Here is a 461373-nt window from a genome sequence, read left to right on the forward strand (position 1 = left end):
CTCTTGTAAAAGTATACTTCCCAGAACAAGGTGCTTACTTATGGTTCATGGTGGTAGATGTAGATTCAAAGTCTTTCGTGGTTCAAGCTTTTGAAACACTCCCTCAGTTAGATCATATTATCGTCGGTGAAGCGTACTCAGTTTCAGATGAAGATATCGTAGATTGGTCTCTGAATAACAGTGGTTCAATGTATGGTGGATTTTCAATGCGTTACATCAGAGACCAAAAAACAAAAGACGAACAAGACAAATATGACCAGTATGTAGGCGTAAAAGAATGGATGCCTCTGCCTTGAGTCCACAACATAACAAATTGTTCAAGAGTGATTCGGCACGCGTGGCATTTTTACCATGCGTTAGGTTTAGTGGTTAAGGTGGTATGCGGAGGCTTCTGTATTGCGTGCCTCACACCTTAACAAGGCGTTAGCAATACTACTGGACCGCATCTATGTCAATGTAATTGCATATAGTAGTTGTGTTTTGTATTGGTTCAATCGAAAATGAGATTGTGCATATGAAATCGGTTCTATGTATTCGTTATTTGCTCGCGAGTAGATTTAGTCATGAATAAGGTTCTCATTACAGGTGCGGGTGTCGATAAGACTCCAGGCATTGATTTTCCATTGGCGAATAAACTTTTAACTGAAGTATCTAGGTTTATCAACGGAGAAGGGGCAAGCTTTGAAAAAGCTATTAGAAATGCTCTTCCTGGGCTTCGATTTGACTTTAATCGTTTTATCAACAATGAAATTGAAAACATTACTAAGAAAGACATCGAACAGCTCAAAAAGATAGTTGAATTAGTAAGTGAAGCTGAAAGCAAGATTGAAGATGAATCAGACCTATCAAAAAAAAGAGGGTTAGTAATAATTCGCTTGTTTGAAAAGCTCGTAGAAATTAAGAATGCTAGTCACATAGATGATGAAACGTTCCAATTGATCTCAGAAGCTTTTGGCTCAGAGTTTACAGAAAGCGATTTTATAATTGATGTTCATAAAATGTCATTATCGGAGACATTTAAACTAATCCTCAAAGTTACACTCAAGGAAAGCTTAGCTTCAGATGGGAACCCAATAGCAGATGCAATAGCATCTCATATGCTAGACATCGAACAATTATTGATTCAAAAGTTTCTAGGTTTTTACAGCCACAATCAAGCTGATGTTAAAAACTACATATATATTTCATGGTGCTTATGGGGATATTTGGTGTGGAAACAAAACCAAGTATTAACTAGTTTCGATAGTGGTGAAATGCCGTTTTACTCCAAATTGCCTCAAGGTATCGATGCGATCACTTTAAACTATACAACGTTTTTAGCAAATGCTGGTTTAGAAAATGTTATATATTTCCATGGTGGCTTGTCAGAATATGTACGCATGGATACAAGGCAGTTATTGCCGATCAACGACTTAAACTCAATTGATTTAAAAGAGTTTATTGAAGGGGAGATCTCGTCAAATATTGATTTTACGAGTAACGTTGTAGAGGATCAAAGGCATGTTATACCTTCAATGGTACCACCTCTTAAACTTAAGCCAATTTTGTCCCATAAGTATATTGATACATGGGCAAAAGCTGCTGAACTAGTTCACAACTCTCAAAAAGTAGTAGTGATTGGGTATTCTTTTAACAGTGCTGACGAACATTTCAACGATATTATTAGAAATAGCGTCACTCGAAAATATGACATTGTTGCCCCTGACGTACTATCTGACGCATTCTTGAAGCGTATAGAAAAAGTGTTTGGCGTTCCTATTAGCAGTTTCTCTAATACTAAAGTACAAGGAAAAGATGCAAAAACTACTCAGTATATCCGTTTAATATCTGCTTACGCAGATGACCTTGATATCAGTAAGTTGTTTGACGAGTAAAGTATTGTCTAAGACGTATTGCTAACAATCTGTTTAAGAGTGATTCGCAACGCTTGGCATTTTTGCTATGCGTTGCGTTTAGTGTTTAAGGTGGCATGCGGGAGCATCGGTATTGCGTTGCTCACACCTTAACAGGGCGTTATAAGGTATTTGATGATAGAGCTTACAGAGAAGGTTATTGGTCCCAAATACAGAATTCTTAATCCAATTCTTGAGTTGCTCTTGGAAAGCGGGAATGAAGTCTTTACTGACTATACGTGGAGCTCTAATCCTACTGGTTATCTTTGTATTTTAAAAAAGCCAATAGACTTTGATTTAATTGAAAGCCGATTTGTATTGCCAAAAAGTATTCATTTAAATAAGCGACTTGGTGAAGTGGATTATGGGTTAGGTACAGTAATCATTCGCTGTGAGTAACCTTATAACAAATTGTTTAAGAGTGATTCGGCACGCGTGGCATTTTTACTATGCGTTAGTTTTAGTGGTTAAGGTATTATGCGGATGCTTAGGTATTGCATGCCTCACACCTTAACAAGGCGTTAGTCGCCAGAAAAACTAGCAGTCAAAATCATGTTTCTGAGCTTAAAATTTAGCAGCTGTTTGTTTGGTACACAGATTCATCGTCGATCATTAGAACTTAGTTCTAGCTGTTATAAGTCCAAAGTTTTGCAAGTGTCCTAGCGGTTGTTTTGTTCTTTGGTGCTGGTAGAGCAGGATAATAGAAAATCTGTTTTTGGTTGCAACTCCGCTCGGTGAGCTTGTTGGTACAAAAGCTGATTTACTCGCTGAAAGGACGTTTTCTCTGGTGTTATAAGTTCCACGTGGTTTCAGTGACTTTGTTGAAGGTTCGCACTGTGAGGTTAGTTTTCCAAAAGCGCTTTTTGGTGTTGTCAGTCCGTTTTCTACGGCGTTGTTTGTTCCAAGTGGTTTCATTGAGTAGCTGCTTTGAGACTACGCCTGACTTAAATGCATCAAAGCACATAAGGATTGTTGTTCGCAAAGTTTAGTTCGGCTTAAAATTGTCGCTCGGTGCCTCGCGACTAACAAACTGCTCAAGAGGGATTCGCAACGCGTGGCATTTTTACTATGCGTTGAATTTAGTGATTAAGGTGGTTTTCGGCGGCTTCTGTATTGCGTTGCTCACCCCTTAGCAGGGCGTTATGTGCTTAGAGGAAAATCGGTAGTGATAAGAGAAATGCATATCTCTGATTACTCGCAAGTAATCGGCTTGTGGTCAACAACAGAAGCGATGTTGCTGCGAGATGCAGATTCAAAGGAAAACATAGGTAAGTACCTAAAACGCAATCCAAACCTTAGTTTCGTCGCATTGGATGGTGACGATATTATTGGTGCTATTTTAGTTGGGACTGATGGTCGTCGAGGTTATGTGCAGCATCTGGCTGTTGATTCAACTTTTCGAGGTAAAGGCGTTGGTGCAAAGCTCATATCGTCAGCAGTGGAAGCCTTATCAAATGTAGGTATAGCCAAAACGCATCTATTCGTCGCAAATGAAAACATTAATGCGCAGTCTTTCTACGAAAAATTAGGTTGGTTTCCTCGCGACGAAGTTCGTATGTTTTCTTTCAATTCGTCTAACAGTGGCAACGTTTAGTACGCACATAACAAACTGTTTAAGAGTGATTCGCAACGCGTGGCATTTTTACCGTGCGTTGGTTTTAGTGATTAAGGTGGTATGCGGCGGCTTTTGTATTGCGTTGCTCACACCTTAACAGGGCGTTAGTACGGGTTTGACATCAAAGGTCATAAGTTTTGGTGTTTATCTGTTTTGGCGCTCGTATTTACACCTTTCAGTTAGTGTCTCTCACGTTCTATCCGGTGGCACTATATGCGAAGTGTTTGCTTTGATTTCACCGTTTACGGCTTCTAACTCTTAACCTATTTCTTTGGCGCTTCTTCATTTTCGTGGAGGCTTTTGAGAGAACCCTGATTACTTTTGGTGTGGCTGTTGAAGTACGAGGAAAGAATCCTTTTCTAATTTGAAGCTAGTGAAAGTAGGGCAGTTCAGTGTGTTTTTCTTCTAGCCAACTTTCGTCTTCCAATCGGGGTAAAGTTTTGTAGCTGCCCGTCTCACTTCAGTGTTCAAAGCCTTTCATATCATCTCAGTTTTCAATATCTTGGAGCGCATAAATAGAAGTAGCGCATGTACTAACAAATTGCTTAAGAGTGATTCGTAACGCGTGGCATTTTTACTTTGCTGTGGCTTATGGTGATTAAGGCGCTGTGCGGTAGCTTTTGTATTGCGTTACTCACACCTTAGCAAGGCGTTATGTTTACTTGTATTTCAAAGGCTTAAATGTCTTAGGCTCTAGTTCTTTGTCCCTTTGGCAATTCGTCCCTAGTAGACTCAGCAAATCCGCATTGTCGGTCTAAGTTCTTGAATCTTTCAGCCTGTAAAACATGCCAATGTTCGCGGGTTGCTTCATTGTTAGGTCGTGGAGGTTGGCTTATTGTTTAACTGGCTCAAAGTCGCTTTTAGGTTCTGAGTCAATTGGCATTTTGGCTTGGCAGTTGCCTCGGCAATTTAGCATTGTTTTGCGCTTTGGTTGGAAAGAGAGGGCGCTCGTTGTTTCTTGGTCGTGTTGCCTCATTGGGCAGGGAAGTGGGCTTACTTGTTTTCGGTTGGTCGCCTTTGGCGGTCAAGTTGGTTCTGACCTTGTGGTTTGCTTCAGAAAACTAGTTTGAAATAGCAGTTCTTTCTCAAGAAAATCATGTGTTTGTGGTAAAACATAACAAACAATTCAACAGTGATTCGCAACGCTTGGCGCTCTCACTTCGGGTTGAATTTAGTGTTTACGGCGCAATGTTCAAGTTCAGTGTATGCGCTGCTCACACGTTAATTGGGCGTTATATATACAAGGAGGTTAAGTGTTTTATTTTATATTGTATGATAATGAGAAATTAAAGAACTTTAAGCATAAAAGAAAAATAGAAATCGTGAATAACGCAGTAAAGCTATATCGAAAAGATAAGCCTTTAAAAATGTTTAGTAGGCTGTTAGCAGCTTTAATTTGGTGTGGTATTCCTTCTTTAATTGTATTCTTAATTTTTAACGATGGTCTGGCTGTTATTGGTTCTCTTTCATTATCTACGGTCATTCTTAATATCAAGCTAGCTAATGATGAAAGCTCAGAGATAGAGCCATACTTAGATAAAGTGTTAGGTCAATGTTGATTTTAAAGAGAAAATATTCGCTAACGTAAATACTTTCTAAGGTCAATGGTATTTTGTCTGATTCCGAAGGTAAAAACGGAAATGAAATTTCAAGATAGTTTGTCTTTCAGTGCATGAGAATTGATATATAACAAACTGTTTAAGAGTGATTCGCAACGCGTGGCATTTTCACCATGCGTTGGTTTAAGTGATTAAGGTGGTATGCGGGAGCTTCGGCATTGCGTTGCTCACACCTTAACAGGGCGTTAGCATAATTTATAAAGTTGGTAGAAAGTATGCAGTATCAAAGAAAAATCAAAAAAGTTAAAAGTTTGCTTCGAGGCTATGATGCCGCCGATTTGGCAGATGCTTTATACGGATATATGAATGCCAACGTAAAAGACGATGTAGAAAGATTACGACGTCATCCTTGGCTAATTATGCTCATTTTGAAATGGAATTTTTTAGAAAATCGTGTCCACCCACAATCTTCGAAAGCTTTATCAGATAAAAAATTTATGAGGATTCTGGATACTGCCTATGATTTGGGTAATTTAGTAAAAATGCCAACAGAGGTTACTCATTTTAGGAACATGATGCGTAATATTGCTTTTCAGCAATTTATTTATCAAAAGCAATTATCTGCAACAAGCGTAGCAACCAATCATAGACTTTTTTCCGAGTTGCCAGAGAATCATAGGTTGAAAACAAAGTTTAAGTCTATGACAAGTATTGATGTTAAGGACTTCAATAAATGTTGCCTAGTTATATACGCGGCATTTCAAAAATATAATAAAACGATATCGATAAATGACTTTGAAATAGTCTTTGATAAGTTAGGAAGAGACAACATTCAAAAAACATTAGATCTGCTTTCAATCGATATTTTTCAAGCTAAGCAACTAATCAAGAAAAATGATTTCTCAAATGGTACTTATTCTGAATGGTATGAACAAACGCCATTTTTAAATTTTCCATTGATAAAGTATAAAGAAAAATATACCTGCGTTAATATCTATGTCCTTTTACGTACAATTGAACAGTATATTTATAACTTGCTAAAGCTAGATGATCCAGAGTACTTTATGGATAGTTTTGGCAAAATTTTCGAGTCCTATCTTAAAAATGGTCTGGTTTATTCTGAATGTACTTACTTGGAAGAAAATGCCCTGAAAAAAGGTTTGCCTAAAGGAGTGGGAGTTGTTGATTTCGTTATTACGGAACAAGAAAGTAGCATTTTTATAGATGCTAAAGGAGTAGAGCTTCCATACTTAGGTAAAGTATCTGATGATCCAAAAGTGATTTTAGGAAAAGTTAAGTCAAGTGCATTAAAAGCAATTAAGCAAGCCAATAGTCTTAATAATCATATTTATCAGCATGGTATATCTTCCCTTGATCATAAAGAAAATAATTATCTCTTAGTTGTTACCTATAAAGAGCTTTATTTAGGTAGTGGGCAAACATTTTACGATTCTATTGCAAAGGAAGCTATAGATGAGATTTATAAAGGTATTTTTAATGACGCTCGTATTCCACTGAAAAATATTTATTTTATATCAGTCGAATCATTCGATTATTTATGTTCTGTTATCAAAAGGTCAGACTTGACCTTTGCCAAGGTCTTAGAACATGCTAAGGAAGCAGATCAAGATACTCCAACAATGAAATTTGATTTCCAACAACACTTGGAAAGTCTAGACATCGATATTTTACGTCCGGACTATTTAAGCAATGCGATCAAAGAGCTGACGGATGTCGTGCCTTAATTATGCTAACAATCTGTTTAAGAGTGATTCGCAACGCTTGGCATTTTTACTATGCGTTGCGTTTAGTGTTTAAGGTGGTATGCAGCGGCTTTTGTATTGCGTTGCTCACACCTTAACAGGGCGTTATACAAATGGAGTAAACCGATGATTAAAGAGTCTACTTTTAGAAGCTACATCGAAAATCTCGATGTTGATGTCGACAGTTGTGTTGCGAATTTGAGGTCATTGAGTCGTGGCTCTGATATCTACGAGTATCATAAATCAACGGCTTATGAACTACTCATGGAAATTACGCCCAAGAATAATAAAGATGCCCTCATGCTAGTGCTTTCTCCTCGAGCGGAATCAAAAGCGCAAAACTTAGCAATTCAAGCAAATGTTCATGCTGCGATTCATGCTGCTCGCTCGTTATACGACATATTTGCTCAGCTATTAAATAAAGTTGTATTGCATGAACGATTTTCGGTCGGAGAGTGTATGTTGTATAAAGTTAGACCGTTAATTACAGAGCCAACTCTTAAAGAAGCTCTAGATTGTGTTGTTGGTTCGGAGTCATATAAGTATATAAGTGCATTTGTGAATACAATCAAACACAGAGACTTGGTTTATTTGGGCGCAAATTTGGATCTTGTTGAAAACAAAGCGGGGTTAAAGTTTGAAAGCTTTAGTTATAGTAACGAAACGTATCCTTCTTTGTGGGGTATTGATGCATTGGAGCATTCGTTAAATGCAAAAAATGCCGTAATCTCATTGGTTGACATTTTTGAACAATACACCCTTCAAAAATTTGTATAACAATCTGTTTAAGAGTGATTCGCAACGCGTGGCATTTTCATCATGCGTTAGTTTAAGTGATTAGGGTGGTATGCGGAGGCGTGGGTATTGCGTTGCTCACACCTTAACAGGGCGTTATACGAATGCGAGCGGACGCAAGTGTCAGGCAGAGCTCCAAGTATGCTCACTCAAATAAGTATCTGATCCTCAATCCAAGATAAATATTTTTAGGTTCTGGAGCATTTGGTGCTAAAAGATAGGTGACAATAATTATGTGGTATCTGTTTAAAGATTATGTGGACACGCCAAATCATATTGAGTGTTTGATCTTTGGAGTGTCAATGATAGCTTCCTACATTGTGGCTTGTGTGTCCTGTAAATCTCGCAATATGTTAGGGTATGAAGTGCGGGTTATTGCTACAGCAGCAGGTCTTATGGTGGCAGCGCTAGTTGGGGGAGTTAAATTTACTTTTGTGTCAACTTTGCTGGTATCGATGCTTTTCACATGGTTGATGGTGAGAAAAGGGCATGCATTGGGTTGGGGGTAAATCATTGTCATTCAAATGAAGTAGCCAGATTCTTAAACTTTAATTTAATCCATTGATCCAATCGGGAAAATTCGTATAACAAAGCGTTTAAGACGGATTCCCAACGCTTGGCATTTTCGGTTTGATTCAGCTTTAGTGTTTACGGGACAATGATTTAGGTTTAGTGGTCTGCGTTGCTCACCACTTAACGCGGCGTTATGTAAATCGAACAAAAGGAGGGGTTTGAAATTGTATAAAATCATTATATCAGGAGTATTTTACTTAGTTTGTTCTTTAAGTGTTCAGGCTATGGAGCCTGAAGAATTGTTGACAAAAATAAGCCATTTTAATTTTGACTCAACAAAAAACAGGTTTGTTTCCGACAACGTAAACAACCTAAATCGCGACCTGACATTTAAAGAATTAATAACACTCGTAGAGTATTTTGATTTTGATTCTTCCAAAGTGAAAGCAGTTAAAGCATTGCGAGGTCACCACGAAGAATATTCTGATTTAGAATTATCAGAGTTGATGGAAGTTATCAACTTTGATTCAACCAAAGAAAAAATGCTAAAAGTACTTGATGCAGAGGCGGTAGAATTCTCGGAAACTACAAGCTCCAAGAGTTCTTCAACTTCAGTTACATCGACAAAGAGTACAACTCTTACTATTAGGTGTGATGGATTCGATTGTGAAACAGAATACGTAAGTAAATAGTTTTAACGCTATCACAAAAATTTACATAACAAAGCGTTTAAGACGGATTCCCAACGCTTGGCATTTTCGGTTTGATTCGGCTTTAGTGTTTACGGCACAATGGTTTAGGTAAGGTGGTAGCGTTGCTCACCACTTAACGCAGCGTTATATTAAACGGTTAAATATGAAGAGTAGACGATTTATAAGCTTACCCTCGCTAGTTCAAAAAGAATTGCAGCATCAATATCAGCACCTTCATGATGCGCTTGTTGGTATGTATGATGGTGAAGATACATGTATCAAAAGCACATCAGTCTCTGTTTTTGACCATTGGTTGTCGCCTAACGAAGCGACGGCAATGCTTCAAGATGTGACGAGTTCTATGCAAAATGAATACAACAGTCGCTTACATAAGTTTGTCTGCCTACTTAGTGATTCATATGAATGTTATCTGGTTTTATACAAGGGACGTTATTCGACCAGAATCACGTACAGGAAGTTCACGTCGGATAATGCTCGATTTAAAACGCTCTTACCCTCTGATTACAGAGTTCCAGATAAAGATAGGTTTAAGTTTGTAATACCTCAGTTAGGCATTATTTACTTTGAGGGTTGTGATTTTACTCACAATTTCTATTTCTCGGATGAAAGTGTTTTAAAGCTTATTTCCACGTACGCAAAGGAAGCAGAGGTATATTTAATATAACAAACTGTTTAAGAGTGATTCGCAACGCGTGGCATTTTCACTATGCGTTGCGTTTGGTGTTTAAGGTGGTATACGGGAGCTTCTGTATTGCGTTACTCACACCTTAACAGGGCGTTAGTTGAATAGGGAAAATCCGTGAATATTTTTGAAGCATTTCTTAATGTGCTTGCGCAAGTCTGGTATCTAGTGCCTTTATTGCTCATTGTTAGCGTTTTCAAAAGTAGGTGGCTAAAAGGTGTATTCGGTGAGTTTCTCGTGAACCGTCTTTTGTCCAAATTACCGGAGTCTGATTACACGCTAATAAAAGACGTAACGTTGCCGACTAGCGATGGTACAACTCAAGTCGACCATATTGTGGTTTCTAAATATGGCATCTTTGTCGTTGAAACTAAGAATATGAAAGGTTGGATATTTGGCTCGGCTCGCCAGAAACAGTGGACACAAAAGATTTACCGTCATTCCTCTAAATTTCAAAACTCACTGCATCAGAATTACAAGCACATAAAAGCTCTGGAAACTTTGTTAGGTTGCAGTGAAGAGCACTTGCATTCAGTTATTGTTTTCATCGGCGATAGCACCTTTAAAACCGAAATGCCTCCAAACGTTACCTATGCTCGAGGAAGTATTCGATACATTCAGCAATTTAACGAGGTAGTGTTCTCTGACAAGGATTATGCTCGGTTAACTGAGTCTATAAACCAGATAAAGTTAAAGCGCGGAGTTATTACGGATTTAAAGCATCGTAAACATGTCAAAGAAGTTGTCGCATCCAAAGCTAGCTCAAATTAGTGCCCCCGTTGCGGCTCTGAAATGGTGTTGCGTGAAACCAAGCGTGGTGAAAATATAGGTAAACAGTTTTGGGGTTGTTCAACTTTTCCCAAGTGTAGAGCGGTGAAACAATTCAACTAACAAACTGTTTAAGAGTGATTCGCAACGCGTGGCATTTTTACTATGCGTTGGTTTAGGTGATTAAGGTGGTATGCGGCTGCATCGGTATTGCGTTGCTCACACCTTAACAGGGCGTTATGCGATTTCGAGAGGATGGTGAAATTGAACAGTCTGTACATCATTGGCAATGGGTTTGATCTACACCATGGGTTTAATACTAGATACTCAAATTTTGCTGAGTACTTACAAGTGCATAGCCCCGATCTCTTAGATCTTATTCATTGCTACTACTACCAAGAAAATGGGGTAGATTTGTGGGCTAACTTTGAAGAGAGTTTAGCTAACTTTGACAAAGAAGCTTTATTAGAAGATCTAAGTGACTATCTTCCGGTTATATCAAGCGACGAATTTAGAGATAGAGATTGGCATTCTTTCTCCATCGAAGTTCAGAATAAAGTAAGCGTACTAACTCGCGGGTTATGCGAAGTTTCTGAGCTTTAACTACAGTGATACACTGGAAAAACACTATTCAGTGCCTCAATCGAACATTACATATATTCATGGCAAAGCTTCTGATTTTTCTGCTCCCTTGATATTGGGACATGGTATTGATCCCAACGAATTTAAGGTTGTTCCAGAGAAACCACCAGAAAACGTGAGTCCTGAAGACCTTGAGAGATGGTATGAGTATATGTCTGACAGTTTCGATTATGCCTACGAGCAAGGGCTTGAAGACGTTTATGGCTACTATGTTAACTCCTTTAAAAATACAGCTAGCGTTATTGAGAACCACTCACACTTCTTTACATCTTTAGACTCTATAGACAATGTGTTTGTACTTGGTCACTCTTTGTCTGAGGTTGATTTACCTTATTTTCAGCAAGTCTACGCAAATCTGCCTGAGCATTGTAAATGGTATATATCATTTCGTGGAGAGACTGAGTATTTAGAGAAGCAAGAGACAATCCAAAACGTTGGAGTGCCCAAGAGATTAGTGAGTATGATAGAACTTTGCGATATAGCGTAAAAATCGCATAACAAACTGTTTAAGAGTGATTCGCAACGCGTGGCATTTTTACCATGCGTTGTTTTTAGTGTTTAAGGTGGTATGCGGTGGCATCGGTATTGCGTTGCTCACACCTTAACAGGGCGTTAAGTTTATGGAGGAGTTATGAACAATCCTTTTGAATTAGCAGTAATTCTCGATGAAGATATTAGTGCCGTAGCTAAAGCTAAGGAAGAATCTAAACCACGCAGTAGTGCTTTAGATCGTAGCTATGTTAGAACCGTGTTCTCTGCACTAGAGGGAGTCCTTTTTGCATTAAGGCAAGAGATCATCCAAGCGGATAACTTCGGTACAGAATTTATGCCTAAAGAGCGCGCATTCATACTAGAGAAGAAATATAACCAACGAACTAATACTGTAACTAAACACACATTCAGACCTTCTATTCGAGAGTCTATTTGTACTAATACGGGATATTATGCTCGTTCTAAGGGTTTGAAAGACTTTAGGTTCCCAGAAACGAGTGGTTGGGATGATATGAAAAAAGCAATTACTATCCGTAACAGAATCACTCACCCTAAGTCTATTGAGCAGATAACAATACCAATGAAGAACTGGAAGTGATTCTTCGTGCTAAAAAATGGTTTACGACAGAGGTTATGGCGCAATATAAATAAACTTAACAAACTGTTTAAGAGTGATTCGCAACGCGTGGCATTTTTACTATGCGTTGGTTTTAGTGATTAAGGTGGTTTACGTCGGCTTCGGTATTGCGTTGCTCACACCTTAACAGGGCGTTAAATGACTTGGAGGAAGCTTGGTGGTACCACAATTGATTATAAAATTCTTCGTTTTTATTTTAGGTGCTTTTCTATTAGTGGTTGCTCATTCTGTTTTGGAAACGCCTAAGTTAGAGTCTATTTTTAGAACTGCTTGGAGTGGATACGAGAATACATTTTTTATCTGTTCATATTCTGGTTTTTTTATAATATTTACACTCATTGTTCAAAGTAGAACACCAAGATTTATGAAAGGCTTTCTCTTGGTTATATATGCGTTGTTTATGAATGTTATTTATAAAGAATATGCTATAGATCTTATACCTAGCGAAGTAATAACCGAAAAAATAACAGATGACTTACATATGCTTACACAAATTGCGCTGTTAGCTTCAGCTGGAGCAGGTGGTAGTTTGTTGGCTAATCACGCAGACAATTTTGCTATAGATAATGATATTGCAAGAGAAAAGTTAATCGTCGAAGATAGAACAAAGAAAATACAAGAGTTAGTAAACACAGTAGATGCTTTGACTACAAAAGTTAATCTCCTGATCACGATCGTCAGTATATTATTAATAACAGCTGTTATTGGAATATCAGTAATAGTCATTTAACAAACAATTTAAGAGTGATTCAGCACGCTTGGCATTTTTGGTTTGCGTTTAGTTCGGTGTTTACGGCATTCAAATTGAGTTTTGTGGTCGCGTGCTTCACACCTTAATTGGGCGTTAGTTTGCAAGAGGAAAAACGCGCCTATATCGCAAGATTTAGTGGTAAAAGCTTAAAGTCGAAATTGTCGTATCGGCACTCAATTTCAGTGTTAACTTGCGTGGTGTAAACTCAAAATTGGTATCGTTTCAACGGTTGATTTGTTCTTTGGTGCGGCGACTTTTGGGTTAACTAAGTTGAACTTTTTTGCTGAAACTTTGCTCGTTGAGTTCGTTGGTGCAAAAGCCGCTCTACTCGCTGAAATGGCGTTTTCTCTGGTGTGGTAAGTTCATGTGGTTTCAGTGGTTTTGTTGAAAGTCCGCATTGTGAGATTGGTTTTCCAAAAGCGCTTTTTGGTGTTGTTAGTTCGTTTTCTGCGGCGTTGTTTGTTCCACGTGGTTTCATTGAGTAGCCGCTTTGAGACTACGCCTGACTTAAATGCATCAAAACACATAAGTTTTATTGTTTGCAAAGCTTAAAATAACGTAAAATCAACGCGTTGGGTTTGCAAACTAACAAACTGCTCAAGAGGGATTCGCAACGCGTGGCACTTTTACTATGCGTTGAATTTAGTGATTAAGGTGGTATGCGGCGGCTTCGGTATTGCGTTGCTCACCCCTTAGCAGGGCGTTAGTATTCAGGAGGAAAATTAGTGCTTCATCAGATAGACAAATATCAGTGTTCTGCTTGCAACATTAAATCCAAACATATTACCGTATTGATTAGGAACCCAAGTCCTTTTGCTGGTGTAAAACATCAAAAGCGTAAAGAGTTTATTGCTGGGTTAATCAAAGGCTGGGCAGTTGGTCCATTTTTAGCTTCTATGGATGAGTTTTCTCGACATACGATCTGTGAAAACTGTGGTATCAAGACGATAGAGAACTGACAAATAAGACTTCTTTTTAAGTTCGGTGTAACAGGTTGGGTCTGAATACTAACAAACTGTTCAAGAGGGATTCGCAACGCGTGGCATTTTTACTATGCGTTGGTTTAAGTGTTTAAGGTGGTATGCAGCGGCTTTGGTATTGCGTTGCTCACCCCTTAACAGGGCGTTATAAGCACGGGAAGTTAAGATGAATAAAATCAATAAAAAAGCGATGAAATTGAACAAGGATTGCTTCTCCGTGCTCAATGATATATCGGAGTTTAAACCCCAGTTTTATCACATTTTTTGCTCAAAAAAGCTTCATGGTTTCGAGGTGAAACTGGGAAAACTTCGTAAACAGCTTTCTGAATTGGACTCTGAAATTGAACCCCATACAAATATGCCGGATGATTACAACTCAATTCAAAAGTGCTCCGGTAAGCTTTCAGTAGCATTCAATACACGAAACATTGCGCTGACCACACTTGGTGAGGCGCAGCGTTTGTTGTCATCTCATGAGGGCAGCGCACAATTCAAAGCTACGACCATAATTGCTTTGATTGCGGTATTAATATCAGTAGTTAGTGTCGTGAAATAGTGCTTATAACAAACTGTTTAAGAGTGATTCGCAACGCGTGGCATTTTTACTATGCGTTAGTTTTAGTGGTTAAGGTGGTATGCGGCGGCATCGGTATTGCATTGCTCACACCTTAACAGGGCGTTATGTGCTTTGGGAGAAAATGGACATGGATATTCCCGATAGATTCAAAAATGTAAGATACGTTTCATCCCGCATTCCAGGTTGCAAAGATGATTCCGACTTAACGCTTGGAGCTAACTGTCAGGTCTTTGCGTATAATCTGCTCAGAGACTTCGGTCTAAATCCACCTAACTACCGTTCTAGTGAACTGTGGAATGACTCAGAGTTGAGTGAGGTGGTCACTGAGTTTAAGCCGCTAGATATCATGTTGTACAACGACTCTGCTGACTCATACGGAGCACACGTTGGAGTGTACGCCGGTAATGGACTCGTCTACCATCTGTCTTTATCCAATGGCTTACCCAAGTTTGAGCGCCATTTAGACTTACTTCAACAAAGTAAGTATCGGTTTTTTATTGGTGCCAAGCGTATAAAGCAGTTTGGTGCATAACGTAAGCACGCACATAACAAACTGTTCAAGAGGGATTCGCAACGCGTGGCATTTTCACTATGCGTTGGTTTTAGTGTTTAAGGTGGTATGCGGTGGCTTTGGTATTGCGTTGCTCACCCCTTAACAGGGCGTTAGTACGGGTTTGACATCAAAGGTCATAAGTTTTGGTGTTTATCTGTTTTGGTGCTCGTCTTTACACCTTTCAGTTTGTACCTTTCACGTTCTTTCCGGTGGCACTATATCCGGAGTGTTCGCTTTGATTTCACCGTTTACGGTTTCTAACTTTTAGCCTATTTCTTTATTGCTTCTTCTTTTTCGTGGTTTTTACTAAGTCAAAATTGCCTTTCTTTGGTGTTGCTGTCGAAGCGCGAGGAACGCATCCTTTTCTAATTTGAAGTCAGTAAAAGTAGGTGAGTTCAGTACGTTTTTCTTCTAGCCAACTATAGTCTTTCAATCGGGGTAAAGTTTTGTAGCTGCCCGTCTCACTTCAGTGTTCAAAGCCTTTCATATTATGCCACTTTTCAATATCTTGGAGCGCATAAATAGAAGCAGCGTATGTACTAACAAATTGCTTAAGAGTGATTCGTAACGCGTGGCATTTTTACTTTGCGGTGGCTTATGGTGATTAAGGCGCTGTGCGGTAGCTTTTGTATTGCGTTACTCACACCTTAGCAAGGCGTTATGAGCTTCCAAGAATTAGAAGGAAAATATGGCAGTTTTAGAAATTCTGACTGCACCAGATCCAAGGCTTAAGGTTACAGCGGAAAAGGTGCAAGATATTAATACGGTACAAACATTAATAGACGATATGTTGGAAACGCTATATGCGACTGACAATGGTATCGGTTTGGCGTCGACTCAAGTTGGTCGTAAAGAAGCAGTTGTTATTATCGACCTTTCAGAAAGTCGAGATGAACCGTTAATTTTGGTTAACCCAGAAGTGGTTAGTGGTTCAGATAAAGCATTGGGTCAAGAAGGTTGTTTATCAGTTCCTGATTACTATGCAGACGTAGAGCGTTTTACTTCAGTTGTTGTGTCTGCTTTAGATCGCGAAGGTAAGCCAATCACCATTGAAAGTGATGAGTTTCTAGCCATCGTAATGCAGCACGAAATAGATCATTTATCGGGTAACTTGTTTATCGACTATCTTTCGCCACTTAAGCGTCAAATGGCTATGAAAAAGGTTAAAAAGTACCTCAAAGCGCACTCTTAACCCCGCTCATAACAAGGCGTTTAAGGCGGATTCACAACGCTTGGCGATTTCAGTTCAAGTTAGCTTAAGTGTTTAAGGTACAATGGTTTAGGTTTGGTGGTTAGCGTTGTTCACCACTTAACGCGGCGTTAGTTGAATAGGAAAAATCCGTGAATATTTTTGAAGCATTTCTTAATGTGCTTGAGCAAGTCTGGTACCTAGTGCCTTTATTACTCATTGTTAGCGTTTTCAAAAGTAGGTGGCTAAAAGGTGCATTCGGTGAGTTTCTCGTGAACCGTCTTTTGTCCAAATTACCAAAGTCTGATTACACGCTAATAAAAGACGTAACGTTGCCGACTAGCGATGGTACAACTCAAGTCGACCATATTGTGGTTTCTAAATATGGCATCTTTGTCGTTGAAACTAAGAATATGAAAGGTTGGATATTTGGCTCGGCTCGCCAGAAACAGTGGACACAAAAGATTTACCGTCATTCCTCTAAATTTCAAAATCCACTGCATCAGAATTACAAGCACATAAAAGCTCTGGAAACCTTGCTAGGTTGCAGTGAAGAACACTTGCATTCAGTTATTGTTTTCATCGGCGACAGTACCTTTAAAACCGAAATGCCACCAAATGTTACCTATGCTCGAGGAAGTATTCGATACATTCAGCAATTTAACGAGGTAGTGTTCTCTGACAAGGATTATGCTCGGTTAACAGAGTCTATAAACCAGATAAAGTTAAAGCGCGGAGTCATTACGGATTTAAAGCATCGTAAACATGTCAAAGAAATTGTCACATCCAAAGCTAGCTCAAATCAGTGCCCCCGTTGCGGCTCTAAAATGGTGTTGCGTGAAACCAAGCGTGGTGAAAATATAGGTAAACAGTTTTGGGGTTGTTCAACCTTTCCCAAGTGTAGAGCGGTGAAACAATTCAACTAACAAACTGTTTAAGAGTGATTCGCAACGCGTGGCATTTTTACTATGCGTTGGTTTTAGTGTTTAAGGTTGTATGCGGCGGCTTCGGTATTGCGTTGCTCACACCTTAACAGGGCGTTAGGGCACAAAGGAAAGGCTATGAGTTTAGAAGTATTAGAGTCTGTTTTGTTGTTAGTAGGTACAGTTGCAGCGTGTATTGCTGCCGTGCCAGTGATTAAGTCTTGGATTCCTACGAAACTAACCAAAGACGAACGAGCGATTTTAAAGTTGGCATTAAGTAACCCTAGTTTTAAAGGGATCTTAGAATACAACTTGGAGCCTGAGTCTATAGTTAAGAGCCCATATAAGCATGGTGAAACAATAAGTGTTAGCTCGGAAATACTAGAGCTTAGAGAAAAACAGTTACTCCAAATACTGGAAGGTAATTTTGGGCAACCAGCTGGTTCAGTGTGGTTTCAATTGACGGCTAAAGGCTATGCTGTGGCTAAGCGTCTATCTTAAAAATTATGCCCTAACAAGCAATTTAAGAGGGATTCACAACGCTTGGCACTTTTGCTTCTACTTCAGTTTTAGTGTTTATGGCACAATGCTTTAGGTTAGGTGGTCGCGTTGTTCACCCCTTAATTGGGCGTTAGCTTTCTACAGAACTCAAAAGAGGTATTCAATGGATTTGAATAGATATGAATTGGTCATCTTTGATGCTGACGATACACTACGGGAGTGCACCGTTGAAGGTCAGTTTTATCCGCTTGCACAAGGGGAGTGGGTGTTAAAAGGTGATGTTTGTGATGTCCTCAGCAAATACGATTGGACATCCAAAAAATTTGGTATCGCGACAAATCAACCGGGTATATCTAGGGGGGAGTTTACAGAGGAAGTAAGTCTTCAACTCCTTAATGATATGGTCATAGGCGTTTTTGGTTTTCTTCCGGATAGAGAAGCCATTCAGTTTTGCCCGCATGCCATTGATGGTGAATGTGACTGTAGAAAGCCAGCAGGCGGAATGTTAAAGCGCATAATAGCGCATTTTGGTGTCGAGCCAGCATCGACGGTTTTCGTAGGTGATCGTCTTAAAGATAAAATTGCAGCGGAAAGCGCAAGTTGTGGTTTTATCTGGGTCCACGATCTTGTAAACGAAAGCTCCAAAAGCTAACAAACTGTTCAAGAGGGATTCGCAACGCGTGGCATTTTTACTATGCGTTGGTTTTAGTGATTAAGGTGGAATGCAGCGACATCGGTATTGCGTTGCTCACCCCTTAACAGGGCGTTATACCGTTTTGAAAAACTAGTACGAGGGTTTGATAGTTGGTTAAAAGTTTATATAGGTTTTTCCCTTACAATGCTCATGATTTAGATGCTTTGGCTAACAATTATCTATGGTTTAGCTCTTACTCAGATTTCAACGACCCGTTTGAAGATGTATTCGTCCAAAATGCAATTCATAGTGACTTAGGCGAATATGAGCAAGACAAGGCTATACGTATGTATAAAGAGCTACACAAAAACGACGTCAGTGAACAAGAACTCAATGATATTCTTACTGAACTTATAATTAAGGGAGAACTTGCTGGCTATTATGAACAACACTTAAAGAGAGTAGTGTCGTTCACTCAAAAAGAACTACTTGAACATGTTCAAACTACTAAAGCATGTTGCTTAGTTGCTGATGGAGATCAGGGTAGTAGTGCGTTGCGAAACAAGCTGATGTGGTCACACTATGGGAATGGTCTTAGAGGCTTTTGTATTGAATATGATTATTCCGAATTAATTAGGAGCTTATCTGACCGTGCCGGGCAGGAAATCGGCTTGTGTCCAATGGAGTATCGTGAACTTCAGAAATACACTCTCATAGATCTTTTCCTCGGAACTGTTGAAAAAAGAGGTAATAGCTCTGGTAAAAACCTCAATATTGGTTCTCTAGTATCGACAAAGTCGTCGGAGTGGTCTTATGAAAATGAATTTAGATTGATAGTCAAAAATAAACAGAATATGAACTACTTTTCGTCGAATGCAATTAAATCAATTACTTATGGAGAGAAAATGCCGGAAAGTAAACTCACTACGTTACTTTCGGTATTAAAAGGGAATCAAGATATCAATTGTGAGATCTATCGAGCATACATTGATCTAGAGTCATTCGAAATCGAAAGAGAGTTCCACTCAAAAACGGTATAACAAACTGTTTAAGAGTGATTCGCAACGCGTGGCATTTTTACTATGCGTTGTGTTTAGTGTTTAAGGTGGCATGCGGCGGCTCGGTATTGCGTTGCTCACACCTTAACAGGGCGTTATGTGACCAGAGAAGGAATAACATGGAATACATACCCAAACTATTAGCTAGTAAATTTAAATGGGCTGCTACTTCTTCCTTACTGAAGCTTTGGTTTATATGTGTCTGCTTTGTTTTTTTGATGCCTTTATTGGTACCGATTCTCATGCGTATTAATGGTGATTTGGTATTATTAATGTTGAGTGCCTATTTAGTGTTTCTATTAGGCATATTTTCCGCTAAGTATTACTCTAGAACAGATGTGTTGTCAGGTACTCCGGTTCCTAAAAATAATAAGCTGAATTTTGTATTCCTAGCGGTATTCTATTTTAAGTTAAGTTGTGCTGTTCTCTTGGCTGTTTCCCCACTGTTTTTTGGTGATTAGGTTTTGGGGCAAGTCACATAACAAACTGTTCAAGAGGGATTCGCAACGCGTGGCATTTTCACTGTGCGTTGGTTTAAGTGATTAAGGTGGTATGCGGCAGTTTCAGTATTGCGTTGCTCACCCCTTAACAGGGCGTTAGCTATTTAAGTTGATTACAACCGGTGGAAAATGAAAAATAGTATTGAGGCAAAAGGTGTTGCTATTGGGTGCAACTATGCACTTAAATTGATGAAAGAAGCTTCTTTGATCCCGATCGAAACTTCTCGATTAGAGGATGCAATTGATTACATAACTAGTAATCCAATTCAACAATATAGCTTTCAGCAAGTTGAAGCTTTGATGAATGCTTCCTTTTACCTAGGGGCTGATAGTGGGTTGCATCGAGCATTTGAGCGGTTTAGAGATAGAACGTTTGTCGTTGATAATCGCTACAAGAATCCTCGTGTTTTAAGAAATGAAGCAACGACTACGACACAGTTTTCATTTACAGAGAATTACAGTGGAGTCAAGCTAAATTGCAGAATACACATACCCGATGCTTCTTTTGACGGATTTACTACAGACTATAGGCAGTGGGATAAATAGCTAACAAACTGTTTAAGAGTGATTCGCAACGCGTGGCATTTTTACTATGCGTTGCGTTTAGTGTTTAAGGCGATATGCGGCGGCTTCGGTATTGCGTTGCTCACACCTTAACAGGGCGTTAGGGATTAAATTGAAAAAGGAGAACACGTGGAAGAAAATAAAAATAATCAAATTTTACCACTTTTATTAAGTAAATATTCTGGATGGGGGGTAGTGTCATTACTTCTTCTTGCGGTTATTCCGTACTATATTGGTGTGCCAACTCCTTGGTTAGAAATACTCTTGAGTTTAGGTACATCTATATTTATTCTCTTGACAATATCATTTTACGTAAATGAAAAAATAAAATTTCATACAAATGCTGAAATTAAGCAATTGGTACATGAGAAGTTTCCAGTTTTAGTTGATATGGAAAAACAAGGTTTTATTAACACAATTTACTCTAACAACATGAAAGAAAATAGTGTGGATATTGTGAACTCGGAAACCTTGTACTTGGTCATGAATGATGGCAAAAACTTCATCGCGAACAACTCAGGGGCACTAAGTGAAAGGTTTAGAAAAGATAATAAAAAAACAGTCGTTATACTGTTAGATCCAGAATCTAGTTCGCAAGATTTCCTGTGCCACAAAAATAGAAAAGACTCAGGACACTACAAAGTTAAAGTGCTAGATGCAATTAAATCAATGAAGAATTACCTAGACTATGGTTCTGAGAAGCATGAGCTACTAGTTTACTTGTATGAGTATCCATTTTCATTAAATATTGTAGCAACCAATGAGTGTGCCGTAATCGGTATATATAGAAACTCTGCGGGCAACTTTGGAGCACCACCAAGCTACGTCTACTCCTCTAAAGGTACAGAGTATGAAAGCATTATGGGTGATGTGCATAGGTTGATTGAGAATTCTGAGAAACATCCCTAACAAAGCATTTAAGAGTGATTCGCAACGCTTGGCAGTTTCGCTTCGCTCAAGTATAGCCAAGCGCCGCTCACACCTTAATGCGGCGTTAGGCATACAAGGTTATTTTTAGCTTACAGGTCAAGTTTATGAGTTGGGCAAAATTAAAAACGGGTATTATTATATTTTTGGTCATCCTCATTTCTGAAGCAATTAGGCTATACACTGGGCTACCTATTACAATAATTGATATTGGGGTGCTGCCTATCACATGTTTGCTAATTTATTGTATGAAATATTATAGGTTTCCTTTTAGTAAAACATATAAAGATACGGATAATCTCCAACAACAAACGCTTTTTCAGCTAATTGGTTTCTTGCTTTTTACAATTATCTTAGCAGCAATGGGTAGCTGGTTAGCTTGGTTTGGAATTCAAGCTCCTCTAAAGTACTTCTCGAGTGTTAAAGGAGCCGCCCATGGATATACATTAATTCAAATTGGTGGTTTAACTGCTTTATACAGTATGTGGGGGGCACTTGTTTTCCTATTTAGGCTAGTTAAGTTACGTGATAAGTCTGCCTAACAAACTGTTTAAGAGTGATTCGCAACGCGTGGCATTTTTACTATGCGTTGGTTTTAGTGTTTAAGGTGGTATGCGGAAGCATCGGTATTGCGTTGCTCACACCTTAACAGGGCGTTATAAGCACGGGAAGTTAAGATGAATAAAATCAATAAAAAAGCGATGAAATTGAACAAGGATTGCTTCTCCGTGCTCAATGATATATCGGAGTTTAAACCCCAGTTTTATCACATTTTTTGCTCAAAAAAGCTTCATGGTTTCGAGGTGAAACTGGGAAAACTTCGTAAACAGCTTTCTGAATTGGACTCTGAAATTGAACCCCATACAAATATGCCGGATGATTACAACTCAATTCAAAAGTGCTCCGGTAAGCTTTCAGTAGCATTCAATACACGAAACATTGCGCTGACCACACTTGGTGAGGCGCAGCGTTTGTTGTCATCTCATGAGGGCAGCGCACAATTCAAAGCTACGACCATAATTGCTTTGATTGCGGTATTAATATCAGTAGTTAGTGTCGTGAAATAGTGCTTATAACAAACTGTTTAAGAGTGATTCGCAACGCGTGGCATTTTTACTATGCGTTAGTTTTAGTGGTTAAGGTGGTATGCGGCGGCATCGGTATTGCATTGCTCACACCTTAACAGGGCGTTATGTGCTTTGGGAGAAAATGGACATGGATATTCCCGATAGATTCAAAAATGTAAGATACGTTTCATCCCGCATTCCAGGTTGCAAAGATGATTCCGACTTAACGCTTGGAGCTAACTGTCAGGTCTTTGCGTATAATCTGCTCAGAGACTTCGGTCTAAATCCACCTAACTACCGTTCTAGTGAACTGTGGAATGACTCAGAGTTGAGTGAGGTGGTCACTGAGTTTAAGCCGCTAGATATCATGTTGTACAACGACTCTGCTGACTCATACGGAGCACACGTTGGAGTGTACGCCGGTAATGGACTCGTCTACCATCTGTCTTTATCCAATGGCTTACCCAAGTTTGAGCGCCATTTAGACTTACTTCAACAAAGTAAGTATCGGTTTTTTATTGGTGCCAAGCGTATAAAGCAGTTTGGTGCATAACGTAAGCACGCACATAACAAACTGTTCAAGAGGGATTCGCAACGCGTGGCATTTTCACTATGCGTTGGTTTTAGTGTTTAAGGTGGTATGCGGTGGCTTTGGTATTGCGTTGCTCACCCCTTAACAGGGCGTTATGTACTTGGAGAGAAATATGGATTTTCTCGTAGGCGTAGACCTTCAAGATTCATTTGTTTTGGGGTGGAACTACTGCGATCAAACTTTGGAAATTGAACTAGAGTTCAGCATCTGGCCTGAGTCTGAATACTATAAAACTCCAAAGGTAGGTGAGTATACTTGCTATCGCTTGGGCTCTCTTCTGTTTAACGATGTTTCGAGTATTACTGGGCTCTTGAATCAAAGTGATATACAACCGACCCTAGATCCTGATGGCTCAAAAGACTATGGAAACATAGAATACTTCGAAAAGAACCAATCATGTTTCAAGGTTGTTGGTAGCTTTGGGACCATAGAGTTTGAGAGCTCAGGTATTCATTTTGAGCTACGTACATAACAAACTGTTCAAGAGGGATTCGCAACGCGTGGCATTTTTACTATGCGTTGATTTTTTTGATTAAGGTGGTTTGCGGCGGCATCGGTATTGCGTTGCTCACCCCTTAACAGGGCGTTATGTAGCCGCGAGAGGGCGGTAAGTTAAAAGGATTTATATATGTTAAATATTCGCCAAGCTTGCATTGAAGATATCTGTGTTATCAAGAAACTACAGTTTCAGCTTTATGAGTATCATCAAGCAAATTTACCTGACGACTTTTTATCACCGGAAGAAATTGAACAAAAAATAGACCTACACAAGATAATCGAAAGTGAAAGCTCAATTTTTCTAGTAGCCGAAATCAATGGGCAGTTAGTAGGTTTGGTTTTTGGTGAGCTATGGGTCCGTAAGTCTTGGACACTCAAACAGCGAAAAATCGCAAGCATTGAACAAATAGTAGTGGATTCATGTTTTAGAGACCAAGGCGTTGGACTGGCGCTAATAGAGGCATTTGAGGAAAGGGCTATTTCTAACGGCGGGGAAGAGCAGTGGTTAGAAGTATACTCTTTCAATGAATCAGCTCTAGCTTTGTATCGCAAAGTTGGTATTGCGCCCAAAATCCAACTTGGACAGAAAGCGCTAGCCTGAAAGTCGGCTACATAACAAATTGTTCAAGAGTGATTCAGCACGCGTGGCATTTTTACTATGCGTTAGTTTTAGTGGTTAAGGTGCTATGCGGAGGCTTCGGTATTGCGTGCCTCACACCTTAACAAGGCGTTATGTAAATCGAACAAAAGGAGGGGTTTGAAATTGTATAAAATCATTATATCAGGAGTATTTTACTTAGTTTGTTCTTTAAGTGTTCAGGCTATGGAGCCTGAAGAATTGTTGACAAAAATAAGCCATTTTAATTTTGACTCAACAAAAAACAGGTTTGTTTCCGACAACGTAAACAACCTAAATCGCGACCTGACATTTAAAGAGTTAATAACACTCGTAGAGTATTTTGATTTTGATTCTTCCAAAGTGAAAGCAGTTAAAACATTGCGAGGTCACCACGAAGAATATTCTGATTTAGAATTATCAGAGTTGATGGAAGTTATCAACTTTGATTCGACCAAAGAAAAAATGCTAAAAGTACTTGATGCAGAGGCGGTAGAATTCTCGGAAACTACAAGCTCCAAGAGTTCTTCAACTTCAGTTACATCGACAAAGAGTACAACTCTTACTATTAGGTGTGATGGATTCGATTGTGAAGCAGAATACGTAAGTAAATAGTTTTAACGCTACCACAAAAATTTACATAACAAAGCGTTTAAGACGGATTCCCAACGCTTGGCATTTTCGGTTTGATTCGGCTTTAGTGTTTACGGCACAATGGTTTAGGTAAGGTGGTAGCGTTGCTCACCACTTAACGCAGCGTTATGTTTCCGATTGATTACCTGAGGTAATAATGAATCAAGAACTAGAGAGCTTATATAGGTCGAAGTGGGATGCCTTGCTAGAAGCGGCAAGCGGATTATCTTCAAAAGCTTCAAATCCTCTCCTCATCAAAGTTGATCAAACCTACATCGATTCAGACGTCAAAGTCATGATTATTGGTCAAGAGACAGATGGATGGTGTGGACAGTTGAATGCTGGTGATGCAACAGTCGAAAACTTAATGAATGAGTACTTTAATTACTTTCATCAAATTTCCGGGAGCGGCAAAAATCGAGGGAAGCGAGCCTTTTGGAATCGAAAGAATTTTAGGTTTTTCCAAGAAAAGCTTACTGAACAGTTTAGCAATAAGACTGTGTCATTTATCTGGAATAATATTTCAAAAATAGGTAACGACGGACGTGGAAAACCTAGCCCTTCGATACGAAATTTGGAGCGAGAGTATTTCAATATTCTAGCTGAAGAATTCTCGATACTTAGACCTGATATTGTAATTTTTACAACGGGAAGTACACGAGACTCTTTTATTAAGCATCACTTTGGTACTAAAGTTCAGTTCCTACCGAAGTTGAGCGTTTTGGATGGCGAGCTTGCAGAGCAGACTCTGAACTTAATCGCTGAGGTTAGAATCCCTCAATATCCCGAGCTTAAAGCAATTAGGATCGAGCATCCTAACAGGCGTACATTGAGTAATTCTGTGAGTTTTAGTGCTTTAAAGCAGATGATAGAAAGAGAAACATAACAAACTGTTTAAGAGTGATTCGCAACGCGTGGCATTTTTACTATGCGTTGGTTTTAGCGTTTAAGGTGGCATGCGGAAGCATCGGTATTGCGTTGCTCACACCTTAACAGGGCGTTATGCTGCTTATAAGCTTATGGGAATTTGATAAATGGAATGGTTTATTGCTGTAGTTAGCGCACTAATTGGTGCTGTAGTAGGTGCTCTCGTTAGCTACCTATTTACCGATAAGAACAATAAACAAAGAACAAAAAGATTAGAATCAGCTTTCTACAATGAGTTTGAGTATCTATCAGAGACGCTCGAAAACTGGTTCCCCACCTTAGTAGTTGAATACCAAGAGCCATTAAGGGAGCAATATTCAGGCTTGCCATTTTTGGATCTTTCATTAATTGATGCACTTGTAATCGAACTGGCGAGCACTGATAAGGTCGTAACTCCAGCACAAAGGAAACTTATAGTTCGCCTACGACCGGTAGTCACAAGCCTTGTTAAAAACAACGAAAAGCGCGGCAAGTATGCAGATTCTTGGATGTTGAATAGTCACACAATAGATAACTCTGAAGAACGAGACTGCTCGAAAAATATAAGTTATTACACAGGACTTCTTCTAGTTGATGTAACTCAGGTAATCTTCCATCTTAAAAAACTAAGTGCAGAAAAAGAGCGTTTCACCTTTTCAAAAGGATCAACTAGGGAGGATCTGGTTAAAGCATGTTGCTCCTCTAGCGGTATTCCCTATGATGAAACGGTGTGGAAACCTATGCTTCTTAGGTTGGGACTTAAGTAACAATAATCAGCATAACAATCTGTTTAAGAGTGATTCGCAACGCGTGGCATTTTTACTATGCGTTGCGTTTAGTGTTTAAGGTGGTATGCAGCAACTTCGGTACAGCGTTGCTCACACCTTAACAGGGCGTTAGTTGAATAGGGAAAATCCGTGAATATTTTTGAGGCATTTCTTAATGTGCTTGCGCAAGTCTGGTATCTAGTGCCTTTATTGCTCATTGTTAGCGTTTTCAAAAGTAGGTGGCTAAAAGGTGCATTCGGTGAGTTTCTAGTGAACCGTCTTTTATCCAAATTACCAGAGCCTGATTACACGCTAATAAAAGACGTAACGTTGCCGACTGGCGATGGTACGACTCAAGTCGACCATATTGTGGTTTCTAAATATGGCATCTTCGTCGTTGAAACTAAGAATATGAAAGGTTGGATATTTGGCTCGGCTCGCCAGAGACAGTGGACACAAAAGATTTACCGTCATTCCTCTAAATTTCAAAACCCACTGCATCAGAATTACAAGCACATAAAAGCTCTGGAAACCTTGCTAGGTTGCAGTGAAGAACACTTGCATTCAGTTATTGTTTTCATCGGCGACAGTACCTTTAAAACCGAAATGCCTCCAAACGTTACCTACGCTCGAGGAAGTATTCGATATATTCAGCAATTTAACCAGGTAGTGTTCTCTGACAGGGATTATGCTCGGTTAACTGAGTCTATAAACCAGATAAAGTTAAAGCGCGGAGTCATTACGGATTTAAAGCATCGCAAACATGTCAAAGAAGTTGTCGCATCCAAAGTTAGCTCAAATCAGTGTCCCCGTTGCGGCTCTGAAATGGTGTTGCGTGAAACCAAGCGTGGTGAAAATATAGGTAAACAGTTTTGGGGTTGTTCAACCTTTCCCAAGTGTAGAGCGGTGAAACAATTCAACTAACAAACTGTTTAAGAGTGATTCGCAACGCGTGGCATTTTTACTGTGCGTTGCGTTCGGTGTTTAAGGTGGTATGCGGCGGCATCGGCATTGCGTTGCTCACACCTTAACAGGGCGTTATGCGCCAATAAGGAAGTCATGAAGTTTATTGGAAAATATGGAGAGCACTTAGTGCTTTCTCAACTTTTAAAGTTAGATATTGAAGCTTATCTAGCTATTAAATCGAACCAAGAAGATTACGACATTACCGTTGTGCTTGAAAGCTCAAGAGTTCTTAGAATTCAAGTGAAAACTACAGATCTGCATAACCAAAATACTAATAACTCAATATCAGGTGTTGAGAAAAGATATGACTTTTTAGTGTTGGTAATAATGGATAAGAATACTGATCATTTATTCATCATGTCTCGTGAAGAGGCTCTTGCTCTAAAAGGAAGTTCAGTGAAGTTTAGCTGTTCTTTTAAGCAGAGTGGGGTGTCGACAATAAAACCTGAGTTAGAAAAATATAGGGACAACTGGTTAACTATAACTGGCGCATAACAAACTGTTTAAGAGGGATTCGCAACGCGTGGCATTTTCACTATGCGTTGATTTTGGTGTTTAAGGTGGTATGCGGCGGCATCGGTATTGCGTTGCTCACCCCTTAACAGAGCGTTATATCACTAAGATAAATAAAAAGTAAAAGATGAAAAATAAAACTACAAAAAGTAAAAAGCTTGGAGTGTTTAGCTGGCTTATGTATTTCCTTTCTCTGTTGTTAGGTATATTTAACCACGTTGATTTTGCGCTGATTGGTTTTTTAATAAGCTATATAACTTTGTTTCTATGGGTAGTTCATTATGAAACTTCTCAGTTAGACAAAGGGCTTCTAATGATACTAAGCGGAACTTGCTTCGTTGTGTTGTTAACGACAGCTGCAGGCTTAGAAGTAAAAGAAGGGCGCATATTTGATGTTCCTAAACAACTAGAGCTTTCATTTGTAGGTCTAGTTGCTATTGCAGGAGCAACGTTTTTTGGTGCTGGCGGTAGTGTTATAGCTAACGTTGCCACCGAACACTCTTCAGATAGCCCGGTTAATATTGATAAAGAAAATAAACTATTGCTAGCTGGGGTAGAGGGGCGCTTAAAAGCGATCTATCGTATGTTGTGTGCTCTTATCATACTTGTGAGTATGTCTGCAGTTGCGTTAGGTTGCTTGATCATGCTCTTTTAGAACGTGATATAACAAACTGTTTAAGAGTGATTCGCAACGCATGGCATTTTTACTATGCGTTGAGTTTAGTGTTTAAGGTGGTATGCGGCGGCATTGGTATTGCGTTGCTCACACCTTAACAGGGCGTTAAGCGACAAGCGGTGGTATAAGTATGTTTAGTAAAAAATTTCTTGATAAAGATCGTTCAGTTCAAGAGCGATGGTTTCGTTTGAAGTTCCACAGTCGCTTTGGTTCAAAGATCCGATACTTGTTTATGCTTCGCCTGCATTACAAATTGAATCGAGAATTTAAGGTCAAAGATAAGGCGATAAATAACGCGATTGACATAACCGTGCGTGAATATCGAAAAATTGACGAAAGCTTGTTTCCTGCGACTAAGCAGTTTTTTAATATTGGTTTGTTTTTCTTGCTCGCCGAAAGAGACATTCAAGCTTTAAAAGCTGATGCTTTCTCACATCCTAATGAAACTAAAAGAAACATTGCTCTCAGAACTCTCATTCTTACTATATATGAGTGGGACATGGGGAAAGTTACTGGGCGTAAAATGCACTTTATCTATGAAGCAACTGGATTATCAGAAACATCCAAGTCTCAAGTTGTAAGTGCACTAAAAGAGCTAAAGAAAGCACGTAAACTTATAGAATCGCAGTTCTCTGAAACACGCCATAACACCATTGCTCATAGAGAGAAAGAAGCAATCAAACAATACGAAATTATCTCTGAACTTGATGTTATGAAGTTTTCGGAAGCATTGACACAATTCTATAAGGCGTCCGATGCGCTATTAACATCTTTGATTGTTGCAATGTTGGAAATTGGCTCACCCAAGAATTTGCTACATCAAGCGAACAACTCCAAGAAAGCCGCTTAACAAAGCGTTTAAGACGGATTCCCAACGCTTGGCATTTTCGGTTTGATTCAGCTTTAGTGTTTACGGCACAATGGTTTAGGTCAGGTGGTAGCGTTGCTCACCACTTAACGCGGCGTTAGTGCGCAAAGATAAAAATTACAATTAGCAGGATTTAAAATGAGTGAAATTGCTCGCTTCATATCTGGTGAAGCCCCAGATAAATTTGGTCGCAATGTAGAGCAGTTGTTAGCTTACAACCACTTCTGGCTAGAGCACGATCATAAGTACATTCAAGTTCTTTTCCCGATCGATGAGGGTACTAAGTTCAATCAACATGCTCCTTTGGTAACTCAAGCAGATCGAGAGGCTTTTGCTAATTCAGAAGAGTTGCGTGTTGCCCACTTAAAAGCTCTCGACCTTTTACTTGAGTTTTGGGGATTGCATCGAGACGGGTGTCAAATCTCTTCATTACTGGCACTAAGTCCTGCTAACCATGTCTGGCTTAAAAGTCATGACCACAATCAACTTCGTCTGACCCGAGCAATTCGTAGTTTATATTTACTCGGTAATGAGCAGATAGCAGCTAACCTGTGTGACTTTCTAGTGGCAGCGGCTAAAGAAACTGACATGGTTTCAGATAAAACGGTCGAGTATTGGCGTAATGCGCTTAAAGGTTAGGGGGAGCGCTGAAAAAGCGTACTAACAAACTGTTCAAGAGGGATTCACAACGCGTGGCATTTTTACTATGCGTTGAATTTAGTGGTTAAGGTGTTATGCGGCGGCTTCGGTATTGCGTTGCTCACCCCTTAACAGGGCGTTAGGCATCAGAAAGAGGTATAAAGTGAACTTAAACGATCGTAAGGCTCGAGGCTATGCAAACTCTATTATTGCGATGCTTGATGCAGGCATTGATGATGCCGCGTCTTATCGTTTAGCCATTGACTCCATTTTTTGTCATATCTTCGGGCACGTAACGAAGTCAGACCAACGTGCTTTGACTAAATATAACAAGTCGGCTCCTATTTCAAAAGCAGCGTCATTAAGCCCAAAGGAAAAACGTATTGTTGAACATGTTGTTCCAGTTACAGTAATTTACAAGAAAATAAAAGAGCTTAGCGATCCAACTTCGTCTGACGTGATTAAGGTAGTTTCTGAGTTATACAAAGTTAGGATCATCACAGTAACCGAAGATGCAAGATTAAATAGTCTGGGGCTACAGTCCTCTATGCCTGTTGAGTTCTATAGCCCAGAACATAAATTATTCGGAGACTGGGACGCAAGACATCATGTGGCTGGTATATCTGAAGCCTAACAAGTTGTTCAAGAGTGATTCAGCACGCGTGGCATTTTTACTATGCGTTATTTTTAGTGTTTAAGGTGGTATGCGAGAGCATTGGTATTGCGTGCTTCACACCTTAACAAGGCGTTATAACCACGGCATAAAATGGAGTATTTATGATAGCAAGGGAATGGAAAGCTACTTGCCCTAAAGAGTATGAAGAAGGGTTTGTTGCATACCTGTATGAGACAGGAATCAAAGATACATCCAGTACAAAAGGTTTCCTCGGTGCTCAAATTCTAAATCGAGATTTAGGCAATATTGCTGAAATCACGTTGTTGACTTATTGGGAAGATCTTGAATGTATCAAAGCATTTTCTGGTGAAGACATCAGTGTCGCCAAATTGTATCCAGAGGACGAAAAGTACAAATTGAATCCAGATCGTCATGTTAGCCACTATGAAGTCCGTGAGAACATGTGGTTATAACAATCTGTTTAAGAGTGATTCGCAACGCTTGGCATTTTTGCTATGCGTTGCGTTTAGTGTTTTAGGTGGTATGCGGCAGCTTGGGTATTGCGTTGCTCACACCTTAACAGGGCGTTATGTGATTTGTGGACAATTCATATCTATAGGGGCTAAAATGCCCGCTCGCGGCTGCACATGAATTTCAGTCAACTTTAGAGAAAATACGATGATTGTAGAAAATGTGCTTCCTGAAAATTACGCAGAAATGCTTAGTGTTTGGGAAAATTCAGTCCGAGCAACTCATGACTTCATAACAGAAGAAGACATAGAGTTTTTTAAACCAATTATCATTGAGCAGGCTTTTCCTGCTGTCACGTTAAGATGTGTGAAAAATGAAAGTGGTTCAATTTTAGGTTTCGTGGGTATTCACGACGCAAAGGTTGAAATGCTGTTCATCTTAAACGAGGCAAGAGGGCAAGGCGTTGGTAAGGTGCTACTGCAATACGCAATAGAGCAGTTAGGCGTAACCAAAGTCGATGTAAACGAACAAAACCCGCAAGCGGTAGGTTTTTACGAGCATATGGGTTTCAAAGTTGTTTCTCGCTCGCCACTTGATGATATGGGAAAACCTTTTCCAATTCTGCATATGAGACTTTAAAGCTCGGTTTGTCGTAACCAGTTTGTCAGAAGAAACGCCCAAGGCTAATAACTTTGGGCGTTTCCGTATGCGGCGAAAAAATCACATAACAAAGCGTTTAAGACGGATTCCCAACGCTTGGCATTTTCAGTTTGAATCGGCTTTAGTGTTTACGGCACAATAGCTTAGGTCTGGTGGTAGCGTTGCTCACCACTTAACGCGGCGTTATGTAGATAATGTGCGCACCTTATGTGCGCACACAAAGTGGTTTTTAAGAATCTATATTGTTGAGAGCATGATTAAATATGATTCTTATTTCATCATTTGTAATATTGCTTATGCACTCTCTTAGTTTTAGGTAGTATTCTCTATCAGGATGGATTACGTAATTTTCATTTACAAAATCAATTACTGGGAATATATCTGAGAAATCACTGCTCATACCTCGAGATGTAATGATTTCAAAAATGTCCTTTGCATCTTTTGGGCTATAAACAACCATGTCAGAAATAGTACTAAAAATTTGCTTTTTATCTAAATCAATGCTCATCTTTTGCAACCATCCCTTTCAAAATGTTTTTTAAACTTTCTAAGTTTAGCTCATTCAAGCTGCTCTTGGTAAAAACAGTGGAATCATTGATTTTCCGGAGAATATTTTTCTCTTTGCTACGACCATCAATGGACCACATGGTTTGTGTCTTCATTTTTAGCTCAATCACAATACCAGCACCATCTTCTTTAATCTCTAAGGTTTCTGGTTTCTTTCCTGACTCACTCCATAACGCTACTTGGCGGCTAGGTGGGAACCCAGTACCAGTTGAACGTAATGTCATCCCAAGAGCTGTAACAGATAATACAGAGGAGCCTGGATCTTCTGATAATACAGAAGCATATTTCCCAGGCCAACGTTTCTCAATTTGTGGACCATCGAGAAGTAGGCTAATTACGAGATTAGGCCCTACCGCCCTAACAGCTTGAGCAACAGGGTCTTGTCTAGCAAGGTCCTCACAGATTAAAGGGCAGACTCTAATATTGTCTCCAGTATGCAAGCTGACTAGCTTTCGTCTCCCTACTTTAATATTTTCCCACCATTTTTTACCAGGATCTAATGCGTTAGCCAGGTTATAGTTAGTGAGCTGAGAGCCATCCAGAAACCATCTGTGATGTTTGTTTTGCTCGATGGTATCAAATTGATCTGAAGCTCCAATAAAAGATAGCGATGCGGAGTTTTTACAATGTTCTCCATCTGGGCCATAGGTACCAGCTAATAAAGCAGGAGCTCTTGTCCCGAAGCTCTCAAATAGAAGCGCTTTCAACTTTTCTAACAGCTCTAAAGATACCGAACACTCTGGTAATACTATGATATCTAGAAAGCCAACACGCTCTAAAGCCGAGATTATAGTTAGTATAAATTTCTTCTCACTAATCTCTTTGGTTGGAGCATAGTCAAAGAAATCAAAGTAGTTATCCGTTTCTATGTTACTTTTATGTTTACTGATACTAAAAGAGTCAGACTCTATCTCCATAGGCCAAGGTAGAAAAAGAACATTATAAGATGCTTTATCAAATCTTTTTCGTTTTACTTTGTTTATGGTTAAATGAGGCTTCACGCTCGGCTTCAAGAATGTAATGTGTTGAGTTAAATTATTAATAGTTAATCCTGATTGAGGGACTAAATATTTATATGTTACTACACCTGTTTTTCCATCGTTATTTGCTAGGTTATTAATGTTATTAAATACAACTCTCCTAGCATTTACGAAAAACTTGAAACTGTTATTCGACTTTTCACTTGTTAGATCTAGATCAGAAAATAGTTCATCTACAGATATAATTAATTTATATAATGTGCTTATGAACTTATGGCTTTCACATAGATCGTAAATACATTCTTCAAAGTTGTCTTTATGGAATACAATATTTAATGCATCAGTGAGCGCTGGAATGGCACTTGTAGAATCTCCAGTTCGTCGAGATTCTAGGTAATCCAACCACTCGTTTTTTAGAGCCATTCCTTCATCGCGATCAGCCTTGGTCCAGCAACCATTTTGCGGTGACACGATTAAACGGTATTTATCGGTGTACTCTAGTAAGTAGTATAATACGAGAAACACGTTCGGTGGCCACGAAACAAGTACGTTTGGGTCCCTTACGGATTCAACGCCACCCAAGCCAAGTGCAGTTTCACTGCTGGCCAAGGAAAGATCGATTTGTTCGAAGCCATCTCGTGACAGCTTTGGAAAGTGTGTTTTTATTAATGTTTCTAAATTCATCAAATCGTCTCAATGTATAAGTCGTCGAATTGTACCTCCGTTTTGGTAGTATTTCACTGATTTCGAATGGAAAATTTGTTGGTTTTGCGTTAAATCTACATAACAAAGCGTTTAAGACGGATTCCCAACGCTTGGCATTTCTGGTTTGCTTCGGCTTTCGTGTCTACGGCACAATACTTTAAGTGCAGTGTTCTGCGTTGCTCACCACTTAACGCGGCGTTAACTGTCAGAAGTCAGATAGGTGAAATAGTTGAACGATATACTAATTGGAGCAGTGACTAGTGCAATTACAGCTGGAGGCATTTGGGCTATTTTCAAAGGCGCAATAACAGAGGCTGTTCGAAAATCGATTGCTTACAAGTTTGATGTGAAGTTACAAGACAGTAAGAAGCAGATAGATATTGAACTTAAATTATTAGACTCGCAACTTAAGGCTAATGGTGTACAAGTAGAGTCTCTAATTAACAACAACTTATCAGCTTTAGATTATCATCGGCAAAAGCAGATTGAAGCTATAGAGGTTCTTTGGCACGAAATTATTGAGCTCAGGAAGCAAATTCCAGGAATTATAGCTGTTCTAGACAGTCTTCCTTCAGAATTTCACGAAGCGTTTGTGAGCAACCCTCAGACCAAGAGTGAGTTAAGTCAGGTATCATTAACTTCATATACTAATCTTCTCCGCAACTCGAAAGCTCGAAAATTTAGAGTTTTTCAGGAGCCTTACTTTACTCATATTTTGAACTTTACCAGTCAGTTATTGGAATGTGTCTGATGCATACTTCTGTAGAGGCATTGGACGGGAAGTTTAGTCACTGGTATGAAAAATACGACTTAACTGCCATTTTTCCCGACGCAAATGTAGACTTTAAAGCAGTCGACGGAAAGCTAGCTAAAACGCAGCACATACTCGCCCTCATAGAGAAGAGCTTTCTTGCTGATGCAGAAAAAATTATTACTGGCGAAGCTCAAATGTTTGAGGGGCAGGAGCGTGCTAATTTAATTAATAAAATGAGGTCTCAACTAGTGGTGTAGTTCTGACAGTTAACAATCTGTTTAAGAGTGATTCGCAACGCGTGGCATTTTTACTATGCGTTGCGTTTGGTGTTTAAGGTGGTATGCAGGAGCTTCGGTATTGCGTTGCTCACACCTTAACAGGGCGTTATGTACTTATCAGGGAAATTATAAATTGGATAAAAATGTAGAATATGCAAGCCATATGATTTCATGGCTTGATAAGCTCGGAATTCCCAAGTTAGACATCGCCGAGAAGTCATTTAAAATCGTCAAGTCTTATTGGCTCCAGAACGAAAGTACGGACCTAGAGGCGTTGCGTGAAGAGCTGTGGACCTGGGTTGATGGACATGATGGTTATAACACTCAAATTGCAGACGTTGCAAAAATGAGAATTATTTTGTGCCTTGCATATGAAGACAACCGTGAGTTAGCAGAGGTGGGGTACTTCGAAGATCTATTAGCGTCTATCGGTGTAAGTTACGAGGATGCTTACAAACGTACATAACAAAGCATTTAAGAGTGATTCGCAACGCTTGGCAGTTTCGCTTCGCTCAAGTATAGCCAAGCGTCCCTCACACCTTAATGCGGCGTTATACGTACAAAGTAGAATATCCATAGCCAAATCAGGTATAATTCAACAAGTTTTATAATGGGTTGCGACAATGATAATAAAAACATCGCATGAGATAGGGATCAAGCTCTGGGTCGAGCTGTTGATATTTATCTCATCATATTACCCTTTGTTTCTAATCTTGTTCATTCGAGACATCGGTTCTGAATCTGCGACCATCCCGATTGGTTTTGTGCAATGGGGTACGAACGTAAGCTATTGGGCGGTAGGAGGCTTGTTAGTATCCTCTATTTGCACATTGGTTACGGCATTTTTAATGAGAGGCTTATTTTCTAAGGCGCAAGGCTCTGATGAGGTAGTGTTACTTGAAGTCTCGCCCGTTCGAGGCGATATGCTTAACTATACTTTGCCATTTCTAATCGGTTTGTTTGCTTTTGATTATCAAACTTGGCAGTCGATCGCTTCATTGTTCGTATTTCTAGTATTTATGTTCGCATTCACTCGGAAAGAAAAAATAATCGTATTAAATCCTATGTTTCTTTTGTTGGGTATTCGGCTATTCGAAATTAAGTACCGAAAAGTTGGACAACCAAATGGAGAACATATCACTACAGCACTCTGTATGGGCATCGCAAAAGCGTCAACTACGAGAGTTCGTTTTCTAGAAAACTCAGGCATAAATTTTATTTCAACGTTAGGTGATAGGTAGCAGGATGACACAAGTCCAAGCAAATGTAGTCGAGGAAGTTCAGCAAAGACTGGATCAGGCATCTCTTGACACACAGCTCGCAGAGCTGCGTGGGCTCGAACTATCTGATTCAGTAGTGAACCTATGGGTTGCTGAAGTAAAAACAAGTAACAAAACAAAACGTTTTGGAGACATAAAGAACCTTAAAGTACATGATGATTACAAAGAGCACTTTAGGCAGTATGTTATCCAGTGTATTCGTGGTAACGAACACATCGAAGAGCTGAAATCCATCCCCACAATTCAAGACAATCGTTTCTTTTACGTTGAGTCTAGCTCAACTGACCTTGACCAATTAAAAACACAGGTTGAAGGTGGTGGTTTGTCAACGATTACAGAGGAAAGTGAGCTAAATGGCTACAACGCATATGTTATTCAATTAACATTTGGTGAAGGTGATGAAGAGCAGAGTATTTATGCTTTTCGATATATCAAGGGTGCATGGTCGGTAAACAACACTGCAGGAAAAAGCATATTTACAAGTATGCAAGATAACCAGCTTGTTGTTAAAATCGATCAGAGTCCTCGCTTTCAAATAACGCCTTATATTGATTTCATTCAATATAAGTCAGGAGTCTATATTGCTGATATCAAGCAGTTTGAAGTGGCAATGAACTTCCATGATCGTTTGGTTGAAAAGAAAGCTGAGGCAATTACGGCACTGGGTCAAAGTGCAGCCATGAGTTCTCAAGAATCGATAAAACTGACTAATATCATTGGTGAAGACAAACGAATGATGCGCCAATTGGCATCAGTGTTAGATAAGCAATATTACAGCAATGAAGTCTGGCTAAGAAAGTTAAAACAAGCTGCTGATAGAGCTGGTAATTGGCAAGTAAAGTTTGATTCTAATGGCAAAATCCTTATTGAAGACAATAAGGAATATGTAAAAGAACTCTTAACTCTTCTGCAAAATAAACGAGTAAAAACAGTTGTCGATGACCTTATGTTTGACGTAGAAGGTGAGCTTATTGCCATCGAGGGATAAGTACGTATAACAAAGCATTTAAGAGTGATTCCCAACGCTTGGCATTTTTGGTGCTAATCGTTGGGTTTTGTGTTTACGGTGGTATGGTTGAGTTTCGTGGTAGCGTTGCTCACACCTTAATGCGGCGTTAAATGCTTTAGAGAATAATTAGAATGAAGATAACAAATAAAAATAACAAATACCTTGTTAATGAATCTGAGAAAAAAGAACTGTATGTTTCCGAACTGGAGAGGTCGATAAATATATTGAGTAGCTTTATGACACCAACTCAATTGAAGAATCTGAAATTGGATCTTCAACTTGAAGGAGAGACATTTAATGAAGCAAAGTATATTCAGGCTGCATGTGAAACATCGATTAGTGCTACATTAGCAAACTTGTATCCTAATTGTTTTAAATATGAACACAAAGTTAATCCTCCAAAAGATGTTGATTGTGCTTTTGAGGTCGATGGGTTTCAGTTTAACGTAGAGATCAAATGTGCTGACTATTCGAAAAAAAATAAAATCGATGGGGAAAATGCATTCAAGCTAGGTGCCTTAGGGCGATTATCAGATTTTCAAGATGTTGCCAAACAACTCCAAGAGTTGTTTGAAAATGTTGAGGATAGTAGTGGTTTAGTTAAAAAACCATTGATACTGCAACAACATATGGATAATAAGCTGAAGGATTTCCTTCTGTCTGCACATAGCAAGTTTAGTAGTACTATTCATCTAAAGACACTTAATATTCTGGTTGTTTGCTGTGATGATACGACAGATATGCAAAAGTGGTTTCATTATATGTATGGTGTTCAAGGCTTGTTTCGACAAGACTCATTCCATCCGAATGCTGAGTATAATCGAGTTGATGTTGTTATTTTGACTAACTTATATCACAGACATTATAACTATTATGAAAAGGATAAAGTTGAGGGACATTGGGATTTCTATAATGCATTTAACCTGATTTGTTCCAATCCGTTTAGAATGGCTGACAAAAAGAATGAAATAATAAAACTGACTAATACTATACACAATCATTCAATCGAGTTAAGCCAGTATAAAGTTCCTCATGAATTAGATGAGTTGCGGATATCAACATATGTCGTAGAAGAACTTAGTAATAAAGGTTTGTACTACTTTCAACCACGCATTTAACAAACTGTTTAAGAGTGATTCGCAACGCGTGGCATTTTTACTATGCGTTGCGTTTAGTGTTTAAGGTGGTATGCGGGAGTTTCGGTATTGCGTTGCTCACACCTTAACAGGGCGTTAGCTTTACTCGGAGGTATAATGGAATTACCAACATTTAAGTATCATCCCGATCCTATAAAAACGGGTGCTGTAGAAGTTACAGATGCAAATTGTGAATGTTGTGGTGTCAGTCGTGGCTACAGGGCAACTTCTACTATTTACTCTGAACATGACGTCGAAACTATTTGTCCTTGGTGCATTTCTGATGGCTCGGCGGCGAAGAAATTCGACGGAGAGTTTGCTGACCCACATCCATTGATGAAAGCTGGACTTGATAAGTCTGTGGTAAAAGAAGTTTGTGAAAGAACTCCAAGCTATATTTCATGGCAGCAAGAAGTGTGGTTATCGCACTGTGGCGATGCTTGCGAATTTCATGGAGATGCAGAGAAGTCTGATCTATTACAGGTAAAAGACGCTGAATTAGAGGTTTTACTAAACGATCAGCTAATAGGTAGTAATGAGTGGCGCCAAATAGTCACTTACTACGAAAAAGGTGGGAATCCTGCAATCTACAAATTCAAGTGTAGATCATGTGGCATATTTACTTATTCGCTGGACTTTGCGTAAAGCTAACAAACTGTTTAAGAGTGATTCGCAACGCGTGGCATTTTTACTATGCGTTGGCTTTAGTGTTTAAGGTGGTATGCGGGAGCTTGGGTATAGCGTTGCTCACACCTTAACAGGGCGTTATATTTTAGGAGAGAGTATGAAGATTGAGGTGCATGAAATATCACCCAATGAAAAGGAATTGATTCAAAACTTACTGCAGTTTTACGAGTACGAGTTCTCAATATACGAAGAAGATGATGTTGATGAGAATGGAGACTTTGAGATTGCAGATGTTGACGAATACTTCGAAATTAGAGAGTACACGCCATTATTAGTGCGAGTTTCCGGACAACCTGCAGGTTTTGTCATCGTTAATTCTGACCCAAATGCTGAAAACGGAAGATACCTTATTGAAGAGTTCTTCATCATGAAGAGGTTTCAGGAAAAGGGTGTAGGTAGAGAGGTTGCAGGTCAAGTCTTTGATATGTTTGGTCAAGATTGGGTTGTTAGAGTTATAAGCGAAAACTTGAAAGGTCAATCATTCTGGGAAAAGGTAATAGACAGCTATACTAGTGGTCGCTTTTTGACTGAAGTTTTCAACGATAAGTCGTGGGAAGGACCCATATATACATTCAGTAAGCCGCCAAAAATATAACAAACTGTTTAAGAGTGATTCGCAACGCGTGGCATTTTCACTATGCGTTGCGTTTAGTGTTTAAGGTGGTATGCGGCGGCTTTGGTATTGCGTTGCTCACACCTTAACAGGGCGTTAGGTGCTAGGAGGTAAAATGAAAATCTGTATAATGTTGCTGCTTCTTTTTTCATCTTCCGTCTTGGGTCAAACGTTTAGAACTGATAATTTCGAGTTCGAATTTCATAATGAATGTGGCGAAGGCGAAGTTACTTGTAAGAAAGTCCGAGTTTTCTTTTCACTCATTGGAATAGAACTAAAGCAAGAGGCTTTAGGTAAGTCTATCCACTCACTTTGCGCTGACGGAATCCCCCCTTGTCGGTTCTTAGGTTATGAGTTTCGTAGTGATGGAGTTCGTTACATCGTATATGAATCTGGTGTATTGAGTGTTGTGGATGACTCTGGTAGTGAGCTTTTGTTAGAACAAGGTATTTGGGAGTGAACGCACCTAACAAATTGCTTAAGTGTGATTCAGCACGCGTGGCATTTTGGTAGGCGGTGGCTTCAGTGTTGAAGTGCCATGCATATACTTGGTCATTGCGTGCTTCACACCTTAGCAAGGCGTTAGGTTTTCTTAAGAATTCATTGAAAAAAGTGATTCATAGGAATACTCATAGTAAAATCTTTAAATAGTAAAAGCGCAAAGGCTAGCTGTTTTTTATAAAATGGTGGAAAAATGGAAGAGAAAGAACAAGAAGAGCATCTAGAAATTGATGTTAAATGTAATGATGAGAAAAAACATGTTGGTACTACCAAGGTGTTATCAAAAAATGACGTCTCTAATCAAAATAAGAGTGACAGACTATTGGAGTTGAAGAGAAAGATACTGAGCGATGGTAATAATACTCAATTTTTCATCTCCCGTTTACATGAACTCGCATTTTACTTTAGGGACACCGCCGAAAAAGGTCACTCAAATTACGATGATGAACTTAATATAACACCATTACATGTAATAAAAGTCGATAAAGCGAGAGAGTTGAGGAAGGTTTACCTCTCAATATTTAACTCTACTGTAAACAAGGATATAGAAAAAGATATTAGGCTTAACTTTGAAAAAATAGAAGAGGATATTTCACAAACATTTAGAGTAGTAACTAGAGGGAAGCTTAAATGAGCAGATTCAACCCTCCTGAAATACGGTATTCTACTTTAGATGAACTTAAATTCAATAGTAAAGACTTAGATAATGTAAAAATTGCTGATATGATTTTACAGCAGTTAAATAAAGGCACACTAACTCGTATTAAACGATCGTTTGAAAGTAGCGTGTTGATTTCAAGTTTTGGTGAGCTTTTAATTAATGTTAATAAGTTAGATCAACTATTCAGAACCGGTAATTCGGGAGCAGAAAGCGTTTTTGTTCGAAAGGGAATAGGAAAAAGCGTATCACCCAGTAAAATGATTAATGTGGAAAGTAATTATTATATTTCTGTATTTGACTTTGAATCAATACTGAGTAATCGAATTGATTCTTCGAGCTTTGTTGGTGGAAAAAAGTATCAATACCTTTGCTATGTCAAGATGCTGCTCGAATATTTAAAGGAACATCGAGTGTATAGGGATGTTAGAAACCTATACTTTAGTCAAGTAGAAGAGCATAGGCCAAGGCTCAAGAAAGAACGATATAATATGCTTGAAAGAAAATTCTGTGAGTTTTCTGGTGAACGTATTTCAAACCTATCCGATTATGAATTTGCTCATATTCAAAGTGTCGTGACTAATCCTAGAAATGCATTGAATGTTTATAATGGGGTGCTAATACACAAAGACATTCATAGAAAGTTAACAAGCAATCAAGTTCACGACTTTGAAGGTATGTATGAGTATTGTGAGCGATTCGGATTCTCTTTAATTTGGGCTGAAGAATACCTTGAACTTGGGGAGTTTTAAAGTCAATAAACCTAACAAACTGTTTAAGAGTGATTCGCAACGCGTGGCAGTTTTACTATGCGTTGCGTTTAGTGTTTAAGGTGGTATGCGGTCGCATCGGTATTGCGTTGCTCACACCTTAACAGGGCGTTATGCTTTTCGGGAGGGTATATGGAAGTATCGCTGTATAGAGCAAAGGGATCGAATAGCGCTGAAAGGGTGGAGTGGGTCCTCAATTTTAAGGGGATAGATTACGAAAGAATTGAGATTAGCTCTGACGAACTAGCGACGACATACCTAGATATAAATCCGTTTGGCTATGTCCCATCTCTTCGCGTCGATGGTTCGATATTTTCTGAATCAATGGCAATTGTTGAGTATTTGGAAGAACGCTTTCCTTATCCAGGCTTGTTTGGCAAAAGCCTTAATGAAAAAACACACATCCGCAGAGTTTGTGAATACGTAAACTCTAGTATTCACTCTCCCCAAAACAGGACTGTATTAAGGTTCATGCGCCCAGAGCTAGATGAGACGTCAAAGCGTGAACTTCGTGGAGTTTGGATTATGCGGTGCCTAGAAAAGTTAAGTGCGTCGATCTGTCGAGAGTCAGGGTTTGCAGTAGGCAAGGACTTCAGCGTAGCCGACATATTTGTGGCTTCAATCTACAAAAAAGCGTTGCAACATGGTTGTACGAGAAACAGCTTTTACGACAAGCATTTGATGTACATAAGGGCAAATGACCGTGTCGTGGTTTCAGAACCACAAGAATAACAAACAATTTAAGAGTGATTCGGCACGCGTGGCATTTTCACTATGCGTTGCGTTTAGTGTTTAAGGTGGTATGCGGTGGCATTGGTATTGCGTGCCTCACACCTTAATTGGGCGTTAGTTGCACGAGGAGGTTTCGTGGAAGCATTATCAGGTGGAAGAGAATCAGCAATATATCGAGATGGTGAAGTTGTCTATCGTCCTCTTCAGCCGTGGAGTCCTACAATTCACCTTATTTTGAAACACCTCGAGCGAGAAAATGTAGATGAATGTCCAAGATTTCTTGGTGTTAACCAAGAACAGGAAGTCCTAAGTTTTGTTGTTGGTAATACTTATAACTACCCTCTAGTCGGTGCAATTGCGACTGTGGATGCACTCACATCAGCAGGTAAACTATTGCGCAAAATACATGACTCAACTGTGCCACTTTTGGAGCAAGTAGATGTCAATGCGCACAAGTGGATGCTAGAGCCAAGAGAGCCTTTTGAAGTTATCTGTCATGGTGACTTTACCCCATACAATGTTGCTCTCTCCGAGAACACAGTTGTAGGTGTATTTGACTTTGATACTGCGCACCCCGCGCCAAGAATATGGGATTTAGCATATTCAGTTTATTGCTGGTCGCCTTTCAAAACTGATAGCAATGATAAGTTAGGCACAATCTTTGAGCAGGTAACTAGAGCTAAGTTGTTCTGTGATAGTTACGGTGCAACTACGTCTGAAAGAAATCAACTAGCGGACGCAATGATTGAGCGATTACAGGCTTTAGTTTTGTTCATGCGCAGTGAAGCTGAAAATGGTAATGAAACCTTTGCTGAAAACATAGAGCAAGGTCATCTTCAAGCCTATCTAAATGACATAGAATATATCACTGAAAATAAACAAAAAATTCAGTGCGCATTGTGCAACTAACAAAGCATTTAAGAGTGATTCGCAACGCTTGGCAGTTTCGCTTCGCTCAAGTATAGCCAAGCGTCGCTCACACCTTAATGCGGCGTTAGTACGGGTTTGACATCGAAGGTCATAAGTTTTGATGTTTATCTGTTTTGGCACTCGTGTTTACACCTTTCAGTTAGTGCCTTTCACGTTCTTTCCGGTGGCACTATATGAGGAGTGCTCGCTTTGATTTCACTGCTTACGGTTTCTAACTCTTACCCTATTTCTTTGGCGCTTCTTCTATTTCGTGGTTTTTACTAAGTCAGAATTGTCTTTCTTTGGTGTTGCCGTCGAAGTACGAGGATCGAATCCTTTTCTAATTTGAAGCAAGTGAAAGTAGGGCATTTCAGTGCGTTTTTCTTCTAGCCAACTTTCGTCTCTCAATGGCAGTAAAGTTTTGTAGCTGCCCGTCTCACTTCAGTGTTCAAAGCCTTTCATATCATGCATCTTTTCAATATCTTGGAGCGCACAAATAGAAGTAACGCATGTACTAACAAATTGCTTAAGAGTGATTCGTAACGCGTGGCATTTTTACTTTGCGGTGGCTTATGTGATTAAGGCGCTGTGCGGTAGCTTTTGTATTGCGTTACTCACACCTTAGCAAGGCGTTATGCCTTTTGGGAGAAAATATGCAGTTTTACAAAGCAGATGAATATCAGGCATCTTGCGAAAACCTGTATCGTAAGTACGAACTTGAGATAGCTGCTTTACTTCCAGATGCATCTATTGAGCATATTGGAGCTTCCTCTATCCCCAATGCTGTATCTAAAGGTGACCTAGACATACTTGTTGGTGTTAACGGCAAGGAACTAGAGAATGCAGTAAAGTTACTTTCTACTCTAGGCTTCAACGAAAAATCCGATACGTTAAGAACTCCGGAGCTTTGCATGCTGGAAAATAGCTCAGGTGAGGATGTTGCTTTTCAAGTTGTAGCTAATGGTTCGGAATTTGAGTTTTTTGTGGGGTTTAGAGACAAACTCCGTAAAAGTCCTGAGTTAGTTCAACGATACAATGAGCTGAAAATGTCTTGTACAGGTTGGTCTCAAGAAGAGTATCGTCGGAAAAAATCAGCTTTTATCGAGCGCGTGTTAGGACAGGCATAACAAACTGTTTAAGAGTGATTCGCAACGCGTGGCATTTTTACTATGCGTTGCGTTTAGTGTTTAAGGTGGTGTGCGGCAGCATCGGTATTGCGTTGCTCACACCTTAACAGGGCGTTAAGCGTATCGAATGTAAATGGAGATAAAATGAAAACATTCATGTTGTTACAACAGGGTGACCCAGTAGTCGTCGAAATATACAAAGAAGCCCATGCTCTATGGGAAGAGGAGTTCTCCAAAACGTGGGATGTAAGTTCATTGGCAGATAGGCTTGGTACATTACAACTAAAATTTGAACATAGAATGGAAAAGTATGGTTTTGACCGTTGGGAAGGACAAGAAGTATTTGTGGTTTCTGGCTTAACTTACTTTTTTGATGAGACTAACGAAGGTACCCAAAAGTCTGAGAAAGTTAGAGAAGCGTTTGAGTTAAGTTTTTGCAGTATGGAAGTAAAGGGATTCTCAAAGCGCTTTTCAAAAGCCCTCTACCTAGGAGGGTACTAAAGGATGAGTTACCCAGATAATTATGACTTTGAACGCTATGTGAGATGGCATGAAGCACATGCCGAAACAGGCGTAGACCTAGTCGAGACGCTTACACAAGAAAGGGACTCTCTAAAAGAAAATCGAGAGCGCCTTAAAAACCTTTCAGAATTATTGAGCACTCTAAATACATTGCTGATACGCGCTAAACAAACAGATGGACAAGATATTTCAATTTTAAAGTGCGAAATCTTGCTTGAAGAGCAGCTCAATAGCGATAAATATGACGATGTCTTCAAATCCGTTGATTCGATAGTTGACAAACTTTGGCGAAAAAACAAAGAAACACAAGATTATATAACTTCGGGGAATATCCAATCGCGAATCAAAGACTTGGTTAGGAGCTCTGTGATTGTTAGCTCCCATAGCTATGCGAGCGATTTTAGTAAGGCTTTAAAAGATTGGAAACGAAAATTCGAAATTAATGAAATTTCCCTAGCAAACTACGCGGATATACAAGAAATTGTAGTTGAGCAAGAGGCGAAAATGGCTAGTGGTTATTTCGCCTACCATGCAGATGTTGTCTACACGGACGGAGTTCATGTGGAAATTCAAATTTATTCACAACTGAATGAAGTTTGGAGGAAGCTCTCTCATAAGTTATATGAGAAGACTCGGTTAAACGAAGGTGTTGAGCATGGTCATGGAACAAGTGCATCTAGACTTGTTTCGCTGGGGCACTTACTCCACTTAGCGGAATGTGAGGCTGAGCGTTTACAAAGCGACTTAGGGTAAATATACGCTTAACAAAGCATTTAAGAGTGATTCGCAACGCTTGGCAGTTTCGCTTCGCTCAAGTATAGCCAAGCGCTGCTCACACCTTAATGCGGCGTTAGCAGTCAGAAGTAATAAGGAACTATAGATGGAATTAAAGTATCGTTCAGCTGATTTTGAAGATTTGGAAAGTCTTGTTACTTTGCTTTCAAATGACCCGCTTGGTAGCAAAAGAGAAGACGCGTCTGTCCCGCTAAATAGTGCGTATATTGAAGCGTTCGATGCAATTGCACGAGATCCAAACAACGAATTACTTGTTGTTGAACTGGAAAACTCTTTAGTCGGGATGCTTCAAATTACTTTTATTCCTTACCTAACCCATATCGGTAGTTGGCGTTGTCTTATCGAAGGTGTTCGGATCCATAGTGACTATCGTGGACAAGGTTTCGGTGAGCAAATGTTCTCACATGCTATCGAACTGGCAAAAAGCAAAGGCTGTACAATTGTTCAGTTAACAAGTGATAAGCAGCGCCCTGATGCAATCAGGTTCTATGAAAAACTTGGATTCAAAGCAACACATGAAGGGTTTAAACTCGCGTTGTAAGTTGCTGCTAACAAAGCATTTAAGAGTGATTCGCAACGCTTGGCAGTTTCGCTTCGCTCAAGTATAGCCAAGCGTCGCTCACACCTTAATGCGGCGTTAGCCTTCAAGAGGTAATATTGAATTGGGTAAAATAACGAAAACCTTCAAACTTGAAGATTGTCCTAGTGATAAACAAAAGTTTGTGTGTAATGAATGTGCTAGAGAGACGTCTCACTCTATTGTTTCGTCCTTCCATGAAAGCGGCTTTGACGACGCAGGTAATGGGTGTGGAATGGATTGGGATGAACGGCATCAGATCATTCAATGTTGTGGTTGCGATACAGTATCTTTTCGTATTGAATCAACTCATTCTGAGGATGTTGATTATAGCTTTGAGCATGACACGTTAGTACGCAATATTACGGAAAATTACTTCCCAAACCGAACACACCAGCTTCGAGAAATTAATACCTATCTATTGCCTCTAAACGTGCAAGTAATCTATCGAGAAACTACAAGTGCCATTAGCAGTGCTTTATTTGTCTTAGCTGGTATTGGTGTTCGAGCTTTGATTGAAACAGTCTGTAAAGAACAAAATGCTCAGGGCAAAAATCTGTTTGCTAAAATTGACTCTTTGTATCAAATGTCAGTAATCACCAAAGAGGGCTCGGATACATTGCATCGCTTACGTAGCTTAGGAAATGAGGCTGCGCACGAAGTAAAGCCTCAAAGTGAAGAACAACTATATATGGCGATGCAAATCATAGATCATATGCTCGAGGGCACGTATATCATTCCTCAAAGAATGAGCCAAGTCTTTGGTAAAGAAGGCTAACAATCTGTTTAAGAGTGATTCGCAACGCGTGGCATTTTTACTATGCGTTGGTTTTAGTGTTTAAGGTGGTATGCGGCGGCATCGGTATTGCGTTGCTCACACCTTAACAGGGCGTTATATTTCCGAGGAATATTATGGATGATAAAGAGTCAATGAAGGTTCTCACTGAAATCAGAGATGAATTAAAAGAAATTAATTCGCATATGACATTTTTGAGAGAGCAAGCAAATGAAGCAATGGAAAATGAAGAAAATAAGGCAGTAGAAGTTGCAGAGTTAGAAAATAGAAGAGTTAAAAAAGAGCGGTGGTTTACTATCGGTCTGTTAACTTTTCTAGGCTTAGGAATATTGTTGCAAGAGTTTGGCTATTTGTAAAAGCACAAGCAGTAAGTCTTAGGTGCTTATTGCAGGTGCACTGTTTGTTTAACTTGTAGAAACCTTGTCATACTTGTCAGGAAAAATATAACAAACTGTTTAAGAGTGATTCGCAACGCGTGGCATTTTTACTATGCGTTGGTTTAAGTGATTAAGGTGGTGTGCGGCGGCATCGGTATTGCGTTGCTCACACCTTAATAGGGCGTTAGCTGTTTGTGTAATGTGGTATTGGAGAGTGAAACTAAATGGAAGCAAGATTTAATAAGTTATTAGCGTTCAGTATTGTTTTAGTCCATTTTTTTGCTTTCTCTGGGCTACTATATAAATCTCAAATTTATGGGCATATAGCGGTCTCACCCGGAGAACCTTATGGGTTCGGTGACGTTATAGATTTATTGTTTGCTTGTTTAGTTGTCTTGATGTGGTGTTTTGCGATGGTATCCTCAATTGTGGTGACTTTACTTAATATTAAAAGTAACTGGCTAGCTTCTCTGAAGGCACTTTTATACGGCACGGTTGGTCTTGTTGGTTATTTTTACGTTAATAGTTCAGTCTCCTAATACGAAACAGCTAACAAACTGTTTAAGAGGGATTCGCAACGCGTGGCATTTTTACTATGCGTTGGTTTAAGTGTTTAAGGTTGTATGCGGCGGCTTATGTATTGCGTTGCTCACCCCTTAACAGGGCGTTATGTTTGTTATCGTTGGTAACAGCAAAAATGCAATATGATATACAATAGGGAATTTAATAGTATGAAAGTTGTGGCTAAACATAATAACTGGCTTCTATATAGTGATGGGGAAAATTACATTCTAAATTCAAGGTGTGATTATGGCATTGGAGAGGAAACTGCTACTTTTTATTAAAGGTTGATGAAGTTTCTCGTTATTTAAAATTTGGAGAGGAAGTAATTCACGAACTTTCGGATTCGGCGCGTAGTTCATCAGGAAAGCATTATTATGAGAAGCAGCGTCTTATTAGCGATGAGCTAATGAAAGAATACTATAAAGCAACGAGTGAATATATTCATAAGTATATCCGATAAAATGGGCAATGATATTTTTCAATTTTTGAACGTTGGTGATGCAAACATAACAAACTGTTTAAGAGCGATTCGCAACGCGTGGCATTTTTACTATGCGTTGCGTTTGGTGTTTAAGGTGGTATGCGGAAGTATCGGCATTACGTTGCTCACACCTTAACATGGCGTTATGCATATTAGAGAGAATAATGAACTCATATACTAGCGAATGTAAAAGGTTGTCTATCAATGCACGAGCTGCAATTGGTCTGCTTATCTTTGAGCGCTTCTGTGTTCTTCGTGGTTTAGAACTTCATGATAATCAGGAGTTTTTAGAGCACTTATGGGATTGGTTTCTCGTTGATGGTCCAGACGAATTCGAGCCTTGGGAATCTAGACGACCCACTTTAGTAAATTGTGGACTAGGTGACGAATTTCCCGAGGGTTTACTGCTCTCCCTCGCTCAAAACGGTATCGGCGAGAGTCAATTTAGGACTCTTGTCGGTGGGGTAACCGATATTTTATGGGGTAGTTTTTGGGGAGCGGCTGAAAACGAACAATCAATGGTTGCACTTGAAAATGTCATTTCAGCTAGTGGTATAGAGCAACTGCCGGTTTTAACACCCTTCAAGTTTTCATTGTTTTCACAAAACGATGGTTGGGGTGACAAAATCACACCTCAAGATTTGGAGTTTTGGCGCACCTGTGTGAAATATGCATAACAAATTGTTCAAGAGTGATTCGGCACGCGTGGCATTTTTACTATGCGTTAGGTTTAGTGGTTAAGGTGTTATGCGGAAGCTTGGGTATTGCGTGCCTCACACCTTAACAAGGCGTTAGCAGATAACATGGAGGTTCTCGTATGAGTGAGAGAGCAAATTCATTTGATACTGGGATTGCTGCGGAGTATTTCGTCCTGTCTCAATTATATCGAAGAGGGTTTGAAGCATACCTTAGTCAAGGAAATAAGAAATCGATTGATATAAGAGTCATCACCAACACAGGGAAGTCGATTTCGATTGATGTTAAAGCTGTAAGGGGATATTCATCGTTAGTAGTAAACAATGTTGTAGAAGCAGAAAACCACTTCGTAGTCTGTGTTGTCTATAACAACAAGTTCTCTAATATCTCAACATTCCCCGATGTGTTCGTTATTCCAAGTCACAAAATTCCGGAACTTAGGAAAGAATGGAAAGCTGAGAAAAGACTAATGAAAGGTGACTTAACTAGCTACAAAAATAGGTGGGATGATATCTGCTAACAAAGCGTTCAAGAGGGATTCTCAACGCTTGGCAGTGTTGGTTCAAGTTTGGCTTTTGTGATTATGGCACAATGGTTTAGGTCAGGCGGTGGCGTTGTTCACCCCTTAACGCGGCGTTATGTTTTTTGGGAGAAAATGATGGAATTCAAGCTAGAAATCTATGCACCTGAAACAGAAGTTGTAGCTATCCGTGATGCACTTAACTCAGTTGGCGCAGGTGTTGTGGGTGACTATGACAGCGTTATTTCTATCGTAAAAATTTCCGGGTTCTGGAGACCAACTGAAGGCTCGGAACCGGTTACTGGCGAGAAGGGTGAAATTAACTTTGGTGAAGAGGTCAGAATTGACGTTAGATGCCAAGAGTCTTTAGTTCAAGCTGCACTTGATGCTATTCGAAGAATTCACCCTTACGAAGAACCAGTGATCAATATTTTACCTCTATACAACCATAAGTTTGTCTAGCTACGTCAGCACAAACATAACAAACTGTTCAAGAGGGATTCGCAACGCGTGGCAATTTTACTATGCGTTGGTTTTAGTGATTAAGATGGTATGCGGCGGCTTTTGTATTGCGTTGCTCACCCCTTAACAGGGCGTTATACGAATGCGTGCGGACGCAAGTATCAGGCAGAGCTCCAAGTATGCTCACTCAAATAAGTATCTGACCCTCAATCCAAGATAAATATTTTTAGGTTCTGGAGCATTTGGTGCTAAAAGATAGGTGACAATAATTATGTGGTATCTGTTTAAAGATTATGTGGACACGCCAAATCATATTGAGTTTTTGATCTTTGGAGTGTCAATGATAGCTTCCTACATTGTGGCTTGTGTGTCCTGTCAATCTCGCAATATGTTAGGGTATGAAGTGCGGGTTATTGCTACAGCAGCAGGTCTTATGGTGGCAGCGCTAGTTGGGGGAGTTAAATTTACTTTTGTGTCAACTTTGCTGGTATCGATGCTTTTCACATGGCTGATGGTGAGAAAAGGGCATGCATTGGGTTGGGGGTAAATCATTGTCTTCAAAGGAAGTATCCAGATTCTTAAACTTTAATTTCATCCATTGATCCAATCGGGAAAATTCGTATAACAAAGCGTTTAAGACGGATTCCCAACGCTTGGCATTTTCGGTTTGATTCAGCTTTAGTGTTTACGGGACAATGATTTAGGTTTAGTGGTCTGCGTTGCTCACCACTTAACGCGGCGTTAAGCGTCAATAGGAGAACAAATGAAAGAAGTGATTGCTGAGAATGTGATGAAGCAGATTCGCCAGTCTGGTGATGAACTAGTTGAACGAATTCGTGCAGTTCATGGTCGGTATTGGGCTAGTAGAACAGATTTAGTTAAAACTATTCTTGGTCTAACTTCAGCGATTTTAGTCGGTACTATTTCGTTTTCTGGGTCACTCTCTGGTGCTGGTAAAGAATCACTAGAGTGCACTTGGATTCTATATCTGTCTTGGTTAGTATTTTTCTGTTCAATTTGTTCAGGCACGGCGTCACTTTGGCACTTATATAAACTTGAATCACTTCATGCTGTCTTCTTCAATAAAACCGATGAGATCGAAGAAAAAGTAAAAGCTATCGGTGCGAAGAAAACTGAAAAAGAGCTGGAGTCTGAAATCTTAAAAATAGTTGGTGAGGCAGTTAAACAAAGCGTATCTCCAGCTACTCCGTCAGATAAAATCTCGCACTATTCGTTATTTATTCAGATAGCCAGCTTCCTTATTGGTTTATTCGTCTTTATGATCTTTGGTGTGGTTCAAAACGCTTAACAATCTGTTTAAGAGTGATTCGCAACGCGTGGCATTTTTACTATGCGTTGGTTTTAGTGATTAAGGTGGCATGCGGCGGCTTCGGTATTGCATTGCTCACACCTTAACAGGGCGTTAAGTGAATAGGGTTCATATGTCTAATCAGTTCATAGAAAAAATCAGTAAATATACGCAAGGGAGTAACCCCCGGAGACCTTTAGGGGTTGAAGAAACAGCACAAGGGTTGACTGCATTTTACATTAATGCTGCTCAGTTAGTTGAAGACTCATGGTGCCTAGCGGACCATGGCAGGCTCTCTAGAGCAATTTCACTTTTGGTGTTAGCTATTGAAGAGCTAGCGAAAATACCGAGTCTGTATGATCATTACATAATGACTGAGGCTCAAAATTTACCTAAAAAGGAGCTGAGCAAGCCTTGGCAAGAGTTTTGGAAATCTTTTTCTAAGCATGGAGAAAAGCAAAAGACTATAGAGACTTATGGTAAAACCCTACAGGCTATCGATAGCCGTTCTGAGCTATTTAATGAGCACACACCATACGCCAATTTTTTGAGTGAAGAAGTTTCAAAGAAGTTAGATAGACTAAAACAACGAGGTTTGTACGTAGACTACATCGAAAGCGGTTTTATCGATCCATCAATAATAGCTGATGAAGAGATTTTTGATGAACTATACACATTTACCTTAGAGAGACTTCATAGCTTTGGTTCGTTTCATTGCAGTGTTGAACGTTCAAAAGCAATGCTTTTATCTGCTTTAGAGTACATCAAAGTAGTCACCTCAGATGATTTGACAGAACAGAAGTTAGAGCAAGCAGTAAAAAAATACTCAAGTATTTCAAATAGACCTACATCTACAGAAATTAGTATTGTTGAATTAGATATTCTCTATTGGGCAAGCCATCGCTCAAGTTCACCTGTGCCTGACTATATGTTAAGTTTAAAGAAGTAATGCAACACTGCACAAAGGAACTTAATAAATCTGAGCTTTTTCAGTCACTTGATTCTGTTCTGAAAAAGATTAAGTTTTATCTTGAGCTCGAAAAATACCCTAAGTTAGTAGTGCGCAATTACCAAATGTATAAATTGATATACTCATTCTCAAACGAAGCTGTGGAAAATGGCAACCTAAGACGTCGCCACTATGAGAAGCTATTCACTTAACAAACTGTTCAAGAGGGATTCGCAACGCGTGGCATTTTCACTATGCGTTGGTTTTTGTGTTTAAGGTGGTATGCGGAGGCTTTGGTATTGCGTTGCTCACCCCTTAACAGGGCGTTATAAATATTTTTAAAGTAAGGCATCATTTTGAAATCAAAAATATGTTTAACAGTTGCAGTGTTAGCCTTAATTGCACCGATAGTTTTTTACACTTTAACGTTTGGTATTGGAATTTGGGAAAGTCATTCTGATTGGGCTGCCATGGGAAGTGCTTTAGGTGGCTTATATACACCCATATTAGCCTTGTTAACTCTTGCTGTACTGTTGAAGCAACTTCAAATTCAAGAACAAGTCAAAGATTATGAGCAAAGAGAAACGTCTCGTAAAACCGTTTTTGAAATGGTGGAAAAATTTTCTAGTCGAATTGAGCTGCAACTCAACGAAGAGTTAATCCATAAACTGCGAATTTTATCAGAGCTTCCGAAAGGTGATTTAAGAGTTGCAAGCATGAAGAGCGAATTAATGGATGTTTTTACCCTTTGGACTTCAGTAAGAGCTTATATCAAGAATTACGCAAAATCAGAGCCAATACTTGTAGTCGACTTACTGTCGATTCCTGTTTTACATTTAAACTTTAGCGTTTGTTACGACATAGATAAGGCGTATCTCAGACATATTGAGAGCGGAAAAGATGAAGTGTACTTGTATCGCTTATAGATGGGTGAGTACATATTTATAACAAACTGTTTAAGAGTGATTCGCAACGTGTGGCATTTTCACTATGCGTTGGTTTTAGTGTTTAAGTTGGTATGCAGCAGCATCTGTATTGCGTTGCTCACACCTTAACAGGGCGTTATGTGCTAAGGAAGGCTATGTTAAATAAACTGCGAAAAATGATTTTAGGTTGTACAGTTTTAACTCCATTTGAAGAGCAATCTATTAAATTGTGTATTGAGAATTTACCTGAAAACCTAAAGGGAATAGCTGCAGCGCAATTTAAAGAGTACAACCTTATTCAAAGGGAATATGACGGTCGCACTGTTAATTTCTATAAAGTGAAATGTTTGCGTAAAGTCGTCAATCCAAATCAATTGTTACCAATCAAAACTGATGATTGTGTATTAATTAAACTGGAATTGAAAACAATTTCAAATGAGAGAATTGGGGTAACTTTACATGCAACTGGGCATCGAATATTTAGTGTATCTTTTAGTAAAGATGTTTCTAATCTAGGTAAGATTGAAGGTATGCGGCTAGAAAAGCTCACTAAATCATGGTGTTCAGTCGTTTAGCACATAACAAACTGTTCAAGAGGGATTCGCAACGCGTGGCATTTTTACTATGCGTTGGTTTTAGTGTTTAAGATGGTATGCGGCGACTGCGGTATTGCGTTGCTCACCCCTTAACAGGGCGTTATATTTCCGAGTCACATCACGAATAACCATGCTTGTCTGTAGCTTGAATTTGTTAGGGTCTTTGTTTTGCCAGTAACCCAACCAAAGGCTAAGTTATGGAAAAAATAGGCTATTGTGAAATTAAAGGTTTTAAGTTATCGAGGAAGAGTAAAAAGGCGGTTTCCGATATAAGAAGTATTATGAAACAAGGAAACCTGTTTACTAGTGCGGTATCAACAGTTCCATTGTTTCAGATTTTTGCAAGCCCGAGTGTGACGAGTAGTCCATTTGAAATGGGTATTACAATTACTGAATATGACTGGGAAATGTTCGGTCGAGCGATGACTTCTTCGACCAGAATTGTTAGAGGTGAGATTTTTAAAATCGCATATAGACAGGAAATCTTTACGAATGGTAATGAACAGAAATTTTGGAGGTGTGTGAGTGAAGCATCTAAGTAAATGGATCTTTATTTCAATGTTGATTGCCGGTTGTTCAAGTAATCCTGATAGTGTTCAAGCGTTAAAAGCATGGGATGACAAGTATGAAGAGTGCTTTATTTCAAATCAGACAAAGCGACATTTTCCGGATAATCCATGGTTTAACTCTTTGAGTCTTGAAGACAAAAAAATTGTTATAGGCTACTTATATAATTACAACTCTAGAAGTTGTATCTCTCGTGAAGTGGAGACTCTGAGAAGTGCGTTACAGCGAGAAGGGAATGACTCGTTACTTCATATTTTTGAGGCAGACCTTTCCCCTTTGGAAAGTGTCTCACTAGATGCAATTAAGCATTTAGATCAACAGGAATTACGCAAACTACAATCTGAATACTCACAACCATTTAACTTGTCAGAGATTATAGAAAGCTTAAACCTATACAATTAAATTTGAAATATAACAATCTGTTTAAGAGTGATTCGCAACGCGTGGCATTTTTACTATGCGTTGAATTTAGTGATTAAGGTGGTATGCGGCGGCTTTGGTATTGCGTTGCTCACACCTTAACAGGGCGTTATATCATCTATTTGAGAAAGAGGTTATGAAAAGGTTTAAGAGAGTAAATAATGAGAACAAGCTGTTGGAATATGAGATGGCACAAAACTCTGCTGAACATCATGATAACTTAGTTTGGTCGGTATCAACGTTAACTTGGGGCGTTAGTTCGGTACTCCTTGGCTTCGTACTAAATAACATTACTGACAACGAATTGGGAGTAGTCATACTGCTGTTTTGTTTGATTGGGGTGTTTTTGATTTTATGTTCTTGGTTGTTTGCTCGTCAGTTCAGAAGTATACGTAATCAAAAATACGTTCGCTGTAAAGAGTTAGAAGCAGAACTCGGATTGGTTCAACACACAAACATCAAACATAAAAACGGAAGCCAAAGTGCGCTTTATTCCATCATTATGTTGTTGTTTATCACTACGTGGACAGTTGTGTTCATTAAGGTAGTGGCAAGCTTTTTTGGGGTTGAGCTACCGATCATATAACAAACTGTTCAAGAGGGATTCGCAACGCGTTGCATTTTCACTATGCGTTGGTTTAAGTGATTAAGGTGGTATGCGGCGGCTTTTGTATTGCGTTGCTCACCCCTTAACAGGGCGTTAGTCGCCTGAAAAAGCTAGCAGTCAAAATCATGTTTCTAAGCTCAAAACTTGGCTACTGGTTGTTTGATTCAGAGTTCCATCTTCGACGGTCAAAGCTCAGTTTCATCGGCTCTAAGTCAATGCATTGCTATTTTCCAAGCGGTTGTTTCGTTCTTTGGTGGTGATAGAGCAGGGCAATCGAAAATCTGTTTTTGGTTGCAATTCCGCTCGGTGAGTTTGTTGGTAAAAAGCCGATTTACTCGCTGAAATGACGTTTGCTCTGGTGTGGTAAGTTCCACGTGGTTTCAGTGACTTTGTTGAAAGTCCGCACTGTGAGATTGGTTTCCCAAAAGCGCTTTTTGGTGTTGTCAGTCCGTTTTCTACGGCGTTGTTTGTTCCAAGTGGTTTCATTGAATAGCCGCTTTGAGACTACGCCTGACTTAAATGCATCAAAGCACATAAAGTTTGTTGTTCACAAAGTTTAGTTCGGCTTAAAATTGTCGCTCGGTGCCTCGCGACTAACAAACTGCTCAAGAGGGATTCGCAACGCGTGGCATTTTTACTATGCGTTGATTTTAGTGATTAAGGTGCTTTGCGGTGGTTCTTGTATTGCGTTGCTCACCCCTTAGCAGGGCGTTAGGTTTAACTTCTCCGCTGTTTGTGTCAAAATTCAGTATGGCAATCTAAATGAGGTTAAGTATTTGAAATTTGTGGTTAAAATAAAAGACTATGAAGAAGATATCCTTCCGATGGCATTTCGAGGTTTTTCTGGTGTAGGTTATTGTTTTTTGAGAATTAAGATAAAGCAAGGTCAAGTAAGTATATTATGTGCCCAACTTCCTGATTACACAGGAACCTCTATAACCAATGCTATTGAGAGAATAGTTGAGGCTACCGTACTGCATTTAGAACGTAAAAAGGTACTGACGGTTAGGGATGAGTTAGGTTTCTTTGATAAAGTGCTTAAGAAAAAAACTGAAATTGAAAATAGTAGGGTCCAAGCTGTTTTTCGTGAATTTATAGCTCATCTTACCCTTATTGAACATTATCCTGAAGGTGTTGGAATTAATAATAATGGTTCATTTGCTCGAGTTTTATTCAGTCCATCCGGAGAGCCCGTTTGGAACTATTTGTCTAAGGAGAAATTGCAGCATTCTTTGAACACTCCTGAAATTCTTGAGATCAACGTTGAGGAGTTGAAAGCTTGGACACGCAACGTGAATCAATAAGAACATCTAATTTTCGTAATTATTATTTTTTAGAACAAGGAATAAAGGTAACGGTTCCTATATCAAAGTTTATGTTGGAACTTAATCGATTGATAAAAAATTTAGCACATGGAAAATTGGCTTCATATCATGTACATGAAGATAGCCTTTACGAGTCGATAAAAAGTGAACTTGGCTATTTCCTTCCTGACTCGGATCTTGTGCTGATTAAAAATCCATATCCTAAAATGAAGCCGAGAAGAGAAACCGATATCTCTATCAGGAATATGAGTAACTTGGATGAAGATAGAAGTTCTGGTGAGATTAATTGTTCTCATTTTATTGAGATAAAGTCGATTTTCCACAATGAAAAACTCCCGCAAAAAGATATTGATGATGATCTGGATAAGTTATCTGATGCTACAAAGATGTACGGTGCTATAGGTATATTTATCATTGTTGGCTTGAATCATGATCTAAATAGACGAAAAAGGTCTTTAGCTAAGCTAGGAAAGTTAGGGGAAGAATTTTTACCTTTTAGTGTTACTACTTATACCGGAAAAGAGGTTTGGCTGTTACCAGCTGGAAGTTATACAACTGATGATCCGAATGTTTATGTTTGGGAGGTTTCGTATCAAAATGACTTTCATAAACGTAAATCGTCCTTTGAATTTGCTGCGTTTCAATATAAGTAAACCTAACAATCTGTTTAAGAGTGATTCGCAACGCTTGGCATTTTGCTATGCGTTGCGTTTTGTGTTTTAGGTGGTATGCAGGGGCTTCAGTATTGCGTTACTCACACCTTAACAGGGCGTTATGTTTGTTATCGTTGGTAATAGCAAAAATGCAATATGATATACAATAGGGAATTTAATAGTATGAAAGTTGTGGCTAAACATAATAACTGGCTTTTATATAGTGATGGGGAAAATTACATTCTAAATTCAAGGTGTGATTATGGCATTGGAGAGGAAACTGCTACTTTTTTATTAAATGTTGATGAAGTTTCTCGTTATTTAAAATTTGGAGAGGAAGTAATTCACGAACTTTCGGATTCGGCGCGTAGTTCATCAGGAAAGCATTATTATGAGAAGCAGCGTCCTATTAGCGATGAGCTAATGAAAGAATACTATAAAGCAACGAGTGAATATATTCATAAGTATATCCGATAAAATGGGCAATGATATTTGCAATTTTTAAACGTTGGTGATGCAAACATAACAAACTATTCAAGAGGGATTCGCAACGCGTGGCATTTTTACTGTGCGTTGTTGTAAGTGATTAAGGTGGTATGCGGTGGCATCGGTATTGCGTTGCTCACCCCTTAACAGGGCGTTATACCGTCAGGAGGTATTATGGATTGGTGGCAGACGTTACTAGTTACTATTTCTACTTTTGTTGTAACAAAATTGGTTGATCACTTTATTGCTATTTCTAAAGAAAAACGTGAACTATCAAAAGCTCGAAAAAGTAAAAAGATCGACCAAATAGAAAACTTAATGGATGAAGTCAGTGTTTATTATGAAGTTACAATGAATTGGAAGCATCATGAAATGAAGCAAGAACATTATCGTAAGTTAATGAAGGACGACGATTACCTCATAGGCAAATATAACCGCTATAAGGGGGTCGTTTCACATGCTAGAGACGTATTGCATCACTGTAAAATAATTGCTTCTGAAGAAAATCCGGAAACGAGCACTGCAAGGGCTGAGCTTCCCAAGTTGAAAGACGAATTAGCTCAAAAATACGATATGTTCATAAAGGCTTGCGAGGAAGAAATTGAGTCAACGGTATAACAAGTTGTTCAAGAGTGATTCGGCACGCGTGGCATTTTTGCTATGCGTTATGTTTAGTGTTTAAGGTGGTATGCGGGGGCTTAGGTATTGCGTGCCTCACACCTTAACAAGGCGTTAGCTGTCTAAAAATTCAATTCACATCTAGACTAAATTAGATCTATTTGTTGGAGAGTTGTATGGAAAGTCTTGCTCTGGAGTACTTTAAGCTAGTTGATGTCATCTCACAATATGATGGCTATTTAATGATGATTAAAGGGTGGTCCATTACAGTATCTCTTGCGATTTTTGGATATGCTTTTCAACAAGCAAATAGGTCAATACTCTTACTTGCTGCAGTTAGTTCAATTAGCTTTTACCTGATGGATGTTAAGTTCAAAGAGTATCAACTTAGTTATTACCCGCGAATGAAAGCTATTGAAAGGTGTGTACATGCAGTGGATTTAGAGCTAAACGTGAGAATTAGTAACAACTCATGTGAATTGTTCAAAATCGATCAGTCGTGGGTAGATGCAAAAAAAAGTGGGAGGTTTGTTGACGGTGCTTTTCATTTTGGGAGTATCTTTCCACATGTTATTTTGCTTCTTTTATCTATCCTCCTTTATTTTAAGCCACTTTGGCTATTGCAAAAAGAAAGCTAACAAAGCGTTTAAGGCAGATTCCCAACGCTTGGCATTTTTCATTCCTTCGTTTGGTTTAGTGTTTAAGGTGGTATGGTTAGGTTTCGTGGTGGCGTTGCTCACTACTTAACGCGGCGTTAAATTACTTTGAAACACCTCGCATTATGACGTAATAATATTTCTGTAAATGCTGTTATCTGAGTTGAAATCATCCAATTTGTATAAAAATTGGAGATGACATGGATTTTCAAAATTTATGGAACAAGCATCCTACTATTGTGGGTGATAGCGTACCTTGTTCAACAGATGGCAAAGCAAATTTTTCAGATCAGTGCGCAATTCGTTTGGGTGTTGCTCTTGCTTCTATAGGGGTTGACACAACCAGTCTTGTCCCGAAAGCAAGGCATTGTTGGTACCATGATAGCGGTTTGGGTCACGTTTTAGCAGCGGAAGAGTTAGCACAAGGGCTATCAAGAATGCCTATTTCGGGTGTTAGTAGACTTCGAAAATAGATCCTAAGCAGTTCGCTAGAAAACTTTCAGGTAAAAAAGGCATTATATTCTTTAAAGACTTTTGGTCTAGGGATGGTGAGAACTTTCGGAATCGAAGTGGCGATCACATAGACTTATGGAATGGCTCAAGGCTCACAGATTGGAAAACTTGGTTTATGATTTCGGGTTTATTCAATGCTGGAGGTAACTACAGTAAATCAAAAGAAATATGGTTTTGGGAAGTTAAGTGATGAGTGGGGTTAAATATACATTGTTAATAATGGTGGTAGGTGTGTCGGTATGGGCTGCTTCTCTATTTCTTATCGACCCCTTGCTCAATCACCTCGAACCTTCACTCCCACCAGATGAATATAATCTATATTGGTTCATATGTTTTGTGGCATTAGAAGCGCTAGTCCTCACTATTGCGACATGCTTATTTGTAAAGAGAAAACAGTAACTTAACAAAGAATTTAAGAGTGATTCCCAACGCTTGGCATTTTTCATTCCATCGTTGGGTTTTGTGTTTAAGGTGGTATGGTTAAGTTTCGTGGTAGCGTTGCTCACACCTTAATGCGGCGTTAGTCGCCAGAAAAAGCTAGCGGTCAAAATCATGTTTCTAAGCTCAAAACTTGGCTACTGGTTGTTTGATGCATAGCTCCATCTTCGACGGTCAAAGCTCAGTTTCATCGGTTCTAGATCAATTCATTGCTCATTTCCAAGCGGTTGTTTCGTTCTTTGGTGGTGATAGAGCGGGGCAATCGAAAATCTGTTTTTGGTTGCAAATCTGCTCGGTGAGTTTGTTGGTTTAAAAGCTTATTTACTTGCTGAAAGGACGTTTTCTCTGGTGTGGTAAGTTCCACGTGGTTTCAGTGACTTTGTTGAAAGTCCGCACTGTGAGATTGGCTTTCCAAAAGTGTTTTTTGGTGTTGTCAGTCCGTTTTCTACGGCGTTGTTTGTTCCAAGTGGTTTCATTGAGTAGCCGCTTTGAGACTACGCCTGACGCAAGTGCATCAAAGCACATAAAGTTTGTTGTTCGCAAAGTTTAGTTCGGCTTAAAATTGTCGCTCGGTGCCTCGCGACTAACAAACTGCTCAAGAGGGATTCGCAACGCGTGGCATCTTTACTATGCGTTGAATTTAGTGATTAAGGTGGTTTGCAGCGGCTTCGGTATTGCGTTGCTCACCCCTTAGCAGGGCGTTAGCTTTACTCGCCAAAATGCAGTTCTCGGTGGCAATTTGGGCATAGGGCAATAGAATTTTCGACAGTATCTTCACCTCCATTTGATAGAAAAACCTTATGGTGGACTTCAAGGTATGGAGTGTTGTCTGATTTGCGTCTAAAAGGTGCTTTCTTAAGACACTTTTGACAACGCCCATTTGCTTGCGCTAGAACTTCAGCAACAACGTCTGGGTTACGATTGTAAGTCCATGTGGTTGTTTTTACCCGTTTTGGCTTTTTGTTGGCAGTAAGGAGTCTCGCTTGTCTTGTGGTTGTTGAATCTGATAGTGCTTTTTCGACTTCTTGGTAGAAAGACTCTGTACTTTCTTGTTGTTCAATTATTAGAAAGTCATCGATGGCTGCAAGGAGAGCATCAATACCAAGATCTACCCATAAATTTTCGTGATTTGGCTTGGGGAATATTTCCGATTGAGTGTGCAGAGGTGAAGAATCAATTGCACTAAAAGCAATAGAGCTATTGGCTGTTTCATCTATTGGTCGCAAATAGAATACCTTGGTGCGAGTGTATAAACCTTTGGCTGAAAATCGAGCTAGTAGTCTTGGATGTTTAAAAGTCAGTTCATACTTAATTTTGCTTGCTCTTGGCTTCTGAGCCTGAATAAACTCAAACCCATAACTTTCAAGTTTGCTCACAAGAGCAATAAAGCGTGGTTCTGGTATGTTGCGTGCTTTCATTGAGCTGCTCCAAATTTCTGTACGCCATATTATAACCGTTAGTCATCGTACGTGATAGGATATAAAGCTAACAAAGCGTTTAAGACGGATTCACAACGCTTGGCATTTTTGGTTTAAATCAGCTTTAGTGTTTACGGCACAATTGCTTAGGTTTGGTGGTCGCGTTGTTAACCACTTAACGCGGCGTTAGTCGCCAGAAAAAGCTAGCAATCAAAATCATGTTTCTAAGCTCAAAATTTGGTTGCTAGTTGTTCGGTTCACTGGCTCATCGTCGTAGGTCCAAACTCATTTTCAGCTGTTTTAAGTTCAAAGTTTTGTAAATGTCCTAGCAGTTTTTTTGTTCTTTGGTGCTGACATAGCAGGGCAATCGAGAGTCTGCCTTTGGTTGCAATTCCGCTCGGTGAGTTTGTTGGTAAAAAAGCCGATTTACTCGCTGAAATGACGTTTGCTCTGGTGTGGTAAGTTCCACGTGGTTTCAGTGACTTTGTTGAAAGTCCGCACTGTGAGATTGGTTTCCCAAAAGCGCTTTTTGGTGTTGTCAGTCCGTTTTCTACGGCGTTGTTTGTTCCAAGTGGTTTCATTGAATAGCCGCTTTGAGACTACGCCTGACTTAAATGCATCAAAGCACATAAAGTTTGTTGTTCGCAAAGTTTAGTTCGGCTTAAAATTGTCGCTCGGTGCCTCGCGACTAACAAACTGCTTAAGAGGGATTCGCAACGCGTGGCATTTTTACTATGCGTTGAATTTGGTGATTAAGGTGGTTTGCGGCGGCTTTTGTATTGCGTTGCTCACACCTTAACAGGGCGTTAGTTTGCAAGAGGAAAAACGCAGCTATATCGCAGGATCTGGTGGTAAAAGCTCAAAGTCGAAATTGTCGTATCGGCGTTCAATTTCAGTGTTAACGAGCGTGGTGAAAATCCAAAATTGGCATCTTTTTAACGGTTGGTTTGTTCTTTGTTGTGGCTACTTTTGGGTTAATTGAGCTGAACTCTTTTGTTGAAACTCTGCTCGTTAAGTTTGCTGGTACAAAAGCCGATTTACTCGCTGAAATAACGTTTTCTCTGAAGTGGTAAATTCATGTGGTTTCAGTGACTCTGTTGAAAGTCCGCATTGTGATATTGGTTTTCCAAAAGCGCTTTTTGGTGTTGTGAGTTCGTTTTCTGCGGCGTTGTTTGTTCCATGTGGTTTCATTGATTAGCCGCTTTTAGACTACGCCTGACTTAAGTGCATCAAAACACATAAAGTTTATTGTTTGCAAAGTCTAAAATGACTTAAAATCAACGCTTTGGGTTTGCAAACTAACAAACTGCTCAAGAGGGATTCACAACGCGTGGCATTTTTACTATGCGTTGATTTTAGTGATTAAGGCGGTATGCAGCGGCTTCGGTATTGCGTTGTTCACCCCTTAGCAGAGCGTTATGTTCTAGGAGGAGTTTCATGTTCGGGAAAATATTTGGCAGTAATAAAGATAAAGCACCGGAAGAAAACGAAGTCCGGATAGTTCTTCCTGAAGAATCTTATACTTTACTTGAGTGGAAAAAAGATGATTTACCATGCGTTGGCATGTTGAACTCTGGACTCATTGGTTTTGAGCATCGCGAAATTTTTGGCTGGCATCTTTCTGTAATAATTGATTTTGATGACTTAGCCGAGCATGGAATGCCTTCGGAAGATGAGCAAGCTATCGTTGACCCATTTTGTGATCAATTGGACGAAGAGATTAAAGCGGGTGGTAACGCGCTCTTTCTTGTGAGAGAAACATGGAATAACACTCGTCGCGTAGTATGGCGAGTATATGACCCTGAAGTTGCGCATCAACATCTTCAGTACATAGTTGACCATTATCGTTATCCGCGACAATTTGATTGGCACATGGAACAAGATCTAGAGTGGGAGCAAGCTGATTGGTACTTCAAGCAGTTACGAACATAACAAACTGTTTAAGAGTGATTCGCAACGCGTGGCATTTTTGCTATGCGTTGCGTCTAGTGATTAAGGTGGCATGCGGGAGCATCGGTATTGCGTTGCTCACCACTTAATGCGGCGTTATACGAACGGGGAAGTATGAAGAAAATCTATAAATATATGCCTTTCCGAGAGGAGTTTTTTTCCAACTATTGTCTACGAGCAAGCCAACGTGGAGTTTTGAATGATCCATTTGAATTGAGTCCTGCACAAGATTTAGTGGATAAAGTTCTTCGTGAGGGGCTCGGTGAAGACTTCTTTGAACAAGCTGAACAATTTGCGACTGATGGTAATTTCAATGAAGTTGGTGTTATATCATTTACTGAAAATTACAATAACCTTTTGATGTGGTCTCACTACGCTGATGAACATAAAGGGATTGTTGTAGAGTTTGACTATGAAAAGTTAGATTACTTTTTCAATTACAAGCTTTCCATGAGAGATACGATTGAACGAGTACTATACAACAGGGAACGCTTTTCACCCTTACAGACTGAAGTATGTGTTAAAGACTTACTTCTAACTAAAAGTGATGATTGGATATACGAAAAAGAGCATCGTATCTTACCAAAGTTGAGACTAGCTGATTATGTTCGTGTAGAGCGTGAACTGTTCGAACAGCTTCATGAGTTTTACGATAACTTGTATGTAGACCTGTTTAATATCGTTGCAGAGGACGAACTGTCGGTCACTTTTGAAGTTGATCTTGTCGAATACGAACAGTTCAATAATCAAGACTGGGACGGTAATTCTACTGATGATCGTGAAGAAATGAAGTATAGCCATAGTGACGTGATTCTGAATGAAATCTATGGCTCTTTAGCTGTCTTACCAACATCTGTTTTCTTGTTTAAGTTGCCACCCGATTGTATATCTGCGGTTTTTGTTGGATGTCGTGCTTCTGATGAGGATGCTAGGTTAATTCAGACTCTCATCGGTAGTAAAAATATACATATTTTCAAAGCTCAGTTAAGTAAAACTCATTTTACTTTGGGTTTCGAAGAAATGTTCGTATAACAAACTGTTTAAGAGTGATTCGCAACGCGTGGCATTTTCACTGTGCGTTGGTTTAAGTGTTTAGGGTGGTATGCGGCGGCATCGGTATTGCGTTGTTCACCCCTTAACAGGGCGTTAACTCACAATGCGTAGTGCAAATGTTGTTGAAATATGCTTGTTGTCAATTTCATTTACATTGTATGTGAATCGCACAGTTTCATCCTCGAATGTGAAAATGTCGACAGATATGCATTGGCAATGCAAGAATGGCTTTCATTTAATTTGAGTCCTTGAGATGAAACCACTAATAATTCTCCTGCTAATTTTCACATCAAATATGTGTTATGCGAAATTAGAACAGTTGCATTTATCTAATAAGGTTGTAGTAGATATATCAATACCAGAAAAGTTATCACATTCAGACAATATGCTTATCCTGAAATATGATGATTGGTACTTCTCTCATGAGATAATAAATCCCAAGGAATTTTACACAACGATTGATTTAACTGACATTCAACATGAATTTTTAAAGTCAGTCTTTTATCCAAATCTACGGACAAGTTTACCTAATTGGTTAGGTGAACTTGCAAATGAGCAAGCAATGTCATTTGGTCTGTCAAAAACTAATGTAATTAATCGGAAGTTTGGCGACGTAGAGGTGTTGGGTGGTTATGACGATGCGTCAAAGCAGGGTAACATTTTTGTTTTTGAAAAGTATCAAATTCATCATCTCAGTATTGGAGGAGAGGGTGAATATTACATTGAACTGCTAAATGCAATTAAAAGGAAGTGATATGTCTTTATCAATAGAAGAAAAGCAAGATCTAAAGTCGTTTCTTGTCAATGTATATGGTCCACAAGCTAGGAACTGGGCGATAAATGATGAAATGTTTAATCTTACATATAAAATGTTATCAGAGTCGGGAAAATGCTCTGACCTCATGGACTTAGTTCCTAGACCAATATCTGTTGGAGAGAACCCCGCAAAATGGTTGAGCAAACAAGTACGTTCAATGATCCTTAGAAAGTTGAAAGGTCGAAAAGGGCATTATGCTGTTTGTGTTAAAACGTCAGCAATAAAAATGAAAACGAACTTCTTAATGATCGACGCAGGGTTATAACTCCCCCAAAATTGTGAGTTAACAAGGCATTTAAGAGTGATTCCCAACGCTTGGTATTTTTCATACCATCGTTGGGTTTTGTGTTTACGGTGGTATGGTTAGGTTTCGTGGTAGCGTTGCTCACACCTTAATGCGGCGTTAACTGGATTGATGACGAGGTAAGTCCGATGAAAAGAATTGCGGTCATTGGTTCCGGTGGTTCGGGTAAATCCACATTTTCGGCACTATTAGGTACAGAGTTGAATTTGCCTGTTCATCATCTCGATCAGCTATATTGGAAACCAAATTGGGTTAAAACTCCAAAAGATGACTGGATCAAAATTCAAAAAGGTCTTTGTGAAAGCGAGTGTTGGATTATCGATGGTAATTATCAGAGCACCCTTGATATAAGATTTGAAGCTTGTGATACAGTAATATTCTTAGATGTAAACCGATATACCTGTATCTATCGAGCACTAAAGAGAACATTATTAAGTAGTAAGCGTCCAGATTTAGCTGAAGGTTGCGATGAAAGGTTTGATATCGAGTTCATCAAATTTTTATGGGACTATCCCAAAAAGTCGAAACCCCTAATAATGGACAAACTCAAGACGCTTACAAGAAATAAGCGTGTAATTATCGCAAAATCAGGAGAGCAAGCGCTCCGCCTTTGCAAATCCAGTTAACAAACTGTTCAAGAGGGATTCGCAACGCGTGGCATTTTTACTATGCGTTGGTTTTAGTGTTTAAGGTGGTATGCGGCGGCTTTGGTATTGCGTTGCTCACCCCTTAACAGGGCGTTATGTTTCTTCAGGAAATACTTAGCTTTTGCGGCGACTATCTCTAATTTCCCCTTTTATTTTCCAAACATTGATACGTTCTAGCTGAAATTTATTGCCATCACTTGCATATCAATTTGTTGTAGATATTGTACACAAACGGCATAAGATACTTTGGGAAATTAAAAATGGTTAGAGGTTATAGTGAGCAGACTTTAAAAACTGAACCTGTAGTTCAGTTGGCAATACTAACGGGGTTAGATGACGATCTGAACTTTGTTCGAGGCAACAGAGAAAGTGTACTTCCAGTTCTCACGGGAGTCATTCTGTATCGACAATTAAGTAAAATCGAACAAAGAATGGTCATGGAGCAAGCTTAGGCTCTTGGGAATCGGAGGTTTTTTGGTAAGGTGCAAATGCTAGTTGCGCAGAGTATTGCAAAACCAATGTGGAATCCTTGGAGTTTATCAAATCGCGAATTACAAGAGTACTTTAAAACACATAAAGCAGTTGCTGACTTTCTCTCAACATGGTTTATAACAATAGAAGTTAAGCTCGAAGTTGGTTTTGCCGCAGCCATAATTTATTCTTTATCAAAAGGTGGTGGCGCTTCCTTGGTGAAAGATATGGCATCTGTTCATATAGCTGAGGAAGCATTAAATAAGTTGAAGTTATCTGCTTCCGCTCAACAAGTTAGCTCGAGAGCGTTTTTCGTAGCTGTTATTCTTGCCAGTGTAATAAAAGGTTTTAATGAAGCTGACTCCATGTCCGCAAAAAAGGAACTTGTGCGTCGTAACTTACTTAGACCAGAGGATTTATAGTTAATGTTTTGGATACTGGCTCTATTTATTTCTCTGTTTGTCCTTTATTCGGATTATGCGTATTATTTTTACAGTAGGCGGAGGGGAGCAAGGTTAAAAACAACAAAACTAGTCAGCCTCGCTCTCACCGTAACATTGCCCATGTTAGCGGCAACCGAGATATTGAATGATTTTAAGGTAACAGGGGCGACTTATCAGACCGTTGTAGTATGTGTTGCGGCGTTAGTCGGTTCCTTGGTTTGTTTATCTGAAAGGTATCGTTTTAAGCACGAAAAATAGTGTTTTAGATATCCATTGAACCCAAAACATAACAAAGCATTTAAGAGTGATTCCCAACGCTTGGCATTTTCGGGTCAAGGTTGGGTTTTGTGTTTACGGCGGTATGGTTAAGGTTCTGTGGTTGCGTTGCTCACACCTTAATGCGGCGTTATATTAAAAGAGAGCATTTTAAAAAATTGTGAAACTGTTTATTGTTCTCAAGAATTCTATGCTCTGTTCAAAAAATACAGACTGATTGGTATTATTTGGTATACCGAGTTGGAATCTGTAATAGTACCCTTTGTGAAATATTTTGAATATTAAAAAATTTATATTTTTTGAGTGTTTGTGAATTTGGTAGATCCCATTTCCATACTTATGGTTTATAAGAAGCGCACTTACATTAAAGTCATCTATTGTGTTTATCTCAGCTACGTTAGATTCGTCAAATGGCTTACATGACTTACACTCCGATTTTATTATTATTAGAGTCGATGAGCTTTTATTAAACCCCCATTCGTAATTTACTTCACTAGTACCAAACTTTTCGAATGAGTATTCACCCCAATATTCTATATTATTGATACTTATACCATTGTTATGTAATGGGCTACTTAAGGACGTAGATGATAATAAAATGAGTAATATCGCAATAAATAGCCTTTGCATTTGTCTTTCCTTAGGTTAATCGGTTACTACCAAAAAACATAGCTTGTCAGTTTATACTGAGTGCTATCAGATTTTTTGGGATTCTGATTGTTTGTGTATGTAAGTAGCTTTTTGGAACTCTTAGTTCTGATCATTTTCTGGATCTTAGCCCACACATGTTTACCGTCAATGTATGATTGACCAAACGAAGGCTTTGTCATAATACAACCATGACTCCCTGTATCGTCATGGTAGCCAAACCGTATACCATCACGCCACTTGCCATCATGTAAAAACTGATCGTTTATATTGTCATCAACTAAAAATAGACCAAAATAAGATCAGAAACCGCTTGGGTTTTCTGTAATTACCCAGTTACCTTTAGGTAGATGCTTGTAACCATCCCAACCACCAGATGTTGCCTGCATAATGACTTTTTCGCTGTTAGCACCAGGTATAATTTTTTCTACAATAAGCTGACGTTTTTTGATTGAAACCGTTATTTTTAAACTCATGGTCACCTCTTTTTTATGTGTATGTTAGTTTCTAATCGTTGTTAGAGGAACAAAACCACAATAGTTATGCGATAGCCTAGAGTCGGTTCTCATTTTAAATGCAACTTATTGTTTAATTGGGCTAGTTTAGTTCGGTAACTGCTTTAATATAACAAAGCATTTAAGAGTGACTCTCCACGCTTGGCATTTTTGGTTTAGGTTAAGATCAGTGTTTAAGGTGCTCAAATTGAGTACCGTGGTTGCGTGGCTCACACCTTAATGCGGCGTTCTACGCTTTGAAGTAAACGATAGGTCTTATATATGATAAAAGGAAAAGTTAGGCGGACGAATAGATATGCGGATGGCAGTGACTACCTAGAGATTCACCTCAAAAAGAGTGATTGTTCAAATCTTCCTTTTATTGAAGGCGAGAGGGTTAATGTTGATTCGTTCATCGGTAATGCTCGTTATCAAGTCGGTTTGAGAATGACTCGTGATAACGACTATGCCTGGGTATGTCCTGATGCTTATGCTCAAGGGGAAAAGGAAAGGCTTGCTGACGTTTTAAGCGCTATTGGGCTAAGTGCAAATGATGAAGTGTTGGTGGAATACCGTAATTGTATACTTTACGTATATGGCAGAAGCGACTTTATAAGCAATGTTGGAAACACCCTTCCAGAAGAGGTTGATGCATTTTATTACGAAGGAGCAAAAATAAGGATCTCTGTTAACAAGTACGAGAGAAACCAAGGAGCTAAGGTTGCTTGTTTAGAGGAGCATGGAGCAACTTGCGTAATCTGCGGATTTAATGCGGAAGACACATATGGCAAAGAAGCGAGAAACATTATTCATGTTCACCATCTTACTCCTATATCTGAAGTTGGCTGCGAATATAAAGTCGACCCGATAGCAGATCTACGCCCCGTTTGCCCCAACTGTCACGCTGTTATCCATAGAAATAATGGTTGTGATGAAATTGAAAATGTAAAGTTGATGCTTATCCAGCAGCGCGCTTATAACAAAGCGTTTAAGAGTGATTCGTAACGCGTGGCATTTTTACTATGCGTTGGTTTTAGTGTTTAAGGTAATATGCGGCAGCTTCGCTGTTGCGTTGCTCACACCTTAACAGGGCGTTAGGCATCAAAGGTTACAAATGTACAGCTCGATATTGATACTATTGTATGGTTTTTGGGTTTCACTTGGTGCAGTTTCGGGTACTTGCACACAGGGAGATGATGGACGTTTTTATGCTTCGATAATGTATGGCTCAGTGCTGTTCATTCTCATCATGGTCAGGCTTCTTCGTGAAAATAGAGGTTTACAATTTATATGGATTACGCCCTTAATTGCTTTGTTAGTTGCTATGTCGGTAACTTATTTCTGGGCACCTTTTGTAATTGAAACAACCATTGAAGGTCATCATTTGTGTGGCAAAGAGTTTGATTCTCATTTGGCAGAGTCTGATGTCTGGTCTAGAAGCATACCAACGCTTCATATTGTTTTCTCGTTGGCTATTTTCATGCTTTCATTTTGGAAGTTAATTAGGTGCAAAACGGGTAAGTAGTTTGTGGTGACAAGATGCCTAACAAACTGCTCAAGAGTGAGTCGCAACGCTTGGCATTTTTGCTATGCGTTGCGTTTTGTGTTTAAGGTGGCATGCGGGAGCTTCTGTATTGCGTTGCTCACACCTTAACAGGGCGTTAGGCGACATGAGACAAACGATAGAGTAGTGATAGTATCTTGGCGTGAATCTAGCTTCAGTTAACAGAAAAGAAGTGGATTAATGAATGGTAAAGCATTTGATAATTGGCAAAAATGGCGAAAGAAAGGATGTTTAAATTGGCTTTTCAGAACAACTTTCGTCACAGCCATTTTGTACATAATTTTTAATGTTATTTTCCTTTATCCATCTTCTGATGCGGCAAGCATTACGGTTTTCTTATCGGATAATGCTCTTAATTACTCAATTTACACGATCGGGATGTTTTTCGCATTTTGGGCTATTTGGCTATACAACGAATCTTCGTATGAGAAAGAAGTTAAACGTAGAAATGTCGCCTAACAAACTGTTCAAGAGGGATTCGCAACGCGTGGCATTTTCACTATGCGTTGGTTTTAGTGTTTAAGGTGGTATGCGGCGGCTTTGGTATTGCGTTGCTCACCCCTTAACAGAGCGTTAGCTTACTGAATTAGCTCTGGAAGATAAGATAAATGTGTAAAAAATGAAAGAAATAGCCAAAACGATAGGGAATGTTAAGTTTTGGAGTATTACAGTATTTTTGTTTGTTGTGCTAACTGCCGTCAGCTATTGGGCTACAGGATTCGTGACTGAGGGTAATTATATCGAAAAGTATCAGAAACTAGATCCCTTAGTGAAAGAGTTGTTTTCTCTTGAAAGTTGGTGGACCAGAAATGCTTATTTCTGGCTGCATACCGATGTTCTTATTATTTAGCATTCAATTTTATTTGTTGAAGTTTGATCCTAAAAATGAGTATAGGGATATGTTTAATTCAGTTCTTCCATTTGTACCAATGCTTAAATGGCTGACGAATAAGCCTATCTATTTTATGCTTGGTACAGCCTCAGTATTTCTTGGAGTGACAATTTACTTAGCTGTAGAAGGCGGGGTTGCTTATCTAGCAGGTCTGATTATTCCTGTTCCTATTTTTATGTTAACTTTCTTGCTTAAATATGCTTCTGCTCAAATTGCTTCTGGTGAGGGGTTTACTGAATGGCCGTACGATAACAATAAATCTGTTGGGACAGGTTGTGCAACTATATCTTTGGCATGTTGGTTATATATTAACGTTCTCTCTCCATCGTGCGAGTTATGGACAGTCTTTAGCGCGCTCAGCGTAAGCTAACAAACAATTTAAGAGTGATTCAGCACGCGTGGCATTTTTACTATGCGTTAGTTTTAGTGATTAAGGTGGCATGCGGCGTTAGGGCTATGATTTACGAAGTTACAGCGATTGCTTATAAGAGGTTACTTTGAATTACAACAACGAATATTGGATACTTTGTCCTAGCTTTCAAGATGAAAAGTTTCATGTGGTGCCAAGTGAAGAAACTGGCTTACGCCGCTTTCACGTCCAAGAACTAGTCGATGAAGAAAATAGGGCAATATTTATTTCTGATGAATGCGGTTTAGTTGCATCACCTCCTACTATCCTTCATTGTAAACCAAGCTTAATAATTCATTCTTCGATAAAAGAACTATTTAAAATGGTATACGGTGGGAAGCTCTTTCCGGCAATAGTCGAGACGCCTGACGGCAATATGATGGACTATTACTTGGTGAATGTTTTCGAACTATTAGACTGCTGGGATAGAGATAAATCTGCATTTAAACAAAAAGACCCAGAATATTTTCCGAGAGTTTATGAATACAGTCTAGATACGTACGTACTTGACCAAATAAAAGAGAGTGAGCGATTAGTCTTTAAGATGGGGGGGAACTGATTTATCTCCAATGGTCGTCCATGAAAAAATTAAGAATCGACTGGAGCCTCTTGGGATAGGAACCAATTATTTTAGGGTTGCTGACTATTGTTTTGGTGATGAGTTTGAAGAATAGCTTTTTACCCAAATCAATCATAGTCCTAACAAACTGTTTAAGAGTGATTCGCAACGCGTGGCATTTTTACTATGCGTTAAGTTTAGTGTTTAAGGTGGTATGCGGCGGCTATTGTATTGTGTTACTCACACCTTAATTGGGCGTTATGTGTCCGAGTAAGTTCGAAGATGTAATTGATAATCATGCAACTGTGCTTTCCTTCTCAAGGTCTTATTTTTAATCAGTTTTTAGTAATGTGGATTTGTTTTAAAAGTGTAGGCTAGTTTGTGTTTAAATGCGGAGGTCTCATGGTTAAACATATTTATCAACAATACAATTCTCTTAAAGAAGGTGAAAAAGAGTATCTTAAATTAAACCCTCACCATGCTATAGCAATAAAAGAAGCGAAAGATGTTGCTTTTTTCGAAACAGAATCTCGCTTTGGCATCAATGGACACAATGATAAAAGCGATGCATTTCGTCATTGTTTTTGGTCTGCGATGCTAGCTCGTGACATTGGATACAAAAATGCTCTCGAATTTACGACAGCACATGAAGACTTTCCGTAAAACCCAGAAAATGAAAAGGTCATGGATTTACACAATAATAAAGTTGGTATTCGGTTAGGGTTATCGATGGCGAGTAATGATAAACTTGCACATTATTGTTACACTTCATTGCTAGCAGGTCGTCTTAAGGTAATAAAGAAAGAGAAGAAAAAATGAAAAAATTGGTTATGATTTTCTTTATTTTACTTCAAGTATCCTGTTCAGATACAACTAAGATTAAATGACAGTAGTGTCGATTTTTCTGAAGTTGTCGAAGGTGATTGGAATCGAGTCTGTTTTTTAGGTCCGTACTCCAATAATACTGCTGCTCGTTCTTTACTGGGATTCGACTGGGATGCTGAGAATCTAAGTAGAATATCAGATTTAGATAGTATTACACTTTTATTATTTTCTAATGATGACGAAGTTATTAAATATAGTGAATTATCAAGGGAAATTAATTTTTCACTTTTTAGTAATACATGTATAAAACGTACTAAGGCAAAATTTAGCATTGGTGTGAATGATGTAGTCAATGTAGGAAGGTAAAAATAAAAGTCACCTTAGTTGTAACACATAACAAACTGTTTAAGAGGGATTCGCAACGCATGGCATTTTTACTATGCGTTGCGTTTAGTGTTTAAGGTGCTATGCGGCGGCATCGGTATTGCGTTGCTCACACCCTAACAGGGCGTTATGTTTATTATCGTTGGTAACAACAAAAATGCAATATGATATACAATAGGGAATTTAATAGTATGAAAGTTGTGGCTAAACATAATAACTGGCTTTTATATAGTGATGGGGAAAATTACATTCTAAATTCAAGGTGTGATTATGGCATTGGAGAGGAAACTGCTACTTTTTTATTAAAGGTTGATGAAGTTTCTCGTTATTTAAAATTTGGAGAGGAAGTAATTCACGAACTTTCGGATTCGGCGCGTAGTTCATTAGGAAAGTATTATTATGAGAAGCAGCGTCCTATTAGCGATGAGCTAATGAAAGAATACTATAAAGCAACGAGTGAATATATTCATAAGCATATCCGATAAAATGGGTAATGATATTTTTTAATTTTTGAACATTGGTGATGCAAACATAACAAACTGTTTAAGAGCGATTCGCAACGCGTGGCATTTTTACTATGCGTTGCGTTTGGTGTTTAAGGTGGTATGCGGAAGTATGGGCATTACGTTGCTCACCCCTTAACAGGGCGTTATAGCGCTAGGCGATAGTGTTGCATTGCTCGCAATTTCAATTACCGCCTGTCTCTGGCATAAGATGCGATAAATTAAACTAAAAACATACAGTTTAATTCGTTATTCATTTGAGTGAGTATTTGCCTTTTCAAAGTGAAAAGGAGTTACACATGGAGAGTTCGGTTTATACAAGAACAGAGTTGAAGTGGCACGGGCGCGGTACCTTTAAAGCGACTTCTGGAATGAAGGGTTATTAATACCCCGAAGACCAGTGTGTTCCAGATAAAGGTCCTGTCCCAGAGGGGAAATACTATATTCTTCTTATATTGGGAGCTTTGGCTGAAGATGATGGTTCTGGCTTTTGTGTCCTTAAAGCATCATGGTAGGTTCAAGAAATACCGCGTGGAGAAAGCGCAGGCGAGTGTGAGCCTTACTGGGCTAACTGGGGCTATAACCGGGTGCGCTTTGAACCATACGACGAGGTTACCAAAAAAAGATGCAGACCTTCGAGAAGTGGCTTTTACCTTCATGATTCAACTAAAAGGATATAGCCATGGCTGTATCGAAGTGGAAGGACGCTTCTTCGATGAACTTAGAGCGTTTATCAAAAAAACAGATGCTCGGAAGCTTATGTTAAGTATCAAATACCAACCGAATGTAAAAACTAATGGTGGAACTTATGTTGGCTAGAATCTGTATTTTATTATTTTGTTGCCTCCCCTTTTTGTCGTTCGCGCAGCAGACTGCAAGTAGCTTCGTTGACTTCGAGAATACACTTTCAAATTGTGTTTCTATTGATACTAGCGATACTTATGACCGTAACAATCTAACTCTAGTAGATATGAAGCTGATACTAGAAAAAAATATAGGTAGCTGTGGGTGCAAATCTGCCATAGCATCTATTACGCTTGAAAGGATGCCTTTTGGTAGTTCAAGCTTTGACTTTTCTTTGAGCAAGTCTCGCATTATATCAGTTCCTTTATTGCTCGATAATACATTGAAAAATGTTAGCAGCATCAAGGGTGCTTTGGCTTGCGGTAATAACTAGCGCAATAACAAAGCATTTAAGAGAGATTCGTAACGCATGGCATTTTTACTATGCGGTGGCTTATGATGATTAAGGCGCCGTGCGGTAGCTTTTGTATTGCGTTACTCACACCTTAGCAAGGCGTTATGTGCTTTGGTGTTCGTGTTGTTTAGATGTGCATGTAAGTCAATTTAAATTAGTAAAAGGCATTACTATGTCCAAAAAGGAATCGGATAAAAGTACAGCACTTAAGTTAGGATTGTTCATGGCTGGCTCGGTATTTGGTGCAGTCTTGTATATCTTTTTTGCAATTCCAGCATCTTGATTGTTCGGGTTACTAGGTGTCGTCGGTTGGGTAGCCACGGTTGGGCTCAAGCTACATGTAGGGATAGAATGTTAGTTGCCATCGTATACGTTATTGTCACACTTCTTATGGTTAAAGTGCTTTTAGAGAAGAGAGTCTCCAAAAGTGTACTTTTTTATTTCGCACTTGAACTCTATTTTGGTGCAGTTGCGGTCGCCTCTTATATCGATTAGCTGTTCTGTGAGCAAAGGTGTTCAGTTTAAGCACGCACATAACAAACTGTTCAAGAGGAATTCGTAACGCGTGGCATTTTTGCTATGCATTGCGTCTAGTGTTTAAGGTGGCATGCGGGAGCACCGGTATTGCATTGCTCAGAGCTTTACAGTGAGTGTGTATGGTTGCATATTGTTGGGATTGCTATGATAGGGACTTCAATATGCAAAATATCCAGGACAAAAGAGAGTTTGAGGCTGCGATTCAAGCTTTAGAAGCGCAAGCAGTGAATGTTGGTCTTTGTATGGTGGTAGATGCATAAGCTAGGCAGCTTTACTCGAGACAAATAAAGCGTTTCTCTGAAGAGTTAAAGTTAGAAGTAAAACAAGGAAAAATTAGTTGAGAGGAAGCTGCAAAAAAGGCGAATGAAACTCGAAATGTAATTATGGAGATTGTAAGGGGTAAAAGTACCCCCGTCGGAAACGCATATGCTCAGCGGTTGAAAAGCAAAGGTAGAACGCTAAATGAACTGGTCGCGAAGAAAACAAACGAGATTTATCTTACCAAGCACTTCAACGATCTTACTTTAGAACAAAAGAACAAAGTGTATTCGGAAATCGTAAAGTCATCTGGCAAATCTAATCCAGATGTCAATAGGCTAATGAAAAATATTTCAAGTGCAGGGCGCGGTTTGATTGTTTTATCTATCGGTCTTTCTGTGTACACGATTACCTCCTCTGAAAAGAAACTTGAGACAGCTGGTCGCGAGGCTTTAGTTGCAGGTGCTGGTATTGGCGGCGGTATTGCTGGAGGGGCAATAGCAGGTTTAGCTTGTGGTCCGGGAGCTCCAGTATGTGTAAGTGTGGGGGCTTTTATAGGTGGAACATTAGCTGCATTTGGAGTGAGTATTGCATGGTAGTTGATATGGAACTGTTATCAAAAGATAAATTGGAAATACGTGACGTTGAGAAAGGCAGTGAGTACATATCTTACAAGATATTATTGGCTATTGAAGGCAGGCCCGCAAATTCTTTTGTCAAAGGTGTACAAGTAGAATATGGCGTAAAGTATGATAACTGTTACGTTATCTTTGTCACTGATGACATCCTTAATGAAGAAACGCTGAGAGTATATTTGTTTGATCTTAATGCAAAGCTGATCGATTACTTGTATATAGGTAGTGCTTATTCAACAGGGCGTTTACAAGACTTGACCCTTCAGAAAGACGGCTCAATATCATTTTTGTTTATAGGGGATACACTCTGGAATATAAAAGTATTATCCAAGGCAGAAATGATTATTCCTTTCGTGTCTAACCCGAAAGGGGTCAGCAGAAAAAGCGTCTTTAGTAGCTTTTTACATGTACAAGGCTCGCCAAAAGCAGAAACCTAACAAAGCATTTAAGAGTGATTCTCAACGCTGGGCATTGTCACTATGCGTTGGTTTATGTGATTAAGGTGCTTGCAGGGACATCGGTATTGCGTTGCTCACACCTTAACAGGGCATTAAATGACCTTTCAAATCGGTGCAACTTAATGTAATCGAGGTATGATGTATATTGAGTTAGCGCGAACTAAAAATATTGGTAAATCGCATTTACGCTTTGAAATTCCATATTCACTCACACTCATACTGGGGCAAAAGGGCAAACTATGGAATTTGAGTAGGACGAGAACAAAAACTTAATAAATTTGGCAAAACATAGAATTGATTTTGCTGATGCTGTACACGTTTTTCTTGATGCTAGCAGAATTGAAAGAGAAGATACACGCTACGACTATGGTGAAGCTAGGTTTCAAACGATTGGCAAGACAAAATATGGTATCTTGTTTGTGATTTATACAGAGAGGCAATCAAGTGGTAATATTAGATTAATCTCAGCACGTAAAGCTAACTCTCGTGAAAAAAATCTTATGAGAGAGATTTATTAAGCCATACTCTCAGGTGGTGTAATATGACAATCAAAAAGGTATCGATTGAGAATTTGAAGTTCTCTCGCGGGCAAACTGACAAAAAGCAACTTGAAGCGCTATCTGATAGAGAAATTAATGAGGCAGCCCTCAGTGATCCAGATAGTGTCGTTCCAACCGAAAAGGAACTTGAAGCGTTTGGTACACCAAAGGAGAGAGCATGACAAAGACAATTAAACTTTCAGACGTTCAATCACTCAACGGAAAAACGAACTGGCTCTATTTAAAAAAGTCAAATGAAAGTAGCAAACCAAGCCAAATAGCACCAGAGATTCGTCAGCATCATTTAAACCAAATGAAAAGACCGAAGTCATAGGTCATTTAACAAACTGTTTAAGAGTGATTCGCAACGCGTGGCATTTTTACTATGCGTTGGTTTAAGTGTTTAAGGTGGTATGCAGCGGCTTCGGTATTGCGTTGCTCACACCTTTACAGGGCGTTAGAACTACAAAGGCGCATGCAACGACTTGAAATTAATAGACTTATAAATATCGATATGAGTCGACAAAAAGACGTACTCATATTTAACAACATATTTGCATATGTGAGCATCCCTTAAGTTCACACCAATAAAGGTTAAATATGAAAAAGCCAAGTTTCAGCAAGCTCAAAGTAAACTATAAAACTCTTCCTATGCAAATCCATTCACGCTCAATGGCATTTCCCAATACTTGTGCAATTAGGATGAGCGAAGCTTTAGTTAAAACAGATGGTGACTTCCTTACAGCCTTTAAGAATTCGTCAAAGAATAAATACTCGCATGGTTATTTAAGGGGGGCACAAGGTTTAGCTGCAGAGCTAGGTTCTCCAAAAGTCTTAGGGACACGTACACTCGGTTGGACAAGTCAAGCAAATGGGCATCCGCCAAGCAATGCTATCGGTAAGAAAGGTATTGTATGTTATATGAACATTCCTGACTTTTCAGGGCAAGGGCATATAGACTTATGGGATGGGACTAAAGCTGTAGGCGATGCCTATTGGGAAGCGAAAACTATATGGATGTGGACGTTAACATGAGTAAGTTCCCTATCTATATAGGTATTTTGATCTCGTTTTCCGTTAGCGCAGAGCAATTCTCGATTTTTGAAAGAGAAATTAAGTTAAATGAAGATTGTACCGTAGACGTTATTAACGCTGGGAATCTCTCATATTCTCAAGAACTGAGTGATATCGGGGAAAAAAATGTTCGTTTATTAAGTTTGGAGAAACTAGTTTAATTCATCTAGAGCGATTCAATGATAAATATGTAGTTTTGGTTGAATCTCAATCTTTCGACAACAAAGAATGCACTTCTCGTTATGGAGCGCTAATTTTCCGCCGTGATAAACCAGTAGAGTTGATCAACTGGTTTAAGGAAAGTGGTAGTTGCGGGGCTGATAGAGAAAGAAGGGTTTTTGAATACTTTGTATCAAAGTCCGTGCAAAAGTAATTCTAACAATCTGTTCAAGAGTGATTCAGCACGCGTGGCATTTTTACTATGCGTTGGTGTTAGTGATTAAGGTGGTATGCGGTCGCTTAGGTATTTTGCGTGCTTTATACCTTAACAAGGCGTTATGTGTATGTAGCTTAAAAACGTATAGCTAATTTGTGGAGAAATATATGAAAAGGATTTTGTGTTTATTTTTAATTGTTGGATTAGTTGGATGCGCTACAGCTCCAACAGCACCATCTGATATCAAGCTAGCGTCTCATAAACGATTATATAATCAAAATTTATATAAACCTTCTGAACTTAGAACTGTTCCAGTGACGATAACACGGGACACTGGTGTTTTAGGGTCTTTGGGCTACTACATTCTTGAAAATAGATGGAGAATACGTGGTGTGGCTTAACGTGATGGAGGAAATTACCATTTACTTAGCTCCAGGAGGATACGTATTCGAAGTAGAAAATGGAGTATGTCCTGATATCAAACAGTGCAAAAAATCATTAGACGCAACCATAAAAAAATGGATTTAGCAATAACTTTAGGATTGCCGCTGACGACGGTTTTGAGATCATTCGCTCCAACACATAAACATAACAAACTGTTTAGGGGGGCATCACGCGTAGCATTTTTATCATCCCTTGATTTTAGTGACTAAGGTGATGTGCGACAGCTTTTGTTCTGTGTTGCTCACTCTTAGCAGGGAATTATGCGATTGGTGGACAACTCATACCTATTGAGGTTAACATTCCTCCTCGCGGCTGCACATGAATTTCAGTCAACTTTAGAGAAAATACGATGATTGTAGAAAATGTGCTTCCTGAAAATTATGCAGAAATGCTTAATGTTTGGGAAAATTCAGTCCGAGCAACTCATGACTTCATAACAGAAGAAGATATTGAGTTTTTTAAACCAATTATCATTGAGCAGGCTTTTCCTGCTGTCGCGTTGAGATGTGTGAAAAATGATAGCGGCTCAATTTTAGGTTTCGTGGGTATCTACGACTCAAAGGTTGAAATGCTATTTATCTTGAACGAGGCAAGAGGGCAAGGTGTTGGTAAGGTGCTACTGCAATATGCAATAGAGCAGTTAGGTGCAACCAAAGTCGATGTAAATGAACAAAACCCGCAAGCCGTAGGTTTTTACGAGTATATGGGTTTTAGAGTTGTTTCTCGCTCACCACTTGATGATATGGGAAAACCTTTTCCAATTCTGCATATGGCACTTTAGAGCTCGGTTTGTCGTAACCAGTTTGCTAGAAGAAACGCCCAAAGCTAATAACTTTGGGCGTTTCCGTATGTGGTGAAAAATCACATAACAATAAATTTAAGAGTGATTCGTAACGCTTGGCGTTTTTACTCCAAACCAGTTCAGTGTGCTATTTGCTTGGGCGTAGCATGACAATACCGCAGAATATTGGTTAAAATATCAACTACTATAAGAACACCATAAATTTATAAAGCCTTATGCGTTTGGGGCGTTGTGTGGCGAAGCGGGAACTGTAATGACTTACGCTGAGAAAGCACTATCATTGTATTCTTCGCCAGACATTAAATATTATGGGAAAGCCTGTGGTGGTAAAAATCCGCAGATAATGCACGGCATATGCAGAGTTCGCAAAGTTGATAGCCTCACACTTTCCGATATCAGAAATTGTTGCAGAATAGTAATTAATGCCCGCGGCGTTAACTTATTAAGTCAAGAGTCTAATTTCGGGAATTAGTGTTTAGTTATGTTTCGATATTAATACAAAAATGTAACTTACAACATTATAACTGAGCCATTGATCTCAAGGTGTCAATTATATAAAGGTGAGGCTTCTTTATTAGGGCGATATGATTTATGATTTTACTTGAAGCATATAGACAAGATGAAACCTGTCTAATGTATCAGGAGGTAAAATGGATTATTTGCCGAAACTTATGGCTAGGAAGTTTGAGTGGGTTGAAAATGTGTCAATGCTCATAATACGGATGATACTTATCTCTATATTACTAGTTTGTCCTTTCCTTGGTGTAGTGCTCATTAAAATCGACATAAGTTTGTTATTGTTTGTATGTGGCATATATTTTTTGCTTTTATTTGGTTTACTTTACGCTAAATAACATTCGTCAGAAATTATGTTATTAAAAGCATCCAAAAGCAGAAGTGGACTTATTCGAAATATGTTTTTACTTATGATTTTTCCTAGTTTAGGTGTTAATTAAAAATGGCTGGGTAAGTATTTTTATATATATTTATTGGGTGTGCGTATTCAATATGTTTTTTATTATATTGACTATAATGGCATGTTCTCATCCAATTTTATTGGAGATAATACGCTGAAGTGTAAAGCTACTCATTAATTCGAAATTTACGCCTTATCACCAACTCTAATGGAACGTATTTTAAAGATTGTTTTTAACGTTTTTTATATAAACAGTAATCTTTGCTAAAAGGACAATGACCCTGAGCAGATTTTAGAAGGAAAAAGTGGAACATATTTCAATAGTCAAGGTAAAACACCTTTCTGGATACATATTAAAGATACAATTCAGTGACGGACACATCTCTATTGTTGACTTCTCATCATTTATTTTTAGTGGAAAACACCCGGATTATGAGCAGTACAGGGATACTTGTTTCTTTGTTGACTTTGACATTGTTGATGGGAATCTGAACTGGCATGATTATAATATGATTTTTCCTATTGAAGATCTTTATGAAAATAATATCATTAATTAATGATTCTTCCTTGTTTTAAAAATTTTTAGTTTGCGAAAACTTAATTATAGACGGAAATGTTCATGGAAAAGAAAAGTCTTACTATCATCAAGTAAAATAGAGAAAAGTCACATAACATATGTTAGGGAATTAAAATGTAGCTTTGTTGATTGGGAAACTAGAATAATATTAGAATCTACGCTTAATGAGCTTGAAAGGCTAAGGAGTATAAGTGAGTTTTCCAATGATGAAAATATTCGCGCTAATGCTGCTAATGATTATATAAAGGTTCAACTACTCAGAAAGTCACTTGAGAGTGAGGCGAAGGTTGTATTTGGGGAACAAATACTTAATTTTAACCAAGAAGACTTATGATACTCAGCTTTGCTGATAGGATTCCTTAGATGTATTGAAAGTGAAAACCTTATTCAATGTTGCTCCATTGGAGGGAGAAGTGAAACGCAAGTCACGAAATTTACTCGCATATGTTGAGTTACAAAATGGAGATATCTTGATAGATCTGATAACACTAACTCGTAATGGTCAGTCTTACTACTTTCAAGGAAAGCGATGGCAGCGAAACCAATGTTGTCTCGGTGGGGACGAGTGCACTGCAGATGATGGAAGTACGATACATATTTCGCTTCTAAATAGGCGACAGCGCCCTATATGGGTTGAAAGTAAAGAGTGTTACGTTTCGCCAACGGCACAAAAACGTTATCAGCTATGGATTTCAAAGCAGCGCTAAAACAGGCTTGGATCTCTATGTTTGATGATAAAGAACTGAGGTACATAAAGATTTACTTAATTGAGAAGTATGAGCGTGATTTAGCTTTGTTAGCTAAATTAGATGAAGACAGTGATGATTATATCGAACTTGCAAACGATCTCATGCTACTGGAATGTTTAATCTTTAAATTTACTAAAATATAAATAAGTTTATTTCCACCCAATACGGGTATTAGGATCTACAAACTAAAAACGGGAAGAGTGACCAAATTATCTTTGGGCTTTGGAAAATTTTAGAAAAATTATTACTTCTTAGTGAAAATGATAAATGGAAACATGAAAACATTATTAAGACAAAACAAGTTGTCCAATATTAAGCTACTTCATAGTTTTATAAACAGAGTGTTTTTCTTTAGTATTTTAGCTTACTACTTAGTGATCATTTCAGAAGAACCATTGCTTACTCAACTCAGCTTTATAGCCTTTGGTTGTGGTTTCTCACTACTTATCGATTATTCAGTATCAAAACCACGACAGTCTGTCGAGGTCTCGTTTGATGGCACTAAGTTGAGGTTTCTCAATATGTGTATCATGACATCTGATGTAAAAGAAATTCTGTATGGACAAACCAAGAGGTTTGAACACACGGTTCGTTTTCGCTACAAAAATCAGACTTACCAAGATTTTGAACTTGCTTCGAAAGACTTGATCGAGGATTTGCGATTTTATTACTTTCTCGTGGATAACCAGTTACCAGTCAAAATGTTAGATTGTAACGAGCGCTTGATTTAATGCTTCTGTAAGAACGAGGAAAAAATGAATCCATTTTGTTGTTTATATTGCGTGGGGATAATGAAAACACTCGTTATCAACGTGACGCTACTCATTTTAGTTGGATGCGTGTCAAAAGTGGATAAACTGAGCTACTTGGAAACATGGAATGACAAGTGGCAAGAGTGTGACAAGGTAGGCAAGGAAACGACTATTGTATTTCCTCAGTCTGATTGGTTCAAAAGTTTGACGCTAGATAACAAAAGAAAAGTATTCTTATACATACATTTTCTTAAGGATTACGAGTGCACTCAAGAAGAAGCCGAAAAACTTAAAAGTGTTTTGAGCGAATATGACATTACAACGCTCAATGAGGTTCTGAAAGGATTTATCTACTTCGACATGCCAAGCAATGTTGATGTTAAACATTTAGATGAACAGCAGCTTATCTTTCTCTCTAATCAAATTTTGGGGCCTTTCAATGCTATAACAACAGCAGAAGCGATGGGATTAATAAAACACGAATGAACCTAAGCTGTGAGAATTATATTGTGTCAACATCTGATGATGATCGGTATGGCGATGGACTACGAAAAAGTGAGTTATTTCGTTTTAACCATGCTTTCTAATTCAAGAAGCTTGAAGGTGCATCGCAGTAAAAGCCATGATTACTGGCGTAATTAGAGATAGTTATACCTAAGCAATTGAACTCATGTTAATTATTGGTTTTATTCCTCACAACTTTTCCTGTTTAGGGGAGCAACGTGTGTCAAAGGAGGGCTTTGTGGAGTGGATGTTAGGCATATTAGCTTTTGCTGTATTTTGGGGACAAAACGAGTTCTCTTCAATTAAGTATCGACAAAAGATAATTGAGCGCAAGATAGATCTCTTATTGGAACAATCAGGTTTAGAGGTCGATCAACGGTTTGGTGTCTCAATCGAGGTGTGTGATGCGGTTAAATCCGGGGCTAAATTAAAAGCTATTCGTCTTTATAGAAAAGAGATGGGGGCTTCGCTGAGAGATGCTAAAAGGGTTATAGAAACATTGGAAAAAGAGATTGCTTGAGCCTGTCGATATAGAACTCAAGAGTATTTAACTCAATCATATTTACTTTGAATTTGGGTATAAACACACTATTTAACTTGGTATAGTAGTCTTTGTTGTGGTTACGTTGTCACTCGACTCTCAAGGTTGTATTCTGAAGGCCTGTCCTGTCTTCACATTGGTTCGAAGCTGAACAATGCGTTACTTACGAAACATTTATTAAGTTAGCTAAATGCAAACGAATAAAAACAAAAACCCGCAATGTGCGGGTTTTTTAATCGAGACTATACTGCCAGTAAACGGCAATGGGTAGCTTAGTCAATTAAGCCATAGTCTTTACTTAAAATCTCTATGATTTCAGCTTTAGGGTTTTGGCTTAACGTAATTGGCTTTCCGGTAATTTTTTCTGCAATACCAATGTAAGTGCGAGAGATATCCATTAAAGATTCGACTGGCAATTCGTTGTTGCGAGCCAATGCTTCACGTTCTGACATACGCTCTTTATTAAGTAAAATATCTGGGTCAGGGAAGTGGTTTAGCAGGAATTGACGGAAACCTTCTTTCGAGTTTTCGACGATTTGACCTTTTTGATACGCTTTGGTATCCCAAATTCGCGATGAATCAGGTGTGCCAACTTCATCCATATAAATTAGTTTTTCATTACCTGCGGCATCGTGTACGTAACCGAACTCGAACTTAGTATCAACAAAGGTTTGGTCGATGGCTTCCAGTGCATGACTGATCACGTTAAAGCCTTCTTTGAGTAGCTTCTCGTACTGCGCTATGTCCTCTGCATGAGAGAAGTTGAAAGCTGCAAAGTTGTCCACGATATTTTCGCGAGTGATGTTCACGTCATCAGCTTCAGGGACGTCAGGAATGCCTTTCAAGATACCTTTGGTTGAAGGTGTCATTAGTAGCTCTGGCAACATTTTATCTTTTTCAAGACCTTCTGGAAGCTGAATACCACAGAAGTTGCGTTCACCATTTGCATAAGCACGCCACATAGAGCCCGTAATGTACTTACGACAGATAGCTTCAATCTTAACTGGTTTGGCTTTTTGTACAATCCAGACAAACGGGTGGGGGATATCTAAAATATGGCTATCTGCAAGACCGTTTTCTTTAAACAGTTTAAACCAGTGATTTGAAATTGCGTTCAGCGCTGCTCCTTTACCCGGAACGCCTTTTAGTCCTCCTTCTCCGTGCCAAATACAATCGAATGCTGAGATGCGATCGCTGATTACCATAATGGCCAAGGGCGCATCTGGGGCGACGTCGTATCCTTTTTCTTTGATCAGTCGTGCGCTGTCTTTTTCTGTTAACCAGTAAACAGAGCGAACTTTTCCGCTGTGGACGGGCTTGTGAGTGCGAATTGGCAGGTCGTCATTGACGGCAAGTACTTGATTAGCAAGGCTCATTGCGACATTCCTATCATCTTAATCAAACGTCAGAAAGAGAACTTACTCAGTGCACAGTGCGCACTGAATAAACCGAATGAGGGCATCATACCAGAACTATTTTAACTCGCCAGAGAAAAAGCAAACGTTTGCCTTATTTTGTTTTGGTATAAAAAAGCCCCCTTAAAAGGAGGCGAGATGCAGGATGGATAACGTCGATATTATTAGTGGTATTGGCTTGGACGGCCTTCGACGAAAAAGACTTCGCACTGATAACGCTGAGCGATGTCACGAAGCATAGATTGATTGATAAGAGCAATCTCATTCGAAGCAACAACTGCGCTAGCATTGCCAGATTGGATGGCTTTAATAACGATTTCCACTTCAGAAAGTTGCTGAGATGGCTTCATCTGAATGATGTTTTGACAGCGAATATTAGAAGCAGCAAGTTGCTCAAAATCAGGACGCGGGCACTGAGCAGTAAACAAAATCCACTGCTGTTGCTGAGATAATACTGCCAACTGAGAAAGAAGTTGGTCAGAGACATCCATCGGTTGTGTTGCTTGCGCCAATACGTTGTAGCGAGAGTATGTATGAGTTTGACTTTGTAACTGCATCTTACTGTTCCTTTATACATGCTGTATGTGTATACAGTAGTTTGTTTTCGAAGTCTGATCAACCCATTTTTATCGATGACTTAGAATAAATGTCGCATGTTTACGGCTTGGGATTTTGTTAAGTTTTTGAATTATAGAAATAAAGTTATTATCGAGTGTAGATTGGCAGTGTGAGAAAATGTGAACTCATCGACATTGCGCTTCCTGTCTATACAGTGTTTTTCTACTGTATAGACAGGGGTTGCACAGTAGGATTTGACTCGGAGACGAAAAGGTAGGATGGAAAATGGTAAGCTGATACGATCAAAAAAGCGCCTTAAACAAGGCGCCTTTGAAAATCAGTTCCATTGATTTGTTGTGGTTAGCTTGCTCGCTGAACCATACGTTCACGCATTTGCAATTCACCTTGGTTAAAGAGGCGCACATCAATTTTGGCGATGTCGTAGCAAGATTTGCAAGAACGATGGTATTTACCATCTAGGTAATCATGACGAGTAACAAAGCTAGGTTTTTTGCACCAGTCACAGGTGCCTTCTTCAGTGAACATTGATTTTCTCCCCACCTACATGAATTTTGAGTCGCTAGGTGTTATTTTTCGCCAAGTATTATGGCATACAAAAGATAGCTAGGTTAAATGTCTGTTAATTTGTTTGAGAGGGAGATCGATTGCGAGCCTTTATTTTAGAGGCAGAAAAGCTCGCATGCTAAAGGGGTTTGACTTGGTTTTACTATTTTGTAACATTCTGTGAAATGGTTTTAAACGCCTGATTTAAACGCTTCATTTCTTCTTCACTTCCTCTGGAATCAGGATGATAGAGCTTTGATAGTTGTCTGTAGCGCAATTTCACTGCTTTACTGTCTGGGATACTCTGTGGGGTATAACCGAACATGGCACATGCTACAGCCAATCTGTGTCCTTCCGATTGACCTTTGATCTTCCTAAACTCTTTGAATACCTTTTCAAGTTGACGTTTAAGCTGCTTATTTGCAAATTCAAGTTCTTTAGTTTGAGTTTCTAACTGCAGCGTTCTGGATACTTGGTGGGCGGTATTTGCATTGATATTCTGACGATGTCGGCGAGTTGCGAATGCGCCTCCAGCAATTACTAAAGCAGCACCTAGGGCGCCAAAGAAGTACCAAAGTGTGGACTCTTGTGCTTGTTGCGTTGACTTCGCTTGTTTTTGGTCTTGTTCTTCTTCGTCGGTGGCTTTTTTGTCTAACTCGACGATTTCCGATACTTGTTTAGCTCGTAATTGGTTAAACCGCGCTTCCAAAAATTGATTGTACGCTTGCTCTGCTTGCGGGTTTTTTAAAGCCGAAAGTTGATACCAGGCTTCAACCAAATCGGCGTTTGATACTTCTTGCTGATGATGTTCTACAAAATCAGCCAACAAGAACCCGCGATCGTTTGGATCATCCAGTGCCACTGATGTAAACCAATACACTGCTAAGGTGTAATCTACGTCTCCGGTTAAACCTCTAGCGTAGTCTTCGGCTAACTGCTTTTGCGCTGGAATATACCCTTGATGTGCCGATTGTTCTAACCAATAGCGTGCGTCATTAGGTGAAGTTGGATTAGGGGATAGAGCCAGTTGCTGCGCTAGTTCGAATTGCGCCTCAGGCTGAGTTGGGTTTTGGGAGGCGAATGCTGCGCCCGTCAGACTGGTCATCAATACCAGAGAAAGGGCAAAAGTTTTGAAACACATGAGGTATGTCAGGTCTAGCGCTTATCGCTAGACCTGCTCCGGTAATTTTAGTTATTACCGATATGGTGCAACCAAATTACTTCAGTGGCAAGATCTGGATTTCAACACGACGATTGCAAGCACGGCCTTCAGAAGTTTGGTTTGAGCAAATTGGATTACGCTCACCGTAGCCACGTGCGATTGCGCGACCTGCTGCGACGTTTTGTGATACTAGGTATTGACGTACCGATTCAGCACGACGCTCAGATAGCGTTTGGTTGTATGAATCGCTACCAGTACTGTCGGTGTAACCATCGATCACAAGGCTAGTGTCTGGGTATTCAACCAGAATGCGCGCCACGCCACGTAGTGTGTTATGGATGCTTGCGTCTAATTGGTAAGAGCTTGAAGAGAAGCCAATGCCGTTTTCCATGCGAAGAAGCAGTTTGTTTTCACCTACGCGTTCAACTTGCACACCTGAATTCAGTAGTGCACGACGCAATTCTGCTTCTTGTTGGTCAAAGTAGTAACCAATGCCAGCACCAGTTGCGCCACCAGCTGCAGCGCCAATTAATGCATGTTGACGACGTTCTTTTGCATTGTCGCCCGTCGCAAGACCGATTGCTGCGCCGGCAATCGCACCGATAAGCGCACCTTGTGTGGTTGAATTTGTTTCGTATTCACCTGTGGTTGCGTTTTGGCGTTGGGTTGCTTGACAGCCTGTAAGAGCCAGCACTAGCGCAAGTGCAATAGACATCTTTTTCAAAGGAAAATCTCCGTATAAGCCGAGGCGCAATGGCGCCTCATAATGGGATGTGAATTATGGAATAGAAGGTATTGATATTTGTTATGTGAACGTCAGATTGGTAGGACGTTCGTCAGCTTTTTCTGATAGTTGGCGATTGAATAACCAGTGATAGGTTCACTTCGATGGGTTATCCAACATTTTTCTCGCTTGCTCTCCGCCCACTCCGCGGTTAACGGAGACCTTACGACCCTTCTTTAGGCCAACTTCATAATCTGCTGTGAGGTTTTTCATCGCTTCTTTGAGTTGTTTCTTGAACGTCTCTCGGTCGATGTTTTTAAATTCTTTATCAATGTAGTTATTGATCTTATTTGCGGACTCTTCATCAGGGGAGATCACTGGTAGTTTCTCAAGTGCTCCTTCAACCCAACCTGAAACAAAAGAGTTCACGCGACGAGTGACTTCCATTGATGAGGTGCCTGAACCGGCAAAGCTGTTACGAAACTGACCAGTACTTTCGTTCATTTCACGATAGATAATATCGAATGCAAATGCAGCAAAAATCGCACGGTCTGCTTCACCGATAAACTCAACTCGTTTTAATCCTTTATGGTTTAGAAGTACTGCCTCGACACCAAATTTAGTGTTAATACCGCGGATCACACGCAGCAATGTTGAACTGATGTTGGCTGGCAGCAGGTGTGACGATTGCGTCTTACCCATCTTGATAAACTCAATGTCATCTTTATCCAACCCGTATTTAAGCATCAAACGATGCGCCATTTTGATGGCGTTTGCAGCCTCATTGACGTTGGCGGAATTACCCAGTTCTAAACATTTGGCGATTTTCTTCAGAGCTTTTTGTTTATCCATCGATGAACAGTACCAAGAGCAGAAAATTTAAGAAGTCGGACATATTACCTTTTTCGCACTAAAAACGCCAGAAAGGTGAGCTGTGAGCAAAAAGAAAGCCCCTTATTAAAAGGGGCTTAATACGGTGTTAATAGCGATTGAAACGTTATAAACCTAACTGGTCTAACAGATCATCTGCGTCATTTTTAGAACCACTTGATTGTGACGCTTGCTTATCTTCCATACTTTTGCGAGTCGCTTCTAAAATGTCGTCTGGACTCTCGTCTTCCGCCACCTCAAACTCTTCAAGTTGAATAAACTCGGTTTTGTCCATCGCAAGTTCTAAGTAGAAAATGTTGTTATTTGCCGTAGAGAAGGTCACGCGACGCGCTTGAGGTCGGTCGAGGTTGGTGTCTACTTGCAAAATTACCTGTTTATTCAGAGCCAACATTTTGGGTTGATTTTGAGTAATGTTGGTTTGTAGCTCTTTGCGGATCTTGTTGGTGAAGTCGCCAACCAGCTGATTCATCAGCTCACCAAGAACATCACCTACTTCGTCAGAGGTGTGCGAGATCGCTAACTCCTCTTCTGGCATGCCCATATTGCGCATGTAGTTGGTGTAGACCTCCAGTGCCGCTTTAGCAGTAAAGTTAATGACCACCAATCCAGTAAACCCACCGTCAAACAGTACAAAACAACCAAAATCCGGCTTGAGGCTGGTTTTGTTGATCTTTTGCACCATTGCTGAGTAGTTAACTTGAGAGGAAGTCGCCGAAGTAAGAACGCCAGAAACCGACTGGCAAAGTTTTAGAAGGATATCTTCAGTGGTTACAACTTTATTTTTTTTCATCCTGAAAGCTCATATTAAAGGGCTATTTCCCTTTCAATGTAAGGCATCAAGCCTCAAAAAATAAAGCATAAGTTTAATTCTTGTTTGGAGATTCTGATTTGAACGCCTTTTTAAATGTTGTAAAGTGACGTAATTCAAAGAATATTACCTCATTCATGTCTCTGTCTTCTGCTGTTGACGGTGTAGTTCCGAGGCGTGGGTGCTTAAAAATTACATAACCCGCAGCTGATTGGATCAGCGCAGTAGGGGCAGGAAGCAAATGTTACCAAGATTACACTCGCAAACGGATGTCGATCCTCTTGTTCTGAGTTTTCTCAAAGAACTTGAGCAATCCGGGTTCACTGGCGATATTGAAAGCCAGTATTCTAGCCGCCTTGCGGTAGCCACCGATAACAGTGTCTACCAGCAACTTCCTCAGGCTGTAGTTCACCCAAAAAACACTCAAGATGTCTCCCTTATTGGTCGGTTGAGCAATAAGGAAGCTTATGAACGTATAACGTTTTCACCACGTGGAGGCGGAACAGGTACCAATGGACAGTCGTTAACCAAAGGCATTGTGGTCGACTTGTCGCGTCACATGAATAAAGTGTTAGAGGTTAACGAAGAGCAAGGTTGGGTGCGTGTTCAAACGGGAGTGGTCAAAGACCAACTCAACGATGCTGTGCGCCCATATGGTTACTTCTTTTCACCAGACTTATCGACCAGTAACCGAGCAACGATTGGTGGGATGATCAATACCGATGCATCTGGTCAAGGTTCTCTCAAATACGGTAAAACGTCAGATCATGTTTTGTCACTGCAAGCGGTGTTTGCTGACGGTTCCATCTTAGAATCGGATCTGTCTCATGGTATGCCCATTGAAGGTGAGTTTGCCCACAACGCGATGCGCATTACCGAAGCGGTGTGTCGTGATAAGCGTCAGCAAATTAATGATAAGTTTCCACCATTAAATCGATTTCTAACCGGTTATGACTTAAAGAACGCGTTTGATGAGCAGGAAGATCGTTTTGATATTACTCGCGTACTGTGTGGGGCTGAGGGTTCGTTGGCATTTATTACCGAGGCAAAACTTAACTTAACTCGCATCCCTAAAGCTCGAACGTTAGTGAACGTAAAATACAACAGTTTTGACTCTGCATTGCGTAACGCTCCATTTATGGTTGAGGCAAATGCTCTATCAGTCGAAACCGTCGACTCTAAGGTGCTTAACCTTGCCAAACAAGACATTGTCTGGCACACCGTCAGCGACCTGATCACCGACGTTCCCAACAAAGAGATGCTTGGCATCAATATGGTGGAATACGCAGGTCAAGATGAAGAGGAAGTTGCCGCGCAAGTGGCCTCCCTGACGAGCAGACTTGATAGCATGCTAGAGACCGAAGAAGCGGGTATTATTGGATATCAAGTATGCAATGATGTTGCGAGCATCGGGCGTATATACAACATGCGTAAAAAGGCTGTGGGGCTGTTGGGGGCCGCGAAAGGGCGTGCTAAGCCGGTAGCGTTCGCGGAAGACACTTGTGTGCCGCCAGAGAATCTAGCGGACTTTATTGTTGAGTTCCGTGAACTGCTGGATGCGAAGTCACTCAACTACGGTATGTTTGGTCATGTAGACGCTGGCGTACTTCACGTCCGTCCTGCATTGGATTTATGCGATCCTCATCAAGAAGCCTTAATGCATGAAATCTCAGACGAGGTTGTTAAGCTGGTAGCCAAATACGGTGGCTTGATGTGGGGTGAGCACGGAAAAGGTTTTCGTTCTGAATATGGACCTGAGTTCTTCGGTGAGGAATTGTTTACCGAGCTACGACGTGTGAAAGCGGCGTTCGACCCGCACAATAAAATGAACCCTGGCAAAATCTGTACACCGTTAAACAGCGATGCAGAACTTGTGAAAGTCACGGATACGAAACGTGGCTACTTCGACCGTCAGATTGACGTTCAGGTGCGTGATAGCTTCAAGCAGGCAATGGAGTGTAACGGGAACGGCTTATGTTTTAACTACGACACGAGCTCGCCGATGTGCCCTTCGATGAAAGTGACAGCAGATCGTCGCCATTCACCAAAAGGGCGAGCAGGTTTGGTGCGTGAATGGTTACGTCAGTTGACAGAGCAAGGCATTGATATTCTCGACTTAGAGAAGCAGACGCTAGAAAATAAAACGCCTATCAAAACCATGATCGACCGTGTACGTCATTCAATCAATCGTCGTCATGAGTATGATTTCTCTCACGAAGTATACGAAGCAATGAATGGTTGTCTTGCATGTAAAGCGTGTGCGAGTCAGTGTCCTATCAAGGTTGATGTGCCTAGCTTCCGCTCTCGTTTCCTAAACATCTATCACTCGCGCTACCAACGTCCGGCAAAAGATTACTTGGTGTCGAACATTGAGTCGATGCTGCCCTTAATGGCAAAAGCACCAACGCTTGTGAATGGAGTGCTTAAGCAGTCTTGGGTGCAAAGTTTAACGGCATCTACTGTGGGTTATGTCGATGCACCGTTACTGTCTGTGCCTACTTTGAAGGATCGTGTAGACACGTTAACGACGGCTTATGATCTTCAAGTGCTGAGTGGTTTATCAAGTGAGGACAAACAACAGCATGTACTGATTGTACAAGACCCATTTACCAGCTACTACGATGCTGAGGTGGTGGAAGACTTTATCAAGCTGGTTAAGAAGTTGGGTATGAACCCTGTTCTTTTGCCATTTAAGCCAAATGGCAAAGCACAGCACATTAAAGGTTTCTTACGCCAGTTCAAGCACACCGCTCAAGATACCGCTAAGTTCTTGGAGATGGTTGCGGATTTAGACATTCCAATGGTGGGTGTTGATCCCGCGCTAGTGCTTTGTTATCGCGATGAGTATGCTGAGGTATTGGGCAGTAAGCGTGGTCAGTTTGATGTTTTAACTGCTCATGAATGGCTTTATCCAAGACTGAGCGAGTTCGAGGCTTTAGATACCAAAGAGCAAGCACCTTGGTATTTGTTTGCGCATTGTACTGAGAAAACAAAAATGCCAAATGCTGAGAAAGAGTGGGGGGCAATCTTTGCTCACTTTGGTGCGATCTTGAATACTGTGCCTGTAGGCTGTTGTGGTATGGCTGGCACTTTTGGTCATGAAGTGGATAAGCTAACTATGTCTCGTGATATCTATGATCTAAGCTGGAAACCAAATTTAGATAAGCTTGATAATGACCGATGTCTGATTACTGGGTATTCCTGTCGAAGCCAAGTAAAGCGTTTTGAAGGCATCAAACCTAAACACCCAGTGCAAGCTTTGCTAACCTTGTTATAACGTTTACTCAAGCCCAGTTTTACTGGGCTTGTTGTCATTAGTGCTATGTAACTGAACATGAATCTGTTTTTACTTTCATAAGGATATGAAGATTGAAAAAGCTTGAGCTTAAAGTGCCGCCTGTCGCTCTATTTTTCTTGATGATACTGCTGATGTATGGGTTAAAAGAAGCGATGCCTGAAATGAAAATTACAGTGCCGTTTGTCGAGTTCGTTACGGCGGGGCTCATTATTCTTGCTGGTTTTATCGGTATTGCCGGTGTTTATGAATTTCGCAAAGCAAAGACGACCGTAAATCCGGTTAAACCAGAGACGGCTTCACTAGTGGTGGATTCCGGCGTTTTTGCCTACACGCGTAACCCAATGTATGTGGCGTTATTATTAGTTATTGTCGCTATAGGTTTGTGGTGGCAACACTTAAGCGTCATTTTATGTGGTGTATTGTTTGTGGCCTACATGAACCGTTATCAAATAAAGCCAGAAGAACGTGCGTTAGAGAGGTTGTTTGGCGAAGACTATTTGGATTATAAAAATCAAGTGCGTCGCTGGATTTGACGCAAAGATACCGAGTTACAGATGAAAGAAAGCCCAGCAATACGCTGGGCTTTCTTTTTGAAATCTGTCGGCAGTGGGATGATTATGCTGCCTTAGCAAACTTTGCTAGGAAGGCATCCTTGCGCTCGTTAAAGCGTTGAACCAAATCGTCCACTGCATCTTGGTCGTATGGCTTAAGACCACTCGCAACCATGCGCTTGATGCCTTTGCCAACAACTTCGCCATCTTCTTTGAAGGCAAAGTTTAGTGTTACTACGCCGCGCTTACCTTCAACATCGAACGTCGCACCAGTGAAATCTACTTCTGGATGAGTTAGGTCTAAACGACTGAATTCTACTTCCATGCTTTCGTAGATCACTAATGGTCGTTGGCAGTTGATCATCATTTGTTTCTCTTCCATCAGAGGAACCATGATGTGAGGGAAGTTCATGCCAGAGAATTGAACGTAGTTAGTCACCACGTGTTCAATGAACTCAGGGTTGAGGTTAGTTTCGCCTTCACGAGACATGTGCAGGTATTCTTTACCTGCTTCATCGACTACGGCACTTTCTTTTTCACACTTATTCTCGATATGAAGCGCTACGCCATCGTTCACCATTCCGGAGAAATCGAAACGCATCTTTTGGCTTACCCCTTCTTTGCTTAGCAATACGGCAAAAAGTAAATCGCCCGGCACACAAAAGCGTTTGTTGTCTTCATCATGGATAGGGTTGTAATCACCAGCGACGCGTTTAGCGAAGTGACTTGCTTGCTCACGAGTGAACTGAAATTGGTGATTAGTGTTTGAAAAATAAGGTGTTAGAAACATAATTTTTACGTAGTAACCAAAACTGTCAGGGATTATATGCGAATATCTGCGTAGCAATGGTCCATCCAGTGAAAACTTCACTGTATCTTAACAATGAAACGATAACGCAGGGCAATTAAGCATCAAAAAGAGTGCTTTTGTGTCACATTATTCAGTATGGCTATAAATCAGGAATTTACCATTCGCTTCGGGCGATGAGTATATACCCAAATGATTTCAAGATGCAGGGTTCAGAGCGTTGTCATTGATTCCCTACTTACCGAAAGCAAGCAAGGAAAACAACGCAGCGTAACAGCCAACTATTTCCAAGTTGTTTGACTTAGCCATTGGTTTAATAGAAAAGCGAGTCAATGACACGCTTCCAAAGGGTACTCTTTACAAATAGTAAGGACCTTGGCTTGTATATTTTATTGGCGATTCTTGATTTAGATCCACTAGACCTTTAAATCGCCGCCGCGTCTACAAACCAAGTCATTCTCGCTGAACCTAGCATCTCGAGGTTACTTAGGTATATATAAATACAATAAAGGCTCCACGCAGGAGCCTTTAAAGTCATCACTCACTATGAATTAATGCACGCTTGGTAGTAAGCTTTCTGGCATTAATGCGTTGTGCAGGGCGAGCTTGAGTAGTGCATTGGCTTGCTCGATATCTGGCGCGAAGTAGCGGTCTTTATCGTAGAACGACACTTTCTCACGCAGCATTTGCTTGGCAATTTCGATACGCTCTGAAGATTTGTTTGGCGCACGGAAATCTAGCCCTTGAGCTGCTGACAAGTATTCAACCGCCAAAATGCCACGTGTATTCTCTCCCATTTCCTTTAAACGACGAGCAGCAAAAGTAGCCATCGAAACGTGATCTTCTTGGTTTGCGGATGTTGGCAAACTATCGACAGAAGCTGGGTGAGCCAATGTTTTGTTTTCACTTGCCAATGCTGCCGATGTCACCTGAGCAATCATAAAGCCGGAGTTCACGCCGCCATTGTCGACCAAGAAGGGAGGAAGCTTAGATAGAGCGCTATCTATAAGCAGTGCCATGCGTCGCTCTGACAAGCTACCAATTTCAGCAATCGCAAGTGCAAGGTTATCCGCTGCCATAGCGACTGGCTCTGCATGGAAGTTACCGCCGGAGATTATGTCATCATCTTCCGCAAAGACCAGCGGGTTATCCGACACAGAGTTGGCCTCCACTTGTAGAATGTCTGCTGCATTGCGAATTTGCTGCAAACAAGCTCCCATTACTTGAGGTTGGCAACGCAGTGAATAAGGATCTTGTACCTTCTCACAGTTGGTATGAGATTCACCAATCTCGCTGGTCGCTTCTAACAGGTGGCGGTACGCCAAGGCGGCATCCATTTGGCTACGATGACCACGAACACGATGGATACGTGGGTCGAACGGACGACGACTGCCCAAAGCCGCTTCTACTGACATCGCACCGCAAACCGTCGCTGATGAGAACAGGTCCTCGGCAATGAACAAACCTTCTAGTGCAAATGCTGTTGACGCTTGAGTACCATTAAGCAGTGCTAACCCTTCTTTTGGAGCAAGAGTGATTGGCTCAAGACCGGCGATTTGCAGTGCTTCTAGACCTGAAATCACTTTGCCATTATGGCGAGCTTGACCTTCACCAAGAAGAACCGTACTCATATGAGCTAATGGCGCTAAGTCACCAGATGCGCCTACAGAACCCTTTTGAGGGACGCATGGGTAGACCTGAGCATTCACCAAATCAATCAACATGTTGATGACTTTTAAGCGTAAGCCAGAGAAGCCACGGGCGAGGCTGTTGATCTTTAATACCATCATCAAACGAACGGTTTCGTCTGACATGAACTTGCCGATACCAGCCGCATGAGAAAGCACGATACTGCGCTGCAGTGTTTCCAAATCTTCTGGCGCAATGCGTGTATTTGCTAGCAAACCGAAGCCGGTGTTAATGCCATAAACCGTCCGGTCTTCTGCAATCACTCGATCGACCACTTGAGTGCTTTCTTCTATTGCTGGAATCGCGTTTGGATCCAGAGTAAGGTTTACGGGTGAGCGGCTCACTTGGCGTAGTTCGTTTAAGCTAATATGACCTGGCTTTAGCGTTAAATTGAGCATGTCTTTCATCCTTACTTCAGCTTTTTCAGTTCTTCATTGAGCATTGGCAAATCCAGTTTTTGCTCAGATGCACATTGTTTTGCGATGTCGTATCCTGCATCAGCGTGACGCATAACCCCCGTTGCTGGGTCATTATGTAGAACACGTGCAATGCGCTCCGACGCGTCATCACTGCCGTCACAACAAATCACCATACCAGAGTGTTGTGAGAAGCCCATACCTACGCCACCACCATGGTGAAGAGATACCCATGTCGCACCCCCTGCGGTATTCAGCAATGCGTTTAGTAGTGGCCAGTCTGAAACGGCGTCTGAGCCATCCATCATGCCTTCGGTTTCACGGTTCGGGCTTGCTACAGACCCTGAGTCTAGATGGTCACGACCAATGACAACAGGGGCTTTGAGCTCACCGTTTTTCACCATTTCATTAAAGGCTTGACCTAAACGTTCTCGATCTTTTAAACCAACCCAGCAGATACGTGCTGGTAGACCTTGGAACTGAATGCGTTCGCGTGCCATGTCTAGCCAGTTATGTAGATGTGGGTTATCTGGGATCAGCTCTTTCACTTTTTGGTCGGTTTTGTAGATGTCCTCTGGGTCTCCAGATAATGCTGCCCAGCGGAACGGTCCGATGCCTTCACAGAATAACGGGCGAATGTAAGCCGGTACAAAGCCAGGGAAGTCAAACGCGTTCTCAATGCCTTCTTCTAAAGCCATTTGACGGATGTTATTTCCGTAATCGAGCGTTGCCGCGCCTCGGTTTTGAAGCTCCAACATAGCTTTCACTTGAATCGCCATCGACTGTTTGGCTGCTTTAACTACGCTCGCTTCATCTTGTAAACGCATGTCTGCTGCATGTGGCATGCTCCAACCTTGAGGTAAGTAACCATTCAATGGATCGTGCGCAGAGGTTTGGTCTGTTACTACGTCTGGTGTGATGTTACGTTCTACAAGCTCTGGGAAGATATCTGCTGCATTGCCCAGTAGACCAACTGAAATTGGTGCGTCAGATTCTTTGATCATCGCTAGTGCCTCATCCAAAGACGTTGCTTTTTTGTCAACATAACCGGTACGTAGGCGGTAATCGATGCGTGATTCGTCACACTCGACCGCAATCATGGAAAAGCCTGCCATGGTGCCAGCAAGAGGTTGAGCACCACCCATGCCACCAAGGCCCCCAGTTAAGATCCAGCGACCTTTGGCATCACCCTTAAAGTGCTTTTTCGCCACAGACACAAAGGTTTCATAAGTACCTTGAACAATGCCTTGTGAGCCAATGTAAATCCAACTGCCTGCGGTCATTTGACCGTACATCATCAAGCCTTCTTTATCGAGCTCATTGAAGTGTTCCCAATTCGCCCAATGTGGCACTAAGTTTGAGTTCGCAATCAGCACGCGCGGCGCGTTTTTATGCGTCGGAAAAACGCCGACAGGTTTGCCTGATTGGACGAGTAAAGTTTGGTCATCGTCGAGTCTTTCTAACACTTCAACAATCTTATCGAAGCATTCCCAATTTCGTGCTGCTCGACCAATGCCACCATAAACGACAAGCGAGTGAGGGTGCTCGGCTACATCTGGATCAAGGTTGTTCATCAGCATACGAAGTGGCGCTTCCGTCAGCCAAGATTTGGCGCGCAGTTGTGTACCGTGTGGAGCACGAATTGTTCTGCTTGTATCAAGTCGTGGATCTTGTCCCTGGCGCTGTGTCATTTTAAGACTCCTTTAGTTTCACGTTTATATCCAAGTCTCTGCTTGGCTACTTCTCCTCAAATAACTAGGCATGAGAACCGACCATTATTCGAGTTAAGTGTTATTGAATTCGGTTATTTGGGTTTATGGTCTTTCTCTGCCATGGCATTGGCAATATCCCAGCACAGGCGTGCTGCCAATCGAGCCGTTTGGCTATCGACGTCATAAGTGGGGTTGTACTCTGCAATGTCTGCCAACATGAGTTTGTTCTTGTAATGCAGTATTCGATCGAGAAACGGTGCAAGGATGTCGTAGCTCACGCCTCTCGCTGCTGGCGCGCTTACCCCAGGTGCAGTTGCCGCTGGAAATACGTCCAAATCAATCGTCAGATAGAGATAATCACAGTCATCGATAAAGTGTTGGAGCTGGGTTAAATGATAGCTGTGGTTCATGTAACAAAGCTGATTATCCTCCACGTACCAGACGTTGAGTTGATCTGCTTTTTGAAAAAGAGCCTGAGTATTGCTGCTGCGGCTGACACCTATGCAGGCGTAATGAAATGCCCAATCGTTACGCTGACAAAAATGATGGATCTGATTGAATGGTGTACCAGAACTTGGCTTTACCTCTGCAATGGGGCTTTCAAAAGCGCGTAAGTCAAAGTGTGCATCGAAATTGATGATACCGATTTTTGGCTGCTTATCTGGGTGATGGGTTTTGAAGTATTTGGCCAATCCAGAAAATGAAGCCCACGCAATTTCGTGCCCTCCACCCAAGACGACGACAGGGCTATAGGGTAGGACTTGAGCAATAGTATGCGCGCACAGATTCTGACTTGACTCTAGTAAATCGTCTTCACAAACGACGGTTCCTATATCGTAAAGTGGCGCGTCCTGATGCCATGCAAGATTGGCTAAGGCACGACGGATTAAATCTGGTGACTTCTTCGCACCAATGCGACCTTTGTTACGCGCCACACCTGCGTCGGTAGCAAAGCCAAGTATTGAAACGCCTTCGCTTAAATGTGGTAGTTCTTCGGTGGAGATATTTTTGATCACGTGGTGGACACGCTTTCCTTGTTCTCCATCTTCGGCATCGTGACGACCTTGCCAGTGAAAGGGTGGGTGATTTACATCGGATTGAGACATTTTAATGCCCTCCGTGGGAAACGTATTCACCATTCACTATACGACCTACTAAGCGTTTTGCACCGACTTGATAGCTGAGGTCTGCTGGATGCTCGATATCCCAGATGGAGAAATCGGCGTCACAGCCAATATCAATGACGCCACGAGATTCTCCGTAACCCAATGCTTTTGCAGCGTTTTGCGTAACACCACGCAATGCCTCTTGTGGTGTTAAACGGAAAAGTGTGCATGCCATGTTCATCATCAAGGTTAAATCAGCAAACGGGGATGTTCCTGGGTTGATGTCTGTTGCAATCGCCATTGGAACCTTGTGTTCTCTGAGTAAATCAATCGGTGGTAATTGGGTTTCACGTAGGAAGTAATACGCGCCGGGAAGCAGCGTCGCAACCGTTGGAGAGTTGGCTAAAGCTATTACGCCTTGTTCATCTAGGTATTCGATGTGATCGGCAGACAGACCATTGTATTGAGCGGTTAAAGCGGTACCGCCAAGCATAGAAAGCTGCTCAGTATGCCCTTTCACTCTTAACCCGTGTTGGGTAGCCGATTGAAAGACGCGTTCGGTTTGCTCTAAGTTAAAGCCTATCGATTCGCAAAACACATCGACGCTGGTGGCGAGATTTTCTTGAGCGACAAGAGGAATAATGTCGTCACAAATATGCTGAATATAGTCGTCAGCGCAATCTTTATATTCTGGAGGAAGCGCATGAGCAGCGAGTAAGGTGGTTGTGATCTTAACCTTACGTTCATGTTCCAAGGCTTTGGCTGCACGTAGCATTTTTATTTCATCATCCAGAGTTAATCCATAACCGGATTTGACTTCAATCGACGTGACGCCGCTTGCAATCAAACCGTCAAGGCGTGGCAAAGCGAGCTCAATTAGTTGTTCTTTAGTTGCGGTTCGTGTGGCATAAACGGTAGAGAGAATACCGCCGCCTTGCTTGGCGATTGTTTCGTAAGGCACATCATTGAGGCGCATTTCAAATTCGTTGGCTCGATTACCCGCGTATACGAGGTGGGTGTGGCAATCTATTAACCCTGGCAGTAACAACCTGTTTTGAAGGTCAAGCGTTTGTTCGTAATGATCTGGATTCAGAATGGATTCGGTTTGTGCACTGTCTTTGCCTTTTTCTGTGGTACTGATGGCAACGATTTTTCCCGAACGAATGCCAACGCGGGCAGGAGGAGAAGGCAGGTAACCATGTTCTCCTTCTTGCATCGTGACTAAACGGGTGTTCTCAATCAACAGATCCATTCTTGTCGTTCCTTTCAATTCGTATTCTTTAAATGTATATACAAATAAATAGGAGAAAAAAGCATCACTGACAAGACTAATGTTGCGGAAATGTGATCGAAACGAAGAAGTAACGTCCAGTTTATAACAGGATCTTAGAGCTTAATTTGTACTTGTTACCAGGGTGAAACAGAAGGGCTGTACTGACCAGTTTATCTTGGCTCCAAGTTCGGCGATTGAGGAGTAAGCACGGTTCATTGGCTTGCATTTTCAGGTCTTGCTTAACGCGTCCATCCGGTATAATCGCTTCGACCGTATGCTCTATGGCGCTCAGTGGACAATTGTCTGATAGGTATTGGTTTGGCGTCTTACAAGTGAAGTCTTGTTGTAGATAATTTGGCGCATATTGGCTGTTGACCCAACGCAATTCAAGTTGAATCGGGTTGTTATCTTCAAAGTGTATGATTTCACTATAAAATACTGTTGTGCCTAACATCACGCCAAGCTTGGTTGCAATAGCGTCATCGGCTTTTATAGCGATTTGTTGTAACACTGCGCTACGGTGTTCTCGTCCGCGATTACTGATTTCATCGGCAATATTGCGAATGTCTAAAAGGGGCGATTCTGATTTCTCCGCCGGATCACAAACAAAAGTCCCAAGGCGAGGGCGACGTTGCAGTTTCCCCTCGTTGACTAAGTCCCGAATGGCTTTGTTGACGGTCATTCGACTCACACCAAACTGCTCAGTCAACTCGATCTCTGTCGCAATACGATGCCCAACTATCCACTCTCCCGAGTCAATTTTATCGAGGATGAATTGCTTGATTTGCATGTAGAGTGGCGCAGACATAAAGATTTCCTTTTAATTGACTATACAAATAGTGCGTAATCTATGGACAAATTGCAAACAAACATACCTATTTTGTGCAGTGATAAAAGGAATTAGTCCGCATTCTTGTCGTCTATTACTTGCAGGAGTTTCTGCAGTTGTGTAAACAGAGACTTATCAAAACAATGAAAACAGACAGTCACAAAGGAATCGCATGTTTAAAAAACTCAAAGCGTCGCTTGGGATCGGCTCAGCTAAAGTCGATACGATCTTAGATGAAATGAGCGTGTACCAAGGGGCAACACTGCGCGGTCATGTTCAAATCAAAGGTGGTGACGTAGAGCAACAAATTGATGCCATTACCATCAAGCTCAACACCGAAATGAAAGTGGAAGTGGATGACAGTATCAGTTACCAAACTTTCACGATAGACCAACTTAAAGCGGTCGAACCGTTTGTCATTCAACCGAATGAAGAAAAACAAGTGCCATTCGAGCTCAAACTTCATGACGAAACACCAATCACAGCTGTGAGTGCACAGAAAAATCAATGCCATGTTTGGGTAGAAACTACGCTAGATATTGGCTTTGCGATTGACCCGCGTGATAGAGATTACATCGAGGTTAAGCCGTTACCAGTTGCTTCGCGTGTAATCCAAGCCATCGAACAAGCGGGTTTTACTATGGTGAAAGCGGATGTCGAGAAAGGCTTCTTGCGTGGCAATACGTTCTCTTCACGCTCCGGTATCTATCAAGAACTGGAATTTCGTAATAACGGTTTTGTGTCAACTAAAGAGATCGAACTCTCATTTATCCTAGATGGTGGGATTATCCACTGTTTAGCAGAGATCGACCGTTCATTTAGTATGTCAGGCGATCAATACCGTTCTTTCTCGTTACCGATTGGAGCTTCTGATTCAGAAGTTGCGGCAGCAGTTGCGCCGACATTGAATCTGTAAACATCTAACTTTCCGTTTCTGGAACGAATAGGTACCGATATCCAAAAGTGAAGGCGATATCGGTACTGTTATCCATGTTTCTCGCATTCTCAATCGCCATGATTTCAATGGCAGAGTTCTCCATCAAATAGCGATACCCAATCACAAACTCATTCGATGCGTCAGCAAACTCGCTTGGACCTTCAGTGGAGCCCTGATACCAATGATATTCAAGGATAAAGTGGTGATTGTTGTTTAACGCATAACGATATCCGCCTGCAAGCGCTGCCGTGTTGTGCCGGTATGGGAAGTCAACAAGCGCTCGATCACTATTTCGAAACGTCATCCCCGCCATGGAATAGAATACATTGGCTGCATTGAGTCGGTAGCTGTAGTTAATTTGTACTCCTTGCTCAAAACTGCTTCCTTTAAAGGAGCCGTGAGCGACATCGTTATAGTAGAGACTACCACCGACAGATAAACCATGATGTTCATTTTGTATTATTTGGTATTGGATATACGTTGAGAGGTTGTTTGCCAGTGTTTCACCTTCAAAATCCTCTATTAAAATGTCGTACTCGGGCATCGACATATAAAAGCGGTTCTTGTCGACTTCATCTCGTCCATTTTGTCCGATACCAAATAGGTCGTGAAAGCTTTCGGTCAGTCCATCTAAATGGTTGTCTGCAGCAAAGACCCAACGGTAGTTCAGTTCCCATTGCCACTGGTCATTGATTTGCCATTTTCCACCGAGTTCAAGTTGGTTGTGATAGTAATCGAGAGAATAATCGCTTGTGTGAGCCCAGACACTTGCGATGGTGCCCGAACCATATGCTTCAACGTAGCCGGAGGGAAGACTATACCCAGAGCGAAGTACGTTAGTATGACTGACCACTTGTATTGGAGATTGCGCATAAGAGCGCAGTGGACCATACAAATCGGATGCGCTGAACGCTGGGGTACTTAGAAACAAGGCGCAACTCAAAAGAGTAGGTTGCCATCTTAAATCCATCATGATGAAAGCCTAAAATGAGATTACTCAATAAATTAACTATAGTGTCTTCATGTTTTGAATGCTGTTCAATTGCAATAATTATACAATTTGGGCTTAGTGTTGAATTGGTAGTAATGAAGTTTAGATGACATTTTGAAATCGCTCTTTGCATTCTAAATGTGAGCTAGGTACAATCCTCGTTCTGATGAAGGTCCGGTATTCGTGTTACCGAGCGACCGTCATCAACTTTCGAAATATCTTCTAATTTGAATAACATGTGTTGCTTGGTGTGCAACACCACTGTAAAGGACATAGCATGCCTATTATTACTCTTCCTGACGGCAGTCAGCGTCAATTTGACAACCCAGTTTCTACTATGGAAGTTGCGCAATCGATCGGTCCTGGTCTTGCAAAAGCAACTATCGCTGGTCGTGTAAATGGTAACCGCGTAGATGCGTGTGACCTAATTGAAGAAGACGCAAGCCTAGAGATCATCACAGTTAAAGATGAAGTGGACGGTCTAGAAATCGTTCGTCACTCTTGTGCTCACCTTCTTGGTCACGCTCTTAAGCAGCTTTACCCTCAAGCTAAAATGGCGATTGGTCCAACAATCGACAACGGCTTCTACTACGACATCGACCTAGACGAGTCTCTAACGCAAGACGATCTTGAAAAGATTGAAAAGCGTATGAAAGAGCTAGCGAAAACCAAGTACGAAGTGGTTAAGAAAAAAGTAAGCTGGCAGGAAGCACGTGATACGTTTGAATCACGTGAAGAACCATACAAAGTGGAAATCCTAGACGAAAACGTATCTCGTGATGATCGTCCAGGTCTTTACCACCATGAAGAATACATCGACATGTGTCGTGGTCCACACGTACCTAACATGAGCTTCTGTCAACATTTCACACTATTAAATGTGGCAGGCGCATACTGGCGTGGTAACAGCGACAACAAAATGCTTCAACGTATCTACGGTACAGCTTTCCACGATAAGAAAGCTCTGAAAGCGCACCTAACTCGCCTAGAAGAAGCGGCGAAGCGCGACCACCGTAAGATTGGTAAGCAACTAGACCTATTCCACATGCAGCAAGAAGCGCCGGGTATGGTGTTCTGGCATCACAATGGTTGGTCTATCTTCCGTGATCTAGAAGTATTCATTCGCGCTAAGCTAGATGAGTACGGTTACCAAGAAGTAAAAGGTCCGCTAATGATGGACCGAGTTCTTTGGGAACGCTCTGGTCACTGGGACAAATACGCTGATGCGATGTTCACAACTTCTTCTGAAAACCGTGAATACGCGATTAAGCCAATGAACTGTCCAGGTCACGTACAGATCTTTAACCAAGGTCTAAAATCGTACCGTGACCTACCGCTACGTATGGCTGAGTTCGGCTCATGTCACCGTAACGAACCATCTGGTGCACTACACGGTATTATGCGTGTACGTGGCTTTACTCAGGATGACGCTCACATTTTCTGTACTGAGAGCCAAATTCAAGAAGAAGTAACAAACTGTATCAAGATGGTGTACGATACGTACCAAACATTTGGTTTCGACAACATCGTAGTGAAACTGTCCACTCGCCCAGAAAAACGTGTAGGTTCAGACGAAATCTGGGATCAATCTGAAGAAGCATTGAAACAATCTCTTGAATCGATGGAAATCCCATACGAAATTCAAGAAGGTGAGGGTGCGTTCTACGGTCCTAAGATTGAATTCACGCTATACGACTGTCTAGACCGTGCGTGGCAGTGTGGTACTGTTCAGTTAGACTTCAACCTACCAGGTCGCCTAGGTGCAACTTACGTAGGTGAAAACAATGAACGTCTTGTACCGGTAATGATTCACCGTGCAATTCTAGGTTCACTAGAGCGTTTCATTGGTATCCTTATCGAAGAATATGCTGGTTTCTTCCCAACTTGGTTGGCGCCAGAACAGGCAATTCTTATGAACATTACTGATAAACAGTCAGATTATGTTCAGGAAGTAGTACAAAAACTACAAAAAAGTGGAATTAGAGCTAAAGCGGACTTGAGAAATGAGAAGATTGGCTTTAAAATCCGCGAACACACTTTGAAGCGTGTACCGTATATGCTTGTTGTCGGTGACCAAGAGATGGAAGCAGGCGAAATCGCAGTACGTACTCGTAAAGGTAAAGATCTCGGTAAATTTAAAGTGGATGACTTTATCGCATACATCCAAGACGAGATCTCTAGCCGTAAGCTCAATCTGGAGGAATAAGCTATTAAAGGCGGAAGACGCGGCCAACAGCCGGTAAAACAAAACCCACACCGTATGAACGGTGAAATTCGTGGCGTTCGTGAAGTTCGACTAACTGGCGCTGACGGTGAATCAGTTGGTGTTGTATCGATTCAAGAAGCGATCGCAGCTGCTGAAGAAGCAGGCATGGATCTTGTGGAGATCAGTCCTAACGCTGAGCCGCCAGTCTGTCGTGTTATGGACTACGGCAAATTCCTCTTTGAAAAGAGCAAATCTGCTAAAGAGCAGAAAAAAAAGCAAAAACAGGTTCAGATTAAGGAAGTAAAATTCCGTCCTGGAACTGATATTGGAGACTATCAGGTAAAACTACGCAACCTGACGCGTTTCCTTGAAGAAGGCAACAAAGTGAAGGTAACAATTCGCTTCCGTGGCCGAGAAATGGCACACCAAGACATCGGTGTTGACGTTCTTCATCGCTTGAAAGAAGACACTGTAGACTTTGCTGTAGTGGAATCTTTCCCAAGTAAGATCGAAGGTCGTCAGATGATCATGGTTCTTGCCCCTAAAAAGAAGTAATTAACGGCTCATCAAGTAATTAAAACCTAGCCGCCTTTCCTTCTAATAAAAGGTATAGCGGCTGGGTTTTGTTCGCCCTAATTACGTTGTTTATTAAACCTACTCAATGCGGAGTTATTCATCATGCCTAAGATGAAAACCAACAAAGGTGCTGCTAAGCGTTTTAAGAAAACTGCTGGTGGTATTAAGTACAAGCACGCTACAAAACGTCACATCCTGACTAAGCGTACTACTAAGAACAAGCGTCAACTACGTCCAAACTCAATCCTTCCTCGTTGTGAAGTGGCTGCAGTTGTTCGTATGATGCCATACGCTTAATTCTTTTTAGTTATCAATCGTTTAGTTTAGGAGAAGCATAATGCCTCGCGTAAAACGTGGTGTACAAGCTCGTGCACGTCATAAGAAAGTTCTAAAACAAGCTAAAGGTTACTACGGTGCACGTTCACGTGTTTACCGCGTAGCTTTCCAAGCAGTTACTAAAGCTGGTCAATACGCTTACCGTGACCGTCGCGCTAAGAAACGTCAATTCCGTCAACTATGGATTGCACGTATCAACGCGGCATCTCGTCAAAATGGTCTATCTTACAGCCGTTTCATCAACGGTCTTAAGAAAGCATCTATCGAGATCGACCGTAAGATCCTAGCGGACATCGCAGTATTCGACAAAGCAGCATTTGCTGTTCTAGTTGAAAAAGCGAAAGCTGCTCTTTAATTAGCAGTTTAGGATTAAGAGAAGGAGAGCATTAGCTCTCCTTTTTTATTGCTTTTTGTTTTGTTATCCGTAAGTTTTCTCACTTCTCACTTCTCACTTCTCACTTCTCACTTCTCACTTCTCACTTCTCACTTCTCACTTCCATCTCAGTGCTTGCTAAATCATTTTGTTATTAATCTGTGGTAGGGTTTATCGGCATAACGAGCAAAAGAGCTAGGAAAGACACCAAGGCGCAGCCGTTAGAGGACATCATTAAGCGAACTATGGTGTTGCTCCACGACTAGAAAGAGCAACTGAACAAACGAAAATTTAACCGCTAGGGAAGGAATGTATGGTTCAACGAATCAGTTATGAATTTTTGCCACAGGTTTCAGGTCCTTATGTTCATGCTACTAGACACTGTGAGACCTTATATGTTTCAGGTTTGACTGCGTTAGGCTCTTCGAGCCAAGCTGAGGGGCTAGTAGATCAAACAAAGACAGTTTTATCTTATCTATCGCAAATACTGGCTGAAGAGCAACGAGAGAAGCGTGATCTGGTGAAGTTGACGGTGTTTATTACTGATATGAGTCAACTCGCGGCGATTCGTTCAGTACTATTTGATTTCTATGAGGGCTACTTGCCGGCGTGTTCGCTGGTGGAAGTCAGTGCCTTGATCCATGCTGATTTGGCAATAGAAATAGAGGCAGTAATCTCAAGCGAGGCGTTGTAACAAGAGGTAGGGATGAAAATAAATCGATTAGACCATTTGGTTTTAACAGTAAAAGACATAGCAACCACGGTGGATTTTTATGAGCGAGTGCTTGGTATGGAAAGCATCACCTTTGGTGAGGGGCGTGTTGCACTTGTGTATGGAAGGCAGAAGATCAATTTGCATCAGCTTGGCAATGAATTTGAACCTAAGGCAAGTCAAGTAGCTTCTGGGAGTGCTGATTTATGTTTTGTATGTGATACGCCAATTGCAAATGTGCTCTCCCATTTAGACTCCCATTCTGTCGAGGTTATTGATGGTCCTATTCAACGGACAGGTGCAATTGGTAACATCCTATCGGTTTACATTAGAGACCCAGATGGTAACTTAATTGAGTTATCTAATTATCTTGCTGAGGTATAACATGATTTATTCAACAACCGAGACGATTCCAGGGCGTGAAATTGCAGAGATAAAAGGGGTCGTGACGGGCAATGTGGTTCAGTCAAAGCACATTGGGCGTGATTTCATGGCTGGCTTAAAAAGCATTGTTGGTGGTGAGATTCGTGGCTACACCGAAATGATGACTGAAGCCCGAAATATCGCTATTCAACGAATGGTAGAGGATGCCGCGAACCTAGGAGCAGATGCTGTTGTCGGTATTCGTTTTACCACCAGTTCGATTGTGGACGGTTCATCAGAAATTCTTGCCTTTGGTACGGCAGTAAAGCTCGTTTAATAAAGAATGATGTTGCACAGCGTGTTGCAAACTTATGTGCAATAAAGATGAAATCGTTAGAGGTAGCTCGTTTCCGCATTTTTAACTAAGCGTCAATGGCTGTTTTTATCTCATAATTCGCCTCCTAAAAAAGGAGGCGAATTTATGCGTGATACAGTTTTAAATAATGCAATTGTGACGTTCTGTGTGTGCTTACTGGTAGCGACGCTAGCAGCTAAAGGCAATTTACTCGTGACCATGTTGTCTTTTCCTATCGACTTCTTAGGTCTACTTGTTCTTTTATTCTTGTCATTATTTGTATCTTGGAGTGCTGTTGGGCATTTGAATCAAGGGCAATGGAAAGAATCTATTCTGTTGTATTTGATGTTGTATTACCTTGCTTTTGGTATTTTTTCAGACGGGAATACAGAGGGCTGGTCTCATTCAGTTGGCGTTGTCGGTAAACTTAAAATGACCCTGATCTACATCGCAAACTCAATAACGAGTATCTATGTTCCACTCATCATCGTTGGGATTTCTATTATCCATTTACGTTTTTTGCGCTCCCATATAGTTGACACTGAACAGAATGTGGCAGAGAAAGTTCAGCCTTAAGAAATAGGACTATTTTGTGCATATATATGCAGTTTTCGGCGTGTGAATTTTAATGTGATTATTCTAAAAATGAACGTCTTTCAAAGTCGAAAGTATTCGAGTAGTTTCCATAAATCAGCATGAAATGCGACGGGCTATGGATGTTATACCGTATTTATGATGTGTTTAATTGATTAGATATAATGAAACTGAATGCATTTCTGGTGGCGGTATTGCTCATCTAAATGTGATGTTGGGTATATTAATTCACTGTTTTCTTATAAAAATATGAACTTATGGCTTGCCAATTGGTTCTAAATTGTTACAAATACCATTCAGTTGTAACATTGCCATAAGGAATTGTAGATGAGAGAACTCACTCCCGAGTACTTGTTAGCCGCATTACGACAAGCGATCAAAACCAAAGGGCTAACATATCGAGAGTTATCTGAGAAAATGGGCATGCCGTTGTCCACTTTTAAACGTCATTTAACTAGCACTAACCTAGGTCTTGATAAGCTACTTGAGTATTGTCGAGCTGTGGATTGTACCCTCGATGAGCTTCAAAAGCTGGCAAATCAGCTACAAGCTGAGGATCAGGACTATTTCAGTCATACGCAGGATGAAGTCTTTTTCCAGTTTCCGCATCTTTACGATTTTTATCGAGAACTTCGAATGCTGAGGGGGAAGGATGGCTACACCATTCTTATGAAAAAGTATGATCTCTCAAAGCAAAGCATGTCTGACTACCTTGGTGCTCTAGAGCTGCTTGATTTGGTTTATGTGGACGAAGATAACAACATCACGCTTCACGGTCCGCTTTATTACAGCTATGCAGAAAACTCTAAACTTAACGAGAAGTACACCGAGATCCTTAAAGAACAAACGACTACCCATGAGAAGTGTGTACGTGTAGCGCTATCGCGAATGAAAATCACGGAAGAACAGCTACTTATCTTAGAAGAGCAGATGGCGAAAACCGTGTTAGATTTTCATTCTAAAAACGTCGTTGCAGAGAACTTTAATGTGTCAGACTTTACCAACGTTTTGCTGATAGCAGGTCCGCATCAGCCTGTAACGTTTTCTGATGGTATTGTACAAACAGAAGTCAACTTCATTGATGACATTCGCTACGCTATCGCTTCGGCTGGGGATAAACCAAGCCTTTCGATATAGCTTCTAGTTATTTTTAGTGATTTATAGATTCATCCTTGAAATGTTTATTTAATGAACTAATATGACGAAGTGTCAATTATGACGATTCGTCAGAAATGTGATGGCGTTTCTGCAAACCATATTCGTGTTACAATTCATTTGAGTTACACAGGGATACGGGACGAGGAAGTATGTTTAACTTTGGTTGCAACAAAGATGACAAGCAAGAGGGTGGCCGAATTGCTTCTGGTTTGACTAAGAAACAGCAGGCGATCGCTGATCGCGAGGTCGAATTAGTTCAACTGGCTAAATCTTTAGTGCAAGAACAAGGCTTTGCTAATCTCACCATGGATAAGCTAACGGCTGCCAGTCCGTATTCAAAAGGGACCATCTATAACCATTTTTGCAGCAAAGAAGATGTGATCCTTGCACTTTGTATACACTCACTGAAAAGTGAGGCGGTGTTTTTTGAGCGTACGGCAAATTTTGATGGCAACACGCGTGAAAAGATCATTGCAATGCATGTTGGGTATCGTATTTACGCCCGTATGGAACCCGTATTGTCGACTTGCGCTATTGTCGCCAAAACTCCTTGGGTGATAGAGAAAGCTTCACCCGCTCGACTGAATGAATTGAACAAGCTGGAAGAAGAAGTAATATCTGGAGCGGACGCATTAGTAAACCACGCCGTGGAAATTGGAGATTTAAAATTCTCTCCTGCTGTTGGTGCTGATGCGATTGTTTTTGCCAATTGGTCGATTGCGTTTGGTTCTAATGCTTTGGCGCAAAATGCATCTAACAGTCGATGTATTCAGCGTTTGCAAGACCCGTTTTCGGTATTACACAATGCGAATATGTTACTTGATGGATTAGGGTGGTTACCTCTCTCAACAGATTGGGATTACCGCAAAACCTGGCGTCGAGTTGAGCAGGAACTATTTAGCGAAGAAATTGCTTACCTTGATTCAGTCAATCGCTGAGTAGGGTATAAACCAATCGGTTATTCGATTGGTTTTTTAGTCACACTATTTGACGGATCGTCAATAACGATTGTTTTGGTATCAGGATTTTTAATCCCTAGAGTGCCAAAACTGCGTTATTAACGCATCTGGAATTAGAGAACAGCGTAAGCTGCTTTTTTAACTCCGTTTTTTGACGAAACGTCACAAAGGGAGAGTGTGATGAAACACCACCAAGCTCAACAAGCAAGCCCCGGTCAATGGGGGAAAATACCAACCAAGTACAGTCTTTGGGTTCTGCTGGCAACAGTATTACTCGTTATTATCGCAACGATCGGAGCAAAGAATCTCTATTTTCGGGGCGACTATAATATCTTTTTCGATGGCAGCAATAAGCAGTTATTAGCTTTCGACGAAATTCAAACCACCTTCGCCAAAACAGACAATCTTGCTATCGTGATCGCTCCTGATAGCAGAGAGGTGTTTACTCCTGAGATCTTGAAACTCATACAAAACTTAACAGTGGATTCGTGGCAAGTGCCGTATTCGAGTCGAGTAGACTCTCTGGCTAATTACCAGCATACGGAAGCGGTTGAAGATGATCTCTTGGTCGAAGACCTGCTTTACGAAGAGCATGAGTTGACTCCAGAGCGAATTGCGAAAGTAAAAAATATCGCACTAACAGAGCCAGTATTAAAAAATGCGCTGATCTCTGCAAAAGGCGATGTCACTGTCGTGAATATCACCGTTCAATTGCCGGAGGTTGATAAAACAGCGGAAGTCCAAGAGGTGATGGCTCACATTAATCAGATGCTGGCGCAGTATCAGCAAAACTATCCAAATGTTGAGTTTCATAAAGCTGGTATTATCGCCATGAACTATGCCTTCATGACCGTAGCACAAGAGGATAGCGCTACCTTAGTACCAACGATGCTGTTGGTTATTTTGTTGTTCTTAACCATCATGCTGCGTTCATTCTTAAGTGTTGTCGCGACTCTTATTGTGATTATTGGCTCGGTGATAGCAACGATGGGGTTGTCTGGTTGGGCTGGTATGTTTTTAAGCACTGCGACGGTTAATGTGCCAACCTTGGTCATGACATTGGCTGTAGCGGACTGCGTGCATGTTATTGCAACTATGCGCCAGTCGATGCAAAACGGCTTTAGTAAGGCACATTCGATAGAGCGCAGTATCTCTCTTAACTTTATGCCCATCCTAATCACGTCAGTTACAACCGCAATTGGCTTTCTGATGATGAATATGTCGGATTCTCCTGTGCTGCGAGATTTTGGTAACTTATCGGCATTAGGGGTGATGATTGCCTGTTTTCTATCAGTGACGCTGCTTCCAGCGTTACTCACACTATTACCAGTCTCAGTTAAGCAACCTGCCTCACAGAGCGGGACCGACTTCATGGACAAGCTAGGAGATTTTGTCGTTTTACGTCGTAACGTGTTACTGCCAATATCAGTGATCGTTATTGCAGTGAGTGCAAGCTTGATACCGTTAAATCGAGTCAATGATGAATCCGTAAAGTATTTCGATAATCGCAGTGATTTTCGTCAAGCTGCCGATTTTATGGAAGCACGTATCAGCGGCATGACCAATCTCAGCATTGCCATCAAAACCAATGAGTCGCAAGGGATTGCTGATCCTGTTTTTCTTACCGCTATAGGCAACTTTACCGATTGGCTTCGCGAACAGCCTGAGACAGATCATGTTGCAACGCTCGCGGATGTATATAAACGCCTGAATAAAAACATGCACGCTGATGATGAGCGTTACTACTTACTACCACAAGATAGAGAATTGGCGGCGCAATACCTTCTACTCTATGAGATGTCTTTGCCGTACGGCTTAGATCTTAATAATCAGATTAATGTTGATAAATCTTCGATCAAAATGGTGTTAACCGTCGATAATTTAGGGAGTGTTGAATTAGTTGACCTTGAGAACCGAATCTACGCGTGGTTTGCCGACAATGCACCGCAATATGATGTGGTCGCATCGAGTCCATCATTGATGTTTGCTCACATTGGTGAGACCAATATGGCAAGTATGCTCTCTACGTTACCAATTACATTAGTTTTGATCTCTGCATTACTCATCTTTGCGCTGCGTTCGCTAAGGCTTGGTCTCATCAGCTTGGTTCCAAATATTGCCCCGGCCGTGCTTGGTTTCGGTCTTTGGGCGCTGATCTCTGGTGAAATCAATCTAGGACTGTCAGTCGTGGTGACCTTGACGCTTGGCATTGTGGTCGACGACGCGGTTCATTTCCTTTCGAAATATCAAAGAGCACGAAAAGAAGGACAAAATGCTGAACAGGCCGTTCGTTATGCCTTCCACACTGTTGGTCGTGCACTGTGGATCACTACCGTCGTATTGGTAGCAGGTTTCTTAGTATTGGCTATGTCGAGCTTCCGCTTAAATGCAGATATGGGGCAGCATAGTGCGATCGTGATCTTTATCGCCTTGGTCGTGGACTTTTTATTCTTGCCAACGCTACTCATGCGTTTTGATAAAGCAGCATATGTCGAGCAAACAAAGACTAAAACGCCAGAAACACAAGCGAAGAAAAACATTACGGCATCGTTGTGATTGAACAGTGCCCTCAAGGAAAACAAGACAAGGACTATATGATGAAGTTATTTAGCAAACCTCTGAATGTCGTTACATTATCGATTTCTCTGTTAATGGCTCCTCTCACTTGGGCTGACGAAGCTAAAGGGTTGGAAATTGCACAAGAGCGCAAAGCGCGTGACCAAGGCTGGGGAGATTCTGTTGCCACCATGCAAATGATACTTCGCAATGCTCAAGGAGAAAGTAGTACTCGCTTGATGCGCCTAAAATCACTGGAGGTCGCTGATGATGGCGATAAAGGGCTAACTATCTTTGATGAACCACGAGATGTTAAAGGAACCGCATTTCTTAATCATTCACACACGGTGGGCGCTGACGACCAATGGCTCTATCTGCCCGCGCTCAAACGCGTAAAACGTATCGCTTCACGCAATAAATCTGGTCCATTTATGGGCAGTGAGTTTGCTTATGAAGACCTGAGCTCATTCGAGATTGAAAAGTACCGTTTCAATTACCTTAAAGATGAAACGATGAATGACCAAGAGACGTTTGTATTAGAGCAAATCCCGACAGATAAAAACTCCGGTTACACCAAGCAAGTGGTTTGGCTAGATCAAGCACATTATCGTCCTCTGAAAGTAGAATTTTATGACCGCAAAGGTGCGTTGTTAAAGACGTTAGAGTTTTCTGATTACAAACAGTATCTGAATCAATACTGGCGTGCCCACACTATGGCAATGATGAATCACCAAACGGGCAAGAGTACAGAACTGACAACCAGTGAATTGACGTTCCAGACCGGTCTTAAAGATAACGACTTCAACAAAAACATCCTCAAGCGTGTTAAGTAGGGAGGTTGAATGACTAGGGCAATCGCTGCTGGCCGAGTCTTGGCTAGCATTATGGCTGTGCTTTGTTCTTCGTCTTTGCTTGGCGCTGAATTGGCAGGTCAGGTTAACTTCGAGCATCGACAATTTTTCTCTGCCGGTGCTCAAGGGCAGAGCAAAGGGCAAACATCGCTAGTGTTGCAACCAGAGCTCTACTGGGATCTTCAAGATGGTGATGCGAGTTTCACCTTTACGCCTTTTTATCGTTGGGACAGCATGGATGATGAACGTACGCATGCTGATATTCGAGAAGCCTTGTATTTAACCTATTGGGATGACTATGAACTTCGTGTTGGTATCAGCAAGGTGTTTTGGGGGGTAACAGAATCTGCGCACTTAGTGGATGTTGTAAACCAAATTGATGCGGTAGAAGCGGTCGATGGCGAAGATAAATTGGGACAACCCATGGTGCATTTTACGTCCATCAAAGAGTGGGGAACGCTGGATGTGATGATCTTGCCTTATTTTCGTGAACGAACATTCGCGGGTAAAGATGGGCGTTTGAGGTTCGATCCTGTTGTCTCCGATGATGCGTTGTACGAATCGAGTCGAGAAGAAAAGCATGTAGATGTCGCGTTGCGGTATGCACAAATGTTTGGCGATTGGGATCTCGGCTTGAGCTATGTCTATGGAACGAACCGTGACCCGTATTTTCGATTCGAGCAAGGCGAGCTAAAACCTTACTACGCATTGATGAGCCATGTTGGACTGGATGTGCAGGGAATCGTGGGAGATTGGTTATGGAAACTTGAAAGTGTTTATCGTGATAGTTTTGATAATCATGTTAGTGTTGTTACCGGATTTGAATACACGATAGTGGGGGCTTTTGAAACGGTATGGGATGTGGGTCTTATCGGTGAGTATTTATATGATAGCCGTGGTAACAACGCGCAGAACATTGGTCAAAATGATGTCTTTGCAGGTGTTCGCTTAGCGTTTAATGATGAAGATGGCACCGAAATCCTAACTGGTATCACGCAAGATCTCGATAATACCGATGTGTACAACGCAAAACTTGAGGCTTCCAGCCGCATTTCAAATCATTTTAAGTGGCAAATTGATGCTTGGTTGTTTAAAAATGACACGCCAACGGACCTCTTGTATTTCGCAAGAGACGATGATTTTATCGAGCTATCTATCCAGTACTATTTTTAGTGCGGGAGATAAGTAAATCGAAAATTCTAAGGCAAAGAGATCCATGTCATTATTTTGACTGGCTGCTAGAGCCGTAAGGAAGATTTATCGTTACTATTCCTTATGTTTGTTGTGGTTTTGATAGCGATGCGATAAGCAACTAACAAAACCCTCCGGTTTTACTTAGGGGTAGTAACGTTGAATTCATTTCGCTGGGACACTTATTTTGAAACAGGCATCGAAGAAGTCGATGAACAGCACCAATATCTTGTTGGATTTATCAACAAGTACGGCGAACTTTTGGCGCAAAACAGCATCACTCTCACGGACATTCAAGTAGCATTATTTGAACTGTCTCGCTATGCCGAGTTCCACTTCAAAGAAGAAGAGAACTTGATGCGAGAGGTCGAGATCCACCCAGAGCACCTAGAAAAACATATCCAAGTACACCACGCATTTATGAGCGACATCATCAGTATGCAGAGCTTTATCAGTGATGCCAATAAACGCGCTGCTGAGCAGTTATTGGATTTCCTCATTCATTGGTTGGCTTACCACATTCTTGGTATTGATCAAAATATGTCTAAGCAAGTGGCTGCCATTCAATCTGGGATGTCACCGAGGGCGGCGTATGATGAACAAGAAAAGCAAGCCAACGCATCCACTGCGCCATTGCTGGATGCGCTAAATGCGCTATTTTCGCAAGTCTCCGAGCGAAATCGTGAGCTACTCAAGCTGAACCTAGTTCTAGAGGAAAAGGTGGATGAAAGGACGAAGCAGTTATCGAATGCAAATAAACAGCTAGAAGCCTTGTCCTTAACCGACTCATTAACCCAGTTACCGAATCGTAGAAGCGCGATAAAAACGCTTAAGAAATTGTGGAAGGATGAGGACGCCAAAGACCTGCCTTTGGTTTGTATCATGATCGATGCCGATTACTTTAAACAAGTGAATGATACCTGCGGCCATGAAGCAGGGGACTTAGTCCTAACCGAACTCGCGCAAGCATTGAAGCACTACTTCCGCAGTGATGACATTGTGTGTCGTTTAGGCGGCGATGAGTTTTTCGTAATTTGCCCAGATACCGGATTAGAGGGTGGTTTGCATGTGGCAGAGGCGGTGAGAAAACAGGTTTCCCATATGCTTGTTCCTACTTCGTTCGAACCTTGGCGAGGGAGCATCAGTGTTGGTGTCGCAGAGCGTCGAGACAATATGGAAACCTACACGGATTTAATTCGAGTTGCCGATGAGAGCGTTTACTTGGCAAAACAAAACGGTAAAAACCGAGTTCAAACCGTACAAAAACTGACGCCTTTAAACTAGACTGCTTCTCATATTTAATCGCCAAAGAAAACGGTCTTCTCTTCTCGCTTGATAAGAACAAAACCAGTGGCTTTCTTTGGCTTCTTATGCAAAAACAACCTCGATAAAATGGGCGTTATTCCTAGACAACGCTGCTTTTTTTACGTTTTTGTGTTCTTTTTATTCAATAACCTCTTCTTTTCATAATTCAATTTGGCCTTGGTGGCGGGTTTGGCTACTATGTACAGCTATCAAAAAACCAATCACTCCCTTATGGATACTACCAATAGGTAGATGAGGAAACGATGCAACATCTAGAAGAGATCATTGCTAACGCGAGTGCAGCAATTGAAGCTGCAGAATCGCTAGTCGTACTTGATGAAGTGCGTGTTCAGTATCTAGGTAAAAAAGGTGAGCTAACTGCTCAACTTCAAAGCCTAGGTAAACTACCACCAGAAGAACGCCGTGAAGCGGGTCAAGAGATCAACAAAGCGAAAGGCGTGGTTCAGCAAGCTATCGCAGCTCGTAAAGACGCACTACAACGTGCAGAGCTTGAAGCGAAGCTAGCGGCAGAAACGATCGACGTAACATTACCAGGTCGTCGTATCGAGAACGGTGGTCTACACCCAGTTACTCGTACTGTAGAGCGTATTGAGAAGTTCTTTGGTGAACTTGGCTTTAACACTGAGTCTGGTCCAGAAATCGAAGATGCATTCCACAACTTTGATGCACTAAACATCGCAGCTGATCACCCAGCGCGTACTGACCATGATACTTTCTTCTTCAACCCAGATTTGATGCTTCGTACTCACACGTCAGGCGTACAGATCCGTACGATGGAAAATGGCAAACCACCATTCCGTTTCATCGCACCTGGTCGTGTATACCGTAATGACTACGACCAAACGCACACGCCAATGTTCCACCAAGTGGAAGGCATGCTGGTTGATGAGAACGTAAACTTCGCACAGCTGAAAGGCATCCTGCACGATTTCCTATGCAACTTCTTCGAAGAGGAAGTGGAGGTACGTTTCCGTCCATCTTACTTCCCGTTCACTGAGCCTTCAGCTGAAGTTGATGTGAAAGGTAAAAACGGTAAATGGCTAGAAGTACTAGGCTGCGGTATGGTTCACCCGAACGTACTACGTAGCGTAGGCATTGATCCTGAAAAATACTCTGGTTTCGCATTCGGTATGGGTGTTGAGCGTCTAACAATGCTTCGTTACGGCGTGAACGACCTACGTGCGTTCTTCGAGAACGATCTTCGTTTCCTAAAACAGTTCAAGTAATCCAGGGGATAAATCACTATGAAATTCAGCGAATCATGGCTTCGTGAGTGGGTTAGTCCTTCGATTACCACTGACGAACTAACTCACCAAATTACAATGGCGGGTCTAGAAGTTGATGACGTGCTACCTGTAGCAGGTTCGTTCAACGGCGTTAAAGTTGGTCACGTTGTTGAATGTGGTCAACACCCAGATGCAGACAAACTGCGCGTTACTAAAGTAGACGTGGGTGAAGAAGAGCTCCTAGACATCGTTTGTGGCGCACACAACTGTCGCCAAGGTCTGAAAGTAGCAGTAGCAACGGTTGGTGCTGTTCTTCCAGGCGATTTTAAAATCAAAAAAGCAAAACTACGTGGTCAACCATCTCACGGCATGCTTTGTTCGTTCACTGAACTAGGTATCGATGTTGAGTCAGATGGCATCATGGAGCTAGCAGAAGATGCAGTAATCGGTACCGATTTCCGTGAATTCCTAGGTCTAGACGACGTAACAGTAGACGTAGACCTAACGGCAAACCGCGCTGACTGTTTCAGCATTCGTGGTCTAGCTCGCGAAGTTGGCGTACTAAACCGAGCTGACGTAACTGAGCCATCAGTAGAAGCAGTAGCAGCTTCAATCGAAGACAAAGTGTCTATCGAAGTGAAAGCGCCAGCTGCATGTCCACGTTACCTAGGTCGCGTTGTTAAGAACGTAAACGTTCAAGCTGAAACGCCACTATGGATGCAAGAGAAGCTGCGTCGTTGTGGTATTCGCTCTATCGACCCTGTAGTAGACATCACTAACTACGTTCTTTTAGAGCAAGGTCAACCAATGCACGCATTCGATCTAGCGAAGATCGAAGGTGGCATCGTAGTTCGTATGGCTGAGCAAGGAGAGAAGCTAACACTTCTTGACGGTAGCGAAGCAGAACTAAACGCAGATACACTAGTTGTTGCTGACCACAACAAAGCACTTGCAATCGCAGGTATCTTTGGTGGTGAAGAGTCTGGTGTAACAACGGAAACTAAAGACGTTCTACTAGAGTGTGCATTCTTTGCACCTGACCACATCCGTGGTCGCGCACGTAGTTACGGTCTTCACACTGATTCTTCAATGCGTTTTGAACGTGGTGTGGATTACGCACTACAAGTGAGCGCAATGGAGCGCGCAACTCAGCTTCTTGTTGAGATCTGTGGCGGTGAAGTCGCACCTGTTGTTGCTGTAGAGTCTGAAGCAGACCTACCTAAGCCAAACAAAGTTGCTCTACGTCGTACTAAGCTAGACAACCTATTAGGTCACCACATCGCTGATGCTGACGTGGTAGAAATCCTAGAGCGCCTAGGTTTGACAGTTGAAGCTTCTGAAGAAGGTTGGGTGGCAGTAGCACCAACATGGCGTTTCGATATCGCTATCGAGCAAGACCTGATTGAAGAAGTTGGTCGTATCTACGGTTACGACAACATTCCTAACCAACACCCAGCAGCAGCACTTAAGATGCACAACCACGTTGAAGCGGATCTTCCACTGAAACGCGTTCGTGATCTTCTTGTTGACCGCGGTTACCACGAAGCAATCACATACAGCTTCGTTGAGCCTGAGCAACAAAAGCTAGTTGTACCTGGCGTTGAGCCTCTAGTGCTCCCAAACCCAATTTCTGCAGACATGTCAGCAATGCGTCTTGGTCTTATCCAAGGCCTGCTGAACACGGTTGTTCACAACCAGAAGCGTCAACAGCCACGCGTTCGTCTATTTGAATATGGTCTACGTTTCATCCCATGTGAATCTGCAGAAAACGGTATGCGCCAAGAGCCAATGCTTGCCGGTGTTATCGCAGGTACTCGCGGTGAAGAGCATTGGGATATCGAAACTAACACTGTTGATTTCTTCGACCTTAAAGGCGATCTAGAAGCAATTCTAGAGCTATCTGCTAACGAAAAAGCGTACTCTTTCGCTGCAGCTAAGCACCCAGCACTTCACCCAGGTCAATCTGCGGCAATCATCGTAGATGGTAAAGAAGTGGGTGTGATCGGTACTGTTCACCCAGAACTTGAGCGTAAGTTCGGTCTAAATGGCCGTACTATCGTATTCGAAATCGAATGGTCTGCAATCAACAGCAAAGTGATCCCAGAAGCGGTAGCACTTTCTAAATTCCCTTCAAACCGTCGTGATATCGCGGTAGTCGTGGATGAAGCTGTTGCATCTGGTGATATCGTTAACGCTTGTCTAGAACAAGGTGGCGAGTTCCTTAAAGATGCGAAGCTGTTCGACGTTTACGTAGGTAAAGGCGTTGAAGAAGGTAAGAAGAGCCTAGCAATCGCTCTGACTCTACAGTCACTTGAGCGTACTCTAGAAGATGCAGATATCGCTGGTGCGGTTGATGCTATCGTTACTCACGTTTCTGAGAAGTTTGGTGCGTCTCTACGTGACTAATCTCATGTAACGTATCTTCTTAAGAAATGGAAACCCTGCCAGTTTGGCAGGGTTTTTTTATATCTTGAGAGATAGGAGATAGGAGATAGGAGATAGGAGATAGGAGATAGGAGATAGGAAATAGGGAATAACTAGAGCCAAACTGTCTCTACCTTCATCCTCTCATCTTCGAGGTGAATCTTATTCACGCCAATCTTTGTATTGCGGTTGTATTCGTCAATACTGTGGTCAAAACCGTAAGCAGTAGCGGGTGCCATATGTTGAGTGACTTCTTGACGCGTTACAGTCAGTGCATCATGACCATGCCCGCAAATAACATCTTGAACCCGGTACTTAGCCAAAAGCGCATGTAAGCTTGCATCGTTTTCCAAGCAAATGGCTTGTATCCAATCCGAGCCTACGGGAATAATAGGGTGATGGATAACAACAATCGGATTGATCGCATGGCGAAGTTGTTTATTGAAGCGTGCTAGCCCACGGTTATCGACACGACCAGAGCCTAAAGGGTGGTGCTTATCCAAAGGTTTAGCACTCGAATCTAAGAACAGCATGTCACGGTTATGAATTTTGGCTTTATTCACTACGTTAATAGAGCTACCGACCAGTTCCCGCTTCATCAATTTGGTGTCATCATGGTTGCCTGCAATTGCGAATATTTTCTTATCGCGAATGTGCTTTTCTAGGAAACTTAGTAGTACACGGTAATCACCCGGTTTGGGGTTGCAACAAAGATCGCCTGTGAGCAAAAGGGTATCGCATGATGAATCTTTTTGAGCATAAAGAAGCGCGCTACGTAGATTCTCAAAGCTTGAATCGTCACTTAAATGGCAGTCGCTGATTTGAATAATTGATGTCATAGAGTTGCAAAGCAAAAACGTTAGTTGTTTGACGTTAGTCTATCATTCAATCTTTTGTTTTTGATATGCCTCTACCATTAAAAGGTTTCTCTAGGTCATCTGTTTAAAAGCGCAGTGCCACAGCTTAATCGATAACTGAAGAACACCAGCGCCTTTCTTAAACGTTAACTTGATAGGTAGTTCGTGCTTGCAGGTTCTACTCTCTAGGACTGATTAATATAGCTTTGAAAATACAGTAAAAATGCAGAGATCTTCTGTGCATTCACTTGTTCACCCGCGCAACCAAGTTCTAACCAAAGTTTTTTAATATTCTTCTCTATGAGTGAGCCCCTTTTAGCTGCTGGTGGTACAGAGTTAGACGGGTCTCCACAGCAAAGTTCAATATCGATGTTCTGCGATACATCTTTTAGGCATATACGTAGCCACACTTTTTGTCCTTGTTCTTGAGCTTTCGTCACAATAGCGTTTATGGTTTTCGAGTTGCTCTCTAATGAATCAATGACTACTCCACAGCAATCAATGGAAATAATTAATGCCACTGCTTATCCTTTTTTAGCTTTTCATCACTCTCACGTCTCTGACACCCTTCGAGGTAGCGGATAAAATCACATACGCCCTGAACGTTAACGTTCCCACCTTCGCACCGGAACATAGACCAGAGATCCGCCAGCTTACTTTCGAGCTGGGTTAGCGGTTTTCGTCTTGGGCTGTTTGTGGTTGTTGCTATTCTTGGTGCATTACCGCATGCAAGCCGAATGTTAATATCTTGCTTCAAATCTCGGACAATCACAGACACCCATACCTTAGATTTGCGGTCTTTTGCTCTGTTAACGAGTCCGGTTACCCATTCCCTGTCTATCTCTCGTGTTGTTGTTGAGACTCCACAAATATCAATAAATACTTCTAACGCCATTATTCGCCACCAATTTCAAACCATTTTTTATCAATAGAAAGTTTCACCATATTTTTCATTTCTCTAATGATGTCTTCACTCAGTTCAGTGTGTACATAAAAGAAGATTCGAGGTGTATTTCCATATCCATTTGGCATTAGGGTATATTCATCATTGCCAAATTTTATTGTTGAAGAGAATTTGATGGCATCAAGCGTAGTTACAACTTTTGCTAAGTGTTCATAGCCACCTAGAAAAATTACAAGGCACTCTTTATCCATATAATTACAACTCCGTTGCAAGTGTTGAGAGATTTTAGGCTAATCGATAAATTGCTCAAAAAGCGAGACTCAAAAAAGAGACATGGTTAATTTAGCCGTAAAATTTAGATTGCGAATTTGTTAAATAAACAATGTCAGCGATAAAGTTTGCTTCAATCTCCTTTGAGCAATGCTTGCATTCTTTCATTTAAAAATACTTCTGGAACATCTTCAGAGGCGTATGCGTGGACGGTCTTCCCGTCGGAAAACTGAGTGACTAATTCATAGGAATTGGTTATTAGATTATCGAGGACCTCACGAGTTCGGTTCACCCTTGTAGGTATCCACCCCAGAATTCTGTGTTCAAATTCTCGATCCCAATGACCACCAATAAATTCGACTTTAACAATTTGAGGGATATACCGTTCTGCGATTGAATACTTCGTACAGTATATTTTGTAAGGTTTGTCATAGTTAGGGTCTGTTAAGCCAAATAAAGAATATTTTTCTCCATTTTTATCTACCGTTAAGGGTAGAGAGTTGAGGGAAATATTTTCACCATGGCTCTCACCGCCAATAAAAATAACTTCGTACATTATCTGTCCTCCATTAAGCCTCTATTTATTTTTCATCGGAATTTCGATTAATTGAATCAGTTCATTTTGTTCTTCATCTGTCAAAGTGGAGTGCACATAAACGAAGTATCTAGGTGAATTACCAACTCCTTTTGGGAGTAGAACGTATTCGTCATCGCCAAAGCACACTGTTGGTGTAAATTTGATTGTGTTGAGTGTTGTTGTGATTTCCTCTAAGTGATGAGCACCACCGAGAAAAATCACACGGCATGTCTTATCCATAAAATTACAACTCCTTTGTAAATTTGCGGAGGGTTCAGGCTAATAGATAAAACACTCAAAAAGCGAGGTATAAAGGCTAGATAAGGTGAATTTATTGTTAAAAATTAGATTTCAAATTTGAAGCGTTACGTTGTGATTTGTTAAACGTTGCTTGATGTTGATGGATTATGTGGAGGCATGGTTCAAGCAAGTGATAAAGCAAACGTTAGTAGCAGCGGTAGAGTAATAATGCTTAAAAAGTTGCCAAACAAGACCATGGAAGCAACGTTCAGAGGTTCGATATTGAGTCGTTCAGCAAACAAGTAGTTCATTACAGCTGGTGGCAACATGGTAAACAACACCATCATCTGTAATTGCATGATTGGCAATGGTATCAAGGTATAGATTAAGGCAAAGGCGAGTGCTCCGGTACCGAGTGATTGAAGTGTGCACCAAAGACCCACTCGAAGACCATCCCATCTTAAATGGCACATTTGTGCTCCCAATGATAACAACATAACTGGGACGGCGGCTTGCCCAAGTAATGTGGTCGCTTCAAAAAGAGGAGACCAAATACCAATACCAGAAATGTTGATAAGCAACGCGAGCAAAGCGGATAAGAAGATCGGCATTTTGACGATTTGTTTAAGCGGATTGCCATTACTCAGTAGCATGACGCCAAGGCTTATATGTAGGCATGCTGAAACGACAAAAAGCAATACTGCGGAGGGAAGGGCGATTTCCCCGAAGGTGTAAGTAAACAGCGGTATCGCTAAGTTACCGCTGTTTCGAAACATGTGTGGTGGAGCCCATGCTTTGAATGATAATCCGCAAAACTTCGCGATGGGAACCATCACAATGCCAGGTACTACGACAGCAATAAGCGCGGCTAGTAGCAAGGGGACTTGCCCCATGCTGAGTGGCATACCGACAAGAGAAGAAAATACCAGTGCCGGAGTAAACACATCCATATTGATGCGATTGATTGGGCGAAAATCGGGCTTGAGGCATCGACCAACTATGTAACCTACGCAAACCAAGACAAAGACGGGAAATAAGATACTGATGACTTGGTGCAACATGGCGACTCTTTCGCGTGGTGAAAACAGGGATAAACAGTAACAACCTTTCAGTTAACCGTCATGGAGCAATCAATAGAATTTTGTCGCTGTTCAAGCTTTCATGCTCCTAGTGTCACGCTATATCTGAATAACAAGTCTGCTAAATAGGACCGACCAGATCTATTTTCAAACGTACTCAACTTACTGAAAAGGTAAGAAGTTTTGTGTCAATTGTTTGTAAAGTAGCCAGTATCTGACATTTTTATTAAATAGTGATTAATGTTGTTTTGAGTTTTAAAACTAGTAATTTGAACTGGATATTTTTGCCATTGGAGAGGGAATTAAAGGAAAATCTGGAAATGGTGGTGGGTAAACTATCTTCGTGGTGCAACATTCCGTATATTAGCAAAGAAAAAAGTTGGCGAAAATCATAAGCTTGGCATACACTTCCTGATGTAACCCCGATATGTTGTTGAATTGGTAGGGTAAAACTGCTCTGGCGCTACACTAAGGTAGCATTGTTTAACATAGCTTTGAGGAAAGTTTTATGGCGCTCACAAAAGCCGAACTTGCAGAAAACCTGTTTGATAAATTGGGATTTAGTAAACGGGACGCCAAGGAAACGGTGGAAGTGTTCTTTGAAGAGATTCGTAAGGCACTAGAAAGTGGCGAACAGGTAAAACTGTCAGGTTTTGGTAACTTTGACCTTCGTGACAAGAATGAACGACCTGGTCGTAACCCGAAAACTGGTGAAGATATTCCTATTACTGCTCGACGTGTCGTTACGTTCCGCCCGGGTCAGAAGTTGAAAGCTCGCGTAGAGAACCTAAAGACCGACCAGTAAGCCATGTAACATGGAATGAGACCACGCTTTGTCGTGGTCTTTTTGTTTGTGGCTTTCATTACTGACTAAAGAACAAATAAAAACCACCGCAATTGCGGTGGTTTTTCAGTATTCAGGGAGTCAGTTTCTAAAATACTGTTTGTTTAGGCTGCTTCTAGGTGTGTCGTTAGGTAAGGATGCCAAGCCTCTTGATACAAGTTTTTAGATTGAGTACGCATGTTACGAATTGATGCCATCTCGATATCATTTAGGTTGCGACCTTCAACCAGAGCTTGACGTTCCAGTTTCTGAATTTGCTCGTACAAATCATGCTCCGGACCACTTTTTACATCAGCAATCGCTTTTAGATGCAATTGGACTTCAGCAATTAGGTTGGTTTTTGGTAAACGGACCAACAAGTTGAGATCACGATAACCAGAAGCCGTTGGTTTTTTAAAGCGGTTTTTTACTTTAACAATGGTTGTTTCGCGCTCTAACGTTTCATATACCGACACCAAGCTTGCTACGTCATTTGCAACGATAGTTGCACGGGCTAAGTCGGTGATACGTTCTACTTGACCGTCAAGTTCGTGGGCGATTTTCTCTTCGGCGCGGTGCTGAGATTTAACGCCAGCAAAATAAGGCTGTGCGTCAGTGAGAAGGGCAGTACTCTTACAGATGGTTTCTAGCTCAAACTGCGCTTGGTGCGCTTTGCTGTAAAGTACGTCGAAATCTGAATAAGGCTGTGTTGGTTTGGAGTCGATTGACTGAATGCCATACAAACCACTAAGGCTATGTTTAAACAATTTTGAGCAAACTTCGTTTTGGCTAGCAGAACGGTCTTGCTCGTTACTCGGGACATTTGGAAGTGCGGCGAAAGCCGGCGCACGGCTTAGTACTAATAGCATCAATGCCGTAGTACGTAGAAATAAGCTCATTCACTCTCCTTAACTTGCTTGCACTTAGAAAATGGGTAACGAAAAGGTCACTAAGATTCGCAAATCAGGTACTACCTAGTTAATGGGGTCTCTACGATAGATTCCAAGGTTGATTTTCAACCTTATGGTGGAATCGTGTTCTAGATCACCATTTTGCTTTCCTTTATTCTGACCATCAGAACAAGGAAGGGTTCCTTCTTGAACGTTAGCCATACTAACATTGCAGTATTAACCAAAGATGAACGGCATAGACAAATTTGAAAAAATCATTAGTCTTAGCCCACAAAAGTGAAGCGCAAAGCTCGAATCCACTATCAGCCGACAAGTAGAAGAATCATGAGAGATCAAGAATTTTGGCACAATAAATGGGCCAGTAACCAAATTGGTTTTCATCTAGAAGACGTGAACCCACTATTGCCTGCATTTTGGCAACATACGGCTGCAAAGCATGATGATAAAGTTTTGGTGCCTCTGTGTGGTAAGTCAGAGGATTTGATTTGGTTAGCGACCAAACACGACGAAGTTCAGGGCGTTGAGCTAAGCCAAATTGCGGTAAGAGCGTTTTTTGCTGAGCATTTTTACACACCAACGGTAACGCCTGTTAATGGTATGCACGAGTTATATCAGTTTGATGAGCTGTCGATTTATACGGGTGATTTCTTTACCGCCCCAGTATCTAAAGCCGATATCATTTACGATCGTGCTGCGTTAGTGGCTCTTCCTAAAGAGATGCGAGCAGAATATGCTGCTCGTGTTAAGCAATTGCTGAATCCTGGCGGTCGTATCTTGTTGGTCACGTTGAACTACCCGCAAGAAGAGATGGCAGGACCTCCTTTTAGTGTTCCTGTAGAAGAGATTGAACAGTTATTTTCCGGTTATAAGATCACATGCTTAAACGTAGATCAAGCCGATGATAATCACCCTAAAATTGCCAAAAAGGGTCTGAGTCACTTCTCTGAAGAAGTGTATTTAATTGAAAGTGAATAGGGTAACCGAGTTTATACAAATAAAAAGCGCAGCCAATTGGGCTGCGCTTTTTGTTTCTTGGAGCGAACTAGTGAAATCAGTAAACGATCTGTACTTTAGAAGCGCTATTCACTGCATCTTTAATCGAATCTTCGATAGTCTTACGACGCGTTAGAACAACGCCTAAACGACGGCGACCATCGATTTCAGGCTTACCAAACAAACGAACTTGAGTTTGTGGTTGAGCCAGGGCATTGGCAAGATTATCAAAGCGAATATCTGTTGATGTACCTTGCCCTAGGATGACAGCTGACGCGGACGGGCCGTATTGAATGATACTGTTGATTGGCATGCCAGTGAACGCACGAACATGCAGAGCAAACTCAGACATTTCCTGAGAAATCATAGTTACCATGCCAGTGTCGTGTGGACGAGGTGAAACTTCGTTGAAAATTACTTTATCACCTTTCACGAACAGCTCTACACCGAAGATGCCGTAACCACCGAGCGCATTTACGACTTTCTCCGCTGTGTATTCTGCTGCTTTAATCGCAGTATCTGACATTGCTTGTGGTTGCCACGACTCTCGGTAGTCACCATCTTCTTGACGATGTCCAATTGGTGCGCAGAAATGGACACCATCTTTCGCTCGTACTGTCAGCAGCGTAATTTCATAGTCGAAGTCAATAAAGCCTTCGACGATCACACGACCGGCACCAGTACGACCGCCTTCTTGCGCGTACTCCCACGCTGTTTGCACATCTTGTTCTGTTTTGATGACGCTTTGTCCTTTACCAGACGAACTCATCACAGGTTTTACTACACAAGGGATACCAACGTGCTCAACTGCCGCTTTAAAGTTATCAAAGTTATCTGCAAACTGATAAGGAGAAGTCGTTAAGCTTAGCTCTTCAGCTGCAAGACGACGGATGCCCTCGCGGTTCATAGTCAACTTAGTTGCTTTCGCTGTTGGAACGACGTTCACGCCTTTTTCTTCTAGCTCAACTAATTTGTCTGTTGCGATAGCTTCAATTTCCGGAACCACATAAGCAGGTTGCTCTTTCTTGATGATTTCTTCTAATGCTTTGCCATCAAGCATATCGATGACGTAGCTGCGATGAGCGACTTGCATTGCTGGTGCGTCAGCATAACGGTCACACGCGATCACTTCTAAACCAAGACGTTGACATTCAATTGCTACTTCTTTACCAAGCTCGCCAGAGCCCAGAAGTAATACGCGGGTAGCATGAGTGCTAGTAGCAGTACCAAACATAGTGTTCCCTTACAAAATAAAGTGGTGGAAGCGAATTTGCAGGGGATCATACTGATTTTTGCGAATGAAGCAAACGTTTGCGTGTGATTTTAAACAATAAAAAAAGGCCCTGCGTCATGCAGAGCCTCTCTCATAAGAGCATTGTGAGTTAAATGTTAACAAAACTCACTGGAATATCTGGGTTCAGTGCCTCTAGTGTTGATTGAGTATCGGCTAGGTGGCTGATCTTACCCTGTGAGTTCTCCACTAGTGCTGCGGCTTTGATGTCTTCAAACTGCTCGCCTGCCATCAGGATTTGAATTAAGGCAACCTGAAGTGGCGGAAGGCTAGGGTTGAACGCTGCGTTTTCTGCGTAAGCACCTTGGAATACACGACCACTATTCATCTCAAGAGCAATGCCACTTAAGTTGTTAGTGTATGGAGCGTGACTGATGTTCATAGCAGTAACTGCTTTTTGGATCAGAGTGTCGTTGTCATCGCAAGCAAACTCGTGTTTCACTTCTGCCATTAGACCTGACTGGATACCAAGATCAGCAGGACCGAATGCTTCAGGAAGATAGTCGTGTAGCGATTTTTCTTCACGCTCTGGCAATTGGATCTTTAATTCTTTCGCCGTAGTTAGTTCATTCATGAACTGACGACAGTGACCACAAGGGCTGTAGTTAATGGTGATATCTTTAACACCACGTTCGCCTTTCATCCAAGCATGGCTAATCGCGCATTGTTCAGCATGAACAGTTTGACCTAACTGAACACCAAAAAACTCCATGTTCGCACCGAAGTAAAGGCGACCAGATAGACCACGAACAATCGCGCCTACATAGAATTCAGAAATCGGTGCGTAAGAAAACGCAGCGGCAAAAGGAAGTAGAGCAACACGAAGCTCTTTATCAGAAAGATTGGTAGCGTTTAGTAGCGCTTCAAACTGTTGCTCAGAAATAGTGGCATCAAAATCGTCAGAAAGGACGATAGGAGCAAGAGGTGTTGAAAGTGCTTCAGGAGCGCTTGCTAGCGCCTGTTCAATGCGACTTTTCATGTTGAATCCTTGTTATTGCATGGACAGTTATTCTATGTGAAAGGTGGAAATGTTCTGTGCTTTAGATCACGTTAATGTGTGTAATGATAATTTACGTTACATAATTAGAGTGAGCTCACACATGTATTCGATTTCACTAAGATTTAACGTTATCTCTGTCCCACTAATAACTATATCAACGTATATTCATACTGCGAATTTTCTAGAGGAGATTATGACCTGCTCACTTGATAGCAAAGCAGGTCATTGAGGTTATTATTGGTATAACCAAACCGCCAAAGCAAAGAAGCTTGGCGCGAGAATTGAGGTGATGATGCCACAAAGCACCAATGCAAGAGATGAGAACGCTGCGTCTCCCGGTTGTTTCTCAGCACATGTTGCGGTGCCGAGAGCGTGAGAAACAGTACCCATTGTTAGACCGCGCGCAATTGGATGCTTAATACCAATGATATTGAAGATCGGGTACGCGAGGATGGCACCAAACAAACCCACAATAAGCACTAAAATTGCCGCAACAGCTGCTTCTCCGCCTAAGTGGCTAGAGATTTCCATCGCGATAGGGGTCGTCACAGACTTACCAACCAAGCTGGCTATTAAGCTAATGTCAGCTTTAAATGCCACCGCAATGAGCGTAGCGGTAAGCATGGACATAACACTACCTAACGTGCAAGCCAGAGTGATAATGCGCCAATTAGCTTTGATTTGAGGCAGTTGTTCATAAAGTGGATATGCCAGCGCAACAACGGCGGGTTGAAGTAAAAAGCTGATGTATTCGTTGTCAGCGTAGTATGTTTCAAATGGCACTTTCAAAAAGGTTAGCAACGGGATTAATACCGCGATACTGATCAAAAGCGGGTTAGCAATCGGATTGTTCACCTTGATTGCGATTTGGCGTGCGGCAAGGAAAACCACAATAGTGACAAGTAACCACATACTAGTGCTTCTCCTTCAGTAAGTAATCTAAGAACCATGCCAAGCTGACCAATACGATCAGTGATCCGCCTACTGCACTCGCAATAATTGGCAGTGCGTTAGCCAGTAGCATATCGAAGTGTTGCATCAGACCCACGCTGATAGGCACGAATAGCAGGATCATATAGCGGATGAATAGGGTTGCACCTGGCTTAACCCATTCCACTTTGACTAAGCCAAGGGTCATTGAGAAAAACAGCACAAGCATGCCGATGACACTTCCTGGAACAGAAATGCCAATGAATTTTTGAATGGTGTTGCCGATACCAAGTGCTCCCATGATGAGTGCGAGGGAGATGAGCAAATGGATCAGCTGTAGTAATCGATCTTTTATCATTTTGACAGCATATAAAACAACAAGCACACCCGAAGGTGCGCTTGAACAAGGTAAGAAATTAGGAGGCTAGGCTCTCTACATAACGATAGACGGATTTTAATATTGCTATCTTCTTTTCGTCACTTTCATGTTCGTGAACTAAGTTTTCCAAATTCATCATGTACTCTTCAATCTGACTTTCGAAAACTTCACGACAATGTTGTGCCCAGCGTCTTTGTTCTTGTTCATCTAATGTGCCTGCATAATGGCGAGCACGGTAACGGAAAAGCAATGGCTTGATTCGTTTATCATCGAATTCAATGTCCAGTGCGGCTAAGTTATTCGGATCGGTTTCACGAATGATGTCCATAGCAGCGCGATCAGCAGGCGAGAAAAAACCATCGTAAAGCTGCGTATCAACGTCATTACTCTTTTCGAATTCACGTTCTATAGAGAATAGACTAATCAGCTTCTCTCGGATCTCTGGGTGTTGGCGCAACAACGCTAAATTGTTTAAACATTGTTGGCGGTCAATACCAATGACTTCCGCATTTTCCGCGGTTAATGTTTTTGCTGGAGCGAGAATAGGGCACTTGTTCAGATGCACTAGCTTCACTGGTACAGGCAGTAAGTCGCCCAATTCGTCACGCTTGGTGTACAAGCGTTCTTTCAGTTCTTCCGCTGAAAGTTCAAGGATCGGCTGAGGATCTTTGGCTAAATCAATCGTGATAACAGCGTTATTGTTGGTTGGGTGCCAAGCCACAGGCACAATCCAGCTTGTGTATTGGCATTCACGCCCAAGCATGCCTGATACATGCATCAACGGAGTCATATTGACAATATCAACCAGCTCATTGAGTTTGCGCTTGTTACGCATCGAGAAAAAGTAGTCAAATAGCTTAGGTTGGGCGGCTTTAACTTTCTTCGCCATTTCAATCGTGGCAATCACGTCGGCCATCGCATCGTGAGCATTGCTGTGTTCAATGCCATTCGCTACGGATAAATGCTCTAGCTTGAAGCTTGTAAAGCCTTCATCGTTCTCTGGCCATTCTACGCCTTCAGGACGCAGGGCATGACATGCTCGCATCACGTCAAGCAAATCCCATCGTGAGTTGCCGTTTTGCCAGCTCCATGCGTATGGGTCGATGAAGTTTCGGTAGCAAGTGTAACGAGTGACTTCATCATCAAAACGTATGCTGTTGTAGCCAAGGCTAGTCGTCTTTGGTTTAGACAATTCGGCATGAATTTTGGCGATAAACTCAGGTTCAGGTAAGCCTTCTTGCATTGCTTTTTGTGGTGTAATACCAGTGATCAAAGCTGCTTCTGGCGAAGGAAGGTAATCAGCAGGTGGACGACAGTACATCACCAAAGGTTCACCAATGATATTGAAGTTTTCATCAGTGCGAACGCCAGCAAACTGGCTTGGGCGGTCTTTGGCTGGACTTGTTCCCCAAGTCTCGTAATCGAAAAAGAAAAAAGTGGGCTGATTGTCTTGGTGCATTCTGCTTACCGTTTACGGAACCGATAGGAGTATTAGACCATTCAACGCCTTGACTCGCAACGAAAGATGCAAGGTGATGTTGTGAAAATGGAAAAGCCGAAGTGTCACTTTCGGCTTGAAGTTTTTTATTTGGTTAATGCTTGGACAATCGCTGATTTTTATTAGCCAAAATCAAGGGTGAGCAACAAACGAGCTTGATTCGATTGGATACTAGGCGAGCGATGAACCAGCCCTTTGTTTTCATTTCCGATCCAACGCTCACCTTTTAGCAGTGCAACGTCACCAACAGAAAGGTGCCTGATGTCTGATTCTGCTCTGTATAAGCCGGATTCTGCATCCGAAAGCCCATGACTACCGCGACCGAGCTTTGAGCGATCAAGTACGTCATTAGCAATCCATTGAGTCGCAATGCCTTGGTAGGTAGTGACTAGGCGGCAGGGGACTTGATCAACGTGAAAACGGGGACACATCGCGCTATTGAGTGTCGCTAGGCGCAGTCCTGCGTCTTCTAACTCAAACAAATAGCAAAACATGTCGACTAACTCCACGATATTTCTCAACAACACATCGGGCGCCTGCCCATCGGTTGCGTATTGCAGTACTTCATAAGCATTTTCAGGAGATACATTCAGCGATTTATTGAAGTTAGGGTGGGAGGTGATGAACCGATTCGTGGCATCGGCAAGCGGTTGATCGAATTGTCGCCGCCAGATTGCGATATTGATGTCTTCTTGATAGATGTTCGCTAACACAGTTGGCTCTTCTCCTGAACTGAAACACGGCGCTCGAAGTGTGCATTCAAGAGCCTCAGTTGAAGTGGACTCGATTAAAGTTGAACTCATGACATTACCTCCGATGTTATCTGTGTTCATTTTGATATTTGTGAAATGTTATATCATAACAATACTTCTCGATAAATCAGTTTAGACAGTTAGCGAGTAGGGAGTAAGGCATTAATTGGAGAAGATAGGAAGGGGATGACTCTTCACTTTGGTGCGCTTAAATACAAAAAAGCCGATGGAGAAACCATCGGCTCAAACTGAGAGTTATTTTTCGAGAACAGCTACGCTTTTTGTTCTTCTAACTGTCCATTGTCGTTGGTGGATTTCAACAATCGGCTGGTAATGGTACCTGCAGTCATTGCTCCAGAGACATTAAGTGCAGTTCGCGCCATATCAATTAGTGGCTCGATAGAGATCAGTAGCGCTGCGATTGTCACAGGCAAGCCCATCGCAGGCAGTACAATCAGGGCAGCAAAGGTTGCGCCGCCGCCGACACCGGCAATACCAAATGAGCTAATCGTGATGATGGCAATCAGTGACAGAATAAAGTTGATGTCTAGAGGATCGATACCCATTGTTGGCGCTACCATTACCGCAAGCATTGCTGGGTAGATACCTGCACAGCCGTTCTGACCGATAGTGGCACCGAAAGACGCTGACAAGTTCGCAATTGCTGGTGGTACGTTTAGCTTGGTGATTTGTGCTTCAACGTTAAGTGGAATCGTTGCCGCTGAACTGCGTGACGTGAATGCAAATGTCAGTACTGGCCAAATCTTTTTAAAGTACTCAGCAGGGCTAACGCCGACAAAAGAAACAAGTAGACCATGAACAAGGAACATCAGTGCAATTGCAACGTAAGACGCAACAATAAAGCCAAGCAAATTAAAAATGTCGGCAGCACTTGATGTTGCAACCACTTTCGCCATAAGGGCAGCAATACCATAAGGCGTTAATGCCATGATCATCTTAACCAGGCGCATAACCACGGATTGTGCCGCTTCCACAAAAGTACGAATTGGAGATTCCAACTCTTCTTTTTCTGCCATCACTTTACGTGCAGCGATACCGACTAAAACACCAAAGATAACCACAGCAATGATCGATGTAGAACGAGCCCCTGTAAGATCGGCAAACGGGTTAGTTGGAATAAAGCTTACTAACATCTGAGGAATCGTTAGGTCGCTTACTGATCCTACTCGACTCTCTAATACGGCAATACGAGCCGTTTCACGTGCACCTTCAGTTAATCCAGCGGCAGACAAACCAAATGTAGTCGTAACAAGAATACCGATCATGGCAGCAATGGCTGTTGTTACCAGCAAAACAGAAATCGTTAGACCAGAGATCTTACCCAGCGAACCGCCTTTCTCTAGCTTTACAACGGCGGAAATCATGGAAATCAATACCAAAGGCATAATCACCATTTTAAGGAGACCAACATAACCGCTGCCGACTATGCCGACCCATTCAAGTGTTTGTCCAATGACATCGCTGCCTTCGCCATGGATAAGTTGCAGTCCAAGACCGAAAAGAGAGCCCGTAACCAAGCCAATTAAAACCAAACGCGAGAGTGTGTTTTGTTTTTGTTGTTGGTTAAAAAGGAACATTAATATGGCGATAAACACCGCCAGAGAAGCAACCACTGCGAAATTCATAATCTTACCTTAGTAATCGGCATAAGAAGTGCTGATTAAATTTTATACGGAGCTATATACTGGTTGGGTAAGATACCGAGTGGGATATAACTTTAAAAATGATAAACAGGTATTAGATAGATCTAAAATGAATATAAAAATGCGACTCGACTCTCGTTGATGACTGATTTAGCGTAATATTTAGGCGAAATTTTTCAATCATAGTGCCTAATGAGATCAAGCATATCCTTTCTATGCAAATAAATGACTTTTTCTTCTTGATAGCTGAAAACTTGATAAATCATCGCTTTGGCTACGTCTTGAGCATGAACGGGTACAAAGTTCGCCAATTTACCAAGCATAAGCGGACGAATTACCTTAGAAAGTGTCTGAACAACCTTTTCATCCGTACGAGGATTTTCTCGCTGTCCGACCAGAGGTCCGGGCCTTGCGAACACCACTTCTTCAAAGCCCATCCTCTCGATATTTTTTTCCATATGTCCTTTGCAAGCTAGATAATGGGATGAAGAAGACGCTTTTGCGCCTAGACTCGAAACCACAGCGATGCGTTTTACACCGATCATTTTCATTTGTTGAGCAACTTTACATACCAATTCGACGTCGATCTTTCGCAGAGCATCTTTGCTGCCAGCTTGTTTTAATGTGGTGCCGAGACAAATAAAACCGACGCGTGGAATCGGTTGCTGATCGTCCCAATCGTGGATTGTGAGCGCCGCGTCTAACAATGGGACAATTTTGTTATTTGGATCCTCGATACCAGTGATCGTTCGGCGGGAGAGAGAATATAGCGTTTCGATGCTAGGCTGTGAGACAAGTTTAGCCATGACTTCTTTCCCTACAAGACCTGTACCACCTGCAATAATCACACATGCGTTTGAATCGTTGCCCATTGTATCCTTCCTGTTTAAGAACAAGTGCTTAGGCTATTGTAGCGCATTTCTTCCACGAAGCTGCAGTCAGGTAGCTAATGTATGACATTTAATCAATCGAACTCGGTGAACCTAGCATCTCGAGGTTACTTGGATATAGAAAGCTAAGTGAATAAAATACCTGCAAATAAAAAGACCCGCGGGACGAACGGGTCTTTTTTCCTAGGAGAATGATAAGGGTATGGATTGCCGCGGTGGGCGTTGTTTGTTGGGCTTGCCTTTCTTAGCAGGGCGACGACTTTGATTGGCAAACATGATTTCTCACTCTTTATTGTCGGGGACAAGATCTAAATAGCATCACTCGTGCCAATATTGGAATGTTGTGGGTAAATCGGAACTAATCTAACAACCCTATAAGGAACAAAAAATCATTTTAAATCGACGAATGGAAATTAAAATTATTTATTATTCAGTTATATAGACCTGTTTCGATAGGTGGGCTGACTTTCGGTCTTGCCTCTTAAAAGAAAGGTTCTCTTGTTTACATATGTGGTTTCATTGCTCGACTTTGTTTTTCTTCTATCGCTAAATGAGCAGGTTGAAATAATATTTTTATCAATATGACTGTCGAATTGACAAAAAGCGCTGTCAAAAAGAGAAAATCAGATGAAATTGCACGGGAGAGGGGTACACTTGTTCTCTCAATTTGTCGGGAGTCTCATTTCTCTCGCGGTTTTCTAAGACCAAGGACGTCGTATGAACATAGATCTCAGTACGCTTGCGCCAACGCAGGTGTACCATTTGATGACCCAAACTGTCATTCCTCGCCCAATCGCTTGGGTGCTCACAGACTCAGGTGAGCAAAACTTCAACTTAGCGCCATTTTCCTACTTTACTGCGGTCTCTAGCCGTCCACCTTTATTGATGATTTCTGTGGGAAAAAAGCCCAATGGGGACATCAAGGACACCACGCGAAATGCATTAGAAACCGGTAAGTTGGTTATCCATATTGCACCCAGCGATCTCGCGGATAAAGTCACTTTATCTTCTGCCACATTAGAACATGGGGAATCTGAACTGGAGACTACTCAACTTGAGACGGTTGATTTCCAGGGTTTCGAATTACCGCGCTTAGAAGGCGCGCCAATTGCATTCGGCTGTAAGTTGCATGAAGTGATAGAGATGGGGGAGACACCGCAAAGTTTAATCTTTGCAGAGATTGAACACATTTATGTCGATGAGCGGGTCATATCCATGGAAGGTGATCGTTTAAAAGTCGACTCTCTAGCGGTTGACCCATTAGCAAGGCTTGGTGGAAATGAGTACGCCACGCTAGAAAAGACGTTCTCTGTTGCTCGACCAAAATAAAGAATAAGGAACCATCATCATGGATCGCTCTTTTGCCTCAGAAATTCAAGCTCGCATTGATAACAAAACCAAACCATTAGGCGCTCTTGGTTTGCTCGAAAAAGTGGCGCTAGAACTGGCGTTAATTCAAAGCCAAGATAAGCCTCAAGCGGTTGAAACAATAGTAATTCGCAAACCAACCATGTTGGTATTCGCTGGTGATCACGGTATCGCCGAAGAAGGGGTGAGCATTGCGCCAAGCGCTGTGACTCAGCAAATGGTGGCGAATTTTCTCGCTGGTGGCGCCGCCATTAATTGTTTCTGCGATCTCAACCAAATTGACTTTAAGGTCATTGATTGTGGCATGTTGTCACCGATCGATACCTTAGTTCCTGACTTTAAACATCATCCCAACTTGATTGAGAAACGTCTGGGAAATGGCACGGCAAACTTTGCTAAACAAACGGCGATGTCGTTAGAGCAAGTTGCATTGGGTTTGGAATATGGTGCCAAAGTCGCGCAGCAGGCGATTCTTAATGGTTCGAACTTGTTGATGTTTGGTGAAATGGGGATTGGCAATACCAGTTCGGCATCGGCATTGTTAACAGCGTTGAGTCCATTGGAAGTCGACCATTGTGTTGGCTATGGTACGGGCATTACTCAAGAGCAACTAAACCGCAAAATCAAGCTAGTCGCACAAGGCGTGAATCGCTGTCGTGACCTTGACACCAAAGGAGCACTGGCTCAAGTCGGTGGGTTTGAAATCGTGCAAATGGTTGGCGCATTCTTAGAAGCGAAACGCCACAAAACGCCAGTCTTGGTCGATGGATTTATCGTCTCTGTTGCCGCTTACGTCGCGACTTTATTGGATGAAGAGACGCGAGATTACATGCTGTTTGCTCATAACTCAGAAGAGAATGGGCACAAGTTTGTGCTGGAATGTTTGCAAGCGGAGCCTCTCTTGGATCTTGGTTTGCGTTTAGGTGAAGGAACCGGAGCGGCGCTTGCTTTGCCACTGGTAAAAGCGGCGGCTCAGTTTTACAACAACATGGCAAGTTTTGAGAGTGCGGGAGTGACGGTTTAGTGTCTGCTTCTGAGAATACCCACACTTCAGAGACTCGTTCTTTGCGCTATCAGAGTGAGCTTTTCTTACTCGCAATTAGCTTTTTTAGCCGTATACCTGTGCCCGCAGATTTACCTTACAGTGAAAAGCGCATGAACCAAGCAGGGCGATACTTTGCTTTGGTCGGTGTGGTGCTTGGGCTACTGTGCGCGGCTGCGTTTTCACTGGCGAGCCTGTTGTTCCCAAACTCAGTTGCCATCGTGTTAACCATGGCATTTAGCCTGTTGCTTACCGGCGCTTTTCATGAGGACGGATTAACGGATATGGCGGATGGCATTGGCGGTGGTATGACGTTAGAGCGCCGCTTAACCATCATGAAAGACAGCCGCATCGGGACGTACGGAGCGGCAACGCTAGTGATGGCGCTGTTAGCGAAGTTTGTATTTTGGAGCGAGTTAGCCAATGAGCCTCAGTTTTGGCTGATGATCGTCGTGGCGTTTACCGTGAGCCGAGCGTTGGCTGCCACTCTCATATATGACATGCCTTACGTTAGTGACGCGGATACCTCGAAAAGTAAACCGTTAGCGAATAAGCAATCGAGCTTAGAAGTCGCGATACTGCTCTTAACTGGTGGGGTTGTAGCGTTGTTACTGGGTGTGACTCAGGCAGCTGTGATTGTACTGGTATTGGCACTGTTTCGTGTGGGTTTTAAACGCTGGCTGACCAAACGTATCGGCGGATTTACTGGCGATTGCCTTGGTGCCGCGCAGCAGCTTGCAGAGTTACTTGTTTATCTCACTCTTATCGCATTTAGTCATTCATTATGAAGCAACTTATTCTAGGTGGTGCGCGCTCAGGAAAATCGAGCTTAGCAGAGAGCAGGGCGCAACAATGGGCACAAAATAAAAACGGAACGCTTCACTATGTGGCGACGGCATTGCCTTTTGATGATGAAATGAAGCAGCGCATTGCTCACCATAAACTGCAGCGAGGGACCGGGTGGATTGAACATGAATGTCCGCTTAACTTGCCTGAGCTCATTTGTGAGTTTTCGTCTCAAGATGTCGTGTTAGTTGATTGCCTTACGCTTTGGCTCAACAACTGGATCTTTGAACTCGGTGATGACTGCTGTAATGAGCGGTTAGAGGAAAAAATTGAGCGGTTGGTGAATGCGGCAGCACAATCTGACGCGACGCTGATTTTTGTCTCTAACGAAGTCGGTATGGGCATTGTGCCGCTCGGCGCCGTCAGTCGTTATTTTGTTGATAATGCGGGACGGATGAATCAAAAACTGGCGACCATGTGTGAGCGAGTCACGTTTGTCGCTGCGGGCTTGCCGCTTGAGCTCAAACCACAGGAAGGGAAGAGATGAAAACGTTGAATATCTACTTACTGCGACACGGGAAAGTGAACGCAGCCCCAGGTTTACACGGACAAGCCGATTTAAAAGTCGATGAAGCTGAGCAACGCAAAATTGCGCAAGCCTGGCAACAGGCGGGTCGAGAAGTAGAAGGGATCATCAGCTCTCCTTTGTCACGTTGTCACGATCTTGCTGAGATACTTGCTGAGCAGCAACTTTTGCCTTTAAGTGTGGAACCACAACTTCAAGAATTGGATTTTGGTGATTTCGACGGCATCCCATTTGACATGCTTTCTGAGCACTGGAATAAGCTCGATGCATTTTGGAAAGCACCGGCACAACACACCTTACCGAATGCTGAGAGCTTGGATGATTTCTCTCATCGTGTAACTTGTGCTTGGTCTCAAATCATCAACGATATCAATGACAACTTGCTAATTGTCACGCATGGTGGCGTAATTAGAATGATTCTTGCCCATGTATTGGGTGTAGATTGGCGCAATCCGCGATGGTATTCGACATTAGCGATAGGAAATGCGTCAGTAACACATATAACAATTACCATCGATGATCAGATTTACGCCTCAGTTCGTTCGATAGGCGTACCACTATTTGAAAATTAGTCACGGAAGTAGCCAACGCTTGGATCTCTACCGAGTTTAAGAGAGAAAAGAGCTGGCTCGATTACATCAAAAGGAACCATAAATGACCGCTCCTAGCTGGGATTTATCCATCGTTTATAACGATCTCGCTGACCCACGAATTCAAGATGACATTGCCCTTGTAGAGCAATGCATTGACTTACTCAATAAACAGTCTGCCGATTGTAACTCTGTAGAAGTGATGCAGAACGCAATCTTAACCAGTGAGGCGGCAAGCCGTTTGGCTGGCACGATTGCTAACTTCGCTAACTGTTACGCGTCAGTGGATGCGACAAATGCAGAGGCGAAAGCATTGCTGGGTCGTATGACGCGTATTTTCTCTGAGCTTTCTCAAGCTTACAGTGCCTTTGAGCTTAAATTGACTCATGCTGATGAAGAGTTCATTACTCGCGTTTTGGATCATGAAAATCCAGACATCAGTGGTCAGGCGTTTTCAATCCTAAACTCTCGCAAACTGGCTGACACACGCTTAAGCACCGAAGAAGAAAAGCTATTAGCGGCAATGAGCGTGGATGGAAAATCTGCGTGGGGTAAGTTATACAACAACCTTACGGGCTCTTTGAAAGTGAAGCTTGACTACGCTGATGGTGAAAGCGAAGAGCTTGGCTTCTCGCAAGCAGCAAGCATTCTTTACGGCTCTGAATTTGATCGCCAAGAAGCTGCGTGGCGTGGTGTTCAAAAAGCGATGGCGACACACCAAGAGTCTTTTGCTTCTATCCTTAACGCGCTTTCAGGTTGGCGTTTAACAGAGAACAAAAAGCGTTCTACCAAACGTGATGTCCATTTCCTTGATCCAAGCTTGCATGGCAGCCGAATCAAAGCCGAAACGTTGGATGCCATGATGAAAGTCGCTAAAGACAGCCGTGAGATTGGTCAAAAAGCCGGTTTGCTAATGGCGAAGGTCCATGGTTTGGATGAGATGAAACCATGGAATCATCTTGCTGCGATGCCTGCTTTGAGTGGCGAAGCGAAAGTTTATCCATTTGATGAAGCAATCGACGTCATTTGTGAAGCGTTCGAAACCGTGAACCCAGATATGTCAGAGTTTGTCCGCATGATGGTACAAAACGGCTGGATTGATGCCGCGCCTAATGCCAATAAACGTCTTGGCGCATACTGTACTAAGCTGCCGGCGACGCGTACGCCGCTTGTGTTTATGACTTGGAGTGGTAGCCGCTCAGACCTGATGACGCTTGCTCATGAGCTTGGTCATGCCTTCCACAACTGGGTGATTCGTGACTTGCCGCTTTGCCAAACGTACTACCCAATGACGTTGGCAGAAACCGCCTCGATTTTCGCTGAAAACATCGTTCGTGATCACCTGATTTCAAAAGCAGAAAGTGTGGATGATAAGCTCGAAATGCTGTGGGAAGAGCTTTCTTCGGCGTTGGCGCTGATGATCAATATTCCAGTTCGTTACGAATTCGAAAAAGCCTTCTACGAGCGTCGCCAAGAGGGCGAACTGACAGCAGATGACTTCTGTGAGCTGATGTCAGAAACATGGAAAGATTGGTATGGCGATGTGATGAGCGAAGCTGACCCTTATTTCTGGGCGAGCAAACTGCACTTCTCAATTTCTGGGGTGAGCTTCTACAACTACCCATATCTGTTCGGTTTCTTGTTCAGTAAAGGTATCTACGCTCAACGTGATGCTAAAGGGGAGCGCTTCTACGATGATTATGTAGATCTATTGCGCGACACTGGCAACATGATGGCTGAAGAGGTTGTCGAAAAGCATCTTTCAATGGATCTGACGCAACCAGAATTCTGGCAGCAGAGTGTTGAACTAGTTCGTGACAAAGTAGACGAATTTGAACGTTTACTCGCACAACGTGGTGAATAAACGCTAAAAGTTGATCAAATCATAATGATCTTCTTTAGGGCTGTGGTAAAGTTCACAGCCCTAACACTTTGTAATTGTTTAAAAAATAAACGCCTCAATGCTTGATTTGAGTGCATGGCGCGAAAAGGTATGGGATTTTAAATAAATTTGGTGGCTTCTACTCATAAGTGGGATCGCAACAACAAAAATCCTTTGTACAATTTATTAACATACCCGCCGTGCTATTAAGGAGTAACGCATGACGAAGTCTCTCTTTCGCCAATCGTTTTTAACTGACACGTTAGATGTTCATATTGATGTCGCGCCAGCGGAGCAGGTGCTGTCTAATGGTGTAAAACTTAAACTCTATCAGCGTGGTGTGCTAGAAGTGATTCCTGATGAATACACTCAGGAAACCAAGAACGTCATCATCTCTTGTGGTGTCCACGGGGATGAAACCGCACCGATGGAGCTGGTGGATTCAATTATCAAAGACATCGAATCCGGCTTCCAGAAAGTCGAGTCTCGATGCTTATTCATTATCGCTCACCCAGAATCTACTCTGGCGCACACGCGATTTTTAGAAGAAAACCTTAATCGACTGTTTGATGAGAAAGAGCACGAGCCAACCAAAGAGCTTGCGATTGCTGACACTCTCAAATTGTTAGTGAGAGATTTCTATCAAGATACGGCAGCGGAAACACGCTGGCACTTAGATTTGCACTGTGCGATCCGTGATTCGAAGCACTACACCTTTGCTGTGAGTCCGAAAACGCGTCATCCTGTTCGTAGCAAAGCTTTGATTGATTTTCTCGACAGTGCACATATTGAAGCAGTGCTACTGTCTAACTCACCAACCAGTACATTCAGCTGGTTCAGTGCAGAGAACTACGGCGCTCAAGCTTTGACGATGGAGCTTGGTCGAGTGGCTCGCATTGGTGAAAACGACTTAGACAAACTGACTGCGTTCGATTTGTCACTGCGTAACCTAATTGCAGAGGCGAAAGCGGAGCACTTGTCTAAACCATGTATCAAGTACCGTGTTAGTCGTACGATTGTGCGTTTGCACGAAGATTTCGACTTTATGTTTGATGACAACGTCGAGAACTTCACATCATTCGTTCACGGCGAAGTGTTTGGTCACGATGGTGACAAACCGCTGATGGCGAAGAACGATAACGAAGCCGTTGTTTTCCCAAATCGCCACGTCGCGATAGGTCAACGCGCAGCATTAATGGTGTGTGAAGTGAAAACGCGTTACGAAGATGGCGAGTTAGTCTACGATTAATGCCATATCGCTTTAATTTCGGCGAATAAAGCATAAGAACACATTTGCAATTTACCGAGGCTTAACTGTAAGGTTAAGCCTCGTTTGTATTTATCGGCTACTATGGATTTTCAACAACTTATCCTGAACAAGGAACGACGCTGGCAACGCAATCTTTTGATCATGTCAGTGATTCTCGTGCTGCTCTCTGCTATCCACTTGATGGTCGGAGAGGTATTCCTTTCTCCTTTTCAGTCTCTCTCTGCATTTGAACAAAAACTCTTGTTGGATCTACGTCTGCCACGTTTGGTTTCTGCCGCCATTATCGGGGCAGCATTGGCGGTCTCTGGTGCTACCTTACAAGTTCTGCTTGGCAACGTATTAGCCGAACCCGGCGTTCTCGGGATCTCCGGTGGCGCGAGCTTGGCAATGGTGCTCGTCATGTTTGCCTTGCCGGTTTTACCTTCTCCGATGATCTTTATGTTGGCTGCCATTGCCGGTTCGATGCTGTTTACCGTCATATTGGTTGGTATCGCAAGGGCAATGCATCTCACTACTGCAAGGCTGCTGCTCGTCGGCGTTGCACTGGGTATTTTGTCGAGCGCCATTGTGACGTGGGCATTCTACTTTAGCGATGACTTGAGCCTACGTCAGTTAATGTATTGGCTAATGGGCAGCATTGGTGGGGCAAGTTGGTATCAGCACACCGTTACTTTGGTCATGCTACCTGTATTGATTTGGCTCTGTTGCAAGGGCAAACCGCTTGATAAGTTGATGCTTGGGGAAATCCATGCCACTCAACTAGGTATTGATGTTCATCAGATGCGCTGGAAACTCATTTTGGCAATTTCCATTCTCGTTGGTGGTTCCGTTGCATTGGGGGGGATCATTAGCTTTGTGGGCTTAGTCGTGCCGCATCTGCTTCGATTAGCGTTTGGTACAGAAAACCGTTACTTGTTGCCTCTGTCGGCAATATCTGGCGCAGCCTTATTGGTGTTTGCTGATATCGGCGCGCGTTTGTTGCTCGATTCCGCTGAGCTGCCGCTGGGAGTGATGACCACTTCTATCGGCGCACCTATCTTCATTTGGATGCTGGTGAAAAGTCATGATGCACGTTAAGCACATCGCAGTGGGAAGTCGACTGCTACCGCTCTCCTTTGAATGTAAGCCGGGTGAGGTTGTCCATGTCGTGGGTCCAAACGGCTCAGGAAAGAGTACATTACTTGGCGCGATATCTGGCACTTTAACTCAGCGTGAAGGCGTGAGTGGGGAAGTACTTGTCGATAATAACGACCTGCTCACAATGCCACTTTCAGAACAAGCGCATATCCGTGGGTATTTGTGTCAGCAATCAAGACCTGCATTCAATGTTGATGTCTTTCAATACTTAGCACTTTCATTGCCAACGGGTGCCAATATCAGCGACGCGAAAGTACGAGATGCCGTTAATATTGTTATTGAGCTAGTACAACTGCAAGACAAGCTTCATCGAAGTATTCAGACATTATCCGGCGGTGAATGGCAGCGTGTCCGTTTAGCCGGAGTGTGTTTGCAAGTGTGGCGCACAATTAACCCTTACTCTCAGCTATTGATTTTGGATGAACCCGCAGCGCCGCTGGATATTGCCCAAGAAGGACTGCTATATCAGCTCATTAATGCCGTCGCTGCGCAGGGGATTGGGGTGTTGGTCGCAAACCACGACTTAAACCGAACGCTTAAACACGCTGATAAAGTCTTGCTGCTCAATAACGGCGTATTGCATTCTTTAGGTCATGCAGATGAAGTACTCACGGAAGAGGGCTTGGCAGAAGTTTTCCAAACTCAAGTTCGTAAAGTCGTATTGGAAGATAGACCCTATTTGATTTTTGATTAACTTGAATTCGCAGCTAAAAACCGCCGTGTTGACATCAAACAGAGCACGCTAAAAAGTGTCAATCTGGTTGTAAGACTGTGATGTTCAATGCCAATACTAAGCTGCAATTAGCCGTTTTCTCTAACACTCTTTTCGTGCAAGTGATTATTTTAGCAGTTGCAGTGATATTTCGAGCGATTCCATTTTTATACGCTTCTAAGCCATTTCTTATTTGAAGGCTGATCTCAATTGCCTATAAAGTTGATAGTGAAACATAAAGATGAAAGACATCAAAACAAAGGTACTTTCAAACCATATTCATTTAATGGTCATGTGAACTATAACTCAATGGACGAACCCAATTTAGAATCAGCCCGTTTAACGGAAAAGACTGAAGACCTACGAAAACGAAACCAAATACCTTTTAAATTTGATGGTGAACCAGTTGGGGAGCTGGCAGGTCGCTTCGAACACTGGCTCCCAGGTAAGAAATTTGAGGTCATGGCTGCGGTCAACAACTTCGCTATGTCATTGAATGCTCGGGGGAAGGTAATCGCAGACATGACAGAGCTGGTTTGTGTGACTGATAATTTACCACTAGCAAACTTTGATTATTGGGAGAGGCTTATTCGCTCACAGTTTTCAAAAGTGGTATCAGACACGAAACACGCTTCACAAATGTGCACTTGGTTGGATTTAATTAGTGCTGATGGACGCAAACGAGAGAATACGCTCAGAACGTTGTGTGGTGGTGCGCCTAATGCATTTTTTCTTTGTATGGCGCTACGCAGACTTAATGATTGGGCACCTCAAGTTCGCCAAGCCGCCAAAGAGCAATTAGCGAAGATAGCAAAGCACAGTGATCCTCAAGACGTTGCAAATGCGACAAGCGTAGTCCTTGTTCATTGGAACTCTTGGGGAAGAATCGATGAGACGGAAAAGCAAGTATTGCTGAATATAATAAGCAGACCCCAGGTAGCAAACGTTATTGTCGCCAAATTGATGAACTCTTCTTGCGGTCCCATGCCCTCGTTATTTTCTCAGTTAAGTCGGACCAACATTTTAGATACGCATCTAACTAACATCGCGAAGAGTGCTATTCAACCTTGTATAAGAGCCAAGGCTTTTCGTGCTCTTTTCGAAAAACGGCTTACATGGACTCATGGTCGAGAGTGGGTTTGGACAGATATTCGTTACTGTGAAGGGCAGTTCAAGCCCATCGTCTACGAACGGCAGATTAGTGTCTCCCTTTCATCTGCCGAGTTATTAAACCGCTCAGCACACGACGCTTCTCCTATTGTTCGCAGAGTTGCAGCTGAGTTCCTTATTCGAGAGTTAGAGTCTCTTGGTAGTAAGGCAAAGAGATACGCACAGGGATTTTCAGCAGATAAATCAAACTCTGTCTCCGAGCGAGGTAGGTTTGCACTGAAGATGTTAAGCAAGACATAAAAGTGCAGCTCTTAGAAAACAAGTTATACGAAAAACTAGATGGTAATAATGTAAGGGGGTGCATATTAATGTCAGCTTAGCCACAGTGATTAAAAGTAGGTTATTACTCTTTGCTTTTCTTCTTTATCCGACGGTATCACCAGCTAAAAGCTCAGAGATACATCTTTTACTTAACTGGATGATAGATAACCATCAAACGATCGAAACCACGCTTAAAGATAGTAACCCATCTACATTAGTACCAACCATCTTCACTTTAACTGAAATCTGGAAACGTCGTGATGGAGCGCTTTCTGGGGAGGTGTCCCCATTTATTCTGAAGGCATTAATTGCGGACCCTTACACCACCTTATTGTTACTTTCGAAACAGCCTCTATCATTCGACAATTGGCTTGATGAGTTGGAAGGAATGGCATTTACCGCCTATGACACTAACGACAAAGCGGGACTTGAAACGTTAAGAGTCGATGTAATGCAGTCGCTCAGGTCGATTTCTGAAGCTAACGAAGGAAAGTTAACTTTGATGGCATCCCAACTTATCAATAGATTAAGTCACATTGAAATACGGGATATTCACTAAATCATGTAGGACACAGCTCTTGTTGCGCCTTTACGAATATACAAGGAGGAAGAGTGATAAGACTCATTGCTTTACTAAGTTTAGGGTTGGCATTTTCAGTGCAAGCGGAGAGAGGGCTCTCACCCAAAGTCGAACAACCGTTGCTTCAATTTGCACAAGCAAATTGTTTATATCAGTATTTTTCATACAAAAATTATGATTTAAAAGATATAAGAAGCATCTCGGCAGGTATTGTACAGATGAGCCATATTCCCGCAGATAAATTCGTTGAAGTTAATGAATTAGTTCGTAACTATGAGCCCCAGATTCAGTATAAGAAAGAGACGTCGCCTCTACTTGTGAAGTGTTTTACTTTAGAAAGCGACCCTGCTTTTTTGAAAAAACTGAGCCGCGTTTCGGAGCGTGATTAAGATAAGAGACCTTTTCTTATTTTAGAGTTTTGGTTAAAACGGAAGAAAAGCTGGATCAAGATAAACAGGCAAGCACAATAACGAAACCTAAAAGAGGTTTATGCGAGCTTTGAAATGGCATAGAACAAGAAGAAAATTTACTTGCGTTGACTTGGAGAAAGGAATGAAAAAATACGTGATTGTGGCTCTAACGAGTTTGTCATCTATGGCATTTGCTCAAGAAGAAGCGATAGATTGTAATAACGCGGTCAGTACCCTAGAGATTAATCAGTGTGCAGCCATTGAGTTAGAGGCTGCTCAAAAGCAACTAAATAAGTATTTGGAAACGAGTTTCGAACATAATTCTTATGATCCTGAGCTGATTAAAGCGATTCAAGTTGCACAAAAAGATTGGCAAGCGTACGTGACGTCGCATTGTGATTCGGTATATACGCAGTGGCGTGAAGGGACAATTCGTGGCGTGATGGCTATTTCCTGCGAAACTCAATTAACTCAACAAAGAACTCACGAAATTTGGCAAAACTTCTTAACCTACATGGATAGTACGCCACCGGTTTTACCCGAACCAAATGTTGAGTAGTGTTACTTAAACGCGGATAGATTCGTTTTTTAAAACGCGTCAACGTACTTAACCTCAACATGGCTTCTATCACGCTAAACGGTATAGCGGATGAGAGATACTGTTTAACCCACTCAGGCAGTAAATGGGAAGTGTTTTATGCCAGAGAGGGCAAATGTGATTCAGAACCTGATCGTAGGGCATTTTGCGGGTAAATTTAGCTGTAAATTTCTTCTCTTGTTGGAGAGCTAGCACTTCTTTTGAGGACCGATAGTATGTTCCAAAGTCTCCTTCTAACTGAGATCCTTAAATCTGAGCTGAAAAACAACAATTTAATTGTTGAAACAACGAGTTGGCCGCCAAAATGCAATAAGCTCATTGTATTGCAATATCGGTTTTCCAAATCATATACTTTGGTCAATTATCGAGAATTGGAAGATTGCCATTATTGGTTCGCAGAGTACATTGATGGTGACGAATGTTTGGCATGTCGCTTTGATGTTCTTTAGCATCATTCTTTTGAATCATGTATTTCAAGCTTATGGGATTTAATAGAGAAGGAGTTCATTTGACGATTCCTACCTTGTACATTTTTTCTGGTCTTCCTGCGTCTGGTAAGTCGACGTTAGCAAAGCTATTAGCCGCAAGAGTTGGCGCGATGTATGTACGCGTCGACACTATAGAGCAAGGTCTACGTGATTTGTGTCATTTCAAGGTTGAAGGTGAGGGTTATCGGCTAAGTTACCGGATCATCCGAGATAACCTTGAACTTGGGTTGAGTTGTATCGCTGACTCTTGTAACCCCATAGAGCTTACACGGCATGAATGGCAGCAAGTGGCAACAAGCATGTCCGCTCACTTTGTTAACATAGAGATAAGTTGCTCGGATGAGAATGAGCATAAACAACGTGTTGATTCTCGTAAGAATGAAGTTGAGAACCTGCAGCTACCGAATTGGCAACAAGTATACCCAAGTGACTTCAAGATGCAGGATTCAGAGCGTTGTCATTGATTCGAGATCAAGGAAAACAACGCAGTGTAATAGTTAGCTCTTTCCAAGTTGTTTGACGCAGCAATCGGGTCAATGACACGCTCCCAAAGGGCGAGCTGTCTTGGCTTGTATACTTTGTTGACGATTCTTGATTTAGAATGACTAGATCTTTAAATCGCCGCCGCGTCTACAAACCAAGTCATTCTCGCTGAACCTAGCATCTCGAGGTTACTTGGGTATAAAAGCTCGTCACCACGAGGCTTGGAAGACGGAAGTCGTCAAGATTGATACGGCAACAGACAGTATCGAAACGTCGTTAGCCAAATTGGTCGAAAAGCTTGGTATTTGAATTTAGCATTCCTTTTATGATGGAGATTCGCCATGCACAAGCGAGATAATGGTCTCGATGCCCAGGGCTTTATCCGCAATGACTGTTCACCAGAAAATATTCAAATAGAGTTCCAACCAGTTGTTGAGGTCGTTGTTGGTGAGTTGATAACGCAACTTCCAAAACAAATAGATGGTATCTACTTGTACGGCAGCGTTCCCAGAGGCACAGCAATGCTGGGGCACTCAGATCTCGATGTTTCCGTAATACTGACCGCACCGGTGAGTCAAAATGAACTGGGCATATTCAACAAACTGTCTTCAAGCATCCCCAAAGCTTATCCGCAAATAAGCAAACTTGATATTGACCCAGGTGAGCGTCATCGTGTTCTAGACCCAAAAGAAAAATACCATTGGCAATTTTGGCTCAAACACTGTTGCTGCTGCATTTGGGGAAATGATTTATCAAAAGAGCTTGTGTCACATAAACCCAGCTTTGAAATCGCTGAAGCTCTCAATGGTGACCTCGCGGTTTTTTTGGAGCAAATGAGTGGTCGTTTTGCGCAAATGAGTGACAAAGCGGTAGCAAAAGTGATTGGTAAGAAGTTGATAAGAGCTGCCTACTATTTTGTCGCTGAGAAGGACGGCAGTTGGTATATCAACTTGCCTGAATGTGTCGAAGTAGCGAGAAAATACTACCCAAATCAACATCAAGATATTGATCTTGCTTACCAATGTGCAATAGGCAACATAGCGTCCAAAATAGATGCCATCGCACTTTATCAGCGGTTAAGTCAATACATCAATGCTAGGGCTTTGCAAAGTTGATTGTTTATCAAGAACGCTCAGAATAAAAAAACGCCCACAATATCGAGTATTGTGGGCGCTGAATTTCATCTGTTGTACCTAATCGACGACTTATTGTGTAAGCGGCTTAAGGTCTGCAGGGCGGTAGTAAACCGATTTTAGAACCTTACCTTTACGTACCGTTTTGCCTTCAGATACAAAATCTTCTGCGCATTTCGCAATGATGTATTCGCCTTTTTGAACCGCCATCAGCTTGATGCCTTGTTCAGCGTAGAACGCTTCTGTTTCTGCGTATTCTTGCTCGTTACGGCACACTTTGCTCATGTTGCTTGAGTGTACTTCGTCCCAGCAAGGGATAAAGTCGATACCACGGTTCACCGCTACGTTAAGCAGTAGATCGATCAGATAGCTGATCGCTAGGTTATCTTCAACTTTGCTGTCACCAAGGTGTACTAGACGACCCATTAGAACGTAAACGCTGTCAATGATTGCGTCTGCTTGCTCGGTTTTGCAATCCGCTTCCGCTAGTTCAGTAAGCTCTTCGATCGCAAGAGAAGTGTGTAGTGTATCTGCTTGTGCGTCTAGGCTTGCAACATCCGCCACTGGTAGGTCGAAAGTGCTACGGAACTCGGTGATGTCACGGTATAGGTGATCAAAAATCTCTTGGGTTAGCTTTGACAGTTGCATTCTAATGTCCATTGAATCGATTGAAGTTGCAATCATATCAAACCGAACTTTAATCCCCAAGCGATCCCATTCTAACTGGTTAGAATTCTGTCTCTTGGGGAGTGAGTCTTAGCGAAATAGGTAAGGGAAGAGCTTCTTACGTTCTTCCTCTGAAAGCGCTGAAACACGTTCAATATTGGTATCTGGAATGGACTCTGGAGCAGGGTAGTGCTTAAGTACCTTTTCCATGCTCTCCTCACGGATCAAATGAAACACTGGGTATGGAGAGCGATTCGTCAGGTTTTCATCATCTTCTGGTTCTGCACCGCCAAAGCAGTAATCAGGATGGAAGGTGGCAACTTGGAAAATGCCTTCCCAATCTTGCTGTTTGATCAAACCTTCAACCCAATCAATGAAGAAGTTGTAATCCCAGAAATCTTGCAGCATGTTTGGAACCACAACCAAGGTTGTCTCCAGTTTTTCCGGCTCGGTATTACTGAGTTCGATCAGTTGCAGCAAAATGTCTTCAAGTAGAGCTTCTTCTTGCGAGGCTTCACTAACGAAGATTTTGATTTGTTTATTGCGCTGTGGCTTAGCGGCGAACGGGCAGAGATTTAACCCGATCACGACATCATTGAGCCACTGATCGACTTGCTCTGTGATCGCATTGATATCGGTGTTTGGTGATTCTTGTGTTGAGCGCGTTGGCATACGACTTTCTTGCTTTTATGAATGTGGCGCAAGCATAGCAGACCAACACCACAACATAAAATCAATAGGGCTTAACGCCTTACTAAGCAGTTATATCTGCGTTATCGCCAGCGTCAATTCGCTCTGTAATGTGTTTTAAGAATGCGATAGCAGCGAACATGGCAATGTACAGTGTGCTACCGCCGATGAGTACACTCGACCAACCGCCGTTTTGCCAACAATAGAGCAATAGGAATCCACCTAAACTGCCGCCAATATAGTAATGCACGAGATACAATGCGGTCGCCGTCGCTTTTGCTTGTGTTGCGTTTTGTCCAACCCAACCGTAGGCGAGCGTGTGAGTGAAGAACGCACCGAAGCTGATCAATAACAAACCTGTCAACATTGCAGGTATGCTTTCAATTACTGCGATCCACATGCCAGCCATACTGACGATAGAGCCTAAAAACATGCCAAGTATCGGTGAAAAGCGTTTACTCCAATGTCCGGCACAGCGGGAAGAAAACGTACCACCCAAATAGCAAACAAAGATGAGAGAAGCTAACCCGACAGGCACATTATGTGGTGCACTAACCAAGCGGAATCCCATTACCGAATAAAGATTAACGAACAAGGCAAAGTTCAAACCGCCAATTAGCATAGCGAACCACACACGTTGATTTTTGAAGTGTCCGATAATAGCTCGATTGTGATGCCTTAAACTGCTCGAAGAAGGGGTGAAGTTTTTCTGTTTTGGCAGCAAGTAATGCACGCTGACCACACCGATAAGGGTGAATAGCATCATGACTTCGATGGCGACGTCGATGCTGAAGTTGTCTGCCAACAAACCTCCGCTGATACGCCCTGCGATCCCTCCCAATGAATTGGCTGCGATATAAGTACCGATCGCCATTGAAAATGCGTGTTTATCTAGCTCTTCCGCCATATAAGCAACGGCAACAGCTGCAAACGCGGCAAGCGCAACACCGATCAAAGCGCGACAAACCACTAAGAACAAAAACGAATCGCCAAGCAGCATTAATGCGGAGATCGCAGGGATCGAAAACAGACCAAACATCATTACAGGTTTGCGCCCAATCGACTCAGAGAGCACAGCCATTGGGACCAAGCTAAAGGAGAGAGCCAGTGTGGTGGCGGCGAATAGCCAGTTGACCTGCGTTTCCGAGATCTGAAAGTGCGCCGCAAAGCTTGGCAGCATCGGCTGAAGGAGATAAAGGTTCGAGAAAACCAAAAATGAGCCGAGCGCCAGAGATAGCGTAATGCGTTTGTATTCCGGAGTACCGAAACTGACCATGAGTCCTGCCTAATGCGAGCGAGCAAATATAAAGAAACTGTGATCAATCTATCAGTTAGTTGTGGATTGAAAAAATATATTAAAAATATGGTTGGTATATATTTTTGATCTAATGGAATCGAAACAACTCAAACACTTTTTGGCGGTCGCGGAACACGGCAACATTACTCATGCAGCTAAGGCTTTGCACATTGCTCAGCCAGCGTTAAGTATTTCAATTAAGAAGTTCGAACAGTCTCTTGGCGTGACGCTGTTTCGCCGAGAAGAAAAGAAAATCAGCTTAACCAAAGAAGGGGAAACCCTGTTGGTTCACGCTAAGCGAGTAATTCAGCAGTTACACGATGCGCAGTTAGCAATTGATGAACTCAAAGGTTTAGCCAAAGGGGAAGTGCGCCTTGGTACGCCTTCAATGATGGGCAGCTATTTTTTCCCTCGAATTGTCATGGCGTTTAAGAGCCAGTATCCAGATTTAAAGCTGACGCTGGTGGAGGCGGGTACTCAGTCTATCCGCCGAATGTTACTTAATGGACAGCTCGATATTGGCGTGATCAGTTGTGACGATGTACCAGAAGACTTAGAAACTGACCATTTGTTTACTAGCCAAATGGTCGCCGTTGTGGCTCCGGAACATGACTTAGCTCAGCGCAGTGCCATCACATTTGATCAGTTTTTCGAGCATGATTTGGTGATGTTCCAACATGGCTACTTCCACCGAGAATTCTTAGACCACATCAGCGAAGAGCATGGCTTTACAATGAAGTCCTCATTTGAAACCAACTTGTTGCCGCTCATTCTGAGTATCGTTAAACAAGAATTTGCTATTACCGCTCTCCTAGAACTGGTGACACAACATGAACAGGGTGTGGTGGGTATTCCATTTGAACCGAGCGTTAAGCTCGACCTTGCACTCGCGTGGCGAAAACAAGGCTATCTATCCATTGCCGACCGTACTTTCATTGACTTTGTGAAGCGGTATGTTTGATTTGCATCCAATTAAAACCAAACTGTTCAATGGAAAGCCTCCCTTTAATTGGGAGGCTTTTCTTTTTTATGCAGTTATCTCTTTCTCATTAAGTGGTATCAATACCCCAAGAGCCACCATGGCAGCGCCACCGATTACGGTGAACAATACCCGCTGCGAAAAGATCAATTCTGCCATTTCCGGATTAAAAGGACCTACCGATACAGTAAGAATAAGCAGCATGATACAAGCCGTGGCAATGGTGTAGTTGTGTTCGAGATACACAAGGATGCCGTAAAGCGAAGCGATGACCAAAACCCACATGGTTATTGTCATTGCGATGTCGGAGTTGAACGAGCCCAATAGCAATCCCACAGGCAAATAAACTAATGCGCCAAGCAAGGTTCCGTTCAAACGTTGCCAAGTTTTCGGTGCTAAGTCTTTGCTAAACGGGCTATGGATCATCATAAATAGGTAAGCGCCTAAAACGGCTCCTGTGCCACCCCATATACCTAACGACAGCACCAAGCCAATCCCTAGTGCTTTGCGGCTGGAGTACTTGAGATCAACACGACTAATTTTATGTGTGGTGCTCATCGAGCCATTCTGGGTGTTGGCGTTTTTCCAAACCAGCGTACTAGCAATGATCGCCACAGTGATGCCAAGCACAACCGATACTGAACGTTGAAGCATAAGTTCTGTGGCTGGGATATCTACCGGCATCATCATCGATAACAACATAAACGTCAGCGGCAGAATGTACTTTGGTACTCCTTGGTGGTGTTTATCGCGCTCTGTTATGACGAGTAAGAAGGCAAACAGCGCACTAGTAAAAGGCGCATAAGTGATAGGCACCATGGAAAGTGGTACCGCAACTAATGTCATGACCAAAGGATGGAGGCTACCTAGTAGGGTGTCTTTTGTCGTACTGAATTTGAGATTGTATAGGTAGTGGATGATTCCCACTTCCACCGCCACAAAAGCTTCTCCGACATCATAAAAATACGCACTGATGATAAGCAGCACGATAGAAAGCAAAAACATGCGGTTGCCTAGCACAAGGTAAGGCTTTGGCGGGATGAATTTTTGAGCGAGTGAATCGAGCATGGCGTATTTCCCATCCTTCAGTGAATAACAATATGGAAGGTATGAGATTACCAATTTAATGAAATATTCATTGCCAGTTTACGACAATAGTGATGAAAGCTTGAGCAGCATAAAGTGCCCAAGCTTAATGCGACTACGCGGTCTTCTTGTCGCGAGATTCGAAGAAATAGGTCACAAATACCATGTAGGCAACGACCAACACTAACTGCCATATCCGAACGTAAAACTTATCGTCTAGCGCACCGCTGCTCATGGAGGTACCCATTAACACCATAAAGCCCGTAAATGCAGTGGCGTAGACTGGGGCTTTGGCGGGCTCGGTGTAAATCTTGGTCCCAAGTAACGTAATAACCACCAACATCACTAGCATGTAGATGTACATATTTGGCACCAGAGAAATGGTAACGAAAGCGGCGAAAGCGAGTAGTCCTCCTAACACATTACTGATAACAAAAAACAATGATGTTTTGCCCGCTTTGTCGCTGGTTGCCATCAGAGAAAGCAGCATGACAAACGCAACGGTGAGTAATATTTGTGACAGTTGGAAATAGAAATAAAAACAAACCAAGGGAAACGACATCATCCAAGCTCGAATCGCAGCATTCCAACGAACTCCTTGAGTTAGAGGGGAGGGAGGGAAGCCAGCAAATTCAGTCGCATCCTCTTCTGGGAAGTAAACATGCGACACCCCGTAAAGCGCTACGGCGACGATACCAGAAAACGCAAAACCGATGCCCACGTCTAACGCGGCTTGCTTGTCTACAATGGTAACCGATGGAATCAAAATCAGGGCAATCATCAAGAAAGTGGCAAACATTACCCATTTTGGATCGGTAAATAGGTAATAGCTCCACAACATGCCCAACGACAGTACAGCCAGAAAACCTATTTTGTACTCTGGCAAGCCGCTCGATACCAAAAAGCCAATGACCGCGGTGGAGATCAACGCATAGCCAAGTTGTTTGATATGCAGGATATGAAACTGGGGTTTATCGACGATGAATTTTGCCGTCAAAAGAGGCGTACAAAATGCCAAAGGCCAGTTAAACCATAACGCGATAAAAGTAGCCAAACCTACGGTGACAACATAGCGCAGTATTCGACGTTCTTGTGCTTGAGTCAGACTATCTAACATAAGAGAACACGCTCACTAGATTGATCCAAACCTTACCCAGAAAGTTAAATAGAGCGTTGCTCTCTGTGTAGATCACCACATCTGCTTGTCCACCGATGCGCATGAAGTCAGCCGCATGTTTATCATCGAGCTTAATGGTCACGGGCATACGTTGTGTATCGCGCAGCCAACCATTTTGATTTTTCACGGTGGCTAAGGTGCCTGGCTGATTATTCGCGCCCCATGCAACCCCTAAATCTACGGAAGATACTGTGCCAGAGAAGGTTTGTCCGGGAGCATAATCGAGTGCAATTTCAACTTTATCTCCGGCGTTAATGTTGCCCATGCTGTTTTCGCGGAAGAAGGCTTCAAGCCATAAACCGTCGCTTTCAACAAACGTCATCAAGGGAGAACCTGCCGTGGCATAAGCACCTTGCGACAAATTAAAATTGGTCACAGCGCCATCAGAAGGTGCTCGCATTGTCGTGCGTGATAAGTTCAGTTGCGCTTGTTGCAGTTCTAGCAAAGCCGATTGGATCTGAGCGTTCTCTTCACCTGCCGCTCCCACCTGAGCTTTTGCTTTTTCTAGGTTCGCTTTGGCGTTAACGACATCGGCATTCGCTTTATCAATGGCTGCGCGAGTTGTATCTGCATCTGATTTTGAAACCACGCCTTTTTCTGCCATGGCTAAAACTCGTTGCCCTTGGCGTTTAGCATTTTCTTGTGCCACGAGCGCGGTGGTCAATTGAGCTTGTGCTGACATCACACCTGCCATTTGCGAGCCAACATTCTGTCCTGCGATCTTGAGCTTTGCTTCTGCTTGCTTGACCGCAATCTGGTGATCGGTGGTATTGATTTGCAGTAGCACATCGCCTTTTTTGACTTCGGTATTTGGTTTAATGCTGATGCTGTCTACTTGGCCAGAAACTTGTGGGATCAATGAGACGACATTGCCTTCCACACGGACATTATCGGTTGTCGGAATGATGCGATCTGCCACTATCGCTGTACCAATGGACACCATAGTGAGTGCCAATAATGCATTGGTTGTGCGCTTGACCTTATTAACCGGTTTCGGCGTCTGGCTTACTTGGTTTTCTGCTGCTGTCTCTGACATATAAACACTCGCTAATGATGAAGAAAGATGGTCAGAGTTCTCCATCGACGCAAGCTAGGCGCGAATTAAACTGAGACCAGTTCGTTTGAGCGTTAAAATACAATGTGTAAGGAAGTAAAAATTGCCATTATGCGACATTCGGAAATTTTGCAGAGTAGTGGTTTGAATAAGAGCGACAGACAAAGAAATAGGGCGGGCAGATAGAAAAAGAGCCTCTCTTTGGAGAAGCTCTTTAGGGTAGAGATAACGTGACTAAGTGATCAAACAAATTGATTAATATGTCACTTAGTTGCTGTACATTTTTTCAAAGTTCTTTGGATTCCAGCCAATCATGACTCGATCGCCAATCTTCAGTACAGGTACAGAACGAGCCCCCAGTGCATCGAGCTCTTTGCGTCCGCGTTGCATTTTTGCATTGCACAAGCGGTAGTTAATATTTTTCGAATCAAGATAACGTTGAGCATCTTTGCAGTGCGGGCAATTGTCTTTGACGTAAAGAACGACACGTTTCATTCAATTTCTCTCCATTATCGTCGGGAGGCGAAGTTTAGCGAGGTTTCGCAACAAAGGAAAGCTTGCGGAACTACACCGCATTACAAATGCCTGCTATCTATCAACGTAAGAGTAGCCACAATATCGAATTGATTTTAAAAATAAGGTACGCATGCTGGTATAGTTTAATAGTATAAAGTACACTAAAATAATTACAGAACGCTATTCATTTACAAACCAATAAAAAGGAAAGTTAGACAGGCAGGAAGCCGATATAACGACGGAGAAAAACATGAGAAATAAAGGCTTCACTTTAATTGAGATGGTTGTGGTTATTGTACTACTCGGTATTTTGGCGGTTACCGCAGCTCCGAGATTTTTAAATCTTCAAGATGATGCGCGAGATGCAACTCTGGAAGGTTACGCAGGTGCGTTGCTTGCTAGTATTGGGATTATTGCAGGCAAACATAAAATTGAGGGTGAACCCGATACCTTGATTGTTGACGGTACAGAACTATCATTCTTTACCACAGAAGATGGCAACACTCAGTCGTTTGAATACCCAACAGCGACAGATGTCGAGCAATGTATGGATATCTGGAACACTGCGGTTAATGGCATTAGAGCGAAAGGGGCTGATGCCAAAAAAGGTGAATTGAAGACGACTTTTGATCGTAATGAAGCCACTTGCTCTTATGCAGATTTACAACACGGTGCTGTGACATATAAATCCGGTACAGGGGATGTCAGCGTAGATAGCTAATAGCGACCTTCTAGGTTGGGTAGGGGCTTGAGATGCTCCTATCCAACAAGTAACCCCTTTTTAAACTCTCCTCAATATGACTGCAAAAGCTGCGTAGGTACTGTGAACAATCAGATTGGTTATAACCTAAGATGAAACTCTTGCTCATCTCAGGTATATTTAGCGCCTTTCTTTTGTCATAGCAGACTTAATACGCATGCATCCGTCACTTCGATATATTCAAGGTTATCCGCAGAACATTGTCGAGCAAGTCAGTTCACTCGTCGACAGTGGTAAACTGGTACCTTGGTTCGAAAAACGCTACCCAGATAGACACCAAATCAAAAGCGAAAAGGCACTCTACGAATACGCAATAGCGATCAAAAATCGCTACATGAAGAAAGCCGCGCCAATTAGCAAAGTGGTCTACGATAAGAAAATTCACGCTGTAAACAATGCGCTTGGTTTGCATAGCGTGATAAGTCGTAACCATGGTGGCAAGCTGAAATCGAAAAATGAGATTCGCATTGCGAACGTGTTTAAAGATGCACCTGAAGCGTTACTACGCATGCTGGTGGTACATGAGCTGGCACACACGCGTGAGAAAAACCACGACAAAGCCTTTTACCAACTGTGCTGTTATATGGAACCTGAGTATCATCAACTCGAATTTGATGCTCGTCTGTTTATGATTTACCTCGATTTAAAAGCGAATTCGAATGAAGACCAATAATCACAACGCGAAACAAGCTCAGCCAAAAACGGCGAAGTCTAAGCCGAGCAAAGAAGTCACCAAGATCAAACCAAAGCGTGTGAAAAATAAACCAACAGCAAAAGCTGCGAGTGCGGCAAAAAGCACTGGTCTGAAAACTAACGCCGCGAACAAAAGCAGCGATGTGGAAGTGATCAAAACTGCCAAAAGTGGATTGCATGAACGTAATGCACATCGAGGTCGCTACGATTTCAAAAAGCTAATCACAGCAGAGCCTCAGCTCAAATCATTTGTGATAAAGAACCCGAAAGGGGAAGACTCAATCAACTTCTCTGATCCAAAAGCCGTCAAGATGCTCAATAAAGCATTGCTGGCGGCGCATTATGATATTGAATACTGGGATATTCCTGATACTTACTTATGTCCGCCCATTCCTGGGCGTGCGGATTACGTTCATCGCGTAGCAGAGTTGCTTGATAGTGAAGTAAAAGTCAAATACGCACACCATAAGGTGCGAGCACTTGATGTGGGTGTAGGGGCAAACTGTATTTACCCAATCGTAGGTGTGACTCAATATGGATGGCATTACACTGGTAGCGATGTTGACGCAACATCGATTGAATCAGCACGAGCAATCACAGAGCGTAATGCCTCGTTAAACGGTAAGATCGAACTGGTACAACAAACCAGCGAGTCCAATATTTACCGTGGTATTATCCAACCAAACGATCGCTACGATATTACGACTTGTAACCCGCCATTTCACCGTTCAGCTGAAGAAGCGGCGATGGGCAGTCAGCGTAAGCTAGATAACTTAAAAGCGAATCAGCGTAAGAAGGGTGTGAAGGTTCAAGCTAATCAAGCGAAAACGCCTCAAGTAAAAGCCAATAAACCCGCGCTTAACTTTGGTGGGCAAAATGCTGAGCTATGGTGTGAAGGTGGTGAAGCTGCTTTCATCCGTAAGATGGCGAACGAAAGCCAAGCATTCAGTGCACAAGTGCTCTGGTTTACCACGTTAATCTCAAAGAAAGACAATGTTCGTCCGATGCGCAAACAACTTGAAAAGTTGGGTGTAAAAGCGATCCGAATCGTGGAAATGAGCCAAGGACAAAAAGTCAGCCGTTTTATCGCTTGGTCCTACATGGACAAATCGCAGCGTAAAGCGTGGATTGAATTAAAGTAGTTATCCAGCAAAGCTGTTCAAATAATTAAAAAATAGCACCACTTTGTTGGTGCTATTTTTTAACAAGAAATTCATTAATTTAATAATTATAACAAGTTTATTTTCTCTTTATGTCAAATTATATGGTAGGGCTATCAAGTTAAAATAACATGGGGTACTATCCAGTAAAGAAATAATATTTATATATGCCCAGCGATGTCCGATAACGAACTGATCATCTTCCCTTGGAATCACAATTTTGAGACAGGGATGAAAAAGATTGATGAACAACATTACCATCTATTTTTATTGGTGAATAAATTAGCTAATACGTTGATTTATGATGACCAGATTGAAGTAGACGGCGTATTTAGTGAGTTAAAAGACTATGCTCAATATCACTTTTCATATGAAGAAAGTGTATGGAATGAATACTTTTCTGATGATATTTGGAATGATGAGCATAAGAAGAGCCATGCCTCTTTTGTTGATGAAGTCATAAAAATCCAAGCGGAGTCGAAAGATCTCAACTGGCAAGAATCTATTGAGCACATCCTACAGTTCTTAGTGCGTTGGCTCGTGTTCCATATTATTGGCGACGATAAAAAAATGAGCGTGGCAGTAAGAGAGTTAGAGTCGAGTGACTCTTTAGAGACGGCGAAAGTGAATGCTGTCGACACTTTGCAAGGTATCAATGGCTTGGTCGCCGATACTGTACTTAAAATGTATTTTGAGGTATCAAGTCAATCTATTGAATTAGTGAGAGAAAAGCATCGTCGCTTTGTTGCTGAGAAAGAATTGAGATGTCTCAATAAAAAGCTGCAAGAACTCGCTATTACTGATGAATTATCGGGTCTGTACAATCGCCGATACTTCAATATCATGACGCCAGATATTCTTAATAAAGCACAAGACACTAACCAACTCGTCAGCTTTGTATCCATTGATTTAGATTACTTTAAACAACTAAATGATCAGTTTGGTCATCTAAAAGGGGATGAAGCGATCACCAAAGTAGGCGCATTGTTGTCTGCTCACTTTAATGACCTCGATGACATCGTGTTTAGAATTGGTGGGGAAGAGTTTCTAGTTGTGATTGTAGGGTCTGAACATAAAACCTCAATCAACCGCGCAGAGGCGTTTAGAAAAGCTACAGCCGAGCTTTCTATTATTTGTGAAACCAGTGCTCAAAGTCACATATTAACCAGTTCAATTGGTGTGTTCACTCAGTGTCCAGAACCGAATTTGGATATTCGTTATTACTTAGATAAAGCAGACCAGTGCTTATATAAAGCAAAACTCAATGGTCGAAATATTGTCATCGCAGACGAGATATAAACGATATTAACTGCGGTGAATTAAAAGTAGCTAGTTGTCGATTTTAAATTCGATAATTAATATTAAATTGAAAATCAATATAAAATCGATTGAAGTTCAATAATAATCATATTAATTTTTTTTATTGGTGAGTTGTGCGACATATTTTAATAGGTCGCCGTCAATGTCAGGCAGTCCGTCAGAGAAGAAAATTTGTGCTCCAGGAGTACAACGCATTAATACGTTGGTGAGTTCACCATCATCATTAGAAGTATTGATCGCATTGAGCTTAACCAGCTTGTTGTAAACTTCTTCTTCTAGTTGTTGGCGTTGTGCGTTGGTCAAACGAATACGACCGACACAAATCCCCGGATTTACCTCGTGAGATAAGGATTCTTTTTGGAAGCGTTCACGGAATAATGAGTCGAGTTCAGAGCCTTCTTCCATCAAAAAGCGTCGCCCAGAACGGTAGAACAGCCCATCACCAAAATCTTCAACATAACCTAGCATTTCCGCGATGCGCAGATAAAAACGCAGACTGGTTTCTGATAGCTGATAGGTTTTTGCAATATCCTTCGGAGCAAGGTTACGAGACGTCACCATATAGATAAAGTCGAGAAGGTAGGGGTGTTCAAGAAATAACGCGCTTTGCTCTTCAGTCAGCATTTGTTCGTTCTCATGCTGAAGCTGATTGGCGAGGTTGGCTAGTTCAATAAGATCGGTGTTTAAATAGTTGAGATAGACAAGGATTTTATCCAAGCCCAAAGAAGGATTATGAAGGTGGCGTTTGATGCTCGACAACGGAATACCGCTTTTCTCCGACAAAGAGCTGTAGCACAGCCCCTCATCTTTGATCTTTTGTCGCAGCGCCGCTAATAGAAATTTAGGTCCGACATTCATTTCTTAACACCACCTTAACTGCTGAGCTTATTTTGATGTGTTCTGTTGTTCCAACAACAAGTTACGAATGGCGGTGCCAGCTTCCAAAATGTGTTTTTTCAGCAGATACTTAGCGCCGTCCACATCGCGGTTTTGACACATTTCGAACAAGGTCAAATGCTCTTGCTCTGCCTTTTGAATGCCCGTCGTGAACAGCAGTTGCATGCGAATGTAGCGGTCGCACTTAGTGTTGAGGCTGTAAATCACATCCATGGTTTCTGGCATGTTTGCTGGGGCATACAGCGCTTTATGGAATTCGTAGTTGTAGTTGCTCCATTCTTCTACTTCATCGCCGCTGTTAACTACTGCTTCAAAACGTTCACGGACTTCACGTGCACGTTCGAGATCTTCGTCAGTCATGTTCTGAATCGCACGCTCTAAAATGTGGCATTCCACTACGGCGCGCAGTTCGAACAACTCGTCGATTTTATCTGGAGAGAGCTCGGTTACTGTTGCCCCTTTATGAGGCTCAAAGCTCACTAATCCTTGTGCTTCCAATTGTACTAACGCTTCACGAACGGGAATACGGCTAACATTAAACTCTTTTGCCAACGCGTCCTGACGTAAAGGTTGACCAGTTTTTAACTCGCCCTTAAGGATCTGAGTTCGAATCGCTTCCTCAACCAGTTGAGTGCGGGTCTTAAAAACAGGTTTTTGTGACATTGAAGTCTCCCGTCAAAAATAAATATTGTATCCAATTTCTTTAGTTTATTGTTTTTCTGGATTAAGCCAACTGCAAGCGAAGGTTTTGAGATGTGGCGTGAAATAAAAGGCACCAACTGGTGCCTTTTTGAGCCAATGACTTAACTGTGAGCTGCTTTGCCATCTACTGCGCGCGGGATCTCCAATGGATTTTCTGCTTTTAACGAATCGGGCAGTAAGCTTTCTGGTAACGCTTGATAAGCCACCGGACGTAGCCAACGGTGAATGGCTTCCGCACCAACAGAAGTCGAAGCCGAATGGGTCGATGCAGGATAAGGACCGCCATGCACCATGGCATAACCAACTTCTACGCCTGTCGGCCAGCCATTAAATACCAATCGTCCGGCAATCTCTTCCAAACGAGGGATGAGCTGCGATACTTGTGGGTAATCTTCTTCCATTGCATGAATTGTCGCGGTTAGCGATCCTGCCAGCGTTTCACTGAGCGAAAGCATATCTGCCACATCTTCACAAACGACGATCAACGATTGTGGACCAAAAATCTCTTCTTCCCACGCAGGATGTTTGCGCCAGTTTTTACTGCTTGTAACAAAGAGAGCCGAGGCAACACAAGGGGACTCCGCTTGAGAAAAAGTGACGTCAATTCCGTCGTCAGAGCCTCGGCTGATGACCTGTGATTGGTAACTATCACGGATTCCGGGAGTAAGTAGAGTAGAAGGAGATTGTTGTCGAATAAGGGCTTGCGCGGTTTCGATAAACGCTTGTGTTTCCGGTGTGTTCAGCGCAAACACTACGCCAGGTTTCGTACAAAATTGTCCACAGCCCATGGTCATTGAGGCAACAAATTGATCCGCTAAGTCGGCTTTGGCTCTCATTGCAGAAGGGAAAATAAACGTCGGGTTAATCGCACCAAGTTCACCATAGAACGGGATTGGCTCAGGTCGCTGCTGCACTAGGTTGAACAGGGCGCGTCCACCACCAACCGATCCAGTAAAGCCCACCGCTTTAATTTCAGGATGGCTGACCAGAGCTTGTCCTAAAGCACGCTGATTTCCTTGCAGCAAGGTGAAAATCGCTTGTGGTAACTGCTCTTGTTTCAGCGCTTGCTCGATACACTCTGCAACGATTTGGCTTGTACCTGGGTGCGCAGTATGACCTTTTACAATCACCGGGCAACCTGCTGCGAAGGCAGAAGCAGTATCTCCACCAGCAGCAGAGAAAGCCAACGGGAAGTTGGATGCACCAAATACCGCGACAGGACCAAGTGCAATTTGTTGGCGACGAATATCTGGCTTAGGTAACGGGGCACGAGTTGGATCTGGCGTATCAAGAATGACTTGGTGATAACTGCCAGAATTAACTACGTCAGCGAATAAGCGAAGTTGATTCGCTGTGCGAGCGATTTCTCCTGTCAGGCGTACTTCGGGAAGCGCCGTTTCTAAATGGGCTCGGGCGATAATGTCATCGCTTCTTGCTTCTAATTCACTGGCAATCGTGCGAAGCAGGCTAGCACGCTTACTGTTACTTAAGCGGCGAAAATCGCGCGCGACTTTTGCCGCTGCAGTTGCGGCTTGATTGACCTCAACTTCCGTATGAACAGGAAAAGCTAACGGGAGCGCCTCACCGGTAAAGGCGTTGGTCGCGTAAAAAACGTTGTCGGTTTGCGGGTTCATTGTGATTCCTTACTGTCCTTATTTCACTTCAAATCCATACGCGTATGGGTCTTCGTCATCCACCCAAATGGTGTTGTGTCCATATACTTGCGCCCAACCTTCGATGCTAGGCAAAATAGCTGCTCGCCCGTTCACTTCAGTGACGCCTTCAATACGTCCGTTAAACAGGCTGCCGATAATACTCTCGTGGACAAAGTCCTCACCTTGTTTGAGTTTGCCTTTGGCATGCCACTGCGCCATACGGGCACTGGTGCCTGTGCCGCAAGGGGAGCGGTCAAGGGCTTTGTCGCCATAAAACACCGCGTTGCGAGCGGTTGCGTTTTCATGAGTAGGGCTACCTGTCCAAAGTACGTGAGAGACGCCACACACAGTAGGGTCGTCTGGGTGAACACATTCCACCGCTTTTGAAACCGCTTCACGTACTCGGGGGGAGAGCATCAAAACCTCATCAGGTGAGTAGTGCTCAAGACCGGCATAGTTGGTTTGTGGGTCGACAATCACGTAGTAGTTGCCTCCATAAGAAACATCGACAGTGATTTCTCCCAGTCCTTCTACTTCAACGGTGACATCTTGGTGAGCAAGGTAAGCAGGAACGTTAAAGATCTTAACTGACGTGACCTTGTCACCTTTTGTTTGGTAATGCACTTCGATTTGTCCAGCAGGGACGTCAAGGATCAAACGACCTTCTTCCTTTGGTGTGATCAGCCGATTCTCAATTGCCGTGGTGACCGTGCCTATCGTGCCGTGCCCACACATAGGTAAGCATCCGCTTGTTTCGATAAACAAAATCGAGGCATCAGCATTGTCACTGCAAGGCGGTAAAACGACGGAACCTGACATCATGGAGTGACCACGAGGTTCAAACATCAATGCCTGACGAATCCAATCATAGTGTTCCAAGAAATATTGGCGCTTCTCACTCATGGTATTGCCCTTAAGCGGAGGAACACCGCCCGCCACTAATCGGACAGGGTTGCCACAGGTGTGGGCATCGATACAGAAAAAGGTTCCTTGTCTCATTTTTCGCTCCTTGCTGAAAAAATGGGTTGAATCGAACGGGCTTAATGTTATCGTGATGTAAAATATATTGTATACAATCTGCTTTTTCAAATGTGACTTGGAGCATATTCATGTTGGTCAAGGAAGAAACTGGAAATCAAAATATAGCGATAGTAGGCGCGGGGATCATCGGCTTGGCAATTGGCTTAAAATTGCAGCAAAAAGGGCATCAGGTGACACTATTCGACCCGAATGGTGTGGGAAATGGTTGCTCGAAAGGGAACGCAGGACACATCGCAACTGAGCAAGTTTTTCCACTCGCAACACCGGGTCTTATTCCTCAGTTACCAAAGATGATATTGAACCCCAAAAGTCCGGTTTCTATCCGATGGCAAGATCTCCCTTCCACCATAGGTTGGATGCTTCGGTTCTTATCAAAAGCCAAACCATCGTCGACAGAGCCTTCGACCAACGCCATCAAAAGTCTCAATTCAAGAGCAGTGAAAAGCTGGCAACAGCTGCTCGATTCCATCGAGAAAAAAGACCTGATCAAAATGGATGGCTCGCTATTGACCTTTGAAAGCGAGCGGCTGTTCGAACGTTATCAAAGTACGCTAGAAGAGCTAAAAAAACACGATGTGAAGTATCAAGTTTGGACGCAGAAAACCATCCGTGAACAACTTCCCGAGATCAGTCGACAAATTCGCCATGGTGTATTTTTCCCTGAGACGGGACATACGTTAGACCCTTATTCCATCTGCGTTGAGCTCTATGATGCCTTTGAGAGGCAGGGTGGGACCATTGTTAATAAAACGATTGATGCTCTAAGTAAGTCAGGACAAGTATCGGTGGATTCAAGTCAATATTCATTCGACCGTATCATCGTTGCTGCCGGGGTACATTCCAAGCCTTTAGTGGAGCAATTAACTGGTATCGCTGTGCCTATTCAAGCAGAGCGAGGGTATCACTTAATGGTGGATGATAAACGGCAAGCGCTGCCGTTTCCGATCAGCTCTGCCGACCGAAAATTCATCATGACGCCGATGGCGAGTGGGCTACGTTTAGCGGGAACAGTGGAGTATGCACACGTAGAATCTCCCCCGAATATGAAGCGTGCCGAGATGTTATATCAGCAAGGCGATGCGATGTTCGAAAGTGGATTAAACCCTCTCAAGCAACAAGAAAAGTGGATGGGAAACCGACCTTCAACAGTGGATTCGTTACCTGTGATTGACCAGATTTGTGAAGGAAAAGTGCTGCTGGCATTTGGACATCAGCACCTTGGATTAACCCAAGCTGCAATTACCGCCGACCTCATTTTGGAGCTTGTCGAAGGCAAAAAAACATCGGTTGATCTTTCACCATTTACGCTCAAGCGATTCGCTTAAAAAATTTTAAGATTAAATATTGTATAAAATATATTTAATGCTAATGTTAACGAAAATTTAACAACAAGGTGTCCAGCAGCCGTATCCGGATACCTCCAGAAAACGACCAAAGGAGTAAAACATGTCACGAATGACGAAAGCACCACTGGCGATGTTGATTTCAGGAATGCTGTTGGGGACCTCTGCATACGCAGAAGAGAAATTAACGATTGTGTCTTGGGGCGGTGCGTTTACCAAGAGCCAAGTTGAGGCGTACCACAAACCTTTTATCAAAAAGACGGGTGTAGAGATTGTCTCAGAAGACTTCAGTGGTGGTTTAGCCGAAATCAAAGCGCAAGTAGAAGCCAATAATGTGCGCTGGGATCTGGTATCACTAGACAAACCAGACATTGTACGCGGCTGTGCAGAAGGGCTTTTAGAGCCTGTTAATCCGAGTATTTTGCCGCCGGGTGCGGATGGCACGCCAGCAGAACAAGATTTCATTGAAGGGGCGATTCACGAATGCGCAATCAACTCGATTGTGGTTTCGACCGTACTTGCCGTTAATGAAGAAGCATTCAAAGGTAAAGCCGCACCAAGCAAGTTGACCGACCTTTTTGATTTGAACACCTTTCCTGGTCGACGTGCGCTGCAAAAGCAACCTCAAGGCAACTTAGAGTGGGCACTGTTGGCGGATGGCGTGAAGCCTGAAGAGGTTTATGCCTTGCTAGAGACCGAACAAGGGCGCGAGCGAGCATTTGCCAAGCTCGATACCATCAAATCACAAGTGTTGTGGTGGACAACAGGCGCTCAGCCACCACAAATGCTCGCAGACAAAGAAGTGGTGATAGCCTCGGCATTTAACGGTCGTATCCATAATGCCAGACAAGATGAAGGTCAGCCATTTCGCATTATTTGGGATCACCAAATGGGATACATGAACGGCTGGGCGATTCCAAAAGGCAGTGCGCACACCAAGTTAGCACTCGATTTCATCGCCTTTTCATCGGGTACCAAGCCTTTAGCTGACCAAGCAAAATACGTTGCCTATGGTCCAACCCGTAAATCGTCGTCGGCGCAAGTAAGCCCTGAGATTTTGGCAAACCTGCCTACCGCACCGCAGAACTTTAAAACAGCCTTTTTGATTAATGATGAGTGGTGGTCGGATTATGCCGATGAACTCAATGAAGAGTTTAACACTTGGCTGCTTAATTAGGCATTAACCAAGCGCTAGCTCAGTTGAGTGTTACCACTGAAGAGGCGGGCTTGATAACCAAAAGTTCCGCCTCTGATGTTCCCCTTTATTTGCTTTGGAGAAACCATGAACGTTATCGATGCGCAGCAAGTTGCCAAGTGTTTGAGCATGAAGTCGTTGATTGAAACCATGCGAGAAACTTATGCCCAGCCTGCTGCTATTCCCCAACGAAGAGTGATGCCTTTGGAAGAAGGTAAGTATGAAGCCTTTGCTTTGCTGCCTGCATGGAACCAAGACTTAATCGCGGTAAAAGCTTTTACCTATTTCCCACAGAATCCAGCACATGGCAAAGATACGCTGGCGTCCAAAATCGTGGTGTTTAAAAGAGAAGACGGTCAACCTGTCGCATTGGTCGATGGAAAAGTGCTGACCTTTTGGCGCACGGCAGCGGCGTCTGCATTAGCTGCGGATTACCTAGCGCGTGAAAAAGCCTCTCGGTTGCTGATATGCGGAACTGGTAATTTGGCACCATATTTTGCGTGGGCGTATGCCGCAGTTCGACCGCTTAAACAGGTTTATGTTTGGGGACGAAGTTTGGACAAAGCGATGGCGACCGTCGATCGCATTGTCTCATCGCCAGAGTATCAATCCTTGCCAATCGAGCGTCAGTTTGAGGTATCGGTGGTTGAGGGCGTCGATGAGACTCTTGAACATGTTGATATCATTAGTTGTGTGACCGCTTCCGCTACACCACTGTTTGATGGTGCAAAGGTTCTACCCGGCACGCATATCGACTTAGTAGGCAATCATGATTCGGATAAACGAGAGTGTGACTCGACAGTTGTGCAGCGCGCACAGGTGTATGTCGATAGCCGCATTAATGTGTTAGCGGAAGCAGGGGATTTACTGATCCCAATCCAAGAGGGCGTGTTTAACGCCGAGCAGATTAAAGGAGAGTTGCCACAGCTTTGCGCCAAAGAAGTGAGAGGGCGTCAGAGTGATGAGGCGATCACCTTATACAAATCGGTGGGCAGTGCCTTAGCCGATTTAGCCGCTGTACAAGCGGTATTGAAAGAAAGCGGCATCAGCCTAGTTTGAGCATTTTCGCTCGCCTTCTAAAATTGCATACAATATATATATAGGGAAGAAAGTTAATGAAAGTAGAATGGAAAGGTGTCTATCCAGCGGTCAGTACTCAGTTTCGTCACGATCAGTCAATTGATTTAGATGCAACACAAACCGTTATCGATAACCAAATTAAGGATGGCGTCAACGGCATCATCTGTTTGGGTACAGTAGGAGAAAACTGCGCCTTGTATCCAGAAGAAAAACGTCAGGTATTGCAGGCAGCACAAGAAGTGGTCAATGGTCGTGTACCTTTGATTGCTGGTACGGCAGAGTCCATTACCACTGCAGCGATTGACTATATGCAAGACGCTCAAAAAATCGGTATTGATGGCTGTATGGTGATGCCTGCAATGGTGTACCGTACATCAGAAAGCGAGACTTTTGATTACTACCGTACTTTGGCGCAAGCGACGCCAGAAATGCCAATTATGATTTACAACAACCCAGTTTCTTACGGGGTGGATGTCAATCTCGACATCATGGCGAAGTTGGCTGAATTTGAAAGCATTGTGGCGGTGAAAGAATCCACCACGGATACGCGCCGCATTACAGAACTCTACAATCAATTTGACGACCGCTTTACCGTGTTCAGCGGAGTAGATGACATTGCGCTTGAATCACTAATGCTAGGTGCAACAGGCTGGATCTCCGGCTTAACTAACGCATTCCCTGAGGAGTCGGTCGCGATTTACAAGTTGGCAAGTCAAGGTCGTTACGCAGAAGCGTTAGAGATTTACCGCTGGTTCCTACCATTGCTGCGTTTAGACACCATCCCGACTTTGGTTCAGTGTATCAAGCTAGCGGAGCAAGTGTGCGGACGCGGCTCTGAGCAAGTTCGTGCCCCTCGTCAAATCTTGCAAGGCGCAGAGCGTGAACAAGTGATTCAATTGGTCGAGCATGCGCTTGCTACTCGTTTAGACCTAACTAAATACAATTTATAACCAAGCTGCTTAGCAGGGCGTTAACTGACGCTCTGCTTATTCTTGATGTTCAAAAAAGTGAGAGGAGGGAAGCCATGAATTCGGCGAACAAGGACTATGTCAGCTTTCAACACGTTAAGAAAACCTACGATGGCACCAACTTGGTTGTAAAAGATTTTAACTTAGATATCGCCCCCGGTGAGTTTGTCACCATGCTTGGACCTTCCGGGTCGGGCAAAACCACGTGCTTAATGATGCTGGCAGGGTTTGAAACTGCCACTGGCGGCGAAATTTATATTGATGGCGTGCCGGTGAATAACCTTGCTCCGCACAAGCGAGACATCGGCATGGTATTTCAAAACTACGCGCTCTTTCCCCATATGACCATTGCTGAAAACCTTGCCTTTCCGTTAAAGGTACGCAAGCTCGACAGTGAAACCATTGAGAGTAAAGTGCAAAGCGCATTAGACATGGTGGAGCTAGGGCACGTTGCCAGTCGTTATCCCAAGCAGTTATCTGGCGGTCAGCAACAGCGCGTCGCCCTCGCCAGAGCCTTGGTGTTCGAGCCAAAACTTGTGTTGATGGATGAGCCGTTGGGTGCGTTGGATAAGCAGCTTCGCGAGCAAATGCAGATGGAAATAAAGCATCTTCACGAAAAGCTCGGCATCACCATTTTGTACGTGACGCACGATCAAGATGAAGCGCTGACGATGTCTGATCGCATTGCGGTATTTAACCATGGCGAAGTGCAGCAATTGGCGCCGCCAACTGAGTTGTACGAATCGCCAAGCAATGCGTTTGTGGCGCAGTTTATCGGTGAGAACAACCAACTTACCGGTATTGTAAACACGTTAGATGATACTCGTTGCCAAGTGCAGGTCGGGAAAGCGGCATTCAATGCGAAACCGGTAAGAGTCAAAGAGCGAGGGCAGAGCACCACGCTTTCGATTCGACCGGAAAAAATCATCCTTCAGTCTGATGGCGAACAGTGTGATAACCAAGTTTCCGGTATCCTGCGTGAGCTGATTTACCATGGTGATCACTATCGTTTAGTGGTTGACGTTGAGACGGTGGGTAAACTCGTCGTCAAAGTACCAAATGACAATCGCACCCATCTCTCACTTACTCCCGGCGCACAATGCCGCATCGGCTGGCAAAGTGAAGATTGTCACGCCCTTGATTGCTCACAACCTCAATCTCAACCGCAAACGGAATGCAATGAGGAGGCAGCATGAGTCGAGAGCTAACCTCGTTGGACTCGGTATTGGAAATCGAGCGCCAAGTTCATGAGCAAGAACACGATCTCAAAGCTCAGCTGCAAAAAGCAGAACGGAGAAAAACCATCCGTTCGATCATGCTTACTGTGCCCTTGGTGTGTTTCATTTTACTCACCTTTGCATTTCCTATCTTAGAAATGCTGTATCGCAGTGTCGACAATCGAGCCATACCTCAAGCATTGCCAGAAACAATTCAAGCGCTAGAAAGTTGGGACTATCGCGGTCAGCCGCACCCAGAAGTGATCACCGCGTTTTCTCATGAGCTATTGGGTTTGTATCAAAGCAAAACGTTGCCAAAAATCGCCAATCGCATGAATATTGAAGTTTCCGGAATGCGCAGCTTAATGATGAAAACCGGAAGAAAGCTATCTCGCCTTGAGTCATTGCCAGCATCGATAACAGAGTTATCTAAGCTCGATAAACGCTGGGCAGAAACTAAGTATTGGGCGGCGTTTAAGAACCTCAGTGGTGCCATTACATTGAGCCACTATTTAGCGGCATTAGACATGCAAGTGAATGAGTTTGGTGAAATTGAAGCGCAACCAGAAAAACGCCAGATCTACGTCGACCTTTTCTTTAAAACCTTTTGGATGTCGGTCTTAATCACGCTCATTTGCTTGGTAATGGCATACCCCGTAGCGTACTTGCTAGCAAACTTACCAGATAAGCGCGCAAACCTATTGTTGATCGTTGTTCTTCTACCATTTTGGACTTCGCTACTTGTTCGAACTACGTCTTGGATTGTGTTGTTGCAAAACCAAGGTGTGATTAATGACTTACTGATTTGGTCTGGCTTAACGTCGGAACGGATTCAAATGATCCACAATACGTTTGGCACCGTGGTATCGATGGTTCACATCCTTTTGCCGTTCATGATTTTACCGCTTTATAGCGTGATGAAGGGCATTAGTCCGACTTACTTCCGCGCGGCTCGTTCACTCGGTGCCACGCCTTTAGTCGCGTTTACCAAGGTTTATATGCCGCTGACGCTACCCGGTATTGGCGCAGGTGCGTTGTTGACCTTCATTCTTTCCATCGGCTTTTACATCACGCCAGCTTTGGTTGGCGGGCGAAGCGGACAGATGATTTCCAACATGATTGCTTATCACATGCAAACCTCGTTGAACTGGGGCATGGCGGGGGCTTTAGGCGGTCTATTGTTGTTTGTGGTGTTAGCGCTGTTTTATGTGTTCAACCGCGTCGTGGGCATTAATAATATCAAGGTAGGAGGGTAATCATGGGTTTGCCGAATTATGCATCCATAGGCGAGAGAATTGCCTACGCTGGGTATTTGGTTTTTTGCGGCTTGGTGCTGTTTTTCCTTATCGCACCGATTCTAACCATCATTCCTCTGTCGTTTAATGCCACACCTTATTTTACCTTTACTGAGGGCATGCTGAATCTTGATCCCGAGGCGTATTCAGTGCGATGGTTTCAAGAGATGTTCACTAACGAGCAGTGGTTGTTAGCGCTCAAGAACAGCACTTTCATTGCTTTGATGGCGACTTTGATTGCCACAGCGCTTGGCACATTAGCGGCACTAGGGTTAGCCAACAGTAATTTGCCGTTTCGCAATGCCATCATGGCGCTACTGATCTCGCCAATGATTGTTCCGGTGATCATTTCGGCGGCAGCTATGTATTTCTTCTATACGCGCTTAGGACTGTCCCAGACTTACATCGGCATCATCTTAGCTCACGCTGCACTTGGTACACCGTTTGTGGTGATCACGGTAACGGCAACTCTAAGTGGTTTTGACCACAGTTTAGTTAAAGCCGCTGCTAGCCTTGGAGCGAATCCGGTGTATACCTTTAGGTATGTGACTTTTCCTCTAATACGTCCAGGTATGATCTCCGGTGGCTTGTTTGCTTTCGGTACTTCGTTTGATGAAGTGGTGGTCGCGCTGTTTTTAACGGGGGCGGAGCAAAAAACCGTACCAAGGCAAATGTGGTCTGGCATTCGTGAGCAAATCAGTCCTACCATACTCGCCGTCGCGACACTGTTGATTTTTATGTCGGTGTGTCTGCTCGTCACGCTAGAAATACTGCGCAGGCGAAACGTGCGTATCCGTGGCATTCAAGAATAAATCTGGTTAAAGCAACAAGCCATTTTGCGGTTACCCTGAGCTTTCTCTGCAAAGAATTACTCACTTTTTTGACCGAATGCGCCTCCTTGTGGGCGCTTTTTTCGTTGAATACTGACGCTTTGCTCAGTTATGAGAGCTCGTACTTTCAAACCGGACTTTTGTCCTGAAACTTTGTCCTGCTTCCTCATTATGATTGCGCCATCAGAACGAACGAGGAAAACATTATGACTGCTCATATCGCAGGTTCTGCGGAAGATTTTGCTTCAACTGTTATCATGCCGGGCGATCCGCTACGCGCGAAATACATCGCTGAAACCTACCTAGATGACGCCAAACTGATTACGGACATTCGTAACATGCTGGGCTACACCGGTTATTACAAAGGTCAGCGCATTTCAGTGATGGGGCACGGCATGGGCATTCCATCAATGGTGCTTTACGGTCACGAGCTGATTAATGACTTTGGTGTGAAACGCATCATCCGAATCGGTAGCATCGGCGCGACGCAAAAAGACGTTCACATGCGTGACGTTATCCTAGCCCAAGCGGCAGGCACAGATTCACCGACGAATGCTAAGCGCAGCAGTGGCTACCATATGGCAACGTCTGCAACGTTTGAACTTCTGCATAACGCTTACATGTCTGCGAAAGAGAAGGGCATAGATGTCAAAGTGGGTAACATCTTCACAGGCGATCTTTACTACGATCCGGATGAAGACATGATCCCAGCCCTAGAGCGATTTGGCGTGCTTGGTGTGGATATGGAAGTCGCGGGCTTGTACGGCTTAGCACACCAATTCGGCATTGAATCGCTGGCGATTTTGACCGTGTCTGATCACTGCATTACTGGCGAAGAAACCACAGCAGAAGAGCGTCAGCTTTCTTTCAACAACATGATTGAAATTGCGCTAGAAACTGCGATTAAAGCTTAACCCTACAATTAAGTTTTCTTTGAGAGCTGGCTCGCTGGCTTTCTCTAATACTAAGAACATCTATCTCATGAGCCCTTGGAGTGAATTATGAAAAATAAAATAACACTCACCGCAATTAGCTTTCTCGCCAACTTCATCATGGCGGGTTTTGCGACCCAATTTGGTATGTTGGTTGAACCGCTTGCCAACACCTTTGATGCGAACGTTAACGAAGTCGCGTCGATTTTCTCGCTGCTAAACGGCGGCGCACTTGCCGGTACGATCGCGGCTTTCTTTTTGATTGAAAAAGTCGGCATCAAACGCATGACCGTGCTGTGTTACGGTGCGATTGCCGCTGCGGCACTGAGCTTATACGTTGCGCCTTCTCTGTTTATCGTGATGCTCGGCATGACCGTGATTGGTTTCTGTGGCGGTGTCGGTCTTTGTATCGCGGGTACTATCGTGGTATCGGTATGGAAAGACAAAATTCAAAGCACCATGCTGGTGGTTCAAGACGCGACCTTTAACATTGCTGGCGTCGTCTTCCCATTGATCACCACTTATGCGCTGACGAACGCAATGAACTGGAGCATCAGTTACCTAAGCGTGGGCGTTGTGGCGTTGGCAACCATGTTTGTTGCTCTGCTGACCAACTTTAACCAATGTGGTGGTGAAAGCGGTTCTGAGCAAGAAGCAAAGTCTGAATGGAACTTCGGTATCATCAGCGGCGGCGTAGGTTTGTTCCTAGGTATGCTTGCGCTATACACATTCTTAACTTGGGCACCAATGTTCGTGAAAGAGAAGTTTGATATCCCATTTGAGCAAGCAGGCAACATCATCACTCAATACTGGTCTGCCGCTCTGGTTGGTGCGTTGGTTTCTACCGTGATTGTTTCGCGCATGAAGATTCAAACATTCCTACTGACTATCATCTCTGTTGCTATGGTGATCACTAGCGTTATCGTCACCACGGATAAACTAGAATGGTTGTCATACCTGACTTACGGTTACGGCTTTGCTTGTGCTGCGCTTTACAATGCTTTCATCGCTTATGGAGTATCGTTTGTGCGCAATGCAACTAGTAAAAACGTGTCTTACATCTTAATCAGCGGCAGTGCGGGCGCGATGTTCAGCCCAGCTATCAGTTCGGTAATGGAAAGCGTGGTTGGTCTGCAAACCGTGATGTACGCTATCCCAGTTATTTACGCAGTGGTCGTCGCAATGCTGGTGGTTTCAATGAAGTTTAAGACAGTAGAGCAAACGCAAGCCGCTTAAATTAATTAAGAGAACAAAAAGGTCTGCATTGTGCAGACCTTTTCTCATTTACGATTGAAGAACTCAGTTATTCTTCGACAAAATTACGCAGTCCGTCCAAGTCGAGAATACGTAAGCCTTTCTTTTCTTTGGCGATAAAGCCCTTGTTTTCAAGCTCTTTCACCGCGCGGCGATAAACACGATCTGAGGTGGCAAATCGCTCCGCTTCCAAATAGTTCTTTTGGAACCCATCCACTGGAAGATCATTTAAATACTGATGATAGATGTCGTATGCCACGTTGTAGGTGATTGGGTAGAGTAATCGGCGAGAAAGAATCTCCACCGTATCTTGGTAATCAATCGCGATGGCGCTGGCAAAGTAAAGCGACAGTCGAGGCTGTTCTAACAAGCATTTTTGCAGCTTTTGCGCGTCAATAATCGCAACTTCAACCGGTTCTACAGGAACAATGTCCATTTGGCAGCGGTAGCCAGTAAAGAACTCCATTTCACCAAAGACTTGTTGTTCACACTCTAGCGTGCCAAGCAGAAAGGTTTTGCCGTTTCTTGCTGTAACGCCCATAGAGATGCGCCCTGAATCGACCAAATATAAGTTTTCGACATGCTCACCTTGGGTGAGGAGCTTTTCATTTTCATCAAAAATTCGGCGCGTACAGATGCAATCTCGGATCGTTTTTTCGATGAGATGTTTATCTTCACTCCATTGCGCCTCAAAGCGTCCTTTACCTAGGGTTTGTAACTGCATCGACGTACCTTAAATCACAATACCTGCGAGCTCAAAACGTGCCATCAATGGCTTGCTCTCTTGCTGATACCAACTTGCTGGCATGTTGGATTTAAGCTGGGCTTTTTCTTGTTTGCTGATCACAACATAGCGCAAAAATGTGTCGAGTGTGCTCGTCATTATTTCAAAACTCATATCGCCATCTTTACTGATGGTTTTTAATAGTCCAGCGACCGTATCTTCCGGTATCAATGGTTCGATAACCGCATGTTTGCGCTCGGTAATTGTCTTAGAACAAGGTAGTGAAGCACGGGCAGTTTCCCAACACACTTTATTGGTTTTACTCACGAGGTTGTGTTTGTAGCAGTAATAGCTAAACAAAAAGCGTGACAGGTTCTGCCAGCGCTCAGCTTGGACTTCTAACCAAAGGTGTTGCAGCTCGATATCAGCGTCAGTCATGGGAATGTGTCAGAAAAGGAAAAGAGGGCGTAGTGTAACTGCGTTTAAGGTATTCGGAAAGTCACACGCATGTCGCCCTCTCTACGTTATTGCCTGATATTGCTTGGTCTCTTAACCCTGTCTTAACCAAGCCGCTGCTAATTTCCGTTCTCACACTGCTCCATCCTTGGGAGCGAATTCAAGTTAAGTGACGAAAACGTGTCATCTGATTGTGAGAAAGAAACATGTACAGAAAGTCTTTGGTTGCGGTGATGATTGCCGCCGCTCTTATAACCACAGGGTGCAATCCATCTTCCGCGTCTGAAGAAGCCAGTCAAGAAGGTCCGGCAGGATTTGCTCAGGTTGTAAAACTCTCTACTGTTGTTGCCAAATCCACGACTACGGCGTTGTATGAGCAAGTGCAAGGGCGCGTAAATCCCATCAAAATTGCTCAAATCCGCCCTCAAGTCGAGGGGATCATCGAAGCAAGGTTATTCACCCAAGGGGACTTTGTGAAGAAAGGCACACCCTTATATCAAATCGATGCTGACTCCTACCAAATTGAAGTCGAAACCCAGCGTGCTAACGTGGTTGAAGCTGAAAACGCTTATAAAAAAGCACAAGCGCAATATGAGCGATTGAAAAAGCTCAGTGAGACTGATTTTGCCAGTCAGCAGAACTTAGATGATGCGCGTTTTAGTGTTGGTACAGCGAAAGGGCAATGGATGAGCCGCAAAGCGCAGCTTAATAAAGCCAAACTCGATTTAGAGCGTACCGTCGTAACCGCTCCAATTGACGGTGTGATAGGTGAAGAGCTGATCACTGAAGGTGCGTTGGTCAAGCCGAGTGGCTCGTCGCCGCTAGCGGTGATTCGTAAGGTTGATCAAGTGTATCTCGATGTTCAAGTGCCGGCGTCTATGGCTTCTCGCTTAACCGATGACATCCATCAATCCGATCGCAGCTTAAAAGTGATATCGCCCAGCGGTCACATCCTCTCCGGTAAGGTGGTCTATTCCGCTGTGTATGTGGATGAAGAAACCAGCAACGTGACATTACGTGCCGTCGTAGATAACACATCACGCGGATTATTGGTTGGGCAATTTGTACGAGCACAGATCCCCGTTGGCGAAGTTGAGGCTTTTGCTATTCCCAATTTAGCCGTGAAACACAAATCGACGGGCGAGGCTTACTTGTTGGTGGTGAAAAATGGGCAATTGGAAGAACGGCTTGTTACGACCGATGGTAATACTGGCGGCATGACCCTAGTGACCAGTGGTGTCAATGAGGGAGAGCAAGTGGTGGTCGTTGGTGGTGAAAACGCTTTTCCCGGTACCAGTATCGAAACAATGGAATGGCACGACAATACTAAGCAGTTGAATGGGTAATCACTATGTCGCACTTTTTTATTCGCCGCCCCATCTTTGCGTGGGTGATCGGCATCCTTATTACGCTTTTGGGTTTAGTGTCGATTACTCAGCTCGCAGTGGAGCGATTTCCGTCGGTGAGTCAGCCTCAGGTTGACGTCTTTTTTAGCTACCAAGGAGCCTCGCCGGAAACCATCAATGACACCGTTATTTCGATCATCGAACGTGAGTTGTTTGGTACTGATGGCATTGAATCGTTTACATCCAGCTCAGATTCGACTGGTAATGGGCAGATCAGCGTGAAGTTTGCCTACGGGACTGACCCTGAACTGGCGCAAATTGCGGTGCAGAACAAAATAAAAACCGTTGAGCCTCGTTTACCTCAAGACGTAAGACAAAGTGGTTTGAATGTTGAGTCGAGTTCAAGCTCCGATCTGATGTATTTAAGCCTGTACTCCAAATCAGGCAAGATGACAGAAGGGGCATTGAGTGACTTTTTAGCGCGTAATGTGACTGATGAAATCAAGCGTATACCTGGGGTTGGTAAAGTGACGGTTTACTCTGCCGAGCACGCGATGCGTATATGGGTTGATCCACAAAAGCTAGTTTCTTATGACCTTACCATGTCTGACGTGACGGGCGCCATCAGCGCGCAAAACGTACAAATCGCTTCGGGGCAAGTAGGGCAAGAGCCTGCAAAAGTAGGGCAGAAAACCGTAACGCCGTTGACCGCGTCGGGACAGCTCAAAAACGTCAAAGAGTTTGAGAACATCATTTTGCGCTCTTCGACTGATGGTAAACAATTGCGACTTAAAGATGTGGCGCGCGTTGAATTGGGGCAAGAAAGCTATAACTTTGGCAGTCGCATCAATAGCAAATCGTCGGCAAGTATCGGGATTAAGATGATGTCAGGCGCGAATGCGGTGGCGACGTCGAACCGCATTCATGCGCGGATGAAGGAGCTCAAGAAAACCTTTCCTGAAGACATCGACTACATGGCGTCGGGTGATGCAGCACCATTTGCGAAAATCTCCATTCAGAAAGTGGTTAAGACGTTGGTTGAAGCGATGATCTTGGTGTTTATCGTGATGTACCTATTTTTGCAGCGATTTACTTACACCTTTATCCCCGCCATTGTCGCACCGATAGCCTTGTGCGGTGCGTTCGTGATCATGAAGTTGATGGGCTTTTCGATTAATGTTTTCACTATGTTCGGGATTGTTCTATCGATCGGTATCATTGTGGATGATGCGATCATTGTGGTGGAAAACGTCGAACGCTTGATGGCAAAAGAAGGACTATCGCCTTTAGAAGCGACTAAAAAAGCGATGAAAGAAATCTCCGGTGCCGTAATTGGGGTAACGGCGGTCATGGTGGCGGTGTTTGTGCCAATCTCTTTCGCTTCGGGGACATCTGGGGAAATCTATCAGCAGTTTGCGCTGTCGATCGCTGTTGCGATTTTGTTCTCTGCATTTTTGGCGCTAACCCTGACGCCAGCGCTGTGTGCGACCATGTTAAAACCCATTAAGGAAGATGCGCATAAGCGTACGGGTTTATTGGGTTGGTTTAACCGCGCGATTGAATCCTCCACCCAGCGTTATGGCTCGTTGGTGGCGAAGACAACCAATAAAACGATGCGCATGATGGGAATTTACCTCGTGTTATCGGTGGGTGCGGTGTACATGTTCCAGCAACTCAACAGCACTTTCTTCCCAGAAGAAGATCAAGGTTACTTCTTTTCGTCGATCCAACTGCCAGCCGATGCGAGCCGAGAAAGAACCTTAGAAGTGGTTTCGATTGCTGAAAAGTTCCTACTAGCTCAGCCAGAGGTGCGCGCTTCCAACGTAGTCTTAGGCTTTAGTTTTGCGGGTTCCGGCTCCGGCTCTGCACTCATGATTACAGACTTAGTCGAGTGGGATAAGCGTGAGCGTTCGAGTGCGGACATTGCCAATGCATTTAACGCGTACATGAGTGAGCACTCTAATGATGGTGCGGTGTTTGCGGCTTTACCTCCTGCAATCCAAGGGTTGGGCGCAACTAATGGTGTTAGCTTTCAACTGCAAGACCGAGCAAATAGAAGCGCAGCCGATTTTGAACAACTGAAACAGAAGTTCAACCAAGCATTGACGGCTCGACCAGAAGTGACAGGGCTGTTTTATAACGCAACTCCTTATACGGTAGGGCTGGCGTTAGATATTGACCGTGAAAAGGCAATGACGTTGGGTGTTTCGTTCTCTGACATTAGCGAAACTCTGAGCACCGCTATGGGGTCAAACTACGTCAATGATTTTCCAAATCATGGGCGGATGCAGAAGGTGATTGTGCAGGCGGACCAGAAATACCGCATGAACATCGAAGATGTTTTGGGCATTGCGGTGAAAAACAGCAGTGGAAAATTGGTCTACTTATCCGAGCTGATCAAAGCCGATTGGCAGTCCATGCCGCAACAGCTAACGCGATATAATGGTATGCAAGCGGCGGACACTTCTGCGATGGCGGCTCAGGGCTACAGCTCCGGACAGGTAATGAACGCAGTGTTAGAAGTCGCTAGCCAAGTCGATGACAGCGTGAGTATTGAATGGACCAACTTGTCTAAACAAGAACGCCAGGCAGAATCTGAAGTGGAGATCTTGTTGCTGTTCTCTTTGCTGGTGGTGTTTTTAGTGCTTGCTGCGTTATATGAGAGCTGGACCATACCAATTGCGGTTGTCTTGGTCGCACCGCTTGGGCTATTGGGCTCTGCGTGGGCGGTATCATTAAGTGGGCTGCAAAACGATATGTTCTTTAAAGTGGGTTTAATTGCCCTGATCGGTTTATCGGCTAAAAACGCGATATTGATTGTTGAGTTTGCCAACCAACAACGCAAGCTGGGATTATCGGTTGCTGAAGCAGCAATTCAAGCGGCGAAATTGAGATTACGACCAATCTTGATGACCTCTCTGGCATTTACCTTTGGTATTGTGCCACTGATGTTCGCAAGTGGGGCAAGCTCAGAGATACAGAACTCACTTGGTACAGGCGTATTTGGTGGCATGGTATCAGGGACGTTATTAGCCTTGTTGTTTGTGCCGACCTTCTTTGTGTTTGTGAACAAGCTAACCAAAACTAAGCGTTAAGTTGCGTCAATGGTTAGCCAAGTAGGAGCGATGCCACAGTAAGCTCTTGTCTAACAAGGCATTACTACGCTAGGCGATTCAAAAATAATAGGGGCGAGCGAATTCGCCCCTTTTTGCGTTCAGTTAGGGTCGTCTTAACCCAACCTTAACCTGACCCTTTTTAGTATCCACTCTCGAAAAAAGCGAAAATAATAACGAGCATGGAGAGTGGTAGCGTGACGGTTCTTATCGGTAGTCGATTTGTTTACTCTTTTCTTGATGGCACCATTGTGGATACCGAGCAAGAAGAAGAGACAAAAGTGCTTGGCAAAAACAGCAATCAGTTACTTAGTATGATGATTGAACACCCAAACCAAACTCTATCGAGGCAAACTCTGTTTGATAGAATTTGGACGGATAATGACGTTAAAGTCACTGAAGCGAGTTTGACCCAAGCCATTGCAACGCTAAGAAGGACCTTGTGCGACAATCGTCAAAAGTCTGAGTATATTCTTACTGTGCCTAAGTGCGGTTACCGTTTCATCGCTTCTGTGGAGCGTTTGCCTTCAGACAAGCTCATTGTTGATGAGAGCCTTAAGCAGCAAACACAAATCGAGATGCCTTCTTTGCATCGTGAAGAGACCACTTATGCGGTCGAGTTTTATCAAAATACCAAAAGTTGGTTAAGTAAAATTAGGGACGCTTTTGCGATATGGTAAAGCACAGTCCAACGCGTTCATTGCACCAGCTAAACAACATTTAAGGGGATTTCATGTCATCCAATCACTTACAGCTTCTCATCGTAGAGGATGATCACGACCTTGCGAGTGCTGTGATTGACTATCTCGCCTTGGAAGACATCCATTGCGACCATGTGGCGAACGGCGTGGCATGCTTGCAGATGATTGAAAAAACCGACTATGACGTGATCATTTTGGATATCAATTTGCCAAGAATGAACGGCTTAGATGTATGTGAAAAACTGCGAGAACAAGGGTTGGAAACGCCAATCATCATGCTCACAGCATTAGACTCGCTGAGCGACAAACTTGCGGGATTTTCGCGCGGGGCAGATGACTACCTTATCAAACCTTTTGCGATGGAAGAGTTGATTGCCCGAACTATTGCCTTATCTAAACGACGTAGTGCGCAAAACACCAAGTTAACCATTGCCGATCTGACCATCGATGTACAAAAGAAGACTGTGAATCGAGCAGGGCAGTCCGTTTTACTGTCTCCGATTTCTTTTAAGATATTAGAAGTGCTGATGCGTGAGAGCCCTAATCCTGTCACTCGTGAGCAGTTGATGTACAAAATTTGGGGTGAAGAACAGCCCGACAGCAACAGCCTTAAAGTTCACATGTTTAACCTGCGTCAGCGCGTCGACCAAGGGCACCAGAAAAAGCTCATCAAGACCGTGGTGAAGCAAGGCTTTGTTATCTCAGAAGGAGATGTGTCGTGAAGATCAGACCCAGTATCCGTTTATACAGTTTCTTTGCAGTATTACTCACAGGCATTACGACCATTGTGGTGTTGTCCATTTTAACGATGCACTATTTTTTCTCCGGCATGGACATCGCACTAAGAGACTCGATGTTCTCTCACGCGATCTCTATAGAGACCCAGCCAGGAGAACCAGTAAAAATCAGCGACTTTACCATTGCTTCACGTTGGCGCGATCTGCCCCAAGATGTGCGTGAGAATATTCCTCGTGATAGCTTGGAAACGAATACACTTACCAACTATTTTGTTGATGGTTCGATCTTCTCGCCACCCAAAATGGCATTGTTTGCGATGAAAGTGCAGCATAATGGCATGCTGAAATATGTCTCAGTGTCTTTCTACGACAGCACTGAGCAGTTCCCCGTTGATGATGAATTTCCTCACTTCTTCATTATTTTTTCTACCGCGTTGGTGGCGATATTGCTGTTCTATTTGGTTTTGATCATCATCTTTCGCAAGGTCACAACACCTGTTGAACAGTTAAAGAATTGGGCAAAGAACATGACGACGGATCAGCTTAGTCAGCCTATTCCAGATTTTCACTACAGCGAGCTCAACGTGCTGGCGAATATCGTTAAATCAAGCATGGAGTCAGTGCAGCAAAGTGTTGAGCGTGAGAAGAAATTTCTTGCCTACGCGAGTCATGAGCTGAGAACACCTATTGCGGTCACCAAAACCAATACCGAACTGCTAAAGAAGATGTGTGAAAAGCAAGTTGAGGTGGAAAAACAACAGGAGGTGCTCAGACGGATATCGCGTGCAAATGCGACGATGACCGACTTAACAGAAGCAATACTGTGGCTCAACCGAGGTAACGCGCCTCAAATCCCTGCCAAAGAAGTGGTGTTGGGAGATTTATTAGCCCAAATCATTGATGAATTGTCCTATTTGCTGCAAGGCAAGCAAGTAACCGTCGATATTATTACTGATCGACAACAAGTGTTATTGGTTGAACCGTTAGCGCGAATGGTTTGCACCAATCTGGTTCGCAACGCTTTCCAACACACGGCAGATGGTTTTGTGCAAGTAAAGCAAGACGGCAGCTCGGTGGTGATATTCAATCAAAGCGCAACTCAAGATGCAGAAGAGAACAATCTCGGTTTTGGCTTAGGGCTTGAATTGACTGAACGAATCATCAAGCAGAACAATTGGCTGTATAAAAACCGAGCCATTGATAATGGTCATGATGTCTTTATTGATTTTCTTCCAAATTAAGTTCGACGCTTTTTGATAATACAACCCCTCGATTTACCGAGGGGCTGTTTTAAGCAAAGTACAAACGTGGAAGCTTAACGATAAATGATCTTGATTGAACTGATCTTATCTTCAAAGCCATCGGCATTGTATGAGCCATGATCGCGGGTGTAGTAATCACCTCGGAAGTTTTTATCGACATAAAAGCGGACACGCCATCCGCGAGGGATAGAAAACGAGCTCATTTTGTCATCGAATTTGTACATACTGAGGTCGGAAATGTCATGGCTAAGCATCAGTGATGGACCTGTTTGGTGTCGATACTGATAAATCACGGCTGACGCATTATCACTCACATCACTATCACTACTGCCGCGAAGAGAGGAGCCTTCGCATTTCGCATCAGACGTTTTACAAAAGATACTGCCTTCCCCATATTGCTTTTCACAACTGCTTCGTACGTTCTGTCTTGCCTCTGCTTCAGTTCGACCTGCTTGAGAAAATGTATCCATAAAAGGTTTTAGAGAGCAAACGTAAACAAAATCACCGCCATAGCTAAGCGACGGTAAAAACAGCAATGTTCCTAACATAAATCTCTTAACCAAAGTCATATTGATAATCCTAATTTAAGTCGATCAAATAATCGCAGAATGAATACCACAACTTTGTGTTTAGGTAATGAGAACGGAGCGTTATGGCTTGAAAATTCACCTTAAAATTACACAAGCGCATGTTGTTGCTCATTATTTCGGCGATTTATTGACAAGTGCATTTCTGAGAGGAAAGAAAGGCAGCCAGAAAGCTCAACGAAAGTGAAACCATTTATGGTAAGTCACGTCGTTAAGTGATCCTGGTGAAAAAGCGCAATAGGTGAGAAATCCTTATCAAGCAAGTGAATTTTATAAAGTTCGTCTTCTGGCAGATTGAGTACTAGAAACTGAGACCAAAGCGTTTGATTGTTAATGAATTGTTTCTTTTAAAGCTCAAGGCGCTTTATATGAGAGTGCTCTTTGTCGTGAGAAGAGTAAATGGTGATGCCTAAGTGGTAACGGCATTTAAGGAACTCATCATATAGAAGAATAAAGATGGAACTAAAAAATCTCACCGTCGCAATAGCGACCTTCTTTGCTAGTACGAATGCGCTTGCTTTAAGTGAGCCATCGCAGCAAGTCACAGAAATATATCAACATCACGCTCATCAAAACGGTAATGATAGAGCGTTGCCAGATTATGCACCAACTAAGCTGCTTCCCCAGCAACCGAAACCGACCCTTCGTACCCTTTCTACTCGGTCTGCGGAGCAGGCAGCAAACGTGTGTGATGTAGAAGCTTTCACTTCGAACAGTAGCAATGATGTGCTCAACGCAATCAAAACCCAAGGAGCAAGTTGTGTTAATGCGCTTTTCTCAGCCGAGAGTCGAATACAAGAAGCGGCGTTCGAATCTGGGCACATGTACAACATTGCAAAGCACACGACCAATTTAGCGAAAGCCTACGCTGGGGGCGGCAGTGATGAGCTTGAAGCTTTGTTCCTGTATTTGCGAGCAGGTTATTACGCTGAGTTTTACAACAGCAAGGTCTCGTTTCTTTCTTGGGTGACCCCTGCAGTAAAAGAAGCCGTCGATGCCTTCGTTAACAATGCGAACTTCTATGAGAACAGTGACCCACATGGCAAGGTGCTCAGCGAAGTCATTATCACTATGGACAGTGCAGGGCTCCAGCATGCCTATCTACCACAGGTTACGCAGTGGCTCACTCGCTGGGACAGTCAATACGCTCAGAACTGGTACATGCGTAATGCAGTGAATGGCATATTTACCATTTTGTTTGGTGGTCAGTGGAATGAGCAATTTGTGCAAACCATCGGTAATCAGACTGAGCTTGTTAAAGCACTAGGGGATTTTGCACTGCGCTCGTCAGCTATCGGTGCTAGTGATGAGTTTATGGCAGCGAATGCTGGTCGTGAGTTAGGACGATTAACCAAATATTCCGGTAGTGCTTCCAGTACAGTGAAAAGCAAACTGACCGAGATCTTTGCTCAATACGAGATGTACGGTAGAGGCGATGCCATTTGGCTTGGCGCTGCCGATACGGTCTCTTATTACGCGGATTGTAGTGACTATGGAATTTGTAACTTTGAGTCCCAGTTGAAAGGTTTGGTGCTTTCTCAATCGTACACATGTAGTCCTACCATTCGTATTTTGTCGCAGAACATGACGCAAGATCAGCACGTCGCGGCTTGTTCGAAGATGGGGTACGAAGAGGGGTATTTCCACACTTCACTTGAGACAGGAAGACAGCCTGTTGCGGATGACTACAACACGCAGTTGCAGGTCAATATCTTTGATTCAAGCGATGATTACGGCAAATACGCTGGACCGATTTTTAACATCAGTACCAACAATGGGGGAATGTACCTTGAGGGCGATCCAGCAACGCCGGGGAACATCCCTAATTTTGTTGCTTATGAAGCGCCTTACGCCAACCCAGATCACTTTGTGTGGAACCTAGAGCACGAGTATGTTCATTACCTTGATGGACGATTTGACCTTTATGGTGGCTTCGGTCATCCAACTGAAAGAATCGTGTGGTGGAGTGAGGGCATTGCCGAATATGTGTCGAAGGAGAACGATAACCAAGCTGCGATAGACACCATCAAGGATGGGTCAACGTTTACGCTCAGCGAGATCTTTGAGACCAGTTATGATGGCTTTGATGTCGATAGAATTTATCGTTGGGGTTACTTAGCGGTTCGATTCATGTTTGAGCGACATAAAGACGACGTAAATCAAATGCTGATAGAAACTCGTCAGGGTAACTGGGCAAATTACAAAGCAACCATTAATCAGTGGGCAATCTTATACCAGAGCGAGTTTGAACAGTGGCAACAAGCTCTTGTTTCTGGTGATGCTCCTAATGCAGTCATAACCGCAAACAGTGAGGGTAAAGTCGGTGAAAGCATTACATTTAGCAGTGAAAACAGCACGGATGCAAACGGGAAGATCGTCAGCGTCTTGTGGGATTTCGGTGATGGCACGACCAGCACACAAACCCAGCCGTCGCACCAATATGGCAGTGAAGGGCAGTACACGATCAGCTTAACCGTGACTGATAATGATGGGCTAACCGCAAGCACGACACACAGTCTTACTATTACGGCGCAGGGCGGTTCTGATGCGCTACCACAAGATTGTGCAGTGCAAAGTAAAATTAGTGGTGGACGTTTAACTGCGGGACAAGCGGCGTGTTTGGCGACGCAACAAACCATTTGGTTGAGTATCCCAGCGGTCAATGAGCACACCAGTATGGCAATCACCACGGCAAATGGGGTAGGCGACCTGAAAATTGAGTACAGCAATGATGGTTGGCCAAACGGTTCAAATCACCATGCGTGGTCAGACAATGAGGGTAATGCTGAGTGTATTACCTTGTCCAATCAGCGCAATTACTGGGGGTATGTTAAAGTCTCTGGTGAGTTTGAAAATGCCGCGATTGTAGTGGACTTTGATACCTCAGGTTGTCGTCAGTAAACATTGTTTCTGTTAATTAAGATCAACTGGTCCTAGTAACAACAGAAAATGAAACGCCCAGCACGAGTCTACATTGTGCTGGGCGTTTTTATTCATATTGAATATCGGTTAAGACTAGAAGTGCCCCAAGTACTGCCAATCAGCGTTGTTTGGGTTCGCCTCCGTTGGCCAAGGGAAGTACCAGTACTTGCCGTCAATGAGGCGGTAGTAATGGTAACCACCACGGAAGTGGTACACGTAAATATCGTTTATCGTTCCCGTGTTGTTGTTCTCGCCCCAAACTCCCATGCGATCTTGCTTGTGCCAGTTTAAGATTTCGGCTTCAAACTTAGCTAGGTCACTGTTGAGCTCAGCAATGTACTGTTCAATATCCGTGTCGCTACCAATAAAGCGCCAATCAGCGTCAGAGGTGTTTTGAACTGGCAACGCGCTGTTCACTCCCGGACGTTTTTGCATAAAGTAACGGCGCTCACCGCTTTCATCGGTATCAATGAAAATTGCGTTCTCAGATTGACCCCATGTTGTTGAACTCGCTTGCTCCCAAGTTAGCAATTGCGGTTGATTGAAGTAGCTGGCAATGCGCTGTGCATTGTCGATGTTACTACGATCGACTTTCAGTGGGTTAAAACCAAACTGGACATGGTTTTCCGCTGAGCCTAGGTACTTCCAGCCTTCATTGTCTGCTTGGTTGGTTGGGAAATCCGCCGCAGAGATATCACGCATTAGGAAGTAATCGCGAGTGCCGGTGACTGGGTTAGGGTACACGTAAAGTGCACCAGCGCGGCGTTCTGCGCTTGTCTCACCATTGTTCAGCACACCCGCTCCGTAGTTGTCTGCTACGAACTTGTCGAAGTCAGCCACAAAGCCAAAGTCGATGCGGTTTAATGCTGCGTTGTCGGCAAACATAACTTGTTCATCAACGTATTGTTTGTAACCGTGCTCCTGACCAACAAAGATAGGACCAACAAGTTTATCTAGCGCTGGGTTTTGATCAGGGATCAAGCTATCTAGCACTTGTTCACCATTCACGTCAGTACAACTTAAGGTGACACGAGTCGGTAGTGGCAGTTGCTCTAGGTTAAAGTGGAACTTATTGCTTTGTGAGTCGTTTAATCGGCTACTTGCAACCGCAATGTTCTGTACTGATCCATCTTGGCGCTCCACAGTAACTGCACAGCTACGTTGAGAGATCATACTTGGCTGATGCATTCCACCTTGATGTCGCGCGTAACGCCAATCTGCACCGTTGTTGTGTTTCACGCCACTAAACTGCTGGCAATGGGAAGAGGTAAAGTAGCCCGCACCATCATGGCTCGTGCCAGATTTATCAAGCACGCAAAGCGGTACTTCGCCAATTTCGGCGTTCGGCGTGTAAGTCACAGCACCTTCACCGTATTTAGACAGCAATGAGTAGTCATGATCTTGAGATATCATGCGCTCACGCTGACCATTGATGTTCCAGTACATGTCTTCGCTGCTTTCACAACGCGCCATATCCGTACTGACTGTACCGACGAAGTTTGCACTTTCGCCGTTGCTTGCCGTGTAGGTGAACTGACAAATACGAGCCTGCTGGTTGTTGACCTTCATCGTCTGCCACAAATCTTGTTGAATTTGCTCGTCAGACAAAGAAGACACCGCTTGCCAGCCTTCCGGATGATAAGTTACGTCTGGTGCAGAAGGCAGCTCAAACACGTTGCCGTAGTTAGAGTAAATCAGCGGGTAAACTTGGCTTGCAAGTTCGTTACGCGGATCGTAAATGCCTAACATGGTGACGACAGGCACGCCTGCTGCAGTAGGTACTGGCGTGTCGGTTTGTGCTTCTTCGTAACTTTGGCTTTCTTGATTCCAACGAACATAACCAGTCGAGCTGTTTAGGTCGACGTTAAAGCCGTTATTGAGCCAAGTTTGTACACGGCGAGACTGAGAAGGGTGCTCTAACGTGTAATGACTAATGGTGCCCAATAGCGCGGCTTCGCCACCGGCTTGAGCGTCACGCATAAAGCGGAATTCACCCGCAAATGGTGGCACCACTTCACCACCCACATCGTTTGTCGTGGCTTCACCTGTCCAGTGTAAGTTACCGATAAAGCGGCGATGCAGAGCATCCCAACCCCATCCAGATTCCAAGTCGTGCGTAGAAGCATACCAAGGGTAGTGACCGAGACCGTAGTTATGACCCAGCTCGTGCGACCATTCGTTACCTGTTGTTGCCGTTAACGTCACGATGCCACCGCCGCCACTGCCGCCATGATCAATAATGCCGTTGGTGTACACGCCGCGGTTGGTGTGCGCGGTAATGTGATTGAAGCGTTTATTGTAAGCTTGCGAATAGCCAGCACTATCGGTAATGCCGACATTCGCGTTATTCACACCTGTAGATACCAGTGCTTTACCAATGGCTTCACGCATGTCACCGCCGTGCCAGCCACCTTCACCATCGGAGCTTGTGGTGTAAACCTTACCATTTGGCAGCGTCACTTTCGGGAAATAAGCGGCAGTGTAATCCGCCATCACCAGTTTAGATGCTGGGATTTTCTGGAAGTAATCGGCGCTGAGTTTTGCCATGTTTTTGATCATGGTGTTGCCATCACGCGGCGCCGTGAGCATACCCATGTCGATGTTTTGAATGATAAGCTCCGGCGCGCCGCCAAAGACAAGTTCATTAGCAGCTAAATCGCCTTGTCGATCGGTGTTATCGGTTAAGCGCAGTGACAAGCCTGGCTTCATCCAATCCCATTGCAGCGGCAGTGACCACGCGTGATGGGAGAATACCACTTTAGAACGTCCATTATCTGGCTGATCAGAAGCCGCAAGCGCGCTTGGTGGCAGCATTGGAAGGCGAGTGATTACTGTGCCTTCAAAGCTCAGTTCTACCCAAACTTGTTGAACGTTTTTGTCTTCTGGCGTGAATAAAAGCAGAGCTTCACGGTCGATCACCAAGTCAGGGAACAGGTTCACATCATTTTGATTCGGGGCGGTGGTAGTATGGGTTTGAGCAAAATGGATAGAACCAGTCAAATCGCCATTCAAGTGATTTACTAGCGGCAATTCGTCTGCGTAACCAAGGCGTGCTGCACTTGTCGTGAACTCAATTTTTTGTGGCTCGATACAATCAATCGCATTGCACGAAGAAAGCTCCGCCGTGTAGCGAGTGTCTGGTTTCAGGTTACCAATGAACAAGCCAGATTGAACGTTGTCATAACGAACGGGCTCTGAACCTGATTCGGTCAACGTCAAAACCACATTGTCATTCGCGTTTTGCGTAGCCCATTTTAGCTGAACACCTTGATCTGAAATGCTGGCTATGTTCAATGCATTGATGCTTGGCGCAGATAGGTCACCACAGTCAGAAGTCTCGACGTTTTGAATCATATCTGACTGCCAAATGTATTCGCCATTTGGACCCTTAGAGCCTCGGGCTGCAGGGATATATTCTACGTAGCAACCTGTGTCGTCTGGGTTCATCACACCAAACTCTTTGTGGATCAGGTAGAAACCACCGTTATACCAAATAAATTCCCATTCCGGACCGACGAAGTCCACTACGTTGCGATAAGCTTGGTCTTGCTCTCCAAACATAAAAGGAAACTTAGGGTAGTTATCGAAGTTAACCCAGTATTCATGTCCTTGGAAATTTAGATAGGTTTTGCCATCACGTTGATAGGTGTCTTGACCTTTGTCTGCTAACTGCTTGAGCATTTCAATGCGTTCAAAGGTTTGATTTCCGATTTCGAACAAGGTTAGGTCGTGGTTCGCGTTTGCGAAAGCGGCTGTACTTCCTAGGAGTGAAGAGATCAGCCAAGCGAGCGTATTTTTCTTCATATGAGACTCTACTTTTGCCAATGGAATAGACATTAAACATGCCGCCAAAAGCTCGGCACTTAGGGGAGTTGCATCATCCATTTCAATATGAACGGATGATAAATTTGATTATCTGATGGGATTTGAGTTTTAAATAGGTGGGATAAATCGGACTTGTGACTCTGCTTCCAGCTCTGATTTGATCACGAAATCGAATTGATATCTTATGTCCAAATTCGTATTTATCTATCTATACAAAATAGGGTTCTTTATATAGTAAATTAATAAAATGCCTTTATTTTATAATAAGTTAGACTTTAAGTGAAAAAAGCCAGCCCGAGGACTGGCAATCAAACTAAGTTATTTGAAATTAACAAGAGTTTGAAATGAAAATGAAATTGGAGATGAAGAAAATGCTATTTTTCAACCATCTGGGTTGCACCTTGTAGCCAAGTTTTGTCATGCGCATCTAATGATGGGCTGAGCGCTTTGTAAACCTGGGTGTGATAGTGATTTAACCAATCCACTTCGTCTTGGCTAAGTAAGGTGACATCGAGCATGCTGGTGGCAATTGGGGCGAGGGTAATGGTCTCAAAACCGTAAAATGTGCCAAATTCGTTTTGCTCGACTTCTACGACTTTCATGATGTTCTCGATACGAACGCCGTATTCACCTTCGCGATACACGCCCGGCTCGTTGGTGATCACCATGCCTGGTTTCAGTTCCACTTCGCAATGGCTTTGCGAAAAGTTTTGTGGACCCTCATGAACATTTAAGCAAATACCAACGCCATGTCCCGTGCCGCATTTATAATCGATACCATGCTGCCACAACACACCGCGAGCCATGATGTCGAGATTGGCACCCGTAGAGCCTTTCATAAATCGAGTCTGAGTCAGTCGGATGACCGCTTTGAGCACTAAGGTGTAATCTTTGCGCTGTTTAATGGTCGGTGACCCGAAATGGAAAGTACGGGTGATATCCGTAGTGCCGCCAAGGTATTGACCGCCAGAGTCGACAAGAAAGAAGTTGGTCTCGTTGACGACGGCATTGCTTTCTTCATCGGCGGCATAGTGCATTTTGGCACCATGGGCGGCAAAGCCTGCGATGGTGCGAAAACTGTCGCTCACATAATGGCGAGTTTGACGGCGATAACTTTTTAGCTGCGCCTCAGCAGACAATTCAGTAACAAGCCCACTTGGGACTTGGTCTTCTAGCCAACTCATGAACCTGACCACTGCCACACCATCGTCCTTCAATGATCGTTCGAGATTGGCTAGCTCGGTCGGGTTTTTGCTGGCTTTCATGTCGGTGACCGGGCAAGCCATTGGCTTTAGTGAAACGTTTTGCTCAATTGCACTGACCAATAAACTGTCGGTGTAGCTTGGGTTAAACGCAAGAGAAAGCCCTTCACATTGCTGGTTCAAATATTGGCTCACGTAGTCGTAATGACGCACGCTGACACCTTGCTCGTTGAGTTGCTTTTCTATCTCAACAAGCAACTTCGCCTTGTCAATAAATGCGGTAGCGCGCGTTTGTTCCACTACAAGATATGCTTCAGATACTGGGCAGTAAGGAGTATCTGCACCGCGAATGTTTAGCGTCCACATTACATCGTCTAACGTGGACACCAATAAACTGTCAACGCGGTTGTCGCCAAGCCAAGAACGAAGGTCTGCCAGCTTTTGCCTAGTGTCTATGCCGGCAAAGGCGACAGGGTGCTCAAAGATCTTTTCAGCTGGTCTGCTAGGACGGTCATGCCAGATTGGTGTCAGTAAGTCGAGGTCGAGGATAATCTGGATGTTTTTAGGCTCAAGCGCTTGTTTGAGTTCTTGGTAAAATGCATAACAGATAGAGCGTCCATCTACCGCGATGGTACTGTTGGCTTCTAACGTGCTGGCTAACCATTTGGGAATACTTGGCGTCTCTGGTTGACGCGCTTTAAATAGGTTGAGTCCAGTACCATGAAGCTGTTCTTCAGCTTGAATGTAGTAACGACCATCGGTCCATAATCCACCACCTTGAGCAGTGATAACAACGTTACCTGCCGAGCCGGTAAAACCAGAAATCCATGTTCGACCAGCCCAATGATCCGCAGAGTATTCGCTATTGTGAGGATCGTTGTTTGTTACGATGTAGGCTGAAACGTTATAAGTTGCCATCGCATCTCGCAGCGATGAAAGGCGTTGATTTACCGAGTTTGTTGTATTCATGAAAGACTTCCTGAAATCATGTTTGAACAATAGATATGATGTTGCTCAGAGCCGATTTTTGCAGGGCTTTGCTGTCCGCAGAGTTGGGTCGCTTCTGGGCATCGGGTTCGAAAGACGCAACCGCTCGGAGGGCTGAGCGGAGAAGGGAGATCGCCGGGCAGCAATTGGATCTCGCGGTTGCGTGCTAATTGAGGGTTGGCGATTGGGACAGCAGAAAGTAGCGCTTTAGTATATGGGTGCTTAGCATCATCAAATACTTGGTCGTAACGTCCGACTTCCATTGGCTTACCCAGATACATCACCATTACGCGATCACTAATATGACGTACCACGCTGAGGTCGTGGGCAATCATGACCAGTGTCAGTCCCATTTCTTGTTTGAGGTCATCGAGTAGATTGATCACTTGCGCCTGAATGGACACATCAAGTGCGCTCACGGGTTCATCACACACCACCAAGTCTGGATTAAGAATCAACGCTCGTGCGATGCCGACACGTTGACACTGCCCACCGGAAAACTCATGCGGATAGCGGTTACGTTGGCTTGCGAGCAGTCCTACTTTGTCCATCATGGCGATGACTCGCTTTTCAACTTCGGCACGTTTAAGCCTTGGTTCGTGCGTTAGTAGTGGTTCGGCAATGCATTCTGAAATGGTTAAGCGTGGGTTTAAGCTGGCTGATGGGTCTTGAAATATCATCTGGAACTCGCGACGACGAAGGGCGAGTGCGTTTTTGCCAAAGCCACGCATATCTTCACCTTTCCACGTCAGGGTGCCATGTGTCGGCTCAACCAAACGAAGTAGGGCTCGCGCCAATGTGGACTTTCCGCAACCGGATTCGCCGACAATGCCAAGGGTTTCGCCTCGGTACACATCTAAGTCAATGCCATTCACCGCTTTGACGATCTTTCTTCGACTAGGAATGATATGGCGCGACACAGGAAAGTGGACTTTCAGGTCGCGGGCAGACAATAACACTTCTTGCTGGGTCATAACGTTTCCTTAAGCCGATTGATGAATAAGAGAAATACTGCCTTGCGCTTTGACATGACAGGCGATGGATTGGCGTCCGTTAAGGGGCGCGAACCGAGGTGTTTGTGTTTGGCAACGTGGCTCACGATAGTCACAGCGATCTCTAAACGGGCAGCCTTTGTGATTGATCAGAGCGCTCGGCGGGTTACCGGCAATGGTTGGCAAACGAGGCATATCTTCTGTAATCGATGGGATCGCCTTTAGAAGCCCTTGGGTATACGGGTGAGCTGGCTGGGCGAACAAGGTGTCCGTATCGGCTTGTTCCATTTTCTGTCCGCCGTACATGACTAAAACTCGGTCGCACATTTCAGCGACTACGCCCATATCGTGAGTGATGAGCAAGATGGCAGTGTTGAACTCCTGTTGTAACTCACGCAACAGCGTCAGGATTTGCGCTTGTACTGTCACGTCGAGTGCTGTTGTGGGCTCATCGGCAATAAGCAGTTCCGGTTTACACAACAACGCCATGGCAATCATCACACGTTGACGCATACCGCCAGAAAGCTCGTGTGGATATTGGTTCATGCGCGTTTCCGGAGAAGGAATCCGCACTGCATCTAGCATCTGAATGGATTCTGCAATGGCTTGTTTTCGGCTCATTCCTTTGTGCACCATCAGCACTTCACTGAGCTGTTTGCCAATCTTCATGAATGGATTAAGAGAGGTCATCGGATCTTGAAAGATCATGCCGATTTTCTCTGCGCGAATGCGGTTGAGTTGCTTCTTCGACATCGCGAGTAAGTTCTCGCCATGAAAACGCGCTTCGCCCGAGACGTTACCGTTATCAGCTGTTAGCCCCATTAGCGCAAACACCGACTGGCTTTTGCCTGAGCCGGACTCGCCAACGATACCTAGCGTTTCTCCCGCTTGAATCGTGTAGGAGAGATTGCTGACCGCTTGCACTTGTCCGTCTGGCGTATCGAAGCGCACGTTCATGTTTTCAATTGATAGCATGGGAAGTCCTTATCGATCTTTCGGGTCAAGGGCGTCGCGTAAGCCGTCGCCGATGAAGTTAAAACAAAACAGGGTTGCGACCAAAAACAGCGATGGGAAAACTAGCATCCACAATGCCACGTCGATGGTTTTTGCGCCTTCTGAAATCAAGATTCCCCAACTGGTATCTGGCGGTTGAACACCTAAGCCTAAGAAACTCAGGAAGGATTCAAACATGATGAAGCCGGGCACCATTAAGGAGGAGTAGACCATCACGATCCCAAGCACGTTTGGCAGCACATGACGACGCACAATGGTGAATTTAGATACGCCGATAGAATGCGCTGCTTCAATAAATTCGCGCTTTTTGATACCGAAGGTTACGCCCCTTACCACTCGCGCAATACCCAGCCATGACACCATGCCAATCACGATAAAGATCAGATAGATGTTGTTGCCAAATAAGGTCACGAACAGGATGACCATGAACATAAATGGCACTGAGTCGAGCACTTCGATGATGCGCATCATTACGCTGTCTACCACACCACCAAGATAGCCGGAAATACTGCCCCAAATAGTGCCAATCACAACGGCAACCAAGGCACCAACAAAGCCAACCAAAATCGACAGGCGACCACCTTGCATCGTGCGGGCAAACAGGTCTTGTCCTAGGTCGTCGGTACCAAAATAGTGCCCGCTGTTCAAAGAGGGTTTCCCCAACTCGTACGGGTCAGCAAGGATATTCCAATCAATTTCATCATGTCCAAAGGCAGCAAGTGAAGGACCAAAGGTGATACACAAGATGATGAACGCCAGCACGTAAACGGAGGTCATTGCCGCGCGATTTCTGCGAAAGCGAGTCCATGCGTCTTGCCACAGACTGCGACCCTCTACAGCTTCGATATTATCAACAACTCGGTCTTGTAAGGATTGAGTATCCAGCTTTTTAATCGATAACATGCTCTGCTCCTAAACTCGGATACGCGGGTCGATAACGGTGTAGAGCAAGTCGACCACAAGATTGAAAAAGATCGTCAGTGAAGCAACGATGAGAGTAATACCCATGACTAAGCCGTAATCGCGATTCAGTGCGCCGGAGACAAAGTGTTGCCCCATACCGCCAGTACCAAAAAAGATATCGATGATGACCGAACCTGTGACAACCGAGACGAAAGCTGGACCCAGCATGGCGACGACGGGGATCAATGACGGTCGCAGTGCATGGTGGAACAAGATGTATGCAGTCGATAACCCTTTGGCTTTTGCAGTACGAATATAAGGTTGATTCAGTGTTTCAATCATGGCGCCGCGCATAACACGAGCAATACTGGCGATAGAGCCAATCGCAAGGCTTAGCACTGGTAGTACGAGAAAAGCGAGTTGTCCTCCTTCCCAACCACCGGCAGGCAGCCAACCTAAATGAATCGCAAATATCGTCACCAATATTGGCGCGAGGACGAAAGCAGGCACAACAACACCCGTCATAGAAAGGGTCATCAACCCGTAATCTAAGCGGCTATTGCGTTTTAACGCAGCAATGGTGCCGAGCAACATACCAAGTGGTACGGAGATACAAAAAGACAGAACGCCGAGCAGGGCAGAGACCGGCCAAGATTGAGCGACCAACTGAGTCACCGTAAAGTCTTGATAGACAAAGCTTGGTCCTAAATCGCCTTGAGCGAAGTTGGTAATATAAATCCAGAACTGAACCAAAAATGGTTCGTCGAGGTGAAATTTGGCTTCGATGTTAGCGCGAACCACTTCCGGCATAGGACGCTCCATGTCAAACGGTCCGCCGGGTGCGATATGCATCAACCAAAAAGAGACCAAAGCGATAAACAACAACGTCGGAATCGCGATGGCTAATCGTCTGAGAATGTACCAAATCATGATCCATCATCCTTTGGTCATTCGACGTTACATGTCGTCACGTCGAGAAAGAGAAAAAAATTGGCCTGAGCTCATCACCGAGAGAAGAGAAGTTCGACACGATATGCCATGTACTCGCAATGTCAGTGCGTGTTACCGAGCCGACTCAGGCCGAAAGCATGCCATTAGTGGACTTTCACATAGACATTCTTGCGGTAGTACGAGGACTCGGGGTTAGTACGCTCGTAGCCACCAACATAAGGCTTGATCAAATATTGATCGTTGCCTGGACGGTAAACCGGGATAATCGCCATATCTTCAATCAGCATGCTTTCTGCTTGTAGATACAGCTTTGAGGGATCATTCATGGTTTTAGAACGCGACATCAACTCATCATATTTGGGGTTGTTGTAGCGTGAATCGTTGTACTCGCCATTGGAGACGAAGATATCGAGCCATGTTGAAGCTTCGTTGTAGTCTGCGGTCCAGCCGCCACGAGTGATTTCAGTTGGCTCTTTTAATGCGTAGAACACTTTAGGCTCGAGTTGTTTAATGGTGATTTGCGCGCCTAAGCGGCTTTTCCACATGCCTGCCATTGCTGTTGCCATTTTCACGTCTTTAGAAAAGGTAGGAACAGTGAAAGTGAGTTTGAGTGGATTCGCTTTGTTATAACCAGCTTGTGCCAATAAGCGTTTGGCTTTGTCGATACGCTGATTTGTTGTCCATGTCGCGTATTCTGGGGTGTGTGATTGAAAGCCATCGGTTTGTGGCGGCACCAAGGTAAACATTGGGATACCACCGTTTCTTAAAATTGCGTCGGTTAAGATCTTGCGATCAATGGCATAGGATAGGGCTTGTCGAACACGCAGGTCTTTGGTTGGACCCTGCTGGGTGTTGAGGTAATAAAACGTCGAGCCAAGTGACGCACTGGTGTCTGCGACTTCTTGTGGCAGCTTGGTGATCAGCTTTTTCTTTTGCGCAGAAGGAATCGACATCACTTGGTCTATTTCCCCCGCTAAATAGCGATTGAGCACAACATTGGCATCACCAATCGGCAGCCACGTGATTTTATCCAACACGACGTTGCTTGCGTCCCAATAATATGGATTTTTCACCATCACCATTTTTTCGTTTACCTTCCACTCAGAAACGGTAAACGCGCCATTAGTAACAATGTGTTTTGGTTGCGTCCAGTTGCTGCCGTATTTTTCAACCGTGGCTTGATGCACCGGAGCAAGAACCGGATGACTAAGCAGCTTGATAAAAAATGGAATTGGCTTTTCAAGCGTCACTTGGAAGGTTTTTTCGTCCAGTGCTTTTACGCCAAGTGTTTGCGGTGTTGCTTCGCCTTTCATAATCGCTTGTGAGTTTTGGATGTTTGGAATCGCGGCAAACCAAGCGTAAGGGGAAGCCGTATTGGGGTCGAGTAGGCGCTGCCAACTGTAGACAAAGTCTTGTGCAGTGACATTGTCACCATTCGACCATTTTGCATCACGAAGCTGAAAGGTGTAGACCGTATTGTTGTCGTTCACCGACCAAGATTTCGCAACGCCGGGAATAGTTTTTCCTTGTTTGTCTTGAATGGTTAACCCTTCGAACAAGTCTCGACCAAGGTTAAATGCGGGCTCAGCTGCTTGCTTCGCTGGATCGATAGACGTCACTTCTGCACCGTTATTAAGCGTGATCTCTTGTGCTTCGGCGAGTGTCACGCCCGATGGGTACGGCACGGCGTAAGTCGGAGCGGCAAACATTGGGCTCATGATAGATGCCAACAAAAGTAGCTTGGGTAGTTTCATCCTTTCCTCACTCGATTCATCCTTGAAGGTGAGTTGAATGTATATTGTATAAATTGTTCAGACAATCGAGTTTTAACATACCTGTAACAGGGTGTTGAAAGCTGAGCTTTTTGGTCTCAAAAAGTGAGCCAATAGAATTTCAATCCATGAATTTATACCGACTTGGCACAGTCAGGTTATCAGCCAAGAAGGCAGGTCAAAGAGAATGAAGAGAGTGAGGAGAATAAAGCGGATAGAAACGAAAAATCCCCTTCATGCACGAAGCAAGAAGGGGATCTGCATTAGCGTTTCACATTCAGCGTAAGTTGCGCTCTATTCTCTAGATTATTTCACTAGGAAGTGCTTAACGAACTCAGTGATTTTCACCATGTCGTCAACGGCGATGAATTCTTCAGTGGTGTGTACTTTCGCCATACCAGTAGAAAGGTTTACCGTTGTTAGACCTTTCTTGTTGAAGTTGTTTGCGTCGCTACCGCCACCAGTGCCTTTTGTGAATGCATCGATGCCCATGTCAGCGAATGCCGCTTTGATTGCTGATACGTGAGCATTGTCTTCTTCGATAACAAATGCGTCGTATGCGCGGCTTGATTCGATTTCAACTTCTGCGCCGTGTTTTTCACATACTGACTCAAAGGTAGAGATCATGTGGTTCACTTGCGCTTCTAGCTTCTCACCGTTTAGAGAGCGTGCTTCAGCAACGAGCTTCAGTTCTGGCATCACGATGTTTGTCGCTTGACCGCCGTTTACCATACCGATGTTTGCTGTGGTTTCTTCGTCGATACGAAGCAGTTTCATCTGGTTGATTGCATCTGCCGCTACCATGATTGCACTGATGCCTTCTTCAGGTGCTAGACCCGCGTGTGCAGGGCGGCCTTTGATTGTCGCGACGATTTTTTGCTGACCAGGTGCCGCAGTCACGATAGTGCCGATAGGACCGCCTGTATCCAGTACGATCGCTTCGTTAGACGTTACGTGCGTCATGTCGAAGTACTCAGAGCCGAACAAACCGCCTTCTTCATGCACAGTGAAAGCAAGCTCTAGCGTTTTGTGCTCTAGGTTTTCAGCTTGGATGCTGCGAACCGCTTCCATGATCGCTGCGATGCCTGATTTGTCGTCACCACCTAGGATCGTATTGCCTTTAGAGCGAATAATGCCATCTTCGATGATCGGCTCAATGCCGATGCCAGGCGTTACTGTATCCATGTGGCAGCTCATTAGGATAGAGCCTTCTTTCTTACCTTCTAGACGTGCGTACACGTTAAAGCCGTTAGAAATGTGTTCTGGTACAGGAAGCTTGTGAACCGTAAAGCCTAGTTCGCCCAGTTGCTCAGCCAGAGTTTCTGCAATTTGTTTCTCATTCATAGATTCGCTGTCGATGCGAACCAGTTGGCAGAAATGTTCAACTAGACGTTCTTGATTAATTTGTGTCATTTGGATGTCTCTTTCTTTCTTGGTCGAGACCGCAGCGGTATAGAGTGCGAGCCCGAAAGGGAACAGAACACCTCTTATTACACAGCTAATCCGAGTGAAAGCTGTCTTGAATCAAAAAACGCCTCTGCCTGACATTATTCTGACCTGCTAATTACCGGATCTGATGCGGCGGTCACGAAAGTACACAATGAATGTAGAAATATGCGAAAGCGAGTTAAAAGCGAGTTTACTTAGTCAATCAATGTTTAGACTCACTAAGCCTTCAAATCGCCGCCGCGTCTACAAACCAAGTCATTCTCGCTGAACCAAGCATCTCGAGGTTACTTGGGTATAGTATGAGCTTTTGACGAATTTAGTGAGAGATGGAAAGTCTATGATTCAACAGAATTAATGCTGCATTTATGTACAGAGTCGAGCTATTTTTGTAACTGATGAAAAGTTACCAATATATCTGTAGGGTGGATTGTAATTTACCGTCTATTTATTGAAGCAATATCACAAATGTGGATTAATACAGTCTCTGTTTATTCATGTCCTCTCGCACTGCCTTTCTGGATAGACCGAACTCTGCAAAGGGTTCGGTCGCTTTAATTAGAATTCTATTAACGGATTATGCTTGATAACTAAAAAAACAAAAACAAGAAAGCCGGGCAGGGTGCTCGGCTTTTTTGATGGTTCTTTTCTATTTGTCACTGTGAAGAGCCAATAGGGTTAATCCGATCAGCCATTCAATAGTGCGTTGACTGTCTTTGCTTAGCTTAAAAGAGGTAACCGCTTCTACCTGACTTTGGAAGTCACAAAGATAAGGTGTGTGATGTTCACAAACTGTCATCAAGAATGCCAAACGCCAAATCGCCATGAACTCGGCGTCTTCTAAGCGAATTTTCCAACTTTGGATAAAAGCGACTTCGTTGTTAGAGAGGTCGAGTTTATCCATCATCATCTTAAGTAGTCTACCTTGCAGGGCGCGCGGGATGTCGGCTTTCTTTGCAAAGTGGTGGCTTATCCCCGTCCTCGATATACCTGTTTGTTCACTCAACGTTGTGTAAGACATTTTCTCGTAACCAAGCGTGATCAACTGCTCTGTTGCCACATCGAGAATGGTGTTGATGGTGATCTGGGTATCTTCGTGTGTTCGGCGTGCCATAACTATTGCCAGTATTGTGATTAAAAAATCATACTAACACTTATCGTCTGCCATTCCATATAAACAAACTAATATTGACGTTGTTTGCATGATAAATGCGCGTTACTGCCCATAAATTTAGCCATGGTAACAAACTGTTTACATTTGGATGGAGTGTGTAAATTGATGAGAGATATGATAATGCATTGATATAACATGCTTTCCTTATGGTTGCCGTAAACGTTTGCGATGTTTAAATTTACTGTAACATAAATTTTACAATCAATAGCTAAAACTGCGTAAAGTCAGATTTCCATTCGTGTATTCCAATTTTTCTCCTCCTGCGCCAAGTTAGAAATATCGAACGAGAACGCATGTTCAAACACAACAATGACATAAGGAGAAAGTCATGGTGGACACCTACAACCCATTAGGCACGGATGGATTCGAATTTGTGGAATACACAGCGGCGGATAGCGAAGGTATTGAACAACTGAAAGCGCTGTTTGTTTCGTTGGGTTTTGCAGAGATCGCAAAACACCGTTCTAAAGAGGCTTGGCTGTACCGACAAGGTGACATCAGCTTTATCGTTAATGCTCAGCCGCACAGCCAGGCAGAAGGCTTCGCTAAAGTTCATGGCCCTTCAGTTTGTGGCATGGCTTTTCGTGTGAAAGACGCGAACGTAGCACTCAAGCAGGCGCTGGATAACGGCGGTGAAGAGTACAAAACGGAAATCGGTCCTATGGAGCTGAGCATCCCAGCAATTTACGGCATTGGTGAAAGCCTTCTGTACTTCGTGGATCGTTACGGCAAGCAGAGCATTTACGATGTCGACTTCCGTTTCTATGACGATGCAGACGAGCGCCTAGCGAAAGCAGACGTTGGTATGTACGAAATCGACCATCTGACTCATAACGTGAAGCAAGGCAACATGGATGTGTGGTCAGGATTTTACGAGCGCATTGGTAACTTCCGCGAGATTCGCTACTTCGACATTGAAGGTAAGCTGACAGGGCTTGTTAGCCGCGCAATGACCGCACCGTGTGGCAAGATTCGCATTCCAATCAATGAATCTTCTGATGACAAATCGCAGATTGAAGAGTTCATCCGTGAATACAACGGTGAAGGTATTCAGCACATCGCGATGACCACCGATGACATCTACCAAACCGTTCAAACATTGCGTGATCGCGGTATGGACTTTATGCCAACGCCAGACACGTACTACGAGAAAGTCGACGAGCGTGTGAAAGGGCACGGGGAAGACGTCAGCAAACTGCGAGATCTGCAAGTCCTTATCGATGGCGCGCCAACCAAAGACGGCATCTTGCTGCAAATCTTCACCCAGACCGTTATTGGTCCGGTGTTCTTCGAAATCATTCAACGTAAAGGCAACGAAGGCTTTGGTGAGGGTAACTTCAAAGCCCTGTTTGAATCGATTGAAGAAGACCAAATCCGCCGAGGAGTACTAAGCGATGCATAAATGGATCACATTCCCTCACCGGGAGGGAGTGTGCTCCAAGCAAGCACATGCTGATTTCCCGGAAGAGGCAATTTACGAACGTGAAGCAGGTCGAAGTGGGTTCTTCGGTCCTGCGGCACACTTTCATCATCAACACGCACCGACAGGTTGGTCTGAGTGGGAAGGCGATTTACGTCCGCGAGCTTTCGATTTTAACCTAGTCGAAACGGCGAGTCAGATTTCGCCTTGGGCAGTGCCGCATCTTCTACACAACGCCAACTGTAAGATCCGTGTATGGCGTATGGATGAGAAGATGGACTTCTTGGTGCGTAACGCCGATGGCGATGAGCTGCTGTTTATCCATCACGGCACGGCGGATCTTTATTGCGACTATGGTCATCTCAAAGTGAGCGAAGGCGATTACGTAATGATCCCACGCTCGACCAGTTGGCGATTAGAACCAAGTGAACCAATGTTTGTTCTGATGATTGAAAACACCGATGCTGCTTATTCTTTGCCAGAAAAAGGCATGGTGGGTAATCATGCTGTATTCGACCCAGCCGTTCTGGAAACCCCGTCAATCAATGACGAATTCCGCGCGCAATACTCAGAAGAGCAAACCCAAGTTCATGTGAAGCGCCATGACAAAGTCAGTGTGATTACTTACCCATTCAACCCGCTTGATGCGATTGGTTGGCACGGTGACTTGGCTGTCGTGAAAGTGAACTGGCGTGATATTCGACCTTTGATGTCGCACCGTTATCACTTGCCACCTTCTGCCCACACTACATTTGTTGGTGCTGGATTCGTGGTGTGTACGTTTGTGCCACGTCCAATCGAGAGTGACCCAGGCGCACTGAAGGTGCCGTTCTATCATAACAATGACGATTATGACGAAGTCTTGTTCTACCACGCAGGGGATTTCTTCAGCCGTGATAACATCGAAGCTGGCATGGTGACTTTCCATCCGGCAGGCTTTACTCATGGCCCTCATCCGAAAGCGTTCAAAGCGGGTCAGGAATATAAGAAGAAGTTTACCGATGAAGTGGCAGTGATGATTGATACACGCCATGCGCTCGAGTTCTCTGATGAGCTCGATAAGGTTGAAAACAAAGAATACGTCTATAGCTGGCAAGAGAAGTAAGGGGCAAGGATGAAATTAGCAACCAAGAAAAATGGCACTCGCGATGGTTTGTTGATGGTCGTGAGCAAAGACCTGACACAATGTGTTCCGGCAACCGAAATTTTCCACGCGATGCATCTCGCACCAACCATGCAAGTGGCATTAGATAACTGGGATAAAGTCGCTCCACAACTGGAAGAGCTTTATAACGCACTAAACAATGGTTCGGTTTCAGGAAGTGAAGAGTTTGAATCCCACTATCTAGAGTCACCATTGCCTCGCGCCTATCAATGGGCGGATGGCAGTGCTTACGTCAATCACGTCGAATTAGTGCGTAAAGCGCGCGGTGCGGAAATGCCAGAAAGCTTCTGGACCGACCCTTTGATGTATCAAGGTGGTTCTGATGCATTTATTGGTCCTTGCGACAACATCGAATTTGCCAGCGACGAGTGGGGCATCGACTTCGAAGGTGAAGTTGCCGTGATCACCGGTGACGTGCCGATGGGAGCAAGCATTGCAGAAGCACAAGAATCTATTCGCCTTATCATGCTCGTAAACGATGTATCGTTGCGTGGTTTGATTCCGGCAGAGCTGGCAAAAGGTTTTGGCTTCTTCCAATCAAAACCGTCATCGGCGTTTTCTCCTGTTGCAGTAACGCCAGATGAGCTGGGTGAAGCATGGTATGAGAACAAAGTACATCTGCCGCTTGTTTCAACCTACAACAATGCCCCATTTGGTTGTCCGAATGCAGGTGTAGATATGACGTTTGATTTCGCTGATTTGATTGTCCATGCCAGCAAAACCCGTCCGCTTTCTGCGGGGGCAATCATTGGCTCGGGCACAGTATCGAACAAGCAGGGCACCGAGCATGGTACCTCTATCGAAGAGGGGGGCGTAGGCTACTCGTGCATTGCAGAAGTGCGCATGATTGAAACCATTCGTGATGGCAAACCGTCGACGAGCTTTATGTCGTTTGGTGACTCAATCAAGCTAGAGATGTTTGACGCAGATGGCAACTCGATCTTTGGTGCGATTGATCAGCAAGTCAGCCAATACCTAAAACACTGAGAGTGAGAGGTAAGGGAAGTATGAGCGATAACATCACCCTCTATGGCTATTGGCGGTCTTCTGCGGCTTATCGAGTTCGTATTTGTTTAAACTTAAAAGCCTTGAGTTACGAGTCTAAATCGGTCCACTTGGTTCGTAATGGCGGCGAGCAGCATAGCGCGGAGTACCATGAGTTAAACGCCTCTGAGCTTGTGCCAGTGCTGGTGGATGGTGATATTCAACTCAACCAATCTCTTGCCATCATTCAGTATCTCGATGAACAGTATCCACAAGTTCGAGTAGTTCCAGAACCATCGCCACTTCGTTACCAAGCTTTGGCTATGGCTCAGGATATCGCGATGGAGATCCACCCACTCAATAACTTGCGCGTGTTGCAGTACCTAGAAGGGCAGCTGTCGTGTGATCAAGAGACGAAAGTTGAGTGGATTCATCATTGGGTTAACCAAGGCTTTATGGCATTAGAAGAGAAGCTAAATCAGCATCGACAACAACATGGAAACTGTATCTACAGTGTGACTGACTCTCCCTCTGTTGTTGATATTTGCTTAGTGCCTCAAGTGTACAATGCATTACGTTTTGGGGTGGATATGACTCCTTATCCGGTAATTAGCTCGATTGTAGAAGCATGTAATCAACTGCCAGCGTTTATTGATGCCATACCAGAAAACCAACCCGACGCAAACAGTTAGTACTTTCTCTATATTTTAACGAATAACAAACGGGCTCTTGACGGAGCCCGTTTTTGTTCTTGTTTGATTAACGTAAATCGTGCTCAAAAGCTTTGCGGCTGTTATTATCACTCCGCAAAATTTACCGGTTTTGTTGCTCTGGTTAGAATTTCCATTTAGGCTTTGAGCAACTAGTTGTTTTGGGCGCACTTTATCTATGACCAACATCTTTATCATTGTTGTTCTTCTTGTTGTTTTCTTCTTTATCATTCAAAAGTACGTGATCAAAAACGATGACACGCGAGACTTCCCATACCGTTCGAAAGGTCCATTATTAAAAGGGCAGGAAGGGGCGTTTTTTAATGCCTTGAGAGCGGCGGTTGGTGATCACGCAGTGGTGTTTGCCAAAGTAAACATGGCGACGCTGATCGCACCAAAAGAAGTCAAAAATAAGAAGCAGTTCTTCATTGCCAGTAACCGAATTTCACGCAGCTACTTTGATTACGTTATCTGCGATCCTAGAACGCTTGAACCTCGTGTAATTATTGAGCTTGATAATGGTCAGCAGTTACATAAAGGCAAAGTCGAGCGCCAAAAACTGCTGATGCACGTGTGTAAATCGGCGAACCTTCCTTTGATTGGTGCATCGGTAAAACACAGTTACCAAGTGGGGCGTTTACGTCGTTTATTGGCAGCACACATTGATCTGATTGAGCCGGACAAAGAAATCCGCTTTTGCAAAAAGTGTGGCAGTCCGATGATCATCAGAACCGCAAGCCAAGGCGAGTTTAAAGGTCGACGCTTCTTTACTTGTAGTCGCCAACCAAACTGCACCTACACAGAAAACTACAATGTAGTGTTTGATACCGAAGACGAATAAGCATTTTGTTCCCTAGATAGTGAAATAGAGAGAGGCTTCAACTGGATTAGTTGAAGCCTTTTTTGTTTTACCGTTGAACAAAGAAGAGCACTTCGCAGCATCCATTCTGGTAGCTCCTATACTTTGATAAAGAAAGAAGAATAGGGAAGCGTTATGCAATATGGATGGATTCTTTCAGCACTACTGCTCACGTTCAGTAGCCATGCACAGCAGTCACTCAAACCACTTGAATGCCAATTAACAGATACACCTCAGGATCACTTCTTGTTTTATCGTGAACAGATGGTTTACCACAGTGAGCAGTTTGCGATTTTTCAAAATTTCAAAGGGCGAGTCAGTACTCAAGTGGATCTCAAAACGGGCAAGTTGATACGTACGACGTTTATTGGTGAACCATTTGAGCCTAAATACCAAATTTTGTTTGGTGATTGTCCAAACGTATCGCAAGTTTTGCAAATTTGGATGCTCAGTGAAGTGCCTTACGACAATTAGGTCAAACAACAAAAGTTAAGTAGATCACACTTTTAACACCGTTCAGGTCGAGCCTTGACGATAAAATCATCTGAAAACGGGTGTTGAGTTTAGATTTTCGCCAAACGATTCAAAGTTAGTGAATTTATGCTTGCACCCCCAATGGGATATAGCTAATATCCTTCTCGTTCTTAAGGAATGGGTCCGTAGCTCAGTTGGTTAGAGTACTACCTTGACATGGTAGGGGTCGGCGATTCGAGTTCGCCCGGACCCACCACTCCTTAAAGCCATACTAAAACCAAAGTATGCTGAACATAAAATTTGGGTCCGTAGCTCAGTTGGTTAGAGTACTACCTTGACATGGTAGGGGTCGGCGATTCGAGTTCGCCCGGACCCACCAAATTTAAAGAAGCGCCCACCTTTTTAGGTGGGCTTTTCTTTACCTGAAATTTGTTAAATCGCGCAAATTTCCCTCTAAGGCGCAGTTCTCCGCTATTCGATGTTCAGATGCGTGATTCATCGAGTGAGATATCCTGACGTACGCAACTTTCACATGCCATTCCGCCTTTTATCCAAACAACAAAACGAGCAATAGAACGATTGAACTTAGGATGAGTAGTATTCGCCAAATTGGCTTGGTTTCAGAAACATCTGAACCGTTGTGATGACACATGCCCATAAGAAATCCCCTTTCTCATTACCTGATAAAGAAAGGCTAGGGCTTCACCCAAGGTAAAGGTCAAGCGGAGGTGAACGGTTTACCTCCACAATCGCTCAAGCTTATTTTGCGGTAATTGGAATATTCAATAATAAATCTGGAAATTATCAATTATTTCAATGTTATAAGGGTAGTAAACCGTTATTTCTCAAGTTTGAATGGATACAGTTTTTTAATGTTGATTCGCAACGTGTGGCATTTTTGAGTAGTTTTGAATGATATACCCAAGTAACCTCGAGATGCTTGGGTCAGCGAGAATGACTTGGTTTGTAGACGCGGCGGCGATTTGAAGGCTTAGTGGGACTAAATCAAGAATCGGCAACAAAGTATACAAACAAAGGCCCTTACTATTTGCAAAGAGGGCCCTCTGGGAGCGTGTCATTGACCCGATTGCTACGTCAAACAACTTGGAAAGAGCGTGCTATTCCGCTTCGTTGTTTTCCTTGCACTCGAATCAATGACAACGCTCTGAATCCAGCATCTTGAAGTCACTTGGGTATATGTTAAATATAGAGATCATTATGAAGTTAATTCCCTATAATAGGTTTCAAATCGATACGTTCTTGTCTGCACCTGAAGTTTTAAAGCGAATACAAGAAAACACATCAGAACGAGCTTTTTTCAAGCCTAGTTCCTCTTCAGCATTTTGTGGAAAGGTAGACGAAACGGGCTTCGATCTTGTGGGAAACATTCGTTACAGAAATTCATTTTTACCTGTCATGAAGGGGAAGGTAGAGGCGAATAAAGATAGTACTCGGGTGAGCGTCTCCATGCGGTTAAATTTGTTTGTGATGTGTTTTATGTTGTTCTGGCTTGCCGTTACCGGAGGTGCCGGTATTTACATTCTTCTGAGTGTTGATACTTTTAGCTTACCTTTGCTCATACCACTCGGGATGTTTTTGTTTGGAATCGCGTTGACTTGTGGTGGTTTTTGGTTTGAAGCACTAAGACAAGAACGTAAGCTGAGACAGATTATTTCTACCTGGCAATAGAGGTTTGAAGCGTATCTCGTAGCTAGGCTTGATTGAATGGACTATCAAGCCTAGATGTCTCTTATTCTCGGGTTTTCCCGGTGCTATTTTTCAGGGCTTTAGCGAGAAGCTTATTCGACTTCGACTACGAAAACTTTTCCAAATTTTTTGAGTTGTTCGAGTTCCCAAGGTGGCTGTTTAACAAAAACGTTTTTCACTCCAAGTTTCGAATAATCGTTTGGGTTATAGGTCCAACCGGAGTAATCCGAATCGGAAAAACTATCGTAGCGGGGAGATTGACCAAGGGTTGTTATTTCTTGTTTTACTTTGATTTTTTTGAAGAACGAATCTTCTTTTTCCTTAGTTTTGCCAATATACGTTTGCATTTCATATAAGACTTTTTGAATTTCTTCTTCCCTTTGTCTTTTGGGTAAGTCCTTAAATGAAGCCTCAATATCTGAGGTATCAAACTCCTGACTGCTTAAGCCTCCGTGAAAACCGATAATTGCTTTGTTTGATATATATTTGTTTTTGCCTGCGGTAAATACATAGTTTGCACAAGAGGAAAGGCAATAGTCGTTGACTTCAATATCTATTTTATTTGCAAAAACCCATTCACCTAAGGCCATTCCCAGCTCCACATCACCGCCGTCACTTGAGATCACAAGAGTGGTTGGTTTCACTGCCGCATCAGCATAGATTTCCACAACAGCGTCGTTTGCTTCGGAGGTTAATGTACCGGTGTAGTGAATCGAGTCACCCACAAGTGTAACGTTGGTTGTTTCTGCGCTGTAAACGGGCGCTCCCGGCAGCAATAGAAAAGGGAGAACCATTTTTGTTAACTTAACACACATAAATTTACCTGATTAATGAACCGCATTAATAGACATGTTTATCTGCGTCTGGTTCCTTATGTGTAGGGCTTTTATAAAAATGCTAGCTGTCGAGTTAACAACAAACTTTAGATCATGCTATGTGTGCCACAGCCTTGTGTTAATGCAAATCGATAGTCCGTCGTTGGCGTAAACACCATTGCTAAATCAACCGGAAGAAAGACGACATCTGCTGCTAAAGAGAGCGGGATGTCGATGAAAGTCAAAGGGTAAAAGACATAGTCGACCACCGAGTCGTTTCTAAAAGCGCAAGGTTGGGACGCGACTGCCAGTGTTGTTCCTGAAAACGGCGCTCCATACCCTCCCACAAGGTGAGTATCCAAAGAAGAACAACCCATCATTGAAGTGGTAAGCGTAAGAAGTAATGCAGTTTGTAGTTTCTTAAAGTTATTGTTTTTCATTTTCATTTAAATATTTTATAAACATAAACGTTGAAATTGAATCTATAGCCCAAAAGAATGAATTGCGAGTAGATATTCTTTTTTGTGTTCAATAATATGCGCTACGCAACAAAGTTTAGAGTGTTTAGGTACATAGTGGCGTTTAAGAGAGAGGGAAATGAAAGGTTTCGCTCTTAGATTGTCATCGTTCTCCACAGACCTCCCTAGAAATGTGTAATGTGGCAATTTAATCAACGATTGACGTCGCGATACCACTTACGTTCCAACTTAATTTGGGAATAACTATGTTTACTGATTTTTTCATACAGAAAAATAGAAAAGCGGGAGAAAAACATGTTCCTAACTCGTTCCCTAAACATAAGTTAGTCCTCAACTTAGTAGTCGGCGTCTTTCTGGTGGTGTATGGCGCTTATGGCATCTATTCCGGCGAGTTATATGTGTTTTTAGGAAGGCGTACAGAGGTAACGCTACACGGTGATGCCATATACATCGCTTTTGCTGCCTTTATACTTGGCTGTATCTACTGTTTGGTAGAAATCATCGACCATTTCGATAAGCGAGATAACGAAGAAATCTACATACGCATTAGGGCAGGTTGCCAAGCATTTGGACTGTTGATTTTTGGTTTTGCATTGATACAAAACAGCGTTATGGCAGGCGCTTAGGCAACATTACTCGTTGTAGCAGGATGCTTTTCTATCGGTATTAAATACATAACAAAGTATTGCGGCGTTATGCAGTAATTAAAAAGGGGATTAGATTGGATAAAGCAGTAAGAGTAGGTGTCGCGGCAGTGATTGTGCGCGAAGGACGAGTGCTACTTGGTGAACGTATTGGCTCACACGGGGCTCATACTTGGGCTACACCCGGAGGACACCTTGAATGGGGGGAATCTATTGAAGATTGTGCTAAGCGCGAAACACTCGAAGAAACCGGCTTAGTTGTTGGGTCTTTTAAGAAGTTGAGCTTCACGAATGATGTTTTCGAGAAAGAGGGTAAGCACTATGTCACTTTGTTTGTTGCTGCTTCATGTGAGGTTGGAGAGCCTCAGGTCGCTGAGCCGGAGAAGTGTAAGCAATGGAAATGGTTTGACTTAGACAAGCTTCCGGAGCCTCTGTTTTTGCCTTTAGAGAATTTGCTAAAAGCACAAACCGAACTAGATGTGCTTTTCCAAGCTAGCGCTGAATAGAGAGCCGTAGCGTTGCCCCTTTGGTAAAAGCTGGTTTAGTTTTGAGCTCTAGACCAGCTTTGATACTAATCCCTAAGTCACCTCAAGGTGCAGGGATATAATGACTAGTGGTTAATTTTATCGCGCTATATCCACTCTTGTTCTTCAACCGATACGGTAATATCGCTTTTCAGCTCACCAGTATGCGCCGTTGTGGATGGCTCAATCATCATGAAGTGAGTGTCTGGCTCAGCGACAGGGCAGTGCTCGACACCTTTCGGTACAACAAACATTTCACCCGGCTTTAGTACCACTTCTTGCTCTGGTAATTTCAGCGTCAGTTCACCCTTAAAGACGATAAATAGTTCATCTTCGTTGTCATGTTTATGCCAAACTAATTCGCCAGAGCCTTTTGCGATTTTAACTAGCTGACCGTTCGAATCAGCTAATATTTTGGGTGTCCACTGCTCTGAAAAAAGCCCAAATTTCTCATTAATGTTGATCTTCTTCATTGATGATAACTCCTTGAATTTTTGGGATTGAAACGCTCTTTATCTCCTTCGACGTTATGTCGCTACTGACCGTATGTAAAGAGAAACATTGTTCACACGTAATAGATGACCGTTAAGGTTGATATTTGAAGCGATACAGGGTGTAAGGCGCCTTTGCATTACCGAGACCTTGACTGAATGCTGGGTGCTGATGAAGCTGGTCTTGGGTGACATAAATGTAATCGCCGCTGACTGCCATACTGTCCGGCCAAGATAGCTTTTTGTCTTGAATAAGTGTCTGATATTTGCCTTTGGTTACCAAACCAACACCACTATGTTCGAGATCGGTCGCTAAAATGCCACCCCCTGGCGCATACGCAATGCCATCGCTGGGTCTTTTTGGTCCGTATACTTCGATTTTATTCTGCAGCTTACTATCTGTGTTATTTGCATTTTCTAGGGCTGAAGTCGGAACTCGATAGATTTTTGTGCCAGTAAATGCGCCAAAGTAGAGCCATTCGTTATTGTCATCAATAGCGATTGGGTTTAACCCAAAACGTAAGTGGTTCGTGGCACCTTGTTCTGTTTTCGATGCCAATGGAGAAGCTTCGATGACTATATCTCTGTCTTCTGGCATAAGTTGGGGCGCATTTTCTAATACACGTGTCGACTGACCCGTTTTTAAATCTACCACGACAATAGCGGGTTTCGTTGCACCAATGAAGTTGCCAAAGGTCATGTCAGCGATGTAGATCTTCGCGTGCTTTTCATCGATGGCAAAATCTTGCAGGAACGAGTTGTCTCTTAGCGCAGATGAGTTAATTGTAATTTGGTTGCTCAACTTATTTTTAGACGTGTCCCACGAGACCAATTGTGCTGGTGAGGTTTCGCTGCCCATATCGAGCATCCAGACCGTACCTTTGCTGTCGGAGTGAACGCCAATAACCGCACTTAAGCCTACATCGCCGACCTCTGGTCCGTCTGACCAGTCCATGGTTGGGAAGGGTCTTTTAGTACCATTCGCCATCACTTCGACGACTCGATATTTGGGATTGTCCAAAGGGTGCATGCTTACGATCAAGCGACCTTCGGGTGTTACGGTGACACCTGCGCCGCGGTAGTCGTTAAATTGTGTCACGGCTTCAAGAGAACCGATTTCCGCAGCGTAAGTTGAATAGGATGCCACCGCTGAAATTGCGGCAGCAGCAGTGAAGAGGCTGGTAGTTAAAAGATGCTTTTTCATTTTATTTCCATTTTGAAATGAACAGTTTGATGTATGGATTTTGGCGACTCGAATTAGATGTTGAGCGTCTCATTCAGTGCGTATTGAAATCCTAGCCTCGGAATAGTCCATTAAAAACAGTTCTTTATTTGATTTATTTTCTAATAATTTTTGATAATCCGTGAGTGCAAAGCTCAAAGCTCAAAGCTCAAAGCTCAAAGCTCAAAGCTCAAAGCTCAAAGCTCAAAGCTCAAAGCTCAAAGCTCAAAGCTCAAAGCTCAAAGCTCAAAGCTCAAAGCTCCAACGTGACTATTTTATTGAATCTAATTAGCAAGAGATAAGTTGTGGTGATGAAGTGATGTAAAGCGTCTGATTTTGTGAATAATTATTATCTTTTGAAGAGAGATATTGTAGTGAATAGTGGTTGTTAATAAAAAGTTTCACAGCAAACAAGCAGGCACAACCATGTTCATTAATAACAATACTAAAATTACACTCCTTATCAGTACCAGTATCATCGGCTATGCCGTTACTCAACCTGCGTTCGCCGCGAACGTGCCAGACGGAGTAAAGCTGGCTAAAAAGCAGGAGTTTGTTCGAGGTAATGGCACCGAAGTCGCAACTATTGATCCACAAAAGTCCGAGGGCGTTCCAGAATCTAATGTGATTCGCGATTTACTGGAAGGCTTAGTAACGCAAGATGCCGATGGTAAAACCATCCCTGGCGTCGCGGAGTCTTGGGAAACAACGGACAATCGCACCTTCGTTTTTCATTTACGCCACAACGCAGAATGGTCTAATGGTGACCCGGTTACAGCGCAAGATTTTGTTTATAGCTTCCGTCGAGTCGTGGATCCAAAAACTGCGTCACCTTACGCTTGGTATCTTTCTTCGACCAAAATGAAAAACGCGCAAGACATCATAGAAGGCAAGAAAGATATCAGTCAGTTAGGTGTCCAAGCGCTTGATGACTATACCCTTAAGGTCGAGCTCGATGCTGAAGTACCATACTTTGTTAAGATGCTCGCTCATACCACCATGATGCCAGTCCATAAAGCAACGGTAGAGAAGTGGGGAGATAAGTGGACCAAGCCGGAACACTTTGTGGGGAATGGTGCATATGTGCCAGACCGATGGGTGGTCAACGAGCGTCTCGTGCTTAAGCGAAATCCAAAGTATTGGGATGATGTACACACCGTCATTAACAAAGTGACTTATCTGCCTATTGAAGATCAGGTGTCAGAAATGAACCGCTTCTTGTCAGGTGAGATTCAAATGACCAACGAAGTGCCAAACGAACACTTCCGTCGACTTCAAAAAGAGTACCCTGAGGACTTGTCGATAAAAGGCAATCTATGTAGCTACTACTATCAGTTCAATACTCAACGTGCACCGTTTGATGATGTTCGAGTACGTAAAGCGCTGTCTTATGCGATTGACCGAGACATTATTACCAAAGCCATCCTCGGGCAGGGACAAAAGCCTGCGTACTTCCTGACGCCAGAAATCACGGCCGGATTTTCCCCTCAGTTGCCTGAATACGGCAAACTCACTCAAAAGCAGCGTAATGAAAAAGCTAAAGCACTGCTTAAAGAGGCGGGCTATGACAAACAACATCCTCTAGATATTAATCTGCTGTACAACACATCAGAAAACCACAAGAAACTCGCCGTTGCCATTTCATCAATGTGGAAGAAAACACTGGGCGTGACAGTTCACTTAGAAAACCAAGAGTGGAAATCTTATTTAGCCAGTCGTGATGAAGGGAACTTTGATGTTACGCGCGCCGCGTGGTGTGGGGATTACAACGAAGCATCAACCTTCCTGACTTTGATGATCGGCTCTAACGTCAATGGTGGAGTTCACTATAAGAGCAAAGCGTACGATGACATCATAGAAAAAGCGTTGAACTCGACCTCAGAAGAAGAGCGAACCAAGCTTTACTACGCGGCAGAAACTCAGATGGCGAAAGACATGCCATTAGCGCCTATCTATCAGTACGTGACGACTCGTTTAGTTTCTCCACTTCTCGGTGGTTATCCGAAAGGCAACGCTGAGGATAAGATCTACACCAAAGATCTGTACATCAAAGCGAAATAAGCGCTCGATAAGAGTTTGAGTTTCGTGAGATTTGCGAAACTCAAACTCTCTTTTTTGGAAGGGGAAATTGGCAAGGGTGGCTAAGCTGAGAAAACCAGCTTAAGCGCGAACTCGACGAAGCATGCTATCTAGAGATAACGCCCCTTGATTATGCAGGAACAAGAATGGGTATAATGCCATTGCCCAGAAGAAAGGAAACTCCCATCCACCACCCGGCAGTGCCCACGTATATCCTGTGAAGAAGTGACCCGAGAAGAGCTCCGCCGCAATTAAATACGCAATTGCCCACAAAACGCCGATGCGTGTAAACAATCCCCAGCCAATCAATAGCGCTACTGAAATTTCCGTTATACCACCTACGTAGATCATTAAGTCAGTGAACCAAGGACCGACCGCATCAAAGCCAGCAACCTGCCCAAAGTAACCTCGCATGCCATTGTGTATCTGGGTTCCTGCAAACAACTTTTCCGTTCCGTGGGTTAAGAAGTTCAATCCGAGAAATAGGCGTATACAGGTAAGGGCAAATTCGTTTGGGCTCTCTTTGTATATCTCTTTCGCAATGCCGATGAACTGAACAAGCAACGGGATCAACGATAAGGCGGTTAACCACCCAACCAATGAAATGTCATTTTGATCACCGATACGAATGATGACTATGGTTGGAGCAATGGTCATCAAAAATGACAGTCTGTTGCGATTTCTCAGAGCGAAAACAAGGATAGGTGTCAATACGCCAAAGCATAGAAGGGATGTGGTTAGCCACACATCATTGTAGGTATTGAGTTTAAACACGATCGCTGCCAGTGACGCTAAAGACGTTATTTGTAACCCGACCCACGTGTTGTTTTTATTGTTCATTGATAGTTTCTCCATCTCGTGACCAGTAAGAGCAGTCATCCTGTCCTCATCAGGTTTATGAATTTGTAGTGAGTGTCTGAACAATAAAATACGCCTTATTAACTCTCTGATAATTAGGGAATAAGTGAAATCATTCTTTGGCTGAGATGAACAATACACAGACAAAGCGAGTGACAGCTGCAAGACAGCGAGTAATTAAGGTGGAAGAGAGGAGAGGCAGAACGTGAAGCCGATGTTAATAAGTATCCTTCAATTCAACACGTTGTCGACTATTGATAAAAAATGACTTTTATTACTTAATTTCGGTAAACAGGGAATCAATGACAATGCTCTGAACCCTGCATCTTGAAGTCACTTGAGCATATGTCATTCATATATTCAATTAGATTCTGTGCTTAACTATATTTATGTCTTATGTGTCAATGAGGTAAATATATTTCCCTGCAATTAATGTTTGAACCTGATCGCATAACTATCTGATATCTATTATCTTGTGAGATCAAACTGTGCTTTTATGAATCAATTGGAGAAGATATAACGAATTGTCTTCTCGTGTCTTTATTTCCTCATGAAAAGACTAAGCAAAAAAGATGTAAAGTGTCTCTTTTTGCTGTTTTTCTGCGGCTTAATCGTAATATAAAACGAGAACAGTTTATGAAGCGTCAGCATATTCTTGTTGGTTTGTCAGTAATATTGTCAGGCTGTGCATCACAACAATTGATGGTTCCAACCGCGAGTAAAGTCATCATTGTTGGTGATACTTTGGTTTATGATGGTGTCATTTCTGGCGGTGATGTTTTAAAAGCAATCCGGTTAGTAAAATCTAGCGATAAGAAGATTAAAAAGCTCAGAATTACCAGTCCTGGAGGCGAGATTGATACCGGTATCGAGTTTGGGTACTTTGTAAAAGAAAATAATCTTGATGTGGAAGTCAGCCGTCTATGTTTTTCAGCATGCGCAAACTATGTCTTAACGGCTGCCAATAGTATTACTATTAAAAAGGATGCCTTGATAGGGTGGCACGGTGGTGCGTTACAATCTGATGAACTGTGGAAACAAACCATTCCAAACGGTTATTGGAATCAATATGAAGGTTACCTCAACCATCTGAGGGTCAAAGAAAAGGCATACTTTAATTACATCAATGTCGACCCATATATCACGGTTTATGGTCAGATAAGAGACAGAAGTTGCCAAAAAAACAAGCTCACAGAAGGTTGGTACTACTCACTCAACGACCTTAAACAAATGGGAGTGAAGAACGTTGATCTACAAGGCGGAAAGCTAATGAACAGTGTTGAGTACGAAAACTCAGACATCACGTCTTGTTTGATGCCGGACGTTTACATTAACAAAAATGGCTCCTAGCTCTAGCTCTAGCTCTAGCTCTAGCTCTAGCTCTAGCTCCTAGCCGTTAGTCCTTTAGATACCACGTCTCTTAAATCAATATTCATCTAAACATCATCAAGATGAAGGCTTGCCACGGTAAGCCTTCATTTTTGTTGTTGCTAGGATAACGACTAGCCTTCGTCTCAGTTAGAAATATAGTGCTTTTTGTATAATCGCTTTGAAGTGCCAGAGAACTTTATGTGCTCTGTTTTTCTTGTTGCATAATCAAGAATAATATTGGGATGCACACTTACGTGAAAATATTCGGGAATATTGATCGCTCGATAATAAATGTCATCCCGATATTTATTTTCTTCTATCAAACCACAATCGATTAGCTTGTTGAGCATGCTAAATGCAGAGAATATATCGATCCTCGTTAGTAATGATATTTCCTTTGCTGTTTTTCCTTGCTCGGGGAAATCAAGCATCCGACACATAATAAGGTCTTGCAGCATTCTTGTTGCAATCGCATTAAGCTCTTCTTTACTTAGTTTTTCCATGGCTATCAGGCACCTTTTGATGAAAAGTTGAACTTGATGTTTTTATGGAAACATATTGTTACATTTGTGTCAATAAGCCATTCTCTATGTTTTATTTACCATAGATATAACACTGATTGGATTTTGCTTTATTTATTTTTATTGAACTAAATTTCACTTGCTATTATTTGAATCTTAGATTTTGCATATCGACAAAATCATTGTTGATATTATTGTTTTTAGTGATCTTTTTTGAAATCAACATTTGAATACGCTTTGTTTTTAATGGGTGTTCTATACCCAAGTAACCTCTAGATGCTAGGCTCAGCGAAAATGACTTGGTTTGTAGACGCGCGGCGATTTAAAGATCTAGTCATTCTAAATCAAGAATCGGCAACAAAGTATACAAGCCAAGGCCCTTATATTTGCAAAGAGTGCCCTTTGGGAGCGTAAAGAGAATAAAAACCATAGAAATTAAATCATGCATTAAATCTGCGCTTTTCTTTGAACGCGCTTAGAAACTCAAACTCGATGATCCGGTGTAATGCTTCTGTCTACTAAACAAATGGTATGAGTATGATAGTAAGTAAGATATCTGATGAGCTAATTACGGAAAAAGCAAAACTAGAGTGGCTAGCGTATTGGCGCCACTTCAGCACCGTTAAGCATCGCCTTTGCTGCGAAGCCAACTGTACCGCAGAGCATGATTATGGTGTTCTGGTTAGAAAAGACGGGGAAGAGCGTAAGGTTTTCGTGGTGCCCTTATGCAAGGCGCACAGTGATAATCTTGAACGATTGGAAGTCTCCGACGGCACAGAAATTATCTCCGCGGATCTGACCTTGTGATTTACGTTGTTGCTTCAACGACGTTTAGGGAACGCTTTGAATCGTAGGGTTTCAAAGCGTTCTTCCTAAGCAAGGGGGAGGTTACATTTTCTTTTGATAAACCCTTTCAGGGCGACCAACTTTACCATGTTGAATCAAAGCAAGTAGAAACCCTTTTGCGGCTAAAAACTCAAGATAACGTCTTGCTGTTGTTTTGCTGATACCGACTTCATTGCCTAGGGACTCCGCCGTGTAAATAATTTCACCATCATCAAAGGCATTCGTGACTTTGTCGAGCGTGAGCTCATCGATCCCCTTGGGTAAGGCTTGCATGTTTGATGATTTGGATTGAAAGTTAAACAGCTCGTCGACGTGGCGTTGATTGATGTTGTCATTTGCTTTTAACGAACTGGTGTACTTCAGATAGCGCTCTAAAGAATCGGTTAAGCGATCATAAGAGATCGGTTTTAGCAGATAGTCGAACACGCCACACCTTACGCCTTCTCTTACTGTTTCCATGTCATTGGCGGCGGTGATAAAAATAACATCTGGTGACTGCTTGGCAGCGGTTATGTCTTTCAATAAATCGATCCCTTTGCCGTCAGGCAAGTAGTTATCCAATAAGACCAGTTTTGGCTTCAGTAACTGAATCATCTTTCTGGCTTCAGCGATACTTTTTGCAATTCCGATAGGTCTGAAACGTTGTGTTTGCTGAAGATAGTAAGAATGAAAGTCCGCGATATTGGATTCATCTTCTACTATCAAAACGTCATAAATTTCCATCTTTCAAACTCTCGTTAGGAATAAATAAAGAAAAGATTGTTCCGGTTGGTTCGGCATCGTCGACAAGGATTGCACCGCCAGCGTTATTGACAAGCTGGTGGACCAAATACAAGCCAATACCGTGTCCCGGTTGCGATTTGCTGGTGATCCCTTTATCAAATAGAGATTCTGCGATTTCATCGGGTATTCCAGTGCCATTGTCAGCAACCTCGACCACCAATTCCGTTTCGTTGGCGTCAGAAATTAGTATCGAGATGCATTTGTTGCTGTCAGGGTTTTTCAACGTTGCTTCATAAGCATTGTCGAGTAGGTTACCTATGATGGCGGCTAACTCATCATCAGTAAGCTTGGTTGGTGTACCGCTCAGGTGGCAGTACGGATCAAAATGGAGAGCGAGACCAAGTTCTTTTGCTCGGCTGTATTTGCCCAATAACAGACCCGCAATCACTTTGGAGTTGAACGTAAGAGAAATGAAATCAATCAGCTTTTGATGTGTTTCTGTTTCTTGCCTTATGGCACTGAGCGCCTCTTCGTATGCGCCGATTTGAATCAGCCCACTCACTGTAGAAAGCTTATTTGCGTATTCGTGGCTCAATACTCGTAAATTGTCGGTTTGCTGCTGAACTTGGTTTAGTTGTGATGTGAGCGTGCTTAAATCATTGCGCGGTCTGAAGCTTATGACCCAGCCAGAGTGTTGATTGTCTTCCCAAATCTTTACGCGAGTTGCGACCAAAGTTTCGCCGTTACAGGTAATCACTTGATGCTGTCTCTGTGACTCCTCCGCGTCTTCTGCCATCTTTGCTCCCAAGAAAAAGTCAGCAGGGGTGACGTATTCGTTGACCATTCGACCTTGGAGGTGGGAAAGATTACGCGCAATTCCCAGAATCTTAAGTCCCCTCTGGTTTGCCGACAAAATACGACCTTGTTTGTCGACCGCAATAATGCCTTCGTAAACCGCTTCAAACACCGAGTTTTGCACGCGGAGGGAGAGGGCGATCTCTTCCGGTTCCATACCATACATCTGACTTTTGATATGACGGGAGAAGAACCAAGCGCCTAAAGATGAGCAAACTAGAATGATCAATAAGGCAAAGAAAAACGGTGTGGAGTAGAGGAGCAGTAAATTACTAACGGTATCCAGTAAGTAGCCCACTGAAACAACACCAATGATCTCGCCAGTTGAGGAAATAATGGGGGATTTCCCACGTATCGCAAAACCTAAGCTGCCTTCTCGTATTGAGTAGTAGTGCAATCCTTGTTGAAGGGCGCGTATGTTGTCTCCACCTTGCATCGGGTAGCCAACTTTTTTGATGTCTGGATGCGCTAAGCGAATGCCCTTACTATCGCCGACGACGATGAAGTTGGCATCGGAAATCCCTTGTAGGCGCTTAATTTGTTTTTGTACCCGCGCTGTATCTCGTAAAGAGACAGCTTCGATCAGTTGAGGGTCGCTGGCAATTTCACGAGCTTGTATGACTGCGCGCGCACTGACCTGGTGGTTTAACGTATCAGAAAGGATGTGGTGGAAATAACCACCGATAAGGAGCAATTGAAACGAAACAACCACAAAAAGCAGCGCCCATACACGCTGTCTAAAAGAGAAGTTACGGCAGAGGTAGTCGTGAAATGTTCGGTCTGGCATGAATGGTAAGCTTCTTATTGATTGAAGGGTAAATTATCAAATGAAACAAGGAAGAGACCTGATCGAGATCTATTGAAGATAACCAATCGAGCCTCGTTCCTTGTGTAACTGTCTAACCGATCACATATTTGATCATCACGCCTGCTGCAACCGCCGAGCCAATAACACCGGCTACGTTTGGTCCCATCGCGTGCATCAGTAGGAAATTCTGTGCATTCGCTTCTAGACCCACTTTGTTTGACACCCTTGCTGCCATCGGAACCGCAGAGACACCCGCAGAGCCAATCAGTGGATTCACTTTTTCACTCGCGAAACGGTTCATCAGTTTTGCCATCAATACACCTGCCATTGTGCCAATACAAAACGCGACGATGCCAAGTGCGAGAATACCGATGGTTTGTGGCTGTAAGAATTTATCGGCAACCAACTTGGAACCCACAGAAAGACCCAAAAAGATGGTGACGACGTTGATCAACGCGTTTTGAGCAGTATCCGATAAACGTTCAACTACGCCACATTCACGCATTAAGTTACCAAAGCAGAACATACCTAGTAGCGGTGTCGCCGAAGGAAGCAACATGGCAATCAGAATCAACAGGAGCAAAGGGAAGCAAATCTTTTCTAACTTGCTTACTTTACGCAATTGCTGCATCGTGATTTGGCGTTCTGATTCTGTGGTCAGCGCACGCATAATTGGCGGCTGAATCAAAGGTACAAGTGCCATATAAGAGTAAGCTGCTACAGCGATAGCACCCAGTAACTCTGGTGCGAGCAAGCTAGATACGTAAATCGCCGTTGGACCATCTGCGCCACCAATGATGCCTACAGCAGCGGCTTGCGCGACACTGAAATCCATCAAGCCCATAGAGCTCAAACCCAGAGCGCCGAGCACAGTTGCGAAGATACCAAACTGAGCTGCAGCACCAAGAAGCAAGGTTTTAGGGTTGGCTAACAATGGACCAAAGTCCGTCATTGCGCCTACGCCCATGAATATCACCAAAGGACCAGCGCCAGATGCAATTGCAATGCTGTAAAATAGGTACAGCATGCCATCTGAGTATTGATACTCTTCTGCGAGTAAGTGGATATTGGCAAGTTGAGTTGGTGTCGCCGTTGCAAGTGCCGTTTTTACTTCGGCAGCGGAGTCCGTCGCAATGTTCAACACAGAGCCAAATGCTGACATTACCTCAGGTTTGGCAGCATGGAGCGCGTTTTCTACCGCAGACAAGGCTAAGCCTGCATCAGGTAGGTTAGCAAGAATCCCACCAAAACCGATTGGCACCAACAACAAAGGCTCGAACTGTTTAACAATGGCGAGATAAAGCAAAATCAAGCCAACAATAAGCATGATGGCTTGTCCCCATTCGAGGTGGAACAAACCAAAGTCATTCACTAACGCTAAGACATTTTCCATGTGACTAATGCCTCGTTACGCCAGTTGAAGTAAAGGTTCGCCTACATCGACTGCGTCGCCTTCAGACACATCAATGCTGGCGATTTTTCCGGAACGTGGTGCGCGAACTTCTGTTTCCATCTTCATCGCTTCAAGAATCAGCAGCACATCGCCTTCTTCAACTTCATCACCAGGCTTGGTGTGGATCTTCCAAATGTTACCCGCAAGTGGGGCGTTCATCGGCTCGGCATCTTGAGCGGTTGTCACTGGCTTTGATGGTGCAGGTTGGGGGGCTGACACGGCTTGAATATCGCCACCTGCGTCAACCTGAACGACATAGCTTTGGTTGTTGACGGTAATGGTGTAAACACCGCTTTCTGAGGTAGCATTCATGGTTTTTTTCTCTGGTTTGGTCTTATTTTTTGCTTGTGCTGTTGCTCTTGCTGCTTCATTGCAAGGTGCGGGTTCAAAGGCGTCTGGGTTGTTGCGGTTTTCTAGGAACTTCCAACCCACTTGTGGGAAAAGCGCGATAGTAAGTACATCGTCAATAGCGCTGCCGGAGAGCGGAATGTTTTGCGCTTTTGCTTGAGTGGTCACTTCTGTGGTCAGGTGCTCCAGTTCTGGCTCCAACTTATCGGCAGGGCGGCAAGTAATTGGTTCTGAACCTTCCAACACACGCTGTTGCAGTTCCGTGTCGACAAGGGCAGGCGTTTTGCCGTACTCGCCTCTCAAGACACCAGCGGTTTCTTTAGTAATGGTTTTGTAGCGCTCACCCATAAGGACATTGATGACAGACTGTGTGCCGACGATTTGCGACGTTGGCGTGACAAGCGGCAGATACCCTAGCTCTTTTCTGACTTTCGGGATCTCTTCTAACACAGCATCAAGCTTGTCTGCGGCGTTTTGCTGTTTCAACTGACTTTCCATGTTGGTCAACATTCCACCAGGGACTTGCGCCACGATTATGCGAGAGTCTGAGCCTTTTAACTGACCTTCAAAAGCGGCGTATTTTTTACGTACTTCTCTAAAGTATGCAGCGACAGCTTCCAGCGCTGAAATGTCCAAACCTGTGTCGTATTCAGTGTTTTGAAGTGATGCAACCAGAGATTCTGTTGCTGGGTGACCGTAAGTGCCGCTCATGGAAGAAATCGCTGTGTCCACACGATCTACACCAGCTTCAATGGCTTTCATTAACGTCATATCAGCCATGCCAGCGGTCGAGTGGCAATGCAGGTGAAGGTCAACATCCACTTGCTGTTTTAATGTTGAAACCAGCTCACTGGCTAAGGTTGGTGTCAGGATACCCGCCATGTCTTTGATTGCGATCGAATCAACGCCAAGTTCACCCAATTGTTGCGCGATGTCTACCCAGGTTTGTAGGTTATGAACAGGGCTAGTGGTGTAACAGAGTGTACCTTGAGCGTGTGCGCCTTGTTTTTTCACCGCAGCAATTGCTTGTTGCATGTTTCGTGGGTCGTTCATCGCATCAAATACACGGAATACATCCATACCGTTTACCACGGAGCGCTCAATGAACTTATCAACGACGTCGTCAGCGTAATGGCGATAACCCAATAGATTTTGACCTCGAAGCAGCATTTGCAACGGCGTTTTTGGCATCGCTTTTTTGAGTTCTCGCAGTCTTTCCCAAGGATCTTCCCCTAGAAAACGAATGCAACTATCAAACGTAGCGCCACCCCAACACTCAAGTGACCAATAGCCGATGTCATCTAACTGTTGGGCGATTGGCAGCATATCGTCGATGCGTAAACGGGTGGCAAATAACGACTGGTGGGCATCACGTAATACAACGTCAGTGATGCCAATGCGTTTAGTAGACTCAGACATTCGAATTCCTCTTATAGCGAGCTTTGTTTGATTTTTTGATGATGAATAGCGGCAGCAATCACAGCGACGAGTTGGTTATCATCGTTTGATGGTTTGGCAGCACCCACTTTCTTTTGCGGAGGGGGAGTTGGTTCGACATGAAAGCGCCCCAAAAAGCGAGACATGGCTTTGACAGCAAAGACCAAGAAAACAAGAAAAGTGAAGACAAAACCCATACCCAGAGTCATGAGGTTTAAGCCTTCGGCGAATAAATTAACTTCCATTAATATCTCCCATTGGACAAAACAAAGAGCAAAGGAAGACTTTGCTCTTTGACAAAATAAGAAGGGGTTTAACCGCCCAACATGCCAAACACGACACTTGCGATGACCAGTACAATACCGCCACCAAGACGAGATGAGATTTGCGCGTAAGACAGCAAGCTCATGCGGTTTGACGCAGCAAGAACTTCAAGGTCACCAGAGCCACCACGGTTTGCCATACATAGACCTGCAGTGATTGAAGACTCGATTGGGTAAAAGCCCATTAACCAACCACCGACAGAGGCTCCAATGATTGCGCCAGCAACGATCAGTGTTGCGATGATTAAGTTCGTGAAGGTTAGTGCATTCATGATTTCGCCAAGGTCGGTATAAGCGATACCAACGCCCACCATGAGCACCCAAAGCAATTGTTTTGAGAAGAATGAAGACAAGCGTTTTGCGCCTTCTTTCACTTCTTCAGAGCAGATACCACAGGCGTTAACAATCGCAACGATGATGACCATGTAAGCGAAAGTGTGGATTTTTACGTCACCAAAACCTGGCAGTATTTCTTTAGAAAGGGCGGATGAGAAGGTGTAAATACATGCCGCCATCATCAAGCCAATCGCGATTTCACGTGGAGTGATTTTTGGTGCTTCGCTCTCTTCAACATCGAAATTAGACTTACGCAATAGCTCGCCATTACCAGTCAAAGACGGTACTTTTTCACCGATGCTGTTTAGAACGGCTGCTGCGACAATCGCTACGATGTTAGCGATGGTTAAAATTGCAATTGCAACCGAGTAGTACTGTTCTTTAGAGCCACCCGTGACTGACTCATAGATTTCAGAAAGTGGAATCGCACCTGCACCGTTACCACCACCCATGATAGGCAGTACGTAAAGCATCATGATTTTGTCGATAGAAATGCCAAACATCATTCCGCCAAGAATGCCGAGAATTGAAGCACCTGCAACGGCTGCAAGAATGGTCGGAATGTAACCAACTAATGATTTAAGCAGTAGCTTACGGTTAACCGCCAAAATCGAGCCAGTGATCAGAACGGCAATGAACAAGTCGAGAAAATCGGTCTTCTTCATGACTGCAGTAACAGTGTCAATTTCGTTTTGGGTTAGTAAACCTGCATGAACAAACCAAGCTGCGACAAGGAAGATCATGACAGGCGCACCGCCAATGTATTTGTTAAAAATAGGCAGGCGTTTACCCAGTTCGCCAAATAGCGCACCAACAACAAACATAAAACCAAAACCGCCGACAATATTATCAGGGATGGTGTCTGTCATATGTGCAATTAACATGACCGCGAACATAAATGCATATAGCGGTAATGGTAAGCCAAAGATTCGGACTTGAGATAATAAGTCTAATCCCGGGCTTCTTGTTTCAGTTATTGAAAGGGTCTTTTCGTTCATCATTATTATTCCGTGTTGATTTAACATGGCGTAATTTAAATTTGAATGAAAAACCTAACTGTGAGTGTGATCATTTTACTTTGTGGAATATATACACACTTATGAATTTAAAGTTTTTAATTATTCAATTACTTAATTTAAAGATAGTTAAGTAATTAAATTCATTAAATTCATAAATGACGTTTAGTAGAAGAAAATAGTCGATACGGATCATCATTTTTCAAATTCAAGTGACGCATGATGGCGGCAACACGAAAGAGGATGATGATCATGTTTGACACCTACGCATTTAGTCGAGTGAACCGAAATCAATACGAGAAGTTTGGTGCTATTACCGAGTTTCTAACTTGTTATGATTTGGATGTTGACGCTGATGTAGAGCGATTTGTGGTGGCGAAGTCTCAAGGTCAAATCATTGCTTGCGGCGGTCTTGCTGGTTCAACACTAAAATCTATTGCGATTGATCCTGCCTTACAAGGTACTGGATTTTCTCTGCGATTAATGACTGAGTTGACCACGATGGCTTATGAAATGGGGCGCTTTGATCTGTTCTTGTTTACCAAGCCTCAGAATATGCAAAGGTTTCGTGAATCTGGTTTTTTCCCCATTTCTTTTGCGGACGATAAATTAGTCTTGATGGAAAATAGTCAGACCAATTTAAGAAACTTTGTACGTTCATTAAGAAAGAAAAAGAAAGACGGTGATAAAATAGGCAGCATTGTGATGAATGCAAACCCGTTTACTTTAGGGCATCAATACTTAATTGAAACGGCGGCGTCACAATGTGATTGGCTACATTTATTTGTCGTCAGCGAAGAGGGTAAAGGTTTTTCTTATCACGATCGTTTGAACATGATTGAAAGTGGCACTAAACATATTCCTAATCTTACGATTCATCATGGTTCAAAATATATAATATCTAAAGCAACGTTTCCTACTTACTTTATTAAAGAGAAGCGATTGATTGATTATTGTCATACCGCTATTGATCTAAATTTATATCGTCAGCATATTGCGCCAGCATTAGGCATTACACACCGATTTGTTGGGACGGAGCCAGACTGTGTTGTGACTCAGTATTACAACCAACAAATGAAACACAGATTAACCACCAAGGATCTCAACGGCGCACCAATCAGCGTTATTGAAATAGAGCGTAAGTGTGCGTCTGGCACCACGATTTCAGCGTCAACGGTGCGAAAACTCTTGCAGAAAGGGCAATTGGATCAACTGGTTCACTTTTTACCCTCAACCTCTATCGACTACCTACAAAGGCACACGGACGCTTTACCGTGTCTTACCCAAGAAACAGTGGCTGCTTAACAGCCCAATTAATTTTTAACCAAGGTGTTAAAGGTCTTTCAATGAAAATAATAAAACCCGCTTTTGCAGGGACACTGGAATCCAGTGACTTGCAAGTTCGTATCTCACCCAATCCAGAAGGTGACATCGACATTTCTCTTGATAGCACAGTGAAAAAGCAGTTTGGCAAAGCCATCGAAGCGTTGATTCATGGTGTGCTCAATTCGATGGGCGTGACTTCCGCAACGTTAGAAGTGGAAGACAAAGGCGCACTAGATTGTGTTATTAAGGCTCGCGTTCAGGCTGCAGTCATGCGCGCGGCAGACAGCAATGACATTCAATGGAGCAAATTATCATGAGTAAGTTACGCCGTAGCATGTTGTTTGTTCCAGGGGCAAACGCCGCCATGTTAAGTAATACCTTCATTTATCAGCCTGATGCAATCATGTTTGATTTGGAAGACTCTGTGGCGCTGAGAGAAAAAGACACCGCCCGTATGTTGGTGTTTAACGCGCTGCAACACCCTTTGTATCAAGAGATTGAAACAGTAGTCCGTGTGAACCCACTAGAGTCTGAGTTTGGTTTAAAAGATCTGCATGCCGTTGTACGTGCGGGCGTCAATGTAGTTCGTCTACCAAAAACAGACAGTGCAGAAGACGTGCAAGAAATGGAGCGCTGTATTGAAGACATCGAACGTGTATGTGGCAGAGAAGTTGGCAGCACCAAAATGATGGCGGCAATCGAAAGTGCGCAAGGTGTGAATAACGCCATCGAAATTGCTCAATCGTCTTCGCGTTTAATTGGCATTGCACTGGGTGCTGAAGATTATGTCAGGGACTTAAAAACGCAACGTAGCCCAGAAGGGACAGAGTTGTTGTTCGCCCGTTGTTCTATTCTGCAAGCTGCGCGTGCTGCGGGCATTATGGCGTTCGATACCGTTTATTCCGACGCTAATAACGAGCAAGGATTCCTCAATGAAGCGGAACACATCAAGTCGTTAGGTTTCGACGGAAAATCGCTGATTAACCCAAGGCAAATCGAGCTACTTCACAACGTATTTGCACCGACTCAAAAAGAGGTGGATTACGCGATTCAAGTTATCGAGGCAGCAGAAGAAGCGCAAGAGCAAGGGCTTGGTGTGGTTTCACTTAACGGAAAAATGGTCGATGGACCAATTATCGAGCGAGCTCGTTGGACGTTACAAAAAGCGCAATCTGGAATTAAAGAGTAGGGCACGAACATGAAACAAATGGAATCCATCAAACCAGCATTGCTGCCAGAGACGTTGTCACTGTTTTCAGAGGCAAATGCGTTAACGCCTCATCTCAAAGACTCAAACTCTAAAAAGTCGAGAAAGCTAAAGTCAGATCTGCGTTCCGCCATTTTAGATTCTGGGCTTAAAGACGGTATGACGATCTCTTTCCATCACGCGTTTCGAGGTGGCGATAAGGTGGTTAACTTGGTGTTAGATACTATCGCTCAGATGGGATATAAGAATCTGACACTGGCTTCAAGCTCTTTAACGGGTATTCATTCGCCGGTTGTTGAGCACATCAAAAACGGCGTAGTGAGTAAGATTTACACATCAGGTATTCGCGGTGAGCTTGGTGAAGCCATTTCTCATGGTTTGCTCAAAGAACCTGTGCATATTCACTCCCATGGAGGACGTGTGCACTTGATTAAATCAGGCGAGCTAAACATCGATGTGGCGTTCATCGGTGTGCCTTGTTGCGATGAGTTTGGCAATGCAAATGGCATGAACGGCAAATCTCGCTGCGGCTCTTTGGGTTACGCCAAAATCGATGCTCAACACGCGCGTAAAGTGGTCATGCTTACTGAATCTATCGTCGGTTATCCAAATCACCCAGCATCAATCACACAAGATTTGGTGGATGCCGTAGTCGAAGTCGAAGAAGTTGGTGATGCGAGCAAAATTGGTGGCGGTGAAACGCGTCTTACCAGTAACCCACGTGAACTGCTTATTGCAAAACGTGCTGCCGATGTGATTATTAATTCTGGTTACTTTAAGCAAGACTTTAGCTTACAAACTGGGTCTGGTGGTGCGTCGCTTGCCGTCACACGTTTTCTAGAAAATAGCATGGAAAAACGAGGTATAACTGCTGAGTTTGGGCTGGGTGGCATTACCTCAACTATGGTCTCTATGCACGAGAAAGGGCTGATCCGAAATCTAATCGACGTGCAGTGTTTTGACTCTGGTGCTGCGGACTCACTTGCTCGAAACCCAAACCATATTGAAATCTCAGCGAATGAATACGCTAACCCATCTTCCAAAGGCGCAGTGGTTGATCGTCTAGACGTGGTCATTCTCAGCGCGCTTGAAATTGATGTGAACTTCAACGTCAACGTTATCACCGGTTCTGATGGTGTGATTCGTGGCGCGTCTGGTGGTCACTGCGACGCAGCGGCAGGCGCAAACCTTGCCGTGATTGTTGCTCCGCTCGTGCGTGGTCGTATTCCAACTGTCGTAGAGCAAGTGCTAAACGTGGTAACGCCTGGTCAATCGATAGATGTGTTGGTGACTGACCATGGTATTGCCGTGAATCCTCGACGCCCGGAAGTAAAAGAGCGTTTGTTGAACGCAGGACTGCCTGTGCTTGATATGGAAGCCTTGGTTGCGAGAGCGCAATCATTAACGGGCAAAGCGGAACCAATTGAATATGACGATCAAGTGGTGGGTTATGTACGTTATCGCGATGGCTCTGTGATTGATGTCATCAGAAAGGTTAAATCTGAATGAGCATTCGCTATGGGCTGAAAGTTGGTCTCGATGATGTCTTGAGCAACAAAGAAGCTCGTGTGAAACGACAAGGTGAGTGGTTAAAACGCCACTCCCTTCCTTTGCTGTCGTTTACCGTCAATATGCCAGGTCCGCAGAAAATGACGGAGTGCACGGAGCGAATCTTCGAACAGGGTGTACAAGCGATTCAAGCCACTTGTCTCGAAAAAGGCTGGTCAATGGCAGGACGACAATTGCTGCGACAAGTCACAGGTCCAGAGGCAATTTTTGCGGTCCAAGCACCGAATGCCATGGCGCTCAAACGAGCCATGATTGAGATAGAGAATAACCATCGTCTCGGTCGGTTAATGGATTTAGATGTGATCGATGTCGATGGAAAGATCATCTCAAGAAAAGGGCAAGGGATGACGCGAAGAAAATGCCTTATTTGCGAACAAGATGCCGTGATTTGCGCGCGCTCGCGTAAACATGATCTTCAAACCTTGGTTTCTCACATAGAGTCGATGGTGTGTTATGACGAATGTTGCTCTTAAACTGTTGCTCGACCAAAATATCGAGCGTGTTCCAAGCGTTGCGCATCGCTCTGCTGTAAAGGTGAATCTGTTCTCTTTGGTTTCTGAGTTAGCGTATCACGCGATGCTGGTGGAAGTGCACTTGTCCCCAAAACCGGGGCTTGTTGACCTTATTAGCAACGGTGCTCACTCAGATATGAATGTGCCGCTGTTTGAAGCCAGCGCGAGTGCAATTCGTCCTTTTCTCAATGGCTTTCTTAACGCTGGTCTTGCGCATGCAACGCACTCGGCAGAGACATTACTGGATGTGTTGCGCCCGATTGGAATTCAAGCTGAACGCGCAATGTTTGCCGCGACTGGTGGTGTGAATACGCACAAAGGGATGATCTTTGGACTTGGACTGGTGTGTGGTGCGATCGGCTGGTTAAAAGGCAAAGGCATTGCGGTCGATTCTTTGCACATTAGCCAAGTTATCAAGCGCAGCTGTGCGTTAATGGTATTTCAAGAGCTGAAAAATACCGACTCTAAAAAGGAAACTCATGGTGAGCGGCTGTATCGAGAATTTGGTTTAACTGGAGCAAGAGGTGAGGCGGCGTCTGGCTATCAAACGATCATGACTTACAGTTTGCCTGCATACCAACAAGCGCTGTATGAAGGCGCGTCCGCAGAACAAGCATTATGGCAAGTGTTGCTCACGCTAATGGTGCACAATCAAGATACCAACGTGGTATCTCGTGGTGGGATGCATGGTTTGCGTTATGTGCAGAACATAGCATCGAAGCTTATTGAGAGTGGTGGTTGGCATAATCCAAACCTCGAAGAGCAGCTACTGGATTTTGACCGCCAGCTTATTGAAAAAAACCTTAGTCCGGGCGGCAGTGCAGATTTGCTCGCGCTGACTTGGTTGCTGGCAGAAATTGATGATTTGACGAGACATATCATCGCGAATCACGACGAATAATTAGGAACAAGTAAACGTATGCACAATTTTGAAGATGCGATGATCTTAGGTATCGCGGGAAACTTCGCAGGTCACCTGCAACAAGCTGGTGAGGCTGATGACTTTGCTCTCTACGGAGATGTGAACGCTAACAAGCCCCAAGCATTGTTCCCCATTTATGTGCCTTTTATCGAACATCCGTATTTGTCGACATATCCAATAAGTGCCGATACGACCAAGTTGCCAAATGATATTTTGAACTTACAAATTGAACCAGAGCTCGCTCTGATCTGTGATGTTTCTTATGAAGGTGGTCAGGTCTTACAGCTCACGCCGACGCATTTTGGCGCATTTAATGATTGTTCGATTCGACGCCCTGATGCGAATAAAATCAGTGAGAAGAAAAATTGGGGTGCAGCGTCAAAAGGCTTGGCATCGCAACTTATTGAACTAGAACGACTCACTCCTGATAGCGATATCGGCAGATTTAGAATCGCGAGCTTTCATAAGCGAGGAGAGCAGGTATTCGCCTACGGGGAAGATTGCGCGGTAAACGAATACTCCTATTTCTATGCGGATCTGCTGGATTGGATACGTGATCAGATGAATCATCAAGTGGATCGTGGTCCGATGGAAAACATTCACGCATTACTCAAACAAGCAAATCTCCCAAGCCAGCTAGTGGTCGCAGTGGGTGCAACGCGCTACACCGAATATGGTGAGCAGAATTTCTTGGAAAGAGGCGATGAAAGTGTGGTTGTTGTGTATGACAGCCACCTATACCAACCAAAAGATGTGCTCGGCATGGTACAGAAGTCGCAGTATGAAGCGACAGGCTTTTCTTATGTGAGTCAAAGAGTGCTTTAAGTTTAAGCCAATAGAGAACAAAAAAAGCTCGCAAATTAGCGGGCTTTTTAATGTCTTATTCGCTGAATGAAATAAAAGGAGTGATATATATCTAATATTTATATTAGTGTTTGTCTTATTGATATTTAATGTATTTTGCTCAAGTTTTAAAAGTGGACAGTGAATCACAGATTCGTTAAGTGCATTTAATGTTTATTATAAGTTTGTTTAATAACGTAATTACTCTAATTATAAATATGTTTTGAAATTTTATAGCCTTATAAGTTGATGAAAAATATGGTTATATTGCTTTGGTGATAATTCGGTTAGTTAATGTCAGGGTATTTAAAATTGTGATGTTAATTCCTATCAATAACCTCAAAACTTTCATTGATAAAATTTACGTATATTCTTTTTAACTGTTTCCAGATTAAAACTATAAACACGCAATAGGTGACAGTGGTTATAAAGTATCCGTTGTGGCTGACTTGCATAATAAAATGGTAGAGAGTGAAAAAGTGAAAGCAAATAAAAACATTCTTAAAGCAGCAGTAGGTATGGCAATGCTATCTGGCTTGCCAACAGCAGCCAATGCTCATGGCTGGTCAGAGTTTCCTAGTGCACGTCAAAACACGTGTTACGAGCAAGGCGGAATTTGGTCAGGTAACCCACCAAATGCAGCTTGTGCTCAAGCAAAAGAAATTTCTGGTACCTATCCGTTTGTTCAGCGCAACGAGTACGCGAAGAACATTACCGATTACAACAATATGGCAGCAGTGAAAGCGGCGATTCCAGATGGTACGTTGTGTTACGCAAATGACCCTCAGAAAAAGGGCATGGGCGCACCACACACCGCGTGGACTCGCACAGAGCTAAATACGGGTACATTCGAATTTGTATTTAATGCGACGGCACCACATAACCCGTCTTTTTGGGAGTTTTACCTAACCAAACCAAATGCAGACCTAAGCAAAGCGTTGGCGTGGAGCGATCTTGATTTGATTCAAACCGAAGGTAATGTCCCAGTTGAAGGTGGTAAATACCGCATGAATGTGACCATCCCTTCTGATCGTTCAGGCGACGCGATTCTTTTTGTGCGCTGGCAGCGTAACGATGCGGCGGGTGAAGGCTTCTACAACTGTTCTGACATCACTATTGTGGGCGGCGAAACGCCTCCACCAGAGCCAACACCTCAACCAGATCTCGTGAAAGGTGAGCTATACATCCCAGTTAATTTTGTTGGTCCAGACCTTGGTGATACGGTTAAGTATGACATCATCAATAAATACGGAGATGTTGCACGTAGCTTCGATATTGAAGTGAATTCATCGAACATCAACGACTGGCAACGTCTATTGGCGTCAGAGATCAATGGTTGGCACGAAGAGTTCAAAGATGGAGCGGTGTTCATTGGTGATTGGCATGAAGAAATGTCTCATTACATGTACTTCCAAAACGATCCATCACGCAACTTCTTTAACTCGAAAGATGGTCGAGCGTCGGGTGTGATTTCAGTGATTGATGGTGATGACGGTAATGTTGAACCATTGGCAGGTGACATCTACGAGTTAGTGAAGAGCGACAAAGTAGTTAGCGCTGGGGACAAAGTGGTGATTTCTACCAGCGAAGCTGCGAACTTAACTCAAACTCAAGGCTCTTCTGTGAGTATTCAAAATAACGGCACTGCGTCGATTGTCGTTGATACTCGTGCGATTACGCAGAATGAGACCTTGTCGTTTGTTGCGAACGCAGTAAACAGCGAACGTGCAGAGACATTTACGTTTGAAGTGATTGTCGACGATGGTGGTGTAGACCCTGAGCCAACGCCAGATCCTGATCCAACACCAGACCCAAGCGATGACGCATGGGATTCAGCAAAAACTTACCTAGGTGGTGAAGTTGTCGCGTATGCTGACCAAAATTGGAAAGCACAATGGTGGATTAAAGGTGGTGATAACCCACAAGCGGCTTACCAAAAAGATAAGTGGGGTGTTTGGCGTCCAGCTAACTAATCATTGGTTGTAGCCAAATGGAATTGGCTAAGGCAAGCATGAAAGCCACTGTTTTGAGTTAAAGACAGTGGCTTTTTTACGTCGTTCATAAACTGACGGGGTAAGTGAGGTGATATCACCAAATGCAAATATGGGCAGAAAATCGTCCCTATCCCAAGTAACCTCGCCCTGAATTCTGGATCTTGAAGTCACTTGGGAATAAATAAAGACAATAGGCTGAAACGAATGGACAGAGTGATATTAGTGCTATGTAAGAGCTTGAAACTCAAAGAGCGCCTAAGCGCTCTTTTCTTTTGTACTGCCTTTTGGGTGATGACCGAACTTGTCATTCAAGTAGAGCAGTCCGCTGACGAAGAGTGCCACGACGGAAACCGTGAAGAGGGCATACATACTTAATACCCAAGCGAATGTGGCAGTCAGAAAGGCAATGAAGGAAAACATTCTGCTGAATGACATTACATGACCAAGTTTGTTACTTTTCATAACGCCTCCCAAAGCTTAGTGGGTAGAATCAGAGTGCTTTCACTCCGCATTCGTATTGTCTCTCTTCTGGGGGGAATTTACCCAAAAAACAGGCTAAATATTTCTCAAAAAAGATTAAATATTGACCTGGTAGACAGTTTTTTATTTGTGATTTTATATGAGTTTCATTGCTCATTGTCTATGCCAACATTTTTGATTCTGCTGAACGTCAAAATTGATTCCCATCTTTGGCTACAGTTAATGCATCCCCACTGACAAAGCAGGAAACTCTTATGTTCAAGACTCAACTTAAACGTGTCGTTGTTATCACTAGCCTACTGGTTTCATCATCTGTTCTGGCAAGCACGAATGCGTACAATACAGATATTCCTACCAGTATCATGACACCTGATAAGGTTGAAACCAGCATTGGTACTTTGAATTTCAAGGATGGCGTACCAAGCCAGAAGACGATGGATACGCTATACAACAACCTCGATACCATGCGAGCAACAGAAGTGTTTATGAACGCGATTCCTATGGCATCCCTGGAAGCGTTAAGAGTCGGGCATGAGAAAATGGGGTTAACCACATCCAATCAGGTGATGCTGTTTGATGATCTGATGGATTCGAATCCGCTGTTCTTAACCGGAAATACAGATACGGTATACGCGTCCGCATTTCTCGATCTCGAGCGTGATGGTCCAACGGTGGTCGAAATCCCACCGGGTATGGGACCAACGACCGTCAATGATGCATTCTTTCGTTTTGTGACGGACATGGGCGTTGTAGGACCAGATAAAGGTGAGGGTGGCAAATACCTTATTTTGCCTCCGAACTATGAAGGTCCAGTGCCAGAGGGGTATCACGTTTCTCAATCAACAAGTTACGTGAACTGGTTTATTGCTCGTGGTTTTTTGAAAGACGGTAAAACAGACGCGGCGGTGAATTCATACCATAGTGGTTTAAAGATTTATCCATTATCTAAGAAAGGCGAGCCGCCGAAGATGGAATTCATCTCTGGTAGTGGTAAATCGTTTAATACCATTCATGCAAATGATGAGCACTTTTACGATGAAATCAAAACGGTGATCGACAAAGAACCGATTGAGTTTATCGACCCAGAAATGCGTGGACTGATAGCGACCATCGGCATACAAAAAGGTAAGCCGTTTGCCCCAGATGCACGAATGCAGAGCATATTGGAAGATGGTGCAGCAATAGGTAATGCAACCGCACGAGCGTTGATGTTTAATCCTCGTACCCAGAACGCTTACATTTGGGATGATCGTAATTGGAAGACAGCGTTCATTGGTAATGATTACCAATGGCTGATTGAAGAAGGCAACGGTGGTCGCAACCTAGATGCGCGCACTTATTTCTTCTATATGGCGACGGTTAATACGCCGGCAATGGCGCTCAAAATGGTTGGTAAAGGTTCTAAGTACGCAATCGTTGATAAATCTGCTCAGGGAGAGTTCTTTGATGGCAGCAAAAACTACAAGCTGACCATTCCTGCGAATGTTCCGGCGAAGAACTTCTGGTCAGTTGTGGCTTACGATACACAAACGCGTTCGGAATTACAGACCAGTCAACCTTTCCCGAGTAAGAATGACAAACGCGACGACATGATGACAAATGCAGATGGCTCGATTGATTTGTATTTTGGTCCGAAAGCACCAAAAGGCAAAGAAGCAAACTGGATTGAGACTGTGCCGAACAAAGGCTGGTTCACTATCTTGCGTGTCTACGGTCCATTAGAACCTTGGTATGACGGCTCGTGGAAGCCTAGTGATATCACGGAAGTGAAGTAAGATAATTGAAGAGGCAACCGGTCAATTGATAGACCGGTTGCTTGTTTTTGGCTTGTTCTTATGGCTCTGTTGCGGCTTTGTTTGGTCTTGCTTGAGGGACTGTTTATTTGCGACGACAAGTGATAGTCGTTCTAATTTGTTTCTTGCAGTGCTCGTTTAATAAAGGCTTCTACCTGAGCAATGATCGGGTGCTGGTAGAATGCTCGGTGATATTGAACGCCCACATCAAACATCATTGGTTTAGCATTCAGCCTTAACGGCAATCGGAGAACGTCCTCTGGTAGGGCATCATCGTTAATGTGCATCCCGACAAATACATACGGGCTGACTTTTACGCAATCAAGCGCTGCCGCCATAGAAGAGACCGTTAGTTTCTGTTCCAAATTTACCCCAGTGAGTTTTCGCATTCGTTCATAGTACGCACTGACATCAAGAGAGCCCATAGACACGCGCACCGTCTCGAGGTTTTCAATGTCACTTAGCTCTAGCTCGTTATGTTGGCTAAGTCGGTGTTGATCATTCACGTACGCAAAGATGGGAACAGAAGCAACTTTGCGCTCAACCATTCTCTCATTGAGCTCATTTGGAAAACCGCCAATTCCAATGACGACGGCCCCTCGTTTTGGGTTTTCGATACTTTCTATCGACCAATCAATAAATGAAATCTTCGGCTTTTGATCTTCCGTTGTAAGGGCGGAGACTAAGGGGGTCGTCAACATGCCAGATAACGGATTAATGATGCTGAATATGTACTCATTGGCTTGCTGATTTGCATTGAAGCTTTGCGCCAGCTGGGGGATTTGCTCTAGGCGTTCTAATGGTTCGCTGATGACTTCACACAGCTGCTGGCAAAGCAGGGTTGGGGTATAAATGCCTTTTTCTGCATTGAAGAGTTCGTTATCAAATCTTTGACGACATTCAGCCAATTGTCGTGTGAATGTCGCTTTGCTAATGTCGAGGGTATGACACACTTTCGCCTGCGATTTTTGCTGGCTGAGTAGATAAAGAAAGCGATACAAATTCAAATCAATAGTATTTTTCACGAGCTCAGTACCTGAGGTTATTGAGCTTTAAGTATCGGTGTCTCTCATCCTCTGTTCCAATAAAATTTAAAACAATTTTTCCTTTTGTGACATGGGGTTAGCTTGTAAGAGTATGATGTGCTCAATCGGAAGGCGAAACTAAGATTGCGTAAAAGGTGAAAAACAGTGCTAGGTAAGCCCTTGAACTCATCCTATAATTAGGTTGCATATGGAGGATGTTTGATGGTCAAACATCCTCTATTTTTTGAAACCTACAACAAGGATCCGGCATAAGTTGTTTTTGCTGGTGTTGTTTACATTTACCAAGAAGGTGATTTAACACTAATAATTGAGGTTCTTACGATGACTCTTAACAAGTACTTTGTTTTCATTCCGACTGATATGGATCAGGAAACGCACAAGGAACAGAAAGTGATATCTGAAACGGAAACTCAACGTCAGGCTTTAGTAAAACAGGCGCAGCAAGAAGGCGGACTGTAAGGCTAGGTTTCAAAATAAGAAGAGCACCCGAAGCGGTGCTCTTTTTTTATCTCTGAACATCTATCACTTGAGCATTCCAAGGCTTTTAAGCTTGCGATAAATGGTATTGCGGCTTAATCCCAACATGCGTGAGGTTTTGCTGATATTACCTTGGTTCGCTTGATAAGTTTTTACCAGCTTATCTTCGACAGTCGAACGCATATCTTTGGTTTTCGGCACGCTAACGTCTTCAATCATACTGGTATGACTAAGCTTCTTAGCAAGATGATTTGGCACATGGCTAAGTTCTAGTTGCGGCTCTCCTTGCGCCATCAATGAAGAGACTTTGATTAAGCTATCGAGTTCTCGCAGATTGCCAGGCCACACGTAAGTCATCATCAATGAAAGAAGGTGGGGACAAATGGTCTGTTCCGAATCAGAATGGCGTCGATGAATGTTCTCAATCAGTGCTTGCTTATCATTGCGCTCTTCAAAGCGAGGTAGCTCGACGATAAGTCCGTTGAGGCGGTAGTAAAGATCCTGACGAAATACGCCTTGTTCAATCAACAACTCTAAGTCTTTGTGTGTTGCGGCGATGATTTGTGTATCAACTTGGATGGTTTGGTTTGAACCAACAGGAAGTACGGTTTTGTCTTGTAACACGTGGAGTAGGCGGCTTTGCGCTTCTAGAGGCAAATCTGCAATCTCATCTAAGAACAAGATGCCGTTGTGCGCTTGGCGGATTTTACCCTGATATCCTTTGCTGTTTGCACCAGTGAATGCACCTGAAACATAGCCAAACAGTTCAGATTCAACTAAGTCTTTGGGTAATGCCCCACAGTTAACTGATACCAAAGGACCACTCTTACGTTGGCTGTTTTTGTGTAACGCTTTGACGAATTCGTTTTTCCCTACACCGGTTTCTCCAAGAATAAGTAAGCTAATGTCTTTGTCGATAACGCGATTTGCTTGTTGCCAACAATGCTCGACCGTGGTGTCGCCATAATGAAGATCGTTGGATGCAGAAAGAGAGCGGGAAGACGTTTTACTCTCTGACAGAGGTTGAGTTTTAAACACCAGTGATTGACGGCTTAGCGAATTATCGAGTATCGAATCCAGAGATTGTCCAATCACATTCGGTTGATCAAGCAATTGCGAGGCGACTTGGTTATGCGCAAGGATTTGCCCTTCCTCATTGGCGATGATAATGCCTTGCCACCCACTGCTGAGTAACCCTTTTTCGCATGCTAAATCGACTCGAATATGTCCTTGAGGGATTTGATTGAGGAGTTGGTTTTCGACTTGCTGAACCATATTCTGGACCAGTACTTGCGTTGAGAAATCGTGCTTTTTCTCTTCGCTGGTAATGTCCAACACACCCATTAAGTTACCCAAATGATCAAAGATTGGACTTGCTGAGCAACTGATAAAGCGATGATGTTGAATAAAGTGCTGATCACCAATAACAGACACCGGTTTGGCTTCTACTAAAGCAGTGCCAATGGCGTTGGTGCCTTTCAGTTTTTCTTGCCAGCACGCGCCAGAACTGAGCGCAATTTCGGTCAGTTTTTCTCGGAATTTAGGTTGCCCCCAGCTACCGATGATCACGCCATCCGCATCGGTCAGTATTAACCGACTGTCGCTGTGCGCAAACAACTGATTAAACAAAGGCAGGGCAAACCGCTTCACGGCATCGATTAAGAAGTTAAGCTGGTGGCGTCTGTCCTGCAGAAACGCAGAAGTGACGCGAATATCGTCAGGTCGACGTCGCTGTTTTAAACCCGCTTGTTCACTTCTGTCCCATGAAGTAGAAAGCCAGTTGTTGTTGGTAATGTGTTGAAGTTCCATGACTGTACCATTTTGTCACAGTGAGGGTGTGCCATTTTGGAACACTTGAACACTGGTGTTCACACCATACATCCGCTCAAACGTCACTCACTTAGTTTGTTATCGCTTGGTAATCATAGTTTTACATTTAATTAACAACAAGACGTGTGTTGTTGGCATGTGACTTGAGTAATGAAGTGACAACATCGCTGAGTTGAACACTCGGTTGTTTAAAACAAAAAACTGAACGAGAACAAAAGGAAGAGTTATGATCTATGCACAGCCAGGTAGTGAAAATGCCGTCGTGAATTTTAAATCACATTACGACAACTACATCGGTGGCGAATGGGTGAAACCGAGGGGTGGGGAGTACTTCGATAATACGTCACCAATCAATGGTCAAGCGTATTGTAAGGTTGCTCGTTCTAGCGAGGCAGACATCAACCTTGCATTGGATGCAGCGCACAATGTAAGAGCAAAATGGGGCAAAACCAGCGTTACTGAGCGTGCCAACATTCTACTGAAAATAGCAGACCGCATTGAACAAAACCTTGAAGAACTTGCGGTAGCAGAGACATGGGAAAATGGTAAACCTGTGCGCGAAACACTGGCGGCGGATCTTCCTTTAGTGGTCGACCATTTCCGTTACTTCGCAGGCTGTATCCGTGCTCAAGAAGGCAGTGCGGCTGAGCTTGATGAACACACTGCAAGCTACCATTTCCCTGAGCCAATTGGTGTTGTAGGACAGATCATTCCCTGGAATTTCCCAATGTTGATGGCGGCGTGGAAGCTTGCTCCTGCGTTGGCTTCTGGCTGTTGTGTGGTGCTCAAACCTGCCGAACAAACGCCAACTTCGATTCTCGTTCTGATGGAAAAGATTGGTGATCTCTTGCCAGCAGGCGTGGTGAACGTGGTCAACGGTTTTGGCTCAGAAGCAGGGCAAGCACTAGCAACCAGTAACCGAATTGCAAAGCTGGCATTCACGGGCTCAACCGAAGTAGGTAACCATATCTTAAAATGCGCAGCAGAGAATCTCATTCCATCAACCGTTGAGCTTGGTGGTAAGTCTCCAAATATCTACTTCCCAGATGTGTTTGATCATGAAGATGAATACCTAGATAAGTGTATTGAAGGCACGCTGCTTGCGTTCTTTAACCAAGGAGAGGTGTGTACCTGTCCATCACGTGTCTTGGTACATGAATCTGTGTACGACAAGTTTATTGCCAAGGTTGCGGAGCGCGCGAAGACCATTAAACAAGGTAACCCATTAGATACTGACACTCAGGTGGGGGCACAGGCATCGCAAGAACAATTCGATAAGATCCTGAGCTACCTAGAAATCGGACGCCAAGAAGGGGCCAAAGTCGTGTTTGGTGGTGATGTGGCGAAACAGGAAAACGACTTGGAGCAAGGCTACTACATTCAACCGACTTTGTTACAAGGTCACAATAAGATGCGCGTATTCCAAGAAGAGATCTTTGGTCCGGTCATTGCTGTGACTACTTTTAAAGACGAAGCAGAGGCGCTAGCGATTGCCAATGACACGGAATATGGTTTGGGTGCTGGTGTGTGGACGCGCGACCAAAACCTTGCTTACCGCATGGGGCGTAATATCGAAGCAGGGCGCATTTGGATTAACTGCTATCACGCATATCCTGCACATGCTGCGTTCGGAGGCTACAAAAAATCAGGCATTGGTCGAGAAACCCATAAGATGATGCTCGATCACTACCAGAACACGAAGAACCTATTAATCAGCTACGACGTCAATCCGCTAGGCTTTTTCTAAAGCGAAGGTATCGCAGTAAAATGTAATATACCCAAGTAACCTCGAGATGCTAGGTTCAGCGAGAATGACTTGGTTTGTAGACGCGGCGGCGATTTAAAGATCTAGTTATTACACTGCGTCGTTTTCCTTACTCTCGAATCAATGACAACGCTCTGAATCCTGCATCTTGAAGTCACTTGGGCATACCTATATAAGAAGAGCCCCCTAAGTCATTCAACTTAGGGGGCTCTTAATTAAAGTGAACTTCACGTTTCTAACTTGGATTAGGCTTTTACTGCATCAAAATCATCTGATTGAGAAGACGGTTTGAAGAACAGTTTTGTCTCTTCCAACACCACGTGGCGCAGAGCAATTAAACCAATTAGGTTAGGGATTGCCATTAGACCGTTTACGATATCAGCCAGTAGCCAAATCATATCTAGGTGAAGGAAAGCACCTGAAGCCACCAAACCAACAAAAATCAGTTTGTACGGAAGTACTGCTTTTGTACCGAATAGGAATACAACACAGCGCTCACCGTAGTAGTTCCAGCCAAGAATGGTGGTAAATGCGAAGAACATAAGACCGATAGATACCAGCATTGGACCTAATGTCTCTGCGTTAAGACCAACCGCAAATGCGTGTGTTGTCATCGCTGCACCTGCAAGGTCACTTTGCCATGCACCCGTAAGGATCAAAGCAAGACCAGTCATCGTACAAATGATGATGGTATCGAAGAAGGTACCCGTCATAGAAATCAGACCTTGTTTAACACAAGAATCCGTTTTCGCAGCCGCCGCAGCCATAGGCGCACTACCCAAACCAGATTCGTTTGAGAATACGCCACGAGCGATACCAGATTGGATTGCCAGCATAATACTTGCACCCAAGAAACCACCAGTTGCCGCTGTCGAAGTAAATGCAGACACCAATACAAGCTCAACTGCATTTAGCAATTGGTCTGCATTCATGATGATCACACTCAAACACGCTAGCACATAAAACAGCGCCATTGCTGGCACGACTTTACCTGCAACGCTAGCGATCGACTTAATACCGCCCAAGGTTACGAATGCCACTAATAGCGTCAGGATGAAGGCAGACAGCTCGCGGTTTACACCAAGAGAAATCTCACTTGCATCAAGAATTGCATTCACTTGAGGGAAGGTACCGATACCAAAACAGGCTACGCCCAGTGCAAATACCGCGAACATGATAGCTAGCGCTTTCGAGCCAACACCATATTGCAGGTAGTACATAGGACCACCAATCATTTGGCCTTTGTCGTCAACACGACGGTATTTCACAGCAAGAAGACACTCAGCGTATTTGGTTGCCATTCCAAATAGGGCAGCTAGCCACATCCAGAATAGGGCACCAGGACCACCAAGTTTGATTGCTGTTGCAACACCAACAATGTTACCTGTACCAATAGTTGCAGACAGCGCAGTACATAGCGCTGCAAAGCTAGAAACGTCACCCTGTTTATCAGATGACTTATCTTTACTGAATACCATCGCTAACGCAGTTGGTAGGTGTTTAAATTGGATCAAGCCTAGGCTAAAAGTGAAGTAAACACCGGTTCCCACAAGCAAAAGCAGCAGTGGTGGGCCCCAGACAAAGTTATCAATGGTTTGAAGTAAAGATTGTAGGTCGTTCATGATTTCCCCTTAATAAAACAACTAATAAGGAGAAGAGGGAAAGGACGAGATCAAGGATCTCTAATAGCCATGCTATTCAAAACAAAATAAGGCGGGAACGCCAAATAGTTAGGTTGTTACTTTCCACTCCTCTGTCCTTTTGCCTGAGAGTTTCACCCCGCACACATGTGCGGGACTTGCTCCTTCGGCGACCGATTTAACGGTTCTCTCCAGAGGTTCCTCCAACTACAGTCCCCGCTACCAAGGTAGCACCTGAAATAGTTAATTCTTCGGCGAGTTACCCTAACTAAATGTTAAAATTTAGTTAATAACCACTCTCCTGCAGTCTTCATCGGAACATTTACTCAATTAAATGAGTAAAGGTTAGTTAATGATGCTGGTCACCATTAACGTGTGAACTCTATCATGTTTTGTTACCATTTCAACACCAAATGACGATTTATTTTCAACATATTATGCGGACTTTGTGGTCTTAATTTCATAGGTTTGTCGATTAATTAAACAAATGAGTCAATCTTTTGTTCATTGTTTACTTGTATGGATGGTCGAAATCTAATTCGATTGAACGATGGGCGAGTAGAGCTGTGTCGATAAGTTATTCAGTTTAGAATAGAAAATTGATCAAAACGGGAGCAATCGCTTCAAAATCTACGCTAAGTTGACCGTAAGCGACGTAGAAATAGGTTACAATGTTTCTTTGCGAAACTGTCTATGGAATCAGATAAGTTCACATTATTGGACAAGGAGGCGGTATGACTAGATTGTTAGCCATTGCGGTATTGATTGGATTAGCGTTTGTGCTATTTCGTTATCGTACCAATGAAAAAGTCCAAAAAGCGACGGTCATTACGCTGATCAGCGCATTTTTAATTTATACCGCGTCAATCATGATTGCGGAACTCACTCGCTAGCAAACCGGTAGAGTCCTTGGAGTAAGATACGGTGACTTCTCAGAATAATATTGAAGATCAAGACGAAGTAGTTGTCATTGAGGAGCGCGATAAGCGTACCCACATTTATATTGCCGTTGCGGCAGTACTGGGTTTGGCATTTGGTGGTTTGGCTGGGTCGGCAATGACAGCAAGTAAGTGGGAGTCCACTTACCAAGTGTTGGAAGAAAAGTACCAAGCACTAGCACAAGACAAGACGGATTTGGTTTCTCAAGTGAAAACACGCGAAGCGAGCTTGGATAAAGAAATCGATGCAAAAGTCGCGACGTTATTGGCAGAAAAAGAAGAAGCTCATAAAGCGGAACTAAAAGCGCTTCAAGCGCAGTTAACTGAAGTAGAAAAAGTGAATATTTCACTTGAGTCACAAGTGAAAGAACAGAAAGCGACGCTAAGTACCACTAAGAGTGAAAACGATAAGCTTAATCGCCAAGCCGATATGCAAGCGACCATCTTTGAGCGTTCACGTGAAGTGTTCCGTAAGGAGCTGCAAATCTCGCAAGAGTTGGAGTCTCTAGAGAAGGAGCGTGAATCGCTATTGCCTAAGATCGAAACGTTGAAAAAAGAGTGTGACGTTTTCCTAGAGGGCAAGTCTTGGGACGTGAAATCAGACGCGTGTGACCGACACGATAAAGCAAATTCTCGTTTAAGCCAAGTTGACCAACTTATTGAAGTTCACAAGATGGACCTAAAACAGATCAAAGACATTACGGCAGAGATGGGACTGTAGAGCAAGCGCTTTTCACTCCCCAGCTTGGTGATTCAGAAATACAAAAGGAGCTCTCAATGAGCTCCTTTTTTGTGTCTATCCGTCAGAACGGATTAACTCTAATTCGATGTCGATTAGATGCGAGAAGCGTCATAACCTGAAGCTAATAGCAATTCACGTTCATGTTTAATCAATTGTGCTCGGTCTTCAATCAGTTCATTCAACGCTTGAGACGGTTTACCAGCCAGTGATTTAAAGGCATCGAAAGACTCTGCGCTGTCGATTTGGTCAATCATACCACTGATAACATTACGTGCTTCGCAAGGGTTATCGTCAGTGGTGAAGTATTCAACTTGCTTTGCTGCAGACTTCATTTCGGTGAGCAGTTCTAGTGGACTACTTTCTTTTGCTACTGCCATGTAATTATCAAGTACACGTTTCGCATACAACAATTCTTTTAGTGGGATATCTCGGCCACTTACAATCAGCGATTCATTAAGGATCATACTTGAGCTCATGGGCATTCCTTTTTATCAATAATTCAAACTTCTTGGGCATTGATTTGAGTCTAATTTATTGCTGACTGAATGGGAATGCCTAAAATGCACATTTTTAACCGATCTTTCTGATTATTTACGTCTTTTTAGTGAGTAAATACGCAAACGGCGTATCTGGTAGAATCTTCAGATGATAAGGATGTCAAGTACTCGGAGTATCGACCGTTCGAACTCTGCATCAAATACGGGCTTTATTCGTCCTCAATATCAATTGATGAAGAAGCGGCCCGGTGTCACCCCAAAGCTTTGTTTGAATAGATGATTAAAAGCACTTACGCTCGTAAAGCCGCACTCAAATGCAACGGTAGTGACAGGGTGAGATTGCGCCAACAAAGTCAGAGAGTGGAATAATCTTGCTTGTTGACGATACTCGATGAAAGACATGCCAACTTCATTACGAAACAAGCGGCTCAAAGTACGGCTGCTGACGTTAATTTCTTCTGCCCATTGCTTTAGTGAACGATTGTCCGCAGGGGTCTCCAACAGTGAGTTACATACTTGTCCGAGTTTGGCGTTGTTGGGAAGAGGGATTTGAATGGACGCTTGTGGCGCGACTTTCAACTGATCCAACAAAACCTGAACAATACGCCAATACGGTTCCGTGGTTGCTTGATCGGCAGGTTGCTCAGAAAGATGAATGATCATCTCACGCAGCATTGGTGACACATTGAGAACATCACTCTGATTTGGCAGCTCAATATCGATGCTTGGCAACAAGTAAACGTTTTTCATCGCCGCATCCCCATACATGTACACCTTGTGTTTCTCATACGCTGGGATCCACACAGCCCTTTGAGGCGGAACGACCCATAACTTCAATTCTGTCTCGACCGCCATCACTCCACTGCTGGCGTACACCAATTGGTTATGTTGGTGGCAATGCCAGTCAATGACGTGCCCGTTGGGGTAGTGCTTGGGAATGACCACCGCCTCTAAGCGATTGATACTGGCGTCCAAACTGATGGCTTTGACGTTTTGGCTCATTTGAGCAATAACCTGTCTCGATGGAATCTATACGCCAAATGCTAGCCAGATAAACTGAGCTTGTCATTAATTAGCTTTCCGTTATTTTGTTTGGAGTCGAGATGAACCGCTCAATTCACGCGGGTGTCCTTAATGTGGGGCACTCACTTAATCATTATTTCTTGCTCATTTTTCCTTCTGTCGTACTAACGCTGCATAAAGAATGGAACATGAGTTACGCCACACTACTTCAAGTAGGAAGTGCAGCCATGTTGGTTTATGGCGTGATGTCGCTACCGGCTGGTTGGCTAGCGGATCGTTGGAGCAGAAAAGGCATGATGATCGTTTTCTACTTTGGGATGGGCATCTCTGCGTTACTTACCGCTCTTGCGCAAACGCCATGGCAAATGGGGTTGGGGCTTTGCGCCATTGCCTTGTTTGCCGCGATTTATCATCCTGTTGGCATTGCACTTATCTTCAGCTCTGCAAACAAAACAGGCAGGGCTATCGCGGTAAATGGGCTGGCAGGCAACTTGGGTTTGGCATTCGCGGCAATGGGGACCGCTTTGTTATGCCGTTGGTTCTCTTGGCAAGCCGCATTTTATATTCCAGGTATCGTATGTTTGTTAACTGGCGTTATGTACTGGTTTGCATCGAAAGACGTTACCGGTATCGAACATGTGAAAAATATACGTGACGACGTAACGATACCTTTGCGACAACTCAAAGTGCTGTTCGCTTGTGTGGCGGTGATTGTCTTCTTCGGTGGTTTGGTCTTTCAATCTACTACGACCTCGTTACCAAAAATCATGGACGCACAGTTTAGCCAATCATTGAGCCTTTCAAGCACGTTGACCACCTCTATTTTTGTCTGTGCTGCGTTTATTCAGCTTGTTGTGGGTGAGTTGATAGATCGTGTTGATATCAAGAAGCTGCTCGCCTGCATTACTGGTGGGCAGCTGTTATTCCTGCTATTGGCGACGGTTACTCATGAATGGTCTTTGGTTCTGGTGTTTGTTGGTTTGATGTTGTGTACGTACGCGCAAATACCGGTGAACGATTGGCTTATTGGCCGTTATTCCGATGCGAAATGGCGCTCTAGGATCTACGCCGTTAAGTACACATTAAGCTTTAGTACTGGACCTATCGCGTATTGGCTTATTGCTTCTACCTATGCTCATACACAAGAGTTTGTATTGATGTATTTCATCCTTGCCGGTGGGATGGGGATCGCACTGTTGAGTGCTACGTTAATGCCTTCGTCAAGCAAAAGAAAACCGGCTAGCACCACACTAGTGAAACAGTGAAACAAAAAGGAGCGCGTCGGGCGCTCCTTATCACGCTCCGTGCTTACACAAAGAGTAAGACCGAAAACACAGTTTGAAAGAATGAACTCACTCTAGATTGGTTGGTTCTTACTGGTTCTGGTTTTGGTGTATTTCGATGGCGCTCGGCACTTAATGTATAGTAAGAGTAGTAAATGGTATTCATATTGACCTCCTGTATGACTTTAGAGATAGTATGAAAGTCTAATTGGGAACAAATAACGAACACATGAATATGGATAGTTCATCTTTTAAATCTACCTCGCATTTGAGCCGCTTACGTCAATTGAGTCGGCACTATCAAACTCAGGAGAGAAAGCCAGTCACCATCGCATCACTAGCAGAACAACTGCAATGTAGCGATCGAAATGTCAGTAAATTAATGGTGGCAATGGAATCATATGGTTGGGTGACTTGGGCTCCGGGTAAGGGGCGGGGAAACGTGTCCACGCTCACACTACTTGTGACGTTTGAAGAGGCGTTAAAGCAAGCATTAGAAGAGTGGGTGAAAGCGGGAAAAATCAACCAAGCACATCAACTTGCAGAGCAGTTTGATGGCGAATTGGTGTTTCAAGAAAACTTGCCTCTGTGGTTGGGTGATGCGCAAACCGAACTGAACAAGCAAAATACCCTGGTTTATATCGCACCTTATCAATTACCAGAGTGGCGACCACATCAAGCTCACTCTGTGCGTTCGGTGATGCTAATAGATAGCATTTACAATACATTGCTGCGTTTTGACCCTCACTCTCAAAGCATCTTGCCCGAACTTGCGCACGCATTTGAAAATAAGGGTGATCACGTTCGAATTCGCTTGCGTAGTGATGTGACTTTCCACAATGGCAAGCGATTGAGCGGCACTGATATTAAAGCGAACTTTGAGCGAAGATTAAACGAGGCTCATCCGTTTTCGGTCCTGTTTCGCCACCTTGATTCTATCAATGTCGAAGGGCAATGGGTGACGTTTTATCTACGTCAAAATGACCCTGTATTCCTCAATTTATTGTGTGACAAACACACGGCAATTATGGATTGTGAACAGCCACATAAGCCTATTGGAACAGGTCCCTATTATGCGGAACGATTGGAGAGTCACCATTGGACACTCAAAAGAAATCCTCGGTATTTTGGCATTGGAGGGTTGATTGATATGGCTGAATTTTGGTCATTGTCACCCTGTAGCAAAGTGGGTCATGCGCACATTCAGCAAATGCAGCGCGCGATTCATCTTGATAATGTCGGAGATGATCACAGTAAGCAAAATGGTTGTTCTGTCCTTCATTTTTTCTACCACAAAAACCAATTGAGCAAGCAAGAGCGTGCTTGGATTGTTCATCACTTTAGAAAGCATGCTGATCAGCGCGTAGAGTTAGCAAATAGTCTGATGAACGAGCACCAAGACAAAGGTTTTCACTTGTTTGAAAGCCAAATGACAAAGCCAAAGCGTCCAGTGGTGATCGAAATTCGTGAGAACTTGAAGCCAGAGCTTGATCCACTCATTGAGATACTTTCCGAGCTTGGTGTTGAGTGGACGATTCAAAGTCCAGACGACGAGAAACGTGCGATCGCTGATGTCGGTTATGGTTGTTACGTATTTGGCGATGACCGAGCTTATCAGTATTACGAGTGGATGCTTGCCAGTGACGCGTTTACTCGATGTTTGAGCGAGAAAGAGAAAAACAGTTTAGTGCAGTTCGTTGATGGACTGATGCGTGAAAGTGAAGACAGTCATGGATTGCTAGAGAAGCTATTCCGAGCGGAGGATTGGTTGATACAGAACTACCATTATGCGCCGCTTTGGAGAGAGCACATTGTCTACTCTCAATCTGAAGAACTGCATGGAGCAGAAACTGACCGAATGGGTGTGATGTCTTTGAAAAACATGTGGCTTGAATAGGGACTGCAGACACCAAGAATACAACAATGTGAGAAAACAAAAAGGAGCGCATTGGGCGCTCCTTTTATTCATTTATAGCTCAATGAATGTTTGGTATGATTACTGAACCGCTTTGGATGCATACCAGTTGTTTTGGTACGCCTTAGAGGCAAATAGTGCATTGGCTTTCGCGCGTTCAATAACGGCTGGATCAACGTCCATCGGCTCCATGGTTTGTTTATCAAAATCGTATTGCATTGTTGATACTTTCTCACCCGGAGAGAATACAACAAGGTTATCTCGGGTTAGGTAACCAAAGTTCTTGTCATATTGCATCATTGCACGTTCATCTTCACGAGCCAAAGGCTTAGTCAGGTCACGACCGATCATCGGTGTTTTTGCATCGATACCAATCAAAGACAGCAGTGTTGGTGGCATGTCGATGTTGTTTGCAATGCGGTCATCTTTGCGCGGTTTGATGTCTTTACCAATGATTAAAGCAGGAATGTGGAAGTGCTTCACTGGCACCAAGTTCGCACCGAATACACGAGCATCATGGTCAGCAATGACGATGAAGATAGTATCGTCCCAGTAAGAAGATTTTTTCGCTTTATCAAAGAACGTACCAATCGCATAGTCTGAGTATTTAACGGCATTGTTGCGCGTCATATGCTCAGCATCGTAAGGTTCAATCTTACCTTCTGGGTATTCGTATGGGCTGTGGTTACTCGAACTGAAGACCAAGCTAAAGAAAGGCTTGTCAGTTTTTGATAAGCGCTCAAACTCTTGGTCCGCTTTAGTGTAAAGATCTTCATCACTTACACCCCAAGAGCCAACAAACTCAGGGTTCTCATAGTCTTTTTCTTCCACAATCTGGTCGAAGCCGTTACCGAAGAAGAAGGTTTTCATGTTATCGAAGTTTGCTTCACCACCATAAATAAACTCAGTGTGGTAACCGCGGTTTTTCAGTAAGTCAGCAATAGTAAAGAAACCTGTTTGGCTTTTGCTTAGTTTTACAACTGCGCGCGATGGTGACGGTGGGAAACCTGTTGTCACCGCTTCGATACCACGAACAGAACGCGTACCCGTTGCGTACATCTGAGTGAACTGCCAGCCTTCATTCATCAACTTGTCGAAGTTAGGCGTAAGAGGAAGACCACCCAGAGAACCAACGAATTGAGCGCCCAAACTTTCTTGAAGCAAGATAACCAAGTTCTTTGGCTTTCCTTGATATGTTGCTTGGTTGCTGTTCATGGTTGGAAGTAAAGATGGATCAAAATCAGACTTAGCAGAAGAGGCGCGAACGATGTCGAGCATCTTCTGATCATCCATTTTTCCGTAAAACTGCTCTGCGCTCTTTTCTGACTTCATGTTGTTGACAGCAAACAACAGTGAATAGGAAGAGTTGAGTGCTAGATCGTTCATTAGAGGATCATTCGAAAATGCCACCATTGCAGGGTTAAGAGGGCGGTGACCCAAAGATGAACGAGCGCCAGCGACACCAATCAGAACCACTAAAATTGCAAGAACAGGACGCCATTTCCAGTTTACTTGCTGAGCGTTATCCGTCAGTTTCTTACTCCATTTCCAACCTAAGAAAAGCGTAATAACCGTACCAAGCGTGCCGATGAACAGTTCTAACTTGTAGCCAGTCCAAAGCATGCTGAATACTTCTTTCGGATAAATGAGGTATTCCACGAACAAACGGTTCGGACGAAGATCGTATTCTTGTATAAATGGAGCGGTAGCAAGCTCCATGTATACCAAGATCCATAGACCAGCGACCATCCAACAACGGAGTAACCATTTCCAGCACTCACCAATCTTACCGGTCACCGGTAACAGCGCAGATAGTAAGCCTGGCAGGATAAACAACCAACAAATCGTTGCAAAATCGACGCGTAAACCCTGACCAAGAATGTAAATAAGGTCGTTAAAAGATTCGATCCGGTCAGAGAGCCAAAAGGCTAATAAAATCCGCGAAGTGGACAAAAAGACAAGCGAAAATAGCGCAAATACAGCAACAGGCTGTAAAGGCCCAAAGGTGGGCTTTTTCATAAATATTCCCTAATTTACTGATGTGTTTGGTTTTTATGATGCGTCTTGTATCAAAGAAAACGTGAAACAAACGTGAAATATAAGGCTTATCTATAAATTTAATTGTAATGATTGGTACGGCTTTGTAAGGAGGCGTAATGCGATACTCAACTATACGAGTAGTGATTTTTTGAAACTCAACATTTGGAAGTAAAAATCAGCAGAGAAGAGAATAATTTGCGTTAGTTATTATTTAACGTTAATCACAAAAGGAGATGCATTAAGCTTCTTTCATTCGTGTTTTAATGCATCTTTGTTAATATCACTGATTTATAAAATATAAATATAACGAGTGAGTTAGAAATATCTTTCGAGCTTATGACTGAAATGCAATGTGACGCAGTCGGATCAACGTACGTTTTGGCTTTGAATTAAAATATGGATTTAAAAATGCAAGAAACCAGCAGTATGCCTTGCGAAGAAGTGTTAGATAAATCGTCTTCTGATGACGCGCCTATTCAAAAAATGAAAGTGGCGTATCCAAGAAAACCAATTTTTGATTGGTTTTTAGCTTTCAGTACTCTCGGCTTTTACACAAACTTTTGGCTCTATCGCCGTATTAAAGAAATAGACCAACTATCCGCTAGAAACTTCAAACCGTTTTTATGGTTTTTTGTTCCTTGGCTGGCGATTTTCCAATACTTCGCATTTCGCAGCTTGGATCGCACGCTTTGTGAACTCGAAGAGGATAATAAGAACCTCAATGTTCGTACCGTTTATTATTTAGGTGCATTAGGGTTCTTGTTATCAACGATTTACTTCTCCCTAACTTCGCAGTGGGCAACACCCTTATGGCTAGATTTCGTTGCATATTTACTTACTGCTACTTCATTTACTGCTTTTTCTTATCGAGTAAACAATTTCAAACGTCAGCGAAGCGATATTGAGTTTACAGGCAAAAAAGGTGGTTACCATCCTTTGGAATGGTTGGTCGTAATCATTATGACACCGGGTGTGCTGTTGATGTATGGCGTGATGTACAACAATTCCGTAATGAAAGACAGTTTAGAAGCGTACCCAGATCAATCTACTTACATTGAACAGGGACAGGATTTTCAGCTCACTTTCCATGGTGCTAATTGGCATCGTTTAGAGATTGGTACGTACAGTGATGGCTCAGCGTTAGCAGAGTTTGCGAGTGAAGAGTTTGGTTCTTACCTAATCGTGTTTAATAACCGAGAGCTCCAAGATATTAACGAGCACATGCATGAGCGTCGTCAATGGATTGATGAGGAGATTGGTGCGTCTCGTTGTGTAGAGTCACGCAGCTTTGTCGGTAACGATTTTGCGCTCAAGGTAGAGTTAGTCTGCACCAAGGAAAGTGGCTCAATGTTAGCTTCGGGTTACGTGACTTTGCTTCACTCTGGTGATAATAGCTATGAGCTAATGGGAATCCTAGATCAACCCGCTAAAACTTACTCTCAGAGAAAACCAGAGTTTGCAGCGATGGCAAAGGAGTTCACATTACAATGAATTTAACTCAGTTATTTAGCCTAGTCGCTATTGCTGGATCGTTAGGTGTGCATGCTAACGAGTATCCCCAAATCGACTGGAAGTTATCACAAGACGGTCTACGGGACGCGTTAGCTCTCATCCCCAAAGATAAATCACATTCTGCAATGGCTCAGCTTTTACGTGAAACTAAGTTTAATGTTCGAGCCGACGTTGTTAGAAAAGAGCAAACATTAGTCAACTACTTTCCAAGGTTTGTCGACGTTGAATCGCATGGGACGATGGGGCTGTACTTTGACCCTAATTATGAAAAAGTGATAATCAAAGCGGCTGCATCAGTTTCACCAAACGGAGTGATAAAGCAGATTGACCCATCTCAAATTCAGGTGCTAGGTACAGGCGTTTATAACACCTTTTCCAGTCAAAAAGAGATCGCTTTAGCAATCCCAGGCTTGGAAGAAGGTAGTATTGCTGTCTTGAAGTATGAAATCATTACTCAACGTTCAATGATGGAACATGATTGGGCTGAAGAGCTACGTACACAACGTAGCTACCCAATGGATAGTTTCCGACTCGACGTCGTGTGGGATGAGGCTTCGCCAGTTTATTGGGCAAATGACAGCGAAGATGTGAATTGTAAACAGACCAATTCAACTCTCTCATGTTTGGGGCACAATATCGCTGCTTTTGATGGTGATTATCAGGTTAAGTGGCGTGATGCTATTAGTCGCATTGCTTTGGGGTCTATGAGAACATGGCAAGATGTCGCGGATCGCGCGTCGACCACCATGAACACAGCGTTTGGAGATCAATCGGGCTTAGAGCCGCTGTTTCAAACATTGACTCATGGCGCAATCGACACTGATGAGAAAATCAAACGCATTTTGAGCTTTGTGTCTCGTGATATTCGTTACGTTTCGCGTTCAAAGTTCGGTCATGCGATGACACCGCATGACCTTGCCGAGACGATTGAAAACCGCTTGGGTGACTGTAAAGATAAATCTGTTTTGCTACTCGGATTATTGAATAAACTGGGCTTGGACGCTGAGTTAGTTTTGGTCGCAACAAAGCAAATCAAAACAGAAGGGGTATTGCTGCCAACAATGACGGCATTTAACCATGTAGTTGTTTGTTTTGAGTATGGTGAACAACGTTATTGTGTAGACCCAACTGATACACAAACCAATTGGCAGTACACACCTGAGTGGATTCAAAGCAAAGTGTCTCTTCCATTGACGCAAGACGCTCAACTTGGACAAATGCAACAAAGCCGTTACCGATGGAAAATGAATACTGACACCGTGATTTTATTTGATGATTTGGGTGGACAAAAAGAAGTTCAAGAAAGGGTTTACGTCGGTGAATATGCAGGGTTGGTGCGCGCCAATTTGTATGAACTGGGTGAAGCTGAACGTATCGAAAAATTAACGGATGAATATTCCGAAGTGGTAACAAGCATCGGTAACCCCGAATTTCAGGTCAAAAATCTCGACACTATGTCGACTCGAACCGTTGTCCGGTCTGAATCGGTCATCGAGCCGTTTCTAGGCGTTGAAGAAGAGCTTCAATATGAAGAGCATGATGCATGGATCAAGAAGGAATTGGTTGACCTGAAAATGTACAATGAGAAGTACCCTGCACTTTTCCATGGAGTGAGAGTTGTGTCTGATGTGTATTACGATACTAACAATTTATGGGAAATTACGGATATTCCTCCAACTCTTGAATTGACCCATTCTTTGGGCTCGCTAACACGCAGCGCAGAACTGATTTCGCCGACTGAATTGTCCGTAAGAACAATACTTGAAGTGAGGTCTACAATGGTCGAAGTGTCTGAGAGAGAGCGCTTCAATAAGATGCTTAATACATTTGCAGAGCAGTCTCTAATTAAGTTCTATGGCAAAGTGTTAAAGCAGCCCTAACTAAAAATGAACAAAGGAGCTCAAGTGAGCTCCTTTGTTCATCAGTTCAATACAAGTTCTTTAGCATCAAGTTCATTCGTAGTTTGATTGTACTTCTTAATCACTAGCGCCAAGCGAATCAGCATTGCAATTGCCGCGGTAGTTAATCCTGTCACGATACCAATCCAGAAGCCTTCTTCGCCCATGGCAGGAACGATTTCATCGGTGATACCCAGCAACATACCCAATGGAAGTGCCAAGCCCCAGTAAGCAAGAATTGCCAGAATCATTGGGATCTTAGTATCTTTGTAGCCACGCAGAGCGCCGTTTGCAGAGGTCTGCAGTGCATCGCTGAATTGGTACATCGCAGTAAACATCAGCAGCGTAGCCGCTGTTGCTGAAACCACAGGATCTGTGGTGTACAAACGAATGACCCACTCTGGGAACAGCAAGAAGAAGCCGACTGAAATCAACGACAGTAGCGCGGCAGTAATAATGCCTACCAAACTGCGGTGAGAGGCCGTTTCAAGCTTTTGTTCACCCAATGCATGACCAACGCGAATCGTGATACCAAATGAAAGACTCATTGGGATCATGTACGTCATGCTAGAAATATTCAGTGCTATTTGCGCCGCTGCAACGTTCTCCGCACCGATACGACCAATCAACAGGGCAATCACCGCGAAGATACTGCCACAAACCGCAATGTTTAAGCCAATCGGCATCCCGAGTTTGAACAGCTGTTTGATCTCTTGCCATACTGGTTTTAATTCTGCGAAGTGAAGAATGTTTTTATAGTGGTGATGGCTCTTGATGTAGCTAAACAGCAGGACCGACATCAGCCAGTAAACCAAGCTAGTAGCCCAGCCACAACCAACCGCACCCAGAGCCGGCATGCCGAATTTGCCGTAAATCAGAATGTAGTTAACAGGGATGTTTACCAACAAACCAATCACAGAAATCAACATCGGTGCGCGAGTGTTGTTCATCCCTTCGCAGAAGCCATTCAAAGTGTAGAAAAGCGCAATGCCTGGAACACCAAACGCCAACGCGACAACGTAATCACTCGCGATAGGGATGATCTCAGGTGCAACACCTAAGCCAACGAGAATGGTTTCCCCAAGTAGTAAGTAAACAATCAGAATCGCACTGACAAACGCAGACAACCAAAGCATCTGAATAAACGCGATACGCACGTTATTTAAACTTTGTGCGCCGCGGTGGTAAGCCACAACAGGTGTTAATGCCATGATGATGCCGCGAAGCAATAGCGAAACGGGTAGCCATAAACTGGTGCCAAGTGCGATCGCAGCAAGGTCGGCAGCACTCACTTGTCCTGCCATTGTGGTATCGATAAAGCCCATCGACTGAGTGGCAAGTTGCATCAGAATGATAGGGATCGATAGGTGTAACAAAGCGCCCGATTCTTTAAAAAAGCGAGAAAAAGAGGAAGGTTTGTTTTGCATGGAAGTAATTAAACACCAATATCAATGCACCAGTGGAAGCAGGATAGCGTTGTGCATTGTAGGGTGTGCCGCGTAGGCACGCGCAATATACGGATTTTTGTTCTTGCGTTCAATATGTAATTTAGATCACAAGAAAACGATTGCGAGAGCTTTTAAAGTAAACATCTATCGCGTGAATGCATTGTGTTTTTTACCGCTGATTTTTAGATAGTACAAGCAATTTTAGACATGCTCGTTTCAATAATCATCAGTCATTATTCCGCTTTTCGACGGTTGCACAGCTTTTTATCTGACGTCTCAATTTATTTATTGTCTGATTATTTTCTTGGTGATATTTATCGCCTTAGTTTAGGCAATGTATGGAATAAAGAATGGAAGCCGAGCAATTAGAAGTACTCAATTTCATTAGCCAATACCCACCTTTTGATGATTTACCGGAAGAGCACCTAAGAAACATCGCAATGAATGCCGAAGTCGCCTATTACCGCGCAGGGACGGACATTCTCAAGAAAGGCGATGACATTCGTGATTTATACATGATCCGCAGTGGTGTGGTGGAAATCTTCCGCCGTAAAGGGGAGTTGTACAACCGTATCGATGCTGGTGGCTTGTTTGGACAAATGGGGTTGTTGATGAACAACCGTGTCCGTATGCCAGCCAAAGCGATTGAAGACACCTTGGTTTACTGCATTCCAGAGAAGATCTTTACGGAGCTATGTGACGAGTTTGAGAACTTCGCCGATTTCATGGAGTTGGAAGACAGCGCGAGGCTGCGTACCGCTGTATCAAACCACTCAGATGGGAATGACTTTACGACTGCGAAAGCGCGCAAGATCTTAAGTCGTGAGCCAGTGACGCTAGAAGCCAGTGCAACGGTTCGTGAAGCGGCGATCTTAATGGCAGAAGAGGGCGTCACTGCGCTTTTGATTGTCCGCGCGCAAGAAGACATTACTGAAGACGACGATGACCAACTGCTTGGTATCTTGACCGAGAAAGATCTGTGCGTTCGCGTTTTAGCTGAAGGTCGAGACAGCAATATTCCTGTAAGTGAAGTGATGAGCTACGACGTTGTGTCGCTCGATTACAGTGCTTACGTGTTTGAAGCTATGCTGACAATGCTGCGTTACAACGTCCATCATCTGCCAATCCTAAAAGATAAAAAGCCGATTGGCGTAATCAGCATGACGGATATCGTCCGTTATGAGTCGCAAAACAGCTTGTTGCTTGTGAGTTCTATCTTCCAGCAAAACTCGGTAGAAGATCTCAAAGCGGTATCTAAACAAGTGAAAGACTGCTTTGTCCGAATGGTGAGCGAAGACGCAAATGCGCACATGGTTGGACGAGCGATGTCGGTTATTGGCAGCAGTTTTAAGCAAAGATTGGCAGAGCTAGCAGAGCAAGAAATAGGTCCTGCGCCCATCCCGTATTGTTTGTTGGCGATGGGCTCCATGGCGCGTGATGAACAGCTTATCGTCACAGACCAAGACAACGCGCTGATTCTAGACAACAGCTACGACCCAACATTGCATGGTGAGTATTTTGCTCAGTTCGCGAAATTCGTTTGTGATGGATTAGCCGAGTGCGGTTACACCTACTGTACTGGCGACATTATGGCAACTAACCCACAATGGCGTAAAACGCGCTCAGAATGGGAAGAGTGCTTTGCGAACTGGATTGATAATCCAACGCCAGAACGCCTTCTGCATAGCAGTATTTTCTTCGATTTACTTGGTGTACATGGACGCGTGAAATGGGCTGAGCAATTGAGCGGGTTCATTGTCCGTCGAGCTAAGAAGAACAATCGTTTCTTGGCTTGTATGGCTTATAACGCAATCCGTCGTACGCCACCATTAGGCTTCTTCAAAGACTTTGTGATGGAGAAAGACGGACGTCATCGAAATTCCATCAACTTGAAGCGTCGTGGTACCGCACCAATGGCGGATCTGATTCGGGTGCACGCTTTGGCGATTGGCTCTCGTTCGCAAAACTCGTTTGAGCGTTTGGATGACATCAACAATGCGGGCATCTTACCGAAAGGTCGCGGCATGGATTTAAAAGACGCTATGGAGTTGATCTACATGGTGCGAATCCGACATCAAGCGCTGGATATTGAAAATGGGGAAGAGCCCGATAACAACATCGAGCCAGAAGAAATGTCGGAGTTTGAGCGTCGCAACTTAAAAGCTGCATTCCAAATCCTAAGCAACGCACAGAACTACATTAAGTTCCGTTACCAGAGAAGTGGCAAATGATGTGGTTTTCTAAACAGAAGCAAGATAGTCGAGATTTGCTTGATACCAGCCAGACCCCCGATTGGGCGGTTTTCTTCGAGCAACTTTCCGAACAAGCGAAAGATACTCGATTAAAACGTTATTACTCTACGCCTATTGTGAATGGTGATACGCCACTAAAAGAGGTACCGTTTGTCTCCGTCGATTTTGAGACTACTGGCTTAAACGCAGAGGAAGACGCCATTCTCACCATAGGCTTGGTACCATTTACCCTAGGCCGTGTACAGTGCAGTGGCTCTCGTCATTGGGTTGTGAATCCAAATCGAGAACTGAATGAAGAGTCGGTGGTGATTCACGGCATTACCGATTCTGAAGTGAAGAATGCACCTCAACTTGAACAAATTCTTGATGCCATTCTTGATGCGTTGGCAGGTAAGATTGTGGTCGTGCACTACAAAAACATTGAGCGACAATTCTTCAATAATGCCTTGTTAAACAGTATAGGAGAGGGGATTCAATTTCCAGTCGTTGACACCTTGGATATCGAATACGCAATTCAGCGTCGACAATGTGAAGGTTGGTTAAATAAACTCAAAGGTAAAAAGCCTGGGTCTGTGCGACTCGGACATGCGCGTGAGCGTTACCATTTACCTGCTTATCAGCCTCATCATGCCCTTACGGATGCACTTGCAACCGCCGAGTTGTTGCAGGCACAACTGCAGTATCACTTTGACGGTGACATGCCATTGTCCGTGGTTTGGCAATAGTGGTTCGGTGAATTGACAACAAAAATAATTAGTCGTCCTGATTACAAAATGCAATGCGATATCATAGCGGTTGAGGGTAAAATTATAAAGTAGAGCAACCCTTCTAAAAGCGACACAACGATCGCACATAAGCTTTACAGCAAGTGACACAAGAAAGTCATCACTCAGCTTCCTACACAAGCTTAATTTGAATTTAATGTAGCCACGTTTTTAAGGAGATAAATCGTGAGCACCGACAATAATGGCGGTATACAGCGCCCCGACGGTAAGGTGAACCCGATCGATACTGATTACCAGATTGGTCAGGATAACGTCGCGTTAAAAGTAGGCCCTTTCGGACTTGATATTCACAACCGTGTGTTTGCTATTTCAGGCATGTCGATCATCCTGTTCGTAGTGTTAACACTGACTTTCCGACAACAAGTAGAACCGTTTTTTGCTGGTTTGCGTGGTTGGCTTGTATCTAACCTTGATTGGTTCTTCCTATCTGCGGGCAACGTGTTTGTCGTCGTGTGTTTGATTCTGATCGTAACGCCACTTGGTCGCGTTCGTATCGGTGGTACAGAAGCAACACCAGATTACACTTACGCAGGCTGGTTAGCGATGCTATTCGCGGCTGGTATGGGTATCGGTCTGGTATTCTTCGGCGTATCTGAGCCTATGTCTCACTTCAGTGCTGCACTTGGCGGCGTGAACGTTGAGAATGGTATTCGTACTGACTGGGCTCCATTAGGCGCAGCAGAGGGGGATACCGCGGCGGCATCTGCACTAGGCATGGCAGCGACGATTTACCACTGGGCACTTCACCCTTGGTCAATCTACGCACTGTTGGCTCTTGGTTTAGCGATCTTCTCGTTCAACAAGGGCTTGCCTCTAACGATGCGTTCTATTTTCTATCCTCTTTTCGGCGAGCGAGTTTGGGGTTGGGTTGGTCACGTTATTGATATCCTAGCCGTTGTTGCAACTGTGTTTGGTCTTGCGACTTCTCTTGGCTACGGTGCATCACAAGCAGCAACAGGTCTAAACTTCTTGTTCGGCATCCCGATGACAGAGACAACGCAAGTCGTACTTATCGTGATCATTACGGCGTTAGCGTTAATCTCGGTAGTTGCGGGTTTAGATAGTGGTGTAAAACGTCTGTCTGAAATCAACATGGGTTTAGCAGCACTATTGCTATTGTTCGTGATCATCGTGGGTCCAACGCTCGCAATCATGACGGGCTTCTTTGAGAACATCATGTCATACCTTGCGAATGTTCCAACACTATCGATGCCATTCGGTCGTGAAGACGTGAATTACTCTCAAGGCTGGACGGCGTTCTACTGGGCATGGTGGATTTCATGGTCACCATTCGTAGGTATGTTTATCGCGCGTGTTTCTCGTGGTCGTTCCGTTCGTGAGTTTATCGTGTGTGTAATCCTGATCCCATCAACCGTGTGTGTATTATGGATGACGGCATTCGGTGGTACGGCGATCAGCCAATACGTGAACGATGGTTACCAAGCGGTATTTGATGCAGAGCTTCCACTTAAACTGTTCGCGATGCTAGATGTGATGCCTCTGTCTCAAATAACCTCTATCGTGGGTATTATTCTGGTTGTGGTGTTCTTCATCACATCAGCGGACTCTGGTTCTCTTGTGATCGATACGATTGCAGCGGGTGGTAAAGTGGACGCACCAACACCTCAACGTGTGTTCTGGTGTACATTCGAAGGTTTAGTTGCAATCGCGCTAATGCTTGGCGGTGGTCTAGCGGCTGCACAAGCAATGGCGGTAACAACTGGTTTACCATTCACAATCGTATTGTTGGTTGCAACGGTATCTCTAGTGAAAGGTTTAATGGATGAACCTCGCCCAACATCAAAATCAATGAAGAAAGCGAAAGCGTAGTTTGAGCTTCCTTCATAACAACTAAAAAAACGGCACGTCTCAACGTGCCGTTTTCTTTTCTGAATTCTTCATATCTAGCCGGAAATTGGCTACGACTTTCTTCCTGTTCAAAGCTTTTTTTACGCCACAATATCGATAAGGTGCAGCGCATCTGTCTAAAAATATGCTTAACCCTATAAATACATTAGAGCTCAAACTATTTTTAAAGTCATCTGCACTTTGCCTTCGTGCGATCTAGATCAAATAAACGGGTATTTAGAGCTGGTCAGTTTGATTTTTATGCACAATCAGTGTGCATAATAAAAAGGAAATTTAATTAGTGTACGAAGGATATGTATCTACATATGATTACCTCAGCACCTTGGGTGATGTATCCAGAAATTGGAGAAGACCCAAGCAAAAAATGGATTTTTCGTGAACCTGTCGTGTCTGATGGCGACGACATTTATGGTTTAATCGCAGATTGTCCGCCGCTCGATATGAACTCTTCATATTGTAACTTCCTCCAATCTAGCCATTTCAGCAAAACCTGTGTTCTCGTTGAGCACAAAGGTGAGATCGCTGGTTTCATCTCTGGTTATCAGAAACCGGATGAGCTCAATGTATTGTTCATTTGGCAAGTCGCCGTCGCACCGCGATTTAGAGGCAATGGATTGGCTTTCAAAATGCTCAAAAACATTCTTGACCGAGAAGGTCTCGAAAATGTTACTGCCATTGAAACCACGATCACCAAGGCAAATGATGCATCTTGGGCATTATTCAAAAAGCTTGATGCGCAAAATGGCAATGACGGTGAAGTGACCACCTTCTTGGATGAAGATAAACACTTTAAAGGCAAGCACGATACTGAATATTTGTATCGTATCCCCCTCAAATAAACCCACTAATAGGAATCAAATAACGGTCTTATCATGGATATTTTTAAAAAGCAGGAATCCAACGTACGTTCATACTCAAACAGTTTTCCGGTTGTTTTTCGTAGTGCGAAAGGTTGCTGGTTAGAAACAGAGCAAGGTGAACGTTACCTCGACTTTCTTGCTGGAGCGGGATCTCTCAATTACGGTCATAACAATCCAGTACTTAAGCAAGCGTTGCTTGAATACATTGAAATGGATGGCATTACACACGGCTTGGACATGCATTCAGAAGCAAAAGCCGCCTTTCTTGAAGCGTTAAACCAATACATTCTTCAACCAAGAGCGCTGGACTACAAAGTTCAATTTACAGGTCCAACGGGAACTAACGCTGTTGAAGCTGCCATTAAACTCGCCAAAAAAGTAACGAGTCGTAGCAGCATTGTGGCCTTTACGAATGGTTTTCATGGCTGTACGGCAGGTGCGCTTGCAGCGACGGGTAATCAACACCACCGTCAAGGAGCGGGATCAAGTTTAAACAACGTCACGCGAATTCCATTTGAAGGCTATGCGGGTATTGATGGTCTGAAATTATTTGAAACCATGCTGACTGACAATTCGGCAGGCATGGACAAGCCAGCGGCCGTTATACTGGAAACCGTGCAAGGCGAGGGCGGTTTGAATGTTGCCTCCAACGAGTGGCTGCAACGACTTAGTAAGCTGTGCGAAGCTCACGATATTTTACTGATTGTTGATGACATCCAAGCTGGGTGTGGTCGCACAGGTACTTTCTTTAGCTTTGAGCCATCAGGTATCAAGCCGGACATGGTGACGCTTTCAAAATCTATTGGTGGTTATGGTCTGCCAATGGCGATTGTTTTGCTCAAACCTGAACTAGATAAATGGAAACCAGGCGAGCACAACGGAACGTTTCGCGGTAACAATCATGCTTTCATTACGGCAACCAAAGCGCTAGAAACCTATTGGTCGACGAGTAACTTTGAAGCTCATATCAAATCTTGTTCCAGCAAAGTCGAGAGCGTGATCCAACGTTGCGTACAGCGTTATCCTGAGCTGTTCGTGCAGCGTAAAGGTCGCGGCATGATGATTGGTATTGAATGTAAGAGTGGTGACATCGCGGGCAACATTGCAAAAACCTGTTTTGACAATGGTATGGTCATTGAAACCGCAGGCCCAAATGATGAAGTGGTGAAGTTTTTCTGCCCATTGACCATTTCTGAAGCCGAACTTACCCAAGGGCTTAATATCTTCGAGGGCTCGGTTGAAGCCATCGCAAACAAACACTTCAAACAAGCATCATAAATAAGGAACAGATCATGATCGTTAGAACACTCGACGAGTGTCGCAATAGCGAAAGGCGCGTGGTATCGGATAACTGGGAAAGTGTCCGTATGCTCTTGAAAGATGACAACATGGGCTTTTCATTTCACATCACGACCATCTATGAGGGTACGGAAACGCACATTCATTATCAGAACCATTTGGAATCTGTATTTTGTATGAGTGGAGAAGGTGAGATCGAAGTAGTCGGCGGTGAAACGTACCCAATTAAACCGGGTACGCTATATATTCTAGACAAGCATGACGAGCACTATCTACGAGCTTATAAAAACAAAGAAATGACCATGGCTTGTGTGTTCAACCCGCCCATCACAGGCGCAGAAGTTCACGATGAAAACGGCGTTTATCCTCTCGTTGATTAACCCATTAAGGTTTTAAAGGGGCGAGGTTTCGCCCCTTTTTCTTATCCATTCTTTCAAATTACCAACCATTAAGGCCCATCATGACACTTACCGTAGAAAAGATCGGCGGTACATCGATGACAGCATTTGATGCTGTGCTCGACAATATTCTCCTTCGTCCACAAAATCCATATAACCGTATTTTTGTTGTCTCTGCTTATGGCGGAATGACCGATGCACTATTGGAATGCAAAAAGACCAGTAAACCGGGTGTCTACCAATTGATAGCCAAACGAGATGAAGCGTGGCAAGACGCGTTAGCGTATGTTGAAAGCCGTATGCTCCTGACCAACGAGCACATTTTTGCTGACCCGATGAATCGTATGAGAGCTGATAAGTTCATTAGGTCTCGCATTTCAGAAGCAAAAACTTGCGTGACTAACATCCTAGAAACTTGTCAGTACGGGCAGTTCTGTCTGCGTCATTACTTACCTCAAATCCGCGAGTTTCTCTCTTCAATTGGTGAAGCACACAGTGCCTACAATACGGCATTAAAGCTCAAGAACATGGGGATTAATTCGACTTTTGTTGATCTGTCCGGTTGGGATAATCAGCAACCTCTAAGCTTGGATGACACAATACATGAAGCCTTTGAAGGGATTGATGTTACCCAAGAACTTCCAATCGTGACAGGTTACGCGTATTGCAAAGAAGGGTTGATGCATACGTATGACCGTGGTTACAGCGAGATGACTTTCAGCCGAATTGCAGCAACAGTCAAAGCCGATTTAGCCATTATTCATAAGGAATACCATTTAAGTTCTGCCGATCCAAAAGTGGTCGGTGTCGACAGTGTCAATCCGATTGGATTTACGAATTATGATGTGGCTGATCAATTGGCGAACCTTGGTATGGAAGCCATTCACCCTAATGCCGCCGCAGGTCTTCGCGAAAGTGGTATTGAATTGCAGATCAAAAATACCTTTGAACCTGAGCACAAGGGCACTCTAATCTCTGCGGATTACCGTCCGGAAAGTGACCGCATTGAAATTATTGCGGGTAAGCAGAAAGTATTTGCGCTTCACCTGTTCGACCAAACCATGGTTGGAAAAGTGGATAATGTCAGTTACGAACTGATGGAAATCATTGCTGATGCCCGAGTCAATCTTATCGGTAAAGAGATGAATGCGAATTCAATAACGTATTACCTAGGTGGCAGTATCGATAGCTTAAATAAAGTGCTCTATAAGGCGGAAAAGCGCCATCCAAGAGCTTCTATTACTGGTAAAATGGTTGCGCTGATTTCTGCGATTGGCTCTCAAATTGATACTAACAAAACACTGGCGAAAGGCGTGTTAGCTCTGATGAATCGAGGAGTCACACCGATAGCACTCCATTCATCAATGAGAAACGTGAATGTGCAGTTTGTCGTCAGTGATGATGAATACCAACAAGCGATTTGCGCATTACATGGCGAGTTTTTTGAACAAGACCGCGGAGCGAAAAAGTCGGTGAATGTTGCTTAATCGACTTGCCTGATCATGTTGCAGTTTTAAATACGGGGGATCTCTATTTGAAACTGCTTAACTGAATACATACTTTAAACTTCGCATGATAGTAGAGAATACAAGTGTAAATAATGACTTTGAGCGTCGTTTATCAATCAGTTCTTCTATCACCACTGTGTCGTCTTTAGTTAACCTTGCTCGCCAAATTAAGCACCAAATGACCCTAACACGATAACACTGGTTGTTAATGGTCATTGGGGCATTTCTAAACGCAATAGCATAAAGCCGTTTTGAATAGAGGATCTCTTCGCCAATTCGCAAGGTAAATCTTGTCGACAGGCGGTGATATTCGGCAGTGACGAGTATGCCATCGACATAATGTGATTGTGTTTGAACGGTTTTGAATCCCATCTTGCTCTATCCTTAGACCTCGAACTTAATCCAACGAATCAACATATTATTGGAAGTTCGTACAAAAAGATTCAATTACATTGAATTTCTTAATAAAAGTAGGGTGAGCGCATTCGATGAGGTATGCAACGGTTAGGAGTGGCGGCATATATTGAGTCGACGCAAGGCAGCTTAGATGCAATCGCCCCACGAGCTTTTGTATGCAGCTATCTTGCGGGCAATTGGCTGACAAAGCGCTTGAAAATGGAGGGTTCTCGATGAACCCATTTGGGGATAATTGAGATAAGATAATGCCTTCGGGGTATCAGCATGAAGGTCAAACTGAAAAGCCTTATTTTTGCTAGAATGAGACGGTTTGTTGGAATGGTTTGATAACCAAGCAAAGGAGCCGATCATGGCTCCTTTGTTATTCATTTACGACCGAGTTAGATATTTGGGCGAGCAGTCTCGTTAGTTGAAGGAGGTAGGTGAGGAAGAGTCACCTCTGGTTGATCACCGGTTAACGAACGTAAGAATTCAGTGATTTTAACCGATTCCTCTTTCGTCAGCTTCTGACCAAGCTGAAGGTCAGCCATCATTGCTACTGCTTCTTCTAGATCCCAAACAGAGCCGTCGTGGAAGTACGGGTAGGTGAGTTCGATGTTACGCAGTGTCGGTACTTTAAACACAAACTTATCGAAATCATTCCCCGTGATCGCTTTGCGCCCTATGTCTGGGTTGTCTGTTGCAAATGGCTTCACTAAGCCCATTTTTTGGTACATTTGCCCGCCAGCCAATGGACCACTATGACACGCTGTACAACCTTTTGCCTTGAATAAGTTATAACCCTCGACTTGCGCTGTTGTTAGTGCATTGTCGTCGCCTTTCAACCAAAGATCGAACGGCGCATTTGGTGTACGTAACGTTTGCTCAAACGTCGCAATCGCATCGGTTACATTATCGATGGTGATTGTCTCACTGCCGTAAGCTTCTTTAAACCACTCACGATATTGAGGAATCGATTTTAGCGTATCGATAGCCAATTGGTGAGTGAATGCCATTTCGAGTGGGTTCTCAATTGGACCTGCTGCTTGTTCCTGCAAATCTTTTGCGCGTCCGTTCCAAAACTGAACGAAGTTTAAGTCTGAGTTAAACACCGTTGGTGAGTTGATAGGACCAATCGCCCATTTATGACCAATGGAACTCGGTAGGTTATCGACGCCACCTTTTGCGATGTTATGGCAAGAGTTACAAGAAATGGTGTTGGAGGCGGATAATCGAGGTTCAAACCACAACGTTTTACCCAGTTCTACCTTTTTCGCATCAAGACCAGCAACCGATTCAATCACCTTAATGGGTTCTGCGGATTGGCGCTCAGCATAAGCACCGAAAGATAGGACTGACAAGACGCTCACTGCTATAAGAGTTTTCATAATAACTTCCTTTTTAAGTGATTTTTTCACTCTCACTAGGGCGGCGCACTTCTTATTGGTACGCTCTGGAAGTCACGGTATAGCAATCGTTTTTTTCTATAAAATGCAAAAAATCGATGGTTTTTATGGCAAAAAACGATGTTAAAAGCGAACAAAGTTTGCACGATTTGATTTTGCTTGCTTTCAGCGGTGGTGGTTACTTTTTATTTACAAATATGTAAAGAATATAAACGAATGGTTCGTTGATTTAGGTCAATTATGCAATTAAGTGAGAACCATAGGAGGGAGTCCCTAGCAAAGTCCACGATTGAAGGTTTTATCTCGCTAGCTTAGGTTGGATAGAGGATATTTAACAACTAACAACTCCGATGTTTAGAGTTATTCCATTTTAGGGATTTTGCTCTAAATCTAGATGGGCTTTTACATTTCAATTTCAATAAAGCTTGGTCATTGATCATGTTTTTGAGTATGCGAATTATTATCAATAATGCATGTTGTTGCTTATTGTCTAATTTGATGGTGTAACGTCACTGCAGCACGTATTGAGCGTACTACGCTGATTGTCTGTCTTTTCGTGTTGACAGTTTGGTACTAGGTAAAAATCAACAAGACTATGATTTCAAGGAACATTCTATGTTAAAGAAACTACTAAGTTGTTGTATCACCTCGGCACTCTGTTTCCATTCTTCTCTCGCTTTTTCGCAATCGACAGAACTCCCAAATGATGCGGATTTAGCGCAGACACCTGCGTCACTGATGCTTGCGCCTGAAGACGTCGCCATCGCTGATCGTTATATCGTTGTATTTCATCAACCTCAAATGATGATGAATAATTCACTTGAATTACAGCAGTTCACACAACAATCTGTGGACCGAATGTCTGGTTTGTACTCAATACAAGTGGAATCAGTATTCGACAATTCGATCAGCGGTTTCGTTGCGACGTTAGCTCCTGAACAGCTGAAAGCGTTACGTGCTGATCCACGTGTTGAATACATCGAGCAAGACAGAATTCTTACACTAGACCCAATAGTCTCGGCAGAAGTAAACCAAAGTAATGCAATTTGGGGGCTAGACCGAATTGATCAACGTAGTCTGCCTCTCAATAACAATTACAGCGCCAACTTTGATGGAACGGGCGTAACGGCTTACGTTATCGATACGGGTGTGAACAACTCGCACGTTGAATTTGCCGGACGCTCCATTTCGGGATATGACTTTGTCGACAATGATGCGGATGCCAGTGACTGTAATGGACACGGCACACACGTAGCGGGCACGATCGGCGGATCTTTGTATGGCGTGGCAAAGAACGTGAGCATTGTTGGTGTCAGAGTGCTTAGCTGTTCTGGCTCAGGTTCAACGTCCGGCGTTATTGCGGGTGTTGATTGGGTAGCTGCCAATGCTTCTGGTCCTTCGGTTGCCAACATGAGTTTAGGTGGTGGGCAATCTGTGGCTCTTGATAGCGCAGTGCAAAGCGCAGTTCAGTCCGGCGTTAGCTTTATGCTTGCAGCTGGTAACTCCAATGCTGACGCCTGTAACTACTCACCTGCGCGTGTTTCTTCTGGTGTTACTGTCGGCTCGACGACGAGCTCTGACGCACGTTCTAGTTTTTCAAACTGGGGTAGCTGTGTCGATGTTTTTGCTCCAGGATCACAAATCAAGTCTGCTTGGTATGATGGCGGTTATAAGACGATAAGTGGCACTTCAATGGCAACCCCACATGTTGCTGGTGTTGCTGCGCTTTATCTCCAAGAAAACAGTGCACTTTCACCAAGCCAAGTGGAAGCGCTGATCGTTGAGCGCGCAACCAGTGGCAAAGTCACGGACACAAGAGGCAGTGTGAATAAATTGCTTTACAGTTTAACGGATGCTGATTGTGGTCAAGATTGTGGTGGTCCTGATCCAACGCCAGATCCAGAAGGTAAATTGACCTCAGGTGTGCCAGTGAGTGGCTTGAGCGGTTCAACAGGGCAGGTAGCTTATTACTACGTAGATGTAGAAGCAGGGCAACGTCTAACGGTACAAATGTATGGCGGCAGCGGTGATGCAGATTTGTATCTACACTTTGGCTCTAAGCCAACGCTTAATGCTTGGGATTGTCGACCTTTCAGATACGGCAACAGTGAGACATGTACAGTTAATGCCACTCAAAGCGGACGTTACCACGTAATGATTCAAGGCTATTCAAACTACAACGGTGTAAGCATCCAAGCGAGTTACTAGTCACTGTTACGCATAGTAGAAAGTATCGATAGCAGTAAAATACAAAGCCCACTTGTCGGTGGGCTTTGCTTTATGTTTATGGCGCTGTTTTGATGACTCGTGATTGACGTTATTCAAACGCATCGCTCTTTTGTTTTAAGAACTCGATCAGTGTGCGTACTCTTAGCGGCATTAGCGCTTTCTCTTGGTACACTGCATAAATCGGTATTTCTAAATCGTGCACATCAGGTAGGATACGTACGAGATCTCCTCGCGCTAACTCTTCCTTCATCATAAAGCTCGGCATGATGGCAAAACCAAGATGATTCAGAACGAACGCTTTGACTGTCGCAGCGGTTCTCACTTGTACCTTTGGGCTGTGAATCAAACGTGTCACCTGACCTTTGCTATTGGTCATCGTAAGCTGCTTATCACCGTGAACGATATGGTGACTAATCCAATCCAGTGTTAAGAGATCTTCAGGTGTGGATACCGCCTTAACTTTGCTTAGATAGGTTGGGGTAGCGCAAAGCACATCTCGGAAATAACCAAGCTTGATCGCATATAAGCTCGAATCTTCAAGGGCGGAAGAGGCACGCAGTGCAATATCACAACGAGATTCAATCAGGTTGCTGTAACTGTCACTCTCAATAATATCGAGTTTGATTTCCGGGTAGAGGTGCATGAACTCACTCAGTATATCCACCATCGCTGAGCTAGGTGTGGATATCCGAATCGTACCGCTTGGAATCTGGTTAGCATCTTGCGTTTCTGCATTCGCTTCAGATGCAATATCGCCAATCAGTTTGCATTTCTCATAGTAACGCAACCCTGCGTCGGTCAATGAAAGAGAGCGAGTAGTGCGATGCAGTAAACGTGTATTTAGCGCTTGCTCAAGTTTAGAGACGATCTGCGATACACGCGCTTTACCGATATCAAGCTCATCCGCTGCTTGAGTAAAGGATTGTTTCTCTGCCACTTTAGCAAAGACCATCATGTCATCGAGTGAAATCATATAGCTTATTGTCCGGAAGTTCTTATTATTCACTATTGTTTAGTAGTAATTAACAATCAGTTTAATCAAAGGGTAATTATCTATCAATCATCAAACGATATAGTGTCTCCATCGACAGCGGGGAGCCACAGCAGCTTGGTCATCTCCGCGTTATTAAAAAGAAATTATTTAAGAATTGAATGGAGAAACCATCATGTCAGATCGCAAAATTCTAGTAACAGGTGCATCAGGTAAACTAGGTTCACAAGTAGTAAAAGCACTGCTTGAAGAGCTAAATGTTCAACCAAGTCAATTGATTGTAACTACTCGCCATGCAGACAAACTGCAAGCGTTAGCAAGCCAAGGTGTGGATGTTCGCGAAGCAGACTTTTCTAGCCCAGAGTCACTAGAGAAAGCATTTCTCGGCGCAGACAGCATGCTGCTTATTAGCATCGACGCTTCTGGTCCTCGTACTCAAGCACACTTGAATGCTGTAGCGGCAGCGGAAAAAGTAGGGGTGAGCCATATCGCTTATACGTCGATGCCTTCTGCAGAGAGTTCGCCAGTGATGTTTGCTCATGAGCATGAAGCTACTGAAAATGCGATTAAACAAAGTCGCATCCCTCATGCCACCATCATGCGCAACAATTGGTATTTTGAAAACTTGGCAGAGTACTTCGCAAGCATTCTACAATCGGGTCATTGGTTGACGTCGGCAGCAGAAGGTCGCTCGGCTCAGTTATCACGTAGAGATTTGGCTTTTGCAGCGGCATCTGCATTAGTAAAACCAGCGCAAGGTAAAGTTATACTTCCAATGAACGGTGCGCAATCTATGACACACGCTGAAATGGCGAAGGTGATAGATAAAGTGTTGGGTACATCGACCACTATGGTGAACTTGTCTGATGAGGATTACCAAGCACAGTTAGAGTCGTTTGAATTGCCTGCACCAATCGTAGAGTTATGTGTAACAATGGACAAACACAACCGTGGAAACTATTCAGACGGCACAAGTGAGGCATTTGAAAAGCTAACTGGTAAGCAGCCACAAAGCTTTGAAGCCTGGTTAGAAGCAAACAAAGCGGAGCTACAAAAACTAGCGAATGCTTAAGATGATTTGAAACTAAAAAGGGACTCATTTGAGTCCCTTTTTAAATGTCGTTGACGAGACCTTAACTATAAATTATTTATTGGTTTTAACGTATTAATAGCGAACAGGTCGAAGAGAAAATAAATGAATTTTCCCCTTCATAATGAGCTTTTGTTTAGTAATAATACCTTATTGAACGGTTACTTCATCACCACTCTTTATTCTAAGTGTCAAATTTATCATATTGTAACAAATTCTTACATTTGGTAATTAGGGCTAACTTAATGCGATATCAATCTCCTCCAAGTGACCACACCGAACAAGCACATCAATCCGTCCAAGAGCGCGCTGAACAACAACGTATAGCTCGCAGGGAAGAACTAAAAGTTACGCAAGCAGACAATAAACGCTGGGCTGCTAACCGAGAGAGAGTCCTTGCTGAGCGCAACAACGAAAACACCGACGTCGCACTAACGCCATTAAAAGAAAAAAAGAAAAAGAGTGGTCTCAGTTCATTGTTGTGTGCAAAACCGAGTTTTTCCAAACTACCGACCAAGACAGTTGCTTATTGCTGGGTCAATACAAAAGCAGAAAGTGGCGAAGACAATGTTATTCCAAGTGTTGAAAAAGAACATGGTCTGCTGAATGTAATTAGTAATGCTAAAGTCACTCCAAAGGTGAAACACGTTATTTATGTCGATAGACGTACGAAAGGTCGAACCTGTTACGACTCACGTGTAGAGCTTCCTGAGAATGTTAAATTCGTTTCAGTTGATGAATTACTGACGAAGAAAAACATGACAACACCTGCCATTGCGAAGAAGATGACAGAGTTGTATGAGGCAAGCATCAACTACGGTAGTCCTGCCTTTGCAAAGAACATGGTCTCCTTACTCGCCCTAAATGCCGGAGATTACTTCTTCGATATCGGTGTCAGCATAAAGCCAGACGGCAATTTAGCTAAGCACCTTAATGGCGAGAGCAAATTTTCTGGCGGTGCAGTAGGTAACGGAAGCTATCTGATGGGTGGACACGACAAAGAAGCTATCGAAATGGTTGTCGAGTTCCTCTATGGATTGTACACCTGTGAAAGAGCGCCAACTGTGCATCCTAAAAAAGCAGTGGAGATCTTAGACAATCTCGATAAATCACTAACGCCAAATGAGGTGATAAGCAAGGTTGTAGATAATGCGAAATTAGACGAGCAAATCACGCCGGCTGAATTCGTTACTTATTCTCGTAAGATGGAGAAGGAATTTGCTGAACGTGGCGTTAAGACAACGATGTGTGAATATGCCCGCCACACTGACGCCGTTTTTGGTAACACCATTACAATACTGACAAATAGCGTGAAAAAGAAATTTGCGGATGGAACAGATTTCGTTAATACCCATAAGATGAGCCATATTCATAAAACAAAAGTGGAAGCGCACCACGTCCCTGTTTTGTAGAGCGCGCAGAAGAGTATTGAGCTCATCCAGTTACTCGGTACGGCGCTAAAATCAAAAACGCCCACACTTGTTCAGCAGTGTGGGCGTTTTATCTTTTTTGATTCACCAGCCAGTATTACTTAACCGTTAGTACTCAGATTGAGTGCTCCAACACTGGTAACAATGATATGAATGTTATCGCTGCTAGGCTGATATTGAACATACGCTGCTTTAATGTGGTATTGAGATAAACACGGATTTTTTGACCAACCCAGACCCAAGTCATATTGGCAAGCAGTCCGAATGTCGTAAACACGAAAGTAATCAATGCGACAGATAACCAATAGCTAGAGGGGAGGCTATAACTTGTGACCAAAGCAAGTGATGCCATCCAAGCCTTCATATTACCTAGTTGAAACAACGTAGCCTGAGTTACGTTGATTGGTTTGCTTTTGGTGGCTTTACCCGCGAAAGAGTTGGTACACAATAGCTTTATTATCAACCAGAACATGTAAGCCAGACCGATGTATTTTATGGCGAGATACCAACTTGGATGAGTCTGGAGAGCAACGCCGGCACCACACGCGCAAAGCAGAATTAACCCGATAACACCAATACGGATACCAATTAGGTGTCGCCATGATTTCCGGACACCAAATTGTGCCCCTGAGTTGGCGAGCAATAAGTTATTTGGACCGGGCGTGATGGCGGTAACAAACGCAAATAAACTCATCGCTGGCATTAGGTCCCATAATGTTGTCATTTCCTTTCCTCTCAAATAAGTGCTGCTGAGCCAAGAGTAAAGGGGCGAAGTGAGAGAGACCTACATTTAATGCGTCATGGTGACAATTCTTTGATTTCATTTTCGTCAGGCCTTATTTATCCTGAATACAAGAATTAATTGTACCCCTTCGGAGAGAGACAATGTTAGTCCCTGATATATCGGGTCGTTCCGGACCTAAGTTTATGGCACTGGCTGATGCGATTGCTGAGGTGATAGAGAGTGGTGAACTTGAACCAGATACGAAATTACCCCCTCAGCGTATTTTGTCTTATCGCTTGGGTGTGACGGTTGGAACGGTGACAAGGGCGTATCAGGAGCTTGAGCGGAGGGGCTTAACAGAGCCAAAAGTAGGAAGTGGAACTTATGTTCGGAACAGAGAAACTGAACTGAACCACTTTTATCATCCGGTATTGGAAGAACAAGGCATTGATTTAGCGCGCTGCCGACCTTTGTTATTATCGCAGCCGAAATTTCTGGCGAATGCGTTGAAAGAGTTATCTCACGAGGAGATCGCGCAGGCAGCCGTGCTGGATTACTACTCCGCTGATGGCATTCAGGGTCATAACGAGACTCTTCGACAATGGCTGATGAGCAAGTTTAATATCGATATTGACGCACGGCGTCTAATGTGGACTCATGGAGGGCAACACGGGATCTCGCTGATTATTCAAGCATTAAGCCGTCCAAAAGATACTATTCTTACCGAAGGGCTGTGTTATCCAGAGTTCATCTATGCATGTCAGCAATCCGAACGAAAGCTAGTGCCAGTAAAAGTCGATGAACATGGATTAGATCCAGAAGATCTGGCATTGCACTGTAAGAGGCATCGCCCAAAACTGCTTTATCTCACGCCGGGAATACAAAACCCGACCGGAGCTCAATTAACAGATAGCCGAAGACTAAAAATCATAGAAATATGCCGTCGTTACAATGTGTTGATTATTGAGGACGACGTTCTCTACTGCCCGCCATCCCATCGAAAGAGTCCTTTAGTCGCTATTGCTCCGGATATTACCTTATACGTGGGCAGTTTTTCTAAGTACTTCGCGGGTGGATTGCGACTGGGCTTTATCATTCTTCCATTGTCTTTCAAAGAGTTACTGCAACGAGCGCTACGAGCCAGCTGTATGTATGTTAGCCCTTTGATAATCGATCTGGTTTGTCGTTGGTTAACCAGCGAAGCGATGCAGGCGGTGGACGAAGAGATCGCGATGGAACTCAGTGCGCGTCATCGGATCTGGAAGGCTGTATTTCCCGAAATCCAGATTGGCGTCCCTGGCTACAATGTATGGTTACCTTTGCCTGAGCCATTAACAGGGTATCACTTTAACCAATCGTTGTTGAAACATGGGGTCAGAGTGAGAGAAGCAGAAATGTTTGCCGTGGGTCGGTATGAAGTGCCAGCAGCGGTGAGGATATCACTCGCCGGTCCACTAAGCCGCCCACAATTGCAGTCCGCTTTAGAGATCGTAAGAGAGCAAATCGCACGGCTCACTTAAAGGCTCTAGAGGTAATATTTAATCTTGCATTTTTGAACGGATACAAATCAAACCTGTCTATTTTTGAGGTTTATTGTATTTCGTAGAATAGCGCCATCAACTTGCTAACACATAATGAAGGTTTGCTATGAGCACATCACAATTAGGTCTTGAATTATCACTTATCGGCGCGATGCTACTCGTTACGAGTGTTTTTTTGGTTCGTAATTATGACAAAGCCGACAGCGCAGGAACAAAAGTTCAAAAGATCCTAACTGGTTTTCTCGGTGCCTTTATGGTGATGGCGGGAACCGTAAAATTCTTTGACCCGTTTGCGACTATGTTCGCAAAACAGATTGCGTTAAGTGAACTGCCTTTTCCTACTTTGTCTCGATGGATGGGTCAATTAGGTGAGATTTTTGCAGGTTTACTGCTACTTGTGGTGATGATTGGCAATAAGGTACTCGCAGCACCAATTAAAGATAAAGCCATGCAGTTATCAGCGCTGTTAACTACCGCAATTATGATTGTCGCGGTGTATGTTCACCTATTGCCAAATGTGCCAGCCGAAGTGCTACCACTTCAGTCTAAGCCACCTGTAATGACGCTGATTATTCTTGGGTTAGCTTGGTTAAATGCATTCCTATATTTTCGTAAAAAGTAGTCGTTAAAGTAACAAAACAAACGCCAGATTAGTTCGTCTAGTCTGGCGCATTTCATTTATAAATAGGCATTTCATATATACAACAACTACTAATTTCGCTCTGAGTGAATCGAAGCCAGAAATTCTGCCGATTGCCCAAACCTTTCAAAAATCATGTCTCTAAAGGCAACCACTCTGGTCGCTATCAGCTTTCTGTCTGCCCACACCAAGAATGCTTTACCCGTTGGGTATTCTAGTTCTGGCAATACTTCTACTAACTCTTTTCTTTCTGCATGCTTTTCAAAGGCGGCTCTTGGCATCATGCAGATCCCAGCTCCTGCTATTGTCGCATCAATATTTAACCGCAGACTGCTGATTGAGTAACGAGGCTGATAAGGAATACGGATCGCTTTGCCATTTTCTTTTAGCTCCCAATACGGCAAGTTATTACCTGAGAGTAGCTGATGGTTAATCAACTCTTCTGCTCGTTCTGGCTGACCATGTTTTGCGATATAACTGGGTGATGCTGCGAGCATTAATGGTGATTCAAATAACCGACGCTGTATTAAATGACTGGCATGAGGTGGGGTCGTTACAATCGCAAGGTCAATCTGCTCATCAAAGAAACGCTCAGTGCCTGCACTAAATTGAATGGTTACGGATACCTCTGAGTGAAGCTGCATAAACTCAATCGCCATCTTTTGCAGGAAATTATCAGCAAATGGCTCAGGGCAAGAGACTCGGATTTCACCCGTCAATACTGGCTGGCTATTCGAAAGCTGCGTCCATTCATCATTTAACTGCATAAATAGGGCAGCGAAGCGTTGGTAGTATTCGTCGCCTGCAGTCGTGAGTTGGAACTGTTTTGCATTACGGTGTACCAGTTTTTCACCCAGTTTATCTTCGAGGCTTGCCACCGCCCTTGACAGCGTTGGGGCTGAAACGTGTGTTTTGAGGCTCGCCGCAGCAAAGCCGCCACACTCGACAGATTGGCAAAACAGATAGAGGTTGGAGATGTCTTTTGCTTTCATAATTGAACGCTCTTGGGAATGACACTTTGAGTTAATCATTCAAATATGAAAGGTTCAAGTTCAATGTTGTCTATTTTTGATTGCGATGGTCGGGGCTAATATATCCCCATCAATTAGCCAATCGAAATAAGGTACAAGAGAGTCAAATATGAAAAAGTTTCCGCGCAAGTTCCAGTACCCATTAATGGTTTCTATGGTTCTACCAACTATGCTTCTTAGCATGCCAGCTATCATGGTTGCTAAGGCGTTACCTACAAACGGTATGTTCTTCGATGCATGGTTAAACGCAGTTTCACAAATGGTGCCATATGCACTGTTAGTTTTAGCCCTTGTAGCGCCAGCGGTTCGTTTGTTTGTAACCAAAGTCCTGCTAGAGCCAGAAGTGAAATAAGTCAGTAAAGTTAATAAGTTAGAGAATGGGAAAGAGAAAAATGAACGAATTTAAACTACACACTGTTGAGTCTGCACCAGAAAAAAGCAAAGCAATCCTTGAAGGTGCACAAAAGCAAATGGGTATGATTCCGGGTCTTTACGCGGTAATGGCTGAGTCTCCTCAAATCCTAACGGCGTACACGCAACTGCATCAGCAATTCACTAATACATCATTCGACGCTGAAGAGCTAACAGTGGTATGGCAAACCATCAACGTTGAGCACGAATGTCACTACTGTGTTCCTGCACATACCGGGATCGCGCACTCAATGAAAGTAGACCCAGCACTGACTGAAGCATTGCGTAATGATGAAGCAATGCCAACTGAAAAGCTTCAAGCATTAAAAGACTTTACTCTTGCTGTCGTTCGTGAGCGTGGCAATGTATCAGAAACAGAACTAGCAGCGTTTTTTGCAGCAGGTTACGGTCAGCAACAGGTTCTGGAAGTGATCCTTGGTCTATCGCAAAAAGTGATTAGTAACTACGTAAACCATGTTGCTCACACCCCAGTAGATAAAGTATTTGAAAAGTTTGCTTGGTCTAAAGAGTAGTCCAATGAGCTAGATGCCATAGAGCGAACGACTAAGTTCGCTCTTTTTTCATGTTGTTTGTCGTAAATATCGGCATATGTTTATACGGACTTGTTCTGAGTCAACAGGTCTTGGCGTATCCCATAATAACGATAATAGCCGATAAGATTGCTGCTAATAAACAACAGCTCCATTAGTACCGCGGTAGGAGAACCTGCAAGGTAATTGTGTATTAGCCAAAGCAAAGTTCCGACAATCATTAATTGACGTAAACGTTGATCACTTTTACAAAATGCAGCTGTGGTCTGAAATAGCGTTCCGCCAAAACTAAGCAAATTGATTAAGTCAACAAAGGTCATCACAGTGATCATCAACGCAGAGGTTAAATACAGAAACATCCACCTTTTCGATGTAGTAAAGATACTAGTGAAATAGCGGATACTAGCGAGTAACATTAAGCTTGCGGCGGTCCATTGCTCTAGTAGAACAAAGTGGGTGCTAATCAAGATGCCAGATGCACATAAGCAACAGACAATTTTTTGCCTTTTTTTAAATTGAAATGATATCAGATCGAATACGATGGCGATTGCTATCAATATTTGGGACCAAAGAAATGCCGACATGCTTCCCTCCTACAAAATTTAGAATAAATATGGAGGTGGGATTATGCGTATGTACCCTAAAGTAGGAATTAACTTTAGTTAATTCCTACCTTTTATATTTAGCTTTTTATTCTGGCTTTCAATCTCGATAGGCTGACAGGGCTAATACCGATATAGCTGGCTATCTGAATGTTATTAAGTTTGGCTAACCAATGTGGCCAATACTGCAGCAAGTGCCGATACCTTTGCTCGGGTGTGTGGAGTAATAGAAGGGCTTCTTTCTGCTCCTTGAATATTAATTGTTGCTGTAACAGTGTGACTTTGGCTTGTGAGAACGAAGGCAATGCCAGTAAATTCAAAGGGATCCTTATTACTTCTGCTGTTGTAATAGCTTCAATTTGATATTGGGCAGGCATTCCCTGCAACCAACTTGAATAGAGGAAGCATAGCTCATCTTGAAAATAAAACTCTTTGCATCGTTCAAGACCGTTCTCACCGTAATGACAAGCTCTAAGTATTCCGGACAGGATAAAATAGCCATAGTCCTGCTGAGATCCCTGTGCGAGCAAAATATCTGATGGGTTTAGTGAGAGCAATTTAAACTGAGTTGACAAGGGTTTAATCGTTTGAGGTGGAACACCCATATCAGAGAAATGGTCAATCACCTTAGTGAATTTACCCAGCATAAAAACAGGTTCCATATTTGCTTTATTTCACCAAGACTAACACATTTAATCACTCGAAATATCCAAGATACTATTGATTATCGGTGTTCTGCTGTTTTCACTTTCATCATGGGGGCATGAGTAGCGGATAAGTTTTGCTTTACATAGCTCGTTAACTGTAACCATGAAAACAATCCAGCGAGTACATTCGCTATTGTTGCCGCAATGACGATAGTAAAAATGTCACCCTGTAACGAACCAATCGCAATCGCTGGGATGTACAGAACCAGCAATCTAACAAAGCAAACGAAAAGGGCGATTTTGGGTTTACCCAATGCGTTGAAGATTGAAGTGACAACCATACATAAGCCTAAAGGACCGTAGCTAAACGGAATCACCCAAAGGGCTAGCTTCAACCAATCTTGCATTGTGTTGTCCGCCGATAGTAGAGGAACAACGATTGGTAAACTTACCACCAACAAAGTTGCGATGACCAAGTGCAACAAGATCACAAAGCGAGAAGCTGATTGAACAAGCGCTTGGATTGAATCGAAACGTTCGGCACCGAGCTCACGACCAATCATCGGTGGTAACGACATGGTGAGCGCCAATGTGAAGATTAGCAAGAAGCTCTCGACTCGGTTGAGCAAACTCCAAAACGCAATTTCATTGGCACCAAGATGAGCGATGAACATCACAGTCACGAACGCGCTGACTGACGGTAAGATTTGGTTCATCATGGTTGGAATCGTGGTTTTGATCAGTAGATTGAAATCCTCTTTGTTGGCTAAAGCGCAAGAGAAAGGAGCGAACCAATGGCGACCTTTAGCTCTTTGCATCATGTAACCCGCACTGATGGCAAAACCAAGCATAGATGCTAGCGCTGCACCTGCGATCCCCATGTTAAGAACGAACATAAAGATTGGATCAAGTACGAGGTTGATAAGGCTTGCGATGACAAAAACGGAGCCAGTGACTTTAGTGTCACCATTCGCACGATAAACACAGGTCATCAAATACAGCACAGCACTCGATAGTGCGCTCAACAACCATAAGCCCCAGAACTGACCAAATAACACTTCAAGTTGCTGATACTGGGTGCCGCCGTCTTCCACAGAGATAAATGCGGAAAACACACTTTGTTCCATCAACCACAACGTAACTCCAATAAGTGCGATAAAAGCGCTTCCAACAAGCAATGCAAGTGAAGCCGTATTGGTAGCTCGTCGTGTGTCATTTGCACCAAAAGCATGAGAAATGATCGATGTTGCCGCGACACCGATGCCGACTTGAATGCCGATAAATGCAGCTTGGAAAGGCATGGTAATACCTTGCACCGTAAGCTCGTTTACACCAAGCTTGCCGATAAACACTGCATCAATAAGTTGTACTGACATTATCGCAAAGAGACCGACCGTTAACGGCAGTGTTTTTTCGAGAACGGATTTTAAAGTCGAGGAAATCGCTAGCATCACAAGGCTCATGATTGGAAAGTTTGGGAACAATGCCAGTATAGAGTTGTGATTGTTAATGATAAGAGGGGTAATCCCTAAATCAGTTTTTAGATTTGGTTAATAATGAAGTCGCTGTGTGTTCCACCGTGCGGCTGAATAGTAATTGCAAACTTATATGCATATCGGTTTTTCGTTTTCTATGAAATAGAACTGCCATTGCTACGGTCTGTCTTAATCAACGTATTACCAGTTCGCTATTTACTAAAGTATGAACACATTCGGGGAAGATTATGTGGATTAAGAAGAATCATCGCTGGGCTTTATCTGAAAACGAAGCGACGCCAGAGTCCGTCTATAAAGAGCGTCGTGAAATATTGAAAAAGTTAGGCATTGCGGTTGTCGGTATGCCACTCGCTGCGAATGCACAAGCTGGTATTTTGGACATCTTCTCGTCAAAGGAAAAGCCAGTCTCAGATAATCGAATTGACCTTAGTGTGACTAAGCCACAGCAGTATCAAGCGGATCTTTCTCTTACTCCTGAGAGCAAGGTTTTGAAATACAATAACTTCTATGAGTTTGGTACCGATAAATCTGACCCAGCGAAAAACTCTTCTGAGTTCGTGTCTGACCCATGGACGGTTGAGATCGACGGCTTGGTGAATAACCCGATTAAGCTCGACTACGATGACATCTTTAACAAGTTCACACTAGAAGAGCGAATCTATCGCTTACGTTGTGTCGAAGCATGGTCAATGAACATTCCGTGGATTGGTTTTCCTCTAGCAGACATCATCAAAATGGCGGATCCAAAAAGTAACGCGAAATACGTTGCTTTTGAAACCCTCTACGACCCGAAACAGTTTCCAGCCCAAGGCTCGTTTAGCAGTATTGAATATCCTTACGTTGAAGGGCTTCGTCTTGATGAAGCAATGAACCCGCTCGCACTGATTTCTGTGGGTTTGTACGGTAAGACGCTTGCACCACAAAACGGTGCGCCGCTTCGCTTAGTTGTACCGTGGAAGTATGGCTTCAAAAGCATTAAGTCTATTGTTCGAATTCGTTTAACTGACCGAGAGCCGCCAACAACGTGGAATCGTTTAGCACCAAATGAATACGGTTTTTACGCTAATGTGAACCCAAATGTTGACCACCCACGTTGGAGCCAAGCAAGCGAGCGTTTCATCGGTGAGGGCAGTGTGCTCAGTACTCGCAGACAGCCAACATTGATGTTCAACGGTTACGAGGAAGAGGTGGCGCATCTCTATAAGAATATGGACCTGAGGAAGTTCTATTGAGAAAGCTGACGCCAAAACACATCATTGCGCTTAAGGTCCTTATCCATCTTGTCTCTTTAGGCTTTTTAGGTCTGCTGGTTATTGCGATTAATACCGACAACTTAGGTGGCGACCCTGTTCAAGGCATTATCCATTACACGGGTATTAGCGCGCTGAATACGCTGTTTATTACCTTGTTGGTTTCTCCGCTTGCGCGTTGGACCAAGCAGGGATTGTTAGTTCGAGTCAGACGACTACTCGGGCTCTACAGCTTTTTCTGGGCAGTGCTTCATTTGGTTGCGTTTGCTGTTCTTGATTTAGGGTTAGATTGGAGTTTGCTTGCCTCTGAAATCGTCAAACGCCCTTACTTGACCGTTGGTGCAGCAGTGTGGGTAATCTTGTTACTTCTGGCGGTGACTTCGACTCAATCTATACAACGCAAGATGGGTCCTAAATGGCAAAAGCTGCATAACTGGGTTTACTTAGCTGCGATATTGGCGCCGATTCATTTCTATTGGTCGGTGAAGTCAGAGGTAGCAGAGCCGACGATCTACATTTTAATCGCTATTGGTTTGCTTTTTGCTCGATGGAAGACATTAAAACAGCGAGTGTTTCGAAAGCTATTATCCAGTTGATGCGCTGTTAGACTAATTGCGACACATGAATCGATAAATTAAAAGGGGCTACGTGAGCCCCTTTCTTCATTGGATAAAAAGCCGCTAACCCAAGCTTTCTGTTGCTGTTAGCTCACCAGGCTTCCACACCTTTCGTTCGCTTTCACCAAAGACCTTGAGCTAGGTTTATCAGATCCCATCACAACGCTCATACTGTTAGCCCGAACCCTACGACTAATGTCTAACCATCTGAGACTATTTGTACTTTTTCGTTTGGTATAAGGTACTAGTAACTTAATTTAAAGGGTTCATAAACGTGAGTTATCGAGATCTTGTCGCAGAGAATATAGAGACAACGACTTGCTTAATCTTCGTTTATTGAGCAAACAACGTTGGTTGGAAAAACACACCTTAGAGTGTGAACGAAAGGAATCACAATGAGCAGCACTTTAGAGTCCGTACATATTCGAACAGATAAGCCTAAAGCCAGTGAGGATGAACTCACTTATGAACAACAACATAAACCTAGCTCGGAGTTTGAGTCCCGAGAACAATATTTAGAGCACGAGTTGCAAATCATGGCGCCTAAACGTTGGCGTCCTAATTTGCCGTTTAAAGATTATCGATTCGAGGTAGAAGACACCATTCCGGCGATGGCCGCGACCATTGGTAAAGTTGTTATGGTGGGAGCCATTGCAGCAACCTTTGCCGGAGCGCTAGGGTTGAATGAAGGCTTTGTTTTAGAAAATGTACGTTATGAACTACTCATCGCCTCTGTTTTCATTATTCTTTTCTCAGGCTTTCTGTTGCCGACCGCAAACCTCGCGGGTACACACGGCCCGCTCATCCCATTAATTCCTATCGTCGTTGCAGCAGGCGGGCACCCAATGGCCTTTGGTCTGCTGATTGGCGCTTTTGGCATACTGTTAGCCATCAGTAAAGGTGGCAGTATGTTGGCAAATCTCACCAGTAAAGGCGTGTGTGGTGGTTTATTGCTCTACCTTGGCTTTGTTGGAACCGTCTCTCAAGTCAAAAAGTTGTTCGCATGGGCAGAGGGAATAGGGATGAGCCACATTGCTTTTGTTGTGATCTTTTGCACCATTATTTTATATGCATTACTGGAACACTTTCGTAAGCGTTGGCTAGCGGTTCCTCTTAGTTGCTTGCTAGGCGGTACTTTAGCTTTTGCTATGGGCGCTCCGTTTTCTTTTCAAACCGAGCCCGGCTTGCCTAATATGAATCCGATGTATTGGTGGGGGGAAGATACGGGTTGGATGCTAGGTTTACCTACGATTGAGCATTTCATGGTGGTATTGCCTTTTGCTATTTTAGCCGTAGCCATGTGGTCGCCTGATTTTTTAGGGCATCAAGTGTTTCAAAAAATCAGCTATCCAAAACGTACAGAAAAAGTACATATGAACATCGACGATACCATGACCACCGCTTCCATTCGTCAGACGTTCGGTTCTCTGCTCGGTGGTACTAACTTTACGTCTTCTTGGGGAACTTACATCGTTCCGGCGGCGATCGCTAAACGTCCAATTCCTGCTGGCGCTTTGCTGACGGCGCTGTTTTGTATCATCGCCGCGGTTTGGGGCTACCCAATGGACTTAGCGATCTGGCAACCTGTACTTTGTGTTGCGCTCATTGTTGGAGTATTTGTTCCTTTGCTAGAAGCAGGAATGGAAATGACGCGTGAAGGGAAAACCACTCAATCGGCGGCGATTGTTGTATTTTCTTCAGCGCTCGTTAACCCTGCATTTGGCTGGTCTCTCACCATGTTGCTAGATAATTTAGGCTTAGTCGGCTGTAAAGAACGTAGTGGAGAGCTGAGTAAAATGAGCCGTTGGGTGTTGCCTGGCATTATGTTTATTGTACTAACAAGCGTAATGGCATTGGTGGGCTTACTTCCGGGGATTCCAGCAATTATCCCAAGCTTTCGTTAGATAGGCTCATTGTACGATTTATAGTTTGAAGCCCTTTTTCTAACCTGATAGAAACGGTTTAGTTCTTTGGAGTTAAACCGTTTTTGTTGAAAAGTTGCTTAGATCTTTTACTCATTCCCATCCTATTCATGAGCTTTTTTCCTACCAAAAGTTATCCATTCTTCTAATGCAGTTAGTCGTGAATATCCGTGTTGTATAACGGGGGTAAATTTCACCATGATTCACGGTTCGATGAAATCGTGATTAGCTTCCAATAGGCAATTAAGGGTGTATGCAATTAATTTATGTTATTGAAACTATGAAGTTTATTTATTGAGATGTGCGCGATTAAACGGCACAATGTACGGATGAGTTGAGGCAAAAAGTCGTCTAACAAGCGTTAGAACGATCGTGATTTGGTTAGTTACTACAATAAAAAGGAAAAAATATGTTAAGTGAAGCTTTGTCAAACTGCGATGAGCAAATAAACAGACTAGAATGCTGTAAGACGGATGAGACTCCATGTAATTGTGTGGATGCGTTAAGCCAGGATTACAATAGTCGTTCTGATTCGTATGACTGCCCAAAGAAGATGAGTACCTATGTCCTCAGATATGGACCTGCATATGTTAGTGAAATATATCATTACTTAGTGGCATCAGATTTTAAGGAAAGGTTAAATGGCAGCGAGGTACGAGTAGCGTCATTAGGGTGCGGGTTCGCTCCAGATTTTTATGCGCTAGAGGAATATCTTTCTACATATAAGCCTGAAGTTGAATTGAGCTATACAGGAGCAGATACAAGTACATGTTGGGACATTGCTAGACCAGTAAAACCTAATTGTAAATTCAAGTCACTCGATCTAACAGAACCATTTGAATTTGGTGACGTAGATGTTGTAATTGTTGGTAAGGTCTTTTCTACTTTATATAGGAATGGCGTGCACGTTTCATTTCTGGACAACCTGAAATCTGCCATTAAATCCACTTTACCTGATAACGCTATTGTTATATTTACTGACATAAATCATTACGCTTTCGGTAGGGATGTTTTCCATAATAGCGTAAGTGCATATCTCCCTAACTTCACCCGCTACTATTTTGATGGTTATGAGGGCTATGGTTGGCATAAAATTCCGAACAACTATATAGTTTGTGATGTCCCGGATGGACTTTCTGTTAATAGCTTGGACGGAACTGGAAAAACCGTAGTATTTGAGTATAGGAAATAACTGTGATTATTAGTGCTAGTCGAAGAACTGACATACCTGCATTTTACCACCGATGGTTTTTGAACCGAATCAAAGAGGGTTTCTTGTTAACAAGAAACCCATACAATGCAAAGCAGGTACGACGAGTGTCATTGCTTCCAGACGATGTCGACGCGATTGTTTTTTGGACAAGAGATGCTCAAAAAATGATCAAGCACCTTCATTTGCTTAATAATTATAATTATTACTTTCAATATACTATTACGGGCTACCCTAAGTTACTGGAAAAGCACCTGCCAAGTACATATAAGTCAATAGAGACATTCTCAAAACTAAGTGATCTTATTGGGCCCGAAAAAATTATTTGGCGGTATGACCCTATATTGATTTCTGATGTAACACCAATAGATGAGCATAAACGTAAGTTTGAAAAAATTGCACACTTACTGAAAGGGAGAACCAATAAAGTCGTTATTAGTTTTGCTGATTTGTATAACAAGACAACTCGAAATCTTGATTCTATATCTAACTTAAAGTATCACGATATAGTAGAGAATAACGAAGAATTGCTAGTGTTATGTTCGTATATGGTAGACGTTTGCCATTCTTATGGACTGAAAATTGAAAGTTGTGCAGAAAATGTAGAGTTAGGTAATCTTGGAATTAACCATGGTAAGTGTATAGACGATAAGCTTTTGCATGAGCTGTTTGGTTTAGAGTTATCTTCATTAAAAGATTCAGGACAAAGAACAGAATGTGGTTGTATCAGAAGTGTTGACATAGGCACATATAATACCTGTCTTCACGGATGTTCTTATTGTTATGCAACATTTAGTGAAACTGCTGTTAAGAAGAATAAACTAAAGCATGATCCGGATAGCCCCTTCTTGTTGGGTGGTATCGATGGTGTGGAAAAGAACTTGCTAGCTAAACCTATTATCCAGCAAACGTTATTTTAGTGCGTATAAATTGTTCTAACAAACTGCTTAGGATTGATTCGCAACGCTTGGCATTTTCACTATGTGTTAGCTCTCCTCCTAGTTGGGTTTAACAAGTATAAGGGCTTCAAGCTACATTTTGTTATCTGAACAATACGCGTTAGGCTTATCTCCATATCGTGTTAGCCTTATTAGCTAACACGATCCTGCTCCATTACGAGTTGCAACCTTTCAATTGCAAATTTGAACAGCCCCTCTCTAACTTTATTCCTTAGTGCCATTGACGAAGGGTTAAACAGTTAAAGCATTATGGAATAGCAGATAATTTTTCCTCATACTTTTGTTGTTACTAGTATTGAGAGGCTAGCTACCAAAATGACAATGAAATCCGGAAAATTTGAGAATTTCACTTAATCTAAAACTAGTTATGCAATAATATGCTGTCCTAATCTAAAATTAAAATCACTATATTGAATTCAAGGGGCTGGCGATGAGCTTGCACACGAACCTCAGAGGTCGACTTAGAAATACCTCTTTGCCAAGGAATCACGGCTTGATGCCAGTGTTTGAGGCGGTTGTTAACTCTATTCACTCTATTGAAGAAAAAGGCAACACAGACCAAGGCAAAATCACTCTAACCATTATTCGTGAACCGCAAAGAGATATGGATATTGGTGGTGCGTCTTGTGCGCCTATTCTTGGATTCAAGGTCACAGACAATGGCTGTGGCTTCAACAACGTAAACTTTAACTCTTTTCAGACCTTAGACTCTGACCACAAGATAGATAAAGGGTGTCGTGGTGTTGGTCGCTTATTGTGGCTTAAGGCATTTGACCAAGTAAGTGTATCAAGCGTTTTTTCTGATCAAGAAAATTTTAGCCACCGTCAGTTCGCTTTTAACAGTAGCAACGGTGTACATGGCGATAAGGTTACATCATCAGAGCAGAATCAAACTGGCTCTGTAATAACACTTAGTGATTTTGATAAGGCGTATAGAAAAGCGGTCCCATCAGGTACTGAAACAATAGCCAACGCCCTGCTAGAGCACTGTCTGTGGTACTTCGTCCGTGAAGGAGGTGTGCCTCAGATCTTTGTTGAAGATGGTTCAGAAACTGTCAGTCTATATAAATTGTTTGATGCTCACATGCACTCACAAGCTGCGCATGAACAGATTGAAATTCTTGGTGAGATGTTTGAGCTTACACACATCAAGTTCAGAGCTTCAGTTAACAAGAAGCACCAACTGTCTTTATGTGCTGCTAACCGCTTGGTAAAAGAAGAAGGAATTCAAGGCAAACTACCTGGTCTTTACCAGAAGATTTCTGATGACTCTGGAGAGTTTGTTTACACTTGTTACGTATCGTCTAAGTTCTTGGATGACAACGTTCGGGCAGAACGAACGTCATTTGAAATAGCCGAAAGTTTTGATGGTCTCTTTGCTGATCAAGAGCTGTCAATAAAGGTAATTCGTGAAGATGTTCTTAAAAGAGCACAAGCTTACCTCAGAGATGTCCTAGAAAAGAATATCTCGGCAGGTAGGCGTAGGGTTGATGAGTACATCGTAACCCAAGCTCCTCGTTATCGTCCAATTACCAACTACATCGAAGAAAAAGACTTGATTATTGATCCGGATAAGTCTGATAAAGATGTAGAGTTGCACCTTCATGAGCAGTGGTATGCAGTAGAGCGTCAGTTGCTATGTGAAGGTCAGCAAATCATGACTCCGAAGCGCAATGAGCAAGCGGAGGAGTATGAAGAACGTATCCAGAGCTATTTACAAAAAGTAGAAGACTTGAAAAAGTCCGACTTAGCTAATTATGTATCGCATCGTAAAGTGATTATCGATTTGCTAGAAAAGTCTATCGAACGTACTTCTGATGGTAAGTATGCCAAAGAAGAAATCATCCACGAGCTAATCATGCCGATGAGAAAAGACTCGAGTGAAGTCTTCTTAGACTCTTGCAACCTGTGGCTAGTTGATGAACGTCTGGCATTCCACAACTATTTAGCATCCGATAAACCGCTCTCTAATATGCCTATTGTAGATACTAACAGCGGTAAAGAACCTGATTTACTAGCTATGAACATCTACGATAACCCAATGCTAGTATCGGATAAAAAGTCGATGCCGCTTGCTTCAATTACCGTAGTCGAAATAAAACGCCCTATGCGGAATGATGTTAAGGCTGGAGAAGATAAGGACCCTATTGAGCAAGCTCTTGGCTACCTTGAGCGAGTGAGAGATGGTGAAACGAAAACACCTCAAGGTCGTCCTATTCCACATGCTAGTGACATACCGGGCTATTGCTACGTGATCGCTGATCTCACCCCATCTTTGCTTAAAAGATGTAAGATGCTAGACCTGCAAGTGACTCATGATCATTTAGGTTATTTCGGTTACAACAAAGGCTTTAAAGCATATATCGAAGTTATTTCGTTTGATCGCTTAGTTAACATGGCTAAAGAGCGTAATAAGGCATTCTTCGACAAGCTTGGCTTACCAATGAGTTAACAAATTCCTGACCGGAAAAGAGGACGATTTATCCGAGTTACTCGTGTCTTAAAACACTAGTTTCCAGATGCGCTGTATTACAAATAGTTTCGCTTGACAACGAGTAAGATAGCTCTGTTCTATCTTGCTTCTGTTCAGAAGGGAGTCTGTGATTCCTCTGCTCAACTCAGTCATTAAAATATCCGAGCAAACAAAAAGGGGCTACGTGAGCCCCTTTCTTAATTGGATGAAAAGCCGTTAACCTAAGCTTTCTGTTACTACTGGTTTGGTATTGCGTTTGGCAATCCAGTAAGCAACGCCGCCCCAAAGAACTGTAAGTACCCAAAGAGCAGTCCAGTGTTTAGCGACTTGTTGCCACGTTGCGCCCATTTGGTTGAGTGCTAAAAAGCCTTTGATTGCCCACGTGCTCGGGCTCAAATCAGCAAACCAAAGCAGCGGGGCAGGAATCGACTCAACCGGCCAAATAAAGCCTGCTAAGAAGATTAATGGCATTGAGCTAACCAGCACAACCAAAGTCACCAACTCGCGTCTTGGTAACAAGTATCCGAGCCACAAACCTAAACCACAGCAACCAAGTAAGAATGGCAATAACAAGGTGAGTAGCTCACCTGCGTTGGCAACATGGTTGACGTTCAAGCGTTCAAAACTGAAGCCAAAGTAGTAGGCACTAAGTAGATAGTAGATAGCAACGAAGACCAAGGTTCTGACCAGCAACAGAGCGCCTGTTGGCACTTGTGACCAATACCCACGACCATGGCGCTGAGTACCGGTTTGCAACCCGACTGCCATGATCAACGTTTGTTGAAGGATCAATACAAACACCGCTGGCACCACGTATTCGATGTAGCCCATGGTTGGGTTGAAGGTTGGTTTCATGTTGAGTTTGATTGCAGAGTAGTCATGGCTCGCCATGCTCAGTGGCACACCATCGATTACCATCTTGCTTACTTTAACTTGAGCGCCAAGCGTACCACCAGCTTGTGCTAAACCTTCGACGACTGTGCCGTACACCAAGAAGTAAGAAGCGTCGGCGGCATAAGCCAGAGTAGGGCTGCTGCCAAGCATCAAATCTTTGTAGAAGTGTTCTGGAATCACCAAGAAGCCAGTTATCTCTCGGTTTAAGAATGCTTGTTTCGCATCGGCAATAGTATGTAAACGCGTCACTACCTTAACCTGAGGCGTCGCATCGACCATGCGCTCTAAGGTTAGACTGGTTTGGCTTCCATCGAGATTCACAATCGCTATTGGCTGTTCCCTCGGTGTTTGTTGTGCGTATGGAAGTGGGTATAAGAAGGAGTAAAATACCACGCCACCAAAGACCGTCAGTACCACGACAGGGTTGGTCATCACTGAACGAAGTTCTGTTTTAATCAGTTGCCACAGTGTCATACAACCTCCTGGCTGCTATCTGTTGAAGATGCGCTGTTTAGCAAAGCTGTGTTGCGATGTTTTGCTAATAAAGCTGCCGTCATCAGTAGCGGGATAATGTACCCAACCATCGGCCAGAGTGAGCCGATAGATTGTGCCGCACTTGCGCCGTAGCTTGCTTGGTCCACTTGAACTTCGATGTAATGCGTAATTGGCAGCAATCCTCTCCATGCATGGGCAAGAGCATTCATGTCTGAAACGGGGAAAGTAATACCCATAAACGCGAAGCTAGGCGCGGTAAATGCGCCAGCAAAGCTCATCGCGCGAGCTGGGTCCATCGATAGGAAGAAGAACAATGCCCCCATGATGATGCATGCGATAGTCGTTACGAACTGCGCTAATAGCATCACCAGATAACTGCCTTCCATCGGCCAATCAAGCACCATGTAGAACCAGACTAAGAACAGCGCGCCTTGTGCCATAAAGACAGGAATGTACTGGCTTAGAATTTTGCTTAGTCGAGTGAAAGGGCGCTCGCCTAAGAAAGCAAAACTATTGTTGCCGTTACCATAAAGGCGAAAATGCGCTGCGAGGATCAAAATGGTGCTGACCACGACACAGATCTGCCAGATCGCCGGAACAATCGCTGTTACCAAAAACTGAGCGTAGTTGGTGTTGCGGTTAAACAAGGCTGTAATCTGGGTGGAAATCGGCACGGCTTGACCAATAGCTGCAAGTGTTGTGGTGTTGCCTTTTGCTAGGTTACCCATGGTTTCTAACTGCGCATCAAAATACCCTTGAGACTGCGCGACCGCTGAGTTAATCAACTTGGCAACCAAAATGTATTGGCTGTTAAAGAAGACCGATAGTTGAGGTTGTCGATGCAAAAGAATGTCTTGGTCGAATTGAGGGGGAATCACAGCATAAGCGTAGATATCACCCTCGATCATCGCGTTCTTCGCTTCTGTTGAACTAGTGTAGTGATAATCAACAGAAAGAGTGGAAGAGGCATCAAGAGATTGAATCATCTTGCGTGACAACTGCGAGTGCTGCAAATCAACCACACCAATCGGGAGATCTCTTGCAATACCTGCAGAGAAAACACCCCAAATAGTGACGGCCAATAAGATCGGCACCCATGTCAGGCAAGATAATAACCACTTATCGCGCCGCAGGATTTGTCGTTGTGAGATTTGAATCGTCATAGTCTTAAGCCAACGCGATTACAGCTCAACCACAACACTCATGCCCATGCGAAGCTCAGGCTCTGGTTGGGTAGGGCGAGCTTCAACTTCGAATGTGCGAAGATCAAAACCTTTCGATGCGTCTGTCGCGCGCCATGTAGCAAAATCACCCATTACAGCAACGTGAGTCACTTTAAATTCAACGTCTTTATCCAGCGCTGGTAGGTACGCTTTAAAGGTCGTGCCTTTGGTGAAGTGTTTGAGCAAATCTTCGCGTACGTTCAGTGTTGCCCAAGAATCTTGGGTATCAATAACCGTCACAACCGGGAAGCCTTGAGGTGCAAGTTCGCCGCTTTGCAGTAAAACTTGAGAGACTTCACCATCAAACCAGCTGTAGATTTGCGTGTCTTTGGCATACGCTTCTACTTCCGCTACTGCGCCAGCCGCCATGCGTGCTTTTTCTGCTGCTGCGACTTTGGTTTCGCTACGCGCGCCTTCTTTCGCCATGTTGTACATTTGGAACGCTGCGCTTTCGGTGTATTTAGATGCTTGCCATTGCGTCATGGCTTCGTCGCGTTTTTGCTCCGCAACTACGCCATCTTTATAAAGGTTGTTTACACGTTGGTAGGTCTTTTCCATCAAATCTGCAGCCGCTTTCGCTTTCAACCATTGGTCTTTTGCGGCTTGAATTTGTTGCTCACGTGCACCTTTTTCTGCTTCTAGGGCCAATGCGCCAGCGGCTTTTTCACCTGCCTTGGCTTGCTCCAATTTTGCTTCTATTTCTGGGCTGTGAAGGGTAAAGATCAACTGACCTTTCTCGACATCATCGCCTTTGCGCACCATGACTTCATCAATACGACCAGGAACTTTAGAAGAGATGCTGTATTGCTGCGCTTCAATCAACCCCTGTAAACGTGCCGGTTCTGGTTGATACGCTTGGTAGAACTGATAACCAACCCAAGAAGCGACACCCAAAGCACAAAGTGATAGTAGAGCGGGTTTTAGAGATTTTGCTGCCATGACTTATTTTGCCTCTTTGGATGCTGATGCTGGAACGTAAGCAGTATGTTGGTATTGAGCGAAGCTGTTCATTTCGCTGCTCAGTGCTAATAGTTTGGTTAATGAAATCAGATAACGGAAACGTGCCGCTGATTGCTGTGTTTCTACGCTGGCGACATACAGTTGCGCGTCAACGACATCCAAAGAGGATGATAAGCCCTGAGTGAATGCTTTTTCGCGCAAGCGTAGGTTCTCGTCCGCAAGGGCGATACTAGATTCTAAACCTTGCACTTCATCAATGGCTTGTTGTGCTTCTAGGTAGGTCTTTTGTACCAGAAGCGACAAGTCTTGCTTCGCTTGTGATTTCAGCGCATCCACTTGGGTGACCATGCTTTGTGCTGCTTTTACTTTCTCGCTACGACCAGTGGACTCAATTAGAGGGATGTTAACGCCAACACCCACTAGCCAATCCGGTTTCATTTGGCTGGCAAGGGAATCGTCTTCATATAGGCTGTAATCACCGTATAGGTAAACTTCCGGATAGTATTTGCCTTTCTCGGCTTTGATTAAGCTCGACGCTTGTTTGTGCTTGGCATCCAACAAATCTAAGCCGGGGTAGGTCAGTAGTGTTTGATCAACAAACGCACTCAACGGTGGAAGGTTGTTGTTGATAAACAGCGTTTCTGAAGGTTCTACAGAATCGCTCTGCGCTAAGATCTTGCCCAAAGCCGCTTGAGCAATACTCAGGTCACTGGCGGCTTTGCGCGTCTCGACCTTAGCCTTGTCTAATGACGCTTCCGCTTGAAGGCGCTCAACACGGGCGATTTGACCTTGCTCTTCCATTTTAATCGCAAAATCACGGTGCTTGGTTAAGCCTTTTTCTACGGCTTGACGTGTTGCTAATACTTCTTTGGCGAGCACGACCGAGAAGTAGTATTTGGAGAGATCTTCAAAGCGAGCTTGCTGCTCCATTGCGAGTTGGCTTTTTGCCTCGTCCGTTTTACCTTCTGCGGCGGTTTGAGCTGCATTGATGCGACCGCCAGTAAAGATCGGCCAGATAGCACGAATCGAAGAAGAGAAGATGTCGCGTTCGGTGATCGTCGATGTGGTACTCGCAAGAGCGCTAAAAATAGGTTGGAAAACAGGTGGCACGCTAATGTGTTGCCCAGTGCTGTCGAGAATTTGCTGACCAGACAGTGTTACGTCGGTATCTAAGCGTGTGTAGTTCGCACCAATACTGACTTGCGGTAAATTGAGGTTATCAGTTGCACTTTGTTGGTATTCGTAGCTTTCAACATTGGCACGTTGTGCTTTAAGGGAATAGTTGTTTTCTAACAACAAATTCCATGCATCATCGAATGTGATGGGAGCCGAGTGACAGGCAAGAGAAATTGAGCTGCTGAGAAGACCCAAAATCCAGAACTTTCCGGTTTGTTTCATAGTGGCTACTTTGTTTTAGAGTATAAGCTCTAATATAAAGTATTCACTACAAAGTGTTAAGTGATTGGGCAAAAGAAATGTTGGTTAAATGTTGCGCCCAGTTAAGTGGGGCTTAGCTGGACGCACCGTTGTTGTGTGACTTGTACTGATTCACTTCATCGAAGGGCAGTGAAATTCTGCTCTCCACTCAAGCTGACGAGAGCCTCGCATAGTATTCAGTAAGTCTTTACCACTCATCTGTGGGAATGAAAGCAGCACCTTGAGATCAGAAGAACTGGTGTCACTCTTTTCATAAGCCCTGACGTGCGTAAACGTTGAATACATATTCTCTGACAGCATAGCCTTATTCAGGCAAATTCCAAATGTATCGCGTTCCATGTTTTGGTGTTCCTTCTAACTATAAAAGCACCTCTGTTTATAGTTATTGCAATTGCAGATGGTGTCTAAGTGGTTGTCCTACGGTCAGTATTTGTATTTTTATCAATGTATCTTCAAATTTACTGACGCAAGTGTTGAGCGTTAAATAGACTTCCAGTTGGCTGCTTTCTTTATTCGAAGCTCTGCTAGGCTTCTTGACTAAAAATTATACGATCGAAAGTCTAAAAACGCCTCAAAAACCGCTAAATTTGGTGTGATCATGTTCAAGATTTAGATGGCAATTTATGTATGATGTTGAATAAATTACAACATTATTTCGTTAGCATTATGATTGAATTTTGATATTTCACGGCGGCTATAAATGCGCTAAATGAGCCATGAGTGACAGAGCTAAGTGTTGGAACGGGTTTGTTCGAACTGAAGAAAGCACGGCGCGCCTATAAATTAACCGTAAACCATTCAGAACGTTTCGTCTGTTCACAGATTTGTCATTTGATTAGAGCGAGCATGTTAACTCAGTGTTAACTTAGGCAAGTGTGCCACAGTGACGTGGAAAACTGGCGAAGATAAAGGAAATATCAATGAGTTGGAGTCGGATCAGCTTTCGTAAGCGCATGCTTATTATTATGACGCTGTCGGGTTTGATCGAACTTCTTATTCTGGTGGCTGCGGGCTTTACCTACCTAAAATTCGACCAAGAACAAGAGATGGGGGAGAAAGCGCTTGGCGTTGCTCGTTTCTTGTCTACTTCTCATATTGTTCGCGAAATGATTGAGTCTCAGAATACCGACCCTTATCAACAGCGGTTTCGTGAAATGACTGAGGCACTTGGTGCTGCGTTCATTGTGATTGGGGATAAAAATGGTGTGCGTTTGATTCACCCTATCGACGAGCGCATCGGTAAGCCAATGAAAGGCGGCGACAACCAACGAGCGCTGGTGGAAGGTAAGTCATACATCTCGACAGCTCAAGGATCATTGGGTTATTCCGTCCGTGGTAAAGCAGCAATTTTCGATCAACAAGGCAACATCATTGGTGTGGTTTCGGTCGGTTATTTGCTGGAACGCTTACAAGACCGCATCGAGCCTTTCTTTGCATTCCTTATCTTAATGGCATTGATCGTTGTTGCTGCCAACGCGATTGTTTCCAACTATGCATCCCGAAAATTTCAGCGTGCCATTTTGGGTTTTGAACCAGAGGAAATTGGGCGTTTGTACGGTGAACTCGACGTCACCATGAGCACTATTAAAGAAGGGGTATTAAGTATTGATGCCCAAGGTGTATTGCGTTCCATCAACCGAAGTGCATGTCAGATTTTAGGTATTGAAAGGGAATCGGCTCTGAATAAACCGCTGACAGATACCCTGCGAGACAGCGATTTGTATACCGTGCTGGAAACAGGGCAAGAAGATCACGATATCGAGATCTTCCTTAATCACAAGCGTTTAATTGCCAACCGTTCACCAATCTACGTCGAAGGAAAAATCGTCGGTGCGGTTTCCAGTTTCCGTCTGCGTGATGAAATAAACGAACTTACTGAACAGCTTTCGCAAACTAAAGAATACGCCGATTTGCTTCGCTCTCAGACTCACGAGCACAGAAATAAGCTTAATACGATCAGTGGATTGGTTCAGATGGGGGAACTCGAAGCGGTTCAACAATTGATTGGGCAAGAGACAGCGCACTATCAAGCGATGATAGAATTTTTACGCGATACCATCAAAGACCCGCTTATTGCTGGCATGTTACTGGGTAAAACCGAGCGTGCTCGTGAACTGGGATTACAGTTAGTGGTAGAAGAAGGCAGTCGATTGGAGCCATTACCTGAGTGGTTAAATGCAGAAGATCTGGTCACGGTACTTGGCAACCTAATCGACAACGCTTTCGATGCGACGCTGTCTGCTATTCGTGTTGAGTCTGCGTTTGCATTAGAGCGCCGCAGCATTGATGTGTCGATCAGTGATTATGGCAACGAAGTGATTTTAGAGGTTGTCGACCAAGGGTGTGGACTGCCGGAAAACATTGAGCCACAAGAGCTTTTGAAAAAGGGCATTTCAACCAAGTCGCGTCAGAATCGAGGTGTGGGATTGCATCTTGTTAATCAACTGGCGACGCGTTATCACGGTTATGTTGAGATGCTACCAAATACAGAACGTGGAACGAGAATTACCGTGTATTTGCCTAAGGAAGAACAAGTATGAATACGGCAACGCGAGTCATGATCATCGAGGATGATATTGCCATTGCAGAGCTACATCATAAATATCTGAGCCAACTCTCTGGCTTGGAAGTGGTGGGCATTGCAACGACACGGATGGAAGCAGAATTACAGCTTGAGGTGCTCAAGCCTGATTTGCTGCTCATGGATGTGTATTTACCCGATGGAACAGGATTAGAGATCCTCAATACGCTTCGTGCGAACAATCAAACTTGTGATGTGATTTTAATTACCGCGGCAAGAGACGTAGATACACTGCAACAAGCGATGCGAGGTGGTGTAGTTGATTATCTGCTTAAGCCAGTGATGTTTCCAAGGTTGGAGGCTGCATTGCAAAAGTACATTTCGCAACGCCAACAACTCCATGTCGCAGAAAGCTTGGACCAGAATTTAGTTGATAAGATGCTGCAATCAAATGTGGTACCAGACACGTCGTCGCACAGATTGCCCAAAGGGATTGATGGGGTAACTTTGGATAAAATTCGAGGATTGTTCGTCGGTGAAGAGATGTATACGGCGGATGACGCTGGAGAGCAAATTGGTGCCAGCCGAACAACGGCCAGACGTTATTTGGAATACTTGATCAGTTCTGGTGAATTAGAGGCAGACTTAAATTATGGCACGGTAGGGCGACCTGAGCGTTGCTACAGAAAAGTGACAAGGTAACTCAACTCGAACTTTAAATACTGTTCAGAAGCGCTCTGTAGTAAAAGCTAAGAGAAATGAAAAGCGGTGGCTTATTGGTAGCCACCGCTTTTCATTTGTGAAATATACAGTTTGTTTTTATGTTCTCGAAAAAGAACTTGTTTGAGCGGCTTGTTAGGCGTTAGAACTTGTACTCAAGCTTCGCTTCGATAGATCGTTCAGCACCAAACCAACAGTTGTTCTTGTCGTAACAGCTGTAGTATTCCTCATCAAAGATATTGCTCGCAGACAGCGTGACGCTTGCGCCGTCGAGTGATTGTGAAGCCGCCGATAAGTCATAGCTCGCCGCTAGGTCAACCAAGGTGTAATCTGGCACTTGGTCACTATTTTGTGCATCCATTTCTGTTTTACCTACGTAACGAACGCCAGCACTAGTGCGAAGCCCTGTTAAAGTACCTTCATAGTAGTAATTTGCCCATAAAGAAGCGGTTTGTTCTGGTACCCACACTGGCGTTTTGCCTTCTTGGTGGTAATAGCTGTCTTCTTTAATTTCCATATTGATATAGGTGTAGTTTAGCGTTAGGTCAGCTTGCGGCGTTGCTTGCCATTTCGCTTCTAGCTCTGCACCTTGAGAAACCACTTCACCAGCTTGGTATTGCGGTGCGTATGGGTTGTTAGGATCGGTCAAGATCGCGTTTTTCTTGGTGATATGGAACAGCGCTAGGTTGCCTGATACGTCACCACCCAGAGGGGCGTATTTGAAGCCCAGCTCCCATTGATGACCAGTAGAAGGGTCGAACGCTTTACCTGATGCATCAGCCCCCGCGATTGGTTCAAAACTCTCTGAGTAAGTCAGGTAAGGAGCCAGACCAAAATCAAGCTCGTATAACGCACCAACTCGGAAAGATACGTTGTTTTCATCAAGCTTTTCCTTGCTCGGTGTGACTGTGCCTAGGTAATCACTCACAGTGTTGGTGTCGGATTCGTATTTATCCCAGCGAAGTCCGGCAATCATCACAAGGTTGTTGTAGCGAAGTTGGTCTTGGAAGTAAACGCCAAGCTGTTTCGTCTTGATATCCAGTGTCTGCTGGTAAGCGAACTTTAGAGCGTCGCGGTCAATCTGATTGTGATTAGGATTAAAGATGTCTTGCGTAAGTGAATAACCTAAGGTGTCTTTGTATTTCACATCAGAATCTAGGTATTGGTAATCTAACCCAAGTAGCAAGTTATGCTCGAAATTGCCATGGGCAACGTAGCCTGATAATTGGTTATCAATCACAAATGAAGTTGAGTCTTCATCCGTGAGGTAAGCATTACGACCAATCGTGCGATTATCAGCGGCTAATGGGCTGTTATACGTGTTTTCTTGGTACGAGTCAGCCGTCATGTAGCGTGCATTTTGCAAGAACTGCCAGTTGTTGTTGAAGTCGTGCAGAATTTTGTAGCCAATCATCAACACTTCACGTTCATAGGTGTTCCAGTTTTTGTCGCCCAAGTAAGTATCAGGAGACAACGAACCGAGTGGGTTATCGAGAACGGAGCCCGCTGCTGGAACTGTGGTGTAAATACCTGCCGAAGGATCGTTTTGGTAGTACACGTTGACATTAACAAGCGTGTTGTCTGTCGCTTGCCAGTCGAATAACGGCGCAATCAGATAACGCTCGTCTTCTGATGTCTCTGCTTGCCCATCTCGCTGTTTCGCCATCCCTACGATGCGGTAGTTCACGTTTGAATCACCAATTTGCCCCGTGGTGTCGAAGTTCACTTCTTTCAGGCTGTTGGTGCCAGTACTGACTGATACCGTGTTAGCTGGCTCAGATTGCGGAGTCTTTGCGATGATGTTGACCATGCCACCTGGTGGAATGTTTCCATATAAAACAGACGTAGGTCCTTTGAACACTTCAACTTGCTCAACCGCAGCCGCATCAATTTGTGGCTGTAAGTTCCAACCGTTGAATAGGAGAGGGAGACCATCGTAGAAGTTGGTGTAGTTAATGAAACCACGGATATTGAATAGGTCTAGACGCGTAACGGCACCACCGCGTAGTTCGGTATTTACACCAGATGAGTAACGAAGTGCTTCGCTGACCGTGCTCACTCCGCGTAAATCCATCTCATCCTTCGTAATGATGGTGATTGCCTGTGGGGTTTCTTCTGGTTCTAATGACGTTTTTGTTGCCGTATTTCGGTAAGTTTCACCTAATACGGTCATTGTTTCGAGTTGAGTTACGTCTTCGTCAGCAACAGCGTGTCCTGCGATCAGCGCAGAAACAACAACTGCAAGTGTTGAGCGATGAAATTTAATCGGGGTTTCCATTTTTCCTAATTCCACTACTTTTTCTAGTTATTGATAATGATTGTCATTTGTATTTTATAGATAGGAAAAATAGAAAAGTTAACAATTTGGTGCAACTCGCTCTAAAGGATAGGACTTTTCTCTTACTTCGAGTGTCGGCTGTAACAACGCTCTACGGGTAACCAGTATTGCATTTGGGCGTTATCACTGTCGGGTTGGTAGTCTGCCGGATAGTTTTCAAGCTCATACCCATCGACGCCGCGATAATTTGAAGCAGGTAACCAACACATGATGAACCACTCAAGGGTTTGTGCAAGTTTCGCTGCCTTACCGATGTGAGTGATTACGGCATAAGTTTGCTGTGGTACGAATAAGGTCTCTAACTGGTCAGACACTGCATTTGGAATGCTTGGTAAATGGACATTGTCGTCGAGTTCATAACCTGCCCAATATTGAAGGTTCGAACCATCAAAGTGAGGGTGGGTGACATCAATAACACCGAGATGGCGAACTGGTGGCTCTTCGACTTGATCGGCAATAAGAGAAAGCTGAAGCCATAACTGCGGCACTTTGTAATGGAAGTTTGGAGAAGGGGAGAACAAACCGCAGATTGGTTGAGAAAGCCCCTGAAGATAAAAGCTTGGTTTCGTTTCAATCTTTACTTCGATAAAGTGTCCGTCATTGTGCGACGCTTCTGGAAGGTGGCGTAACGTAAATGGTTTACGTAACCCTGATAACTGTTGGTTCTTTCTATATTCGCGAGGGCTGACAGAAAACATCTGCTTGAATGCGCGGCTGAATGCGTGCTCGGAGGCAAACCCCATTTCCAGCGCAATATCCAAAGAGCGCTCACTTCCGCCGACTAATCGCTCTGCTGCGTAGCTTAACTTAAGCTCTCTAACGTAGTTTGCAACCGAAAGTCCTGTTTGCTGCTGAAACACGCGCTGCAACTGCCAGCGAGACCAGCAACTTTGTTGCGAGATGTCATCAACGCTCAAAGGGGAATCAAGATTACTATGAATGTAATCCAATACGCCTTGAATACGATGCGTCGATTGCTGTTTTGCTGAGCCCTGATTCATAGCAGTCCTAACGTGTGTTGATAGAATAGTCCATTATCTTTAATTAAGTATCATTATCAACAACTATGAAGTAGAGTTGTAAATTCTGCATAGTGCACAGAGCTTATGTAATGGATTGCAAAATTGAACAATAAATAATCTTTTTAGAGTTTTTGCTTAAATTTTATCACTAGACCGGGTAGGGTATTTATTTCTTTTAATTCAATTGATTATGATGATTTGTGTAAATTATTTAAACGTTTGCACCGCCAAGTGTTGATGTAAATCAAATAGTCGTAGACAATACGCCCCCGTGTCGGAAATCTCCTCCGAAGAGTGCAAGGTTGTACTCGAGAGACATAAGCGTCTTATATGACCTCCAAATGTTGAGAACCAGACTATGTTTAAGGGGCTCAGTAGTTGTAGTGATTTGAGACTATAGGCTTTACCTATCAACGTAATAGGTAAGACCAATTTTCTATTTTTGAGTGCCATTGATAGGGTTGGCTCAATCCTTTAGCCGTATCCGGGCACACAATAAGTACCTCGTTTTTAAGGGAAAGATGATGGTAATACCAGAAAACAGCAGCATCGTTATTTTTGGTGCTTCAGGTGACCTTACGTACCGTAAGTTAATTCCTGCTCTCTACCACCTCTATGCGAACAAACAGCTTCCAGAGAATTTTGCCATTCTTGGCGTAAGTCGTACTGAGTACAGCGACGATTCTTACCGCGAAAAGCTGAAAAAATCGCTTCAGGAAATGGAGAAAACTGAGCCAGAAACGCTTAATGCATTTATCAATCACCTGCATTACCAAGCAATCAATACTTCTGACACACAAGATTACAGCAAGTTGGCGACACGCTTAGACCAACTGGCAAACGAATACCAATTCGAACAACGTAATACGCTTTTCTATCTTGCAACGCCACCAAGCCTATACAGCGTGATTCCTGCAAGCCTTGCAGCTCACGGTCTGAACAATGAGGAAGATGGTTGGAAGCGTCTGATCATTGAGAAACCATTCGGGTACGACCTTGAATCAGCGCGTTCACTGGATAAAGAGATCCACGAACACTTCCAAGAGCATCAGATCTACCGTATCGACCACTACCTAGGTAAAGAAACGGTTCAAAACCTGCTTGTACTTCGTTTCTCTAACGCGATGTTTGAGCCGTTGTGGAACCGTAACTTCATTGATTACGTGGAAATCACAGGCGCAGAATTCTTAGGCGTAGAAGAGCGTGGCGGTTACTACGATGGTTCAGGTGCGGTTCGCGACATGTTCCAAAACCACTTGCTACAAGTGTTAGCAATGGTGGGTATGGAGCCGCCTGCACAAATCAATGCTGACGCGATGCGTGATGAAGTCGTGAAAGTGCTTCAGTGTCTTAAACCACTGGATGAAGACGCACTTCGCAACGACCTTGTATTGGGTCAGTACACGGCGTCTGAAGTTCGTGGTCAACAACTTCCAGGTTACCGTGAAGAGAACGGCGTAGCAGACGATTCTCGTACTGAGACTTACATCGGTCTGAAAGCTTACATCAACAACTGGCGTTGGAATGGCGTGCCTTTCTACGTACGTACAGGTAAGCGTCTACCGACTCGCGTGACAGAAGTGGTTATCCACTTTAAACAAACACCACACCCAGTGTTTGGACAAAACGCACCAGAGAACAAGCTGATTATTCGTATTCAGCCAGACGAAGGCATCCAAATGAGCTTTGGTCTGAAAGAGCCGGGCGCAGGCTTTAAAGCGAAGGAAGTGAAAATGAACTTCCATTACGCTGACCTGCAAGAAACCCAAATGCTAACTGCTTATGAGCGTCTACTTCTTGATGCCCTAAACGGTGATGCGACGCTATTTGCTCGTAGCGATGCGGTTGAAGCGTGTTGGAAATACGTGCAACCAATTCTAGATTTCAAGCAAGACCCACAAGCGCTATTCGGATACGCATGTGGTACATGGGGACCAAAAGAAGCGGACGACTTGCTACAGCGAGCTAACCGCGCATGGCGTTTCCCTTGTAAAAACCTAACAGATACGGACTACTGCGAACTATGATCAACCACAAGATCTACCAAACAGCAGAGCAGGTAGTAGAAAGCCTTGCTAACGATATGAAAGCGTTTAGCGAAATGGGCCGACCTGTTCACATCTCTCTTTCTGGCGGCAGCACACCTAAAATGCTGTTTAAGCTTCTGGCAACAGAGGCTTACGCGACGTCAATTCAGTGGCAAAACCTCCACTTCTGGTGGGGTGATGAGCGCTGCGTTGCGCCTGATGATGCAGAAAGCAACTATGGCGAAGCAAATGCTCTACTCTTTACGCAGGTCAATATTCCTGCTGAGAACATTCACCGTATCCGTGGTGAAGAAGAGCCAAAAGTAGAAGCAGAACGTTTTGCGAAAGAGATGGCAGAAGTGATTCCAACTGAAAATGGCACTCCTGTGTTTGATTGGATCTTGCTTGGTGTTGGCGCAGATGGTCATACTGCATCACTGTTCCCAGGTCAGACAAACTACGATGATCAGAACCTATCAGTGTTGGCGTCTCATCCTGAGTCTGGTCAGATTCGCGTATCAAAGACGGCACGCGTATTAGAAGCAGCGAAGCGCATCAGTTACTTAGTACTTGGTGCTGGTAAAGCAGATATCATTGAAGAGATTAACAGCTCACCAGCACGCGTACTTCCATATCCGGCGGCGAAGATCCAAGCGACATCGGGTCTGACGGAATGGTATTTAGATTTAGACGCAGCGGCGAAAATCGTTTAAGACGGTCGCTGGTCGAATAAAAGACAATTGGAGAGAAACAATGAAAGGTGATATCGGTGTAATCGGCCTTGCTGTAATGGGTCAAAACCTTATCCTAAACATGAACGACCACGGCTTTAAAGTTGTGGCTCACAACCGTACTGCTGCTAAAGTAGACGAGTTCCTGGAAGGTCCGGCGAAAGGCACAAACATCATCGGTGCATACTCTCTAGAAGAACTAGTAGAGAAGCTAGAAGCGCCACGTAAAGTGATGTTGATGGTTCGCGCAGGTGAAGTTGTAGACAAGTTCATCGAAGCTCTAGTACCTCTACTAGACAAAGGCGACATCATTATTGACGGTGGTAACACTAATTACCCAGATACAAACCGTCGCGTTGCTGCACTACGTGAAAAAGGCATCCACTTCATCGGCACTGGTGTATCTGGTGGTGAAGAAGGTGCTCGTTTTGGTCCATCTATTATGCCTGGTGGTTCTGCTGAAGCATGGGAAGCTGTTAAGCCTATCTTCCAAGGTATTGCAGCGAAAACTGACGCTGGTGAGCCTTGTTGTGACTGGGTTGGTAACGATGGTGCAGGTCACTTCGTTAAGATGGTACACAACGGTATCGAATACGGCGACATGCAGCTTATCACTGAAGCTTACCAGTTCATGAAAGATGGTCTTGGTATGTCTGCAGATGAGATGCAAGCTGTATTCGCAGATTGGAACAAGACTGAGCTAGATAGCTACCTTGTTGAAATCACTGCTGACATCCTTGGCTACAAAGATGAAGACGGTGAACCACTAGTAGAGAAGATCCTAGATACAGCGGGCCAAAAAGGTACTGGTAAATGGACTGGTATCAACGCACTAGACTTAGGTATTCCACTGACTCTTATCTCTGAATCTGTATTCTCTCGTTGCCTATCTGCATTGAAAGACCAACGTGTTGAAGCTGAGTCTCTATTCGGTAAGACAATCACACCAGTTGAAGGCGACAAGCAAGAGTGGGTTGATGCACTACGTCAAGCACTACTGGCATCTAAAATCATCTCTTACGCTCAAGGCTTCATGCTAATGCGCGAAGCATCGAACGAAAATGGTTGGGACCTAAACTACGGTAACGTAGCACTAATGTGGCGTGGTGGTTGTATCATCCGTTCTGCGTTCCTAGGCAACATTCGTGATGCGTACGAAGCGAACCCAGATATCGCATTCCTAGGTTCTGATGAGTACTTCAAAAACATCCTACAAGGCAGCCTAGCGGCATGGCGTAAAGTAGCAGCGAAATCTCTAGAGTCTGGTATCCCAATGCCATGTACGATTTCTGCGCTATCTTTCCTAGATGGTTACACAACTGCTCGTCTACCAGCTAACCTGCTTCAAGCTCAACGTGACTACTTCGGTGCTCACACTTACGAGCGTACGGATCGTCCACGTGGTGAATTCTTCCACACAAACTGGACTGGTACAGGCGGTAACACAGCGTCGACAACTTACGACGTTTAATTGCGCTTTAGTGATTTAAAACAAAAGGATGCCAAGTGGCATCCTTTTTAATGACTGTTGCAACCTGTGTTCCTTGGGTTCAAATCTAACGTAACGCTCAGAATCCATACCTTGAAGTCACTTGGGCATATAGGCATATTTCGTCCTTATAGTCCCTCCAGGTGTTGGTGTTTTGACTCAAACCGAAAGGGGAGAAACGAAACTCTTTGGTTTTAACGCCACCAAAGAACAGTCAAGTGACTGCAATACATTCTCTGCAGTATTACCAATGACCATACCTTGAATGCCCGTTCGAGCAATGGTGCCCATTACAAGCACATCTACATCCTCTTTATTGACCCAGTTTGGTATCTGCTCATCAGCGGAGCCGTGTAAGTGATGGATAAAGAACTCACCATCAATTTCAGAAATTTGAATGATGGAATCCAATGCTTCACGGTGTGCGATTCGGTGAGCATCGATTTGTTGGTCGAGCAATTCATCTTCAATCTGAATCCAAATATGATGCCTTAGATAGCTTTCCATCTGATACTCCCAACAAGACACGATGTGCAATTGTTGGTTGTAGGAGTCTGCGATGGAGTGGGCTAACTGGAGAAGATGAACTGTTAATTCTTGTTGCTCTTCACTGGAAATGATGGGATCGATAGCCACCGCCACTCGTTTCGATACCGTTACATGTTTTGCTGCTCGGTTTAGCCATACAGGGCAAGGGCACTTACGCAATAATTTCATATCGAGCGCTTTAAACCCTTTTGTTCCCTCGTCCAGTGGCTCAGCATCTTTGATTACCAGATCGTAGTGGTGTTTATTAACTTGTTGAATGATAGAGACAACAGGTTTGTCACCGCTCTCAACGCTGATTGGGAACGGCTCTACATCGTCAGAGAAAGGATCGTTCAACTGTGCGGTTTTAATGTCAGTAAATAGTGAGTCTATCAGAGAGTTTTCGTAGGTCTGTTGGTATTCGCGCATATTGGATGGCATCTCAGGGCACACGATAAGCCCAGATAAGCGAGCGTCATGGATTGTGGCAAGTTTCATTGCTTGTTCCAGTGAGTCACTTTTGCCAGCCAATCCTTGGCTAACGAACAAGATGTTTTTGAATCTTTTCATACGCACCTCCTTTTTATTAAGTGTTGTATCAGAAAGGTAATATTTCCATGTTTATAGTGTGGTTACTTGACCTGAAACAACATAAATTGGATGTGCAAACTGAGATCAATACCTTAGCTAGATTACGGATGATTGAGTTTGAACGTGGCTTGAAAATGAAAACGCCCAAAGAGGGAATCTTTGGGCGTTTCGTTATCTGGAGGAATGGCTAGGAAAAGAAAGACGTTTGTTAAGAACACAACGAAACAGCTTGTTCAGACTGCAATGGGTAAGGGCGCGAATAGTGGTAGCCTTGGACCAAAGAGTGGCACTCTTTAAGCATCTCATGATGTTGAGTGTCTTCGACACCTTCAAAAATCAAACCACGAGAACAAAATGGTGCTAAGAAGTACTCTAACGCTTGTATAGACTCTAGATCCGCGTACTTGAGGAAGCTTTTGTCGATTTTAATACGGTCCCAAAAGATGGTGTCGAGCGACATATTGGCGAGTTTGTTGTTGCTATGATAATCATCCAACCAAATTTCGATGTTGTTTGCCTGTAACTGCGACAAGTTATGGTGTATTTCTTTCGATTCGGTATAGCAATCAAGTTCACTGATTTCTAATGCGAACTTGGCTCCGTTGAAGCTTAAGAGCTTTTGTACAAAGTGCTCGTCAGCCAAACATGAAAGCTTAATATTAAATGAGTGTCGCTGGTGTGGGTATTGGGCGAGAGAAAATTGAATTTGCTGTAAAGCGAGCGTTTGAATAAACGAATTATCTACAATTGAAAAGAAGACGTCGTTATTAATGTTATTTTTGTCAAAAGTACAAATCTTCGATAACGTTTCGTAATATTGAATTTCTTGACTTTTAGGGCAAATGATAGGTTGTACTAATGTTTCTATATCAAAGTCAGTCAATTTGAAGTTAGGCAGGTAAGGCTTATTCCTTTGCATATTATTCACTTTTTCAATTTAATATTACGACGTTACACTTAAGCATTGTTTTGCATTTTATATCCAAAGTAATTGCTTCAGGAAATTAAGAATTATAATAGCGCTATAAATTATATTTAATGTTCATTAAGCACCGTAAGGAAAGCAGGTGCTTAATGAAGGTTGAGAGTGGCTTATTTCGCGACCACTGATAGCTCTACGTCGAACTCGTCACGACCACTGATGCTGAAATAGTATTGACCCGTTTTTATGGTGCCGTCTTCATTCTTTGGAATCGAAATGGATTCGTTACTGCCATGAGTAAAGTTGGTCCACTCGTACTCAAAGTAGTGACAGACTTTGTCATAACAAGCATATAAATCGGCGTCACCGCTACCGGTAATCGATACTTCCAATTGATTGAAGTTCTGCGTCACGTCGACGAAGAAAAGTTTCTCTGCGAACTTTTCACCACTAACTTGAACACTGGTATTGAGCTCAATTTTCTTCGGTTTTTCTTTTGGCTTCGGCTTAGAAATGTCCGTGTCATCAATGTCTTTGGTTACTTCATCTAGCCATGAGTGAAACTCTGTATTGTAGGCAGGACCGAGTCGTTCAAGGAGTTTAACCCACTCTTTGTATTGTCCGGTACGTGAATATCCCAAAAGCTCGGTTACGTCTTCTGGGTGCTTTTCTAACATAAAGCGTACGGCTAGGTAGCCCCAACGGTAAACACGATTCAAACCGTCGCTGTAGTTGGTACGGAACACTTCATCTAAAGTATGAGTTTTGTCTTTACCAAGTACTAATGCCGCGGTATAGCCGTCTTTGTAGTGCATGTATTCAGCGAAGCCTTCTAACCACCAAACGATGCTACCTTCGCGCATTGTCTCGTGGAAGTCACCGTATTGGTTAAATCGTCCGTCCAAATAGTGAATGTATTCATGCTCTAAGTTTAGAATCGAAAAGTCGTCATCCCATCCGTTTTGATAAGCGACAAATCGAGGTACATTTCCTTGCTTGGAAGGGTCTCGTTCGAGGAATTGTCCGCCGTTGTTGGTCGTGTTACCGAATAGGAAGCTAGAGTAGGTTGAATAGTCGTTTTTGGTTTTAAAAACAATAACGTCAACACTGTCGCTATGATCATCAGCGACAGGCTGATATCCCGTGTTAACAATTTGGTGGAAGTCATCTTCTTTCAGGTTCAATGTTTCGCAGCTTGTCACTGCTTGAGCTTCAGTCATTTCCTGAGCGAGTATTTGCGCAGGTCCACGACAGTCGTAACTGAATGTCATGATTTTCTGTTTTAGATCTTGCTTCGCATTACCAAGCCCGAGTTGTTCTAGGTAATCCGGCGCATAAGCATTGACCATTTCAGCAATACCAACCCATATTCGGTCCGATTTACCACCGAGTGGGTAACGTGCCAACAAGCTACGTAAAGTATCGACGACGACTTGTTTTGTGCTCGCATCTTGGGTTTTGACAAGTCTAGCGAGCTCACGGGCGGCGTTGCCGAGTAATTGTTCAGAATCCGTTCCGATCGCCCATTCGTTGTTGGTTATAAAAGCACTCAAACGATGAATATAACGTGGATCAGACTCGATAAGATCGTAAAACGCTTTGGTTTGGGAATGCCCTGCCATAGCGATAAAAACATTGTTGATCGCTTTGCGATAATAGTAGCTCTCGCTTTTGTCTTCAGAAAAGGTATCGAGAACAGCGAAAACATCGGGAGCGGCAATGGCAAGTTGTCTAATGCTATCAACAACAATCAACATGGATGCCAGTGCTTCTTGTTGTTCACGTCCATCTGTTAATGCGTGTGGTGAGCGTAAAAACTCTTGGATCGTAGCGGCTATCTCTGCGCCCAATTCCGAAGGGAAAGGCTGTAAGTCTCGTGCAAACGTGTCGTGTCGGTTCTTATACGCTGCTTTGATAAACTCGCCCAAGTAATAAATCTGCTGAGCTTGTTCCTTTTTCCCTTTATAAGCTTCAATTGCTTTTTTTAAGCCAGCGTTAATTCGTGTGACACTCAATGTGCTAAAAACGGTATCTGCTTGTTCAGCAGAAGGGGAGAACCAAGTTCTCATACACTCGTAGTCGCTGTTGGCGACACGTGATTCGATATTAACTCGGTCAAGGTTAAGTTCCGTAACAGTACATTTTCCTTTGTGTGGGAAAAGCTCGGTATCGTCATCTACGTCAGTATCGTCGTCAGTGGTTCCGTCGTCTTTGGTAGAGTCATCATCACCCGTAGTGTCATCATCTGAGTCTTTATCATCGTCTGATGTTGTATCATCATCGGTAACGGTGTCGTCATCGTTGACAGTATCCGTATCGTCATCATCTGCTGTAGAATCTGAATCTGAATCTGAATCTGAATCTGAATCTGAATCTGAATCTGAATCTGAATCTGAATCTGCGTCAGTGGTGTCATCATTTTTATCGCCGGAATCCACATCAGCGATAGGAACTGTCGTGACACCACCGGAAGAATCATCGCCACCACATCCAGTTAAAACACCAAGCATGGATAAAAGAAGACATGCGGTTGTAATATTTTTCATAGAATTAGTATTGTAATTAAAATGGGATTTAAATATATATTTTTACTAATCCATAGTTAAATAATAGGATTTAATAAGAAAATAAATATGTCTTATGATCCTTGAGGGTATTTAAATGTGATATTAATCAGATAACCATTTTTTATAACGTTAGTAGAATTGTTAATTGGGAAGGAAAAATTGATTTTGATATACATAACGTCACTTTTTAACCTTAGTCGACGAGTATATGAAAAAAATATATTTTCCTATCATCAGTACACTGATGGCTTCTTTTGCCCATGCTAATACGTTACCTGCACCTACTTGGCATGAATTCCAATTAAATGACGGCTCTAGGAAAGAGCTAAAACTTTATGGCGACCAAGAATCTTTTTGGTATCAAGACCGGGAAGGCATTATCTACGTCTATGACGAAGATACAGGATGGTTTTATGGTCAACACGAAGTGGTTGATGGTCGCTTTGTTGCGACTTCAATTGGTGTGGAAGCCAAATTAGAAACACCACAATCAGTGAAAGCACTGTTAAAAGAAAAAGTCAGTCCGACGTCCTCTTTAGTACCTTCTAGTCGTATTGATCCGCTAAGCGATACCTATTTTGAGCAAACGCCACTTCGAGCAGTTAATGCGACAGATGACCCAAAGCATCAGCCTTTGTTGGTTGTCCAAGTAAGCTTCAATGATGAAGCGTTTGTGAACGACTTTACCGATGTGATTTTTGGTGACAACCAACAAAGCGTCAAAGACTACTTCCACAAGAACAGTTACGGACGTTATATCGTTGAACCGGCGAGAGAAACACAAGGCACAGCGAATGATGGTGTTATCGATATTACGGTGGACATTGCGCATCCGAATTGCCATTCAAAAAATGATTCGACGTGTGATGGTAAGCTAAAAGCGGCGTTCAAGGCGGCTTACGATAAGTTAGATCGTTACGTAGATTTGTCGACTTACGACGATAACAACGATGACAAAATTAGCCCTGATGAGCTGTCGGTGATGTTTGTATTTGCAGGATACGATAAATCTGCGGGCTCAATTAACACACCATATATCTGGCCTCACCGCTTCAGTCACAATACAGTTGAGATCGATGGTAAGACGATCCGTGATTACTGTTTGTTTGCGGACTTCCAAGGCAATCATCAGTCTACGATGGGGGTCATTGCCCATGAGCTTGGACACTTGATGCTTGGACTACCGGATTTATACTCCTACAAGCATTCTGGTTCTGTGGGCCAATGGGGTCTTATGGGCGGAGGAAGCTGGGCAAGCAAACAAGGCGATAGCTACGCAGGGGAAACTCCGGTCAATATGCTGGCATGGAGTAAGGAAGCTGCTGGTTTCATTAAACCTAAGGTCATTGATACTTCTGGTTCCGCGACCATTGAAACGGCACAAGGCGAGGGAGTGATGTATCTCGACCCTTACTTGAAGCAACAAGGACCTAGAGCGTACTTCGAAAACCGCCGCAAAAACCAATATGACCGTGCGTTATCTGGTGAAGGGCTACTAATCACAGCAGTGAGCGTGGACAATCGCTTTAACGACAATGGTCCAATGCAAGTACAGGTTTTCCAAGCGGATGGGCTTGATGAATTACAAACGCGTGGTTGGTCTGATCAGGGGGACGTGTTCCCTGGTTCAAGCAATGTAGTGACAGTTACGGACGATACATCGCCTTCGCTAAAAACAATCACTGGCGGGCGCGAAACCAATATCTCAATTAATGATATTGCGAGCACAGCGCAAAATGGATCGCTACGAGCGTCAATTCCTTCTTCAAACAATAAATCGGCGTGGATCACCTCACTGTCAAGAACTTACGTTTATGAAGACTCACGCAATAACACAATAGGGTTTGGGTTAGATAACAACGAAGGTTACAAGACATTGGTAGGTTTCTACTTGTATGCGAAACCAATTCAGCCAAATGCCGATATGCGCTACCGCATGTTTAAGTATGACTTAACGACTAACCGCTGGGGGAATGCATCTATCAACGTTGATACACAAGTTGAAGTGTCATCGGGTGCGATTCCTGATTCGGGCGGTCGAGTGATGTTTGCTGCACCATTTGAGATTGATGACGGCGAACAGCTGTTGGTGATTGAATTAGAAAACGCAAAGCCAGAGTACAGCTACTCATTCTTGGATGCTTACTTGTCTAACGGACAGAAAAAGAAACAGTTTTTCGGTACTACAAATACGTACAAGACGAATGGTTTAAGCGAAGGTCGTGGTCGTAACTATCCGTTTGCTGCTTTGTTAGAAAAACCTCAAGCAAAACCGAGCATTACTGCCCAGAGAGACTCTGTGACGTTGATGAGTGGTGAAAGCGTTACGATTGATGTATTAGCGAACGATCGTTCTTCTGATGCAAATAACACCATTAAGTTGGACAAAATCACAACAAAACCAGCGATTGGCAGTGCAGAAATTACTGGGCAGAAAATTCGTTACTCAGTACCTGTTTCAGATATTCCTGAGCAGAGAACAGTGATGAAGTATCAAGTGTCTGACGATTTTGGTACGACGGCTGAAGGTGAAGTTGTTATCACCGTCAATTCTCCAGTTGTTACAGCGAGCAACCTTCAATACAAAACCCAAGAAGACAAGCCTTTAGCACTTGAATTACGGCAGCAGCAAGGATTGGAGAAGGGTGACACCATCGTGATTAAAACCGCGCCTAAGCATGGTAAGTTAGATGGCGATACCTACCAAAGTGATGAAAACTATTTTGGTAACGACCAGTTTGAATTTGCAATTGTGAAAGAAAACGGGCGTGAATCTAACACTGCAACGGCTGTAATAACGATTGAAGCGGTCAATGATGAACCAACGTTTGCGGTAAAAGCAAGCCGTAAAGAAGGTCTAGAAAACGACAAAGTTACATTATCAGCCCTTGATCTAAAAGATGTTGACTCAGCTGATCACTCGTTCAAATGGCGCCAAGTTTCAGGAACCACCGCTAAGTTTACCACCACAGAGACACCAAATGTGGAAGTGACTTTACCGAAAGTCAGCAAGAAAAGTGAAAAGCTGACGTTTGAAGTGGCGGTAAACGACAAAGATGGCGCGATCATTACCAAAACCGTTGAAGTGGTCGTTAAGCAAGCTGTTGTGTCGGAAACCGATCCTGGTAAAAGTGAAGAAGGTGGCTCAATGGGCTTGTGGATTACTTTGTGTATGATGCTAATTAGCCTAAGAACAAAGAGTAATAATTTGTACAGATTCATAATAAGGAATGATATTCCGTAGAAAAGCATTATAATTCATTGCCTTATATGCACAGGATGAATGCAGATTGAAGGAAAACAATAAGAAAAACCTCCGTGTCGTAGCATTAGCTCCGACAGGGAGGTATTTTGCGTCAATAATAAGCTCATTAGAGATCCTAGAAACAGCGGCTGAGTTTGCTGAGTTCCCGGGTTTCATGACACATATCGTAACGCCAAACAACCGGCCATTGAGCGGTCGAGGAGGGATAAGCGTTCAACCAACTTCCCAATGGCAATCTTTTGATTTTACTAACATACTAATTATTGGCTCCATAGGAGACCCCTTAGAATCGCTTGATAAGATTGATCCTGCTCTGGTTGATTGGATCAAAAAATTACATAAAAAAGGCAGCAAAATAGTTGCCATTGATACCGGTATTTTTGTCGTTGCGAAGGCGGGGCTTTTGCAGCAGAACAAAGCGGTAATGCACTCATACTTCGCCCACCTTTTTAGAGAGCTTTTCCCAGAGATCATGTTAGTGACTGAGCAGAAAGCGCTCATCGATGGGAATCTCTACTTATCTTCAGGACCGTACTCTCACTCAAACGTCATGTTGGAGATTGTCGAAGAGTACTTCGGAAAACAGACTAGAAACCTAGGTAACCAATTCTTAAGCACAATAGAAGGGAGTGGAAACTCGCATTCATATTGTGATGTCTTTCGCTACATGCAACACAAGGATGAGCTAATTCTTAAAATCCAAAAATGGATTCTTACTATGGACTTGGACATCGTTACCATCAGCGACCTAGCGAATGAAGCTTGTTTGTCAGAGAGGCAATTAAAGCGCCGTTTTAAAGATGCGACCTCGATTAGTCCACTTAAGTTTATTCAACTAGGTCGTTTGTCTTTCGCTAAAGAGTTGTTGAGATCAACAAAACTGTCCATTGATGAGGTCGCTAGTCGTTCTGGCTATGTGGATACACAATTTTTCAGGCAGATATTCAAGAGAGAAAATGATTGCTCCCCACTTGAATATCGCAAGAAAAAGCAAGCAAAAGTCTAATTATAAATTTATCTTATGACCTATAGCCACTCTACATGTAATGTTATTAATAAGATTATCATTTCTTTAGTCGTTTAATGCTTGCTCGGTCATTCGAACGAAAATGGCAAACGTTTGCTATTTTCGTTCGAATATAAATGAGTTGGTTTTAGATTGATTTTTAATAACGTTAGCTTATACTCACATACATGGAAACTTATAATGACTTAATTTCCATTAATAATATTGTCGTTCTTATAATGTATATCGTTTGTTATAAATTAAAACTGTATGCATATTATTAAGTAGTCACTCGAAATATAAAGGGGGGGTTTAGGCCTCATAAAGGGGGTGATTAAGACACAATATTATAAAATTATCTTTTTTTAACTAATTATTTCGCAACGCGAAATAATAAATAAAACAGTCATTTACACCAAAATAAATCTCCTCTGATCAGTTGCAAATTTGAGAAATAAGCAACATGTTTCTTATACAACTGTTGAATAGTTAGACGTAGAATAAGACGCTGAGTTATAGCGGGAAGCCAATTATTAACTGGCTCAATGTGTAGCTTTATGGATGTATAACAATTATAACTATCGGATAATTATTGGGTCTTGGTGTTAATTAAATGAAAGCTAATAAACGAACCATTGATGTAAAGTACTTACGCACTTTTTCACATGTTGCAAGACATAGAAGTTTTACTGCAGCTGCAGAAAGTCTATATTTAACCCAACCAGCCGTTTCACAACATATTAAAAAACTTGAATGTACTATAGGCGCAGAAGTCTTTGACCGAAAGGATGGTTTTAACTTGACTAAACATGGTCAAATATTACTAGATTATACGGATCAGACGATGTCGTTATATGATCAATTATTTGATGAGTTGGCTCAAGTTGATATGTTTGATCGGTATTCTATTGCGATTTCTGATTCATTCGCCCCTGAGTTAGTCGCAAAAGTAATCAGTTCTTTCAGAGTATATAACGACGTCGAGTTGGCTGTGACAAGTTATAGCGACCTTAATTGTGTCGATAAAGAAAACCACGATTTGGTGTTTGCCATCGGTGATACCACATCTGTGGAAGGGCGTGTATTTCCCCTAAACAGAGAACAATACATTTTAGCTTGTGACTGCGCGGTTGATCCTGAAGAGTGCTATCCCGAGCGAATAGTCTTTTGTAACTCTCTTTCTAGGCGAGATGCCGAGGTGCTTCTTGATTCTTTTGGTGTAGATATTTCTAAGGTAAAACATTGGCTTACGACCTCATCATCACGACTGATGATTAACGAACTACAAGCAGCAAACACGTTTGTCGTTTGTCCAAGTTGGACCTTAGGTGATCACAAATGTAGCCAATATTTATTACCAAAATACATTGAGATGTATGTTTGGTGCAACGATTCGGCAGCCAAGAAAATTGATCAAGAACGTTTAAGAAGTTTGATTACCGAAACTTTCCGACTCACATCTAAAGGAGTGGTAAGTAGAAAACCTCCCACTTCCTTACTGACCAGTTGTGAAGTAATGTAGTAAAACGCCATGCCTATTATAAATAGGCATGGCGTTTGTATTTATAGTCAAGAAAAAAGGGATAGATAAAAGAAAAAAAGTCCACTAATACCGATCGGTATTGTGTAAGGAATGCCATTTTTAAAAGGAGGAGTTTGACGAAAAATGGCCGTCATCCACATCAAAAGAATTTGAATTCCGCCCAATAATCCAATAGCAATCATTGCTAATAACATATATTCACTATGTACACCTAAAAATAGTGCACCGATTAATTTTACATCCCCACCTCCAACTACGTTCATCATCCAAAGCAAAAAGAATGCAATAAAAATACATGTACTCACCAGAACTTGATTAAAAGGAGCTGGAGAATAATACAAGCTAGCTAGTGAGGTAACACTGATAAGAAAAATGAATCGATGCTTCACAATCCTATAGCGAATATCACCATAAAAAATACACATCACGCTGGCAAGGCAGGTTAGCCAAAAGATAAATTTTATATAATTCATTTTACTATTTTAATGGAGGGAGATTGGAATTCAATTGCTTCCTAATAATAAATTATTATGTAACGGATTACATGTGTTTATAACAACTATTTATAAATGAATAAAAAAGCTTAATTGGTGTGATTGTTTCTATTGAGGTAGATTTTCTACGTTCACGAAATGAGTGACTAATTTGAATAAATAGAGGTAAACATGCTTTTAAATATCAATTCTAAACTTCGTAATATCCGTAATAAATTCAAGGCAGACAAACGTGGTGTAACTGCGGTGGAATACGCAATCATCGCGGTTGCAATGTCATCAATCATTTTGCTTGTGTTCAAGAATGGCACATTATCAGACACTCTTACTGAAGCCATGACTGCAATTAAGACTTCGATGAGTAGCGCTGCAAAATAGTGGAAAAGGGTCTGTTTAATTATACGAACGGGCAATTATAAAATTAAAGCGCCTAGAGAGGGGATTCCCTCTCTTTTAAGGTTTTTATTCTATGAGTAGAGCATTAGTTTTTGTATTTGTTGCCATCACTATGTTTTTGGCTTTTTTCTACGTCAGCGATTTTTTTGATCAGCCTGAGCCAGTGGCAGTGGTCGAAAATGAAGTGTTTGTAGAGGTCGCATTCGTTAATCAAGCTGTAAACAAAGCTGAGCCGGTTAACGCCAATGCAATAGGTATTCGTGAGTTTCCCGAGTCGGAAGCAAAACAGCATTCATACGTTCCTTACTCGAGCATTAAGATTGATTCAGGTGCGCTATGGGCGAAAGACGTCAAAGAAGGTATGCAATTAACACCAGACTTGGTTTCTAATCCTGGTGAAAAAGATTACATGTATCTTTCACTTAAAAAAGACCAAGTGCCTTATTACTACTTGTCGCAAGGCAGTAGCATTGTGGAAGCGCTTCCTATTCAACCTGGCGATCGCGTCAGTTTTGTAGCCACAACCTCATCTCAATCCAATTTATTAGAAAGTGGCTATTCCGATATCGATAGCTTAACAAGCAACGTCATCATTGACGGGGCTTTGGTCTTGCAAGCGATGAACGTTGCTGAAGATGATGATTCATCAAATGAAGAATATGGCTTGATTATCGCGTTGACCGTTAAACAGGTACTTAAGCTAGAAATGGCGCAGAAGATCGGAGCCATTACCTTGGTTCCAGCAAAGATGGTTCATAAATACTTATCTGTCAAAAGTAGCGATTTGATTGAGCATCGATTTGGCGTTCGACAGCTGAGAGGGAATTAAGGGTGTTCAATAAAAATATATTATCAGTCACGCTGGGATTGGTTTTGCTTCTCCCAGCTTCCGCGTCAGCTGGGGATCTATTAAGCCTTGATAAAGGTGCAGCGAAGACGATTAATGTAAAACGCAACATTGATACCGTGTTTGTCGCGGATACCCAAATTGCGGATTACAAGGTCATCGCAAACGGGAAATTAGTGATTTACGGCATTGGCCGTGGTGCCACTTCCATTATCGCTTACGACCGAGCAGGAAACGAAATTTACAACGCAGAAGTGGTCGTAAATAAAAGCTTAAGGCTTTTAAAACAAACACTTATTGCAAGATATCCCGATGAAGATATTAAGCTGACCAACATTGGTGAGCAGGTTGTCATTGATGGTGTCGTGAGCAGCGAAGAAATCAAAAACAAGGTGTATCGCCACGTAGGTGAAATGCTGAAAAAGAGCAAAGAAAGAAATACTTTTGAGCTTACTAACGCAAACGGCGAAGATGGCGACCCTCTCGATTACACAGCGAGCTATGTGTATGAAGACATTATTAACAACCTGAAAGTTCTCACGACAGAGCAAATCAACGTAAAACTGACGGTTGCAGAAGTCTCCAGTTCATTCTTGACCGAATTGGGAGTTTCATACGCCGAAACAAACGGTAAGACTGTTGGTACTGCTGGTCAGTTCGTCAATAAGATTTTGGACTTTACTGCTGAGGATATCGTTGCGGTTATTTCAGCGAGTGGCAATGACAGCATTGGACAAGTGCTTGCCGAGCCAAATTTATCTGTGATTTCCGGTGAGTCTGCAAGCTTTTTAGTTGGTGGTGAAATTCCTATTACAGTTCGCGATAACGACGGCATCTCTGTTACTTATAAAGAGTACGGGGTAAAGCTGTCGATGGTGGCTAAGGTAACGGATTCTGAAAACATTCGTTTGTCACTGCTGCCGGAAGTGAGCTCTATTGATAAGACTAATGGCGTGAACACTGGTCTAGTCAGCGTGCCTTCTTTGAGGACTCGCAAAGCCCAAACGACCGTGCAATTGAAAGATGGTCAAAGTTTTGTTCTAGCGGGTCTGTTGACATCAGAAGAACAGGAATCATTAGCCAAAATCCCTTACCTGGGTGATATCCCGATTTTGGGTGCACTGTTTAGTAAAACCAATACTGAAAGAAGAAAGACTGAGCTGATTATCGTAGCGACAGTTAACCTCGTCGATCCTGTTAAAGAAACCGATATCAAACTGCCGAAGTTCAAACGAACGAGTGACCTTGAGCGTTTGTTGAAACTTGATCTTTCAAATGTTGATGACGAAGAGCTGGAAAATACGATAAAAGCGGGAGGCTTTAACTAATGAAGGCAAACCTATTGTTGGTGGTTTCTGTATTACTCTCGGGTTGCTCGGTATCGGTAACACCAAACAAAACAACCGTAGACACAATTGTAGAAACCTTTGAGTTTCGAGTCACAAACAAAGAAGTGGCGATGGATAAGTCAGTTAACTTCGTCAATCAAATTAATCTTCAGTATCCGAAGTCGACATTTGCAATCAATTACGACGCCAAAGAAAGTCAGTTTGTTGATGGCTTTGTTAAAGAAATCAAAGCCAAAGGCGTAAACAAGTTGCGTTATACCCTAAACGCAAACAGCGAAAGCAAAGGCGTAAAAATCGTTGCGAAATACCACAAGATGCAAGAGCAAACTTGTGATGCTGTTTCATTCAACACCCTTAAACATCATCCATTTGGGTGCAGCTTGGAATACAACAGACGCTTGAGTATGACGAATCCTGTGGCGGAGTAAAAAATGGATTTAGATAACCTATTCAAAACGACTTCATCAAGCAAAGATAAGAAGAACAACACCATTGATCTGGTTGTTTCAGATGATTTGGCTTTTCTTCAAGCAATCGACGAGCTCTACGCAATCGAAGGTTTCGCTTCACCTTTAAAAGTCGACGATATTGATGACGAAAGTTGGCATAAAACTAACGCTGAAATAAAACATGTCATTCTTGACTTAAGAGCATGTGGTGAGTTGATTTCAGAAGTTGCGGAGATCTCTTCAAGATTAGACGTCAGCATTTCTCTTATTGTAGTGAGTAACATGGACTCAATACTGATGCGAGATAAAGTCCTGTCATTGGGTGCCAACTACATTCTTTGGGACCCTGAACTCGATGGTTTGTTAGGGGCGCTTAAAGAGTCAAGTGCTGCGACATTCTCACCAACAGTTAAGAAGAAGTCTCGCATTGCCAAGCGAGTCTTAATGCTTGGTAGCAAAGGTGGGGTGGGCGTGTCGACGATAAGTGCCTTTCTTTCACACAGTTTGAGTCAACAAGCGAACTTAAAAACCTTGCTTGTTGAGCATGACACCATCGCACTAAACTCAGACATATTTCTAGGCTTAAAAGGGCTAAAAGCGCAGCAAAACAGCATTGATTTGAACCAGTCTGAACTGGATGCCGCGATTGCTGGAAGCTATGTAAAACCCGTTAAAGATAAGCTCAACTTCCTCACATTAGAAAAGAACGTTGCTTGCTTGAGCGATCATGTAGATTCGTTGTTTCGCATCTCTAACGAACTGGTTGATCAATACAACTTTATCATTGATTCCATGCCGCTTAGTGCGATTGATGAGCTGACAGCAGAAGACATCAGTGACCGATACAACCGTATTTTTATTGTTTGTGAACCTTCCGTGGCGTCACTAAGAGCGTACCACTCGATCAAGAAGAAGTTGGGTAAGTCTGAGCATCGAGTGATTTTCTCAATGACGCGATCTCAGAAGGACTACATGATGCCGCTTCAAGGGGCGAAAGAGAAAATCAAAGCAAAAGACGCGATTGATTTTGCTTATGAAGCCAATCTAGAGAAGCTCATTATTCAACAAGGCATTCAAAACACGGCAAAGCTTAAGTTTGCACCTGCCATTGCCAATATTGTGAATTCGTTGACGGGTAAAAAAGTCAAAGTACAGAAAAAGTTCGCGTGGTTTAAGAAATGAATCACTTGAAAGAAGTTTATATCGAGATCCGGGACGAAATCTTTGACGCCTTAGATGCAGCCTCGTTAGTTGACGTTGAACCGTTGGAGCTTGAGAGCCAACTAAAAGATTCCGTTAATATTCTTATTGAGAAGAAGCAACTTCAAATCAGTAGCTTAAAGCGTTTAGAGCTGGTTAAAGCACTGCTTGACGAGTTGAAAGGTCTTGGACCCCTTCAAGCGTTGGTCGATAACGATGAAATCTCGGACATCATGATCAATGGTCCCTCAGACATTTTTATCGAATTGAACGGTAAGGTAGAAAAGTCACCAATTCAGTTCGTCAACGAGAAACAGCTCAACACCATTGCTAAGCGTATTGCCTCAAATGTGGGGCGTCGAATTGATGAATCAAAACCGCTTTGTGATGCTCGTTTGGAAGATGGAAGTCGTGTAAACATTGTTATTCCGCCTCTTGCAATCGATGGGACATCCATTTCGATTCGTAAGTTCAAAGAGCAAAAAATCAAGCTAGAAAACTTGGTTCAGTTTGGCGCGCTATCGGTTGAAATGGCAAAGCTGCTTTCGATTGCCAGTCATTGTAAGTGCAACATCCTTATCTCTGGGGGTACGGGTTCAGGTAAAACAACCTTGTTGAACGCATTGTCCGGTTTCATTGGTAGTGGTGAACGTATCGTTACCATTGAAGATGCGGCCGAACTTCAATTGCAACAACCACACATTGTTCGATTGGAAACTCGTCAAGCAAGTGTTGAAGGGACGGGTGAAATCACTGCGCGAGATTTGGTAATCAACGCCCTGCGTATGCGACCAGATAGAATCATTGTTGGTGAGTGTCGTGGTGGTGAAGCGTTTGAAATGCTTCAAGCAATGAACACTGGTCACGATGGCTCAATGTCTACGCTTCACGCGAACACCCCTCGTGATGCGATTGCTCGTGTGGAGAGTATGGTAATGATGGCGACAGCCAGTCTACCGCTTGAGGCGATTCGTCGAACTATCGTGAGTGCGGTTGACCTGATAGTCCAAGTACGACGACTCCATGATGGTAGTCGTAAGATCTTGTTTATCAGTGAGATTGTTGGTCTCGAAGGTGACAACGTTGTTATGGAAGATATCTTCCGGTTTGAAAACAACGGAATGGGTGATGAAGGCAAAATCTCGGGCGAATTTCGAACGCCAGGTCTTTCTAAGCGCTCTGTAATTTATGAGCGTGCGAAGTTCTTTGGCTTGGATGGGGCGCTGCAGGAGCTGTTCTCATGATGCTGATTGTCGTTTTGCTATGGGTTGTAATTGCGTTGTTTCTGTTTATTGGGCATTCGAAAAAACAGAAAGAAATCACATCGATCATTGAGCAATCTAATACGTTCGAGGGCGTTTCTGGCTCTCGAGCGGTTATCGATTCAGAAAGCTTTGATATCAGCTACCGAAAAAAGATTAAGGATAAATTTAAGCAGTTGAAAAAGCTGTTGAGTCCTAATGCAGGAATCAAATTAATTGGCTTTTTTGCGGGATCTTCATTAGCGGTTTACTTCGTTAACGATTGGTTCTTCATGTTTGAGTATTGGAAAGTGCTGCTTGCTTTGGAGCCAATATTGTTTGTGATGTTTATTCTCAAACTTAGTGGCATCCAAGCGCAGCGATTCAAGGATAACTTCCCGGATGCGCTGAACATTCTTTCTGGTGCGCTCTCCTCGGGTCAGAGTATTGTCCATGCGTTCGAATACGTGGGTACTCAGCTTGATAATGAAGTAGGCGAAGAGTTCAAGAAGATGTCAGAGCGTCTACTTATCGGTGAAGACCCAGATGATGTATTGGCGCGAAGTGCTTCGTCTTTCCCTTATGTTGAGTACTTTTTCTTTGCGGCGACGATTCGAATCAACTTGAGTCGAGGTGGCCAACTAAAAGACGTCATTAACCGTATCAACCGAATCATGTTTGAAGCAAGGGCGATCGAGAAGAAGAAAAATGCACTGACGTCAGAGGCGCGTGCTTCAGCAAAAATCATCGCGGCTCTGCCAGTTATCTTTATCATGATTTTGAAGTTCACAAGCCCAGATAACTATAACTTCGTGATGTTCGAAGATGGGGGGAAGCCTATTTTCTATTACGTGTTGATCAGTGAAGCCATCGGATTCTTCTTTATCTACATGATATTAAGAGGGGTGAAGTAGTGGTCGATATAAAATTAATCTTTTTAGCATTAGGGTTGTTTATTTCATTATCTGTCGCGTATTACTCATTAAAAGTGTTTGATAAAACCAAAGCGAATATTTCGACAAAAAAGATCATTGACTCAACCCAAGAAAAGACGCCTTTTTCTGAAAAGTTAGCAGTACAACTTTCGCGTCTGTCTTTTAATAAAGAAGAAACGAAAAACAACTTAGTTAGAGCAGGGATTCATAGTGATTTTATTGCACAGGCCTATTACCTGCTGAAGATTATACCGCTGTTATTTTGTTTAGCATTTATTGGCTATTCTTACATGCAAGGAGACATGGAATTTTCATCTGCGTTTATTTCATTCTCAGTCTCGATGCTTGTGTGTTTGATTGCGCCAGATATGTACATCTCTTCGAAAGGGAATGCGAATGTTCGTCACGTGAGTAGTCGACTGCCTTTCTTGCTCGACTTAATGAACGTGTGTGTGCATACCGGGATGACGCTCGAAGCGAGCTTGGAATATTTATCGAACGAGTTAAAAACAGTCGATGAAAACCTGGCTTATGTTGTTAAAAAAACTTCAGAACGAGCCAAAATTGTTGGTTTGGATCGAGCACTTACTGAGTTCTATGATCTGGTTCCAACCCCAGAGGCACAAAGCTTTGTTATGACACTTACTCAAAGCTTGAAGTACGGCTCATCAGTAGGTGCGGTATTAGCCTCCCTCGCTTCTGATATTCGAGAAATAAACATGCTCGATTTGGAAGAAAGGATAGGAAAGATGGGGGCAAAAATGTCCATCCCAATGATCACTTTTATCATGGTTCCTATTGTTGTTCTAATCGCAGCGCCAGGGATAATGAGGATGCTAGGATAATGAATGTAAAAAACTATATCTCCCTTTTTGTTTTATTGCTTTTAAGTGGGTGTTCCACCATCAATCAGGAATTAGTAACCAAAGAAAAATTGCTGACTAACTCTGGACAAACTGAACAATTGATCGAGTTTTATAAAGCAAATTTGGTTGAGGTTCCACGCTACAAGATAAAACTGATTAACTTATATCTCGATAACAAAGATCAAAAGTCTGCCGAATTATATATAAATACTCTTGAGAAAAAAGACCTCGAAGACCCAGATATTATTTATATCTTAGCTAAGTTGGAATATCTAAAGCGTAATTATGACGCAAGTGATCGTTATTTAGATGATTATTTAGAAAATGGTGGTGCGGAAGGTGATTATTACCTATTAAAGGGTAAGATTTTAGCGCGTAAGAAAGACTACAGCGGTGCAATCGCCAACTTCAACGACAGCAAGAAAAACGGCGCGTCTGACCGAGAAGCGAATAACAATATTGCCGTCGTGATGATGCTGCAAGGTCGTCCAGAACCTGCAATGGAGCTGCTATACAGCTTGTTTGCAGCTAATCCGAATGATGAAAAAGTCCGTTCAAATCTTCTATTAGCTTCGACTCGATCACACCGACCTGATGTGGCATTGGAAGTGTTAAAGCACGACAGCAGTGAACAAGAAGCGCGAGTCAAACTGAAAAAACTCATGCAGAGCGTCAAACCGCTTCCTAAAAAAGTAACGAAAAAAGCTCCACCAAAGCAGGTCGCTAAAGTAAAGGAAAAGAAAAATATGGAAATGGAAACGAAATCAGTCGATTTGAAACCAAAGTACGTAGCACGCTCAGTTCTAGACCCAAAAAATTTACGCCCTAAAGCGCCGTCAATTTACCGAATTCAAGTTTTGGCAACCTATAAGGTGATTCCTTCGGATTACTTAAACTATCTGAAAGGCAATTATGGAAGTGTGTATTCCTACACGCACGGCTTATGGAAGCGTTACTGCATTGGTGAGTTCAGTGACATCAATGACGCAAAGAAATTTCTTGAAAACATGGATGTCAAAGGTGCCTTTGTTGTTGATTACACCAAGAAAAGGTACGTCGAGCTATGATCAAGTTTCAAAAGGGAAGTTTGACGGTTGAGACCGCAATGGGCTTGCCAGTTTTACTAATGGTTCTGTTTACTTGGTTTGACTTGTCGGTTTTAACGTACTCAATGGGTGTGACGGATCATGCATTAACCACAGCAGTGATGAGCAGTAAAAAGCAAGGCAGCTCTCACAGTACTGAAAAAATCGATTACCAAGACGTAATCAAAACCAAGCTTGAATCAAGTGGTGGTGCACTATGGTCAAAAGTTGTTGATCACTCAACGGTTTCGGCATCGGTTTATTACTTTAAAAACCTAACTGACTTTATCCATTGTAATCGCAGTGGAAAAGTGTTGAGTGAATGCCCAAACATCAAGAAAGGCGACACTGCTGAAAACTCAGTCAACATGCCAATTGCCATATACCAATTGAGCTTCACCTATCAGCCTTTGTTTAACTTTGTTATGCCAAGCATGAACATTAGTCGCGAGATGGTCGCGGTTCAGGAGTACGAGCGCTGTACATTCAAGTTAGGAGAGGAGATCAGTTGTGGTAACTAAGTCAAAGCAAACCGGTGCTTTTATTGTTGAGCTTGCATTGGTCTTACTCTTTTTTGGCTCCATTATTGCCATGCATATCAACTACACCATCGCCGTTAATAAAAAAGGGCAGTTGGATAGGGTGGTGTATTCGATCGTCAGTGTTATTAGTGAACGCCGACAGTTGTTTGCCAATGAGCTCGATATTTGTGGCGCAGGAGGTAAGCAGTGCGAGACACACATGAACAATTCGTTCGATATGGCGAAAGGCATGTTGAAACGCACACTACCAGATTTTGACGAAAATGAGCTGGGGATGCGAGTCATAGAGCTATCTTTGATTGATAAAGATAAGAAGCTTGTTAGAACCACCGCCTTAAAAGGCATGACGGCAGGGTGTAATTTTCCGGATCTAGAGGAAATTACAGTAGAAAAAGCAACAAAACTATTGCCTTTGACTACGCAGAACCGACGCCTTCCTCTTTATCATGTGTCTCTTTGCTACAAAACGCCGTTTAACATTATCGGTCTTATGAGCGGTGAGCCGATCAAAGTCGTGACCAGTTCCTATTCATTTGCAAGGATTTAATATGAAGCGCTTCACTAAGCAAAAAGGGGTTGCTGGGATCATATTTCTTTCGTTTCTCCCTATATTAATCATCACTTTCTCGTTTTCTGTTGGCTATACGCAACGTTTGCTTGCGCACTCAAAAATAGAGGAGGCGGCTGAAGTTGCGAGTCTTGCCTTGATTGCAAGTCCAGGCAAAGACAATCAAGAAGACAAAGACTATGCGCAGAGAATTGTCGACTTATATATTACCGACAATATTAGCGACATTCAGATCAACGTATCGACCAAGAAGTGTGAGTACAAAGACGGTTGTGTTCAGAAAGCCAATGAGTTATCGCCATTTGCAGACTTCACCGTGGTTGCGACCTCTGAGCATGATTCATGGATTTCACATAATGAAATCGGCGTAGAGCCAAAATTCAAAGTGTCTGGCGACTCGATCACCCGGAAATACTTACCTCAACCGGTGGATATCTACTTCATACTGGATACCAGTCAATCGATGAGTAACCTGTGGTATGGGCAAAACAACAAAACTCAGATGCAGGTGGTGAAGGAAACGATCACCAAAGTTGTCGAAGATTTGAAGGACTTCAAAACCGGTGAGAATAAGAAGAGTCGCGTTGCCTTGTTGACTTACAACGCCTACAACGTGAAATACGATAAAAAAGATCGCAGACTAAAATTCTACGACTATGCAAGTGAGTTTTCTCACACAGAAGCATCTTTCCAAAGCATTGTCGATGATATGTTTGACCAGTCTGTGGATGAACAAAACGTGTACCACTCTAGTTATTACAATCAGGCACGAGATATTCCAATAACAGACAACTATCAGGAATTTATCAATATCTTGAATTCGAACAAGGTAATGCCTGCTAGGGGTGGCGGCACCAATTCTTGGTTAGGTCTGATTGCAGCAGCGAAAGAGGCAGACAAAGTTAAGAAAGAAGAGCGTAACCCAGAACAGGTGTTTATCTTCCTTTCTGATGGTGCAGATACAGACGTACGATTCCCTGACTATCTCCATCGAAACAGTACGTATAGAAACAAATACGACGTGGTCACAAAAAGTTATCGAGACAGTTATGGTTATATTCAGTATCAACAAGTTTACGACAAGTTCTTGAAGTCATTAGTGCGTGAACACAACCTTTGTGAACAGCTCAAGAAAAGAATTTCTAGCAAAGAAAATAAGTTTCAAAGTGAACACGCGAAGTTAGAAGGTGAAAAAACAAAAGTCACTATGGGTGTTATAGGTGTTAACTACAACGTACAAAAGGACGATGGATTCGGTGATTGTGTTGGCGAGAAAAATATTTATCACGCAAAAAATGGTAAAGATGTCTACAAATACATATTAAATCTGATTAACGAAGAGACAGGACGATTAAAAGATTAAAATGAAAAAATTATTATCAATCGCGATTATTTTTACCTCAAATGTCGCACTCGCTAATTGTATTAATCATGATGAAAACTACGTGAGCTCTAAAATTCTTAAAAGTTCCGAAACAAAAGTCACTCAGGTTGTTGGTAAGTTAGCGGTGACGGTAAATGAAGAACGCTCTATTGTACAGGATAAGAGAGTAGTTAAGGTTGAAGGGTTGAATGCGACCGACAGCTGCACCTTTGATAAGAACTCGATGTCGTTGATCCTCAACTATGATACTGATAAATATCGTTTAACAGACACTCATAAACAAGCGATTTCGCAATACTTGGAACTGGTTGACGAAGGTACTCGTGTTCTTGTTGAAGGGCATACTGATGAGGTCGGCTCTCAGGCTTATAACAAAGGCTTGTCTGCTCGTCGCGCGAATGCCGCAACAACATACCTGAAACAAGGGTTAGGTCTAGGCAACAGGATTGTTGAAAAAGCATTCGGTGAGTCTGCACCGATTTGTAAGGTAAATGAAAACAAAGTATCTGGCTGTAACCGTCGAGTTGTATTAACGATAGACTAATGTGTAATCCACTGTTTGCTGTTGTCATTATAATTTTTATGTGCTCACTATTAAGTGGGGTTGTTTAGTAAAAGAGCTTGGTACTTACCAAGCTCTTTTATTACTGATATTTATTATGGAATAATAAATGTCTATTTCATTTTTCAATCATTAATCGATAGCATTTAATTTTGTTTTTATACAACGATAATTAAAATGTCTATTTCTCGATGCGTTATCGCTTCTACCTTTTTTCTATTCATTAGCCACCCAATATATTCAGCGGAGCTCATTATTGGACCAAGTATGAGTTCGCAGTTAGAGCGGGTGATATCAAATCCTTCTATTAAGAAGGACGTATCCGATTCATTGTTAGGAATCGACAAGAATCACAATCACATCCGTGACGACGTGGAAGCTGTGTTGAAAGCACTCAAAATCAGTGAAATTAATCACGATTTTCTTTTGCGTTACGTACAATATTCTTCAAGCATTTTGCAACACGACTTCTCAAGTAACGATGCGAATAATCAGCTCTTGGCATACGAGATCTACAAAGATTACCGTTATGTCAGACATTGCTTTAAGGAAGCCGGGGTGGACGGTAAAGATCTTTATGATGCGATACATGCGGTAAATCGATTGATGTTCAATACCGATGCTCGAATTGTCGCGTACCTGAACTACGAAAAGTACATCGACATAAGTACCATGTATGAGGGCATTAGTTACGATTGTAATAACTAGGGTTTGTTGTGATTTTAATTGGGAGGGACTGGGTTAGAGGATGACTTCTTATACCTTGGAAATCAATGACAGTGTCACTTTTTATTTATAGCCTTTTGTCTTAGCTAGTAGGGGACGCTCAAAGCTAATCACTTTGAGTGCTTTAGTTGTTCATTCTCTATATTCTACCGATTTTATATATTTTCGATTGTAAGTTACTTAAAAAGGAATACAATCGCGAAATGTTACCCCTTCTTGGTGGATCTAAAAATGATAAAGAAAACCCTCCTAGCTATGGCACTTTCTGCCAGTATTATTGCGCCTGCAATCGCTTGTACTGGCATCTCTCTTTCAACTACTGCAAATGACCATATTCACGCTCGAACGATTGAGTGGGGCGAGAGCGATCTCAATAGTAAACTGATTGTCGCCCCGCGTGACTATACGTTCACATCAACCATGCCAGACCAAAAGCACGGTTTAAGCTGGGAGAGCAAATATGGATTTGTTGGTATTTCAGTGAGTGATGACCGCTTTATTGGCGAAGGTATTAACGAAGAAGGGCTAACAGCTGGTTTGTTCTACTTTAAAGGGTACGGTTCTTTAAAGGCTTACAACCCGAAAGATCGCGCAAATAGTATCGCTGATATGGACTTTGTCCGCTGGATGTTGTCACAATTTAAAACCGTTGAAGAAGTGAAAACCGCAATGAAAAACATCGATATTGTGCCAGTGTATATCGATGAAAAAGGGCAGCCATCACCAACCGGACATTGGCGTGTTACTGATAAAGCAGGCAACAACATCGTAATTGAAATTATGGATGGTGGTCAGGTACATATTTACGACAATGAGGTGGGTGTACTGACTAATTCGCCAACCTTCCCATGGCAAGTAACGAACTTGAACAACTACATCCATCTGCAACCGGGCACCAGTGCGCCGACCAAGTTTGGTGACGTTGAAGCGAAATCTTTTGGTATTGGCTCTGGTTTCTTAGGTTTGCCGGGAGACATTACGCCGCCATCACGTTTTGTTCGTGCTGCGTTCTTTGTTAATACCGCGCCAGAATCAAAAAACTCGCAAGAAGCGGTCTCTCAAGCGTTCCATATTCTAAACAACTTCGATATTCCAATTGGTACTGAGTTTAACGCCGAATATCGTGAGCATATCCCAAATCTGCCAAGTGCCACTCAATGGACATCAGTGATCGACCAAGGAAATGGTGCGCTTTACTACACAACCATGCATGACAGCCGAATTAAAAAGGTTGATTTGAAAAAGATAGACTTTAACCAAAAGCAGGAGCTTAAACGTAAACTTGATAACGGCTCGTTTACAGTTGAAGAAATCCGTCTTTAATTCATAAACCCAAGAGAGCAGGTGAGAGCCTGTTCTCTTTCAATCATTTTCCTTTTATTTCCCTTCTCTTTTCGTAAATCTCTCTTTTTCAACGACAAGCTCCCAAAGGGCACTCTTTGCAAATAGTAAGGGGCTTGGCTTGCATGCTTTGTAGCCGATTCTTGATTTAGACCCACTAGACCTTTAAATCGCCGCCGCGTGTTTAAACCCAGTCGTTCTCGCTGAATCAGGTATCTCGAGGTATATAACTAAGATTAGAAAATCAGGCAGAAAGTGCTGTTTTTAGCCTTTTAATTCGGTTTTATGCGATTCTCATAGGCATTCTTTCAGAAATGTTCTAGCGTATGCTATCCAGACTTTCTCGGATATTTGCCAGAATCTCCCTAAATATATAAATGTTAGTTGGGGAAGTGGCGTGAAGGATAAAATGGAGAGATATTGGATTCAGTTGGTTGATAAAGCTGGCACTGCTTCTGATTTGTCGGATTTAACCCGTTTAAGGTTGCGAGGCTGTATTGGTAAATATGGCTTGAGATATAAGGTAGAAGGGGGCGTGCTTGCCGAGCATCGTTATGATCGAAAACGTCTTAGCCTAAATTTAGAGAGTGAAGAGTAAGCTCCACTCTCTAAGATGTCTTATGAATTGCTTTTGCTGGTTACTTTTTCTAAAGCGATTTGTTTAGCATCATTACTTGTGAACATTTGGTATGGACGCAGACCAAACAAAGGCATGATTGAGTAGATATGATCGAACAAGTCCGCTTGCACACCTTCATAGTAAGCCCAGTCAGTATTGTTGGTAAAAGCGTAAACCTGCAACGGAATACCCTCTGGCGTCGGCTCTAGTTGCCTCACCATAATCAGCATGTACTGGTGAATGTCTTTGTTCGCTTTCAAGTAAGCATTAATGTAAGCGCGGAACATACCTAAGTTGGTCATTTGACGTAGGTTGCTGAAGGCGGGTTCCTCACTCATTTCTTGATTGTAATCACTGATTTCACGCGATTTTTCATAAATGTACTGACGAAGGATTCGGATGCTTTTTAGCTTTTCAATTTCTTCATCAGATAAGAAGCGAATTGATGTGACATCAACATTCACGGAGCGCTTGATACGGCGACCGCCAGAATCTGACATGCCTTGCCAGTTAATGAAGGCGTTTTGCACCAATGCGTAAGCAGGCAGCATGCTCACAGTGTTATCGAAGTTTCGAACTTTTACTGTGGTGAGTGAGATTTCCTCTACTGTGCCATTCGCACCGTAAGAGTCCATTTGAATCCAATCGTTTAGGCTGATCATGCGGTTTGCAGATAGTTGAATGCCTGCAACAAAGCCCAATATCGTATCCTTAAACACCAACATGACGAAGCCCGTCGCAACGCCTAAACCTGATAGGAAAATCACCGGTGATTCGTTGGCAAGAATCGACATGGAAACCACAACACCAACAAAGAAGGTGAACAGTTTTATCAGTTGGACGAAGCTTTTGATCGGCATTCTTCTCGTGATGCCTTTAAACGTTGCAATGTCATTTAACGCATCAAGCAGGGCAAAGATCATCCAGATAAAAATGACTAAAATAGAGATGCTTAGAATCCGGTCAAAGATGTTCGCTAACCAATCGTAGTGACCTACGGCGAGAGGGATAAAGACATCCAACACCATGATTGGGATCAGTAATGAGAGCTTTTCTAAGACATCATACTTCGCCAAGCTTTCAGCGAGTGGTTTATTGGCTTTTTGTAGAACATTATTGACTGACCTCACGACCAGGTGATGCACTATCAAGTAGCTGATCGCTGCTGCGGTTAAGCTCGCAAGAATGAAAACGGTTGTGAGTTCGATGCCATAAGGGTCACTATTGATGCCCACGGAACTGAGTTTGTCTGCTATGAAAGTGCGAATGTGATGATCGAGCAAAATGTCATCCTCAAAATGTAACCTGAATGAAGAAGTGAGAACTTCTTTGAAGAGGTCAGGCAACAGGCGTTAGAAAGCCGCTCATCCTACTCTCCATCTCTTTGTTTTGCACTGGTTTAATCCAGCAATCTTGAAACTTATTATTCAAAAATAGCGTATAGCCGATGATGTGATACAGGTTTAACATCCAATTATGCAAACGGGACACGTATTTCTGTTAAGTCTGTGAACTCCCTATGTTTTATTAGACTAGACTGAAAAGGCGGCTCGCGTTTAATTCAAGAGGCATTCAATGGAAAATTCTAATCAATCACAACAGCCTACATTTTTGTCTAAAGGCTGGAAATACTTCGTTATCGTTGGCGTTATTATCTCTTTAATGGGCATTGGTGCTATGAGTTTGCCAGTGCTTGCGGGCGTAACGATATCGACTATCGTAGGTGCGGTACTACTGTTCAGTGGTTTGGTTCAGGCATACCACACGTTTTCTATTAATGTGTGGAAAGAGAAGCTTTGGTACGTATTAAGTGCTGTGCTGTATATTGTCGGCGGTCTGTTCATTCTGTTTAAACCATTGGCAGGTTTGGTGACCATTACTATGTTGATGGTGATCGTGATGATTCTAAATGGTTTAACCCGTGTATTTTTCGGCTTAAGTAATCGCAGTTTACCAAGCAGTAATGTGATCGTGTTCAGTGGAGTGATTTCTGTTCTGATTGGTGGCTACTTCTTTATGTTGCTTGACGATCCTGCGTTCTCGACTACATTGCTAGGCACTTTTGTTGGTATCTCATTATTGATTGAAGGCATTAGCTTTATCTTTATGGGGATGCAAATGAAGAAGCTCTCTTAAAGAGCGCCATCTAGTATCTCGAGGTTACTTGGGTATAGAACAGTACAAAGTGCCTGCCGATTCGGTGGGCATTTTTTATAGAACGATAAAGGTGAAGGGATTAACGAAACAACAAAAAGCCCGATCATCAACTCGGGCTTTTATTGTGAATTAATGAGATCTGTTAACGCTCTGCGTTATTTGGATTCATAAGGTTTAGTGAGGCTGACATTGCGCTTTTCTTTGAATGAAAGAACCAACTGAGGCACAAGTGACATCGTAATCATGCCAATCATTAGGCTGTATTGAATAGGCGTGAAGCTTTCACCCATCAAAAACAAACCAGAGACAATGCCCGCAACAGGGTTAGCAATGCCACCGAAAGTAAAGTCCACAACCGACATACGCTGCAATAACCACACGTACATGCCGTAGCCGAGTGCGGTGTTGAGTATGATTACCCACAGTAGTCCACTTAGGTTTTTTAGAGTGATGTTTTCGACTGCTTGAACGTATGGCTCAGGGTTAATGCTTGCTAGTACACCTGCCGCGATAGATAAAACAACGCCGCCTAAAATAAGTTGCCAAGTGAGTACCGTCCACCAATGCATTCTTGAACCTAGAGACTTAGTTACGCTGCTGCCGATCACAATACACATAATGGCAGAGAGCATAGCCACTAGACCGATCGGGTTTAGCGTAATCGAGCTTGGGTCGAACAAAAACCAAGCCAGGGCGATAAGGGTGGCCCCGCTGACTCCTTGAATAAGGCTCGGTTGGCGCTTGTAAACTACCCACCCAAACAGCATGGCAAAGACAGGTACTGAAATCATACCTACACCAGAGATTGCAGAAGGCAAGGTTAACGCCATCACGAAAATGAGACCAAAAAAGAGGGCAATATTAATCGTGCCAAGCACAAGCAAGATCTTCCAATCTTGTTTCTTTGGTAATGAAGGTTTGATAGCAAGTAGCAATAGACCAGCTGGCAATGCTCGCAGTGCACCAAGTAACACTGGCGGCCAGTCTGGCAAAGTAAACTGTGTCACAGCGTACGTTGTACCCCAGAAGAACGCCGGAATCATCGCGAGTAAAATGTTCATGTTAAATATCTTTACGTTGAGATAATTTGTTGTAAAGGTACGCTCGTTATTGCTTCTTGTAAAGTATCTTTATGTTAAAATAAATTGGTCAATCAAAATGTCTTTGGAGATAAAAGGATAAATGGACGCAATTGATAGAGTGGTAAGTCAGTGGGCTAAGGAAAAGCCTGATCTCGATACCGAGCCAATGGCGATCATGGGGCGTTTAATGCGGATTGCTAAATATATGGAAAACCGCGTTGCCGAGGTGCATAAGCGCTACGATCTTAAAATGGGTGAGTTTGATGTATTAGCTACGTTGCGTCGTAGTGGTGAACCTTATCGTTTAACCCCTTCGGAGTTGATCTCATCGATGATGCTAACGTCTGGTGCCATGACCAATCGACTCGACAAGCTGGAAAAAAAAGGATTGATCGCTCGCGAGCACAGCAAAGAAGATCGCCGCAGTGTGAGTGTTCAGCTTACTTCAAAAGGTTTTGAGCTGATCGATGCGCTTATTGAGCAACATTTACAGGCTCAGCATGAATTAATGGGGTCGTTGACTCGTGATGAAAGAGCACAGGTTAATCAGGCATTAAAATTGTTGTTGCCTCAATATGAATAAATGAATTCAAAGGTTTAGGATAGGGATGAATCGCGAGCATTAGATAGTTAGCGCAGTTTCTCGATACATTGATGTGTGCAGAAAGTGACTTTCCGTTCGGTCCTGATGCGTTGGTTTTTAAAATCAAAGAGAAGGTGCTCGCCATTCTAGCCGAAAAGTAACGCCTGAAGACGGGTTAGTACAAGATTTGTGTGAACGCTCATATGATCTTGTGGTCGCCAAATTAACCAAAGCTCAGCGTATTTCATTGGGATATCAGTAAGATAGTTTGTTATTGCTCACAGATATTCGGCTTATTATCAATATCAATAAACAAAAACTCGCACCTTTAACTCGCACCGACTATATAAATGTTATGGTGATGTTAAAGGTGAAGTTATGCGTGCACTCTCTGAATGGTTAGAAGCTTACGGTGAAAGCCATCAAAATCCAATCAACCAGAAAATTCATAAAGTTGCTGTCCCTGGCATCTTTCTTTCTGTCGTCGGGTTGATATGGTCCATTCCGCAGATTCCTTTGTTTGGGTTCAATCTCAATTGGGTATGGCTGGCGGCGTTACCAGCTTGGATCTTTTATTTCCGACTCTCACTGAGCGTATTTATGATGATGATCGGCTACACGGTTGCGTGTATTGGCTTGATATGGTCAATGGAGATACTCGGTTGGCCGGTACTCCACATCTCAATGCTGCTATTTGGAATCCTTTGGATATTCCAGTTTATCGGGCACAAGATAGAGGGGAAGAAGCCCTCGTTTTTCGAAGATATTCAGTTTCTTTTGATAGGACCAATCTGGGTCTTTCGTAAACATTAAAAGAAAGGTCTGTTTATCAGATTCGCGACTTAGGCTGTGCTACCATCCTGCTGCTTTGAAACACCCAGAGGTATGAGGTGTAGAGCAGTAATGAGGTTGCCACATGAGTGCAGATCAGCATTTTCAAGGTCAGTTTGAAGTCGAATTGAAATACCGTGTACAAGATAAACAAGCTTTTTTAGCGGTGTTGAGTGGTTTAGAACATGAAGTCATGTTTGAAGACAATCAAGAGTCTGATTGGTTCTACGACACGCCAGAACGCAAACTCAGTCATGAAGGAAAAAGTCTGGTAATCCGAGAAATCGAGCCGTCTGGTATCAAACTTTGGATTGTCAAAGGACCGGAAGAGGATCGCTGTGAAGCCACCGATATTACTAAGTCACATGCTGCCAAAAGTATGCTAGGAAACATGGGCTACGAAGTGATTCTTCAAACCAAAAAAGTACGCAGCATTTACTTTATCGGCTCATTCCATATTACTCTCGACCATCTAGAAGGAATTGGGCACTTTGCGGAATTCGCCATTATGACCGATGACGAAAGTTCACTTGTTCGTTATAAGCAAGAGTTAGAAGCGCTTGCGGCACGTTTTGGTTTGGATGAGTCGAACAAGGAGTTCCGTTCATACAAGCAGATGTGGCAGTCTAGGTAAAATTCACGTCATTTCTTATTGGTCTGACAAGCAACTCCCTCCAACAGCACTATGATTAGAAGTAGTGCGTAAGCAATGCGCCTACGCCCATTAACAAAATAGGTAACCATTCGCGATAGTGTCCGTGACAATGTCACGAACTTGGAGGGGCAATGTACAACCGCGAGCACAAATACGTGTATTGGCGAGAAGAGCGCAAGAAAGGCAAGTGGCACTATATTATTAAGTCTTTCTTGATGATCTGCTGTGCGTTGCTGCTTGGCAAAGTCATTGGCTTGTTTATATTCGGTGAGATGCAAACCTTTAAAGACATCACGGAGCAGTTTCCCGCGGATTTATTTATCGTGATGCTGGTGGGCTTTCCGATTAGCGTGATAGGTTGGTATCACGAAGAGTCTAAATTTTTCCGTGCTCTAAAGCGTCGAAACAAGAAGTTTAAAGCTCGATTAGAAAACCGCAAAAAGAAGAAATAAGACCGTTTGATAACATACCCAAGTAACCTCGAATCAATGACAACACTCTGAACTCCGCATATCAAAGTCACTTGGGCATAAGCCGTAAGATTCAATTTTCGCGGCATTTTTGATGGCAACTTTCATTTCAACGTTTCATTCTTTCGTCTTGTCTCATCTCCATTCAATTAGTGTTTAACCATCTCCCATTTTTGTCTGTTGCTCGTATCGCGTGAAATTGTGCGCTTGATGGCATTATTTATTTCTGATTGCGATGCGGTGCTACTTTCATGATTTTTGCCAAGATTCTTTGAGCGTCTCTTTGCTAAATTTTTGCAAAGAACATCCTAAACAGGAACGGCAATGGATAAGAAAATCATGCTACACAGCCAACAGGTGTACTTCTGCAATGATGAAGCGTTGGCAGCAATGCAAACTGAATGTCTAGATACCTTATACGACTACAATCAAACACGTCCTTCGGAGGGAGAGAAGCGCTCTAACATATTGAATCACTTGCTCGCATCGGTTGGAAAGAATTGCTACATCGAACCGCCATTGAGAGCTAACTGGGGCTGCCATACTCACCTAGGTGACAATGTTTACGCTAACTTTAATCTGACTTTAGTTGACGACACTCATATTTATATCGGCGATCATGTCATGATTGGACCGAATGTCACCATCGCGACTGCTGGGCACCCAATTGATCCGGAACTAAGGCGCGACATCGCTCAGTTTAATATCCCAGTTCATATTGGTAATAACGTTTGGATAGGGGCGAACTCGGTGGTATTACCGGGCGTGACAATCGGCGAAAACTCCGTAATTGGCGCGGGGAGTGTCGTGACAAAGGATATCCCAGCTAATGTTGTTGCGGTTGGCAATCCTTGTCGAGTATTACGAGAAATCGGCAAGCAAGATAAAGAGTTTTACTTTAGAGATCGTAAGATTGAGCAAAACATGTTTAATGGTTAGCCCGTTACATGAACATCGTTTGAGCATTTCGGAAAAGCGGGCAGGTCGGTATTACTCGACCTGCCATGGCGCTAAAAGACAAAGTTCACCATGATGGTGTACATGTTTGCATTATCATCCTCTGGTGTATCGACGAATGCACCAGATACATTGCGATAAGCTTTGAAGTGTTGCCATTCTGCATTGAGTGACACGTTGTAGTGAAGATCGTATCTCACACCAAGTAGGTAGCTGTCCCCAACCTTGTGCTCGTGGTCATCAAACTGCTGACCATAAGTCACGTAAGGGGTAAATTTGTTCAGGTTATACGCGCCCTGAGCGTACCAGGAGGAAGCGATATCGTTGGTTTGACCTTCGACGGTTAACGTGAAGGCATCAAACTCATATTCTGCACCTAATGAGTACAGCTTTATGCTTTGATCTTTCAGTTTATCAGTAAAGGAAGGTAGAACCATCACTGAGCCATCTGGCAACTGTACCGGGAAGTTACTTAACTTCGTCTCTTGGTCATAACTTGAATCCATGTACGTGAAGTTCCATCGATAATAATCGCCACTTAAGATGAAGTTAATACCGTACATTTCATTGGTCTTGAAGGTGAGCTCAGTACTGTCATTGAAGTCGACCGTACTTTCATCGTGGAAGCCGACAAATGGCGTAGTCGTCAGTGTCATGCTGTCATTGATGTCATAGTTCCACAAGAATGAAATGCCGTTAAACGCGGTGATGCCTAAGATACTGTCATAAACTTCATTTGGTGGGCGAGCAGGGGTAAATGCGTGTCCGACATAGTAGTATTCAGAGGCTAAGAACACGGGCATTCTCAGACGACCGCCACGAAACTCAATATTGCCATAGGTATAGGCGAGGTAAGCCCACTCTAGTTGCGGGTCACTCCAATGATCTTGCGGTCTTTTCACCACCTGCGCGGATGCTTTAAACGCGCCGTAGTAAAAATCCAGTTGAACACCCAATGTGGTGTCACAGTCATAACAGTTTTCGTCATCGATAAAACGATTCACTAATACTGGCGTTTTGTTGTCTGTTGTCGCCCATGAGGTTGAGCCAAAGCCACTTAAGGATAAGTTATCGGTGAGTTCGATTGCTGCTAAGCTCGGGAAAGCGACGCTACTTAGTGTTGTTGCCGTGATGGATGCGATGAGTGTTTTCTTCATATTATTTCTCCGAACTTACAACGTAGAGGATTTGAGCATTTGAAGGAAGGCTACTCACTGGTGCATACCCAATGCGGTTAGGCTTTTCTTTCATCCATTCTAAAAGGGCTTCCATACTGGAATTATCAATGACTTTCGGTGGGCGAGCTTTACCTGAAAACGACAAGCTAGCCCAGTGCGCATTCATTTGCGCCGCGTTTTTATTGAGTAAATAACGGTAGAACTCTGAACGTTCAGATGACGCATCCGGCCAATCAGACAGTTCGATTCGCTTACCTTGTAAACGCTTGGTTTTACCACGATACAGTTTTCTCGCTTTGGTTATGTTGAGCTCATCAAAATTAGAGTCGAGGGAAAAAATCGCATAGCTATCGGCTGCGAGAGCTTCACTATCGAACGACATCAGCAAAGCAAAAGCCATCAAAGCTGTAGAGAGCGATTTGAGAACGTTATTTTTAGCTATAGAGAAGTGGGTATCCATACTATTACCCCTTAAATGACGCTTTCAATCTGGTGCAGAAGTTTTTCTTTTCTGACAGGCTTCGGTACGTATGCATCCATGCCAGAGTCGTAGCAACGCTGGATATCATCGTCCACAACACTTGCTGTCAGTGCAATAATCGGCGTTTTGGGTAATCCCGAATTTTTTTCGTAAGCACGGATTTCTTTCGTCGCTTCGAAGCCGTCCATTACAGGCATCATGCAATCCATCAAAATGATGTCGAAACCGTTATCTTGTTGAAACATATCAACGGCGATCTGACCATTTTCGGCAATCTCAAACTGATACCCAGCTTTACTCAGCAATAACGAGGCAACTTTCTGGTTCACCGTATTATCTTCTACAAGCAAAATGCGCTCAGAACGACTTGGAAGCGTATTGATAGAGGTCGGTTCCGGTTTATCTTGCGGTTTAGATTTCGCGCTAATGCCAGTACCAGAGAAGGCAGACGATACGTTGTCTTCAACGATTGGAACAGCCGTCGCTTTTGCTAATTTCTCTTTCAATATGTTGGCTTTGAAAGGTTTCGGTACGTAATCATCCATGCCAACATCAAAACACTTCTGAATGTCGTCATCGACCACACTTGCCGTTAACGCGATAATTGGGATCTTCACACTGCGATTTTGTTCGTGTTCCAGCTGTCGGATTTTCTGCGTGGCCTCAAATCCATCCATAACTGGCATCATGCAATCCATAAGAATCAAGGAGTATTGATTCTTTTTGAACATCTCGACCGCTTCTAGTCCATTTGCTGCTAGGTCAAAAGTAAAACCCGCTTTGGCTACGTGCAAGCCTGCGATTTTCTGGTTTACGGTGTTATCGTCGACCACCAAAATCTTACTTTGCGACGGTTCTGATGTACCCACCACTGCTTGTAAATTTGCTTGGTTGAATTTGGTCTCGCAATTTTCAAGCGCTTTGACCAGGCGTTGCCCAAGAAGAGGTTGCGTAATGATGGCACTGACACTTTCACCAAAATCAAATTGGTCACTATGAAGGTGTTTAACCAAGCATAAGCGGACGTTCTGCGATTCAAGCTTGTTGAAGTGATCTTCGCTTTCCATTGCAGCATTTGGTCGAGTTTCAGCGTAAATAACAATGATGTGCTCATTGTCATTAATCCATGTTGGTAAACTCTCTAAACTCGTAACCGATTGGTGAACAGCGATACGGTAGAAGTTCAATTCATCACGAAGCGTTGTTTCCATGTTGGTGTCGTCGCAGACCAACCAAATTTGTCCATAATTTGCGGTGTGTTTTGCATCAAAGTCGAGTTGAACAACAGAAGGGTTCAATTGGAAGAAGAAGCGGCTACCTTTGCCTTTTTCTGATTCAAGTTGAATTTGCCCACCCATTAACTCAACCAGTTGAGTGCTGATGGCTAAGCCGAGCCCAGTACCGCCAAATTGGCGGGTAGTGGAGTCATCTTCTTGTGCGAATGGTTCGAAGATCTTTTTCTGTTGTTGCTCATCAATACCAATACCGGAATCTTGAACAGAAAACTCCATTACGGCATTTGAACCAGAAACAACATGAGTTGTAACAGAAAGGAGCACGGTTCCTTTATCAGTAAATTTAACGGCGTTAGACATAAAGTTCATTACGACTTGGCGTAAACGGTGATCGTCGATCATTAAGCGGAAAGGCGTGTTGCGGCTGATGTTTACTTTAAGGTCGATGCCTTTCTCTTTTGCTTTTGGTGAAACGATAGAAGCAATATCGTAAATGGATTCGCGCACACAGGTCGAGTGCGGACTGATCAATAACATACCGGATTCAATCTTAGAGAAATCGAGTATGTCGTTAATCAAGCTAAGTAATAGTTGGGAGGACGTTTCAATCGTATCAACATAGTCGCGCTGTGTTGCGGTTAATGATGTATCAGATAGCACTTCAGAAATACCAATAACGCCATTAAGAGGGGTGCGGATTTCATGGGACATGTTGGCTAAGAAGCTGCTTTTCGCTTTGCTTGCTTTAATTGCATCGTCTTTTGCGCGCTCTGCGTCTTCTTTCGCTTGAGTTAATTTAACCTTGGCTTGTTCTCGTTCATAACTGAGTCTCTCGACTTCTTGGGCAAACTTACTCAGTTCGTCTTTACCTTTGACTAATTCGACAAGTGGGGATTCTTCGCTGTAACTGTCACGACGTAAGAACTCAAGAACCAGTTGAAGATTACCGGTTACTTTTCGAACCAAACGCACGGCTAAGCTCACGACGAGAATTGTCATGACTGACATGACGCTAATGAACATCAGTCGTTGTTGGTTTGCCGCGGAAATGGCATGTTCTACGTCTGCTTGCAATTGCTCCGTCATTTTGTTGTCGACCGCCTTAAGCAGAGCGAGTCGACCGTTTAGAGCTGTTAAACCAGCTGCGATTTCTTGTGGTGGAAGTGTACTAAGTGCTTCTTCATTTAAAAGGAAGCTTCTAAATTCTTGACTGCGTACAAAGACGTCATTGGTGAAAGTTTCAATAAGTAATTCAACCTGCTGTTGATTGGCGTTTAATGTGACGAAGCGTTCTAAGAACAGTTGCTGATTCTTAACTAAGGAGTCGATCTCGCTGCTGACATCTACGTCATAGCTTTGATTTTGTTCAATAGAGTAAATCAAATATTGACTGAGCAGGTTCTCTTCTTGAGACCAGAACATTAACCACTCAATTTGCATCAATGCTGAAAGGTGGGCTTGAATTTCAAAGGTTGCATCATTGAATGGCACCTTTTCTAATGCCAATAAAATCTGTTTGTAGGTATCTGCACGCCACTCTGCGATATCGAGACGCTCGTCCATGTCGGTGGCTGCCGACAGAGAGAGGTTCGCTTCTTCGAGGCTAGAAAGAAGGTCTTTCATCTCAGCGCCTTTATCCAAGAAAATGCCATTGGCACCATTGCTGAGTGATTGAGTTACCGATTTTATTTCTGCTTCAACATCGGTAACTTCAGTGTTATTCGGCAAATTATAGAGATAAGAGACTTTGTCCATATAGTCAGAGAACAGTTGCGCTTTCTCAAGATCTTGCGCTTGGCTAGATAGTCGATGAACTTGCTGTCCGGCTAGAAAGAGAAGCAAAATGATGGGTAAGAAAACCAAGCTAAATAGCTTGTGTTTTACCGATAGGTTATTCCATGAAAACGATCCGACCACTGTGCACGTCCATATCCAATAAGTTGATATGAAAAGTGTAGGCTAACTATCTCAATTGTTAGAAATTCAGCACAAAAATTCGTACTTTTGCCATATGAAAACTGTGACACCTGCGACAAAAGTTCGATTTGTTAAGGATATAAAACTTTAAATCTATCAATAAAAACTGCGTTTCTCATTCAGTGAGAATTATTCAATTTACTGATATTTATAAACAAATTTCATTTGTTGAATGATTAAAATGTTTTGTCGTCAAGACTACTAAAATGTCTGTTTCGATATACAGGGGTGAGTATAATTGGCGGATTTTCTTGCTGGTGAGACCGTAGTGTAAACGTACTTGTATTTTTTAAAATCTGTACGCCAACATTCAAGGCCCATGAGCTGGAAAAAGGCTTAAATAAACCGCTAATCGATGGCAAAGAACAATAACTAAATCATGAACGTATCTCGAAGTCTTCAGTCAGTCACCCTGCGTTACACTGTCCCAATAGTGTTGATAGCACTCTTTACTAACTTTACTTATTGGGCGTATCAACAAGTTGATGAGGCGAAAAACCTAGCTCGATACCATGTAAAATCGGCGGAGATCAACCTAGGAACCATCGTCGATGGATACCGCGATTTACTACGAGCAATGAGCAAAGACGAACACTTCATCGAACCCGATATTACGTTGCAAGAACGGGCAAATCGTGCGGTCCCTTACAAGCAAGCCTTTGAGCTTGCGGGTATTGGCTTTAGTGATGGAGTCGGGAACATGGTGAGCACGCACAACAATAAGGTGCACTCCATCGCTCATCGAGATTACTTTCATCAAGTGATTCGCAGTAAAAAAGCAGTGATGACCGACGTTCTCACTGATATCTCAAACGGCAATATCGTATACGTGTTATGTCGCCCTATGTTCGATGAATTGGGAGACCTAATGGGTACCATCTCAGCTTCTATTCATTTTGGCGAAATTCAAACCGCGCTCCAAAGCGATAGCGAAAATGATATCTACAGCGTTTTGCTGGACGAAGATCTGAATATCATTAGCCACTCTAAAGATGAGTTCTATGTAGGGGTAAACTTATTCAACTACGGTTATGAGAAGCTGTTTGATCGCGAAGGGAATCTGAAAGCACTTACCGGGGCAAATAATGGGGGATTCTTTACTTACAGTTCGCCATTTGATCTATCTTACGTTGAATTCACTAAAGTAGATGGAACACCTTGGATTCTGTTATCCAAAGCTAAGTTCAGCAGTTTGTTGGGTGAAGGCACCATGATGTTTGGTGTGAATGTTCTCATGATCATTGCTATTTACGTTGTGATTGCTCGTATGATGGGGAAACAAGTGGTTGGTTTGACCCAGCCCCTTGACCGATTTTTAGAAGAGAGCCAAGTTGTGTTCAACGACACGTCCATGGAGCTAAAGGAACATTTTGAACAAGTTCTTCAAGCAAGTCGGAATGGTGTTTTTTGCTCACGAAGTGGCTTGCTGACTCGTGAATACTTCTTGCGTGGCGCTGAAAAGTCACTGTCGCTCAGTAACAGTCCTAAAGCATGTATCTTCTTTGATATGGACAACCTGAAGTTTATCAACGACACCTATGGTCATATGGCTGGGGATAAAGTGATTGCGTTGTTTGTGGCAGTCTTGCGAGAACACTTTGCTCACAAACGAGACCTCATCGGTCGTTTTGGTGGGGATGAGTTTGTTGTTCTAACTCAAGAGTTTAATAGTAAGCGAGAGCTAGAATTAAAGTTGGATCAGTTTCTTCACCAACTCCAAGCAACCGCAGACCGTTTAGGTATTGATATTAATCTAACCGCGTCGATTGGTGTTGTGATGACAGAGGATGTAGAGCGAGATATTGAGACGCTTCTCCATTGCTCAGACATGGCGGTGTACCGCGCAAAACAACTAGGTAAGGGGCGCTACAAGTTTTACCACTCATCTATGATTGAAGTACCTTTGGTCAGTTCGGTGTAGAAAGCCCAAACAAAAGCCAGCAATGATATCTTGCTGGCTTTTTTGTTATTGCTTGAGATGGTTACCTAACAGAGTGGCTTTAACTATTAACTATTAACTATTAATTCTTAGGTAGCGTTGTGAAGATAGTCCATTCTTTCTCGACTTCACCTTTGTATCCGACCACGGTTGCGGTTACACGGCGATTGAGTGCATGACTTCTTTCATCTGTCCCTTGAGCGGCAAGCTTGGTTTCACCAAAGCCGACGATTCTTAGACGATCTGGTGATATCCCATTTTGAATCAGCTCGTTGCGAACGCTTTCTGCTCTGCGTTTCGAAAGGGCAAGATTGTATTCATCCGTACCAGTGATACTGGTGTAACCTTGCAGTTCAATTGACGTTGTTGGGTACTCTTTAAGGAAATCAGAAAGGTCGCTAATTTGCTGAGCAAAGACAGGGTTGATTTCAGAAGAGTCGTTAGCAAATAGAACTCGAATCTGCATTTCTTGGGATGATTTCGCGTATTCCCCACAGCCGTCGTTATCGATCAAAGAGCCTTCTGGTGTTCCAGGACACAGGTCTCGTGCATTAATAACACCGTCTCTGTCATCGTCGATTAAGTCAGCAATCTGGTTAGCTGTCGGTGTTTCCATGTATTCGTATTCATCACCGGTTACTCTGTTTGAATTAGAGCCACTACAAGCGGAAATCAAACCAACCATGAAAAAAATAGGTATTACTTTCATATTAATACTCCACTTTCTCTAGCCACTCTCGTGGTATATCGATACGCAAAGAGTTAAGCAGTTGACCGGTTGCGTTCATTACGCGGTATTTTGCGTATTGCTCAGCATATTTGGCATCCAAGTAGTCCTTACGTGCTTCAAACAGCTCATTTTCTGTGTTGAGCAAATCGAGTAGGGTACGCTTACCAATACGATATTGTTTCTCGTAGGCAATGACTGTTTTTGCGGCTGAATCTACGTGATCGGATAGGAACTCTTTTTGTTGCAGCGTAAGATCCAATGCGCTCCAAGACAGCCTTAAACCTTCTTCAACATTTTGATATGCACCTTCACGAAGGTCTTTTGCTTTATTGAGTTGGTAAGCGAAGTTTTCAGAGTTCGCTGCGTCGCTACCACCGTTGTAAAGGTTATAACGCAATCTGAGCATAGCCAGTGTTTCGTCGCTTCTGCCTTTTAGACCGTCCGCATCATCACGCCAAGTCTGAGAAGCTTCAATTGAGATGGTTGGGTAGTTAACGCCCTTAGATTGTTTGTACTGGAACTTTGCGGAATCCACATCAGCCAACGCGACTTGGATGACTGGGTGGACTTCAAATGCTAATCCGATTGCTTCGTCCACGGTGTAAGGAAGGAAGTTTTCATCGGCACGTGGAAAGATCAAACCTTGTGGTGTTTGACCCACTAAACGAGTGAACATGGTATGAGAATCGAAAAGGTTGTTCTGTGCAGCCGCTAAGTTACCGTGCGCTTTCGCTAAACGAGCTTCAACTTGCGTTAAATCGGCAGTCGATCCAATCCCAGAATTTACGCGCTTTTTAATATCTGCGTAAATTTTCTTATGCACTGCAAGGTTGTTCTCTGACAGCGTTAATATTTCATACGCTTTCACTGAGTCTAAATAAACTCTGGTTACTTCTAATGCGGTGTCTGAAGCGTCAGCGAGTAGTTGAAACCTTACCGATTCAGCATCTGCTGCAGTTCGGTCCATATCATTCAGTGTTGCGCTGCCATCCCATATGAGCTGGGTTAAAGTGATGGATGCTTCCTTTCGTGTTAAATCTGTATCTCCACGGCTAACTTCTTCAGCGGGGTCAATCCCTTCATAACCAATACCCGCATCCAAATCGATAGACGGCAGATAAGCACCGGACGACGCTTCGTTGATGTATTTACGACTGTTGAACTCGTTAAACGCACTCTTGATGTCTGGGTTGTTCTTTAACGTGAGCGCGACAGCCTGCTCTAAAGTTTGACCGAAAACGGGTGACGCAATCATAAAACTACAGCAGCAAGCTATTTTAAGTCGATTCCATTTCACGGTGGCTCTCCTAGAAAAATCGTATTGTTTTTTGTTATTTCATCTCATTAATGAGACGAAACGTCACAAATAACAGCTTATTGTCGATAAATTTATCAACATCCTGTTAACCCTAGGCTTTTGTTTAGAAAATCCAGTGTTCCGCCTAATAAAACTTTAGCACAAATGAGCGATGTTGCTCATTTGCCTGCTAGTTCATATCAGAAGAAAAGCGTGAATTCTTAATATCATAGCGCTCTACAACATGTTTTAGCTTTCAAGTTGAATGAGCCCCGCCCCTTGAGTTCATCCGTACTCAACCGCTTCCACTTACAACGAAAACGTAATGATTTTGACTAAACTATAGTCGTATTTGTTGGGGTGACAAACTTTTGACGACTGGAAAGTCGGGTGAGGTGATTTATGGATCGAGCAGCCTTCGGCTCGCTTGCGAGCAATATCGTGGTGATAGGGATTGATGGGGAAATTAAAACGTTAGAGCCCGACCAATTGCCGGCGCCAGGAGAATTGATTATTACCGAAGTATCCGATACTTCGCAGCTTAACTTCGAGCAAGTCGCGCCTGATGGCAGCTCGATAAATGTCTCCGATGATATCACGGCTCTTATAGAGGCGATCGCAGCAGGGGCTGACCCAGTGCAAGTTGAAGGTGATTTTGAGCCAGCTGCGGGTGAGAGCGATGGTTCGAGCCCACAGTCAACCGGAGCGATAGATAGAACAGGGGCAGAATCACTCGCTAGCACAGATTTTGAAACGGTTGGCACGCTGATACCTCTTTCACAAAGCCAAGAACTGTCGTTACTAGAGTTTGTTAATCAAGAAGCCATCATTCCCGCACAAGTGATCATTCAGGATATATCGAGTCCGACCATCAGTGAGGGCGACCCAGCCATTTTTGACATCACTCTCGATCAACCCACACAGCAAGAGACTGAGGTGACTTTATCCCTTAGTGATAATTCTGCGACGAGTGGAGCTGATTATGACAACTCGGTTATTACTATTACTTTCGAAGATGGAAGTACGGATCAAATAAATGTCGGAGAAGATGGGACGTTTTCTGTTTCAATCCCCATTGGAGATGAGTCGTTCGTAATCACGGTGGATACGATTGATGACGACGTATTTGAAGGAAACGAAACCTTCACATTGAGCGGTGGTACGGAGAGCCAACCTGAACCCGTTACAGGTGTGGCAACAATAACAGATGATGGCACTGGTCCGGGTGAAGAGCCTGATGACGATCGACCGACCGTTGCTTCTGTAAGCGATACAACCGTAAACGAGGGTGAGGAAGCTGTGCTTGAGGTAACGCTTAGCAACCCGAGTACGTCAGAAACGACGGTGAACATGACGTTATCTGATGGAACTGCGGAGGGTGGATTAGATTACACAAACACTTCCGTCACTATTACGTTCGAGGATAACAGCACTCAGATTGTTAATGTAAGCCCAGACGGTAGCTTTGCTGTCACTGTCCCTTCGAATGAGGTTAGTTACAATGTCACGATAAATACGATAGACGATGATTTGTTTGAAGGAACGGAGACGTTTACGTTATCGGGCTCAACAGAGAATCAAAATGGCACAACGTCAGGAACGGGAACCATCGTTGATGACGGTTCTGGTCCCGGCCCCAATCCGGATGACGATAGACCGACAGTTGCATCTATTAGTGATACTACGGTTAATGAGGGCGATTTAGCCATATTAGATGTGACGCTTAGTAACCTAAGTACGACCGATACTGTGGTCAGTATGAATCTGGCTGATGGTAGCGCTGAAGGTGGAATAGATTACACCAACACATCCGTTACGATTAATTTCGAAGACAACAGCACTCAAGTCGTAAACGTCAATCCAGATGGTAGCTTTGATGTATCCGTGCCAGCGAACAATATAAGCTACAGTGTCACTATTAGTACGATTGATGACGACCTCTTTGAAGGCTCAGAAACATTTACTTTGTCTGGAAACACTGGCAATCAAGCGATTCCTCAGACGGGAACAGGGACCATTGTTGATGATGGTACTGGCCCGGGACCTGACCCTGATGACGACCGTCCAACGGTATCCATTAGCGATGCGGGAGTTGTTAATGAAGGTGATACGGCAAACTTCGTTGTGTCTCTAACTAATGAAGCTGATTCTCCAGTCCAAGTGGAACTAGGTCTTGATCTTGGTGATACCGAAACGGGCGATCTTGGCGTCCTAGAATACAACACTGGTTCAGGTTGGGTTGCCGTTCCAAACGATGGTGTAGTTACGGTACCTGCGGGATTAAGCGAGTTTGATGTTCGCGTTGCTACTATTGATGACGAAGTGTTTGAAGGTCCTGAAGAGTTCAGTGTTAGTGTGACAGGTTTGGACTCAGTTCAAGGTTCTGATTCAGGTAGTGCAACGATTGTCGATGACAATACTGGTCCTAGCCCCGATCCGGATGACGATCGTCCAACGGTATCTATCAGTGATGCAGGTACGATTAACGAAGGCGATACCGCTAACTTTGTAGTCTCGTTAACTAACGCTTCTGAAGCACCAGTTGAGGTTCAACTCGACCTCAACCTTGGCGATACCGAAGCAGGTGACCTCGGTACTCTCGAATACAACACCGGTTCAGGTTGGGCGACCGTTCCTGTTAATGGTGTGGTGACTGTGCCAGCAGGCTTAACTGAGTTCGATGTACGAATCGCATCGATTGATGACGAAGTTTATGAAGGTCCAGAGAACTTCACCGTAGACGTAACTGGTTTAGGTCCCATCCAAGGTACTGATACGGGGACAGCCACTGTCGTCGATGATGGTACGGGGCCAGAGCCTGAGCCAGATGATGACCGTCCAACCGTATCTATCAGTGATGCTGGCACGATTAACGAAGGTGACACCGCCAATTTCGTTGTATCACTGACCAATGCTTCTGAAGCCCCAGTTGAGGTTCAACTCGACCTTAATCTCGGTGATACCGAAGCTGGTGACCTAGGTACTCTCGAATACAACACAGGCTCAGGTTGGGTTGCAGTACCCGTTAGTGGTGTAGTGACTGTACCAGCAGGGTTAACTGAGTTCGATGTACGAATCGCTTCGATTGATGACGAAGTCTACGAAGGTCCAGAGAACTTCACGGTAGACGTGACCGGTCTTGGTCCTGTTCAAGGTACCGATACGGGCACAGCCACTATCGTCGATGACGGTACAGGGTCAGACCCAGATCCGGACGACGACCGCCCAACGGTTTCTATTAGTGATGCAGGCACAATTAACGAAGGTGACACCGCCAATTTCGTTGTCTCGTTAACTAACGCATCTGAAGCCCCAGTTGAGGTGCAACTCGACCTTAACCTTGGTGACACCGAAGCAGGCGACCTTGGTACCCTTGAATACAACACTGGCTCAGGTTGGGTAGCCGTTCCTGTTAATGGTGTGGTGAGTGTACCAGCAGGCTTAACTGAGTTCGATGTTCGAATCGCATCGATTGATGACGAAGTTTATGAAGGTCCAGAGAACTTCACGGTAGACGTGACCGGTCTTGGTCCTGTCCAAGGTACCGATACGGGTAGCGCAACCATTGTTGATGACGGTACGGGACCTGATCCCGATCCGGATGATGACCGTCCAACGGTATCTATCAGTGATGCAGGTACGATTAACGAAGGCGATACCGCTAACTTCGTTGTCTCGTTAACTAATGCATCAGAAGCCCTAGTCGAAGTGCAACTCGACCTTAACCTTGGTGATACCGAAGCTGGTGACCTAGGTACTCTCGAATACAACACCGGTTCAGGTTGGGTTGCCGTTCCTGTCGATGGCGTAGTGACTGTGCCAGCAGGGTTAACTGAGTTTGATGTGCGTATTGCATCGATTGATGACGAAGTTTATGAAGGTCCAGAGAACTTCACGGTAGACGTGACCGGTTTTGGTCCTGTTCAAGGCACTGATACGGGTACAGCAACCATCGTCGATGACGGTACGGGACCTGACCCCGATCCGGATGATGACCGTCCAACGGTATCTATTAGTGATGCTGGTACGATTAACGAGGGCGATACCGCCAATTTCGTTGTATCTCTAACTAATGCATCAGAAGCCCCAGTGGAGGTTCAGCTCGACCTTAACCTCGGTGACACGGAAGCAGGTGACCTCGGTACTCTTGAATACAACACTGGCTCAGGTTGGGTAGCCGTTCCTGTCGATGGCGTAGTGACTGTGCCAGCAGGCTTAACTGAGTTTGATGTGCGTATTGCATCGATTGATGACGAAGTTTATGAAGGCCCAGAGAATTTCACGGTAGACGTGACTGGTTTAGGTCCTGTCCTGGGCACAGACACAGGTACTGCAACCATCGTCGATGATGGTACAGGTCCTGATCCCGATCCGGACGATGACCGTCCAACGGTTTCTATCAGTGATGCAGGCACAATTAACGAAGGTGACACCGCCAATTTCGTTGTATCACTGACCAATGCTTCTGAAGCACCAGTTGAGGTTCAACTCGACCTTAACCTCGGCGATACCGAAGCCGGTGACCTTGGTACCCTTGAATACAACACGGGCTCTGGTTGGGTTGTGGTGCCTGTCGATGGTGTAGTGACTGTACCAGCAGGGTTAACTGAGTTTGATGTGCGTATTGCATCGATTGATGATGAAGTCTACGAAGGTCCAGAGAACTTCACGGTAGATGTGACCGGTCTCGCCCCTGTTCAAGGCACTGACACGGGCACAGCCACTATCGTCGATGACGGTACAGGACCAGACCCAGATCCGGACGACGACCGCCCAACGGTTTCTATTAGCGACGCTGGCACGATTAACGAGGGCGATACCGCCAATTTCGTTGTATCTCTGACCAATGCTTCTGAAGCCCCAGTAGAAGTGCAACTCGACCTTAACCTCGGTGATACCGAAGCAGGTGACCTTGGTACTCTCGAATACAACACCGGTTCAGGTTGGGCGACCGTTCCTGTCGATGGCGTAGTGACTGTACCTACAGGATTAACTGAGTTCGATGTACGAATCGCTTCGATTGACGATGAAGTCTACGAAGGTCCTGAAAACTTCACGGTAGACGTAACAGGTCTTGGTCCTGTTCAAGGCACTGATACGGGCACCGCAACCATCGTTGATGACGGTACTGGCCCTGATCCCGATCCGGATGATGACCGTCCAACGGTATCTATTAGTGATGCTGGTACGATTAACGAGGGCGATACCGCCAATTTCGTTGTCTCATTATCTAATGCATCAGAAGCTCCAGTGGAGGTTCAGCTCGACCTTAATCTTGGTGATACCGAAGTGGGCGACCTCGGTACTCTTGAGTACAACACGGGCTCTGGTTGGGTTGCAGTGCCTATTGATGGTGTAGTGACTGTTCCAGCAGGGTTAACTGAGTTCGATGTGCGTATTGCTTCGATTGATGACGAAGTTTATGAAGGTCCAGAGAACTTCACGGTAGACGTAACAGGTCTCGGCCCTGTTCAAGGCACTGATACGGGTACAGCAACCATCGTCGATGATGGTACAGGTCCTGATCCCGATCCGGACGATGACCGTCCAACGGTTTCTATCAGTGATGCAGGCACAATTAACGAAGGTGACACCGCCAATTTCGTTGTATCACTGACCAATGCTTCTGAAGCACCAGTTGAGGTTCAACTCGACCTTAACCTTGGTGATACCGAAGCTGGTGACCTAGGTACTCTCGAATACAACACCGGCTCAGGCTGGGTAGCCGTTCCTGTCGATGGCGTAGTGACTGTGCCAGCAGGCTTAACTGAGTTCGATGTACGAATCGCTTCGATTGATGATGAAGTTTATGAAGGCCCAGAGAATTTCACCGTAGACGTAACAGGTCTTGACCCTGTTCAAGGCACTGATACGGGTACCGCAACCATCGTTGATGATGGTACGGGACCTGGTCCAGATCCGGACGACGATCGCCCTGGCGTTACTATTAGTGATGCTGGTGTCATCAATGAGGGTGATACGGCTAATTTTGTCGTTACTTTGGCAAACGTTTCTGAAGATGATGTTCAAGTCGAGCTAGGTCTCAACCTCGGTGACACGGAAGCAGGTGACCTCGGTACTCTTGAGTACAACACCGGCTCTGGTTGGGTAGCAGTGCCTATTGATGGTGTAGTGACTGTACCAGCAGGGTTAACTGAGTTCGATGTGCGTATTGCTTCGATTGATGATGAAGTTTATGAAGGTCCAGAGAACTTCACGGTAGACGTAACAGGTCTCGGTCCTGTCCAAGGCACTGATACGGGTAGCGCAACCATTGTTGACGATGGTACTGGTCCTGACCCCGATCCGGATGATGACCGTCCAACGGTATCTATCAGTGACGCTGGCACAATTAACGAAGGTGACACCGCCAACTTCGTTGTCTCATTAACTAATGCATCTGAAGCACCAGTTGAGGTTCAACTGGATCTCAACCTTGGCGATACCGAAGCAGGCGACCTCGGCACTCTTGAGTACAACACCGGTTCAGGTTGGGCGACCGTTCCTGTCGATGGCGTAGTGACTGTACCTGCAGGATTAACTGAGTTCGATGTACGAATCGCTTCGATTGATGACGAAGTTTATGAAGGTCCAGAGAACTTCACCGTAGACGTAACTGGTCTCGGTCCTGTTCAAGGCACTGATACGGGTACCGCAACCATTGTCGATGACGGTACGGGCCCTGAACCCGACCCAGATGACGACCGCCCAACGGTTTCTATTAGCGACGCTGGCACGATTAACGAAGGTGACACCGCCAATTTCGTTGTATCTCTAACTAATGCTTCAGAAGCTCCAGTGGAAGTGCAGCTCGACCTTAACCTCGGTGACACGGAAGCAGGTGACCTCGGTACTCTTGAGTACAACACCGGCTCTGGTTGGGTAGCAGTGCCTATTGATGGTGTAGTGACTGTACCAGCAGGGTTAACTGAGTTTGATGTGCGTATTGCATCGATTGACGATGAAGTCTACGAAGGTCCTGAAAACTTCACGGTAGACGTAACTGGTTTAGGTCCTGTGCAAGGTTCCGACACGGGTACAGCAACCATCGTCGATGACGGTACGGGGCCTGAGCCAGATCCGGATGATGACCGTCCAACGGTATCTATTAGTGATGCTGGCACGATTAACGAGGGCGATACCGCCAACTTCGTTGTCTCTTTAACTAATGCATCAGAAGCTCCAGTGGAGGTTCAGCTCGACCTTAACCTTGGTGATACCGAAGTGGGCGACCTCGGTACCCTGGAATACAACACTGGCTCAGGTTGGGTTGCCGTCCCTGTTGGTGGTGTAGTAAGTGTTCCTGCAGGCTTAACTGAGTTTGATGTGCGTATTGCTTCGATTGATGATGAAGTTTATGAAGGTCCAGAGAATTTCACGGTAGACGTAACAGGTCTTGGTCCTGTTCAAGGTTCCGATACGGGTACAGCAACCATCGTTGATGACGGTACGGGACCTGGTCCAGATCCGGATGACGATCGCCCGGGCGTTACTATTAGTGATGCTGGTGTCATCAATGAGGGTGATACGGCTAATTTTGTTGTTACTTTGGCGAATGTTTCTGAAGATGATGTTCAAGTCGAGCTAAGTCTCAACCTTGGCGATACCGAAGCAGGTGACCTCGGTACTCTTGAGTACAACACCGGTTTAGGTTGGGTAGCCGTTCCTGTCGATGGCGTAGTGACTGTGCCAGCAGGCTTAACTGAGTTCGATGTACGAATCGCTTCGATTGATGACGAAATTTATGAAGGCCCAGAGAACTTCACGGTAGATGTGACCGGTCTTGGCCCTGTTCAAGGCGCTGATACGGGTACCGCAACTATTGTTGACGATGGTACGGGTCCTGATCCCGATCCGGACGACGACCGTCCAACGGTATCTATTAGTGATGCTGGTACGATTAACGAAGGCGATACCGCCAACTTTGTTGTCTCGCTCACTAATGCATCAGAAGCCACAGTAGAAGTGCAACTCGACCTTAACCTCGGTGATACCGAAGCCGGTGACCTTGGTACTCTTGAATACAACACGGGCTCTGGTTGGGTAGCAGTGCCTATTGATGGTGTAGTGACTGTACCAGCAGGGTTAACTGAGTTTGATGTGCGTATTGCATCGATTGACGATGAAGTCTACGAAGGTCCTGAAAACTTCACGGTAGACGTAACTGGTTTAGGTCCTGTCCAAGGTAGTGACACAGGTACTGCAACCATCGTCGATGATGGTACGGGGCCTGATCCCGATCCGGACGATGACCGTCCGACGGTATCTATCAGTGACGCTGGCACGATTAACGAAGGTGACACCGCCAATTTCGTTGTATCTCTGACCAATGCTTCTGAAGCCCCGGTTGAAGTGCAGCTCGACCTTAACCTTGGTGACACCGAAGTGGGTGACCTCGGCACTCTTGAATACAACACAGGCTCAGGTTGGGTTGCAGTACCTGTTAGTAGTGTAGTGACTGTACCAGCAGGCTTAACTCAGTTCGATGTACGAATCGCATCGATTGATGACGAAGTCTACGAAGGTCCAGAGAACTTTACGGTAGACGTGACCGGTCTCGGCCCTGTCCAAGGTACCGATACGGGTACTGCAACCATCGTTGATGACGGTACGGGACCGGGACCTGATCCAGATGATGATAGACCTACGGTAACCTCAATCACCAATACAATGGTGAATGAAGGTGAACTAGCAACTTTAGATGTAACATTAAGTAACTTAAGTACGACAGATACCATCGTGAATATGTCCTTAGATGATGGTAGTGCAACTGGAGGTGTCGATTACAACGACACTACAGTGACCATAACTTACGAGGACAATTCCACAGAAGTCGTCGCAGTAAACCTTGATGGCTCATTTTCGGTTAATGTGCCTGCATTTGATTCATCATTTAGCATAACGATGAACACGATAAATGATGATATCTACGAAGGGAATGAAGTATTCACGCTATCTGGTGCGACATCGGCCCAATCCCAGCCAGCGGTAGGTACAGTCACCATTCATGATGAAGCAGATAAACCTGTTGTTTCTGATATTACGAATGTTGAAGTGTTTGAAGGTAACGACGCGACATTCAACGTTACGTTAAGTAATGCGAGCACTGTTGCGGTTTTGGTTAGCATGTCGCTACTCGATGGTACGGCGCTAGCTGGTGATGACTTTAATGCATCCTCGGTAACAATCACTTATGCAGATAACACAACAGAAGTCGTCAATGTAAACCTTGATGGCACGTTTGATGTATCGGTCCCAGCGAATGACACAACGTTTAGCGTAACGGTTAATACGGTTGAAGACCAAATCTATGAGCAAACTGAAAGCTTTACATTGACGGGAGAAATCCAAGGTCAAAATTCAGCCGCATCAGGCTTGGGGACAATTCTTGATGATGACAATACTCCACCGACGGTTGAAGACTTCAATATTATTATTGATTTAAATGACCCAGGTGAAGATGCATTGATTGATTTCGGTCCTTACGCACAGGATTTCGAAGATGATTTGGACCCTTTAGATGATAAAGAAACCAGTATCTGTATTACAACTTTGCCAGAGTATGGTTATCTCTATTATTTTGATGATCAGAATAATGAAGTTGTACTTGAAATAGGTGATGTCATTCCTGAGTCAACCGAAGTGAGATACGCGCTTACGGAAGACTTCTTCGATGAGCAAAGTTTCGATTCGCAAGACTTGTTGGATGAGTTTGATAAGGACTTTATTGCCGACTCCGTTGATGTGAATGGTTTGAGCTTCTTTGGTGGGACCATTGATAACAATGGAGACTTTATCAATAACGCTCAAATCAAAGTGGACTTTGCCAATCAACAAGTTGGTTTAGTTGTTGTTTCTCCGGGAGAAACTGGACAAGGTGATGAGATTAGCACCAGTGAGTTTATTGCTATTGAATTAGATGAGGGTCTTGAAGCCGAAGAGGCTAGATTGGATCTCGCAAGCTTGAATGACCAGTTCAACAATGGTGCGGCTTGGATTAATGTCTACTTCTACTCAGAAGGGGTTCTAACCGAGACTCAAGTGATCGAGACCTCAGATATTGTCTTTACTGGAAACCAAGAAGGTTTTGCTAACATTGCCATTAGTAGCGGTAGTTTCGATGAAATACGTTTGTTCCCTGAAACTAACAGCTCTAGTGACAAAGCCAGCTTCACCTTAGTCGGAACTCAAATCACCAGTTTCAACAATGTGAATGATTCATTTGACTATAAAGCAATCGATTCAGATGGTTTAACAAGTGCTGACACGGCAACAGTTGATATCGATTTTTCCAATGTGTCTGTCGATGCTGTTGAAGCGTTGGGTATGCAAGTTGCTGCGCTACAGGTCAACACCATTGAAGGTACGGATCAGGATGATACATTGATTGGTACTGATGGTAATGACGTTCTAATTGGCGGACTAGGAGACGACGAATTAACCGGTAATGGAGGAAACGACGTCTTCAAATGGACAGAAATGGACACCGCAACTGATACTGTGACTGATTTTGAGAGTGGTGACTCTTTAGATTTTACGGATTTGTTTGATGACGTGAGCGAGAATGATATTTCTGTTCTATTAGATGACTTGAGTTCTGGCGACTATGCAGGAGAAGTCGATGACATCTCTGTGACAGTAACAGAAGATGGTGGTAACTCCACTTTAACTATCAATAAAGACGGTCAGCAGTTAGATATCAACTTCGATGGCGCATCGGCTGCAGATATTGCCAACAGTATCATTACTAATCTTGAGCAATTGAGAGAATAAAAAAACGGAGCGAAAGCTCCGTTTTCTTTTGAATCTAAAATAGCCAGCGATTAAAGGACCTTACACGCAAAGCCTTTTAGGTAGAAACCTTCTGGGTAGGCGGTATCAGTAGGGTGATCCGCTGCTTGTTCGAAACGTTCCACAAATTTTACTTGGCGATTTGCATCTACTGCGGCATCGGCAATAATTTTTTGGAACAGAACTTGGTCCATCAGACCAGAACAAGAATAGGTAAGTAGTGTGCCACCAGGGTTTAGAATTTGCATGGCCAACATGTTTATATCCTTGTAGCCACGACACGCGCCATTTAGTTGTGCTTTGCTTTCAGCAAATTTCGGTGGATCCATGATAACAACGTCGAACTTCGTACCTTGGTCACGGTATTCACGTAGCAGTTTGAACACATCGGCGTTTAGGAATACAGCACGTTTCTTAGAGATATCAAACTCATTCAGCTCTGCATTGAATTTTGCTGTGTCGAGAGCAGGTTGTGATACATCGGCGTTAATAACACGTTTCGCGCCACCTTTTAGCGCGTACAGACCAAAACCACCTGTGTACGAGAAACAGTTGAGAACTTCTTTATCTTTCACGTACTTCATCGCTTGTTGACGGCTATCACGTTGGTCTAAGTAGAAACCAGTTTTATGACCACCAACGATATCTACGCTGATCTTCACGCCGTTTTCTTCAATTACCACTGATTTTGGTGGCTCTTCACCGTGCAATACGCCGGTTGTTTCTTTAAGACCTTCTTTCTTACGTACCGCGACGTCAGAACGCTCGTAAACGTTACAACCAGGGAAGCACTCAACTAACGCATCAACAATAGCTTGTTTGTTGTATTCTGCACCTGCACTTAGAAGCTGACACACAAAGAAGTTTTGGTAACGGTCGATCGTAACACCTGGCATACCATCAGACTCTGCTGCGATAAGGCGGTAACCAGTAAGACCGTCGCGGTCGATAACGTCTTCACGAAGAAGCTGAGCGTTGTTGAAGCGCTTAACGAAGAATGCTTTGTTGATCTCTTCTTTTTCAAAGCTCCAAATACGAGCACGAATTTGAGAAGCTGGAGAATATGCTGCTTTAGCTAGCCATTTCCCGTCGTGAGTAAATACATCAACGGTTTCGCCAAGAGCAGGTTCGCCCTCAACTTTACTGATGCCTCGAGAGAAGATCCATGGGTGCTTACGCTTAACCGATTTCTCACGACCTTTAACCAAATAGATAGCAGCTGTCATTTCTTTAGCTCTTGTTGAATTTTGAAAGGGGCGTATTGTCCGGGATGTTGCCCGCAAAAGCAATATCCATCGACAATCCAATCATTTGTAGAGGCTTTAATTATAAACTTGTGAGTGGAATAACGGACGGGTTTTCCAGGCGCAAAAAAGGGCCACCGAAGTGGCCCTAGCCATTAGTGTATGTGATTAAGCTTTCAAGCCAGTCAGCAGTGATTCCATAGTGTCACTTTGGGCACGAAGCTGCTCGACATTCTGAGATGTGGTGCTGATCATCGTACACACATTGTTAGCTTGAATGCGGATCTCTTCAACACTCGATGCAATGTTGTCAGCCACTACGCCTTGTTCTTCAGCTGCCGTAGCGATTTGAACGCTGCTGTCAGAAATAGTTTGGTTCTTGTCTGCAAGTGAGCCAATCTCTTGATTCACTTCGGCCATTAGAGTTTGACCTTCATTCGCATTGTGAACTGTTACTTCCATCAACTTAGTTAGTGATTGACTGTTACGTTGTAGCGCTTCAATCATTGCTTGAATTTCGACGGTTGCTTGTTGAGTCCTGCCAGCAAGAGCACGAACTTCGTCGGCTACGACTGCGAAACCACGGCCTTGTTCACCAGCACGCGCCGCTTCAATGGCTGCGTTAAGCGCAAGAAGGTTCGTTTGTTCAGAGATACCGTTGATGGTTGTTACCACTTCATCAATCTGCGCTGCGTTTGCATCTAACTCTTCTACCGCTTGAGATGCTGATTGGATCTCGGTGGAAAGGTTAGAGATAGAGTGAAGCGTGTTTTCCACTTTCACCTGACCTGATTGAGCGACGCTGCGAGCATCATCAGTTTGAGTGCTTGAGTCATGAGCCAGTGTTGCTACTTCGCGAATGGTTGATGCCATTTCCTCTGTTGCGCTTGCCAGCGAATTCAAGTGCTCTTGTTGCGTGTTAGAGATTTCAGAACTGTTTTGAATAGATAGGTTTAGATCTGAGCTGATTTGCTGCATAAGCGCCATAGACTCCTGAATCGACTGAACCATCTTTTGTTCACGATCGGCAACTTTATCGATCGTAATAGCAATCTCACTAAACTCGTCACGAACAGGGAAAAAGTTCATACGAGCAGTTAAATCACCGTTTGCCAATGTGTTTAGTGCTTTGTTCATTGTGAACATCGCACCACCGATGAACGTCATGATGTAGTAAACGCCCATTGCAATGATAAACAGAGTGATAAGAATAATGCTTACTTGCGTTGTAGATAGTGCTGTCCATAACGACTGTTCGTGGTTAGCAACGAGACTAAAAGCCCCATTCATAACAGAAACAGCTTCTGGACCTGTACCGAAAGCAATCGTATCTGAACTTGAGATCAGGCTAGCAACTTGAGATTGCGAGAGATTGCCTGCCTCGATAAGACCTTTCATTAACATCAACTCTTCCTGATATAAGTCAGTAATGAGTGAGTCTGCGGCACTGTTCAAAACGAGAGTTAGGATGACTAATGCGATGAGAGGGAGCAAGAAGAGTAGGTAGAACTTTTCTTGAATCTTTAAATGGATGAGATATTTGTCAATCCAACGGAAAGGAATTTCTTTCATAATTATTATAACCATATAAAAACCCACTATCCTTAGTGGGGTAAATAGACGGAAATAATATATCACTCAAATTTAGGGAGCGGTATACGGATGGTACTAAAGTGTGAGAAGTTTCTGATAGTAGGTCACGTACAAGGTGTAGGATTTCGATACCACACATCACATCAAGGCTTGAAACTGGGTTTAACCGGGTACGCGAAGAACTTAAATAATGGGGATGTTGAGGTGATTGCTTGCGGCACCGATGAACAAATCGCGGCGTTCTCTAAGTGGTTGGAAGATGGTCCGCGGACGGCAACGGTTGACAGTGTCACTCAAGAGAGTGTGTCTTATAAGCCTTTCCGCGGATTTAAGATCTTATAGCTCCAAGCGCAATAACTCGATAAGCAACTGCTTCACACGCTGGGCTTGTCGACGTGGCGTTGAGGCGGGCGGTTTATAAGCATTTAGCAGGTTTTGGCAAACCAGCTAGCTTAGTCGCTTGCTTTGCGGGACCTTTCTTGAAAAGTTTGAACAGATACTTGCTGTTTCCTTTCTCTGGACCATGCGCTTTTTCCATCGCTTTAACCAGCATTCTTACAGCTGGTGATGTGTTGAACTCTTCATAGAAATCACGCACGAAGTGAACCACTTCCAAATGCGCCTCTGTCAGTTCAATTTCTTCTTCTTTTGCTAGAAGCTCAATCATGCCTTCTTCCCACTGTGTGTGGTCAAGTAGGTAGCCTTGAGCATCAGTTTCAATTTCTTTGCCGTTATAAACGAACATAGCTCTATTTCCGCTAAGTAACCATTGATAAGTATAGGGTAGCGTAGAGGCTGGCTTGTGCTCAACAAAAGAATCTGTTGAGTCGACTGAGCGAATTAAATTCATACGATTCAACATATTAAACTGTGGGCGATAATCGTTAAGCTTACACCTTTTGATTTATGCAATAAAATGTAAACCTATGCAGGTTGTTAGAAAATTCTCGGGGTGAGTATTTCTATTTTTGCATGAGTATTCAATTTGTTGTTTGAAGGGGCGGTGTAAAAAGGAAGGTAACATCCACAAGGTAAGGTGCAAAGAAAAAGCCCGAAGTACAACTTCGGGCTTTTTGGAGCTTCAATTCAATCTGACGGTTTAGTCGTCGTTCATGATACCTAGAATGCTTAGTAGGCTGATGAAGATGTTGTAGATTGAAACATACAGCGTAATTGTCGCAGAGATGTAGTTTGTTTCGCCGCCACGGATGATGCCTTGAGTAGTCATCAGTATTGCCATGGTAGAGAAAACAATAAACAAGCTGCTCATTGCTAGGTGAAGGATAGTAGATTGGATGAAGATACTCGCAATCATACCCACAACTAGAACAACGAATAGTGACAGCATTAGACCACCCATCATAGATAGGTCACGCTTAGTTGTCAGTGCGTAAGCAGAAGCTGCCATGAATGACAGAGCAGTACCGCCAAGTGCTGTTAGCACAACGTCGCCCATGCCAGCACCGATGTACATGTTTAGAATTGGACCGATGGTGTAACCTAAGAAACCCGTAAATAGGAATGTAAATACAAGACCCATGCTATTGTTACGGTTCTTTTCAGTCAGGAATAGTAGACCGTAGAAACCGACCAACATTAGGATGATACCTGGACGTGGTAGGTTAAACGCCATCGATACGCCAGCAACCAGTGCTGACCATAGTAGAGTCATAGAAAGTAGTGCATATGTATTACGCAATACTTTGTTGGTTTGTAGAGCACTCTCTTGAGTAGTAGTGCGAGAAAACATAGGACTGTTCATAATCTTCCTCTATAAGGGACTGTCTTATCTTTAATATATAGACATATATGGGCCCGATAGTTCAAAAAATCAAGCCCGCCACATGTACATCTAGAACAAAATAATAATAGAAATAATGTGTTATGTATGTGGCAACTTGTAACACAATATTACCGCCTTGCCTAGCGGAGAAAGGCTTATTATTCAAAGCTCTGAAGACCAGTTCACGTAGAATGTTGTCACGTTGCGCAAATTTACAACGCGTTGAATCAACTGGACTTTCGTAACATGGTCTGTTTGCCAGTATGAGAGTAAAGAAAAAGCGCTGATATTGAGTTCAGCGCTTTGTCGGTTATCTGGGTGTTCAGAATGCGTTTAATGGTGAAGGATCTGAGCCAAGAAGTTCTGTGTACGATCCGATTGCGGGTTCTCAAAGAAATCGACAGGATTGTTTTCTTCGATGATTTCCCCCGCGTCCATAAAGATGACTCGGTCGGCGACTTCTTTTGCAAAGCCCATCTCGTGCGTTACACATAGCATGGTCATGCCTTCTTCCGCCAGTTCTACCATTACATCCAGTACTTCACGCACCATTTCTGGGTCCAGTGCAGAAGTTGGTTCATCAAACAGCATCACTTTAGGGCTCATACACAAAGAACGAGCAATGGCTACACGTTGCTGCTGACCACCGGAGAGCTGCCCCGGATACTTGTCCGCTTGATCGGGGATCTTAACGCGCTCTAAGTACTGCATTGCGATGGCTTCGGCTTCTTCTTTTGGCATTTTCTTCACCCAGATAGGGGCAAGCGTACAATTCTCCAAAACCGTTAGATGAGGGAAAAGGTTAAAGTGCTGGAAGCACATACCCACTTCACGACGAACCGCCTCAATGTTTTTCAGGTCTTCTGTAAGTTCAGTACCCGACACATAGATGCTGCCAGCTTGATGCTCTTCCAGACGGTTGATACAGCGAATCATGGTCGATTTACCAGATCCGGATGGTCCACAGATGACGATTTTTTCGCCTTTCTTAACGTCTAGATTGATATTCTTTAGTACGTGAAACTCACCATACCACTTATTCATGTCCTTCAACTGGATCATATAATCTTGTTGTTGCGTCATAATACGTCCTTGATCTTGATGAGTTATCGTTTGTGACCGGTATGCAATTTGTTTTCAAGCCATATCGAGTAACGTGACATGCCAAAACAAAATACCCAAAACACTAACGCGACAAATACATAACTTTCTGTTGCGAAGCCTAGCCATTCAGGGTCGGTATTCGCAGCTTGTCCAATGCCCAGTACGTCAAACATACCAATAATAAGCACAAGACTGGTGTCTTTAAAGAGACCGATAAAAGTGTTCACAATAGAAGGGATAGTGATCTTAAGCGCCTGTGGCAAAATGATCAGTCCCATCTTCTTCCAATAGGTAAGACCGAGAGCGTCTGCCGCTTCATATTGTCCTTTCGGGATCGCTTGCAAGCCACCACGTACCACCTCTGCCATGTAAGCCGCACTGAACATAACCACACCGATAAGTGCACGGATTAGCTTGTCAGTTTCTGAGCCTTGAGCCAAGAACAGAGGTAACATCACTGATGCCATGAACAGTACAGTAATGAGTGGGACACCACGCCACACTTCGATGTATACAGTACAGATACTGCGGATGATTGGCATATCTGAACGTCGACCCAGGGCAAGCGCAACACCGATTGGAAGGGAGACGACGATACCAACGAGTGCAATGATCAAGGTTACTAGTAGACCACCCCATTTGTGCGTTTCAACCACTTCAAGACCGAATACTCCACCATAAAGCAAGGCTGCAATAATGAATGGGTAAATGTTTACGAAGAACAACCAAATCCAAATGCGTTTTGGCGTTTTCTCATAAGCAAGTAGCACAGTAAAGATCGCCAATGTGATGTAGAACAGGCGAGGGCGCCAGAGTTCCGCTTCCGGATAGAAGCCATACATGAACTGTTCCCAACGGACGCTAATAAAGACCCAACATGCGCCTTCACGCGTACAGTCGTCTCTCGTTGTGCCAACCCAGTCTGCATTGATAAACGCCCAATCAACAATGTTCCAAAGAGCAGAAAATACGATATAAGCCAGAATCAACGTCACGATGGAGTTGATTGGTCCATTGAATAGATTTTTGCGTAGCCAACCTACGACACCAACAGTGTTTGCTGGCGGCGGGAGATCAGGCTGAAATTGATGTGTACTCATATTATCTCTCCACCAGCGCAACTTTACGGTTATACAAGTTCATTAACGCAGAAGTGATTAAACTCAACGTCAAGTAAACGCCCATGGTCATCGCGATAATTTCGATCGCTTGTCCAGTTTGGTTTAGCGTAGTTCCTGCGAACACAGAAACCAAATCTGGGTAACCAATCGCCATTGCCAGGGAAGAGTTCTTGGTTAGGTTCAGGTATTGGCTAGTAAGAGGAGGGATGATGATACGTAATGCCTGAGGGATCACGACCAGCTTCAGAGTTTTTGTGCGTGGTAAACCAAGCGACATTGCTGCTTCAGTTTGACCATGACTCACAGCGTTAATACCAGAGCGTACAATCTCTGCGATAAACGATGCAGTATAGACGCTTAACGCAAGTAGAAGTGCAGCCAGTTCAGGAATGATACTGATACCACCTCGGAAGTTAAAACCTTTTAATTCTGGGTACTGCAAAGAAATTGGCATGCCAGCAAGGAAGTAAACCACTAAAGGAAGCGCGATTACTAAGCCAAATACGATGCGACCCATCGGAGTTTGTTGACCTGTTAAACGTTGCTTGTTGTTCGCCCATACATTGATCAAAATGCTTGCGATGATACCTATGACTAGTGCCGCGACGACGAAGCTACTACCAGCCTCCATGACAGGTGCAGGGAAATACAGCCCGCGTACATTCAAAAAGATAGCTTCGCCAAGGCTCATACTTTGCCTTGGTGATGGTAGAGCTTGAAGAACCGCGAAATACCAGAAAAAGATTTGCAGAAGTAGTGGGATATTTCGGAAAGTTTCAATATATACCGCTGCTAATCGGCTCACCAACCAGTTTGATGAGAGACGAGCGATACCCATAACAAAACCAATAACGGTTGCTAGGACAATGCCTAACACTGAAACCAGTGCCGTATTGAGTAGACCAACGACGAAAGTACGCCCATAAGAAAACGTTTCGTCGTATTCGATAAGAGTCAGACCAATACCAAAGCCTGCTTCTTGATTAAGAAAACCAAAACCTGTTGCGATACCACGGGCATCAAGGTTCGTCAGTGCATTATTAATGATTGTGTAAAAGAAAAATACCAGTGCAGCTACGGCAATGATCTGGAAAATAGCGGAACGAAAAGCTGGATTATAAATCAGGCTCTTACTTCCGCTTGGTTTGGACATCGTACTTGGCGATGTATCATTCGTCGGTTTCATACAGCGATAACCTCAAACCCTTATTTATAGATTCACTCACGAAAAAGGGCGGCATAAACCGCCCTGTGATAATCGTTGTATTAGCGGATTGGTGGTGCGTACATGAAACCGCCCGCATTCCAAAGTGCGTTCACACCACGAGAAATCTTCAGAGGCGAACCTGTACCAACCGTACGCTCAAAGCTTTCGCCATAGTTACCAACTTGCTTGATCACTTGGTAGCCCCAATCGTCGCGAATGCCTAAACCTTTACCCTTCGGACCATCTACGCCAAGAATACGTTTGATGTTTGGATCTTTTGATTTCAACATCTCATCGGCATTTTTAGAGGTAATGCCGTATTCTTCTGCGTTCACCATCGCAAACAGAGTCCATTTCGCAATATTGAACCATTGATCGTCACCTTGACGAACAACAGGACCTAGAGGCTCTTTAGAGATGATTTCAGGAAGAACGTTAGCTGAAGAAGGGTCTTTCAAGTTCAGACGTAGCGCATACAAACCAGATTGGTCTGTCGTTAGTACGTCACAACGACCAGCATCAAAACCTTTAGAGGTTTGCGCTGCCGTATCAAATACTACAGGTTTATACGCCATACCTTGGTTACGGAAGTAGTCCGCAAGGTTAAGCTCGGTAGTGGTACCTGACTGCACACAGACTGATGCGCCATCAAGTTCCTTCGCACTTGAAACACCAAGATCTTTCTTAACCATGAAACCTTGACCGTCGTAATAGTTTACGCCAACAAAGTTCAGACCTAGAGCCGTATCACGGTGTAGAGTCCAGGTGGTGTTACGTGAAAGCACATCGATTTCACCCGATTGAAGCGCAGTGAATCGTTCTTTCGCGGTTAGGGGTACATATTTAACTTTTGTTTTATCCCCAAGAACGGCTGCAGCCAGTGCTTGGCAATATTCTACGTCGATACCTTCCCATTCACCTTTTGAGTTAGGGTTTGAAAAACCAGGTAGACCGGTACTTACGCCACAAGTAAGGAAGCCTTGTTTCGTGACTTTGTCCAGAGTAGTGTCTGCTGCTTGAGCTGAGGTAGCCATCATTGCAGTAGAAGCCGCTACGACGGAAGCAAGAACTGTTAGTTTGTTTGCCATTTGTATCCTTCCTGTATGATCCATGTTTAATCAGGAGCGACCTGATACAACGTGTCCAATTCGTTAGTGTTTTCGTCCTACATGATTGATTTTCGAAGAAACGGCAATCGCTAAATCAATCAGTTATAAGCGTAGGAAAGGATTTGCTAATTCTCAAATATATAATTTAAAAAGAGTTTTGGAGAGAAGTCACAAAGCGCCTTGCGATTTAGGATGACGAAATGTTAATTGTTTGTAAATAGTGCAACTAATTGTCAGATTGGTGCATCAGAACAATCGATAAAAGAGTGATTAAAACAGAAGGATAAAAGTTTGTTATTAAAAGTGTCATTAGTGTAGGGTGGCTATGTCAGCCGAAAATTTGAACAAAAATTATTTGTGAAGCCGAAACAAGGTGAAGTGGTTGCCCCATTTTTGGTAGCATGAATTTAGACAGTTATTTGAAGTGATCATGGATTGAAATGCGATATTTTCCTCTGTTCTTAGATTTAGTAAATAAACCAGTATTGGTTGTTGGTGGTGGTGAAGTAGCAAGCCGCAAAGTGGAAGCATTGCTCAAAGCCGGAGCAGACGTCACGATTGTCTCCCCAAGCCTTGTCGACTTTCTTGATAAGCTTGCTCAAGAGCAGCAAGTGCGATGGATTCAACGTTTTTATTCAAGTGACATTGTCACTAACTCATTCATTCAAGTATGGGCGACAACGGATAACCCGGAGCTTAACCATCAAGTGTATAAAGACGCAAAAGAGTTAGGTATTTTAGTAAACGTCGTCGATGACAAACCTTATTGTGATTTCATTACGCCTTCGATGATTAACCGCGGTCGTATTCAAATTGCCATCTCGAGTGGCGGTGCATCTCCAGTATTGATCCGAAACATCCGTGAAAAGCTAGAAGCCATCCTGCCGCAAAATATGGGACTGATGGCAGAGTTCGCCAACTCAAAACGTAACTCTATTAAAGAGGCATTACCAAGTGTCGATTTGCGTCGTAAATTTTGGGAGAACTACTTTTCGCACCCCGAGGTGGAAAATGCACGTGATAACCGTGAGCTGGAAACCATCTATCAAGAAACCATGACTAAGCCATTAGACGAGACAGGAAGCTGCACTTGGATTCAGGTAGGTAAAGACGTTGAAATGCTGCCTATTAAAGCCGTGCGCTACATGCAGCAGGCGGAGTTAGCGCTTCACTCAACCAAATGCGAAGCAAATGTGATGGAGTTAGTAAGAAGAGATGCGGAGCGTGAGGCATTTTCGAGTGCAACAGAGCTCTCAGATATGCTCAGAAAAGCCAAAGAAGAGAAGCTTCGTGTTTGTATCTTCGTTCCTTATGGAACAAGTGAGTTTTCACTTCTGCAAGGGCAAGACTTGGTAATCTAAGCTTTGTTATCTAGATACAAGTTCGTTATCTAAATTAGTTATCAAAAATAGACGCTTAGATTACTCACAACACATACAAAAACGCCGACGAATATCTCGCCGGCGTTTTTTATTCCACTGTTCTCATTCTCTACATTAAGAGAGTAGGAGAGCGCAATTAATCACGGAAGTTGTTGTACTGGAATGGGATACCCATCTCAGCTTCACGGATCGTTGCAATCGTTGCTTGCAGATCGTCACGCTTCTTACCCGTTACGCGCAGTTTGTCGCCTTGGATAGATGCTTGAACTTTAAGCTTCGCGTCTTTGATTAGTTTAACTAGCTTTTTCGCGGTAGGCGTATCGATACCTTGGCGGAACGCAATGTTTTGGTGCCAGTTCTTACCCGTCGCTTCTGGATTTTTTGCATCCATAGCGTTCGCATCAATGTTACGCTTCGCCAAGTGGCTACGTAGGATGTCACGCATTTGCTTTAGCTGGAACTCGCCTTCTGCTGACACTTTTACATTTTCTTCTACTAGCTCAAAGCTCGCATTCACATTGCGGAAATCGAAACGAGTAGACAGTTCACGGTTAGCGTTATCAACCGCGTTACGTAGTTCAACGGTATCGATTTCTGAAACAATATCAAACGATGGCATGAAGATTCCTTGATTATCTTGTTATAGGGAAATTACTTACTGGATTTTACTGCGGCTGCCAGCATGTCTAGCATCGTTTCAGTATCATCCCAACCTAGACATGGGTCAGTAATCGACTGACCGTAAGTTAGGTTGTTAATATCAGTCATTGGCTGATTGCCTTCAATAATGAAGCTCTCTGCCATGATACCCGCAATGCGAGTGCTGCCTGATTTAATTTGTTCACAAATGTCTTGTGCAACATCAATTTGTTTACGGTGTTGCTTCTGACAGTTCGCATGACTGAAGTCTACAATCAAACGTTGTGGTAAGTCGAATTCAGCAAGTGCATCACACGCTTGTTTTACAGATGCTTCATCAAAGTTAGGACCTTTCTCACCACCACGAAGAATGATGTGACCATAAGGGTTACCACTAGTGCGGTATACCGTCATACGCCCATTCTTATCTGGAGAGTAGAAGTAGTGTGATGCTTTAGACGCACGAATCGCATCAATTGCGATTTTTACGTTACCGTTAGTACCGTTCTTGAAGCCTACTGGACAAGATAAAGCAGAGGCCATCTCACGGTGGATTTGAGATTCAGTCGTACGAGCGCCAATTGCACCCCACGTAATCAGATCTGCAATGTACTGACCTGTGATCATATCAAGAAACTCAGTAGCTGTAGCAAGACCAAGCTTGTTGATATCCAGTAGCAGTTTACGTGCTTTATGAAGACCCGCTTCAAGTGCGTATGAGCCATCTAGGTTAGGGTCAGTGATAAGACCTTTCCAACCAACAACAGTACGAGGTTTTTCAAAGTAAGTACGCATTACGATAAATAGCTCGTCTTTGTACTTATCTTGGATATTCGCAAGGCGAGTTGCGTAGTCGATTGCCGCTTCAGTGTCGTGCACAGAACACGGACCAACGATAGCAAGGATACGGTCATCCTCACCAGTTAAAATCTTTTCAATTTGACGACGAGATTGAGCGATGCGATCAGCTACATCATCAGTGATTGGATGTACGCTGCCTAGCTCTGCGGGTGTCGGCATTGGACCCAAAGGTTGGGTTCTCAATTCATCTGTTTTTATAGGCATGTTATAGCTTTATTCTCTATTGCGAAGCGGTAAAGATAACGGAATTATAGTTAGGAATAAACCGTTTCACGGGATTCTTATCTGTTAAATACCGAAATGTATGTAATGCTGTGGCTATTCATTAATGATAGTTATGTATAAATGACAAAAACCGATAAGGAGATCAATACATAGTCGTTTGAATTTATAACTACTTTTTCTATTCGATAACACGTATTTTTGCAAAAAGAAGCTTGGAGGCTAGTTATTCTGGGTGTTTCATATCCAACTTTAGAACTCGATAGAAAGAAACCGTTTGCGAAATTCCGTAGCTAGATCGATTTGTTATTAACAATTCTTTGACATTTTGGTGCTTCATTGATTAACTGGTCAGACTAGTTTGGTAAGGAGACCAAAATGTTATCTGCTGTTCGCCGTGCAAACCTTTATCTCAACTTATTCGGTTTTTCAAAAGTTCCGCTCATTTGGTTATGCCGCCCGAAAATTCTTGCGATCGATGATCAACATGTGGAGGTTAGAATCCCACTGAGAAGAAGAACCAAGAATCATCTTAACAGCATGTATTTTGGCGCGCTTGCCGTTGGTGCTGATGTGGCAGGTGGTTTTCTTGCGATGAGTAAGGCCCAAGAACAAGGGGAGCGCATTTCTCTGGCATTTAAAGGAGTAACGGCTGAGTTTTTAAAACGCCCTGAAGGCGATGTGCATTTTGTATGTCACGATGGTCCTTTGATTGATGAAATGCTTCGTATGACTCTAGAAACAGGTGAACGTATCAATCGAGACGTTAAGATCACCGCATTGTGTCCAAGTATTAATGGTGACGAACCAATGGCGGAGTTTTCCTTGACGCTTTCCATAAAAAAAGCAGCTCAAAGACAAGCTGCTTAATTTCTCAATAACGACTTATGACGTTCTAGTTCAATTCTATTTTCTCAATAGACACAATCTTCGAACGGTTCAAAACCACTTTCCAACGATAGTAAACAGGTTCATCGGTGTGGTTGTCTTCTTTGACAATCACATTGAGCAAGTGGCGTTTCTCAACAGATTCCTTACTCACTTGCCCTTCGTTTAATCGATATACGCGGTTCGAGCTTTTGTCCATTAAACGAATAATCGGGCGTAAACTCATGTTTAATGTCTCACGAGTTTGCTCGTAACCACTTAAGAACAATGATGTCGCCATCTCTGTTTTCGCATGATAGTGAAGGATTTGTTCTTCCCGTTGAACAACTCGTTTTTTACGAATGTTCTGAATACGATCAGGTAGGCTTGAAAGAGAACGGTAATCTAACCATTCCAATTTACGACCCACAACTTTCTTTGTCGTTGGGTCCATGTACTTCTTACGCCACTTTGGCTTACCTTTGCGGATCCAACGCCACATAGCGTCGCGCAGGTCATCTTTAAAGATTTCACGTAGGGCGTAGATAAACGACATCGCGATGATGAAAGATGCAGAAATCTCTCCTAAGTAATCTCGGGCAAGAATAACGGTACTCGTCACGACCACCATCACCAGACCTGTTGCGATGCCTTTAATCGCTCGTTTGATGTTATTACCCATCGACATCGTTTTTTCACTCAAAACGATAGGGTGTTCAATCAAACGTCTTAACAAACGCATTTTGTTCGATAAACGGGTCACATCTTCAACAACGCTTGCAGAGTTGTAATTGTTTAGTTTTCGGTGCGCTTGCTCTTTCTCACACAGTGTAATCAAACGTTCCTTGATCGTGCTGTAATCACCTTCACGAGGCAGGTGAGCTACAAGGGATAGGAATTTTTGCTCTGTGTACCAAGACAAGTAATTATCGATGTTAACGTAGTAGCGCTTAAGGTTTTCCTCATAAGGAATCGAACGGCGAAGACGTTTAAGGATGTCGAGCGTGAGTTCAATGACTTCATCTACTTCTTCTGCCGTGACGCTGTCACTCTCATGTTTATTTAGTGCGGCAACAGCTTTGTCGAGCGCGATAACGTATTGATACGCAAACAAACTCAAACTTACACGGTACTGACGGTTAGATAAGCGTCCACGTTTAGCAAGGCGGCTGTGGACCAAAGGAAGCAGTACTTCAGTACTGTAATAAGATCGTTTTTGCGTGATCGAAGTGTAGTAGAACTCAGACTCACTGATGATGTCGGAATTTAAACCTAACTCACCAGGGATGAAAATATAGATATCAAGGTCGAGCGTTTTACTCTTTGCCAACGCATGGCTAATTTTCAAAGTTACCGAGTCTTGTTTGTCGACAGTGACCAAGGAAAGCTCCTGATTTTGCTAAAGCATCCTATACCCATAAGCGCCCGTTAATTGAATTAACTTAAGATCGGACTAGGATAAATTGTTGAACTAACACAGCATAACAGAGAGGTTTGCTTTTCTCTCTGATTTTCTTGTTAGTTTGGGTATAATTCCCTGTAAATTTAAAAAGAGACAAATTCGATGATTAAAATTGGTCAAATTAACAGCTTAGAAGTCATTAAAACGGCTGATTTTGGCGTATTTCTGGATGGCGAAGACTACGGTTCTGTATTGCTGCCTAATAAGTATGTACCTGAAGGTACAGAACTTGGCGCGCACCTAGATGTATTTCTTTACTTTGATTCAGAAAGTCAGCTAGCTGCGACCATTGATAAACCAATCGCTCAAGTCGGCGAATGGGGACTAATGAAGATCGAAGGCATCAATAAGACTGGTGCGTTCGTAAACTGGGGTATTAAAGAAAAAGACCTTCTTATCCCATTCAGTGAGCAACGCGCTCGCTTTACTGCAGGTCAAAACATCCTAGTTTACGTTTATACAGATAAGGCATCTGGTCGTATTGTAGGTACAACTAAGTTCAATAAATGGCTAGATAAAACGCCGGCTAACTACGAAGTGAATGAGCAAGTTGAACTGATTATCGCAGAGCGTAGCCAACTTGGTTATAAAGCCATCGTGAACGGCGAACACTGGGGCATGATCTTCCCATCGGATGTGTTCGGTAAGCTGTTTATTGGTAAGAAGCTGAAAGGTTACATTAAGCAAGTTCGTGAAGATGGCAAGATTGATCTAGCGCTACAAAAAGTTGGCGTAGCGAAGATGGATGATCTTTCTAGTAAGGTGATTGAGTTACTAGAAAAGAAAGGCGGCTTCTTGCCTCTAAACGATAAATCTTCTCCTGAAGCGATTTTTGAAGCGTTCCGTACCAGTAAAGGTACTTACAAGAAAACCATTGGTGGCTTGTACAAAGCAGGTAAGATCGTTATTGAAAAAGACGGTATCCGTTTAGCCGAGTAAACAGATTCACAACTGATGAAAATAGTGTTGGCTGGTGGACTAGTGAGTTTTTCCTTTTGGGTAATTATACCCAAGTAACCTCGAGATGCTAGGTTCAGCGAGAATGACTTGGTTTGTAGACGCGGCGGCGATTTAAAGATCTAGTCATTCTAAATCAAGAATCGGCAACAAAGTATACAAGCCAAGGCAGCTCGCCCTTTGGGAGCGTGTCATTGACCCGATTGCTACGTCAAACAACTTGGAAAGAGCTAGCTATTACACTGCGTTGTTTTCCTTACTCTCGAATCAATGACAACGCTCTGAATCCTGCATCTTGAAGTCACTTGGGTATAGCTCATATAGGGAATGCATCAGTCAAAAAAATGGCCCAAACTCGTCCTTATTTTGGGCCTAGGGGAAACGGCTCCTTTATAGAGCCTGCGCTAAACTTTTTGACCAACACATATTGTCGGTTAAACATAGAGAGAAATGCCGTTTCAAAGCGATGCTTTGATACATTCAGTTTAGTACAGGGCACTCGGATCGCTAGTGAACCCAGTTCCAATCATGCTTTAGAACCAAAAAGCCATCGTAAATACGATGGCTTTTCATTTATTTATAGTATTTCACTTTGCTACTAAAATAAGTTCTTATCTCGCACTAATTCACGTGGAAGACCATTTTTAATGCGGTTACTTACCCATTTCCCAAGACCAATAATCGCGCCTTCGTACTTCACGAGCACTTCGCCTTTACCCGTTTTCATATCTGTTGGAATGTTTTGCGGGCGAACATCGCGACCCATGTACCATTCTCGAGCTTCTTCAATCGTTAACTCAATTGCGTTTTTCTCGTTACCAGTTGCTAGGGTAGTTGCCACTTGATGTTGCCAGCGGTAACCGTTTTTGTGCGCTTCGGCGATTTTAATGCCCATACGCGAAAAGCGTAATTCGCCAATCATAGGTTCTAGCGCGTCAGGGAAAAGCCAAACGTCTTTATCGCGGATCCAAACCGTGCTGTCATCTGGTAGTTCGATGTCCATCGTGTTTTGTAACTGCTTAGCGATTTCTGCTGATTCTTTGTTAGACGCTTTTACAAATGGGAATTTACCCATACGTTTTTTTACTTGTGGCGCTTCTACTGCTGTAAGCTTACGAATTCTAGCTACGAAGAAGCCTTCACAGTCATAAACCTGAGGGAAGATATGTAAGAAGCCTTCTTCTGTTAGCGCCGCTTCTGCATTTTCAAACAGATCTTTTAAGCTCTCGAACTGAACTGCGTCACCAAAAGTTTCTTTAAGGTGATGGCAAACCTGTTGGTTCTCTTCGGTACTCAACGTACAGGTTGAATAAACCATCACGCCACCTGGCTTAAGAGCGTGGAAAGCACTTTTAATCAGATCTTTTTGCGTGTCTGCAATTTCAATCACCGACGCTTGCGTCCAGTTCTTCATTGCGTCTTCATCTTTTCGAACCGTACCTTCACCAGAACATGGCGCATCCAACAGAACCGCGTCAAATTGTTCTGGGAGCCAGCCACCAAACACACGACCATCGAAGTTACTTAGCGCCGCGTTTCGCACGCCACAACGCTCAATGTTGGCATGAAGTACTTTTACACGACTCGCAGCGTATTCATTCGCGACCAAAATGCCTTCGTTGTTCATCAACGCAGCAATTTGAGTTGTTTTAGAACCAGGGGCTGCTGCGGTATCGAGAACCGCGTCGTAGGATTCATCATCCATGAACAGGGCAGAGACAGGCATCATTGAGCTTGCTTCTTGAATATAAAATAGCCCTGACATGTGCTCAGCAGTGTTACCTAGTGGGACAACCGATTCATCCGCTTCGATCCAAAAACCCGTATCACACCAAGGAACCGGAGAAAGCGTCCAGCCTTTTGATTCTGCACGCTCCAAAAACGCTTCTACGCTGATCTTCAACGTATTAACACGAATACTTTTGCGTAATGGCTTTTGGCACGACGCGATAAAGTCTTCCATGTTGAGGTGAGCAGGGAGAATAGTTTGGATTTTTTCCAGAAAAGCTTCTGGGATGTAAACGTTAGAATGCAAAGTGAAGTCTCGATTGCAGAATTTGCCGCAAATAATATACGAAAGCGGATCAGAAACGAATAGCCAGCAAGGTTTGAGCAATAAAAAAGAGCAGCAATTGCTGCTCTTTACGTCGATAATTTTCTCTAAAAGCACTATGGTTTTGGAATAGCAGTGCGCCACTGAGTCCAACTCTCTTCTGCTTGAGGATATAAGTAGAAAGATTGCCCTTGTTTTGCCGCTGGTGGAATTTGTGATTGCTCAGGGGTTGAGAAAGCAATGCCGCCACGAACTAAGCTGTCAAATGTACCTGCTTTGATGTTTGCGCCTCCTAGACCAATAGAGACATCAACGCCTGAGACATTCCAGAACACACTGTTTTGACGAACAAGATATGCATATGCGGGCTTTATCTCGATTTTTGTTACCACTCGATCAGCAAACTCACCCAAGTTGACACTCGTTACACTGCCTACTTCCATTTGTCGATATAGGATAGGGGTTCCAACTTGAACTGAACCACGTTGCTCACTTTGCAGTGTGAATGACACTCCTTGTTGTGCTTGCTGGCTTTTCGCTAAATCAAACTTGAATTTCGCGGCGCCATGACCAGGTTCAACACTGATGGATTTTGATACTAACGCGCCTAAGTTCTTCACGCCACCCAGCCCAATTTCAGGTTCTGTTAGCCAGAAGTGTGACCCGGTAACGGCGATATTGTCGACATATTCAGGAAGAATGCGCGCGGTGACTTCCACCATTTCACGACGAAAGTTTGGAACGACTAGAGTAACTTCACCGACCTTAACACCTTGATATTTAATTGGCATACCTTTGGTTACTTCTTGGCTGCCATCAGTTTCTAACGCGATAACTCGACCAAACTTACGTGCTTGGTTCTGATCGTTGTATAGCTTCCAACGTTGACCCACTTTATTCTCAATGCCCGGAATGGAGTCAAAAGCAATACCACCTTTGATCAAAGTTTTAAGAGGGTGAGCTTTGACGGTGATACCAGCAAGAGAGGCATCAATCTCTACACCAGAACGGTTCCAAAATACCGTCTGTTCACTGAGTAAGTGCGCGTATCGATTTTCGATGGTTGCTTTGACGATCACGCCACCATCGACCAGATTGAAATCAGATACGCTGCCAACTGGCAAATTGCGGTAGAGCAGAGGGCTACCTTTAGAAATCGGTGGTAACTCAGATGCAAAGAGAGTCAGCGTCTTAGAACCAGATTGATTGTACTGTGCAAGCTCCGCTAGAGAAGCGCTCTGGAACAATTGGTATTCTTTCTGGATTTGTTCTTGTCCTTGGCTAACGAAGCTGATTGAACCAGTGAGAAGCTGCTTAGCTGGAGGTACTGTGACACTCAATCCTGACTCTGTAAGTTCTGCAGAAGCACTGCCTGTCACGTAGAAACGGTTGTTCGATTTAATCAGATGCTTGTACTCATTGTCGATAAGGACATCCATGAACACTTCATGCTTTGCCGCTTGCGCTTGTTTTTCATCAAGCAAACCGACTTTAATGATCGAGCCAACGACAATGCCTTTGTAAAGTACGTTTGCACCGCTGTCTAAGCCAAAGGAGTTGTCAGAAACGAGGCGAATTGCAATCGATTTCTGCTGTTGCTGATTAAATACATTCTGGCGAATGGCAGTAAATCGTCGAGATCTTTCACCTTCACCTGGGACGATGGTTAAAAAGTTTCCGCGGACAAGGTTTGCGATATTCTCAACACCAGAAAGGGAAACTTTTGCTTCTTCAAGAACAAAACGTGTGCCAGAAGTCAACATGTCACTGAAAGCAGGTTGGATTGCAGCAGACGCTAAAATCACTTCACGACCTTCAGATAGGCTTAAATCGGTGATTTGTCCTACTTCAATCCCGCGGTACATGATAGGCGCGCCTTCGCCGCTAATTTTGTTGTCATCAGGAAGCGCGATTTTGATTGGAATACCGCGCCCCGCAGTTTTAAGGTCTTTATAAAGACGGAACTCAGTATTCTCTTCAACGGGTTCGCCATCATCTGGCGAGTCAACAGCAATAGCGCCACCAAGTAGGGCGCTCATACTTTCTAGACGAACATCAACACCTTCAAAACCGATGCTTGCACCAATTCCACTTACGTTCCAAAAACGGCTGCGGCTATTAATCAGGTGCTGATACTGCTCTTGTATATTGGCTTGAATGGTTATGGACTTCGCATCATCATTCAGTTGATAGCTGAACACTTCACCAATCGGAATCTTTTTGTAGACGATTTGCGAGCCAATAGAAACGCCGCCCAAGTCTCGGCTTTTCAACTTAATGTTCAGACCTTGCGTGACTCGTAAGTCGGTAGGAGCCGATTCCAAAGCATGAAAAGTGGTTTCAAACTGTTCACCATCACCTGGCTGGATAGAAATGTAGTTACCAGAAACCAACGCATCAAGACCAGACACGCCGGTTAAACTTGCTGTTGGTTTTACTAACCAGAAACGCGTTTTATCGTTCAGCAGTTTCGTCGCTTCAGGGTAGATATCAGCGTCGACATAAATGCTGCCTAAATCTTCAGACAGGTTAATGTCGCGCACCATTCCCACTTCTAAACCTTGATAGCGGATAGTGGTTCGTCCAGCGACCAAACCCGCAGCATCGGAAAAATAGATTTGTACACGCTGTCCTGCGTCATGAATTGATTTCACAACAAGCCAGCCAGCTAAGACCATAGTCAAAATCGGCAACAACCAAAGGGGAGAAATACCTTTACTCCTCTTTACATCTGGCACATATGACGTTTGAGAACTGTTCTGATCACTCATTAATTGACTCTTTTTCTGATTGTGCTGGGGCTTGGTCCCAAATAAGCCTTGGGTCAATGCTCTCCGCCGCAAGCATTGTTAAAACGACCACCAGACCAAACGCAACAGCGCCATAACCCGGTGTGAAGTCGAGAATTTGTCCACGATCGACCAACGTCATCATGATAGAAATAACAAACAAATCCATCACTGACCATTTGCCGATCCATTTTACTGCAAAGTAAACCATCATTCGTTGTCTTCTAAACACCGAACGTTTGAATTTGATACATAACAAGATGTAAGTCAGGCCGAGAATCTTAGCCACAGGAACGACGATACTGGCAACAAAAATGATAACCGCGATTCCGTACATACCGTTTTTAACTAAGCCTGCCACGCCTGAAAAAATAGTGTCTTCCAAGCGCTTACCGTTTGTCAGCAAAATTGAAATCGGAATCAAGTTGGCAGGGAAGATCGCGATCGTCGCTGCAATTAAATATGCCCACGTTTTTTGGATAGAATTTGGTTTACGGTGGTATAGCGCGTGATGGCAACGATGGCAGTTTTCGCCTTCAGGTTGCGATAAGTGGCACTCGTGACAATGCACATCTTTGTGTTCGAAGTCGTAACTGTTTTCAGGTTGCCATGCTTCCCAATAACGACGAACACTAATGCGAGAGATCAACAGAACCGTAAAAACTTGTAATAGAACAAGACCAATTAAGCCCGGTCCAACAAAAATATCGGAGTAATCTTGCAGCTTAAAACAAGAGATTGCGATGCTCACAAGGAACACATCCAACATTACCCAATGTTTTAGGTGTTGGATTAACCATAATGAAACGCGAAGCCCTTTAAACCAACGTTTATGCAACGACCAATGTGCCGTTACAACAGAACTGCACACAATAAGTGGGGCAAGAGAACTACAAAAAAGAATGAGGATAGAAAGGAGGACGAAGCCCTCTTGAAATAACGTTATCATTCCAGATGGCAGTGTCGCCGGAATCATCACTCCAAATAGCCGAATACTGATGAAGTTAAAAAAGTGCGAAGGTATAAAAAGTAGAATACAAGTAACAGCGATAGCGAGATTACCAGATAGGCTAGGACTACCACCACGATAGAGCTGAGTACCACAACGTGGACAATGTGCATTTTTGCCATTAGGTAGATCGACGATATCGACAGGCAATTCGCAACCTTGGCACAAGCGGACGCTATTCGGTTGCATGGCGTGTTTAGACAGAGAGGTCACAACGACCTCTCTAAACTGAATGGTTTAAGCGTGGGACTGAATGCCACCATATAAGGTTTGATATAAGCCTTCTTGCTCAACGAGCTCACCATGGGTACCTGTTTGCGTCACTCTTCCATCTTCAAGCACATAAATCAAATCTGCTTGCTTCACCGCCGATAAGCGATGGGCGACAATAAGAGTCGTTCGACCGCGTAAGAATTCCGTTAACGCCTTATGCAAAGCCGCTTCAGTTGCGGTGTCCAGTGCTGACGTTGCTTCGTCTAGGATAACAAATTGTGGGTTGCTCAGCACCATACGTGCAATCGCTAAGCGTTGACGCTGACCGCCAGATAGGCGAATACCGTTACGACCAATTTGAGTATCCAATCCGTGGTTAAGTTGCGAAATTACGTCTTGAAGCTGAGCGACTTCTAGTGCTCGCCATAATGACATTTCATCAAAGTCACCACCAAGGGTCAGATTATGCCTTAAGGTGTCATTAAATAGTATAGGTTGTTGTAAAACCACGGCAATTTTGTCGCGTATTACTTCAAAGCTGATGTCTTCCGTTAACTCATCATTAAAACGGATAGAACCAGAATTCTGACGGTAAACGCCGATCAATAATTGAATCAAGGTTGATTTACCACCACCACTCGCACCCACAAGCGCCACTTTCTTACCAGCAGGAATGTGCAACGAGAGATCATCCAACACCTTGTTTTCATTGTTGTATGAAAAATCAACATGTTCAATTTTTACATCAACCTCTCGATTTTCTTTGAAAGGATTTACTTTCGAAACAGGTCTATGTTCTTCTTCCAATTCGAGTAGATCATTAATTCGCTTAAGTGCCGCTTTTGCGCTGTACCAAGAGAATTGGATACCCAATAGTTCTTGAACAGGAGACAACATAAACCAAAGGTAACCAAACACCGCGAAAATTTGACCAATGGTAAGGTCACTGAACATTACCATTAGCATTGCAACCGCACGGAACAACTCGAAACCGATTAAAAACAGAAGGAAAGAGACACGTCCCGCAGCCTCTGATTGCCATGCGTACTTGTCAGCATCGATACGAACTTGGTCAGCGCTGCCTTTTAACTGCTGGAGAAACTCTCGCTCTTTATTAGCCGCTCGTAGTTGATAAATGCCGTCAAGAGTTTCGACTAAGCGGTTCTGGAAAATCTCAAATGAATGGTTTTCTTTGCGCTTAAGGTGCTTAACCATACTTCCCAGCTTACGTGAGAAGTAAATGACAATAGGGTTGACGAGAAGAATAAACAGACCCAGACGCCAATCGAGCCAAAGTAGCACGATGGCTGTACCAATCACCGTCAGTAGGCTGATAACAAATTTAGCTAATGTAGAACCAATAAATTTATCAATGGTCTCAATGTCGGTGATAAGGTGAGCGTTGATGCCACCACTGCCTTTTGTTTCGTACTGTCGAATGCTAATACGACCAAGCTTGTCGATCATTTTACTTCGCATTTCAAAGGTGATTGTCTTTGAAACCAAGGTAAATTGTCGGCTTTGAAGAATATTAAACCCTTGGCTTGCTGTCCTCATCAGCACAACCAAGAACAGAGTAAAGAAGATATAACCCGTAGGTGTGTGCCACGCTTCAGGTAAAACCGCGTTCATTGCTGCTAAGCCCGATGCCGGTTTGTCCAATAAGACTTCATCCACCATGAGAGGCATAAGAAGAGGGATTGGAACACTAATCAAGGTCGCAAGTACAGCTATCAAGTTCGCTAGAATCAGCTTGGACTTGTGCTTTTTCACTTGTGTTATCAACCAAGAACGGCTAATAGTGTCGTTTTTCGGATTCATTGTAATTGAGAATAAGTCCTATTAAAAAGTAGGGCTGCATTTTAGCGCCATACCAACAGAATGGAAGCCTAAATAAAAAGTAGGAAGTTAATATGAACATAGAACAATACCAAAGACTTACCAAGCAAGCAGTTGCGCTTATCGAATCAGAGAAAGACTACATCGCAAATCTTGCCAACATCAGCTCTCTTCTATTTATGGAACTTGAAGACCTGAATTGGGCGGGTTTTTACCTAACGAAAGGTGATGAGTTGGTGCTCGGCCCTTTCCAAGGTAAGCCTGCTTGTGTTCGTATCCCAATGGGACGAGGCGTCTGTGGTACTGCTGCACAAACTAACAGCGTACAAAGAGTATACGATGTGCATGCATTTGAAGGTCACATTGCTTGTGATGCAGCAAGTAATTCAGAAATTGTTATTCCTTTTACTATCAATGGGGAAGTGGCTGGCGTGTTGGATATTGATAGTCCAAATATCGGTCGATTCAATGAAATTGATGAAGAAGGCCTCACTCATTTTATGGCTGAAGTAGAAAAGCTGCTTAATTCGCACGCTAACGACGCATAAATTCGCCCTCGAGTGTGGTTTTTCCTTGGCATGTCACTATAATACGAGAATATTTTTTCTTAATGCTTCGCGGAAATCCGCTCAAACCAGGAACCCTCATGACTGAAAAGTTAAAAAACAGCAAAGAAGTTATCGCATACATTGCTGAATGTTTCCCTAAGTGCTTTACTTTAGAAGGTGAAGCAAAGCCTCTGAAAATTGGTATTTTTCAAGATCTTGCGGAACGTCTAAATGAAGACGAAAAAGTAAGCAAAACTCAGCTTCGTGCAGCGTTAAGACAGTACACTTCATCATGGCGTTACCTACACGGCGTAAAACCAGGTGCAGTACGTGTTGATCTAGATGGCAACCCATGTGGTGAGCTAGAAGAAGAACACGTAGAACACGCTAAAGCGACACTTGCTGAAAGCAAAGCGAAAGTTCAGGCTCGTCGTAAAGAGCAAGCTCAAAAAGCTCGCGAAGAGGGTAAGGCGAAAGCGAAACCTGCGGCTAAAAAGCCACAACAGCCTCGTCGTGCTAACAAACCAAAAGTACAAAAAGAAAGTAAGCCTGTAGAAACACGCGCGCTAAACGCTGATGAAATCACAATCGGCAACGCAGTTAACGTGAACATGGGCAAAGGAAACATGGCAGCGACCATTGTTGAAGTCAATAAGGATGATGTACGTGTTCAACTTGCTAACGGCCTACAAATGGTTGTGAAAGCGGAGCACTTGCGCGCATAAGGGAGATACTCCTACGCATGAATTGCCGTTCAAAAGTGACACTGATTGCTGCTAGCTTCTGGCTAGCAGCATCAGCTCAGGCTCTAGAAGCCAAACTAAACAAAGATGATTTGCCGGTTCTTGCACCTGAAGTTCAGCATGAAACAGCCAGCAAACGAGTAACTTCTCGATTTACCCGCTCTCATTATAAGCATTTCAATCTAAACGATGATTTCTCCAAAGCGATCTTTGAGCGCTACGTAGAAATGCTTGATTACAATAGAAATATTTTTACTCAAGCCGATATCGACTCTTTCAAAGATTGGTCCGTCAGCCTTGATGATCAGCTTAAAGCTGGTAATAACAAGATTGCATTTGATGTTTATAATCTTTCGATGCAGAAGCGTTTTGATCGTTTTGCCTACGCATTGACTCTACTCGATAAAGAAATCAAGTTTAATACTGATGAGTTTATTGAACTGGATCGTTCTGAAGCCGCATGGCCCAAGGATGAAGCTGAGTTAAATGAATTATGGCGAAAACGCGTTAAGTACGATGCTCTTAACCTTAAAATGACTGGTAAAGAATGGCCAGAAATCAAAGAGGTTCTAGCGAAACGTTACAACAACGCGATGAAACGCATCACGCAAACTCGCAATGAAGACGCTTTCCAACTTTACATGAATGCATTCGCTCGTGAAGTTGATCCACATACTAGCTACCTATCTCCACGAAACGCGGAACAGTTCCAATCAGAGATGAATCTGTCTCTTGAAGGTATTGGGGCTGTGCTTCAAATGACCGACGACTATACAGTTATTCGTTCATTAGTTGCTGGCGGTCCAGCATCTAAGAGTAAACAGTTAGGTGAGGGCGACCGCATTATCGGTGTTGGTCAAGATGGCGAAGAAGTTGTCGATGTGATCGGTTGGCGTCTTGATGATGTCGTTCAACTAATCAAAGGTCCTAAAGGAACCAAAGTTAACCTACAAGTCTTGCCTGAAGGTAAAGATGCGAAGAGTTACGTTGTCACTATTGTGCGTGATAAAGTTCGTTTAGAAGACCGTGCGGTTAAGTCTGAAATCATCGAGAAAGACGGTAAGAAGATTGGGGTTCTTGAGGTTCCTAGTTTTTACGTTGGTCTTTCAAAAGATACCGATAAACTGCTATCTGAATTGAAGGCGAAAAACGTCGACGGTGTTATCGTTGATCTACGCAACAACGGCGGTGGTGCGCTGACTGAAGCAACGGCATTAACAGGGCTCTTCATTAAAGAAGGTCCAGTTGTTCAGGTTCGCGATAGCTATGGTCGCATCAAAGTAAATGCAGATACCGATGGTCAAGTGAGTTACGATGGTCCACTAACAGTGTTGATCAATCGCTACAGTGCTTCAGCGTCTGAAATCTTTGCGGCAGCAATGCAGGATTACAACCGTGCGATTATTCTTGGTGAAAACTCTTTCGGTAAGGGTACCGTTCAACAACACCGCTCATTGAATCATATCTACGATCTTTTCGACAAAGAACTTGGCTACGTACAATACACGATTCAAAAGTTCTACCGCATCGATGGTGGCAGTACTCAGAACCGTGGTGTTGCACCAGACATCGCTTACCCAACTCCAGTTGAGCCAAGCGAAACAGGTGAGAGTGTTGAAGACAACGCATTACCTTGGGACAGCATTGATAAAGCAAAATATCAGACTTTCCCAAGCAACGACGCGCTTGTTACCAAACTAACTGAGCTTCACAATAAACGTATTGCTGATGAGATGGAATTCCGTTTCATCAAAGAAGATATTGAGAAGTACCGTAAAGAGAAAGACGATAATTTGTTGTCTCTTAACGAGAAAGTGCGCGAAGACGAATCAGATAAAGCCGAGGCTCTACGCTTAGAGCGCATCAATGAACGTCAAGCAGCAATGGGTAAAAAACCATTCAAAACGCTTGATGATGTGCCAAAAGATTACGAAGCGCCAGACGTTTATCTAGATGAATCAGTTGCTGTTATGGTTGATATGCTGAAAGGCTAAAAATTCAGTCAAAACGACTAATAATTCTCTATATAAAGAGCGAGTCATAGCGACTCGCTCTTTTTTTATGCGTTTATAAAGCGGCGTTTCTATAAAAATAGGTTGTTCCTGCGCTTAATTTGCACTAACAATTTACGTGATGCAGATCAAATATTTCGCAAAAATGAGATCTAGAGCCTAAGCTAAAAGAAAACGATAAGGATACCGTTATGAAATGGTTCATTATTTTACTTAGCTTTTGCTGCTTTAGTGTTTCTAGCGCGGAGACCAACAAGGAAGACGAACTTAGTCACTTTGACACTCCATTCTTGATAGGAGATTGGTATTTGATGAATCCAAACCCTGATGATTCTTCAGAAAACTTTAGAGCGATAAAACTCACCCTTGGCTCGGACTACACGTTCTCTATCGACATTCAGAAAAAAGATTACTCAATCGACCATTGGGAAGGACTCTATAACGCCAATGAGGACACCATCGTCCTTGGGTTGAATACTGATGAACCGCAAATTTATGCATATCGTAATAACCACAACACCCTAGACTTGAATGGTGTAACCTTCACTAAGGGGTTGTCGAATGCACTTGCAGGTATTTGGTCAAGCTCTCAAGTTGGAGGGGATGGCATGCTTGCAAATAACATCAACCAAATGGACTTAATTCTTCAACCAGACTTTGTATTTATGTTTAGAGTGTCAAATGAAGAAGGTGAAGAGGCAGTGAAACAAGGCGTGTTTTACACAGAAGGTGAGCATCTAGTTCTTTTGTACGAGAACGGAGAGCACGGAACCCGCTATACATTGAACCAAAACGAGCTGACGATTCAAGATTCTAACGGTGATATGTACGCGGTACTTAATCGAGTAACACCATAAATGATTCATCACCATTATTTCACGCAGGGTTATTAATAGTGAAATATTCTGATGTTGATTAAATGTTAAACAGAAAGCGGAGCTAAGACACTAAAAGCTCCGTTTTTTTATAGAAAGACTTGTATTCTGATACCACAACCCCTACAAATAGCTTATATCGTGATACCAGTAAGAGGTGTTTGAGCCTCTAGTCCTGGTATTTTTGTGGTTCTATATACAAGGATTTATGGACATGTCTCAAGCTCCCCAAGCGAAATATCGCAAAGATTATAAAGCGCCATCTCATACAATTACCGATATTGATTTGACGTTTGATCTTTATGACAACGACACGATCGTTACAGCAGTATCAAAAGTAGTTCAAAAGGGTGAATTAACCACATTAGAACTCGATGGTGAAGGGCTAGAGCTACGCTCTGTAAAAGTGGACGGTGAAGACTGGTCTCATCATGAAGTCAAAGAAGCCTCTCTAGTTCTTACCGATCTGCCAGCAGAATTTGATTTAGAAATCGTTACTAAGATCGACCCGGAAGCAAACACCGCACTTGAAGGTCTTTACAAATCAGGTGGTGCGTTCTGTACACAGTGTGAAGCAGAAGGCTTTCGTCGTATTACTTACTACCTAGATCGTCCAGACGTTCTTGCGAAATACACAACAAAAGTGATCGCAGACAAAACCGTGTATCCATTTCTATTAAGCAATGGTAACCGCGTTGCTGAAGGTGAACTCGAAAATGGTCGTCATTGGGTTCAATGGCAAGACCCACATCCAAAACCTGCTTACTTGTTCGCTTTGGTTGCCGGTGACTTTGATGTACTACGTGATAAATACACAACCACATCAGGTCGTGAAGTAGACCTAGAAATTTTTGTCGACAAAGGCAACCTCGATCGCGCGGGTCACGCAATGACTTCGCTGATCAACTCAATGAAGTGGGACGAAGATCGCTTTGGTCTTGAGTACGATCTTGATATCTACATGATCGTTGCGGTTGATTTTTTCAACATGGGTGCAATGGAAAACAAAGGTTTAAACATCTTCAACTCGAAGTTTGTGCTTGCGAATGAAAAAACCGCGACTGACCGCGAATACCTTGGCATTGAAGCGGTAATCGGTCATGAATACTTCCACAACTGGACGGGTAACCGCGTGACTTGTCGTGATTGGTTCCAACTGAGCTTAAAAGAAGGTCTAACGGTATTCCGTGACCAAGAGTTTTCGTCCGATCTTGGTTCACGCGCAGTAAACCGCATCGACAACGTTCGCATTATCCGTGGTCCTCAGTTTGCGGAAGACTCAAGCCCAATGTCACACCCAATTCGCCCAGATAAAGTTATTGAAATGAATAACTTCTACACGCTAACCGTGTACGAAAAAGGCAGCGAAGTGATCCGCATGTACCACACGTTACTTGGCGAAGAAGGCTTCCAAAAAGGCATGAAGCTTTACTTCGAACGTCATGATGGTACAGCGGCAACGTGTGAAGATTTTGTTTCTGCGATGGAAGACGCAACGGGCGTTGATCTTAAACAATTCCGCTTATGGTATAGCCAATCGGGTACACCAACACTTCGCGTAAACAGCGAATATAACGCTGAAGCAAAAACTTACGCGTTAACGGTTGAGCAATTTACTGAAGCAACGCACGACCAAGCAGAAAAACAAGCGCTACATATTCCATTCGATATTGAACTATACGCACAAAATGGTGATGTGATTCCACTGGTTATCAACGGTGAATCCGTACACAACGTTTTGGACGTGAAGCAAGACAAGCAGACTTTCGTATTCGAAAACGTTGCAGAACAACCAGTTCCATCATTGCTTCGTGAGTTCTCTGCACCGGTTAAATTGGAATACGATTACAGCGATGATGAACTGATTTTCTTGATGAAGCACGCAACGAACGATTTTGCTCGTTGGGATGCAAGCCAAATGCTGCTAGCGAAATACATTCGTCAAAACGTAACTAACGTTCAAGCGGGTGGTGAGGTTAAGCTATCAGAAGACTTAATCGATGCATTCCGTGGTGTGTTACTTGATGCAAACCTTGAACCTGCGTTTATTGCTCAAGTGCTTTCTCTGCCTTCCATCAACGAAATCACTGGTTGGTACAAGCAGATTGATATCGATGCGGTAGATACGGTACTGAATAGCATTACAGTGTCACTTTCTAAAGAACTAGAAGATGAACTGAGTGCTACTTATCACGCATTGAACCAAACAGAATACAGCATTGACCATGCAGCGATTGGCAAACGCGCTCTGCGCAACCAGTGCTTGCAGTTCTTGGCTTACACTGAAAAGGGTAACGAGCTAGCAAAAGCGCAGTATGAATCATCAAACAATATGACCGACACAATTGCGGCGATGAGTGCAGCGAACAGTGCACAACTTGAATGTCGTGAAGCGTTAATGGCGGATTACAGCGACAAGTGGAAGCACGATGGTCTGGTTATGGACAAATGGTTTGTTCTTCAGGGCAGCAACCCGATTGAGAACGCACTTGAGAAAGTAAAAGAAACCATGAGCCACGAAGCGTTTAGCTTGAAGAACCCGAACCGCACGCGCAGTTTGATTGGTTCGTTCTTGAACGCAAACCCAGTACGTTTCCATGATAAATCTGGCTCTGGCTACCAATTTGCTGGTGAGATCCTTCGTCAGTTGAACGATAGTAACCCACAAGTGGCGTCCCGCATGATCGATCCTCTATTGAAATTCCGTAAATACGATGAAGGTCGTCAAGCGCTTATTCGTGCAGAGCTTGAAAAGCTTAAAGCGATGGACAATCTAGCGAAAGACTTATTCGAAAAAGTGACTAAAGCACTAGACGAATAATCGACAAAAGAATAGGGTGGTCATTACGATCACCCTAGTTTTTTGTTCTGACAACAATCCATTTTCATGAACCAGTATTACTTCTCTCTCAACATCTCTTATCAAACATTTCTTTTACACTACTCTGGTGCCGCAAGTTCTGTACAAGTCATTACTGACAATGGTTTGAGGGTGCAACTAGATGCATCAAAATTTCGACCATTTCTTAGTCAATTAGGCATTAGAGGTCGTTTTAGACTCACAACTGACCAAAATAATAAGTTTCTAAAGTTAGAAACTCTGTGATGCCTGATATTCCTAGTGAGTTAAACAGGAATCTTAGTCACATAATCAAACATTTCACCTCCTACCACTGCGAATTTTTGTTAAACATTTGTAATTATGCTTTTACAATAAGTGCATGCATTACCTATGCTTAGTTTCGAGGCTAAAACCCGAAGTTAAGTCCCCCTACAAAACAACAATTCTAATGTGGAGTGTGAATATGACCGCGCGTGAAAATGTAGTGCCGGTTCTGCTTGAAAAGGTATACCAACTAATTCAAGACAAACTCGAGCTTTCTCACCAACCGCTTGTAACTAAACTTGCTCAACACTTATTTAGTAACATTGCTGATGATGACTTGATTCAGCGAAACGAATCCGACCTATATGGTGCCGTTGTTAGCCTGTGGCATCATGTCAATGAAAAGAAACCAGAAGACATTTCTGTCAGGGTATTCAACCCAACCGTCAGCCGCCAAGGTTGGCAATCAACACACACTATTGTTGAAATTGTTGTTCCGGACAGCCCGTTTTTGGTGGATTCCATCAAGATGGCGTTAACGCGACTTGACCTTGTTTCTCACTTGATGCTCAACAACCCAACGCAACTAGAACGCGATAAAAAAGGGCAAGTGACGGACGTTAATGGCGAGGGTGGTGTTCTTCAATCTCTGTTCCATATCGAAGTTGACCGCTTAACCAGTAAAGGTGAAATGCAAGAGCTGAAAAATGAGCTACTGACCATTTTGTCTGACACGCGTTTAGTGGTTGATGATTGGAAACAAATGGTTGATAAACTTAAGATCGTTACTGATGATCTTGAAAAGAACAAAGATCGAGTTTCGATGAAGACCGATCGTTTAGATGAGACGATCGAATACCTACGTTGGTTAGGGGATCATAACTTCACCTTCATGGGTTACAAAGAGTATGATCTTGTTAGCGTCAATGGTGACACTGAGCTGCAACCTGTTAAAGAGAAAGGTCTTGGTCTCTTTGCCGATGACAATCGCATTCGTAGCATCAAGCTTTCTGAACTGTCCGACTCTGCGCGCCTAGAAGCGAAAAAGCCTTACGCATTGATCATCACTAAGGGCAATCAAGCATCTCGTATTCACCGCCCAGCTTACACTGACTACATTGGAGTTAAGAAATTCGATAAGAACGGCAAAGTGATTGGTGAGCACCGTTTCACAGGTCTTTACACTTCTGCTGTATACAACCAAGCCGTACAAAGTATTCCTCTGATCCGCGAGAAAGTGGATCGTATTCTAGAAGCGAGTGGTTACCGTAACGGATCGTACTCGTACAAAGCCCTGCACAACATTCTAGAAAACTACCCACGTGACGAATTACTTCAAGCTCGTGAAGAAGAGTTATTGGAAGTGGGGATGGGCGTCGTGCAAATGCAAGATCGTGACTTGTTACGTCTATTTGTTCGTAAAGACCCGTTTGGTCGATTCTTCAGCTGTATGGTTTACGTGACAAAAGATCGATACAACACAGAGCTTCGTCGTCAAACGCAACGCATTCTTAAGCAGTACTTTGGCTGTGAACAAGAGGTTGAATTCACAACCTTCTTCTCAGAAAGCCCGTTGGCGAGAACCCATTACATTGTTCGTGTAGACAATAACAACATTGATGTAGACGTGAAAAAGATTGAGCAGAACTTAATGGAAGTATCGACTTCATGGGACGACCGCCTAAAAGAGTCTATCATTGCTAACTTTGGTGAAAGCAAAGGTCTTCCGCTTTCGAAAGAGTACATGAGCGCATTCCCACGTTCATATAAAGAAGACATGATGCCAGGTTCTGCGGTTGCAGATATCGAACGTCTAGAAGCGTTAAGCGACGACAACAAACTCGGCATGTTGTTCTATCGTCCGCAAGAAGAAGCGGCTGAATCGAAAGCAGTTCGCTTGAAGCTATACCACCGCGACGAGCCAATTCACCTATCCGACGTGATGCCAATGTTGGAAAACCTAGGGTTACGTGTGATCGGCGAATCGCCTTATGAGATCGAAACCAACAATGGTCAAACATTCTGGATCCTAGATTTCTCAATGCTGCATAAGAGCGACAAGACCGTTGATCTTCGTGAAGCTCGCGATCGTTTCCAACAAGCATTCGCAGCGATTTGGGCTGGTAACCTAGAGAGTGATGGCTTCAACCGCTTGGTACTAGGCGCTTCACTGTCTGGTCGTGAAATCTCAATTCTTCGCGCATACGCGCGCTATATGCGCCAAGTTGGTTTCCCATTCAGCCAACAATACATAGAAGATACCCTTAGCCATTACCCAGATTTGGCAACGGGTCTAGTAAACTTGTTTGCCAAACGATTCGATCCAAAACACAAAGGCAGCGAGAAAGGTCAGAACGATCTTATCAAGAAAATAACCGAGCAACTGGACCGTGTTGAAAGCCTAGATGATGATCGTATCATCCGTCGCTACATGGAAATGATCACGGCAACGCTACGTACTAACTACTACCAATTGGACGAAAATAAGCAGCCGAAACCTTGGTTATCGTTGAAGATGAAACCAAGCGAAATCCCAGATATTCCTCAGCCAGTGCCTGCGTTTGAGATCTTCGTTTACGCACCTGATATTGAAGGTGTACACCTACGTGGCGGTAAAGTCGCGCGTGGTGGTTTGCGTTGGTCGGATCGTCAAGAGGACTTCCGTACTGAAATTCTTGGTCTGGTTAAGGCACAGCAAGTTAAGAACACGGTTATTGTTCCTGTGGGTGCAAAAGGTGGCTTCGTATGTAAACGTCAGCCAACTCTAACTAACCGTGATGAAATCTTCGCTGAAGGTCAACGTTGTTACAAACGCTTCATTCGCGCGCTTCTCGATGTGTCCGATAACATCATCGAAGGCGAAGTTATTCCGCCGAAGAGTGTAGTGCGTCACGATGAAGACGACCCATACTTAGTTGTTGCCGCCGATAAAGGTACAGCAACATTCTCTGATTTGGCGAACTCTGTATCGGATGAGTACAACTTCTGGCTAGGTGACGCGTTTGCATCAGGTGGTTCTAACGGTTATGACCACAAAGCAATGGGTATCACTGCGAAAGGTGGTTGGGAATCGGTGAAACGCCACTTCCGAGAAATGGGCATCAACTGTCAAACCACTGACTTCACAGCAATTGGTGTGGGTGATATGGCAGGGGACGTATTTGGTAACGGTATGCTGCTATCTAAGCATATTCGTCTACAAGCTGCGTTTAACCATATGCACATCTTCATTGATCCAAATCCGGATTCAGCCACCAGCTGGGAAGAGCGTAATCGCTTGTTCAATCTCCCACGATCAAGCTGGGAAGATTACAACGCCGAGTTGATCTCGCAGGGCGGTGGTATTTTCTCTCGTCGCTCTAAATCGATCCAACTAACGCCAGAAATCCAAAAAATGCTGGGCACGAAGAAAGCGTCTCTAGCGCCAAACGATCTGATTAAGATGATCCTGCAAATGGAAGTGGATCTGCTTTGGAATGGTGGTATCGGTACGTATGTTAAAGCTTCTAGCGAGACACACACTGATGTTGGCGACCGTGCAAATGACGTACTCCGTATCGATGGACGTGATTTAAAAGCGAAAGTGGTTGGTGAAGGCGGTAACTTAGGTATGACTCAGCTTGGTCGTATCGAATACGCAAGCACAGGCGGTCGTGTAAATACGGACTTTGTGGATAACGTTGGTGGCGTAGACTGTTCGGACAACGAAGTGAACATTAAGATCTTCTTGAATGGTTTAGTATCGAATGGCGATCTAACGGTTAAACAACGCAACCAGATTCTTGAATCGATGGAAGACGAAGTGGGCGAAATCGTATTGGACGATGCATACCGTCAATCTGAGTCTATTTCGGTGACTGAACAGCAAGGTGTTGGCATCGTTAAAGAGCAAATCCGCTTTATCCATACAATGGAGAAAGCAGGGTACTTGGATCGTGCTCTTGAGTACATTCCAGACGATGAAACCTTGATTGAGCGAGAGAAACAAGGTCTTGGTCTGACACGTCCTGAACTTTCAGTACTAGTAGCTTACGGTAAGATGGTTCTGAAAGAACAATTGGTTGCTGACGAAATTGCAAATGATGAATTCCATGGAAAACAGTTAGTTGCTTATTTCCCAAGTGAGTTACGCCGTAACTACAAAGATCAGATGGTAAACCACCCGCTGCGTGCTGAAATCATCGCAACAGCGCTGGCAAACCAAATGGTTAATGAAATGGGCTGTAACTTTGTGACTCGTCTTCAAGAAGAGACGGGCGCGAGTGTCGTTGATATTGCGAACGCTTACAGTGCAACACGTGAGATCTTCGAACTGGAAGATATTCTTAAGCAAACTCGTGCACTCGATAACGTTGCAACTGCAGAAGCACAGTATGAGATCATGTTTTATGTACGTCGCGCATTGCGCCGTATCTCTCGTTGGTTACTTCGCAATCGCAGCGGTAAGAGCACAGTAACTGAGTTAGTTGCACTATATAAAGACGATGTTCACACTATTACTGAAACGCTAGACACCATGCTAGTTGCATCAGAAGTGGAAGAGCATAACGAACTTGCTCAGAAATGGATTGAGCGCGGAGTAGAGGAGAAACTGGCACACCATGTAGCTCGTCTCTCTAGCCTACAGTCTGCACTGGATATTTCAACAGTAGCAAGCGAAACGGGTAAAACGGTTGAACAAGCCTCGAAGCTTTACTTTAATCTAGGTGACCGTTTATCACTTCACTGGTTCTTGAAACAGATCAATAGCCAAGCGGTTGATAATAACTGGCAAGCTCTTGCTCGTGCAGCATTCCGTGAGGATCTTGATTGGCAACAGCGTCAATTGACTGCTCAAGTTCTAACTTGCGGCTGTTCAACAGAAGATCTAGACGTGATGCAAGCACTCGAAGATTGGATGACAACGAATGAATTGTCATTGCATCGTTGGGAGAGCATCTTAAATGAATTCAAAGTTGGTTCCGTTCATGAGTTCGCTAAGTTCTCTGTTGCACTTCGAGAATTGGTTCTACTTAACCTGAACTGTTCTTCGAACGAATAGGGTAAGTGACTTTAGCAAAAGCCTCGCAATCGCGGGGCTTTTTTATGTTCAAATCATTATAACTTCACACAATACGTGACGCCGTAACTCGTGATTTAAATTTTTCTGGCATGAAATCGTTTGCTTTTAAATAAAAAGCTAGCAATTTTGTATAGAGCATAGAGTGCTAATCAACTGTTTTTATGAACAAAATTAAAATGAGACATACTATTTTGCTGAATTCACTCATTTTCATTGAATTGCGCTGAAAAACAGTAAATAATATTGACCCGTTTACACGGGGCTTTTTTCTTTCGGAGGCACAATGCTTTACCGTCTAGCCAGAACTGGCTTTTTCCAACTTGATGCCGAAAAGGCACATGATCTTGCAATCAAAAACTTCCAACGCTTTAACGGCACTCCTCTCGATCTTTTCTATCGTCAACAATTACCAAATCGTCCAGTAGAATGCATGGGGCTTACATTCCGTAACCCAGTGGGTCTTGCTGCTGGTTTGGACAAAAACGGCGAATGTATCGAAGCGTTTGACGCCATGGGCTTTGGTTTTGTCGAAGTTGGTACTGTTACGCCTCGTCCGCAACCAGGTAACGACAAGCCACGTTTGTTCCGCCTAGTTGAAGCGGAAGGTATCATCAACCGTATGGGCTTTAACAACCTAGGTGTGGATCATCTGGTTGAGAATGTGAAAAAGGCAAAATACAACTGCATTCTTGGTATCAACATTGGTAAAAATAAAGATACACCAATTGAGAAAGGGGCAGAGGACTACCTGATTTGTATGGAAAAAGTGTACGAGTATGCCGGTTACATCGCCGTGAACATCTCGTCACCAAATACACCAGGGCTTCGTTCACTTCAGTACGGTGAAGCGCTAGACGAATTGCTATCTGAACTCAAAGAGAAACAAGCAGAACTTGCAGAAAAGCACGGTAAGTACGTACCACTTGCGCTAAAAATTGCACCGGATTTGAGCGATGACGAAATCAGCCAGATCTGTGAGTCGCTAATTAAGAATAACATCGACGGTGTGATTGCAACAAACACAACGCTTGATCGCACAGTCGTTGAAGGCATGAAACATGCGAACGAAGCGGGTGGTCTAAGCGGACGTCCGGTTCAATCACGTTCAACAGAAGTTGTTCGTAAACTTCATGAAGAGCTTGGCGATAAACTTCCGATAATCGGTGTGGGCGGTGTTGACTCATACGTTGCAGCGAAAGAGAAAATGATGGCAGGTGCACAACTTGTTCAAGTTTACACTGGTTTCATCTACCACGGACCAGGTCTCGTACGCGATATTGTTAAAAATCTATAAGAGCAATCGCTAAATCGTTGAGAAATCGACGCTTGTTACTAAAAAAAAGAGGAATTCGTTTCCTCTTTTTTTTTGCCCGTTCGTTTGTAAAATTTAAAAATCATGAGTAGGTAATTAAGCGTCTTACCTCTTATTACTGATTAACTAGTCACAAACAAGAGAACGGAATAATGCTTAAACCCAGCGACAAATGGAATTGGTATTTTGACGAGCAGAAAGCTTGCCTAATGCTGGATTTGGGGGAGGAGATGATTTTCCAAACCAATCTATGCCGTAAGCTGTTGGTCAATTGTGCCTTCTCAGACAATGAATTCACTGTTGATGACGCAAGCGCGTTTCAAACGTACAACGAACGAATCCGTTGTCTCGACATCAACGAATACCGTCAAGCCGAACTTACGCTCTATTGCGTAGCTGCAAAACGCTTTCATAAACCTGTTCAACCGAAGAGCTGGTTCTTCGACGCCCAATGCGATGGACATGAGCCAGAAGAAGGGGATATGGTCTTCCTAACAAATCGATATTCAGAAGGCGTATTCATCGTTCTAGAACCAGGTGAAACATCAAGCCTATGTGCTTACGTAGGGCAGGATGAATTTCTACTTGATGGCAACAAAGTACTGCCATTTGGGCAACCAATTAAAGTAATGCACGATCGCATGGTGTGTGCCAATCACTTATTCACGATGGCACCAATGGCGATGGTGGGTTAATTTCCTTTTGATTTTTCTTTATTTTCGTTCCTTTGTTTGCATTAATCGACCTCATTAGGTCGATTTTTTTTGCCTAGAATTTTCTGAATATCTCCTCTTGTGCACGCCAAATACATGCCTAGGTGAGGGCTATTTTGTATCTCAGATATGAAGTAGCTCACTTTTATTCCACTTTTTTCATTTTAGCGTTTCCTTAAATTAGGCAACCAGACGCCTAATATTTCACCTTTTGTTCCCCTATATGCTCATTTTGTAAGTTAATTACACGCAAAATCAACAGTTGGTATAGACCAAAAATGATGTAAATAAGTATTCACTCTCGTTATGATGCTTGTCTTTACTAGAAAGTGATAAAGAGACGTATTCTGTTTGTAGATGTGTTGTGTTTTGATTTTCAACAGATGAGATTGGCGACTGTTTGAGCTAATAAAGTAAAAATGCCTTTAAAAACGAGGCATTGATCGTAAAGTCAGGTATAATCAAAGCCATTTTTTATCGACGAAAGAACACTATGAATCAATATCTCGCGGTAACTTCAAACGGCATGGAAAACTTGCTTGTTGAAGAACTGACTAAACTAGGCATTGAAAACGCCAAACCAGTACAGGCAGGCGTTAAATTTAAGGCGACGAATGAACAGATTTACCGTTGCTGTTTGTGGAGCCGCTTGGCGTCTCGATTTGTACGTGTTTTATCGGAATTTACCTGTAACGACGACATGGACCTTTACCTGTCGACGTCTTCAATCAACTGGGTAAATCAGTTCCATAGTTCAAAGCGCTTTGTGGTCGACTTCAATGGTACGAACCGTGAAATCCGCAACAGCCAATACGGTGCAATGAAAGTAAAAGACGGCATCGTAGATTGCTTTGAGAAGAAAGGACTTCCTCGTCCAAACATTAACAAAGAACGCCCTGATATCCGCGTTCACGTTCGTCTGCACAAAGACAAAGCCATTCTTGGTGTGGATATGGTGGGTAGTGGTCTTCATCAACGTGGCTACCGTCCAGAATCAGGTCGAGCTCCGTTACGTGAGACGCTTGCAGCAGCAATCGTAATGCGTTGTGGCTGGGGTGGTTCACAACCGCTTCTAGACCCAATGTGTGGTTCTGGTACGTTGCTGATTGAAGCAGCGATGATGGCAGCCAATATGGCACCTGGCGTTAAGCGCAAACAGTGGGGCTTTGAAGCGCTAGAAGATTTTGAACCAGAGCTTTGGGCAGAGATTAAATCAGAGGCAAATGTACAAGCTCGACGCGGTGTCAAAAAAGTTGACGCTAAGTTTTTCGGCTTCGATAACGACCCGAAAGTATTGAAGGTTGCACGAGACAACGCTCGTAGAGCTGGTGTTGAAGAGTTGATTGAATTTGCACAAGGCGATGCAGCAACCATTACTCGTCCGACTGGTTTCGAATCTGGCGTTATCGTTTCTAACCCGCCTTATGGTGAGCGTCTTGGCACTGAGCCTGGTCTGATCGCGCTATACACAGCGTTTGGTGGTCAGCTAAAAGCAGAATTTGGCGGCTGTAAAGCGTCTATCTTCTCAAGTTCAGACGAGCTACTAAGCTGTCTTCGTATGCGTGCGGACAAACAATTCAAATTGAACAATGGTGCGTTACCTTGTCACCAAAAGAACTACAGCATTGCAGAGCGCAGCATTGATGAAGTGAAAGGCGCGGACACTAATGTTCAAATTGCACCAGACTTCTCAAACCGTTTGAAGAAAAACATTGGCAAGATTGGTAAGTGGGCTCGTAAAGAGAAACTTGACTGTTACCGTATCTACGATGCGGATCTTCCTGAATACAATGTAGCGATCGACGTGTACGGCGATCAAATTGTGATTCAAGAATACGCAGCACCTAAGAATATCCCTGAAGAAAAAGCCAAGCGCCGTCTAACGGACATCATCCGTGCAACGATTCAGGTAACAGGTGTAGAAGCGAATAACGTAGTACTTAAAGTTCGTGAGAAGCAAAAGGGTCGTAGCCAGTACCAAAAATTAGGTCAAGTTTCAGAGACGCTTGAAGTGAACGAGTACGGAGTGAAGCTGATCGTAAACCTTCATGACTACCTAGACACGGGCTTGTTCTTAGATCATAAGATCACTCGTCGTCGTCTTGGCGAAATGGCACAGGGTAAAGATTTCCTTAACTTGTTTGCTTACACTGGCAGTGCAACAGTGCACGCTGCGGTTGGTGGAGCGCGTTCTACAACTACGGTAGATATGTCTAACACGTACCTCAACTGGGCGAAAGACAACATGCAGCTAAACGGTTGTGTTGGTCGCCAGCATCGTTTTGAGCAAGCTGACTGTCTCCAGTGGCTTGAGAACGCCAAAGGTGAATACGATCTTATCTTTATTGACCCACCGACGTTCTCTAACTCTAAACGCATGGAAACGTCGTTCGATGTACAACGCGATCATATTAAGCTAATGACAAACCTTAAGCGTCTGTTGCGTGCTGGCGGTATGATTGTTTTCTCGAACAACAAACGTCACTTCAAGATGGACGAAGCAGGGCTTGCAGAACTGGGCTTAAAAGCGCAGAACATTTCTTCTCAAACTCTGCCATTGGATTTTTCTCGTAACAAACAGATTCACAACTGCTGGTTGGTTACTCACGCAGAATAGGGACGGAACAGTAAAAGGATGTTGAACGTGCTAACGCTTTACAGCACTGAAGGATGCCATCTCTGCGAGATGGCGTTTGACCTCGTTAGTCAGATTGGTCTCGCCGAACAAACACACATCGTCGACATAGCGTTCGACGATGCTCTCTTTTCTCGTTACGGTGTAACAATTCCCGTATTAAAATATCAAGATTCTGAGTTGAACTGGCCGTTTGACTTAGAAAAACTCAAACATTGGTTGGATAATAATGGCATTACTTACCATTCATAACGCACAACTTGCATTTGGCGACCACCCATTACTAGACAAAGCAGAGTTCGCTCTTCAAGAAAATGAACGCGTTTGTTTAGTTGGTCGCAACGGTGCAGGTAAGTCTACGTTAATGAAAGTGCTTGCTGGCGACATTTTGTTGGACGATGGCAAGATTCAAATCACCCAAGACGTCGTTGTTTCTCGACTTGAACAAGATCCACCACGCAATCAAGAAGGCACAGTTTACGAATACGTATCTGGTGGTTTAGCTGAAATCGGTGAGCAGTTGAAGATCTATCATGATCTTCTCGATCTTGTCGCTCAGGACCCAAGTGAAAAGAACATTAATCGTCTTGCTAAGATTCAAGAACAGTTGGATCACCTTAACGCTTGGCGCTTTGATGATCGTGTTAAGAATGTACTTGGCGCGCTAAAGTTAAGCCCTGAAACCAAACTGACTGATCTATCGGGTGGTTGGCAACGTAAAGCCGCTCTCGCTCGTGCACTTGTTTGTGACCCTGATGTATTGCTTCTTGATGAGCCAACTAACCACCTTGATGTAACGACCATCGAATGGTTAGAGAACTTTCTAAAGGACTTCAAAGGCTCGATCATCTTCATTTCCCACGACCGTGCATTCATCAAATCGATGGCGACACGCATCGTTGACCTCGATCGCGGACAACTCGCTTCTTTCCCTGGTGACTATGACCAATACTTAAATGACAAAGAAGAGATGCTTCGTGTCGAAGAAATGCAAAATGCAGAGTTCGACAAAAAGCTAGCTCAGGAAGAAGTGTGGATTCGCCAAGGCATTAAAGCACGTCGTACACGCAACGAAGGTCGTGTTCGTGCCCTTAAGAAGCTTCGTGAAGAACGTCGTGACAGACGTGAGGTTCAAGGTAAAGTTAACCTTAATATCGACGATGCTTCACGCTCAGGTAAGATCGTCTTTGAAGCTGAGAATGTCTCTTTTGCTTTTGAAGGCAAAAAAATCGTTGATAACTTTAGCTTCAACATTATGCGTGGTGATCGAATCGCACTGATTGGTCCTAACGGCTGTGGTAAAAGTACCGTTCTCAAGTTGCTATTAGGGCAATTATCAGCGCAAGGCGGTCGTCTTCATTGTGGAACAAAGCTCGAAGTAGCTTACTTCGATCAGTACCGTGAAATTCTTGATCCTGAAAAGACGGTTATTGATAACTTAGCAGATGGTAAGCAAGAAGTGATGGTTGGAGGGCGTCAGCGTCACGCATTGAGCTACCTACAAGATTTCTTGTTTGCACCAAAACGTGCTCGCACGCCAGTAAAAGCCTTGTCTGGAGGCGAAAAAAACCGTTTGTTGCTGGCTCGTATCTTGTTGAAACCTAACAACTTGCTTATTCTTGACGAACCTACCAACGATTTGGACATCGAAACGTTGGAACTTTTAGAAGAAATGCTTGCCAATTATCAGGGTACGTTACTGTTAGTGAGCCACGACCGTGAGTTCGTAGACAATACGGTGACGACCAGTTGGATTTTTGAAGGTAACGGCATAATCGAAGAGTTTGTTGGTGGTTACCACGACGCAAAACAGCAGCGTGATCAAGTTCTTGCTTCGCGCAGTCAGGTTGAAAAAGCAGCGAAGAAAGAGAAAGTGGTTGAGGAAACTCCCAAAACTACGCAACCTAAGAACAATTCGAAGAAGTTATCGTATAAGCTGCAAAGAGAATTAGAGGCTCTTCCAGCTAAACTAGAACAATTAGAGGCGGATATTGAGACTCTACAAGAACAAGTGAACGACCCAGAGTTCTTCACTAAATCTGTAGAACAGACTCAACCGGTATTGGAACAGCTCGCTGCGGTAGAGCAGGAGTTGGAAATCGCGTTCGAGAGATGGGAAGAACTCGAAGCAATGCAACAGGATAGTTAAGAATTCGATGAATTGTAGTAACAAATTCAAATTAACCGCCATCGCTATGATGGTCGGTACGGCAATGAATGCCAATGCAGCACTGTATCAAGTAGTTGAAGTTTCCCCTGAAAACGTCACTACGGAAACAGTGTACGGTGTCGCAATTCAACAAGGTGACGTGGATAACGATCCTGATACAGGAAAACCTTTCGCGCTGGGTTGTTTTGATAAAGGCGCAGATTGTGACTCAAAGTACTTTAAACTTGCGCTTGAAACGCGTGTAACCCCAATCTCAACTGGGCAAGAAGTCGACGGTGTTAGCTACCGCGAAGAAGTGCCATTTGCGATGGATTCGGGTTTCTTTTACGTACAAGAGTTCGATGACTTTGAAAGATACTGTAAGAACGAACGTCGTTACTCAACATGTGAATCTTGGGCATACGTGCATTGGAATCCTTGGCAAAAAGAAGCGTTTAATAAAGATTTTACTTCAAATGCACTAGCTTATGTTGAGGGGGATACACCCAATACAATCGACTCTGCAGCGTATACCAATAAGTACAACAATGTTATCAACAGTCTGACTGCTGAAGGGAAGCCTGTAGGCAATCAAAGTGTTATCAGTACAACAGATCCAACTATTTTAGAAACAAGAAATACGGTTGTTGCACCAGGAACTAGTCCTAACTTTGACACAAGCGACGCAGTTCCAAAGCTTCTAGAAAGCAGAGCTTGGAAAACGAACGGAACATTTACTGTAGGTAGCGTTTCTCGATTTGCCAACAATGACAATGGTGACCACTCTACATCTAAAGCTGCCATTTGGGATGCGACTGGTTCCGGCTCAGTGAAAGAAATAAGTTGGGGTACCACTAATGCAGAAGAAGATGAACGCTTAGCACAAGGCAGCATGCGAGATTTTGTTGTAAAAGGTTCTACTGTTTATGGCGTTGGCTATAACACTTACGACAGTGGCAACAACTACATGAATGCGACAGTCTTCGTAGGAACGTTGACAAAAGAAGGCTCAGTCGCTGACTCTACATGGGTAAATAAAGTAGTTGATGGTGCCCAACAAAGAATTGGGGATAATACAGTTCATACTAATTCCCGCTTAACCGATGTAAACTCCAATTTTATTGCGATTGGTGAAGCTAAACGCTCGGGTGTTTACCTAATGCCAACAGGCTCTGCGCCGAACCGTCTTTTCGTTGTTGATGACGTTACTGCAGATTCAGTCAGTGCATCTTACCTGGCAGAAGTCGGTGGTATTTTCTTTAGCGGTGCTGGCGGTCAAATGGGTGGCATCAACTCATACAATGAGATTGTTGGTCAATTAGATGCTGAGAAGACTCGTGAAGAAGAGGGTAAACCTCGTCGTAAGCGTGGATTTATCTATCCATATGCTCAAGGTGGAACAGTTAGTGAGCGTGCTAAAGAAATCTTCGATGGCAAAGCATGGTTCCTCGACGATCTTACCAACGGTGCAAACGATCAGAGCGCAAGCGCTAGAGATATTTCTGACCGCAACAACGAGTTCCGTATCATTAGCGCTTCAGATATCAACGATGCCGGCGTTATCTCAGCGACAGCAATGAAGTGTGCAGGCGGTTATGACACAACAGCTCACAACTCTTTCTGTAGTAATGGTGAAGAGAAAATCGTTGCCGTCAAGCTTAAGCCGATTCCAGGTGCAACTAAAGCTGATATTCAATCACGCAGTGTTGAAGAGGAAGCTGCGGAACGCCAAGGCGCTGGTCTAGGATGGCTGGCTTTGACCATGCTGGGTCTATTCGGGTTCCGTAGAAAATAGTCAGTAATTTTTAAATCAAGCAGAGGCTCACAGAAATGAGTCTCTGCTTTTTTTATGCCTTGAGAAAATGCGCAATTTGATCGATTCTTGTAGATGGAGTCATAAAAACTCCATCAAAGTTTCACAATAACAGTAGTACGTTTGTAAATGGACCTGTATGAGGAATTAACTATGAAGAGACAAAAGCGTGATCGCCTAGAACGAGCTCAATCTCAAGGCTATAAAGCTGGGTTGAATGGAAGGTCTCAAGAGGCTTGCCCATATCAACAAATTGATGCTCGGTCATATTGGTTAGGTGGTTGGCGTGATGCCAGAGATGAAAGACAATCTGGTCTCTACAAATAAACTCTCCACATACAAACAGAAGGATTTGAAAGGGCTCGTTAAGAGCCTTTTCTGCGTTTAAAGCGGATGTTTTTAAATGTAGCAATTTACGCGTGTGTCTAAACTAAATGCCATAAGATAAAGAAAAGGCTCCTTTGATAGGAGCCTTGATAAATACTTCAGAGTAGGAGATTAGAAGCTTGAAGTGTCTTGGAACAAACCCACTTTCAGATCTTTTGCTACGTAGATTTCTTTACCATCTACGCATACACGACCATCAGCTAGACCCATTACTAATTTGCGGTTAACAACGCGCTTCATGTGGATCTCGTACGTTACTTTTTTCGCTGTTGGTAGGATTTGACCCGTAAACTTCACTTCGCCAACACCCAGAGCTCGACCTTTGCCTTTACCGCCAACCCAGCCTAGGAAGAAGCCAACAAGCTGCCACATAGCATCAAGACCAAGACAACCAGGCATTACTGGGTCACCAGGGAAGTGACAGTCAAAGAACCAAAGATCTGGAGTAATGTCCAATTCTGCGAGGATCAAACCTTTACCAAAATCGCCTTCAGTCTCAGACATTTTAGTAACACGATCCATCATTAGCATGTTTGGCGCAGGAAGCTGAGGGTAACCTGGTCCAAATAGCTCACCTTGGCTAGAAGCGAGAAGATCGTCACGGTTGTAAGAATCACGTTTGTTTTGCATTATCAATTACTCCAATTTTTGATAGCTGCATCTTAGTGAACACGTGTACGCTAAACAACTCCGATCAGTACTAGACAAACCAGTTTTTGATGCGCTCCACAATTCCTTCTGGATGCTCATGTCTTTCAAAGTTTTCAATACGTTCGGCAATTTTACCAATGATGCTGTCTTCTTCACCGCGAAATGGTTTAGACATAAGAATGGGAATCGCTTCATCAACAGTAGAAACTGACCAAATATGGAACTCACCATTCTTAATGCTTTCTATGACATCTTTATGTAACGCGAGATGTTTTAGGTTAGATTTAGGCATAATCACACCTTGCTCTCCCGTAAAGCCTTGGTGTTTACATACTTGGTAGAAGCCCTCAATCTTTTCATTCAAGCCTCCAACGGCTTGCACGCGACCAAATTGATCCACTGCACCAGTAACCGCGATCTGTTGATTCACTGGAGATTCTGACAAGGCACTCACCAAACAACATAGCTCTGCTAAGGAGGCACTGTCTCCGTCGACTTCGCTGTATGATTGCTCGAATACAATCGAAGCGGAGTATGGTAGTGGTTCATCAAGATTCAGTGCTGAACTCACAAACGCTTGCATGATCATCATGCCCTTAGCATGTAGGTTGCCGCCAAGTTCTGCTTTGCGTTCGACGTCTGAAATATCACCATCACCAAAGTGAATAACACAAGAAATACGCGCAGGTTCCCCATAGGAGACAGGGTGTCCGGCCATATCAATCACTGTAAGACCATTAATTTGCCCAACCTGTTCGCCGGTCGTCTCAATGATCACTTGTCCATCAAGAATATCGTCCACAGCACGTTGTGGTAGGTAAGATTCACGGTAATATTTATCATCAATAGCACGATCAATATCGTCAAACTCGATACTCGATGAGTTTGAATACTGGCCAGCAAGACCTAACAGCTGGTTGTGCCACAGTACACCGAGAGGCAGATAGTGTTGATCTTCTGTATAGCGCATGCCGGCAAGAATTAATCTTCGGAAGGCTTCGTTACTCAATGCAGGGTGTTGGTATTCATGGCAAATCCAATTGACCAAACCAACGTATTTACTTAGGTTTTCTTGAGATAAGTGGATATCTTCTTCAACCTCAGTATACATCGTCAGACCTGTAGAAAAGTCTTCATCGACATATTCGATTTCCGCTAACTGGTTTCGATCGCCTGTAATGATCAGCTTTACATCGTAGTCTTGTGGTGCAAAAGGCGATGACGCAATTCGATTTGGTGTAAGGTTAATCGGAGCAAAGCTTCCACCTTGAACTGCTGCTTTAATGCTTGGCCAGCGCGCAGCGTTTGCAAGCACTAAGTTGGCAGGAACAACAAGATAACCGCCATCTGCTTTAGACAGTAAGCCAGACTCAAATGTCGTTTGACCATCTTGATTCACGCTGTAGCGATCAAATAACTCTTTGGCATCGAGTGACTCAACTGTCACAACAGACGCTGACGACTTATTCTTCAATACTTCGCTGACGAAACCACGATAAAGCACATTATCAGTGCAATTCACTAATAAAATACGGGTTAATCCTCGAACACGAGTAAATCGGTCAATGGTCGCCTCAAGCCTAGGCTGAAGGTCAATAAAGGGCTTAATCGGTAGAGAAGTGGCTTTACTTAAAATCTCTTCGTACTGCTCGAAAGAAGGGGTGACATCTTGCCAGTTAACTTGGTTCATTCAAATTCATCATAATTTAGTCTTGCAAGCATTATAGCGAAACGGCGATCAACTCCCTAGCGACAATTTGACCAATCCAAAAATTCTGCAAATTCAGTTGATTAAACCTTCGACAAATGAGTGATCAACATCGATACTTTTATGAGTTTTAATTGCCGAATCTGCACACTTGGGTTACGCTGTCACCATAAGTGCATTGAGGGTCAGAAGGATGAAATATCAACAGCTTGAAAATTTAGAATGTGGTTGGAAATGGAAGTATCTCATCAAAAAGTGGAAGGATGGTGAAGCCGTTACCCGATACATCGATACGAGCGAAGCCGATGCCGCAATTGCCGAACTTCGTAAACTTGAGCATGAGCCAACCCAAGTTCTTACTTGGATTGAAAACCACATGTCTGAAGAGCTTGATAATAAGCTGAAGCAAGCGATCCGTGCTAAGCGTAAACGTCACTTCAATGCAGAACAAGTCCACACGAAGAAAAAGTCCATCGATCTGGATTATCGAGTGTGGGAAAAACTCTCCAATCGAGCGAACGAGCTAGGCTGTACGTTATCCGATGCTATTGAGTATTTGTTATCAGAGGCATCTCGAAGTGAAAAAGCCAGTATGAAGGTATCGTCGCTGAAAGAAGACTTGAGTAAATTGCTTTCTAGCTAAGGAGTATCAAATGCTTTACGTAATATTGATTGCTGCTGTTGTCATTTTTTGGCTTATCGCCGTAGATAGACCTGTCCTAAAAGTTAAGTTTGAACAAGGGCAAATATCGAAGGTGAAAGGTCACATACCGCCTTCTTTTAAACACAACCTGCAAGACATCGCTGAGCATTCTCCGTTTGATGGCGAAATGAAAGTCTATAACCAACGTACAGGTATGCGCTTAACCTTTTCCAAAGACGTGCCGAAAAAAGTTCAACAACGAATTAGAAACGTTTTTCCTCACCAAGGCTTTAAGTCGACCAAAGGTAAAAAGCGAGCTTAAGAAAACTATCAATTACTTATTCGTGTTAAACGGGACGCATTTAATGTGTCCCATTTTTATATTAGCAAAGTCAGTGAGTTAGAGTTTCACTTTTACGAATCGAAAGGGAACATCATGCGATACACTGTCACGTTTTTGTGCTTTTTATTTGGAATTTCTGTTGCTATAGCTGACGACTCAGAAATCAATCCTGTAGCGAAAAAAATCAAAGCGGAGCTGCAGAAGAAAACTGATAGAGCATTTGATGGTTACCACGGATATTGTGACTTGATGATTGAAATGGAACACAAAGGCAAGAGTGCAACGATCAAGAGAGTTAAAGGAAATGGTGATAAACGCGTATGTCAGTTCACCAAATCAAATGTGAAAATTGGCAAACGTTATCGTTATAAATTCTCTGAAAAATATATACGACTACACATAACAACGGGCAATTAGCATTCACTAATAATATTTCGATAATTAGCATTCATTTATAAGTGGAATTAATATCACATTCCATTTACTGCGTGTGTCTTTATAGATAAACTTGCCGACAGGAAAATAAAAACAACGTTAGGAATATCAGTTTGTTGCTCACGCAAAAAAATTACACACCAGAAGCAATGGACATCGCGGTCAAAGTATCGAAAGAAGTCGAACTTAGACATGCCAAGTGGCTAGCTAGTATGAACCACCAAGTGGATCAGTCACAAGTGGATAAGCTCCTCAGTTTACAGGGGCGTTATTGTGACGATGTGATCTTTAGTGAAGAAGACAGAATCACGCGCAACCAAAGAATACTTCTCATGTGCGAACAAGAGCGAGTAAAAGAAAAACGCCAAATCGTGGAAGACAAGCAGAAAACACTGCAAAAAGTCATCAGCGATGTATCGAAAGTCGCCGATCGAATGTTAATGAAGAAGCTTGAAACGCTTCCAATTGATAAATTATCGAGCAATATACCCGCATTTGAGTTATTCGCATCGTTTGCCTATTCTCCATCTCTAAGCTTTTCAAAACTGACAGACTTGGCTAACAATAGCCATCAGCTAAGCTCAACGATTATAGATCTGATTGAGAACTCAAGACTGCGTGAGCGAGGGAGTGCGGCTAAAACTAGTTCAGATGCAAGAGTCGCGATTGGGCGCCTTGGAGTTGAAAATTGCCGCAAGCTATTCCCGGTTTTAATGGCGCGCCCAATGATGAGATGGTCAGATAGTAATACTAAAATCCTGACTCCCAAGTTTTGGCAACAATTGGTTTTGACTGCCAACGTCACCAAAATGCGATTGGAATCGGCAGATGTTCAAGATTCCGATTGTGGTGTTTTGATCGGAACGCTTCGTAGCTTAGGTAGCATCGTATTGATTAATCACTTTACAGATACGTTTGAAGACGCACTCATTGAAGTCATGCTGAACTATAGAAAAACGAACAGGAAAGATGAGTATTATGCCTGTGCCGATGTCCGACCAAATTCAGCTTTCTTGCCTAAAGTCATTGTCGATATGGAAGCTCTGGTGACTAAAAGACTTTTAGAAAACTTTCTCTGGTCGAAGAATGTAGAACATATAAAAGTTGCTGTTCTTGAAGACATCGAAAGCAAACCCATCTTAGAGCGCAGTGTCTATGGAGCAGCTTTAGCGCAGGCTAGGGCGTATGCAATCTATGATAACTTATCGAGAAGTGAAGTGTTTGCAGAAAAGCATAAACCATTTTGGTTTGCTAACGTCCAGATATCAGGGGAAGCATTGTCATCAATTAGAATGAGTGCTCCAGGAAAGATGACTCTTATGATGTAAAAGAGTCACAGTGTCACAAAAAAACTCAAAGCGACTGTAACAAGTCGCTTTTTTAATGTCATAAGAAAATGAATAAACAAGTGACACCTCAGTATTGTTGAAGAACACAAGGTTACGACGTCACTAATGCTTAACTGTAAGTTCATCAAACGTCCAGTCACATCATTGATAAAGACTAATAGACAGCATTTGTCAGATCGTCCTTCAAACCAATCATGGTAAGAGCCATCAATTTGAACGAGCTCGCCTAAACAATCACGTCGGTAGCGAGGTTGGTAAACTTTAGGCTTGCGTTGCGAATGCGGTGTCCATAAACCATCTGCAATCATCCAACTTCGTAAGGTCTCGTTAGATACTGGAAGACTATGTAACTCCGTTAGTTTTTCTCTGGCAAGTGTTGGAGAAAAATCAGAATAGTGATCACGAATCAGTTTTAAAACTGTGTCTCGGTAGTCACTGGGATAGCGGTTATTACTTGGCTTACCTCAAGCTTGGTGAGTCAATCCTACAGCACCGAATTCTCTCAGGTGATTCATAAGCCTCGATTGATATCAGAATCATTTTAACTTTGGTAAATAGCGGCATTACAACTTTGCGCCTACAAAACCAGTGCGCATTATGTATATTATGTTAAATGGAATATCAACGTACGCTAATTGTTTCTTCGTTTGGGCTCCTATCCCTCTCAGATTTTAAAATATGAGGCTTTTTATGATTGTCATTAAACATAACCGCGATTTACCATAAAATACTTAATATAGATCTTAATAATCTTACGATTGTTAAGATCTATATTAATTCGCTACGCGATCTCCACTAATGAATGGATCGCTTCGTAGATATCCTGTCTGCGAACTGGCTTTGATACAAATCCGTCCATGCCAGCTTTCATGCATGTCGCTTTATCACTCTCAAGCGCGTGTGCAGTCAATGCAATGATTGGTGTTTTGATTCCTTTCTTTCTGATAAGTCTTGTCGCTGTAATGCCATCCATAACGGGCATCGACACATCCATTAAAATGATATCGATGTCTTGTGTTTGTTGCTCCAAAAACGTTAAGGCTTCCGCGCCGTGGCTGGCAATAAATACATTGTGCCCGAGTTTATTCAGAATAAGCTTTATCACTAACTGGTTAGATTCAGTATCTTCCACGACTAAAATGTTGGTCGACTTTGATGGCTGATTTGATTCTATCTTTACCGGTCTTTCTTGGTTAGTCCTGGTAAGAACCGGGATTTTGACTGTAAAAAGAGAGCCGACTCTCTCTTCACTTTTTACAGAAATTGAACCTCGCATCATCTCAACAAGGTGTTTGGTGATGGCAAGTCCAAGCCCGGTACCACCAAATCGACGAGTAATTGAGCTGTCGCCTTGATGAAAAGCTGTGAACAGATGACCAATTTTAGCTTGAGGGATTCCTATCCCAGTATCTGAGACAGATATGATGATTTCACCATTGCTTTCTAGCACAGAAACATGCACATCTCCAAAGTCTGTAAACTTAATCGCGTTTCCAATCAAGTTAAAAAGCACCTGTGATATACGAGTAGAATCAATCCAGTACTGTTTATTTCTATCTAGATTGCAGTGTAGGTCAAAGCTCAAACTTTTGCTTGTAGCCACTTGTTTTTGTTGAGAAACAATTAGTGTTACCGCGTCACTTAAGTCTGTCCACTGTTCATTTAAATGAAAGCTTCCTGACTCTATCTTTGATAAATCCAAAATGTCGCTGATAATCGCCAATAGCAAATCTGCAGAGCATTCCATTTGGTTCAATACGTCTGACTGGGCATCGGTTAAAGTTGATTGTCTCAAGATGTCTAACATCCCCAGAACTGAGTTCAAAGGCGTTCGAATTTCGTGACTCATCATGGCCAAAAACTCAGACTTCGATTGGTTAGCTCTTTCTGCTTCTTCTCTAGCCCGTGCTAATTGAGACGTCCTCACCTCAACGATACGTTGTAACTTTTCTTTGGTTTCAATATCGATAACAGCCCTTTCAATTAAGGGTCTAAAACGCCTTAATGTTTCTTTGTTTTCAATACTGAAGTGACCTTTTTGAGCTCCAACAAGGATGATAATAGTCTGGGTTACTTCAGATCGAATGCCCGTAAGTAGCATTGAATTCACGTGGCTTTTAATAAAGGAGTTTAAGCTCTCAAACTCCTTTAATCGCATAGGCTCGAACAACAAAATACATTCGCCATTAAGAGCCCTTTCCGACGCGTTACCCGGTAACCAATTTGCTCTATCAAAAACACTATTTGTTGATAATAACGTCTTGAAGTTTTGTCTATTACAGTCGCGAGTAATGACGATGAAGTCATCAAAATCAATGTACTTCTTTAGAACACTGTTTAGACCGGAGAAAATCTCGTGACGGTTTCGAGCTTCACTCATTGCAGAGATTGCTGACAGAATGGCTTTGTTTTCATCAGCCAATAACTTCTCACGTTGCCTTGCCTCTTTGAGTTCGACAAGTGCCTCTTGTAACGCTTCCTGCTGGTATATCTCTAAATATTTATCTTTCATAAGGTTTATGGAATATCGCTGATGATATCATCAGGTTTCCATGTCCATTCTCACCACCTATAAATCTTCCTTGCTCACCAAAAGTAAACGGGCAAATAAAAGGCAGGTTCTCTAATTCCTGATTAATTTGTTCACAAACACTGTTGATGTCCTGTTTTAAGTGCAACATAGGACCAGCACAAAAGATATTGATCACCCCTATTTTTCGAGATTCCTCTAACTTTTGATTGAATGCAGCGTTCACAACTCTCGCCGCTCTTGCGACAAGATGCTGGCGACTACCTTGCATCAACGTTAGCATTTCGCCTTCTTCAATATCGGTGAAAAGCTCAATGCCACCTTGTTCAGTTTCTCTTATCGGGTGTGAGAGTTTGTAATAAGGTCTCTCATACAATTGACCCGCGATGCGCCCTAACGGATATGCACTTGAGTTAGTGAACAGGAAGCTTTCTCTATCAGTTTGTGTTTCTTGATGATTTGTCCACGCTCGATATACATCGAGAGCAGGTTGATTATCTATCTCGAGTAAGATGCGACCTTTCGTTTTCGTCGCAATACCAGTTATCCCTGTTGGCGAGTGTCCTGCACTAAATGCGATATCGACCGGCTGTGAGGAGTAAAACAACGTTAAGCTCACGCCATTTTGTTCGTACCCTTGAGAGGTAATAATTGACCAGTTGCCTTCAATGTTATTGTCAGCAGCAGAACCACCAATGATTGGGACTAATGTTCCGAACCGACTGTCAATGCATTCTATGACAGATTCTTCATTCCCAGGTGTCGCATGTAAGAGAATTAAGTTAGGAACCTCACCTACTCTATCTGCATGAAATAAAGCCATATTCAGCGCTTGGTCTACGCTGGATTCAATATCCGTACTATAAGTTGAAATTCCTGTCCCGTAAGAATGTAAACCTGAGTCATAGATCGCGAGTATCGCAATGGTAGGACCTTGATGGTAACCATGGTTAGTCATGATAGCTTGGCATGAGCTAGCACCATGGAATGGAATGTCAGGGAACAGGTCGGAGAATGCGTACTGAATTGCTCTGAAGTCGTACTCTTCAGTGTAGTAGCAAATGATATGTGAGAGATTCTCCTCACTGAGTTCAGAGCGAAATTCTTCTATCGCTAAATATTCGTCGGTGATATGAGTAAATAATGATTGGCACTGCATACGGTTTTATTATTGGTTATCACTTTACTGTTATACCACTGCAAATTTTTACTGCTAGGCAAGAAAGCATTAATTGCATAAACAAGATGCAATTATCTCGCGTCAGATCAGATTTATAAATGAACTTGGACAATATTTTCATTTAATTTGATATTAATCGCTTTTGTTTCCGAAATACTATTCCAATTGATGTCTCGATATTTATCGTTGAGATTAATAAATTCACCAGATTGATTTAGATCAATTTTTATACTGCGATTTTCTGGGCTTTCGATTGAAAAGCCTTTCGAAGTCTTATTTATAGTGATTTTTGATACACCAATTGTTACATCACATCGTTGTTTTTGTGAACAGTCCACCTCTTTGCTCGTCTCATAAGTAAAGGTGCGCCAGAAAAAGGCACCGATTAAAAGACTGAGCATGATTAAGATTTGTGCAAGTCTCGCCTTTGTTAACTTTTGTGCGGCCATAATTCCTAATATCCTTGTTACAAACTTCAAACTTTTTAAATAAAAAATGATTTCCAGAGGTCTTGTAAGGTTACTACTCTGTCATTGAAATGTTAATTCAAGTATAGTGTCACGCTGAAAATGCCACTTTTTATTAAAGTCAGCAATGGAAATAAAGTGATGATAACACTTGAATTCTAGAGTTTACTTGGGTGGTGTTACGACGCAAGTCGTGTTGGAAGTAAAGTGTAGTTAATTAGAAATTGGAAGCATGCAAATGAGCCAAGTAAAGCAGCTTGAACAAAACTACAACTATACAGTCGTTCGCCAATTTACCCTTGTGACCATTTTATGGGGCATAGTTGGTATGGCTGTTGGTGTTTTGATTGCCGCTCAGTTAGTTTGGCCACAGCTAAACTTTGATACGCCGTGGTTGACGTACAGTCGTTTACGTCCATTGCATACTAATGCGGTAATTTTTGCGTTTGGTACCAGTGCTCTGTTCGCAACATCTTATTATGTTGTTCAGCGCACCTGTCAAACACGTCTTTTTGGTGGCCCACTCGTTGCCTTCACCTTTTGGGGTTGGCAAGCAATTATCCTAGCCGCAGCAATCACCCTACCTTTAGGTTTAACCTCTGGTAAGGAATATGCTGAGTTAGAATGGCCTATTGATATCGCAATCGCGATAGTATGGGTATCTTACGCAGTCGTGTTCTTTGGAACATTGGTCAAGCGTAATACCTCTCACATCTACGTGGCTAACTGGTTCTTCGGTGCCTTTATCCTAACAGTAGCAGTACTTCACATCGTGAACAGCATGGCTATCCCTGTGTCACTTGGTAAATCGTACTCGATTTATTCTGGTGCAGTGGATGCAATGGTTCAATGGTGGTATGGGCACAACGCGGTAGGTTTCCTACTGACCGCTGGTTTCCTAGGTATGATGTACTACTTTGTCCCTAAACAAGCTGAACGTCCTGTTTACTCTTACCGTTTATCTATCGTTCACTTTTGGGCACTGATTTCCCTATACATCTGGGCTGGTCCTCACCATCTGCATTACACAGCATTACCTGACTGGACTCAGTCTCTTGGTATGGTGATGTCTTTGGTTCTATTTGCTCCATCTTGGGGTGGTATGATCAACGGTATCATGACGCTGTCTGGCGCATGGCATAAGCTTCGCTACGACCCTATCCTACGTTTCCTAATCGTTTCATTGTCTTTCTACGGTATGTCTACTTTCGAAGGTCCAATGATGTCTATTAAGACAGTAAACGCGCTATCGCACTACACAGACTGGACCATTGGTCACGTTCACTCTGGTGCACTAGGTTGGGTTGCAATGGTTTCAATTGGTTCTGTATATCACCTTGTCCCTCGTCTATTCGGTCAAGAGCGTATGTACTCTGTAAGCCTAATCAATGTTCACTTCTGGTTGGCGACTATCGGTACTGTTCTTTACATCGTAGCGATGTGGATCTCAGGTGTAATGCAAGGTCTAATGTGGCGCGCAGTTAACTCTGACGGCACACTAACATACAGCTTTGTAGAATCTGTAGAAGCATCTTACCCGTTCTACTTCGTACGTTTCTTAGGTGGTTTCATCTTCCTATCAGGTATGTTCTTAATGGCATACAACACGTACAAGACGGTAACTGCGCCTAAAGAAAGCTTAAAAGCTATCCCTCAACCGGCATAAGGAGATTAAAGAATGAGTAATAATTCGAATAATCGCCACGAAATCCTAGAACGCAATGTCGGTTTGTTGGCTATTTTCATCGTCTTTGCAATCAGTTGGGGTGCGCTTGTTGAAATCACTCCTCTGATTTTCCAGAAGCAAACGACGGAGCCTGTAGAAAATCTACGAGCTTACACTCCTCTGGAAATGGAAGGTCGTGACATATACATCCGTGAAGGTTGTAACGTGTGTCACAGCCAGATGATTCGTCCTTTCCGTTCTGAAACAGAGCGCTACGGTCACTACTCTGTCGCTGGTGAGAGCGTTTGGGAACACCCATTCCTATGGGGTTCTAAGCGTACAGGTCCAGATTTGGCACGCGTAGGTGGACGTTACTCTGACGAATGGCATCGTGTTCACCTTATTGACCCGCGAGAGCTAGTACCAGAATCAAACATGCCAGGCTTCCCTTGGCTTGAAGAGAACGTACTAGACGGCAAGCTGACACAGAAGAAACTAGAAATCTTCCGTGACCAGTTCGGTGTCCCTTATAAGGATGAAGAAATCGCGAATGCGGCTAAAGAAGTAGAAGGTAAAACAGAGATGGATGCAATCATCGCTTACCTTCAGTCTCTTGGTCATGCAATGAAGTAAGGGGGTCATATGGATTTCGGTACAATTCATAGTATTTATACCGTTGTGCTCTTCGCTAGTTTTATTGGCATCGTATGGTGGGCATTTGGTAAGAAGCGTAAAGCACGCTTTGAGGAAGATGCTAACTTGGTGTTTGCTGACGAAGAACAAACGCCCCCAAATAACCAAGGAGTGAAGAAGTAATGACTACATTCTGGAGTCTCTGGATTATCGTGATTACTGTCGGTACGCTAGTAGGCTGTGCGATCCTCCTGACTTGGTGCGCTAAAGACAAAATGGGCGTCGAGGAAGGGGAAGACATGGGCCACGAGTACGATGGTATTCGCGAGCTTAATAACCCTCTACCAAAATGGTGGACATACTTGTTTGTGAGCACGTTTGTGTTTGCTGCTGTATACCTGACCCTATTTCCAGGTCTAGGTAGCTTCAAAGGTGTTCTAAACTGGCAGAGTTCAGATCAAACTGTACGTACGTTGGAAGAGTCGAAAGAAGCCATCGCACGAGCACAAGAAAACAAGCAACTTAACCAATACGCTAAAGAGCTAGATGATGCTGATGCATACTTCGGTGAAGCATTCCGCGCACTTGCTCACAACGCAGATGGTCTACGCCCTATCCCTGAGATTGCGCAAGATCCTGAAGCAATTAAAGTTGGTCAACGTTTGTTCCTACAGAACTGTTCGCAATGTCATGGCTCTGATGCTCGTGGTCAAAAAGGTTTCCCTAACCTAACTGACGACGCATGGCTATACGGCGGTGAGCCAGCGGCTATCGTTACAACTATCATGCAAGGTCGTATCGGTCAGATGCCAGCGTGGAAAGATGCACTTGGTGAACAAGGTGTTCAAGAAGTCGTAAGCTACACGTTAAGCCTTTCTGGTCGTAAAGTGAACGCACGTGAAGCGGAAGCCGGCAAAGCTCGTTTTGTTGTGTGTGCAGCTTGTCACGGCACCGATGGTAAAGGTAACCCTGCTGTAGGTGCACCAGACCTAACTGACCAAGATTGGTTATTCGGCGATTCACGCGCTGCAGTAACAGAAACAGTTATGAACGGTCGCTCTGGTGTAATGCCTGCTTGGAAGGACATCCTAGGCGAAGACAAAGTTCAACTTGTCGCGGCATACGTCTGGAGTTTAAGCAACTCTGACAATAAGTAACATTTCAATAACAGCCCCTTTCATAGGGGCTGTCTTTCCTTTAAATTTAAAGCCTTACATTTTTTCATTTAGCTGTTGAGAACTTTTTTATGGTAAAGCCTTGGTATAAACAATTTTGGCCGTGGTTCCTGATCATCCTGCCTCTAACTGTTGTGGTATGGACAATCGTTACAGTGGTCGTATTCGCCAATAACTCAGTTTCTTTGGTCGCCGAGGATTACTATAAAAAAGGCAAAGGCATCAATATCGATATCAGTAAAATGAATGTCGCTCGTGACCTTGGTCTTAACGCTACTGTTTCGTCTGATAACAACACAGTGGTTATCTCTTTCAATAAAGGTGAATTACCGCACTTCCCTGCACTAACAGCGACATTCACGCACCGTACATTGCCAGACCGTGATTTCACTAAGCTACTTACTGCTGATGCGAAAGGTAACTATCGTTTAACGCCAGAAAACTCTATTCAAGGTCCTTGGTTCGTTGAGCTTGAACCGCATAACAAAGAATGGATGATTCAAGGTCGCGTCGAATTCCCAGCACAACCAACAACATTAATGAAGTAAGCCTATGTGTAAATCCTGTTATCACTGTGGTGAAGATGTACCAGCCAACACGGATTTCAAAGTAGAAATATTAGGTGAAATTCGCGACATGTGTTGCCCGGGTTGTGAAACGGTGGCGCAAACCATTGTTGATAGTGGTCTTGTCTCCTATTACCAATATCGAACTGCGCCAGCAGAAAAGGCGGATCTAGTCCCCGAGCAACTCCAAGCTCTCATCCATTATGACAATGAGGACGTTCAGTCAGAGTTCGTTCGTAACCACGAGAACACTTCTGAAGTAACCCTTTCTTTAGAAGGCGTGTCCTGCGCTGCTTGTGCGTGGCTGATCGAAAAGCAAGTTTCCGGCGTTAAAGGATTGGTTTCTATTCGTGTAAATACCACCACTAACCGAGCTTTACTTGCATGGGATAAGACACAAGTACGTCTGAGCGAGTTACTATCAGTGATTCACAAGCTTGGTTACAAAGCAGCACCTTTTGAGGCAGACAAGCAAGAAGCTGCCTACCACCATACGATGAAACAGTACCTTTATCGTTTAGGTATCGCAGGTCTTGCAACCATGCAAGTAATGATGCTTGCAGTAGCATTGTATTTGGAAGTTTTTGGCGATTTGGAGCCAGAGTTTAAAAACTACTTTCGATGGGTAAGCTTAATCTTCGCAACACCTGTACTGCTCTATTCAGCGCTTCCCTTTTACCTCAATGCATGGCGAAGTATCAAAGGTCGAACCCTTGGTATGGATGTTCCTGTTTCCATTGCGCTGATTTTTGCTTATGTGGCGAGCTTAGTCGCAACAGTGACTGAGCAAGGCGAAGTGTTCTTTGAATCTATCTCGATGTTTACCTTCTTCTTGTTGGTCGGTCGATTCTTAGAAATGCGCGCTCGTCGCAAAGCAGCTGCGGCTAGCGGTAACCTTCTTAAGTTAATCCCTGCAATAGCGACAACACTAGACGGTGAACAAATTCCGGTGAAAACCCTAAAGGTTGGCGATCGCATTCGCGTTCTTCCTGGCGAACATATTCCTGCCGACGGTAAAGTGATTTTTGGTCGTATCCATATCGATGAATCGATGCTGACCGGCGAATCTGTTCACGTGGTTAAGAAAGCAGGAGATGCAGTTTACGCAGGAACATTAAATGGAGACGAATCGTTCGAACTTGAAGTGACGAATTCTAAAGCAGATTCAATGATTTCTAATATCGTTCGTCTTCAAGATGAAGCCCAACATTCCAAACCAAAAATCGCAGAAATTGCCGACGTAGTAGCGCGCTATTTTGTTGGCGCAATTTTAATCATTTCTGCAGGGACTTGGTTCTACTGGCACCAAACTAAACCCGATGATGCATTCTGGATTATGCTCTCTGTTCTGGTTGCTACTTGTCCATGCGCCCTATCTCTAGCGACACCAACCGCGTTAACGTGTGCAACTTCTCGTATGGGTAACTTTGGTATCTTGTTACGTAAAGGGCATGTTTTCGAAACGCTGTGTAAGATTAATCATCTTGTCGTGGATAAGACCGGCACCTTGACTAAAGGCGATATCGAGATTAGTGAAACCAAAACTTTAGCTGAGTTAGATAAGTCAGTGGCATTAGCTCTTGCTGCGGCACTTGAGGCGCATGCAAATCACCCTATCGCACGAGCATTTTCTTGTTTTGGTCATGAAGATATCTACGTCGATGAGGTTCAAAACGTCATTGGTTCTGGTATTCAAGGTGTTTGGAACAACAAGACAGTAAAAATTGGCAGTGCTAATTTTGTTGTTGGTGAAAACCGAGATGAAAGCAATGCTGTGTATCTTTCTGTAAACGAAGAACATGTGGCGACCTTTTACTACCGAGATCCCATTCGTAAAGAGAGTAAAGCATTCATCCAACGCTTTGCTGACGCTGGTATTACAACTACCTTATTGACAGGCGATTCATTACAAAATGCCCAGCCTGTTGCAGATGAAATGGGTATCGACCATGTGATCGCATCGGCAAAACCAGAAGACAAACTCGCGTATCTTAAAGGACTAGATCAAGACGATATCACCATGATGGTTGGCGATGGCATTAATGATGCGCCTACGCTGGCTGGTGCGCACCTTTCTGTAGCAATGGGTGGTGGTACGGACGTCGCTAAAGCTTCTGCAGATATGACGCTTCTAGGCGATAATTTAGAAAAGCTATTAGAAGCAAGGTTGCTTGCAATACGTACAAGAAAGATAATTCGAGAAAACTTGGCTTGGTCGTTGGGCTACAACCTGCTAATTTTGCCGCTTGCTGTTGCAGGCTTAGTCGCCCCCTACGTCGCCGTAGTCGGTATGTCAGCGAGTTCTATTATCGTTGTATCCAACTCGTTGCGACTGCTTAAAGAGAAGTAAGTGAGAGATCAAACATGGAAAGTCTTTACATATTAATCCCTATCGCCATTGTGTTGGTCTGTGTCGCCGTTGCTATTTTTCTTTGGGCTGTTCGTAGCGACCAGTTTGAAGATCTAGAGCGACAAGGTCACAACATTCTTCTTGATGAAGACGAAAAACCAAATAATAAAAAACAATAGCGTTATTTTATGAGCCCAGACTTTATTGGTGCATTTATGATCGGTCTCGTTGGGGCTGGTCATTGCATGGGAATGTGTGGCGGTATCGCCTCTCTACTCTCCATGGGCGCACCGAACAATAAACCTTCTTCCTCTATTCCCCTTTTCTATAACGTTGGCAGACTCGCAAGCTACGCGTTAATTGGCGCAATTGTTGGTGGTGCTATATCAGGTCTTTCAGAGTTGAGCGGTTTAACCCAGTCTCTCGCTTGGCTTCGATTTGTCGCCGCGCTTTTCATGATCTTAGTCGCCCTATATATCGCAAAATGGTGGCAAGGACTGCTTGTTATTGAGAAAGCTGGTCAACATATCTGGAAGTTCATCTCTCCAGCAGGAAAACGCTTGTTGCCACTGAAGCACCCAATGTATGCCTTTCCATTTGGCTTTATTTGGGGCTGGTTACCGTGTGGACTAGTATACTCGGCGTTAACCTGGTCTGCAGTTTCAGGAGACGCTTTAAACGGCGGATTAATCATGCTGTCGTTTGGTCTCGGAACTCTTCCATCAATGCTTGCCATCGGATATGGTGCGAGCCATTTTCAGAAGTTGCAAAAATCGTTAATATTTAGAAACATCTCTGCATTAATCCTAATAAGCTATGGCATGTATACTGCCGCCGGCGCGATGCGAATGCTTGGTTTCATATAGCATCAAAGTCGTTTTCCATCATTTTTTTGCTACCCTTTAGAAGTAAGCGGTGATAAAATATTGATGTATATCAAATAGTGAAAGGTTGTTATGATTTCTGAAAAACCTGCAACAAAGCGTATCCAATCAGGTGGTTGCGCGATTCATTGCCAAGATTGTAGCATTAGCCAACTGTGTATTCCGTTCACTCTAAACGAGTCTGAACTGGATCAGTTGGATCAAATCATCGAGCGTAAAAAGCCAATCCAAAAAGGCCAAGAGCTTTTTAAAGCAGGTGATGAGCTAAAATCTCTGTACGCTATCCGCTCTGGCACAATCAAGAGCTACACCATTACAGAACAAGGCGATGAGCAAATTACTGCGTTTCACTTAGCAGGTGACCTTGTAGGTTTTGACGCAATCACGGGCGATCTACACCCAAGTTTTGCTCAAGCACTTGAAACTTCAATGGTTTGTGAGATTCCTTACGAAATCCTTGATGACCTATCAGGCAAAATGCCTAAGCTTCGTCAGCAGATCATGCGTCTAATGAGTAGCGAAATTAAAGGTGACCAAGAAATGATCCTTCTGCTTTCTAAAAAGAATGCTGAAGAACGTCTTGCGGCTTTCCTTTACAACCTATCAACACGTTTCTCGCAACGTGGTTTTAGCCCTCGAGAGTTCCGTCTAACCATGACTCGTGGTGATATTGGTAACTACCTCGGTCTAACAGTTGAAACCATCAGCCGCCTACTTGGTCGCTTCCAGAAATCTGAAATTCTGAGCGTAAAAGGTAAGTACATCACCATCTTAGATCACGATGCATTGATGGAACTTGCTGGCGTCAGCAAAGACTAATTTGCCCTATCAATTGATGTAGCTCGAAAATGAGCTACATCATATTTCTTCCAAAATCCCTTCGAAAGTCCTCAAATTCTTCCCCAAACTGAGCTACAGTAAAAATGTACCTTGTGTACTCCAATATACTGATTTACCTTATATTCAGTATTTGGTTTTACAATAATAAGTGGGCTTAGATATGAGTATATACAGTAAGATCCTTGTTGTTGCTGACATCAATAATGATGAGCAGCCAGCACTTGCAAGAGCAGTTCAACTCGCTCGAAAAAGTGTATCCAGAAGCCGAATCACTTTCTTTCTGTCAATCTACGATTTTTCGTATGACATGACCTCAATGCTGTCGGTCGATGAAAGAGATGCTATGCGTCGCGGTGTTATCCACCAACGTGAACAATGGATGCGTAAGATAGCCCAACCGTATTTAGACGATAGCTTCGACTTTGATGTTTGTGTTGTTTGGCATAATCGCCCTTATGAAGCGATCATTGCTGAAGTCTTTGCTGGCGGTCACGACATCGTTATTAAAGGAACGCGTAAACACGATGTTCTAGAATCCGTCATTTTCACTCCTACAGATTGGCATTTGTTGCGTAAGTGCCCTATCCCTGTACTTTTGATTAAAAATGCTGATTGGCCAGAGCATGCGAAGATTCTTGCTTCTGTCCATGTTGGTTCTGAAAACCCTACGCACATTGACTTGAACGATTCGATGGTCGAGCGTCTAAAAGAAATCACTAATCGTCTTGATGCAGACCCGTATCTTGTTAATGCTTATCCGGTTACACCGGCGAATATCACGATCGAATTGCCTGAGTTTGACCCAACAACGTACACAGATGCTGTGCGTGGTCATCACTTAACAGCAATGAAAGCGCTTCGCCAAAAACACGGACTGGATGAAGAGCAAACTATCGTTGAGCAAGGCTTACCAGAAGACATCATCCCTGCAACGGCTGAAAAGCTAAATGCGGCAATGGTGATTCTTGGTACAACCGGACGCACAGGGCTTTCTGCAGTGTTTATTGGTAACACGGCTGAGCATGTGATTGATAAGATCAATTGTGACGTACTGGCATTGAAACCAAACGGTTATATCAGTCCACTTGATCCAAATACGGCGACTTAATAAGTTGTAATGTTATCCTGAAATAAAATCCCCCAATAACTGGGGGATTTTTTATGTCTATCATTGCGTTATACACGTAATAAAAAGGAGGCTAACTTAGCCTCCTAGAATCAAATGTTGGTGACATCGATAAACATTGACTCGTCAATGTTCGTCGAAGACACAATCGCTTCGCTGAATTCGTATTCTTCACGGTTACCTTCACGATCTAGTGGAAGGTTTTCAAAGTCAAACAGTTCGCGGTCAGCAAGCTGGCTTGGGCTTACGTTCTGGATTGACTTGAAGATCGCTTCTACGCGACCAGGCGTTTTCTTGTCCCAATCGATCAACATTGCTTTAATCGATTGGCGCTGAAGGTTCTCTTGAGAGCCACAGAGGTTACAAGGAATGATTGGGAACTCTTTGTGCTCTGCGTATTTGATCAGGTCTTTCTCACGACAGTAAGTAAGAGGACGAATCACTACGTTGCGACCATCGTCTGAACGAAGTTTTGGCGGCATCGCTTTAAGGCGAGAACCATGGAACATGTTCAGGAACATTGTTTCTACAATGTCATCCATGTGGTGACCAAGCGCCAATTTGGTCGCTCCGATCTTCTCTGCGAACGAGTAAAGCGTACCACGACGAAGGCGTGAGCATAGACCACACGTCGTTTTGCCTTCTGGCACTTTCTCTTTAACGACTGAGTAAGTGTCCTTGTCTACGATGTAGTAAGGAATGTTCAGGGTTTCAAAGTAATCTGGGAGAATGTGCTCAGGGAAACCTGGCTGTTTCTGGTCAAGGTTAACTGCGACCACTTCAAACTTGATTGGTGCTGCCTTTTGTAGATTCAGCAGGATATCAAGCATCGCAAATGAATCTTTACCACCACTAATACATGCCATTACAACATCGCCTTCTTCGATCATGTTGTAATCAGTAATGGCATTTCCAACATGTCTTCTTAGGCGTTTCTGAAGCTTGTTGAATTCTAGGGTTTCTTTTCTTGTATCTACTTGGTTCATTGCGGGCTCTCACATCGCCGATAAATCGACCAGGGCTTCCTAACATGGGTTTCTTTGGGGCGTGGATTATACGAGCTTTTTGCGCAGGATTAAATGTTTGTGTGATGGAGTCGTCAATAAATAGTGTGAAAAAATGGTGAGAGTACGTTGGAAATAAAAAAGAGCCGCAGTTGCGACCCTTCTTGCTTTTCTTAACGCTTATTTTTTCGCGTTGGGAAGATAAGGTAATACACGGGTTGTTGGTTGAGGGAGTGTCATGTGCCCACCTTCACCAATTTCGCTCAGTGCAACTTGAACTTTTCCATCCACGATTGCTTTCTCTGTCCCATTAGAGAAGGTAATCGTATCATTAAGAGCATCAGCAAACTCCATCGTCACACCTTGTACTTGAGGTGTAAACCAACCAGCAAACATACCACCTAGATCTTCAAGTAATGCTTGCATTTGAGGCATCAAAGGCGTGAGTTGTTCGTAAGATACGTTACCCTGTAATGGTTCTTTGGTCATTACAACTAAAGAATAATCACATCGAGTATCTTTTGGTGTTTGGACGAAGACAAGCGGGTTCGCAGACTTCAAGTTCTTATCGATCGGAATTGGAAGCTCTTTAGAAGCTGGAATCACAAACTCTTCGTAATGCTCTTCTTTTTCCATCCATGCTTTTTCTATCTCACACAGTTGCTTGGTATCTGCATCCACAAAAAACACACCGACTTTAACATCATCGTGCCCTTCTTTCGCATTATTCTTCAATTGTGTATAGAGCTTGGAATACGTAAACATGTATTCTTGCGCGTGAGTTGCAGGCGATGCTAAGACCAGTACCGCACTGCCTAGTAAACTTAGGCTTAACTTCTTCATCCGATCCGTTATTTCTTTTATTGTGTCCAGTAAGCGTTATTGTGGCGAATCATCGCACGTAAGTCATTAACATAGGCAATGCCACGTTCAGAATACGCAAGCAAGCCATGAGTCAACTCCGATGCTGTCGCCACAGATAACAAATCCTTGTGTTTCCCTGCTAAATTCGCACGAATGTCTCGTAAATCTGCGTACGCGCGGTTACGGTTCACATTCATAAAGTATCCATGTACAGATTCTTGAACAGTATCGAACTTCGCTACTTCATGCGTTTTACCAGCGCCACGTTTTGCAGGGACAATTCCGCAGCCCTTCTTATAACACCATTGACCAAACAAGTTGTTTGCTTGTTTGGCAAAACGAGAGGTACCCCACGCAGATTCATTGGCAGCTTGAGTTAACACCAGCGCCTCCGGCAACACATTGACACGCTTAAGCATTTCATCCAGCCAAGCTTGTGTGACCGATCCATCTTTCAAAGGATAAGAATATAGTGCAGCCAAACGCTCGGCATAGGATGTTTGCTCTGAACTAATCTCTCCAACCGTCAAAGACGTTAGGAATGCACGTTCTTTTTCAATGCGCTTGTTTTCTAACGCGATTTTCGGACGAAGAAAGTCAAAGAATGCTGTCTTCTTATCTTTCGTGTCCTTAATCGAGTTAAAATCCGGAATGTCACCAATATAAGGAAGATGCGACAAATCTGGGTGTGAAACGGGTCCATGCACAACTTGCGGATCAATCGCCTTGCGATACTCACGGTCATAGTGCAAATAAGGACCAATAGAAACAAAAGTGGCGGCTATTGTGATAGCCGCCACTCGTAAACTCATAGATTTTAAAGATTTAGGCATCAAACACCTGAGAGTTACCATCGTGATCGTTATCGTTTTGTTGCGTCGCTACGATCTTCAACTTGATACCAAACATTTCGCGGTACAGGATTCCCTTCAAATGGAAGAAGAACGGTAACACGAAGATCAAGCCAATTCCGTAGAACATTGCAGCAACAATAAACATCAACATCACGCCTAAGTAAAGCCCTGCGACAACAAAAAGCTTTTTGTTTATGGCTCGAAGAGACAATAAAAGCGATTGCATTGGTGGTACTCTTTTCTCACAAATCAATAAGATAGAGTGACTAAATGCTAAAGAAAGGTATAGCGATAGCAAAGGAAAAATCATTCCAGCAACACCCTGCATCATCAGGCTAAATAGTGTTGCTAAAATCACAGGAACCGTAAATTGAAGGCCTTTACCAACATGACGTACCTTTGTCTTCAACCCCGCTACGTGGCTCATTGCCATTAAACTAATACCAGCATAAATCGGCGCACTGATCACTTCATAACTGAAGTTAGCGACATAAATAGCGGACACGATATCTGTGGTAAAAGATTCAGGGTTTTGAAGCGCATCCAAGATAACACTTGGATCTCCGAGTTGAAGTTGAAGTGCAATATAGAAAATACCCAGCTGAACGAATAGGAGGAGAATAATCGCTGGCGAGAAGGACAAAAACTGTTGGATGGTTGTGCGCCAAGCTTCGCTAAAAACGGCTGCTGCTTTTAGTTCATACTTGCCAGAAAGAGCTCGCTCTACACTCCCTCCAAGATTGAAATCTTTCTCAAAATCGTTGTTCATATTTTATCCAAGGCTAACTTGTAAAATTTTTTCTGGAAAACCAGTTAATTAATAAGGGCGTCATTATAAAGAAATCTTTGCACGTCTAAAATCATAAGTCGGCCTCAATACTTGCAATATCTGCTATTTGGTCGATAATTAACCACTCGCAAATCTATGAAATTGAAAACATTTGCACAAGAAATTAATGCCTTTCTTATGTATAGCTGAAATGTAAATACCCCTACAAAAACAGTATGGTAAGGAATGTTTACTTTTGCCTGCAAAATTTTTTCTGTTTCAAGATAAGAAAATGCTTTGATTTCACAATTTTGGTGATTATGATGCGCGCCTCAAAAGTGAATGACTAATGTCACATCAATTGGATACACCCCAATTTGAACGTGGGAGAAATACAGACGTTGAACGCTAAACAGCAAGCAGGAAAGCCAGTAGTTCGTCTATCTGGTATTAGCAAAAGTTTCGATGGTAAGGAAATCATCGGTAATTTAAATCTGGATGTTAATCATGGTGAGTTTCTGACAATTCTTGGTCCTTCTGGTTGTGGTAAAACAACGGTTTTACGCATGATCGCGGGCTTTGAAACGGCAGACAACGGTCAAATCGTACTAGATGACCAAGATGTAACACAGGTTCCTGCAGAGCAAAGGCACGTCAACACGGTATTTCAGAGTTATGCACTCTTCCCTCATATGACCGTATTTGAAAACGTTGCTTTCGGTCTTCGCATGCAGAAAACACCTGCTGCTGAGATAGAACCAAGAGTTATGGAAGCGCTACGCATGGTTCGCCTAGAAAAAATGGCACAGCGTAAGCCTCACCAACTTTCTGGGGGTCAACAACAACGTATCGCGATCGCTCGCGCGGTTGTTAATAAACCAAAAGTACTGCTGCTAGATGAATCTCTATCTGCACTTGATTACAAACTACGTAAGCAAATGCAAATCGAGCTTAAACAGCTTCAGCGTCAACTTGGTATTACCTTTATCTTTGTTACACACGATCAGGAAGAAGCCCTATCGATGTCTGACCGCATTATTGTTATGCGCGACGGTGTTATCGAGCAGGATGGTTCCCCACGTGAGATTTACGAAGAGCCTAAGAACCTATTTGTTGCTCGCTTTATCGGTGAGATCAACGTATTCAACGCAACCATGCTAGAGCGTATCGACGAGAAACGCATCCAAGCAGAAATTGAAGGCGTTGAGTCTGTTGTTTACTACGATCAAGCAGCTCAAGCAGGTGAGAAACTACAAGTACTACTTCGCCCAGAAGACTTACGTATCGAAGAGATCAAAGAGTCTGAAGAAAAAGGCATCGTAGGTCACGTAACAGAACGTACCTATAAAGGTATGACGCTTGATTCAGTTATCCAGTTGGATTCAGGCATGCGCGTGATGGTAAGCGAATTCTTTAACGAAGATGACCCAGATGTGGACCACTCACTCGGCCAGAAAGTCGCTATTACTTGGGTTGAGAGCTGGGAGGTAGTACTAAATGATAAGCAAGAAGCTTAATCTTCAGAACGCGATCATTACCCTAATCGTTGGCTGGCTAACACTGTTTGTGTTAGTTCCAAACCTAATGATTATCGGTACGAGTTTCTTGACGCGTGATGAAGCGAACCTAATTGAATTAACGTTTACTTTCGACAACTACCTTCGCCTGCTCGATCCTCTGTATGCAAAAGTGTTGATGCACTCTTTCTACATGGCGATCATTGCAACCTTATTGTGCTTGGTGATTGGTTACCCATTTGCTTACATCGTAGCGAAAATGCCTGAAAAATGGCGTCCGTTCATGTTGTTCTTGGTGATTGTGCCATTTTGGACTAACTCTCTTATCCGTACTTACGGCTTAAAGATTGTTCTCGGTACTCAAGGCATTTTGAACAAGTCGTTAATGGCAATGGAAATCATCGATAAGCCGATGCGTTTAATGTATACCGAAACAGCAGTAATGATTGGTCTTGTGTACATCTTGCTTCCATTTATGATTTTGCCGCTTTACTCGGCAATAGAGAAACTAGACAACACATACATCGAGGCAGCAAAAGATCTTGGTGCGAACAAGTTTCAAACCATTACACGAGTGATTTTGCCTCTGACAATGCCAGGCATTATCGGTGGCTGTTTGTTGGTTCTACTACCAGCACTAGGTATGTTCTACATCTCTGACCTTCTAGGCGGCGCGAAGAACCTACTGATCGGTAACGTAATTAAGAGCCAAGTATTGAACGCTCGTGACTGGCCATTTGGTGCCGCGACCAGTATCGCCCTCACCTTCGCAATGGCTGTGATGCTTTACGCTTACTACAGAGCAGGCAAACTATTGAATAAGAAAGTGGAGCTAGACTAATGGGACGCACGGTTAGATTTAGCTTTATGGCGCTGGTATATGCATTTTTGTATTTGCCAATCATCGTCTTAATTGTTAACTCATTTAATGCCAACAAATTTGGTATGAAATGGGGCGGTTTCACCACGAAATGGTACGAAACCTTAGTAAATAACGACAGCCTGATGCAGGCTGCATGGCACTCATTGAACGTAGCGGTATTCTCAGCGACAGCAGCAACCATTATTGGTAGCTTGACGGCTGTTGCGCTATTCCGTTACTCGTTCAAAGGTAAAGGTGCGGTAAACGGCATGCTGTTTGTCGTAATGATGTCTCCAGATATTGTAATGGCGATTTCATTACTTGCTCTGTTCCTTGTATTGGGCGCACAGCTTGGCTTCTTTACTCTGTTAATTGCTCACATCACCTTCTGTCTACCGTTCGTTGTGGTAACAGTGTACAGCCGCTTAAATGGCTTTGATGTGAAAATGTTGGAAGCTGCAAAAGACCTTGGTGCAAGCGAATGGGTTATCTTGAAACAGATCATCCTTCCTCTTGCTAAACCAGCAGTTGCTGCAGGTTGGCTATTGAGCTTTACACTGTCTTTGGACGACGTAATTATCAGCTCGTTTGTAACAGGTCCAACATACGAAATCTTGCCATTGAAGATTTACTCAATGGTTAAGGTGGGCATTTCACCGGAAGTGAACGCCCTAGCAACGGTCATGCTGATTGTTTCTTTGGTTCTGGTAGTAATTTCTCAGTTGCTAGCAAGAGAAAAAGTGAAGTAAAATCCGCACCCGTTAACATCACGAAACAGAATGGTTACATGCCATTCTGTTTTTCTATCTATCGTCCAAAATTAATTGGACAACGTTTGGTTTGGAGCTAACGTCAATGAAAAAATGGGCTACTCTATTAGCTGGTAGTGCATGTGCGCTTTCTCTGTTCTCTGGTACAGCGGCAGCGGACGATAAAGAATTGGTATTTATGAACTGGGGTCCTTACATCAACAGTAATATCCTAGAGCAATTTACCAAAGAAACTGGCATCAAAGTGATCTACTCGACTTACGAGTCGAACGAGACTTTGTATGCAAAGCTAAAAACTCATAACCAAGGTTATGACCTAGTGGTACCTTCTACGTACTTCGTAGCGAAGATGCGTGACGAAGGCATGCTACAAAAGATCGATAAGACTAAGCTGAAAAACTTCGGCAACCTAGATAAAAACTACCTAGACAAGCCTTACGATCCAAATAACGACTACTCTATTCCACACGTTGTTGCGATTACAGGTCTAGCGGTTAACGCAGACATGTATGATCCAAACGACTTCCAAAGCTGGGCTGACCTATGGAAGCCAGAGCTAGAAGGTCAAGTAATGCTGATGGACGACACTCGTGAAGTGTTCCACATTGCACTACGCAAGCTGGGTTACTCAGGTAACTCTACGGATCCAAAACAAATCGACGAAGCATACGCAGAACTACAAAAGCTAATGCCAAACGTTCTAGTATTTAACTCTGACAACCCAGGCGCACCATACATGTCTGGCGAAGTTGGCGTTGGTATGCTTTGGAACGGCAGCGCAGCATCTGCTCAAAACGAAGGCATGAACCTGAAACTAGTATTCCCTAAAGAAGGCGGCATCGGTTGGGTTGATAACTTCGCAATCTCTTCTGGCGCGAAGAACGTAGAAGCGGCTCACAAGATGATCGACTTCCTACTGCGTCCAGAAATCGCAGAGCAAATTTCAGCGGACACGGGTTACCTAACAGCGGTTGCAGAATCTAACGCTAAATTCAAAGACGTTGCACCACTGTTTCCTTCTCAAGAAGACCTTGACCGTGTTGAATGGCAAGACTCTGTTGGCGACATGACAGTGAAGTATGAAGACTACTTCCTGAAGCTAAAAGCGGGTCAATAATCTGATCTTGCTTAATAAGCCATCTACTAAATGAAAATAGGCAGCAATACGCTGCCTATTTTTGTAATTGACTGATATAATTGTATGTTGCTAGGTTTATTTGACTCGAGTTCAAGCATTACGTTCTATTTTGACCCTAATGCTGGTTTTCGTGGCTCAGATAAACAGGATTGTGCTTATCGCAATTTGGCTCAAATCGTTATTTGTTACTAGTATTGATTTGTCCTGTTGCTGAACAAAACGGAAAACAAATGAAAAGTAAATTCTACGCAAGCGCACTGTGTGCGGCGACGCTAATCGCTACCCCTGCAATGGCTGCTGATCAAGAACTGTATTTCTACAACTGGTCGGAATACATTCCAAACGAAGTTCTTGAAGACTTTACAAAAGAAACTGGTATCAAAGTTATCTACTCTACGTACGAGTCTAACGAAAGCATGTACGCGAAGTTGAAAACTCAAGGTTCTGGTTACGACTTGGTAGTACCGTCTACCTATTTCGTATCTAAAATGCGTAAAGAAGGCATGCTGCAAAAGATCGACAAAGAGAAACTTTCTCACTTTGCTGATCTAGACACTAACTTCCTGAACAAGCCGTTCGACCCGAACAACAACTACTCTATCCCATACATTTGGGGTGCGACCGGTATTGGTATCAATGCTGATATGCTAGATAAGTCTTCTGTGACTAAATGGGATGACTTCTGGGATAGCAAGTGGGAAGGTCAACTAATGCTAATGGATGATTCTCGCGAAGTATTCCACATTGCATTGACTAAGCTTGGTTACTCACCAAACACCACTAACCCAGACGAGATCAAAGCCGCTTACGAAGAGCTGAAAAAGCTAATGCCGAACGTATTGGTATTCAATTCAGACTTCCCAGCGAACCCATACTTAGCAGGTGAAGTATCACTTGGTATGCTTTGGAACGGTTCTGCTTACATGGCTCGTCAAGAAGGCGCGAACATCGATATCATCTGGCCAGAAAAAGGCACTATCTTCTGGATGGATAGCCTCGCAATTCCAGCGGGTGCTAAGAACGTTGATGCAGCTCATAAGATGATCGACTTCCTACTACGCCCTGAGAACGCAGCTAAGATTGCACTAGAGATTGGTTACCCTACTCCAGTGAAAACAGCTCACGATCTACTACCGAAAGAATTTGCTAACGATCCAAGCATCTTCCCACCACAAGAAGTGATGGACAGCGGTACATGGCAAGACGAAGTTGGTGAAGCTAGCGTGCTTTACGATGAGTACTTCCAAAAGCTAAAAGTAGACAACTAATCAGTCTGTCGAAATAGTTTAGAAAAGCGGCTTAGGTCGCTTTTCTTGTATCTGAAGATCGCGCTTTGCATCTCAATCTACACTGCTCGAATTACAAAGCGGCAGAATACAAAGTTTCAAGATATACCCAAGTAACCTCGAGATGCTAGGTTCAGCGAGACTGACTTGGTTTGTAGACGCGGCGGCGATTTAAAGGTTTAGTGGGTCTAAATCAAGAATCGGCAACAAAGTATACAAGCTAAGGCAGCTCGCCCTTTGGGAGCGTGTCATTGACCCGATTGCTGCGTCAAACAACTTGGAAAGAGCTGGCTATTACACTGCGTTGTTTTCCTTGTTCTCGAATCAATGACAACGCTCTGAATCCTGCATCTTGAAGTCACTTGGGTATACAAAAAGGCATCGAATCACTCGATGCCTTTGTTAGATTTTGGGGTTAACTCTTTTTTAAGCGCTAGGTTCGTTTTCCAGAGCAAGAATCTCGTCAACAAGCTTCGGTACTTCGATGCTTGCCTTACCGTAACGCTTCTCTTCAAACTCACTCTCGACGGCACTTGGCTCTAAATTAATTTCAATCGTATGTGCACCGTGCATCTTTGCATCATGTACAAAACCTGCGGCTGGATATACCACGCCAGATGTACCAATAGAAATAAACAAGTCTGCTTCTTCCAATGCCGCGTATATCTCACCCATACGCAGTGGCATTTCACCAAACCAAACAATGTGTGGACGCATTTGAGCAGGAATCTGGCAGCAGTGACATAATTCGCCAGTTTCAATGTCTTCTGAATGCTCGATGACTTGATTAGATTCACTACAACGCGCTTTAAGCAATTCACCGTGCATGTGAATAATATTGGCGCTACCGCCTCTCTCATGCAGATTATCAATGTTTTGAGTAATGATAGTCACTTTACCTTCCAACTGCTCTTCTAGGCGCCCTAGCGCGATATGAGCAGCATTAGGCTTGATATCTTCGCCCTGTAGTTTTTTTCGACGTTGATTATAGAACGATTGAACAAGATCGGGATCGCGAGCAAACCCTTCGGGTGTTGCAACGTCCTCAATGCGGTGATTCTCCCAGAGACCATCTTGAGCGCGAAATGTTTGAATACCAGACTCAGCCGAGATGCCAGCGCCAGTAAGTACTACAATATTTCTATAAGGGAAATTCATAACCTATCCTTGTTGTTCTTTTTCATTAGCTTAACACCGATAGAATAACAACAGTAGTAATATGGATTAGACCATGGTCGTAGTGGTCATGATTAGAATGATAAATTGAGAGGCAAAGCAATGAGAGGTGTATCTCTTGTCCTTATCTTACTGGGAACTTTAGCTGGCTGTCAGATCACCAATATTGAAGGTGAGGTCGATGACGTAAAAGTCAAAGTGAGCACCAATGACAAGGATAATGGCCACCCTGTTCATGGTGGTGATTTCTGTCCGCCGGGACAAGCGAAAAAAGGAAACTGTTAAATCAGTATTCCCTATAAAGACGAGATAAAAAACCCTCGAACTGTGTCGAGGGTTTTGCATGTTTACAAACTGTTTTTCTCTGGCTTTCTCTTCAATAAAGCCATTGAATTTACAGGTTTGGACCTGTAGACGGTCTGTGCGGCATGTTATTGCGCAGTTGGTTCATACCCTGGTACATGCGTAGGAACCACACAAGAATTGCCAACGCAGCAAACAACATACCAATCCAAGGAATAAAGTACGCAACAGAGTCTAGCAACGTACTATGCATCCAGTAATCACTTACACCAATCAACACACCATTTGATGTTGCTACCGTTACAATCAGAACAACAAAGAATGTCAGGTACAGGAAGAAAGTACGAATCAAACCGTAGTAATGCGAGTTCACTACGTCGCTGTCTTCGCCTTTGTCCAAACGGTACCCAGCGTAAATGATTGCGACAACGCCTGAGATCAAAAACGTAAACGGGGTCAAACAGCTCAGGATGTACGCAACCCAAATCCCGTTATGAGGTTTGTTCATTCGCTTTTGCTCCTTTTGCTTCCGTTTGTACCGTATCTGTTTCGCCCATCGCTTCTTTGGATTTCACTTCTTCATACCAAAGATCGTGGTGCTCTTTCGCCCATGTCTCGTCAACTTCTCCAGTAACCATCCCCTCTAGCGCACCTTCCATACCGAATAGACCGATGTAGATGTGGAAGATGAAACCACAGATTAGAATCAGTGCCGAAATCGCGTGAACAAGGTTAGACAACTCCATATGGCGACGAGTCTGACCGAAAATTGGGAAGTCCAGAATTAAGCCACTCACTGCAGCGATAGCACCAAAGAAGATCAGCAACCAGTAGATCGCCTTTTCACCACCGTTTGAGAAGCCAGCCGATGGGTGCGTGCCTTTATGTTTACCTACCATGCCGCCCATTTTCATGAACCAACGGATGTCTGTCATGTTAGGGATAGATTTGCGCCACCATTTCAGTAGAACAAACATCAGCAAGATGAAGAACAGCGGACCCATGTAGTTATGGTACTGCTTCGCCAACATGACGATGAAGCCCCAGAACTCAGTCGGCACGTACGGTTTTAAGAAGTGCTTACCGTAAACCAGCATCAAACCACTGAATGCTAGCGTTAAGAAGGTAAACGCCATGCTCCAGTGTAGTGCGCGGTCTAGTCGCGACCAGCGTTTCATCTTCTTGCCAGTACGTGGCTTGCTTAGCATCAGAGGACCAACGAATACGTAAGCCATGATAACCATTGCGATACTGCCGAAAATTGCGACAGCGCCCGCAGGAGACATCCATTTCTCTTTAAGAATGTACCAAGTCTCACCCGGAGTACTGATCAGCACACCGTGTTCCGCTGATTTCGACGTGGTATAGCCTTCTTGCCCCTCTTTGACCTGACGCCAAAAGTCTGCACCTGCAAGTTGCGTCATCTCCTGTTGTACCACTGGAGATGTGTCTTCTTGCGCAGACGCTGGCATCGCAAAGGTCAGCAGTAATGCTGTCATCATCGACAGCATTACAAGAGACGCACGTTTAAGAGTATTTAACATGTGTCTCTCCTACTTAGCTTTTGGTTGCGTCGTAAGAAAGATCGTTACCGTCTGTCCAACCTGCGTTTTTCGCACCGCGCTCAACCACACGTTGACGGAAAATGTCAGAAACTTTCTCTGCATCACCCGCTAGCAGTGCTTTTGTTGAACAAAGTGACGCACACATAGGTAGCTTACCTTCAGCAATACGGTTCGCGCCGTACTTCTCACGCTCTTCTAGAGAACCTGGTTCTGTGTTTGGGCCACCTGCACAGAAAGTACATTTGTCCATTTTGCCACGCTCACCGAACGATGCTTGTTTCGGGAACTGAGGCGCACCGAATGGACAAGCGAACAGACAGTAACCACAACCGATACAAAGATCTTTGTTGTGAAGGACGATGCCATCTTCTGTGTGCTCGAAACAGTCAGCTGGACAAACCGCCATACAAGGCGCGTCTGTACAATGCATACAAGCTACAGAGATTGAGTTTTCGCCTGGTTCACCGTCGTTCAGTGTTACTACGCGGCGACGTTGAATACCCCACTCAAGCGCATCATCGTTTTCGTTCTTACATGCAGTAACACAGCCGTTACACTCGATACAGCGTTTGGTGTCACATAGGAATTTCATTCGTGCCATTGTCAGACTCCTTACGCTTTACGAATGTTACATAGGGTTACTTTAGTTTCCTGCATCAAAGTAACAGGGTCGTAACCGTAAGTGGTTGCCGTGTTGGCTGCTTCACCAACAACATAAGGATCCGTACCTTCTGGGTACTTAGAACGTAGGTCTTCACCTTCGAACTTACCGCCGAAGTGGAACGGAATGAACGCCAGACCCGGTTTAACACGACGAGTGACCATCGCTTTCACCTTGATGCGACCTTTTTCTGCGCCTTCAACCCAAACGTCATCGCCATCTTTGAAGCCAAGATCGTTTGCGTCTTTCGGGTTCACTTCAACGAACATTTCTTGTTGAAGTTCAGCAAGCCATGGGTTTGAACGAGTCTCTTCACCACCGCCTTCGTACTCAACCAGACGACCAGAAGTCAAGATGATTGGGTATTCGCCAGACTTGTCTTCTTTCTGGATAGACTTGTAAAGCGTTGGTACACGGAAGATTGCTTCTTTGTCGTCCCAAGTTGGGTAATCCGTTACAAGGTCACGACGTGGTGTGTACAGTGGCTCACGGTGTAGCGGTACGCGGTCTGGGAATGTCCAAACGATCGCACGCGCTTTCGCGTTACCAAACGGGATACAACCGTGCTTGATTGCTACGCGTTGGATACCACCAGACAGGTCAGTTTTCCAGTTTTTACCTTCCGCTGCTGCTTTTTCTTCAGCCGTTAGGTCGTCCCACCAACCAAGCTGTTTGATTAGCTTGTCAGAGAATTCTGGGTAACCGTCTTTGATTTCACAGCCTTTTGAGTAGCTGTCTTCAGCAAGTAGGCTTTGACCTTCAAACTCAACACCGAAACGCGTACGGAAGTTACCGCCACCCTCTGCAACCGTCTTCGACGTATCGTACAGAATGTGTGTGCCTGGGTGTTTCATCTCTGGCGTACCCCAACATGGCCAAGGTAGACCGTAAGTCTCACCATTCACAGGACCACCTTCTGCCTCTAGAGACGTTTTGTGGAATGTATGCCAGTTTTGTTGGTGCGCTTTTAGACGCTCCGGGCTTTGACCTGTGTAACCGATGGTCCACATGCCTTTGTTGAATTCGCGCGTGATGTCTTCGATCATTGGCTGGTTGTTCTCAACACGGATGTTTTTGAACAGCAGATCTTCATAACCTAGCTTCTTAGTTAGCAGGTACATGATTTCGTGGTCAGGTTTAGATTCGAACAATGGCTCGATAACCTGATCACGCCACTGAAGTGAGCGGTTAGATGCTGTCACACTGCCGTGTGTTTCGAACTGAGTCGTTGCAGGAAGCAGGTAAACGCCGTCAGTACGATCGTTCATTACCGCCGCGACTGTTGGGTATGGGTCAACAATAACCATCATATCCAGCTTTTGCATCGCTTTCTTCATCTCAGGACCACGAGTCTGAGAGTTTACTGCGTGACCCCAGTAGAACATGGCGCGGATGTTTTCACGTTGACGAATGTTGTCTTTGTTTTCAAGAACACCATCCACCCAACGAGATACAGGGATACCTGCACTGTTCATTGGTTTTTGACCACCGTAAGCGTTGTCATCGAAACGACCTTTCACCCACTCGTAATCGATTTCCCACACTTTTGACCAGTGACGCCATGAACCTTCAGACAGACCGTAGTAGCCTGGTAGTGTGTCAGATAGTACGCCAAGGTCAGTTGCACCCTGTACGTTATCGTGACCACGGAAGATGTTCGCACCGCCGCCCGATTTACCGATGTTACCTAGCGCAAGCTCAAGTACACAGTAAGCACGTGTGTTGTTGTTACCAGTCGTATGCTGAGTACCACCCATACACCAAACGATACAACCCGGACGGTTTTCAGAAAGCAGTTTCGCTGTTTGGTAAACTTCAGACTCAGGAACGCCAGTTACGCGCTCAACTTCTGCTGGTGTCCACTTAGCTACTTCTGCACGGATTTCATCCATACCGAATACACGTTGACGGATGAACTCTTTATCTTCCCAGTTGTTCGCAAAGACATGCCACAGCACGCCCCAAATGAACGCAACGTCAGAACCCGGACGTAGCGATACGTAGTGATCTGATTTTGCAGCGGTACGAGTACGACGAGGATCCGCAACAACGATCTTACAATTGTTCTTCTCTTTCGCGATTAGGATGTGCTGCATCGCAACAGGGTGCGCTTCTGCAGGGTTTGAACCAATGAACAGCATCGACTTACAGTTGTGCATGTCATTGAAAGAGTTGGTCATCGCACCGTAACCCCAAGTGTTTGCTACACCTGCTACGGTTGTTGAGTGACAGATACGCGCTTGGTGGTCAACGTTGTTGGTACCCCAAAGCGACGCCATCTTACGGAACATGTACGCTTGTTCGTTGTTGTGCTTCGCACTACCCAACCAGTAAACGGAATCTGGACCCGACTCTTTGCGGATGTCCATCACCTTGTTACCGATTTCTTCGATCGCTTGATCCCAAGAAAGCTTCTTCCACTTACCGTTTTCAAGCTTCATTGGGTATTTCAGACGACGCTCACCGTGACCGTGTTCACGCAGTGCTGCGCCTTTTGCACAGTGTCCACCAGCGTTGAATGGGTGGTCGAATGCAGGCTCTTGACCTGTCCACACGCCGTTTTGAACTTCAGCGTAGATGCCACAACCTACAGAACAGTGAGAACAGATAGTACGTTTGACTTCTGTTTTCGCTTCTGGATCCACCGATTTAGCTTGTGCTTTCTTCATCATGCCCGGTGCAAAAAGACTTGCACCTACAACCGCACCACCAGCAGCAAGCGAGGTGTTTTTCATGAATGCACGGCGAGAAACGCCAAGCTGATTGGTTTCTTTGCTCACACTGTCGGAGCGTTTGACAAGTTTCATCCGTTATCTCCTAAAGTGTGTCGTAGTAATCGCGAATGTGTTGAGTTTCACGATACCCTTTCTTCTTCACGTCTTTTTCAGAAGGCTCAACCGTTTCTGAAGCGCTTGCCACTTTTGTTGTTCCAGCGACAACCGCACCAGCTACGGCTGCAGTCGTTAAGCCTTTCAGGAGATCCCTACGGCTTGTGTTTATTTCTTTATTATCTTTCATCATTGCTTCCTTACCTTACGGTAGATCTTTGGAGGCTATTGCCCCTCTATCGATATGACCAAGTACTGCTCGATTACTCGTAATCAGTGACGTTTTTCACATCAATTTTTAATTTGTGCTTACTGCTTTTGGTGTTCACGCTAAAGCGCACTTGTTCCAGTGTTAAGAACGCCTCACACAGTTGAGCTGCTGGCTTATAAAAGTTCGCGCTCTCTGCGTTTTCTAGTTGCTGAGCGAAAGAGTTGAACCAAGGTGCGATGTGTTTGTTAAACACCGCTTGTTGAAGATCTTCTTCTTCACCCGTTAGCATCGACATCACTTCACAAAGTGCTGCGATGTGGTCTTCCGGCTCTTTCACATTTTCATCGCGCTCGAAACCAAGCAGTTCCAAATCGTGACGAATTTCAGCCAGTGGTTTTTCCATCATTGCACCCGTCATGTGCCATGAGCCAAACGGCATCACTTCACCACGACCGATACCAATGAAAAGATCTTGGTATTCATCTTCTAGCGCTTCACGGTTGGAATCTTTTGCCGCTTGCTGAAGTGCAATCCACGCTTTTTGCATTGCGCTTTCTGATGGCTCAACTTCTAGAGAAGTCAGGAACTCGATCATTTCCTCACTTGGAGCGCTACGGAAAAGCGCAGACAAAACCAAGTAGATCTCTGTTCTCAGTGTTTGTTCTTGTTCTCGTTGTGTATCCACTGCGAGCTCCTAGTATTTCAGTTGTTTCATTGGGTCTTCTGCCATCGACTCAAACATGTCGATCACACGGCAGTCTTCACACATCGCGATACGATTGATCGCCGCTTCATCAGAGAAATGAGAGTGACCGCGTAACTTATTTTGTAGCATGTCGATCATAGACTGAGGTGCGAATGGCTTATGACAGCGAATACATTCCGCAGCTTTCTCTTCGTGAATCACAACCGCTTTTTGGCGCTCTTCTTTCACCCAGTTCATGCGTGGCGTTAGAGTCAGAACTTTCTCTGGACATGCCTTTTCACACAAACCACATTGAATACAATCTTGTTCAACGAATTTAAGTGATGGAGATTCACCATCGGTATGAAGTGCACGTGTTGGACAAACCGCCACGCAGCTCATACACAACGTACAATCTTTGCTCTCACAAGAAACATTGCCGTAAGGCGCGTTCGCAGGCAGTTCAACAATGTTCTCAACAGGAATACGAGAAGAAGACATCGCATCCAGCGCAGTAAACAGACGTTGACGCTTGTTACCTTGAAGATCACCAAGGGCAAGGTCGAATGAATCTGTACATAGTGTTGGAGGACCTTCACGAAGCGATTCCAAGTAAAGGATATCGATGGTCTCTTTTGCGATACCAAGTTGATCCAATAGCTCTTGCGCGATACCCACTTCGTTGTTCAGAACACGAATGATGGTTGCAGGCATAAAACGAGAAGCCGCAAATAGCACTTGCGTCGCGCCATTAACTAGCGCAGCGAACCATGTATCGATACCGATAGAAGGAAGCTCTTCAACCACAATTGGAATCACGTTATCTGGTAGCGCTTTCAGTGCCATCACATTGTAAGTCTCGTGGCGAGAACTACAGATAAGAACGATAGGATCCAGACCGCCCGCTTGCTCGTAGTTCGCTAGCGTGCGTTCAATGAATTTTTGCGTATCTTCAGGATTAGGTAGCGCGTAATGAATCGCTTCTGTCGGACAAGCCGTTGCACAAGTACCCACGCCCTGACATAGGTATGGGTTAATCTCGATGCGGTGACCTGTTTTATCACTGCCTTCACTTGAGAGTGCTCCAGCAGGACAAGCATCCACACAACGCTCGCAACCTTTCACGCCACGAGAACTGTGCGCACATAGATCAGTGTCCAGACGGAAGAACTTTGGCTTATCAAACGTACCCATTAATGTCGGGATTTCTTCTAGCGCTTCTGCCAGTTTTGGATAACCGCGCCCTACTGGGTAGTAACCCGGAACCGGAACCTCTTCTGACATACAGCTACTTAGACAAAGATCGAGAACAACATCGAAACAATCACTATTGATAGCGACTTTTGCTAGGTTGCTTGTTAGACCGTTATTTTCGATAAGCACTTCAAACGTACCTAGGAAACCAGAAACCTGAACAGAGTTTGCAAAGTACAGTTCTGGATTGGTTCCTTTCTCTCCGTCTGTAGAAAGAAGTGTCAGGCTGTTCATTTGAGATAGCTGCGCGGCTGCACTCTCAATGATGGCAGTCGGTCCAACAATCAGTGTATTACCGCCACTCTCGTAGCTCACCGTTGGTGGAATAAGATTGGTCAACTCTACGGTATTCTCAAACGCATACAGACGCGCTTTACCGTTATTGGAAGTTGCTTGTTCTAATAGTTGTTTCAACATTGCTCAGTTCCATTTATACGCATGGATAGTTTCTTCCATCTTTCATTGTAGTTAGCGCAGGCGATTCTGCTGATTAACTCGTCAGTAACTACCCCTTTTAAGTAGTCCCACCCGAGTTATCACTGCCTGTTAGGCAAATGGTCTAACTTCAACAAGAATGGTAATGAGCAACAGATAGCAAATGTCGTGCCAATTAAATATAAGCTAATTTTCAATAGGTTAGCTATTTATCCTAGAAATTGTAGGGATAAAAAAACCGACTGGGACATTTTGTCTCAGCCGGTTCATTGAGCGTTTAGTCAAAATGTACCTATTCTTTGTGTGGTATATTTTGTCCCACCTCTTCAGGGGCTAGTTTTGTCTCTAGATTATCACTTTCACCAGATACTGTATTTATATCCAGTTCTTTTTGTTCTTCGGGAATTTCTGCACCTTCAGCAAGTTCTACATCAGCCGATTCAATATCACTTTCTTCATAAGATTCAGTTGATTGTGTCGTTTCTTCTGCTGGTTCTTCTTCCGTTTTCTCTTTCACCCAATCACGAAGTGTTTCAGCCACCCCTTCAGAAAGCGACTTGAGGTTACTGTAATCATCGTCGTAATCATCCAAACCATCGCGAACGTTAAACTCTTCTGACAAGAACATCTTACGCAGTGCAGCTTTCTTAACGCTCTCTGAAGCCTCAGACACTAATAGCTGCGCTACGGACATCTCTTCAGGATCAGTAGTTTCGTTTGATGCCTGTTGAGATTCAGTCTCTGTCGCAGAAGCCTCAGTAGCTAATGCTTGCGCTTCAGTGCTTAATTCTTCATGAGCTTGTGCGGTTTCTGGTTCAGTAGATTCAACAGACTCCACGACCTTAGCGTCTGTAGGCTCGGTTGTGGTTTCTTCTAATTTACGTTTCGACCAACGGCTAAAAAAACTAGTTGCCATTTGCTCTGCCCGCTCCTTTGCGTTTCTTACGTCTTACTTCTAACAATTCACCGTGGCGCCCAATAAAGGCTTCCATCCAAGCTTGAATAGCTAACGGCATATCATTAGATAATACTAGGTTATCGCCATCCATATATTGCGCAGCGACAGTTTGAGACGCCGTAAGCAATTGAATCGTCGGTGTATCACCAGAGTCGACATTATCCATAACCAAAAAAAGCTTTGGTTGTTGCGAGCTCAGGTTAAAGCGGTAATCGGTGCGCTCGTCTTTGTGCAATTGCAGCAAGCACACGTGTTGAGTGTCTTCGGTTGGGTTAATTTCAAATCCCGTCAGTTGCCATTGGGTCGTGACCCAAATACCGGTACTGATCTCATGCTCTACAAGATCCACGCCTATCGACCATGAATCTTCATTTTTCTCGAACTGTTTCTTATCCGACATAACTCACCCAGTTTGTTCTATGTTGGCTTTAAGACAGAAAAGGACATTTTGTACTTTGCTTTCAACCATTTTAGCGGTACAAAGCAATAAACGCGCCAGATTAAGCCTTACCTTCGCTAAGCTCATAAGTTCAAAACTAGTAGAAATTCAAATTAGCACCTGTGTCATTGCTGCGATATCGCAGAATTAATCCAGAATCGAAGCAATGCCTCGCAATTTTCCTTATAACAGCTATTTTGGAATGAGAATTGCTTTGTTGTAGCGTTAAGACGAATAGACCCATTAATGAGAGCGTGTATCGGCTCTCTCATTCATTAGGACATGACTGTGGTAAAACCAAACATTATTAAAACCAGTGAAAATCCCCTACAGACCATCGAAGTAGAAGTGTTTGACGAATACGGTGAGAAGCTAACTAAGCAAATCGCCTGTGAGCGCCCTCTTACGGTGATGTTGAACTGGAAGGAAGTCGTTACGCTAATGACGCTTGGCTCTCGTCCTGAAGCGCTTGTGTTGGGTTATTTGAAGAACCAGAGCTTCTTGTCTGATCCTGAAGCGATTGAATCGGTCATTATTGACTGGGAAACGCACTCAGCTGCGGTTATCACCAAAGAAAATACTGAGCACTTAGAAGGCGCGCTGAAGAAGAAGACGGTGACGTCTGGTTGTGGTCAAGGCACTATGTATGGCAACGTGATGAAGCAGCTTGAAGATTACCAAGTGCCACAAGTGCCGCTGAAGCAATCTGAAATCTACGCGGCGCTTGAAGCATTAACGCATTACAACGATACCTACAAAAAAGCGGGCGCTGTGCATGGCTGTGCCGTGTGTAAAGGCAACGAAGTGCTGTCTTTTGTGGAAGATGTTGGTCGTCACAACGCAGTTGATACGCTAGCGGGTGAAATGTGGCTTAATCAAGAAACGGGTGAAGATAAAATTTTCTACACAACGGGGCGCCTTACATCAGAGATGGTGATTAAAGTAGCGCAGATGGGTATCCCTGTTTTACTTTCTCGCTCGGGCGTAACTCAAATGGGTTTGGATCTGGCGAAAAAGTTTGGCATCACTACTATCGCTCGTGCGAAAGGCTTACGTTTCCAAGTCTTCACTGGTGCAGAGAAGATTGATTTTGACGTGAAGGGAAATCAATAACTCATCATTAATTCACCAAATGAGTTAGACTTAAGTCATCATGTGGATTCACAAAGGATGTGAACTATGAACAACGATCAGCTGTGGAATTATCTACTCACCCCAAGCGGCATCATCGTTTCGATGATCATTACCTTCGGGCTCGTTGGGATTTATGCTTATCTAATGAGGCAATTTAAGGATTGAACGCCACAATATAGCGCTAGCAAAGCATTAGCACTAACACAGAATAGACATAAAAAAAGACCTCGCAATGAGGTCTTTTTCTTTATTCGGAAGAAGGATTAGCCTTCGATACCACGAGATTTAAGGAACTCAGAGTAAGTACCTTTAAAGTCTGTGATTTTACCATCGCGGATTTCGATGATGCGTGTTGCTAGCGAGTCTACGAATACACGGTCGTGCGATACGAAGAACAGTGTGCCTTTGTACTGCTCTAGTGCCGTGTTCAATGATTCGATCGATTCCATATCCATGTGGTTGGTTGGTTCGTCCATTAGCAGCATGTTTGGTTTGTGCATCATTAGCTTACCAAGCAGCATACGACCTTGCTCACCACCAGACAGTACTTTTACTGACTTCTTGATGTCATCTTGACCAAACAGCATACGACCTAGGAAACTACGAACCACTTGCTCGTCATCGCCTTCTTGACGCCATTGACCCATCCAATCCGTTAGGTTTAGGTCTTCTTCGAAGTCGTGTGCGTGGTCTTGCGCGTAGTAACCGATGTTCGCGTTTTCAGACCATTTGAACTCACCTGTACGTGGTTCTAGTACACCAGCAAGCGTGTTTAGCAAGGTTGTTTTACCCACACCGTTCTCACCGATGATTGCAACACGCTCACCAACTTCAAAAATCGCATTGAAGTTAGCAAACAGGTCGTCTTCAAAACCTTGGCTTAGGTTTTCAACAATCAGAGCGTTACGGAATAGCTCTTTAGACTGCTCAAAACGAATGAATGGGTTTTGACGGCTAGACGCTTTTACTTCGTCCAGTTTGATCTTGTCGATTTGCTTAGCACGAGATGTTGCTTGTTTTGCTTTCGATGCGTTTGCAGAGAAACGTGCAACGAACGTTTGTAGCTCAGCGATTTGTGCTTTCTTCTTCGCGTTGTCGTTTAGTAGACGTTCACGAGCTTGAGAAGCCGCAGTCATGTACTCATCGTAGTTGCCTGGGTAAACACGTAGCTCACCGTAATCCAAGTCAGCCATGTGCGTACATACTGAGTTTAGGAAGTGGCGGTCGTGCGAGATGATGATCATTGTACAGTTACGTGCGTTTAGCGTGTCTTCCAACCAACGGATAGTGTCCATGTCCAAGTTGTTGGTAGGTTCGTCAAGAAGCATAACGTCTGGGTCTGCGAATAGAACCTGCGCTAGAAGCACACGAAGTTTCCAACCCGGTGCAACTTCACTCATTAGACCGAAGTGTTGCTCCATTGGAATACCTACAGCAAGAAGAAGCTCACCCGCTTTTGCTTCTGCCATGTAACCGTCCATTTCCGCGAACTGAACTTCTAGGTCAGCCACTTTCATGCCGTCTTCTTCGCTCATTTCAGCAAGTGAGTAGATGCGGTCACGCTCTTGCTTCACTTCCCATAGCTCTTTATGACCCATGATTACTGTATCGATTACAGTGAATTCTTCGTATGCGAACTGGTCCTGGTTCAGTTTTGCAACGCGCTCGTTTGGATCGTAGCTTACGTTACCACTTGTTTGTTCAAGCTCACCGCTCAGGATTTTCATAAAGGTTGATTTACCACAACCGTTAGCCCCAATTAAGCCGTAGCGGTTACCTTCGCCGAACTTAACTGAGATGTTTTCAAATAGCGGCTTAGCGCCAAATTGTTGAGTAATATTCGCTGTGGAAATCAAAACCTTTACCTTAGCAATTCAAGTTTATTGGGAAAAACCGCGCAACGTTACTGCTTAAGGCTACACACTTCAAGTTTTGTTTTTATTAATTAATGAGAAAAAGCACTGTTTAGCGAACTGATTTTTGAGATTTGGCTAACATAAACCTTGCTAAATTTAAGTGTTCTCACTCTAATCGACTCAAAACTGAGACATAAATCCGTCATGACTAACCATTGACATACCCCATGAAATTGGGTTTATAGTGCGTCCCCTTTTATCAATTCCGTACGTTATTCCTTTATTAAGCGTTAGTCTCTATTAAAGAATCGAAACTAAACGTACGGTCATTGGGTAAAACTCGCATATCGCGATAAAGCAACTACACTAACTCTAACCTTCTAAGTTTTAAGAGAATTTTATGCATTTCATGGCGCGCATTTTAATGCTAGTCGGTCTCGTGCTTTCTTTACCCGCTCACGCTGAGTGGGAGTACGAATTCCAACCTGAGCCTCAAATCTTGCCTGTAGCGCAAGAGATCACTCAGGAGATCAATAAGCTGCCAGAGCCTTTGTTTATGTCTGACCAAGACAAACGTAAGGTCAACCAACTGCTCAATGCAGTAATGAATGAGCAGCGCAAACAGACCCTTATCTTTGATCAACACCTAAAGACATACCGCAATTCTGGTGAAGACAAAGAGTGGTTTGAGACACAATCCAGTTACCTTACGGTTAACAGCCTAGGACAAAGTAAAGAGCGTTTATTAGAGCTTACTGACCCCATCACGCACGATAAACTGACTGGTTTCGGTCCTTATGGTGTCATGCAGTTTAAGCAAGAGTGGCGTCAAACTCAGCTTAACGTCGAGTACTTGGTGTTCTTCCAGATTCGTTCTTTCCAATCTCTGATTAAAGAAATTCTGATTTCACCGATTCCGGTCGTTTGGGCTGGCATCAAAGTGTTGTTTATCTACTTCGGTTTGGTGTGGTGGCTAGCCAATAGCAAGCGCATCATTACCCTATTCCGCGAAACGCAGCTAGATAACGTAGCCAAACCGCCAATTTGGGTTCGTTTGATTTGGTATATCAGTCGTGCGCACAGAGCAATTGCTTGGTTGATTGCGATTACGCTTTCTCTTCGGGTGCTATCAGAAATCCCTAGCTTGCAGCATCTGATTATTCTAGAAATCTTCACTTGGTGGGTTCTAGGTGGTTCTATCGCGATTAGCTTTATTCTCGAGTTTGCTTATCGCAACAGTCGCAGTACTAGTCAAGAAGTGATTGCCCTGCGCCTTTCGACCATTCGTCGTTACGTTTGGAGCGCTATTGTTGCTGGCGTAATTCTTCAAATCTCGATTCGTACGCTGGGTAAAGGCACCATCTACTCGTGGATCTACAGCGCGCTGTTCTTCTGGTTTGTATTGGTGACGCTGTCGGTATTGCGCCTATGGCGTAAAAAGGTATTTGAAGTCGCGGAGAAGCTCTCTGATCGTCCTGTGTGGGTAAACTGGTCTATTCGTCGTAAAGAGACCTTGTTTCTAAGCATCATTGGTACGGCTATATGTGCCGTGTGGATTACGCTGCATAGCTTCAAACACCGTATTGTCGCAATGCTGTCTAACTACACCATGTTTAGCCAAGCGTTGGCATACTTGTTCCGCATCGAAGTTGCCAAACAAACAGGTAATAAAGGCGGTGATACTAATCTAGTAAGAATCAAAGGCGAGCAAACATTCGAGTATATTCTTCCTGGTAGCGAAGACAGCGAGTTGGTCGAGTATGCCTCAGACGAAATCAAGCAACTGTCTAAATACCTGCTGACAGATAGTCCTGCGGTATGTGTAATTTCTGGTGAACGTGGCGTTGGTACAACGACCTTCCTTCGTACGATCCTTAACAAAGTGAAGAACGCCAAACCGCTTTATTTGAACTGTCCATACGCAGGTTACAGTGAATTACTAAAAGAGTTGGCACTGCAGCTTGGTTTGGAAGAAGACGCCTCTGAGATTCAGGTTCTTGCGCATTTACGTAAAAGTGACACGCCTTACCTTATTGCAGTTGATAACGCCCAGCGCTTAGTTAAGCCAATGGTAGGCGGTTTAAGCGGTTTGATTAAACTGACTAATCTACTTCGTCGTTCTAAGAAAAATCACCGCGTTGTCATGGCGATTGAGAAAGCAAGTTGGCGTTTTGTCGACCGCGCTCGTGGCGAACGTCTGTTGTTTGACTGGGTGGCGTTTATGCCGCGCTGGAGTGAAAAACAACTGTCTGCGCTGTTTGATACGCGTATTAACCAAGAGATTGAGAACCCAGTAACGTTTGATGGTCTTGTCGTCCCTAAGCAATGGGACCAAGAAGACATCACGGAAGAAGAACGTGCTAAACAAGGTTTCTACCGTATTCTGTGGCATTACTCTGATGGTAACCCGACAGTGGGCTTGCGCTTTTTCCGCTTGTCTCTGCGTCAAGACAAAGAGACGCAACAAGTGGTGGTTCGATTGTTCCATGCACCAGAGTCTCAAGAACTAGAAAAAATGCCGAAGCCAATGCTGGCAGTGCTGCGCTCAATTGTTCAGCTTGAAGTGGCATCGCCGGAAGAGTTGTCTGAATGTACTCAACTGAGTATTGCGGAAGTTATCGGTACTCTGCGCTACTTCCAAAGCCGCGGCTTTATTGAGTGGAGCGAAGACAAAGCTCGTGTGTCGGATCATTGGTTCCGTCACATTACCAACGTTCTCGACCGTCAACATTTATTGGTGAAATAACGATGAAAAAACTACTCACCGTATTAGCGTTATCGCTATTAAGCACCTCTGCATTGGCGACTGAAGAGATCGCGAGTGTGGATAATATCTCGCAAATCGCTAGCCTAATTCGTTGGAGCGGCGTGTTCTTCTCCATCATTGTGATTGCCTCAACGTGGCTACTGCTTAAGTTCATGAACTCGATGGTAGAGAGCATTGGTAGCCAGTTCGTGCAATACCGCATGGTGCTGCAAAAGCTTCAATCTTTCTTGCAGTTCTTCATCTACTTAACCGCTGGCTCTGTCGTGTTTATGATGAGCTTCCGTATTAACGATCAAATCCTTGCTTTGATCGGTGGTACGTTAGCGGTTTCGGTAGGTTTCGCATTGAAAGACCTAGCCGCATCCTTCATCGCGGGTATGACGGTTATGGTGGATCGCCCGTTCCAAGTTGGTGACCGCGTCACGTTCGAAGGTAACTACGGCGATATCATTGCGATTGGTTTGCGCTCTGTGCGTATGCGCACCCTAACCGATGACATCATTACGATTCCAAACAACAAGTTCTTGAGTGAAGTTGTAGTCAGCGGTAACTATGGTGCACTGGATATGCAGGTGGTGATTCCGTTCTATGTAGGCATGAATGAAGACATTACGTTAGCGCGTGACTTGATTCAGGAAGCGGCGTCTTCAAGTCGTTATATTCACCTACCTAAGCCGGTAACGGTTCTTGTCAAGCAGACCATTACGGATAACTACTTGGCGATTCAGCTAACGTGTAAGGCTTATGTGGTGGATACCGCCTACGAGAAATTGTTTGAAACCGACATTACTCTGCGTGTAATGAAAGAGTTCAAGAAGCACGGTATCAATCCTCCGAAGATTGCAGTGCATACCGGTTAATTCGACGTATTCCTCTTGCCTTTAGAGAAGAACAGATACAAAAAGGGTCAGTGATTTACACTGACCCTTTTCTTTGCGCGTTACGAATTGGAATCGCCGGTTAAGCGATATTCGTTACCTCAAGCAGTAGCTCGGCTTTCTTTGGCAGGTAGATACTGAACGTACTGCCTTTGCCCCATTCCGATTCTGCTTTTAGCTCACCACCTGTTTGACTAAGAATACTTTGCGAAACAGAAAGCCCTAGCCCAGTACCGTCGCGTTTTGTGGTATAGAACGGTGAGAAGATACGACTTAAGTTTTCTGGCTTGATACCGCAACCTTCATCAGTGACATGAATGGAAGCGCCTTTCAGTTCGCCGTCTTCAATCCAATCTTCACTCACGACGGTTAGCTTACCTTTGCCGTCCATCGCGTGAATGCCATTCATCTGTAAGTTCACCAGAATCTGCAACAAGTGGTGGCGATTGATCTCGACCGAAGTATGAGCTTGTAAATCGGTGACAAACTCAATGTCACGCTTCTTAGTACCGGTCTTAACCAGCGTAATACTCTCATCAATGATTGGATTCACGTGTTGCCACGTAATTTCGTCTTGTACACCACCCTGACGGCTGTATTGCAGTAAGCTGCGCGTGATATTACGAATACGGTCAATTTGAGCGTGAATGGCGTCAATCTCTTCCTGAACGCGGCTTGCCTCTTCACCTAGCTCAAACTGAATCAATTCAACGTTACCCAGAATCACTGCTGTTGGATTGTTAATCTCGTGGGCGATCCCAGCAGTCAACTCACCTAGTGCGGCAAGCTTTTCGTTGACGACGAGCTTGTCACGGGTTTGGTTAAGCAGTTGAATATGAAGTTCAAGCTCTTCAGTTTTGTCTTTCAAACTCGCCGTGCGTTGTTGAACTTTACCTTCCAGCTCCATGGCGGAGTTCTTCAGCTCGACTTTACGATCTTCCAAAGCATCAAGCATGTTATCGAACTGACGCGCTAACTGAGCGAGCTCGTGGTGTTCATCCAGCCCTAATGGACCAATACGCTTTTCTTTACCCAACTGGACAAGCTTCACGACTTTGTAGATGCGCTCGATTGGACGGAATAGATCACGAGAGCCACGATACACCATCACGCCAGAAACCAAGAGCAACATTAAGGTAATCAAGCTGATCTCAACGATATTTGTCATATACGCTTTGACGAATGGCCACATCAAGTAACCGGTGTAGAGCATACCAATGACATTGTCGTACTGGTCTTTGATTGGTTGATAAGCGGTGATATACCAAGCATCGTAAACAAACGCGCGATCGACCCATTGCTCACCTTCCGCCAATACCTTGTTGTATACCTCTGAACTCACTCTCGTACCGATAGCGCGACCTAAACGTTGGTCACTGTCTAAGGGAACGTTAGTACTAACACGAAGATCATCCAAAAATACCGTCAGAGTCCCCACGGGACGGAGGGTGTCGTTATCACTCAAATAGATAAGATCACGAATTTGGTCGACCAATACCGTGCTGTTGTTAAGCAGCAAACCGCCATCTAAGAAGCCAATTAAGTCGTTCTGTTGGCTGTAAACTGGGATCACAGTTCGGCTCACCAAGCCACGCGCTTCCACTCCACCAGTCTTTAGAATCGGTACTTCAGCACGTTTGGCGAGTTCAGGGTCTAGCTTTTCCAGTTCCTTTCTGTCGAGAACATCGAAGAAAGATTCACGCTTAGTTAAATCCATAAAGCGGAATTTGTTTTCCATCGAATTAACACGTTGGAAGGACAAAAAGTCCAAACCGTAACGTTTCTTCTGCGCCGTCACCCACTTTTGCAACTCTGCTTGTGGGACATTTTGGTTCACTCTGGTACGGAAGTCATAAGAGTCCGCGAACGATTTGACGTAGTTTGCCTGCTTTTGTTGCAGCAGCGTAATGCTGTTATTAGCGACACCCAAACGCTCCGATACGTCTAACAACGCGTTTTGCCACGTATAGTGAATCGACCAATAGATCGTAATGCCGATAAGGGCTATCAGCGTTAGAAAGATTGGCGCAGATGTCAAAATCAACAGTCGATAACGCACCATGGTTTTGAATCGGTACGTCCATTTAGACAATCCTTTGTGTTGCTGCCAACTACTACTCGGCATAATCCTCGTCCTCAGAATCCCACTCTTTGTATTTGCGCTCTAGCGTTTTTCGTGCCACTCCTAAATCTCGAGCCGCCGCCGACTTGTTGCCTTCGTGCAAATTAACCAATTGTTGGATATGCGCTTTTTCCACTTCTTTTAGTGTCCAAGTGTTTGGATAGCCTTCACCAGAGAACTCTTTGCCCTCTTTGAAGGTTGGCAATTCTTCACTGTGTGACACGGTAATGGAGACATTAGGTAAAGCATGACCGCCGTTGAGTTCACGCCAGTGATGCGCAGGCGGTTTACCTAACAAAATACAACGCTCGATGAGGTTTTTAAGTTCACGAATGTTACCTGGCCATTCGTATTCGCTCATCGCTTCCATATCTTCATGCGCCCACTTCGGTGCTTGCATACCCAGCTCACTGGTCAGCATATTGCTGAAATATGGAACCAGTTCAAACAAGTCTGTTTTACGCTCACGTAGAGGAGCAACTTCAATCTTCAAAACGTTTAAACGGTAGTAGAGGTCGCTACGGAAGTTACCTTTGTTGACCTCTTCTTGCAGGTTGCGGTTGGTCGCCGCGACAATACGAACATCAATGCTAATTTCACGCTCAGAACCAACCGGACGAATGGTGCGCTGCTCTAACACGCGTAGCAGTGACGCTTGCATAGACAAAGGCATCTCACCGATTTCGTCAAGGAACAATGTGCCGCCATTGGCTACGCGGAAAAGACCTTCGCGAGATTTCTTAGCGCCAGTAAAAGCCCCCGAGGTATGCCCGAATAACTCACTCTCTAAAAGCTCTGGTGCAATCGCGCCACAGTTAAGTGGGACGAATGGACCTGTTCGACCGCTTGCTTGGTGAATGCCTCTCGCTACCAACTCTTTACCGGTGCCCGACTCACCTTCCACTAGGACAGATGCGCGAGACGGCGCAAATTGAGTGATCAGTTGTTTGAGCTGGCGAGTTTTTTCCGAACCGCCAATAATCTCTGAGGTGTTGTGACGCTGATAGTCACGCTTCATCGCGTATTGCATGCGTTCGTTCAAACGGCGATCCATACAACGACTGACCGCTTTCAGCATCTGTTCTAGGTTAAACGGCTTGAGGATAAAGTCCGATGCACCAAGCTGTAGGGCTCGAATCGCAATTTCCAAATCCGCGTAGCCTGTCATAAAGATGACATCCGCGCGTTTGTCGTCATCTTCAAACGCCTCTTCCCATTCAATCCCTGAACGCCCCGGCAGGTTGATATCTAACAGAATCAAATCGTAGTGGCGTGAGTTACGTAGCTCTTCCGCTTCTTCAATGCTGCCCGCTGTATCGACTTGAGAAAACAGCTTGCCCAGCGCCTTTTTAAGGATGGCTTGCATACCGAGTTCATCATCAACGACCAGTACTGAAAAAGCGTTGTATTGTTGGTTTGTACTAATATGGGATTGAGTAGACATATTTACCCCAGTTGGATTTGAATGGGACAGAGTGTACCAAGTTTAAACAGAGATACCCTACAAAAAGTGCGACATTTTGTACCAACGCAAATTTTTATGCAAATAAGTCCATGAATTAGCGCATAAATCAAACATTTTGAGCTTGTAAAATGTTGGCATCTTGTTTGCTATATGGAGTGTCCAAGTGGTCTCAGGATGCGGGAGAGATCAACGCGTAATCATCGCTTCTCGCTCCCTCACCCTAAGGTGACTTGTGATATGAGCGCGCTATGACGCTCTGGCGACTTCTTTAGTAACCCAAGACTTTAGAAGCCAAAGAATCATTGGAAAGGAAACAACTAAAATGAAAAAAATTGCGCTGACTCTAGCTGCAACGTCAATCACTCTTGTAAGCTACTCTGCTTTTTCAGCTCAAGATGGCGAACACATTCGCCTGGCAACAACAACAAGTACTTACCACTCTGGCTTACTGGACTACCTACTTCCTCAATTTGAAAAAGACACTGGCTACAAAGTGGATATCATCGCGGCGGGCACTGGTAAAGCGCTGAAGATGGGTGAAAACGGTGACGTTGATTTGGTAATGACACACGCTCCTAAAGCAGAAGGTGTGTTTGTTGAGAATGGCTACGGCGTCCTTCCACGTAAACTGATGTACAACGACTTCGTTATCGTTGGTCCTAAGTCTGACCCAGCACAAGTGAAAGATGATGCATCCGTACTCGACGTGTTCAAAGAGATCGCAAACAAAGATGCAACTTTCATCTCTCGTGGCGATGATTCTGGTACGCACAAAAAAGAATTGGGCATTTGGGCGCAAACTAAGATGGAACCAAACTTTGGTGGCTACCGCAGCGTAGGTCAAGGTATGGGCCCTACTCTGAATATGGCTTCAGAGATGCAAGGCTACACCATGACTGACCGTGGTACATGGTTGGCTTACCAAAACAAATTGGATCTTGCGATTCTATTCCAAGGCGACGAAAAACTGTTTAACCCATACCAAGTGATTTTGGTTAACCCAGAGCGTTACCCAACCATCAACTACCAAGGTGCGAAGGCGTTCAGTGACTGGTTAGTAAATCCGCACGGTCAAGAGCTGATCAACAGCTTCCGCCTGAATGGTAAACAATTGTTCGTTGCGAATGCTGAAACCAAATAACGCAATATGAATCTTGCTGATACAACACTAGAAGCGTTGCGCTTACTAGTGAATTTTGATGCAGACCTATGGGAGATCGTTGCGGTCTCCTTTAGTGTTTCTATTACGGCAATATCTTTGGTGGTATTGCCGTCTATTTTGATGTCCTTTGTCCTCGCCTACACCGACTTTCGTGGTAAGTGGTTCTTGCTGTCCATTGTGAACACCTTACAGGCGGTGCCAACGGTCGTAATCGGTTTGCTGCTCTACATGCTGCTATCGAGAGCGGGACCTTTAGGTGATTGGCAAATGCTGTTTACGCAAAAAGCCATGATCTTAGGGCAAATGATCGTCTGTTTTCCGGTTCTGGTTTCTATGATGCACGGTGCGCTTCAATCGAGTGACCGTCGCGCGGTTGAAACGGCGATTACGTTAGGAGCGTCAATACCTCGTATCGCTGCTACTATGATCTGGGAGACACGTTTTCCTTTATTGGCGGCTATCATTGCGGGATTCTCACGAATCGTCACAGAGGTAGGTTGTTCAATGATGGTTGGTGGCAACATTATGGGCGTAACCCGTAATATTCCGACTGCCATTGCAATGGAAAGTAGTAAAGGTGCTTTTGCGCAAGGAGTTGCATTAGGAATTGTATTACTATCGTTAGCGTTAGCGCTCAACTTCCTCTTATCGAGCATGAGAGGCAAAGGCTATCTAAGAACATGAAGCAAGCAATCGACTCGCCATCGACCCAATGTAAGGGTGAATTATGACTATAAAAATTACCGCCGAGCAATTGTCCATGCGCTTTAAAGAGCGTGTGCTTTTCCACATCCCTGAATTAGCCATTGGTCCCAACGACGCGATTTACCTAAAAGGTGACAATGGCGTTGGTAAAACCACCCTACTCAAGATCCTTGCGGGTTTACTCAAGCCTTCAACGGGGAAAGTGGTGGCTCCAAAAGATACTTGGTTGAAGAAGTGGACGCGTCGCAATGGTCGTGTTGACGTGATTTATCTCCATCAGTCTCCTTACCTTTTTGACGGTACTGTTTATGAAAACGTCGTTTATGGAGTTAAATATCAACAAGACACGGCAAAAGATAAGCGAGCTCAAGTTATTAGTGCGCTGCGCATGGTAGGGTTAGAAACCTTAGCCGACGAACACATCTCTGTATTGTCCGGCGGTGAAAAGCAACGCGTAGCAATGGCACGAGCTTGGATTTTAAAACCATCGATTTTGTTGATGGACGAACCAAGTGCCTCTCTCGACCAAGAGTCGATTGAACGTCTGGTTATCATGGCAAAAGATCTGCTTGATCGTGGCTCTAGTATTGTTGTGACTAGCCACCAAGCGAACGCGTTGACGGATTTATGTAAAAAACAGTGGTGGATTAAAGACAAGACTTTGATAGAGTCTCCACTCTTGTATGTCATACCAAAAGAAACATCCCAAGAGAACGCATATGCTTCAGCCAACACAAACTAGTTGGGTCATTTTGGCTGGTGGTCAAGCCAGCCGTATGGGTGGAAAAGACAAAGGTCTGATCGAACTGAATCAGAAGCCACTCATCGAACACGTTATCGAACGTTTATCTCCGCAAACACCACGCATTCTAATCAATGCGAACCGAAACCAAGACGCCTACCGTGCGTTTGGTTTCGTCTTCAGTGATCAATTTAAAGATTTCCCAGGTCCGATGGGCGGCATCCACGCGGGCTTGGTTCATGCAGAAACCGATTGGGTTGGCTTCGTCCCTTGCGACAGCCCACAAATCAACACTGATCTTGTTGAGCGTTTTTGCAATGCAGTAGAAGAAGACACCGATATTTTGGTTGCTCATGATGGCGACCACCAGCAGCCTGTCTTCACGCTTTATCACAAGCGCATACTGCCAAAGCTGACCGCGTTTTTAGAACGTGGCGATCGTAAGATCATCCTACTCTACAAAGAGTGCAACACCAGTTACGTTGACTTTAGCGACTCACCAAACTGTTTCGTCAACTTAAATACGCCTGAAGAACTGGCGCAATTTGGACAACTTGAATCATGAAACACACGCTAAACATCCCTATTCTTGGTTTTGCTGCCTACTCAGGCACGGGCAAAACTACGCTACTTGAAGCATTGCTACCAAAGTTGACCGAAGCAGGTTTACGCATCGGTATGCTAAAGCACGCACACCATAACTTCGATGTCGACCAACCGGGCAAAGACAGCCATCGCCTACGTAAAGCGGGCGCATCGCAAATGCTGATCTCTTCTCGTAACCGCTTCGCACTGATGACAGAAACACGAGAATCAGAATCGGAGTTTGATTACCTACTGACACGTTTCGATGAAGAGAAGCTAGATGTGGTTTTGGTGGAAGGCTGCAAAAACATTGCCTTTCCTAAGATCGAATTGCACCGAGAAGAAGTCGGCAAGCCTTGGCTTCATCCAAACGATGAAAACATCATCGCGATTGCTTCAGACAGCGGCGAACTGGATTCTGAGCTGCCACAAATGAACATCAACGATCTTGAGGCGATTGCCCAGTTCGTTATTCAGTATGTTCAAGAAGCGAAAGCACCAAAGAGTAAAGAGAAAGAAGCCGCTTGCTGCGATACCCTTTCTCCAGCTTTCCTTTCTGTCGTTCAAGGACAAGAAAAGATCCTATCTTTGGTGAACACAGTTGCTGAAACCGAAGCGTGCAAGATTGAAAATGCATATGGTCGTGTGCTAGCAGACCACGTGGTGTCACCAGTTAACGTGCCGCAATACACCAACTCAGCGATGGATGGTTACGCTATTCGCGGTGATGACATCGAGCGCGACAACTACCAAGTGGTTGCTGAAGTGATGGCGGGTCACGCTTACGATCAACCTCTGGAAGTTGGTCAAGCGGTTAAGATCATGACGGGCGCCCCAACACCTATCAATGGTGATACCGTTGTTATGCGTGAACAGGCAACACAGAATGGCGATACAGTCACGTTCAATGGTGCAAGCATCAAAACCGGTCAAAACGTTCGTCAAGCGGGTGAAGACTTAGCAATTGGTAGCGATGTGTTTACCGCAGGCACTCGCCTAGCCTCCCCTGAGATGGGCATGATTGCTTCTCTTGGCTTTGGTGAAGCGAATGTGTTCCGCAAGTTGAAAGTTGCTGTGTTCTCTACCGGTGACGAAGTGCAAGCGCCAGGTACAGATCAGAAAGCGAATTCAATCTACGATTCAAACCGTTTCACTATCATGGGCATGTTAGAGAAACTTGGCTGTGAAATTTTGGATTTCGGTATTCTAGAAGATAACGAGCAGTTGATGATTGAAGCGCTCGAAAATGCTTCTGCGCAAGCCGACGTAGTGATGACTTCTGGCGGCGTATCCGTTGGCGATGCAGATTACATTAAGCTGGCATTGGACAAACTGGGGCAAATTGATTTCTGGCGTATCAACATGCGTCCTGGTCGTCCGCTTGCGTTCGGTCAAATCAACGATAAACCTTTCTTTGGTTTGCCGGGTAACCCTGTTGCCGTGATGGTCTCATTCATCAACTTTGTTGAGCCTGCGCTGCGTAAGATGCAAGGTGAACAAGGCTGGAAGCCACTCAAAGTCAGTGCCATTGCCACAGAAAACCTCCGTTCTCGCCTAGGTCGTACCGAGTTTAGTCGCGGTATCTACGAACTCGACGAAACAGGTCGTCTAACGGTCCGCACAACGGGTAAACAAGGCTCTGGTATCTTGCGCTCAATGAGCGAGGCAAACTGCCTGATCGAAATCTCCCCTGCTGTTGATACAGTAAAAACGGGAGAAAGCGTGACAATTATCCCACTTCAAGGCAGAATCTAGCCCAACTAAAAATGAGAAGGTCAGCACGTCTGACCTTTTTATTGATGACAGAAAAACTTTTCAGAGAGACAGCTATGGCTCGCACCATTCTTTACACTTACAAAGACCAAGACAAAGAACTGACGTTCTCATACCAGCAACACCGCAATATTCAAGAAGCGGTTGCAGAAGCAGAAGGTATCGATATCACTGAGTTCCTAAAGATGGAGCAACAAATCGAAGCAGTATCTGATACTAAAGCGGTGCGCAACTACCGTGATAACTACTTCAGAAAATTAGGCTTTAGCAAAATCACCCTAGCTCAAAAAGAAAACTTGGGTGTAGGCAAAAAGAACAAATAAGCCAAGCTACACAGATCAAAACAAAAACTCGCGATTCGTCGCGAGTTTTTTTATACCTATTCTTTTTGTTCGTACTCTATAAGTAAAAAGCCCCGTTTCACCTTAAAGGAAAACGAGGCTTTCAATATAGGTCTTATGTATTTTCGCTTACCGAAAACTCAGACGATTATTTGATGTTTAGGAACGCAGCACCACGTACGCCACCTGAATCACCATGTTTTGCTTTGATGATCTTTGGACATTTCGCGACAGAAAGCAGGTACTTAGGAATACGTTTTGGCATCTCTTCGTAAATCAGTTCGAAGTTAGATAGACCTCCACCTAGTACAACAACGTGTGGGTCAGTCGCAGTAAACAGGTTCGCAAAGCAGATTGCGAGAAGCTCCATAAAACGCTCAACGTGCTCAACCGCTTTTGCTTCACCTTCTGCGTTTGCTTTGATAATGTCGATTGCTTTCTTCTCTTCGCCGTAGTAATGCGCATAAAGAAGCTCGAAACCACGACCAGATAGGTAGCTGTCTAGACAACCTTTCTTTTCGCAACCACAACCTAGTAGAGGCGCGTTTTCGCCTAGGTGGAACCAAGCGTCGATAGGAAGACGTGTATGACCTACCTCACCCGCAACGTGGTTACGACCAGAGAATACTTTACCTTCGTAGATAAAGCCGCCGCCAAAACCCGTACCAAGGATCAAACCTAGTACAGATGGTTCGTCTTGAAGGTCTTCATCCCATGCTTCAGAAAGCGCGAAACAGTTTGCATCGTTTTCGATTTTTACGCTGCGACCGATTTTAGCTTCCAGATCCGCACGAAGTGGTTTGCCTTTTGCGGCAGGTACGTTAACCGTTAATACAGTTGCGTCATCCGCATCTTCCATGCCAGGAAGACCAAGACCAATCGTACCTTCACAACCAAATTCCGCATCGTATTTGTTAACCAGACCTGCAATAGTTTCTACCAGCAAATCGTAGTTGTCTGTTGGTGTTGGTACACGTTCAGTTGCTACACGCTCAAGTTTTTCGTTAAACGCACCAAACTCGATTTTAGTGCCACCGACATCAAAGCCGTAATACATGCAATTCTCTCCTAAAATGCTCAAACGACTCCCAAAATATGCTGGAGTCAAAAAGATAAACTTTAGGCATTATCCATATCTGTACGCCTGCAAACCGTGACGGAATGCAGATTTATCCCCTCGTTGAAGCCAGTTGAACAACAAGCCATCAACAAAAGTTCATTCCTTAGAGTTAGCTCTCGATTTTAGCCCACTCTTTGAAACGTTTCAGATGCGGGCGAGACCAGTCGGTTTTTACTCGAGTTTTCGTCAGCATGTAGGTTTCACGGAAGGCTTCAAACCACAATTGCAGACACTCCGAAGCTTGCTCTTCACCTGCTTGTTTGAATACTAACGTCGCCACTTCTGCCGTTGATAAGTGTTGCTCGTTATCTGAGCGACGCATAATGTATTCAGACAGTGATTCCGGCTCAATAGAAAGCACAGGCAAAGATTTAAGAAACTCTGAACGGCGGAAGATCTTACGTGCCTCACGCCAACTACCATCAATGAAGATCATTAGCCACTTTTTATCCGAGCCATCGGATGTCTTCAAACGCTCTGGATTTAAACCGTCCAACAAACGTTCAGGCTCATCCACGTAATCTGCTGGGAAGACAACCACAGGTTGATAAGCATCGTTCTCTAGCAATGCCAACATCTCTTCAGAAGGTTCGGTACGATTCCATTGATACACGTAAGTCTCTTGAATCGTATCAGCAATAAGACGCCCAGTATTACTTGGCTTAAATACTTCGTTTTCCGATACGATCAGCATGCAGGCAATATTGGATTCAATGTTCGGCTGAATCTCGCACAAACAATATTGTTCAGAAACCTGACAATAAGGACAGCGAACCACTTTACAACCGCGAGCGTTAAACGGCTTCGTTGAGATAGATTGACGGTGCTGGTATAAACGATGGAAAGCGTGGATTCTCATGGATAGAAAGTGCCAGTTGTTAGGGTCTTCATAAAGTAGAGCGCGATTCTACTTGCATAGAGAGTTAGTCTCAAGAAATGCTGATAAACGGACGGACATTCACATTCCTTTCTTCTCGTTGAAAGATACGGTGGAGTGTTAAGGTCTTAACAAATAAGCGAATCAAACAAGGAAATTAGTGTGCCCGAAACTGCATTTAACGACCCTTCTTGGCTACGACTCAGCATCTTCATTGGTGTTTTGTTGCTGTGCACCTTGTGGGAAAACAAGCGACCGAGAAAGCAGCTGACTGTCGACCGTTCATTTCGCTGGTTTAACAACCTCACATTGGTCGCACTAAATAGTGTCGTTATTGCCATAGTTATGCCGATTGCAGCCTTTCAAGCGGCCATCATCGCTTATGAAAACCATTGGGGCCTACTCAATGCTCTTGCCTTCCCGACTTGGTTAAATGTGCTGATAACCGTTGTGCTACTCGATCTCATCATATACCTACAGCATTTAGTCTTCCATCGAGTTAAACCGCTATGGAAGCTTCACCGCATGCATCATGCTGACTTGGATATCGATGTCACAACCGGGACACGATTCCACCCGATAGAAATCATTCTCTCTATGGTGGTAAAAATCGCCGCTGTGTTTACTTTAGGCGTCTCTCCTATTGGCATCGTTGTGTTTGAAATCGTATTGAATGCCAGCGCCATGTTTAACCATAGCAATGCAAAGCTGCCACTGCCTTGGGACGCGACGTTACGTAAGTTGGTTGTGACACCAGACATGCATCGCGTTCACCACTCCGTCATCGTGCGCGAGACACATTCAAACTTTGGCTTCTTCTTGTCTATCTGGGATCGCTTGTTTGGCACATATCGAGCTCAACCGGAGTTAGGACATGATGATGTTGTGATTGGTGTTCCAGAGATTCGCGACAAAGACGAGCAAAGATTAGATAAACTGATTACCCAGCCATTTCGTTACAAAGAAAAGTCTTCCTCATGAGCCGCTCAATGAAAGTGAATGTGTTTGGAAAAGTCATGCTTGCGGAATGCAAAGATGGGGTTTGGACGCTTTATATCGATTCAGAAACATCGATAAAGCGCCCAATCAGAGATTTGGTAGTGCCGCCATTTCTAGAAGAAGATGAGTTGCTGACCTACCTCGATGATATGTATCACGAACATGCAACCGCTACTCACCCCAGTGTATTTAGGATTGAATAGAAATCTTTAGGCTTTAATCAGATTACGTTTCTTGTTTGATTGAGTGACGCCGACAAACAAGCCGATAATCCCCAGAATAATCGATGAGATGGCGAGTACACTCACGTCTTGTTGTTTATTTATTGCTGCGTATACAAATGCAATACCAAAAAAGATGGCACCAAAGCTAAAGCCTGATAGCGCAGCAAAAATACCGAAGCTCGCCAGCTCCTTAAAGTTATCCATAACACTTCCCTGTTGAAAAATAAGTAATGTCAAAAAGTTAACGGAATATCTGACGAGAGTGACGATTCTTTTGCGAATTCCACAACCAAATTGATACCCCAATAGAAAATCCTAATAGCAACGTTTGCCATTGCAGTTGTCCACTGCTCTCGAAGATACCCAATCCATAGTGTGCATACGAGTTAAAGCCTACGCTGCTTAACATAATCAATAAAACTAAAACCAGCCCGGTCCGTCGATGCTTGATCAACAAATACACGGCAAGCAAATCTAAGAGACCCAAAGCACTCCAATACATGTTTAACCAGCCTGGGGCAAAATCGTAAGGCAAAAAGCCATCGACAATATTGTCGTAAAGGTGAATAACGCCACCTACTGTCAGGCAAAGGCATAGGAGAAACACTACGAATTTATCCATTATCGTTTCCTTTCCTTATCTGAATGAATGCGCAAAGCATATAGAAGTCAGCTAAACAATTGTAATTTCATGACCATTTTTGAGACCGACAGAGCCTTTAAACAGTACGTGAGGGGTACGAAAGAATAACAATGGCACTTCTTCCTTATGAATTCGCTCCTGATAAAAGCATAGCGTTTTGCTCGGAAGTTCGCTGAGTTGTAAAAGTTCGGTCTCTTTGTAAGGCATAAAATCCTCTTTTGATTCTTTCCAATCACCAAATTCTTGATTGGGCGACCAGAAAATCACGGTATTGGTTTTATCAAAGCCAAGCTCCCTCACATCAAACCGAAACCAACGACCTAGCGTTGTCGTCTCAAGGCCGCTCTTTCTCAATCCCTCTAGTACCTTGCCCGGATGAATCGGTGTAAAGTGAAGCACGTCATTCCAATAACAATCCAACCCATGAACACGACGCTTTAGAGCTTGCGGGCGATACTCGTATTTCTTGACATGTTGTTGATACAAGTTCGGGTGTGACGCTTTCAAGCAGTTAAGAGGTTTCAATCGGTCTCCCGTCAAGTTGCTTGGTACGCGATGGTAAACGTAGGTCAAAGTTATCCCTCTTGTGGTGCTTTTAAGTCAATGAACAAAAACTTCATCGAAGGCGGAAAGATAAAGGCATCCTCACATCGATAACCTCTTAGCCACACACCATCATCCCACTTGCGCAGATATAAACCTCTGGGATAGGTCTCTTCCTGAGCAAGAGGCAAAGAAGCGAGCATTATGTATTCATCTTTTGTGAGCGAAATACCTTGAAGTAACAAGTATGATGCGACGGCGAGCGGACAAGGCTCTAGCCCTTTCAGAGCTGCATGAGCAACAAGCTCAGCCAGCGTTGCTCCAAAAGGAGCCCTTAATTCCGAAGGCGTTGTTACCAATACAGACAATGTCTGGCCACGTTGTTTGGTTTGTATTATTTGGTCTTCAAACAGCTGTAAGGCAAACTGATTGAATTGAATATGTTGTTCTTTGAGTTCTTGAAACAACTCAGCATTCGTGTGATTACCGATTCCAACGTTCACTTCATTGCCTCAAGACGAATAAACTCACGAACTTGCTCTAAAGCATGTTGAAAAACAGGGTGCGCACGAAAAGAAATGTCTTCTGTCACCTTATGCCAAAAGAATTCAAAATCATGCCCACCATCATCTTGAGTGTGGAAGACCCACTGTTCCGGCAACGCTTCACATTCACACAAAACGAAATGCCAAATCTGCTCTTGAAACCCACTCTCCCAAGCCCCTAAGTAGGTTGTTTGATTGACCAGTTCAATCCCCGACTCTTCTGCCAATTCTCTTTTTGCCGCACTTAAGAAG

At 43.4% G+C, this 461373-nt stretch carries 438 protein-coding genes, 2 tRNA genes, 6 pseudogenes and 1 riboswitch (2 of these 447 cut by a window edge); of the genes and pseudogenes, 296 read left to right on the top strand and 150 right to left on the bottom strand.

The window, feature by feature from the left end; genetic code table 11:
• The 3 genes from QMY49_RS04665 to QMY49_RS04685 all read left to right on the top strand — a co-directional run.
• Positions 1-296, top strand: partial view of a DUF2314 domain-containing protein gene (locus tag QMY49_RS04665; protein WP_283313033.1) — the 3' portion only. 187 nt of this gene lie to the left of the window's left edge; only the last 296 of its 483 coding nucleotides appear in the window; the start codon falls outside the window, past its left edge; it ends in the stop codon at positions 294-296.
• A gap of 267 nt (positions 297-563) precedes the next feature.
• Entirely contained in the window at positions 564-1874 is a 1311-nt protein-coding gene (locus QMY49_RS04675; protein WP_283313037.1) for a hypothetical protein, read from the top strand.
• Positions 1875-2027: 153 nt separating this feature from the next.
• Complete coding sequence (locus QMY49_RS04685; protein WP_283313040.1) at positions 2028-2291, top strand: hypothetical protein; 264 nt, start codon at positions 2028-2030, stop codon at positions 2289-2291.
• A gap of 213 nt (positions 2292-2504) precedes the next feature.
• Here the strand turns inward: QMY49_RS04685 and QMY49_RS04695 are convergent, their stop codons facing one another.
• Positions 2505-2807 (bottom strand): hypothetical protein, encoded by a 303-nt coding sequence (locus tag QMY49_RS04695; RefSeq protein WP_283313042.1) that lies wholly within the window; start codon positions 2805-2807, stop codon positions 2505-2507.
• A gap of 262 nt (positions 2808-3069) precedes the next feature.
• On the opposite strand from QMY49_RS04695, the gene QMY49_RS04705 reads away from it, so the two are divergent.
• The 38 genes and pseudogenes from QMY49_RS04705 (at position 3070) to QMY49_RS05030 (ending at position 31695) form a co-directional block, all read left to right on the top strand.
• Entirely contained in the window at positions 3070-3486 is a 417-nt protein-coding gene (locus QMY49_RS04705; RefSeq protein ID WP_025625204.1) for a GNAT family N-acetyltransferase, read from the top strand.
• 1274 nt (positions 3487-4760) lie between these two features.
• Positions 4761-5066, top strand: a complete 306-nt coding sequence (locus tag QMY49_RS04720; RefSeq protein ID WP_012128390.1) for a hypothetical protein — start codon at positions 4761-4763, stop codon at positions 5064-5066.
• A 275-nt stretch (positions 5067-5341) separates the two neighbouring features.
• A complete protein-coding gene (gene gapS1 / locus QMY49_RS04725) occupies positions 5342-6811 on the top strand; it encodes a GapS1 family protein (RefSeq protein ID WP_240305319.1) in 1470 nt (489 codons plus the stop codon).
• Between the two features lie 144 nt (positions 6812-6955).
• Positions 6956-7606, top strand: coding sequence for a hypothetical protein (locus QMY49_RS04735; protein ID WP_283313051.1), 651 nt, complete (start codon positions 6956-6958; stop codon positions 7604-7606).
• 251 nt (positions 7607-7857) lie between these two features.
• Positions 7858-8133 (top strand): hypothetical protein, encoded by a 276-nt coding sequence (locus tag QMY49_RS04745; RefSeq protein WP_107286947.1) that lies wholly within the window; start codon positions 7858-7860, stop codon positions 8131-8133.
• A 228-nt stretch (positions 8134-8361) separates the two neighbouring features.
• A complete protein-coding gene (locus QMY49_RS04750) occupies positions 8362-8829 on the top strand; it encodes a proline and serine-rich protein 1 family protein (RefSeq protein WP_283313055.1) in 468 nt (155 codons plus the stop codon).
• A gap of 820 nt (positions 8830-9649) precedes the next feature.
• Positions 9650-10423 (top strand): annotated as a pseudogene (locus QMY49_RS04760) (NERD domain-containing protein).
• A 141-nt stretch (positions 10424-10564) separates the two neighbouring features.
• Complete coding sequence (locus tag QMY49_RS04770; protein ID WP_283313059.1) at positions 10565-10903, top strand: AbiH family protein; 339 nt, start codon at positions 10565-10567, stop codon at positions 10901-10903.
• A gap of 31 nt (positions 10904-10934) precedes the next feature.
• On the top strand, positions 10935-11429 hold the full coding sequence (locus QMY49_RS04775) for an AbiH family protein (protein ID WP_283313064.1): 495 nt from the start codon (positions 10935-10937) through the stop codon (positions 11427-11429).
• Between the two features lie 144 nt (positions 11430-11573).
• Positions 11574-12032, top strand: a complete 459-nt coding sequence (locus QMY49_RS04785) for a hypothetical protein (RefSeq protein ID WP_283313068.1) — start codon at positions 11574-11576, stop codon at positions 12030-12032.
• 196 nt (positions 12033-12228) lie between these two features.
• On the top strand, positions 12229-12801 hold the full coding sequence (locus QMY49_RS04795) for a hypothetical protein (protein ID WP_283313074.1): 573 nt from the start codon (positions 12229-12231) through the stop codon (positions 12799-12801).
• 746 nt (positions 12802-13547) lie between these two features.
• Positions 13548-13781 carry a hypothetical protein gene (locus QMY49_RS04805; protein WP_005377029.1) on the top strand — a complete coding sequence of 78 codons (234 nt, stop codon included), beginning with the start codon at positions 13548-13550 and terminating at the stop codon, positions 13779-13781.
• A gap of 187 nt (positions 13782-13968) precedes the next feature.
• Entirely contained in the window at positions 13969-14358 is a 390-nt protein-coding gene (locus QMY49_RS04810; protein WP_283313077.1) for a hypothetical protein, read from the top strand.
• Positions 14359-14506: 148 nt separating this feature from the next.
• Positions 14507-14911: a hydrolase gene (locus tag QMY49_RS04820; RefSeq protein ID WP_224721380.1), complete on the top strand. Its 405-nt coding sequence runs from the start codon at positions 14507-14509 to the stop codon at positions 14909-14911.
• A 709-nt stretch (positions 14912-15620) separates the two neighbouring features.
• A complete protein-coding gene (gene def / locus QMY49_RS04835; RefSeq protein WP_188012047.1) occupies positions 15621-16124 on the top strand; it encodes a peptide deformylase in 504 nt (167 codons plus the stop codon).
• A 149-nt stretch (positions 16125-16273) separates the two neighbouring features.
• Complete coding sequence (locus QMY49_RS04840; protein ID WP_283313085.1) at positions 16274-17047, top strand: nuclease-related domain-containing protein; 774 nt, start codon at positions 16274-16276, stop codon at positions 17045-17047.
• A 135-nt stretch (positions 17048-17182) separates the two neighbouring features.
• Positions 17183-17545 (top strand): hypothetical protein, encoded by a 363-nt coding sequence (locus QMY49_RS04850; protein WP_283313090.1) that lies wholly within the window; start codon positions 17183-17185, stop codon positions 17543-17545.
• Positions 17546-17708: 163 nt separating this feature from the next.
• Entirely contained in the window at positions 17709-18197 is a 489-nt protein-coding gene (locus QMY49_RS04855; protein WP_283313092.1) for an HAD-IIIA family hydrolase, read from the top strand.
• 152 nt (positions 18198-18349) lie between these two features.
• The gene (locus QMY49_RS04865) at positions 18350-19219 is read left to right on the top strand and encodes a DUF2971 domain-containing protein (RefSeq protein WP_283313097.1); all 870 of its coding nucleotides are present in this window, start codon (positions 18350-18352) and stop codon (positions 19217-19219) included.
• A 137-nt stretch (positions 19220-19356) separates the two neighbouring features.
• The gene (locus QMY49_RS04875; RefSeq protein ID WP_283313100.1) at positions 19357-19698 is read left to right on the top strand and encodes a hypothetical protein; all 342 of its coding nucleotides are present in this window, start codon (positions 19357-19359) and stop codon (positions 19696-19698) included.
• Positions 19699-19866: 168 nt separating this feature from the next.
• Positions 19867-20283 (top strand): hypothetical protein, encoded by a 417-nt coding sequence (locus tag QMY49_RS04880; protein ID WP_033007936.1) that lies wholly within the window; start codon positions 19867-19869, stop codon positions 20281-20283.
• Positions 20284-20430: 147 nt separating this feature from the next.
• The gene (locus tag QMY49_RS04890) at positions 20431-21210 is read left to right on the top strand and encodes a hypothetical protein (RefSeq protein WP_283313105.1); all 780 of its coding nucleotides are present in this window, start codon (positions 20431-20433) and stop codon (positions 21208-21210) included.
• Between the two features lie 125 nt (positions 21211-21335).
• Positions 21336-21770 (top strand): hypothetical protein, encoded by a 435-nt coding sequence (locus tag QMY49_RS04895; RefSeq protein ID WP_283312995.1) that lies wholly within the window; start codon positions 21336-21338, stop codon positions 21768-21770.
• A 135-nt stretch (positions 21771-21905) separates the two neighbouring features.
• The gene (locus QMY49_RS04905; protein ID WP_283313077.1) at positions 21906-22295 is read left to right on the top strand and encodes a hypothetical protein; all 390 of its coding nucleotides are present in this window, start codon (positions 21906-21908) and stop codon (positions 22293-22295) included.
• A 148-nt stretch (positions 22296-22443) separates the two neighbouring features.
• Positions 22444-22848 (top strand): hydrolase, encoded by a 405-nt coding sequence (locus QMY49_RS04915; RefSeq protein ID WP_224721380.1) that lies wholly within the window; start codon positions 22444-22446, stop codon positions 22846-22848.
• Between the two features lie 151 nt (positions 22849-22999).
• Positions 23000-23359, top strand: coding sequence for a hypothetical protein (locus QMY49_RS04925; RefSeq protein ID WP_032550858.1), 360 nt, complete (start codon positions 23000-23002; stop codon positions 23357-23359).
• A gap of 156 nt (positions 23360-23515) precedes the next feature.
• Positions 23516-23986 (top strand): GNAT family N-acetyltransferase, encoded by a 471-nt coding sequence (locus tag QMY49_RS04935; protein ID WP_283313107.1) that lies wholly within the window; start codon positions 23516-23518, stop codon positions 23984-23986.
• Positions 23987-24148: 162 nt separating this feature from the next.
• Positions 24149-24616, top strand: coding sequence for a proline and serine-rich protein 1 family protein (locus tag QMY49_RS04945; protein WP_283313113.1), 468 nt, complete (start codon positions 24149-24151; stop codon positions 24614-24616).
• 175 nt (positions 24617-24791) lie between these two features.
• Complete coding sequence (locus QMY49_RS04950; RefSeq protein ID WP_283313028.1) at positions 24792-25520, top strand: hypothetical protein; 729 nt, start codon at positions 24792-24794, stop codon at positions 25518-25520.
• 148 nt (positions 25521-25668) lie between these two features.
• Positions 25669-26307 (top strand): hypothetical protein, encoded by a 639-nt coding sequence (locus QMY49_RS04960; RefSeq protein WP_283313116.1) that lies wholly within the window; start codon positions 25669-25671, stop codon positions 26305-26307.
• Positions 26308-26457: 150 nt separating this feature from the next.
• Positions 26458-27231 carry a nuclease-related domain-containing protein gene (locus tag QMY49_RS04970; RefSeq protein WP_283313120.1) on the top strand — a complete coding sequence of 258 codons (774 nt, stop codon included), beginning with the start codon at positions 26458-26460 and terminating at the stop codon, positions 27229-27231.
• A gap of 135 nt (positions 27232-27366) precedes the next feature.
• Positions 27367-27768, top strand: coding sequence for a hypothetical protein (locus QMY49_RS04980; RefSeq protein WP_283313128.1), 402 nt, complete (start codon positions 27367-27369; stop codon positions 27766-27768).
• Between the two features lie 145 nt (positions 27769-27913).
• Positions 27914-28441, top strand: coding sequence for a hypothetical protein (locus QMY49_RS04990; protein ID WP_130193141.1), 528 nt, complete (start codon positions 27914-27916; stop codon positions 28439-28441).
• A gap of 151 nt (positions 28442-28592) precedes the next feature.
• The gene (locus QMY49_RS05000) at positions 28593-29312 is read left to right on the top strand and encodes a hypothetical protein (RefSeq protein ID WP_283313134.1); all 720 of its coding nucleotides are present in this window, start codon (positions 28593-28595) and stop codon (positions 29310-29312) included.
• Positions 29313-29468: 156 nt separating this feature from the next.
• Positions 29469-29969: an opioid growth factor receptor-related protein gene (locus QMY49_RS05005; protein ID WP_283313137.1), complete on the top strand. Its 501-nt coding sequence runs from the start codon at positions 29469-29471 to the stop codon at positions 29967-29969.
• Between the two features lie 163 nt (positions 29970-30132).
• Positions 30133-30603 (top strand): hypothetical protein, encoded by a 471-nt coding sequence (locus QMY49_RS05015; protein ID WP_010448849.1) that lies wholly within the window; start codon positions 30133-30135, stop codon positions 30601-30603.
• A gap of 143 nt (positions 30604-30746) precedes the next feature.
• On the top strand, positions 30747-31058 hold the full coding sequence (locus tag QMY49_RS05025) for an antibiotic biosynthesis monooxygenase family protein (protein ID WP_283313143.1): 312 nt from the start codon (positions 30747-30749) through the stop codon (positions 31056-31058).
• Positions 31059-31263: 205 nt separating this feature from the next.
• Entirely contained in the window at positions 31264-31695 is a 432-nt protein-coding gene (locus QMY49_RS05030; protein ID WP_283313146.1) for a GNAT family N-acetyltransferase, read from the top strand.
• A gap of 250 nt (positions 31696-31945) precedes the next feature.
• Here QMY49_RS05030 and QMY49_RS05035 read toward each other — a convergent pair whose 3' ends face one another.
• Together QMY49_RS05035 and QMY49_RS05040 are read right to left on the bottom strand one after the other, a co-directional pair.
• Positions 31946-32224, bottom strand: coding sequence for a hypothetical protein (locus QMY49_RS05035; RefSeq protein ID WP_283313148.1), 279 nt, complete (start codon positions 32222-32224; stop codon positions 31946-31948).
• Positions 32214-33947 carry a hypothetical protein gene (locus tag QMY49_RS05040; RefSeq protein ID WP_283313150.1) on the bottom strand — a complete coding sequence of 578 codons (1734 nt, stop codon included), beginning with the start codon at positions 33945-33947 and terminating at the stop codon, positions 32214-32216. The genes QMY49_RS05035 and QMY49_RS05040 overlap by 11 nt, the downstream gene beginning before the upstream one ends.
• Positions 33948-34197: 250 nt before the next feature.
• Between QMY49_RS05040 and QMY49_RS05045 the strand changes: the two genes are divergently transcribed.
• The 31 genes from QMY49_RS05045 to QMY49_RS05290 all read left to right on the top strand — a co-directional run bounded on the left by QMY49_RS05045 (position 34198) and on the right by QMY49_RS05290 (position 55565).
• A complete protein-coding gene (locus QMY49_RS05045) occupies positions 34198-34719 on the top strand; it encodes a hypothetical protein (RefSeq protein ID WP_283313152.1) in 522 nt (173 codons plus the stop codon).
• Positions 34719-34979: a hypothetical protein gene (locus QMY49_RS05050; protein ID WP_283313155.1), complete on the top strand. Its 261-nt coding sequence runs from the start codon at positions 34719-34721 to the stop codon at positions 34977-34979. The genes QMY49_RS05045 and QMY49_RS05050 overlap by 1 nt, the downstream gene beginning before the upstream one ends.
• A 154-nt stretch (positions 34980-35133) precedes the next feature.
• Positions 35134-35466, top strand: coding sequence for a hypothetical protein (locus QMY49_RS05060; RefSeq protein ID WP_283313159.1), 333 nt, complete (start codon positions 35134-35136; stop codon positions 35464-35466).
• 157 nt (positions 35467-35623) lie between these two features.
• Positions 35624-36241: a hypothetical protein gene (locus QMY49_RS05065; protein WP_088880722.1), complete on the top strand. Its 618-nt coding sequence runs from the start codon at positions 35624-35626 to the stop codon at positions 36239-36241.
• Positions 36242-36245: 4 nt separating this feature from the next.
• Positions 36246-37268, top strand: coding sequence for a Kiwa anti-phage protein KwaB-like domain-containing protein (locus tag QMY49_RS05070; protein ID WP_283313166.1), 1023 nt, complete (start codon positions 36246-36248; stop codon positions 37266-37268).
• 152 nt (positions 37269-37420) lie between these two features.
• A complete protein-coding gene (locus QMY49_RS05075) occupies positions 37421-38407 on the top strand; it encodes a hypothetical protein (RefSeq protein WP_248359902.1) in 987 nt (328 codons plus the stop codon).
• 135 nt (positions 38408-38542) lie between these two features.
• Positions 38543-39070: a CbrC family protein gene (locus tag QMY49_RS05085; protein ID WP_130349969.1), complete on the top strand. Its 528-nt coding sequence runs from the start codon at positions 38543-38545 to the stop codon at positions 39068-39070.
• A gap of 139 nt (positions 39071-39209) precedes the next feature.
• Positions 39210-39707 carry a GNAT family N-acetyltransferase gene (locus tag QMY49_RS05095; protein ID WP_071236056.1) on the top strand — a complete coding sequence of 166 codons (498 nt, stop codon included), beginning with the start codon at positions 39210-39212 and terminating at the stop codon, positions 39705-39707.
• Positions 39708-39840: 133 nt separating this feature from the next.
• Positions 39841-40185 carry a hypothetical protein gene (locus QMY49_RS05105; RefSeq protein WP_283313179.1) on the top strand — a complete coding sequence of 115 codons (345 nt, stop codon included), beginning with the start codon at positions 39841-39843 and terminating at the stop codon, positions 40183-40185.
• Between the two features lie 234 nt (positions 40186-40419).
• Positions 40420-40860 carry a hypothetical protein gene (locus tag QMY49_RS05110; protein ID WP_283313180.1) on the top strand — a complete coding sequence of 147 codons (441 nt, stop codon included), beginning with the start codon at positions 40420-40422 and terminating at the stop codon, positions 40858-40860.
• The gene (locus QMY49_RS05115) at positions 40857-41636 is read left to right on the top strand and encodes a hypothetical protein (RefSeq protein WP_283313183.1); all 780 of its coding nucleotides are present in this window, start codon (positions 40857-40859) and stop codon (positions 41634-41636) included. Before QMY49_RS05110 ends, QMY49_RS05115 begins: the two co-directional genes overlap by 4 nt.
• 150 nt (positions 41637-41786) lie before the next feature.
• Positions 41787-42386 carry a glutathione S-transferase family protein gene (locus tag QMY49_RS05125; protein WP_283313186.1) on the top strand — a complete coding sequence of 200 codons (600 nt, stop codon included), beginning with the start codon at positions 41787-41789 and terminating at the stop codon, positions 42384-42386.
• 135 nt (positions 42387-42521) lie between these two features.
• A complete protein-coding gene (locus QMY49_RS05135; protein ID WP_283313191.1) occupies positions 42522-43295 on the top strand; it encodes a phosphotransferase in 774 nt (257 codons plus the stop codon).
• A 653-nt stretch (positions 43296-43948) separates the two neighbouring features.
• Positions 43949-44422 (top strand): GrpB family protein, encoded by a 474-nt coding sequence (locus tag QMY49_RS05145; RefSeq protein ID WP_025638270.1) that lies wholly within the window; start codon positions 43949-43951, stop codon positions 44420-44422.
• Positions 44423-44566: 144 nt separating this feature from the next.
• The gene (locus QMY49_RS05155; RefSeq protein ID WP_025548796.1) at positions 44567-44923 is read left to right on the top strand and encodes a hypothetical protein; all 357 of its coding nucleotides are present in this window, start codon (positions 44567-44569) and stop codon (positions 44921-44923) included.
• Positions 44924-44926: 3 nt separating this feature from the next.
• Positions 44927-45697 (top strand): nucleotidyltransferase family protein, encoded by a 771-nt coding sequence (locus QMY49_RS05160; RefSeq protein WP_025548794.1) that lies wholly within the window; start codon positions 44927-44929, stop codon positions 45695-45697.
• Between the two features lie 127 nt (positions 45698-45824).
• Positions 45825-46280 (top strand): GNAT family N-acetyltransferase, encoded by a 456-nt coding sequence (locus QMY49_RS05165; protein WP_017191321.1) that lies wholly within the window; start codon positions 45825-45827, stop codon positions 46278-46280.
• 121 nt (positions 46281-46401) lie between these two features.
• The gene (locus tag QMY49_RS05170; protein ID WP_283313200.1) at positions 46402-47094 is read left to right on the top strand and encodes a DUF4145 domain-containing protein; all 693 of its coding nucleotides are present in this window, start codon (positions 46402-46404) and stop codon (positions 47092-47094) included.
• Between the two features lie 134 nt (positions 47095-47228).
• On the top strand, positions 47229-47468 hold the full coding sequence (locus QMY49_RS05180) for a hypothetical protein (protein ID WP_009696107.1): 240 nt from the start codon (positions 47229-47231) through the stop codon (positions 47466-47468).
• A 245-nt stretch (positions 47469-47713) separates the two neighbouring features.
• Positions 47714-48028, top strand: coding sequence for a hypothetical protein (locus QMY49_RS05190; RefSeq protein ID WP_017191322.1), 315 nt, complete (start codon positions 47714-47716; stop codon positions 48026-48028).
• A gap of 670 nt (positions 48029-48698) precedes the next feature.
• On the top strand, positions 48699-49211 hold the full coding sequence (locus QMY49_RS05205; RefSeq protein ID WP_033008070.1) for a hypothetical protein: 513 nt from the start codon (positions 48699-48701) through the stop codon (positions 49209-49211).
• Positions 49212-49351: 140 nt separating this feature from the next.
• A complete protein-coding gene (locus tag QMY49_RS05215; protein ID WP_283313207.1) occupies positions 49352-49750 on the top strand; it encodes a hypothetical protein in 399 nt (132 codons plus the stop codon).
• 135 nt (positions 49751-49885) lie between these two features.
• Complete coding sequence (locus QMY49_RS05220) at positions 49886-50212, top strand: YqfO family protein (protein ID WP_227741876.1); 327 nt, start codon at positions 49886-49888, stop codon at positions 50210-50212.
• 271 nt (positions 50213-50483) lie between these two features.
• Positions 50484-50759: a hypothetical protein gene (locus tag QMY49_RS05230; RefSeq protein WP_283313212.1), complete on the top strand. Its 276-nt coding sequence runs from the start codon at positions 50484-50486 to the stop codon at positions 50757-50759.
• A gap of 216 nt (positions 50760-50975) precedes the next feature.
• On the top strand, positions 50976-51521 hold the full coding sequence (locus QMY49_RS05235; protein ID WP_283313214.1) for a hypothetical protein: 546 nt from the start codon (positions 50976-50978) through the stop codon (positions 51519-51521).
• A gap of 133 nt (positions 51522-51654) precedes the next feature.
• Positions 51655-52470, top strand: a complete 816-nt coding sequence (locus QMY49_RS05245; RefSeq protein WP_283313217.1) for an AbiV family abortive infection protein — start codon at positions 51655-51657, stop codon at positions 52468-52470.
• 356 nt (positions 52471-52826) lie between these two features.
• Positions 52827-53396 (top strand): hypothetical protein, encoded by a 570-nt coding sequence (locus QMY49_RS05255; RefSeq protein ID WP_140108539.1) that lies wholly within the window; start codon positions 52827-52829, stop codon positions 53394-53396.
• Between the two features lie 155 nt (positions 53397-53551).
• Positions 53552-53971 carry a hypothetical protein gene (locus QMY49_RS05265; RefSeq protein WP_283313223.1) on the top strand — a complete coding sequence of 140 codons (420 nt, stop codon included), beginning with the start codon at positions 53552-53554 and terminating at the stop codon, positions 53969-53971.
• 218 nt (positions 53972-54189) lie between these two features.
• A complete protein-coding gene (locus QMY49_RS05275; RefSeq protein ID WP_017190364.1) occupies positions 54190-54534 on the top strand; it encodes a hypothetical protein in 345 nt (114 codons plus the stop codon).
• The gene (locus QMY49_RS05280; RefSeq protein ID WP_017190363.1) at positions 54518-54961 is read left to right on the top strand and encodes a hypothetical protein; all 444 of its coding nucleotides are present in this window, start codon (positions 54518-54520) and stop codon (positions 54959-54961) included. Before QMY49_RS05275 ends, QMY49_RS05280 begins: the two co-directional genes overlap by 17 nt.
• A gap of 154 nt (positions 54962-55115) precedes the next feature.
• Complete coding sequence (locus QMY49_RS05290; RefSeq protein ID WP_045418855.1) at positions 55116-55565, top strand: RipA family octameric membrane protein; 450 nt, start codon at positions 55116-55118, stop codon at positions 55563-55565.
• Between the two features lie 244 nt (positions 55566-55809).
• Here the strand turns inward: QMY49_RS05290 and QMY49_RS27305 are convergent.
• Positions 55810-56072: pseudogene (locus tag QMY49_RS27305) on the bottom strand (hypothetical protein).
• A gap of 290 nt (positions 56073-56362) precedes the next feature.
• Between QMY49_RS27305 and QMY49_RS05300 the strand changes: the two are divergent.
• From QMY49_RS05300 to QMY49_RS27310, 7 genes are all read left to right on the top strand, one after another.
• On the top strand, positions 56363-56890 hold the full coding sequence (locus tag QMY49_RS05300; protein WP_050903445.1) for a hypothetical protein: 528 nt from the start codon (positions 56363-56365) through the stop codon (positions 56888-56890).
• A complete protein-coding gene (locus tag QMY49_RS05305) occupies positions 56866-57564 on the top strand; it encodes a hypothetical protein (protein ID WP_283313231.1) in 699 nt (232 codons plus the stop codon). Before QMY49_RS05300 ends, QMY49_RS05305 begins: the two co-directional genes overlap by 25 nt.
• 183 nt (positions 57565-57747) lie before the next feature.
• A complete protein-coding gene (locus tag QMY49_RS05310; protein ID WP_053343375.1) occupies positions 57748-58041 on the top strand; it encodes a hypothetical protein in 294 nt (97 codons plus the stop codon).
• 183 nt (positions 58042-58224) lie between these two features.
• A complete protein-coding gene (locus tag QMY49_RS05320) occupies positions 58225-58668 on the top strand; it encodes a hypothetical protein (RefSeq protein WP_283313233.1) in 444 nt (147 codons plus the stop codon).
• A 176-nt stretch (positions 58669-58844) separates the two neighbouring features.
• The gene (locus tag QMY49_RS05330; protein ID WP_283313239.1) at positions 58845-59306 is read left to right on the top strand and encodes a hypothetical protein; all 462 of its coding nucleotides are present in this window, start codon (positions 58845-58847) and stop codon (positions 59304-59306) included.
• A gap of 218 nt (positions 59307-59524) precedes the next feature.
• Positions 59525-59797 carry a T6SS effector amidase Tae4 family protein gene (locus tag QMY49_RS05335; RefSeq protein WP_206666881.1) on the top strand — a complete coding sequence of 91 codons (273 nt, stop codon included), beginning with the start codon at positions 59525-59527 and terminating at the stop codon, positions 59795-59797.
• A gap of 44 nt (positions 59798-59841) precedes the next feature.
• Positions 59842-60027, top strand: coding sequence for a T6SS effector amidase Tae4 family protein (locus QMY49_RS27310; RefSeq protein ID WP_409394024.1), 186 nt, complete (start codon positions 59842-59844; stop codon positions 60025-60027).
• Between the two features lie 955 nt (positions 60028-60982).
• Here the strand turns inward: QMY49_RS27310 and QMY49_RS05345 are convergent.
• A complete protein-coding gene (locus QMY49_RS05345; RefSeq protein WP_283313249.1) occupies positions 60983-61693 on the bottom strand; it encodes an HNH endonuclease in 711 nt (236 codons plus the stop codon).
• A 257-nt stretch (positions 61694-61950) separates the two neighbouring features.
• On the bottom strand, positions 61951-62274 hold the full coding sequence (locus QMY49_RS05350) for a hypothetical protein (protein WP_283313251.1): 324 nt from the start codon (positions 62272-62274) through the stop codon (positions 61951-61953).
• 856 nt (positions 62275-63130) lie between these two features.
• On the opposite strand from QMY49_RS05350, the gene QMY49_RS05365 reads away from it, so the two are divergent.
• The 6 genes from QMY49_RS05365 (at position 63131) to QMY49_RS05400 (ending at position 67357) form a co-directional block, all read left to right on the top strand.
• On the top strand, positions 63131-63625 hold the full coding sequence (locus QMY49_RS05365) for a DUF695 domain-containing protein (RefSeq protein WP_283313253.1): 495 nt from the start codon (positions 63131-63133) through the stop codon (positions 63623-63625).
• A 132-nt stretch (positions 63626-63757) separates the two neighbouring features.
• Positions 63758-64675 (top strand): DUF2971 domain-containing protein, encoded by a 918-nt coding sequence (locus QMY49_RS05375; protein WP_283313258.1) that lies wholly within the window; start codon positions 63758-63760, stop codon positions 64673-64675.
• A 274-nt stretch (positions 64676-64949) separates the two neighbouring features.
• Complete coding sequence (locus QMY49_RS05380; RefSeq protein ID WP_017190367.1) at positions 64950-65450, top strand: hypothetical protein; 501 nt, start codon at positions 64950-64952, stop codon at positions 65448-65450.
• 1 nt (position 65451) lies between these two features.
• A complete protein-coding gene (locus QMY49_RS05385) occupies positions 65452-65778 on the top strand; it encodes a hypothetical protein (protein WP_005445737.1) in 327 nt (108 codons plus the stop codon).
• A gap of 167 nt (positions 65779-65945) precedes the next feature.
• Complete coding sequence (locus tag QMY49_RS05390; RefSeq protein ID WP_005448066.1) at positions 65946-66443, top strand: DNA topology modulation protein; 498 nt, start codon at positions 65946-65948, stop codon at positions 66441-66443.
• Between the two features lie 509 nt (positions 66444-66952).
• Positions 66953-67357, top strand: coding sequence for a hypothetical protein (locus QMY49_RS05400; protein ID WP_230842082.1), 405 nt, complete (start codon positions 66953-66955; stop codon positions 67355-67357).
• Positions 67358-68604: 1247 nt separating this feature from the next.
• Here QMY49_RS05400 and QMY49_RS05405 read toward each other — a convergent pair.
• Positions 68605-68778, bottom strand: a complete 174-nt coding sequence (locus tag QMY49_RS05405; protein WP_283313266.1) for a hypothetical protein — start codon at positions 68776-68778, stop codon at positions 68605-68607.
• Between the two features lie 300 nt (positions 68779-69078).
• Here QMY49_RS05405 and QMY49_RS05415 point away from each other — a divergent pair, with 300 nt between their 5' ends.
• The 22 genes and pseudogenes from QMY49_RS05415 to QMY49_RS05570 all read left to right on the top strand — a co-directional run bounded on the left by QMY49_RS05415 (position 69079) and on the right by QMY49_RS05570 (position 84271).
• Positions 69079-69801, top strand: a complete 723-nt coding sequence (locus tag QMY49_RS05415) for an HNH endonuclease (protein WP_017190365.1) — start codon at positions 69079-69081, stop codon at positions 69799-69801.
• Between the two features lie 109 nt (positions 69802-69910).
• Positions 69911-70321 carry a hypothetical protein gene (locus tag QMY49_RS05425; RefSeq protein WP_025543567.1) on the top strand — a complete coding sequence of 137 codons (411 nt, stop codon included), beginning with the start codon at positions 69911-69913 and terminating at the stop codon, positions 70319-70321.
• A 219-nt stretch (positions 70322-70540) separates the two neighbouring features.
• The gene (locus QMY49_RS05435) at positions 70541-70819 is read left to right on the top strand and encodes a hypothetical protein (RefSeq protein WP_283313271.1); all 279 of its coding nucleotides are present in this window, start codon (positions 70541-70543) and stop codon (positions 70817-70819) included.
• Positions 70820-71148: 329 nt separating this feature from the next.
• On the top strand, positions 71149-71622 hold the full coding sequence (locus QMY49_RS05445) for a hypothetical protein (protein WP_283313273.1): 474 nt from the start codon (positions 71149-71151) through the stop codon (positions 71620-71622).
• 127 nt (positions 71623-71749) lie between these two features.
• Positions 71750-72220, top strand: coding sequence for an imm11 family protein (locus QMY49_RS05455; protein WP_283313278.1), 471 nt, complete (start codon positions 71750-71752; stop codon positions 72218-72220).
• 402 nt (positions 72221-72622) lie between these two features.
• Positions 72623-72883: a DUF6973 domain-containing protein gene (locus QMY49_RS05465; RefSeq protein ID WP_226982073.1), complete on the top strand. Its 261-nt coding sequence runs from the start codon at positions 72623-72625 to the stop codon at positions 72881-72883.
• Positions 72884-73620: 737 nt separating this feature from the next.
• On the top strand, positions 73621-73914 hold the full coding sequence (locus tag QMY49_RS05475; RefSeq protein ID WP_283313281.1) for a hypothetical protein: 294 nt from the start codon (positions 73621-73623) through the stop codon (positions 73912-73914).
• A 492-nt stretch (positions 73915-74406) separates the two neighbouring features.
• On the top strand, positions 74407-74751 hold the full coding sequence (locus QMY49_RS05485; RefSeq protein WP_259344204.1) for a hypothetical protein: 345 nt from the start codon (positions 74407-74409) through the stop codon (positions 74749-74751).
• Positions 74741-75109 (top strand): DUF2195 family protein, encoded by a 369-nt coding sequence (locus QMY49_RS05490; RefSeq protein ID WP_283313284.1) that lies wholly within the window; start codon positions 74741-74743, stop codon positions 75107-75109. The genes QMY49_RS05485 and QMY49_RS05490 overlap by 11 nt, the downstream gene beginning before the upstream one ends.
• 941 nt (positions 75110-76050) lie before the next feature.
• On the top strand, positions 76051-76524 hold the full coding sequence (locus QMY49_RS05505; RefSeq protein WP_208631279.1) for a hypothetical protein: 474 nt from the start codon (positions 76051-76053) through the stop codon (positions 76522-76524).
• Positions 76525-76529: 5 nt separating this feature from the next.
• Entirely contained in the window at positions 76530-76997 is a 468-nt protein-coding gene (locus QMY49_RS05510; protein ID WP_127891310.1) for a hypothetical protein, read from the top strand.
• Between the two features lie 287 nt (positions 76998-77284).
• Positions 77285-77536, top strand: a pseudogene (locus tag QMY49_RS05515) (BrnT family toxin); the annotation flags it as partial.
• Between the two features lie 23 nt (positions 77537-77559).
• Complete coding sequence (locus QMY49_RS05520) at positions 77560-77739, top strand: hypothetical protein (protein WP_017190351.1); 180 nt, start codon at positions 77560-77562, stop codon at positions 77737-77739.
• Positions 77736-77891 (top strand): hypothetical protein, encoded by a 156-nt coding sequence (locus QMY49_RS05525; protein WP_017190350.1) that lies wholly within the window; start codon positions 77736-77738, stop codon positions 77889-77891. The genes QMY49_RS05520 and QMY49_RS05525 overlap by 4 nt, the downstream gene beginning before the upstream one ends.
• A gap of 266 nt (positions 77892-78157) precedes the next feature.
• A complete protein-coding gene (locus QMY49_RS05535) occupies positions 78158-78592 on the top strand; it encodes a T6SS effector amidase Tae4 family protein (protein WP_283313297.1) in 435 nt (144 codons plus the stop codon).
• A gap of 582 nt (positions 78593-79174) precedes the next feature.
• The gene (locus QMY49_RS05545) at positions 79175-79408 is read left to right on the top strand and encodes a hypothetical protein (protein ID WP_283313299.1); all 234 of its coding nucleotides are present in this window, start codon (positions 79175-79177) and stop codon (positions 79406-79408) included.
• Positions 79409-79800: 392 nt separating this feature from the next.
• Entirely contained in the window at positions 79801-80232 is a 432-nt protein-coding gene (locus QMY49_RS05550; protein WP_050903108.1) for a GNAT family N-acetyltransferase, read from the top strand.
• A 166-nt stretch (positions 80233-80398) separates the two neighbouring features.
• Positions 80399-80628: pseudogene (locus QMY49_RS27270) on the top strand (hypothetical protein); the annotation flags it as partial.
• 846 nt (positions 80629-81474) lie between these two features.
• Complete coding sequence (locus QMY49_RS05555; RefSeq protein WP_152163268.1) at positions 81475-81726, top strand: DUF2442 domain-containing protein; 252 nt, start codon at positions 81475-81477, stop codon at positions 81724-81726.
• A 666-nt stretch (positions 81727-82392) separates the two neighbouring features.
• Positions 82393-82638: a hypothetical protein gene (locus QMY49_RS05560; protein ID WP_017817976.1), complete on the top strand. Its 246-nt coding sequence runs from the start codon at positions 82393-82395 to the stop codon at positions 82636-82638.
• A gap of 648 nt (positions 82639-83286) precedes the next feature.
• On the top strand, positions 83287-83733 hold the full coding sequence (locus QMY49_RS05565) for a hypothetical protein (protein WP_017817978.1): 447 nt from the start codon (positions 83287-83289) through the stop codon (positions 83731-83733).
• A gap of 184 nt (positions 83734-83917) precedes the next feature.
• A complete protein-coding gene (locus QMY49_RS05570; protein WP_226982077.1) occupies positions 83918-84271 on the top strand; it encodes a DUF6793 family protein in 354 nt (117 codons plus the stop codon).
• A 293-nt stretch (positions 84272-84564) separates the two neighbouring features.
• Here the strand turns inward: QMY49_RS05570 and QMY49_RS05575 are convergent, their stop codons facing one another.
• From QMY49_RS05575 to QMY49_RS05605, 7 genes are all read right to left on the bottom strand, one after another.
• The gene (locus tag QMY49_RS05575) at positions 84565-85668 is read right to left on the bottom strand and encodes a phosphoribosylaminoimidazolesuccinocarboxamide synthase (RefSeq protein WP_005445626.1); all 1104 of its coding nucleotides are present in this window, start codon (positions 85666-85668) and stop codon (positions 84565-84567) included.
• 203 nt (positions 85669-85871) lie between these two features.
• A complete protein-coding gene (locus tag QMY49_RS05580; protein WP_009697340.1) occupies positions 85872-86264 on the bottom strand; it encodes a SulA-like leucine-rich domain-containing protein in 393 nt (130 codons plus the stop codon).
• Between the two features lie 361 nt (positions 86265-86625).
• Entirely contained in the window at positions 86626-86811 is a 186-nt protein-coding gene (locus tag QMY49_RS05585) for a hypothetical protein (RefSeq protein WP_005445621.1), read from the bottom strand.
• 181 nt (positions 86812-86992) lie between these two features.
• Positions 86993-87970 (bottom strand): J domain-containing protein, encoded by a 978-nt coding sequence (locus tag QMY49_RS05590; RefSeq protein ID WP_026138246.1) that lies wholly within the window; start codon positions 87968-87970, stop codon positions 86993-86995.
• Positions 87971-88046: 76 nt separating this feature from the next.
• Entirely contained in the window at positions 88047-88715 is a 669-nt protein-coding gene (locus QMY49_RS05595) for a YiaD family glycine zipper/OmpA-like lipoprotein (RefSeq protein ID WP_005445618.1), read from the bottom strand.
• Between the two features lie 156 nt (positions 88716-88871).
• Positions 88872-89567 carry a DUF2786 domain-containing protein gene (locus QMY49_RS05600; RefSeq protein WP_005445617.1) on the bottom strand — a complete coding sequence of 232 codons (696 nt, stop codon included), beginning with the start codon at positions 89565-89567 and terminating at the stop codon, positions 88872-88874.
• Between the two features lie 145 nt (positions 89568-89712).
• Positions 89713-90396: a DUF3334 family protein gene (locus QMY49_RS05605; protein WP_009697342.1), complete on the bottom strand. Its 684-nt coding sequence runs from the start codon at positions 90394-90396 to the stop codon at positions 89713-89715.
• Between the two features lie 259 nt (positions 90397-90655).
• Between QMY49_RS05605 and ydiJ the strand changes: the two genes are divergently transcribed.
• Positions 90656-93691: a D-2-hydroxyglutarate dehydrogenase YdiJ gene (gene ydiJ / locus QMY49_RS05610; protein WP_009697343.1), complete on the top strand. Its 3036-nt coding sequence runs from the start codon at positions 90656-90658 to the stop codon at positions 93689-93691.
• Positions 93692-93783: 92 nt separating this feature from the next.
• On the top strand, positions 93784-94245 hold the full coding sequence (locus QMY49_RS05615; protein WP_005445612.1) for a methyltransferase family protein: 462 nt from the start codon (positions 93784-93786) through the stop codon (positions 94243-94245).
• An 82-nt stretch (positions 94246-94327) separates the two neighbouring features.
• Here QMY49_RS05615 and QMY49_RS05620 read toward each other — a convergent pair whose 3' ends face one another.
• From QMY49_RS05620 to hutC, 6 genes are all read right to left on the bottom strand, one after another.
• The gene (locus QMY49_RS05620; RefSeq protein ID WP_005445610.1) at positions 94328-95053 is read right to left on the bottom strand and encodes a DUF3581 domain-containing protein; all 726 of its coding nucleotides are present in this window, start codon (positions 95051-95053) and stop codon (positions 94328-94330) included.
• A gap of 569 nt (positions 95054-95622) precedes the next feature.
• Positions 95623-97158, bottom strand: a complete 1536-nt coding sequence (gene hutH / locus QMY49_RS05625) for a histidine ammonia-lyase (RefSeq protein WP_009697346.1) — start codon at positions 97156-97158, stop codon at positions 95623-95625.
• 11 nt (positions 97159-97169) lie between these two features.
• Positions 97170-98867, bottom strand: a complete 1698-nt coding sequence (gene hutU, locus QMY49_RS05630; RefSeq protein ID WP_283313308.1) for a urocanate hydratase — start codon at positions 98865-98867, stop codon at positions 97170-97172.
• A 113-nt stretch (positions 98868-98980) separates the two neighbouring features.
• Positions 98981-99994: a formimidoylglutamase gene (gene hutG, locus QMY49_RS05635; protein WP_009700164.1), complete on the bottom strand. Its 1014-nt coding sequence runs from the start codon at positions 99992-99994 to the stop codon at positions 98981-98983.
• A 1-nt stretch (position 99995) separates the two neighbouring features.
• On the bottom strand, positions 99996-101246 hold the full coding sequence (gene hutI / locus QMY49_RS05640; RefSeq protein WP_283313312.1) for an imidazolonepropionase: 1251 nt from the start codon (positions 101244-101246) through the stop codon (positions 99996-99998).
• 121 nt (positions 101247-101367) lie between these two features.
• Positions 101368-102075, bottom strand: a complete 708-nt coding sequence (gene hutC, locus QMY49_RS05645; RefSeq protein WP_101904713.1) for a histidine utilization transcriptional repressor HutC — start codon at positions 102073-102075, stop codon at positions 101368-101370.
• Between the two features lie 193 nt (positions 102076-102268).
• Between hutC and QMY49_RS05650 the strand changes: the two genes are divergently transcribed.
• Positions 102269-103012, top strand: coding sequence for a sporulation protein (locus QMY49_RS05650; RefSeq protein WP_009697351.1), 744 nt, complete (start codon positions 102269-102271; stop codon positions 103010-103012).
• A gap of 4 nt (positions 103013-103016) precedes the next feature.
• Here QMY49_RS05650 and QMY49_RS05655 read toward each other — a convergent pair whose 3' ends face one another.
• A complete protein-coding gene (locus QMY49_RS05655; RefSeq protein WP_005445595.1) occupies positions 103017-104006 on the bottom strand; it encodes a DUF3187 family protein in 990 nt (329 codons plus the stop codon).
• Positions 104007-104301: 295 nt separating this feature from the next.
• Here QMY49_RS05655 and thrS point away from each other — a divergent pair, with 295 nt between their 5' ends.
• The 16 genes from thrS (at position 104302) to pheT (ending at position 121212) form a co-directional block, all read left to right on the top strand.
• The gene (thrS, locus tag QMY49_RS05660; protein ID WP_005445593.1) at positions 104302-106230 is read left to right on the top strand and encodes a threonine--tRNA ligase; all 1929 of its coding nucleotides are present in this window, start codon (positions 104302-104304) and stop codon (positions 106228-106230) included.
• A 3-nt stretch (positions 106231-106233) separates the two neighbouring features.
• Complete coding sequence (infC, locus tag QMY49_RS05665) at positions 106234-106785, top strand: translation initiation factor IF-3 (RefSeq protein WP_074050532.1); 552 nt, start codon at positions 106234-106236, stop codon at positions 106783-106785.
• Between the two features lie 123 nt (positions 106786-106908).
• The gene (gene rpmI, locus QMY49_RS05670; RefSeq protein WP_005445589.1) at positions 106909-107103 is read left to right on the top strand and encodes a 50S ribosomal protein L35; all 195 of its coding nucleotides are present in this window, start codon (positions 106909-106911) and stop codon (positions 107101-107103) included.
• A 40-nt stretch (positions 107104-107143) separates the two neighbouring features.
• The gene (gene rplT / locus QMY49_RS05675; protein ID WP_004727974.1) at positions 107144-107497 is read left to right on the top strand and encodes a 50S ribosomal protein L20; all 354 of its coding nucleotides are present in this window, start codon (positions 107144-107146) and stop codon (positions 107495-107497) included.
• Positions 107498-107828: 331 nt separating this feature from the next.
• The gene (locus tag QMY49_RS05680; protein ID WP_017190336.1) at positions 107829-108209 is read left to right on the top strand and encodes a RidA family protein; all 381 of its coding nucleotides are present in this window, start codon (positions 107829-107831) and stop codon (positions 108207-108209) included.
• Positions 108210-108221: 12 nt separating this feature from the next.
• Positions 108222-108611: a VOC family protein gene (locus QMY49_RS05685; RefSeq protein WP_283313320.1), complete on the top strand. Its 390-nt coding sequence runs from the start codon at positions 108222-108224 to the stop codon at positions 108609-108611.
• 1 nt (position 108612) lies between these two features.
• Positions 108613-108927, top strand: a complete 315-nt coding sequence (locus QMY49_RS05690) for a heavy metal-binding domain-containing protein (RefSeq protein WP_005443150.1) — start codon at positions 108613-108615, stop codon at positions 108925-108927.
• 144 nt (positions 108928-109071) lie between these two features.
• The gene (locus tag QMY49_RS05695; protein ID WP_047517065.1) at positions 109072-109521 is read left to right on the top strand and encodes a hypothetical protein; all 450 of its coding nucleotides are present in this window, start codon (positions 109072-109074) and stop codon (positions 109519-109521) included.
• Between the two features lie 345 nt (positions 109522-109866).
• Positions 109867-110676, top strand: coding sequence for a helix-turn-helix domain-containing protein (locus tag QMY49_RS05700; RefSeq protein WP_017817990.1), 810 nt, complete (start codon positions 109867-109869; stop codon positions 110674-110676).
• Positions 110677-110846: 170 nt separating this feature from the next.
• Positions 110847-111635, top strand: a complete 789-nt coding sequence (locus QMY49_RS05705) for a TetR/AcrR family transcriptional regulator (protein ID WP_009697355.1) — start codon at positions 110847-110849, stop codon at positions 111633-111635.
• A 201-nt stretch (positions 111636-111836) separates the two neighbouring features.
• Positions 111837-114212 (top strand): efflux RND transporter permease subunit, encoded by a 2376-nt coding sequence (locus QMY49_RS05710; RefSeq protein ID WP_283313328.1) that lies wholly within the window; start codon positions 111837-111839, stop codon positions 114210-114212.
• A 41-nt stretch (positions 114213-114253) separates the two neighbouring features.
• Positions 114254-115045 carry an outer membrane lipoprotein-sorting protein gene (locus tag QMY49_RS05715; protein WP_026000346.1) on the top strand — a complete coding sequence of 264 codons (792 nt, stop codon included), beginning with the start codon at positions 114254-114256 and terminating at the stop codon, positions 115043-115045.
• Between the two features lie 9 nt (positions 115046-115054).
• Positions 115055-116236, top strand: coding sequence for a hypothetical protein (locus QMY49_RS05720; protein ID WP_050940571.1), 1182 nt, complete (start codon positions 115055-115057; stop codon positions 116234-116236).
• 177 nt (positions 116237-116413) lie between these two features.
• The gene (locus QMY49_RS05725) at positions 116414-117538 is read left to right on the top strand and encodes a GGDEF domain-containing protein (RefSeq protein ID WP_283313333.1); all 1125 of its coding nucleotides are present in this window, start codon (positions 116414-116416) and stop codon (positions 117536-117538) included.
• 284 nt (positions 117539-117822) lie between these two features.
• The gene (gene pheS / locus QMY49_RS05730; RefSeq protein WP_005439802.1) at positions 117823-118806 is read left to right on the top strand and encodes a phenylalanine--tRNA ligase subunit alpha; all 984 of its coding nucleotides are present in this window, start codon (positions 117823-117825) and stop codon (positions 118804-118806) included.
• Positions 118807-118824: 18 nt separating this feature from the next.
• On the top strand, positions 118825-121212 hold the full coding sequence (pheT, locus tag QMY49_RS05735) for a phenylalanine--tRNA ligase subunit beta (RefSeq protein WP_283313338.1): 2388 nt from the start codon (positions 118825-118827) through the stop codon (positions 121210-121212).
• A 131-nt stretch (positions 121213-121343) separates the two neighbouring features.
• On the opposite strand, the gene QMY49_RS05740 is transcribed toward pheT, so the two are convergent.
• The 7 genes from QMY49_RS05740 to QMY49_RS05770 all read right to left on the bottom strand — a co-directional run bounded on the left by QMY49_RS05740 (position 121344) and on the right by QMY49_RS05770 (position 125139).
• Positions 121344-122069 (bottom strand): metallophosphoesterase family protein, encoded by a 726-nt coding sequence (locus QMY49_RS05740; protein ID WP_038897605.1) that lies wholly within the window; start codon positions 122067-122069, stop codon positions 121344-121346.
• A 203-nt stretch (positions 122070-122272) separates the two neighbouring features.
• A complete protein-coding gene (locus tag QMY49_RS05745; RefSeq protein WP_283313343.1) occupies positions 122273-122608 on the bottom strand; it encodes a hypothetical protein in 336 nt (111 codons plus the stop codon).
• Positions 122599-122982: a hypothetical protein gene (locus QMY49_RS05750; protein WP_017190329.1), complete on the bottom strand. Its 384-nt coding sequence runs from the start codon at positions 122980-122982 to the stop codon at positions 122599-122601. The genes QMY49_RS05745 and QMY49_RS05750 overlap by 10 nt, the downstream gene beginning before the upstream one ends.
• Positions 122982-123242: a hypothetical protein gene (locus QMY49_RS05755; RefSeq protein ID WP_005445548.1), complete on the bottom strand. Its 261-nt coding sequence runs from the start codon at positions 123240-123242 to the stop codon at positions 122982-122984. Before QMY49_RS05755 ends, QMY49_RS05750 begins: the two co-directional genes overlap by 1 nt.
• Before the next feature lie 152 nt (positions 123243-123394).
• The gene (locus QMY49_RS05760; RefSeq protein ID WP_017817999.1) at positions 123395-123817 is read right to left on the bottom strand and encodes a hypothetical protein; all 423 of its coding nucleotides are present in this window, start codon (positions 123815-123817) and stop codon (positions 123395-123397) included.
• Positions 123818-123838: 21 nt separating this feature from the next.
• Positions 123839-124078: a hypothetical protein gene (locus tag QMY49_RS05765; RefSeq protein ID WP_047517048.1), complete on the bottom strand. Its 240-nt coding sequence runs from the start codon at positions 124076-124078 to the stop codon at positions 123839-123841.
• Positions 124079-124260: 182 nt separating this feature from the next.
• Positions 124261-125139, bottom strand: coding sequence for an AEC family transporter (locus tag QMY49_RS05770; RefSeq protein WP_283313350.1), 879 nt, complete (start codon positions 125137-125139; stop codon positions 124261-124263).
• A 526-nt stretch (positions 125140-125665) separates the two neighbouring features.
• On the opposite strand from QMY49_RS05770, the gene ihfA reads away from it, so the two are divergent.
• Entirely contained in the window at positions 125666-125962 is a 297-nt protein-coding gene (ihfA, locus tag QMY49_RS05775) for an integration host factor subunit alpha (protein WP_005445544.1), read from the top strand.
• 143 nt (positions 125963-126105) lie between these two features.
• On the opposite strand, the gene QMY49_RS05780 is transcribed toward ihfA, so the two are convergent.
• Positions 126106-126879, bottom strand: coding sequence for a nucleotidyltransferase family protein (locus QMY49_RS05780; protein WP_005445543.1), 774 nt, complete (start codon positions 126877-126879; stop codon positions 126106-126108).
• A gap of 336 nt (positions 126880-127215) precedes the next feature.
• Between QMY49_RS05780 and QMY49_RS05785 the strand changes: the two genes are divergently transcribed.
• Positions 127216-127866: a thiopurine S-methyltransferase gene (locus tag QMY49_RS05785; RefSeq protein ID WP_029791116.1), complete on the top strand. Its 651-nt coding sequence runs from the start codon at positions 127216-127218 to the stop codon at positions 127864-127866.
• Positions 127867-127942: 76 nt separating this feature from the next.
• Here the strand turns inward: QMY49_RS05785 and purT are convergent, their stop codons facing one another.
• From purT to QMY49_RS05825, 8 genes are all read right to left on the bottom strand, one after another.
• Entirely contained in the window at positions 127943-129118 is a 1176-nt protein-coding gene (gene purT, locus QMY49_RS05790; RefSeq protein ID WP_283313354.1) for a formate-dependent phosphoribosylglycinamide formyltransferase, read from the bottom strand.
• Positions 129119-129266: 148 nt separating this feature from the next.
• On the bottom strand, positions 129267-130154 hold the full coding sequence (cdd, locus tag QMY49_RS05795; RefSeq protein ID WP_005445539.1) for a cytidine deaminase: 888 nt from the start codon (positions 130152-130154) through the stop codon (positions 129267-129269).
• 255 nt (positions 130155-130409) lie between these two features.
• Positions 130410-131087: an LrgB family protein gene (locus QMY49_RS05800; protein ID WP_005445538.1), complete on the bottom strand. Its 678-nt coding sequence runs from the start codon at positions 131085-131087 to the stop codon at positions 130410-130412.
• A 1-nt stretch (position 131088) separates the two neighbouring features.
• The gene (locus tag QMY49_RS05805) at positions 131089-131463 is read right to left on the bottom strand and encodes a CidA/LrgA family protein (RefSeq protein WP_005445537.1); all 375 of its coding nucleotides are present in this window, start codon (positions 131461-131463) and stop codon (positions 131089-131091) included.
• Positions 131464-131521: 58 nt separating this feature from the next.
• Positions 131522-132943, bottom strand: a complete 1422-nt coding sequence (gene sbcB / locus QMY49_RS05810) for an exodeoxyribonuclease I (RefSeq protein ID WP_005445536.1) — start codon at positions 132941-132943, stop codon at positions 131522-131524.
• A 161-nt stretch (positions 132944-133104) separates the two neighbouring features.
• Positions 133105-133785: a DUF1826 domain-containing protein gene (locus QMY49_RS05815; protein ID WP_005445535.1), complete on the bottom strand. Its 681-nt coding sequence runs from the start codon at positions 133783-133785 to the stop codon at positions 133105-133107.
• Between the two features lie 221 nt (positions 133786-134006).
• Positions 134007-135380 carry an L-cystine transporter gene (locus QMY49_RS05820; RefSeq protein ID WP_029791108.1) on the bottom strand — a complete coding sequence of 458 codons (1374 nt, stop codon included), beginning with the start codon at positions 135378-135380 and terminating at the stop codon, positions 134007-134009.
• A 194-nt stretch (positions 135381-135574) separates the two neighbouring features.
• Positions 135575-136270, bottom strand: coding sequence for an NAD(P)H-binding protein (locus QMY49_RS05825; RefSeq protein ID WP_017818004.1), 696 nt, complete (start codon positions 136268-136270; stop codon positions 135575-135577).
• Between the two features lie 735 nt (positions 136271-137005).
• On the opposite strand from QMY49_RS05825, the gene QMY49_RS05830 reads away from it, so the two are divergent.
• The 15 genes from QMY49_RS05830 (at position 137006) to QMY49_RS05900 (ending at position 150766) form a co-directional block, all read left to right on the top strand.
• Positions 137006-137617 (top strand): flavin reductase family protein, encoded by a 612-nt coding sequence (locus QMY49_RS05830; RefSeq protein ID WP_274878972.1) that lies wholly within the window; start codon positions 137006-137008, stop codon positions 137615-137617.
• A 19-nt stretch (positions 137618-137636) separates the two neighbouring features.
• Positions 137637-138680, top strand: a complete 1044-nt coding sequence (gene cobT / locus QMY49_RS05835) for a nicotinate-nucleotide--dimethylbenzimidazole phosphoribosyltransferase (protein WP_283313360.1) — start codon at positions 137637-137639, stop codon at positions 138678-138680.
• Positions 138680-139486, top strand: a complete 807-nt coding sequence (locus tag QMY49_RS05840; RefSeq protein WP_283313364.1) for an adenosylcobinamide-GDP ribazoletransferase — start codon at positions 138680-138682, stop codon at positions 139484-139486. Before cobT ends, QMY49_RS05840 begins: the two co-directional genes overlap by 1 nt.
• Positions 139483-140031 carry a bifunctional adenosylcobinamide kinase/adenosylcobinamide-phosphate guanylyltransferase gene (gene cobU / locus QMY49_RS05845; RefSeq protein WP_283313366.1) on the top strand — a complete coding sequence of 183 codons (549 nt, stop codon included), beginning with the start codon at positions 139483-139485 and terminating at the stop codon, positions 140029-140031. The genes QMY49_RS05840 and cobU overlap by 4 nt, the downstream gene beginning before the upstream one ends.
• Positions 140028-140642: an alpha-ribazole phosphatase gene (cobC, locus tag QMY49_RS05850; protein WP_283313367.1), complete on the top strand. Its 615-nt coding sequence runs from the start codon at positions 140028-140030 to the stop codon at positions 140640-140642. The genes cobU and cobC overlap by 4 nt, the downstream gene beginning before the upstream one ends.
• An 82-nt stretch (positions 140643-140724) precedes the next feature.
• The gene (locus QMY49_RS05855; protein ID WP_212581529.1) at positions 140725-142524 is read left to right on the top strand and encodes a M3 family oligoendopeptidase; all 1800 of its coding nucleotides are present in this window, start codon (positions 140725-140727) and stop codon (positions 142522-142524) included.
• Between the two features lie 238 nt (positions 142525-142762).
• Positions 142763-143791, top strand: a complete 1029-nt coding sequence (locus QMY49_RS05860; protein ID WP_038897593.1) for a succinylglutamate desuccinylase — start codon at positions 142763-142765, stop codon at positions 143789-143791.
• 102 nt (positions 143792-143893) lie between these two features.
• Positions 143894-144889, top strand: a complete 996-nt coding sequence (btuC, locus tag QMY49_RS05865; protein WP_009697375.1) for a vitamin B12 ABC transporter permease BtuC — start codon at positions 143894-143896, stop codon at positions 144887-144889.
• A complete protein-coding gene (gene btuD, locus QMY49_RS05870; RefSeq protein WP_080654225.1) occupies positions 144876-145643 on the top strand; it encodes a vitamin B12 ABC transporter ATP-binding protein BtuD in 768 nt (255 codons plus the stop codon). The genes btuC and btuD overlap by 14 nt, the downstream gene beginning before the upstream one ends.
• Before the next feature lie 246 nt (positions 145644-145889).
• A complete protein-coding gene (locus QMY49_RS05875; protein ID WP_283313373.1) occupies positions 145890-147071 on the top strand; it encodes a hypothetical protein in 1182 nt (393 codons plus the stop codon).
• 58 nt (positions 147072-147129) lie between these two features.
• On the top strand, positions 147130-147651 hold the full coding sequence (locus QMY49_RS05880; protein WP_188015067.1) for a hypothetical protein: 522 nt from the start codon (positions 147130-147132) through the stop codon (positions 147649-147651).
• 53 nt (positions 147652-147704) lie between these two features.
• Positions 147705-148061: a hypothetical protein gene (locus tag QMY49_RS05885; RefSeq protein WP_017190311.1), complete on the top strand. Its 357-nt coding sequence runs from the start codon at positions 147705-147707 to the stop codon at positions 148059-148061.
• A 163-nt stretch (positions 148062-148224) separates the two neighbouring features.
• The gene (locus QMY49_RS05890; RefSeq protein WP_009697380.1) at positions 148225-148641 is read left to right on the top strand and encodes a lysozyme inhibitor LprI family protein; all 417 of its coding nucleotides are present in this window, start codon (positions 148225-148227) and stop codon (positions 148639-148641) included.
• A gap of 547 nt (positions 148642-149188) precedes the next feature.
• Positions 149189-149632 carry a P-loop nucleotide/nucleoside kinase family protein gene (locus tag QMY49_RS05895; protein WP_017818016.1) on the top strand — a complete coding sequence of 148 codons (444 nt, stop codon included), beginning with the start codon at positions 149189-149191 and terminating at the stop codon, positions 149630-149632.
• Between the two features lie 360 nt (positions 149633-149992).
• Positions 149993-150766: a nucleotidyltransferase domain-containing protein gene (locus QMY49_RS05900; RefSeq protein WP_050904317.1), complete on the top strand. Its 774-nt coding sequence runs from the start codon at positions 149993-149995 to the stop codon at positions 150764-150766.
• A 90-nt stretch (positions 150767-150856) separates the two neighbouring features.
• Here QMY49_RS05900 and QMY49_RS05905 read toward each other — a convergent pair whose 3' ends face one another.
• From QMY49_RS05905 to QMY49_RS05915, 3 genes are all read right to left on the bottom strand, one after another.
• Positions 150857-151432: a nucleoside triphosphate pyrophosphohydrolase family protein gene (locus tag QMY49_RS05905; RefSeq protein WP_005445519.1), complete on the bottom strand. Its 576-nt coding sequence runs from the start codon at positions 151430-151432 to the stop codon at positions 150857-150859.
• A 108-nt stretch (positions 151433-151540) separates the two neighbouring features.
• Complete coding sequence (locus tag QMY49_RS05910; protein WP_258455538.1) at positions 151541-152122, bottom strand: DUF1415 domain-containing protein; 582 nt, start codon at positions 152120-152122, stop codon at positions 151541-151543.
• A gap of 82 nt (positions 152123-152204) precedes the next feature.
• Entirely contained in the window at positions 152205-153416 is a 1212-nt protein-coding gene (locus QMY49_RS05915) for an MFS transporter (RefSeq protein WP_017190306.1), read from the bottom strand.
• Between the two features lie 112 nt (positions 153417-153528).
• Between QMY49_RS05915 and QMY49_RS05920 the strand changes: the two genes are divergently transcribed.
• A complete protein-coding gene (locus QMY49_RS05920; protein WP_283313382.1) occupies positions 153529-154398 on the top strand; it encodes a LysR family transcriptional regulator in 870 nt (289 codons plus the stop codon).
• Between the two features lie 66 nt (positions 154399-154464).
• On the opposite strand, the gene QMY49_RS05925 is transcribed toward QMY49_RS05920, so the two are convergent.
• The 4 genes from QMY49_RS05925 to QMY49_RS05940 all read right to left on the bottom strand — a co-directional run bounded on the left by QMY49_RS05925 (position 154465) and on the right by QMY49_RS05940 (position 158228).
• Positions 154465-155484: an FUSC family protein gene (locus tag QMY49_RS05925; protein ID WP_283313384.1), complete on the bottom strand. Its 1020-nt coding sequence runs from the start codon at positions 155482-155484 to the stop codon at positions 154465-154467.
• 133 nt (positions 155485-155617) lie between these two features.
• Positions 155618-156619, bottom strand: a complete 1002-nt coding sequence (locus QMY49_RS05930) for a DUF2955 domain-containing protein (protein WP_283313385.1) — start codon at positions 156617-156619, stop codon at positions 155618-155620.
• Entirely contained in the window at positions 156609-157715 is a 1107-nt protein-coding gene (locus QMY49_RS05935; protein WP_256893509.1) for an HlyD family secretion protein, read from the bottom strand. Before QMY49_RS05935 ends, QMY49_RS05930 begins: the two co-directional genes overlap by 11 nt.
• Positions 157716-158000: 285 nt before the next feature.
• Positions 158001-158228, bottom strand: coding sequence for a glutaredoxin family protein (locus QMY49_RS05940; protein ID WP_283313387.1), 228 nt, complete (start codon positions 158226-158228; stop codon positions 158001-158003).
• 271 nt (positions 158229-158499) lie between these two features.
• Between QMY49_RS05940 and QMY49_RS05945 the strand changes: the two genes are divergently transcribed.
• The 4 genes from QMY49_RS05945 to QMY49_RS05960 all read left to right on the top strand — a co-directional run bounded on the left by QMY49_RS05945 (position 158500) and on the right by QMY49_RS05960 (position 162161).
• The gene (locus QMY49_RS05945; RefSeq protein WP_053052268.1) at positions 158500-158970 is read left to right on the top strand and encodes a type II secretion system protein; all 471 of its coding nucleotides are present in this window, start codon (positions 158500-158502) and stop codon (positions 158968-158970) included.
• Between the two features lie 196 nt (positions 158971-159166).
• Entirely contained in the window at positions 159167-159682 is a 516-nt protein-coding gene (locus tag QMY49_RS05950) for a M48 metallopeptidase family protein (protein WP_005528224.1), read from the top strand.
• On the top strand, positions 159669-160844 hold the full coding sequence (gene rlmF, locus QMY49_RS05955) for a 23S rRNA (adenine(1618)-N(6))-methyltransferase RlmF (protein ID WP_283313393.1): 1176 nt from the start codon (positions 159669-159671) through the stop codon (positions 160842-160844). Before QMY49_RS05950 ends, rlmF begins: the two co-directional genes overlap by 14 nt.
• A gap of 195 nt (positions 160845-161039) precedes the next feature.
• A complete protein-coding gene (locus QMY49_RS05960; RefSeq protein ID WP_017190301.1) occupies positions 161040-162161 on the top strand; it encodes a GGDEF domain-containing protein in 1122 nt (373 codons plus the stop codon).
• 111 nt (positions 162162-162272) lie between these two features.
• On the opposite strand, the gene QMY49_RS05965 is transcribed toward QMY49_RS05960, so the two are convergent.
• The 4 genes from QMY49_RS05965 to QMY49_RS05980 form a co-directional block, all read right to left on the bottom strand.
• Entirely contained in the window at positions 162273-163040 is a 768-nt protein-coding gene (locus tag QMY49_RS05965; RefSeq protein ID WP_009697395.1) for a hypothetical protein, read from the bottom strand.
• 27 nt (positions 163041-163067) lie between these two features.
• Positions 163068-163742 carry a GntR family transcriptional regulator gene (locus QMY49_RS05970; RefSeq protein ID WP_005439897.1) on the bottom strand — a complete coding sequence of 225 codons (675 nt, stop codon included), beginning with the start codon at positions 163740-163742 and terminating at the stop codon, positions 163068-163070.
• A 140-nt stretch (positions 163743-163882) separates the two neighbouring features.
• Entirely contained in the window at positions 163883-165415 is a 1533-nt protein-coding gene (locus QMY49_RS05975; protein ID WP_283313400.1) for an aldehyde dehydrogenase (NADP(+)), read from the bottom strand.
• An 18-nt stretch (positions 165416-165433) separates the two neighbouring features.
• Positions 165434-166435 (bottom strand): 4-hydroxyproline epimerase, encoded by a 1002-nt coding sequence (locus QMY49_RS05980; RefSeq protein WP_283313402.1) that lies wholly within the window; start codon positions 166433-166435, stop codon positions 165434-165436.
• Between the two features lie 110 nt (positions 166436-166545).
• Between QMY49_RS05980 and QMY49_RS05985 the strand changes: the two genes are divergently transcribed.
• From QMY49_RS05985 to tsgA, 9 genes are all read left to right on the top strand, one after another.
• Complete coding sequence (locus QMY49_RS05985; RefSeq protein ID WP_283313404.1) at positions 166546-167802, top strand: NAD(P)/FAD-dependent oxidoreductase; 1257 nt, start codon at positions 166546-166548, stop codon at positions 167800-167802.
• A 121-nt stretch (positions 167803-167923) separates the two neighbouring features.
• Positions 167924-168997 carry a polyamine ABC transporter substrate-binding protein gene (locus QMY49_RS05990; protein ID WP_069218065.1) on the top strand — a complete coding sequence of 358 codons (1074 nt, stop codon included), beginning with the start codon at positions 167924-167926 and terminating at the stop codon, positions 168995-168997.
• A gap of 105 nt (positions 168998-169102) precedes the next feature.
• Entirely contained in the window at positions 169103-170074 is a 972-nt protein-coding gene (gene lhpI / locus QMY49_RS05995; protein ID WP_283313406.1) for a bifunctional Delta(1)-pyrroline-2-carboxylate/Delta(1)-piperideine-2-carboxylate reductase, read from the top strand.
• Positions 170075-170130: 56 nt separating this feature from the next.
• The gene (locus QMY49_RS06000) at positions 170131-171045 is read left to right on the top strand and encodes a dihydrodipicolinate synthase family protein (protein ID WP_009705942.1); all 915 of its coding nucleotides are present in this window, start codon (positions 170131-170133) and stop codon (positions 171043-171045) included.
• Between the two features lie 74 nt (positions 171046-171119).
• Entirely contained in the window at positions 171120-172259 is a 1140-nt protein-coding gene (locus QMY49_RS06005; RefSeq protein WP_283313407.1) for an ABC transporter ATP-binding protein, read from the top strand.
• Complete coding sequence (locus QMY49_RS06010; protein ID WP_152163295.1) at positions 172256-173536, top strand: ABC transporter permease; 1281 nt, start codon at positions 172256-172258, stop codon at positions 173534-173536. Before QMY49_RS06005 ends, QMY49_RS06010 begins: the two co-directional genes overlap by 4 nt.
• Before the next feature lie 2 nt (positions 173537-173538).
• The gene (locus QMY49_RS06015) at positions 173539-174387 is read left to right on the top strand and encodes an ABC transporter permease (protein WP_283313411.1); all 849 of its coding nucleotides are present in this window, start codon (positions 173539-173541) and stop codon (positions 174385-174387) included.
• A 221-nt stretch (positions 174388-174608) separates the two neighbouring features.
• On the top strand, positions 174609-175319 hold the full coding sequence (gene deoD, locus QMY49_RS06020; RefSeq protein WP_430381701.1) for a purine-nucleoside phosphorylase: 711 nt from the start codon (positions 174609-174611) through the stop codon (positions 175317-175319).
• A gap of 87 nt (positions 175320-175406) precedes the next feature.
• On the top strand, positions 175407-176573 hold the full coding sequence (tsgA, locus tag QMY49_RS06025) for an MFS transporter TsgA (RefSeq protein ID WP_017190290.1): 1167 nt from the start codon (positions 175407-175409) through the stop codon (positions 176571-176573).
• 67 nt (positions 176574-176640) lie between these two features.
• On the opposite strand, the gene QMY49_RS06030 is transcribed toward tsgA, so the two are convergent.
• Both QMY49_RS06030 and QMY49_RS06035 read right to left on the bottom strand, forming a co-directional pair.
• Positions 176641-177315, bottom strand: coding sequence for a Crp/Fnr family transcriptional regulator (locus QMY49_RS06030; RefSeq protein WP_005439924.1), 675 nt, complete (start codon positions 177313-177315; stop codon positions 176641-176643).
• 9 nt (positions 177316-177324) lie between these two features.
• Positions 177325-177753, bottom strand: a complete 429-nt coding sequence (locus QMY49_RS06035) for a hypothetical protein (RefSeq protein ID WP_199479782.1) — start codon at positions 177751-177753, stop codon at positions 177325-177327.
• 224 nt (positions 177754-177977) lie between these two features.
• Here QMY49_RS06035 and QMY49_RS06040 point away from each other — a divergent pair, with 224 nt between their 5' ends.
• From QMY49_RS06040 to QMY49_RS06060, 5 genes are all read left to right on the top strand, one after another.
• On the top strand, positions 177978-179117 hold the full coding sequence (locus QMY49_RS06040; protein WP_283313419.1) for an efflux RND transporter periplasmic adaptor subunit: 1140 nt from the start codon (positions 177978-177980) through the stop codon (positions 179115-179117).
• 5 nt (positions 179118-179122) lie between these two features.
• Positions 179123-182212: a multidrug efflux RND transporter permease subunit gene (locus QMY49_RS06045; protein ID WP_283313422.1), complete on the top strand. Its 3090-nt coding sequence runs from the start codon at positions 179123-179125 to the stop codon at positions 182210-182212.
• A 215-nt stretch (positions 182213-182427) separates the two neighbouring features.
• Complete coding sequence (locus QMY49_RS06050) at positions 182428-182910, top strand: winged helix-turn-helix domain-containing protein (protein ID WP_283313424.1); 483 nt, start codon at positions 182428-182430, stop codon at positions 182908-182910.
• A gap of 53 nt (positions 182911-182963) precedes the next feature.
• Complete coding sequence (locus tag QMY49_RS06055; RefSeq protein WP_017818034.1) at positions 182964-183653, top strand: response regulator transcription factor; 690 nt, start codon at positions 182964-182966, stop codon at positions 183651-183653.
• Complete coding sequence (locus QMY49_RS06060) at positions 183650-184909, top strand: sensor histidine kinase (protein ID WP_239210861.1); 1260 nt, start codon at positions 183650-183652, stop codon at positions 184907-184909. Before QMY49_RS06055 ends, QMY49_RS06060 begins: the two co-directional genes overlap by 4 nt.
• Before the next feature lie 74 nt (positions 184910-184983).
• Here QMY49_RS06060 and QMY49_RS06065 read toward each other — a convergent pair whose 3' ends face one another.
• Entirely contained in the window at positions 184984-185478 is a 495-nt protein-coding gene (locus QMY49_RS06065) for a beta/gamma crystallin-related protein (RefSeq protein ID WP_226982081.1), read from the bottom strand.
• Between the two features lie 495 nt (positions 185479-185973).
• Here QMY49_RS06065 and QMY49_RS06070 point away from each other — a divergent pair, with 495 nt between their 5' ends.
• Entirely contained in the window at positions 185974-188418 is a 2445-nt protein-coding gene (locus QMY49_RS06070) for a collagenase (RefSeq protein WP_283313427.1), read from the top strand.
• 114 nt (positions 188419-188532) lie between these two features.
• Here QMY49_RS06070 and QMY49_RS06075 read toward each other — a convergent pair whose 3' ends face one another.
• From QMY49_RS06075 to QMY49_RS06115, 9 genes are all read right to left on the bottom strand, one after another.
• Entirely contained in the window at positions 188533-192243 is a 3711-nt protein-coding gene (locus QMY49_RS06075; protein ID WP_283314080.1) for a M66 family metalloprotease, read from the bottom strand.
• Between the two features lie 395 nt (positions 192244-192638).
• Complete coding sequence (locus tag QMY49_RS06080) at positions 192639-194435, bottom strand: aminopeptidase P family protein (protein WP_283313429.1); 1797 nt, start codon at positions 194433-194435, stop codon at positions 192639-192641.
• On the bottom strand, positions 194432-195427 hold the full coding sequence (locus QMY49_RS06085) for an ABC transporter ATP-binding protein (RefSeq protein ID WP_009697421.1): 996 nt from the start codon (positions 195425-195427) through the stop codon (positions 194432-194434). The genes QMY49_RS06080 and QMY49_RS06085 overlap by 4 nt, the downstream gene beginning before the upstream one ends.
• Before the next feature lie 9 nt (positions 195428-195436).
• The gene (locus QMY49_RS06090) at positions 195437-196420 is read right to left on the bottom strand and encodes an ABC transporter ATP-binding protein (protein ID WP_041055639.1); all 984 of its coding nucleotides are present in this window, start codon (positions 196418-196420) and stop codon (positions 195437-195439) included.
• Between the two features lie 9 nt (positions 196421-196429).
• A complete protein-coding gene (locus QMY49_RS06095; RefSeq protein WP_283313435.1) occupies positions 196430-197362 on the bottom strand; it encodes an ABC transporter permease subunit in 933 nt (310 codons plus the stop codon).
• 9 nt (positions 197363-197371) lie between these two features.
• Positions 197372-198292, bottom strand: coding sequence for an oligopeptide ABC transporter permease OppB (oppB, locus tag QMY49_RS06100; protein WP_005445478.1), 921 nt, complete (start codon positions 198290-198292; stop codon positions 197372-197374).
• Between the two features lie 164 nt (positions 198293-198456).
• Positions 198457-200067, bottom strand: a complete 1611-nt coding sequence (locus QMY49_RS06105) for a peptide ABC transporter substrate-binding protein (RefSeq protein ID WP_049535919.1) — start codon at positions 200065-200067, stop codon at positions 198457-198459.
• 324 nt (positions 200068-200391) lie between these two features.
• Positions 200392-201498, bottom strand: a complete 1107-nt coding sequence (locus tag QMY49_RS06110; protein WP_283313439.1) for a M20/M25/M40 family metallo-hydrolase — start codon at positions 201496-201498, stop codon at positions 200392-200394.
• 682 nt (positions 201499-202180) lie between these two features.
• On the bottom strand, positions 202181-202645 hold the full coding sequence (locus tag QMY49_RS06115) for a TetR family transcriptional regulator (protein ID WP_050939769.1): 465 nt from the start codon (positions 202643-202645) through the stop codon (positions 202181-202183).
• 388 nt (positions 202646-203033) lie between these two features.
• Here QMY49_RS06115 and hppD point away from each other — a divergent pair, with 388 nt between their 5' ends.
• From hppD to QMY49_RS06160, 9 genes are all read left to right on the top strand, one after another.
• Positions 203034-204107, top strand: a complete 1074-nt coding sequence (hppD, locus tag QMY49_RS06120; protein WP_005445472.1) for a 4-hydroxyphenylpyruvate dioxygenase — start codon at positions 203034-203036, stop codon at positions 204105-204107.
• Positions 204100-205230, top strand: coding sequence for a homogentisate 1,2-dioxygenase (locus QMY49_RS06125; protein WP_009701555.1), 1131 nt, complete (start codon positions 204100-204102; stop codon positions 205228-205230). The genes hppD and QMY49_RS06125 overlap by 8 nt, the downstream gene beginning before the upstream one ends.
• Before the next feature lie 9 nt (positions 205231-205239).
• A complete protein-coding gene (locus QMY49_RS06130) occupies positions 205240-206277 on the top strand; it encodes a fumarylacetoacetate hydrolase family protein (protein ID WP_283313448.1) in 1038 nt (345 codons plus the stop codon).
• A 20-nt stretch (positions 206278-206297) separates the two neighbouring features.
• Positions 206298-206966, top strand: coding sequence for a maleylacetoacetate isomerase (gene maiA / locus QMY49_RS06135; protein ID WP_283313449.1), 669 nt, complete (start codon positions 206298-206300; stop codon positions 206964-206966).
• A gap of 196 nt (positions 206967-207162) precedes the next feature.
• Entirely contained in the window at positions 207163-207825 is a 663-nt protein-coding gene (locus QMY49_RS06140) for a DUF2726 domain-containing protein (RefSeq protein WP_009701558.1), read from the top strand.
• A gap of 153 nt (positions 207826-207978) precedes the next feature.
• The gene (locus QMY49_RS06145) at positions 207979-208317 is read left to right on the top strand and encodes a hypothetical protein (protein WP_005445465.1); all 339 of its coding nucleotides are present in this window, start codon (positions 207979-207981) and stop codon (positions 208315-208317) included.
• Between the two features lie 179 nt (positions 208318-208496).
• Positions 208497-208573: transfer RNA gene (locus QMY49_RS06150), tRNA-Val, on the top strand.
• 46 nt (positions 208574-208619) lie between these two features.
• Positions 208620-208696 (top strand) — tRNA-Val (locus tag QMY49_RS06155).
• Between the two features lie 839 nt (positions 208697-209535).
• Positions 209536-210006, top strand: a complete 471-nt coding sequence (locus QMY49_RS06160; RefSeq protein ID WP_033008439.1) for a hypothetical protein — start codon at positions 209536-209538, stop codon at positions 210004-210006.
• Between the two features lie 110 nt (positions 210007-210116).
• Here the strand turns inward: QMY49_RS06160 and QMY49_RS06165 are convergent, their stop codons facing one another.
• Positions 210117-210839, bottom strand: coding sequence for a peptidase (locus QMY49_RS06165; protein ID WP_017818050.1), 723 nt, complete (start codon positions 210837-210839; stop codon positions 210117-210119).
• 107 nt (positions 210840-210946) lie between these two features.
• Positions 210947-211285, bottom strand: a complete 339-nt coding sequence (locus QMY49_RS06170; protein ID WP_283313456.1) for a YceK/YidQ family lipoprotein — start codon at positions 211283-211285, stop codon at positions 210947-210949.
• A 278-nt stretch (positions 211286-211563) separates the two neighbouring features.
• On the opposite strand from QMY49_RS06170, the gene QMY49_RS06175 reads away from it, so the two are divergent.
• Both QMY49_RS06175 and QMY49_RS06180 read left to right on the top strand, forming a co-directional pair.
• Positions 211564-211944: a hypothetical protein gene (locus QMY49_RS06175; RefSeq protein ID WP_017190266.1), complete on the top strand. Its 381-nt coding sequence runs from the start codon at positions 211564-211566 to the stop codon at positions 211942-211944.
• 95 nt (positions 211945-212039) lie between these two features.
• Positions 212040-212468, top strand: a complete 429-nt coding sequence (locus QMY49_RS06180) for a nucleotide triphosphate diphosphatase NUDT15 (RefSeq protein WP_005445461.1) — start codon at positions 212040-212042, stop codon at positions 212466-212468.
• A 125-nt stretch (positions 212469-212593) separates the two neighbouring features.
• Here the strand turns inward: QMY49_RS06180 and QMY49_RS06185 are convergent, their stop codons facing one another.
• Together QMY49_RS06185 and QMY49_RS06190 are read right to left on the bottom strand one after the other, a co-directional pair.
• Positions 212594-212959, bottom strand: coding sequence for a cupin domain-containing protein (locus QMY49_RS06185; RefSeq protein ID WP_283313459.1), 366 nt, complete (start codon positions 212957-212959; stop codon positions 212594-212596).
• 112 nt (positions 212960-213071) lie between these two features.
• The gene (locus tag QMY49_RS06190; RefSeq protein ID WP_283313462.1) at positions 213072-214181 is read right to left on the bottom strand and encodes an L-dopachrome tautomerase-related protein; all 1110 of its coding nucleotides are present in this window, start codon (positions 214179-214181) and stop codon (positions 213072-213074) included.
• 444 nt (positions 214182-214625) lie between these two features.
• Between QMY49_RS06190 and QMY49_RS06195 the strand changes: the two genes are divergently transcribed.
• Positions 214626-216260 carry an ABC transporter substrate-binding protein gene (locus QMY49_RS06195; protein WP_009697438.1) on the top strand — a complete coding sequence of 545 codons (1635 nt, stop codon included), beginning with the start codon at positions 214626-214628 and terminating at the stop codon, positions 216258-216260.
• 99 nt (positions 216261-216359) lie between these two features.
• On the opposite strand, the gene QMY49_RS06200 is transcribed toward QMY49_RS06195, so the two are convergent.
• On the bottom strand, positions 216360-217157 hold the full coding sequence (locus QMY49_RS06200; protein WP_017818053.1) for a DoxX family protein: 798 nt from the start codon (positions 217155-217157) through the stop codon (positions 216360-216362).
• Positions 217158-217772: 615 nt separating this feature from the next.
• Between QMY49_RS06200 and QMY49_RS06205 the strand changes: the two genes are divergently transcribed.
• Positions 217773-218486: a hypothetical protein gene (locus tag QMY49_RS06205; RefSeq protein ID WP_009697440.1), complete on the top strand. Its 714-nt coding sequence runs from the start codon at positions 217773-217775 to the stop codon at positions 218484-218486.
• A gap of 164 nt (positions 218487-218650) precedes the next feature.
• Here the strand turns inward: QMY49_RS06205 and QMY49_RS06210 are convergent, their stop codons facing one another.
• Positions 218651-219010: a hypothetical protein gene (locus QMY49_RS06210; protein WP_005445454.1), complete on the bottom strand. Its 360-nt coding sequence runs from the start codon at positions 219008-219010 to the stop codon at positions 218651-218653.
• Positions 219011-219565: 555 nt separating this feature from the next.
• Here QMY49_RS06210 and QMY49_RS06215 point away from each other — a divergent pair.
• Complete coding sequence (locus QMY49_RS06215) at positions 219566-219835, top strand: hypothetical protein (RefSeq protein ID WP_005445453.1); 270 nt, start codon at positions 219566-219568, stop codon at positions 219833-219835.
• Positions 219836-219916: 81 nt separating this feature from the next.
• On the opposite strand, the gene QMY49_RS06220 is transcribed toward QMY49_RS06215, so the two are convergent.
• From QMY49_RS06220 to citS, 6 genes are all read right to left on the bottom strand, one after another.
• The gene (locus QMY49_RS06220; protein ID WP_283313467.1) at positions 219917-220597 is read right to left on the bottom strand and encodes a response regulator; all 681 of its coding nucleotides are present in this window, start codon (positions 220595-220597) and stop codon (positions 219917-219919) included.
• Positions 220584-222239: an ATP-binding protein gene (locus QMY49_RS06225; RefSeq protein ID WP_283313469.1), complete on the bottom strand. Its 1656-nt coding sequence runs from the start codon at positions 222237-222239 to the stop codon at positions 220584-220586. Before QMY49_RS06225 ends, QMY49_RS06220 begins: the two co-directional genes overlap by 14 nt.
• A 112-nt stretch (positions 222240-222351) precedes the next feature.
• Positions 222352-223653, bottom strand: a complete 1302-nt coding sequence (locus QMY49_RS06230; RefSeq protein ID WP_005445449.1) for a sodium ion-translocating decarboxylase subunit beta — start codon at positions 223651-223653, stop codon at positions 222352-222354.
• A 15-nt stretch (positions 223654-223668) separates the two neighbouring features.
• Complete coding sequence (gene oadA, locus QMY49_RS06235; RefSeq protein WP_283313472.1) at positions 223669-225480, bottom strand: sodium-extruding oxaloacetate decarboxylase subunit alpha; 1812 nt, start codon at positions 225478-225480, stop codon at positions 223669-223671.
• Between the two features lie 11 nt (positions 225481-225491).
• Positions 225492-225743: an OadG family protein gene (locus QMY49_RS06240; protein WP_009697443.1), complete on the bottom strand. Its 252-nt coding sequence runs from the start codon at positions 225741-225743 to the stop codon at positions 225492-225494.
• Positions 225744-225811: 68 nt separating this feature from the next.
• Positions 225812-227155 (bottom strand): citrate/sodium symporter CitS, encoded by a 1344-nt coding sequence (citS, locus tag QMY49_RS06245; RefSeq protein ID WP_017190260.1) that lies wholly within the window; start codon positions 227153-227155, stop codon positions 225812-225814.
• Between the two features lie 270 nt (positions 227156-227425).
• Between citS and citC the strand changes: the two genes are divergently transcribed.
• The 8 genes from citC to QMY49_RS06285 all read left to right on the top strand — a co-directional run bounded on the left by citC (position 227426) and on the right by QMY49_RS06285 (position 235525).
• Positions 227426-228478 carry a [citrate (pro-3S)-lyase] ligase gene (gene citC, locus QMY49_RS06250; RefSeq protein WP_033001190.1) on the top strand — a complete coding sequence of 351 codons (1053 nt, stop codon included), beginning with the start codon at positions 227426-227428 and terminating at the stop codon, positions 228476-228478.
• Positions 228479-228519: 41 nt separating this feature from the next.
• Positions 228520-228816, top strand: coding sequence for a citrate lyase acyl carrier protein (gene citD, locus QMY49_RS06255; protein ID WP_017190258.1), 297 nt, complete (start codon positions 228520-228522; stop codon positions 228814-228816).
• On the top strand, positions 228813-229688 hold the full coding sequence (gene citE / locus QMY49_RS06260; RefSeq protein ID WP_005445440.1) for a citrate (pro-3S)-lyase subunit beta: 876 nt from the start codon (positions 228813-228815) through the stop codon (positions 229686-229688). The genes citD and citE overlap by 4 nt, the downstream gene beginning before the upstream one ends.
• An 18-nt stretch (positions 229689-229706) precedes the next feature.
• Entirely contained in the window at positions 229707-231215 is a 1509-nt protein-coding gene (gene citF, locus QMY49_RS06265) for a citrate lyase subunit alpha (RefSeq protein ID WP_370445481.1), read from the top strand.
• A complete protein-coding gene (citX, locus tag QMY49_RS06270; RefSeq protein WP_009702086.1) occupies positions 231212-231748 on the top strand; it encodes a citrate lyase holo-[acyl-carrier protein] synthase in 537 nt (178 codons plus the stop codon). The genes citF and citX overlap by 4 nt, the downstream gene beginning before the upstream one ends.
• Positions 231729-232688: a triphosphoribosyl-dephospho-CoA synthase CitG gene (citG, locus tag QMY49_RS06275; RefSeq protein WP_017190256.1), complete on the top strand. Its 960-nt coding sequence runs from the start codon at positions 231729-231731 to the stop codon at positions 232686-232688. Before citX ends, citG begins: the two co-directional genes overlap by 20 nt.
• Before the next feature lie 18 nt (positions 232689-232706).
• Positions 232707-233534, top strand: a complete 828-nt coding sequence (locus QMY49_RS06280) for a DUF5718 family protein (RefSeq protein WP_009697449.1) — start codon at positions 232707-232709, stop codon at positions 233532-233534.
• Positions 233535-234031: 497 nt separating this feature from the next.
• Positions 234032-235525, top strand: coding sequence for a lytic polysaccharide monooxygenase (locus QMY49_RS06285; protein WP_009702734.1), 1494 nt, complete (start codon positions 234032-234034; stop codon positions 235523-235525).
• Positions 235526-235801: 276 nt separating this feature from the next.
• Here the strand turns inward: QMY49_RS06285 and QMY49_RS27275 are convergent, their stop codons facing one another.
• A complete protein-coding gene (locus QMY49_RS27275) occupies positions 235802-236008 on the bottom strand; it encodes a hypothetical protein (protein ID WP_005446094.1) in 207 nt (68 codons plus the stop codon).
• A 272-nt stretch (positions 236009-236280) separates the two neighbouring features.
• Between QMY49_RS27275 and QMY49_RS06295 the strand changes: the two genes are divergently transcribed.
• Positions 236281-237801, top strand: coding sequence for a DUF1254 domain-containing protein (locus QMY49_RS06295; RefSeq protein WP_050908338.1), 1521 nt, complete (start codon positions 236281-236283; stop codon positions 237799-237801).
• Between the two features lie 131 nt (positions 237802-237932).
• Here QMY49_RS06295 and QMY49_RS06300 read toward each other — a convergent pair whose 3' ends face one another.
• A complete protein-coding gene (locus QMY49_RS06300) occupies positions 237933-238844 on the bottom strand; it encodes a LysR family transcriptional regulator (protein WP_283313481.1) in 912 nt (303 codons plus the stop codon).
• Positions 238845-239186: 342 nt separating this feature from the next.
• Here QMY49_RS06300 and QMY49_RS06305 point away from each other — a divergent pair, with 342 nt between their 5' ends.
• Positions 239187-239324 (top strand): hypothetical protein, encoded by a 138-nt coding sequence (locus QMY49_RS06305; protein WP_005446090.1) that lies wholly within the window; start codon positions 239187-239189, stop codon positions 239322-239324.
• Positions 239325-239387: 63 nt separating this feature from the next.
• Here QMY49_RS06305 and QMY49_RS06310 read toward each other — a convergent pair whose 3' ends face one another.
• Positions 239388-241151, bottom strand: a complete 1764-nt coding sequence (locus tag QMY49_RS06310) for a sigma-54-dependent Fis family transcriptional regulator (protein WP_009697453.1) — start codon at positions 241149-241151, stop codon at positions 239388-239390.
• A gap of 247 nt (positions 241152-241398) precedes the next feature.
• Between QMY49_RS06310 and exaC the strand changes: the two genes are divergently transcribed.
• Entirely contained in the window at positions 241399-242919 is a 1521-nt protein-coding gene (exaC, locus tag QMY49_RS06315; protein ID WP_283313487.1) for an acetaldehyde dehydrogenase ExaC, read from the top strand.
• A gap of 263 nt (positions 242920-243182) precedes the next feature.
• On the opposite strand, the gene QMY49_RS06320 is transcribed toward exaC, so the two are convergent.
• Complete coding sequence (locus QMY49_RS06320; protein ID WP_005446084.1) at positions 243183-244559, bottom strand: alanine/glycine:cation symporter family protein; 1377 nt, start codon at positions 244557-244559, stop codon at positions 243183-243185.
• A 121-nt stretch (positions 244560-244680) separates the two neighbouring features.
• Positions 244681-244782, bottom strand: a riboswitch (glycine riboswitch).
• Positions 244783-245311: 529 nt separating this feature from the next.
• On the opposite strand from QMY49_RS06320, the gene QMY49_RS06325 reads away from it, so the two are divergent.
• A complete protein-coding gene (locus QMY49_RS06325) occupies positions 245312-245470 on the top strand; it encodes a hypothetical protein (RefSeq protein ID WP_005446082.1) in 159 nt (52 codons plus the stop codon).
• Between the two features lie 31 nt (positions 245471-245501).
• Positions 245502-246236 (top strand): chromosome partitioning protein ParA, encoded by a 735-nt coding sequence (locus QMY49_RS06330; protein ID WP_283313492.1) that lies wholly within the window; start codon positions 245502-245504, stop codon positions 246234-246236.
• A gap of 113 nt (positions 246237-246349) precedes the next feature.
• Here the strand turns inward: QMY49_RS06330 and QMY49_RS06335 are convergent, their stop codons facing one another.
• The gene (locus QMY49_RS06335; RefSeq protein WP_005446079.1) at positions 246350-246733 is read right to left on the bottom strand and encodes a hypothetical protein; all 384 of its coding nucleotides are present in this window, start codon (positions 246731-246733) and stop codon (positions 246350-246352) included.
• A 246-nt stretch (positions 246734-246979) separates the two neighbouring features.
• Positions 246980-247756, bottom strand: coding sequence for an AraC family transcriptional regulator (locus tag QMY49_RS06340; protein ID WP_053052823.1), 777 nt, complete (start codon positions 247754-247756; stop codon positions 246980-246982).
• Between the two features lie 101 nt (positions 247757-247857).
• Here QMY49_RS06340 and QMY49_RS06345 point away from each other — a divergent pair, with 101 nt between their 5' ends.
• Complete coding sequence (locus QMY49_RS06345; protein WP_283313496.1) at positions 247858-249042, top strand: MFS transporter; 1185 nt, start codon at positions 247858-247860, stop codon at positions 249040-249042.
• Between the two features lie 247 nt (positions 249043-249289).
• A complete protein-coding gene (locus QMY49_RS06350) occupies positions 249290-250957 on the top strand; it encodes an SgrR family transcriptional regulator (protein ID WP_080585331.1) in 1668 nt (555 codons plus the stop codon).
• A gap of 99 nt (positions 250958-251056) precedes the next feature.
• On the opposite strand, the gene QMY49_RS06355 is transcribed toward QMY49_RS06350, so the two are convergent.
• On the bottom strand, positions 251057-252994 hold the full coding sequence (locus QMY49_RS06355; RefSeq protein WP_005446071.1) for an LTA synthase family protein: 1938 nt from the start codon (positions 252992-252994) through the stop codon (positions 251057-251059).
• 417 nt (positions 252995-253411) lie between these two features.
• Here QMY49_RS06355 and QMY49_RS06360 point away from each other — a divergent pair, with 417 nt between their 5' ends.
• Positions 253412-254506: a hypothetical protein gene (locus QMY49_RS06360; protein WP_230689835.1), complete on the top strand. Its 1095-nt coding sequence runs from the start codon at positions 253412-253414 to the stop codon at positions 254504-254506.
• On the top strand, positions 254503-256407 hold the full coding sequence (locus QMY49_RS06365) for a DUF3857 domain-containing protein (protein WP_283313500.1): 1905 nt from the start codon (positions 254503-254505) through the stop codon (positions 256405-256407). Before QMY49_RS06360 ends, QMY49_RS06365 begins: the two co-directional genes overlap by 4 nt.
• A 41-nt stretch (positions 256408-256448) precedes the next feature.
• Here QMY49_RS06365 and QMY49_RS06370 read toward each other — a convergent pair whose 3' ends face one another.
• Entirely contained in the window at positions 256449-257852 is a 1404-nt protein-coding gene (locus tag QMY49_RS06370; RefSeq protein WP_283313502.1) for an MATE family efflux transporter, read from the bottom strand.
• A 371-nt stretch (positions 257853-258223) separates the two neighbouring features.
• On the opposite strand from QMY49_RS06370, the gene QMY49_RS06375 reads away from it, so the two are divergent.
• The 7 genes from QMY49_RS06375 (at position 258224) to QMY49_RS06405 (ending at position 266823) form a co-directional block, all read left to right on the top strand.
• On the top strand, positions 258224-260104 hold the full coding sequence (locus QMY49_RS06375; protein ID WP_283313504.1) for a DUF294 nucleotidyltransferase-like domain-containing protein: 1881 nt from the start codon (positions 258224-258226) through the stop codon (positions 260102-260104).
• Positions 260101-260850 carry a 3'-5' exonuclease gene (locus QMY49_RS06380; RefSeq protein ID WP_050938211.1) on the top strand — a complete coding sequence of 250 codons (750 nt, stop codon included), beginning with the start codon at positions 260101-260103 and terminating at the stop codon, positions 260848-260850. The genes QMY49_RS06375 and QMY49_RS06380 overlap by 4 nt, the downstream gene beginning before the upstream one ends.
• A gap of 225 nt (positions 260851-261075) precedes the next feature.
• On the top strand, positions 261076-262740 hold the full coding sequence (locus QMY49_RS06385) for a BCCT family transporter (RefSeq protein WP_283313509.1): 1665 nt from the start codon (positions 261076-261078) through the stop codon (positions 262738-262740).
• A gap of 344 nt (positions 262741-263084) precedes the next feature.
• On the top strand, positions 263085-263618 hold the full coding sequence (gene ectA, locus QMY49_RS06390; protein WP_026000336.1) for a diaminobutyrate acetyltransferase: 534 nt from the start codon (positions 263085-263087) through the stop codon (positions 263616-263618).
• Between the two features lie 33 nt (positions 263619-263651).
• Positions 263652-264917 carry a diaminobutyrate--2-oxoglutarate transaminase gene (gene ectB, locus QMY49_RS06395; protein WP_283313512.1) on the top strand — a complete coding sequence of 422 codons (1266 nt, stop codon included), beginning with the start codon at positions 263652-263654 and terminating at the stop codon, positions 264915-264917.
• Positions 264918-264931: 14 nt separating this feature from the next.
• Positions 264932-265318 carry an ectoine synthase gene (locus QMY49_RS06400; protein ID WP_005446054.1) on the top strand — a complete coding sequence of 129 codons (387 nt, stop codon included), beginning with the start codon at positions 264932-264934 and terminating at the stop codon, positions 265316-265318.
• A gap of 80 nt (positions 265319-265398) precedes the next feature.
• Positions 265399-266823 (top strand): aspartate kinase, encoded by a 1425-nt coding sequence (locus tag QMY49_RS06405; protein ID WP_283313515.1) that lies wholly within the window; start codon positions 265399-265401, stop codon positions 266821-266823.
• An 818-nt stretch (positions 266824-267641) separates the two neighbouring features.
• Here the strand turns inward: QMY49_RS06405 and QMY49_RS06410 are convergent.
• On the bottom strand, positions 267642-268628 hold the full coding sequence (locus tag QMY49_RS06410; RefSeq protein ID WP_074050476.1) for a cytochrome-c peroxidase: 987 nt from the start codon (positions 268626-268628) through the stop codon (positions 267642-267644).
• 633 nt (positions 268629-269261) lie between these two features.
• Between QMY49_RS06410 and QMY49_RS06415 the strand changes: the two genes are divergently transcribed.
• Positions 269262-270854 (top strand): S8 family peptidase, encoded by a 1593-nt coding sequence (locus QMY49_RS06415; protein WP_283313519.1) that lies wholly within the window; start codon positions 269262-269264, stop codon positions 270852-270854.
• 109 nt (positions 270855-270963) lie between these two features.
• On the opposite strand, the gene QMY49_RS06420 is transcribed toward QMY49_RS06415, so the two are convergent.
• Positions 270964-271848, bottom strand: a complete 885-nt coding sequence (locus QMY49_RS06420) for a LysR family transcriptional regulator (protein WP_029788121.1) — start codon at positions 271846-271848, stop codon at positions 270964-270966.
• Positions 271849-272041: 193 nt separating this feature from the next.
• Between QMY49_RS06420 and QMY49_RS06425 the strand changes: the two genes are divergently transcribed.
• Both QMY49_RS06425 and QMY49_RS06430 read left to right on the top strand, forming a co-directional pair.
• Complete coding sequence (locus QMY49_RS06425; protein ID WP_050939718.1) at positions 272042-272938, top strand: SDR family oxidoreductase; 897 nt, start codon at positions 272042-272044, stop codon at positions 272936-272938.
• Between the two features lie 263 nt (positions 272939-273201).
• On the top strand, positions 273202-274368 hold the full coding sequence (locus tag QMY49_RS06430; protein ID WP_038897890.1) for a hypothetical protein: 1167 nt from the start codon (positions 273202-273204) through the stop codon (positions 274366-274368).
• Positions 274369-274501: 133 nt separating this feature from the next.
• Here the strand turns inward: QMY49_RS06430 and QMY49_RS06435 are convergent, their stop codons facing one another.
• Positions 274502-275110, bottom strand: a complete 609-nt coding sequence (locus QMY49_RS06435; RefSeq protein ID WP_005446042.1) for a LysE family translocator — start codon at positions 275108-275110, stop codon at positions 274502-274504.
• Between the two features lie 161 nt (positions 275111-275271).
• Between QMY49_RS06435 and QMY49_RS06440 the strand changes: the two genes are divergently transcribed.
• Entirely contained in the window at positions 275272-276630 is a 1359-nt protein-coding gene (locus QMY49_RS06440) for an aminotransferase-like domain-containing protein (protein ID WP_283313528.1), read from the top strand.
• Positions 276631-276757: 127 nt separating this feature from the next.
• On the top strand, positions 276758-277273 hold the full coding sequence (locus QMY49_RS06445; RefSeq protein WP_283313530.1) for a hypothetical protein: 516 nt from the start codon (positions 276758-276760) through the stop codon (positions 277271-277273).
• An 89-nt stretch (positions 277274-277362) separates the two neighbouring features.
• On the opposite strand, the gene QMY49_RS06450 is transcribed toward QMY49_RS06445, so the two are convergent.
• On the bottom strand, positions 277363-278283 hold the full coding sequence (locus QMY49_RS06450; protein ID WP_283313533.1) for a LysR family transcriptional regulator: 921 nt from the start codon (positions 278281-278283) through the stop codon (positions 277363-277365).
• Between the two features lie 148 nt (positions 278284-278431).
• On the opposite strand from QMY49_RS06450, the gene QMY49_RS06455 reads away from it, so the two are divergent.
• Positions 278432-278674 (top strand): DUF2798 domain-containing protein, encoded by a 243-nt coding sequence (locus tag QMY49_RS06455; RefSeq protein WP_283313535.1) that lies wholly within the window; start codon positions 278432-278434, stop codon positions 278672-278674.
• Positions 278675-278714: 40 nt separating this feature from the next.
• Positions 278715-279266 carry a carboxymuconolactone decarboxylase family protein gene (locus QMY49_RS06460; RefSeq protein ID WP_017818085.1) on the top strand — a complete coding sequence of 184 codons (552 nt, stop codon included), beginning with the start codon at positions 278715-278717 and terminating at the stop codon, positions 279264-279266.
• A gap of 80 nt (positions 279267-279346) precedes the next feature.
• Here QMY49_RS06460 and QMY49_RS06465 read toward each other — a convergent pair whose 3' ends face one another.
• From QMY49_RS06465 to QMY49_RS06475, 3 genes are all read right to left on the bottom strand, one after another.
• A complete protein-coding gene (locus tag QMY49_RS06465; RefSeq protein WP_069687174.1) occupies positions 279347-279868 on the bottom strand; it encodes a YgjV family protein in 522 nt (173 codons plus the stop codon).
• A gap of 98 nt (positions 279869-279966) precedes the next feature.
• Positions 279967-280533 (bottom strand): Crp/Fnr family transcriptional regulator, encoded by a 567-nt coding sequence (locus QMY49_RS06470; protein WP_283313540.1) that lies wholly within the window; start codon positions 280531-280533, stop codon positions 279967-279969.
• Between the two features lie 77 nt (positions 280534-280610).
• Positions 280611-281984, bottom strand: coding sequence for an MATE family efflux transporter (locus tag QMY49_RS06475; RefSeq protein WP_283313542.1), 1374 nt, complete (start codon positions 281982-281984; stop codon positions 280611-280613).
• Positions 281985-282256: 272 nt separating this feature from the next.
• Between QMY49_RS06475 and msrP the strand changes: the two genes are divergently transcribed.
• From msrP to QMY49_RS06505, 6 genes are all read left to right on the top strand, one after another.
• Entirely contained in the window at positions 282257-283261 is a 1005-nt protein-coding gene (gene msrP / locus QMY49_RS06480) for a protein-methionine-sulfoxide reductase catalytic subunit MsrP (protein ID WP_050908897.1), read from the top strand.
• Positions 283258-283875 carry a protein-methionine-sulfoxide reductase heme-binding subunit MsrQ gene (gene msrQ / locus QMY49_RS06485; RefSeq protein WP_005446026.1) on the top strand — a complete coding sequence of 206 codons (618 nt, stop codon included), beginning with the start codon at positions 283258-283260 and terminating at the stop codon, positions 283873-283875. The genes msrP and msrQ overlap by 4 nt, the downstream gene beginning before the upstream one ends.
• Before the next feature lie 416 nt (positions 283876-284291).
• Positions 284292-285800, top strand: a complete 1509-nt coding sequence (locus QMY49_RS06490; protein WP_239912417.1) for a DUF3360 domain-containing protein — start codon at positions 284292-284294, stop codon at positions 285798-285800.
• A 427-nt stretch (positions 285801-286227) separates the two neighbouring features.
• A complete protein-coding gene (locus tag QMY49_RS06495; RefSeq protein ID WP_283313547.1) occupies positions 286228-287010 on the top strand; it encodes a hypothetical protein in 783 nt (260 codons plus the stop codon).
• Positions 287011-287012: 2 nt separating this feature from the next.
• Positions 287013-287948 carry a DUF1848 domain-containing protein gene (locus QMY49_RS06500; protein WP_283313550.1) on the top strand — a complete coding sequence of 312 codons (936 nt, stop codon included), beginning with the start codon at positions 287013-287015 and terminating at the stop codon, positions 287946-287948.
• 535 nt (positions 287949-288483) lie between these two features.
• A complete protein-coding gene (locus QMY49_RS06505) occupies positions 288484-290439 on the top strand; it encodes an ATP-binding protein (protein WP_283313553.1) in 1956 nt (651 codons plus the stop codon).
• Between the two features lie 237 nt (positions 290440-290676).
• Here QMY49_RS06505 and QMY49_RS06510 read toward each other — a convergent pair whose 3' ends face one another.
• The 5 genes from QMY49_RS06510 to QMY49_RS06530 all read right to left on the bottom strand — a co-directional run bounded on the left by QMY49_RS06510 (position 290677) and on the right by QMY49_RS06530 (position 295808).
• Positions 290677-291828 (bottom strand): ABC transporter permease, encoded by a 1152-nt coding sequence (locus tag QMY49_RS06510; protein ID WP_283313556.1) that lies wholly within the window; start codon positions 291826-291828, stop codon positions 290677-290679.
• Positions 291825-293012: an ABC transporter permease gene (locus QMY49_RS06515; protein ID WP_283313559.1), complete on the bottom strand. Its 1188-nt coding sequence runs from the start codon at positions 293010-293012 to the stop codon at positions 291825-291827. The genes QMY49_RS06510 and QMY49_RS06515 overlap by 4 nt, the downstream gene beginning before the upstream one ends.
• A gap of 18 nt (positions 293013-293030) precedes the next feature.
• Positions 293031-294011: an HlyD family secretion protein gene (locus QMY49_RS06520; RefSeq protein WP_005446013.1), complete on the bottom strand. Its 981-nt coding sequence runs from the start codon at positions 294009-294011 to the stop codon at positions 293031-293033.
• Positions 294012-294014: 3 nt separating this feature from the next.
• Positions 294015-295430: a TolC family protein gene (locus QMY49_RS06525; protein WP_101960517.1), complete on the bottom strand. Its 1416-nt coding sequence runs from the start codon at positions 295428-295430 to the stop codon at positions 294015-294017.
• 150 nt (positions 295431-295580) lie between these two features.
• Positions 295581-295808 (bottom strand): hypothetical protein, encoded by a 228-nt coding sequence (locus tag QMY49_RS06530; protein ID WP_005446009.1) that lies wholly within the window; start codon positions 295806-295808, stop codon positions 295581-295583.
• A gap of 581 nt (positions 295809-296389) precedes the next feature.
• Between QMY49_RS06530 and QMY49_RS06535 the strand changes: the two genes are divergently transcribed.
• Positions 296390-298009, top strand: coding sequence for an ATP-binding protein (locus QMY49_RS06535; RefSeq protein ID WP_283313565.1), 1620 nt, complete (start codon positions 296390-296392; stop codon positions 298007-298009).
• On the top strand, positions 298006-298692 hold the full coding sequence (locus QMY49_RS06540; protein WP_029788136.1) for a response regulator: 687 nt from the start codon (positions 298006-298008) through the stop codon (positions 298690-298692). The genes QMY49_RS06535 and QMY49_RS06540 overlap by 4 nt, the downstream gene beginning before the upstream one ends.
• Before the next feature lie 160 nt (positions 298693-298852).
• Here QMY49_RS06540 and QMY49_RS06545 read toward each other — a convergent pair whose 3' ends face one another.
• Together QMY49_RS06545 and QMY49_RS06550 are read right to left on the bottom strand one after the other, a co-directional pair.
• Positions 298853-300988, bottom strand: a complete 2136-nt coding sequence (locus tag QMY49_RS06545; protein WP_283313571.1) for a TonB-dependent siderophore receptor — start codon at positions 300986-300988, stop codon at positions 298853-298855.
• Positions 300989-301110: 122 nt separating this feature from the next.
• The gene (locus tag QMY49_RS06550; RefSeq protein ID WP_258455481.1) at positions 301111-302049 is read right to left on the bottom strand and encodes an AraC family transcriptional regulator; all 939 of its coding nucleotides are present in this window, start codon (positions 302047-302049) and stop codon (positions 301111-301113) included.
• A 545-nt stretch (positions 302050-302594) separates the two neighbouring features.
• On the opposite strand from QMY49_RS06550, the gene zwf reads away from it, so the two are divergent.
• The 3 genes from zwf to gnd are packed head-to-tail and all read left to right on the top strand — an operon-like array spanning position 302595 to position 306299.
• Positions 302595-304097, top strand: a complete 1503-nt coding sequence (zwf, locus tag QMY49_RS06555; protein ID WP_005445999.1) for a glucose-6-phosphate dehydrogenase — start codon at positions 302595-302597, stop codon at positions 304095-304097.
• Positions 304094-304810 carry a 6-phosphogluconolactonase gene (gene pgl / locus QMY49_RS06560; protein WP_283313574.1) on the top strand — a complete coding sequence of 239 codons (717 nt, stop codon included), beginning with the start codon at positions 304094-304096 and terminating at the stop codon, positions 304808-304810. The genes zwf and pgl overlap by 4 nt, the downstream gene beginning before the upstream one ends.
• A gap of 40 nt (positions 304811-304850) precedes the next feature.
• Entirely contained in the window at positions 304851-306299 is a 1449-nt protein-coding gene (gnd, locus tag QMY49_RS06565) for a decarboxylating NADP(+)-dependent phosphogluconate dehydrogenase (RefSeq protein ID WP_005445995.1), read from the top strand.
• A gap of 177 nt (positions 306300-306476) precedes the next feature.
• Here the strand turns inward: gnd and QMY49_RS06570 are convergent, their stop codons facing one another.
• The 3 genes from QMY49_RS06570 to QMY49_RS06580 all read right to left on the bottom strand — a co-directional run bounded on the left by QMY49_RS06570 (position 306477) and on the right by QMY49_RS06580 (position 310868).
• The gene (locus tag QMY49_RS06570; protein WP_199479753.1) at positions 306477-307415 is read right to left on the bottom strand and encodes a universal stress protein; all 939 of its coding nucleotides are present in this window, start codon (positions 307413-307415) and stop codon (positions 306477-306479) included.
• Positions 307416-307644: 229 nt separating this feature from the next.
• On the bottom strand, positions 307645-308355 hold the full coding sequence (locus QMY49_RS06575) for an EAL domain-containing protein (RefSeq protein ID WP_050908520.1): 711 nt from the start codon (positions 308353-308355) through the stop codon (positions 307645-307647).
• Positions 308356-308528: 173 nt separating this feature from the next.
• Complete coding sequence (locus tag QMY49_RS06580; protein WP_283314088.1) at positions 308529-310868, bottom strand: M9 family metallopeptidase; 2340 nt, start codon at positions 310866-310868, stop codon at positions 308529-308531.
• Between the two features lie 265 nt (positions 310869-311133).
• On the opposite strand from QMY49_RS06580, the gene QMY49_RS06585 reads away from it, so the two are divergent.
• The 3 genes from QMY49_RS06585 (at position 311134) to QMY49_RS06595 (ending at position 316718) form a co-directional block, all read left to right on the top strand.
• Positions 311134-314169 carry a M6 family metalloprotease domain-containing protein gene (locus QMY49_RS06585; protein WP_283313579.1) on the top strand — a complete coding sequence of 1012 codons (3036 nt, stop codon included), beginning with the start codon at positions 311134-311136 and terminating at the stop codon, positions 314167-314169.
• A 46-nt stretch (positions 314170-314215) separates the two neighbouring features.
• Positions 314216-315196, top strand: a complete 981-nt coding sequence (locus tag QMY49_RS06590; RefSeq protein ID WP_017190213.1) for a GlxA family transcriptional regulator — start codon at positions 314216-314218, stop codon at positions 315194-315196.
• A 613-nt stretch (positions 315197-315809) separates the two neighbouring features.
• Positions 315810-316718, top strand: a complete 909-nt coding sequence (locus QMY49_RS06595) for a LysR family transcriptional regulator (RefSeq protein ID WP_009697503.1) — start codon at positions 315810-315812, stop codon at positions 316716-316718.
• Positions 316719-316765: 47 nt separating this feature from the next.
• Here QMY49_RS06595 and QMY49_RS06600 read toward each other — a convergent pair whose 3' ends face one another.
• The gene (locus tag QMY49_RS06600) at positions 316766-317212 is read right to left on the bottom strand and encodes an A24 family peptidase (RefSeq protein WP_005445980.1); all 447 of its coding nucleotides are present in this window, start codon (positions 317210-317212) and stop codon (positions 316766-316768) included.
• Between the two features lie 192 nt (positions 317213-317404).
• Here QMY49_RS06600 and QMY49_RS06605 point away from each other — a divergent pair, with 192 nt between their 5' ends.
• The 16 genes from QMY49_RS06605 to QMY49_RS06680 all read left to right on the top strand — a co-directional run bounded on the left by QMY49_RS06605 (position 317405) and on the right by QMY49_RS06680 (position 331322).
• Positions 317405-317611: a Flp family type IVb pilin gene (locus QMY49_RS06605; protein WP_005445979.1), complete on the top strand. Its 207-nt coding sequence runs from the start codon at positions 317405-317407 to the stop codon at positions 317609-317611.
• A 91-nt stretch (positions 317612-317702) separates the two neighbouring features.
• Positions 317703-318458, top strand: coding sequence for a CpaB family protein (locus QMY49_RS06610; protein WP_283313588.1), 756 nt, complete (start codon positions 317703-317705; stop codon positions 318456-318458).
• Between the two features lie 2 nt (positions 318459-318460).
• On the top strand, positions 318461-319804 hold the full coding sequence (locus QMY49_RS06615) for a type II and III secretion system protein family protein (protein WP_017190209.1): 1344 nt from the start codon (positions 318461-318463) through the stop codon (positions 319802-319804).
• Entirely contained in the window at positions 319804-320253 is a 450-nt protein-coding gene (locus QMY49_RS06620; RefSeq protein WP_005445974.1) for a hypothetical protein, read from the top strand. The genes QMY49_RS06615 and QMY49_RS06620 overlap by 1 nt, the downstream gene beginning before the upstream one ends.
• Before the next feature lie 3 nt (positions 320254-320256).
• Positions 320257-321456 (top strand): CpaE/TadZ family protein, encoded by a 1200-nt coding sequence (locus QMY49_RS06625; RefSeq protein WP_005445972.1) that lies wholly within the window; start codon positions 320257-320259, stop codon positions 321454-321456.
• Entirely contained in the window at positions 321453-322718 is a 1266-nt protein-coding gene (locus QMY49_RS06630; protein WP_005445970.1) for a TadA family conjugal transfer-associated ATPase, read from the top strand. The genes QMY49_RS06625 and QMY49_RS06630 overlap by 4 nt, the downstream gene beginning before the upstream one ends.
• Positions 322715-323629: a type II secretion system F family protein gene (locus QMY49_RS06635; protein WP_005445968.1), complete on the top strand. Its 915-nt coding sequence runs from the start codon at positions 322715-322717 to the stop codon at positions 323627-323629. The genes QMY49_RS06630 and QMY49_RS06635 overlap by 4 nt, the downstream gene beginning before the upstream one ends.
• Entirely contained in the window at positions 323629-324495 is an 867-nt protein-coding gene (locus QMY49_RS06640; protein WP_005445966.1) for a type II secretion system F family protein, read from the top strand. Before QMY49_RS06635 ends, QMY49_RS06640 begins: the two co-directional genes overlap by 1 nt.
• Entirely contained in the window at positions 324495-325583 is a 1089-nt protein-coding gene (locus QMY49_RS06645) for a tetratricopeptide repeat protein (RefSeq protein ID WP_029788145.1), read from the top strand. Before QMY49_RS06640 ends, QMY49_RS06645 begins: the two co-directional genes overlap by 1 nt.
• Positions 325580-326122 carry a TadE family protein gene (locus QMY49_RS06650; RefSeq protein WP_029788146.1) on the top strand — a complete coding sequence of 181 codons (543 nt, stop codon included), beginning with the start codon at positions 325580-325582 and terminating at the stop codon, positions 326120-326122. The genes QMY49_RS06645 and QMY49_RS06650 overlap by 4 nt, the downstream gene beginning before the upstream one ends.
• On the top strand, positions 326112-326690 hold the full coding sequence (gene tadF / locus QMY49_RS06655; protein ID WP_017190205.1) for a tight adherence pilus pseudopilin TadF: 579 nt from the start codon (positions 326112-326114) through the stop codon (positions 326688-326690). Before QMY49_RS06650 ends, tadF begins: the two co-directional genes overlap by 11 nt.
• A gap of 1 nt (position 326691) precedes the next feature.
• Positions 326692-328074: a TadE/TadG family type IV pilus assembly protein gene (locus QMY49_RS06660; protein WP_005445959.1), complete on the top strand. Its 1383-nt coding sequence runs from the start codon at positions 326692-326694 to the stop codon at positions 328072-328074.
• 1 nt (position 328075) lies between these two features.
• The gene (locus tag QMY49_RS06665; protein ID WP_005445957.1) at positions 328076-328639 is read left to right on the top strand and encodes an OmpA family protein; all 564 of its coding nucleotides are present in this window, start codon (positions 328076-328078) and stop codon (positions 328637-328639) included.
• Between the two features lie 285 nt (positions 328640-328924).
• On the top strand, positions 328925-329365 hold the full coding sequence (locus QMY49_RS06670) for a hypothetical protein (RefSeq protein ID WP_017818106.1): 441 nt from the start codon (positions 328925-328927) through the stop codon (positions 329363-329365).
• A 249-nt stretch (positions 329366-329614) separates the two neighbouring features.
• Entirely contained in the window at positions 329615-330706 is a 1092-nt protein-coding gene (locus tag QMY49_RS06675) for a linear amide C-N hydrolase (protein ID WP_283313594.1), read from the top strand.
• 427 nt (positions 330707-331133) lie between these two features.
• Entirely contained in the window at positions 331134-331322 is a 189-nt protein-coding gene (locus tag QMY49_RS06680) for a hypothetical protein (protein ID WP_005445954.1), read from the top strand.
• A gap of 20 nt (positions 331323-331342) precedes the next feature.
• Here QMY49_RS06680 and QMY49_RS06685 read toward each other — a convergent pair whose 3' ends face one another.
• A complete protein-coding gene (locus QMY49_RS06685; RefSeq protein ID WP_283313596.1) occupies positions 331343-332626 on the bottom strand; it encodes a mechanosensitive ion channel family protein in 1284 nt (427 codons plus the stop codon).
• A gap of 292 nt (positions 332627-332918) precedes the next feature.
• Between QMY49_RS06685 and QMY49_RS06690 the strand changes: the two genes are divergently transcribed.
• A complete protein-coding gene (locus QMY49_RS06690; protein ID WP_005445951.1) occupies positions 332919-333479 on the top strand; it encodes an HdeD family acid-resistance protein in 561 nt (186 codons plus the stop codon).
• A 176-nt stretch (positions 333480-333655) separates the two neighbouring features.
• On the opposite strand, the gene QMY49_RS06695 is transcribed toward QMY49_RS06690, so the two are convergent.
• Positions 333656-334561, bottom strand: coding sequence for a DMT family transporter (locus QMY49_RS06695; protein ID WP_283313599.1), 906 nt, complete (start codon positions 334559-334561; stop codon positions 333656-333658).
• 121 nt (positions 334562-334682) lie between these two features.
• Between QMY49_RS06695 and QMY49_RS06700 the strand changes: the two genes are divergently transcribed.
• The 6 genes and pseudogenes from QMY49_RS06700 to QMY49_RS06725 all read left to right on the top strand — a co-directional run bounded on the left by QMY49_RS06700 (position 334683) and on the right by QMY49_RS06725 (position 338060).
• The gene (locus tag QMY49_RS06700) at positions 334683-335165 is read left to right on the top strand and encodes a MarR family winged helix-turn-helix transcriptional regulator (RefSeq protein WP_199479739.1); all 483 of its coding nucleotides are present in this window, start codon (positions 334683-334685) and stop codon (positions 335163-335165) included.
• A gap of 71 nt (positions 335166-335236) precedes the next feature.
• A pseudogene (locus QMY49_RS06705) lies at positions 335237-335427 on the top strand (MmcQ/YjbR family DNA-binding protein).
• A 116-nt stretch (positions 335428-335543) separates the two neighbouring features.
• Positions 335544-335978: an Mpo1 family 2-hydroxy fatty acid dioxygenase gene (locus tag QMY49_RS06710; protein WP_005445940.1), complete on the top strand. Its 435-nt coding sequence runs from the start codon at positions 335544-335546 to the stop codon at positions 335976-335978.
• A gap of 103 nt (positions 335979-336081) precedes the next feature.
• Positions 336082-336630, top strand: a complete 549-nt coding sequence (locus tag QMY49_RS06715; protein ID WP_047516717.1) for a class IV adenylate cyclase — start codon at positions 336082-336084, stop codon at positions 336628-336630.
• 152 nt (positions 336631-336782) lie between these two features.
• On the top strand, positions 336783-337103 hold the full coding sequence (locus QMY49_RS06720; RefSeq protein ID WP_283313606.1) for a hypothetical protein: 321 nt from the start codon (positions 336783-336785) through the stop codon (positions 337101-337103).
• Between the two features lie 342 nt (positions 337104-337445).
• Entirely contained in the window at positions 337446-338060 is a 615-nt protein-coding gene (locus QMY49_RS06725; protein WP_283313608.1) for a sugar O-acetyltransferase, read from the top strand.
• 71 nt (positions 338061-338131) lie between these two features.
• Here the strand turns inward: QMY49_RS06725 and QMY49_RS06730 are convergent, their stop codons facing one another.
• From QMY49_RS06730 to QMY49_RS06740, 3 genes are read right to left on the bottom strand one after another with little or no spacing between them, the layout of a single operon-like run.
• Positions 338132-339235 carry a porin family protein gene (locus QMY49_RS06730; RefSeq protein ID WP_283313611.1) on the bottom strand — a complete coding sequence of 368 codons (1104 nt, stop codon included), beginning with the start codon at positions 339233-339235 and terminating at the stop codon, positions 338132-338134.
• A gap of 1 nt (position 339236) precedes the next feature.
• Positions 339237-339716 (bottom strand): hypothetical protein, encoded by a 480-nt coding sequence (locus QMY49_RS06735; RefSeq protein WP_005445931.1) that lies wholly within the window; start codon positions 339714-339716, stop codon positions 339237-339239.
• 11 nt (positions 339717-339727) lie between these two features.
• Positions 339728-342889 (bottom strand): response regulator, encoded by a 3162-nt coding sequence (locus QMY49_RS06740; protein WP_283313614.1) that lies wholly within the window; start codon positions 342887-342889, stop codon positions 339728-339730.
• Positions 342890-343328: 439 nt separating this feature from the next.
• Here QMY49_RS06740 and QMY49_RS06745 point away from each other — a divergent pair, with 439 nt between their 5' ends.
• Positions 343329-344870: a diguanylate cyclase gene (locus QMY49_RS06745; RefSeq protein WP_005445927.1), complete on the top strand. Its 1542-nt coding sequence runs from the start codon at positions 343329-343331 to the stop codon at positions 344868-344870.
• Between the two features lie 100 nt (positions 344871-344970).
• Here QMY49_RS06745 and QMY49_RS06750 read toward each other — a convergent pair whose 3' ends face one another.
• Both QMY49_RS06750 and QMY49_RS06755 read right to left on the bottom strand, forming a co-directional pair.
• On the bottom strand, positions 344971-345597 hold the full coding sequence (locus QMY49_RS06750) for an OmpA family protein (RefSeq protein ID WP_005445925.1): 627 nt from the start codon (positions 345595-345597) through the stop codon (positions 344971-344973).
• A 1-nt stretch (position 345598) separates the two neighbouring features.
• The gene (locus QMY49_RS06755) at positions 345599-346873 is read right to left on the bottom strand and encodes a TolC family outer membrane protein (protein ID WP_005445923.1); all 1275 of its coding nucleotides are present in this window, start codon (positions 346871-346873) and stop codon (positions 345599-345601) included.
• A gap of 444 nt (positions 346874-347317) precedes the next feature.
• On the opposite strand from QMY49_RS06755, the gene QMY49_RS06760 reads away from it, so the two are divergent.
• Positions 347318-357688 carry a Calx-beta domain-containing protein gene (locus QMY49_RS06760; RefSeq protein ID WP_283313615.1) on the top strand — a complete coding sequence of 3457 codons (10371 nt, stop codon included), beginning with the start codon at positions 347318-347320 and terminating at the stop codon, positions 357686-357688.
• Positions 357689-357738: 50 nt separating this feature from the next.
• Here QMY49_RS06760 and QMY49_RS06765 read toward each other — a convergent pair whose 3' ends face one another.
• Positions 357739-358932 (bottom strand): class I SAM-dependent methyltransferase, encoded by a 1194-nt coding sequence (locus QMY49_RS06765; RefSeq protein WP_005446769.1) that lies wholly within the window; start codon positions 358930-358932, stop codon positions 357739-357741.
• 186 nt (positions 358933-359118) lie between these two features.
• On the bottom strand, positions 359119-360522 hold the full coding sequence (locus QMY49_RS06770; RefSeq protein WP_274790001.1) for a methyl-accepting chemotaxis protein: 1404 nt from the start codon (positions 360520-360522) through the stop codon (positions 359119-359121).
• A 90-nt stretch (positions 360523-360612) separates the two neighbouring features.
• On the opposite strand from QMY49_RS06770, the gene yccX reads away from it, so the two are divergent.
• Complete coding sequence (gene yccX, locus QMY49_RS06775; protein ID WP_005446772.1) at positions 360613-360885, top strand: acylphosphatase; 273 nt, start codon at positions 360613-360615, stop codon at positions 360883-360885.
• 73 nt (positions 360886-360958) lie between these two features.
• On the opposite strand, the gene QMY49_RS06780 is transcribed toward yccX, so the two are convergent.
• The 6 genes from QMY49_RS06780 to QMY49_RS06805 form a co-directional block, all read right to left on the bottom strand.
• Entirely contained in the window at positions 360959-361288 is a 330-nt protein-coding gene (locus QMY49_RS06780) for a TusE/DsrC/DsvC family sulfur relay protein (protein WP_005446773.1), read from the bottom strand.
• A gap of 354 nt (positions 361289-361642) precedes the next feature.
• Positions 361643-362305 carry a Bax inhibitor-1/YccA family protein gene (locus tag QMY49_RS06785; protein WP_005446774.1) on the bottom strand — a complete coding sequence of 221 codons (663 nt, stop codon included), beginning with the start codon at positions 362303-362305 and terminating at the stop codon, positions 361643-361645.
• Between the two features lie 354 nt (positions 362306-362659).
• Positions 362660-363409, bottom strand: coding sequence for an amino acid ABC transporter ATP-binding protein (locus tag QMY49_RS06790; protein WP_005443945.1), 750 nt, complete (start codon positions 363407-363409; stop codon positions 362660-362662).
• Between the two features lie 23 nt (positions 363410-363432).
• Entirely contained in the window at positions 363433-364530 is a 1098-nt protein-coding gene (locus QMY49_RS06795) for an amino acid ABC transporter permease (RefSeq protein WP_005443946.1), read from the bottom strand.
• 1 nt (position 364531) lies between these two features.
• On the bottom strand, positions 364532-365737 hold the full coding sequence (locus QMY49_RS06800) for an amino acid ABC transporter permease (RefSeq protein ID WP_005446776.1): 1206 nt from the start codon (positions 365735-365737) through the stop codon (positions 364532-364534).
• Positions 365738-365817: 80 nt separating this feature from the next.
• A complete protein-coding gene (locus QMY49_RS06805) occupies positions 365818-366846 on the bottom strand; it encodes an amino acid ABC transporter substrate-binding protein (RefSeq protein ID WP_005446777.1) in 1029 nt (342 codons plus the stop codon).
• Between the two features lie 461 nt (positions 366847-367307).
• Between QMY49_RS06805 and QMY49_RS06810 the strand changes: the two genes are divergently transcribed.
• A complete protein-coding gene (locus QMY49_RS06810) occupies positions 367308-368228 on the top strand; it encodes a precorrin-2 dehydrogenase/sirohydrochlorin ferrochelatase family protein (protein WP_005446778.1) in 921 nt (306 codons plus the stop codon).
• A gap of 157 nt (positions 368229-368385) precedes the next feature.
• Here the strand turns inward: QMY49_RS06810 and QMY49_RS06815 are convergent, their stop codons facing one another.
• Together QMY49_RS06815 and QMY49_RS06820 are read right to left on the bottom strand one after the other, a co-directional pair.
• A complete protein-coding gene (locus tag QMY49_RS06815; RefSeq protein WP_005446779.1) occupies positions 368386-368868 on the bottom strand; it encodes a YajQ family cyclic di-GMP-binding protein in 483 nt (160 codons plus the stop codon).
• Between the two features lie 32 nt (positions 368869-368900).
• Entirely contained in the window at positions 368901-369953 is a 1053-nt protein-coding gene (locus tag QMY49_RS06820) for a 3-deoxy-7-phosphoheptulonate synthase (protein ID WP_005446791.1), read from the bottom strand.
• Positions 369954-370349: 396 nt separating this feature from the next.
• Here QMY49_RS06820 and QMY49_RS06825 point away from each other — a divergent pair, with 396 nt between their 5' ends.
• A complete protein-coding gene (locus tag QMY49_RS06825; protein WP_045489062.1) occupies positions 370350-370841 on the top strand; it encodes a DUF4442 domain-containing protein in 492 nt (163 codons plus the stop codon).
• 25 nt (positions 370842-370866) lie between these two features.
• Here QMY49_RS06825 and QMY49_RS06830 read toward each other — a convergent pair whose 3' ends face one another.
• Complete coding sequence (locus tag QMY49_RS06830; RefSeq protein WP_005446794.1) at positions 370867-372219, bottom strand: hypothetical protein; 1353 nt, start codon at positions 372217-372219, stop codon at positions 370867-370869.
• Between the two features lie 183 nt (positions 372220-372402).
• Here QMY49_RS06830 and QMY49_RS06835 point away from each other — a divergent pair, with 183 nt between their 5' ends.
• Positions 372403-373239, top strand: a complete 837-nt coding sequence (locus tag QMY49_RS06835) for a CvfB family protein (protein WP_283313633.1) — start codon at positions 372403-372405, stop codon at positions 373237-373239.
• A 616-nt stretch (positions 373240-373855) separates the two neighbouring features.
• Here the strand turns inward: QMY49_RS06835 and rsmF are convergent.
• The 4 genes from rsmF to QMY49_RS06855 all read right to left on the bottom strand — a co-directional run bounded on the left by rsmF (position 373856) and on the right by QMY49_RS06855 (position 381142).
• Positions 373856-375292 carry a 16S rRNA (cytosine(1407)-C(5))-methyltransferase RsmF gene (gene rsmF / locus QMY49_RS06840; RefSeq protein ID WP_283313634.1) on the bottom strand — a complete coding sequence of 479 codons (1437 nt, stop codon included), beginning with the start codon at positions 375290-375292 and terminating at the stop codon, positions 373856-373858.
• Between the two features lie 134 nt (positions 375293-375426).
• Positions 375427-378081: an MlaD family protein gene (locus QMY49_RS06845; RefSeq protein WP_045489055.1), complete on the bottom strand. Its 2655-nt coding sequence runs from the start codon at positions 378079-378081 to the stop codon at positions 375427-375429.
• Complete coding sequence (locus QMY49_RS06850; RefSeq protein WP_283313637.1) at positions 378074-379321, bottom strand: paraquat-inducible protein A; 1248 nt, start codon at positions 379319-379321, stop codon at positions 378074-378076. Before QMY49_RS06850 ends, QMY49_RS06845 begins: the two co-directional genes overlap by 8 nt.
• Positions 379322-379345: 24 nt before the next feature.
• Positions 379346-381142, bottom strand: a complete 1797-nt coding sequence (locus tag QMY49_RS06855; RefSeq protein ID WP_283313639.1) for an ABC transporter ATP-binding protein — start codon at positions 381140-381142, stop codon at positions 379346-379348.
• Between the two features lie 92 nt (positions 381143-381234).
• Between QMY49_RS06855 and QMY49_RS06860 the strand changes: the two genes are divergently transcribed.
• From QMY49_RS06860 to rmf, 14 genes are all read left to right on the top strand, one after another.
• Positions 381235-381708 (top strand): GAF domain-containing protein, encoded by a 474-nt coding sequence (locus QMY49_RS06860; protein WP_005446801.1) that lies wholly within the window; start codon positions 381235-381237, stop codon positions 381706-381708.
• A gap of 98 nt (positions 381709-381806) precedes the next feature.
• On the top strand, positions 381807-382433 hold the full coding sequence (proQ, locus tag QMY49_RS06865) for an RNA chaperone ProQ (protein ID WP_005446802.1): 627 nt from the start codon (positions 381807-381809) through the stop codon (positions 382431-382433).
• Between the two features lie 17 nt (positions 382434-382450).
• Positions 382451-384445 (top strand): carboxy terminal-processing peptidase, encoded by a 1995-nt coding sequence (prc, locus tag QMY49_RS06870; RefSeq protein WP_005446803.1) that lies wholly within the window; start codon positions 382451-382453, stop codon positions 384443-384445.
• Between the two features lie 209 nt (positions 384446-384654).
• Positions 384655-385320 carry a hypothetical protein gene (locus tag QMY49_RS06875; protein ID WP_005446804.1) on the top strand — a complete coding sequence of 222 codons (666 nt, stop codon included), beginning with the start codon at positions 384655-384657 and terminating at the stop codon, positions 385318-385320.
• Between the two features lie 232 nt (positions 385321-385552).
• Positions 385553-388159, top strand: a complete 2607-nt coding sequence (gene pepN, locus QMY49_RS06880) for an aminopeptidase N (protein WP_283313643.1) — start codon at positions 385553-385555, stop codon at positions 388157-388159.
• Positions 388160-388225: 66 nt separating this feature from the next.
• The gene (locus QMY49_RS06885) at positions 388226-388444 is read left to right on the top strand and encodes a DUF2835 domain-containing protein (protein ID WP_283313645.1); all 219 of its coding nucleotides are present in this window, start codon (positions 388226-388228) and stop codon (positions 388442-388444) included.
• 199 nt (positions 388445-388643) lie between these two features.
• Complete coding sequence (locus QMY49_RS06890; protein WP_005446807.1) at positions 388644-393485, top strand: NAD-glutamate dehydrogenase; 4842 nt, start codon at positions 388644-388646, stop codon at positions 393483-393485.
• Between the two features lie 304 nt (positions 393486-393789).
• Positions 393790-394800, top strand: a complete 1011-nt coding sequence (gene pyrD, locus QMY49_RS06895; RefSeq protein WP_017190185.1) for a quinone-dependent dihydroorotate dehydrogenase — start codon at positions 393790-393792, stop codon at positions 394798-394800.
• 170 nt (positions 394801-394970) lie between these two features.
• Complete coding sequence (locus QMY49_RS06900; RefSeq protein ID WP_017190184.1) at positions 394971-395513, top strand: cell division protein ZapC; 543 nt, start codon at positions 394971-394973, stop codon at positions 395511-395513.
• A gap of 511 nt (positions 395514-396024) precedes the next feature.
• Entirely contained in the window at positions 396025-398148 is a 2124-nt protein-coding gene (rlmKL, locus tag QMY49_RS06905) for a bifunctional 23S rRNA (guanine(2069)-N(7))-methyltransferase RlmK/23S rRNA (guanine(2445)-N(2))-methyltransferase RlmL (protein WP_283313648.1), read from the top strand.
• An 18-nt stretch (positions 398149-398166) separates the two neighbouring features.
• Positions 398167-398418, top strand: a complete 252-nt coding sequence (locus QMY49_RS06910) for a glutaredoxin family protein (RefSeq protein ID WP_009702647.1) — start codon at positions 398167-398169, stop codon at positions 398416-398418.
• On the top strand, positions 398396-400315 hold the full coding sequence (locus QMY49_RS06915; protein ID WP_005446816.1) for an ABC transporter ATP-binding protein: 1920 nt from the start codon (positions 398396-398398) through the stop codon (positions 400313-400315). Before QMY49_RS06910 ends, QMY49_RS06915 begins: the two co-directional genes overlap by 23 nt.
• A 7-nt stretch (positions 400316-400322) precedes the next feature.
• Positions 400323-402110, top strand: a complete 1788-nt coding sequence (locus tag QMY49_RS06920; RefSeq protein WP_283313652.1) for a DUF3466 family protein — start codon at positions 400323-400325, stop codon at positions 402108-402110.
• A gap of 171 nt (positions 402111-402281) precedes the next feature.
• Positions 402282-402455: a ribosome modulation factor gene (gene rmf / locus QMY49_RS06925; RefSeq protein WP_005446820.1), complete on the top strand. Its 174-nt coding sequence runs from the start codon at positions 402282-402284 to the stop codon at positions 402453-402455.
• Positions 402456-402626: 171 nt separating this feature from the next.
• On the opposite strand, the gene fabA is transcribed toward rmf, so the two are convergent.
• Both fabA and QMY49_RS06935 read right to left on the bottom strand, forming a co-directional pair.
• A complete protein-coding gene (gene fabA / locus QMY49_RS06930; RefSeq protein ID WP_005390081.1) occupies positions 402627-403145 on the bottom strand; it encodes a bifunctional 3-hydroxydecanoyl-ACP dehydratase/trans-2-decenoyl-ACP isomerase in 519 nt (172 codons plus the stop codon).
• Between the two features lie 70 nt (positions 403146-403215).
• Entirely contained in the window at positions 403216-404856 is a 1641-nt protein-coding gene (locus QMY49_RS06935; protein ID WP_283313654.1) for a S16 family serine protease, read from the bottom strand.
• A gap of 211 nt (positions 404857-405067) precedes the next feature.
• Here QMY49_RS06935 and matP point away from each other — a divergent pair, with 211 nt between their 5' ends.
• The 4 genes from matP to QMY49_RS06955 all read left to right on the top strand — a co-directional run bounded on the left by matP (position 405068) and on the right by QMY49_RS06955 (position 407623).
• Entirely contained in the window at positions 405068-405517 is a 450-nt protein-coding gene (gene matP / locus QMY49_RS06940; protein WP_005446823.1) for a macrodomain Ter protein MatP, read from the top strand.
• Between the two features lie 10 nt (positions 405518-405527).
• Positions 405528-405839, top strand: a complete 312-nt coding sequence (locus QMY49_RS06945; RefSeq protein WP_005446826.1) for a DUF3634 family protein — start codon at positions 405528-405530, stop codon at positions 405837-405839.
• A 114-nt stretch (positions 405840-405953) separates the two neighbouring features.
• Positions 405954-406277: a hypothetical protein gene (locus QMY49_RS06950; protein ID WP_005446827.1), complete on the top strand. Its 324-nt coding sequence runs from the start codon at positions 405954-405956 to the stop codon at positions 406275-406277.
• A 131-nt stretch (positions 406278-406408) separates the two neighbouring features.
• Complete coding sequence (locus tag QMY49_RS06955) at positions 406409-407623, top strand: HDOD domain-containing protein (RefSeq protein ID WP_283313658.1); 1215 nt, start codon at positions 406409-406411, stop codon at positions 407621-407623.
• A 119-nt stretch (positions 407624-407742) separates the two neighbouring features.
• Here the strand turns inward: QMY49_RS06955 and QMY49_RS06960 are convergent.
• The 4 genes and pseudogenes from QMY49_RS06960 to QMY49_RS06975 all read right to left on the bottom strand — a co-directional run.
• A pseudogene (locus tag QMY49_RS06960) lies at positions 407743-408165 on the bottom strand (transposase family protein); the annotation flags it as partial.
• A 260-nt stretch (positions 408166-408425) separates the two neighbouring features.
• Complete coding sequence (locus tag QMY49_RS06965; protein WP_283313660.1) at positions 408426-410156, bottom strand: response regulator; 1731 nt, start codon at positions 410154-410156, stop codon at positions 408426-408428.
• On the bottom strand, positions 410146-411333 hold the full coding sequence (locus QMY49_RS06970) for an FIST signal transduction protein (protein ID WP_005445769.1): 1188 nt from the start codon (positions 411331-411333) through the stop codon (positions 410146-410148). Before QMY49_RS06970 ends, QMY49_RS06965 begins: the two co-directional genes overlap by 11 nt.
• Before the next feature lie 113 nt (positions 411334-411446).
• Complete coding sequence (locus QMY49_RS06975) at positions 411447-411803, bottom strand: hypothetical protein (protein ID WP_005445770.1); 357 nt, start codon at positions 411801-411803, stop codon at positions 411447-411449.
• A 256-nt stretch (positions 411804-412059) separates the two neighbouring features.
• Here QMY49_RS06975 and ccoN point away from each other — a divergent pair, with 256 nt between their 5' ends.
• From ccoN to uspE, 10 genes are all read left to right on the top strand, one after another.
• Complete coding sequence (ccoN, locus tag QMY49_RS06980; protein ID WP_005445771.1) at positions 412060-413487, top strand: cytochrome-c oxidase, cbb3-type subunit I; 1428 nt, start codon at positions 412060-412062, stop codon at positions 413485-413487.
• 12 nt (positions 413488-413499) lie between these two features.
• Positions 413500-414120, top strand: coding sequence for a cytochrome-c oxidase, cbb3-type subunit II (ccoO, locus tag QMY49_RS06985; RefSeq protein ID WP_009697800.1), 621 nt, complete (start codon positions 413500-413502; stop codon positions 414118-414120).
• Between the two features lie 9 nt (positions 414121-414129).
• Positions 414130-414303, top strand: a complete 174-nt coding sequence (locus QMY49_RS06990; RefSeq protein ID WP_069687127.1) for a cbb3-type cytochrome oxidase subunit 3 — start codon at positions 414130-414132, stop codon at positions 414301-414303.
• Complete coding sequence (ccoP, locus tag QMY49_RS06995; protein ID WP_005429865.1) at positions 414303-415277, top strand: cytochrome-c oxidase, cbb3-type subunit III; 975 nt, start codon at positions 414303-414305, stop codon at positions 415275-415277. The genes QMY49_RS06990 and ccoP overlap by 1 nt, the downstream gene beginning before the upstream one ends.
• An 89-nt stretch (positions 415278-415366) precedes the next feature.
• Complete coding sequence (locus QMY49_RS07000; RefSeq protein ID WP_005445775.1) at positions 415367-415843, top strand: FixH family protein; 477 nt, start codon at positions 415367-415369, stop codon at positions 415841-415843.
• Between the two features lie 4 nt (positions 415844-415847).
• Positions 415848-418211: a heavy metal translocating P-type ATPase gene (locus tag QMY49_RS07005; protein ID WP_017190161.1), complete on the top strand. Its 2364-nt coding sequence runs from the start codon at positions 415848-415850 to the stop codon at positions 418209-418211.
• A 14-nt stretch (positions 418212-418225) separates the two neighbouring features.
• Complete coding sequence (gene ccoS / locus QMY49_RS07010; RefSeq protein ID WP_005429857.1) at positions 418226-418390, top strand: cbb3-type cytochrome oxidase assembly protein CcoS; 165 nt, start codon at positions 418226-418228, stop codon at positions 418388-418390.
• A 9-nt stretch (positions 418391-418399) separates the two neighbouring features.
• Entirely contained in the window at positions 418400-419077 is a 678-nt protein-coding gene (locus tag QMY49_RS07015; RefSeq protein WP_005445779.1) for a sulfite exporter TauE/SafE family protein, read from the top strand.
• Between the two features lie 90 nt (positions 419078-419167).
• Positions 419168-419914 carry a fumarate/nitrate reduction transcriptional regulator Fnr gene (fnr, locus tag QMY49_RS07020; RefSeq protein ID WP_005445781.1) on the top strand — a complete coding sequence of 249 codons (747 nt, stop codon included), beginning with the start codon at positions 419168-419170 and terminating at the stop codon, positions 419912-419914.
• Positions 419915-420095: 181 nt separating this feature from the next.
• On the top strand, positions 420096-421043 hold the full coding sequence (uspE, locus tag QMY49_RS07025) for a universal stress protein UspE (protein ID WP_005445783.1): 948 nt from the start codon (positions 420096-420098) through the stop codon (positions 421041-421043).
• A 110-nt stretch (positions 421044-421153) separates the two neighbouring features.
• Here uspE and ttcA read toward each other — a convergent pair whose 3' ends face one another.
• The 4 genes from ttcA to QMY49_RS07045 form a co-directional block, all read right to left on the bottom strand.
• Positions 421154-422047, bottom strand: coding sequence for a tRNA 2-thiocytidine(32) synthetase TtcA (gene ttcA / locus QMY49_RS07030; RefSeq protein WP_045489318.1), 894 nt, complete (start codon positions 422045-422047; stop codon positions 421154-421156).
• A 198-nt stretch (positions 422048-422245) separates the two neighbouring features.
• Complete coding sequence (locus QMY49_RS07035; protein WP_005445785.1) at positions 422246-422908, bottom strand: DUF2987 domain-containing protein; 663 nt, start codon at positions 422906-422908, stop codon at positions 422246-422248.
• Positions 422909-422925: 17 nt separating this feature from the next.
• A complete protein-coding gene (locus tag QMY49_RS07040; protein WP_283313670.1) occupies positions 422926-423762 on the bottom strand; it encodes a glucosaminidase domain-containing protein in 837 nt (278 codons plus the stop codon).
• The gene (locus QMY49_RS07045) at positions 423755-424552 is read right to left on the bottom strand and encodes a DUF2189 domain-containing protein (RefSeq protein ID WP_009697792.1); all 798 of its coding nucleotides are present in this window, start codon (positions 424550-424552) and stop codon (positions 423755-423757) included. The genes QMY49_RS07040 and QMY49_RS07045 overlap by 8 nt, the downstream gene beginning before the upstream one ends.
• A gap of 401 nt (positions 424553-424953) precedes the next feature.
• On the opposite strand from QMY49_RS07045, the gene potA reads away from it, so the two are divergent.
• The 5 genes from potA to QMY49_RS07070 all read left to right on the top strand — a co-directional run bounded on the left by potA (position 424954) and on the right by QMY49_RS07070 (position 430107).
• A complete protein-coding gene (potA, locus tag QMY49_RS07050; protein WP_283313672.1) occupies positions 424954-426069 on the top strand; it encodes a spermidine/putrescine ABC transporter ATP-binding protein PotA in 1116 nt (371 codons plus the stop codon).
• Entirely contained in the window at positions 426050-426910 is an 861-nt protein-coding gene (gene potB, locus QMY49_RS07055; protein ID WP_005441590.1) for a spermidine/putrescine ABC transporter permease PotB, read from the top strand. The genes potA and potB overlap by 20 nt, the downstream gene beginning before the upstream one ends.
• A complete protein-coding gene (gene potC / locus QMY49_RS07060; protein ID WP_005389180.1) occupies positions 426910-427680 on the top strand; it encodes a spermidine/putrescine ABC transporter permease PotC in 771 nt (256 codons plus the stop codon). The genes potB and potC overlap by 1 nt, the downstream gene beginning before the upstream one ends.
• A gap of 106 nt (positions 427681-427786) precedes the next feature.
• Entirely contained in the window at positions 427787-428818 is a 1032-nt protein-coding gene (locus QMY49_RS07065; protein ID WP_283313678.1) for an extracellular solute-binding protein, read from the top strand.
• A gap of 251 nt (positions 428819-429069) precedes the next feature.
• Positions 429070-430107: an extracellular solute-binding protein gene (locus tag QMY49_RS07070; RefSeq protein WP_005445793.1), complete on the top strand. Its 1038-nt coding sequence runs from the start codon at positions 429070-429072 to the stop codon at positions 430105-430107.
• A gap of 444 nt (positions 430108-430551) precedes the next feature.
• Here the strand turns inward: QMY49_RS07070 and cobB are convergent, their stop codons facing one another.
• Positions 430552-431283, bottom strand: coding sequence for a Sir2 family NAD+-dependent deacetylase (gene cobB / locus QMY49_RS07075; protein WP_009697787.1), 732 nt, complete (start codon positions 431281-431283; stop codon positions 430552-430554).
• Positions 431284-431403: 120 nt separating this feature from the next.
• On the opposite strand from cobB, the gene QMY49_RS07080 reads away from it, so the two are divergent.
• Positions 431404-431586, top strand: coding sequence for a hypothetical protein (locus tag QMY49_RS07080; RefSeq protein WP_005445797.1), 183 nt, complete (start codon positions 431404-431406; stop codon positions 431584-431586).
• Positions 431587-431695: 109 nt separating this feature from the next.
• Here the strand turns inward: QMY49_RS07080 and QMY49_RS07085 are convergent, their stop codons facing one another.
• The 9 genes from QMY49_RS07085 to QMY49_RS07125 form a co-directional block, all read right to left on the bottom strand.
• Positions 431696-432112, bottom strand: a complete 417-nt coding sequence (locus QMY49_RS07085) for a membrane protein (RefSeq protein WP_005427687.1) — start codon at positions 432110-432112, stop codon at positions 431696-431698.
• Entirely contained in the window at positions 432096-433148 is a 1053-nt protein-coding gene (locus tag QMY49_RS07090; RefSeq protein ID WP_005445799.1) for a formate dehydrogenase subunit gamma, read from the bottom strand. Before QMY49_RS07090 ends, QMY49_RS07085 begins: the two co-directional genes overlap by 17 nt.
• 13 nt (positions 433149-433161) lie before the next feature.
• A complete protein-coding gene (gene fdh3B / locus QMY49_RS07095) occupies positions 433162-433770 on the bottom strand; it encodes a formate dehydrogenase FDH3 subunit beta (RefSeq protein WP_005427693.1) in 609 nt (202 codons plus the stop codon).
• A gap of 11 nt (positions 433771-433781) precedes the next feature.
• Positions 433782-436637, bottom strand: coding sequence for a formate dehydrogenase subunit alpha (locus tag QMY49_RS07100; RefSeq protein WP_017817432.1), 2856 nt, complete (start codon positions 436635-436637; stop codon positions 433782-433784).
• A gap of 10 nt (positions 436638-436647) precedes the next feature.
• A complete protein-coding gene (locus QMY49_RS07105) occupies positions 436648-436848 on the bottom strand; it encodes a twin-arginine translocation signal domain-containing protein (RefSeq protein WP_005427585.1) in 201 nt (66 codons plus the stop codon).
• Between the two features lie 73 nt (positions 436849-436921).
• Positions 436922-437554, bottom strand: coding sequence for a TorD/DmsD family molecular chaperone (locus QMY49_RS07110; RefSeq protein ID WP_283313685.1), 633 nt, complete (start codon positions 437552-437554; stop codon positions 436922-436924).
• A gap of 9 nt (positions 437555-437563) precedes the next feature.
• Positions 437564-439225, bottom strand: coding sequence for a 4Fe-4S dicluster domain-containing protein (locus QMY49_RS07115; RefSeq protein ID WP_005441573.1), 1662 nt, complete (start codon positions 439223-439225; stop codon positions 437564-437566).
• A 310-nt stretch (positions 439226-439535) separates the two neighbouring features.
• A complete protein-coding gene (locus QMY49_RS07120) occupies positions 439536-440159 on the bottom strand; it encodes a DUF3306 domain-containing protein (protein ID WP_050938192.1) in 624 nt (207 codons plus the stop codon).
• Positions 440149-440601: a DUF3305 domain-containing protein gene (locus QMY49_RS07125; RefSeq protein ID WP_009697781.1), complete on the bottom strand. Its 453-nt coding sequence runs from the start codon at positions 440599-440601 to the stop codon at positions 440149-440151. Before QMY49_RS07125 ends, QMY49_RS07120 begins: the two co-directional genes overlap by 11 nt.
• A 327-nt stretch (positions 440602-440928) precedes the next feature.
• Here QMY49_RS07125 and QMY49_RS07130 point away from each other — a divergent pair, with 327 nt between their 5' ends.
• The gene (locus QMY49_RS07130; protein WP_005427802.1) at positions 440929-441753 is read left to right on the top strand and encodes a formate dehydrogenase accessory sulfurtransferase FdhD; all 825 of its coding nucleotides are present in this window, start codon (positions 440929-440931) and stop codon (positions 441751-441753) included.
• Positions 441754-442037: 284 nt separating this feature from the next.
• Here the strand turns inward: QMY49_RS07130 and QMY49_RS07135 are convergent, their stop codons facing one another.
• On the bottom strand, positions 442038-443630 hold the full coding sequence (locus QMY49_RS07135) for an ABC-F family ATPase (protein ID WP_005427581.1): 1593 nt from the start codon (positions 443628-443630) through the stop codon (positions 442038-442040).
• Between the two features lie 400 nt (positions 443631-444030).
• Here QMY49_RS07135 and QMY49_RS07140 point away from each other — a divergent pair, with 400 nt between their 5' ends.
• The gene (locus tag QMY49_RS07140) at positions 444031-446376 is read left to right on the top strand and encodes an ATP-binding protein (RefSeq protein ID WP_283313688.1); all 2346 of its coding nucleotides are present in this window, start codon (positions 444031-444033) and stop codon (positions 446374-446376) included.
• Positions 446377-446378: 2 nt separating this feature from the next.
• Complete coding sequence (locus QMY49_RS07145; RefSeq protein WP_005427576.1) at positions 446379-447257, top strand: mechanosensitive ion channel family protein; 879 nt, start codon at positions 446379-446381, stop codon at positions 447255-447257.
• Positions 447258-447357: 100 nt separating this feature from the next.
• Here the strand turns inward: QMY49_RS07145 and QMY49_RS07150 are convergent, their stop codons facing one another.
• Positions 447358-449400, bottom strand: coding sequence for a sensor histidine kinase (locus QMY49_RS07150; RefSeq protein WP_283313691.1), 2043 nt, complete (start codon positions 449398-449400; stop codon positions 447358-447360).
• The gene (locus tag QMY49_RS07155) at positions 449390-450841 is read right to left on the bottom strand and encodes a sigma-54-dependent transcriptional regulator (protein ID WP_005445819.1); all 1452 of its coding nucleotides are present in this window, start codon (positions 450839-450841) and stop codon (positions 449390-449392) included. The genes QMY49_RS07150 and QMY49_RS07155 overlap by 11 nt, the downstream gene beginning before the upstream one ends.
• Positions 450842-451184: 343 nt before the next feature.
• Here QMY49_RS07155 and QMY49_RS07160 point away from each other — a divergent pair, with 343 nt between their 5' ends.
• The 6 genes from QMY49_RS07160 (at position 451185) to QMY49_RS07185 (ending at position 456152) form a co-directional block, all read left to right on the top strand.
• Complete coding sequence (locus QMY49_RS07160) at positions 451185-452003, top strand: ABC transporter substrate-binding protein (protein ID WP_005445821.1); 819 nt, start codon at positions 451185-451187, stop codon at positions 452001-452003.
• Positions 452004-452009: 6 nt separating this feature from the next.
• Positions 452010-452708, top strand: a complete 699-nt coding sequence (locus QMY49_RS07165) for an ABC transporter permease (protein WP_005445822.1) — start codon at positions 452010-452012, stop codon at positions 452706-452708.
• Positions 452709-452751: 43 nt separating this feature from the next.
• Positions 452752-453471 (top strand): energy-coupling factor ABC transporter ATP-binding protein, encoded by a 720-nt coding sequence (locus tag QMY49_RS07170; protein ID WP_005445824.1) that lies wholly within the window; start codon positions 452752-452754, stop codon positions 453469-453471.
• A complete protein-coding gene (gene mobA / locus QMY49_RS07175; RefSeq protein ID WP_029788473.1) occupies positions 453449-454036 on the top strand; it encodes a molybdenum cofactor guanylyltransferase MobA in 588 nt (195 codons plus the stop codon). Before QMY49_RS07170 ends, mobA begins: the two co-directional genes overlap by 23 nt.
• Positions 454033-455811, top strand: a complete 1779-nt coding sequence (locus QMY49_RS07180) for a bifunctional molybdopterin-guanine dinucleotide biosynthesis adaptor protein MobB/molybdopterin molybdotransferase MoeA (protein WP_283313702.1) — start codon at positions 454033-454035, stop codon at positions 455809-455811. The genes mobA and QMY49_RS07180 overlap by 4 nt, the downstream gene beginning before the upstream one ends.
• Before the next feature lie 74 nt (positions 455812-455885).
• Complete coding sequence (locus tag QMY49_RS07185) at positions 455886-456152, top strand: DUF2960 domain-containing protein (RefSeq protein WP_005377584.1); 267 nt, start codon at positions 455886-455888, stop codon at positions 456150-456152.
• Between the two features lie 166 nt (positions 456153-456318).
• Here QMY49_RS07185 and nagK read toward each other — a convergent pair whose 3' ends face one another.
• Positions 456319-457227, bottom strand: coding sequence for an N-acetylglucosamine kinase (gene nagK / locus QMY49_RS07190; protein WP_009697775.1), 909 nt, complete (start codon positions 457225-457227; stop codon positions 456319-456321).
• A gap of 172 nt (positions 457228-457399) precedes the next feature.
• Positions 457400-458149 (bottom strand): tRNA-uridine aminocarboxypropyltransferase, encoded by a 750-nt coding sequence (locus QMY49_RS07195; RefSeq protein ID WP_009697774.1) that lies wholly within the window; start codon positions 458147-458149, stop codon positions 457400-457402.
• A gap of 180 nt (positions 458150-458329) precedes the next feature.
• Between QMY49_RS07195 and QMY49_RS07200 the strand changes: the two genes are divergently transcribed.
• Together QMY49_RS07200 and QMY49_RS07205 are read left to right on the top strand one after the other, a co-directional pair.
• Positions 458330-459148: a sterol desaturase family protein gene (locus tag QMY49_RS07200; RefSeq protein WP_009697773.1), complete on the top strand. Its 819-nt coding sequence runs from the start codon at positions 458330-458332 to the stop codon at positions 459146-459148.
• Positions 459145-459369 carry a DUF7661 family protein gene (locus tag QMY49_RS07205; RefSeq protein WP_049536023.1) on the top strand — a complete coding sequence of 75 codons (225 nt, stop codon included), beginning with the start codon at positions 459145-459147 and terminating at the stop codon, positions 459367-459369. Before QMY49_RS07200 ends, QMY49_RS07205 begins: the two co-directional genes overlap by 4 nt.
• A gap of 6 nt (positions 459370-459375) precedes the next feature.
• On the opposite strand, the gene QMY49_RS07210 is transcribed toward QMY49_RS07205, so the two are convergent.
• From QMY49_RS07210 to QMY49_RS07230, 5 genes are all read right to left on the bottom strand, one after another.
• On the bottom strand, positions 459376-459594 hold the full coding sequence (locus tag QMY49_RS07210; RefSeq protein WP_005445834.1) for a hypothetical protein: 219 nt from the start codon (positions 459592-459594) through the stop codon (positions 459376-459378).
• 37 nt (positions 459595-459631) lie between these two features.
• Entirely contained in the window at positions 459632-460012 is a 381-nt protein-coding gene (locus QMY49_RS07215; RefSeq protein ID WP_005445835.1) for a hypothetical protein, read from the bottom strand.
• A gap of 51 nt (positions 460013-460063) precedes the next feature.
• Entirely contained in the window at positions 460064-460519 is a 456-nt protein-coding gene (locus QMY49_RS07220; protein WP_234352399.1) for a hypothetical protein, read from the bottom strand.
• An 89-nt stretch (positions 460520-460608) separates the two neighbouring features.
• On the bottom strand, positions 460609-461079 hold the full coding sequence (locus QMY49_RS07225) for a hypothetical protein (protein ID WP_269992540.1): 471 nt from the start codon (positions 461077-461079) through the stop codon (positions 460609-460611).
• Positions 461076-461373, bottom strand: the 3' portion of a protein-coding gene (locus tag QMY49_RS07230; protein WP_047517261.1) for an NUDIX hydrolase. It continues 119 nt past the right edge of the window; 298 of the gene's 417 nt are visible here — the last part of the coding sequence; its start codon lies beyond the right edge, outside the window; the stop codon is at positions 461076-461078. The genes QMY49_RS07225 and QMY49_RS07230 overlap by 4 nt, the downstream gene beginning before the upstream one ends.

Origin of the sequence: Vibrio harveyi (genome assembly GCF_030060435.1) — a bacterium.
Taxonomy (GTDB): domain Bacteria; phylum Pseudomonadota; class Gammaproteobacteria; order Enterobacterales; family Vibrionaceae; genus Vibrio; species Vibrio harveyi.

Coding starts and splice junctions, on each gene's coding strand:
- QMY49_RS04675 (WP_283313037.1), top strand. CDS start 564: ATGAATAAGGTTCTCATTACAGGTGCGGGTGTCGATAAGACTCCAGGC.
- QMY49_RS04685 (WP_283313040.1), top strand. CDS start 2,028: ATGATAGAGCTTACAGAGAAGGTTATTGGTCCCAAATACAGAATTCTT.
- QMY49_RS04695 (WP_283313042.1), bottom strand. CDS start 2,807: ATGAAACCACTTGGAACAAACAACGCCGTAGAAAACGGACTGACAACA.
- QMY49_RS04705 (WP_025625204.1), top strand. CDS start 3,070: ATGCATATCTCTGATTACTCGCAAGTAATCGGCTTGTGGTCAACAACA.
- gapS1 (WP_240305319.1), top strand. CDS start 5,342: ATGCAGTATCAAAGAAAAATCAAAAAAGTTAAAAGTTTGCTTCGAGGC.
- QMY49_RS04735 (WP_283313051.1), top strand. CDS start 6,956: ATGATTAAAGAGTCTACTTTTAGAAGCTACATCGAAAATCTCGATGTT.
- QMY49_RS04745 (WP_107286947.1), top strand. CDS start 7,858: ATGTGGTATCTGTTTAAAGATTATGTGGACACGCCAAATCATATTGAG.
- QMY49_RS04785 (WP_283313068.1), top strand. CDS start 11,574: ATGAACAATCCTTTTGAATTAGCAGTAATTCTCGATGAAGATATTAGT.
- QMY49_RS04810 (WP_283313077.1), top strand. CDS start 13,969: ATGAATAAAATCAATAAAAAAGCGATGAAATTGAACAAGGATTGCTTC.
- QMY49_RS04820 (WP_224721380.1), top strand. CDS start 14,507: ATGGATATTCCCGATAGATTCAAAAATGTAAGATACGTTTCATCCCGC.
- def (WP_188012047.1), top strand. CDS start 15,621: ATGGCAGTTTTAGAAATTCTGACTGCACCAGATCCAAGGCTTAAGGTT.
- QMY49_RS04850 (WP_283313090.1), top strand. CDS start 17,183: ATGAGTTTAGAAGTATTAGAGTCTGTTTTGTTGTTAGTAGGTACAGTT.
- QMY49_RS04855 (WP_283313092.1), top strand. CDS start 17,709: ATGGATTTGAATAGATATGAATTGGTCATCTTTGATGCTGACGATACA.
- QMY49_RS04875 (WP_283313100.1), top strand. CDS start 19,357: ATGGAATACATACCCAAACTATTAGCTAGTAAATTTAAATGGGCTGCT.
- QMY49_RS04880 (WP_033007936.1), top strand. CDS start 19,867: ATGAAAAATAGTATTGAGGCAAAAGGTGTTGCTATTGGGTGCAACTAT.
- QMY49_RS04895 (WP_283312995.1), top strand. CDS start 21,336: ATGAGTTGGGCAAAATTAAAAACGGGTATTATTATATTTTTGGTCATC.
- QMY49_RS04905 (WP_283313077.1), top strand. CDS start 21,906: ATGAATAAAATCAATAAAAAAGCGATGAAATTGAACAAGGATTGCTTC.
- QMY49_RS04915 (WP_224721380.1), top strand. CDS start 22,444: ATGGATATTCCCGATAGATTCAAAAATGTAAGATACGTTTCATCCCGC.
- QMY49_RS04925 (WP_032550858.1), top strand. CDS start 23,000: ATGGATTTTCTCGTAGGCGTAGACCTTCAAGATTCATTTGTTTTGGGG.
- QMY49_RS04935 (WP_283313107.1), top strand. CDS start 23,516: ATGTTAAATATTCGCCAAGCTTGCATTGAAGATATCTGTGTTATCAAG.
- QMY49_RS04950 (WP_283313028.1), top strand. CDS start 24,792: ATGAATCAAGAACTAGAGAGCTTATATAGGTCGAAGTGGGATGCCTTG.
- QMY49_RS04960 (WP_283313116.1), top strand. CDS start 25,669: ATGGAATGGTTTATTGCTGTAGTTAGCGCACTAATTGGTGCTGTAGTA.
- QMY49_RS04980 (WP_283313128.1), top strand. CDS start 27,367: ATGAAGTTTATTGGAAAATATGGAGAGCACTTAGTGCTTTCTCAACTT.
- QMY49_RS04990 (WP_130193141.1), top strand. CDS start 27,914: ATGAAAAATAAAACTACAAAAAGTAAAAAGCTTGGAGTGTTTAGCTGG.
- QMY49_RS05000 (WP_283313134.1), top strand. CDS start 28,593: ATGTTTAGTAAAAAATTTCTTGATAAAGATCGTTCAGTTCAAGAGCGA.
- QMY49_RS05005 (WP_283313137.1), top strand. CDS start 29,469: ATGAGTGAAATTGCTCGCTTCATATCTGGTGAAGCCCCAGATAAATTT.
- QMY49_RS05025 (WP_283313143.1), top strand. CDS start 30,747: ATGATAGCAAGGGAATGGAAAGCTACTTGCCCTAAAGAGTATGAAGAA.
- QMY49_RS05030 (WP_283313146.1), top strand. CDS start 31,264: ATGATTGTAGAAAATGTGCTTCCTGAAAATTACGCAGAAATGCTTAGT.
- QMY49_RS05035 (WP_283313148.1), bottom strand. CDS start 32,224: ATGAGCATTGATTTAGATAAAAAGCAAATTTTTAGTACTATTTCTGAC.
- QMY49_RS05040 (WP_283313150.1), bottom strand. CDS start 33,947: ATGAATTTAGAAACATTAATAAAAACACACTTTCCAAAGCTGTCACGA.
- QMY49_RS05050 (WP_283313155.1), top strand. CDS start 34,719: ATGCATACTTCTGTAGAGGCATTGGACGGGAAGTTTAGTCACTGGTAT.
- QMY49_RS05065 (WP_088880722.1), top strand. CDS start 35,624: ATGATAATAAAAACATCGCATGAGATAGGGATCAAGCTCTGGGTCGAG.
- QMY49_RS05070 (WP_283313166.1), top strand. CDS start 36,246: ATGACACAAGTCCAAGCAAATGTAGTCGAGGAAGTTCAGCAAAGACTG.
- QMY49_RS05075 (WP_248359902.1), top strand. CDS start 37,421: ATGAAGATAACAAATAAAAATAACAAATACCTTGTTAATGAATCTGAG.
- QMY49_RS05085 (WP_130349969.1), top strand. CDS start 38,543: ATGGAATTACCAACATTTAAGTATCATCCCGATCCTATAAAAACGGGT.
- QMY49_RS05095 (WP_071236056.1), top strand. CDS start 39,210: ATGAAGATTGAGGTGCATGAAATATCACCCAATGAAAAGGAATTGATT.
- QMY49_RS05105 (WP_283313179.1), top strand. CDS start 39,841: ATGAAAATCTGTATAATGTTGCTGCTTCTTTTTTCATCTTCCGTCTTG.
- QMY49_RS05110 (WP_283313180.1), top strand. CDS start 40,420: ATGGAAGAGAAAGAACAAGAAGAGCATCTAGAAATTGATGTTAAATGT.
- QMY49_RS05115 (WP_283313183.1), top strand. CDS start 40,857: ATGAGCAGATTCAACCCTCCTGAAATACGGTATTCTACTTTAGATGAA.
- QMY49_RS05125 (WP_283313186.1), top strand. CDS start 41,787: ATGGAAGTATCGCTGTATAGAGCAAAGGGATCGAATAGCGCTGAAAGG.
- QMY49_RS05145 (WP_025638270.1), top strand. CDS start 43,949: ATGCAGTTTTACAAAGCAGATGAATATCAGGCATCTTGCGAAAACCTG.
- QMY49_RS05155 (WP_025548796.1), top strand. CDS start 44,567: ATGAAAACATTCATGTTGTTACAACAGGGTGACCCAGTAGTCGTCGAA.
- QMY49_RS05160 (WP_025548794.1), top strand. CDS start 44,927: ATGAGTTACCCAGATAATTATGACTTTGAACGCTATGTGAGATGGCAT.
- QMY49_RS05165 (WP_017191321.1), top strand. CDS start 45,825: ATGGAATTAAAGTATCGTTCAGCTGATTTTGAAGATTTGGAAAGTCTT.
- QMY49_RS05180 (WP_009696107.1), top strand. CDS start 47,229: ATGGATGATAAAGAGTCAATGAAGGTTCTCACTGAAATCAGAGATGAA.
- QMY49_RS05190 (WP_017191322.1), top strand. CDS start 47,714: ATGGAAGCAAGATTTAATAAGTTATTAGCGTTCAGTATTGTTTTAGTC.
- QMY49_RS05205 (WP_033008070.1), top strand. CDS start 48,699: ATGAACTCATATACTAGCGAATGTAAAAGGTTGTCTATCAATGCACGA.
- QMY49_RS05215 (WP_283313207.1), top strand. CDS start 49,352: ATGAGTGAGAGAGCAAATTCATTTGATACTGGGATTGCTGCGGAGTAT.
- QMY49_RS05220 (WP_227741876.1), top strand. CDS start 49,886: ATGATGGAATTCAAGCTAGAAATCTATGCACCTGAAACAGAAGTTGTA.
- QMY49_RS05230 (WP_283313212.1), top strand. CDS start 50,484: ATGTGGTATCTGTTTAAAGATTATGTGGACACGCCAAATCATATTGAG.
- QMY49_RS05235 (WP_283313214.1), top strand. CDS start 50,976: ATGAAAGAAGTGATTGCTGAGAATGTGATGAAGCAGATTCGCCAGTCT.
- QMY49_RS05245 (WP_283313217.1), top strand. CDS start 51,655: ATGTCTAATCAGTTCATAGAAAAAATCAGTAAATATACGCAAGGGAGT.
- QMY49_RS05265 (WP_283313223.1), top strand. CDS start 53,552: ATGTTAAATAAACTGCGAAAAATGATTTTAGGTTGTACAGTTTTAACT.
- QMY49_RS05275 (WP_017190364.1), top strand. CDS start 54,190: ATGGAAAAAATAGGCTATTGTGAAATTAAAGGTTTTAAGTTATCGAGG.
- QMY49_RS05290 (WP_045418855.1), top strand. CDS start 55,116: ATGAAAAGGTTTAAGAGAGTAAATAATGAGAACAAGCTGTTGGAATAT.
- QMY49_RS05310 (WP_053343375.1), top strand. CDS start 57,748: ATGAAAGTTGTGGCTAAACATAATAACTGGCTTTTATATAGTGATGGG.
- QMY49_RS05320 (WP_283313233.1), top strand. CDS start 58,225: ATGGATTGGTGGCAGACGTTACTAGTTACTATTTCTACTTTTGTTGTA.
- QMY49_RS05330 (WP_283313239.1), top strand. CDS start 58,845: ATGGAAAGTCTTGCTCTGGAGTACTTTAAGCTAGTTGATGTCATCTCA.
- QMY49_RS05335 (WP_206666881.1), top strand. CDS start 59,525: ATGGATTTTCAAAATTTATGGAACAAGCATCCTACTATTGTGGGTGAT.
- QMY49_RS05345 (WP_283313249.1), bottom strand. CDS start 61,693: ATGAAAGCACGCAACATACCAGAACCACGCTTTATTGCTCTTGTGAGC.
- QMY49_RS05350 (WP_283313251.1), bottom strand. CDS start 62,274: ATGAAACCACTTGGAACAAACAACGCCGTAGAAAACGGACTGACAACA.
- QMY49_RS05365 (WP_283313253.1), top strand. CDS start 63,131: ATGTTCGGGAAAATATTTGGCAGTAATAAAGATAAAGCACCGGAAGAA.
- QMY49_RS05375 (WP_283313258.1), top strand. CDS start 63,758: ATGAAGAAAATCTATAAATATATGCCTTTCCGAGAGGAGTTTTTTTCC.
- QMY49_RS05380 (WP_017190367.1), top strand. CDS start 64,950: ATGAAACCACTAATAATTCTCCTGCTAATTTTCACATCAAATATGTGT.
- QMY49_RS05385 (WP_005445737.1), top strand. CDS start 65,452: ATGTCTTTATCAATAGAAGAAAAGCAAGATCTAAAGTCGTTTCTTGTC.
- QMY49_RS05390 (WP_005448066.1), top strand. CDS start 65,946: ATGAAAAGAATTGCGGTCATTGGTTCCGGTGGTTCGGGTAAATCCACA.
- QMY49_RS05400 (WP_230842082.1), top strand. CDS start 66,953: ATGCTAGTTGCGCAGAGTATTGCAAAACCAATGTGGAATCCTTGGAGT.
- QMY49_RS05405 (WP_283313266.1), bottom strand. CDS start 68,778: ATGAGTTTAAAAATAACGGTTTCAATCAAAAAACGTCAGCTTATTGTA.
- QMY49_RS05415 (WP_017190365.1), top strand. CDS start 69,079: ATGATAAAAGGAAAAGTTAGGCGGACGAATAGATATGCGGATGGCAGT.
- QMY49_RS05425 (WP_025543567.1), top strand. CDS start 69,911: ATGTACAGCTCGATATTGATACTATTGTATGGTTTTTGGGTTTCACTT.
- QMY49_RS05435 (WP_283313271.1), top strand. CDS start 70,541: ATGAATGGTAAAGCATTTGATAATTGGCAAAAATGGCGAAAGAAAGGA.
- QMY49_RS05465 (WP_226982073.1), top strand. CDS start 72,623: ATGGTTAAACATATTTATCAACAATACAATTCTCTTAAAGAAGGTGAA.
- QMY49_RS05475 (WP_283313281.1), top strand. CDS start 73,621: ATGAAAGTTGTGGCTAAACATAATAACTGGCTTTTATATAGTGATGGG.
- QMY49_RS05485 (WP_259344204.1), top strand. CDS start 74,407: ATGATGGTTCTGGCTTTTGTGTCCTTAAAGCATCATGGTAGGTTCAAG.
- QMY49_RS05490 (WP_283313284.1), top strand. CDS start 74,741: ATGTTGGCTAGAATCTGTATTTTATTATTTTGTTGCCTCCCCTTTTTG.
- QMY49_RS05505 (WP_208631279.1), top strand. CDS start 76,051: ATGGAGATTGTAAGGGGTAAAAGTACCCCCGTCGGAAACGCATATGCT.
- QMY49_RS05510 (WP_127891310.1), top strand. CDS start 76,530: ATGGAACTGTTATCAAAAGATAAATTGGAAATACGTGACGTTGAGAAA.
- QMY49_RS05520 (WP_017190351.1), top strand. CDS start 77,560: ATGACAATCAAAAAGGTATCGATTGAGAATTTGAAGTTCTCTCGCGGG.
- QMY49_RS05525 (WP_017190350.1), top strand. CDS start 77,736: ATGACAAAGACAATTAAACTTTCAGACGTTCAATCACTCAACGGAAAA.
- QMY49_RS05535 (WP_283313297.1), top strand. CDS start 78,158: ATGAAAAAGCCAAGTTTCAGCAAGCTCAAAGTAAACTATAAAACTCTT.
- QMY49_RS05545 (WP_283313299.1), top strand. CDS start 79,175: ATGAAAAGGATTTTGTGTTTATTTTTAATTGTTGGATTAGTTGGATGC.
- QMY49_RS05550 (WP_050903108.1), top strand. CDS start 79,801: ATGATTGTAGAAAATGTGCTTCCTGAAAATTATGCAGAAATGCTTAAT.
- QMY49_RS05565 (WP_017817978.1), top strand. CDS start 83,287: ATGAAAACACTCGTTATCAACGTGACGCTACTCATTTTAGTTGGATGC.
- QMY49_RS05570 (WP_226982077.1), top strand. CDS start 83,918: ATGTTAATTATTGGTTTTATTCCTCACAACTTTTCCTGTTTAGGGGAG.
- QMY49_RS05575 (WP_005445626.1), bottom strand. CDS start 85,668: ATGAGCCTTGCTAATCAAGTACTTGCCGTCAATGACGACCTGCCAATT.
- QMY49_RS05580 (WP_009697340.1), bottom strand. CDS start 86,264: ATGCAGTTACAAAGTCAAACTCATACATACTCTCGCTACAACGTATTG.
- QMY49_RS05585 (WP_005445621.1), bottom strand. CDS start 86,811: ATGTTCACTGAAGAAGGCACCTGTGACTGGTGCAAAAAACCTAGCTTT.
- QMY49_RS05590 (WP_026138246.1), bottom strand. CDS start 87,970: ATGTGTTTCAAAACTTTTGCCCTTTCTCTGGTATTGATGACCAGTCTG.
- QMY49_RS05600 (WP_005445617.1), bottom strand. CDS start 89,567: ATGGATAAACAAAAAGCTCTGAAGAAAATCGCCAAATGTTTAGAACTG.
- QMY49_RS05605 (WP_009697342.1), bottom strand. CDS start 90,396: ATGAAAAAAAATAAAGTTGTAACCACTGAAGATATCCTTCTAAAACTT.
- ydiJ (WP_009697343.1), top strand. CDS start 90,656: ATGTTACCAAGATTACACTCGCAAACGGATGTCGATCCTCTTGTTCTG.
- QMY49_RS05620 (WP_005445610.1), bottom strand. CDS start 95,053: ATGTTTCTAACACCTTATTTTTCAAACACTAATCACCAATTTCAGTTC.
- hutH (WP_009697346.1), bottom strand. CDS start 97,158: ATGCTCAATTTAACGCTAAAGCCAGGTCATATTAGCTTAAACGAACTA.
- hutU (WP_283313308.1), bottom strand. CDS start 98,867: ATGACACAGCGCCAGGGACAAGATCCACGACTTGATACAAGCAGAACA.
- hutG (WP_009700164.1), bottom strand. CDS start 99,994: ATGTCTCAATCCGATGTAAATCACCCACCCTTTCACTGGCAAGGTCGT.
- hutI (WP_283313312.1), bottom strand. CDS start 101,246: ATGGATCTGTTGATTGAGAACACCCGTTTAGTCACGATGCAAGAAGGA.
- hutC (WP_101904713.1), bottom strand. CDS start 102,075: ATGTCTGCGCCACTCTACATGCAAATCAAGCAATTCATCCTCGATAAA.
- QMY49_RS05650 (WP_009697351.1), top strand. CDS start 102,269: ATGTTTAAAAAACTCAAAGCGTCGCTTGGGATCGGCTCAGCTAAAGTC.
- QMY49_RS05655 (WP_005445595.1), bottom strand. CDS start 104,006: ATGATGGATTTAAGATGGCAACCTACTCTTTTGAGTTGCGCCTTGTTT.
- thrS (WP_005445593.1), top strand. CDS start 104,302: ATGCCTATTATTACTCTTCCTGACGGCAGTCAGCGTCAATTTGACAAC.
- rpmI (WP_005445589.1), top strand. CDS start 106,909: ATGCCTAAGATGAAAACCAACAAAGGTGCTGCTAAGCGTTTTAAGAAA.
- rplT (WP_004727974.1), top strand. CDS start 107,144: ATGCCTCGCGTAAAACGTGGTGTACAAGCTCGTGCACGTCATAAGAAA.
- QMY49_RS05680 (WP_017190336.1), top strand. CDS start 107,829: ATGGTTCAACGAATCAGTTATGAATTTTTGCCACAGGTTTCAGGTCCT.
- QMY49_RS05685 (WP_283313320.1), top strand. CDS start 108,222: ATGAAAATAAATCGATTAGACCATTTGGTTTTAACAGTAAAAGACATA.
- QMY49_RS05690 (WP_005443150.1), top strand. CDS start 108,613: ATGATTTATTCAACAACCGAGACGATTCCAGGGCGTGAAATTGCAGAG.
- QMY49_RS05695 (WP_047517065.1), top strand. CDS start 109,072: ATGCGTGATACAGTTTTAAATAATGCAATTGTGACGTTCTGTGTGTGC.
- QMY49_RS05700 (WP_017817990.1), top strand. CDS start 109,867: ATGAGAGAACTCACTCCCGAGTACTTGTTAGCCGCATTACGACAAGCG.
- QMY49_RS05705 (WP_009697355.1), top strand. CDS start 110,847: ATGTTTAACTTTGGTTGCAACAAAGATGACAAGCAAGAGGGTGGCCGA.
- QMY49_RS05710 (WP_283313328.1), top strand. CDS start 111,837: ATGAAACACCACCAAGCTCAACAAGCAAGCCCCGGTCAATGGGGGAAA.
- QMY49_RS05715 (WP_026000346.1), top strand. CDS start 114,254: ATGAAGTTATTTAGCAAACCTCTGAATGTCGTTACATTATCGATTTCT.
- QMY49_RS05720 (WP_050940571.1), top strand. CDS start 115,055: ATGACTAGGGCAATCGCTGCTGGCCGAGTCTTGGCTAGCATTATGGCT.
- pheS (WP_005439802.1), top strand. CDS start 117,823: ATGCAACATCTAGAAGAGATCATTGCTAACGCGAGTGCAGCAATTGAA.
- pheT (WP_283313338.1), top strand. CDS start 118,825: ATGAAATTCAGCGAATCATGGCTTCGTGAGTGGGTTAGTCCTTCGATT.
- QMY49_RS05740 (WP_038897605.1), bottom strand. CDS start 122,069: ATGACATCAATTATTCAAATCAGCGACTGCCATTTAAGTGACGATTCA.
- QMY49_RS05750 (WP_017190329.1), bottom strand. CDS start 122,982: ATGGCGTTAGAAGTATTTATTGATATTTGTGGAGTCTCAACAACAACA.
- QMY49_RS05755 (WP_005445548.1), bottom strand. CDS start 123,242: ATGGATAAAGAGTGCCTTGTAATTTTTCTAGGTGGCTATGAACACTTA.
- QMY49_RS05760 (WP_017817999.1), bottom strand. CDS start 123,817: ATGTACGAAGTTATTTTTATTGGCGGTGAGAGCCATGGTGAAAATATT.
- QMY49_RS05765 (WP_047517048.1), bottom strand. CDS start 124,078: ATGGATAAGACATGCCGTGTGATTTTTCTCGGTGGTGCTCATCACTTA.
- QMY49_RS05770 (WP_283313350.1), bottom strand. CDS start 125,139: ATGTTGCACCAAGTCATCAGTATCTTATTTCCCGTCTTTGTCTTGGTT.
- ihfA (WP_005445544.1), top strand. CDS start 125,666: ATGGCGCTCACAAAAGCCGAACTTGCAGAAAACCTGTTTGATAAATTG.
- QMY49_RS05780 (WP_005445543.1), bottom strand. CDS start 126,879: ATGAGCTTATTTCTACGTACTACGGCATTGATGCTATTAGTACTAAGC.
- QMY49_RS05785 (WP_029791116.1), top strand. CDS start 127,216: ATGAGAGATCAAGAATTTTGGCACAATAAATGGGCCAGTAACCAAATT.
- purT (WP_283313354.1), bottom strand. CDS start 129,118: ATGTTTGGTACTGCTACTAGCACTCATGCTACCCGCGTATTACTTCTG.
- cdd (WP_005445539.1), bottom strand. CDS start 130,154: ATGAAAAGTCGCATTGAACAGGCGCTAGCAAGCGCTCCTGAAGCACTT.
- QMY49_RS05800 (WP_005445538.1), bottom strand. CDS start 131,087: ATGTGGTTACTTGTCACTATTGTGGTTTTCCTTGCCGCACGCCAAATC.
- QMY49_RS05805 (WP_005445537.1), bottom strand. CDS start 131,463: ATGATAAAAGATCGATTACTACAGCTGATCCATTTGCTCATCTCCCTC.
- sbcB (WP_005445536.1), bottom strand. CDS start 132,943: ATGCACCAAGACAATCAGCCCACTTTTTTCTTTTTCGATTACGAGACT.
- QMY49_RS05815 (WP_005445535.1), bottom strand. CDS start 133,785: ATGAGTTCAACTTTAATCGAGTCCACTTCAACTGAGGCTCTTGAATGC.
- QMY49_RS05820 (WP_029791108.1), bottom strand. CDS start 135,380: ATGAATTTCGCAGTGGTTGCTTCTCTGGCGGTGTTTATCGCCATATTA.
- QMY49_RS05825 (WP_017818004.1), bottom strand. CDS start 136,270: ATGGGCAACGATTCAAACGCATGTGTGATTATTGCAGGTGGTACAGGT.
- QMY49_RS05830 (WP_274878972.1), top strand. CDS start 137,006: ATGAACATAGATCTCAGTACGCTTGCGCCAACGCAGGTGTACCATTTG.
- cobT (WP_283313360.1), top strand. CDS start 137,637: ATGGATCGCTCTTTTGCCTCAGAAATTCAAGCTCGCATTGATAACAAA.
- cobU (WP_283313366.1), top strand. CDS start 139,483: ATGAAGCAACTTATTCTAGGTGGTGCGCGCTCAGGAAAATCGAGCTTA.
- cobC (WP_283313367.1), top strand. CDS start 140,028: ATGAAAACGTTGAATATCTACTTACTGCGACACGGGAAAGTGAACGCA.
- QMY49_RS05855 (WP_212581529.1), top strand. CDS start 140,725: ATGACCGCTCCTAGCTGGGATTTATCCATCGTTTATAACGATCTCGCT.
- QMY49_RS05860 (WP_038897593.1), top strand. CDS start 142,763: ATGACGAAGTCTCTCTTTCGCCAATCGTTTTTAACTGACACGTTAGAT.
- btuC (WP_009697375.1), top strand. CDS start 143,894: ATGGATTTTCAACAACTTATCCTGAACAAGGAACGACGCTGGCAACGC.
- btuD (WP_080654225.1), top strand. CDS start 144,876: ATGATGCACGTTAAGCACATCGCAGTGGGAAGTCGACTGCTACCGCTC.
- QMY49_RS05890 (WP_009697380.1), top strand. CDS start 148,225: ATGAAAAAATACGTGATTGTGGCTCTAACGAGTTTGTCATCTATGGCA.
- QMY49_RS05900 (WP_050904317.1), top strand. CDS start 149,993: ATGCACAAGCGAGATAATGGTCTCGATGCCCAGGGCTTTATCCGCAAT.
- QMY49_RS05905 (WP_005445519.1), bottom strand. CDS start 151,432: ATGCAACTGTCAAAGCTAACCCAAGAGATTTTTGATCACCTATACCGT.
- QMY49_RS05910 (WP_258455538.1), bottom strand. CDS start 152,122: ATGCCAACGCGCTCAACACAAGAATCACCAAACACCGATATCAATGCG.
- QMY49_RS05915 (WP_017190306.1), bottom strand. CDS start 153,416: ATGGTCAGTTTCGGTACTCCGGAATACAAACGCATTACGCTATCTCTG.
- QMY49_RS05920 (WP_283313382.1), top strand. CDS start 153,529: ATGGAATCGAAACAACTCAAACACTTTTTGGCGGTCGCGGAACACGGC.
- QMY49_RS05925 (WP_283313384.1), bottom strand. CDS start 155,484: ATGCTCGATTCACTCGCTCAAAAATTCATCCCGCCAAAGCCTTACCTT.
- QMY49_RS05930 (WP_283313385.1), bottom strand. CDS start 156,619: ATGTTAGATAGTCTGACTCAAGCACAAGAACGTCGAATACTGCGCTAT.
- QMY49_RS05935 (WP_256893509.1), bottom strand. CDS start 157,715: ATGTCAGAGACAGCAGCAGAAAACCAAGTAAGCCAGACGCCGAAACCG.
- QMY49_RS05940 (WP_283313387.1), bottom strand. CDS start 158,228: ATGAAACGTGTCGTTCTTTACGTCAAAGACAATTGCCCGCACTGCAAA.
- QMY49_RS05945 (WP_053052268.1), top strand. CDS start 158,500: ATGAGAAATAAAGGCTTCACTTTAATTGAGATGGTTGTGGTTATTGTA.
- QMY49_RS05950 (WP_005528224.1), top strand. CDS start 159,167: ATGCATCCGTCACTTCGATATATTCAAGGTTATCCGCAGAACATTGTC.
- rlmF (WP_283313393.1), top strand. CDS start 159,669: ATGAAGACCAATAATCACAACGCGAAACAAGCTCAGCCAAAAACGGCG.
- QMY49_RS05960 (WP_017190301.1), top strand. CDS start 161,040: ATGTCCGATAACGAACTGATCATCTTCCCTTGGAATCACAATTTTGAG.
- QMY49_RS05965 (WP_009697395.1), bottom strand. CDS start 163,040: ATGAATGTCGGACCTAAATTTCTATTAGCGGCGCTGCGACAAAAGATC.
- QMY49_RS05970 (WP_005439897.1), bottom strand. CDS start 163,742: ATGTCACAAAAACCTGTTTTTAAGACCCGCACTCAACTGGTTGAGGAA.
- QMY49_RS05975 (WP_283313400.1), bottom strand. CDS start 165,415: ATGAACCCGCAAACCGACAACGTTTTTTACGCGACCAACGCCTTTACC.
- QMY49_RS05980 (WP_283313402.1), bottom strand. CDS start 166,435: ATGAGACAAGGAACCTTTTTCTGTATCGATGCCCACACCTGTGGCAAC.
- QMY49_RS05985 (WP_283313404.1), top strand. CDS start 166,546: ATGTTGGTCAAGGAAGAAACTGGAAATCAAAATATAGCGATAGTAGGC.
- QMY49_RS05990 (WP_069218065.1), top strand. CDS start 167,924: ATGTCACGAATGACGAAAGCACCACTGGCGATGTTGATTTCAGGAATG.
- lhpI (WP_283313406.1), top strand. CDS start 169,103: ATGAACGTTATCGATGCGCAGCAAGTTGCCAAGTGTTTGAGCATGAAG.
- QMY49_RS06000 (WP_009705942.1), top strand. CDS start 170,131: ATGAAAGTAGAATGGAAAGGTGTCTATCCAGCGGTCAGTACTCAGTTT.
- QMY49_RS06005 (WP_283313407.1), top strand. CDS start 171,120: ATGAATTCGGCGAACAAGGACTATGTCAGCTTTCAACACGTTAAGAAA.
- QMY49_RS06010 (WP_152163295.1), top strand. CDS start 172,256: ATGAGTCGAGAGCTAACCTCGTTGGACTCGGTATTGGAAATCGAGCGC.
- QMY49_RS06015 (WP_283313411.1), top strand. CDS start 173,539: ATGGGTTTGCCGAATTATGCATCCATAGGCGAGAGAATTGCCTACGCT.
- tsgA (WP_017190290.1), top strand. CDS start 175,407: ATGAAAAATAAAATAACACTCACCGCAATTAGCTTTCTCGCCAACTTC.
- QMY49_RS06030 (WP_005439924.1), bottom strand. CDS start 177,315: ATGCAGTTACAAACCCTAGGTAAAGGACGCTTTGAGGCGCAATGGAGT.
- QMY49_RS06035 (WP_199479782.1), bottom strand. CDS start 177,753: ATGACTGACGCTGATATCGAGCTGCAACACCTTTGGTTAGAAGTCCAA.
- QMY49_RS06040 (WP_283313419.1), top strand. CDS start 177,978: ATGTACAGAAAGTCTTTGGTTGCGGTGATGATTGCCGCCGCTCTTATA.
- QMY49_RS06045 (WP_283313422.1), top strand. CDS start 179,123: ATGTCGCACTTTTTTATTCGCCGCCCCATCTTTGCGTGGGTGATCGGC.
- QMY49_RS06055 (WP_017818034.1), top strand. CDS start 182,964: ATGTCATCCAATCACTTACAGCTTCTCATCGTAGAGGATGATCACGAC.
- QMY49_RS06065 (WP_226982081.1), bottom strand. CDS start 185,478: ATGTTAGGAACATTGCTGTTTTTACCGTCGCTTAGCTATGGCGGTGAT.
- QMY49_RS06070 (WP_283313427.1), top strand. CDS start 185,974: ATGGAACTAAAAAATCTCACCGTCGCAATAGCGACCTTCTTTGCTAGT.
- QMY49_RS06075 (WP_283314080.1), bottom strand. CDS start 192,243: ATGAAGAAAAATACGCTCGCTTGGCTGATCTCTTCACTCCTAGGAAGT.
- QMY49_RS06080 (WP_283313429.1), bottom strand. CDS start 194,435: ATGAATACAACAAACTCGGTAAATCAACGCCTTTCATCGCTGCGAGAT.
- QMY49_RS06085 (WP_009697421.1), bottom strand. CDS start 195,427: ATGACCCAGCAAGAAGTGTTATTGTCTGCCCGCGACCTGAAAGTCCAC.
- QMY49_RS06090 (WP_041055639.1), bottom strand. CDS start 196,420: ATGCTATCAATTGAAAACATGAACGTGCGCTTCGATACGCCAGACGGA.
- QMY49_RS06095 (WP_283313435.1), bottom strand. CDS start 197,362: ATGTTATCGATTAAAAAGCTGGATACTCAATCCTTACAAGACCGAGTT.
- oppB (WP_005445478.1), bottom strand. CDS start 198,292: ATGATTTGGTACATTCTCAGACGATTAGCCATCGCGATTCCGACGTTG.
- QMY49_RS06105 (WP_049535919.1), bottom strand. CDS start 200,067: ATGAAACTACCCAAGCTACTTTTGTTGGCATCTATCATGAGCCCAATG.
- QMY49_RS06110 (WP_283313439.1), bottom strand. CDS start 201,498: ATGACACAAATTAATCAAGAACGTCTAGTTGAACATTTCTGCCAACTG.
- QMY49_RS06115 (WP_050939769.1), bottom strand. CDS start 202,645: ATGGCACGCCGAACACACGAAGATACCCAGATCACCATCAACACCATT.
- hppD (WP_005445472.1), top strand. CDS start 203,034: ATGGTGGACACCTACAACCCATTAGGCACGGATGGATTCGAATTTGTG.
- QMY49_RS06125 (WP_009701555.1), top strand. CDS start 204,100: ATGCATAAATGGATCACATTCCCTCACCGGGAGGGAGTGTGCTCCAAG.
- QMY49_RS06130 (WP_283313448.1), top strand. CDS start 205,240: ATGAAATTAGCAACCAAGAAAAATGGCACTCGCGATGGTTTGTTGATG.
- maiA (WP_283313449.1), top strand. CDS start 206,298: ATGAGCGATAACATCACCCTCTATGGCTATTGGCGGTCTTCTGCGGCT.
- QMY49_RS06140 (WP_009701558.1), top strand. CDS start 207,163: ATGACCAACATCTTTATCATTGTTGTTCTTCTTGTTGTTTTCTTCTTT.
- QMY49_RS06145 (WP_005445465.1), top strand. CDS start 207,979: ATGCAATATGGATGGATTCTTTCAGCACTACTGCTCACGTTCAGTAGC.
- QMY49_RS06160 (WP_033008439.1), top strand. CDS start 209,536: ATGAAGTTAATTCCCTATAATAGGTTTCAAATCGATACGTTCTTGTCT.
- QMY49_RS06165 (WP_017818050.1), bottom strand. CDS start 210,839: ATGTGTGTTAAGTTAACAAAAATGGTTCTCCCTTTTCTATTGCTGCCG.
- QMY49_RS06170 (WP_283313456.1), bottom strand. CDS start 211,285: ATGAAAATGAAAAACAATAACTTTAAGAAACTACAAACTGCATTACTT.
- QMY49_RS06175 (WP_017190266.1), top strand. CDS start 211,564: ATGTTTACTGATTTTTTCATACAGAAAAATAGAAAAGCGGGAGAAAAA.
- QMY49_RS06185 (WP_283313459.1), bottom strand. CDS start 212,959: ATGAAGAAGATCAACATTAATGAGAAATTTGGGCTTTTTTCAGAGCAG.
- QMY49_RS06190 (WP_283313462.1), bottom strand. CDS start 214,181: ATGAAAAAGCATCTTTTAACTACCAGCCTCTTCACTGCTGCTGCCGCA.
- QMY49_RS06195 (WP_009697438.1), top strand. CDS start 214,626: ATGTTCATTAATAACAATACTAAAATTACACTCCTTATCAGTACCAGT.
- QMY49_RS06200 (WP_017818053.1), bottom strand. CDS start 217,157: ATGACTGCTCTTACTGGTCACGAGATGGAGAAACTATCAATGAACAAT.
- QMY49_RS06205 (WP_009697440.1), top strand. CDS start 217,773: ATGAAGCGTCAGCATATTCTTGTTGGTTTGTCAGTAATATTGTCAGGC.
- QMY49_RS06210 (WP_005445454.1), bottom strand. CDS start 219,010: ATGGAAAAACTAAGTAAAGAAGAGCTTAATGCGATTGCAACAAGAATG.
- QMY49_RS06215 (WP_005445453.1), top strand. CDS start 219,566: ATGATAGTAAGTAAGATATCTGATGAGCTAATTACGGAAAAAGCAAAA.
- QMY49_RS06220 (WP_283313467.1), bottom strand. CDS start 220,597: ATGGAAATTTATGACGTTTTGATAGTAGAAGATGAATCCAATATCGCG.
- QMY49_RS06225 (WP_283313469.1), bottom strand. CDS start 222,239: ATGCCAGACCGAACATTTCACGACTACCTCTGCCGTAACTTCTCTTTT.
- QMY49_RS06230 (WP_005445449.1), bottom strand. CDS start 223,653: ATGGAAAATGTCTTAGCGTTAGTGAATGACTTTGGTTTGTTCCACCTC.
- oadA (WP_283313472.1), bottom strand. CDS start 225,480: ATGTCTGAGTCTACTAAACGCATTGGCATCACTGACGTTGTATTACGT.
- QMY49_RS06240 (WP_009697443.1), bottom strand. CDS start 225,743: ATGGAAGTTAATTTATTCGCCGAAGGCTTAAACCTCATGACTCTGGGT.
- citS (WP_017190260.1), bottom strand. CDS start 227,155: ATGAACGAAAAGACCCTTTCAATAACTGAAACAAGAAGCCCGGGATTA.
- citC (WP_033001190.1), top strand. CDS start 227,426: ATGTTTGACACCTACGCATTTAGTCGAGTGAACCGAAATCAATACGAG.
- citD (WP_017190258.1), top strand. CDS start 228,520: ATGAAAATAATAAAACCCGCTTTTGCAGGGACACTGGAATCCAGTGAC.
- citE (WP_005445440.1), top strand. CDS start 228,813: ATGAGTAAGTTACGCCGTAGCATGTTGTTTGTTCCAGGGGCAAACGCC.
- citF (WP_370445481.1), top strand. CDS start 229,707: ATGGAATCCATCAAACCAGCATTGCTGCCAGAGACGTTGTCACTGTTT.
- citX (WP_009702086.1), top strand. CDS start 231,212: ATGAGCATTCGCTATGGGCTGAAAGTTGGTCTCGATGATGTCTTGAGC.
- citG (WP_017190256.1), top strand. CDS start 231,729: ATGACGAATGTTGCTCTTAAACTGTTGCTCGACCAAAATATCGAGCGT.
- QMY49_RS06280 (WP_009697449.1), top strand. CDS start 232,707: ATGCACAATTTTGAAGATGCGATGATCTTAGGTATCGCGGGAAACTTC.
- QMY49_RS27275 (WP_005446094.1), bottom strand. CDS start 236,008: ATGAAAAGTAACAAACTTGGTCATGTAATGTCATTCAGCAGAATGTTT.
- QMY49_RS06295 (WP_050908338.1), top strand. CDS start 236,281: ATGTTCAAGACTCAACTTAAACGTGTCGTTGTTATCACTAGCCTACTG.
- QMY49_RS06305 (WP_005446090.1), top strand. CDS start 239,187: ATGACTCTTAACAAGTACTTTGTTTTCATTCCGACTGATATGGATCAG.
- QMY49_RS06310 (WP_009697453.1), bottom strand. CDS start 241,151: ATGGAACTTCAACACATTACCAACAACAACTGGCTTTCTACTTCATGG.
- exaC (WP_283313487.1), top strand. CDS start 241,399: ATGATCTATGCACAGCCAGGTAGTGAAAATGCCGTCGTGAATTTTAAA.
- QMY49_RS06320 (WP_005446084.1), bottom strand. CDS start 244,559: ATGAACGACCTACAATCTTTACTTCAAACCATTGATAACTTTGTCTGG.
- QMY49_RS06325 (WP_005446082.1), top strand. CDS start 245,312: ATGACTAGATTGTTAGCCATTGCGGTATTGATTGGATTAGCGTTTGTG.
- QMY49_RS06335 (WP_005446079.1), bottom strand. CDS start 246,733: ATGAGCTCAAGTATGATCCTTAATGAATCGCTGATTGTAAGTGGCCGA.
- QMY49_RS06340 (WP_053052823.1), bottom strand. CDS start 247,756: ATGAGCCAAAACGTCAAAGCCATCAGTTTGGACGCCAGTATCAATCGC.
- QMY49_RS06345 (WP_283313496.1), top strand. CDS start 247,858: ATGAACCGCTCAATTCACGCGGGTGTCCTTAATGTGGGGCACTCACTT.
- QMY49_RS06350 (WP_080585331.1), top strand. CDS start 249,290: ATGAATATGGATAGTTCATCTTTTAAATCTACCTCGCATTTGAGCCGC.
- QMY49_RS06355 (WP_005446071.1), bottom strand. CDS start 252,994: ATGAAAAAGCCCACCTTTGGGCCTTTACAGCCTGTTGCTGTATTTGCG.
- QMY49_RS06360 (WP_230689835.1), top strand. CDS start 253,412: ATGGATTTAAAAATGCAAGAAACCAGCAGTATGCCTTGCGAAGAAGTG.
- QMY49_RS06365 (WP_283313500.1), top strand. CDS start 254,503: ATGAATTTAACTCAGTTATTTAGCCTAGTCGCTATTGCTGGATCGTTA.
- QMY49_RS06370 (WP_283313502.1), bottom strand. CDS start 257,852: ATGCAAAACAAACCTTCCTCTTTTTCTCGCTTTTTTAAAGAATCGGGC.
- QMY49_RS06375 (WP_283313504.1), top strand. CDS start 258,224: ATGGAAGCCGAGCAATTAGAAGTACTCAATTTCATTAGCCAATACCCA.
- QMY49_RS06380 (WP_050938211.1), top strand. CDS start 260,101: ATGATGTGGTTTTCTAAACAGAAGCAAGATAGTCGAGATTTGCTTGAT.
- ectA (WP_026000336.1), top strand. CDS start 263,085: ATGATTACCTCAGCACCTTGGGTGATGTATCCAGAAATTGGAGAAGAC.
- ectB (WP_283313512.1), top strand. CDS start 263,652: ATGGATATTTTTAAAAAGCAGGAATCCAACGTACGTTCATACTCAAAC.
- QMY49_RS06400 (WP_005446054.1), top strand. CDS start 264,932: ATGATCGTTAGAACACTCGACGAGTGTCGCAATAGCGAAAGGCGCGTG.
- QMY49_RS06405 (WP_283313515.1), top strand. CDS start 265,399: ATGACACTTACCGTAGAAAAGATCGGCGGTACATCGATGACAGCATTT.
- QMY49_RS06410 (WP_074050476.1), bottom strand. CDS start 268,628: ATGAAAACTCTTATAGCAGTGAGCGTCTTGTCAGTCCTATCTTTCGGT.
- QMY49_RS06415 (WP_283313519.1), top strand. CDS start 269,262: ATGTTAAAGAAACTACTAAGTTGTTGTATCACCTCGGCACTCTGTTTC.
- QMY49_RS06420 (WP_029788121.1), bottom strand. CDS start 271,848: ATGATTTCACTCGATGACATGATGGTCTTTGCTAAAGTGGCAGAGAAA.
- QMY49_RS06425 (WP_050939718.1), top strand. CDS start 272,042: ATGTCAGATCGCAAAATTCTAGTAACAGGTGCATCAGGTAAACTAGGT.
- QMY49_RS06430 (WP_038897890.1), top strand. CDS start 273,202: ATGCGATATCAATCTCCTCCAAGTGACCACACCGAACAAGCACATCAA.
- QMY49_RS06435 (WP_005446042.1), bottom strand. CDS start 275,110: ATGACAACATTATGGGACCTAATGCCAGCGATGAGTTTATTTGCGTTT.
- QMY49_RS06440 (WP_283313528.1), top strand. CDS start 275,272: ATGTTAGTCCCTGATATATCGGGTCGTTCCGGACCTAAGTTTATGGCA.
- QMY49_RS06445 (WP_283313530.1), top strand. CDS start 276,758: ATGAGCACATCACAATTAGGTCTTGAATTATCACTTATCGGCGCGATG.
- QMY49_RS06450 (WP_283313533.1), bottom strand. CDS start 278,283: ATGAAAGCAAAAGACATCTCCAACCTCTATCTGTTTTGCCAATCTGTC.
- QMY49_RS06455 (WP_283313535.1), top strand. CDS start 278,432: ATGAAAAAGTTTCCGCGCAAGTTCCAGTACCCATTAATGGTTTCTATG.
- QMY49_RS06460 (WP_017818085.1), top strand. CDS start 278,715: ATGAACGAATTTAAACTACACACTGTTGAGTCTGCACCAGAAAAAAGC.
- QMY49_RS06465 (WP_069687174.1), bottom strand. CDS start 279,868: ATGTCGGCATTTCTTTGGTCCCAAATATTGATAGCAATCGCCATCGTA.
- QMY49_RS06470 (WP_283313540.1), bottom strand. CDS start 280,533: ATGCTGGGTAAATTCACTAAGGTGATTGACCATTTCTCTGATATGGGT.
- QMY49_RS06475 (WP_283313542.1), bottom strand. CDS start 281,984: ATGCTAGCGATTTCCTCGACTTTAAAATCCGTTCTCGAAAAAACACTG.
- msrP (WP_050908897.1), top strand. CDS start 282,257: ATGTGGATTAAGAAGAATCATCGCTGGGCTTTATCTGAAAACGAAGCG.
- QMY49_RS06490 (WP_239912417.1), top strand. CDS start 284,292: ATGAGCAGCACTTTAGAGTCCGTACATATTCGAACAGATAAGCCTAAA.
- QMY49_RS06495 (WP_283313547.1), top strand. CDS start 286,228: ATGTTAAGTGAAGCTTTGTCAAACTGCGATGAGCAAATAAACAGACTA.
- QMY49_RS06505 (WP_283313553.1), top strand. CDS start 288,484: ATGCCAGTGTTTGAGGCGGTTGTTAACTCTATTCACTCTATTGAAGAA.
- QMY49_RS06510 (WP_283313556.1), bottom strand. CDS start 291,828: ATGACACTGTGGCAACTGATTAAAACAGAACTTCGTTCAGTGATGACC.
- QMY49_RS06515 (WP_283313559.1), bottom strand. CDS start 293,012: ATGACGATTCAAATCTCACAACGACAAATCCTGCGGCGCGATAAGTGG.
- QMY49_RS06520 (WP_005446013.1), bottom strand. CDS start 294,011: ATGGCAGCAAAATCTCTAAAACCCGCTCTACTATCACTTTGTGCTTTG.
- QMY49_RS06525 (WP_101960517.1), bottom strand. CDS start 295,430: ATGAAACAAACCGGAAAGTTCTGGATTTTGGGTCTTCTCAGCAGCTCA.
- QMY49_RS06530 (WP_005446009.1), bottom strand. CDS start 295,808: ATGGAACGCGATACATTTGGAATTTGCCTGAATAAGGCTATGCTGTCA.
- QMY49_RS06535 (WP_283313565.1), top strand. CDS start 296,390: ATGAGTTGGAGTCGGATCAGCTTTCGTAAGCGCATGCTTATTATTATG.
- QMY49_RS06540 (WP_029788136.1), top strand. CDS start 298,006: ATGAATACGGCAACGCGAGTCATGATCATCGAGGATGATATTGCCATT.
- QMY49_RS06545 (WP_283313571.1), bottom strand. CDS start 300,988: ATGGAAACCCCGATTAAATTTCATCGCTCAACACTTGCAGTTGTTGTT.
- QMY49_RS06550 (WP_258455481.1), bottom strand. CDS start 302,049: ATGAATCAGGGCTCAGCAAAACAGCAATCGACGCATCGTATTCAAGGC.
- zwf (WP_005445999.1), top strand. CDS start 302,595: ATGGTAATACCAGAAAACAGCAGCATCGTTATTTTTGGTGCTTCAGGT.
- pgl (WP_283313574.1), top strand. CDS start 304,094: ATGATCAACCACAAGATCTACCAAACAGCAGAGCAGGTAGTAGAAAGC.
- gnd (WP_005445995.1), top strand. CDS start 304,851: ATGAAAGGTGATATCGGTGTAATCGGCCTTGCTGTAATGGGTCAAAAC.
- QMY49_RS06570 (WP_199479753.1), bottom strand. CDS start 307,415: ATGAAAAGATTCAAAAACATCTTGTTCGTTAGCCAAGGATTGGCTGGC.
- QMY49_RS06575 (WP_050908520.1), bottom strand. CDS start 308,355: ATGCAAAGGAATAAGCCTTACCTGCCTAACTTCAAATTGACTGACTTT.
- QMY49_RS06580 (WP_283314088.1), bottom strand. CDS start 310,868: ATGCTTGGTGTTTTAACTGGATGTGGTGGCGATGATTCTTCCGGTGGT.
- QMY49_RS06585 (WP_283313579.1), top strand. CDS start 311,134: ATGAAAAAAATATATTTTCCTATCATCAGTACACTGATGGCTTCTTTT.
- QMY49_RS06595 (WP_009697503.1), top strand. CDS start 315,810: ATGAAAGCTAATAAACGAACCATTGATGTAAAGTACTTACGCACTTTT.
- QMY49_RS06600 (WP_005445980.1), bottom strand. CDS start 317,212: ATGAATTATATAAAATTTATCTTTTGGCTAACCTGCCTTGCCAGCGTG.
- QMY49_RS06605 (WP_005445979.1), top strand. CDS start 317,405: ATGCTTTTAAATATCAATTCTAAACTTCGTAATATCCGTAATAAATTC.
- QMY49_RS06610 (WP_283313588.1), top strand. CDS start 317,703: ATGAGTAGAGCATTAGTTTTTGTATTTGTTGCCATCACTATGTTTTTG.
- QMY49_RS06620 (WP_005445974.1), top strand. CDS start 319,804: ATGAAGGCAAACCTATTGTTGGTGGTTTCTGTATTACTCTCGGGTTGC.
- QMY49_RS06625 (WP_005445972.1), top strand. CDS start 320,257: ATGGATTTAGATAACCTATTCAAAACGACTTCATCAAGCAAAGATAAG.
- QMY49_RS06630 (WP_005445970.1), top strand. CDS start 321,453: ATGAATCACTTGAAAGAAGTTTATATCGAGATCCGGGACGAAATCTTT.
- QMY49_RS06635 (WP_005445968.1), top strand. CDS start 322,715: ATGATGCTGATTGTCGTTTTGCTATGGGTTGTAATTGCGTTGTTTCTG.
- QMY49_RS06645 (WP_029788145.1), top strand. CDS start 324,495: ATGAATGTAAAAAACTATATCTCCCTTTTTGTTTTATTGCTTTTAAGT.
- QMY49_RS06650 (WP_029788146.1), top strand. CDS start 325,580: ATGATCAAGTTTCAAAAGGGAAGTTTGACGGTTGAGACCGCAATGGGC.
- QMY49_RS06660 (WP_005445959.1), top strand. CDS start 326,692: ATGAAGCGCTTCACTAAGCAAAAAGGGGTTGCTGGGATCATATTTCTT.
- QMY49_RS06665 (WP_005445957.1), top strand. CDS start 328,076: ATGAAAAAATTATTATCAATCGCGATTATTTTTACCTCAAATGTCGCA.
- QMY49_RS06670 (WP_017818106.1), top strand. CDS start 328,925: ATGAGTTCGCAGTTAGAGCGGGTGATATCAAATCCTTCTATTAAGAAG.
- QMY49_RS06675 (WP_283313594.1), top strand. CDS start 329,615: ATGATAAAGAAAACCCTCCTAGCTATGGCACTTTCTGCCAGTATTATT.
- QMY49_RS06680 (WP_005445954.1), top strand. CDS start 331,134: ATGGAGAGATATTGGATTCAGTTGGTTGATAAAGCTGGCACTGCTTCT.
- QMY49_RS06690 (WP_005445951.1), top strand. CDS start 332,919: ATGGAAAATTCTAATCAATCACAACAGCCTACATTTTTGTCTAAAGGC.
- QMY49_RS06695 (WP_283313599.1), bottom strand. CDS start 334,561: ATGAACATTTTACTCGCGATGATTCCGGCGTTCTTCTGGGGTACAACG.
- QMY49_RS06700 (WP_199479739.1), top strand. CDS start 334,683: ATGGACGCAATTGATAGAGTGGTAAGTCAGTGGGCTAAGGAAAAGCCT.
- QMY49_RS06710 (WP_005445940.1), top strand. CDS start 335,544: ATGCGTGCACTCTCTGAATGGTTAGAAGCTTACGGTGAAAGCCATCAA.
- QMY49_RS06715 (WP_047516717.1), top strand. CDS start 336,082: ATGAGTGCAGATCAGCATTTTCAAGGTCAGTTTGAAGTCGAATTGAAA.
- QMY49_RS06720 (WP_283313606.1), top strand. CDS start 336,783: ATGTACAACCGCGAGCACAAATACGTGTATTGGCGAGAAGAGCGCAAG.
- QMY49_RS06725 (WP_283313608.1), top strand. CDS start 337,446: ATGGATAAGAAAATCATGCTACACAGCCAACAGGTGTACTTCTGCAAT.
- QMY49_RS06730 (WP_283313611.1), bottom strand. CDS start 339,235: ATGAAGAAAACACTCATCGCATCCATCACGGCAACAACACTAAGTAGC.
- QMY49_RS06735 (WP_005445931.1), bottom strand. CDS start 339,716: ATGGATACCCACTTCTCTATAGCTAAAAATAACGTTCTCAAATCGCTC.
- QMY49_RS06745 (WP_005445927.1), top strand. CDS start 343,329: ATGAACGTATCTCGAAGTCTTCAGTCAGTCACCCTGCGTTACACTGTC.
- QMY49_RS06750 (WP_005445925.1), bottom strand. CDS start 345,597: ATGAAAGTAATACCTATTTTTTTCATGGTTGGTTTGATTTCCGCTTGT.
- QMY49_RS06755 (WP_005445923.1), bottom strand. CDS start 346,873: ATGATTGCGTCACCCGTTTTCGGTCAAACTTTAGAGCAGGCTGTCGCG.
- QMY49_RS06760 (WP_283313615.1), top strand. CDS start 347,318: ATGGATCGAGCAGCCTTCGGCTCGCTTGCGAGCAATATCGTGGTGATA.
- QMY49_RS06765 (WP_005446769.1), bottom strand. CDS start 358,932: ATGACAGCTGCTATCTATTTGGTTAAAGGTCGTGAGAAATCGGTTAAG.
- QMY49_RS06770 (WP_274790001.1), bottom strand. CDS start 360,522: ATGAAAGAAATTCCTTTCCGTTGGATTGACAAATATCTCATCCATTTA.
- yccX (WP_005446772.1), top strand. CDS start 360,613: ATGGTACTAAAGTGTGAGAAGTTTCTGATAGTAGGTCACGTACAAGGT.
- QMY49_RS06780 (WP_005446773.1), bottom strand. CDS start 361,288: ATGTTCGTTTATAACGGCAAAGAAATTGAAACTGATGCTCAAGGCTAC.
- QMY49_RS06785 (WP_005446774.1), bottom strand. CDS start 362,305: ATGAACAGTCCTATGTTTTCTCGCACTACTACTCAAGAGAGTGCTCTA.
- QMY49_RS06790 (WP_005443945.1), bottom strand. CDS start 363,409: ATGACGCAACAACAAGATTATATGATCCAGTTGAAGGACATGAATAAG.
- QMY49_RS06795 (WP_005443946.1), bottom strand. CDS start 364,530: ATGAGTACACATCAATTTCAGCCTGATCTCCCGCCGCCAGCAAACACT.
- QMY49_RS06800 (WP_005446776.1), bottom strand. CDS start 365,737: ATGAAACCGACGAATGATACATCGCCAAGTACGATGTCCAAACCAAGC.
- QMY49_RS06805 (WP_005446777.1), bottom strand. CDS start 366,846: ATGGCAAACAAACTAACAGTTCTTGCTTCCGTCGTAGCGGCTTCTACT.
- QMY49_RS06810 (WP_005446778.1), top strand. CDS start 367,308: ATGCGATATTTTCCTCTGTTCTTAGATTTAGTAAATAAACCAGTATTG.
- QMY49_RS06815 (WP_005446779.1), bottom strand. CDS start 368,868: ATGCCATCGTTTGATATTGTTTCAGAAATCGATACCGTTGAACTACGT.
- QMY49_RS06820 (WP_005446791.1), bottom strand. CDS start 369,953: ATGCCTATAAAAACAGATGAATTGAGAACCCAACCTTTGGGTCCAATG.
- QMY49_RS06825 (WP_045489062.1), top strand. CDS start 370,350: ATGTTATCTGCTGTTCGCCGTGCAAACCTTTATCTCAACTTATTCGGT.
- QMY49_RS06835 (WP_283313633.1), top strand. CDS start 372,403: ATGATTAAAATTGGTCAAATTAACAGCTTAGAAGTCATTAAAACGGCT.
- QMY49_RS06845 (WP_045489055.1), bottom strand. CDS start 378,081: ATGAGTGATCAGAACAGTTCTCAAACGTCATATGTGCCAGATGTAAAG.
- QMY49_RS06855 (WP_283313639.1), bottom strand. CDS start 381,142: ATGAATCCGAAAAACGACACTATTAGCCGTTCTTGGTTGATAACACAA.
- QMY49_RS06860 (WP_005446801.1), top strand. CDS start 381,235: ATGAACATAGAACAATACCAAAGACTTACCAAGCAAGCAGTTGCGCTT.
- proQ (WP_005446802.1), top strand. CDS start 381,807: ATGACTGAAAAGTTAAAAAACAGCAAAGAAGTTATCGCATACATTGCT.
- prc (WP_005446803.1), top strand. CDS start 382,451: ATGAATTGCCGTTCAAAAGTGACACTGATTGCTGCTAGCTTCTGGCTA.
- QMY49_RS06875 (WP_005446804.1), top strand. CDS start 384,655: ATGAAATGGTTCATTATTTTACTTAGCTTTTGCTGCTTTAGTGTTTCT.
- pepN (WP_283313643.1), top strand. CDS start 385,553: ATGTCTCAAGCTCCCCAAGCGAAATATCGCAAAGATTATAAAGCGCCA.
- QMY49_RS06885 (WP_283313645.1), top strand. CDS start 388,226: ATGAACCAGTATTACTTCTCTCTCAACATCTCTTATCAAACATTTCTT.
- QMY49_RS06890 (WP_005446807.1), top strand. CDS start 388,644: ATGACCGCGCGTGAAAATGTAGTGCCGGTTCTGCTTGAAAAGGTATAC.
- pyrD (WP_017190185.1), top strand. CDS start 393,790: ATGCTTTACCGTCTAGCCAGAACTGGCTTTTTCCAACTTGATGCCGAA.
- QMY49_RS06900 (WP_017190184.1), top strand. CDS start 394,971: ATGCTTAAACCCAGCGACAAATGGAATTGGTATTTTGACGAGCAGAAA.
- rlmKL (WP_283313648.1), top strand. CDS start 396,025: ATGAATCAATATCTCGCGGTAACTTCAAACGGCATGGAAAACTTGCTT.
- QMY49_RS06910 (WP_009702647.1), top strand. CDS start 398,167: ATGTTGAACGTGCTAACGCTTTACAGCACTGAAGGATGCCATCTCTGC.
- QMY49_RS06915 (WP_005446816.1), top strand. CDS start 398,396: ATGGCATTACTTACCATTCATAACGCACAACTTGCATTTGGCGACCAC.
- QMY49_RS06920 (WP_283313652.1), top strand. CDS start 400,323: ATGAATTGTAGTAACAAATTCAAATTAACCGCCATCGCTATGATGGTC.
- rmf (WP_005446820.1), top strand. CDS start 402,282: ATGAAGAGACAAAAGCGTGATCGCCTAGAACGAGCTCAATCTCAAGGC.
- fabA (WP_005390081.1), bottom strand. CDS start 403,145: ATGCAAAACAAACGTGATTCTTACAACCGTGACGATCTTCTCGCTTCT.
- QMY49_RS06935 (WP_283313654.1), bottom strand. CDS start 404,856: ATGAACCAAGTTAACTGGCAAGATGTCACCCCTTCTTTCGAGCAGTAC.
- matP (WP_005446823.1), top strand. CDS start 405,068: ATGAAATATCAACAGCTTGAAAATTTAGAATGTGGTTGGAAATGGAAG.
- QMY49_RS06945 (WP_005446826.1), top strand. CDS start 405,528: ATGCTTTACGTAATATTGATTGCTGCTGTTGTCATTTTTTGGCTTATC.
- QMY49_RS06950 (WP_005446827.1), top strand. CDS start 405,954: ATGCGATACACTGTCACGTTTTTGTGCTTTTTATTTGGAATTTCTGTT.
- QMY49_RS06965 (WP_283313660.1), bottom strand. CDS start 410,156: ATGAAAGATAAATATTTAGAGATATACCAGCAGGAAGCGTTACAAGAG.
- QMY49_RS06970 (WP_005445769.1), bottom strand. CDS start 411,333: ATGCAGTGCCAATCATTATTTACTCATATCACCGACGAATATTTAGCG.
- QMY49_RS06975 (WP_005445770.1), bottom strand. CDS start 411,803: ATGGCCGCACAAAAGTTAACAAAGGCGAGACTTGCACAAATCTTAATC.
- ccoN (WP_005445771.1), top strand. CDS start 412,060: ATGAGCCAAGTAAAGCAGCTTGAACAAAACTACAACTATACAGTCGTT.
- ccoO (WP_009697800.1), top strand. CDS start 413,500: ATGAGTAATAATTCGAATAATCGCCACGAAATCCTAGAACGCAATGTC.
- QMY49_RS06990 (WP_069687127.1), top strand. CDS start 414,130: ATGGATTTCGGTACAATTCATAGTATTTATACCGTTGTGCTCTTCGCT.
- ccoP (WP_005429865.1), top strand. CDS start 414,303: ATGACTACATTCTGGAGTCTCTGGATTATCGTGATTACTGTCGGTACG.
- QMY49_RS07000 (WP_005445775.1), top strand. CDS start 415,367: ATGGTAAAGCCTTGGTATAAACAATTTTGGCCGTGGTTCCTGATCATC.
- QMY49_RS07005 (WP_017190161.1), top strand. CDS start 415,848: ATGTGTAAATCCTGTTATCACTGTGGTGAAGATGTACCAGCCAACACG.
- ccoS (WP_005429857.1), top strand. CDS start 418,226: ATGGAAAGTCTTTACATATTAATCCCTATCGCCATTGTGTTGGTCTGT.
- QMY49_RS07015 (WP_005445779.1), top strand. CDS start 418,400: ATGAGCCCAGACTTTATTGGTGCATTTATGATCGGTCTCGTTGGGGCT.
- fnr (WP_005445781.1), top strand. CDS start 419,168: ATGATTTCTGAAAAACCTGCAACAAAGCGTATCCAATCAGGTGGTTGC.
- uspE (WP_005445783.1), top strand. CDS start 420,096: ATGAGTATATACAGTAAGATCCTTGTTGTTGCTGACATCAATAATGAT.
- ttcA (WP_045489318.1), bottom strand. CDS start 422,047: ATGAACCAAGTAGATACAAGAAAAGAAACCCTAGAATTCAACAAGCTT.
- QMY49_RS07035 (WP_005445785.1), bottom strand. CDS start 422,908: ATGAAGAAGTTAAGCCTAAGTTTACTAGGCAGTGCGGTACTGGTCTTA.
- QMY49_RS07040 (WP_283313670.1), bottom strand. CDS start 423,762: ATGCCTAAATCTTTAAAATCTATGAGTTTACGAGTGGCGGCTATCACA.
- QMY49_RS07045 (WP_009697792.1), bottom strand. CDS start 424,552: ATGAACAACGATTTTGAGAAAGATTTCAATCTTGGAGGGAGTGTAGAG.
- potB (WP_005441590.1), top strand. CDS start 426,050: ATGATAAGCAAGAAGCTTAATCTTCAGAACGCGATCATTACCCTAATC.
- potC (WP_005389180.1), top strand. CDS start 426,910: ATGGGACGCACGGTTAGATTTAGCTTTATGGCGCTGGTATATGCATTT.
- QMY49_RS07065 (WP_283313678.1), top strand. CDS start 427,787: ATGAAAAAATGGGCTACTCTATTAGCTGGTAGTGCATGTGCGCTTTCT.
- QMY49_RS07070 (WP_005445793.1), top strand. CDS start 429,070: ATGAAAAGTAAATTCTACGCAAGCGCACTGTGTGCGGCGACGCTAATC.
- cobB (WP_009697787.1), bottom strand. CDS start 431,283: ATGAATTTCCCTTATAGAAATATTGTAGTACTTACTGGCGCTGGCATC.
- QMY49_RS07080 (WP_005445797.1), top strand. CDS start 431,404: ATGAGAGGTGTATCTCTTGTCCTTATCTTACTGGGAACTTTAGCTGGC.
- QMY49_RS07085 (WP_005427687.1), bottom strand. CDS start 432,112: ATGAACAAACCTCATAACGGGATTTGGGTTGCGTACATCCTGAGCTGT.
- QMY49_RS07090 (WP_005445799.1), bottom strand. CDS start 433,148: ATGTTAAATACTCTTAAACGTGCGTCTCTTGTAATGCTGTCGATGATG.
- fdh3B (WP_005427693.1), bottom strand. CDS start 433,770: ATGGCACGAATGAAATTCCTATGTGACACCAAACGCTGTATCGAGTGT.
- QMY49_RS07100 (WP_017817432.1), bottom strand. CDS start 436,637: ATGAAACTTGTCAAACGCTCCGACAGTGTGAGCAAAGAAACCAATCAG.
- QMY49_RS07105 (WP_005427585.1), bottom strand. CDS start 436,848: ATGAAAGATAATAAAGAAATAAACACAAGCCGTAGGGATCTCCTGAAA.
- QMY49_RS07115 (WP_005441573.1), bottom strand. CDS start 439,225: ATGTTGAAACAACTATTAGAACAAGCAACTTCCAATAACGGTAAAGCG.
- QMY49_RS07120 (WP_050938192.1), bottom strand. CDS start 440,159: ATGGCAACTAGTTTTTTTAGCCGTTGGTCGAAACGTAAATTAGAAGAA.
- QMY49_RS07125 (WP_009697781.1), bottom strand. CDS start 440,601: ATGTCGGATAAGAAACAGTTCGAGAAAAATGAAGATTCATGGTCGATA.
- QMY49_RS07140 (WP_283313688.1), top strand. CDS start 444,031: ATGCATTTCATGGCGCGCATTTTAATGCTAGTCGGTCTCGTGCTTTCT.
- QMY49_RS07145 (WP_005427576.1), top strand. CDS start 446,379: ATGAAAAAACTACTCACCGTATTAGCGTTATCGCTATTAAGCACCTCT.
- QMY49_RS07150 (WP_283313691.1), bottom strand. CDS start 449,400: ATGCCGAGTAGTAGTTGGCAGCAACACAAAGGATTGTCTAAATGGACG.
- QMY49_RS07155 (WP_005445819.1), bottom strand. CDS start 450,841: ATGTCTACTCAATCCCATATTAGTACAAACCAACAATACAACGCTTTT.
- QMY49_RS07160 (WP_005445821.1), top strand. CDS start 451,185: ATGAAAAAAATTGCGCTGACTCTAGCTGCAACGTCAATCACTCTTGTA.
- QMY49_RS07165 (WP_005445822.1), top strand. CDS start 452,010: ATGAATCTTGCTGATACAACACTAGAAGCGTTGCGCTTACTAGTGAAT.
- QMY49_RS07170 (WP_005445824.1), top strand. CDS start 452,752: ATGACTATAAAAATTACCGCCGAGCAATTGTCCATGCGCTTTAAAGAG.
- mobA (WP_029788473.1), top strand. CDS start 453,449: ATGCTTCAGCCAACACAAACTAGTTGGGTCATTTTGGCTGGTGGTCAA.
- QMY49_RS07180 (WP_283313702.1), top strand. CDS start 454,033: ATGAAACACACGCTAAACATCCCTATTCTTGGTTTTGCTGCCTACTCA.
- QMY49_RS07185 (WP_005377584.1), top strand. CDS start 455,886: ATGGCTCGCACCATTCTTTACACTTACAAAGACCAAGACAAAGAACTG.
- nagK (WP_009697775.1), bottom strand. CDS start 457,227: ATGTATTACGGCTTTGATGTCGGTGGCACTAAAATCGAGTTTGGTGCG.
- QMY49_RS07195 (WP_009697774.1), bottom strand. CDS start 458,149: ATGAGAATCCACGCTTTCCATCGTTTATACCAGCACCGTCAATCTATC.
- QMY49_RS07205 (WP_049536023.1), top strand. CDS start 459,145: ATGAGCCGCTCAATGAAAGTGAATGTGTTTGGAAAAGTCATGCTTGCG.
- QMY49_RS07210 (WP_005445834.1), bottom strand. CDS start 459,594: ATGGATAACTTTAAGGAGCTGGCGAGCTTCGGTATTTTTGCTGCGCTA.
- QMY49_RS07215 (WP_005445835.1), bottom strand. CDS start 460,012: ATGGATAAATTCGTAGTGTTTCTCCTATGCCTTTGCCTGACAGTAGGT.